The sequence below is a fragment of the Streptomyces sp. NPDC048523 genome, from assembly GCF_043199815.1.
Taxonomy (GTDB): Bacteria; Actinomycetota; Actinomycetes; order Streptomycetales; family Streptomycetaceae; genus Streptomyces.
Genome location: NZ_JBICWQ010000002.1, coordinates 795,446 through 1,252,763 on the forward strand (window position 1 = coordinate 795,446; position 457,318 = coordinate 1,252,763).

The window sequence follows — 457,318 nt, forward strand, 5'->3', positions numbered from 1 at the left end:
TCGTCGGTGCCCGGCTCGGTGCTGGCGACGGGATACATCACGGTGGTCCCGTCCTTGGACGGAATGCCCTGCGGCTCGGCGGTGAGCGGGTGCGCGTCCGCGATCCGCCCGATCTGCCCGGCCGCGGTCGCCCTGTCGGCCGCCGTCAGTCCGCCGTCCCGGTGATAGACGACGACCAATTGCGTGGCCTCGCCCCCGGGCAGCCGGTCCTGGATCTTCGCGACCTGCGTCGAGTCCGCGCTCGCCGGCAGATAGTCCACGGCCCGGTCCCGCTGCACGTCCGCGAGCTTCGCCGCGAACGGCGACACGGCCGCCAGCACGACGATCCACAGCCCCAGCACGAGCCAGGGCACGGCACGTCGTCGCCGTGCGCTCATCTTTGCGGCCCCCATGACGGGCCTCCCTCCGGTCGGACGTCTGAATCGCTTCCAGACTCCCGGCGCAAGACCCGCGGTTCGTCGGGCGGGAGGGCGAGTCGGGGGCTACTGCCAGGGGTGACCCGGGGCGCGGACTACTCCCCGGGGAGTATCAGGAGGGCGTCCGGGCCCGTCACGAGCAGCCTGGTCACGTCGTCAGGACCGAGCCCACGGTGGTGAGGAGGTCCCACGGGCCGTCCGCAGCAGGCCCCACTCGCGGGCCCCGCCACTGGAATGTCAGGACGGCGTCCGCGCCGCTGCCAACAGCCTCGCCACGTCGTCCGCGCAGATCGTCAGGGCCGAGCCCACCGTCGTGAGGACGTCCCGTTCCGCCGGGGTGTACGGGCCGTCCGCGAGGGCGATGCGGGCCGCCTGGAGGAGGATCGACTCGCGGCCCGGCGGGGCGAGGTGGGGGGCGAGCGGGTCGAGGGCCTCGTGGAGCTCTATGGCCAGGCCGGCCCCGCACGGGCGGTCGTAGACCCGGCCGGTGTCCTCGGCGAGGGCCTCGACCAGGGCCTCCAGCTGGCCCTCGGTGCAGTCGTCGAAGCCCGCCGCGCGGACCGTGGCGGCCGCGGTCTCCAGCGAGGTGCGCGAGCAGGTGCCGCCCGCCGCCAGGACCGCGAGCGCGACCGTGTGGACGGCGTCGCGGAGCATGGCCGAGAAACGGGTCGTGGTCGGATGGTCGAGGACGTCGGTGCCGAAGTGGCGCTGACAGGCCGCGCATTCCACCACCGGGCCGGTGTCCCCGCGCGGCAGGACCGGGACCCCCAGCAGGACGAGGCGGCGACGGCCCGTCAGCCGCCGGAAGTTGCGGTCGCCCCCGCAGCCGGGGCAGAAGAACTCGCCGTCGCCGACGGTCGTCCACGCGGTACGGGTACCCAGGAGGCGCGCAGGCCTGGTGGCACGGCCGTTTCGTCCCCGTTCTGGCAGCACGTCGCACCTCCGCGTAACCCCGCGGCAACATCGCCGCGCTTGCGTGATGTTAGCCACATGAGTGAGGCGGAGTCAGCACCCCCGACGAGACCTACCCGTGACCTCCACGCGCCGATGGCCGATAAACGACGGGGCCTTGATCGCCGTATACAGCGACCAAGGCCCCGAAACCGCCGGTCAGAGTGATTATCGAGCGGATCGGTTGACGGCGGAGACGACCGCCTTCAGCGACGCACGCGTCGTGTTCGCGTCGATCCCGATTCCCCACAGAACCTTGCCGTCGATCGCGCATTCGATGTAGGAGGCGGCCTGCGCGGAGGCGCCCTCGCTCATCGTGTGCTCCTGGTAGTCCAGCAGCCGGGCGTCGATGCCGACCTTGGCCAGCGCGTCGAAGAAGGCCGAGATCGGGCCGTTGCCCGAGCCGGTCAGAACGGTGTCGACGCCGTCGACCGTGGCCTCCACCTTCAGCGTGTCCACGCCGTCCGTGTCGGTCGTCGACTGCCCGTTCTTGACCTGGATACGGCCCCACGGGTTCTCGGGGTTGGGCAGGTACTCGTCCTGGAAGACCGCCCAGATGTCGGAGCCCTTGACCTCGCCGCCCTCGGCGTCCGTCTTGGCCTGGATGAGCTTCGAGAACTCGATCTGCATCCGGCGCGGCAGGTCCAGCTTGTGGTCGTTCTTCAGGACGTACGCGATACCGCCCTTGCCGGACTGGGAGTTGACCCGGATGACGGCCTCGTAGGAGCGGCCGACGTCCTTGGGGTCGATCGGCAGGTACGGCACCGCCCACTCGATGTCGTCGACGGTGACGCCCTTCGCGGCCGCGTCGGCCTCCATGGCGTCGAAGCCCTTCTTGATGGCGTCCTGGTGGGAGCCGGAGAAGGACGTGTAGACCAGGTCGCCCACGTACGGGTGGCGCGGGTGGACCTCCATCTGGTTGCAGTACTCCCACGTACGACGGATCTCGTCGATGTCGGAGAAGTCGATCTGCGGGTCGACGCCCTGCGAGAACAGGTTCATGCCCAGGGTGACCAGGTCGACGTTGCCGGTGCGCTCGCCCTGTCCGAACAGACAGCCCTCGACGCGGTCGGCGCCGGCCATCAGCGCCAGTTCGGCGGCGGCGACGGCGGTACCGCGGTCGTTGTGCGGGTGGATCGAGATGCACACGTACTCGCGGCGGGAGAGGTTGCGGTGCATCCACTCGAAGCGGTCCGCGTGCGTGGACGGGGTGGAACGCTCCACCGTGGCGGGCAGGTTGAGGATGATCTCGCGGCCCGGACCCGGCTGGTAGACGTCCATCACCGCCTCGCAGACCTCCAGGGCGAAGTCCAGCTCGGTGTCGGTGAAGATCTCGGGGCTGTACTGGTAGCCGAACTCCGTCTCCGGGCCCAGCAGCTTCTCCGCGTACTCCATCACCAGGCGGGTGCCGTCGACGGCGATCTGCTTGATGTCGTCCCTGGAGCCGCGGAAGACCACGCGGCGGAAGACGGGCGCGGTGGCGTTGTACAGGTGGACGGTGGCGCGCTTGGCGCCCTTCAGCGACTCGACGGTCCGCTCGATCAGGTCCTCGCGGGCCTGGGTCAGTACGGAGATCGTGACGTCGTCGGGGATCGCGCCCGGCTCCTCGACGATGGAGCGTACGAAGTCGAAGTCGGTCTGGCCGGAGGCCGGGAAGCCGACCTCGATCTCCTTGTAGCCCATCTTGACCAGCTGGTCGAACATCCGGCGCTTGCGCTCGGGAGACATCGGGTCGATCAGCGCCTGGTTGCCGTCGCGCAGGTCGGTGGAGAGCCAGCGGGGGGCGACGGTGATCCGCTTGTTCGGCCAGGTGCGGTCCGGGATGTCGACCTGCTCGTACTGGCCGTACTTGTGGATCGGCATGGTGGTGGGCTGCTGGCGGTTCGCCATGATTGCGGGGCTCCTCAGGATGTCCGGGAAGGACGGCCGACACGCAACGCGAAGCTCCGCGGGGAGGGAGTCGACCTGGACTACAGGCCCTCGCCGCGGCAGCTAAGAAGAAGCAGCCCGAAACGCATGATGCGCAGAATGCTAGCGGAGCCGCTCTCGGCGCGGGGCGCTGTATCAGTATGCGGGACCAGGGAATCGAAAGGGAGTGAAGCGGACAAAAAGTGCGCCATACCACTTCGTCACGGAGCGTGCGCTTCCCTGTCCGTATATTTCACCAATCATGGTTGCGGCTAGTGACACGGTCATGACTCAGTGCAAGGGTGCCGGGCATGACGACTCACGGGGGCTTCGAGCCCGTCTTCTGCACCGTCGTACCGCCACACGTCCTGGACAAGCTGGCCCGCAACGACGACCCCGCACTCTCCGGTCCCGCCCGGCGCACGTTGATGCGCGACAGCGAGCTGCGCGGCCGCCGCCGCGTGACGACCGAGTTCGGCCTCGCGGCCGCGCCCACGGCGAAGGCACCGTCGGACCAGCCGCTGCGCACCCTCTACGACGCCGGGCACAAGACGGACCTGCCGGGCAGGAAGGTCCGCGCCGAGGGCTCCGAGCCCGGCCAGGACGCCACGGTCAACCGCGCCTACGCGGGTCTCGGCGCCACCTTCGACCTCTACCTGAAGGCCTACGCGCGCCACTCCATCGACGGCGACGGCCTCCCGCTCGACGCGACCGTCCACTTCGACGAGAACTACAACAACGCCTTCTGGAACGGCGAGCAGATGGTGTTCGGCGACGGCGACGGCGAGATCTTCCTCGACTTCACCATCCCGATCGACGTCATCGGCCACGAACTCACCCACGGCGTCACGCAGCACACCGCGAACCTCACGTACTACGGTCAGCCGGGTGCCCTGAACGAGTCGATGTCCGACGTCTTCGGCTCGCTCATCAAGCAGTACACGCTCGGCCAGACCGCCGCGGAGGCCGACTGGCTGATCGGCGCGGGCCTGCTCGCGCCCAGCGTCTCCGGCAAGGCACTGCGCTCGATGAAGGCGCCCGGCACGGCGTACGACGACGACGTGCTCGGCAAGGACCCGCAGCCGGCGACGATGGACGACTACGTCCGCACCGGCCGCGACAACGGCGGCGTGCACATCAACTCCGGTATCCCCAACCACGCGTTCTACCTGGTGGCGAGCGCCCTCGGCGGCCACGCCTGGGAGAAGGCCGGACAGATCTGGTACGACGTCCTGACCGGCGGCGAGCTCTCCGAGCGGGCCCTGTTCACCGACTTCGCGAAGCTCACGGTCGCGGCGGCGAAGGCCCGCTTCAACGAGGGCGACGAACTCCAGGCCGTGTCGAAGGCCTGGGAGCAGGTCGGGGTGCGGATCCTGTGAGTCCGTACTAGACAGGGACCCATGCGTATTCAGGTGCGGCGCACGGGCGGGTTCGCGGGCATCGAGCGGCACAAGGAGGTGGACACCTCCGGGCGGCCCGATGCCCACGAATGGCAGGCCCTGGCCGAGAAGGCTCTCGCCGCCGGCCGGGGCACCCGGCCCATCGGGGTTCCGGACGGCTTCAGCTACGAGATCACCGTGGACGGCAGGACCGTCTACGCGGCCGATCCCCGGCTCACGGAGGAGCAGCGGCAGCTGATCTCGAAAGTACTCAAAGAGGGCGCGTAACTGCTTGTTCCCGCCTGCCCGTTGACTTCCCTACCCGCCGGTACGGATGATCCGGCGCATGGCGACTCAAGAGCATCCCCTCCCCCAGTTCCCGGCCGGCTTCCTGTGGGGCGTCTCCACCTCGGCCCATCAGATCGAGGGCGCGGCGGACAAGCGCGAGCGGTCCGTGTGGGACACCTTCACGGCCGAACCGGGACGGGTGAAGGACGGCTCGACGGCGGAGGTGGCCTGCGACCACTACCACCGCTACCAGGAGGACGTGTCCCTCCTGGCCGGACTGGGCGTGGACGCGTACCGCTTCTCCGTCTCCTGGCCGCGGGTGCGCTCCGAGGGCGGTCTCGACTTCTACGACCGTCTCGTGGACGAACTGGTCGCGGCGGGCGTCCGTCCCGTCCCGACGCTCTTCCACTGGGACCTGCCGGTGACGCTTCAGGAGGGGGGCGGCTGGCTGGAGCGGGACACGGCCTCCCGGTTCGCCGAGTACGTGTCCCTGGTGGCCGACCGGCTCGGCGACCGCGTCAAGAAGTGGATCACCCTCAACGAGCCCGCCGAACACACCCTGTTCGGCCACGCGCTCGGCGCCCACGCCCCGGGCAAGCAGCTGATGTTCGACGCGCTGCCCGCCGCCCACCACCAGCTCCTGGGCCACGGCCTGGCCGTCCAGGCCCTGCGCGCGGCCGGCGCCACGGACATCGGGATCGCCAACTCGCACGGCCCGACCTGGCCGGCCTCCCAGGAGCAACCGGATCTGGAGGCGGCGGACTTCTACGACCTGCTGCTGAACCGGCTGTTCGCCGACCCTCTGCTGCTGGGCGAATACCCTTCCGGCCTCGGCGAGTTGATGCCGGGCGACGTGGCCGCCGACCTCAAGGTCATCAGCGAGCCGCTCGACTTCTACGGAGTCAACTACTACGCCCCGACCCGCGTGGGCGCCCCGCAGGGCGAGGACATCGAGTTCGGCGGACTGACGATCCCCGCCGAACTGCCCTTCTCCGTCCAGGAGATCGAGGGCGTCCCGGTGACGGACTTCGGCTGGCCGGTGGTGCCCGAGGGGCTCACCGAACTCCTCACCGCCTTCCACGCGCGCTACGGCGACCGTCTCCCGCCCGTCGTCATCACCGAGAACGGCTGCTCCTACCAGGGCGTCGACGACCAGGACCGGATCGCCTACCTGGACGGTCACATCCGCGCCCTGCACCAGGCGGTCGAGGCGGGCGTGGACGTACGCGGGTACTTCGTGTGGTCGCTGATGGACAACTTCGAGTGGGCGGAGGGGTACGCGCGCCGGTTCGGGCTGGTGCACGTCGACTTCGAGACGCTGGCCAGGACGCCGAAGGCGTCGTACGCGTGGTACCGGGAGCTGCTCCGGGCACAGCGGTGAGCACGGCCCTCTCGGAGCCCGTCGAGCGCGTCGGCAAGGGCTGGACCGCGTCCCTCTCGCTGGCCAACGTGGCGATCTGGGTGGGCTGGTACGGCCCGCTCCAGATCCTGCTGGCCCGGCAGGCGGAGGACTTCGCGCCCGGCACCGGTATGTCGAAGGAGACCCTGCTGGCCTGGGTGACCGGGGTGGCCGCGGTGGTGTCCCTGGCGGCGAACCCGTTCTTCGGCGCGCTCTCGGACCGCACCACGGCCCGCTGGGGCCGCCGCAGCCCGTGGATCGTGGCCGGTGCGGCGGGCGGCGCGCTGTCGCTGCTGGTGCTCGCCGGGGCGGGCGGGCTGTGGGTCATGACACTGGGCTGGTGTCTGGTCCAGCTGACCCTGAACGCGTCCTTCGCGGCGGTCACGGCGGCCGTCCCGGACCGGGTGCCGCGGTTCCAGCGGGGCGCGGTGGGCGGCTGGATCGGGGCGGCGCAGATCCTGGGCGCGGTCGTCGGCACGGGCCTCGCGACGGCGGCGGGCGGGATCGCGGCGGGCTATGCGGCGTGCGCGGTGTTCACGCTGGCGGGCGTCCTGCCGTACGTGCTCCGCCACCGGGATCTCACACTCAGGCCCGCAGACCGTCCCGCCTGGTCCTGGCGGTCGTTCGCGCGCGGTTTCTGGCTGAGCCCGCGCCGCCACCCGGACTTCGCCTGGGCCTGGCTGACCCGCTTCCTGATCAACCTCAGCAACGCGCTGGTGCTTCTGTATTTGCTGTACTACCTGCGGGACCGCCTGCACTACGACGACCCCGAGCGGGGCGTGCTGATCCTGACCGTGGTGGACAGCGTGGCGCTGCTGGCCACCGTGGTCGTGGGCGGCGTCTGGTCGGACCGGGTGGGCCGCCGCAAGCCGTTCGTGCGCTGGTCCGGCGTGCTGATGGCGGTGGCCACGGGAGTGCTCGCCGTGTGGCAGACCTGGCCGAGCGCGATCGTCGTGGCGGCGCTGCTGGGGGTGGGCCTCGGGGTGTTCATGTCGGTCGACTTCGCGCTGATGACGGATGTCCTGCCGACTGCTCTCGACCGGGGCAAGGACCTGGGCGTCATCAACGTGGCCAACTCGCTGCCCCAGGTGGCCGCCCCCGCCATCGCCGCACCGATCGTCACGCACCTCGGGGGGTACCGGGTCCTGTACGGATTGGCGGCGGTGGTGGGTTTGGCGGGAGCGGCGCTGGTCGGCCGCATAAGAAACGTCGAGTAGACACACCCAGGGGCGCGGGACTGTGTCGATGTGCGGCTCCGCCGCGTGGGCGCGACCAGCCCCCACCGCGCCGCAGACGACAACCGGCCCAGAGCTACAGCGCTCCAGCCTCCCGAGCCGCGTAAACCGACGGATACACCGGCCGGTACCCCAGCTCCCGCCGGATCCGCTCCGTGGACATGATCACCAGCCACGGGTCGGGATCGACCCGCTCGTACAACTCGCCCGGGATCTCCACCCCGTTGAGCTGATACAACTCCACCGCCGTCACGGGTGCGTCGTCGGCGATGTTGTACACCCGCCCCGAGATGCCCGGTGCGTGCAGGATCCGCAACAGCCCCTGGGCGACATCCGCGTGGTGCCCCATGTGCAGCCGCTGGGCCGACGCCCAGTTCTTCGCCCACATCAGGGACTGGGCGAGATGCGGATCCCCCTCGCCGTAGACGAAGGGCAGCCGCCCGACCCGCACGTCGAGCCCCTCCAGCGCGAACAGCTCCCGTTCGGCCTCCGCCTTGGACGCGGGATAGGCACCCCACATGGACCCGCCGGGCCGGCTCTCGTCCTCCTCCGTCAGCAGGCGCCCCCGCCCCTCGCCGTACACCAGACCGGTGCTGACCTGCACGAACCGCCGAACACCGGAGGCCACCGCGGCACGGCCCAGCTCCACGGCCGCGTCCCGGTTGACGGCCCAAGCCTCCTCGTCCGGCACGCCCCGGAAAGACGCGGCGACGTTCACGACCGCGTCCACCCCGGCGACAGCCTTGCCGAGCACGTCCGTATCGCGGAGATCTCCTACGACGACCTCGGCGCCGAGTTCCGCGAAGGGCTCACCGCGGGCCGTGTCCCGCACCAGCACCCGTACCTGCTCGCCCGGCCGGGACTGCGCCAGCAGCCTCGGTACGAAGCGCCGGCCGACCTGTCCCGTCGTACCTGTCACCAATGTCAGCATGTGCTGCTCCTCTCGTCCGGACCAGCGTGGAACGGCCGGGCGGGCACCGGGAGAGACCTCTTGATCGGGGGATCGGCAGACCCTGGATAAGCCGGACCGGGTGACGCACGCTGGAGGGGTGAACCGAGCCGAACTCGCCGACTTCCTGCGCCGTGGCCGTGCCCGGCTGAACCCGTCCGACGTGGGTCTGGCGCCGGGCGCCAGGCGCCGCACGCCGGGGCTGCGCCGCGAGGAGGTGGCGCAGCTGGCGGGGATGTCGGTGGACTACTACACGCGGCTGGAGCAGTCCCGGGGCCCCCGGCCGTCCCGTCAGATGCTGACCGCGCTGGCCCGGGCGCTGCGCCTGACCGACGTGGAGCAGGACCATCTGTTCCACCTGACCGGCGAGGAGCCCCCGCGCCGCGAGACGGCGTCGGCGCACGTCCGTCCGGGGCTGCTGCTGATCCTGGACCGGCTGCACGACACCCCGGCGCAGGTCGTGAACGACTGCGGCGAGGTGCTGGCGCAGAACGCGATGGCGAAGGCGCTGGTGGGCGACGCGATGTCCCGCCCGCGGCGCGACCGCAACCTGGTCCGGCGCTTCTTCCTGGACCCGGCCGCGCGCACGCTCTTCCCCGAGGAGGACCTCGCGGAGCACGCGCGCACCCAGGTCGCCACCCTGCGCGCGGTTGCCGCGGCCCGCCCCGACGATCCGGAACCGGCCGCGCTGGTCGCCGAACTCCGGGCGGGCAGCGAGGAGTTCGCGCGCCTGTGGGACGAACACGAGGTGTCCCAGCGCAACAGGGCGACGAAACGCTTCGTCCACCCCGTGGTGGGCCTGCTGGAACTCGACTGCGAGGTCATGGTCAGCCACGAACACCACCACCTCCTGGTCGTCCACACGGCCCGCCCGGGAACGGAGGCGTACGAACGACTGCAACTGCTCAGGGTGGTGGGGCTGCAGGACCTGACCACGCAGGAAGCGACCCCGTAAAGGCTCCTAGAACCCCAGCTTCCGCAACTGTCGGGGATCCCGCTGCCAGTCCTTCGCCACCTTGACGTGGAGGTCCAGGAAGACGGGTGTGCCGAGGAGGGCCTCGATCTGCTTGCGGGACTTGATGCCGACCTCCTTCAGGCGCTTGCCCTTGGGGCCGATGATGATGCCCTTCTGGCTGGGGCGCTCGATGTAGACGAAGGCGTGGATGTCGAGGAGGGGCTTGTCGGCGGGGCGGTCCTCGCGGGGGAGCATCTCCTCGACGACCACCGCGATGGAGTGCGGGAGTTCGTCGCGGACGCCCTCCAGCGCGGCCTCGCGGATCAGCTCGGCGATCATGACCTGCTCGGGCTCGTCCGTGAGGTCGCCCTCGGGGTAGAGCGCCGGGCCCTCGGGAAGCATCGGGACCAGCAGATCCGCCAGCAGGTCGACCTGCTTGTTGGCGGTCGCGGAGACCGGGACGATCTCCGCCCACTCGATGCCCAGCTCCTTGCCGAGCTGGTCGACGGCGATCAGCTGCTCGGCCAGCGTCTTGGAGTCGACGAGGTCCGTCTTCGTGATGATCGCGACCTTCGGGGACTTCTTGATCCCCGCGAGTTCCTTCGCGATGAAACGGTCCCCGGGCCCGAGCTTCTCGTTCGCCGGCAGACAGAACCCGATCACGTCGACCTCGGCCCAGGTGGTGCGTACGACGTCGTTCAGCCGCTCACCCAGCAGCGTGCGCGGCTTGTGCAGCCCCGGGGTGTCGACCAGGATCAGCTGGGCCTCGGGCCGGTGCACGATCCCCCGTACCGTGTGCCGCGTCGTCTGCGGCTGATTCGCGGTGATCGCCACCTTCTGCCCGACGAGAGCGTTCGTGAGGGTGGACTTGCCCGCGTTGGGGCGGCCCACGAAACAGGCGAAGCCGGCGCGGTGGGGTGCCTGCGACGAGGCCGACGGCTCGGATGACTGACTGCGAACGCTCATGCGCCCCATTCTCCCTGATCCACAGAGCCCCGCCGTACAAGCGCCCGAGTGTCCGCGTTCCGGTGAGCTTCCCGAAACCTCCACGCAATGAAACATCACGGAAACACCGGCGTGCTCAACCGGAAACGCACTCCGGTGACCCTCTGACGAGCCCCCACCTCGTTGGAGACCTCCATGCCCCTCGCCGCCGCACAAGCAGCAGCGCGCATCGACACCGGTGACACCGCCTGGCTGCTCGCCGCCACCGCCCTCGTCCTGCTGATGACCCCGGGGCTCGCCCTGTTCTACGGCGGCATGGTCCGCACGAAGAGCGTCCTCAACATGCTGATGATGAGCTTCGTGTCGATCGCCCTGGTCACAGTGGTGTGGCTGGCCGCCGGCTACTCCCTCGCCTTCGGTGACGACACGTTCGGCGGCCTGATCGGCGACCTGGAGCACGCCGGCATGAGCGGCCTCGGCCCCGACAGCGTCCACGGCACCGTCCCCACCCTCCTCTTCGCCACCTTCCAGCTCACCTTCGCGATCATCACGGCGGCGCTGATCAGCGGCGCGATCGCGGACCGCGCGAAGTTCGGGGCGTGGCTGGTGTTCGTCCCGGTCTGGGCGCTGCTGGTATACGTTCCGGTCGCCCACTGGGTATGGGGCCCGGGCGGCTGGGTCCTGGACAAGCTCGGCGCGCTCGACTTCGCGGGCGGTCTGCCCGTCGAGATCACCTCCGGCGCCTCCGGTCTCGCCCTCGCGCTGGTCCTCGGCCCCCGTCTGGGCTTCAAGAAGGACGCCATGCGCCCGCACAACCTCCCCATGGTCATCATGGGCGCGGGGCTCCTCTGGTTCGGCTGGTTCGGCTTCAACGCGGGCTCGGCCCTCGGCGCCAACGGCCTCGCCGCCGCCGCCTTCCTCAACACCCTCGCCGCCGGTTGCACCGGTCTGCTCGGCTGGCTCTTCGTCGAGCAGAAGCGCGACGGCCACCCCACCACCCTGGGCGCGGCCTCCGGCGCGGTCGCGGGGCTGGTCGCGATCACCCCGTCCTGCGGCTCGGTCTCCCTCCTCGGCGCGCTCGTCGTCGGCCTCGCCGCCGGTGTCGTCTGCTCCTACGCGGTGGGCTGGAAGTTCAGGCTGAACTACGACGACTCGCTGGACGTCGTCGGCGTCCACCTGGTCGGCGGAGTCGTCGGCACCCTCCTGATCGGCGTGTTCGCCGTGCGCGAGATGACCGGCGGCACGGAGGGACTGCTCTACGGCGGCGGCCTCGCCCAGCTCGGCAAGCAGCTGGTGGCCGTGGTCGCCGTAGGGGCGTACGCCTTCCTGGTGACGTACGGCCTCGGGAAGCTGATCGACAAGGTGCTGGGCTTCCGGGCCGACGAGGAGCACGAGCAGACCGGCCTGGACCTTACGGTGCACGCCGAGACCGCATACGATCACGGCGTCCTGGGCCACGGTGCCCCGGTCGGCGCGTCCTCCGTCCCCCACGCCCAGAAGGTCAAGACCCAGGCATGAAGCTCATCACCGCGATCGTCAAGCCGTACCGCCTCGACGAGGTCAAGACCGCGCTCCAGGAGATCGGCATCCACGGTCTGACCGTCACCGAGGCCAGCGGTTACGGCCGTCAGCGCGGCCACACCGAGGTGTACCGCGGCGCCGAGTACCAGGTCGACCTGGTCCCCAAGGTCCGCATCGAGGTCGTCGTGGGCGACGCCGACGCGGACGCCGTCATCGACGCGATCGTCAAGGCCGCCCACACGGGCAAGATCGGCGACGGCAAGGTGTGGGCGCTGCCGGTGGAGACGGTCGTACGGGTACGGACGGGCGAGCGCGGGCCGGACGCGCTTTAGAGCGGGGGCGCGGAAGGGCCTTTAGGGGCGCGGGGCTGCATCGATGTGCGGCTCCGCCGCGGGGCGCGACAAGCCACGACGGCGCAGCAGTCGCAGACGGATCCCCAACACCCCACCCACGACAACCGCCACGAACAGCACCACCGCGACCAGCCACGGCAACGCGAAGAAGGACGCGCTCACCGACTCCCGCGTGTCCTTCGCGCTCGCCGTCAACTTCACGTCGCCCCAGTCGAGTTGCGGTGCGCCCCGCCACGGCTCGCTCAGCCGCACCCGCTGGCCGGGCAGCAACTCCCCCGGGATCCGCGCGAGTTCACGGGCGAGCAGCGTACGCCCGAACAGTCCCGTCGCCCGCAGCTCCACCTTCGGGTTCAGGGTGACGTTGCCGGTGTTGCGCAAGGTGTACGAGATCGTCGCACTGCTGTCCCCCAACCCCGGTACCAACGGCTGGTGGTGGCTGACGTGGACGTCCTCGACGGCGATCGCCGGCACGGTGGGCCCGCCGACGCGAAGGTAGATCCGGGCCGCGACGGCCCGCTGCACGCCGAGCGCCACCGCGCCGTCGCCCTTGTCGATCCGTTCGTCCAGGGCCACCAGCGCGCCGGGATGGTCGCCCGGTTCGGCGCCCTCGGGCACCGACAGCGTGAACGGCACGGTGACCTCGCCGTGCGCGGGGACGGTCACCCGGGACTTCGCGGGCCTCGCCCAGACCCCCACCCCGCGCTGCTTCTCCACGACCGTCCGCACGGCGAAACCGCCGTCGCGGGCGGTGTTGTAGGCGTCGGCGGCGTAGAGCCGGAAGGTCAGCGGCCGACCGGTCTTGTTGCTGACGACCACCTTGTCGTCGATGCTCTGCCCGGGGTCGGCGGAGAGATAGAAGTAGGGCCGCGCGGCGATCTGCGAGGCGGCGGGATACACGGACCAGCTGCCGTTGTCGGCGCCGTACGCGGGCGCGGCGGCCGTGGCCAGGAACAGGCTGAGGAGAAGACTCGGGAGAAGGACGTACAGCTTGCGCATGGGTGCGGACCCCCACGGGTGCGAGAAGGACGGACGGGCGGGTGCGGGCGCCCGTACGGTCAGCTGAGCGTGAGGGTGAGAACGCCGGAGTACGTGCCGGGAGGCGTGAACGCCGGTACGTTCAGGGAGAGTCCGGCGCCCGCGGTGAACTCGCCGCCGGTGAGCGCGGCGTTGGGCGTGGACGCGAGAGTCGCCCCCGAGGATCCGACCGGGCCGGCGGAACCGGCCTGGCAGGTGCTCGGGCTGCCCGCCTTGGTAGCGCAGGTGGGACTCCAGCTCAGCGCACCGGCGTCGATCTTGGCGCCGGGTCCGGTGAAGTCGGTGACCTTGCCGGTGAGTGACCAGCCGGCGGGTCCGCCGCGGAAGTCCTTGACGGTCACCTTGTTCAGGTCACCGGTCGAGGGCCCGCCCTTGCCGTAGTCCACCGGCGAGAGGCTGACGGTGTCCCCGGCCTGGGACATGGACAGCGTGCCGGCCTTCACCGTGGTGGTGACCTTCTGGCTGCCTGCGGGCACGGGCGTGTCGTCGACGACGACGTACGCCTTCGGTCCCGCTCCCTTGGCGTCGCTCCACGCGCTGCCCTCGTACGCCACGACACCGGTCGTCGTCTTGTCCTTGACGACGAGCGATCCGCTGAAGGCGCCCGAGGAGTCGGCGGTGACGGTGGCGGTGTCCGCGGTCTGGGCGGCGCCGGCCCGCCCGGCCAGGGTGACCGCCGCACCGGGGGTGAACTTGCTGCCGGTGACCGTGACGCTGTCACCGGGTTTCCCGGAGGCCGAACCCAGTGCGATGTCCCGCTGGTTGACGGGGTTCGCGTCCGTCGCGGTGACCGTCTCGGAGACCGGGGCGGGCGGGGTGATCACCGTGCAGGGGGTGTCCAGTTCGAGGATGTAACTGGTGTGGATGTTGTAGTCGCCGGGCGACAGGGTGATCGCGCCGGGTGAGGTGACCTTGAAGGTGCCGGTCATCGAGAACGACGGGAAGGCGCCGTTGCCCGGCACCGGGTCGTTCTTCTTCGGTCCGGCGACCGTCACGGCGCCGGTCTGGGCCCCGCCGAGGGTGACCTTGCCGGTCGGCGTCATGATGTCGGCCGGCAGTGCGATGGCGGTGGGGTTGCTGGCGGCGGGTTTGACCACCGTGTAGGTCACGGTGACGGTGTCGCCCACCTTGGGGCTGGTGTTGTCCACGGCGATGGCGGCCGTCGTGGTGCCGTCGATCGGTGGGATGCCCGCGACCGCGGGCGGGATGCAGTGCGTGGCGAAGTCCACGTTGGTGGCGGCACCGGCCGGACAGGCCAGTGCGCCGCCCGCGGTGACCGCGAGTGCGGTCGCCCCGACAAAGGACGCCATACGGCGTCTTCGAGTCGTCGAACCCATGGATGTGCCCCCTCCGGAAGCTCCTGAAGTCCTGTGCCGACAGGGGGCATTGATGTGTGGATCGCGTGAGAAGTCAATGGAGTTGCCGCAGAAACCTGACGCTCTGTCAGTTCCTGCGGCAACCACGCGACGTGCCGGGAGGATCAGTCGAACACAAAGGGTCCGGGCGACTGCGGACCGGTCGCCGTGCAGGTGACGGTGATCCCGAAGACGACGATCTGGAGCGAACCGCCGTACGACTCCAGGCTGTCGCCGGAGGCCACGGTGCCGTTGAGGGGACCGACGGTGACAGGATCGCCGGCCGCGATGGCGGGGTTCTCGGTGCCGGAGAAGGTGGTGGTGCCGCCGTTCGCGTTCACGAAGGTGAGCGTCGAGGAGATCGAGTCCTCGTCGAGTGCGAGCGGGGCGTTGATCGCCGAGGTGACGGTGACGGTGGCCGCGGTGCCGTCCTGGGTCGCGGTCAGGGTGGCCTGTCCGCTGCCGTAGAGGCCGCAGTCCGCGTCGATGGTCGCGGTGTCCGGGGTGACGGCCGCGGCGGTGGGGGCGAACGCGAGCCCGAGGGCCGCGAGCGTGCCGACGGCCAGTGCCGCACCAGTGCCTGTGCGCTTGCCTTTCATGGTATCCGGTTCCCTTCCCGTGGTGGGGAGTGCCATGTGGGGATGGACGGGGGGGTGCATCCCGACGGACGGCCGGCGTTCACGGGGCGTGGTGCGGGACGCCGGGTGAACTGGAATCTGACGGTCCGTCGGAATATCCGGTTCCATTGATGCGCGTGGGACGAGGAACGGCAAGCCGGAATTCCGGCCAACCGTCATCGGGGGTGTCAGCCGGCGGTCACGGTACTGCGCACGGTGCCGTCGACTCCCGCCACCAGCACCGGAGTCGTGGGCCCGCCCAGATCCCGGACGGCGGCCAGGTCCTGCTCGGAGGCCGATTCGGCATCCGTCACCACGGCCGCCGCCTCCAGCGACTTCGCCCCGGACGCCACCGCCATGGCCACCGCCGTCTGCAGCGCGCTCAGCTTCAACGACGCCAGCTCGACGGTCCCCGCCACGTACGTCCGCCCGGTGTCGTCCCGTACGGCCGCCCCCTCGGGCACGCTGTTACGGGCCCGCGCCGAACGGGCCAGGGTGACGATCTTGCGGTCCTCGGGGTCAAGCGCACTGTTGTCGGTCATGGAACCGAGCATACGAACCGAACCGACGTCGACGACGCCACGGGTCCGCCCACCACCGGGTCACCGGGCCACCGGGCCACCGGGCCACCGGGCCACCGGGCCACCGGGCCACCGGGCCACCGGGCCACCGGGTCACCGGGTCACCGGGCCACCGGGTCACCGGGTCACCGGCCAGGGTCCGCCACCCACCACCGGGGCACCGCGGACCACGGGAGCCCACCAGCCTCCGGAGGCTCTCCCCGTCACCCGTCCGCCGCCAAACACACCGCCCGCCACGGGAGACACCCCCCGGCCGGCAGCCGTCCGCCGTCACCGGTCACATCACCCCGCCACCGGATACATCGCCCCCCGCCGCCCCTCCGGGGACGCCAGCCACTCCAGCTTGGCCGCTGTGTTCGCCTCGTCCAGCGGGGTGTGCAGGACGACCGTCAGGTCGGAGCGGGCCGGTACCTTCATCGCCGTGGACTCCACGCACAGCAGACCGACCAGCGGATGGTCGAGCTCCTTGCGGATCACTCCGGCGTCCTCGATGTCCCGCCGCTCCCACAGCTCGGTGAACTCCGCGCTCGCCGACCGCACCCGGGCCAGCACCTCCTGGAAGCCCTCGTCCTCGGGGCGCGCGGACGAGGCCGCCCGGAACTGGGCGACCACCGTGCGCGCGTTCTGTTCCCAGCTGTGCGATCGCGACCGGTACAGCGGGTCCGTGAAGAAGTCGACGAGACAGTTCTGGGTGTTCTCCGGCCGCATGCCGAGCACCCAGCCCGCCGCGTCGTTGTACAGCACGCAGTTGTAGTACGCGTCCATGATGTGCGCCGGATACGGCATCCACGCGTCGATCAGCCGCCGCAGCCCCTCGCACCCATGGTCGGCGGCCGGTTCCGGCGCGGGCGGGTTCAGCCCGGCGAGGACGTACAGATGCCGCCGCTCCGCGTTGCTGAGCCGCAGCACCCGCCCCACGGAGTCGAGCACCTGCGGGGACACCGAGATGTCCCGCCCCTGCTCCAGCCACTGGTACCAGGAGGCACCCACCCCGGCAAGCACCGCGACCTCCTCCCGCCTGAGCCCCGGCGTCCGCCGCCGCGCCCCGCCGTCCGGCAGCCCGGCCTCGGCCGGCGAGACCCGGGCCCGCCGGCTCATCAGGAACTCCCGCAGCTCACGGTGCCGCTCACTCTTGGGTACGACCTCGGGCACGAACGCATCCCCCTCGCTGCTGCCTGGTGGTGCCACCACCAGCACAACTTGCGGCTCCCCACGGCTATTCCGGCGCCCGCAGGCTCTTGCCCATGGCGATCGACACCACAGACCCCGTCCCCGATGCGCTCGACACCCCCCGGCTGTCGACGCGCGACAAGCTCGTCCTGTTCGTCCTGTGCGCCGCCCAGTTCATGGTCGCGCTGGACTTCTCCGTCCTGAACGTCGCCCTGCCCGTCCTCGGCGCCGACCTCGGCATGAGCCCCTCCGCCCTGCAGTGGGCGGTCACCGCGTTCGCGCTGCCGTCCGGCGGCTTCCTGCTCCTGTTCGGCCGCATCGGCGACCTGTACGGACGCCGGAAGCTGTTCCTCACGGGCCTGGCCCTCTTCGGCGCCGCCTCCGTGCTCGCGACCCTCGCCTGGGACCCGGCGTCCTTCCTCGCCGGACGCGCCCTGCAGGGCCTCGGCGCGGCGGCCATCGTGCCGACCGGCATGTCCCTGCTGACCACGACCTTCCCCGAGGGCCCGGCCCGCGACCGGGCCCTGGGCATCTCCGGCACCCTGCTCTCGCTCGGCTTCACGGTCGGCATGGTGGCCGGCGGCTCCCTCACCGACACTCTCGGCTGGCGCTCCACGATGGGGCTGCTCTCCCTGTTCGCCGTGATCGTGCTGCCCCTGGCCCCCGGCCTGCTGCCCGAATCCCGCACCCCGGACCGCCCCCGCCTGGACATCCCCGGCGCGGTCACGGTCACCGGCGGCCTGCTCTCCCTGATCTACGCCCTCTCGACGGCCGCCGACCACGGCTTCGGCCGTACGGACGTCCTCGTCACCCTGATCGCCGGCCTGCTGCTCCTCGCCGCCTTCGTCACGATCGAGTCCCGTACCGCACAACCCCTGGTGTCCCTGCCCATGCTGCGCCGCCGCACAGTGGCGTGGGGCAACATCGGCGGTCTGGTCACCTTCTCGATGATGTCGACGGTCGTCTTCGTGCTGACCCTCTACCTCCAGGAGGTCCTGCACCTGTCTGCCTTCGAGACCGGCCTGGTCTTCGGCGTGCAGGGCGTCCTGTCAGCGGTGGCCGGCACCTACGCCCCGAAGGTCATCGGCCGCTTCGGCCCGCGCCGCACACTGGTCGGCTCGCTCGTCGGCCAGGGCGCCCTGATCGCCGCCCTACTGGGCCTGGGCACCGGGAACTGGTCCGTCTGGCTCGCCACGGCCGCCGTCTCCCTGGCCAGCATGTGCCACCTCGGCGCGATCATCTCGTACGGCATCACCGTGACCTCCGGTGTCCCGGACCAGGAGCAGGGCCTGGCCACCGGCCTGGTCACCTCCACCCAGCAGGTCGGCCTCACCGTGGGCATCCCGCTGCTGGGCGTCCTCGCCACCACCTCGGACGACCTGCTGTCCGGCGTCCACACGGTCCTCGCCCTGGACACGGTCGTCGTGCTGGCGGCGGCCGCACTGGTCGCGGTGGGACTGCGGGTGCGCTCAGGGGCGGTCGAGGCGGAGCCGCTCGGCGCGCGGTAGACCGGCCACCACCAGGTCGTACGAGTCCTCGACGAGCTCCCGGACCAGACGGTCCGGGAGCTCGCCGTCGACGGTGACGGTGTTCCAGTGGCGCTTGTTCATGTGGTAGCCGGGAACGATCAGCCCGGGATGGTCGGCGCGCAGCCGAATCGCGTCCTCCGGGTCGCACTTGAGGTTGACCGTCAGGGGCCGCGCGTCCAGCGTGGTCAGGGCGAAGAGCTTGCCGAGCACCTTGAAGACGGAGACCTCCGGCCGGAAGGGGAAGTCCTCCACGGTCTCGTTGAAGGACAGGCACAGGGCGCGCAGCTCCTGGGGGGTCACTCGGACACCTTCTCCTCTTCGGCGGGTTCGAGGGCGCCCACCGGCTCCACAAGAACCGTCACGATCTTGTTCCGGCGCCCCGCGGCGGCCTCCGCGGTCAGCCGCAGTTCCCGCCCGTCCGGAAGTTCGACGACCGCCGACGCCCCGGCGATGGGAACGCGGCCCAGCGCCTTCGCCAGCAGCCCCCCGACGGTCTCCACGTCCTCGTCGTCGTACTCGTCCAGCCCGTACAACTCGCCCAGGTCGGTGATGTCGAGGCGGGCCGTGACCCGGTGACGGTCGTCGCCGAGGTCCTCCACGGGCGGCAGTTCCCGGTCGTACTCGTCGGTGATCTCGCCGACGATCTCCTCGAGGATGTCCTCGATGGTGACGATGCCGGCCGTGCCGCCGTACTCGTCGATGACGACGGCGACGTGGTTGCGGTCCTGCTGCATCTCGCGCAGCAGGTCACCGGCGTTCTTGGTGTCGGGCACGAAGGCCGCGGGCCGCATGGCGGTGGACACCAGCTCCGACTCCGCGTCCCGGCTGATGTGCGTCTTGCGGACCAGGTCCTTCAGATACACGATCCCCACGATGTCGTCCTCGCTCTCCCCGGACACGGGGATGCGCGAGAAGCCGGAACGCAACGCGAGGGTCAGCGCCTGCCGGATCGTCTTGTACCGCTCGATGACGACGAGGTCGGTGCGCGGCACCATGACCTCCCGCACCAGCGTGTCACCCAGTTCGAAGACGGAGTGCACCATCCGGCGCTCGTCGTCCTCGATCAGGGACTCCTTCTCGGCGAGGTCGACCAGAGCGCGCAGCTCCGCCTCGGAGGCGAACGGGCCCCGGCGGAAGCCCTTGCCGGGGGTGAGCGCGTTGCCGATGAGAATGAGCAACGACGGGATCGGCCCCATGATCCGGGCCAGCGGCAGCAGGACGTACGCCGCCGCGGTCGCCGTGTTGAGCGGATGCTGACGCCCGATGGTGCGCGGGGAGACACCCACCGCCACGTACGACACGAGCACCATGACCCCGATCGCGACCAGCAGGGCGCGGGTGGTGCCCGGGAACTCCTGGAGACAGGCGTAGGTGACCAGGGCGGCCGCCGCCATCTCGCAGGCGACGCGCACCAGCAGCGCCACGTTGAGATAGCGGGTCGGGTCGGCGGCGATCTGGGCGAGCTTGGCGCTGCCCCGCCGGCCGTTGCGTACGGCTTCCTCGGCGCGGAAGCTGGAGACGCGCGCGAGGCCCGCCTCCGCGCAGGCGGCGAGCCAGGCGACGACGACCAGGGCGATCGCGCCGGAGACGAGGGGCAGGCTCATGAGACGGTCGGCGCGGGGGACGGACCGGTGAGCCCCTTCTCCTGCCGCCAGCCGTCGACGATGGCCGCCTGCAGACCGAACATCTCGGCCTTCTCGTCAGGCTCCTCGTGGTCGTACCCGAGCAGATGCAGCACGCCGTGCACGGTGAGCAGTTGGAGCTCCTCGTCCATGGAGTGCTGCGTCTCGGCCTCCTCGCCCTGCCGCTTGGCGACCTCGGGACACAGCACGATGTCGCCGAGGAGGCCCTGCGGGGGTTCGTCGTCGTCCTTGCTGGGCGGCCTGAGCTCGTCCATCGGGAAGGACATGACGTCGGTGGGCCCCGGCAGGTCCATCCACTGGATGTGCAACTGCTCCATGGCGTCGTCGTCCACGACGATCACCGAGAGCTCGGAGAGCGGGTGGATGCGCATCCGCGCGAGCGCGTAGCGGGCGATGTCGAGGATCGCCTGCTCGTCGACCTCGGTTCCGGACTCGTTGTTGACGTCGATCGACATGGTGCTGGCTTGTCTACTTCCGCTTGTTCCGGCCGCCCTTGTGGGTGCCGTTCTCCGTACCGTTCTCGGTGTCGTACTTCTCGTACGCGTCGACGATACGGCCGACCAGCTTGTGCCGTACGACGTCCTGGGACGACAGGCGGGAGAAGTGCACGTCGTCCACACCCTCCAGGATGTCCTGCACCTGCCGCAGCCCGGACTTGGTGCCGTTCGGCAGGTCGACCTGCGTCACGTCACCGGTGATGACGATCTTCGAGTCGAAGCCGAGCCGGGTGAGGAACATCTTCATCTGCTCGGGGCTCGTGTTCTGGGCCTCGTCCAGGATGATGAAGGCGTCGTTCAGAGTGCGACCCCTCATGTACGCCAGCGGCGCCACCTCGATCGTCCCCGAAGCCATCAGCTTCGGGATCGAGTCCGGGTCCAGCATGTCGTGCAGGGCGTCGTACAGCGGGCGCAGATACGGGTCGATCTTCTCGTAGAGGGTGCCGGGCAGGAAGCCCAGCCGCTCTCCCGCCTCCACCGCCGGGCGGGTCAGGATGATGCGGTTGACCTGCTTGGACTGCAGGGCCTGCACCGCCTTCGCCATGGCGAGGTAGGTCTTGCCGGTACCGGCGGGGCCGATGCCGAAGACGATCGTGTGCTTGTCGATCGCGTCGACGTACCGCTTCTGGTTGAGGGTCTTGGGGCGGATGGTGCGGCCGCGCGAGGACAGGATGTTCTGCGTGAGCACCTCGGCCGGGGTCTCCTGGCCGTCGCTCGTCCCGTTCTCGCTCGCCCGCAGCATGGCGATCGAGCGTTCCACTGCGTCCTCCGTCATCGGCTGTCCGGTGCGGAGCACCAGCATCATCTCGTCGAACAGGCGCTGGACGAGGGCGACGTCCACCGCCGCGCCTGTCGCGCTGATCTCGTTGCCCCGGACATGGATGTCGGCCGCCGGGAAGGCCTTCTCGATCACGCGCAGGAGGGAGTCGCCCGACCCCAGGACCGAGACCATGGGGTGCTGGGCGGGGACGGTGAACTGTGCTCTCGCCTGCCCCTGCGCGGGGCTGTGACCTGTGGGTGTCTGAGTCATGGGCCGGCGATCAACGCCTGCGGTTCCTCCTCGTCATGGCCGCGCAGTGGAAGGCGGCCTCACGGTGTCAAGAGTACGACGGTGCACTGACAACGCCGTAGGGCTTTTCGACGGTCGGGGCGCCCTGTATGCAGCGGTGAGCCCTGCATGCTCCCCCGGGCCCCCGGAAAGAATGCGCTCACTGCATGCGTGTTCGAAGTCCGCGACCGTTCAAGACATCGACTGTTCGAAGAAGGAAGACCGTGCTGTTGCGTCTGCCCAGGTCCCTGTCCGAGGCACAGGAGTGTCTGACCGACGGGGCGGTACCCGTCGGCGGTGCCACGCTGGTGTGGGCTGCCTGGCAACGCGACGGCTTCCCGGAGCAGGCCGTGTCGCTGCGCGAGGTGCCGGAGGCGAACGTCCTCGGGGCCGGGGAGGTGGGGGCGGCGGTCCTGCTGCACCGGATCGACGAGCGGGTTCCGGAAGTGCTGCACCGGGCCGCGGCCGGCATCGGCACCGGGGCGGTGCGCCGGGCCGCCACGGTCGGCGGGAACCTCGTCGGCAGCACCTTGCGCTGTCTGCTGCCCGCGGCCCTCGTGCTGGGTGCCCGCGCGCGGGTGCTGGCGGCGGAGGGTCCCTTCGAGGCCGATCTCGCCGAGGTGCTCGCCAAGAAGCCGCTGCTGCTGAGCCTGCACTGGAGCGATCCGCTGGTCAGCGGCTACCGCAAGGTGGCCGAGGCCCCGGGCGGCCCGCCGCCCCTGGTCGTCGCCACGGCCGTCCACGCGGGCGACCGCCCCGTCCTGCGCGTCGCGGTCCGCGACGGCTACGACTTCCTGAGCGAGAGCGTGCCCTGCGACGCGGGCGCGGACAGCGTGCTCGACGCATTGAGCGGTACGCCGATCGGTGCGCTGCCGGCCGCGGCCCGCGGGGTGGTCCGGGAGCAGGTGGCGTCGGTACTGGAGCGAGCGGGCGGACACTGACGGGCCGACCTGTCGACGAGCCACACAGACAGGTCCACCAGTGCAGTTCTCACCCAACCCGACCCTCCGCAGCAATACCCCCGGCCCCCACCCCCGCCCCCACCCTCACGCCGACCGGCCGAACCCGATCGTCGGTACCGCCCGGCGCAGTGGCCAGGTCGGGGACTCCTCCTCCGGGACCAGGGCCGCCAGGAACGCGTACCGCCGCAGCGCGGTCGGGTCCTGGGAGGTGACGGACTGGACCTTGCGCCACCAGGCGCCGATCTCGGACCAGCCCGGCGCGGACAGGGAGCCGCCGAACTCCTGGACGGAGAGCGCGGCGGTCAGGCCGGCGAAGGCCAGCCGGTCCGCCAGCGGCCAGCCCGCGAGGGTGCCGGTGACGAAGCCGGCCACGAAGACGTCCCCGGCGCCGGTCGGGTCGAGCGCCTCGACCTCGATCGCCGGGACCTCCGCGGCCTCCCCGGTACGCCGGTCCACCGCGTACGCGCCCTCCGCGCCGAGGGTGACCACGGCGAGCGGCACATGCGCGGTGAGCGCGTGCGCGGCCTCGCGGGGGCAGGAGGCGCCGGTGTAGCGCATGGCCTCCTCCGCGTTCGGCAGGAAGGCCTCGCAGTGTTCGAGGTCGGCGAGGCCCGCGAGGTCCCAGGCGCCGGTCTCGTCCCAGCCGACGTCGGCGAAGATGCAGGTGCCCTTGCTCGCGGCCTGGGCGATCCAGGGGGCGCGTTTGCCCGGCTCCAGCGACGCGACGGCCGCACGCGCGCGTGGGGGGCAGTCCGGCGCGGGCTCCTCGGGGGGCGGCTCGTGGCCGTGGGAGACCATGGTGCGCTCGCCCTCGTAGGCCATCGACACGGTGACCGGGGAGTGCCAGCCGGGGACCCTGCGCGACGGGGAGAGGTCGATGCCCTCGCCGTGCTCCAGGGCGTCCCAGCAGTACTCGCCGTAGTGGTCGTCGCCGAAGGCCGCGGCCAGCGAGGTGCGCAGCCCGAGCCTGGCCAGGGCCGTCGCCATGTTCGCGACGCCGCCGGGGCTCGACCCCATCCCGCGGGCCCAGGACTCGGTCCCGCGCACCGGGGCGGAGTCGAGTCCGGTGAAGACGATGTCGAGGAAGACGGGGCCCGTGAGGTACACGTCCCAGGGCGGGTCGTCCGGCGTGCGCAGGGCGGCCAGCGGGTCGACCCGGGGCCGGTCGCGGTGGTGCTTGCCGGCGGACGAGGCGGAGGCGGTGGAGGCGGTGGAGGCGATCACGGTGCGCTCCCTGACGTGGTGCGGATCAGGCCAGTCTGCACCACAGCACCGACAACCCGCCGCTGTCACACGGGATACGGCTCCTGACAGGCTCTTGACACTAAATCCATGGGGGGTCAGCATTCAGAAACTCCCCCTTCATCAGCTGGGTAGCCCCACGTCAGGGCGATGTTTACGTAAACATCAAGAAGTGAGAATCGAGCAATCGAACAATGGAGTTCGTGTGAATCGCCTCCGCTCCCGCACCCGTCTGCGCGCCTTCCTGGTCGCAGCACTCCTCGCGCCACTGCTGACCGTTTCCCATGGCGCATCCGCCGCCACGAACGACTTCCGCGGAGTCAACTGGGCGGACAGCCGCGACAATTACGTGGACGGCTGGGTGATCCCGACTGGCCTCACGGCCGGGGACAGCTATGACAGCGTCCGCTCCAAGGCCGACGGCATCATCAGCGGTTTCCAGCAGCAGCTCGGCGCGAACACCGTGCGGCTGCCGATCAACCCGCAGAGCGTCAACTCGGACTGGTGGGCGCGGTACAAGGGCGCCGCCGACTCGGCCCTGTCCCACGGCATGAAGGTCATCTTCGGCTACTGGGAAGCGAACAAGGACGGCAAAGTCGATGACCTGAACGCATGGAACACCATGTGGGACAAGGTCATCAGCGACTACGGCAGCAACGGCAACGTCTACTTCGAACCGATGAACGAGCCGTTCGGTTACAGCCTGAACGACTGGGTGTCGCTCTGCTCGACGTGGCTGTCCCGGCATTCGAGCACCCCCCGCGGGCGGGTCCTCATCAGCGGCACCGGTTACAACGACAACGTCACGGGCGTCGGAGCGGCGAGCGCCCTGAACGGCACGCTGCTGTCGCTGCACTTCTACGGATACTGGGCCTCGGACACCACCCGCTCGGCGTGGACCACCAACCTGAGCAACCGGCTCGGCTCGTACTCGTCCCGCACCATCATCGACGAGGCCGGTGCCCCGATGACGACCGGGCTGAACTACTACGGCGGGAACCAGGACGGCAACACCTTCACCGCGTACTTCGCCGCCACCACGGACCTGACGAGGTCCCGTCAGATGGGCGTCGTCTACTGGCCCGGCCTGCGCTCGGGCGACACCTATTCGATCACCCGGCAGAGCGGCAGCGGACTCGCGGTGAACAACTCCTCGGGCGTGGCACAACTGCGCTGGGGCTGGGGCCTGTAACCGGACAGACGGCCGAGGGTGCTTTCCGCCCCGCCTTGATGTCCTTCGTCACGACCGTGCGCCCCGACGGATGCCCGCACTCGGCAACCGTCGGGGCCGTGACCTCCTGCCGGCGCCACCAGCGAGGCACGGCTGCTACCAGCGAGGCACGGCAGGGGTCTCCCATCCCGGCTCGGCGACCCGCATCGCCGCCGCGTCGTCGCGCTCCCGCAGCGATCCGTCGTCGTCGAGCCACCGCCGGTGCAGGAACTCCACCTTCTCCCGGTCGAGTGCGACACCGAGTCCGGGCTCGTCGGAGACCCGTACGGCCCCGTCCTCGAAGACCAGCCGCTCGGTCAGCACATCCTCCGACTGCCACGGGTAGTGCGAGTCGCAGGCGTGGTGAAGGTTCGGCACGGTGGACGCCACGTGGGTCATCGCGGCCAGTGAGATGCCCAGATGGGTGTTGGAGTGCATGGACACCCCCACCCCGAAGGTCCGGCAGATCGCGGCGAGTTGCTGGGTGTTCCGCAGTCCGCCCCAGTAGTGGTGGTCGGAGAGGACCACCTGGACGGCGTCCCGGGCGAACGCCTCCTTGATCTCCGCGAAGGTCGTCACACACATGTTGGTGGCCAGCGGCACGTCGGTCCCGGCGGACACCTCGGCCATGGCGGCGGTCCCCAGCGCGGGATCCTCCAGATACTCCAGGACGTCCCCGAGTTCCCGGGCCACCCTCAGTGAAGTCGCCACGCTCCAGGCCCCGTTGGGATCGAGCCGCAGGGGGTGCCCGGGGAACGCCTCGGCAAGGGCCCTGACCGCCGCGATCTCCTCGTCCGGCGGAAAGACGCCGCCCTTGAGCTTGAAGGACGTGAAGCCGTACCGCTCGGTGAACAGCCGGGCCTGTTCCACCACTCCCGCGGGGTCGAGGGCCGCCCCCCAGTCGTCCTTCTCGGAGGCGACGCCCTCGGGATGGGCGGCCCACTTGTAGAACAGGTACGCGCTGTAGTCGACCGAGTCCCGCACCTTGCCCCCGAGCAGCGCGTGCACGGGCAGCCCGAGCGTCTTGCCCAGCGCGTCGAGACAGGCCACCTCGAAGCCGGAGACGACGGACAGGCGCAGCTTGTCGGCGGTCTGCACGCCCCGCAGCCCGCCGACGTCGACCTGCCCGGAGACCCGGGAGGAATCGACCGCCACCTGGTCCGCGACCGTGAACAGTCCGTTGAGATCGCCTGCCTGACGCCCGATCAGTTTCGCGGCGAACGGCCGGGCCAGCTCCAGGTACTTGGTGTCGCCGTACGTCTCCCCGACGCCCACGACCCCGTCCGCGGTTTCGACCTCGACGATCAGCCGGGGTGTGTAGGGCTGATGCACGCCCTGGGTGTTGAGCAGCGGCGGATCGGCGACGAGGATCGGCGTCAACCGGACATCGGTGATCGTGAGGTTCACAGGGCGGCCCCTACGAGGTCGAGACCGGTGGTCAGCAGCCGGCGGAGGTCCGTCAGGTCGGCGTGGGACGGATCGGTGAGCGGCGCGCGCACGGGTCCGACCGGACGTCCCCGCAGCCGTGCCGCCGCCTTCACCAGCGACACGGCGTATCCGGGCACCCGGTCGCGGAGCTCGACGAGCGGTACGTAGAAGTCGCGCAGCAGTTTCTCGACCGTGCCGTCGCCCCGGTCGCCGTCGCGCAGGGCGTTGAAGAAGGCGTCGGCGATCTCGGGGGCGAAGGCGTGGACGGCCGAGGAGTAGGCGGGGACGCCGACGGTGGCGTAGGCGCGGGCCTGGATCTCGGCGGTGGAGGCGCCGTTGAAGAACAGGAAGCCCTCGGGGGCGGCGAGGGTGAGGCGCTGGAGCCGGTCGAGGTCGCTGTGTCCGTCCTTGAGCCCGATGACTCCGGGGATCCCGGTGATGCGCTTGAACGCGCCTACCCCGAACGCGACTTGGCCGCGCTGGTAGGCGATGAGCGGCAGCCCGGTCCGCGCCGCGATCTGCTCCAGCTGGGCGACCAGGCCGTCCTGCGGGGCGGCGACCAGATAGTGCGGGAGGACCAGCAGGGCGTCGGCTCCCGCTTCCTCGGCGATCCGGGCGAAGCGGACGGCCTGCGCCCAGCCGTAGCCGATGCCGGCGACGACGGGCACCCGCCCGCCGGCCTCCTCGACCGTGATGGTGACGACCTGCCGGTACTCGTCCTCGTCCAGGGAGAAGAACTCACCGGTGCCGCAGGCGGGGAAGACCGCGCCGGGAGCCGTGGCGATCTGGGCGGCGACGTGGGCGCGGAAGCCGTCCGGGTCGAGGGTGCCGTCGTCGTGGAAGCTCGTGAGCGGGAACGACAGCACGCCGCGTGCCATGCCGTCCCGCAGTCGTCGGGCCGTGTCCGGGTCCGGAGTCACCCTCATCTCCCTATGTAGACAAAATCTACGTATGAAGATGGAGATTAGGTAGGCGAATCCCGTCCGTCAATGGGTCGGTGTCAGGTTTGAGGGGCCGATTACGATCGGTGCATGTCAGAGACAGGGGCCGAGCGCCCGGAGACCGGCGGTGTCCGCGAGGTGAAGTCGGCGGCCCGCACGGTAGAGCTCCTCGAGCTGCTGGCCGCGCGCGGCGACCGCCCGGCACGGCTCCAGGAGCTCGCGGACGCACTGGGCGTGCCGCGCAGTTCGATGTACGCGCTGCTCCAGACCCTGATCTCGCGCGGCTGGGTCCGCACCGACGTCACCGGCTCGCTCTACGGCATCGGCATCCACGCCCTGCTCACCGGCACGAGCTATCTGGACTCCGACCCGCGCGTCCGGGTCGTACGGCCCTATCTCGACGAGGCGTCCCAGGCGCTGGGCGAGACGATCCACATGGGGCGGCTGGACGGCCGGGACGTGGCCTATCTGGCGACGCGCGAGTCGCACGAGTACCTGCGGACCATCAGCCGGGTCGGCCGGCGGCTGCCCGCGCATGTCGGCGCGCTGGGCAAGGCGCTGCTGGCCGAGTGGCCCGACGAAAGGCTCCCCGAGGGGCCGTACGAGGCACTCACCCCGAACTCCCACACCACCCGCGAGTCCCTGCTGGCCGACCTCGCCGAGGTGCGCGCCCGCGGCTACTCGGTCGACCGGGAGGAGGGCGTCCTCGGCATCGTCGGCTTCGGCTTCGCCCTGCGCTACGACTCCCCCGCGCAGGACGCCGTCAGCTGCTCGGTCCCGGTCGCCCGGCTGACGCCGGACCACGAACAGCAGATCATCGCGGTGATGCGCGAGATCAGAAGCAAGATCGAGGCGACGGCACCGGGTGCGGGGGGCGCTCCCAGCTGGCGTTAGGGGCGGGCCGGGAACGACCGCTTCTACCCGGCTTCCCTCAGCCCAAACGGCACGTGATCCACATCACGCGACCCGGTCTTCTTCCCCAACCGTGTGCTTGATACAAATTCCTCGCGCGTTCCTGTCCGTCGACGGCCTGCGCCCAACCCCCTTTTCGAGCCGCTTCTTTCGCATGCCCTGGGAACGCCCGTGTCCGCCCCTCGCTCCACCCTGCCCTGGCCCCTCATTGCCCTTTTCACGGCCGGGTACCTCGCCCCCTACCTCCTGCCGACGACCGTCGGCAGACTCGACTCCGGGCTCGCGCTCACCGCTACCGAGGCGGGTGCCGTCGGCAGCGCGCTGCTGCTGAGTTCGGCGGCGGCGGGCTTCCTGCTCGCCTCCCGCGTCGACCGCGTCGGCCCCCGCACGCTCGCCCGCGTCGGTCTCGTCCTCGCCGTCCTCGGCTACGGGGGCGCCGCCCTCGCCCACGCCGTCCCGGCCGTCGTCGTGGGCGCCCTGATCGGCGGCTTCGGCTCCGGTACGGCGACGGCGGTGGCCGCCACCGGCATCGCCGCCCAGCCGGACCCGCACCGCGCCACCACGGTCGGCCTGCTCGGCGTCTCCGCACTCGCCGGTGCCGTCTACCTGACCGTCCCGCACCTGGGCTCCGGCCACGGCCAGCCCCTCGCCGCGATCGCCCTGACCGCACTGGCGGTCTGGCCCCTGACGAGCCGGCTCCCCCGGCGCACGGCCCCCGCCCGGAGCCGGGAGCCCCGCACCCCGCTCCCCCACCTCCGCGCCGGCCTCCTCCTCGCCGCGACCCTCCCCTGCTGGTCTCTCGCCCAGAACGCCCTCTGGGGCGTCAGCGGCCGCATCGGCCTCACCCAGGCCCATCTCTCCGAGGCGACGGTCGGCGCGGTATTCGCGATCGCGCTCGGCGCGGGCCTGCTGGGCGTCGTCGGCGCGGGCGCCCTCGGCCCCCGGCTGGGCCGCGCACTCCCCATCGGCGGCGGCACGGTCCTCATCGCCGCCTGCATCACCCTGAGCGCCTCCGCGAGCGACCTGACGTCCTTCGCGACCGGCGAGATCGCCTGGAACACGCTCTACCCGATCGTCCTGTCGTACGTGATCGGCCTGGCCGCCTCCCTGGACCCCCGGGGCCGCTGGGCGGTCCTGGTCGGCTCGGCGTCGTCACTGGGCACGGCAGCGGGTCCCCTGACGGGAAGCCTGCTCGCATCCGAGGCCGGCTTCCCCGTGATGGGCACGGTCCTGGCAGCGGGCCTGCTGCTGATCGCCGTACCCATGACGGCGGTGGCGATGGGCGCGGGCAGGCGCACACTGCCGGTGGTGGAGATCCAGGTGGAGACCCAGGCCTACGACAAGGCGACGGCGGCGTAAGGCGCCCCTTCAGGGGGCGCGGGGCTGTGTCGATATGCGGCTCCGCCGCGCGGGCGCGACCAGCCACGAAGCACCCGCACCCGACAACGCACCTCAGAACTCGTAAGCCTCGACCTCCGCCAGATACCGGGCCCGCAGCTCCTCATCGTGCTCCAAGAAGGACGCGAGGAAGGAGTTGCGGGCCAGCTCCCGCAGCCGCTCCTCACTCAGTCCCAGAGCCTGCTGAACGGCCTCGAAGTTGTCCCCCGCATAACCCCCGAAGTACGCCGGGTCGTCGGAGTTCACCGTGCACATCAACCCCGCATCCAGCATCGCGGGCAACGGATGATCGCCCATCACGTCAACCGTCCGCAGCCGCACATTGGACAGCGGGCACAAGGTCAGCGGCACCCGGTCCCGCACCAGCCGCGCGACCAGCTCCGGCGACTCCACGCACCGCAGCCCGTGGTCGATCCGCTCCACCCCGAGGACATCCAGCGCCTCGACGATGTACTCCGGCGGCCCCTCCTCCCCGGCGTGGGCCACCCGCCGCAGCCCCAGGGCCGCGGCGGCCTCGTACACCTCGCGGAACTTCACCGGCGGATGCCCCACCTCGGCGGAGTCGAGCCCGACCCCGACGATCCGGTCGAGGTACGGCTTCGCGGCCTCCAGCGTCCGAAGGGCCGACTCGGCGGACTCGTCCCGCAGGAAGCACATGATCAGCTGCGTCGAGACGCCATGGTTCTGCGAGCTGCTGCCCAGCGCCCGCCACAGCCCCTCCACCACGGTCCCCATCTCCACGCCCCGCGCACTGTGCGCCTGCGGATCGAAGAAGATCTCCGCGTGCCGCACCCCCTGCGCGGCGGCCCGGGCGAGGTAGGCGTTCGCCAGGTCCTCGAAGTCCCGCTCGGTGCGCAGGACGGCCATGAGCTCGTAGTACAGGTTCAGAAAGGACTGGAGATCCTCGAACCGGTACGCCTCGCGGAGTTCGTCCGTGGTGGTGTACGGCAGCTCGACGCCGTTGCGCGCGGCCAGCTCAAAAGCCAGCTCCGGTTCCAGGGTGCCTTCGATGTGCAGGTGCAGTTCAGCTTTGGGGAGGGACATCAAAGCATCGTACGGCCGTTTTACCGCCGTTTCGGAACCGGCACCCTCAGGAGGTCGTGGGCCACGGTCAGCTCGCCCTCGTACCCGGCCGCCCGCGCCTGCCGTTCGAACTCCGCCGGCTCGGAGTAGCGCTGGCTGAAGTGGGTGAGCACGAGATGCCGTACGCCGGCGTCCCGGGCGACCGTCGCGGCCTGACCGGCGGTCAGGTGGCCGTGCTCCACGGCCAGTTGCTCGTCCTCGTCGAGGAAGGTCGACTCGATGACGAGCAGGTCGCAGCCGTCCGCGAGGGCGTGGACGCCGTCGCACAGGCGGGTGTCCATGACGAACGCGAACCGCTGGCCCCGGCGGACCTCGCTGACGTCGTCGAGGAGGACGCCGTTCAGGGAGCCTTCCTTTTGGATCCGTCCGACGTCGGGTCCCTCGATGCCGTGCGCGGTGAGGCGGTCGGGGAGCATGCGGCGGCCGTCCGGTTCCGTGAGGCGGTAGCCGTAGGACTCGACGGGGTGGGAGAGCCGGCGGGCCTCCAGCGTGTAGCCGCCGGTCCGCGCGAGCACCCCGTCGGCCGCGACCGGTGCCTCGGTGAGCTGAACCGTCTCCCGGTACGCCGTCGCGTACCGCAGCCGGTCGAAGAAGCGCTGCCCCGACTCCGGGTAGTGGGCGGTGACCTGGTGCGGGACCCGGTCGAGGTTGATGCGCTGGATCACGCCGGCGAGGCCGAGGGAGTGGTCGCCGTGGAAGTGGGTGACACAGATCCGGTGGAGGTCGTGGGCGGCCACCCCGGCGCGCAGCATCTGGCGCTGGGTGCCCTCGCCGGGGTCGAAGAGGAGGCCCTCGCCGTCCCAGCGCAACAGGTAGCCGTTGTGGTTGCGGTGCCTCGTGGGGACCTGGCTGGCGGTGCCGAGGACGACCAATTCACGTACGGACACGGGGATTTACCCGGGGGGCCAGTGGAGGCCGCGGCCGCCGATCACATGGGCGTGGGCGTGCCAGACCGTTTGTCCGGCGCCGGTGCCCGTGTTGAAGACGGTGCGGTAGCTCTCCAGCTTTTCCTGTTCCGCGACGGCCTCGGTCGCCCGGAGGACGTCCGCGGCCAGTTCCGGGGCGGCGGTGGCGAGGGCGGCGGCGTTCTCGTAGTGGGCCTTGGGGATGACGAGGACGTGGGTGGGGGCCTGGGGGTTGATGTCCCTGAAGGCGACGGTGGTGTCCGTCTCCCGGACGATCGTGGCCGGGATCTGGCCTTCGACGATCTTGCAGAACAGGCAGTCGCCCTGGGGTTCCCCTGGCATGGTGTTCCTTTCGCCTCGGATCTCGGGGGCATCTTAGTCAGGCAGAGTCGGCGGAATCTTGGCAGGAGCGCTGTCCAGTGCCTCCAGGGCGATCCTCACCGCCTCGTCCAGCTGGGCGTCCCGGCCCGCCGCGTAGTCCTGCGGCCGCTGGAGGACCTCCACGTCCGGGTCGACCCCGTGGTTCTCGACGCCCCACTCGTAGCCCTCCAGCCAGAAGGCGTACTTCGGCTGGGTGATCAGCGTGCCGTCGACCAGGCGGTAGCGGCTGTCGATCCCGATGACCCCGCCCCACGTGCGGGTGCCGACGACCGGGCCGATGTCCAGCGCCTTGATCGCCGCGTTGACGATGTCGCCGTCGGAGCCGGAGAACTCGTTGGCCACGGCGACGACCGGGCCCCTCGGCGCGTCGCGCGGGTAGCTGTACGGGGTCATCCCCCGCGGTACCGCCCAGCCGACGATCCGGCGGGCCAGCTTCTCGACGACAAGTTGGGAGGTGTGGCCGCCGCGGTTCTCGCGCACGTCGACCACCAGGCCCTCGCGGGCCACCTCGACGCGCAGATCGCGGTGGATCTGGGCCCAGCCGGGGGCCTGCATGTCCGGGACGTGCAGATACCCGAGCCGTCCGCCGGACTTCTCGTGCACGTAGGCGCGACGGTCGGCGACCCAGGCGTGGTAGCGCAGGGGCTCCTCGTCGGAGACCGGGACGACCACGGCGTGGCGCAGGTCGCCGCCGCCGGACGGGGAGACGGTGAGTTCGATCGGCCGGCCGGCCGTGCCGACCAGGAGCGGGCCGGGGCCGGTGACCGGGTCGACCGGCCGGCCGCCGACCGCGACGATCGCGTCCCCGGCACGCACCGCGACGCCGGGTGCGGCGAGCGGGGAGCGGGCGGCGGGGTCGGAGGTCTCGGTCGGCAGGATGCGGTCGATGCGCCACTGGGCCGAGCCCTGGGGGCCGTCGTCGTGGCGGGAGATGTCCGCGCCGAGCAGGCCCTGCCGGGGGCCGTGACCGCCGTGGCCGCCGCGGGGGGTGACGTAGGCGTGGGAGGTGCCGAGTTCGCCGTGCACCTCCCACAGGAGGTCGACGAGGTCGTCGTGGGTGGCCAGGCGGTCAAGGACCGGGCGGTAGCGGTCCAGGACGCCGTTCCAGTCGACGCCGCTCATGTCGGGCCGCCAGAAGTGGTCCCGCATGATGCGGCCGGTCTCCTCGTACATCTGCCGCCACTCGGCCGACGGGTCGACGGTCTGCCGGATGCGGCCGAGGTCGACGGAGATGTTCGTGTCGCTGTCGTCGTCGCTCGAGGCACGGCGGTCGCTCGGTACGACCTTCAGACGGCCGTCGGTCCACAGCAGGACCCGCTTGCCGTCGCCGCTGACGGCGAAGTGGTCGGCGTCGGCGGCGAGGTGTTCGAGGCGCTGCTGGGCGAGGTCGTAGCGCTGGAGGTCGGTCTTGGGGTCGGGGTCGTCGGGGGTGGCCCGGGAGGAGCCGAGGACACCCTGGACGGGGTGGCGCAGCCACAGCACGCCGTCCTTGGCCGCGCGCAGGTTGGAGTAGCGGCCGGCCTCCACCGGGAAGGGCACGATCCGGTCGGCGAGCCCTTCCAAGTCGATACGGGTGGCCGGGGTGCCCTCGCTGTCGGGGGTCTCGTCCTTGTCGGGGGCCTCGAAGGGGCGGCCGTGGCGCTGCGGGCCGAAGGGGGACGGGGTGGTCGCGGCCAGGGTGATCAGGTGCGGGCGGTCGCCGACCACGAAGGCGAGGTCGAAGACGTGCTCGTCGTAGACGGGGTCGAAGGAGCGGTTGGACAGGAAGGCCAGGTGCTTGCCGTCGAGGGTGAAGGCGGGGGCGTAGTCCTGGAAGCGCAGCGGGGTCGCCTCGGTGACCGACAGGTCGGTGGTGTTGGCGAGGCGGAGCTGGCAGAGCGGGGCGGGGCCGGGGTGCGACCAGGCGAGCCAGGCCGAGTCCGGCGAGAAGGTCAGGCCCCGTACGTCGCCGTCGTCGCTGCGGTCGACCTCGCGGACCTCGCCGGTCTCCCGCTCGACGAGCAGCACGCGGCCGTCGTGCGCGGCGACCGCGGCCCGGCTGCCGTCGGGGGCCATGGCGAGACCCAGGACGCGGCCGAGCTGTCCGGCGGCGAGGCGGCGCGGGGTGGCGCCGGGGGCGAGTCCGGTGGCGGGCGCGAACTCCAGGGCGTCGTCGCCCTCCGCGTCCGTCACCCACACCACCCACTCCTCGCCCTCGGTGCGGAAGGTGCGCGGCAGCCGGGCCCGGACGCCGGGTTCGGCGGCCAGCGCGCGGGCCGGGCCCGAGCGGTGGGTGACCCAGTGGACGGCTCCGCGTACGGCGACCGCGCTGCCGCGCGCGGTGTGGTCGGGGGCGGCCGAGCCGAACCAGCGGGAGGCGTCCACGGGGAACGGCTGCCGGTCGGCGCGCTGTCCGCCGAGCCGGACCTCCAGGCGGCGCGGTTCGGCGCCGTCGAGGTCGTCGAGGATCCACAGCTCGCCGGCGGAGGTGTAGACGATCCGGGTGCCGTCGCCCGCCGCGTGCCGGGCGTAGTAGCCGTCGAGGGGGGTGTGCCGGCGCAGGTCGGAGCCGTCGGCGAGGGAGGAGTAGACGGCCCCGGTGCCCTCGTGGTCGGAGAGGAAGGCGATCCGGTCGCCCGCCCACACGGGGTACTCCAGGTTTCCGTCCAACTCCTCATGCAGGCGTACGAATTCGCCGTCGCCCTCGGGATCGATCCACAACTTGCCCGCCGTACCGCCCCGGTACCGCTTCCACCAGGCGGCCTCGCGGCCCATGGGCGCGGAGAGGATCACGGTCGCCGGGCCGTGGGCGACATGGCCGACGGGGCCGTACGGCAGGGTGGTGCCGGGGCCGCCGTCGAGCGGGACGGTGTGCGCCCAGCTGCGGCGCAGGCTGGCCTGGCCGTGCGTGGTGATCGCGAGGACCTCGCCGTCCGGGGTCCAGCCGCGCACCTGCGTGCGTGCGCTGCCCCAGTGGGTCAGCCTTCTGGCCGGTCCGCCGTCGGCCGGGGCGATGTGCACCTCGGGGGCGCCGTCGCGGGCGGAGGTCCAGGCGACGGTGGTGCCGTCGGGCGAGATACGGGGGTGGGTGACCGGCACGTTGTCCGCGCTGACCCGCCAGGCGCGCCCGCCGTCGAGCGGCGCGAGCCACACGTCGTCCTCGGCGGTGAAGGCCACCAACTCGCCCCGCAGGTGCGGAAACCGGAGATATGCAGACGTCGCAGGCTGTGTCACCCGATTACCCTACGCACGGGCGGTGCCCGTGCACAGAGGTTTCGATCACTTGCCGTCGGGCCAGCACTGCGGGTCGTTCTGGCACCAGATCGTCTTGGTGACGGTCACGGTGACGGTCGGGCCGGGCTGCCGCGGGTTGCCGGCCGGGGGCGTGGGTGTGGCGTTGCAGTCGCCGAGCCCGTCGACGCGGAACCACTGTCTGCCGCCGACGGTGGCGGTGAGGTCCCCGCGCACACACGCGCCGCTGACGGTCCGGGTCACCTTGCCCTTGACGGTGATGTCCTTGCCGTCCCGTGTCTTCCCGTCGCAGTCGACGGTGGCGACGGTGTTCACACTGGAACTCGGCGTCCGGTCGCCGTTGTCGTACGAGGCCGTGCAGGTCAGCCAACTCACGTCGGCCTTCTGTCGGTTCAGCTCCTTGGTGACCAGCTGGTCGGTGGTGTACGCCACGGTCGCGGAGCTGACCGCACCGGTCGGATCGCAGGCGGCGACCCCGCCCACGGCCAGCACCACACCCCCGGCCACACCGGCCACTCGCACCCCGCGCGGCCGACGCCCGTTCCGTCTCAACGCCACCATGGAGGGCAGCCTGCCACCGTCCCGCCCGGGATGGTAGGGCGCATACGGCCACCTGTGCGCCGGTCGGGCTACGGTGGGCGGATGCGCAAAGACGGTGCGGTGAGAAAGCTCGTCGTGGGCGACCGAACCTACAGGTGGAGCCTCCGGCACAAGCACCGCGACGGCGATGGCTGCCGCGATGTGCTCCACCTGGTCCTCGACGGGGTCCGCACCCGGATCGTCTTCCGGGAGGGCGAGGGCCGGGGCATCTCCTGCTGCTACGCGCACGACGGCTTTGTGGCGACGGGCCCCGGCAGGGCGCTCCATCTGAACGAGCCCGGTACCGTACGCCGTCTCGTCGACGAGGCGACGGACCGCGGACTCCTGCCCGGTGCAGCCGAGTTGGACGGCTGGGACTTGTTCGACGCGGTGCTCAGGTGCGCAGCAGCAGCCACTCCTGGAGTTCCACCAGGTTCCCCTCCGGGTCCTTGAGGTGGGCGACGCGCATGCGGTCCGTCATCGGGGACGGGCCGTGCAGCAGGGTGGCGCCGCGGGCGGCGATCTGCTCGCAGTAGGTGTCCAGGTCATCGACGCGCAGCACGACCAGGGAGCGGTGGCCGTTGGCCGTGTCGCCCAGTTCGCCGAGGACCGCCGCCATCATCGACCGGTCCTGCAGGGCGATGCCCGCCGAGCCGGTGGCGGGGCTGAACTTCTCGTACGGCCCCTGCGTCGCCCCCGACTGGGGCTTGAGGCCGAGGACCTCGGCGTAGAAGCGGTAGCAGGCGGCGAAGTCGGTGACGAGCAGGCGTACTTGGGCGAGTTCCACAGCCGTCCTTCCAGGGGTCAGGACCAGCGGCCGGTACGGCCGAGGAGCAGAGCGGTCGCCGCGGTTCCGGCGGTCGACGTACGCAGCACGGTGGGCCCGAGGACGTAGGCGCGCGCACCGGCCTCCTCGAAGAGCGCCAACTCGTCCTTCGCGACGCCTCCTTCGGGGCCGACGACCAGCACGATCTCGCCCTCGTCGGGGAGTCCGGCCGTGGCCAGCGGCTCGCTGCCGCGTTCGAAGTCGGAGTGGAGCACGGCGGCGAAGTCGGCTTTGGCGAGAAGTGCGGCAACCTGCTTGGTGCTTGCCGCGTCCGCGATCTCGGGGAAGCGGACCCGGCGGGACTGCTTGCCGGCCTCGCGGGCGGTGGCCCGCCACTTGCCGAGCGCCTTCAGGCCCCGGTCGCCCTTCCACTGCGTGATGCAGCGGGCCGCCTGCCAGGGCACGATGGCGTCGACACCGACCTCGGTCATGGTCTCGACGGCGAGTTCACCGCGGTCGCCCTTGGGGAGGGCCTGGACGACGGTGATACGGGGCTGGGCCTGAGGTTCCTCGGTCACCGAGTCCAGCTGGACGATCAGCCGGTCCTTGCCCTCGGCGGCGAGCACCACGCAGTCGGCCCGGCGTCCGGCGCCGTCGGTGAGGATGACGTCCTCGCCGGGCTGGAGCCGCTTCACTGAGACGGCGTGGCGGCCTTCGGGGCCGTCGAGGACGTACCGTCCGTCGCCGCCCGCGTCGAAGTGCTCGACCACGAACACCGGTGCGGTCATCGCAGGTCTCCCTTGCCCGACAACGCTGTCCTCGCTGCGTCGAGTTCGGCCGCGAGTATCTCCACGAGCTGTCCCGCGGGCAGGTCCCGTGCCATCCGGTGGCCCTGGCCCGCCCACAGCGCCATGCCCTGGGCGTCCTTGGCCTTGGCGGCGGCCTTGCGGAGCGGGGCGGTGAGGTGGTGGACCTCGGGGTAGGCGGCGGGCGCGTACGGTCCGTGCTCGCGCAGGAACCGGTTGACCAGGCCACGGGCCGGTCTGCCGGAGAAGGCGCGGGTCAGCTCGGTGCGGACGTAGAGCGGGTTGGTCAGCGCCTGCTTGTGCACGTCGTGGGCGCCGGACTCGTGGCTGGCGAGGAACGCCGTGCCGAGCTGGGCCGCGCACGCGCCGGCGGCGAGGACGGCGGCGATCTGGCTGCCGCGCATGATGCCGCCGGCGGCGACGACCGGGATGGTCACCGTCTCGCGGATCTGGGCGACCAGGGAGAGGAGTCCGAGGCCGGAGCCGTCCTGCTCGGGGAAGTCCCGGTGGGTGCCCTGGTGACCGCCGGCCTCGACGCCCTGCGCGATGACCGCGTCGGCGCCCGCGTACTGCACGGCGAGGGCCTCTTCGGGGGTGGTCGCGGTGACGAGGGTGAAGGTGCCGGCGCGGCGCAGCGACTCCAGGGCCTCGCTGCTCGGGATGCCGAAGTGGAAGGAGGCCACCGGCACGGGGTTGTCGAGCAGTACGGCGAGCTTGGCGTCGTACCCGTCGTCACGGCCGCTGTCGCGGTCGCCGAGCTCGGTGTCGTACCAGGTGGCCTCGCCGGCCAGCTGGTGGGCGTAGACCTCGACGGCCGCCGGGTCGGCGTACTCGGGCTGCGGCATGAAGAGGTTGACGCCGAAGGGGCGTCCGGTCAGCCCGCGCAGCTGCTTGATCTCCTGGTACAACCCGTCGGCCGTCTTGTACCCGGCGGCGAGGAATCCGAGCCCGCCCGCATCGGACACGGCGGCGGCGAGGCGCGGCACGGAGACGCCGCCCGCCATGGGGGCCTGCACGATCGGATGAGGGAAGAGATCGGTCAGTGCGGAGGACATGACGGCATGTTGTCACGTCCTCCGAACAAGTCCGAATCGGCCCTTGGACAGCTCACGTACGGCCGTTGAACGCGTCCTTCAACCGCGAGAACAGCCCCTGCTGCCCCGGCTGGAACTGCCCCGTGGGCCGTTCCTCGCCGCGGAGTATGGCCAGCTCGCGCAGGAGGCGCTCCTGCTCGGGGTCCAGCTTGGTCGGGGTCTGGACCTCGACGTGGACGATGAGGTCGCCCCGGCCGCCGCCGCGCAGGTGGGTGACGCCCCGGCTGTGCAGGGGGATCGACTGGCCGGACTGGGTACCGGGCCGGATGTCGACCTCCTCCAGGCCGTCGAGGGTCTCCAGCGGCACCTTCGTGCCGAGTGACGCCGCCGTCATCGGGAGCGTGACCGTGCAGTGCAGGTCGTCGCCACGCCGCTGGAACTGCGAGTGCGGGAGTTCATGGATCTCGACGTACAGGTCACCGGCGGGACCGCCACCGGGGCCGACCTCGCCCTCGCCCGCGAGCTGGATCCGGGTGCCGTTGTCCACACCGGCCGGGATCTTCACGGTGAGTGTGCGACGCGAGCGGACCCGGCCGTCGCCGGCGCACTCGGGGCACGGGGTCGGGACCACGGTGCCGAAGCCCTGGCACTGCGGGCACGGTCGGGACGTCATGACCTGGCCCAGGAAGGACCGCGTCACCTGCGACACCTCACCGCGGCCGCGGCACATGTCACACGTCTGGGCCGAGGTCCCCGGCGCCGCGCCCTCACCACTGCAGGTGGTGCAGACGATCGCCGTGTCGACCTGGATGTCCTTCGTCGTGCCGAAGGCCGCCTCGTCGAGCTCGATCTCCAGCCGGATCATCGCGTCCTGGCCGCGCCGGGTGCGCGAACGCGGACCCCGCTGCGACGCCGTACCGAAGAACGCGTCCATGATGTCCGAGAAGTTCCCGAACCCACCGGCCCCGAAGCCGCCCGCGCCACCGCCGCCGGCCTGCGAGAGCGGGTCACCGCCGAGGTCGTAGACCTGCTTCTTCTGCGGGTCCGAGAGCACCTCGTAAGCGGCGTTGATCTCCTTGAACCGCTCCTGGGTCTTCGGATCAGGGTTGACATCCGGGTGCAGCTCGCGAGCGAGCCGACGGAAGGCCTTCTTGATCTCTTCCTGCGACGCGTCGCGGCGCACGCCGAGAACGGCGTAGTAGTCCGTGGCCACTTACGACTCCGCCAGGATCTGTCCGACGTACCGTGCCACTGCGCGTACCGCTCCCATCGTTCCCGGGTAATCCATGCGGGTCGGTCCGACCACGCCGAGCTTGGCGACTGCCTCGTTGCCCGAACCGTAGCCGACCGACACCACTGAAGTTGAGTTGAGTCCCTCGTAGGCGTTCTCGTGACCGATGCGTACGGTCATGCCCGAATCCCCGGCCTCGCCAAGGAGCTTGAGGAGCACGACCTGCTCCTCCAGCGCCTCGAGGACTGGCCGGATGGTGAGGGGAAAGTCATGTCCGAAGCGGGTGAGATTGGCGGTGCCGCCGATCATCAGCCGCTCCTCGTTCTCCTCGACGAGCGTCTCCAGGAGAGTGGAGAGCACTGTCGAGACCGTACCCCGGTCCTCGACGTCGAAGCCTTCGGGCAGGTCCTCGACCAGTTGCGGCACATCGGCGAACCGCCGCCCGGCGATCCGGCTGTTGAGCCGCGCCCGCAGATCGGCGAGCGAGGCCTCGCCGAAGGGGGCCGGGCAGTCGACCATGCGCTGCTCGACCCGGCCGGTGTCCGTGATCAGCACGAGCATCACGCGCGCCGGGGCGAGCGAGAGCAGTTCCACGTGCCGCACGGTCGAGCGGGTGAGGGACGGGTACTGCACGACGGCCACCTGCCGCGTGAGCTGCGCGAGCAGCCGCACGGTGCGGGCCACGACGTCGTCGAGGTCCACGGCGCCGTCGAGGAAGTTCTGGATCGCGCGCCGCTCGGGCGCGGTCATCGGCTTGACGCCCGCCAGTTTGTCGACGAACAGCCGGTAGCCCTTGTCGGTCGGGATCCGCCCGGCACTGGTGTGCGGCTGGGCGATGAACCCCTCGTCCTCCAGGACCGCCATGTCGTTGCGGACGGTCGCCGGGGAGACTCCGAGGTTGTGCCGCTCGGTCAGGGCCTTCGACCCGACCGGCTCCTCGGTGCCGACATAGTCCTGGACGATGGCGCGCAACACCTGAAGCCTGCGTTCACTCAGCATCGCGCACACCTCCAGAAGTCGTTCCCTTGGCGCCTTGCCTGGCACTCTGTCTCCCCGAGTGCCAGCGTCCCCGGGCCAGTGTACGGCGGTGGGGTACTCCTCGGGCAAGGCTGGTCCTGGCAGGACCGGTCGTACGGCTAGCGTCGCGGTATGACGGTGACTTGGGAAGAGCTCGGGTGGGAGCGGGTCGCGGCCGGGGTGGGACGGTGCCGGCTGCCGGGCTGGGACTGTACGGCGGGCCTGGTGATCGGCGCGGGCACGGCCCTGTTGGTGGACGCGGGCTCGGGCCTCGCGGAGGGTGCCCGGCTGCGCGCGCAGGCCGAGGAACTGGCCGGCCACCGTGTGACCCATCTCGCGCTCACCCACCCCCACTTCGACCATGTCTTCGGTGCGGCGGCGTTCGCGGGGGCGGAGGTGTTCGGCGCGGTGGGCGTGGAGACGGTGCTGGCGGGGCGGCGCGGCCGCGCGGAACTGCGGGCGGACGCGGTGCGCAACGGACTGGACCCGGCGGTGGCCGACGAGGCGGTGGACGCCCTCGTCTCGCCCCGGCATCACGTCTCGGGCGAGTGGACGCTCGACCTCGGCGACGGCCGCCAGGTCCTGCTGGCGAACGTCGGCCCCGGTCACACGGCCCACGACCTCGCCGTCCTCGTCCCCGGCGCCCCGGAGGTCGTCTTCTGCGGCGACCTGGTCGAGGAGTCGGGCGAACCGCAGGCGGGACCGGACGCCGTACCGGCGCACTGGCCCGCCGCGCTGGACCGGCTGCTGGCACTGGGCGGCGAGGACGCGCTGTACGTGCCCGGTCACGGAGCGGTGGTGGACGCGGGGTTCGTGCGGGCGCAGCGGGACGCGCTGGCCGCGCGTTTCGGCGTGTCGTAGTGATCCCCGGGCCGGTTCTCCTATCGTCATCCGAATGCGCCAGTACTCCGCCGACCTGACCCCTCCGTGGAAGAAGCCGAAACCGGTGGCCGAGGTACCCGCCGAGCCCGGCCTGGTGGTCGAGGAGCCGGGCACGGGCTTCTGCGGCGCGGTGATCCGCTGCGAGGCGGGCACGGTCACTCTGGAGGACCGCTTCGGCAAGCACCGGGTGTTCCCGCTGGAGCCCCGCGGTTTCCTCCTGGAGGGCCGCGTGGTGACGCTGGTGAAACCGCCTTCGAGCGGTCCGGTACGACCCTCCCGTACCGCGTCCGGGTCGGTGGCCGTCCCCGGCGCACGCGCACGCGTGGCCCGCGCCGGCCGGATCTACGTCGAGGGCCGTCACGACGCGGAACTGGTGGAGAAGGTCTGGGGCGACGACCTGCGCATCGAGGGCGTGGTCGTGGAGTACCTGGAGGGCGTGGACGACCTGCCGTCGATCGTGGCCGAGTTCGCGCCGGGCCCGGACGCCCGGCTCGGCGTCCTGGTGGACCACCTGGTGCCGGGCAGCAAGGAGTCCCGTATCGCCGCGTCGGTGACCAGCGAGCACGCCCTGGTCGTCGGGCACCCGTACATCGACATCTGGGAGGCCGTGAAGCCGTCGGCCCTGGGCATCGAGGCGTGGCCGCGGGTACCGCGCGGCCAGGACTGGAAGACGGGCGTGTGCAGGGCCCTGGGCTGGCCGTCGGAGAACACGGGCGCGGTGTGGCAGGCGATCCTGAAGCGGGTGGGGTCCTACCGGGACCTGGAGCCGGAGCTGCTGGGCCGGGTGGAGGAACTGATCGACTTCGTCACGGCGCCGTAGCGGATACGCGCGGCGAGCTGCGGGCGGGGCGTAGGGCTGCGGGCCGGTTCGGGCTGGTCGCGCGGTTCCCCACGCCCCTTGGGTGGGTGCAGCTGCGTGGGCGTGTGACGGACCGCAGCCGCAACCTACTCAGGGGCGCGGGGAACTGCGCGACCAGCCACAACGAATCCGCAGCCGCCCCACAACCCGGCGCGTCACCCCCACCAGGCGCCTAATCCACCAGGTCCCTGACCACCGCGTCCGCCAGCAACCGCCCCCGCAGCGTCAGCACGGCACGCCCCTCCGCGTAGGGCCCGCTCTCCAGCAGCCCCTCCCCCAGCGCCCGCCGGGACGCCGCGAGCCCCTCCTCCCGGAGCAGCGACAGCGGCGCCCCCTCCCGCAGCCTCAGCTCCAGCAGGATCCGCTCGACCCGCCGGTCCTCCTCCGAGAGCAGCTCACGGCCCGCCCCCGGTGACTTCCCGGAGGCCAGCGCCGCCGCGTACGCGCCGGGATGCTTCACGTTCCACCACCGCACCCCGCCCACGTGCGAGTGGGCCCCGGGTCCGGCGCCCCACCAGTCGGCGCCCCGCCAGTACAGCTCGTTGTGCAGGCAGCGGCCCGCCTCGGAGGTGGCCCAGTTCGACACCTCGTACCAGTCGAATCCGGCCTCCGCCAGCACCGAGTCCGCGATCAGATAGCGGTCCGCGTGCACGTCGTCGTCCGTCATCGGCACCTCACCCCGACGGATACGACGGGCCAGCTGCGTGCCCTCTTCGACGATCAGCGCGTACGCCGACACATGGTCGGGGCCGGCGCCGATCGCCGCCTGAAGGGACGCCCGCCAGTCGTCGTCGGACTCACCGGGAGTGCCGTAGATCAGGTCGAGGTTGACGTGCGAGAACCCCGCCGCGCGGGCCTCCGCCACGCACGCCTCGGGCCGCCCCGGCGTGTGCGTGCGGTCCAGCACCTTCAGGACGTGCTGCTTCGCGCTCTGCATCCCGAAGGACACCCGGTTGAAGCCGCCCTCCCGCAGCACCGCCAGATACGCCGGGTCCACCGACTCCGGGTTCGCCTCGGTGGTCACCTCCGCGTCCGCGGCCAGCCCGAACTCGTCACGGATCGCCCCCAGCATCCGTACGAGATCCCCGGCGGCCAGCAGCGTCGGCGTACCGCCCCCGACGAAGACCGTGCGCACCGGGCGCGGGTCGTCGCCCAGGACCTTCCGGGCCAGGCGGATCTCGTCGATCAGCGAGTCCGCGTAGTTGTCGCGGGAGGCCAGCACCCCGCCCGAACCGCGCAGCTCGGTCGCGGTGTAGGTGTTGAAGTCGCAGTAGCCGCAGCGGGTCGCGCAGTACGGAACGTGCAGGTAGAAGCCGAGAGGGCGGTCGGCGGACCCGGTGAGCGCGGACGCGGGGAGTGAGCCGTCGTCGGGGACGGGTTCGCCGTCGGGGAGTGCGGAAGGCATGTCCTCCATTGTCCAGCACCCCGCGGACGCCTACTCCGCCTGCAGCACCAGCAGCGCCAGATCGTCCTCCGGCGGCCGTGCCCCGAACTCGTGCACCAGCCGTTTGATCCGCTCCGCGATCAGCTCGGCGTCCAGTCCCGCGCACCCGGCGAGCGCCTCCGCGAGCCCGTCCTCGTCGTCGAACTGCCGGGGGCCGCTGCGCCGCTCGGTCACCCCGTCGGTGACACACAGCAGGGTGTCACCGGGCTTCAGCTCGAAGGTCTCACTGGTGTACGTCTCGTCCTCGACGACCCCGAGCAGGGTCTGGGGCCGCGCGGCCGTACGGACGTCACCGCCCGAGCCGAGCAGCAGCGGCAGCGGATGTCCGGCGGAGGCGAGGGTGCAGCGCACTCCGCCGTCGAAGGGCGCCAGTTCCCCGTAGAGGAGGGAGAGGAAGCGGTTCTGCGGGCCGTCACCGGGGTTCATGGGGCGTCCGCCCGCGGCCGCCAGGGCTCGGGCGGCGGCGTCGGCGGCCTCCGTGGCGTCGTCGAGGAGCAGCTGGTTGAGCCGGTCCAGGACGTCGGCGACGCGGTAGCCCTCACGGGCCAGCAGCCGGAGCCATGGCCGCGCCAGCCCGATCACCACGGCCGCCTCGGGGCCCTTGCCCTGGACGTCGCCGACGGCGAAGCACCAGCGGCCGTCACCGGCCGGGAAGAGGTCGTAGAAGTCGCCGCTGGGTCCGCCCTTGTCGTACGGCTCGTACATCAGGGCGCTGCGTACCCCGGGGATCTCGGCGACCGCGCCGGGCAGCAGACCGCGCTGGAGGACCGCGCTGATGGTGGCCTGGCGCGCGTACTGGCGGGCCGCGCCGATGGCGAGCGCGACCCTGCGGCTGAGATCCTCGACGAGCCCGGTGATCTCGTCGGGGAAGGAGATCAGCCCGGCCCTGCCGATGACCAGGGTGCCCAGCGGGCGGCCGCCCGCGGTGAGGCGGTAGGCGAGCGCGGAGCCGTGTGTGCCGTGCGGGCCCAGCGCCTCGCCGGGCCAGGGGAACGGCACGGGCCCGGAGTGGTCCGGCCCCGAGGGGCCCGGTGGCTCCTTCTCCAGCGCCTGCCGCAGCTCCTCGATCCGGGTCTCGGAGCAGTGCCACACGCGGGCCAGCCGGGGCCCGGACACAGCGCCCTCACCCCGGCCCGTCCCGTCCTCGCCCGGGCGAGGGGCGCCCCAGCGGCCGGCGACCTCGTCCTCCATCCACACCGCGCACCAGTCGGCCAGCCGCGGCACGATCAGCTGGCCGGCGAGCGCGGCGACCAGGTTCTCGTCGAGCTGCCCGGCGAGCAGGTCGGAGGCCTCGGCGAGGAAGGACAGGGCACTGCGATCGAGCCAGTCCCGGTCCGGCTCACCGTGGGAGGCGGGTGGGGCGGGGGCCGGGGCCTGGTTCGGGGGTGGTTCCGGGGCGAGTATCCCGGCGACCCGCAGCCCCCGCTCGCGCGCCTTCTCCCCGGCGTACGCCTGGAGCCCGTCGAGGGTGTCCTTCCCTCCCGGCGGCAACTGCGCCCACACGGTCTTGGCGCCGGTGCGGTAGGTGATGCCCCAGGTCTCGGCGAGGGCGGCGACCAGGCGCAGTCCGCGCCCGTACTCCGCCGTGCCGTACGAGGCTTCGGGGTCGCCGTCGCGAGGGGCGCGGGAGGGGTGGTGGTCGAGGACCTCGACGACGAGGGCGCCGGTGTGCGCCTCCAGACGGCAGTCCACCTCGATGTCGGTGCCCGCGTGCACGACGGCGTTGGTGACGAGCTCACTGACCACGACCACGGCGTCGTCGCCCTGCCGGTCGCTGAGGAACTCGGTTCCGGGCAGGGCGAGTTCGGCCCATTCGGCGACCGCCGCCCGTAACAGGGCGCGGGCCGAGCCCGGGGCGAGCGGGCCGCCGGGGAAGGCTGCGTGGACGTGCGGGAGCGTGCCGTCGCCGCCCCGCGCGGGCGGGTCGGACGCACGGGCAACGGACTCCCGTTGCGCAGGAATGGCCCCCATGTCCGTCTCCCGGAGCAGTTCGGACGAATACACCTCGGTCGATGCGGACAGAGTGACAGACTGGCCACGCCCATAAGCGCCGAGTTACCGAAGTGGGCCGCCATGAGTGAGAACAGTGGTACGCCTGTGCTCGAAGAAGGACAGCACGCCGACCGGATTCGAGCATCGGATCTGCGTCCCCTGCTCGCCGCGATGACCGCTGCCCGCGACGGCGCCTTCCGCCGGATGCCGGAGTCCGGGGACGGGATCGTGGCCGAACTGACGGCTGTCTTCAACCAGTTGGTGGACCGCAATGTCCACTTCACCGGTGAGGTCAACCGGGTGAAGCGGGAGCTGGTGCGGCACGGCCGGCTCGACGAACGCCTCTCCCCCAGCCCCGGGCAGGGCACCTGGACCTCGCGGGTCAACGACGTGAACCAGCTGCTCGACGCCCTGGTGGTCCCGGCCGCCAACGCGACCCGGGTCCTGGACGCGGTGGCCGGCGGCGATCTGACCCAGCGGGTCGACCTGCACGACGGCAACCGGCAGCTGCGCGGTGATCTGCGACGGCTGGGCCGGGCCGTGAACAAGATGGTCGACCAGCTCTCCCTGTTCACCGGCGAGGTGACCCGGGTGGCCCGTGAGGTCGGCACCGAGGGCCGGCTCGGCGGGCGGGCCAAGGTGACCGGGCTTTCGGGGAGTTGGCGCGATGTGACCGAGGCGGTCAACACCATGGCCTCCCGGCTGACCGCCCAGGTCCGGGACATCGCCCTGGTGACCACGGCGGTGGCCCGCGGCGACCTGACCCGTACGGTCACGGTCGAGGCGACGGGCGAGCTGCTCGAACTGAAGCTGACCGTGAACACGATGGTCGACCAGCTCTCCGCCTTCGCCGACGAGGTGACCCGGGTGGCCCGCGAGGTCGGCACCGAGGGGCAGTTGGGCGGCCGGGCCCAGGTGCGCGGGGTGTCCGGGGTCTGGAAGGACCTCACCGACAACGTCAACTTCATGGCCTCGAACCTGACGTCGCAGGTCCGCAACATCGCCCAGGTGACGACGGCGGTGGCCAACGGCGACCTGAGTCAGAAGATCACGGTCGACGCGCAGGGCGAGATCCTTGAGCTCAAGTCCACGATCAACACCATGGTCGACCAGTTGTCGGCCTTCGCCGACGAGGTCACCCGCGTGGCCCGCGAGGTCGGCACCGAGGGCAACCTCGGCGGCCGGGCCCAGGTGCGGGGCGTGTCGGGCGTCTGGAAGGACCTCACCGACAACGTCAACTTCATGGCGGACAACCTGACCTCGCAGGTCCGCAACATCGCACTGGTGTCGACCGCGGTGGCCCAGGGCGACCTCGGCAAGAAGATCACGGTCGAGGCCAAGGGCGAGATCCTGGAGCTGAAGTCCACCATCAACACCATGGTCGACCAGCTCTCCGCCTTCGCCGACGAGGTCACCCGCGTGGCCCGCGAGGTCGGCACCGAGGGCAACCTCGGCGGTCAGGCGCAGGTGCGGGGCGTGTCCGGCGTCTGGAAGGACCTCACCGACAACGTCAACTTCATGGCCCTGAACCTGACGTCACAGGTCCGGAACATCGCGCAGGTGACGACCGCCGTCGCCAACGGCGACCTCTCCAAGAAGATCACGGTCGACGCCCGCGGCGAGATCCTCGAACTGAAGGACACCGTCAACACGATGGTGGAGCAGCTGCGGGCCTTCGCCGACGAGGTCACCCGGGTGGCCCGCGAGGTCGGCACCGACGGCCGGCTCGGCGGCCGGGCCCAGGTCCTCGGCGTCTCCGGGGTCTGGCGGGACCTGACCGACAACGTCAACTACATGGCCGACAACCTCACTTCGCAGGTCCGCAACATCGCCCAGGTGACCACGGCCGTCGCCAACGGCGACCTCTCCAAGAAGATCGACGTCGACGCGCGCGGCGAGATCCTGGAGCTGAAGACCGCCATCAACACCATGGTCGACACGCTCTCCTCCTTCTCCTCCGAGGTCACCCGCGTGGCCCGCGAGGTCGGCAGCGAGGGCCAACTCGGCGGCCAGGCACGCGTGGAGGGCGTGTACGGCACCTGGAAGCGCCTGACGACCAACGTGAACGAGCTCGCCTCCAACCTGACCACCCAGGTCCGCGCGATCGCCGAGGTCGCCTCCGCGGTGGCCCAGGGAGACATGTCCCGCGCCATCACCGTGGAGACCCAGGGCGAGGTCACCGAGCTCAAGGACAACATCAACCTGATGGTGGCCAACCTCCGCGAGACGACCCGGGCCAAGGACTGGCTGGAGTCCAACCTCGCCCGCCTGGCCGCCCTGATGCAGGGGCACCGGGACCTGATGGAGGTCGCCGACCTGATCCTGCGCGAGCTGACCCCGCTGGTGAACGCCCAGTACGGCGCGTTCTTCCTGGCCGACCCGGACGAGGACGGCGCCTCGCTGCACACCGCCGTTCCCGCGAAGGGACTGGCGTTCATCGCGGGCTACGGCTCGGCGCAGGGCGCGACCGTCGACACCGGCGGCATGCCGGTGCACGGTCTGGTGCGCCAGGCGGCCCGCGAGAAGAAGCGGATCCTGGTGGAGGAGGCCCCGCCGGACTACATCAAGATCAACAGCGGGCTGGGTGAGGCGGCCCCGAGCAGTGTCGTCATCATCCCGATCCTCTTCGAGGACAAGCTCCTCGGCGTGATCGAGCTGGCGTCCTTCTCCCGCTTCTCCGATGTCCACCTGGCGTTCTTCGACCAGTTCGTGAACACCATCGGCGTCGCCATCAACACCATCATCGCCAACTCCCGCACCGAGTCCCTGCTGGGCGAGTCCCAGCGCCTGGCGATGCAGCTCCAGGAGCGCTCGGACGAACTCCAGATGCAGCAGGCGGAGTTGCAGCGCTCGAACGCCGAACTGGAGGAGAAGGCGGCCCTGCTGGCGACCTCCTCCCAGTACAAGTCGGAGTTCCTGGCGAACATGTCGCACGAACTGCGCACCCCGCTGAACTCCCTGCTGATCCTGGCCAGGCTGCTCTCCGACAACCCGGACGGCCGTCTCTCCGACCAGGAAGTGCAGTTCGCGACGACCATCCACCGCTCGGGCTCGGACCTGCTCCAGCTGATCAACGACATCCTGGACCTGTCGAAGATCGAGGCCGGCCGGATGGACGTACGCCCGAAGAAGCTGCCGCTCATCAAGCTGCTCGACTACGTCCACGCCACCTTCCGCCCGCTCACCCTGGACCGGGGGCTCGCCTTCGAGCTGGCGGTCGGCGAGGCCGTGCCGCGCGAGATGTACTCCGACGAACAGCGCCTCCAGCAGATCCTGCGCAACCTGCTCTCCAACGCGATCAAGTTCACCGCCTCGGGCCGGGTCGAACTGCGCGTGACCCGCATCAAGGACCCCGAGCGCCGGTACGTCCGCGACAGCGACGACGTGGTGGCCTTCGCGGTCTCCGACACCGGCATCGGCATCGCGCGGGAGAAACTCCCGGTGATCTTCGAGGCGTTCCAGCAGGCCGACGGCACGACCAACCGCAAGTACGGCGGCACGGGGCTCGGTCTGTCCATCAGCCGGGAGATCGCGGGTCTGCTGGGCGGCCGGATCGTCGCCGAGAGCGAACCCGGCAAGGGGTCCACCTTCACGCTCTACGTCCCCGTCGTCAGCCCCGGCCACACGGCGACCGGCCCGACCACCGAGGACCACCCCCTGCCGAGCCCGGAGGACCTGTCCACCGAGCCCTATCCGACCGCCCACGACGCCGAGGACTCGTGGCCCGCGCCCACCAGGCTGGAGGCGTGGAAGTCGGGCCGGGCGGGCCAGGTGCTGTCCGGCAGGCGGGTGCTGATCGTCGACGACGACATCCGCAACGTCTTCGCCCTCACCCATGTGCTGGGCCGCGTCGGCATGCCGGTCCTGTACGCGGAGAACGGCCGCGAGGGCATCGAGACCCTGGAGCGCAACCCGGACGTCGAGCTCGTCCTGATGGACATCATGATGCCGGAGATGGACGGCTACGAGACCATCGCCGCCATCCGCCGCACCCCGCGCTGGACCGGTCTGCCCATCGTCGCGCTCACCGCGAAGGCGATGCCCGGAGACCGTGAGAAGTCGATCGCGCGCGGCGCCAACGACTACGTGCCCAAGCCGGTGGACGTCGACCAGCTGCTGACCGTCGTATGCGCCCTCCTGGACCCCGAGGGCGCCCGGACGCAGGAGCTGACCGGGACCGAGGAGGCGGTGGTTCAGCCCACCGACGACTGAATGAGGCAGTCACATGAACGCTGAGGCAAGGACCGACGACGGTGCCGGCATCCTCCTGGTCGACGACATGGAGGACAACCTGATCGCACTGGAGGCGGTCCTCGGGTCCCTCAACGAACCACTGGTCCGCGCCCGTTCGGGCGAGGAGGCGATGAAGGCCCTGCTCCGCCGCCGGTTCGCGCTGGTCCTCCTGGACGTGCGCATGCCGGCATGGACGGCTTCGAGACGGCGGCGAACATCAAACGCCTGGACCAGACGAAGGACGTCCCGATCATCTTCCTCACGGGCACGGACGACGACTCGGGGTACGCCTTCCGCGGCTACGCGACGGGCGCGGCGGACTATCTGACCAAGCCGTTCGACCCGTGGGTGCTGCGGGCGAAGGTGAGCGTGTTCCTGGAACTGCACAGGAAGAACCAGCAGCTGGAGCGGCTGCTGGCACGGCAACGGGCGGACTACGAGGAGGTGAGCAGGCAACTGGCAGACCTCGAAGAGGAGTTGCCGGACCCTCAGCGCACCAGGATCAAAGAACTCCGCCACCTTCTGGAGAAACGGTGAGATTCCTCAGGGGCGCGGGGAACTGCGCGACAAGCCACGACGAACTCGCGGCCGCCAAGCAGTCCCCCACCACCCCCTACGCCTCGCGAGAGCCCGCGTACATCTCCTCGATGAGGTGCTTGTACTCCCGCTCCACCACAGGCCGCTTCAGCTTCAGACTCGGCGTGATCTCACCGTGCTCCACGTCGAGATCCCGCGGCAGCAGCCGGAACTTCTTGATCGTCTGCCACCGCTGAAGCCCCTCGTTGAGCTGCTTCACGTATCCCTCGACCATGGACACGGTGACGGGCGCGGCGACGACCTCGGCGTACGACTTCCCTTCGAGCCCGTTCTCCTTGGCCCACTCCAGGATGGACACCTCGTCCAGCGCGATGAGCGCGGTGCAGAAGTTCCGGTCCGCGCCGTGCACCAGGATGTTGGACACGTACGGGCACACCGCCTTGAACTGCCCCTCGACCTCGGCGGGCGCGATGTACTTGCCGCCGGACGTCTTGATGAGGTCCTTCTTGCGGTCGGTGATCCGCAGGTACCCGTCGGGCGACAGCTCACCGATGTCCCCGGTGTGGAACCACCCGTCGGCCTCGAGGACCTCGGCGGTCTTCTCGGGCAGCCCGTGGTAGCCCTCCATGATCCCCGGGCCCCGCAGCAGGATCTCCCCGTCGTCCGCGATGCGCACCTCCGTGCCGGGCAGCGGCTTGCCGACCGTACCGGTGCGGTAGGCCTCGCCCGGGTTCACGAAGGAGGCCGCGGAGGACTCCGTGAGGCCGTAGCCCTCGAGGATGTGGATGCCGGCGCCGGCGAAGAAGTACCCGATCTCGGGCGCGAGCGCGGCGGACCCGGAGACACACGCCCGCAGGTTCCCGCCGAACGCCTCCCGGATCTTCGCGAAGACCAGCGCGTCGGCCACCTTGTGCTTGGCGCCCAGCCCGAAGGGCGCCGAGGCGACCCCGGTGCGCCGGAAGTTGTCCTGGGTGGCCCTGGCGTATTCACGGCCCACCTCGGCGGCCCACTGGAAGATCTTGTACTTGGCGCCGCCGCCCGCACGGGCCTTCGCCGCGACCCCGTTGTAGACCTTCTCGAAGATGCGCGGGACGGCCGCCATGTACGTCGGCTGCACGACCGGCAGATTCTCGATGATCTTGTCGACGCGGCCGTCGACGGCGGTGACGTGGCCGACCTCGATCTGCCCGGAGGTGAGCACCTTGCCGAAGACGTGGGCGAGCGGCAGCCACAGGTACTGCACGTCCTCGCCGCTGATCAGACCGGTCGCGGCGATGGCCTTCGCCATGTACGCCCAGTTGTCGTGCGGCAGCCGTACGCCCTTGGGACGGCCGGTGGTGCCGGAGGTGTAGATCAGCGTGGCGAGCTGGTCCTTGCTGATGGCACCGACCCGCTCCTTGATCAGGTCCGGGTCCTTCTCCAGCCGGGCCGCGCCACGGGCCTCCAGCTCGGCGAGGGTGAGGACCCAGTCACTGGTCTCGACGCCCGCCGGGTCGATCACGACCACGTGGGTGAGGTCGGGCAGCTCGGCCTTCTTCGCGACCGCCTTGGCGAGCTGCGCCGCGTCCTCCGCGATCAGCACCCGGCTGTCGGAGTCGGAGAGGATGAACGCCGACTCCTCGGCGTTGGTCTGCGGATAGACCGTGGTCGTGGCGGCACCCGCGCACATGATGCCGAGGTCGGCGAGGATCCAGTCGATACGGGTCGAGGAGGCCAGGGCGACCCGCTGCTCGGGCTGCACCCCCAGCTCGATCAGCCCGGCCGCGATGGCGTGCACCCGCTCCGCGGCCTGCGCCCAGCTGAGCGACTTCCACTCGTCCGGGCCCTGGCCGGAGGCCGGGACCGGGTAGCGGTACGCCTCGGCGTCCGGTGTGCTCGCAACGCGCTCCAGGAAGAGGGTCGCCACACTCGGCGGGCGGTTCTCGATCAGTGTCTGTGTGTCGCTCACGACATCCTCCGGGGCCCGCGGCAGTGCGGCCGGCTCTCAGGTTTGCGGCTGTTGTTTAACTCGCGAGTAACTATCGAGCAGAGACTTAGAGTAAAGCGCGGCCGACCCGTTCGAAAGGGGCGGCGGCCTGTCACTTCGTACAGAGCGCGACGTTACGCATGCGTAGGGGCCCGCCGCACTTGCGCACGACGGACCCCTTTCCATCCGATTCAACGGGTAACCGTCTGTAACCCCCGGTTACTTCTTGCCCTTGCCCGATCCCGCGCTGTCATCGCTGGAGAGCACCGCGATGAAGGCCTCCTGCGGAACCTCCACGGAACCCACCATCTTCATCCGCTTCTTGCCTTCCTTCTGCTTCTCCAGCAGCTTCCGCTTACGGGAGATGTCACCGCCGTAGCACTTGGCGAGGACGTCCTTGCGGATGGCGCGGATGGTCTCGCGGGCGATGACCCGGGAGCCGATGGCGGCCTGGATGGGCACCTCGAAGGCCTGCCGGGGGATGAGCTCGCGCAGCTTGGCGACGAGCCGCACCCCGTAGGCGTAGGCCGCGTCCTTGTGCGTGACCGCCGAGAACGCGTCCACCTTGTCGCCATGGAGCAGGATGTCGACCTTGACCAGGCTGGATGCCTGCTCACCGGTGGGCTCGTAGTCCAGGGAGGCGTAGCCGCGCGTCTTGGACTTCAGCTGGTCGAAGAAGTCGAAGACGATCTCCGCGAGCGGGAGCGTGTAGCGGATCTCGACCCGGTCCTCGGACAGGTAGTCCATGCCGAGCAGGGTGCCGCGCCGGGTCTGGCACAGCTCCATGATCGAGCCGATGAACTCGGTGGGCGCGAGGATCGTGGCGCGTACGACGGGCTCGTACACGTCGTTGATCTTCCCCTCGGGGAACTCGCTCGGGTTGGTGACCGTGTGTTCGGTGCCGTCCTCCATCACCACGCGGTAGACCACGTTGGGCGCGGTGGCGATGAGGTCGAGCCCGAACTCGCGCTCCAGGCGCTCGCGGATCACGTCGAGGTGGAGCAGGCCCAGGAAGCCGACGCGGAAGCCGAAGCCGAGGGCGGCGGAGGTCTCCGGCTCGTAGACCAGCGCGGCGTCGTTGAGCTGGAGCTTGTCGAGGGCGTCGCGCAGCTCCGGGTAGTCGGAGCCGTCCAGCGGATACAGCCCCGAGAAGACCATCGGCTTCGGGTCCTTGTAGCCGCCGAGCGCCTCGGTCGCCCCCTTGTTGAGGGTGGTGATCGTGTCACCGACCTTGGACTGGCGGACGTCCTTCACGCCGGTGATGATGTAGCCCACCTCGCCGACACCGAGACCGTCGGCCGAGAGCATCTCCGGCGAGTTGGTCCCGATCTCCAGCAGTTCGTGCGTGGCGTTCGTGGACATCATCCGGATGCGCTCGCGCTTGTTGAGCTGTCCGTCGATGACTCGTACGTACGTCACCACGCCCCGGTAGGAGTCGTAGACGGAGTCGAAGATCATCGCGCGGGCCGGAGCGTCCTGGACGCCGACCGGGGCGGGAACCTCCGCGACCACCTTGTCGAGCAGCGCCTCGACGCCTAGCCCGGTCTTGGCGGAGACCTTGAGGACGTCCGAGGGGTCGCAGCCGATGAGGTTGGCGAGTTCCTCGGAGAACTTCTCCGGCTGGGCGGCCGGCAGGTCGATCTTGTTCAGTACGGGGATGATCTTGAGGTCGTTCTCCATCGCCAGGTAGAGGTTGGCGAGGGTCTGGGCCTCGATGCCCTGAGCGGCGTCGACGAGGAGGACGGTGCCCTCACAGGCGGCGAGCGACCGCGAGACCTCGTAGGTGAAGTCGACGTGCCCCGGGGTGTCGATCATGTTGAGGATGTGCGTGTCGGACTTGTCGTGGGTCGGGGCCCACGGCAGACGCACCGCCTGCGACTTGATCGTGATTCCGCGCTCACGCTCGATGTCCATACGGTCGAGGTACTGAGCACGCATCTGCCGCACATCGACCACGCCGGTCAGCTGGAGCATCCGGTCGGCGAGCGTGGACTTGCCGTGGTCGATGTGCGCGATGATGCAGAAGTTGCGGATCAGAGCCGGGTCGGTACGGCTCGGCTCGGGCACGTGGCTGGGGATCGCGGGCACGCAGGGTCCTGATTCTTGAGGCGTCCGCAGTGTCTGCGGTCTCGGGTCGGATCGATACGTAGCCTCCATGGTCCCACGGGCGGGGACCGGCGACCGGTTTGGGCCACTCGTGGAGCCGCTGGTACTCTGAGTGGCTGTGTCCTCATGCCCTCTCAGCGCGAGGCACAACTCCGAGAAATCACCTGGTACGGGACCCTGGGTTTCCCTTCGTGGAAACCCTTCTTGCCCGTGCCTGAACCTGTAGAGGCTCATTCGTGGCGAACATCAAGTCCCAGATCAAGCGGATCAAGACCAACGAGAAGGCCCGGCTGCGCAACAAGGCCGTCAAGTCCTCCCTGAAGACCGCGATCCGCAAGGCCCGCGAGGCCGCTGCCGCGGGTGACGTCGAGAAGGCCACCGAGTACCAGCGCGCTGCTGCGCGTGCGCTCGACAAGGCCGTCTCCAAGGGCGTCATCCACAAGAACCAGGCCGCCAACAAGAAGTCGGCGCTTGCTTCGAAGGTTGCTTCCCTCCAGGGCTGACCTCTTCTGATCTGACCGGTTCCGTACATACAGCTACGGGACCGAACCGCCGGAAGGACCAGAGCGGGCCCTCTCTCATCCGCTCCCGACCGGCCCCCAGGAGCCACGCGCGGCCTGCGTTCGCCACGCGGGCGTGACTCCGAAAGCTTGAACCGAAGACCCCGGTCCGCTCGCCCTTCCCCAGGGCGGGGGGCCGGGGTCTTTGTTGTGGGGGTTTCAGTCCGCCCAGAACTCATTGCTCTTGTCGATGTCCGCGACACACTCGTCGAGGTCGGTGACCTTGTCCCCGACGATCCGGAACACGATGCATCCGGTGTCGTCCAGGCGCCGCCCCTTCCGCTCGGCCGTGACCCGGAACATCCCGACAGCGTGCCCACGCCCGTCGACGGCGATCCCGCGCATCTCCAGCCGCATCGACCCGCCGGTCTCCTGCCCCAGCCTCTGATACATGTCGATGATCGCGTCCTGCCCCTTGAAGTCTCCCGAGAGCGGATGACTACCAGGCACGTGATGCGTGGCGTCCATCGCGATCAACTCCCGCAGGGTGTCCATGTCCCCACGGGCGAACGCCTCGAACCCCTTGCGAACGAGCGCTGCGTGCGGATGCTCAGCCATGACGACCGCCACCTCTCCGTTGTCGGCGATGTTCGGCTGACGCGTCCGATTCTCCTCCTGGGGGGTGGGGGGAGCACCTTGGGGAGGGCGGGTGGGGGCCGGGTTCGATGGTGGTGCGCTGTGGGTGCGGTCCGGGTGGCGGGATCCGGTGACCGCGGCTGCGCCGTGCGGGCGCGAGTGACCGGAAGCCTTGGCGCAGACAGGCGGCGACCGGGCCGAAAGCCCCGGCTGCCGGCCCGTCGGGGCGGTGTGTCAGAGGATGGCGAGCCGGTCCACCAGGAGCTCCACCCTCGGCTCGGCGTCCTCGGGCATAAGACGGCCCGCGCGGGTCAGGGTCGCCAGGCCGTGCAGGGCCGCCCAGAACAGCTCGGTGAAGAGCCCCGGCTGGACGTCGTCGCCGGCGACCTCGCCGAGCGTCTCCAGCAGGGCTGCGAAGGCGTCCTTCAAGGGCTCGGGGGTGTCCTCCTGCGCGTACGCCAGGCCTCCGTCGAGCTGGAACAAGGCGTCGTAGACCGCCGGGTTGCGCGCGGCGAAGTCGAGGTAGGCGCGGGCCAGGGCGACGACCCTGGCGCGGGGGCGGTCCGCGGCGGAGGTCGCGGCCCGCACCGCCGTCGCCAGTTCGGCGGCCCCCTGAAGGGCAACGGCGCCGATGATCTCGCGCTTGCCCCGGAAGTGGCTGTAGAGAACGGGCTGGCTGTATTCGATGCGCTCGGCGAGCCGGCGGGTGGTGACCGCGTCCCAGCCCTGCTGCTCGGCGAGTTCGCGGGCTGTCGCCACGATGAGGCGCTCGCGCTCCGCCCGTTCGCGCTGCTTGCGTTCCTGTACCGACATGAAACCAATCCTAGCACCGCTAGACAATCGAGCGGTAGCAGTACTAGCGTTGCCTCATCTGCTAGCAACGCTAGTTCAACGGAGGGATCGTCATGCTCAACGCACTCGAGGTCGTCACCACCGTCGTCGTCGGCCTGATGGTGGGAGTGGAGTTCTGCGTCGCCTTCATCATGAGCCGGATCCTGGACGCGCTTCCCGAGGACAGCCGCCAGCTCGGGCACGCCCACGGCGGCCGAATGCTCGGCGCCCTGATGCCGTTCTGGTACATCGGCTCGCTCGTCCTCAGCGCGATCTGGGCCATCGCCGGATGGCACCACCACGGTGCGGGACTCGTCGTCACCGCCGCCGGGCTGCTGATCGTCAGCGTGGTCATGTCGATACTGCTGCTCGTCCCGATCAACAACCGGAACAAGACCTGGACCCCCGAGAACCGGCCCGCCGACTGGAAGGAGCAGCTGCACCGCTGGGAGCGCTGGCACTACGTCCGCGTCGCCGTCATCATCGCCGCCTTCACCCTGCTTGTCTCCGCCCTCGTCCGATAGGTCGGTGGGGGGAGCGCGAGAGGGCTTCGGATTCCCGACCCGGAGCCACGCCCCTCGAACAGCCGCGTCCGCGGGGCCTGATCAGGCCCCGTACGACTCCGTCAGACCAGCAAGGCCGGCCGGCCGGCCACGACACCGGCCTCTACGAGCGAGAAACACCGGCTTCTAGAAGCCGAGGAACACCGTCGAACGGCAACGCCGCCCGACTAGCCCCGCCCCCGAGAGCGGGCCGCCCGAGCAATCGCCACCACTGCCTTCTCCAAGGCGTACTCGGGGTCGTCCCCCCCGCCCTTCACCCCGGCGTCCGCCTCGGCCACGGCCCGCAACGCGACAGAGACACCATCCGGCGTCCACCCCCGCATCTGCTGCCGCACCCGATCGATCTTCCACGGCGGCATCCCCAGCTCGCGCGCGAGATCAGCGGGCCGTCCGCCCCGAGCCGACGACAGCTTCCCGATCGCCCGCACGCCCTGCGCCAGCGCACTGGTGATCAGGACCGGCGCGACCCCGGTGGACAACGACCACCGCAACGCCTCCAACGCCTCCGCGGCCCGCCCCTCCACGGCCCTGTCGGCGACGGTGAAGCTGGAAGCCTCGGCCCGCCCGGTGTAGTACCGCCCCACGACGGCCTCGTCGATCGTGCCCTCGACATCGGCGACCAGCTGGGTCACGGCGGACGCCAACTCCCGCAGATCGCTCCCGATCGCATCGACCAGCGCCTGACACGCCTCGGGCGTGGCGGACCGCCCGGTCGCCCGGAACTCCTGTCGCACAAAGGCCAGCCGGTCCGCGGGCTTGGTCATCTTCGGGCAGGCGACCTCTCGCGCCCCCGCCTTCCGCGCGGCATCGAGCAGCGCCTTGCCCTTGGCTCCCCCCGCGTGCAGCAGCACCAGGGTGATCTCCTCGGCGGGCGCCCCGAGATATGCCTTCACGTCCTTGACGGTGTCGGCGGACAGATCCTGCGCATTGCGCACGACCACGACCTTGCGCTCCGCGAACAACGACGGACTGGTCAACTCGGCGAGCGTCCCCGGCTGCAACTGATCCGGAGTCAGATCCCGCACATCCGTATCCGCATCAGCGACCCGGGCAGCGGTGACCACCTCCCGCACAGCCCGGTCGAGCAGCAGCTCCTCCTGCCCCACAGCAAGGGTCACGGAGGCGAGAGGGTCGTCATGAGCAGTCTTCTTGGCCATCGCGTACAGCATGGCACGGGGCACTGACAGCGCCGTAGCTGCGGGCGCCCACGAGGCTGCTCGCGCAGTCCCCACACCCTGGGAGGGGCACCATCACGCCGCCCGGCAACGCCGTCCGCGCAGCCGGACCGGCCGGCTTCGTCCATCCGCCCTCGACGGCCGTTCGCAGGGAAGCCCGGCTATGGCCCCCTCCGAGAGATCGTCCCGCTGCGAAGATGCGGCCCGCGACAGCGGACGAGTGAAACCGACCTCTCGCCGCTCCTTACGCCCCACCCGCCGTGAACGCAGCCCTCAGCCCACCTCAAGCCCCCCCGGGCCGTCCGAGCCCCGGCCTCACGGCTCCTCCCGCCACCCGTCCCACTCCCCCACGAACTCCTCCAGTTCCCCGGGATCCAACCGCCCCGCCGCATCCCGCAGCACCACGAGCCACTGCGCGTCCTCCGCATCGTCCTCCCCCGCCAACGCGTCCCGAACGACCTGCGGCTCCTCATCCACCCCGAACCGTTCCGAGAGAGCCTGGACGACCTCCTCCACGGCATCCCGATCAGGCAGCACCAGCACATGTCTCACATCGCTCACGGGACCATTCTCCAGGCCGGCCCCAGTGCCCGGGCCGCTCATCCCCGCGGCCCGCCCCGCCCCTCCGGCTCGCGTACGGTCGGCACCCGGCCGAGCTCGATACCGAACCTCTCCCGGTACACCCCCAGCACCTCCTCGTCCGTCTCCAACCCCCGTTCCTCCCGCGCCCCGTCGGCGGCCGTCACCTTGAAGACCCGTCCGCTGAGCGTGATCCGCCCGCCGTCCTCCGTGACCCTCGAACACACCAGGGACTGGGTGAAGTGCGAGGCCGACGAGGTGCTGTGCCACCAGGCCCCGGCCGCGAAGTCACCGAGGACCCGGGGCCGCACCTCCAGCCGGTACTGACTCCTGCCGTCCATGACGACATCCAGGTCCGCGGCGTCACCCCCTCCCTTCTTCACCGCGCTTTCCCCGCCGCGCACCCCCGCCGCGTCGGGCCCCGCCTCGACGATCCGGAAGGTGCCCCCGGGATCCTCCTGCTCACCCCGCGCCCCGAACGCCAGCGGATAGTGACTGTGCGCCCCGAACCCCACATCGGCCAGCCACTCACCCCCGTCCACCGTCCGTACCCGCAGCGCGAGATGGTCGTACGGGATCCCGAGCCGCCCCTCCTCCCCGTACACCCGGCCCGCGAGCAGCGTGACGTCGAAGCCGAGCGCGGCCAGCAATGCCCCGAACGCCCCGTTCAGCTCGTAACAGAACCCTCCCCTCCGGGCACCGACCACCTTCTCCACCAGCCCCTCCTCCTCCAGCACGATCTCCTCGCCGAGGTGGACCGACAGGTTCTCGAAGGGCACGGTCTGCAGATGGCGCAGATGCAGCTCGCGCAGGACCTCCACGGTGGGCCACGCCGGATGCTGGACTCCCAGGCGGCGGAGGTATGCGTCAACCTGTGTCGGATTCATGCCCCCAGTCTCGCGCCACCCACAGTCCCCCACCGCCCGCGCCACCACCGGTGCGGCCGCCAGGTCCACCACCACCGTTTCCGTCGCCCGTCCCGGCGACCGCCAGCGACCCGTCCCGGTCCGTCCGCAGCACCACCGCACCCCCGGCCCGCAGCGCGGCGACCGTGGTGGGAGCCGGGTGGCCGTACGTGTTGTCGGCGCCGACGGAGATGAGCGCGACCCGCGGGGCGGCCCGGCGTATCAGCTCCGGGTCCTGGTAGGCCGAACCATGGTGAGCGACCTTGAGAACGTCCACCCCGGCCAGCCGCGAACCCGCAGGCGAGCTCAACAGCTCCTGCTGGGCCGGGGGTTCGAGGTCCCCGAGCAGGAGGAAGCGCAGCCCGCCCGACCGTACGAGCATCGTGACGCTGGCGTCGTTGGGGCCGTCCTCCGCGGCCACCGCCGGATCCGCCGGCGGCCACAGCACCTCCCAGGCCAGGGCTCCCGTGCGCCGTTCCTCCCCGGCTGCCGCACGCGTCACCGGAATTCGCCGGGCCGCCGCTTCCCGGTGAACGGACTCGGCCTGGTCCACCGGCTCCTCCAGCCCGGTCGTCTCGATCGCTCCGACCGACCGCCCCCGCAGCACCCCGGCCAGCCCTGCCACATGGTCGGCGTGGAAGTGGGTCAGGACCACGAGCGGCACCTTGGTGATGCCGAGTGTGCGCAGACAGCCGTCGACGAGTGCCGGATCGGGGCCCGCGTCCACGACCACGCCCGTCCCCTCCCCTGCCGCGAGCACCGTCGCGTCGCCCTGGCCCACGTCGCACATCGCGAACCGCCAGCCCGGTGGCGGCCATCCCGTGATCACCCGGGTCAGCGGCGGCGGCTGCACGACCGCGAGTACGAACACCATCGCGCAGACGGCACACCACCAGGGATGTCGCAGCAACCGCCGCCCGGCGAGCAGCAGGAGCCCGGTGACGAGGGCGAGCAGCCCCGCCCCCGCCCAGCTGCCCGGCCAGTCCACTCCCCCGCCGGGCAACGACGCCCCGGTCCGGGCGACGTCCGCGATCCACCCGGCGGGCCAACTCGCGCACCAGGCAAGCGCCTTGGCCACCGGCATCGCCAGGGGTGCCGTCGCCAGCGCCGCGAAGCCCAGCACCGTGGCCGGGGCGACCGCGAACTCCACGAGCAGATTGCACGGCACCGCCACCAGGCTCACCCGCGCCGACAGCACGGCGACCACCGGCGCACACAGGGCCTGCGCGGCGGCCGCGGCTGCCAACCCCTCCGCCAGCCGCGGCGGCACCCGGCGTCGGCGCAACGCCAGGCTCCAGCGAGGCGCGAGCGTGAGCAGGGCGCCGGTCGCCAGCACGGAGAGCAGGAAGCCGTAGCTGCGCGCCAGCCAAGGGTCGTACAGCACCAGCAGCAGTACGGCCGTCGCCAGCGCCGGGATCAGTGAGCGGCGGCGTCCGGTCGCGAGGGCGAGCAAGGCGACAGCCCCGCAGGCCGCGGCCCGCAGCACGCTCGGGTCCGGCCGGCACACCACGACGAATCCCAGTGTGAGTCCGCCGCCGAGCAGCGCGGTCGTCCGCAGTGACACCCCGAGGCGGGGCGCCAGTCCCCGTCGCTCGACGAGTTGGGCGAGGCCGGGCGGCCCGATGAGCAGGGCGAGCAGGATCGTGAGGTTGCTGCCGGAGACGGCGAGCGTGTGCGCGAGGTCGGTCTCCTTGAATGCCTCGTCCAACTCGGGTGTGATCCGCGCGGTGTCCCCGACGACCAGCCCCGGCAGCAGGGCCCGGGCATCCGCCGGCAACCCGTCGGTGGCTTCCCGCAGCCCCGCCCGCAACCGCCCCGCGAACCGCTGCGTCCCCGACGCCTCCCTGACAACCTCGGGCCCTCCCCGGTCCCGCACCCGTAGTACAGCCGCGACTCGGTCGTCCTCCACCAACGGCGGCGCGGCACGCGCGGTGACCCGCACCCGCGTGGACGGCAACAACCCGAGCCAGGGCGACCGAGCGGGACCTTCGACGGCCGGCGCCGGTCCGGGCGTCGGGCCGGGCGTCGCCCCACCGCTCCCACGGCGACCGGTGGCGACCACCTCCGTGCCCGAGCCGGCTCCCGCACGCGCGTCGACGATCAACAGCACCGGCGCCCGTGTCGCCACCACCCTCCCGTCCTCCGTCTCGACCCGCCGGACGTCGGCGCCGATGACGACGGCGGTGGGGGCCGCGTGGTCCCCGGTGATCCGGGGTCGCGTCAGCCGGGGGTCGGAGGTCACCTGGACCTCGGCGGTCACGGTGGCGTACTGCCGTGCCAGCGCGGGCACCGGTCCCCGCCGCAGATCGGCCCCGTGCAGTCCGGCGGACGCGGCGGCCGCCGCGACACAGAGGAGCACAGCGGCGACCGGCATCCGGCCGCCCCCACCGAGGACCCGCGTTCCGCGCCATCGTCCCGACACCAGCGCGCAGGCGAGGACCAGACAGCCGGCCACCACCCCCGCGATCCACCATGGTGACGCGTCCAGGGTCACGGCGGCCGTGGCCCAGGCCGCGAGCGCCGCGGGTACCAGCCGCAGATCCGTGGGCCCTTCCTGCCGCGGGTGAGCATCCCCGAGCCGCTTCCCCGAGGCGGCGTGCACGGTGGCCCGCGCACGCGCCTCGTCCTCCTGCCTTCGCCGCACCTCCGAGCCGTACCTCATGGCCGTACGAGATTCCGCAGATCGGCGAAGCGGCGGTCGCCGATGCCGTTGACCTCACGCAGTTCGTTCACCGAGCGGAAGCCGCCGTGCTGGGTGCGGTAGTCGACGATGTGCTGGGCGAGCACGGGGCCGACGCCGGGCAGGGTGTCGAGCTGGTCCAGGGTGGCTGTGTTCAAGGAGACGGGAGCGGCCGCCGCACCGGCCGGCACCCCGGCGACGGGACCTCCCATGCCGGGCGCGGGCACGGGAGCTGGTGCGGCCTGGCCCCCGACGACCACCTGCTCGCCGTCCACGAGGAACCGCGCGCGGTTGAGCGTGTCGGTCTTCGTACCCGGCCGCACGCCACCGGCCGCCTTCAGCGCGTCGGCGACCCTCGAACCGGCCGGCAGCCGCTGAATTCCTGGCTCCCGGACCTTTCCACTGACGTCCACGACGATCTCGGCCCCGGCCGGTCCCGTCGCGTTCGAAGTCCCGCCCGAGACAGCCGGCTCGGCCACCTCTCGCCGTCCACCCGCGCCGGACTGCCCGAACGGAGCCGCCGCGCGCACCACTTCGGGCGCCTGGACGGACTGTGCCCGGCCGGTCCAGAAGTGCTGCAGGGCGAACACCGCGGCCACGACGAGCAGTACCGAGAGCGCGACCACGTTCCGCCGCTCCAGCCCGCACCGCGTCTGCAGCCACACGGGCATCCGCTCCCGCAGAGCCGACCCGGCCCGCTCCCGCCAGTCCCCGCCGCCGGAATCGGTACCTCGCCAGGCATCACGCCCGCCATCGGCGTCTCGCCAAGCCTCCTCCCGGGGATCGCCGCCCCGCAGGACCTCGTCCACAGAACCGCGATTCCGCAGAGCCCCCTCCGCAGCACCACTGTCCCGCAGGGCCGTCCCGGCGGAACGACCGTCCCGCAGGCCCGTCCCGGCAGAACGACCATCTCGCAGGCCCGTCCCGGCAGAACGACCGTCCCGCAGGAACCCGGCAGCGGAATCAACGTCAGACCAGCCCCTCTCCGCGGAACCAGGATCAGGCCGGACCCTCTCAGCAGGACCGCCGTCCCACCGCGCCCCCTCCACGAAACCACCGTCCCGCACAGCCCTCTCGGCAGCACCCGCCCCCCACCGGGCCTCCTCCACGAACCCGACCGCACCGCCCGCCGAACCGGCCTCGGCACCATCGACGGCACCGGCAGCCTCCAGACGCTCCGGACCGCCCCCCGCCACCTCACCGTCCCCACCCGGCGGCCCCTTCCCCAAGTCCCCCCGCTCCCGCGCCCGTTCGGCGAAGAGCACCTCCGCCCGTCGCTGGAGTTCCTCCGCCGAATCGGCCTGCCGAGGCCGGACCCGGCCCCGGGTGAGGGGCGGTCGGCGGTGTCGTGAGCGTCCGTCGGAATGGGGGCCACGGCCCGGCCCGCTGGTCGGCGTCGCTGTGCTGGAGCGTGATCGAAGTGCCATGCGCCGAGGATCGGACAGGTCCGCGATCTCGCGATGATCTTGGTCAATTCCCGGGGATTACCCACCGGTTGTGGAAAACTTCGCCACCCTCACGAGTGATTCCGGCACCTCGGGCGGTACCGTCACCGGGGCGAGACCACGACCCCCAGCAGCCCGGGCCCCGTGTGCGCCCCGATCACCGCCCCGACCTCACTCACATGCAGGTCGGCAAGTCCCGTCACCCGCACGCGCAGACGGTCCGCGAGGGCGGCCGCCCGGTCGGGGGCGGACAGATGATGGACCGCGATGTCGACCGGCGCGCTGCCGGCCCGCTCGGCCGCGATCTCCTCCAGGCGGGCGATGGCCTTGGACGCCGTCCGCACCTTCTCCAGCGGCTCGATCCGACCGCCGACGAGCTTCAGCAGCGGCTTGACGGCGAGCGCGGAACCGAGGAGGGCCTGCGCGGCCCCGATCCGGCCGCCGCGGCGCAGATAGTCGAGGGTGTCGACGTAGAAGTAGGCGGACGTGCCCGCGGCCCGCTTCTCCGCGGCAGTGACCGCCTCGTCCACCGTGCCGCCCGACTCCGCGGTCTCGGCGGCGGCGAGCGCGCAGAACCCGAGAGCCATGGCGATCATGCCGGTGTCGACCACGCGCACCGGCACCGGCGACTCACGCGCCGCCATGACGGCGGCGTCGTAGGTGCCGGAGAGCTCGGCGGACAGGTGCAACGACACGATGCCGGTCGCGCCGGACTCGGCGACCTTGCGGTAGTGCTCCGCGAAGGTCTGGGGGCTGGGTCGCGAGGTGGTGACGGGGCGTCGCTTCTGGAGCGCCTGGGCCAGCGACCGGGCCGTGATCTCGGTGCCCTCCTCCAGCGCGCGGTCACCGAGGACCACGGTCAGGGGTACCGCTGTGATGCCGTGCCGCTCCATCGTCCCCTGCGGCAGGTAGGCCGTTGAATCCGTGACGATCGCGACATGGCGGGACATGAGCTGGAGGTTACCTGCCGTAGCGTCCGGGTGGCAGCCCGGCCCCTGTCACCCGGGGCCGCCGTGTCGGGATCAAGTCGTGCTCTCAGGACGGGGTTTCTTCTGCCAGGGATAGGTGGTTCGAGGGCCCGGCGGAGTGATCGCGGGCCGCGTCGGCTCCTCGGCGGTGCGGGAGCGGGACGTCTCGGGCCAGGTCTGCTGTCCGGGGCCGGCGTCGGCGGCGGGCGCCTCGGGCCACGGGGGCGGTGTCGCGGCGGGCTCGGTCTTCGTCCAGTGCCGCAGGGCGCCGGACTCGACGTCGATCTGCGCGCTCAGTGTGTCCAGGTCGTCGCCGGCGAAGCGGTGGGCGCGGTCGCGTGCCGCCCAGCGCAGGGAGTCCGCCGACTGTGTGATGCGCTCGGTGCGCTCCCGCAGGCCCGGCAGACGCTCGGCCAGCGTTGCCCGGTCGGGCTCGGACTCCAGGCGCTTGAGTTCGCCGTCCAGCTCGTGGCCGTGCGCGCTGAGCCGCTGGAAGAGGCCGAGGGACTCCTTGAGGGATGCGTCCTCGGCCACGCCCGCGTGCAGCGCGTCCTGGGTGGCCCGCATCGAGGTGCGCAGCTTCAGCCGCAGCTGGGCCAGTTCGCCCGCCGGGCCGAGCTGGGCGAAAGACTTGGCGCGCAGGGTGTGGTCCTTGACCGTGCGCCGGGCCTGGGTGATGGTGCGGTCCACACCGCGCTTGGCGGCCCCGACCACCTTCACCGTCGCGTAGGCGCCGAGGGCCACGAAGAGCACGAAAAGCAGGGCCACGACCGCGATCACTGCTTCCACGAAAACTCCTCCTCCGCCCCGACACGGCACTCGCCGCTCTTCAAAGGTAAACGCGACGGGCAGGTCCGGAGTTCCGGAAGAACCCCGAACCTGCCCGCACGCGACCCTTAGGGGGCCTTACGCCGGAACGATGTTCACCAGCTTCGGCGCCCGCACGATCACCTTGCGGATGCCCGCCCCGTCCAGCGCCGCCACGACCTTCTCGTCGGCCAGCGCGACCTTCTCCAGCTCGTCGTCGGAGATGGCCGGCGAGACCTCCAGGCGGGCCTTGACCTTGCCCTTGACCTGGACCACGCAGGTCACGGTCTCGTCCACGACGTACTGCGGGTCGGCGACCGGGAAGTCCTGGTGGACGACCGAGTCGGTGTGGCCCAGCTTGCGCCACAGCTCCTCGGCGATGTGCGGGGCCAGCGGCGTGATCAGCAGCACCAGCGCCTCGGCGACCGGTCGCGCGACCGGGCCGCCCGCCTTGGTCAGGTGGTTGTTCAGCTCCGTGACCTTGGCGATGGCGGTGTTGAAGCGCAGCCCCTCCAGGTCGTGGCGCACCCCGTCGATCGCCTTGTGCAGGGCACGCAGGGTGGCCTCGTCGGGCTCGGCGTCGACGACGGTCACCTCTCCGGTGGCCTCGTCGATGATGTTGCGCCACAGGCGCTGCAGCAGGCGGTACTGGCCGACCACCGCGCGCGTGTCCCACGGGCGCGAGACGTCCAGCGGGCCCATCGCCATCTCGTACAGGCGCAGGGTGTCGGCGCCGTACTCCTCGCAGATCGCCTCCGGGGTGACGGCGTTCTTCAGGGACTTGCCCATCTTGCCCAGTTCGCGCTTGACCTGCTCGCCTGCGTAGAAGAACTGGCCGTCGCGCTCCTCGACCTCGGTGGCCGGCACCGGGAAGCCCCGGCTGTCGCGGTAGACGAAGGCCTGGATCATGCCCTGGTTGTACAGCTTGTGGAACGGCTCGGGCGACGAGATGTGTCCCAGGTCGAACAGGACCTTGGACCAGAAGCGCGCGTACAGCAGGTGCAGCACGGCGTGCTCGGCGCCGCCGACGTACAGGTCGACACCGCCGTGCGGCTGTCCCGCGCGCGGACCCATCCAGTACTGCTCGATCTCGGGGTCGACCAGCTGCTCGCTGTTGTGCGGGTCCAGGTAGCGCAGTTCGTACCAGCAGGAACCGGCCCAGTTGGGCATGGTGTTGGTCTCGCGGCGGTACGGGCGGGGCCCGCGTCCGTCGCCCAGGTCCAGGGTGACGTCGACCCAGTCCTGGTTGCGGGACAGCGGGGTCTCCGGGGAGGTGTCCGCGTCGTCCGGGTCGAAGGTGCGGGGCGAGTAGTCCTCGACCTCGGGCAGCTCCAGCGGCAGCATCGACTCGGGCAGCGAGTGGGCGATGCCCTCCTCGTCGTAGACGATCGGGAAGGGCTCGCCCCAGTAGCGCTGGCGGCTGAACAGCCAGTCGCGCAGCCGGAAGTTGACGGTGCCCTCGCCGATGCCCTTGTGCTGCAGCCACTCGGTGATGCGCGCCTTGGCCTCGGTCACGTCCAGGCCGTCCAGGGAGACGTCCTCGCCGTGCGAGTTGACGATCCTGGCGTCGTACGAGGCGAAGGCGTCGTCCCACGTCGAGGTGTCCGTGCTCCGGCCGTCGCTCGGCTCGACCACGCAGCGGATCGGCAGCTCGAAGGCGCGCGCGAAGGCGAAGTCACGCGTGTCGTGCGCCGGCACGGCCATGATCGCGCCGGTGCCGTAGCCCATCAGGACGTAGTCGGCGATGAAGACGGGGATCTGCTCGCCGTTGACCGGGTTGGTCGCGTACACGCCGGTGAAGACGCCGGTCTTGTCCTTGGCCTCGGCCTGCCGCTCGACGTCCGACTTGGAGGCGGCCTGCGCGCGGTAGGCGGCGACCGCCTCGGCGGGGGTGGCGTGTCCGCCGGTCCACACGTCGTGCGTGCCCTCGGGCCATTCCTGCGGTGTGAACTTGTCGACCAGCGGGTGTTCGGGAGCCAGCACCATGTAGGTCGCGCCGAACAGCGTGTCCTGGCGCGTGGTGAAGACGGTGATCGCCTCGCCGTCGACGGGGAAGTCGACGCGGGCGCCCTCGGAGCGGCCGATCCAGTTGCGCTGCTGCAGCTTGATGGCCTCGGGCCAGTCCAGCTCGTTCAGGTCGTCCAGCAGACGGTCGGCGTACGCGGTGATCCGCATGTTCCACTGGCGCAGCTTGGCCTTGAAGACCGGGAAGTTGCCGCGCTCGGAGCGGCCGTCGGCGGTGACCTCCTCGTTGGCCAGCACGGTGCCCAGGCCCGGGCACCAGTTGACGGGCGCGTCGGAGGCGTACGCCAGGCGGTACTCGCCCAGGACGTCGGCACGCTCGGCCGCGGACAGGGCGTCCCAGGAACGGCCACCGGGTACCGCGCGCTCACCGGACTCGAAGGCGGCGACCAGCTCGGAGATCGGGCGGGCCTTCTTCGCCTCGTCGTCGTACCAGGAGTTGAAGATCTGCAGGAAGATCCACTGGGTCCACTTGTAGTAGTCCGGGTCGATCGTGGCGAACGACCGGCGCTTGTCGTGGCCCAGGCCCAGCCGGCGCAGCTGGGACTTCATGTTGTTGATGGCGGCCTCGGTGGTGACCCGGGGGTGCTCGCCGGTCTGTACGGCGTGCTGCTCGGCGGGCAGGCCGAAGGCGTCGAAGCCCAGGGTGTGCAGGACGTTGTGGCCGGTCATCCGCTGGAAGCGGGCGAAGACGTCGGTGGCGATGTAGCCCAGCGGGTGGCCGACGTGCAGACCGGCACCGGAGGGGTACGGGAACATGTCCATGATGTACTTCTTGGGCCGCGCGACCAGCTCGGGGTCGCCCGCCAGGTCACCCTTGGGGTTCGGCGCCGCGTAGGTGCCGTCGGCGTCCCAGAAGTCCTGCCAGCGTGCCTCGATCTCGGCCGCGACGGCGGCCGTGTAGCGGTGCGGCGCGGCCACCTCGGCGGGGGCAGCGGGGTTCGTCTCGCTCATGGTCCTCAAAGCTCCATCGATCGTCTCTGCCAGCGGCTGTGTCGTCCGGAAACGAAAAATCCCCTCGCACAGGAGGGGACGCCGCGCCGATTCCGACCACGTCTTCACCGGTGGTCGGGACTGATCAGCGCGGCTCGCTAAGCAGAAGGCGTACGGCACGCATGGCGTCAGAGTACCGCAGCCGTTGAGCAAGCCGCGACGAGCTTACGTATGCCTCTTTGGCACCGGGTGCCGCACTCGCCGCCGCAGTCGAGAGCACCGTCCGATCCGACAGGAACTGAACCAAGGTCAATGCTTACTTCGCGTAACAGCTACTAAGGGGCATCGCACCAGCCCCACGGCCGTTTGATAACAACGCAATAACTCAAACGCCGTACCCATCGGTATGGCGCCACTTAGAGTGCGGCAGCGGGACCGCCTTCCCGAACCGCTCGGAGTTGCCCCCATGAACCCTCGTAGTAGCAACAACACGCTCCCCAGGACCGGCCGGTCGGCCTACGGGGTGGCGACGGCCGTCTTTCTGCTGACCATTCCTCTGGTCGTGGTGTACGGAGGTGTCTGGCTCCAGGACTTCCTCAACTTCGGAGCGGGCGTGGTGACGCTTGTCCTCCTCACCTGTTCCGTGATCTGGGGGCTGGTCGCACAGGACCGATTGGTCCTCAACACCCGGCAGCGGATCGTGGCCCAGGGTGTGCACCGGATCACCGCCGTCGGCTCGATCGCCTTCCTTCTGCTGCACATCGGGATCAAACTCACCCTTGAGCACACGACGTGGATCGCCGCGTTCATCCCGTTCGGGCTGGGCTTCAGCAGCAGCGGAGGCCTCATAGGTCTCGGCACCCTGGCCGGCCAGCTCATGATCTTCGTCGGCATCACCGGCGCCCTGCGCAACCGGTTCGCGTCCCCGGCCCCGGTCGCGGCCCGCTGGCGGGCGATGCACATGCTGGCCTACCCGGCCTGGTGCGCCGGCCTGATCCACGGCCTGTACGCGGGCCGCGCGGTGAAGGCCCCGATCTTCACCTACATGTACGCGCTCTGCGTGCTCGGCGTCATCGCGGCCCTCGCCCTGCGCGCGGCTCCGCGCCCGTTCAAGCGCAAGGTCACCGACCGGGTCGCCATGCTCCTCGGCGCCGAGGAGCGGCCGGGCCGCGAGGAGCTGGAGGCCAGCCGGGCCAGGAGGGCCGCGGAGAGCGCCGGACCGGGCCGCGAGGGCCGCCGCAGGGCACCGGAGTCCGCCGGCCGGCGCTCGGAGTCCTCCCTGCCCGGCTACGAGGGCCTGACGCAGACCGGCTCCATACCCGCCTACCAGGCCCCGCCGGCCCCGGAACCGGCGGGCAGCGGGTTCGCCGCCGCCTACCGCGCCATGTCGCCGGGCGCACAGCAGGGCTACGACACCGGCCAGACCGCGCGCATGGACATGCCGATGGACATGCAGGCCGCCACCGACCCCATCGCGCGCGTGGACGGCGGCGGCAGCACCTCCGGCAGCTGGCCGATCCCGTCCCCGCCGCCGGTCGGCGAGGCGCCCGCCTCGGTCTACGACCCACTCCAGGACACGGGGTACAACATCCCGACCTATGGCGGTAATTCGGGCACGGCCAGCTATCTCACAAGTGATGTACGCGACACAGGTGAGACGAACACCCTGTACGGCACGTACAACCCGAATGACACGTACAACACCGGTCCCGCCGCTGAACCAACGCCCGGTCAGTCGTACGACTTCGACTCACCGGGGCCGGGCGAACCTTGGAACACGCCTTCCGGAGGCTATAGGTGAACGAGGCCCTGCCCGACGTACCAGAAGTCCGCGTGGTCGGTCTTCCCCAGCTCACGTCGGGCTTCGACCTTGTCGAACGACTTGACCTGCCCATGCACCTGAAGGTGCATGGGCCGCTCGAACCCATGGGCGGCGAGCAACTCGCGAAGCTCTCCGAAGCCATCAACCTGAAGGGGCGCGGCGGTGCCGGCTTCCCCTTCCACAAGAAGCTGCGCTCGGTCGCCGAAGCGGCGATCAAGCGCGGCGTCCGGCCGGTCGTCGTCGTCAACGGCAGCGAGGACGAACCCGCCTGCCGCAAGGACACGGTCCTCATCAACCGTGCCCCTCACCTCATCCTGGACGGCGCCCTCCTGGCCGCCGAGGCCCTGGGTGCCCGCACCCTCGTGATCGGGGTCACCCGGGAGTCCACGCAGCGTTCCATGGAGGCCGCCCTCGCCGAGCGCGGCCTCAGCAACGGCCGCAGATCGGCGCTACGCGCACGCGTGCAGCGCAATCCCGTCCGCATGGTCACCGGAGCGGCGGCGTCGCTGATCCGCTCCATCGACGGCGGCCCGGCCATCCCGCCCGGCCGCAAGGTCAGCGCCTCGCAGAACGGCGTCGGCGGCGCACCCACGCTCCTGTCCAACGCAGAGACCTTCGCGCAGCTGGCGATCGCCGCGCGCATCGGTCCGGAGCGCTACGGCAACACCGGGCTGTACGACGAGCCGGGCACCGTCCTGCTCACGGTCTCCGGCGCCGTCGCGCGCCCCATGGTGATCGAGGTCCCGACCGGCGTACCCCTGCGCTACGTCCTGCAGTTGGCCGGCGCCCCGCCGGTCCCGCAGGGTGTACTGACGGGCGGCTACCACGGCAAGTGGATCGACGCGGCCACGGTCAACGAGGCGATCGTCTCCCGCAACTCCCTGGACGCCGTGGGCGGCGCGCTCGGCGCCGGCGCGATCCTGCCGATCACTCAGGAGACCTGCCCGCTGGGCGAGTCGCTGCGGGTGGCGCAGTGGCTGGCCGAGGAGAGCGCGGGCCAGTGCGGCCCCTGCTACCTCGGTCTGCCGGCCGCCGCGCGCGGCATGGAGGACATCCTCAACGGCGGCGGTCCCGCCGCCCTGGAGGCGCTCAAGCAGGTCGCCAAGAACGTGAAGCGGCGCGGCGCGTGCTCGCACCCGGACGGCTCCGCGATGTTCCTGGAGTCGACCATCAAGGCGTTCACGGACGACCTGGCCGCCCATGTCCTCGGCAATGGCTGCGGACGGCCCGTGGAGGGCGTTCTGCCGCTCTTCGAGGGCGGGAAGATGCCCACGGGCATCGCGGGCGGCGGCGAGTCCGAGGAGACCGGTCCCAGCCGTCAGAAGATCTACGTCGACTGGACGCTGTGCCGGGGCCACGGCCTGTGCGCCGACATCCTCCCCGAGGTGTTCGAGCTCGGCGCCGACGGTTTCCCGACCGTCGCCCAGGCTCAGGTGCCGCGCTACGCCGAGGCCAAGGCTCTACGCGCGGTGCGTCGCTGCCCGGCGCTCGCCCTGCGCCTGGAGGACGAGAGCCCGCGCGACAAGGGCCCCACCCGCAACCTGCCGGTGCTGTCCCAGGGTCGCGGGAGGCGTGCGCTGGGCCGCTGAGCCGACGTCACGAAGGGGGCCGACCGGAATCCGGGCGGCCCCCTTCGTCGTATGCGGACAACTCCCCCTGGAAACGCAGCAATCCCGCCGGATCAAATGATCTGGCGGGATCTTTGTGTGGAGCTAAGGAGATTTGAACTCCTGACCCCCTGCATGCCATGCAGGTGCTCTACCAACTGAGCTATAGCCCCGTGCTGCGCTCCGCCCGGCTTCCCTGGCGGCGACGCCAACATTACACGGTCCACCGGGGGGAACACCAAATCGTTTCCCTGCGGGCAGCAGGGACGACGTCAAGCGGTCACGAACGAGTAGAACCGCTTCAGTGTGCAGTGTTCTTCGAGGAGACGGCCGTAGATCGGCTCACCCTCGAGTTCGCGGTACGTCTCGATGGGGTCGCCTTTTATGATCAGCGCCCGCGCGCACTCCTCGCACCAGTACTGGTAGTCGGGATTGACCGGCTCCATGTCCCGTACGATCGGCGTCCCGCTGCCGCACCAGTCGCACTTTCGCCTGTGTGCACCCATCGTTCAGCTCCAGCTGTGGCCGCAGGCCGTGCACACGTAGGAGATTCCGCCGTTGTCGCCGAGTACTTGGGCCACGTGGACAGAACCGCAGGAAGGGCAGATGAGGCGGACCGTCGTGTCCTTCGTCGACGCCGCTTCGCGGAGGTGGCCGCCCTCCACGAGGATGCTCGCAGGCATCACTACTCCCTCCCGTCGGGCCGCGCCCCCTTCCGGCCGTTTGATTCTGCCACGGCCGGACCAATACGGTCAGCGACGCCTGAGTACCAGTCCGGACACGGCGCCCACCGCGGCGGTCCCGGCCAGCGCGAACATGCACGCCCACAGCGCCTCCGCAGAGGTATACGCCTCGGAGGGGCCGAGTGACTCAAGCCGGTTCAAGAACAGTGTGCCGAACCCCGCGACGCCGATCAGCTGGCCGAGTTGGGTGACCGTGGCGAGCAGGCCGCTGGCGTCCGCCGCGTGCCGGGGCTCCACCGTGGCCAGGGCCCCGGTGAGCGTGGGGCTGAAGGCGAGCGCGAGCCCGACGCCCACGCCGGCGTACGCGGCGTACAGCGCGACACCGCCGTCGCCGCCGCCCTTCAGCGCCAGGCCCACGCCCAGCGCGGACAGGGCGGTGATCAGGAACCCGGCGGGCGTCAGCAGCCGCTGCCAGGACGCGGGCCAGTGGCGCCAGGTCAGTCCGACGATGCCGAAGACCGCCGCGGTCGGCGCGAAGGAGAGTCCGGCCCGCAGCGGGCTGTAGCCGAGGCCGCCCTGCACGTACAGGGTGAGCACGAAGAGGAAGCCGCCGTTGACGGCCATGACCGCCATGATCCGGAAGACGGCGAGCCCCATGCCGGGATGGCGCAGGACGCTCGGCGTGATCAGCGGGGCACCGCCGCGCCCGGCCAGCCGGGACTCGTAGCCGCAGAAGACGGCGAACAGGATCGCGGCGGCGGCCAGGGAGAACCAGGACCACAGCGGCCAGTCCTCCTCCTGCCCGAGCACCAGCGGCACCGTGCACAGCGACACGGCCGCGCCGAGCAGCACCAGGCCGGGCAGGTCGAGGCCGCGCGCCCGGTCCCGTGGTGTCGGACGGTCCCCGGGCAGCAGGACCCGCGCGCCCACGGCCAGCAGGACGAGGCCGACGGGGACGTTCACGAGGAACACCGGCCGCCAGCTCGTGCCGAACAGGTCGGCGCTGACCAGGACTCCGCCGACGACCTGGCCGGCGGCGGCGCCGACCGCGAGGACCGCCGAGTACGCGCCGAGCGCCTTCATCCGGGCCTCGCCGGTGAAGTTGCGCTGGATCAGGCTGAGCACCTGCGGGATCATCACCGCCGATCCGGCGCCCTGCACCAGCCGGAAGACGATCAACTCGGTGGCGCCCTGGGCCAGCCCGCAGGCGAGTGACGCCGTCGTGAACAGGGCGAGCCCGACGAGGTGGACCCGGCCGTGGCCGAACCGCTCGCCGAGCCGGGCGCCGGTGATCAGCAGCACGGAGTACGTGATGGCGTACCCGGCGACGACCAGCTGGAGTTGGGCGCCCGAGGCGTGCAGTTCCGTGCCGATCGTGGGGGCCGCGACGTTCACGATGAACACGTCGAGCAGCGCCATGAACTGGGCGGCGAGGACGAGCGCGAGCAGCGGCCGGGGCCGGTTGTCAGTGGCGGGTGCTTCACTTCTGGCAGGTGGGGAAACGGACGCGGGATTCGGTCCCGTCCGGGGCGTTGTCGTCATGCCGCTGAGCATGAGGACATCCCGGTACGGGTGCCGAGAGCCCGCCGATGCTGGTACTGCCAGCACCTGGCAAGCGCCGGGCGCGGCACCGAGGATGGTCGTGACGAGGGGGACGTGACGATGAGGACGACACAGCGACGACGGCCCGAGCTGGCCTCGTTCCTGCGCAGCAGGCGGGCCCGGGTGACCCCGGCGGACGTGGGCATGCCGCCGGGTCTCAGGCGCCGCACCCCGGGCCTGCGCCGCGAGGAGGTCGCCCAGCTCTCCGGTGTGGGTGTGACCTGGTACACGTGGCTGGAGCAGGGCCGGCCGATCAACGCGTCCGCGCAGGTCCTGGACGCCGTGGCCCGTACGCTGCGGCTCGACCCGCCGGAGCGGGAGCATCTGTACCGCCTGGCACAGGTGCCGTTCGCCCCGGACCCGGAGGGTCTGACGCGGTCGGCGGGCCCGGAGGTGCAGGGCATCATCGACGCCCTCGACCCGCTCCCGGCGGTCGTCTACAACTCGCGCTACGACATCCTGGCCACGAACACGGGCTACCGCGACCTGTTCCTGATACCGGAGATCATCGGCCTCGGGAGGGCGAACGCGCTGTGGACACTGTTCACGGTGTCCGACGAGGCCTGCCCCCTGTTGCACCGGGAACGCGAGCTGCCGGTGATGGTGGCGACGCTGCGGTCCTCGTACGGCAGACATGTGGGCGAGCCGGCCTGGGAGGAGTTCATTCGCGGACTGTCGGCGGCCAGCCCGTACTTCGCCGAACTCTGGGCGAGCGGCCAGGTGGTGCCGCCGGGGCCCCGGGTGAAGACCTTCCGCCATCGGGCCGTGGGCGAACTGCGGATGACCTCCCAGTCGCTGTCGATCGACGGGATGCCCGAGTGCCGGATCGTGGTCTACACACCGGAGGACGAGGAGACACGGGAGAAGGCGGCGCGACTGCGAAAGCGCACGGAACAGGAGCACACAGCACAGGAGCACACAGAAAATCCCGCCTCCTGACGGAGACGGGACCCTGATGATCACCGATCTTTGACAACTCAACAGAGTGTCGATCTGTGGAGCTAAGGAGAATTGAACTCCTGACCTCCTGCATGCCATGCAGGCGCTCTACCAACTGAGCTATAGCCCCTTGTGTTCTTCCCGCTCGGCGGGCGAACAAGAAGAACTTTAGCCTGCGACCTGCCGGAAAGTGAAATCCGGTCCGGAGCCCTCAGTCGTCGTCGCCGAGCACCGGCTCGGGGAGGGTTCCGGCGTTGTGCTCCAGGAGGCGCCAGCCTCGGGCGCCCTGGCCGAGGACGGACCAGCAGCAGTTGGAGAGGCCGCCGAGGCTCTCCCAGTGCCGGGAGTCCAGCCCGAGGAGCCGGCCGATGGTGGTGCGGATCGTGCCGCCGTGGCTGACCACGACGAGCGTGCCGTCCTCGGGGAGCTTCTCGGCGTGCCGGAGCACGACGGGGGCGGCGCGGTCGGCCACCTCGGTCTCCAGTTCCCCGCCACCGCGGCGGACCGGCTCACCGCGCTTCCACGCGGCGTACTCATCGCCGTGCCGGGCGATGATCTCCTCGTGCGTCAGCCCCTGCCAGACACCCGCGTAGGTCTCCCGCAGGCCCTCGTCGTGGGTCACGTCCAGGCCGGTGAGCGCGGCGAGCTCGGCGGCGGTGTTCGCGGCCCGCTGGAGGTCGGAGGCGACGATCGCGTCGGGCTCGAGGGAGGCCAGCAGCCGGGCGGCACGACGGGCCTGGCCGACACCGATCTCGGTGAGCTCGACGTCGGTGGTGCCCTGGAAGCGACGCTCCACGTTCCAGGAGGTCTGGCCGTGCCGCCACAGGATGACGCGGCGGCCCCGGCCTTTGCGGTCGGCGGGAGCGGTCACCGCGGCTCCCCGTACTCGGCGTCGTCCTCCTCGGTCCGCAGCGCGGCGTGCTCCTGCGCCTTGCCACGGGTCGCCTTGGCGTCGGCGGGCAGCTCCAGCTCGGGGCAGTCCTTCCACAGCCGCTCCAGGGCGTAGAAGACCCGCTCCTCGCTGTGCTGGACATGGACGACGATGTCCACGTAGTCGAGCAAGACCCAGCGGGCCTCGCGGTCGCCCTCGCGGCGCACCGGCTTGGCGCCGAGCTCCTTCGAGAGCCGCTCCTCGATCTCGTCGACGATGGACTTGACCTGGCGGTCGTTGGGTGCGGACGCCAGCAGGAAGGCGTCGGTGATCGAGAGGACGTCGCTGACGTCGTACGCGATCACGTCATGGGCGAGCTTGTCGGCGGCCGCCTGCGCGGCGGTGTGGACGAGCTCGAGGGAACGGTCAGTGGCGGTCACTACAAGGCTTTCGGTCGGCGGTCACTTGACACCAAGGGTCTCACGGACCGCCGACGGCACCCCACGCGATGGCGGAGATCACGCGGGGTGCCGCTGCGGGCCCTGAGCCGGGCCTAGGACGAGGAGTCGGGTTTGTAGTCCTGGCCGAGGATCACGGAGACGTTCGCGCTCGAGGAGATCGTGCCCTTGCCGACGGCACTGGTGGGCAGGCCCAGGGTCTTGGCGACCTCGGTGGCGTTCGCCTTGTCGGCGGCGTCGGCGTAGACGACCTTCGAGGTGGCCCGGGCCGAGGAGGGTGTGCCGCCGTCGATGAAGGTGAAGCCGCCGTTGAGGAGGACGACGCGGGCCTTCTCGGTGTTGTCCCTGGTGCCGGTGGCGTTCTGGACCGAGACGCTCACGGCCGCGTCCTTGTCGGGGCTCTTCGCCTTGCCGCCGAGGACGTCCTTGACGACGCTCGCACTGGCCTCCGCACTCAGGGTGCCGTCCTGCTGGACGGGCAGCAGCGCGGTCCTGTAGTCGCCGCTCTTGGCGAGGTCCGCGAGCTTGGCGAGGAAGGTGCCGAGGTCCTTGTCCGTCAGGGACGGGTCGAGGATCTGGGCCAGCGTCTGCACGGTGGTGGTCGCCGCCGTCGGGTCGGAGGACAGCTTGCGCAGGACGCCCTGCAGGACCTGGCCGAACCGCTCCAGCTGGGCGTTCTGCGCCTCGCCGGAGGCACGGTAGGTCGCGTAGGCGACGGCCATCTTGCCGCTGAGGGTCTGGTCCTTCCCCTTGCTCACCAGAGGCGCCTGGCCCTTCTTCCCGGCGTCCGGGTCGGGCACGGCGGCGTTGGTGTCGACGTCGATGTTCCCGACGAGGTCGACCAGGTTCTGCAGATAGGGGGTGTCCAGGCGCCAGGTGCCCTCGATGTCGGTGCCGAGGACGGTGTCGAGGGAGTCGACGGTTCCGGAGGAGCCGTCGTCGTCGACGGACTTGGCGAGGGTCGTCGTGGAGCCGTCGTCGGCCGTCAGGTTGAGGGAGTTGGGGATCAGGACGGTGGTGCCCTGCTTGGTGGTGGTGTTGTCGACGAGCAGCGCAGTGGAGGTGCCGCCCTTCGTGGTGTTGTGCAGATGGACGACGATCACGTCGCGGTTCTGGGCGCTCGCCGCGATCGTGGTGCCCTTCTTGCTCTCCGGATCCGACAGTCCTGGCAACTTCCCGGCGTACCAGAGGTAACCGACTCCGCCCACCGCGACCAGGGCGAGGACGACGACCAGGGCGACGAGCCGGCTGCGGGCGCGACGCTTGGCCTCCTCGCGGCGCTCGGTGCGGTTCTCGGTGAAGTTGAGCCAGTCGATGACGTCCTCGGAGTCGGTGTCCGGCTCCTCGACGAACGCGAACTGCGCGGTGTGGTACTGCCGTTCGTCCCCGTCGGCGGGCTCCGCACTGGCACGGACCCGCCCCTGGCCGGCCGGTGCTCCCGCAGTGTGGCCCTGGCCGACCTGCGTCCCTCCGGCGTACCCCTGGCCCGCCTGCGTCCCCTCGGCCGGTCCACCCTGGTGCGGGATGTAGGCGGTCTGCTCGGCGACGCGGGGCTGCCGGCCGCTCGCGGCGGCCCGGCCGTAGGGGTCGTACGCCGTCGCCGGACCGCCGCCCTGGCCGCCCCCGTCGGCGTAGGGGTCGTACGGCGGCACGGGCGCCTGCCGACCGGTGTCCGCCGCGTAGGGGTCGTAGGGCGGCACGGGGTTCTGGGTGCCCGTGTCGTACGGCGTGGCCTGCTGCCCGCCGGTGGCGTACGGGTCGTAGCCGTACCCCTGCTGGGCGTAGGGGTCGTACTGCTGTTGCGGGGCCTGTTGCGGCGGGACCTGCTGGTACACCGGCCGGCCGTAGTCGTCGTAGCCGACGAGCTGGTACTGGTTCTCCTGGTCGTCGCCGTAGCCCGCGTCGTATCGGTCGTTCACCGGTGCCCCTCTCGGCTCACTCGCCGCGGTACAGCTCGCGCTTGTCGATGTACCGCACGACTCCGTCCGGCACCAGGTACCAGACGGGGTCGCCCTTGGCGACTCTCACCCGGCAGTCCGTGGAGGAGATGGCGAGGGCGGGGACCTCGACGAGTGAGACGCCGCCCTCGGGGAGTCCCGGGTCGGCCAGGGTGTGGCCGGGCCGGGTGACTCCGATGAAGTGTGCCAGGGCGAACAGCTCTTCCGTGTCACGCCAGGTGAGGATCTGGCCGAGGGCGTCGGCGCCCGTGATGAAGAAGAGGTCGGTGTCGGGGTTGAGGGCCTTGAGGTCGCGCAGGGTGTCCGTGGTGTAGGTCGCGCCACCGCGGTCGATGTCGATGCGGCTGACCGAGAACTGCGGGTTCTCGGCGGTCGCGATGACCGTCATCAGATAGCGGTCCTCGGCCGGGGAGACCGCGCGGTGGCTCTTCTGCCACGGCTGGCCCGTCGGTACGAACATCACCTCGTCCAGGTGGAACTGCGCGGCGACCTCGCTGGCCGCCACGAGGTGCCCGTGGTGGATCGGGTCGAACGTTCCGCCCATGACGCCCAGTCGGCGCTTGCCGGGGCTCGACGGGCCGTTGCCCGGGCCGGTAGGCATGTCCTGCTCTCCCATGCGTGCAGACCCTACCGGCCCGGCCTGAGGAACCGGGCAGGCGGAGGCCCGCAGTGTCCCGCTTCGGGCACCCGGTGCCTCAGCGGTCGCGGTTGAAACGGGTGGTGATCCACAGCAGGAGCAGCAGGATGATGAACGCGCCACCGCCGGTCACCAGGGGGTTGAGGCTCTCGTGGTTGCCGCCGTGCTCCTCGCCCTCAGCGGCGAGGGTGACCAACTGGGCAGCGGTGCTGTGGAAGCTCATCTTCGGCAGGACCTATCCGGTGGGCGGGATAAAGACGTCGGCTCATGGTAAGCGGGCGCGGTGGGGGCCATCACGCCGACTCCACCATTGAAGGCCGCGCTCAGGGCGTCGGGGAACCTTCGCCCTTCCTCAGTCGTCCTTCCGCTTGTACCCCCGCAGCAGGAACCACGCGGTGAACGCACAGCCCAGGAACATCACGACCAGTACCACCCGGAGCAGATTTCCGGACCCCTGCTGCTCGGCGGCGCTCGCGGCCTCGGTGAGCCAGGCGGCCCGGGTGTGCTCCATGATGTGGACTCCTTCGCTGTACTGCCCGTCCACGCTATCTCCGCCTAGGCTGGGCTCTGCTTCGGGGGGCGCAAAGGGCCGCACAAGGGTCCGTAAAGGATCACAGAGGCCGAAGAGGCACAGCCAAAGACGCACATGGGGGAAGACATGTCCGACGACGGCCATCAGAACAACGGACACGAGCAGGTGCCGAGCAGGCAGCGCAGGCGTTTCCCGGGTATCTCCTCGCGTGCGTACGAGCACCCCGCCGACCGCTCCGCCCTGGTGGCGCTGCGCAAGCTGAGCGGCTTCGACACGGTGTTCAAGGCACTCAGCGGACTGCTCCCCGAGCGGAGTCTGCGGCTGCTGTTCCTGTCCGACTCGGTGCGCGTGTCCGACCAGCAGTTCGCGTACCTCAACGACATGCTGCGGGACGCGTGTTACATCCTGGACCTGGAGAAGGTCCCGCCGATGTACGTCAACCAGGACCCGCAGCCGAACGCGATGTGCATCGGCCTGGACGAGCCGATCATCGTCGTCACCACGGGCCTGGTCGACCTGCTCGACGAGGAGGAGATGCGGGCGGTCGTCGGCCACGAGGTGGGCCACGCCCTCTCCGGTCACTCGGTCTACCGGACCATCCTGCTGTTCCTGACCAGCCTCGCCCTCAGGGTGGCCTGGATCCCGCTGGGCAACATCGCGATCATGGCGATCGTGACCGCGCTGCGCGAGTGGTTCCGCAAGTCGGAGCTGTCGGCGGACCGGGCGGGTCTCCTGGTCGGCCAGGATTTGCGGGCCTCGATGCGCGGTCTGATGAAGCTGGCCGGCGGTCACCATCTGCACGAGATGAACGTGGACGCGTTCCTGAAGCAGGCCGAGGAGTACGAGGCCGGCGGCGACCTGCGCGACTCCGTGCTGAAGATCCTGAACGTCCTGCCGCGTTCCCACCCCTTCACCACCGTGCGCGCGGCCGAGCTGAAGAAGTGGGCCGAGTCCCGCGACTACCAGCGGATCATGGACGGCCACTACCCGCGCCGCACCGAGGACAAGGACACCTCGGTCACGGACTCCTTCCGCGAGTCGGCCGCGAGCTACGCGACCAACGTCAAGAGCTCCAAGGACCCCCTGATGAAGCTGGTCAGCGACATCGCGGGCGGAGCGGGCGACCTGGGCGGCAGGGTGCGCAGGGGCTTCGGCGGATTCTCGAATTCGGCCCCGAGGGACGACGACCGGCCGACCGAAGGGAACGGACCGGCCCAGGGCGACTGAACCCACCCACGCCCACCGAACCCACAGACCCACCGAACAGTTCCACCGATCCCGCAGTTCCACCGATCCCGCGGCCCCACCGCACCCGCAGCCGACGACGAACCGCCGTCACACCTTCGGCTGCGCGCTGGTGGCCAGCGACCCGCACAGCGCCGTCGCGCTCCCCGTCGCATACGGATCGGTCCCGGCCGGTCCGCCCGCCTTCGCGGTCTGGCCGGCCAGCAACGGATGCAACCGGTTCGTGGAGTCCTCCGCGCACGACAGCGGCCCGGCCTGGACGTACGACACGACCAGCTGGGCCGTGTGCATCCTCAGATCGTCCCGGTCGAACCGGAAGTGCAGCTCACGCCGGACGGTGAACAGCGCGGCCGCCTGGGAGGCACCTGCACCGGCCGCCCGCAACGCGTACACGAACGTGTGGTCCGCCGTGACCTCCAGCGTCGAGGCGTCGGTCTCGGCGGCCTGGAGGCTGCCCTGCACCCGGATCCCGGCGTCGGCCAGGCGCACCTGCGCGGGGTCGAAACGGACCAGCCACCCGGTCGGCGCGTGCCGCCCGTCGGCGGCGGGGTGGGCGAAACTCTGGTCGAACTGGTCGAGCTGTTCCGTGTCGAGGAGCACCCGCACGGCACGGACCTGGTCGCGGACGAGGACGTCCGGGTCGAGCGAGGACCGCACGATGTAGTCCTTGGCCGTGGTCAGCGCGGACACGACCTGGCTGTCGGAGAAGTGTGCGGTGCGGCGGGAGGCCGGCAGCGGGATGCCCTCGGCGCCGACGCGGTACTGCGCGGCGGGGCTGTGCGCGTACAGGTACTCGGCGTCGGGGTGTCCCGGGACCTCGCCCTCGGGCGCCAGCGGGATGACGGTCATCCGCAGGGGTTCCACGGGCTGCCGGACCGCGGAGTTCTGGTAGGGGTGCCGTACGCCCATGTAGATCGCGGTGCCGAAGGCGACGGCGATCAGCAGGACCAGGATCAGCACCTGCCGGGACAGTCCCCGGCGCAACGGCGGACGGCGGCGGACGGCGGGCGCGTGGTCGGTGATGCGCTCCTGCGCGGAATACTCCTGGAGGCGGGCAGCCCGGACGAACGACTCGTCGAAGACGACGGATCGGTACTCGTCCTCACCACCCACGGGGCCGCCCTCGGGTGTCCCCTCGGGTGGGTCTGCCGGCCCTCCCATATCTTCAGGGTAGGTCTCGGGGCGCTCAGGTAAACGCCCCGCTGTGCGACAAGTTCTGACAGGTTCTCACCAGGAGCGTCAGGGCGTTCGCGGGACCGCGGAGACGGCTGGCTGGGAGTAGTCGGCCGACGCCGAGGGCGTCACCGTGCTGCCCTGCTCCAGACCGGTCGAGGCGGGCGGCGGAACCCGGTCGCGGCTGCCCGAGGAGGCGCCCCGGTAGACCGCCGTGAAGGCCAGCGCGACCATGCCGATACCCATGACGAGCGCAAGCATCCAGGCCACGGGGCGGTGCCAGCGGACCTGCTTGCCGTACGTCCCCGGGGCGCCGTAGCGGCCCTCGAGGATGTCGGTGTCGTCCAGGTCGTCGAGTTCCGGATCATGGCCGAAACCGCCGGGTCCGTAGCCGTCGTCGTACCGATCGGCTCGGGGGCGGGCGCGGCGGGCCTCGGCCTCGGAGGCCTCCGCTCTCGCCCGGGCCGCGGCCAGGAGGCGCTCGACGGCGGTCGGCTCGTGCACCACGGCCGCCTGTACGAAGGCCTCGTCGAAGACCACGGAGGCGAACTCTTCGTCCGACACCCCGCGGTCGTGGTCGTCGTCGGGCTCCCAGCCGTCAGGGAACGGCGTGCCCCCCACGTCCTCCGGCACGAGTCCAGAGTAGACCTGGGGGGTCATTTTGGGCAGACGGTAGGGAAATTCATCCGCCCTGTGAGACACCTCTCGCGCGCCCCCGGACGCCCCGGTTCAGCGGCGGATGTGGCCGTCGCCGGTGACGATGTACTTCGTGCTCGTCAGCTCCGGCAGGCCCATCGGGCCGCGGGCGTGCAGCTTCTGGGTGGAGATGCCGATCTCCGCGCCGAAGCCGAACTGGCCGCCGTCGGTGAAGCGGGTGGAGGCGTTGACCGCGACGGTCGTGGAGTCGACCAGCTGGGTGAAGCGGCGGGCGGCCTGCTGGGAGGTGGTGACGATGGCCTCGGTGTGGCCGGAGGTCCACAGCCGGATGTGCTCGACGGCCTTGTCGAGCGAGTCGACTACGGCGGCGGCGATGTCGTAGGAGAGGTACTCGGTGTCCCAGTCCTCGAGCGTGGCCTCGACGACGGTCGCCTTGGTGTCCTTGGCGTACGCCAGCACCCGCTGGTCGGCGTGGACGGTCACCCCGGCCTCGGCGAGGGCGTCCAGGGCGCGCGGCAGGAACTCGGGGGCGATGTCCTGGTGGACCAGGAGGGTCTCGGCGGCGTTGCAGACGCTGACCCGCTGGGCCTTGGAGTTGATCAGGATGTCGATCGCCATGTCGAGGTCGGCCTGGGCGTCGACGTAGACGTGGCAGTTTCCGGTGCCGGTCTCGATGACGGGGACGATCGACTCCGTCACGACGGTCTGGATCAGCGAGGCGCCGCCGCGCGGGATGAGCACGTCGACCAGGCCGCGGGCGCGCATCAGCTCGCGCACGCTCTCGCGGGACTCGCCGGGCACGAGCTGGATGGCGTCGGCGGGCAGTCCGGCGCCGCCCACGGCGTCGCGCAGGACCCGGACGAGGGCGGTGTTCGACTCGTAGGCGGAGCCCGAGCCGCGCAGCAGGACGGCGTTGCCGGACTTCAGGCAGAGGGCGGCGGCGTCGACCGTGACGTTCGGGCGGGCCTCGTAGATGATGCCGACCACGCCGAGCGGGACGCGGACCTGGCGCAGGTCGATGCCGTTGGGCAGGGTCGAGCCGCGCACGACCTCGCCGACCGGGTCGGGCAGCGCGACGACGTCCCGGACGTCGGAGGCGATGGCGCGCACCCGCTCCGGGGTGAGGGTCAGCCGGTCGATGATCGCCTCGCTGGTGCCGGCCTCGCGGGCCTTGGCGATGTCCTTGGCATTGGCCTCGACGATCTCGCTCGTGCGGACCTCCAGGGCGTCCGCGATGGCGAGCAGCGCGTCGTCCTTCTCGGCCCTCGGCAGCGGGGCGAGGTCGGCGGCGGCGGCCTTGGCCCGGTAGGCGGCCTGGGTGACCGGGGTCATGGAGTCGTACGGCGAGAGCGAGGTCATACCGGAAGGGTAGTGCGCCGGGCGAGGCCGTCCACCCGTTGTTCCACAGCGCGAGACGGGATCAAAGGGACACCCGCCGGGACACGATCAGAACGGGTGGGCCCCGACCGGCGAGGCCGGCGGCGGACCGTACCCCTCGGCGATGCGCTGGTGGTAGGTCTGGCGGTCGATGACCTCCAGGCCGACGATCTCCCACGGCGGCAGTCCCGCGGTCTGGCGGTGTTCGCCCCACAGGCGCAGGGCGACGGCGGCCGCGTCGTGCAGGTCGCGGGCCTCCTCCCAGTACCGGATCTCGGCGTGGTCGTTGGCGTAGCGGCTGGTCAGCAGGAAGGGGTGGTCGTGGGCGAGCTGTTCGAGGGCGCGCCGGACCTCTTTCAGCGGGGCCTCGTCACCGGAGACGCTGAGGGTGACATGCCACAGGCGCGGCAGATCCTGGGGCTCCTCGCCCTGGTAGCGGTCGCCGGCCGCGACGCTCGTCAGGGTCCGCTCCTCACCGGCCGCCCGCGTGGCCGGGCCCCCGGTCTCGTCCTCGGCCGGGGCCGGGGAACCGGCGGCCGCCCGCGCCACGGTCCCCCCGGGGCGACCGGATGAAGCCGCCGCACCAGCGCGGGACGCCGCCCCAGGGCGCACTCGTCTCACGACGGCCTCCTTCATGCACAGGTCGACCCCACGGGTCGGGCGGAATGTTGTTGTCCCTGGGACAAAGTTGAGCAGGCCGCAAGGGCTCGTGGGGCGGTTTTGCGGAACGTCCACCTCAGGGCGACGCCCTTGGCAGGGCGTTCACCCCGTTTTCGGGCGGTACCCCGGCACCCGGGGCCCCGTTGGGTGCCGGGCGGTCCTCAGACGGTCCTCAGGGGTGCAGGATCACCAGATCGTCCCGGTGGACGACCTCCCGCTCGTAGGCCGGCCCCAGTTCGCGTGCCAGCTCCCGGGTGGAGCGGCCGATCAGCCGCGGGATCTCCTTGGCGTCGAAGTTGACGAGCCCGCGGGCCACGGCGTGCCCGGTGCCGTCGCGCAGTTCGACGGGGTCGCCCGCGACGAACTCGCCCTCGACGGAGGCGATCCCGGCCGGCAGCAGCGACTTGCGGCGGTCGACGACCGCTTTCACCGCGCCGTCGTCCAGGGTCAGCGAGCCCTGCGGGGTGGACGCGTGCTGGAGCCACAGCAGCCGGTCGGCGGAGCGCTTGTCGGCGGGGTGGAAGTAGGTGCCGGTGTCACCGCCGGACAGCGCCTCGGCCGCGTGGACCGTGCTGGTCAGCACCACGGGGATGCCGGCGGCGGCCGCGATCCGGGCTGCCTCGACCTTGGTGACCATGCCGCCGGTGCCGACGCCCGCCTTGCCGGCGCTGCCGATCTCGATGCCCGCCAGATCCTCGGGGCCGCGCACCTGAGCTATCCGCGAGGTGCCGGGCCTGCTGGGGTCGCCGTCGTAGACGCCGTCGATGTCGGAAAGGAGGACGAGCAGGTCGGCGTGGACCAGGTGGGCCACCAGGGCGGCGAGCCGGTCGTTGTCGCCGAAGCGGATCTCGTCGGTGGCGACGGTGTCGTTCTCGTTGACGATCGGCAGGGCACCCATCGCGAGGAGCTTGTCGAGGGTGCGGGAGGCGTTGCGGTGGTGGGCGCGGCGGCTCATGTCGTCGCTGGTCAGCAGCACCTGGCCGACGCGGACGCCGTAGCGCGCGAAGGAGGCGGTGTAGCGGGCGACGAGCAGGCCCTGGCCGACGCTGGCGGCGGCCTGCTGGCGGGCGAGGTCGCGGGGGCGGCGGCGCAGGCCCAGCGGGGCGAGGCCGGCGGCGATGGCTCCGGAGGAGACGAGGACGATCTCCTTCTCGCCTCCGCTGCGGCTCTTGGCGAGGACGTCGACGAGCGCGTCGACCCGGTCGGCGTCGAGGCCGCCGGCAGCGGTGGTCAGCGACGAGGAACCGACCTTGACGACGATCCTGCGGGCCTCGCCCACGGCCTGCCTTGCCCCTGCCACCTTGTGTCCTGTCCCCTCGCGCCACGTGTGGGTCCTCGCCCGCAATGTACGCGAACGGGACCTGCCGACGCGCATCCGTCCACGTCCCGGACCCACAGCGGACGGTGGATCTCCCGGCCCGGGCCGTCGCGCGGCCCGGCCGGACCGGTCGGGCGCATAGCACCTGGCCGTCCCGCAGGGCAGGAGACACGCGCGTGTCGTCCGGAGGTCGGCACGCGTTAACCAGGGCGTCCGTCTCGCGACGACCTTGGAGTGCCCCCGTGCGAAAACGCCTCTCCCACCTCCGGTCCGCGCTGCGGCTGCCGGGCCGGCAGACCGCGACGAGAGCGCTCGTCGCCGCCGTCCTGGCAGCCGCCGTCGTCGCCCAGGCCGTCGCCGCCCTGCGTCCGCACGTCCCGCTGCTGCTCGCCGCGACGGCCGCCTCCCTGGCCGTCGAGGGTGTCCTGCACCGCTGGCAGCGCGGCATGGTGTCGCTGTTCGCCAAGACCCACGCGGACATCACCGTGCGGCACGTCCTGCGCGACCTGCTGCTGGTGCTCGGCCTGCTGCGGCTGACCCCGGAGGACGAGGAGACGGCGTACACCGCGCTGGTGGCAGGACTGCTCGCCTGCTACGCGCTGCACTGCGCCATCCAGGCGGCCTCCGTCCTGGTCCGCCGCACCCGCACCCTCCCGGTGGTCACCCGCAACATCGACGCCTCCGCGCTCCGCCTGACCCCGGCCCCGCCCGCCCTGCTGCGCCGCCCGGGACCCCGCCTCCTGGTCCACGGCCTGCCCGCCACGACGGGCCTGCTGGTCACGGCGGCCAACGGCGAGCCCCGCTGCGCGGCCTTCGGCATCGCGATGTCCCTGGGGCTCGCCCTGATGGGCCTGTACGACCTTCTCGTACGGCTGCTGCCGAGCCGGCGTCCGGCGGGCGAGCAGGAGGTGCTGGACTGGTTCGACGCGTGGCTCGCCGAGTACCGGCCGACCGTCGGCCTGTACTTCTCCGGCGGGGTCTCCTCCGCCTACCAGGCCAACATGTGGCTGGAGCCGCTCGCGGAGCTCGACGGGAAGCCGGTCATCATCCTGCGCGAGCGGTTCATGATGCAGAAGATCGCCGCGACCGACGTCCCGATCGTCTGCCTGCCGAAGGTGTCCACGCTGCTGCGCCTGGAGCAGTCCACGCTCCAGGTCCTCATCCACCCGTCGAACTCGGGCAAGACCTCCCAGGTCCTGCGCATCCCCACGATCAAGCACACCTTCGTCAACCACGGCGAGAGCGACAAGCTGTCCTCCTGCAACCCGTACGCGAAGGCGTACGACGAGGTGTGGGTGGCCGGTCCCGCGGCCCGCGAGCGGTACGCGGCGGCCCAGGTGGGCGTCGAGGACAAGGACGTGGTGGAGATCGGCCGCCCGCAGCTGGAGGTCGTACGGCCGTACGAGGGACCGCCGGCCGGGACGTACACGACGGTGCTGTACGCGCCGACCTGGGAGGGCTGGGACGGCAACCCCGGCAACACCTCGGTGATCGAGGCGGGCGAGAACATCGTGCGGGCGCTGCTCGCGGATCCGGGGGTGCGGCTGCTGTACAAGCCGCATCCGCTGACCGGGTCGGTGGACGCGCGGGCGGGCGCGGCGGACTTGAGGATCCGTGAGCTGGTGCGGGCGGCGAACCGGGAGCGGGCGGGGGAACGACCCGCCGACGACGGCGAACTCTCCCGCATCACACGGGAGTTGGACCGGCTCACCACCGCGTCCTTCCGGGTGGCGGCCGACTCGGTCGAGCGGATGCTGCTGCAGTCCACGCCGGAACCGGGCCGGGCCGAGGCGGTGGCCCGGGCGACGGCGGCCTGGGAGCGGGCGTACTGGGCCTCGCTGCCGGAGTGGGAGCACCAGGTCGTCACCGACGCCCGGCCCGCGCTGTACGCCTGCTTCAACCGGGCCGACCTGCTGATCAGCGATGTGTCCAGCGTGGTCAGCGACTTCCTGGCGAGCGGGAAGCCCTACGCGGTCGCCAACACCAGCGGACTGAGCGAGGCCGCGTTCCGCGCGGCGTTCCCCACGGCGGGGGCGGCGACCGTGCTGACCCCGGACGCGGTGGGGGTGCGGGCGCTGCTGGATGCCGTACGCCACCCCGAGCTGGACGAACTCGCCGGGGCGCGGGCCGAGTTGAAGCGACGGCTGCTGGGGCCGGACGAGCCGTCCTCGCAGGAACGGTTCGACAGGGCCGTACAGGCTCTGGGGGCGGTGGCCCGGGCGCGGAGGCTGCCGGGGCAGCGGCGGGAGGAGGAGACCGGGTCGGCCTCCGGGACGCTCACCCTGTCGGGATGAGGACCCTGCGTGCTTTGCGTACCGCCCGGCGCAGCAGCTGGTCGACGCCGACCTCCCGGTAACCCGGTACCTCCCGGGCCTCCCGTGGCTCGGCGAGGTAGAGGGAGTCGGGCAGGCCCGTCGAGCGGTCCCGGAAGAACGGGTAGGCGAGATACACCCGGCGGCCGCCCTTCTCCAGCGCCGCCTCCGGGGCCTTCTTCGCCCTCATGAACTCCAGGACCTCCATCAGGAGATCCGGGCGGCCCATCGCCACCAGCTGGAGCCGCAGCCGTTCGTGGACGCGGAGGCGGTGGGCCACCTCACCGGTCCAGTAGGCGTCCAGCAGGGGCTTCGCCAGCTCCAGCTTCTCCTGGCGGACCGCCTCGCCGTCCTTCAGGAACTTCGGCCCGAACTGCGGGAGCAGGGTGACGAGGAAGGGGCGCACCATCAGCGCGTCACGCCTCGCGCCCGCCGGGACCATGTCGGCGATCAGGTTCATCAGGGCGCGGGCGGAGTCGAAGCGCAGGGTGTGGCTGCCGGTCCTGGTGACGTGCTTGCCGTCCTCGCGGCCCACCAGGTAGTAGCAGGTATGGTCGGCGATCACGGAGACGCCGTCGGCCCGCAGATAGGCCTCCATGGTGAACAGGGCGTCCTCGCCGGTCCACAGGGACTCGTCGAAGCGCATGCTGTGCCGTTCGAGGAACGCGCGGCGGAACAGCTTCTGGGCGCTCAGCGTGAACTTGATGTTGGAGGAGAAGACGTCGGTGCGCTCCAGGGTCTGCCCCCACATCGACGTCGGCGGCTTGCGGTTGACGCCCTCGACCCGGCCCAGGACGACGTCCGTGCCGTTGCGGTCGGCCATCGCGACCATCCGCTCCAGGGCCTCGGGGCCGAGCCGGTCGTCGGCGTCGAGGAAGAAGACGTACCGCCCGGTCGCCTTGCCCAGACCGACGTTGCGCGGGCCGCTGGGGCCGCCGGAGTTGTCCGGCCGGACCACCGTGACGTCGAGGGGCGTGCGCGCCGCGAACTCCTCCAGGTACTCCCCCGTGCCGTCCGCCGAGCCGTCGTCCACCGCGATGACCTCGACGCGCGCGTGGCCGATGGTCTGTGCCTCGACGGAGGCCAGGCAGTCGACCAGATAGGGCATCGCCTCGTACGCCCCGATGACCACGGTCACATCAGGCTGCGCAACGGTCACTTCTCCCCCAGCCACGGTCCGATTCTGCTTCCGGCACTGGGACATACGCAGAAAGGGCCCGGTTTTCGGGATCACCCCCGAAAACCGGGCCCTTTCTTTACGAACGGGGGGTCAGGCCTTGGTCGTGGCCTCCGCCGCCGAGGCCGCGGGCCGCGACTCCTGGCCGACATTGCGCGCCTCGGCCTTGATCGCGAGGTTCGCCACCGCGGTGTTGAACTGCTCGATGGACAGGGGCTCGTCCGGTCCGAGCAGGTACTGCTTGAGCTCCACCCGGTCCTCGGCCAGCGGGTCGGCCGCCGGGTCACGGACCGCGTCGAGCAGCTCGCCCAGCTCGGTGGCCTGGTTGGACAGGATCGTGGCCGCCCGCACCGCGGTGTTCTGCCGCTTGAACTCCTCGATGCCCAGCTCCGCGGAGTCCGTGACCGCGTACGGCTTGCCGCTCGCGATGAAGTCGGAGACCACGCTGGAGATGTCGGAGACCATCGCGTCCGAGACGTTGAAGCAGTCGTACAGCCGCGGTTCGGCGCCCGTGACCACCCGGTGCTGCCACTGGGGGAAGGAACGCCAGTACACGTCGTTCCACTCGCCGCGCAGCCGGGCGATCTCCTCGTACTTGGCCACGTCGACCACGCCGTCACGGCTGGCCTCGGCCTCGTCGCCCTTCTCGCCGCCGCTGCCGACCAGGACGGCGAGCCGCGCCTCGATGCGGGCGAGTTCGGCCGTGGCGGCGGCCAGTGCGGCCGCGTCGGTCGGGAAGCGGGGGTCCGTGGCGCGCTCGGCGGCGGCCTGCACGATCAGCGCGGTGACCTTCTCGTGCGCGGCGGCCGCCTTGGGCAGGACCGTGCCGGTGAAGGGGTGCGGCTTGTAGAGGACACGGACCGGCGGGTCCGCCTTCAGCAGCTTCCTCACGATGTTCTCGCCGGCCAGCATCAGCGAGGTGTTGCCCGGGTCGCCGTCCCAGCCTTCCCAGGTGGGGGCGTAGAGCACGGTCGGGCAGTATCCATCAGCGGCTCCGCCGCGGGGGCCCGGCGTCCCCTGCCGCTTCTGGATCGGCGCCAGCTGCGGGCGGCCCACCTCGACGATGTCCTCGTCGCGGACCCCGACGTCGGCGATGGCGTAGCGGTCGCGGCCGGCCCGGCCGGCCACCCACACCTCGTCGTACGCCTTGCTGAACGGGTTGACGCTCGCCAGCTTGTCGCTGTCGCCGTGGCCGATGAAGACGTGCTTCATGGTGGGCACGCGCAGCAGGTGGATGTTCTTGCCGACGTTCGCCGCGTACAGCGCGACCCGCACCGTGGACAGGTCCATGTTCATCAGGTGCACCCCTCCGGGCACGCAGATGACGGGGACCGTGGTGGGCGCGAGGTTCTGCAGGATGACTCGCTCACGCAGGATGATCAGCGGCCTGGAGTCCAGCTGCTCCATGGTCTCCAGCCACATGTTGACCTGGTAGACGGAGTCCTTGGACCCGGAGAAGTAGAGCACCGTCTCCGGCTTGTAGTCGCGCAGCCACTCGTCGACCCTGGCGAGCACCTTGTCGGCGTTCGGCGGGACCTTCTTGCCGCGCACGTACGGCGTCAGCGCCAGGACGTACAGGGAGCCGAGCACTATCGTCACGCCGATGCCGATGAAGCCCGGCAGCGCCGAGTCCATCGCGGCGGCGACCAGTATGCCGACCACGGCCGCGAGGTCGAGGTGGAGCATCTTCTCGGCCGACCGGTTCAGCAGGCCCAGCGGCGGGGCGTCCGGGATGCGGAGGCGGGAGGCCAGGTCGACGTTGCGGGTGGCGACCGGGAGCCGGCGGCGGTTGCGGATCAGGGTGACCAGCGCGCCGTGCGGGGCCTGGAGGCCGTAGAACGCGATGAAGCAGGCGGTGGCACCGTAGAAGATCAGGTTGTTGGAGAGGTCGAGGCGGGCCAGCAGCAGGATCAGCAGGAGCTGTCTGATCAGGAAGCGGATCGACAGCCCGGCGCGCACCTTGCTGAGGCGGTTGATCAGATAACTGCCCTGGCGGTGCAGATAGTGGTCCGCAAGGTACGTGACGGCGGTCGCGGCCGCGAAGGCAGGGACGCTCGGAATGAGCGCGGCCACCATTATGGCGGGGAAACCCGCCATCATGAGGACCGCCGCGGCCAGCTCGGCCGCGCTGCCCACCCGGGCGACGCGAATAGCGGTGCTTATCACTGAAAACCTGCTCTGGGAGGGATGCCGGTTGTTTACCAATTAACGCTGCTTGAGGCTTCAGGTGTTGCTTAAGGCTTCAGGCCCCTGTGAATGCACCAGGAACGGGCAGCCACAGAGGCCTGAATTTACCGAAGACTAATTGTCCCTGATTATGCCACGCCGTCCTGACGGTCCAGGACACTGGCGAGCGCGGCCTCGAAGCCGGAGGCCTGGCCCGCGGAGGCCGTCGGGTCCTGCTGACGGACGTCGATGACATGCCCGGTGAGCTCGGAGAGCAGCACGTCGAGCGAGGTGCGGGCCACCGCCTCGGAGGACAGCAGGCTGCCCGCGGGCTCCTGGCCGAAGGCCTTGGTGCGCATGGGGGTGGCGGTGCGCTCGGGGTTGATGCAGTTCACCCGGACGCCGTCACCCGCCCATTCGTCGGACAGGGCCTGCGTCAGGTTGACCATCGCCGCCTTGGTCGAGGAGTACAGGCTGTACTCGGCGCGGCCGCGGGTGTAGCTGCTGGAGGTGTACAGCAGCAGCTGGCCCTTGGTCTCCGCCAGGTACTTGTACGAGGAGCGCGCGATCTGGACCGGCGCCAGGTAGTTCACCTTCAGCGCCTCCTCGATGGTGGCGTTGTCGGTCTCGGCCAGCTTGCCGATGCGCAGCACGCCCGCGGTGTTGACGACGTAGTCGATGCGCCCGGTCTCGGCGTACGCCTTGGACAGCGCGTCGTCGACCTCCTCCGGGTTCTCGACGTGGGTGCCGGTGGTGGAGCGGCCCAGCGCGTACACCTTGGCGCCGTAGGACTCGGCGAGCTCGCCGATGTCCTTGCCGATGCCGTAGGAGCCGCCGAAGACGACGACGGTCTTGCCGGTGAGCAGCTCGCGGTAGGCCTCGTCGCTCACCTGCTCGGGGGCCGCGGTCGAGGCGAGCTGGAAGAGCTTGTCGGCGATGAAGACGTCGACGGGCTGGGTGACCTTCATGTTGTACTCGTCGCCCGCGACGACGTGGATCGGCACGTCCGGCAGGTACTTGAGCACGACCGAACAGTCGTCCGTGGCCTGGAAGTTGGGGTCCCCGGCGGCGACCTCGTAGGCGCGCTTGATGGTGGACAGCTTGAAGGCCTGCGGGGTCTGGCCGCGGCGCAGCCGGGAGCGGTCCGGGATCTCGGTGATGAACTCGCCGTCGTCGCCGTGCTTGCGCGTGACGATGATGGTGTCCGCGGACGGGATGGCGACGTCGACGGCCTGGAAGCGCTCCAGGGCGACCACGCAGTCGTCGATGACGCGCCGCGAGAGCAGGGGGCGTACGGCGTCGTGGAACAGGACGTTGAGGTCCTCTCCCTCGGCCAGGCCCTCGCCGAGGGCCGCGATGGCGCGCTCGGTGGTCTCGTTGCGGGTGGCGCCGCCCTCGATGATCTTCTTGACCTTCGTGAATCCGGCCTTGGCGACGATCTTCTCTATGTCCGGAACATAGCCCGGCGCCATCAGGACGATGATGTCGTCGATGGAGTCGGCCTTCTCAAAGGTGGTCAGGGTGTGCTCGATGACTGCCTTGCCGGCGATCTTCAGCAGCTGCTTGGGGATCGAGAGACCCACGCGCTGACCGGTACCACCGGCCAGGATCACTGCGGTGGTACGGGGCTTGGCGATGTGCTGGGACACAGAAGACCTACCTCGGGGCGACAGGGAACGGGGAAATGGTCCCACTTGCGGTTACCGCTGTGCAAGGTGACCGCCGTTCACCGCATATGTGCGCGCTACCTGTCATTCATCTTGCACTGGAGGTGACGACGAGCGCCCCGTACAGCGCCCGGGCCGCGCCCCGGGGCGCTGGCCCGCGAGGCGGGCGGCCCCGGTACGGCGGACAGGAGCCCGGGGTCACCCGTGATCCGCATCACGTCGTCGAGCACCGGACTGCACGTGTTCTTCATATGCATGACGGCCCTGTTGCGGATCAGCCGGGAATACAACTGGTCCGGCAGTCCATTGCCCCGGAATTCCTTGTCAAGATTCCGCAGCATTTCGGTCTCGGCAAGGGCAAGAGAGTGATTCGCGCTGTCCGGAACGGGCTGGAGAAGATTTTCGGGCAGCCCGAGAAGGAGGTCTTCCCGCCGGTGACCACGCCCCTCTCGGGCCGCCCCCGCTCACACGGGGCGGACCCCCGGCTTGCCCGCTTCCACCCGCAGCTGTGCCAGCGTGGTCGTCGTCGCCTCCGGCCTGACCACCGTGTCCACGGCGCGGACCTGCGCGTCGATGCCGTGCCGGTCGATGTCGAAGAGGTGGTAGCCGCGGTGGGCGTCGATGAACTTCCAGTGCGGGTTGTCGGCCCGCAGCGGGTCCCACTGGGCGTGGAAGGCGGCCTGGTCCTGGTCGCCGTTGCTGGAGATGGAGGTGCCGACGAACTCGGCGCCGACGACCCGGGAGGACGGGTCGGCGTAGTCCTCCTTGAGGTCGCTGATCATCGTGAGGTGGCGGTCGCCGGAGAGCACGACGGGGTTGCGCACGCGCGTGAACTCCTCCAGGAGGGCGTTGCGTTCGACCTGGTAGCCGTCCCAGGCGTCGTAGTACCAGAGCTTGCCCTCGCCGGGCAGGATGTCGGTCTCGGCCATCATGATCTGCGAGGCGATGAGGTTCCAGCGGGCCGGTGAACCGTGCAGCGAGTCCAGCAGCCACTGCTTCTGCTCGGCGCCGAGCATGGTGAGGGACGGGTCCTGGGCCGCCGCCTGGTTGGTGACCTGGTCGCTGCGGAACTGCCGGGTGTCGAGCACGTTCAGCCGGACCAGCCGGCCGAACTCCAGCCGCCGGTACATCTGGATGTGCGGGCCGTTCGGGACGGCGGTGGCGCGCACCGGCATGTGCTCGTAGTACGCCTGGAAAGCCGCCGTGATCCGGGCCACGAACGCGTCGTGCGGCTGCTTCTCGGGGTCCTGCGGGACCTCGCCGGCCCAGTCGTTGTCGACCTCGTGGTCGTCGAAGCTGACCACCCAGGGCACGTGCGCGTGGATCTCGGCGAGGTCCGGGTCGGTGCGGTACTGGGCGTACCGGTTGCGGTACTGGACGAGGGTGTACGGCTCCCCCGTGCCCTCGTGCCGGCGCGGACCGGCCGACGACGGCGCCGACTCGTAGATGTAGTCGCCGACGAACAGCACGAGGTCCGGGTCCTGGTCCAGCATGTCGGCGTACGGCGTGAAGTAGCCGTGCTGCCAGTTCTGGCAGGAGGCGAGCGCGACGCGCAGGGTGCCCCCGGAGGTGTGCGGGGCGGGGGCGGTGCGGGTGCGGCCGGTGCGCGAGAGCTGGCCGTCGGCGCGGAAGCGGTACCAGTACGCGCGGCCCGCGCGCAGGCCCCGTACGTCGACGTGGACGCTGTGTCCGTACGCGGGCAGGGCCTGGGCGGTGCCCCGGCGGACGACCTTTCTGAAGCGTTCGTCCTCGGCGAGCTCCCACTCGACCGGCACCACTCTGTCGGGCATGCCTCCGCCGTTCAGCGGATCGGGGGCGAGCCGCGTCCACAGCACGATGCCGTCCGGCAGCGGGTCACCGGAGGACACCCCGAGGCTGAACACCCCGTCGGGCAGCGGGGTCTCCGCGGCTCGTGCGGTGCCCGGCAGCCACAGCTGCGCGGAGGCCGCGGCGCCGAGCACAGCGGCGCCTGCGGTCAGAAAGCGGCGTCGGCCGGGTGATGCTGCTCCGTACATGGGCGAACTCCCTTGCGTCGCTGACCTCTTGGGCACCCTGGAAGCTCACGCTTCGGGGTGATCCGTGCGTTGAACCAGAGTGTTCGCGTGCATGACAAATAGGTAGACAACAGAAGAGCCGTTGCGACTCGGGTATCACATGATGAACGTGATCCCGGCGCAACGGCCTTCAGGACACTGCCGACTGACGATCTTTTGGGTTCTAGTTGGTGAAGCCCGAGCCCAGACGGGCCTTCGCGGCCGTGGTGCCGAGCAGGGTGTGGCCGAAGGTGAGCGTGCCGTTCGGCCCCAGGACGGTGGCCGGAATCGGCAGGCCTCCGGGCGAGACGACGTACTGGGCCCGGGAGCGGAAGGACCACACGGACCCGGCGCCCGCGTTCTCCCCGGGCGCGCCGACCGCGACGTCGGCCAGTCCGTCACCGTTGGTGTCACCCGCATGGACGGCCCCGCCGAAGACGTCACCCTTCTCGGTGGCCCCCGGCACCCCCGGACTGTCCTGCGTGACCACCTGGTGGGAGCCCACTCCGGTCAGCCCGTCGGCCCGCCCGCTCAGCACGACGATCGCGCCGGCGTCCTTGACGGAGTTCGGAGCGGTGGCGGGGCCAAGGTCCTCGCCGGGCACGCCGGTGACCACGTCGAGGTACCCGTCCCCGTCGACGTCGGCGAGCTGGACGTCGGTGCCGAAGCCGTCGCCCTTCTCGGCGGTGCCGGGCACGCCGGGGTTGTCCTGGTTGACGAACTGGGCCGACACACCGTCAGGAGCGCCCGAGGTGCCGGGTATCCAGGTGATACGGCCGCCCTTGGCGCGGTAGGTGTCCCCGTCGCTCTCGTAGCCTTCGACGGTCCGGCCCACCACGATGTCGGCGTAGCCGTCCCGGTTCACGTCCCCGACCGCGAGGTTCTCGCCGCCCTGGAGCGCGGCGCCGTCGATGTCGTAGACCAGGGTCCATGGCGATAGGCCGTCCTTGGTGCCCCACCAGTACGCGATCCGCCGGGAGTCGAACGTGTCGGTGCCGTTCTCCGCGGCCACGACGTCCGTGATCCCGTCGCCGTTGAGATCGCCGACGTCGAGGTCGAGGACGCGGCTGTCGTACCTGTCCTTCACCACCTGGCGCTTCCCGGTGGCGGAGCCACCGCGGGTGAAGGGGCCGCCGGTCGCCACCAGGTCGTGCTCGTGCACCACGGTCAGCAGGTCGCTCGCGCCGTCCCCGTCGACGTCGCCCGCAGCGAGTCGGCCCTGGGCGCCGAGCCGGTCGCCGGCCGCGCCGGAGGCGAGGTTGGCACCGCCCGACAGACCGCGGGCACCGCCCCAGACGACCTGCACCAGACCGGACCCGCTGTTCTCGCCCCCGACGCCCACGACCAGGTCGGTGTACCCGTCCCGGTCGAGGTCGGCGCTGGTGAGCGCGCTGCCGAACCGGTCGCCCGCCTCGGAACCGCCCGGGACGCCCGCCGTGTTCTGGCTGAACACCCGCTTCGTGGAGGTCTTCGGGCCGCTCGCCGAGCCGTACAGCACGCCGACGAACCCGGCCTTCGCCTTCCCCGCGACGGTGCCGTCGGGCGCGGCCACCGCGAGGTCCGCGTAGCCGTCCCCGTTGAAGTCGTCCCGCACCTGGTGCGGCGCGGCCTCAGCGGCCCCCGCGGCGGCGGGCAGGGCCACGACCCCGCCGACCGCCAGGACGACGGCGAGTCCCGTGCGCCACCCTCTTCGTTGTCCGCGCATGCCGCGTCCCCCTCCTGTGACGGTCGTACGGATTGCTCCATACGACTCACAGGAAGGGCGGTTGGTTGTCCTGCGGTGGGCCGGGACGCCGCCCGGTGTTCGCTCAGAAGGGCTCGAAGTCGTCGAACTCCTGGCTCGCCTCGTCCCGTTCGGCCTGCTTGTCGCGGCGGCGCTGGGCTGCGGGGCGGGGTTCCTCGAAGCGGTGGTCCTCACCGCGCCGGCCGAGCATCTCGGCGCCGGCCATGACGGTCGGCTCCCAGTCGAAGACGACCGCGTTGTCCTCGGGGCCGATGGCGACGCCGTCGCCCGAGCGGGCGCCCGCCTTCATCAACGCCTCTTCCACACCGAGGCGGTTGAGGCGGTCGGCGAGGTAGCCGACGGCCTCGTCGTTGCTGAAGTCGGTCTGGCGCACCCAGCGCTCCGGCTTCTCGCCGCGCACCCGGAAGAGGCCGTCCTCCTCGCGGACCACGGTGAAGCCGGTGTCGTCCACGGCCTTGGGCCGGATGACGATCCGGGTCGCCTCCTCCTTGGGCTTCGCGGCCCGCGCCCTGCCGACCAGGTCGGCGAGGGCGAAGGACAGCTCCTTCAGCCCCATGTGGGCGACCGCGGACACCTCGAAGACGCGGTAGCCGCGCGCCTCCAGGTCCGGCCGCACCATCTCGGCGAGGTCCTTGCCGTCCGGGACGTCGATCTTGTTCAGGACGACGACGCGGGGACGGTTGCCGAGGCCGCCGTACTCCCTGAGCTCCGCCTCGATGATGTCGAGGTCGGAGATCGGGTCGCGGTCGGACTCCAGCGTCGCGGTGTCCAGGACGTGCACGAGGACGCTGCAACGCTCCACGTGCCGCAGGAACTCCAGGCCCAGCCCCTTGCCCTGGCTGGCGCCCGGGATCAGGCCCGGCACGTCGGCGATGGTGTAGACGGTCTCGCCGGCGGTCACCACACCCAGGTTGGGGACCAGCGTGGTGAAGGGGTAGTCGGCGATCTTCGGCTTGGCCGCGCTCAGCACCGAGATCAGCGAGGACTTGCCCGCGCTCGGGTAGCCGACCAGCGCCACGTCGGCGACGGTCTTGAGCTCCAGGACGATGTCCTGCAGGTCGCCTGGCACGCCGAGCAGCGCGAATCCGGGGGCCTTGCGGCGGGCGGAGGCCAGCGCCGCGTTGCCGAGGCCGCCGCGGCCGCCCTGGGCGGCGACGTAGGAGGTGCCGTGCCCGACCATGTCGGCGAGGACGTTGCCCTGCCGGTCGAGGACGACGGTGCCGTCCGGCACCGTCAGGACCAGGTCCTGGCCGTCCTTGCCGGAGCGGTTGCCGCCCTCGCCGGGCTTGCCGTTGGTGGCCTTGCGGTGCGGGGAGTGGTGGTAGTCGAGCAGCGTGGTGACGGACTGGTCGACGGTCAGGATGACGTCGCCGCCCCGCCCGCCGTTTCCGCCGTCGGGACCGCCGAGCGGCTTGAACTTCTCCCGGTGGACGGAGGCACAGCCGTGACCTCCGTTACCCGCGGCGACATGCAGTTCGACGCGGTCCACGAAGGTGGTCATGGTTCAGTGCCTCCAGAAAAACGTACGGAATACCTATGGGTACAACACGCGAAAGGCGGACCCGCTTCCCACCAGGGAAGTGAGGTCCGCCTCGCGAAAGCTTCCGATCAGGCGACCGGAACGATGTTCACGACCTTGCGGCCACGGTGGGTGCCGAACTCCACCGCGCCGGCGTTCAGCGCGAACAGCGTGTCGTCGCCGCCGCGGCCGACGCCCGCACCCGGGTGGAAGTGGGTGCCGCGCTGGCGGACCAGGATCTCGCCCGCGTTGACGACCTGACCGCCGAAACGCTTCACGCCGAGGCGCTGAGCGTTGGAGTCACGACCGTTACGGGTGGACGATGCGCCCTTCTTGTGTGCCATCTCTCCTCAGTCCCTTACTTCGCAGCCGCGGGGATCTCAGTGACCTTGATCGCCGTGTACTGCTGGCGGTGGCCCTGACGACGGCGGTAGCCGGTCTTGTTCTTGTAGCGAAGGATGTCGATCTTGACGCCCTTGTGGTGGTCCACGACCTCGGCCTGGACCTTGATGCCGGCCAGGACCCACGGGTCGCTGGTCACAGCGTCGCCGTCGACAACGAGCAGGGTCGAGAGCTCGACCGTGTCGCCAACCTTGGCAGTGGAAATCTTGTCAACCTCAACGATGTCGCCGACAGCAACCTTGTGCTGGCGACCACCGCTGCGCACGATGGCGTACACGCGGATCTCACTCTCTCGCTCGGGAACGGCACCCCCGCAGTCCAGCCGCCCGGCAGAGCGAGCGGCCTCTCCCGGCCAGAACAGCGGCCCGAGAGGAAGAGGTTTACGGGGATGTGGCGTGTCACCAGTGGACACGCCGACGCTCCAGGTTACGGGGCCACGGCCGAACGGGTCAAACCGGGCCCCGCCCCACTTCAAACCTGCGGGTTCAGGAACCGAGGGAGCCGAGGCTCTCCCGGTAGGCCACGCACTCCTCGTAGGAGGGCAGCAGCCCCTGCTCACGGGCCTCGGCCAGGGTGGGCGCCTGCTCGTCCTTGGGGGACAGCAGCGGGGCGATCCCCTCGGGCCACTCGATGCCGATCTCCGGGTCGAGGGGGTGGATGCCGTGCTCGCGCTGGGGTGCGTACCCCTCGGAGCACAGGTAGACCACGGTGGCGTCGTCGGTGAGCGCCATGAACCCGTGGCCGAGTCCCTCGGACAGGTAGACGGCGTGGTGGTCCTGGTCGTCCAGGCGGACGATCTCCCACTGGCCGAAGGTCGGCGAGCCGGTGCGGATGTCCACGATCACGTCGAGGACCGCGCCGCGCACGCACTTGACGTACTTGGCCTGCCCGGGCGGCACGTCGGCGAAGTGGATGCCGCGCAGGGTGCCCCGGCTGGACACCGACATGTTGGCCTGGGCCAGGCCGAGCGGGTGGCCCGCGGCCTCGGCGAAGACGGGGGCCTTGAACCACTCGTGGAAGCTGCCCCGGCCGTCGGGGAAGACCTTCGGTTCGAACACCCAGGCACCGGAGATGGAAAGGGGTCGCATCGCGGGGTCTCAGCCCTTCTTCTGGTTGGTCAGGGCGCGCTTGATGCGCCCGGCGGCCCGTCGCCACAGCGGGCGCGGCGCGGCCGCCTTCTTCTTCGGGGCACTGGGAGCGGCCTTCTTCGCGGCCGACGGGGTGTGCCGGTCGATCACGGTGGCGGTGCCGTCGGCGGCGACCACCACGTCCACCGGGAGCCGGGTCCACTTGCGCTCACCGCGAGCCGCGGAGGGCACGCCGATCCGGACCGCCCAGCGCATGCCGGTGAGCTTCTCCAGCGGCAGCTCGGCGGTGACCGTACGGCCGTCCAGGGTGGCCTCCGCCGGGTACTTGCCGACGTTCTTGCGCTCGAAGCGGAGCTGGACCGTGTCCCCGCCGGCCGCGGCGACGTGCAGCGGCAGGGGCAGCCGTACGACGGAACCCTCCACCGCGCCCGCGGCGGGCGGCATGACGGCGACGGCCTCGCCCTCCAGCTTGTTCGTGTGCTGGTCGACGTCGAGCGAGAGGTTGCCCGGTCCGTCGGTCCAGTACGGCAGGACGAGCCGTGCGGGTTCGCCGGTGAGGGCGGCCAGGCGACCGGCCTCGACGTCCTCGCCGCGCACCGCGCCGAGCCGGGTCTCCTTGCTCCAGCCGCAGGACTTGATCCTGAGGTGCAGGTCCCAGATGCCCTTGTCGAGCGGGGCGCCGGAGGCCGCGGTCTCGGGATCGAGCTCGGCGCGGGCGGAGATCCGCTGCCGGACGGCACCGTCCCCGGACGCGACCTCGTGCAGCTCGCTCTTGACGGGGAGGTAGAACTGCCGGGCGTCCTCGCGGTGCCGGACCACCAGGTCCACGTCGCTCTTGGCCAGCGGGGCGTCCAGCGCGATGCCCTGGTCGTCGAGCGCCTTGAGGGCCTCGTCGGAAAGCGGCAGGCCGAGCAGCCGGCGCTCGCCCTCCTGACGGAAGGTCATGGGCTCGTCGCCGATGTGCAGTTCGGAGTCGAAGCCGACGCTCAGGGTGCCGTCCCGCCACTCCAGCGAGGTGAGCTCGCCGGTGGGCTTGATCCCGGCCTCCCACTCGGCGAGGGTGCGGATGTCCTGGTAGCGGTCGGCGAAGACCAGCCCGGCGACGACCTTCTGGGTGAGGCCGAGACGGGCGACGACACCGGGTCCGAAGCGCTCGGTGACCACCTTGTGGATCTCGGTGTACAGCTCCTCGGCGTAGTCCTCGGGGAGCTTGAGCAGGCGCTTGCCGCGCAGCCGCTCGACCATCTCGTTGCGCAGCCAGCGGCTGAACAGCTTGTCGCGCAGCGCGCCGGGCTCGGTCAGCGACTCGACGACGTCGAGGGCCTCGCGCAGGTTGCCGAAGTAGCCGACCGGGTCGAAGCGCTGGAAGCCCGCGTTCGAGCCGTCGTCACGCGTGATGTGGTAGTAGCACAGGTAGTCACCGAGGACGGAGACGTTCTTCGCGCGCAGATAGGTCTCCACGACGAAGACGTGGTCCTCGAGCCGGCGGCGACCCTCCTTGAAGCGGATCCCGTGCTCGTTGAGGAACTCCCGCCGGAACATCTTGTGCGGGGTGAGGCTGTCGATCAGCGGCGCGTCGGAGACGCTGGCACGCGGCCGGTTGACCCGGAACAGCTCCTGCGGGACCGGGCGTCCGATGCCCGCCATCTTGCCCACGACGACGTCGGCCTCGTTGGCCTTGCCGAAGTCGTACATCCGCTCAAGGGCCTCGTCGCCGAGCCAGTCGTCGTGGTCGACGAACATGACGTACTCGCCCTGAGCGGCGTCGATGCCGGTGTTGCGGGGCCTGCCCGACCAGCCGGAGGACTCCTGGTGGATGACGTGGAAGTGCGGGTGCTCGGCGGCGAGCTGGTCCAGGCGCGCCGGGGTCTCGTCGGTGGAGCCGTCGTTGACGAAGAAGACCTCGAACTCGTCCGGGGTCAGGCTCTGCCGGAGCAGGCCCGTGATGCAGTCCTCGACGTATTTGCCGGGGTTGTAGACCGCGATGACGACGCTGACCTTGACCGTCACGCCGTGTTCTCCTTCAGATGGACCCGGTGGATCTCCGGGAAGGCCTCGGTGAGAGCCGTGCGCCAGTCGCGCAGCGGCTCGATGCCGGCCTCGGCGAACCGGCCGTGACCGAGGACGCTGTAGGCGGGACGCGGAGCGGGCCGCACGAAGGCCTCGCTGGTGGTGGGGCGGACCCGGTCCGGGTCGGCGCCGAGCAGGCGGAAGATCTCCTGGGTGAAGCCGTGCCAGGTGGTCTCGCCGGAGTTGGTGCCGTGGTAGACGCCGGCCGGGGCGGTGCCGGCCAGGGCGCCGAGGCCCAACTCGACCAGCAGGCCCGCGAGATCGGCGCTCCAGGTGGGCTGGCCGCGCTGGTCGTCGACGACGTCGAGGGTGTCCTTGACGCCCTCCAGCTTGATCATCGTGCGGACGAAATTGGGGCCGCCGGCGCCGTACAGCCAGGCGGTGCGCACGACGTAGCCGCGCTCGGTCGCCAGGACCGCCTTCTCCCCGGCCAGCTTGGTGCGGCCGTAGGCGCTGCGGGGCGCGGTGGGGGCGTCCTCGGCGTACGGCGTGGTGGCGTCTCCGGCGAAGACGTAGTCCGTGGAGACGTGCAGCAGGACGGCGCCGGTGCGGGCGCTGGCCTCGGCGAGGTGGCGGGGCCCGTCGCCGTTGATGGCGAGCGCCTCGTCCTCACGGGTCTCGGCGTCGTCGACGGCGGTCCAGGCCGCGCAGTTGACGACCACGGCGGGCCGGTGCTCTTCGAGTGCCGCGCTCACGGCGCCGGCGTCGGTGAGGTCCAGCGCCTTGCGGTCGAGGGCGACGAACCGCTCCCCCGACTGGGACAGCCGGGCCAGGACGTCCTGGCCCAGCATGCCGCCCGCGCCCGTGACCAGCCAGGTGCGGTTGTCGGTCACAGCGCGGCCCGCTCCTTCAGCGGCTCCCACCAGGCGCGGTTGTCGCGGTACCACTGCACGGTCTCCGCGAGGCCCTGCTCGAAGCTCTTGCGGGGCTCGTAGCCGAGCTCCTCGCGGATCTTCGTGCAGTCGACGGAGTAGCGGCGGTCGTGGCCCTTGCGGTCCTCGACGTACTCGACGCTGGTCTCCCAGTCGGCGCCGCAGGCCTTCAGCAGCAGCCCGGTGAGCTCCTTGTTGGAGAGCTCGGTGCCGCCGCCGATGTTGTAGACCTCACCGGCCCGGCCCTTGGTGCGCACCAGCTCGATGCCCTGGACGTGGTCGTCGATGTGCAGCCAGTCGCGGACGTTGCCGCCGTCGCCGTACAGCGGGACCTTCTTGCCGTCGAGAAGGTTGGTCACGAACAGCGGGATGACCTTCTCGGGGAAGTGGTGGTGCCCGTAGTTGTTGGAGCAGCGGGTCACGCGCACGTCCAGGCCGTGGGTGCGGTGGTACGACAGCGCGATCAGGTCGCTGGACGCCTTCGCCGAGGAATACGGCGAGTTGGGCTCCAGCGGGTGCGTCTCGGGCCAGGAACCCTCGTCGATCGAGCCGTAGACCTCGTCGGTGGAGATGTGCACGAAGGTCTTGATGCCCGCGCGGTGGGCCGCGTCGATGAGGGTGTGGGTGCCGACCACGTTGGTGCGCACGAACTCGGCGCCGCCGTCGATGGAACGGTCGACGTGCGACTCGGCGGCGAAGTGGACGACCTGGTCGTGCTCGGCCATCAGCTTGCCGACCAGCTCGGGGTCGCAGATGTCGCCCTGTACGAAGGCGAATCCGGGGTGCTCGCGCACCTCGTCGAGGTTGGCCGGGTTGCCCGCGTAGGTCAGCTTGTCGAGGACGGTGATCGAGACATCACCGGGGCCCTCGGGGCCGAGCACGGTACGGACGTAGTGCGAGCCGATGAAGCCGGCACCGCCGGTCACCAGAATCCGAGTGGTCATGAAGAGATCTGCACCTTGCTGTGATCACCGAGCACGAGCCGGTGTGCCTTGGGGTTACGGGGCGCGGGCGTGACCTCGACGTCACGTCCGATGAGCGAGGCCTCCACGCGGCGCACGCCGGTCACGGACGAGCCGCGCAGCACGATGGAGTACTCGATTTCGCTGTCCTCGATCCGGCAGTCCTCGGAGACGGACGTGAACGGGCCGATGTAGGCGTCGTTGACGACCGTGCCGGCGCCGATGATGGCAGGGCCGACGATCCGGCTGCCACGGACGCTGGCGCCCGCCTCGACGCGGACCCGGCCGATGATCTCGCTGGTCTCGTCGACCGTGCCCTCGTTCACCGGCTCGACGGTCTCCAGGACGGACCGGTTGACCTCCAGCATGTCGGTGACGTTGCCGGTGTCCTTCCAGTAGCCGGAGATGGTCGTGGAGCGGACGTCGCGCTTCTGGTCGATCAGCCACTGGATGGCGTGGGTGATCTCCAGCTCGCCGCGCCAGGAGGGCTCGATGGAGCGGACGGCCTCGTGTATGGCCGGGGTGAAGAGGTAGACGCCGACGAGGGCGAGGTCGCTCTTGGGCTGCTTCGGCTTCTCCTCCAGGCCCACCACCCGGCCGTTGCCGTCGAGTTCGGCGACGCCGAAGGAGGTGGGGTTGGGGACGCGGGTCAGCAGGATCTGCGCGTCGGGCCGCTCGGCGCGGAACTCGTCCACCAGACCGGTGATGCCACCGACGATGAAGTTGTCGCCGAGGTACATGACGAAGTCCTCGTCACCGAGGAACTCCTGCGCGATGAGAACGGCGTGGGCGAGGCCCAGCGGCGCTTCCTGCGGGATGTAGGTGACCTTGATCCCGAACTGGGAGCCGTCACCGACCACCTCCCGGATCTCGTCCGCGGTGTCGCCGACGACGATGCCGACCTCGCTGATTCCGGCCTCGGCGATCGCCTCCAGGCCGTAGAACAGCACCGGCTTGTTGGCGACCGGCACCAACTGCTTGGCGGAGGTGTGGGTGATCGGGCGGAGGCGGGTGCCCGCTCCCCCGGAGAGCACGAGAGCCTTCACGAAAATCCCTATTTGTCTAAATTAAGTGTCAATCTCGGCTCACATCATAACCCTGAGGACAGGCCGGGGATTCACCGGCCATTCACACGATCGATCACCGGTTGACAACTTTCCGTCGGACGCAATAGCCACAGAATCACGAAATCCGTCCCCGGCGAACCGGGAACGGATTTCGATCTTCAGACGGCCGAAACTAGGCGGTGACCGTCCGTCAGGCCTCGTCGGCCGGGGTCGAGACGGACCGCGGCGACTGCTGCTCGGCCGCCACCGTCTTCTTCGACGTCACCTTCTTGGCGGTCGTCTTCTTGGCGGCGGTCTTCTTCGCGACCGTCTTCTTGGCAGCGGTCTTCTTGGTCGCGGCCTTCTTCGCCGTGGCCTTCTTGGCCGTCTTGCGGGCCGTCTTCTTGGCCGGAGCCGCCTCCTCGGCGGGCTCCGCCACCTCGACCGGCGCCTCGGCCGACACCTCGGCCGAAGGCACGACCACGACGGCCGCCTCCTCGGACGCGGTGGGCGTGGTGGCCTTGCGGACGGCACGGCGGCGCGGACGGGCCGGGGCGGCGCTCTCGGCGACCGCCTCGGGCTCGGCCTCGGCCGACACGGCCACCGGCTCCTCGGCCTGCGGCTCGACCACCGGCGCGGCCTCGGCGACCGTCACCACGGCTGCCTCCGCACCCGTCGGGGAACCGGCCGGCGCCGATGCCCTGCGAGTGGCCCGACGACGCGTACGACCCTTCGGAGCCGCCTCGTCTACGGCGGGCTCGCTCACGGGAGCGGCCTCGACGACCGGGTCCTCCGCCGCGACCGGCTCGGCCTGCACCTCGGCGGCCGGCTCCGGCTGCACGGGACGCTCGGCCTCGACCTCGGCCGGCACGGCCTGAGCGGTCGGCACCTCGACGTCCTCGAAGACCGGGCTCTCCTGATCGGCCGGCGCCTCGGCACCGCCCGACCGCCTCGACCCGGCACCCCGCGGGGCACCGGCGGGAGCGGACGCCCGGCGGCCGGACCTGCGACGGCCACGCCCACGCGTGGCCGAGGCCTCCGCCTCGGCGACGCTGCTGTACAGCTCCTCGTCGGGCGCGAACTCCGCCGGGGCGAGCGCGATCGGCTCGGCCACCTCGGCGGCGAGCTCCGCCTCTGTCTCCACCTCGAGGTCCTCGGGCGCCTCCACGGCGGCCACGGCCTCGTGCGTGTGCTCCTGCCCGTCGCCGCCGCGCCCGCGCTTCTTGCGCTTGCCGCCGCCACCGGCGGAGGTCGGCGTCTCCATGTGCACGATGACACCGCGGCCGTTGCAGTGGACGCAGGTCTCCGAGAAGGACTCCAGCAGGCCCTGGCCGACCCGCTTGCGGGTCATCTGGACCAGGCCCAGCGAGGTGACCTCTGCGACCTGGTGCTTGGTCCGGTCCCGGCCCAGGCACTCCAGCAGACGCCTGAGCACCAGGTCCCGGTTCTGCTCCAGCACCATGTCGATGAAGTCGATCACGATGATGCCGCCGAGGTCGCGCAGCCGGAGCTGACGCACGATCTCCTCTGCCGCCTCCAGGTTGTTCCTGGTGACCGTCTCCTCCAGGTTGCCGCCCTGGCCGGTGAACTTGCCGGTGTTGACGTCGACGACGACCATCGCCTCGGTCCGGTCGATCACCAGCGAACCGCCACTGGGCAGCCAGACCTTGCGGTCCAGCGCCTTGGCGAGCTGCTCGTCGATCCGGTACGTGGCGAAGACGTCGACCTCGGAGGTCCACTTCGACAGCCGGTCGGTCAGGTCGGGCGCGACGTGCGAGACGTATCCGTGGATGGTCTCCCAGCCCTCGTCACCGCTGACGATGACCTTGGAGAAGTCCTCGTTGAAGATGTCGCGGACGACCCGGACGGTCATGTCCGGCTCGCCGTAGAGCAGCGTCGGGGCGTTGCCGCTCTTCGCCTTCTTCTGGATGTCCTCCCACTGCCCCTGGAGCCGCTCGACGTCGCGGCGCAGCTCGTCCTCGCTCGCGCCCTCGGCGGCGGTGCGCACGATGACGCCCGCGTCCTCGGGGACGATCTTCTTGAGGATGGTCTTCAGACGGGCGCGCTCGGTGTCGGGCAGCTTGCGGCTGATGCCGGTCATCGAGCCCTCGGGGACGTACACGAGGTAGCGGCCCGGGAGGGAGACCTGGCTGGTCAGACGCGCGCCCTTGTGCCCGATCGGGTCCTTCGTCACCTGGACGAGCACGGGCTGGCCGGACTTGAGGGCGGACTCGATGCGGCGCGGCCCGTTGGCCATGCCCAGCGCCTCGAAGTTGACCTCACCGGCGTAGAGCACCGCGTTGCGGCCCTTGCCGATGTCGATGAAGGCGGCCTCCATCGACGGCAGCACGTTCTGGACCTTGCCCAGGTAGACGTTGCCGACGTACGAGGTGGCCTGCTCCTTGTTGACGTAGTGCTCGACGAGCACACCGTCCTCGAGGACGCCGATCTGGGTGCGCTCACCGCTCTGCCGGACGACCATCACGCGCTCGACGGCCTCGCGGCGGGCCAGGAACTCGGCCTCGGTGATGATCGGGACGCGACGGCGCCCCTGCTCGCGGCCCTCGCGGCGGCGCTGCTTCTTGGCCTCCAGACGGGTCGAGCCCTTGATGGACTGCACCTCGTCGGACGGCTCGGCCTTGGCGCGCGGCTCGCGCACCTTGACGACGGTCCGCTCGGGGTCGCCGTCACCGGGCTCGACGTCGACGGAGGAGTCACCGGCCCGACGCCTGCGGCGACGGCGGCGACGGCTGGAACTGGAGCCGCCGGACTCGTCCGAACGGGCGTCCTCGTCGTCCTCGTCGTCCTGCTCGGCGTCGTCCTCCTCCGGTGCGGACTGCACGGACTGCACGGACCGTCCGGACCGCCCGGTCTGCTCGGCGTCCTGTTCGTCGGAGTCCTCCGGGTCGTCGTCACCGGACGCGTCGGCGGACTCACCGCGGCGACGGCGACGGCCACCGCGGCGGCGGCGCCTGCGCGACCCGCTCTCCTCGGCGTCGTCCTCCTCGACGGAGTCCTCGCCGGCGTCGTCCGCCTCTTCTTCCTCGACGACGGTCTCGGCGGCGGTCTCGGCGACCGTCTCCTGCACCTCGGGCTCGTCACCGGCACCCCGGCGCCGGCGGCGGCGCCGCGACCCGGTCTGCTCCTCGGCGATCTCCTCGACCGGCTCGACGGACTCGGCCGGCTCGCTCTGCCCGGCCTCCGCCTCGGCGGCGGCCTCGGCGGCGGCCCGCTGCGGGGTCTGGAACTGCGGCTCGGTGAAGACGGGCGCCTGGAACACGGCGACCGCGGGCCGGGCCGGCCGACGCCGCGAACCGTCCTCGTCCTCGGCACCTCCGGCGCCTCCGGCGCGGCGCGCGGGCTCGGAGAACCCGGTGGCGGCCTGCCGGACGGACCGCCGACGGCCACGGCGCGGGGCGGCCTCCTCGGCGGCGGGGGCGGGAGCAGGGGCCTCAGCGGCGGGTTCCTGAACGGCGGGGGCCTCGGCAGCCGGCTCGGACGGCGCGGCCTGGACGGCCTCGCCCTCGGGGACACCGGCGGGCGCGGAGACACGACGCGTGGCACGGCGGCGGGTACGACGCGGGCCCGCGTCCTCGGCGTCGGCGCTCTCGGCGGGCACTTCGGCGACCACCGGCGCGACGGCCCCGGTGACCTCAGCGGCAGCGGGCGCCGCCTCCACGGCCTCGGCGACCTCGGCGACCTCCGGAGCACCGGCGGGCGCGGCGGCACGCCGCGAGGCCCGGCGACGCGTACGCCCGGCGGGCGCCTCGTCGGCGGTCTCGGCCGCGGCAGGCGTCTCGGCGCTCACCGGAGCCGCGGTCTCACCGGCTTCGGTCTCACCGGCCGCGGCGGCACCGGCGGGCGCGGACACCCGACGGGTGGCGCGCCGACGGGTACGCCCGGCGGGCGGAGTGGCGTCCTCGACCTCAGCAGCAGCCTCAGTCTCAGTCGCTGTCGCTGTCTCGACGGCGGGCGCCTCGGCGGCGACCACCGGCACCACGGTCTCGGCGGCCTCGGGAGCCGCGGTCGCCCCGGCGGGGGCGGACGCCCGACGGGTCGCACGCCGACGTGGACGCGCGGCGGGCGCGGCGGTCTCGGCCGGCTCCTGCGTCTCAGCGCTCTCGGTGTTCGCGGAGTTCTCGACGGTCTCGTCGAGCTTCTCCTCCTCGTCCGTGACGAGGTCCTCCGCCTCTGCAGCCGGTACGGCCGGAGCGACGATCTCCTCGCCGCCCGGGGCGGCGGCGACCGGAGGTCCCGCCGGCCTGGAAGCGGCACGGCGCCGACGACGCGGCGGCAGGGTGTCGCTCGGAGTGTTCTGTTCGGAACCCTCGAGGGGTTCGGTCGGTTCGAGCATGCGGGCTTGTCTCCCGTCAGGCTCCCGGGCGCCGCACCTGGTCCGGCGATAATGCCGGTGACGTCCGCGGCTCGCGCGATGCGCGGTGCCGCCGTCCGGGGCGCGGGCGCCGCACGGGAGCTCTCTGTGTCCTGTCTCGCCGGTTCCGTACGCCCTTGTTGGGTACGGCCTGGCGAAAGTCTTGTGGTCGGTGCGCTGCCCGACCCAGGTGGCTCCCGAGTACGAGGGCTGCGCTACGACGCCCGTCCTTCGCGGGACCTTCCTTACGCCGGCGCCTTCGCGGCGGCAGTCGCTTCGGCCGTTGAGTGGGCCTCGACTGCCTCGCGGTCGGGTGCGAGCGGGTCGGTCACCGTGCCGGTCTCTTCATCGAGCAGCCCCTGCGCCAGCCTGGTCACCGCTGCGGGGACCGGCGGCGCCAGGTCGGCCACGGCGCGGAGACCGGACAGGACGTCGTCGGGTCGAACGGCAGGCGTCACGTGCCGAACAACCAGCCGCAGTATCGCACAGGGCTGGTCGGTCGGCCTATCAGCAGGTTCACTGTGCGTTTCAAGTCGTACGACCGCGGGGCGGGCATCGAAGGTCCGAAGGCCGTTCTTGGTGGTGCGCTGGACCTCGACCGCCTCGGCGGTGTTGAACGCGGCGACCGCGCGCCCGGCCTCCGCCGGGTCCACGCCGTCCAGCCTGAGCTCCCACACGGAAGCGGTGAGCCGGTCGGCGAGTCCCGAGGTCCGGGCCTCGACCGCGTCGACGACGTCGAGCCCGGCGGGCAGCGACTCGTCGAGGAGGAGCCGGAGCTTCTCCGGGTCGCGCGCCTGCGTGAGCGCGATCTCCAGGTACTCCGCCTCACTGCCCGTGCCGGTGGGTGCGGCATTGGCGTACGACACCTTCGGATGCGGTGTGAACCCCGCCGAGTACGCCATGGGCACCTCGGCGCGGCGCAGCGCACGCTCGAAGGCGCGCTGGAAGTCACGGTGGCTGGTGAACCGGAGGCGGCCGCGCTTGGTGTAGCGCAGTCGGATGCGCTGCACCGCCGGTGCGGGCGGCGGGCCTTCGGGCTGTCGCTTGCCCAGTGTCGCTCAGTCCTTCGTGAGTGCGGTCGTACTGCTACCAAGAGTACGTGTGTCGGCGCCCGTCGGTTCCCGGGGGGACACCACCTGCGGTTGCCCCCGATCCCCGAACAGCATGCGCCGGACATCGGCCCGGGCCTGCCGTACCGACTCCCGGGCGGAGGCGAGCGTGGCCCGGGTGACCCGGCCCACACTGCGTGCGGCCTCGGCGACGGGGCGCAGCACGGCGTCCCGGATCACGTGCCCGACGGGGGTCAGGACCTCGCGGTACACCCAGCGCACCGGCTCGACGAAGATCCACCGGAAGAGGGTCGCGAGGAACCGGCCGACGGCGAGGGAGATGTGCCCGGCGATCCGCCAGGCGTGCCCGAGCGCGTCCCGGACCTCCCGGCCGACGACGACGAGAACCCTTCCCACCGGCGCGAGAACCCAGCGCCACAGGGCGAGCGCGGGCAGCACCAGCAGGATGCGCGCGATCCAGTACAGGGCGAGACCGATGCCACTGACGACGGCGCCGACGACGGCGCTCACCAGCCAGGCGAGCCCACGGGCGCACCAGGCGATCGCGCGCCCGATCGGCGTGAAGATCCAGACGAAGAGGGCGCCGAGGCTCTTGAGGAGCCATACGATCCCGCGCCCGACCGGCGTGAACATCCGGGCGTACACCCACACCAGCCCGGCCACGATCCCGCGCCCGACCCACGCGAGGCCGCGCCCGGCCAGTGTGAGAATCCAGACAATCCCCGCGCCCAGGCCCTTGAGCAGCCACACCGTCCCCTGCCCGACCGGAGTGAGCACGCGCGCGTACACCCACCCCAGACCCGCCACGATCCCCCGCACGACCCACGCGATGCCGTGCCCGATGGGCGTCAGCACAGACCGGTACAGCCACACCAGGGGGACGACGAGGAGCACCTTGCCGAGCCAACCGACCGCTTTGGCGAGGGGCACGACCACGTATCGCCACAGGGCTACGCAGGGCCACACGACCAGGGCCCGCCACAGCGGCCGCAGCAGGCTGTCCCGCAGGAACCGCCCCGCCACCACGAGCGCGTCCCACACGAGCCGCACGGGCACGACCAGCACAAGCACGACGATGCGTACGGGGATGCGAATCGCGACAGTGAGACATCCCTCGGGCGGGGCCGGGGACGGGGGTGGGGGCGCCTGTGGCGCGGGCTGCTTCTCCAGGTCCATAACGACGTAGACGCCTCAGTTCCCCGTCCGGATCCAGTACCGCGGCACGAGACGCGGTGCGGAGAGCCTACCGAGGCGGGTCCGGTCTGGGACCTCGGTGAGAGCCCGTGCACTATGTCCCCATGATTACGCTTACGAAGGAAGACGGCCCCGCCGACCTGGACGGCGTGACCCACCTGTCCATAGGGGTCTCCTGGGACCCCACCGCGGGCGCCAGCGGCGGAGTGATCGGCAAGCTCCGCCGCAAGACCGGCACGGATCTCGACCTGATCGCCATCGCCATGCACGACGGCGACCCGGTGCGCCTGGCGGGCCTCGACTCGCTCGACCCCATCGGCAACGGCTCCCTGCTCCACAGCGGCGACAACCAGACCGGCCACGGGGACGGCGACGACGAGACGGTCACCGTCGAGTTCGCGAAGCTCCCGCCGCACATCACGTCGATCGTCTTCGTCGCCGCCGCCTACAAGAAGGGCAGCTCTTTCCAGAAGGCCCGCAACATCAGCTTCAAGGTCTACGACGCCACCGGCGGCAGCTCCCAGCAGGTCGCCGACATCTGGCCCAGCATGCTCACCACGGACAACGGCTGCGCGGTCGCCAAGGCGGTCCGAGTCGGCAACACCTGGAAGCTCGAAGTCATCAACACCACCGGCAAGATCAAGCAGGGCGACGAACTGGCCCTGATGCGCTTCGCCGCGAGCAAGTAGCCGACGGCGGGACGAAGGTCCGGGGGAGAGGGCCGGGGCCACACCATGGGCAGCCCTCCCCCTCGCCCCGCTCCAGCTCTCCTTCGACCGATGAGTTCTGAAGCCCGACGAGGTCTGCCCTCCGCAGAAGCGAAAGTCGCGTACGCACTCACTCTGTGAGGGGACCCATGACCGCACAAGCACTGCCTCCCGTCGTCGACGCCGCGACGTGGGAGCATCGGCTCGGAGAACTGCGAGCCCGGGAGAAGGCCGCGACGCGGGAGCTCGACGCCATCGCGGCCGAGCGCCGTCGCCTGCCGATGGTCGAGATGCCCGACTACACACTGGAGGGCGAGGACGGCCCCGTACGGCTGGCGGACGTCTTCGAGGGCAAGCGGCAACTGATCGTGTACCACCACATGTGGTCCGCCGGCCAGGAGTGGCAGTGCCCGGGCTGTACCGGTTTCACCTCGCAGTACACCCGCCTGGAGTTCCTGGACAACTACGACGCCCGGTTCGTAATCGCCACCCAGGGCCCGATCGGGGAAGCCCTCGCCTACAAGGAGCGGGTCGGCAACAGGATGCCGTGGTACTCGACCGCGAACAGCCCCTTCGGGGCCGACGTCGGCGCCCCGCCCGACGGAGGATTCGCTGTCAACGTCTTCCTGCGCGACGGCGACACCGTCTACCGCACCTGGCACACCAACGGCCGCGGCACCGAGCAACTGAGCCACACCTTCGCCCTGATCGACCTCCTCCCCTACGGCCGCCAGGAGGAATGGCAGGACTCCCCGGACGGCTGGCCCCAGTCCCCCACGTACAGCCGCTGGGCCACGTCGAAGGACATCGCGGCGCTCTACGGCCCGAAGCCGGCCGACGGGCACTGAGCCCGAACCCGGGCGGGGCGCCGCGGACCCTCCACGTCCTGCTCTCCTCGCCCGGTCGGTCCATACTGAAGGCAGGAGTGACGCCGCCCTTCGTACGAGGAAGGTGAGTGCGCACATGTGCCGTTGGATCGCCTACTCGGGCACACCCGTCCTTCTCAGCCGCGTCCTGTTCGAGCCTCGCCACAATCTGATCGACCAGAGCCTGCACTCCCGCATGGGAGTGGAGACCACCAACGGCGACGGCTTCGGCATCGGCTGGTACGCGCAGGAGCTCACCACACCGGCGGTGCTACGGGACGTGGGCCCCGCGTGGAACAACCGGAACCTGCAGGAAGTCGCTCACCACGTCCGTTCGGGTATGTTCTTCGCCCACATCAGGGCGACGACCGGAACAGCCGTCCAGCAGACCAACTGCCACCCCTTCCGAAGGGACCGCTGGCTGTGGATGCACAACGGCATGATCAACGACTTCCATCTGCTCCGACGTGACCTGGCCCTGGCCGTCGACCCGGCCCTCTACCCGGAGATGGAGGGTTCCACCGACTCCGAGCTGATGTTCTACCTGGCCCTGACGTTCGGTCTCACCGAGGACCCGCCGGGTGCCGTGGCCCGCATGGCCGGTCTGGTCGAGGAGACGGGACGCAGACACGGCGTCCCCCACCCCCTCCAGATGACGATCGCCCTCTCCGACGGTGACCGCCTCTGGGCCTTCCGCTACTCCAGCGAGGGCTCGTCGCGGTCCCTGTTCTACAGCACCCAGGTGGAGTCCCTGCGCGCGCTCCACCCGGACGCCGAGTTCCTCCAAGAGGTCGGGGACGAGACCCGCCTCGTCGTCTCCGAGCCCCTGGGCGACCTGCCCGGCGCCTGGAACGAAGTACCCGAGAGCAGCTACGGCATCGTCCAGCCGGGCCAGGACATCCTCCACCCCTTCAAGCCCCAACTCCCCTAGCTCAGTAGCCGGCAGTCCGGTCGAAGCTGGTGACGTTGAGCTTGACGCCCTTCACGCTCTTGAGTGTCGTGAAGAACTCACTGTGCCGCCGGCGTCGACCGCCTCCCAGTCCCAGGAGTCGTCGGACTTCTCGCTGCTGCTGTTCTTGATCGTCCAAACGAGCCAGATGTCGGTGATACCGGCTTGCGAGCGGTCGTCGAGCTTGAAGCTGATGAGGTCGGCCCGCTCCTTCGCGGCTTCCCGGGTCTGCCCCTGCCGGGTCTTCGCAGTGGGGATCACCAGCACAACGATGACGATGACGGCCACTGCGGCCAGGGCGCCGGCACAGCCCCAGAGACAGCCACGGCCCCGTCGCTTCTTCTGGGGTGGCCCGGGAGGCGATGTCCACTGCCGAGGACCGTCCTCAGACTGCTCACTCGCTGTCATGGCGCCTCCTCCGTAGCGGGTATCGCCACGCTAGGAAGCCAGGCGACAGCCGCCGAGTACGAGGTTCTCCCGGGTCCGCAATCCCTCAGCCCCACCGCACCCCGCAATGGACAGCCGAGGCCCCCTCCCGCGCAGGAAGGGGGCCTCGGCGTCACTCACCTCAGTGCGAATGCCCACCCGCGGCAGGGGACCCCGCGTTCTTGACCGTCAACGGCAGCAGCTTCTTCCCCGTCGGTCCGATCTGGATGTGGGTGTCCAGCTGCGGACACACCCCGCAGTCGAAGCAAGGCGTCCACCGGCAGTCCTCCACCTCTGTCTCGTCGAGGGCGTCCTGCCAGTCCTCCCAGAGCCAGTCCTTGTCGAGGCCGGAGTCGAGGTGGTCCCAGGGGAGGACTTCCTCGTAGGTCTTCTCGCGGGTGGTGTACCAGTCGACGTCCACGCCGAAGGCGGGCAGCGTCTTGTCGGCGCAGGCCATCCAGCGGTCGTAGGAGAAGTGCTCGCGCCAGCCGTCGAAGCGGCCGCCGTCCTCGTAGACGGCACGGATCACGGCGCCGATGCGGCGGTCACCGCGGGACAGGAGGCCCTCGACGATGCCCGGCTTGCCGTCGTGGTAGCGGAAGCCGATCGAGCGGCCGTACTTCTTGTCGCCGCGGATCTTGTCGCGGAGCTTCTGCAGGCGGGCGTCCGTCTCCTCCGCGGAGAGCTGCGGGGCCCACTGGAAGGGGGTGTGGGGCTTGGGGACGAAGCCGCCGATGGAGACCGTGCAGCGGATGTCGTTCTGGCCGGAGACCTTGCGGCCCTCGGCGATCACCTTCGTCGCCATGTCCGCGATCTGGAGGACGTCCTCGTCCGTCTCCGTCGGCAGGCCGCACATGAAGTACAGCTTCACCTGGCGCCAGCCGTTGCCGTACGCCGTCGAGACCGTACGGATGAGGTCTTCCTCGGACACCATCTTGTTGATGACCTTGCGCATGCGTTCCGAGCCGCCCTCGGGGGCGAAGGTCAGGCCCGAGCGGCGGCCGTTGCGGGTCAGTTCGTTCGCCAGGTCGACGTTGAAGGCGTCCACGCGGGTGGAGGGGAGGGACAGGCCGATCTTGTCCTCCTCGTACCGGTCCGCGAGGCCCTTCGCGATGTCGCCGATCTCCGAGTGGTCCGCCGAGGACAGCGAGAGGAGGCCCACCTCCTCGAAGCCCGTCGCCTTCAGGCCCTTCTCCACCATGTCGCCGATGCCCGTGATGGAGCGCTCGCGGACCGGGCGGGTGATCATGCCCGCCTGGCAGAAGCGGCAGCCGCGGGTGCAGCCGCGGAAGATCTCCACGGACATGCGTTCGTGGACCGTTTCCGCCAGCGGGACCAGGGGCTGCTTGGGGTACGGCCACTCGTCGAGGTCCATGACCGTGTGCTTGGACACGCGCCACGGGACGCCCGACTTGTTGGGGACCACGCGGGCGATACGGCCGTCCGGGAGGTACTCGACGTCGTAGAACGCCGGGATGTACACCGAGCCCGTCTTCGCGAGGCGGAAGAGGACCTCTTCGCGGCCACCCGGCCGGCCCTCCGCCTTCCACTCGCGGATGATCTTCGTCATGTCGAGCACGGCCTGCTCGCCGTCGCCGATGATCGCCGCGTCGATGAAGTCCGCGATCGGCTCGGGGTTGAAGGCCGCGTGGCCGCCGGCCAGCACGATCGGGTCGTCGAGCGTACGGTCCTTGGACTCCAGCGGGATGCCCGCCAGGTCCAGGGCCGTGAGCATGTTGGTGTAGCCCAGCTCGGTGGAGAAGGACAGGCCGAACACGTCGAAGGCACCCACGGGCCGGTGGCTGTCCACCGTGAACTGCGGGACCCGGTGCTCGCGCATCAGCGCCTCCAGGTCCGGCCACACGCTGTAGGTGCGCTCGGCGAGGACGCCCTCCTGCTCGTTCAGGACCTCGTAGAGGATCATGACGCCCTGGTTGGGGAGCCCCACCTCGTACGCGTCCGGGTACATCAGTGCCCAGCGGACATCGCAGGACTCCCACGGCTTGACGGTGGAGTTGAGCTCACCGCCGACGTACTGGATCGGCTTCTGCACATGCGGGAGCAGAGCTTCGAGCTGCGGGAACACCGACACTGCGGTTTCGGCTGACATCTCGCACTTCCATGGACGGACAGGGGTGACCATCTAGCCTAACGCGGCCGTGGCCGGCCCCCGTACGCCCGAAAGATCACAGGGCGTCCGCCGTTCCCTTGATCCCGTCCCAGAACCCGGGCAGCTCCGCCTCCACCGCCGCCGCCCGCCGCTCCTCGCGCCCGTACAGCAGGCCGTATGTGAAGGCGCTCTCCCCGCGCGCGTGGGCGACCGCGGACAGCTCGCGCAGGGTCTGCCGGGCCATCACGCTGTCCTGGTGCTCCCCCAGCAGGTTCTGGAGCGCCTTCATGGCCTTGACCATGGTCTTGGCCGGCTTGCCGAGGGCCGGGCGGGCCGCCTCGGCCGCGTAGCGGGTGCGCTTGGTCTTCTTGCGGGCCTCGTGGATCGCGAGGTCCCGGTCGGTGCCGGGCTCCAGTTCCAGCGCCCGCCCGACGCGCCCGGAGACCTTGCGGAACTCCTTTCGCACCGCCTTGGCGATCACCTTGTGGGGCTTCTTCCCGGCCGCCTTGAGCAGCGGCGGGTCGGCGATCAGCGCGTCGAGGGTGTCGAGCAGGGCGAGGTATCGCCGGGAGTCGAGCACTCCGATCAGCCGCGCGCTCGCCCCGCCGGGCCGGACCCCCGACCAGGCGCTGAGGCGTTCGCCCACGGGCCCGGAGACCAAGGCCCCGGGCACCTCGTCGAGGGCCGCCGACAGGCGTTCGGCGAGCACCTCGCGGTCCCGGTCCACGCCCAGTTCGCCGGCGAGCCACTTCAGCTCGTCGCCGATCGGGTCGGTGACGGCACGGTCGAGGACCTCGCCGTACGACTTGAGGGTGCTGCGCAGCCGGCGGGTGGCGACGCGCATGCCGTGCACGGAGTCCTCGGCGTCCTGGCGGACGGCGGGGTCGAGCTCAACAATCGCATTGCGCTGGGCGCGGACGTACGCGAGGACATGGTCGCCCGCGGTCACCGGGTCCCCGGTGACGGGACTCTTCTTCTTGGGCGCGGTCTCCGCGAGGGCCCGGGCCAGCTTCGAGGAGGACCCTGAGGGCCGTACGCCTGCCTTGCGCAGGCGCTTGTCCACCTTGTCGAGGAAGGCGGGGTCGCCGCCGTCGGCGAGTTCCACCTCGATCTCGGTCCACTGGGTCTCACCGACGCCGCCGCTGAGCCGCTCGGCGTGGACGGTGTCGACGCTGGCCTCGGCGAGGAGCCGGCCCTCCGCGTCGAGGAGGTGGCGCACGTCGCGGTCCGAGCGGAGCCGGACCACGGGCAGCACCTCGACGTCCCGGACGCGGGAGCGGACCAGGGCGGCGAGTTCGTCGGGGAGGGTGTCGGAGAGCGGGGCCCGGATCTCGTCGCGCACGCCCTCGGAGACGGGGAACTTCAGATGCCAGCCGGCGTCCGATCCACCCGTGCGGCGGCGCAGGGTGATCGAGGACGCCATGAGGCGTTCGTCGGGTGTGTCGTAGTAGGTGGCGTCCAGCCGCGCGACACCCTTGTCGACGACGGTCTCGACCCCGGCGACTTTGGTCAGGTCGGGCAGGCCGCTGTCCTCGGACTCATACTTGCGTTCGATCTCCCGCTTGGTGTCCGCCATGATTCGAATCTAGTGGTCGGCCCGGGGTTCCGGCAGAGGGTCACCGCCACCCGGCTGACCCCGGCTGACCCCGGCTACGCCGACATCGGCCGCTGCACCTTGATCGACTGCAGCAGCCCTATGGCCACCCACACCGCGAACATCGACGATCCGCCGTACGACACGAACGGCAGCGGCAGACCGGTGACCGGCATGATCCCGAGGGTCATGCCGATGTTCTCGAAGGCCTGGAAGGCGAACCAGGCGACGATCCCGGCGGCCACGATCGTGCCGTACAGCTCGGTCGTCTCGCGGGCGATCCGGCAGGCCCGCCACAGCACGACCCCGAGCAGGACGATGATCAGGCCCGCGCCGAGGAAGCCCAGTTCCTCGCCGGCGACGGTGAAGACGAAGTCGGTCTGCTGCTCGGGGACGAACTGGCCCGTGGTCTGCGAACCGTGGAAGAGCCCCGCGCCCGTCAGTCCGCCCGAACCGATGGCGATCCGGGCCTGGTTGGTGTTGTAGCCAACGCCCGCCGGGTCGAGGCTCGGGTTGGCGAAGGCGGCGAAGCGGGCGATCTGGTACTCGTCCAGCACCCCGAGCTGCCACACCGCGACCGCTCCGAGCGTGCCCGCGCCCAGCAGTCCGAAGACCCAGCGGTTGGAGGCGCCGGAGGCGAGCAGCAGCCCGAGCACGATGATGACCATGACCATGACCGACCCGAGGTCGGGCATGAGCATCACGATCAGCATCGGTACGGCGGCCAGGCCCAGGGCCTGGAGCACGGTGCGGTGGTCGGGGTAGGGCTTGTCGCCCGCGTCGACCCGGGCCGCGAGCAGCATCGCCATGCCGAGGATGATCGTGATCTTCACGAACTCCGAGGGCTGGAGCGAGAAGCCGCCGCCGAGCACGATCCAGGAGTGGGCGCCGTTGACCGTGGAGCCCAGCGGGGTGAGGACCAGCAGGATCAGGGTGAGCGAGGCGCCGTAGAGCAGGGGCACGGCGGTGCGCAGGGTGCGGTGGCCGACCCACACCACGCCGATCATCAGGGCGAACCCGATGCCGGTGTTCATGAGGTGCCGGATCAGGAAGTAGTACGGGTCGCCCTGGTTGATCTCGGTGCGGTTGCGGGTCGCCGAGAAGACCAGGACCGAGCCGATCATGGACAGGGCGAGGGCCGAGAACAGTATCGGCCAGTCCAGCCGGCGGGCGAGCGAGTCGCGGGCCAGCAGCCGGGTCCAGCCCGCGCGCGCGGGGCCGTACCCGGAGACCTGGAAGCTGTTCGCCCCGGTCATGTGAGCATCCTCCGGCTTCCCCTCCTGCGGCGCCGCCTGCGGGTGTCACGGTTCCCGTTGGCCGGCGTGTTCACGGTCGCGCCCTGCTGCGTCGCGTCCGGCCCGGGCGTGGCCTCCTGGCTCGCCCGCTGGTCCTTGGCCGGGTCCTTGCCGATCTTCGGGGACTTGATGGTCCCGTCGGTCTGGACCTTGGGCAGGCTCTTCTCGGGGGTGGGCAGCAGCGCGTTCTTCTTGTCGATGGTGCCGTCGGCCGCGACGCCGTACATGGCGTTGTAGATGTGGCGCACGGCCTCACCCGACGCGCCGGAGCCGGTACCGGCCTGGGCGATCGTCATGACGACCGTGTAGTCCTTGGAGTACGTGGCCAGCCAGGACGTCGTCTGCTTGCCGTAGACCTCGGCGGTGCCGGTCTTGGCGTGCAGCGGGATCTTGTCCTGCGGCCAGCCGCCGAACTTCCAGGCGGCCGTACCACGGGTGACGACGCCTTCCAGGGCGGCGTCCATGCCCCTGATGGTGGCCTGGTCGATCGGAAGCTTCCCGGTCGCCTTGGGCTTGATCTCCTGGACGGTCCTGCCGTCGGCGCTGATGATCGCCTTGCCGATGCTCGGCTGGTATATGGTCCCGCCGTTGGCGAGCGCCCCGTAGATCCTGGCCTCCTGGATCGGGGTGACGAGGGTGTCGCCCTGACCGATGGAGTAGTTGATGGAGTCACCCTCGCGCATCTTGTTGCCTTCGAGGCAGTTCTCGTACGCGATCTTCTCGACGTAGGTGCCGTCCTTCTTGCCGGTCCTGCACCAGGCGTCCTTGTTGGCCTTCCAGTACGACTCCTTCCACTGGCGGTCGGGGACGCGGCCGGTGACCTCGTTGGGGAGGTCGATGCCGGTCTCCTTGCCGAGGCCGAACTGGTGGGCGGCCTTGTAGAAGTAGTCCTTCGGCTCGCCCTTCTTGGGGTTGATGCCGCCGTCCTTCTTCCACTCCCGGTCGGCGAGGCCGTAGAAGACGGTGTCGCAGGAGACCTCCAGGGCGCGGCCGAGCGAGATCGGGCCGAAGCTCTCCCCCTCGAAGTTCTTGAAGACCTGGCCGCCCACCGAGTAGGAGCTGGTGCAGGGGTAGCCGCCGTCCCACTCGTAGCCGGCCTCGACCGCGGCGGCCGTGGAGACGACCTTGAACGTCGAACCGGGCGCGGACTGACCCTGTATGGCCCTGTTGAGCAGCGGGTAGTCGGAGCCCTTGCCGGTGAGCTTCTTGTAGTCCTTGGCGGAGATTCCGCCGACCCAGACGTTGGGGTCGTAGGTCGGGGCGGACGCCATCGCCACGATCCGGCCGGTCTTGGCCTCCATCACGACGACGGCGCCCGAGTCGGCCTTGTAGTTCTCGCCGGTGATCTTGTCGAACTGCTTGCGGGCGATCTTCATCGCCTGGTTCAGCTCGTACTCGGCGACCCGCTGGACGCGGGCGTCGATGCTGGTGACGAGGTTGGCGCCGGGCTGGGCCTCGTCGGCCTCGGCCTGGCCGATGACACGGCCGAGGTTGTCGACCTCGTAGCGGGTGACGCCGGCTTTGCCGCGCAGTGCCTTGTCGTACTGGCGCTCCAGGCCCGAGCGGCCGACCTGGTCGGAGCGCAGGTAGGGCGAGTCGGTGTTCTGAGCCTTGGTGATCTCCTCGTCGGTGACCGGGGAGAGGTAGCCGAGGACCTGGGCGGTGTTGGCCTTGCCGGGGGCGGCGTAGCGGCGCACGGCCTGCGGTTCGGCGCTGATGCCGGGGAAGTCCTCGGCGCGCTCGCGGATCTGCAGGGCCTGCTTGGGGGTGGCCTCGTCGGTGATGGGGATCGGCTGGTAGGGCGAGCCGTTCCAGCAGGGCTGGGGCGTCTTGGCGTCGCAGAGCCGGACCTTGAGCATGACGTCCTGGGCGGACATGCCGAGGACCTTGGCCAGCTTGGCGAGGACGGCCTTGCCGTCGTCCTTCATCTTCAGCAGGTCGGTGCGGGAGGCGGAGACCACCAGGCGGGTCTCGTTGTCCGCCAGGGGCACTCCGCGGGCGTCCAGGATCGAGCCGCGCACGGCGGGGTCGACGACCTGCTGGACGTGGTTGCCGGAGGCTTCCTTGGCGTACGCGTCGCCCTCGCGGATCTGGAGGTACCAGAGGCGGCCGCCGAGGGTGCCGAGGAGGGACAGCACCAGGATCTGGATGACGACGAGTCGGATCTGGACCCGTGGGGTCCGTCCGGTCTCGGGGATATTGGTCACTGCGGCTGCCGCCCCCTCTCAGTGTGTGTACGTGTCATATACGGCGAACCTGTGAACGCGGGCCGCCGACTCGCCTGGGGTCACAGCCGCTTGACCCCCTTGATGCGGCCCACCCGCGCGGTACGGGTCCGCGTCCTGGTCTTCAGGCCGCCGAGGCCACCGCGCTGGCCGCCGATCTTCAGGCCCGTGCCCGAGGAGAGCCAGCCCGAGGAGATGTCCGCCGATTTGGCCGAGGAACCGGCCTCGGCGAGCGGGTCGTTGTCGGCGCGCCGGGCGAGCGCCATGATGCCGGGCACGACGAACGGGGCGAGCAGCAGGTCGTACAGGGCGGCGGTGAACAGCAGGCTGGGCAGGCCGACATGACGGGCGGCGGTGTCGCCGACGAGGGCGCCGACACCGGCGTACAGCAGGGTGGTGCCGATGGCGGCGGCGACCACGACGACCATGGGGCCGGTGGCCGACTTGAGTCTGCCGTTCTCCGGTTTGGCGAGACCGGCGAGGTAGCCGATGACGCAGAGCACCAGGGCGTAGCGGCCGGCGGCGTGGTCGGCGGGCGGGGCGAGATCGGCGAGGAGTCCGGCGGCGAAGCCGACGAGGGCGCCGCCGACATGGCCGTAGACCAGGGCGAGGCCGAGGACGGTGAGGAGGAGCAGGTCGGGGACGGCGCCCGGGAGGTGCAGGCGGGCGAGGACGCTCACCTGGATCACCAGGGCGACCACGATCAGGGCGGAGGACAGCAGGATCCGGTTGACGCGCATGACTACAGCTCCTACTGCTCTTGCTGGATCTCGCCGTCGACCGGCGCATTGGCGGACGGGGTGACGGTGACCGTCACGGTCGGCGTGGGCGTCGGTTTCCGTTTGGCGGGCAGCACCGTGTCGCGCGGGTCCTTCTTCGGGGTCTGGACGACGACGCCGACGATGTCGAGCTTGGTGAAGCTGACGTACGGGGTGACGTAGACGGTGCGGGTGAGGTCGCCGCCGGAGGGGTCGACGCGGGAGACCACGCCGACCGGCACGCCGGGCACGAACGGCTTGTCGGCCTGCGAGCCGAAGGTGACCAGGCGGTCGCCCTTCTTGATCTCGGCCTTGCCGTTGAGGAGTTCGACGCGCAGCGGGCGGTCGCCCTGGCCGGAGGCGAAGCCGAGTTCGTCGGTGGACTCCATGCGGGTGCCGACGGTGAAGTCGGGGTCGTTGGCCAGGAGCACGGTGGCGGTGTTCGGGCCGACGGTGGTGACGCGTCCGACCAGTCCGTCGCCGTTGAGGACGGTCATGTCGCGCCGGATGCCGTCGTTGACTCCGACGTCGATGGTGATGGTCCAGGAGAAGCCCTGGGCCGCTCCTATGGCGATGACCTCGGCGCCCTTGATGCCGTACTGGCCCTCGCCGGCGATCTTCAGCATCTTGTCGAGCTGCTTGAGGCGGCTGGAGTTGCGGTCGTCGCTGCCGAGTCGCGCCTTGAGGGCCGCGTTCTCCTTCGTCAGCTCGGCGAGCCGGTCGTGCCGCTCGCCGGAGTCGCGGATGGCGGAGACCGCGTTGCCGACCGGGTCGACCGCGGCGGACACACCGTTCTCGATGGGGCCGAACACGGCGGCCGCGCCTTGGCGGGCACCGTCGACCGGCGAGTCCTCCCCGCCGCGGATGTCCACCGTGATCAGCGCGAACGCGACGGCGATCAGCAGCACCAGGAGCAGCCGGCTCTCTCGTGTGTCCCTCACGTGCGGCGGCCGTGCCCTTCTCATTGGAGTTGCGTTTGTGGGAGCTTATGCCTCGATATCAACGATCCGCCGCACGAGAGGAGATCATCTCGTACGGCGGAATCGAAGAGTTACGTCATCTGCGCGGCTGGGCGTCCAGCACCTGCTGGAGCGCCTCGAATTCCTCGACGCACTTTCCGGAGCCGAGCGCCACGCTGTCCAGCGGGTCCTCGGCGATGTGGATCGGCATGCCGGTCTCCCGGCGCAGCCGCTCGTCGAGCCCGCGCAGCAGGGCGCCGCCGCCGGTGAGGACGATGCCGCGGTCCATGATGTCGCCGGAGAGCTCCGGCGGGCACTTGTCGAGGGTCGTCTTGACGGCGTCGACGATGGCGTTGACGGGTTCCTCGATCGCCTTGCGGACTTCGGCGGCCGAGATGACGACGGTCTTGGGCAGCCCGGAGACGAGGTCCCGGCCGCGGATTTCGGTGTGTTCGTCATTGTCGAGGTCGTATGCCGAACCGATCGTGATCTTGATCTGTTCGGCGGTCCGCTCACCGAGGAGGAGGGAGTACTCCTTCTTGATGTGCTGGATGATCGCGTTGTCCAGCTCGTCGCCCGCGACGCGGATGGACTGGGCGGTGACGATGCCGCCGAGCGAGATGACCGCGACCTCCGTGGTGCCGCCGCCGATGTCCACCACCATGTTGCCCGTGGCCTCGTGGACCGGCAGGCCGGAGCCGATGGCGGCCGCCATGGGCTCCTCGATGATGTGCACCTGGCGGGCGCCGGCCTGGGACGACGCCTCGATGACGGCGCGGCGCTCGACGCCGGTGATGCCCGAGGGGACACACACGACGACGCGCGGCCTGGCGAGATACCGCCGCTTGTGGATCTTCAGGATGAAGTAGCGCAGCATCCGCTCGGTGATCTCGAAGTCGGCGATCACGCCGTCCTTCAGCGGCCGCACGGCAACGATGTTGCCGGGGGTCCGCCCGATCATCTTCTTCGCTTCGGCGCCTACAGCGAGGATTCCACCGGTGTTCGTGTTGATCGCGACGACGGACGGCTCGTTGAGTACGATCCCGCGACCCCTGACGTACACCAGCGTGTTGGCGGTCCCGAGGTCGACAGCCATGTCACGGCCGATGAACGACATTGAGTTCCCCATCAGGATTCGTCTGGCCTTCCTGGGAGCTTTTGAGGGCATTTCAGGTCGGCGAAGTGGGTGCTGTGACGTGAAGGCTTCCATCGTAGACGCGCCTGCACGAACACTGCGCGAGGGTCTTCGCCATTGTCAGCAGATCGAACGCCGCCTCGCTTGTGGAGACGGTCCATAGGGGGCACGCGTTCCCCCGATCGGCACGCATATGCCGGAGGACGGCCGAAAAGGTACGGCCGCCCCAGGTCAGACGGTCGGGTGAATTGACACCCTGTCAGAAAATGCCACGAAACCTACGCGCCGGACTGGAAGGGCCCTATGCGCGCCCGGGGAAGAAGATCTTCACCTCGCGCTCGGCGGACTCCTCCGAGTCGCTCGCGTGGATCAGGTTCTCGCGGACGATGACGCCGAAGTCGCCACGGATGGAGCCGGGCGCGGCGGCGATCGGGTCGGTCGGGCCGGCGAGCGCGCGGACGCCCTCGATGACCCGCTCGCCCTCGACGATCAGCGCGACGACCGGACCGGAGGCCATGAACTCCACCAGCGGCTCGTAGAAGGGCTTGCCCTTGTGCTCGCCGTAGTGCTGCTCCAGCGTGTCCTGGTCCAGGGTGCGCAGCTCCAGCGCGGTGATCTGCCAGCCGGCCTTGCGCTCGATACGGCTGATGATCTCGCCTGTCAGGCCACGACGGACTGCGTCGGGCTTGAGAAGGACGAGGGTGCGCTGGCTCACGAGGGGCTCCTAACCTGCTGACATGTGCGGTGGGACGAGATTACAGGGCGTGTCGGTACGTTCGTCACACAGCGTCAGGTGTAGTGGAGTGCGCCGGGCCGGCTTGGGCGGCCTGGTCCGCCTGCGCGGCGAATCTCGCCTTCGCCTCGTCGATCTTCCGGCCGTAGTGCACGGAGGCCCACCACAGCGCCGCGAAGATCGCGCCCATGAAGAACATGGTCGGGATGACGAAGCCGGAGGCGATCAGGACGATCTGGAGCGCCCAGCCGAGGGCGATGCCGCCGGGCCGGGTCACCATCCCGCACAGCGCGAGGCACAGGAACATGGCGATACCGCTGACGGTCCACACCGTGGACGTGGCCAGGTCGGGGTCCTTCATCGCGACCAGTCCGGCGAAGCCGATGACGAACAACTCGCCGATCAGGGTCGATGCACAGAGCGTACGCATGGCTGCGGCTCAGCCCCTTCCCAGCAGCAGCCGGGCCTCGCCCACCGTGATGACCGACCCGGTGACCAGCACACCGCCGCCCGCGAACTCGCCGTCCTCCTCGGCCAGCGTGATCGCCTCCTCCAGGGCGTCCGGCAGTTGCGGCTCCACCTGGACGCGCTCCTCGCCGAACACCTCGACGGCGATCGCGGCGAGCTCGTCGGCGTCCATCGCGCGGTGGCTGGAGTTCTGCGTGATCACGACCTCGGCGAGGATCGGCTCGAAGGCCTCCAGAAGCCCCCGCACGTTCTTGTCACCGCTCGCGCCCACCACGCCGATGAGCCGGCTGAAGTCGAAGGCCTCGCCGACCGCCTCGGCGGTCGCGCGGGCGCCCGCCGGGTTGTGGGCGGCGTCCAGGACGACGGTCGGGGAACGCCGTACGACTTCCAGGCGGCCCGGGGCGGAGACGGCCGCGAAGGCCTTGCGGACGGTGTCGATGTCGAGCGGGTCCGGGCGCTGGGCCCCCACCCCGAAGAACGCCTCCACGGCGGCGAGCGCCACCGCCGCGTTGTGCGCCTGGTAGGGGCCGTGCAGCGGCAGGTACACCTCTTCGTACTCACCGCCGAGACCGCGCAGGGTCAGCAGCTGCCCGCCGACGGCGACCTGCCGGGAGACGATCCCGAACTCCAGCCCCTCGCGCGCGACCGTGGCATCCACCTCGACGGACTTCTTCAGCAGGACCTGCGCCGCGTCCACCGGCTGCTGGGCCAGGATGACGGCCGCGTCCTGCTTGATGATCCCGGCCTTCTCGACGGCGATCTCACCGGGCGTCTCGCCGAGCCGGTCGGTGTGGTCCAGATCGATGGGCGTGATCACGGCGACATCGCCGTCGATGACGTTGGTGGCGTCCCAGGAGCCGCCCATGCCGACCTCGACGACGGCCACGTCGACGGGCGCGTCCGCGAAGGCGGCGTACGCCATGCCGGTCAGCACCTCGAAGAAGGACAGCCGGTACTCCTGCTGACCGTCGACCATCTCGATGTACGGCTTGATGTCGTCGTATGTCTCGATGAACCGCTCGGCCGAGATCGGGGCGCCGTCCAGGCTGATGCGCTCGGTGACCGACTGGACGTGGGGGCTGGTGTACCGGCCCGTGCGCAGTTCGAAGGCGCCCAGGAGGGCCTCGATCATGCGGGCCGTGGAGGTCTTGCCGTTCGTCCCCGTGATGTGGATCGAGGGGTACGACCGCTGCGGCTCGCCCAACAGGTCCATCAGCGCGGCGATACGGCTGACCGAGGGCTCCAGCTTGGTCTCGCCCCAGCGGCCGGCGAGCTCCGCCTCGACCTTGCGCAGGGCCTTGTCGACCTCCGGGTCCTCAGGGCGTCCGGGCACGTCGGCCTCCGGCGGGGCGCCCTGGGTGCGCAGGGTGCGGCTGCCGGCCTCGATGACCGCGAGGTCGGGGTCGCGGTCGGTCTCGGCGGCGACGATCTCGTCGAAGGGGTCGGTGTCACTCACGGGGTCAGTCTACGGACGGCGACCGACAGAGCGCCCACGGAGTGGGGCGGCTGAGCTTCGGGGGCGGCCGGGTAGGCGCAGGGCCCGGAGTCCAGAAGACCCCGGGCCCCCATGAAGCCCTACGCCTGAGGCAGGCCTTCCAGCTGGGCCTTGATCCTCGCGATGTCCTCGTCCGCCTTGGCCAGGCGGCCGCGGATCTTGTCCACCACGTTGTCCGGGGCCTTCGCGAGGAACGCTTCGTTGCCGAGCTTGGCGTTGGCCTGGGCCTTCTCCTTCTCGGCCGCCGCCAGGTCCTTCGCGAGGCGCTTGCGTTCCGCCGCCACGTCGATCGTGCCGGAGAGGTCGAGCGCGACCGTGGCACCGGCCACCGGGAGGGTCGCCGTGGCCGCGAAGGTCTCACCTTCCGGCTGGAGGCGCAGGAGCTGGCGGATGGCGGCCTCGTGCGGGGCGAGGTCGGTGCCGGTGAGCTCCAGGCGGGCCGGGACCTTCTGGCCGTCCTTGAGTCCCTGGTCCTTGCGGAACCGGCGGACCTCGGTGACGACCCGCTGGACCAGCGCGATCTCGAGTTCGGCGTCCTTGTCGCGGAAGCCGCTGTCGGCCGGCCACTCACCGACGACCAGGGACTCGCCACCGGTCAGGGTGGTCCACAGGGCGTCCGTCACGAACGGGATGACCGGGTGCAGCAGCCGCAGCGTCACGTCGAGGACCTCGCCGAGGACCCGGCCGGAGACCCTGGCCTGCTCGCCGCCCGCGAAGAAGGTCGTCTTCGACAGCTCGACGTACCAGTCGAAGACCTCGTCCCACGCGAAGTGGTAGAGCGCGTCGGCGAGTTTGGCGAACTGGTAGTCGTCGTAGTACGCGTCGACCTGGGCGACCGTGGTGTTGAGGCGGGACAGGATCCAGCGGTCCGTCGCCGACATCTCGGAGGCGTCCGGGAGCGGGCCCTCGACCGTGGCGCCGTTCATGAGGGCGAAGCGGGTGGCGTTCCAGAGCTTGTTGGTGAAGTTCCGGGAGGCCTTGACCCAGTCCTCGCCGATCGGCACGTCCGCGCCCGGGTTGGCGCCGTTGGCGAGGGTGAAGCGGACGGCGTCGGAGCCGTAGGCGTCCATCCAGACCAGCGGGTCGACCGCGTTGGGGTTCGACTTCGACATCTTCTTGCCGAACTCGTCGCGGACCAGGCCGGTCAGCGCGATGGTGTGGAAGGGGGCCTGGCCGTCCATGGCGTAGAGGCCGAACATCATCATCCGGGCGACCCAGAAGAAGATGATGTCGTGGCCGGTCAGCAGGACGTCGGTCGGATAGAACTTCCGCAGGTCCTCGGTCTGTTCGGGCCAGCCGAGCGTGGAGAACGGCCACAGGCCGGAGGAGAACCAGGTGTCCAGGACGTCGGAGTCCTGGGTCCAGCCCTCGCCGGTGGGCGGCTCCTCGTCGGGGCCGACGCAGACGACCTCGCCGTCGGGGCCGTACCAGATCGGGATGCGGTGGCCCCACCACAGCTGGCGCGAGATGCACCAGTCGTGCATGTTGTCGACCCAGTCGAAGTAGCGCTTCGACATGTCCTCGGGGTGGATCTTGACGCGGCCGTCGCGGACCGCGTCACCGGCGGCCTTGGCGAGCGGGCCGACCTTGACCCACCACTGCAGGGACAGGCGGGGCTCGACCGTGGTCTTGCAGCGCGAGCAGTGCCCGACGGAGTGCATGTACGGGCGCTTCTCGGCGACGATCCGGCCCTGCTCCTTGAGGGCGCCGACGACGGCCGAACGGGCCTCGTAGCGGTCCAGGCCGAGGAAGGGACCGTGGACGGTGATCACGCCGTGCTCGTCCATGATCGTCAGGGACGGCAGGTCGTGGCGGCGGCCGATCTCGAAGTCGTTCGGGTCGTGCGCCGGGGTCACCTTGACCGCGCCCGTGCCGAACTCGGGGTCGACGTGGGTGTCGGCGACGACCGGGATGGTGCGGTCGGTGAGCGGGAGCTTGATCTGCTTGCCGATGAGGTGCTGGTACCGCTCGTCGTCGGGGTGGACGGCGACGGCCGTGTCACCGAGCATCGTCTCCGCGCGCGTGGTCGCGACGACGAGGCTGTCCTCGCCCTCGCCGTAGCGGATGGAGACCAACTCGCCCGCGTCCTCCTGGTATTCCACCTCGATGTCGGAGATGGCCGTCAGACAGCGCGGGCACCAGTTGATGATGCGCTCGGCGCGGTAGATCAGCTCGTCCTCGTAGAGCCGCTTGAAGATGGTGAGGACGGCCTTGGACAGGCCCTCGTCCATCGTGAAGCGCTCGCGGCTCCAGTCGACGCCGTCGCCGAGGCGCCGCATCTGGCCGAGGATCCGGCCGCCGTACTCCTCCTTCCACTGCCAGACGCGCTCGACGAACTCCTCGCGGCCCAGGTCGTGGCGGGACTTGCCCTCCTCGGCGAGCTGCTGCTCGACCTTGTTCTGGGTGGCGATACCGGCGTGGTCCATGCCCGGCAGCCACAGCGCCTCGTAGCCCTGCATGCGCTTGCGGCGGGTCAGCGCGTCCATCAGCGTGTGCTGGAAGGCGTGGCCCAGGTGCAGCGAACCGGTGACGTTCGGCGGCGGGATGACGATGGTGTACGGCGGCTTGTCGCTCTTCGCGTCGGCGGTGAAGTAACCCTTCTCCACCCAGCGCTCGTACAGCGTCCCCTCTACCTCGGCCGGCGCGTACTGGGTCGGCAGTTCGGTGCTGGGCGCTGTGGGCTGCTGCTGAGCGTTCTCGGTCACGGGGTCAGTTTAGGGGTGCCGCGGGCGTGTCCCGAAACGCGTTTGTTCTGTAACGGTGGGGGCCCCGATGCGGTTCGCCGCCGGTGCCTGAGCCAGGATGTCGGGAACACATAAGCATCTGGAGGGGAACCCAGGGATGAGTCACAACCAGCCGGGCCCGTACGGGCAGCCCCAGCAGCCCGGGCAGCCGCCGCAGCCCGGGCCGTACGGCCAGCCGGGCCCCTACGGCCAGCCGCCGCAGGCTCCGCAGGGCCAGCCCCAGCCCGGCTACGGCTACCCCCAGCAGACACCGCCGCCCCAGCAGCCGCAGCAGCCGGGTTACGGGTATCCGCAACAGCCCGGACAGCAGCCGCAGCAGCCCGGTTACGGCTATCCGCAGCAGGGCGGGGTGCCGCCGCAGACTCCGCCCTACGGCCAGCCGCAGGCCCCCTACGGCCAGCAGGCCCCGTACGGCCAGCAGCCGCCTTACGGTCAGGCCCCCTACGGCGTCCCGCAGCCGCCCCCGGCCGGCGGTGGCAAGGGGAAGAAGATCGGCATCATCGTCGGCGCGGTGGTGGTCGTCGCCGCGATCGCGGTCGGCGCCTCCCTCGTGTTCGCCGGGGGCGGGTCCGGCGGCGGGTCGGACATCAACGACGACGGGGCGCACAAGCTGGCCACACCGGCGACGATCCTCGGCGGGGAGTACAAGAAGGGCAGCGACGCCGGGATCGGCGGGATGACCAAGGACGACATCGACGACGCGGAGTCGTGGGGCGTCAAGGATCCCAAGGGCGTCAGCGCGGGCTACACGGCAGGTTCGGGTCTCACCTCCAAGAACCTCGTGTTCGCCGGTGTGTACGGCACCATCGACAACCCGGAGGGGGTCGTCGATGAGATGTTCAGCCGGGTCACGAAGGGCACCGACAGCGGCAAGGTCGTCGGCAGCCCCAAGGAGTTCAAGCCCACCGGCTTTGAGAACGGCGTCATGAAGTGCCAGGAAGTCCAGACCACCGAGTCCGGACAGACCGTGACGATGCCGTTCTGCATCTGGGCCGACCACAGCACGGTCACCTATGTGCTGGCGTTCGACGTGGCCAGCCTCGCCAAGGGCCAGAGCACCTCGATGGACGAAGCTGCCGAACTGACCGCCAAGGTCCGCAACGACGTGCGCGTCAAGGCCTGACGGAAGCGTCGGCACCTCAACGGCGAAGGGGCCCCGGTCGGTTGACCGGGGCCCCTTCGCATGTCCTGGGAAACTACGCCGTCTTCTGCTCGCCCGGGCCCCGCCCGCGCGCGTCCCTCGGGATGAGCGTCGGGTTGACGTTGGAGTGGACGACGTCCGCCGTGATGACGACGCGGGCCACGTCCTTGCGGGACGGGATCTCGTACATGACGCCCTGCAGGACCTCTTCCATGATGGCGCGCAGGCCGCGCGCGCCGGTCTGGCGGAGGATGGCCTGGTCGGCGATGGCCTCCAGGGCCTCGCGCTCGAAGTCCAGCTCCACGCCGTCGAGTTCGAAGAGGCGCTGGTACTGCTTCACCAGCGCGTTGCGCGGCTCGACCAGGATCTGGAGGAGGGCCTCGCGGTCCAGGTTGTGGACGGAGGTGATGACGGGAAGGCGGCCGATGAACTCGGGGATCATGCCGAACTTGACCAGGTCCTCGGGCATGACGTCCTCGAACTGGTCCTTGGCCTCGAGCTCGCGCTTGGAGCGGATCGTCGCGCCGAAGCCGATGCCCTTGGCGCCCGCCCGGGACTCGATGAGCTTCTCCAGGCCCGCGAAGGCACCGCCCACGATGAACAGGACGTTCGTCGTGTCGATCTGGATGAACTCCTGGTGCGGGTGCTTGCGTCCGCCCTGCGGCGGCACGGAGGCCGTGGTGCCCTCCAGGATCTTCAGCAGGGCCTGCTGCACGCCCTCGCCGCTCACATCGCGCGTGATCGACGGGTTTTCACTCTTCCGCGCGACCTTGTCGATCTCGTCGATGTAGATGATCCCGGTCTCGGCCTTCTTGACGTCGTAGTCGGCCGCCTGGATCAGCTTCAGCAGGATGTTCTCGACGTCCTCGCCGACGTAGCCCGCCTCGGTGAGCGCGGTCGCGTCGGCGATCGCGAACGGGACGTTGAGCATGCGGGCGAGGGTCTGGGCGAGGAGCGTCTTGCCGGAACCCGTGGGGCCCAGCAGGAGGATGTTGGACTTCGCCAGCTCGATCGCGTCGTCACGGCTGCTGCCGCCGCCGTGCTCGCCGGCCTGGACGCGCTTGTAGTGGTTGTACACCGCCACGGAGAGGGCCTTCTTGGCCTGCTCCTGGCCCACCACGTAGCCCTCCAGGAACTCGTAGATCTCGCGGGGCTTGGGGAGTTCCTCCCAGCGCACCTCGCTCGTCTCGGCGAGTTCCTCCTCGATGATCTCGTTGCAGAGGTCGATGCACTCGTCGCAGATGTACACACCAGGCCCTGCGATGAGCTTCTTGACCTGCTTCTGGCTCTTGCCGCAGAACGAGCACTTGAGCAGATCGCCGCCGTCACCGATGCGTGCCACGGTGTGCTTCCCCTTCGCCTGGGAGACGCCTAGGTCCAGCGGCTCCTGGTGCTGCCTTATGTCCGACGGTACCTTGCCGGGCCCCCCGTTCGGGCCCCCCTTGGCAGGGTTCACTTCGACGTGCGCTGTGCCAAGGGGCGGCATATCCTACGGGTCCGCGTCAGCGGACGGCGGCGTTGTTCATCTTCCGGGTGGAGATGATCTGGTCGATCAGACCGTACGCCAGGGCGTCGTCGGCCGTGAGGATCTTGTCGCGCTCGATGTCCTCGCGGATCTTCTCGATCGGCGTGGTGGAGTGCTTGGCCAGCAGGTCTTCCAGCTGCGCGCGCATCCGGAGGATTTCGTTGGCGGCGATTTCCAGGTCGGAGACCTGACCGCGGCCGGTCTCGCTGTAGGGCTGGTGGATCAGCACGCGCGCGTTGGGCAGTGCCATGCGCTTGCCGGGCGTACCGGCGGCCAGCAGGATCGCGGCGGCGGAGGCCGCCTGACCCATGCAGACCGTCTGGACGTCCGGCTTCACGAACTGCATCGTGTCGTAGATGGCCGTGAGCGCCGTGAAGGAGCCGCCGGGGCTGTTGATGTAGACCGAGATGTCCCGGTCGGGGTCCATCGACTCCAGGCACAGGAGCTGCGCCATGACGTCGTTGGCGGAGGCGTCGTCGATCTGCACGCCGAGGAAGATCACGCGCTCCTCGAAGAGCTTCGCGTACGGGTCGTACTCGCGGACGCCCTGCGAGGTGCGCTCGACGAAGCGGGGGATCACATAGCGGGACTCGGCACGCGGGCCGGTGTACTCGGCCTCGGTGCGGGCGTAGAGGCCGCTGCCGGGGAAGTCGTTCACTGTCTGTCTCCTAGGGGCTTAGGCGGTCGGCTGAGGGGCTGTGCGGGGGCGTTGTGGCCCCGCATGGGGCTCAGGCCCCGGTGCCGCCGCCGCCCGGCATGCCGGCGGCCGTGGCGATCACGTCGTCGATGAGGCCGTACTCCTTGGCCTCGTGCGCGTCGAACCAGCGGTCGCGGTCCGAGTCGCGGGTGATCTGCTCGATGCTCTGGCCGGTGTGCTGCGAGGTGAGCTCGGCCATGCGCTTCTTGGTGTGCAGCAGCCGCTCGGCGTGGATCTTGATGTCCGAGGCCGAACCGGCGAGGCCGGCGGACGGCTGGTGGATCAGGATCTCGGCGTTCGGCAGCGCGAAGCGCTTGCCGGGGGTGCCCGCGCTGAGCAGGAACTGGCCCATCGAGGCCGCGAGACCCATGGCGATGGTCACCACGTCGTTCTTGATGTACTGCATGGTGTCGTAGATCGCCATGCCCGCGGTGATCGATCCGCCGGGGCTGTTGATGTAGAGGTAGATGTCCTTTTCCGGGTCAGCGGCAAGGAGCAGCAGCTGCGCGGTGATCTTGTTGGCGATGTCGTCGTCGACCGCCTGGCCGAGGAAGATGATCCGCTCGCCGAGCAGCCGGTTGTAGACCTGGTCACCGAGGCCACCACCGATGGAGGGGTCGCCGGCGGCGGAGGGCATCAGATTCGTCACGTATCCACCTGCTCGTCTTACGACGGCACCGGGCCGTCTTACGTGTTCCCGTCCGGGGGCTGGGCAGTTCGAGGGACTTCCCTGCCCTGGTACTCATGGACCCTAACGCGCTGGTCCCCTCGGGGAATCCCGGTAAGGGGGGTGTTCGCCGGGGGCGTAGCGCCGTGGTATCGCCGGTTCGGGGCCGGGCGCGGGCGATCCGTGACCCGTCGCGCTGTTCTCCGCGTCCCCGGCCGGGGTCCTCGGGGCCCATGCGGGAAGGGCCCCGGAGACATGGTCTCCGGGGCCCTTCCTACGACGTTCGAGCGACGTCCGAGGTGCCGTGGGCTCAGCCCTCGGTCTTCTCCTCGGCCTCGGCCGGGGTCTCCTCGGACGCGGCCTCGACGGCCTCGACGGTCTCGGCCGTCTCGTCCTCGTCGTCGTCCAGGTCGACGACCTCGCCGTTGGTGTCCTTGACCGTGGCGGCCTCGACCACGACGGCCAGGGCCTTGCCGCGGGCGACCTCGCCGACGAGGAGCGGGACCTGACCGCCCTCGACGACCGCCTGGGCGAACTGGTCGGGGGACATGCCGGAGGAGGCGGCACGGCGCATGAGGTGCTCGGTGAGCTCCTCCTGGTTGACGTTCAGCTTCTCGCGCTTGACGAGCTCGTCGAGCACGAACTGGGTCTTGATGCCCTTGACCGCGGCTTCCTTGGTCTCGGTGTCGAACTCCTCGGCCGTCTTGCCCTGGATCTCGAGGTACTTCTCGAGGTCGAGGCCCATCTGGCCGAGCTGGTGGTGCTCCAGGTTGTGCTTGCGGGTGTTGATCTCGTCCTCGAGGAGCTTCTCGGGGACGGGCACCTCGACGAGCTCCAGGAGCTTCTCCAGGACGCGCTCCTGGGCCTGGGTGGCCTGGTCGTACTGCTTCATGTTCTCGAGGCGCTTGCGGCTGTCGGCCTTCAGCTCGTCGAGGGTGTCGAACTCGGAGGCGAGCTGCGCGAACTCGTCGTCCAGCTCGGGCAGTTCGCGGGCGGCGACCTGGGTGACCTTGACGGTGACCTCGGCCTCCTTGCCGGCCGCGGTGCCGCCCTTGAGCTCGGAGGTGAAGGTGGCCTCGCCACCGGCCTCCAGGCCCTTCACGGCGTCGTCGATGCCGTCCAGCAGCTCGCCGGAGCCGATGGTGTAGGAGACGCCGCTCGCGACGCCGTCCTCCAGCACCTCGCCCTCGACCTTGGCCTCCAGGTCGATGGTCACGACGTCGCCGTCCTCGGCGGCCCGCTCGACCGGGGAGGTCGACGCGAAGCGCTCACGCAGCTCGGTCACGGCCTTCTCGACGTCCTCGTCGCTGACCTCGACCGCGTCGACCTCGACCTCGATGCCGGAGTAGTCCGGGATCTCGATGGCGGGGCGGACGTCGACCTCGGCGGTGAAGTTCAGCGTCTCGCCGTCCTTCAGCTCGGTGATGTCGACCTCGGGCTGGCCCAGGACGTCGATCTCGGCCTCGTTGACCGCCTCGGTGTAGAACTTCGGAAGCGCGTCGTTGACCGCCTCCTCGAGGACCGCACCGCGGCCGAACCGCTGGTCGATGACGCGCGCCGGGATCTTGCCCTTGCGGAAGCCCTTCACCGTGACCTGCTGGTTGATCTTCTTGTACGCCGCGTCGAGGCTGTCCTTGAGCTCCTCGAAGGGCACCTCGATGCTGAGCCGAACCCGAGTCGGGTTCAGGGTCTCCACGGCGCTCTTCACGGTTCGGTCTCCTTGTGGCTGACTTCTCGGATTCTGCCGGGGCCAGAGCGGCTCCGGCGGATCGCCGCCCGGAGGATCTTCTGGAATGGAGAGGCACACGGGCGTGCAGCTTGCATAGTAACGGCAGCGGCGACACGCCCCAAAGGCGATCACGGACTCGGTCACGCGACTGATCGCGCAGGTGGTCGGGGTGGCGGGATTTGAACCCACGGCCTTCCGCTCCCAAAGCGGACGCGCTACCAAGCTGCGCCACACCCCGTCTGGTGCGACACGTAGGGTACATGCCCGCAGGCAGCGGGGTTGCCGCATTTCACGAGCCCCGTGCAGAACCACACCGCCGCGCGCCCCCTCCGGGCTACTGGAACGAGCACGTACGGCGGGTCCCGGGCCCTCTGCGCCGCCGCCGGCCCGTCGCCTGCAACGCGCCCCGCAACTTGCAGCACGATGCTGCGCGGCCCGCGCGTCGCCTCCGGGGCCGCGCCTGTACGCGCCCCGGTGCGCCCGGTTCGTGCGCCGTGCGGTCGGCGGCGGGGCGGAAGGGGTGTGCGACGAGGGGTGACGACCCGGTACGATGCTTTCGTGCCGCCGGTCATCGGGCCGCGGCGCGTGCTGTGCGGGCGTAGCTCAATGGTAGAGCCCTAGTCTTCCAAACTAGCTACGCGGGTTCGATTCCCGTCGCCCGCTCTGAAGGCCGAAGGCCCAGGTAAGAGGTGGATTTCCCCTCCCTGGGCCTTCCGCATTCCTGGGGGCGTTTCAGGCCTGTGTGCCCCCCGCGTGCCCCTTCGAGCGCGGCCGGCGCTTCAACGCGTCCACGATCTGAGCGTCAACACCATCAGCGATCTCCCGCTCACGCTTCCGGGAACCGTGCTGGTAGATCAGCGCGGCACGGGTCGAACTCTGCCCGAGCCGGGTCATCAGCTCCCGCGTGTTGGCGTCGGTGTAGGACGCCAGGGTGTTGCCCGTATGCCGAAGATCATGGAACCGCAGGCCCTTGATTCCCACCTCTGCGCAGGCCTTGTGCCACAGCCCGTTGAAGTGGTTGCGGCGAGGAGTCGCCCCCTTCGCGCCGACGAAGACCCGGCCATCGGCGCCGGGTTCCGCGAACTGCCGCATGTGATCCACGACCATTGGCAGGATCGAGTTCGGGATGGCCACGGACCGCTTGCCCGCTTCGCTCTTGGGCGCCTTGTAGATCCGCTTCCCGCTGTTCAGCTCTGCGATCGAGCCGCGCACCCGGATCATGCCCGCTTCCAGGTCGACATCGCGCCGACGTAGCCCGACCAGTTCGCCCCAGCGCAGCGCGCAGAACGCGCCGAGCAGGACGAGCGCGCGGTAGCGCGGCTGCGATGCGTCCACGATGGCGAACACATCGAGGACCGAAGCAGTGGGCCGCTCAGGCGTGTTGACCGTGCCGCCGTTCTTGATCTGGCACGGGTTGCGGCGGATCAGCCCGTCCTCGACAGCCGTGCCCATGATGGTCCGCAGCAGGGCGTACGCCTTGGCCACGGTGGTCGGTCCCACTCCGGCATCGAGCCGGGCACGCCTCCAGGAGCGCACCGCCGCGGGGGTGATGTCCGCGATGGTCATCCGCCCGAAGGTGGGCGCCAGGTGCACGCGCACGAGGATCCCGTACAGCTCCCGTGTGGTCTCCCCCACCGGACGCTCAGCCACCCAGGCCACGGCGTACTTCTCGAACGGGACTTTGGCCGCATCCGGATCACGCCAGTCGCCCTGGCGCATCTCGGTCTGGATGTCGGCCAGCCAGTCATCAGCCTCGCGCTTCGTGCGGAAGGTCTCCGGAGCGGGCCGGAGCTGCCCATCAGGGCCAACGTAGCGGGCCTGATAGCGGCCGGACTGGAGCTTGCGGACGCGGCCGAACTGCCGACGCTTGCCAGCCATCAGGCAGCCACCCCCCGGAGGTGGGAGCCACGCCGACGCGGCTGCACGGTGTTTGCCTCGATGTACGCCTCTACGACGCTCTCCTTGATCCGGACGTACCGGCCCACCTTGACGTAGCTGATCCGGCGCTCTTCGATCAGGCGACGCGGGAAGCGCTCGCCGCTCTCCTTCCAGGTGCCGAGGCGTACGGCAACCTCCGCCACGTCCAACAGACGATCAGTCATGCGGCGGCTCCTTCCAGTTCGAGCAAGGCGGGTAGTTCCTCGCGGGCGGTCTCGCGGTTGTGCTGGATGTCGCGGCGGATGTTGGCCGCGATCCAGGACTCGCCGGGCGTGTGGCCGTGGCCGGCGTAGGTCCAGTGCGCGAGGGTGAGCGTGGTTGCTTGCCCGTCGTCGGGGTCGGGCAGGCCGAGGGCGGCGCGTTGCTGGGTAGCGCGGTAATCGGCGCGGACCTGGCGGAGGGCGCCGAGGGTGGTGGAGTAGCGGCGGGACTTCGTGCTGAAGTGGCCGCGGAAGCCGAGCATGTGGGCCCAGTCGCGGAGCTTGCGGTCCGGGTACAGCGCGTGCAGGTCGAGGCATGCCGTGATGAGCCGGGCGGGGTGGTCGGGTACGCCGAGCAGGACCAGCGCTTCCTTGTTACCGATCCGACGATCAACCGTGCCGGTGGTCTCGGCTGCTTTGGTGGCGTACTTGGCGACGTAGGAGGCCACGGCCGCTTCGGTGATCTCTTCGCCGTGGCCAAAGGCGCCGATCGGCTGCACGTCGAGTTGGGTGCCCCATCGCAGGGTGCGGGCCGGTTCGGTGCGGGCTGGCTGGTCGGGGTCCGGCTGATACGAGGCCGGGGGCACGTCGACCGCAACGCGAGCGGCGGCAGCCCGGATTGCGTCGGTGAGCAGGTCGAGGGTGGCCCAGGCCGGGGGCGGATCGTCGGGGCCGCCGGGTCCGTCGAAGCGGATCACGGCATGGAAGTGCACGGCCCCGCGCTTTTGGTATTCGGCGACCTTGCCGAAGGAGACCCGGGACTGTTCCCGTGCGTCCTTCTGCGTGAGCCCGGCCCGCTTGGCGATCTCGCGGCGGAGGTAGATCGTGAAGTAGCGCCACAGGTCGGAGGCGTGGTTGTTCCACAGCACCGCGCCCGCGTAGTCGTACGACGCTGGATCGAGCGGAGTACCCAGCTCCGATGCGTCCTCGCCGTGCCGGGTGCCACAGCGGCAAGGACGGTTACCGGGGCGGTTGTGAACCGGACCGAACGAGGGCGCGGTGAGAGTGGCGAAGACCCGCGGGTGATCTCGGATCGTGTGCGGGGTGCCCTTGGTGGGATCACCGACGAGCCCGGCGCGGATGAGGTGGTAGGTGTCTCCGGCGTACGTCCAGGCGCAGGCCGGGCAGCGAGAAGCGCGGCGGTTGCCGCACGCGATGCGGAGCCGTCCGCCGGGCTCGGTGTCGGTCGAGTAGGCGTGCAGGACCTGGCCGGAGATCCGGTCGCGGGTGACCGTCGAGCCCTGAAGGTGGATAGGGTCGGAGCAGCCGCCGGTGCGGCGGATTTGGTCTTGGATGCGGTCGAAGCCGTCAGACCCGGCCAGCCTCAGCACGTCGGCGAGGGTGGCCGGGTCCAGGCCCGCCATGGTGGCGGTGTCGGTCATGTCCAGCACCACCCGCTGTCGCAGCCCTCATCGTCGGAGTCGAACAGCGGTAGTTGGGTGCCCGCCTTGAACAGCTCGCGTAGCGGGCGCCCAGTGCGGGTGAGGTAGACCGGTCGCTTGCCCTTGGATGCCAGGTGGGTGTTGATGGTGTCTTCGACCTCGCAGGCCCGGGCGAACCGCTCGGGTTCTTGCTCAGCCATGGCCTGCCATTCGGGGATCTTCCTCATCGGGCAGAAGTCGCAAGAACTCTTGGGCGGCACGGGCAGGCCCGCGGAGCGGATGATGCGCGGGCAGTCCGCGCGACGCACCTTGAGGCCCAAAAGCGGGTATACGAGCCGTTCATAGGGCATGGCCTTGGACTCGTTGGCGCGACCGATCTCGTCCAGGCTGATGCCCATGGCAACGGTGGCGCGGTTGTCGGGGGTGGCGCCGTGGGCCTTCAGCCAAGCTCCGGTGACCAGGATCTTGAATTCCTTGGTGCAGACGCGGGAGCCGGGTTTGCCGTTGGTCAAAAAGACCGGGATGGTCTGTCGGCGGCCGCTGCTGGTCATGATCCGCTGGCGGATCGTCTCCGTCCCGTTCTTGGTCTCGCGGTGCAGCTCAATCAGGTCGAGTCCATGGGCAGCGGCGTAAGGAGCGGCGTACTGCTCGAAGTAGCGCAGCGTCGCAGGGTTTTCGCTGTCTGGACCGACGTTGGCGAACAGGAAAGTGCGGAAGTCGAATCGGCCCTGAGCGGCGAGGACGAGAGCGGCCATGGACTGCCAGCCGCCGCCGAAACTAAAGGTGCGCAGACCGTTCACTGTCGGCCCCCACGATGGGCGGGTCCGTGGTGGGCGGTGTAGTCGTCGACCAGGCTCTTGACGTCGTCGTTGCCGTTGGCGTGGTCCTCAGCGCCACAGCCACCGCAGACGTAGTCGCCCTGCGATCGCGTGTACTTGGTGGCGCCCTTGACACGCAGACCGGGGCTTTCCTCGGTCGGAGTGAGGTCGGCGGGGAGCTTGCGGAACATGCCCATCACCTCCCGACCCGGACGAGGGCAACCGTGGAGGTCGCGTGGCCAGTGCCCTTGCAGGTCGGGCAGGTGACGGTGAGGGTGGTGCGGGTGCCGTCGTCGTTGCGGGTGCCGGTGGTGATGGCGACGGTGGGGAAGCCGTCGCAGTCGCGGCAGACGGGCGTGTTCGGGGCGTGCTGGGGCATGATGAGACTTCCCTTTCGGGTCCTTTGGATCTGGATTGGTGAGCCGTCCGGGGCGGCGGATACTTGGCGGTAGAGGCCGCCCCGGACGGGCGTTACTTGCGGCGGTTGCGTCCGCGCGGGATGGGCGGGATGGAGTCGTAGGACTCGCGGCCCTGCTCGAACGAAGTACGGTCGCTGTCGCTCATCCCGGACTCACCGATCTGCCGGTTGATGCGGCCGACGGTCTTGCGGTCGCCGTGGCGCTTGGCAATGGCGTACTCGCGGCCCAGTTCGGCCATCTCCGAGTTGGACGGGGTGTCGTTGTTACTGCGGCTGAAGAAGCGCATGTCAGCGGTTCCTTTCCTGGTTGAGGATCGAGCGGATGACGAGCGCGCACACGGCCACCGACATGCCGGTGATAGCGACCGCGAGGAGCATGGAGACCAGCACGGCACCGACGACCAGGACCACGGCGCCACCGCCAGCGGCGAGGGCGAGCGCGCTGCCCGGGGTGAGCTGGACGACCGGACGGTTCGAGGTGACCGGGACCGGAGCCGACGTGGCCGGGGCCGGGGCCGGGTGGGCGGAGGCCGGGAGCGGCATGGTGGTGGCCGGCGGAGCGGTGTCCTTGGGCGGGTACTTCGGGGTGAACACGGGCGGTGTCCCTTCGGGGCGGGTTACTTGACGAGGCCGTCAACGGTGGGGCCGAGGAAGCTTCCGGCGACGAGGTAGCCACCGAGCAGGAGCAGCACGACCAGCCAGATCGGCGGGCGGGCGAGCTTGATACCGAGGTATCCGACGACGATCACGGCGAGCCACAGCGGAACGTCCATGACGGGATCTCCCTTCAGGCCTTGCAGCGGTGGGTGTTGGCGGCGAGTTCGGCGGCGGAGCGGTCGGCGTAGTCGGCGGAGAAGCCACAACCGGGAGCGGTGCACGCGGCGGTGTGCTTGTCGCGGCCACGGCCGTCGTAGTACGTGGCGACCTCAACCGGACCGAAGCGGCGCCGATCGCGGAAGCGACGGTAAGCCGGCATGGGCGAACTTCCTTTCAGATCAGGCGAGTTGGAGTTGAGCGGCGATCGCGTCCGCCATCGGGGCGGGCAGTTGGAGCCGCGCGGACAGAGCGTCGGCGGGCATCGGCGATCCGGTGGAGGCGCGGTGCGCGTCGGCGATCTTCCGGGCGTGATCCAGCAGTGCAACCGGCACGGCCGTCGTCTGGACCGGGGGCACCTCCGGGGTGGCGGGTGCCAGTTCCGGCACCGGGGCCGGGGCGGGTTGATCGGGGCGGTGCACGTCGACTTCCGGCGCGGCCGGTTCGTCCTCCACAGTCTGTGTGGGAGCGGTCGGTTGGGCCGCTTGGGCCGGGGCGTGGACCAGGAGCGTGCCGCCGAGGAACGCGAGGGCGGGCCAGCCAGCGACGAGGATGCACAGCCACGCGGGCACGGCTGCCAGGTCGAGGAGGCCGGCGGTGGCAATGTTCGCACCCAGCGAGGCGAACAGGGCGATCACAAACCAGGTCCAGGCGGATCGGTCCCGGCGGGCCGTACGCAGCCGACGCCAGGCGGCGACCAACAGCAGATCAACGCTGATCGGATACGCCCAGGCCTTCCAGCCGGACTGTCCGGCAGCTTCGGCGAGGTCGTGCAGGTGGGCGAAGGACAACGCGCCAGCGATCACAGCCTGGATCAGCACAGCGTCCACGCGGAGCGATCGGGTCACGGTCTTCACCTCCTTCAGGGGATCGGGCCGGGAGCGGGCGGGGATCATGTCCAGCCGCCCGGCCCCGACGAGTTCAGTCGGTGGCTTCACCGGAGCCCAGGCAGGTCAGGCAGATACCGGTCTGCTTGCCGACGGAACGGCGCTTGCGACCGACGAGGACGGTGCGGGAGACCTCGCCGGAGCCCTTGCACGTCGGGCACTTCGCCGGTTCAACCGGCGGGGGCGCAGTGGTCTTGGATGCGGCCATGGCGATCACTTGACCAGCGAGGGAGCACCGGTGGCGGACGCGGGAACGTGGGGCTGGAAAGCGTTGAGGAACGGCAAGTCCGGGACCAGGTGTGCGAAGTCGCGGCAGGTCGCGGCGACCTTGTCGCGGGAGATCTGCGGGGTGCGGATCTTGCACCAGCCGCCCTCCGCATCGGTGGCCACGGCTGTCCCGGGCCGGTTCGCGGGGATCACACACGCGGTGGGGACGGCGGTCGGGGCGACGTCCTTGAGCCCCATCTCGGCGGTTTCCTTGTCGTTGACGCGGTGCACGACCCGTCCGGTGAGCTGGGCACGGAGCATGGTGGCGCCTTTGCCCAGGTCGGAGCCGAAGCGCTGGCCGCAGATCTCCAGGTAGATGCCGACCGCGCGGGCCATCTGCGCGAGGCGGATCAACGCCGTGACGATCCGGGTGCGGCGGTCCTCGTCCTCACGGCGGGAGATCAGGAAGAGTTCGGCGATCTCGTCGATCAGCACCACGATGGGCGCCGGTCGCAAGTCCTCCGGGAGTTCCCAGATGTCCGAGGCTCCGTGGAGCTGAAGCAGGTCGAAGCGGTCTTCCATCTCCGTGACCAGCACGTCAGCGAGCGAGGCGGCATCGTCGGGGTTGGTCGCCAGGGCGGAGAGGCGGGGCGCGAAGGGGGACTGTTCCACCCCGCGCTTGCAGTCCATCCCCACCAGCGCGACCGGCAGTTGAGCGAGCCCGTTGATCAGGTTCCGCTGATACATCGACTTGCCCGAGAAGTTGGCGCCCAGGGTGAGGGCCATCGGGACCTTGCGGTAGTCCCGCTCGAACATGGTCCCGTCATCCCTCAGCGCGACGGGTACGGCCATGTCGCGAGGCTGGGCCTTGCGCGGCATCCGCACCCGGCGCAGCACGTCATACCCGGTCATCCGCAGTTCAACAAACCCTGGCTTGAGCACCACCACGCGGACCGCGTGGACACCCCAGGCGTGCCGCAGACGCTCTGTCGAGGCGATCACGTCGGCGGGCTCCAGGCCGGCCGGGAGCCGCAGGGTCACCCGCAGTCCGGTCGATGTGGGCCGTATCCGGCGGATCTTCGGAGCTACCGGCTGCACCTCGCGGCGGGCCACGTTGCGGGCCATGAACGCCCGCAGGCCGGACGGCTGCACCGTCAGACCGCACACGTCCATCGTCGAGCGGTACGAGTAGGAGAACCGGCCCCAGGTCGCGGGCAGACCGACCAGCGACCAGTACACGCGCGGAGCGCGGACCTTCGCGTAGCCGAGCCCGCCGGCACCCGCCGCGGCTCCCGTGGCCTCCAGCCACACCGTCCAGTCAGCCATGATCAGGCCGCCGGGGTGATCGCGACCGCACGGAACGAGATCCCGTGCCGCTTCTGGCCGTTGAACTCGTTCTCCCAGTCCCGCGCCTTCAGCCCGATGACCTTGACCGGCATGCCCGGTGCCAGACCCTCGGGGAGGCCCGTCTCCGGCACGGTCACCTGGTAGAGGTTGCCCTCCCCCTCGTCCGAGACCAGCAGGCCCACGGTCGAGAGGCTCGCGTTGGTCTCCCGGTCCACGGCCCGCTCACCGGTCTTCTTGTTGACCATCTTCGGCTCCGGGGCGGTCGCCACGAACACCACAGCGGTCGAAGTGTCGATCTTGAACGACGGCATGAACGCATCTCCCCTGCACAGCAGTTGAGCCACCCGATCACCTCGGGTAGCAGCTTCACTACGACCGTACTCGCAGGAAAACTGCGAGTCAACAGAAAAACTGCGAGTAGCAGTAGAAGTCCGAGTCTGCGAGACTGCAAGTGACAAGGAAGGTGGCAAAATGAGCACTTACGGGCTTTTTGTTCGCTTCACGCTGCGCGACGGGGCAGGCGAGGCGTTCGACGCGCTGATGCAAGAGACCACTGCGGGGATTCGGGCACACGAGCCCGGAACGCTCGTCTACGCGTGCCACGAGGTCGAGGGCGCTCCCAATGAGCGGATCTTCTTCGAGCTGTACGCCGATCGCGACGCGTTCGAAGAGCACGAGCGCCAGCCGCACACACGCCACTTTCTGGCCGAGCGCGCGAAGTACGTGGAGAAGACCGAGGTCGACCGCCTTCAGCCGTACGCCGGCAAGTACCCCACCGGGGCCACCAAGTGACAACCTCCGACTCCAAGGCCATGGGCCAAAGGGTTAAGGAGCTCCGTCGCGTGGCCGGCATGGCGCAGAGCGACCTAGCCACGGCCATGGGACGTTCCGAAAGCTGGGTGTCACAGGTCGAAAGAGGCGTGCAACCCGTCGAGCGGCTGTCAGTGCTTCAGGCTCTCGCCGATGCTCTTAGCGTGTCCGTACGGGAACTTCGGCCCGACACCGCCGTCACGGTCGAGGAAGCGGAGCCCACGGATCTGCCCCCCAGCAATGACCTTGACGGCCTCCGTGTGGCCCTAACTGGCCATCCAGCGCTGAGCAGCCTTTTTGACCAAACACCGGCTGATCCGGCTCCATCGCTTGCCGATTTCCGGCGGAGCGTTGACGAGGCGTGGACGCTTGCGCACGCGTCCCGCTACGCAGCACTAAGCGATCACCTTGTGAAGCTTCTCCCAGCCATCGAAGCTGCAGTGCGGCATGCGCCAGCAGGTGAGCGGGTTGAACTTCACTCGTTGCGAGCCAAGGCGTACCAGGTGGCCGCGGCGAGCTTCACTCGGCAGGATCAAGCAGATGCGGCCTGGGTCTCGGCTGACCGAGCGCTACAGGCGGCAGAGCTTGCCGGCCAGCCACTAGAGGTGGTCGCAAGCCTGTTCCGCATGGCACACGCTTTCATGCGCCAGCAGCACATGGAGCAGGCTGAGCAGGCCGCGAAGTCGGCGGTAGCCGTCATGGACCCCAGAGCAGCCGAGCCCGCATGCCCGCCGGAAGAGCTGTCGCTCCTAGGCGCCATGAACTTGGTCCTCGCAGTGATCAACGCGAGGGAGGGCAATCGAGGGCAGACGCATACGCACATCGACCGAGCGCGAGAGATCGCAGCGCGGTTGGGCGAGGACCGGAACGACTTCGACACAGAGTTCGGGCCGACGAACGTCGAGATCCATGCAGTGAGCACAGCCGTCGAGTTGGGGGACGCGGGACTTGCTCTAGAGGTAGCCCAGCGAGTCGATGCAGCTGGGCTCTCGTCCGAGCGACAGGCGCGTTTCTTGCTTGACGTGGCGCGAGCACACGCGCAGCGGCGACACGTCGGCGAGGCCACAGCCGCGCTCTTGGAGGCCGAGGCCCTGACACCCGAACAAATCCACGATCACCACTTGGCCCGCGAACTCATCCGCGACTTGATCCAGCTTTCGGACCCTCGGATTCCCGAGACGCTTCGCGACTTGGCCGAGCGAAGTGCGGTCGGCTAGCACCCTGCCCACCGTGCACCCACGTCGTTCTAGGCCGCCACGGAGGCACGACCGCATCAAGATCCGCATTGGCCATGTGCGTGTTGTTACAGGTTTCTCTACCTCATCAAGGGGCCGCGCAAAGCGCGGGCTGGCCCCTTGGTCCTGGCCCCTCTGCGCCTTCGGCGCCGGGGCCTGGCCCTGGGGCCGCAAGCATGTTACGGCCCAGTTGGTAGAGCCCTAGACGGGCAGGCCACGGTCAGAACGATGCCTCCGGCGGGGATCGGCCGGCACCGGGATGGAGGGGGCGCCGTTTCCGACTGCGGGTCCGAAGTGGCGTGCGCGGGGAGCTCCCATCCCGACCACCATCAACCCAGGCAGAGCCGAGCAGACGCGGCCCATGGCGTCCAGGTCGTTCGTACAGTGGCGCGCTCCACCTGGACGCCATGAACCACGCCTGCTCCACGGTGTGTGGGTCGACGGCGGACGGGATGGGAGCGGGGGAGGTGGTGGGTTGAAGTTGCAGCCAAGGCAGAGAAGAGGTCGCACGTCCGATCAGATCCAGATGGACCAAGACCCGGCGACCGTAGCTACCACCAGGCCGGCGACGGCCAGCCATGCCGGGCCGCGAAGATCGTTCATAGCTTGCTCCCAGACCAACCGTTGGGCCCACTCATAGGTGTAGGTGAGGCGTCCGAAGTTGAACGCCGGTTGGCGGATGGCATACATGGCAGCGCTCTGAGCCTGGGAAGACTCGTACGTACCCTCTGGAGCTTCGATGACTCGATCGATCGCTTCCAGGTCACTGACCAACTTCCGGTAGTCCTTCCGAAGGGCCAGCCCACCCCAGATGATGGCGGCCAACGGGAGGAGTCCCCCCGCAGCGGTCATCAAGGTCAACATCAGCTTCATGCCCGGACCTTAGAGGCACGCCTGAGGCTTGGATACACAATCCTCCGTCGACCGCTACAGACAGTGCAAGTGCCAACGAAAGGCGGCCGGTTACGAGTCGGACTGCTAAAGTGCTCCATTGCACACCGAAGACCCGTAAGGCGCTGCGTCTTGGCGGACGCGCCGTACGGGTCACTCGACACTCGACGCTCGAATGGAAGTCATGGCGCACAACAACCGCTCGAAACCATCGAAGACAGGAGACAACCGTCTCCCGTCCCGGAATAGTACACCCGGGGAAACGTGCAGAACAGTCGGGACCCCTAACACAGCCTCGCTGATCTCAGCTCTCGCCAACCTGATCACTGCTCTGACGGGACTTGCGACCCTCTTGCTGTACCGAAGCTGACCGAGCAACCGTGCCCCTTGCGTGCCCGATGCTGAGGCATGCAAGGGGGAACCACGGGGAGCCTCAGCGAGCAACCGAAGAACGTGCAGTTCAGCGTCTCGCCAGCTCAGCCTGCATCCGCATACGCGATCTTCCAAACTAGCTACGCGGGTTCGATTCCCGTCGCCCGCTCTCAAGGCCGAAGGCCCAGGTAAGAGGCGGATTCCCTCTCCCTGGGCCTTCGGTGTGTTCCGGGCCCGTACGGGTGTTGAGCAACGGACCGGCTCATGGCCTCTCATCCGGAGCTGCTCCGGGGGCCTTCTCGGACACCTCATCCGGTGCATCGCCCCCGGTGTCGGGGAAGATCAGTCGTGCGCTGAGGCCGATCGCCCCCAGAGCTCCCAGCATGAGGCCGGTACGAAGCCATCTCATGCCGCCCTCCCAGTCCTGAGGGCTGCCGAAGACCCTCCAGAGCACGAGGGCGATACCGAGCAGAAGGAGCGCCATGCCGGCGATGCGGCTTAATCGAGGATGCATGTGCTCATGATCCACCGTGCGTCGGGGACGTGTCCCGGGCTAGAACTGGATCGAGTTGATGGTTTCCGCTATCGAGTCCAGGAAGCGTTGGATGTCGTCGGCCATGCCGGTCGAGGCGAGGAAAAAGCCGAAGAGCACCGCGACTATGGCGGGGCCGGCCTTGATGGAGCCTCCCCGGATCAACACCACGAGGATGATCCCCAACAGCAGCACCACTGACAGCGAAATGGCCACAACTGATCACACCCTCGGTCGGTCCCGCTCTCCCGGCCCGGGGACGCGACCCCGCGACCCCCGCCAGAACCATCGTGCCACCAACGCGGCCCGCATATGCGGCCGGTGAGCCAACGTTTGGCCATGCCGATACACGCCCCGCACCCCCTGGCCGGTTCCTTTCGGTCCGCGGTCACCGCGTCCGCACATTCCGTCCGCAGGGAATTCGAAGCACCGACACAGGTGTGCGACGGGCGTGGTTATGCGGCATTTCGGGGGGATTGATGGTGACAAAACAGGTCTGTTGAAGACGGCTCAGAAGTGCACAACCGGCAACGAGACAGCCGGTTTTACGGAGACACACAGCCGGGGCTAGGGTGCCTCAGATGTTTCCAGCCGCCGCCGACGCAGTCCCCCGTCCGCGCTCGCCTCAGGACCCGCCGCCCACCAAGCAGCGTGACGCCTTCTTCGACAACGCCAAGTACCTGGCGATCGTCCTGGTGGCCGTCGCGCACTCCTGGGAGCCGCTCAAGGGCGACGGCAGGATCCTGGAGGGCGTGTACACGGTGGTGTACTCGTTCCACATGCCGGCGTTCATCGTCATCTCCGGCTTCTTCTCGCGCAGTTTCGACATGCGCCCGGACCGGCTGAAGCGGCTCGTCACCGGCGTCGCGGTGCCGTACATCGTCTTCGAGACGGCGTACTCCCTCTTCAAGCGCTTCGCCGACCACGACCCGGGCATGGAGATCAGCCTCCTGGACCCGTGGTTTTTGACCTGGTTCCTGGTGGCGCTGTTCATCTGGCGGCTGACCACGCCGATCTGGAACCTGGTGCGGTGGCCGCTGCCGCTCGCGCTCGGCATCGCGATGCTGGCGTCCGTGACCCCGGACATCGGTGACGACCTGGACCTCCAGCGGGTGCTGCAGTTCCTGCCGTACTTCGTGCTCGGCCTGGTCATGAAGCCCGAGCACTTCCGGATGGTGCGCCGGCGTTCGATGCGGATCGCGGCGGTGCCGGTGTTCGCCGCCGCCCTCGCCGTCGGCTGGTGGGCGGTGCCGCGGATGAACACCGAGTGGTTCTACCACCGCAACGCCGCCCAGGAGATGGGTGCTCCCTGGTGGACGGGACCGGTCATGGTGCTGGCCATGTTCGGCGCCTCGCTGCTGCTGACGGCCTGCTTCTTCGCCTGGGTGCCGGGCCGGCGCATGTGGTTCACCGCGCTCGGCGCGGGCACGCTGTACGGCTATCTGCTGCACGGCTTCCTGATCAAGGGCGCGGGTTTCGCGGGCTGGTTCGACCAGGCCTGGCTGCACCGTCCGGCCGGTGAGCTCTTCGTGAGCGCCCTCGCCGCGGTCGCCGTCACCCTGTTGTGCACCGCGCCGGTGCGCCGGGTCTTCCGGTGCGTGATGGAGCCCGACATGAACTGGGCGTTCAGGCGGGAGCCGGCCGAGGTGAGGCGGGGAGACGATCAGAAGGCGGCGGCTCCCCGGGAGAAGGTCAGCGCCTAGAGGCCGGCGGCCAGAGGTCAGCGCCTAGCCGGACGCCGGCAGACCGAGAAGGGCGCGCATCCCCGCGTACTTCTCGGTGAGTCGCTGCCGGGTCGCCTCGTCGAGGACCGCCAGGCGTGCCGGGTCCGCGTTGTGCGCCAGGTCGGCTTGTTTGACCAGCAGCGCGCCCGGGGTCGCGAGGATGCGCCCGGCGTACGCCTCGGGCGGCTCACCGGCCCGCTTGGTGACGGCGAGCACGATGTCCTTCGTACGACGGCTCAGCGCGGCCTCGGCGAGCCACTGCGCGGAGAGCGCGTCGTCCTCGACGGAGTCGTGCAGCCACGCCGCCGCGACCTGGTCGTCGTCACCGCCACGCGCGCGTACGCCCTCGGCGACGGCCCGCAGGTGTTCGGCGTAGGGCCGGCCGGCCTTGTCGGTCTGGCCCTCGTGTGCGGAGCGAGCGAGGGTCTCGACCTCGGCCGGGGTCAACTCGTCGGTCATTCCTCCAGTGTGGCGTGCCGCGGTACGGACATCGTGCCTAGTGCGGCATCGACTGAGCCGTGGGGCCCTCGCGGCAGATCAGCAGCAGCGCCCGGTCGTCGTTGACGTCCTTCGCCACCGCCTCGATCAGGTGCCAGGCGGCGCCGTGGAAGCCGCCGGCGACATACCGGTCGGCCTCCCCCGTCAGCCGGTCGATGCCCTCGACTATGTCGCGGTCGGACGTCTCCACCAGGCCGTCGGTGAACAGCATCAGGACGTCGCCGGGCCGCAGTGATCCCTTGACCGGGTCGAACTGGGCGCCGTCGTAGACCCCGAGGAGCGGACCCTCCGCGGCCTTCTCCTCCCAGCGGCCGCTGCCGGCGCTGAGCTGCAGCCCCGGCGGATGGCCGGCCGAGTAGAGCTCGTAGTCGCCGGAGTCCAGGTCCAGGACCAGGTGGATCGAGGTCGCGAAGCCCTCGTCCCAGTCCTGGCGGAGCAGATAGCCGTTCGCGGCGGGCAGGAAGGCGTGCGGGGGCAGCGAACCGAGCAGGCCGCCGAACGCCCCCGACAGCAGCAGTGCACGCGAGCCCGCGTCCATGCCCTTGCCGGAGACGTCGGTCAGGACGACCTCCATCGTCCGGCCGCCGTTCGTACGGGCCGCGACCACGAAGTCACCGGAGAAGGACTGTCCGCCCGCGGGACGCAGCGCCATCTCCCGGTGCCAGCCCTGCGGCAGGTGCGGCAGCTTGCTCTGGACCCGGATGCGTTCGCGCAGGTCGAACAGCATGGTGCCGCCGCGCCGCCAGGGCACGCCGACCCGGCTGCGGAACTGGGCGATCAGCAGGCCGAAGAAACCGCAGGCGGCCACGACCAGGACCACGCCCGGGGTGACCCGGGACGGCCCCTCGGTGTACGGCCCCAGCCGCACCGACTCCACGATCAGGGCGGTCGCCGCCGCCGCGTACAGGCCCAGCAGGCTCGCCGGGCGCAGCAGCAGACCGCCGGCGACGATCGGGAGGACCAGCGCGGCCGGTGAGCACCACACCGAGTTCATCAGGGTGACGGACGCGATCACCGGGACGGTCAGGAGCAGACCGGCCAGCGCGACCCAGTCCGAGCCGTCGCCGCGGAAGTAGTCCACGGCGCTTCTGCGCAGGCCGACGCGGACCCGGTGCCACTGCATCTTCCACCGGGCCGTGAACGTCTCGGCTTCCGCGCGCCGCTCTCGTCCTGCTGCCATTAGTTCGGGACCTTATCCGTCGAACCCTCTGCTTGGCACAGGAGGTACGACTTGTCCCCCGTGCGAGGTTCAACTTCACAGCTGTTCAAGGGCCGTACACGCTCAGGCCGATGAGGGCCCCGGTGAAATTCCCTCGCTCGTCCCGCAATGCCCTGGTAGGCATGGTTCATGGGGACTGACTTGCGGGTGCTACGGCAGGACGACTGGGACGAGTGGTACGACAACCTGATCCGCGCCTTCGGCGGGGTTCCGGAGTCGGCCGAGGAGCGGGAGCTGTTTCGTGAGCTCACCGCTTACGACCGCTCCATCGGCGTCTGGGACGGCGAGCGGTGTGTGGGGACGGCGGGGGCGTTCGGCTTCCGGATGACCGTGCCGGGCGGCGCCTCGGTGCCCGCCGCCGGCGTCACCATGGTCGGCGTGGCCGGCACGCACCGGCGGCGCGGGGTGCTGACCTCGATGATGCGCCGCCAGCTGGACGACGTGCGCTCCTGGGGCGAGCCGCTGGCCGTGCTCACGGCTTCCGAGCCCGTGATCTACGGCCGGTTCGGGTACGGCGTCGGCACCTACCACCTCAACGCCGACATCGACACGACCCGGGTCCGGCTGTCCGTGCCGCCCGGCACCGACGACGTACGGCTGCGCTACGCGGCGCCCGCAGACGTGCTCGACGCGTGCGAGGCGGTGTACGCCCGGCTCGTGCCGCGGCGGCCCGGGATGGTCGCCCGGCTTCCCGGCTGGGAGCGGATGTGGCTGCTCGACCCGGAGAGCGACCGGGGCGGTGCCTCACCCCTGCAGTGCGTGGTCGCGGAGCGGGACGGGGAGGTCGTGGGGTTCGTGCGGTACCGGGTCAAGGCGGACTGGGAACCGGCCGGGCCCAAGGGCACGGTGGTGGTCTCCGACCTGGAGGCACTGGATCCGGCCACGCACGGCGCGCTGTGGCGGTTCCTGTTCGACCTCGACCTCACCTCGCGGATCGATCTGCGGCGGCGGCCGGTCGACGAGGCCTGGCAGTACCTCGTCTCCGACGTCCGGCGCTGTTCACTGCTGGTGCGGGACTCGCTGCACGTACGGCTGGTGGACGTGGGGGCCGCGCTCCAGGCGCGGACCTATCAGGCGCCGGTGGACGTGGTGTTGGAGGTCGAGGACTCCTTCTGCCCCTGGAACGCGGGGCGTTGGCGGCTCAGCGGGGACCCGAAGGGCGCGTCGTGCGACCGTACGACGGATCCGGCCGACCTCGCGCTGTCGGTAAGGGAGTTGGGAGCGGCCTACCTCGGCGGCGTGAGCCTCGCCGCGCTGGCGGGCGCGGGCCTGGTGCGGGAGCTGCGACAGGGGGCGCTGGCCGAGGCGGCGGTGGGGTTCGGGTCGGCAGTGGCGCCCTGGCTGCCGCACGGGTTCTAGGCCCCTCGCAAGGTCGCTGGGTCCCTCTCAAGGCCTCTGGGTCCCGCTCAAGGTCTCTGGCAGGTCGGGCACCAGAAGAGGTTGCGGGCGGCGAGGTCGGCGGTGCGGATCTCGCCGCCGCAGAGGTGACAGGACAGGGTGGCCCTGCGGTACACGTAGACCTCGCCGCCGTGGTCGTCGACGCGGGGCGGGCGGCCCATCGCCTCGGGGGTGTGCTCCGGGCGGACGGTGTCGATGCGGTTGTTCCGGACGCCCTCGCGCATGAGCGCGACGAGGTCGGTCCAGATCGCGTGCCACTCGGCGGGGGTGATGTCCTTGCCCGCGCGGTACGGGTCGATGCGGTGACGGAAGAGGACCTCCGCCCGGTAGACGTTGCCCACGCCCGCGATGACCTTCTGGTCCATCAGCAGGGCGGCGATCGTCGTACGGCTGCGGGAGATCCGCCGGTACGCGGCGTGCGGGTCGGCGTCCTCGCGCAGGGGGTCCGGGCCGAGGCGCTCGTGTATCGACTGCTTCTCGGCGGGGGTGATCAGAGCGCAGGTCGTGGGGCCGCGGAGGTCGACGTACGCCCTGGTGTTCGCGAGGCGGAGGCGGACCGTGTCGGTGGGCGGGGGTGCGGGGGCCGCGCCGAAGGTGACCTTGCCGAAGAGGCCGAGGTGGATGTGGACCCAGTCGGTGTCCCGGAAGCCGAGGAAGAGGTGCTTGCCGTGGGCCTCGGTGCGGGTGAGTTCGGAGCCGGTGAGGAGGGCGGCGGCGTCGGAGAACTTGCCCTGGGGGCTGGTGACGCGGGGGGTGCTGCCTTGGAATGCGGCGGCGTAGTCCTGGGCCAGGCGGTGGATGGTGTGGCCCTCGGGCACGGCGGTTCCTCTTTCGTCACATGCCCAAGGGCTGGATTTCGTGCAGGTCACCCACTCAGGGGCGCGGGGAACTGCGCGACCAGCACCCACGCACCCGCACCCGCACCCGCACCCGCACCCGGCCACGAACCCCGCTGGGGGCTACTGCTGGGGGTGGTGCGCCGGGATCGCCGGCAGGTCGCCCGTGGTCTCGTAGTCGGACAGCATGTCGATGCGGCGCTGGTGGCGCTCGTCGCCCGAGAACGGCGTCGCGAGGAAGGTCTCGACGAACTTCGTCGCCTCCTCCGTGGAGTGCATGCGAGCGCCGACCGCGACGACGTTGGCGTTGTTGTGCTGGCGGCCCAGCGAAGCGGTCTCCTCGCTCCAGGCGAGGGACGCCCGAACACCCTTGACCTTGTTCGCCGCGATCTGCTCGCCGTTGCCGGAGCCGCCGATCACGATGCCGAGGGAGTCGGCGTCGGCGGCGGTGCGCTCGGCGGCGCGGAGGCAGAAGGGCGGGTAGTCGTCCTGGGCGTCGTAGATGTGGGGGCCGCAGTCGACCACGTCGTGGCCGGCCGCCTTGAGCCAGTCGACGAGGTGGTTCTTGAGTTCGAAGCCCGCATGGTCGGAGCCGAGATACACGCGCATGGAACGAGTGTGACACGGCTGTTTCGGGGCAGCAGCCCCGGGTGTCAGCCAGGAAAACAGTGAGCCTGACAATGGAACCTCAAGCAAACCTCAAGTAACAATCTGGATTCAAAGGTTCACGAACTTCTTCGCCTCCGTTTCACTGGACCGACCCGTACACCGCTCGTACGGGTATCCCCACACCCGGCACGAAGGAATTCCCCGTATGACTGGTCTCCAGGCGGGACTCAAGAACCGTCACCTCTCGATGATCGCCATCGGCGGTGTCATCGGGGCGGGCCTTTTCGTGGGCTCCAGCTCCGGTATCGCCACCGCAGGACCCGGCATCCTGCTGTCGTACGCGCTCGTCGGCACGCTGGTCGTCCTCGTGATGCGGATGCTCGGTGAGATGTCCGCCGCGAATCCCAATTCCGGTTCCTTCTCGGCGCATGCCGACCGGGCCCTCGGCCGCTGGGCCGGTTTCTCCATCGGCTGGCTGTACTGGTTCTTCTGGGTCGTCGTGCTCGCCGTCGAGGCGACCGCCGGCGCCAAGATCCTCGAAGGGTGGATACCCGCCGTACCGCAGTGGGGGTGGGCGCTGATCGTGATGGTGGTGCTGACCGCCACCAACCTCGTCTCCGTCGGGTCCTACGGCGAGTTCGAGTTCTGGTTCGCCGGGATCAAGGTCGTGGCGATCGGGGCGTTCATCGTCATCGGCCTGCTCGCCGTGTTCGGCGTGCTGCCGGGTGTCGACGCCGACCAGGCGGGGCTCTCCAACCTCACCGACCACGGCGGTTTCCTGCCGCACGGGCCCGGTGCCATCCTCACCGGCGTACTGCTCGTCGTCTTCTCCTTCATGGGCAGCGAGATCGCGACCCTCGCGGCCGGCGAGTCGGAGGACCCGCAGCGCGCCGTGACCAAGTCGACCAACAGCATCATCTGGCGTATCGCGGTCTTCTACCTGGGATCCATCTTCGTCGTGGTCACGCTGATCCCGTGGGACTCCAAGTCCATCCAGGACAGCGGTTCGTACGTCGCCGCGCTCGACTCCCTCGGGATCGCGCACGCCGGTCAGATCATGAACTTCATCGTGCTGACCTCGGTGCTGTCCTGTCTCAACTCCGGCCTCTACACGGCCTCCCGGATGGCCTTCTCGCTCGGCGAGCGGGGTGATGCGCCGAAGGCGTTCGCGCGGGTCAACGGCCGGGGTGTGCCGATGGCCGCGATCCTCGCGTCGGTGGTGTTCGGCTTCGTCGCCGTGTTCTTCAACTACCTCTCCCCCGACAAGATCTTCCTCTTCCTCGTCAACTCCTCCGGTGCGGTGGCCCTGTTCGTGTGGCTGGTCATCTGCTTCTCGCAGCTGCGGATGCGGAAGATCATCCAGGCCGAGGCGCCGGAGAAGCTGGTCGTGAAGATGTGGCTGTACCCGTATCTGACCTGGGCGACGGCCGCGTTGATCGTGTTCGTCCTCGGCTACATGCTGACCGACACGGAGCACGACGGGCGGGAGACCGTGCTGCTGTCGCTGCTCGTCGCGGCGGTGGTGCTGGTCATCGCCGTGGTGAAGGAGAAGGTCGGGCGCGGGCGGGTGGGTGCCGCTTCGGCCGGTGAGGTGACGGACAAGGTTTCGGTCGGCTGAACGGACGGCTGAACGGACATGTGAGCAGGGCCCCGTGGCGTGTGCCGCGGGGCCCTTTCTCCGTGCAGGCTCAGAGCACCGTGAAGCTGTTTTTCACCTTCTCGTACGTCGTGAGGGCCTGCGTCTCGATGTCCGGCTGGTACCAGGTGTTGATCTGGTACGACTTGTCGCCCACGTTGAAGCCGAGCAGTTGGGCGTGCCAGGGGACGCCGCCGAGGGTGAAGGTGTACTCCCAGACGACCGCGGGGTGATCGCGGAACGTCGTCTCCTCCAGGCGGATCTTGGCGTAGTCCTGGCCCTGGTGGGCGTTCTGCTCGGAGGTCCGCCAGGTCTCCATCAGGTCGCCTCGGGCGAGGGACGACTTGGCCGCGAGCTCCTGCTTCCCGTCCGGCGAGGTGTAGTGGACCTCGGCCCCCGTCTTCACGTCCCGCCGCCAGCCGGTCGGAGTCGCCCACGCGAATCCGCCGGCCTCCTCGTGTGCGCCGGGCGCCAGCGAACGGGGGCGGGAGGTGCCCTCGACGGTGGCGGACGGGGTCCCGCCGGGTGCCGAGGAGGAGACGGAGGCCGAAGCCGAGGCGGACGGGGAGCCGCCCGCCTTGTCGTCGCCGGGCGGGCCGGACGTGGTCGCGAGGATGATCGCGACCACGGCGACACCTGCGGCGACCACGCTTCCGACGGCAACCAGGGTGGTGCGGCGCCGGCCGCGGTGGGGGGTGGCGGAGGGTTCGCCCGGGGGTATGCGGTGGGGGTGCGGGCCGAGGACCAGCGCCGGGCCGGGGTCGGGGTCGGGGTCCTGACCGGGGTGGGGTCGGGTACCGGGATCGGTCGCGGGGTCAGCGGTGTCGATGCCGGGTCCGCTGCCGCCGTCGCCTTCCTGCACTGGCCCTTGTGCGGGGTGGGGGCCGGGATCCTGGCCCGGGCGGGGTCGAGTGCGGGGATCGGTCGCGGGGTCAGCGGTGTCGATGCCTTGTCCGCCGCCGGCTGCGCCTGGCCCTTGTGCGGGGTGGGGGCCGGGATCCTGGCCCGGGCGGGGTCGAGTGCGGGGATCGGCGGCGGGGTCGGCGGTGTCGATGCCTTGTCCGCCGCCGGCTGCGCCTTCCTGCGTCGGCGGGCCTTGCTCGGGGCCTGGATCGAGGTCCTGGCCGGGGTGGTGGGGGCCACGGTGAGTCGTCGGTGCCGGACCGACACGGGTGGGGGCGGAGGCCGCTCGCGTGAGGGCGTCCCGGGTCGGCGCGTCCGGCATCGGGAAGTACTCCGTGGGGGCGCCCGCCGCGAGGGAGTCCTGGGTGGGGGCGCTCGCGAGAGGTGTACTGGTCGTGGCGGCCCCTGCCCGGAGTACGGCTCCCACCGAACTCCCGGACGGCGCCTCCGACCGGACCTCCGAACGCTCCTCCGAGGCGGCCTCGGTGGAAGCACTGGCGATGTGGTCGGCCGAGGCCTCCTGGGATCCGGACGGCAGGAATGGCCCGGCTGGGGCGGGGTGTTCGGGTTGCGCGGCTACGGCGTCGTCACCCGCTCCGTCCGGGCCCACGCTCCCGGTCCCGGTCCCGGCCAACTCCGAGGACCCACGCCTGGACACCACACGGTCCGACGGCTCCCCTGCCTCCGCTGCCTCGGCCGCAGACAGGAACTCCCCCGGCGTTGAGTCCGAAGCCCATGCAACCCCCGCACCCGAGAAGCCCGGCACCGCATCCGCCGGCTCCAAATCGGCAGGCTCGTCCACGGCCGCCTCGGGCCCGGCATCCGGCTCCGGCACCCGCGGATCCCGTACCGCCCGTACGACTCCGGTCTCCAGATAGGCCGGGGTGGGCGACTCCCGCGGTATCCACGGCCCCGGGATCGGCGGGGTCTCCGATGAGCCCCCTCGGACAGTTGACGTGTCCGGTGAGCAGCTGGACGTACCCGACGCGTCCGGCGAGTTTTCTCGCGCATCCCGTGATGCTCCCGGTGTTGCCGGGTCGCCCGGCACCTCGGATCCGCCAGGAACTCCCGAAGCGCCCGGCCCCTCGGACCCTCCTCCCGCCCCGCCGGCTCCATCGGCACCCCGCGCCTCGAAAGCGTCCGAACCACCCGGCGTTCCTGGAGCCCCCGCAGTCCCAGGAACAGCCGTGGCCCCAGATGTTCCCGGCCCCCTTGGATCCCCAGGGCCACTCAACTCCCCCTGGACCCACGCCGGCGCAGAACTCCCCGCTCGCTCCGATCCCGGCGCCGCGCCCGACACACGATCCCCGTCAACCTGACCGGACTCCGCCAGACCTCCCACCCAAGGCACCCGCTCCGACGTCCCCGTGTCACCGGTGCCATCCCCCGTCCCCATCCTCAAAGTCGGCGTAGGCGCCGGAAACGCGACCGTGTGCAGGGCAGACTCCACCTCGTCCAGGCCCGGGCGTATCGACGGTTCCTTCTCCAGCAGGGCCGTCAGGAGGTCGGTCAACTGGCCTGCGGTCGCGGGGAGTTCCGGCTCCTCGTAGAGGACGGCGTGCAGCGTGGCCAGGGTGGTGTCGCGGGAGAAGGGGGAGCGGCCGCCCAGTGCCGCGCACAGCGTCGCTCCCAGGGACCAGATGTCCGACGGCGGGCCCTGGGGACGGCCCGAGACCCGCTCGGGGGCCATGTAGTCGGGGGAGCCGACGAGCATGCCGACCATGGTCAGCGCCTCGGCGTCCTGCATCGCGGCGATGCCGAAGTCGGTGAGCACGATCCGGCGGGCACTGCGCTCGCCGGACTCCACCAGGACGTTCCCGGGTTTGATGTCCCGGTGCAGGACGCCCCGCGCGTGGACCTGGCGCAGGGCCCGCACCAGCCCCAGCCCGAGCAGCGCCGTTTCGCGCGGGCCCAGTGGGCCGTCCTCCACCGTCATCCGTTCCAGGGAACGGCCGTTGACCAACTCCATCACGATCCACAGGCGTTCCCCCTCGTCCACGACGTCGTAGACCCGTACGACATTGGGGTGGTCGATGCGCGCCGTGGCCCTGGCCTCGCGCAGGGTCCGTTCACGGCGGGTGCGGGTGTCCTCGGCGTCGAGGCCGTCGATCCGCATCTCCTTGACCGCGACCTGCCGGTCGAGCATTTCGTCGGCGGCCCGCCACACCCGCCCCATTCCCCCCTGGCCGATACTTTCGACCAGACGATAGCGTCCGGTCACCAGGAGCCCTGGAACTCCGCCGCGCCTCGCATTTCCCGTGTCTCCCGCATTCCCCGGCAATCCGCTGCACCCCCTCAACGATGCCCCGAGTGGAACACAATGGTCACACTTCGCGCCGTACCAGCATAGTGCGGAGAAATCTTGTGGTACCTCTTCAAGTACTGCGAATTCAGGCGCAGCCAAGGGGGGCGAACATGAGTTCTCGTCGTATGACGACCATTGCCGGATCGCTGGTCACGGCGTCCTTCTCGACGGTGATGATCTTTTCCTTCACCGCGAGCGCGGACGAGGGACCCGCAAGCAGCAAGGGGGGAAAGGCCGTTGACGAGGCGCCGGCGGGCGTGGAGCTGACGACCACACTGCCCGGAACGATCTCCGTCGACAACAGCTCGCAGAAGACCGATCTCACGGCCACCGTGAAGAACGACGGGAGCAAGGACAGCGGAAAGATCAGGCTTTTGGTCGTCGGATTCGACGGCATGACGGTCAAAAACGTTCAAGGCTGCTCTCAGATTGCAGAAAAGGATCTACCGGAGGGCTCGAACAGCGGTTTCGCCTGCCCCATCGACAATCTCGCGGCCGGTAAGTCGAAGTCGTACGCCGTCGACGCGACATTCGATCTCGACAAGACCGGAAAGATCTGTCTTCCGGTGCAGGCCGGTGACGGGAAGAAGACGTTCTGGCAGCAGGGCCCGGTTCCGTTCGGTACGACGAATCCGTCGCCGAACGCCCCGGCCACCCCGCTGCTGCTGGGCACCGACAACAAGCCGGTGGCGCCCGGCGGTGACACCCCGGGCGAGTTGCCGAAGACCGGTGTCGGGCGGGACCTGCTGCCGCTCGGGGCCGCGGGCGCCTCGCTGATGGCGGCGGGCGTGGCCGGGCTGTGGTGGTCGCAGCGGCGGCCGCAGCGCACCGGCTGATCCGGGGCGGGAAAACGGTGAAGGCGTGACCTGACGGGCTGTCAGGTCACGCCTTCGGCTTGTCCGGCATGAACCTCTGCGGGATACCGGAGGAATGTCAGCGCTTGACGAGCTTCCAGGCGGTGGGCAGAACGCCCATCGCCAGGGCGGCCTTGAGGGCGTCGCCGAGGAGGAAGGGGGTGAGGCCGGCCGCGATCGCGGCGGACAGCGACATGTCGGCGGCGTAGGCGAGGTACGGGACGCCGATCGCGTAGATGATCGCCTCACCGGCCAGCATGGCGCCCGCCGTCCGCCACACGTTCCGGTCGGCGCCACGGCGGGCCAGGGCGCCGACGGCGGCGGAGGCCAGGATCATGCCGAGGATGTAGCCGAAGGAAACGGAGATCCCGGAGGTGCCCTGGGCGAACCACGGGAGTCCGGCGAGGCCGGCCAGCGCGTACAGGGCGAGGGAGGCGACACCGCGGCGGGCGCCGAGGGTGGTGCCGACGAGCAGCGCGGCGAAGGTCTGGCCGGTCACCGGCACCGGGGAGCCCGGCACGGGCACGGAGAGCTGTGCGGCGAGGCCGGTGAGCGCGGCGCCGCCGGCCACGAGTGCGATGTCCCGGACGCGGGAGGCGGGGATCAGGTCGGCGAGGACCTGGCCGGTGCGGGCGGGGGCGACGGCGGTGCTCATGGGGACTCCGCGAGGGTGTGAACGGCGGGGGACATCGTGACGCTATCCCAGCGTGTTCCGGCCGATCACCGTCAGCGCCCGACAAAGGCGGGAGCCGGGGCTTGGTGGGCTCCGGACAAAGGATGCCGGTTACACCCGGTTCGGCGTGATGCCGGTCACTGAGGTGAGGTGGCACCGGCTACAGGGGGGCGGCGTCGGGCCGCTGTGGGGAATCACCAAACGAACGGAATCACCGAACGAACCCTAGTGGTCTGGTCGGATTCACCGTTTCTGGCCTACCCTTCCAGGCATGGTCGCCCAGTCCCGGTACTTCTCCTCGCGTCGCCACGTCGACCTGCGACGCGTGGGCACGGCTGTCTGTCGCCGTCCGGTGTGAGGCGGGCTCCGGCGCGCCTCACTCTCCGAGACGTGTCGGCCCCCGTTCCCGAGGACGGTTTTCCATGCCCCGTACCGCGGCACCCCCTGCCACCGCTCCCGCCACTCGCCCCTCCACTCCCCCTTCCACGTCCCGGCGCCGTACGAGCGCCAGCGTCGTCCTGCGGTCCGTGCTGGAGCACGGGCCGGTGGCACGCAGCACCATCGCCCGGCTGACCGGACTGTCCCCGGCGTCCGTGACGGACTACTGCTCGCGCTTCACCGAGCTCGGTCTCATCCGTGAGTCGGAGACGCCCCGGCAGTCCCATGGTGTGGGCCGCCCCCATGTGCCCGTCGACCTGGACGAGTCACGGTTCGTTGTGGGCGGGGTCCATGTGGCCGTCCCCTATACGACCGTTGCGCTGCTCGATCTGCGCGGCCGGGTGGTGGCCGCACGGGAGCTCCGGCACAACGGGGCCGGCGCCTCCGAGATCCTGGCGCGGGCCGCCGACGGGCTCGCCGCACTGCTGGGGCGGTCACCGCGACTGCGCTGCCTGGGCGTCGGTTTCGCGGCCGGTGGCTGGGTGGACCGGGACTCCGGGACCGTCGTCGAACACCCCCTGCTGGGCTGGCACGAGGTGCCGGTGCGGGAGGTCCTCGGCGCCCGGACCGGTCTGCCGGTCCATGTGGACGGGCACGCGCGGGCGTTGGTCAACGCGGAGCGGCTGTTCGGGCGGGCGCGCGGCAGCCGGAGCGTGCTGCACCTGTTCGTCGGCAACGTGGTGGACTCGGCGTTCGCCACCAACGACGAGGTGCATCACGGGCCGCGCTCCCAGGCGGGCGCGATCGCCCATCTGCCGGTGCCGGGCGGCACCGAGCCCTGCGACTGCGGGCGGACCGGGTGCCTGCAGGCCGAGTTGAGCGAGCGGACACTGTGCCGACGGGCCCGGCAGGCGGGGATCGTCGAGGGCGTGAACCCGATGCACGTGGTCGCGGCGGCGGCCACGGGCGACCCGGTGGCGGCCCGGCTGCTGACCGAGCGGGCGGGCGCCGTGGGGCGGGCGGCGCGGCTGCTCCTCGACGTGCTGAACCCGGAGACGGTCGTGGTGACCGAGGTCGGCATCCTCCACCGGGAGGACTGCCTCGTCGCCCTGCGCGAGGGCGTCGGCGACGACCGCGCTGCTTCCGTCATTCCGTCGAGTTTCCCGGATTCCGTCCTTGCCGTGGCGGGCGGTTCGGTGGCCCTCGACGTGCTCTACCGGGATCCATTGGCCGCGTCACCTGAGGCTATTTAATTCAGAAACTCCGAATGTTGACAGGGGCTCCTTGTGGCCGCGAACATCCTGTTCATGAGCCCGCACCTGTACTGTCGCGCCCTTTGTTGCTGACACGTTGCCCCGCGTGACGCGCTCATTTCCCCTGCATGAACTCATTTCTCCGTGAATTTCTCATGCACTGATTCAGGGAGCCTTCCCATGCCCTTTTCCCGCACGTCCGGAATCGACCGGCGACTGTTCCTCACCTCGGTCCTCGGGGCCGCGGCCGGTGTCGCCGGCCTCAGCGGCTGCGCCGACAGCAGTGCCGCCGCCGACAGCAAGGACGCCCTGTCCGCCCCGCTCGCCGCCAAGGTCCCGGCCGGCACGAGCCTGAAGATCGCCTCGTACTCCGGCACCCAGCAACTACAGCTGAAACTCGGAAAGTTGGGCGCTCCGCCGTTCAAGGTGAGCACCTGGGCCAATATCAGCGCCGGCCCCGACGTCATCAACGCCTTCCGTTCCGGCTCCCTCGACGTCGCCAACAACGCGGGAATCCCGCCGATCCAGGCGCACTTCCAGGGCTACGACGCGAAGATCGTCGCGATCAACATCACCCGTAAGCCGAACTACCTCTTCGCCACCAAGCCCGGCAGCGACATCCGCTCGGTCGAGGACTTCAAGGGCAAGAAGCTCGCGTTCTCGCAGGGTCAGGCCCAAGGAGTGGTCCTGCTGCGGGCGTTGAAGAAGGCCGGGCTCGCCTACGACGAGGTCAAGCTCGTCCCGCTCACCAGCAACCAGTTCTTCACGGCCCTGCAGTCCGGCCAGGTGGACGTGGCGCCGCTGCCCAACAGCCAGTCCCCCGCCTACTTCCAGCAGTACGAGCGCAAGGGCGCCCGCGCCATCACCACCGACGTGGTCGACCTGCTCAACCTGCTGTGGGCGCCGGCCTCCGTGCTGAGCGACCCCGCGAAGGCCGCCGCGGTCGCCGCCTACATCCCGTACTGGGCCAAGGGCCAGGTGTGGACGTACGAGAACCCCGACATCTGGAACGAGGAGTTCTACGTCAAGACACAGAACCTAACCCTCGCCCAGGCGAAGGCCGTCACCGCGCTCGCCAACAAGCCTCTGTTCCCGCCGAGTTGGGACGAGGCGATCAAGTGGGAGCAGGAGACCGCGGATCTGCTGGCGGAGGGCGGCTTCGTGAAGAAGTTCGATGTGGGCGGCCTCTTCGACCACCGCTTCGAGGGCATCGCCGCGAAGGCCGTGGCCGCGGAGTACCGGAGGTGAGCGCCGTGACCACCGTGACCGCTGCGGCCGTGGTCGCCCCGGACGCTCCCCAGGTCCGCAGGCGCCGCCGGCTCTCCCCCGGCAAGCGCCTGCCCGCTGCCAGGCTCGTCGGCCCGGTTCTCCTGCTCGCGCTGTGGGCCGCGGCCTCCGCCGCGGGGCGGCTCGACCCGGCCGCGGTCCCCGCACCCTGGACCGTGGTCAGGACCGGCGTCCATCTGTGGACCGCCGGAACCCTGCCCACCGACATGCTGACCTCGCTCCAGCGGGCCGCGTCCGGCTTCGCCATCGGGCTGGCCGCCGGTGTCCTGCTGGCCCTGGCCGCCGGGCTCAGCCGGGTCGGTGAGGCACTGATCGACGGGACGGTCAACCTCAACCGGGCGATTCCGACGCTGGGCCTGATCCCGCTGTTCATCCTCTGGCTGGGCATCGGCGAGTCCTTCAAGGTCGCGATCATCGCGATCGTCGTCTACATCCCGATCTATCTGAACACCCATGCCGCACTGGCCGGCATCGACCACCGCTTCGTCGAACTCGCCGAGGTGCAGGGGCTGTCGAGGTTCGCGTTCGTGCGGCAGATCGTCATCCCCGGCGCGCTGCCCGGATTCTTCGTGGGACTCCGGCTCGGTGTCACCGGCTCCTGGCTGGGCCTGGTCGTCCTGGAGCAGATCAACGCCACCAGCGGACTCGGCTACATGATGTTCCAGGCCCAGAACTACGGCCAGAGCGATGTGATCCTCGTCGGTCTCGTGGTCTACGGGGTCTTCGGCCTGGTCTCCGACAGCGCGGTCCGTCTCGTCGAACGGAGGGTTCTGTCATGGCGCCGCACACTGAGCAGCTGACCCGGCCGGCCGTACGGATCCGGGGGCTGACCCGGTCGTTCGACGGGCGTACGGTCCTCGACGGCATCGATCTCGACATCCCGGCCGGACAGTTCGTCGCCCTGCTCGGGCACAGCGGCTCCGGCAAGAGCACGCTGCTGCGGGCGGTGGCGGGGCTGGACCACGAGGTGGTGGGGAGCGGGCAGCTGACGGCCCCCGAGAGGGTGTCCGTGGTGTTCCAGGACTCCCGGCTGCTGCCGTGGCGGCGGGTGCTGGACAACGTCCTGCTGGGGACCGACGGGGAGGAGAGGGGGCGCGAGGCGCTTGCCGAGGTGGGTCTCGCCGGGCGCGAGCGGGCCTGGCCGAACGAGCTGTCCGGCGGTGAGCAACAGCGCGCCGCACTGGCCCGGTCGCTGGTCAGGGAGCCCGAACTCCTGCTTGCGGACGAGCCGTTCGGGGCGCTGGACGCGTTGACCCGGATCAGGATGCACGCGCTGCTGCGGGAGCTGTGGAAGCGGCATCAGCCGTCGGTGCTGCTGGTGACGCACGACGTGGACGAGGCGATCGCGCTGGCCGACCGGGTGCTGGTCCTGGAGGAGGGACGGATCGGCCTCGACGAGACCATCGACCGGGCCCGGCCCCGGGACGAGTACCGGGCGCGGCTGCTGACGGCACTGGGAGTGACCGCGGACATCAGGTGACCGTCCCCTCAGACGCCATCAGCCGTCAAGAACCTCACCCGCCGAACCGGCCGACAGCAACCGACCGGCGCCCGAAAGCACACCCCCGAGCCCGGCGCTCGGAGTGACCGCAGACGCCGGGTGACCGCCCCTGGGGGCTGCGCCCCCAGACCCTCATCGGCCCTGAAGGGGCCTCGTCCTCACACGCCGGACGGGCTGAGCGCAGCCGGCCGGCACCCGAAGCCACTCCCCCGAGCACGCCGCAAAGGACCCCCATGCCCCGCCACCTCCACCTGAACGCCTTCCTCATGAACACCGGCCACCACGAAGCCTCCTGGCGGCTGCCCGAGAGCGATCCCTTCGCGCACGTCTCGCTCGACCACTACATCCGCCTCGCCCGGATCGCCGAGCGCGGGACCTTCGACTCGCTCTTCCTCGCCGACGGGCCGCAGTTGTGGAGCAACCTCGCCCAGCGGCCCGCCGGTGCGCTGGAGCCGCTCACTCTGCTGACCGCGCTGGCGACGGCCACCGAGCACATCGGGCTGATCGCGACCGCCTCCACGTCCTACAACTCGCCCTACAACCTGGCCCGTAAGTTCGCCTCGCTGGACATCATCAGCGGCGGCCGGGCCGGCTGGAACATCGTCACCACCGCCGGCGCGGAGGCCGCCCGCAACTTCGGCCTGGACGCGGAACCCGCACACGCCGAGCGGTACGCCAGAGCCTCCGAGTTCCTCGACGTGGCCCTCAAGCTCTGGGACAGCTGGGAGGACGACGCGATCCTCGGCGACAAGGCGGCCGGCGTCTGGGGCGACGACGCGAAGATCCACCCGCCCCGCCACCGGGGGACGTACTTCAGCGTCGAGGGCGCCCTCAACGTGCCCCGCACGCCCCAGGGTTACCCCTTGCTCGTGCAGGCCGGTTCCAGTGAGGACGGCAAGGCGTTCGCGTCCCGGTACGCGGAGGCCGTGTTCACCGCCCAGCAGACCATCGAGGACGCGCGGGCCTTCTACGCCGACCTCAAGGCACGGACCGCACGAGCCGGTCGTGACCCCGAGCACATCAAGGTGCTGCCCGGCATCGTCCCCGTCATCGGCGCCACGGAGGCCGAGGCGCTCGCGAAGGAACAGGAGCTGGAGGACCACATCGTGCACCGGCACGGCGTGGCCAACCTGGAGCGGCTCCTGCAACTCCCCGCGGGCAGTCTGGAGTTGGACAGGCAGCTCCCGTCCGACCTGCCGCCCGAGTCCGCCGTCGAAGGCGCCAAGAGCCGGTACACGCTCGTCGTGGAGCTGGCCCGGCGCGACCGCCTCACCGTGCGGCAGCTGATCGGCAGGCTCGGCGGCGGCCGCGGCCACCTCACCTTCGCCGGCACGCCCGAGCAGGTCGCCGACGCCATCGAGACCTGGTTCACGCAGGGCGCCGCCGACGGCTTCAACATCATGCCCGCGGTGCTCCCCTCGGGACTCGACACCTTCGTCGACCACGTCGTCCCGATCCTGCGCACCCGCGGCCTGCTGCGCACCGAGTACGGACCGCGCCGGACCCTGCGGGAGCGCTACGGCCTCCCCCGCCCCGCCAACCAGCACGTCCAGCCCGTCCAGCACGTCTACGCCTAGGAAGGACCCCTCCCATGTCCGGTATCGAGATCCGCAAGGTCACCGCGAACATCGGCGCCCACGTGGCCGGTGTCGACCTCTCCAAGCCTCTGGACGAGGACACGGCCACCGCGCTGCGCGACGCCCTCAACACCCACAAGGCGCTGGTCTTCAGCGACGTGAACCTCGACGACGAGGGCCAGCAGGCCTTCGCCCGGCACTTCGGCGAACTCACCACCGCCCACCCGACGGTGCCGGCCGTCGACGGCACCCCGAACGTCCTGCCCGTCGACAGCGAGGGCGGCCGGGCCGCCAACCACTGGCACACCGACGTCACCTTCGTCCTCAACCCGCCCCAGGCCAGCACCCTGCGCAGCCTGACGATCCCGCCGTACGGCGGCGAGACCCTGATCGCCAACTCGGCGGCCGCGTACCGGGATCTGCCGCAGCCGCTCAGGCGCCTCGCCGACGACCTGTGGGCCGAGCACACCAACGACTACGACTACGCCGTGCCGGAGGAGAGCCTGGACGAGGAACAGGCCGCGCGGCGCGCCCAGTTCACCTCGATCAAGTACCGCACGGTCCACCCGGTGGTCCGGGTGCACCCGCTGACCGGTGAACGCGGGCTGTTCATCGGCGGGTTCGCGCAACGGATCGTGGGGCTGTCGACGGGTGAGTCCCGCAAGATCCTCGACCTGCTCCAGGCGTACGTCACCCGGCCGGAGAACCTGCTGCGCCACCGCTGGTCGGAGAACCAGCTGGTCCTGTTCGACAACCGCATCACCCAGCACTACGCCGTCGACAACTACGACGGTCTGCCGCGCCGGCTGCACCGGGTGACGGTCGCCGGGGACGTCCCGGTGGGCATCGAGGGCAAGGAGAGCTACTCGATCGAGGGCGACGCCTCGCACTACACGGTCGTAGCCGCGTAGTCACAGCCGGTGCCGGACCGGTCCGCATCGTGGGCGGTCTCCCCTTTGACCAGGGAAGACCGCCCACACTGTGGGCGTTTTTGCCGTCTCACGCACTGGACGAACCGCGCCCATGCCCAGCCCCACCGTCAGGACCCCACAAGAGTCCGACGCTCCGCTCTCCCACGGCCTCAAGCAGCGCCACCTGTCGATGATCGCTCTCGGCGGGGTGATCGGCGCCGGACTGTTCGTCGGCTCCGGCGCGGGGATCGCCGCCGCCGGACCGTCGATCGTCCTCGCCTACACGCTCTCCGGCCTCCTCGTGATGCTGGTCATGCGAATGCTCGGCGAGATGTCGGCCGCGTATCCCTCCTCCGGCTCCTTCTCCGCGCATGCCGAACGGGCGATCGGTCCCTGGGCCGGCTTCACCGCCGGGTGGTCGTTCTGGGTCCTGCTGTGCACGGCCGTGGGCCTGGAGGGCATCGGCGCCGCGAAGATCGTGACCGGCTGGCTGCCGGGGACCCCGGAATGGGCCTGGGTGGCCCTGTTCATGCTGGTCTTCTGCGTCACGAACCTGGCCGCGGTGAAGAACTTCGGCGAGTTCGAGTTCTGGTTCGCGGCCCTGAAGGTCGGCGCGATCGTCCTGTTCCTGGTCCTGGGGGTGCTCGCGATCGCCGGCCTCCTGCCGGGCACGACCGCCCCGGGCACCGCGAACCTCACCGGCCGCGGGGGCTTCTTCCCGGGTGGCGGCGAGGGCCTGGTCGTCGGCCTCCTCGCCTCCGTCTTCGCGTACGGCGGTCTGGAGACGGTCACCATCGCGGCCGCCGAGTCCGAGGACCCGGTGCGGGGTGTGGCGAGCGCGGTCCGTACGGCGATGTGGCGTATCGCGCTGTTCTACGTCGGCTCGATGGCGGTCATCGTCACCCTGGTCCCCTGGAACGCGAAGGCGGTCGTGGAGAAGGGCCCGTACGTCGCCGCCCTCGACGAACTGGGCATCCCCGGAGCGGGCCCGCTCATGAACGTCGTCGTCCTGGTCGCCCTGCTCTCCGCGATGAACGCCAACGTCTACGGCTCCTCGCGCATCGCCTACTCGCTGGTCGAGCGGGGCATGGGACCCGGGTTCCTCGGCCGTGTCCGCGGCGGTGTACCGCGCGCCGCGGTCCTCGCCTCCAGCGCGTTCGGCTTCGGCTGCGTGGTGCTGAGCTACTGGCGCCCCGACGACGTCTTCTCCTGGCTCCTCAACATGATCGGGGCGGTCGTCCTGGTCGTCTGGGGCTTCGTCGCCGTCTCCCAACTGCGGCTGCGCCGCGCCCTGGAGCGCGAGGCCCCCGGGAACCTGACCGTCCGGATGTGGGGCTTCCCGTATCTGACGTGGGTCGCCCTGGCCGGCATGGCGGCGATCCTGGTCCTGATGGCCGGCGAGCCGGACACCCGCGTACAGCTGTACGGGACGGGCGGCATGACGCTGGTCCTGGCGGCCGCGGGATACGGCTGGCAGAGGGCGCGCGCCGAGGACTGATCCCCACGCGCCCCGAAAGACCCCCGGTCCACCTGCGGGGGTCTTTTTGTTGCTAGCGTGTAGTTGCAAGCTCTACGCAATAAGAGGTTCGGAGGGGCCGTCCTGTGCGAAGGGGGCGAACGACACGCTGGAGCAGCTGGCGGAGGCGCGGGACAAGGAGTCGTGGGGCGCGGTCAACGGGCTGGAGAAGAACCTGGCCTTCCACCTCTCCGGGCACATCCTGCACTCCATCTACTGGCACAACATGACCGGCGACGGCGGCGGCGAACCGCTGGAGGCCGACGGGGTGGGCGCGCTCGCGGACGCGATCGCCGAGTCGTTCGGGTCGTTCGCCGGCTTCAAGGCCCAGCTCACCAAGGCCGCGGCCACCACGCAGGGCTCCGGCTGGGGCGTGCTCGCCCACGAGCCGCTCAGCGGGCGGCTGATCGTCGAGCAGGTCTACGACCACCAGGGCAACGTCGGGCAGGGCGCCACCCCGATCCTCGTCTTCGACGCCTGGGAGCACGCCTTCTACCTGCAGTACAAGAACCAGAAGGTCGACTTCATCGACGCCATGTGGGCCGTCGTCAACTGGCAGGACGTGGCCCGCCGTTACGAGGCCGCCAGGTCCCGTACGGATGTGCTGCTCCTGGCGCCCTGACCGGCCCGCACCGAAGCGTCCCGCCTCGTGATCGTCTTCTCAGCCTTCATGCGGCGGGCGGAATGACGGAAGCCCCCGCGAGGACGTGACTCGCGGGGGCTTCCCGGGTCCGGTCAGGCCTTGCGGGCAAGACCGCCGTGCTGGCCGATGGGTGCGGGTACCGTGTCGCCGGCCGGGCGCCACAGCGGGACGGAGACCACGCCCGGGTCCACCAGCTCCAGGCCCTCGAAGAACGCCTCGATCTTGTCGACCGGACGCAGGAAGTAGGGCACCGCGCCGGTCTCGTTGTAGGCGTCCTGGGCCTGTTCGTAGTCCGGGTCGGTGCCGCGCGAGCCGTCGTTGACGCACAGGTAGCTGCCCGAGGGCAGGCCCGCCACCAGGCGGCGGACCAGGTCCCGGGCCAGGTCGTGGTCGGCGACATGGCCCAGCAGGCCGCTGAGGATCAGAGCCGTGGGGCGGGTGAGGTCGAGGGTCCGGGAGGCCGCCTCCAGGATCTTCTCCGGCTCGTAGAGCGTCAGGTCCTCGTACGCCGTCTCGCCCTCCGGTGTGGAGGTGAGCAGGGCGCGGGCGTGGGCGAGGACCAGCGGGTCGTTGTCCACGTAGACGATCTTCGATTCGGGGGCGATGCGCTGGGCGACCTCGTGGGTGTTGTCGACCGTGGGCAGCCCGGTGCCGACGTCCAGGAACTGGCGGACGCCCGCCTCCTCGACCAGGTAGCGGATGCTGCGGCCGAGAAAGGCCCGGCTGCTGCGGGCGATCGTGACAATGCCGGGGAAGACGGCCGTGTAGGCGTCGCCGGCCGCCTCGTCGACGGGGTAGTTGTCCTTGCCGCCGAGCCAGTAGTTCCAGATCCGGGCCGAATGCGGCACCGAGGTGTCGATCTCCGTCATGGGCCTATCGTGCTACGACCGATCCTGTTCGCACGGCACATTGAGGGAGAGAAGTGCGGCGGATCCGTCCTCGCCGAGGCGGAGTTCGGTGATCGCCGCGTTGCGCAACCGGGGGAACACTCTGCGGTACTGCCCGAGCGGGATCGACAGCAGCGTGCACAGCACCAGCCGCAGCAGGGTGTTGTGGGCGACGACCAGGACGCGCTCGCCCGGGTGGGCGGCGGCGATGCGGCGCAGGGCCTGCGTGCCCCGGGCAGCGGCGGCCGTCGGGTCCTCCGCGCCGGGGAAGGGGTACGCCACCGGGTCCGCACGGTAGGCCTCGGCCGCGTCGGGCACCTCGGCGGCGAACTCCGCGAGGGTACGGCCCTCCAGCACCCCGAAGTCGCACTCCCTGAGGCCGGGTTCGCGGTGCGGGGTGACGCCGAGGGCCCGGCAGGCCGGGTCGGCGGTGGCGATCGCCCGCGACAGGGGGGACGTCCAGATCGCGTCGGGGCGGTGGACGGCGGCCCACCGCCCGAGCGCTTCCGCCTGGGCCCGGCCCTCGTCGGTGAGCCCGATGTCGCTCACGCCCGCGTAACGGTTCTCGGCATGCCAGATGGTCTGCCCGTGCCGGGCCAGCAGCAGGGTCGTGGTCGTGGTCGTGCTCATGGTGTGGTCCCGTCGGTAGGTGCGGCGCCGTCGTGGCTGGTGTCCCGGTCCAGTCGGCTGTGCGCGTGGGCCGCCACCGGTGCGGGGAGCCAGCCCCGCTCCGTGAGTTCGTCGACGAGGCGGGCATAGGGCTCGGCGAAGAGGGCCGTGCGGCCGGGGCGCGGGTCCACGACCGTGCGGATGCGGACCATGTGCTCGGCGGCCTCCGCCAAGGGGGTGCCGGTCGTGCCGTGCAGAGCCAACGCGGCCATTCCCAGGGCAGGTTCGGTCTGTTCGGGTACGCGGGCCGGGCGGCCGAGGATGTCGGCGCGGAGCTGGTTCCAGTACGGGCTGCGGGCCGCGCCGCCGGTGAAGGTGAGAGGGCCGTCGAGCGGGGCGCCCAGGTGGTGCAGGTAGTCGAGGCAGAGGCGTTCCGCGAACCCCACGCCCTGGAGGAGCCCGGCCCAGCGGTCGGCGTCGTCGGCGGGGGTGCCGAGCTGGAACGCGGTGGCGTCCGGGGCGAGGAAGGGGAACCGCTCCCCCCGTGACACCAGCGGGTAAGCCACGGCACCGGACGGCTCGAACGCGGCCGCGCGCTCGTCCATCGCGACGGGGTCGGCGTCCGCCGGAAGCGCCCCCGCGCCCACGCTCGACGCACCGCCGGGCAGCCAGGTGCCGCCCGGCGCACGGTGGTTGTAGACCACGCCGCTCGAGTCCCGGACCGGGTCAGGGGTGGCCCCCTTCAGCACGAGGGTGGTGCCGAGCACCGAGTTCCACGACCCGTGCCGCAGGGCGCCCGCGGCGATCTGGGCCGCGCAGCCGTCGGTCATCCCGGCGACGACCGGCGTGCCGGCGGGGATGCCGGTCGCCTCCGCGGCGGCCGCGCAGACCTCGCCGAGCCGGGTGCCGGGGCGGACGACCTCGGGGAGATCCAGGGCGACATCCGGCCAGGCGTCGCGCTCGACGTCGTAGCCCGTCTTGAGCGCGTGGCTGGAGTCGGTGGGCACCGGTCCGCCGGTCAGGTGTGCGGTGACGACGTCCGGCTGGTGGGTGACCCGGCCCTTCCCATGCGCACCGGCGAGCCACAGCGCCTTCGGCAGCGCCCACGTGTCCTGGACGGCGAGCCCCGCCTCGCGCAGCCCGGCCGCCTCACCCGCCGCGCGTGCGTCGTCGTACATGAGCGCCGGGCTCGTCGGCCGGCCCTCCGCGTCCGTCAGCAGGACCGTCCCCGACGTGCCGCACACCGCCAGGCCGCCGATCCGTACGCCCGTCAGGGTGAGAAAAGCGGAACGGGACGCCGTACGCACGGCCTCCCACCACTGCTCCGGATCCTGCTCGTGCCGCACGCCCTCGCGCAGGCCGCCGAGCGGGGCGGAGCCCTGGCCCAGCACGGTCCCGTCGGCGGTGACCGCCAGCACGCGCACGCTCTGCGTGCCGAGGTCGATCCCCAGCCACGCCGTCTCGTTCTCGTCAGTCATACCGGTCATCGGGACCTCCCACCCGCACGGGGTCTATGCGTACCCGGGATTCGCGGCTCAACATCGTCTCAGTGAAGCGACGACTCGGAGGTCGACGATGACCCAGAGGACCGATCCCGTACGTGTCGTGGCGGCCGGCGACCACTTCGTCCTGCCGGGGCTGATCGCCGGGGCCGTCGAGGCCGAGCTGGGCGGCATCGCCGCGCAGACGAAGGAGCTGACGCTCGGCTGGCCCCTGGAACCCTTCGGGCCCGTGGCGGAGGTGGTGGAGGCGAGCGACGCCGAGGACGAGCTGATCGAGGCGCTGGACGGCGCGGAGGTCCTCGTCACCCAGATGGGCCCGGTCACCGAGCGGGTGCTGAACGCCGCCGACAGCCTGCGGCTGGTCGTCGTGTGCCGGGGCGGCCCGGTCAACGTGAACCTCGACGCGGCCAAGGCCCGTGACGTACGGGTGTGCTTCGCGCCCGGCCGCAACGCCGCCGCCACCGCCGAGTTCACCGTCGGCATGCTGCTGGCCGCCGTGCGGCGCATCCCGCAGGCCCACGACCTGCTCGCCGGACAGGGCAGTTGGGAGGGCGGCGCCGCCTACTACACGTACGAGCACAGCGGCCTGGAACTGGAGGACCTGCCCGTCGGACTCGTCGGCTACGGCGCCGTCGGCAGCCGGGTCGCGCGCGTGCTGTGCGCCTTCGGTGCCCAGGTGATGGTGTACGACCCCTATGTGCGCGGCGAGATCCACGGCCTGCGCGTGTCCTCCCTCGACCAGCTCCTCACCCGCTCCCGGGTGATCACCCTGCACGCCCGTCTCACCGCCGAGACCCGCGGTCTGATCGGCGCCCGCGAGCTGGCGCTGCTGCCGGAGGGGGCGGTCGTGGTGAACGTGGCCCGCGGCCCGCTCGTCGACGAGTCCGCGCTGTGCGACGCCCTCGAAGCCGGCCGGGTGTCCGCGGCCGCCCTCGACACCTACGAGCACGAACCGCTGCCCCCGGACTCCCGCCTGCGCGCCCTGGCCGACCGGGTCGTGTTGACCCCGCACCTCGGCGGGGCGAGCCGCGCGGTGGCCGAGAAGGCGGCGAGGATCGCGGCGGAGGAGGTGGGCCGCTGGGCGCGGGGGGAGCGGTTGGCGCACTGCTTGACGTGACCTAGGAGGGTTTTCTTCATGTACGTCGGTATCGATGTGGGCACGTCCGTCGTCAAGGCCGCCGCCTTCGACACCGAGGGCCGTCAACTGGCCGTCGAGTCGCGCCCGGTGGAGCTCTCCCTGCACGGCGGGTACGTCGAGCAGGACATGGACGAGGTCTACGACGCCGTCGTCGACGTCCTCGGCACGCTGACCGGGCGGGTGCCGGAGCCGGTGGAGCTGGCCGGGCTGACCGGTCAGGGCGACGGGGTGTGGCTGGTCGACGGGGAGGGGCGGCCGGTGCGGTCGGCGCTCTCCTGGATGGACGGGCGGGCGCACGAACTGCTCGACCAGTGGCTCGCGGACGGCACCTTCGAGACGGTGTTCCGGCGGACCGGCGGCGCGATGTTCCCGGGCTCGCCGGGGCCGTTGCTGGCCTGGCTGGACCGGTACGACCCGAAGTCCCTGGACGCAGCCGCGGCCGCCGTGTACTGCAAGGACATGGTCTTCCAGCGGCTCACGGGGGCCGCGCGGGCGACGACGGACGTGTCGGACGCGTCCATGCCCTTCCTCGACCCGCGGACCCGGGCGTACGACAACCGGGTGGTGGAGCTGCTGGGGCTCACCCGTCGGCGGCGGCTGCTCGCGTCCGTCGGGGATCCGATCGCCACGGGCGAGGCGCGGGGTGAGGGGCTGCCGGCCGGGACACGGCTGACGAACGGGCCGTACGACCTGCCGGCCTGTGCGCTGGGCGCGGGGGTGGTGTCGCCGGGGGACGGGCTGCTGATCGTGGGCACGTGTCTGGCCGCGCTGGTCGCCACGACCGAGCTGGACCTGACCGGGGAGCCGGCCGGGCTGTACATCTCCACCGACCGGCCGGGGCACCGGCTGCGGGCGATGCCGGCGATGGTGGGGACGGCGGCGCTGGACTGGGTGCTGTCGACGACCGGCGTCACGCACGCCGAGGTGGACGGCCTGCTGGCGGCGACCGCGCCGGGGGCGCACGGGGTCCGGGTGCTGCCGTACTTCGCTCCCTCCGGGGAGCGGGCCCCCTTCGTCGAGCCCCATCTGCGGGCCGAACTCAGCGGTGTCTCCCTGGAGACGACCAAGGCCGACCTGATCCGGGCGACCTGCGAGGGCATCGGCTACGCGGCCCGGCACTGTCTGGAGGCGGCCGGGCTGACGGGGTCGCTCGCGGTGTGCGGCGGAGGGACCCGAAGCCCCGCGTGGATGCAGTTGCTGGCGGATGTGCTGGGGCGGCCGTTGCGGGTCGTCGAGGGCGAAGTGGGGGCGCGTGGAGCGGTGCTGGCGGCAGCAGAGCGTTACGGGGTCTCTCTGGACGCGGGCGCCTGGACCGAACCCACGGCGATCGTCGAGCCGGATCCGGGGCGTTCCGCGTACTACTCCAAGCGGTACGAGGAGCACCTGGGCCGGCTGAAGGAGGCCCGGGGACGAGCGAGGCGCTGACAAGGCGACCGCTCGAGTCTCCCAGCGAGCCCGGCGCCGATGGTGCGGTGGGACCGATTCCGGGCTGATGCCTTGGCCCCGCGAGGGCCTGCTCTCGCGGGGCCGAGGCGGTCGGCCCCTGGCCAGTGGAGGGTCACATGCCGAAGATGCCGTGCCCGAACTGCCGCTCGTCCGAGGAGTTCGAACCGCTCAGGGACGAGAAGGAGAGGGCATACGTCCGGGCCAACAAGCCGAAGTGGGCCGGCCTGCACGCGTACTACCGCTGCTCACGCGGGAGCTGCCGGCGATACCAGCGGCTCGGTGACGTGAAGGACGGCGGCACCTTCCCCGAGCCGGAGAAGTGATCACAGGTTGCTGAAGTCCGGGCCCTTGGTACGCGTGCGCTTGAGCTCGTAGAAGCCCGGTACCGAGGCGACCGCCAGCGTGCCGTCCCACAGCCGCGCCGCGTCCTCGCCCTTGGGGGCCGGGGTGACGACCGGGCCGAAGAAGGCGATCTGCTCGCCGTCCGCACCGGGGACCGCGATGACCGGGGTGCCGACCTCCTGGCCGACCTTCTCGATGCCCTCCTTGTGGGAGGCGCGCAGCTCGGCGTCGAACTCGAAGTCCTCCTGGTCGAAGTACTCGATCAGGTCGGCGGGCAGGCCGACTTCCGCCAGGGCGCCCTCGACGGCCTCGCGCGTCGGGCCCTGGCCCTCGTTGTGGATACGGGTGCCGAGCGCGGTGTACAGCGGGCCAAGGACGTCGGAGCCGTGCTTCTGCCAGGCCGCGGTGACCACCCGGATCGGCTGCCAGGCCTTGGTCTCCAGCAGCTCGCGGTACTCCTCGGGCAGCTCGTCGATCTTGGGCTCGTTCAGCACGGCCAGGCTCATGATGTGCCAGCGCACCTCGATGTCCCGGACCTTCTCCACCTCCAGGACCCAGCGGGAGGTCATCCAGGCCCAGGGGCACAGCGGGTCGAACCAGAAGTCGACGGGGGTCTTGCCGGAGGCGTTCGAGGTCTCGGACATGGGTCTCCTCAGAAAAGTGTTCGCTCCAACCCCCAACACCGCTCGTCGCCCACCCCATTCCCGGCTGACCGATGTCAGGGGCACATGGCAGGATCGGGCCTGTCCGCATGCTGAACACCATCCGAGGGAGCATCGCCCGTGCCCGGTGAGAATCTGTCCCGTGACGAGGCCCGGGAGCGGGCCGCCCTGCTGTCCGTCGACGGGTACGAGGTGTCCCTCGACCTGCGCTCGGCGGTCGGTGACCAGGCCGGGGACGGTCCGCGCACCTTCCGGTCGGTGACCACGATCCGCTTCCGGTGCAACGAGCCGGGGGCCACGAGCTTCGCGGACCTGATCGCGCCGAGCGTCACGGCCCTCTCGCTCAACGGCCGGGACCTCGATCCCGGCGAGGTCTTCGACGGTTCCCGGATCGCCCTGGAGGACCTGGCCGCCGACAACGAACTGGTCGTCGACGCCCAGTGCGCCTACTCCCGCACCGGCGAGGGCATGCACCGCTTCGTCGACCCCGAGGACGGCGAGGTCTACCTCTACACGCAGTACGAGCCGGCCGACTCCCGCCGCGTCTTCGCCAACTTCGAGCAGCCGGACCTCAAGGCGCCCTTCCGCTTCGAGGTGCGGGCGCCCGAGGGATGGACAGTGTGGAGCAACGGGGTCGGCTCGCAGAGCGACGGCGTCTGGCGGTTCGCGGAGACCAAGCCGATCTCGACGTACATCACGTGTGTGGTGGCGGGGCCGTACCACTACGTGACGGACTCCTACGAGCGCGTCCTCGAGGACGGCACCCGGCTGGAGATCCCCCTCGGCGCCCTGTGCCGCAAGGGGCTCGCCCCCCACTTCGACTCCGACGACGTGTTCCTCGTCACCAAGCAGGGCCTGGACTTCTTCCACGAGCACTTCGACTACCCGTACCCCTTCGGGAAGTACGACCAGGCGTTCGTGCCCGAGTACAACCTCGGTGCGATGGAGAACCCGGGGCTCGTGACCTTCCGCGAGGAGTTCATCTTCCGCGGCAAGGTGACCCAGGCGTCCTACGAGGGCCGGGCCAACGTCATCCTGCACGAGATGGCCCACATGTGGTTCGGTGACCTGGTCACCATGGTGTGGTGGGACGATCTGTGGCTGAAGGAGTCCTTCGCGGACTTCATGGGCACCTTTGCCAACGTCGGCGCGACCCGCTTCAAGGACGCCTGGATCACCTTCGCCAACCGTCGCAAGGCCTGGGCCTACCGCGCCGACCAGCTGCCCTCCACGCACCCCATCACCGCCGACATCCGCGACCTGCAGGACGCCAAGCTCAACTTCGACGGCATCACCTACGCCAAGGGCGCCTCCGTACTGAAGCAGCTCGTCGCCTACGTCGGCCAGGACGCGTTCCTGGAGGGCGCGCGGCGCTACTTCAAGCGGCACGCGTACGGCAACACGCGGCTCGGCGATCTGCTGTCCGTGCTGGAGGAGACCAGCGGACGGGACATGGGCACGTGGGCGCGGTCCTGGCTCCAGACGGCCGGGGTCAACTCCCTGACTCCGCAAGTGCTGTTGAACGCCGAGGGCCGGGTCGACGAGCTGGCGGTCGTGCAGGAGGCGGCGGAGTCCCACCCGGAGCTGCGGCCGCACCGGGTCGCGGTGGGCCTGTACCGGCGCTCCGGCGGGGGCGCGCTGGAGCGGTACGCGCGCGCCGAGGTGGACGTCGACGGCCCGCGTACGGTCGTGGCGGAGCTGGCCGGTGCCGAGGCGCCGGAGCTCGTGCTGGTCAACGACGACGACCTGACGTACTGCAAGACCCGCTTCGACGCGGGCTCCCTGGAGACCCTGAAGGCGGGACTCGGTGATCTCACCGACCCGCTCGCCCGCGCCCTGTGCTGGTCGGCGCTGTGGAACATGACCCGGGACGCGCTGCTGCCGGCGCGGGACTTCGTGGAGCTGGTGACGCGGTTCGCGGGGCGCGAGTCGGACATCGGGGTGCTGCAGATGCTGCACGCCTGGGCCGACGGTGCGGTCACGCACTACGCGGCCCCCGACTGGCGCCCGCGCGGCGCGGCTCTGCTCGCCGCATGTGCCGAGCGCGAGCTGCTGGAGCGGGCCGAGCCGGGCAGCGAGCGCCAGCTGGCGTGGGCGCGCTTCTTCGCCCGCACGGCCGAGGACCCGAGCGGCTTCGACAGGTTGCAGGGGCTGCTTGACGGCACGACGACCGTGCCGGGTCTGAAGGTCGACCAGGAGCTGCGGTGGGCGTTCCTGGAGCCGCTCGTCGTGCACGGTTTCGCCGATGAGAAGGCGCTGGAGGCCGAACTGGCCCGGGACGACACCGCGTCCGGCAAGCGCCATCAGGTGCGCTGCCTGGCCGCGCGTCCGTCGGCGGCGGTGAAGGCACAGGGCTGGGCGCAGATCGTGGAGTCGGACGCGCTGTCCAACGCGCTGGCCGAGGCGACGATCGCGGGCTGGCGGCAGCCGGCCCAGCGGGAGCTGCTCGCGCCTTACACGGAGAAGTACTTCGCGGTGCTCGAGCGGATCTGGCAGGACCGTTCGATCCAGATCGCGGTGAACGTCGTCTCCGGGCTGTTCCCCTCCCTCCAGGACTCGCGGGCGACGCTGGACGCGGCCGACGCGTGGCTGGCGGCGCACGAGGACGCGGCGCCGGCCCTGCGCAGGCTGGTGCTGGAGGGACGGGACGATCTGGCGCGGGCGCTGCGGGGGCAGGCGTGCGACGCGCAGGCCGTCAACCCCGTCAACCACGCGTGACCTTTGGCCTGAGCTTGGGCGCCCGGTAGCCGTTACGAAATACGGTCAATAGGAGCCGTAACCCCTGGTCCCACCCGAATGGGCCAGGGGTTTTCGGTCCCTACTCGGCATCCGAACACCCGTCCTTTAGTACTGTCTTGTCCGCATTTGTCGACAGGCGTGTAACAGCGGTTATCGGGCGGTCCGAAGGCGGGAACCTCCGTCGCATGAACCACAACACCCCGATCCCCCCGCTCTCCCCCCGCCCCCTGCGTCACCCCTCCGAGGTGCACCGCCGTGTCGTGACGGCCGCCCGGCTGCGCAAGACCGGCGTCTCGGTCGCCGAGGCCGACGAGCAGTGCCGGCCCGGCGGCCCCTGGCAGCAGATCCTCCCGGGTGTCTTCCTGCTCCACCCGGGCCCGCCGACCAGCGAGGAGCGGCTGCACGCGGTGCTGATGTACGCGGCACGGGAGCAGAGCGCCGGGGTCCCGACGCAGCCGGGCGCGGAGGAGCCGCACCGCCCGGTGTACGCGGACGCGATGATCACCGGCCTCGCGGCGCTGACGCTGCACGGCTTCAGCTCGACCCCGCCGCTGCCTTCCCTGGACCGGATCGACGTCCTGGTCACGAGGATGCGCCGGCTGCGCTCGGCGGGCGGCGCGCGCATCGTCCGCACCTCGGCGCTCCCCGCCGCCGAACAGGTCACCGGCGTCCCGGTCGCCCCGGTGCCGCGCGCCCTCGCCGACGCGGTCACCGAGCTCACGGACGCGGGCGCGGTGCGCCGGCTGCTCACCGAGGCGGTACGCGGCGGCCACTGCGAACCGGCCGCGGTCGTGCGGGAGTTGAACAACGCCAAGCTGCTGAGCCGTCCGCACGTGGTGGACGCGGTGGACTCGCTGCTCGCCGAGGGCCGTGCCATCGCGGAGGACCGCCTGTACCGCATGGTTCAGGAGTACGGCCTCCCCGACCCGGTCTGGAACGTCGACCTGAGGCTCCCGGGCGGCCCCCACCTGGGCGGCCTGGACGCGTACTGGCCGGAGCAGGCGGTCGCGGTGGAGCTGGACACCCGGGCGCCTCGCCAGGGTCACCGGGAGGACGACGACGCCCTCTGGTCCGAGTACGCCCGCAAGCGCGAGCACCTGGAGCGGCTCGGCATCACGGTCGTCCACATCACCCCGCGCAAGCTCCGGGACGCGATGGACCAGCAGGCGACGGTGGTCCGTACCGCCCTGATGGCCTCCGGCGACCGGGATCCCGCCGCCTATGTGGTGGTGCTGCCCCGGTAGTGAGGGACCGGGGCGGGACCAGGAGGGGAGAGGAGGGGCCACGGCACGAGGGGAGCCGGGGCCCCTCCTCGTGCGCGGGCCCGGGCGGCTACTCGCCGCAGAACTCCGCCTCGATCACCGCGTCGGTGTCCCCCGACCAGTCGCCGTTGAAGTTGAAGGCGAGGGAGTGCTTGCCGTCGGCGGTGGTCACGGCCACGGAGGTCGAGCCGTGGATGCCGCCGTCGTGGCCCCAGACGTGGACCCCGCAGCTGAGCTCGCGGTCGATGAGGGCGAGGCCGTAGCCGGCGCTCGGGAGGCCCTCGATGGCCACCGTGGTCTTCATCTCCTTCAGCTGCTCGGGCGGGAGCAGCCGGCCCTTCAGCAGCGCCGTGTAGAAGCGGTCCAGGTCGGCCGAGTCGGAGATCATCTCGCCCGCCGAGGAGGCGAGGGAGGGGTTCAGCTCGGTGACGTCGTACGTCGGTCCCGTCGCCGTCTCGGCCAGCTTGCCGTAGGCCCGGCTGCTGGGCTGCGGCACGGTGACCCGGGTGCCGGGGACCGAGGTGGCGGTCAGGTGCAGCGGGTCGATGACACGGTGCCGGATCTCCTCGCCGTACGTCCGGCCGGTGACCTTGTGGATCACCATGCCCGCCAGGACGTAGTTGGTGTTCGAGTAGTTCCAGGACGTGCCGGGTGCGAAGTCCGGCTTGTGGGCCATGGCGGTCGCGACGAGCTGCTCGGGGCTCTGCGTGTCGTACCGGTGCTCGAGGAAGCCGTCCTTGAGGAAGTACGTGCGCGCGAACGTCTCGTCGGCGGTGTAGTCGAAGATCCCGCTGGTGTGGTTGAGGAGCTGCCGGACGGTGATCCGGCTGCCGTCGTGGCCGTTGCCCCGGACCACGCCGGGCAGCCACTTCTCCACGGTGTCGTCGAGCGACAGCCGTCCCTCCGCCTCCAGTTGGAGCAGCACGGTGGAGACGAAGGTCTTGGTGATGCTGCCGACGCGGTAGCGGTCGTCGGCCGAACGCGGCGCGTGCGTCCTGAGGTTGCCGACCCCGGCGGTGGTCGACCAGGTGCTCCGGCCGTCCTTCGCGGTGAGCGTCACCCCCGGCACGCCGTCCTTCACTGCGGCGCGGACGGCCTGCCGGGTCGCGCGGTGATCGTCAGTGGCTCCGGTGGCCTGCGCCGCCATCGCCGGGGCGGCGAAACCGGCCGTGAGCGCCACCGCCGTCGTCGCCACCGCCACGGTCGTACGTACCGTCATGTCTTCCCCCTGTCCGGACACGCTCGGCGAGCGTGATCGGCGGGAGAGACCCGGGTCGGGAGGGGAAGGTTGAGGCTCGTAGGGCCGGTTGAGCCGTTTTCAGCCCTTCTTCAGGATCAGCTCCGTGTTCCGGTCCCCCGCACCGCCGCCGAGCTTGTTGCTGGAACCGGGAGCGTTGTAGGCCAGTTCGCGGTAGAGGGCCGCGAGGCCGGTCTGGGAGAGGTCGGCGAAGTCGGTGCGGTGGGGGGCCGCGGACTCGACCAGGGTGGTGAAGACCGAGATGGTGCCGTCCTTGTTGTCGGCCAGCTCGACGACTCGGGCGAGGTGCGGGAAGTCGATGTGGGAGGCGGTGGAGATCTCCCAGAAGGAACGGCCGCCCGAGGCCCGGTGCGGCGTGATCACATTGCGGTGGATGTGGCCGTTGACCCAGGCCAGGACGTTGCTGTGGCTCGCGAGGAGGGCGACGACCTCCTGGCCGTTGTGCCGGCGCTCGCCGGGGTGGGCCGGGTCGGGGCGGGTGTTGTCCATCGAGTCGCTGGTGTGGTGACTGAAGACGACGGCGAAGGAGTCCTTGTTCTCCCGCAGCGTCCGGTCCAGCCACCGCAGTTGCCCGGTGCCGATGGACCCCTGGTAGTGGCCGCCCGGGTCGGTGGTGTCGAGGCTGATGCCCACGACGTCGTCGGCGATGCGGAAGCTGTAGTACTGGGTGCCCGCGTCGAGGTTGGCGGTGGAGTAGCCGTGGCCGACCGGGCCCACGCCCCGGTGCGCGGGGTCGAGGTGGGCCTTGAGGTAGTCGCGGGCGGTGTAGGGGGCGCGCCGCTCGTCGGGGGTGACCGAGCGCATGCTGCGGGCGTGCGCCTTGAGCAGGTCGCGGAAGGCGTGGCCCTGCGGGTCGGAGGCCTTGCGGATCAGGTCCTGGAGTTTCTTCGCCTCGGACGCGGGCAGCGACATGAGCTTCTTGCCGCCGACGGCGTACTCGGCGAGCCAGGAGTCGCCGTGGCCGTAGCAGCCGAGCGGCAGGCTGTCGTGGTTGCCGACCGTGGAGTACCAGGGGATGGTGAGGCCCGGGCTGTTCACCTCCCGGATCGCCGCGGCGAGATAGCCCCGCAGGTGCGGGAAGCCGAGCTGCTTGTCGGCGTCGCGGGTGGTCGAGTCGGGCTGCCAGTACTGCTTGAGGCCGCTGTTCTGGACGCCCTCGTAGTGGCGCGGATCCCCGGAGTTGGGGGTGATCCGGCCGCCGCTCATGACGGTCAGGAACCAGTCGAGCTCGGTGCGGGAGTTGTTGTCGGTGTTGTCGCCGGTCGTCATGGCGAACTGGAGCGGGGCGCCGGTGGCGGGGGCGCCCCGCAGCGCGTTGATCCGTTCGACGAGCGAGATCGCGCCCGGCACGGTCAGCGCCTCCTGGGGCCGCCAGGCGTGCGCGTCGGTCGAGCGCAGGTATTCGAGGCGCATCGGGTGCTGACTGTCCATCAGGTGCAGGTCGGTGAGCTGCACGAACGCGGCCAGCGGGGTACGGCGGCCGGCCCGCCCGGCCTTCGCGGCGGCGAGGTCGGAGCGCACCTTGCGGCTCCAGCCGGGACCGTTGCCCAGGCGCCGGTAGCCGGAGCCGGTGCGCGGGGCGGCGACGGAGGCGACGGTGGTGCCGCGGGTGTACGGGGCGAGGGGGGCCTGGACCGGGGCGGCGGCCTGGTGGACGGTCCGGGCCACCGGCGCCCCGGCGGCACCGGTGGTCGTGGCGGCCTGGCTGTCGGTGGGCCGCAGGGCGTGGCCGACGCCCGCGGAGACGGCGGCCGCGCCCGCGGCGGCGAGGACGGTACGGCGGTGGACCACCGGCGTGGCGCCGGCGACAGAGCGTGTGCGCGACATGGCGCGATCTCCCCGAGTGCGAACTGCGTCGGCAGTGGTCGCGGGAGTCGCTGCTGCGAATTTCCCGCTCGCTCTGGATGCTTGGCACCGGGAATGGCCTGCGCGTGAACGAGACGGCAACGCGCAACGCCGATCACCGTACGTGGATCTTGGCCCACCCCGCGCGTTCGGGAGCGCTCGCCGAACGGCCCGGGGGTGGTCACTGCGTGTTCATCTTGCGGGGTACGACCCCTATTTCCCGGGCCGTCCGGACACCGGCCGTTCCCGCCACAGCCGCAGGCCGAAGTCGACCATGGGCACTCGTTCCAGCGCGGGTACCGTGTCCAGGTCGTGCCATGCGGCCATGTCCGTGGAGCCGCCGACCTCGAAGCACAGCTCACCCCCGGCGACCCGGGCTTCGTACATGAGCCCCACATGGTGCTGGTCGACGGTGCGGCCGAAGCGGCGCCGGGACGGGAAGCGCACCGACCGCACCCCGAGCATTCCGGTGACCTCGACGCGGTAGCCCGTCTCCTCCGCCACCTCCCGCAGGACGGTGTCGTAGGGGTCCTCGCCGTGCTCCATGCCGCCGCCGGGCAGCGTCCACGCCGGGTTGCCGTCGTTGAGCCACCGGGCGAGAAGGACCTGTCCGTCGCGGACGCATACGGCGTAGGCCGCCACCCTCAATTTCTCGCGCATACGGGCAAGTTAGTCCGCCGGGTCCGGATTGGCCGGTGAGTATGCGGGCGCGGACCAGCGCAGGGGGAGCGCCGACGGGGTCTCGACGGTCTCCCGTACGGTGAAGCGGACCCTGCGGTCCTCGCCGAACTCGGTGTTCGCCTCGCCGGTCAGCTGGAGGGTCGTGCCGGTGGTCCAGTCGAGGAACAGCAGGCCGGCCCGCGGGTCCGCGCTGAGGTTGCCCAGGGTGAGGAACATCGAGTTGCCCGGGTAGTCGCGCCAGCTGAGCTCGCCCGGTGAATCGACGCGCACGAAGCCGGGGTTGCCGCCCCGGTGGCTGACATCGGCGCCGCCCTCGTGCACGGAGGCCAGGAAGAAGGTGTCGGCCGCCGACACGAACTCCGCCTGCGCGGAGGTCAGTTCACCGCCGTGCCGCGCGGCACCCCGGTGCCGGTCCGCCACGACCTCGTACGTCTGCCTCTTCTGCAGGTACTTCGGGCAGTTGGAGAACACCTGGTCGGCCTCGATCGCGAACCCCCGTGCCGTGGGCCCGAGTCGGCCGTTGAGGCGCATCCGGCGGCGGGTGCGGGGGTCGAGGGCGATCGTGCCGACAGGGGTGCCGGGGGTGGTGAACGCCGTCGCGAGGGGGTCGGCCGGAAGCCATCCGCCCGCGACCGAGACGCGGTCCGGGCCCGTCGCCCTGACGAAGCCCGGTTCCCCCGTGAGCGGGGACGCCCAGACCCGGCCCGTCGAGGGGTCCGCGGCACCGGCGACCAGCAGCGGCTGGAGCTCCAGGAAGGCCGCGGCGACCTCCCGGATGCCCCGGCCGACCGAGCGGCCCACGTGATCCGCCTGCTCGCGCACTCCCACCCGGTCCTGCACGGCCCGCGAGCCCGCGTGATAGATCCCCATGGCTCCCATGGCCCCCATGGCTAGAAGAATCCGCAGGTCGGGGCCGTACCGGAGGGTGCGGGCGCGTCCTCGGCGCCGCTCGGCACAAAGATCTCCAGGCGGGTGCCGTCGGGGTCGTGGAAGAAGATGCCGCCCGACCCGGCGCCCTCGCGGTGGGCGACCACACCCTCGTGGGCGAAGTCCGCCCCGTACGCCCGCAGCGCCTCCTCGTACTCCCTGACGCGGTCGATCGAGTCCGCCTCCAGGGCGAGGTGGTGCAGGCCCGCGCGGTCGGGGCCGTACGGCTGCTCCGCCTGCTGCCAGAGGGTCAGGACGAGAGTGTCGCCGTCGCCGAGGAAGGCGTACCGACGGCCCTCCTCCTTGCCCTCGGCGAGGGGCGTGAAGCCGAGGACGTCCCGGTAGAAGGCGAGCGAGCGGTCGAGGTCGGTGACGTTCAGGCCGATGTGGCCGGTGCGCAAGGTCACGGCTGTCCCCTTCAGCGTGGGCAACCCGGATGGGTAACCCTTGTCATCGACTTTAGGGGTTAGAGGCGAGAGGTGCAACCAGTCACGTACGCTTGAGTGGTTAGCACGGAAGGGAGCCCCCGCATGCCCGCCCCCCGCGATCCCCGCCCGCTCACCGGCGAGCCGCTCGCACTCGATCTGCTCAACACGCGGTGGATGAGCGAGGGGACCCTCCAGGACCTCCTCACCGACGTCGACGGGCTCGCGGTGTGGCTCGACTCGACCGGACTGAGTGGCGGCCACACCCCCGACGACGCGATGCTGCGACACGTCCGGCAGGCCCGGGAGGCGCTGCGCACGGCGGTGGACGGGTCGCTGGAGGAGGGGGCACCGCTGGTCGACGCCGTGCTGGAGCACGGGCGGGTCCGGGTCGCGCTCACCTCCCAAGGCCCGGTCGAGCACCCGGAGTTGAGCGACCCCGCCTGGGGGCCCGGCTGGCTCGCCGCCCGCGACTACCTGGAGTTGCTGAGCACCGCGCCGGACCGGATCCGGTCATGCGCCCACGAGTCGTGCGTGCTCCACTTCCTCGACACGTCGAGGAACGGCACCCGGCGCTGGTGCTCGATGGCGACCTGCGGCAACCGGGCGAAGGCGTCCCGGCATTACGCGCGCACGAAGGACGCCTGAAAAGGCATCCCCAAGGGCCCATGGGGTGAATTGCCCGCTTTCTCACGCCTCTTCACCGATGTCCCCAAAGGGCATCGCGGGTTTTCCCCATGCAGCCATATCGATTCGGTCAACTCTCCCTAAACATCCTTCCCATGCGTAAAGCTGTGCGGTCATCCGGGGTCTTCAACCGGATCGCCGTGGCCAGGACCGATCGGTCCCGGTCACACACCCGCTCGTTCCTTTACCTACAAGGGATGCCGATGACCTTCACCCCCCAGCGCCCTCCGATATCGGGCGCGAGACGTGTGGCGCGGACAGCCGCGGCCGCCGGACTGGTCGCCGCGCTCTCCGCGGCGGGGCCGATACCCATGGCCTTCTCCGCGGACGCGGGCACCACCCCCGCGGCGTCGGACCCGGGCCTGAAGTCCGCCGACGAGAAGCTGGGTTCGGACGACGCCGGCGCGCTCGCCGAGGCCAAGGCCGACGGTGCCAAGAACATCACGCTGATGGTCGCCACCGCCCCCGGGAAGACCGAGCAGGTCGCCGCGGAGCTGGACGCGGTCAAGGGCGGCCTGGTGGGCCTCACGTACGACAAGCTCGGTTACGTCCGGGCCACCGTCCCCACCGCGAAGGCGGACTCGGCCATCGCCGCCGCCGCGAAGCTCTCCTCCGTGCACGGCATCGACGTCAAGCAGGACATCCCGCTGGACGACCCGACGCCGAGCGCCGACACCGCCAAGGGTGCCGCGCACAAGGCCGCGAAGACCTACCCGGCGCCGAGCGCGAAGACGCCCGCCGAGAACCCGTACAACCCGTCCTTCGAGACGGGCGCCGTCGACTTCGTGAAGGACCACCCGAAGGCGGACGGCCGCGGGGTCACCATCGGCATCCTGGACTCGGGTGTGGACCTCGGCCACCCGGCGCTGCAGAAGACCACCACCGGTGAGCGGAAGATCGTCGACTGGGTGACGGCGACCGACCCGGTCTCCGACGCCGACGCCACCTGGCGGCGCATGACCACCGCGGTCTCCGGCCCGAGCTTCACCTTCGACGGCCGCACGTGGACCGCGCCCGCCGGGTCGTACCAGGTCAACCTGTTCCGTGAGGCCGCGACCGCGGGCGGCGACGCCAAGGGCGACGCGAACCGGGACGGCGACACCACCGACACCTGGGGCGTGCTGTACGACAAGGCCGCCGGGACCGTCCGGGTCGACCTGAACAACAACCAGAACTTCGCCGACGACACGCCGATGAAGCCGTACAAGGACGGCTACCAGGTCGGTTACTTCGGCACCGACGACCCGTCGACGGACGTCGCCGAGCGCCAGCCGTTCGTCGTCGAGATCCGCAAGGACGTCGTCTACGACGCCGCGGGCAGCAAGGCCGACTACGTCAACATCGGCGTCATCGAGTCCGAGCACGGCACCCACGTCGCCGGCATCACCGCCGCCAACGGCCTGTTCGGCGGCCGGATGAACGGCGCGGCCCCGGGCGCGAAGCTCGTCTCCTCGCGTGCCTGCACCTGGACCGGCGGCTGCACCAACGTGGCGCTGACCGAGGGCATGATCGACCTCGTCGTCAACCGCGGTGTCGACATCGTCAACATGTCGATCGGCGGCCTCCCCGCGCTCAACGACGGCAACAACGCGCGCGCCGAGCTCTACACGCGCCTCATCGACACCTACGGCGTCCAGCTGGTGATCTCCGCGGGCAACTCCGGCCCCGGCGCGAACACCATCGGCGACCCGGGCCTGGCCGACAAGGTCATCTCGGTCGGCGCGACCATCTCCAAGGCGACCTGGGCCTCCAACTACGGCTCCGCCGTGGAGAAGAAGTACGCGATGATGCCGTTCTCCTCGCGCGGTCCGCGTGAGGACGGCGGCTTCACGCCGACCCTGTCCGCCCCGGGTGCGGCCATCAACACCACGCAGACCTGGCTGCCGGGCTCCCCGGTCGCCGAGTCGGGCTACACGCTGCCGGCCGGCTACTCGATGCTCCAGGGCACCTCGATGGCCTCGCCGCAGGCCACGGGCGCGTCCGCGCTGCTGATCTCGGCCGCCAAGCAGAAGCACCTCGCGCTGACGCCGGCCACCCTGCGCACCGCCCTGACCTCGACCGCCGACCACATCAAGGGTGTGCAGGCGTACGAGGAGGGCGCGGGCCTCATCGACATCGTGGACGCCTGGGACGCCATCAAGGACGGCGCCACCGCCCACGACTACACCGTGAAGGCCCCGGTCGACACCGCGATCGACCAGCTCCTGAAGACCCCGGGCTACGGCACCGGTCTCTACGACCGCGAGGGCGGTCTGAAGGCCGGCCAGAAGAAGACGTACGACGTCACCATCACCCGTACGTCCGGTGCGGACAAGGCGCTCCGCCACACCCTGCACTTCCACAACAACGCCGGTGGCACCTTCCGGATCCTCGGCAAGGACGACATCAGGCTCCCGCTGAACCAGCCGGTGACCGTCAAGGTCCAGGCCCAGACGAAGTCCGCGGGCCTCAAGAGCGCGATCCTGGTCGTCGACGACCCGAAGACCGAGGGCCTCGACCAGCAGATCCTCACCACGGTCGTCGTCTCGGCGCCGGTGAAGTACACCTACACCGCGTCGAACACCGTGCAGCGCAACAGCACCCAGTCGTACTTCGTGACCGTGCCCGCGGGCGCCAAGTCCCTCGAAGTCGCGATCGGCGGGCTCAAGGACAAGAGCCAGACCCGCTTCATCGCCATCCACCCCTACGGCGTCCCGGTCGACAACACCGGCACCCCGTACTGCTACAACAACTACCTCGACGGCAACGGCTGCAAGCCCGACGCCCGTTCCTACGCCGACCCGCAGGCCGGTGTCTGGGAGATCGAGGTCGAGTCGCGCCGCACCTCGCCGCTGCTCGACAACCCGTACAAGCTGGACGTCGCCGTCTACGGCGCGGTCTTCGACCCGGAGACCGTGACCGTCCCCGAGGCCAAGGTCGGCACCCCGGCCACCGCCTCCTGGAAGGTGACCAACACGCTCGCCGCGATCGACGGCAAGCTGGCCGGCGGCCCGCTCGGCTCGTCCAAGACGGCCCGCCCGACCATCGCCGAGGGCGCCACCCAGACCACCACGGTCGAGGTGCCCGCGGGCGCGAAGTCGCTCGACGTCGCCATCGGCAACGTCTCCGACGTCTCCGCCGACCTGGACCTGACGGTCTACGACGCGGCGGGCACCGTGGTCGGCACGTCCGCCGACGGCGACTCGGAGGAGGCCGTCTCGGTCGCCTCTCCCGCCGCCGGCACGTACACCATCGAGGTCGCCGGCTACTCGGTCCCGGCCGGTTCCACGGCGTACGACTACCAGGACGTGTTCTTCTCCAGCACCCTGGGCACCGTCACCGTCTCCGACGCGCCGGTGAAGCTCGCCACGGGCGCCTCGACGACCGTCTCGGGCAGCGTCACCGCCCTGGCGGCCGCGCCGGAGGGCCGTGAGTTCTTCGGCCAGGTCAGCCTCGTCAACGCGCGCGGCACGGTCGCGGGCGTCGGCAACGTGAAGATCGAGAAGGTCACGCCGTAACACTTCTCCGTACGGCGGCAAAGGGGCGGGCGTCCGATGGGCGCCCGCCCTTTCCCGTGCCCTAGCAGGTGAGCCCGCGCGAGGCCGGGAGCGAAGCGGTGATCCAGGCCCGCTCCACGGCGATCTCCTGCTCCCCGACCGCCCAATGGTCGGGGCGCGGCGAGCTCTCGGTCACGCCGAACAGGACACGGGAGCCCTTGGCCAGGGGTTCAGGGAGGTCGTACTCGCTGATCAGGTAGGTGAGGCGGTCGACGCCCCGGGTCGGCTTGTAGTAGTGGGTGACCTGCACGGTGACCTGGAGTTCCCCCGTGCTGGGGAGCCGCTTGACCACGGTGACCTCGCCCTCGGCGACCGTGGTGGCGCAGGCCAGGTAGGCCGGGCTGCCGAAGCGGACGCCGGCTTCCGCCTTGGAGGACCCCGAGTCGGCCGAGCTCAGGCTGTCCGCACCGCTGTGCCCCGCGAGCCAGCCGAGACCCGTGACGACACCGGCGACGGCGGCCACCGCGAGGGTGCCGAAGGCGAGGGCGCGGGTGCGGCGCCGGGCGGCGGGTCGTCGTAGCGGCACGGGTTCCGCGGCCGGTGCGGTCTCCGTCAGCGTCTCGCCGATGATCCGCAGCTGCTCGCGCAGGAGGGCGACGTCGGCCCGGGCCGAGCGGTGCTCGGCGAGGAAGGCCGGGTCGTCGGCGGCGCTCCCGGGCAGCGGTTCGTCGGTGATGGCGGCCATCAGGGCGTCGAGACCGTCGTGTTCCGCGGTCATCTCACACCACCTCGTCCTCGTGCAGGCGGGCGCGCAGGGCCCGGACCGCCGTGTGCAGGCGGCTTTTGACCGTGCCCTCCGGGACGCCCAGCTCCTGGGCGATCGAGCGCACCGGCAGGTCGGCGAAGAACCGCAGCACGACGACCTGGCGCTGCTGGTCGGGCAGCTCGTCCAGGCCCTGCGCGACGGCGAGGGAGAGCACGCTGGTGTCCTCCCCGGAGGGGTGCTCGTGCTGGCGCAGCGAGGCCAGCCGCTCCCCCAGCCGGTCCTGGCGCTTTTTGGCCCGGTGCCAGTCCATGGCGAGGTTGGAGGCGACGACGGCGGCCCACGCGGACACGTCCCGTGGCGCCTCGTACCCCTTCGCCGCCCGCTCCAGCAACCGCAGGCGGACCTGCTGCACCCCGTCCGGCAGGTCCGCCTGCGGCACTCCGCCCAGGGCGAGCACGGCCCGCACCCGGCGTTCCTGCGCCGCGTCCAGGGGGTCCTCCCGCTGTTCCCCCTGGCCACGGCGGGTGATTCCGCGCAGCACAGACACCCTCCCCTCACCGCGTTTCCTCTACGACGCCGCAGGGCGCGGAAACGTTCGGCGGATCCCCGGGAAATGTCCAGAGGCGTACATCACACGCTCAGGCGTTCCATTCCTCGGGCATGGAGCGCAAAGAATTGGACAGGGAGCCCCGGGTCGGCCGCATGATGGAAAAGCCTCGGTCACGTGCGAAGAGATAGGGAGTCACCGTGAGGGTCGGAATCGTCGGAGCCACCGGTCAGGTCGGCACGGTCATGCGCAGGATCCTCAAGGAGCGCGACTTTCCGGTCACGGAGCTGCGCCTGTTCGCCTCGGCCCGCTCCGCCGGGACCGAGCTGGACGGTGTGACGGTGGAGGACGCGGCGACGGCCGACTACACCGGCCTGGACATCGTGCTGTTCTCCGCGGGCGGCTCGACCTCGAAGGCGCTGGCCGAGAAGGTCGCCTCGCAGGGCGCGGTCGTGATCGACAACTCCTCGGCCTGGCGCAAGGACCCCGAGGTCCCGCTGGTCGTCTCCGAGGTGAACCCGCACGCCATCGCGGACCGCCCGAAGGGCATCATCGCCAACCCGAACTGCACCACCATGGCCGCGATGCCGGTCCTGAAGGTGCTGGACACCGAGGCGGGCCTCGAGACGCTGATCGCCACCACCTACCAGGCGGTGTCCGGCTCGGGCCTCGCGGGCGTGGCGGAGCTGCACGGCCAGGTGCAGAAGGTCGCCGCCGACGCGGACAAGCTCACCCACGACGGCGGGGCGGTCGACTTCCCCGAGCCGCAGGTCTACAAGCGGCCCATCGCCTTCAACGTTCTCCCCTTCGCCGGCAACCTCGTCGAGGACGGCCTGAACGAGACCGACGAGGAGCAGAAGCTCCGCAACGAGTCCCGCAAGATCCTGGAGCTGCCCGAGCTGAAGGTCTCGGGCACCTGCGTGCGCGTCCCGGTCTTCTCCGGCCACTCCCTCCAGGTCAACGCCCGTTTCGCCCGCCCGATCACCCCGGAGCGCGCGACAGAGCTCCTGGCGGGCGCCCCCGGCGTGACCCTCTCCGACATCCCGACCCCCCTGCAGGCCGCCGGCCAGGACGCCTCCTTCGTCGGCCGCATCCGCCGCGACGAGACGGTCGACAACGGCCTCGCCCTGTTCATCTCCAACGACAACCTTCGCAAGGGCGCCGCGCTGAACGCGGTGCAGATCGCGGAGCTGGTGGCGGCCGAGCTCAAGGGCTAGGCCGGGGGCCTGCGCACCTCGTAGAGGAAACAGCCGTACTCGACGGCCCGGACGTGGACCAGTGCCACGGACGGGTCGTCGAACGCGTTCCGGAAGGCGTCGTCGTCGGGAGCCTCGACCAGCTCCCCGCCGAGGATGCGTCCGTCGGCGGAGTACCGCCGCACCGTCCGGTGAGCGTGGGCGAAGGGGTATCCGTCGCGCCCGTCCGGCCCCGCGCACTCGTCGGCGTGGATGAAGACGGGTCCCTGTTCGTCGTACGCCCCGGGCTCGGCGCCGGTCTCGGCCGCCCAGCGGCGCAGCGGCGCGTAGGAGACGAGCGCGATCCGCTCGCCGGGCTCACTGCGGCGCAGACAGCAGCGGAGCGGGGCGCCGCCCTCCGCGTCCGGGAAGGGGGACAGGGGGCGGCCGGCGTCGTCGGCGGTGCGGAGTTCCTCGAGGACGGCGGAGTCGACGGGGCGTGCGGTGTAGGTCGTCATGGGACCAGGCTGGCGCGGCCGGGCACGGATGACCGGCGGAAATCGGACCGGACGCCCCCGCAACCGCAGGGTAATCCCCCGATCCGCCGGAGACAGTTCGTGGAAGGATGACCGAACCGCCGAACCCACACATAACGAGGAGATGACCGCGTGCCTGGCACAAACCTGACTCGCGAAGAGGCGCAGCAGCGGGCGAAGCTGCTGAGCGTCGAGTCCTACGAGATCGATCTCGACCTCTCCGGCGCGCAGGAGGGCGGTACCTACCGGTCCGTGACCACGGTGCGCTTCGACGTGGCCGAAAACGGAGCCGAGTCCTTCATCGACCTCGTCGCTCCCACGGTCCACGAGGTCACGCTGAACGGGGACCCGCTCGACCCCGCGGAGGTCTTCGCGGACTCCCGTATCGCCCTGCCGGGCCTGCTGGAGGGCCGCAACATTTTGCGGGTCGTCGCCGACGCCGCGTACACCAACACCGGTGAGGGCCTGCACCGCTTCGTCGACCCGGTCGACCAGCAGGCGTACCTGTACACGCAGTTCGAGGTGCCGGACGCCCGCCGCGTCTTCGCCTCCTTCGAGCAGCCGGACCTGAAGGCCACCTTCCAGTTCACCGTGAAGGCGCCGACCGGCTGGACCGTCATCTCCAACTCCCCGACGCCGGAGCCGAAGGACGACGTCTGGGTCTTCGAGCCGACCCCGCGGATCTCGTCGTACATCACGGCCCTGATCGTCGGCCCGTACCACTCCGTGCACAGCGTGTACGAGAAGGACGGCCAGTCCGTCCCGCTGGGCATCTACTGTCGTCCCTCGCTCGCCGAACACCTCGACTCGGACGCCATCTTCGAGGTGACCCGGCAGGGCTTCGCGTGGTTCCAGGAGAAGTTCGACTACGCGTACCCGTTCAAGAAGTACGACCAGCTGTTCGTGCCGGAGTTCAACGCGGGCGCGATGGAGAACGCCGCCGCGGTGACCATCCGCGACCAGTACGTCTTCCGGTCCAAGGTGACCGACGCGGCGTACGAGACGCGCGCCGAGACCATCCTGCACGAGCTGGCCCACATGTGGTTCGGCGACCTCGTGACCATGGAGTGGTGGAACGACTTGTGGCTGAACGAGTCGTTCGCCACCTACACCTCCATCGCCTGCCAGGCGTACGCCCCGGACAGCCGGTGGCCGCACTCCTGGACCACGTTCGCCAACTCCATGAAGACGTGGGCGTACCGCCAGGACCAGCTGCCGTCCACGCACCCGATCATGGCGGAGATCCGCGACCTGGACGACGTGCTGGTCAACTTCGACGGCATCACGTACGCCAAGGGCGCCTCCGTCCTCAAGCAGCTCGTCGCCTACGTCGGCGAGGACGAGTTCTTCGCGGGCGTACAGGCGTACTTCAAGGCTCACGCGTACGGCAACACACGCCTGTCCGACCTGCTGGGCGCCCTGGAGACCACCTCCGGGCGCGACCTGAAGGCCTGGTCCAAGGCGTGGCTGCAGACAGCCGGAATCAACGTCCTGCGCCCCGAGATCGACACGGACGCGAACGGTGTCATCACCTCGTTCGCGATCCGTCAGGAGGCCCCGGCGCTCCCGGCGGGCGCGAAGGGCGAGCCGACGCTGCGTCCCCACCGGATCGCGGTCGGCCTGTACGAACTGGACAGTTCAGAAGGCGCCAGCGGCAAGCTGGTCCGTGACGAGCGGATCGAGCTGGACGTCGACGGCGAGCTGACGGCCGTACCGCAGCTGGTCGGCAAGCGCCGCCCGGCGGTCGTGCTCCTCAACGACGACGACCTGTCGTATGCCAAGGTCCGCCTCGACGAGCAGTCACTGGCCTTCGTCACCGAGCACCTCGGCGACTTCGAGTCCTCGCTGCCGCGCGCGCTGTGCTGGGCGTCGGCGTGGGACATGACGAGGGACGCGGAGCTCGCGACCCGCGACTACCTCTCGCTCGTGCTGTCGGGCATCGGCAAGGAGTCCGACATCGGTGTCGTGCAGTCGCTGCACCGGCAGGTGAAGCTGGCGATCGAGCTGTACGCCGCCCCCACCGCCCGCGAGACCCTGCTGACCCGCTGGACCGACGCCACGCTGGCCCACCTGCGGTCCGCGGTGGCGGGCAGCGACCACCAGCTGGCATGGGCGCGGGCGTTCGCGGCGACGGCCCGTACGCCGGAGCAGCTGGACCTCCTGGAGGGGCTGCTCGACGGGTCCCAGGTCGTCGAGGGCCTGGCCGTCGACACCGAGCTGCGCTGGGCGTTCGTGCAGCGGCTGGCCTCGGTGGGCCGCTACGACGAGTCGGAGATCGCCGCCGAGTACGAGCGGGACAAGACGGCGGCGGGTGAGCGCCACGCGGCGACCGCGCGTGCCTCGCGGCCGACCGAGGAGGCGAAGGCGGAGGCCTGGGCGCAGGTCGTCGAGTCCGACAAGCTGCCCAACGCGGTCCAGGAGGCCGTCATCGGCGGCTTCGTCCAGACCGACCAGCGTGAGCTGCTCGCGCCGTACACGGACCGGTACTTCGAGGTGGTCAAGGACATCTGGGAGTCCCGCTCGCACGAGATCGCCCAGCAGATCGCGGTCGGCCTCTACCCGTCGCTCCAGGTCTCCCAGGAGACCCTGGACAAGACGGACGCCTGGCTGGCCTCGGCCGAGCCGAACGCGGCCCTGCGCCGGCTCGTCTCCGAGTCCCGCGCGGGCGTGGAGCGCGCGCTGAAGGCCCAGGCGGCGGACGCGCAGGCGGCTCAGTAGGACAGCGGGAGGCGGGTGGCCCCGGTCATCCGCCTCCCGGACACACCAACCGGGCCGTGTGCAGCAGCGTCCGTACATGCACCCGGGTCTGCGCGGCCACCGGCACCCAGCGCAGGTCGTAGGTCCTCAGACGGACACCATCCCGCCCGTCGCGTTGACGAACGTGCCGGTGATGCCGCCCGCGTGGTCGGAGGCGAGGAACACCGCGGTGGCGGCGACCTCGGCCAGGGTGGGGTTGCGGCGGGTCATGCGCATCCCGGCGAGCTGGTCGATGATGCCCCGCACGGCCCCCTCGTCGATGGCGGGATTGACGGCGGCGAGCTTCTCGACGGTGAACGTCTCGGGCACCCCGGCCACCCACAGTCCCACCGCCCGCACCCCGCGCGGCCCCAGCTCGATCGCCAGGTTGCGCACGAGGGTGTCGATCGCCCCGTCCGCGGGACCGGTGCCGCCCATCATCGGACTGCCGTGCGCCGAGCCGCTGTTGAGGGCGAGGATCACTCCGGATCCGCGTGCGGCCATCCGGCGTCCGGCGGCACGGGCGGTGAGGAAGTTGGCGCGCAGACCGTTGGTGACCGGCCGCAGGAAGTCCTCGGCGGCCATGTCGACCAGCGGCGCGCCCTGCACGTCGCCGCGCGTGACCAGGTTGATGGAGATGTCGATGTCCCCGACCTGTTCGGCGTGCGCCTCCACGGCCGCCTCGTCGAGCGCGTCCACGACGGCGACCTCGGCGTCCTTGATGTCGGCGGCCACCGCCTCCAGGGACGCACGGGTGCGGCCGACGAGGTGGACCCTCGCGCCCTGCTCCGCGAAGGCACGGGCGACGGCACCGCCGATGGAACCGCCGGCGCCGTAGACGATCGCGGTCTTGTCGGTGAGCAGCATGGTGAACTCCTGGGAAGTGGTGTGTACGGGCGTACCGGGTGTACCGGGTGACATCCATGCAGACGTACGACTCCCCGGATGCTCATCGGTCGCGAGGCGTCACAGCCTCACAGGCGCAGGGGCAGCCCGAACGCCGGGAAGAGGTGCGGCTCGAAGGAGGTGATCTCCACGATCCGGTCGCCCCGGCCCCGCGTGTCGAAGCGCAGGACGTCCATGACCTGGGCGCGGTAGACGCTCGTACCCGGTCTGCGCACGTAGTTCCCCACCGCGAGCTGCCCGTTGGCGCGGGCGGGCAGGCTGCGCCAGTGGCCGAGGAAGGCCGGTGAGGCGGGGTCGAGGCTGACCCGCACGAAGTCGACGAGCGCGTCCCGGCCGGTGAACCAGAACGGGTTCGGCGGCATGGTGAGGACCACGTCCTCGGCGAGCAGCGCGGCCATCGCGTCGAGGTCGAGACGCTCGACGGCGGCCATGTACCGCTCCAGTACTGCCTGTTGCGCTCCGGTCGGCTCCGCGGGCCGCCAGTCGGAACGCTCCCGGGGCAGGTGCGCGCGCAGGGTCGGCCGGGCCCGCTGGAGCGCGCTGTTGACCGAGGCCACGCTCATCTCCATGGCCTCGGCGGTCTCCGCGGCGGTCAGTCCGAGCGCGTCCCGCAGGATGAGGGCGGCCCGCTGCCGGGCGGGCAGATGCTGGATCGCGGCCAGCAGGACGAGCTCCAGGGTCTCCCGGGAGACGGCGGCCGTCTCCGGCAAATCGCTGTCGGCGACGGGGAGTTCGTCGTCGGGGTAGGGCTGCAGCCAGGTGATCCGGGCGGGCGGCTCCCCCTCGCCGTGGTTCATCCCCGGCACCGGCTCGTAGCGCTGCGGGCGGCGTGCGGTCCGGCGCAGCAGATCCAGACAGGCGTTGGTGGCGATCCGGTACAGCCAGGTCCGCGCACTCGCCCGCCCCTGGAAGCCGTCCCGGGCCCGCCAGGCCCGCAGAAAGGTCTCCTGCACGAGGTCCTCGGCCTCGTCGTAGGACCCCGTCATGCGGTAGCAGTGCACCTGGATCTCACGACGGTACTGCTCGGTGAGGGCGCCGAAGTCGGTGTCGGTGAGTTGCGTAACGGGGGTGGGCGTGACGGAATCCCCGGTGCGCTGGGTGCCCTGGGTGTCCTGGGTGGTCTCCCGTACCGTGCGGGCCACCCGCCTCAACCGTGCGACGGACTCCGACAGTTCGGTGACGGTCGAGTACAGGACGTCCGTGGGCTGGGGCGCCAGCCGACCCGCCTGGCGCCCGATGTCGTCGATGAGCCCCTGCACGGTGAGGCCCGGCGGCTGCCGCCGTTCCCGGTAGGCCTTCTGCCGGCAGGCGGCGGAGCAGTAGACGGAGCCGCGTCCGGTACGGCCGGCTCGCGCGGCCAGCGCCTTCCCGCACACCGCACAGACGTCTGTGGCCACGTGCGCCTCCGGGAGTTTCGTAACGCGACGCCGGAGTGACGTTACAACGCCCCCGCCGGGGCCCTGCGGCGATCCCGCTCAGCAGAACCGAACGACGGCCGGGCGGGCGGCCGTACCCCCAGCTGCCCCGCCACCGTCGCCCCGAAGGCCAGCGCCATGCCCGTCAGCTGGAGCGGGGTCAGCGTCTGCCCGAGGGCCGCCCAGCCGACGACCGCGGCGGTCAGCGGGGACAGCGGGCCGAGGAAAGTGACCTGGGTGGCGGTGAGACGGCCGATGCCGCGGAACCAGAGCCAGTACGCCACCGCCGTGTTCGCCAGCGCCAGGTAGAGGTAGCCGCCGACCGCACGGCCGTCGAGGGCGGGCGGAGCACCCTCGACGAAGAGGGCGAGGGGCGCGATGAGCAGGCCGCCGGCGGTGAGCTGCCAGGCGGTGAGCGCGAGCGGGCCGACGCCGTCGGGGCGGCCCCAGCGCTTGGTCAGCACGGTCCCGGCGGACATCGAGGCGGTGGAGGCGAAGGCCGCCGCCACACCGACGGCGTCCAGCGCCCCGGCCGCCTTGAGGACGACCAGACTGACGCCGAACGCGGCCACGAGCCCGGTGAGCACGCTCCGGGCGGTGGGCCGCTGCCCCAGCAGCACGGCCGACAGTCCGACGACGATCAGCGGCCCCACCGACCCGACGACCGCGGCCATCCCGCCCGGCAGCCGGTACGCCGACAGGAACAGCAGCGGGAAGAACGCCCCGATGTTCAGCGCCCCGAGCACCGCCGCCTTCCCCCACCAGATCCCACGCGGCAGCACTCGCGCGAGGGCGAGCAGCACGAGTCCTGCGGGCAGCGCGCGCATCATGCCGGTGAACAGGGGCCGGTCGGCGGGGAGGAACTCGGTGGTCACGGCGTAGGTGGTGCCCCAGGAGACGGGGGCGAGGGCGGTGAGAAGGATCGTGGCGGGGCGGTTCGTGGTCGGCTTCCTCATGACTCCCTCTCCTTATTAGCTTGGCATAAAGTAGCTTACCTCTAAGCTACTTTTCTGCAAGCCACTTTCTTGCGGCCGAGTCGAACCCTGCGGATACTCGGCACATGAGTGCACAGCGCAAGGACGCCGTCGACGCGATCATCGAGCAGTGGGCGGCCGTGCGGCCCGACCTCGACACCCGGGCCATGGAGGTCTTCGGGCGCATCTACCGCCTCTCGCGCGCCATGGGCGACCGCGTGGAGAAGGCGTACGCCCCCTACGGCATCTCCCGCGGCGAGTTCGACGTCCTCGCCACCCTCCGCCGCGCCGGTGAGCCGTACACCCTCTCCCCCCGCCGGCTCTCCTCGACGCTGATGCTCACCACGGGCGGCATGACGGGCCGCCTCGACAAGCTGGAACGCGCCGACCTGCTCCGCCGCTCGCCCGACCCCCACGACCGCCGTGGCCTCCAAGTGACCCTGACGGAAAAGGGGTTGGCCGTCATCGACGAGGCGGTGGGAGCGGGCCTGGCCGCCCAGACGGAGGCCCTGTCCACCCTCCACGACGAACAGGCCGACCAACTGGCCGACCTGTTGCGGGCGTTGCTGGAAGGGACACAGAACTCACCGGAGTGACCCGGGTTCCGCGAGCCCCACCCCGGCTCTCGGACGGCGAGAGGGCGTCGTCCTCCTACCAGGAGACCGCTCCGTGGAGATCAGCCGACATGCTCGGCGAGCGCCGCCTCGGTCTCCCCCGCAGTCGCCCCCTCCGCCGCCCACCCCACATACCCGTCGGGCCGCACCAGGGCCGTCGTACGCCGTCCGCTCGCCCAGTGCTCCACCGCGAGCCGTTCCTTGCGGGCGTCCGGGGCGTCGTGGCCGTCCGGAGTGATCAGGACGAACCTGCCGCCGCGCAGGGACTCATAGAGGCGGCCGCCGTCCGCGAAGGTCACGTCGGGGGCGCGGGTGCCGGTCAGGGGGTGGGAGCCGCGGGGGGCCGGGTACTTGTAGCCGATGCCGGTGAGCTGGCCGAGCATGCGGCGGCGGGCCGGGGCGGCGTGGTCGAGGACGGTGGTGAGGGTGGCGCGCAGGGCCAGTTCCCAGGGGCGCTTGGCCATCGCGAGGCGGACGATGCCGCCGCTGCTGCGCAGGACGGCCCTGCCGACCGGGTGCCGTTCCAGTTGGTAGGTGTCCAGGAGTTCGGGGCCCGCGTGGCCGCCCGTCACCTGGGCCAGTTTCCAGCTCAGGTTGGCCGCGTCCTGGAGGCCGGTGTTCATGCCCTGGCCGCCGGCCGGGGTGTGCACGTGGGCCGCGTCACCGGCCAGGAAGACCCGGCCCACCCGGTAGGCGGGGGCCTGGCGTTCGTCGCTGTGGAAGCGGGACATCCAGCGGGCGTCGTGCATCCCGAAGTCGCGGCCCAGGGCGAGACGGGTGACCTCCTTGATCTCGTCGAGGTCCAGGGGCTCGCTGTCGGGGACGTCGTGGGCGCGGTTCCAGGCGATGACCCGGTGGTAGCCGTCGCCGAAGGGGGCGACGAAGGCGAAGGCGTCGCCCACGGCGTTGACGGTGAGCAGGGTCTCGGGCCGCTCGGCGAGGCGGACGTCCGCCAGCACCACCGAGCGGATCACCGAGTGGCCGGGGAAGGGCAGGCCGATCGCGTCGCGTACGGCGCTGCGCATCCCGTCGGCACCCACGAGGTACTCGGCACGGAGGGACCGCGTGGACTCGTCCGGGCCCCTGACCTGAACCGTCACGCCGTTCTCGTCCTGGGACAGGCCCGTCACCTCGGTCTCGTACCGGAAGTCGACGCCCGCCTCCACCGCGCGCCGCTCCAGGGCCTTCTCGACCTCGTACTGCGGCAGGACGAGGAGGTGGTTGAAGCGAGTGGGGAGGCCGTCGAGGTCGATGGTCAGGTCGCCGAAGAGGCGCAGCTTGTCCAGGCGCTGCCCGAGCGCCTCCAGGCCGTCGGCGAGGCCGCGGGCGTCGAGTTGTTCAAGGGTGCGGGCGTGCAGGACGAAGGCGCGGGAGAGGTTGCTGATCTTGTGCGGGCGCTTCTCGACGACGGTGACGGGGACGCCGGCCGTGGCGAGGTCACCGGCCAGGAGGAGGCCGGTGGGACCGGAGCCGACGACGATCACGGTGCTGTTCATAGCGACCTCCTGGTGGTTGCCAACGCGTGCCAACGCTTGTTTGCCAACGCTCGTTGACGAAGTTAGCGCGGCGGGCGTGTGGGGTCAACACTTGTTGGCCAACAGATGTAGGCATAAGCTCACCGGCATGAACGGCAGCACGAACGGCAGCTCGAATGGCAACAACAGCTCGGACTCCGGTCCCACCGGTGCGCGTCGCCGCTCCGACGCCACCCGCACCGCGATCCTCGCCGCGGCCCGCGAGCGCTTCGCCGCCGACGGCTACGAGCGGGCCACCATCCGCGCCATCGCCAAGGACGCGCGCATCGATCCGTCGATGGTGATGCGCTACTACGGCAGCAAGGAGGGCCTGTTCGCGGCGGTCGTGGCCGTCGACCTGAAGCTGCCGGACCTCGCCGCGCTGCCCCGGCACGACGTCGGGCGGGTGCTGGTGTCGCACTTCCTCACCATGTGGGAGGAGAACGAGGTGCTCACCGCCCTGCTCCGGGTCGGGGTGACCAATCAGGCGGGCACCGAGCGCACCCAGAACATCTTCCGGGACCAGTTGATGCCGGTCGCCCGTCAGGTGTGCCCGGATCCCCAGCAGGCTCCGGCGCGGGCCGGGCTGATGGCGACGCAACTCCTTGGGCTGGGCCTCACCCGGTACGTCCTTCGCTTCCCGCCGGTCGTCGCACTGACCCGCGAGGAGGTCGTCGCGTGGCTGGCCCCGACTCTCCAGCGGTATCTCACGGCGCCCAGCCCCTGAGAACGCACGAGGGCGCCGGCCTCGCCCACGTACGGCTCACGCCTACGTGCGGCGGGGTCGGCGCCCCGGGAAAAGTGGGGTCAGGCCTTCGATCCGGCCTTTGCCTCGGCCTCGGCGGGCTTGGTCCTGATGTTGCGGCTGGTCACCCGGTGCTCTTCCTTGGACTTGTCCAGGACCATCACCAGGGCGGCGATGACCCCGAACAGCACGAGCGGGGCCACGACGAAGAGACCCAGCGTCTCGATGACGCTCAGGCCCTTGCCGGGGTCGTCACCGTCGTCGCGGGACAGCGCAGAGGCGGGGGACGACATGAGCAGCATCATCAGCGTCGTACCGGCCACCAGGGCGCCGGCGCGCAGGGCGTTCTTCTTGTCCACGGAGCCAAAGTATCCAACGGCGGTTCGGGCCGCGCGTCCGGGGTGCCGTATGAGGCGCCCCGGCCGCGCGTGCATCCCCCGCGGCGCGCGCGGCCGCGGCGTCACGGCGCCCGCAGGACGTCCACCAGCGCGTGCAGGCGAGCCGACGCCGCCAGGTCCTCCAGCGTCATCACCCGGCCCTCCCCGTCCGCGATCGGCAACCGCCAGTTCGGGTACTGGTCCCAGGTCCCCGGCAGGTTCTGCGGTCGGCGGTCCCCCACCGCGTCCGGCAGCCAGACCCCCACCATGCGGGCGGGTGTGTTCAGGAGGTACCGGTGGACGGCCTGGATCTGCGCCTCCTCCGAGGAGGGGTCGGCGCCGCCCCCCGTGCCGTGCAGCAGTCCGAGACGGGCCAGCAGCTCCAGCCACTCCCCCGTGTCCGCCGCGGCCTCGGCGCGCTCCTCGTCCAGCGGCCGGGTCAGCAGTCCGAGGCTGTCCCGCAGCTCGACGTGCTCCCCGGTCAGGCGCGAGGCGGTGGGCGGCAGGTCGTGCGTGGTCGCGGTCGCGAGGCAGTCCGCGCGCCACCGCTCGGGCGGCAGCGGACGCCCGTCGCCCTCCCAGTCCCGCTCGAACCAGAGCACCGATGTCCCGAGCACCCCCCGCTCGCGCAGCGCCTCCCGCACCCCCGGTTCGACGGTGCCGAGGTCCTCGCCGATCACCAGCGCCCCGGCCCGCGACGCCTCCAGGACCAGCACGGCGAGCATCGCCTCCGCGTCGTAGCGGACGTACGTCCCCTCCGTCGGCGGCTGCCCCTGCGGGACCCACCACAGCCGGAACAGGCCCATGACGTGGTCGATGCGCAGCGCACCGGTGTACCGGAACAGGGCCCGCAGCAGCTGCCGGTAGGGCGCGTACCCCGACTCCGCGAGCCGGTCCGGGCGCCACGGTGGCAGCCCCCAGTCCTGGCCGCGGGCGTTGAAGGCGTCCGGAGGAGCTCCCACGGACATGCCGGCCGCGAAGTACGCCTGCTGGGCCCACGCGTCCGCGCCCTCGGGGTGCACGCCCACCGCGAGGTCGTGGACGACGCCCACCGGCATCCCCGCCTCCCGCGCGGTCCGCTGCGCGGCGCCGAGCTGGCTCTCGGTGAGCCAGGCGAGGCGGCAGTAGAAGTCGACGCGGTCCATCAGCTCACCGCGCGCGCGGGCCGTCTCCGCGGATCGCGGGTCGCGGAGGCCGACGGGCCAGCCGCGCCAGTCCGAGCCGTGCGCCTCGGCCAGCGCGTACCAGGTCGCGTGGTCCTCCAGCGCCTCGCCGCCCTCGGCGAGATAGTCGGCGTAGGCGGCGCGGCGGCCGGGCCCGAGGGGGACCTCGTGGAGGAGTTCGAGCGCTTCCCGCTTCAGGTCCCACACCGCGTCACGGTCGATCAACGCGCCCTTGTCGAGCACGGATGCCCGCAGCCGCTCGGCCCGCCCGAGCAGGGTCCGCAGCCGGTCGCGGTCCGCGACCTGGGCGTACTCGGGGATGTCCTCGATGCGCAGGTGCACCGGGTCGGGGAAGCGGCGCGAGGACGGCCGGTAGGGGGACGGGTCGGTGGGGGCGCCGGGCACGGCCGCGTGCAGCGGGTTGACCTGGACGAATCCGGCGCCGAGGGCACGCCCCGCCCAGGAGGTCAGTTCGGCGAGGTCGCCGAGGTCGCCCATGCCCCAGGAGCGGTGCGAGAGCAGGGAGTAGAGCTGGACGAGGAGGCCGTACGACCGCCCCGGCGGCGCCGGCAGCCGCGGCGGGGCGACGATCAGGTGGGCGTCGGCGGTGCGGCCGTCGGGGGCGGTGGCGGTCAACCGGTGGACACCGGGCGGGAGTTGGTCGGCGGCGGCGCGCACCTCGCCCTGTTCGGTGGCGATGCGCAGCCGGGTGCCCGCGGGCAGGTCGGCGACGAAGGCGGGCGGGCTGTCGCTCCAGCACACCACGGTCGGCGGCAGCAGGCGCTCGCGCAGCTCGCGGTCCCGGGCCGCGAGGGCGGCGGCCGGGTCACTCGCGTCGACGCCGAGGGCGGCCAGGGCCAGGGTGACGGCCGTGGCGGAGGCGGCGACCGTACGGTCCGGGGAGGGCTGGTACGCGGTGGCGATGCCGTACGACTCGGCGAGCCGGGACAGTTCCGGACCGGGGGGCGCCGCCATCTATGGCTCCAGGTGGGCGTCGGACTCGCTGATCAGGTGGGCGGCCTCGGCGAGCGGGGGTTCGCTGGTGAGGGGTTCGGCGTCGGGCAGCGGTGGTTCGCTGGTGAGCGGGGTCTCGGTGCAGGCGCCCTCGGCGCTGAAGACGCAGAAGTATTCAGCGGGCGCCTCGGGTTTGGACAGGGCCGGGAGCAGAAGGGGTGCCGGTGCGGCCACGGGGGCCTCCTTGTCGAGTTCGACGACGGGGGTTACCGCAGCCCTACCCACAGGACGCGACGACAGACGTACCGGAGGGGAGAACGTGCTCTTCGTCATGTTCCGTGGCTCCGTGGTTCCCGTCCAGCGGTCGCCGTTCATTACTGATCCTGATCACTATTCACTCAGTACATGTACTTGGTGCATACTGAGCGCCATGAGCATCCGCCACATCCTGCTGGGGCTGCTCGCCGGAGGGCCGAGCCATGGCTACGACCTCAAGCGACGCCACGACGACCGTTTCCCCGAGGCCCGTCCGCTGGCCTACGGGCAGGTCTACACGACCCTCCAGCGCCTGGTCCGCGACGGTCTCGCCGAGATCGACGGCACGGACTCCGACGGCGGGCCGGAGCGCACCAAGTACCGCTCGACCGAGGCGGGCGCGCGTGAACTGGCCGAGTGGGCCGGGCAGATCGCCCCGCCCGCGCCCTTCGTGACCAACGAGATCTTCGCCAAGGTCGTCGTCTCGATCCTGTCCGGCGGCGACCCGGACGCCTATCTCCGGGCCCAGCGCGCCGCCCACATGAAGCGGATGCGGGAGCTCACGGCGGTCAAGACCGCCCAGGGCGCCGACCTCGCGACCGTGCTCTCGGCGGACTACGCCCTCAACCACCTCGACGCCGACCTCCGCTGGATGACCACCACGGCGGCCCGGCTGACCACTTTGACCGCGGAGGTCGACTCAGCATGAGCAAACCAGAGCCGCTGCTCGCGGCCCGCGACCTCGCCAAGGCGTACGGCAGGTCCGAGGCACTGCGCGGCGCCTCGGTCGAGCTGGACGCCGGTGAGATCCTCGCCGTCACCGGCACCAGCGGCAGCGGGAAGTCGACGCTGCTGCACTGCCTGGCCGGGATCGTGCGGCCGGACGCCGGTTCGGTGTCCTACGGCGGTGAGCGCCTCGACGAGCTGCCCGAGAAGCGGCTGAGCGAGCTGCGCCGTACGGAGTTCGGCGTGGTCTTCCAGTTCGGGCAGCTGATCCCCGAGCTGACGGCGCTCGACAACGTGGCGCTGCCGCTGCTGCTCGCGGGCGTCTCCCGCGCCGACGCCCACACGCGGGCCGGTGAGTGGCTGGAGCGGTTCGGAGTGCGCGGCCAGGCCCCGCTGCGGCCCGGTGAGATGAGCGGCGGGCAGGCCCAGCGGGCCGCGCTGGCCCGCGCCCTGATCACCGGACCGAAGGTCGTCTTCGCGGACGAGCCGACCGGCGCGCTGGACTCCCTGGCGAGCGAGCAGGTCATGACGGCCCTGGTCCACACGGCCCGCGAGGTGGGCACGGCGGTCCTGCTGATCACCCATGACGCCCAGGTGGCAGCGTACGCCGACCGCGAGGTGCGGATGGCCGACGGGGCCGTGGCCCCGGCGGGGGTGACGGCATGACGACCGGCATCGAGGCACGGGCCGGCGGCTCCCTGGCCGCGGACCTCCACATGGCCTGGCTGCTCACCCGGGGTTCCGACCGGCGGGAGTGGTGGCGGGTGGGGCTGACAGCCGTCGGGGCGGCGCTCGCGGCCGGCATCGTGATGTCCGTCGTCGCGCTGAACTCACTGGACGGGTACCACTCCGTGTCCTTCGGCTCCGGGCTGCTCAACTCGGCGAGCGACCGGCGCAACGTCGGACTCGTGCTGCTGATGCTGCTCGTCCCGGTGCTCGGGTTCCTCGGGCAGTGCGCGCGGATCGGCGCGGTGCACCGGGACCGGCGGCTGGCCGCGCTGCGGCTGGCGGGTGCCGGGGCATGGCAGGTACGGCGGATCGCGGCGCTGGAGGCGGGGCCGGCCTGTCTGGCGGGCTCGGTGGCGGCCACCGCCGTGTTCGTACGGCTGCTGCTGCACCTGTGGGAGCGGCCCGGCGCCCTCGCCTGGGCCGGTGTCGTCCTGGTCCCGGTGGCGGTACCGCTGCTGGCCGCGGCCGTGAGCATGCTGGCGCTGCGTCGGGTGGTGACCTCCCCGCTGGGCTGGGTGCGACGGGCGCGGCCGGTGTGGGGTCCGGGGCGGGTGCTGCGCGTGGTGATCGGGCTGCTCGGGGTAGCAGCGCTGTTCGTCGGTGTGTCGTCGTTCCTCGGCGGGCCCGTCGAGGTCGCCCTCGGCCCGCTGGCGCTGTTCGCCGTCGTCCTGGTCGTCGGGGCCGCGACGGTGTCCCTGGCCGGTACGGCGGCCCGGCGGCTGGGCGGGGCACTGGCCGCCCGCGCGCAGAGCCCGGCGGTGCTGATCGCGGCGGAACGGCTGCGGGCAGACCCCTGGGCGGCGGCCCGCACCCATGCCTCGGTGCTGCTGGTGACGGTCGTCGGCGCGGGGTTCGTGGGCGTACGGCAGGTGCTGCTCTCGACCTTGCACACCATGCGCCGCGAGGGCACGCTGGCGACGGACCTGAGCTATTACACGACCGGCATCGACCTGACGGCCGCCGCGATCCTCGTCGCGCTCGCGCTGACCGTGACGGGACTGGCCGTGGGCACCGTCGAGTCCCTCGCCACCCGTCGCCGGGGCCTGGCCGCCCAGGTCGCCGCCGGGGTGCCGTACCGGGTGCTGGCCAGGGCGCTGCTCCTGGAGACCGCTCTGCCGCTGGCTCCCGCGGTCGCTCTGGCGGGCGTGGGCGGTACGGCGATCGGCGTCTGGTACGCCTCGCTGGCCTCGCACGACACGGTGACCGGACTGCCGTACGCCGCGCTCCTGGTCCCGCTCGGGGTCTATGCGGCCTGCCTCCTGGCCGCCGCCACCTCGCTGCCGCTGCTGCGCCGCTCACTGCGCCCGGCGGAGCTCAGGTACACCTGAGCAGTTGATCTTCCGGTCCCGGAGGTACGGGGGGCCTCCGGGACCGGAACGAGCCGCGTGCGGCAACACAAAGGCCCGGATCGTCGTCAGGCAGAGATGCCGTCGATCCGGGCCATGGCGGCCTCCGCGCCGTACGGTTGCAAGTACGGCAGCCAGCGTGGGTCCCTGTGCCCGGTGCCGATGATGCGCCAGGCCAGACCGGTGGGCGGGGCGGGTTTGTGGCGCAGCCGCCAGCCGATTTCGAACAGGTGTCGGTCGGCCTTCACATGGTTGCAGCGCCGGCAGGACGCCACCACGTTGTCCCAGACGTGCTTGCCCCCGCGGCTGCGCGGGATGACGTGGTCGACGCTGGTTGCGACGCCACCGCAGTACATGCACCGGCCCCCGTCGCGCGCGAAGAGCGCTCTGCGGGTGAGAGGAACGGGCCCCCGATAGGGAACCCGCACGAATCGCTTGAGCCGGACCACGCTGGGTGCGGGGACTGTGACGGTCGCGCTGTGCATGAAGGCGCCGGATTCCTCGAGGGAGACCGCTTTGTTCTCCAGGACGAGGACGAGCGCGCGGCGGAGCGGTACGACGCCGAGGGGCTCGTACGACGCGTTGAGTACCAGGACATGCGGCACGGATGCCTCCTTGGGCGTCGGCGGCGCGTGGCTCGCGCCGGGACGAACTGCAGTCAGTCTCCCCTCTCGGCCGGGAGAAACGCCACCATGTCCCGGTAACGGGCTGGGAGTGTTTTCGACCACACCATTCTTCATCCCCAGGTGAGAGCCGTCTCTCCCCTCGGCATTGCAACGATCCACACACGATGCACCGTTAGTGTGGTGAGCCTGCTTTACCGGTGACCATTTCGTGACCTTGACCGCCGTACCGGAAGGCAGACGCAGCACCTGGAGGTACCTGCCGTGTCCTTGTCCGCCGTCCTACTGGCCGCGAGTCCGTCGCCGTCGCCGTCCCCCTCGGACAGCTCGACGCCGGCCGTGCCGAGTCTCCAGGACGCCCAGGAGAGCGCGACGAACGCCGCGAGCTGGGTCGAGCAGAACTGGTCGACCTGGCTGGCGATCGGTCTGCGGGTCCTGCTGATCCTGGTGATCGCCGCGGTGCTGAGAATGTTCGTGCGGCGGGCCATCACCAAGCTGATCGACCGGATGAACCGCACCGCGCAGGCGGTCGACGGCACGGCGATCGGCGGTCTGCTCGTCAACAACGAGCGCCGCCGGCAGCGCTCGCAGGCCATCGGGTCGGTGCTGCGCTCCGTGGCGAGCTTCATCATCATGGGCACCGCCGCCCTGATGGTCCTGGGCGCCTTCGAGATCAACCTGGCCCCGCTGCTCGCGTCGGCCGGTGTCGCGGGTGTGGCGATCGGTTTCGGCGCCCGCAACCTCGTCACGGACTTCCTCTCCGGGGTCTTCATGATCCTGGAGGACCAGTACGGCGTCGGCGACACCATCGACGCGGGCGTGGCCTCCGGCGAGGTCATCGAGGTCGGCCTGAGGGTGACCAAGCTGCGCGGCGACAGCGGCGAGATCTGGTACGTCCGCAACGGCGAGGTCAAGCGCATCGGCAACCTCTCCCAGGGCTGGGCGACGGCCGGCGTGGACGTGATCGTGCGAGCCTCCGAGGACCTGGACAAGGTCAAGCGGGTGCTGGGCGAGGTCGCCGAGAAGATGAGCAAGGAGGAGCCCTGGAACGAGCTCCTGTGGAGCCCGATCGAGGTCCTCGGCCTGGACAGCGTCCTGCTGGACTCGATGGTCGTGCGGGTCTCCGCCAAGACCATGCCCGGCAAGTCCCTCACCGTCGAGCGTGAGCTGCGCTGGCGCATCAAGCGCGCCTTCGACGCGGCGGACATCCGCATCGTCGGCGGCGCCGCCGTCGTCACCGACGAGGAGGCCGCCGACCCGACCGCGGCGGTCGCGGCCCCGTCGGTCTTCTCCAACTCCGATTCCCCGCAGGCCGCGGCCGCCTCCCCGCTCGTGTCGGCACCGGCGCAGCGCCCGGCGGCGAAGTAACGGCCGGCGGTACGGCGGTCAAGCGGTGCGGCGGCGGTGAACTCTCACCTTCTTCACGTGAACCCCACGTTCCGGTCACGAACGTGATCGTCTAGGGTCACCCCCACAGCGGGCCCTTGTTCTGGAGCGCAATGCCGCCCAGGGGCCCGCTTCGAATGTGGGGAAACGCATGAGAAAGCTCGCCATAGGCATCGCCGCGTCCGGCGCCCTGGCACTGACCGGTCTGGTCGCGCCCGTCGCGTCCGCGGACACCTCGCCCGACCTGGTCTTCTCCGCCGTCACGGTCAACAACGGCAAGGCGGTCACCGTCGGCACCACCGCCGCCGTGAAGGTGCCGGTGACGTACACCCTCACCCGCCCCTCCGATCTGACGATCGACTACAAGAACACCTTCGCGGGCGTCCTGCTCTACCGGGGCACGCTCAGCAGGATGTCGAACGAGGTCGAGCCCGAGGACCTCCCCACCTGCACGACGACCGCGACGACGGACACCACCGTCACCGAGTCGTGCAAGGAGACCGTGGTGATCGCCCCCGACGACACCCTGTACTCGGCCTCGGACGCCACCACCTGGAAGGCGGCCGGCCTCTACAGCACGATGGACCAGGACAACGACGGTTCCGACGGCCACGTCCACATCGGCTACGACTTCGACGCCTGGGGTCCCCTCGGCAGCGGCGTCCAGGTCAAGCGCGCGGCGAAGCTCACCACCGACGCGGCGCCCGAGCCGGTGAAGAAGGGCGGGACCATCACGGTCACCGGCAAGCTGACCCGGGCCAACTGGGAGACCGGCACGTACACGGGTTACACCACCCAGAAGGCCACCCTTCAGTTCCGGGCCAAGAGCGCCACCAGCTACACCACCGTCAAGACGGTGACCTCCGGGACCGGCGGCGCGCTGAAGACGACGACGAAGGCCACCAAGGACGGCTACTACCGCTACGTCTTCGCGGGTACGGCCACCACCGGCTCGGCGAAGGCTCCCGGCGACTTCATCGACGTCCGGTAGGCGCTTTCCCCCACTCCTTCGACCGCCCCCGCAGGTAACGACTCCGTTTCCTGCGGGGGCGGTTTGCCGTTCCCCCCTTGACGGACAGGTGGTCCAGACCTAAGTTCCGGTGCATCCGATAGGAAACCTTCCTAACAGTCGCCGGACAGTAAAGTCGTCCGGCAGTCACGGAGAGGGGCACCCATGGCAGGCACACCACGCACGCTGCGCGCCATGAACGACCGTGCCGCGCTCGACCTCCTGCTGGAGCACGGCCCCCTCTCCCGTACGCGGATCGGCAAGCTCACCGGCCTGTCCAAGCCGACCGCGTCCCAGCTCCTGGCCCGCCTGGAGGCGTCGGGCCTCGTCCTCGCCACCGGTACCACCGAGGGCAGGCCGGGCCCCAACGCCCAGCTGTACGAGGTCGACCCCACCGCCGCGTACGCCGCCGGGCTCGACGTCACCCCCGAGCGCGTCCTCGCCGCCGTCGCCGACATCACCGGCCGCACGGTGGGCTCCTACGAACTGCCGACCCCGGGACGCCGGCCCGCCCAGCCCGTCGTACAACAGGTCACCGACGCCCTCGACGGCGCGGTGAAGGCGGCGGGACTGGCCCGGGGCGACGTCCACCGGCTCGTCATCGGCACCCCGGGCGCCTTCGACCCGGGCACGGGCCGGCTGCGCTACGCCTCCCACCTCCCCGGCTGGCACAGCCCGACCCTCCTCGACGAACTCGCCGCCGCGCTGCCGATGCCGGTCGAGTACGAGAACGACGTCAACCTCGTCGCCGTGGCCGAGCAACGGCTCGGGGCGGCCCGCGGACACGAGGACTTCGTGCTGCTGTGGAACGAGGGCGGCCTCGGTGCCGCCCTGGTCCTCGGCGGGCGGCTGCACCGCGGCTGGACCGGCGGTGCGGGGGAGGTGGGTTTCCTGCCGGTTCCCGGAGCACCGCTGGTGCGGCAGGTGACCAAGGCCAACAGTGGCGGCTATCAGGAGCTCGCGGGCTCCCAGGCCATCCCGGCCCTCGCCCGCGAGCTCGGCATGACGGACATCCCCTCGGGGCCGTACGCCGAGGCCGCCGCCGCCCTCGTCGAGCGGGCCGCCACCGAGGACACCGTCCTTGGCCGGCTGCTCCTGGAGACCTACGCCACCCGTCTGGCCACCGGTCTCGCCTCCCTCGTCTCCGTTCTCGACCCCGAACTCGTCGTCCTCAGCGGTGCCTCGCTCACCGCCGGCGGCGACACCCTGCGTGCCCTCGTCCAGGCCGAGCTGGAGGAACTGGCAGCCTCCCGCCCCCGGCTGGTCGTCGGCGACGTCCGCGAACACCCCGTGCTGCGCGGTGCGCTGGAGAGCGCGCTCGCGGCCACCCGCGACGAGGTCTTCGACACCTCGCGCTGAGCCCCCGACCTCACCGTCCCTTCCCGTCCCCTGGGAGACCCCGTCATGCGCACACCCATACCCTCGTCCGCCCGAAAAGCGGCCTTTGCCCTGACCGTGTCCGCCGTGCTCGTCACCACCGCCTGTACCGGCCAGTCCTCCTCCGGCGCCGACGACGACGCCTCGAAGGAGACGACCATCAACTTCTGGCACGCCTGGAGCGCGGACTCCGAGGTGGCGGGAGTGAAGGCGCTGGTCGCCGGTTTCGAGAAGGCGCACCCCAACATCCACGTCAACGTCGTCGGCAACATGACCGACGACAAGATCAACCAGGCGCTGCGCACGGGCGGCGGCAAGGCCCCGGACGTCATCTCGTCGTTCACCACGAACAACGTGGGCAAGTTCTGCTCCTCGGGGGCGCTGGCCGATCTCAACCCGTTCTTCAAGAAGTCGTCGATCGACCCGGACACGACCTTCCCGGCCGCGATGAACCAGTACACGCAGTTCGACGGCGACCGCTGTGCCGCGCCGCTCCTCGGTGACGCGTACGGGCTCTACTACAACAAGACGGCGTTCGAGAAGGCGGGCATCACCGCGCCGCCCAAGACGTGGACCGAGTTCGAGGCCGACGCCAAGAAGCTGACGATCCCCCAGGGCGACTCGTACAAGCAGCTCGGTTTCATGCCGGACTACCACGGCTGGGAGACGACGACCGAGCACTACATGGGCCAGTTCTCGCCCACCTACTTCGACAAGGCGGGCAAGTCCACGGTCGCCACCGACCCGGCCGTCGCCGCCGCCTTCACCCTCCAGAAGAAGCTCGTCGACGAGCTCGGCGGCTACCGGAAGCTGGAGAAGTACCGCGCGGGACTCGGCGACGAGTGGGGCCCCAAGCACCCCTTCCAGACCGGCCAGGTCGCCATGCAGCTCGACGGTGAGTGGCGGCTCGGCATGGCCGTGGACGCCAAGCCCGGCTTCGACATCGGCGTCGCCCCGCTGCCCGTACCCGACAACCAGGCGGACCAGTACGGCAAGGGGTACATCACCGGCACCATCGCAGGCATCGCCGCCAACAGCACCAAGCAGAACGCGGCCTGGGAGTTCCTGAAGTACATCACCACGGACACGGACGCGGTGGTCGGCTTCTCCAACGCCATCCACAACGTGCCCTCGACACTAGAGGCCCTGAAGTCCCCGAAGCTGAAGTACGACCCGCGCTTCAAGACCTTCCTCGACATCGCCGCGAACCCGAACTCCACGACCGCCCCGTCCTCGATCAACGGCGGCGTGTACCTCACCACCATCCAGGAGCTCGGCTACGCCTACGAGAGCGGCAAGGTCACGGACCTCGACAAGGGCCTCGCCGACGCGGCCAAGCAGATCGACACGGACATCGCGCAGGCGAAGTAGCGATGAGCACCGTCACTCTGGCGTCGAAGCGCCGCCGGTCGGCGCTTCGGACCCTCGCCTTCATGTCGCCCTGGTTGATCGGCTTCACGGTCTTCTTCGCCTACCCGCTGCTCTCGACGGTCTACTTCTCGTTCATGCACTACGACGGCTTCAAGCCGCCGACCTGGAGCGGGACGAAGAACTGGACCTACGTCTTCGAGCACTACCCCTTCTTCTGGCCGGCCCTGCGCAACACCCTGTGGCTGGTCGTGGTGATGGTGTCCCTCCGGGTCGTCTTCGGCCTCGGTGTCGGTCTGCTCATCACGAAGATCAAGACGGCGACGGGGGTCTTCCGGACGCTCTTCTACCTGCCGTACCTGGCCCCGCCGGTGGCCGCCACGATGGCCTTCGCGTTCCTCCTCAACCCCGGTACCGGACCGGTCAACTCGATCCTGGAGAAGGTCGGCATCCCGGCCCCCGGCTGGTTCAACGACCCCACCTGGTCGAAGCCGGCCCTCACCCTGCTCGCCCTGTGGGGCATCGGCGACCTGATGGTCATCTTCATGGCCGCGCTGCTCGACGTGCCGACAGAGCAGTACGAGGCGGCCGAGCTGGACGGGGCGTCCGCCTGGCAGCGGTTCCGGTTCGTCACCCTTCCCAACATCTCGCCGATCGTGATGTTCGCCGTCGTCACCGGCGTGATCCAGACGATGCAGTACTACACACAGCCACTCATCGCCGGGAAGGTCGCCTCGGGCGTGATCCAGGGCGCGGGCACCCAGTTCGAGCCCGGCTACCCGGACAAGTCCACGCTGACCCTCCCCCAGCTCGTCTACAACCTCGGCTTCCAGCGCTTCGACTACGGCTCCGCGTGTGTCGTCGCCCTCGTCCTCTTCGCCCTGTCGATGGTGTTCACCGCGTTCCTCATGCGGCGCCGGGGCGGTCTCATCCAGGCAGGTGACTGACCATGACCCAAGTACTGGACCGGCCGGTGGAGTTGAAGACCCCGGCCTCGCCCGCCGAGCGCACCGCCCGGCGAAAGGCCCTGCTGGAGTGGGTGGCGGTTCACTCCCTCGGCCTCGCCGCCGCCCTCTTCTTCACGCTGCCCTTCGTGTTCGTGTTCCTGACCTCGCTGATGAGCGACACCCAGGCCCTCAGCCGCGATCTGATCCCGCACACCTGGGAGTGGGGCAACTACCGGCGGGTCTTCGACACCCCGGGCTTTCTGACCTGGTGGCGCAACACGCTGATCTACGCGGGACTGGGAACAGTCCTTACGGTCGTGTCGTCGATCCCGGTGGCGTACGCGCTCGCCAAGTTCCGCTTCCGGGGCCGCAATCTCTCCCTGATGCTGGTGATCTCGATGATGATGCTGCCGCCCCAGGTCGTCATCATCCCGATGTACCTGTTCTGGGCGAAACAGCTCGGACTGTCGGGCACCCTGTGGCCGCTGATCATCCCGATGGCGTTCGGGGACGCGTTCTCGATCTTCCTCCTCCGGCAGTTCCTGATGACGATCCCGAACGAGTACGTGGACGCGGCCAAGGTCGACGGCTGCGGTGATCTGCGCACCCTGCTTAAGGTCGTCGTCCCCATGGCGAAGCCCGGTATCGCGGCCGTGGCCCTGTTCCAGTTCTTCTACGCCTGGAACGACTACTTCGGCCCGCAGATCTACGCCTCGGAGAACCAGAACGCCTGGACGCTCAGTTACGGCCTGGAGTCCTTCAAGGGCATGCACCACACCGACTGGAACCTCACCATGGCCGCGACCGTGCTGGTCATGGCCCCCGTGATCCTCGTGTTCTTCTTCGCGCAGAAGGCGTTCGTCGAGGGCGTCACGCTGACCGGAGTGAAGGGTTGATACGGATATGAAACTCACCGTGGTCGGCGGAGGCTCGACCTACACCCCCGAACTCGTCGACGGCTTCGCCCGCCTGCGCGACACCCTGCCCGTCGAGGAACTCGTTCTCGTCGACCCGGCCGCCGAGCGCCTGGAGCTGGTCGGCGGCCTCGCCCGGCGCATCTTCGCCAAGCAGGGGCACGACGGCCGTATCGTCACCACGTCCGACCTGGACGCGGGCGTGGACGGCGCCGACGCGGTGCTCCTGCAGCTGCGCGTGGGCGGCCAGGCGGCTCGGCAACAGGACGAGACCTGGCCCCTGGAGTGCGGCTGCGTCGGCCAGGAGACGACCGGCGCGGGCGGCCTCGCCAAGGCGCTGCGCACGGTCCCGGTGGTCCTCGACATCGCCGAACGGGTCCGCCGGGCCAACCCGGACGCCTGGATCATCGACTTCACCAACCCGGTCGGGATCGTCACCCGCGCCCTGCTCCAGGCCGGGCACAAGGCGGTCGGGCTGTGCAACGTGGCCATCGGCTTCCAGCGGAAGTTCGCCGGGCTGCTCGGCGTGACGCCTGCCGACCTCCACCTCGACCACGTGGGCCTCAACCACCTCACCTGGGAGACAGGTGTACGGCTGGGCGGTCCCGAGGGCGAGGACGTCCTGCCCAAGCTGCTCGCCGAGCACGGCGACACGATCGCCGGCGACCTGCACCTGCCGCGCCCGCTCCTCGACCGGCTCGGCGTGGTCCCGTCGTACTACCTGCGGTACTTCTACGCGCACGACGAGGTCGTGCGGGAACTGGGCAGCAAGCCGTCCCGGGCCGCCGAAGTGGCGGCGATGGAGAGCGAGTTGCTGCGGATGTACGGCGACCCGGCCCTGGACGAGAAGCCGGAGCTGCTCGCCAGGCGCGGCGGGGCCTACTACTCGGAGGCGGCGGTGGACCTCGCCGCCGGGCTGCTCGGCGGGAGCGGCAGCCCCTACCAGGTGGTCAACACCCTCAACCGGGGCACGCTGCCCTTCCTGCCCGCCGACGCGGTGATCGAGGTGCAGTCGGCGGTGGGCCCGAACGGTCCGACCCCGCTGGCGGTGCCGGCCGTGGACCCGCTGTTCGCGGGGCTGATGGCGCACGTGACGGCGTACGAGGACCTGGCGCTGGCGGCGGCTCTGCGGGGCGGCCGGGACCGGGTGTTCAAGGCGCTGCTCGCGCATCCCCTCGTCGGCCAGTACGCGTACGCCGAGGGCCTCACCGACCGACTGATCGCACACAACCGGGAGCATCTCGCGTGGGCCTGACCGCATGTGTCCTCGCCGTCGACGCGGGCAACAGCAAGACCGACGTCGCGGTCGTGGCGGCCGACGGCAGCGTCCTCGCCACGGCCCGCGGCGGCGGGTTCCGGCCGCCGGTGGTGGGCGTCGAGGCGGCGGTGGACGCCGTCGCCGACGCGGTCGGGCGGGCCTTCGCCGCGGCTGGGGTGAGTTCGGTGGAGCACGTCTCGGCGTGTCTCGCCAACGCCGACTTCCCGGTGGAGGAGCGGCAGTTGGCCGCGGCGCTGCGCACGCGCGCGTGGGGCCCGGACGTGGAGGTCCGCAACGACACCTTCGCGATCCTGCGGGCCGGGGTCACCGAACCGCGCGGGGTCGCCGTGGTGTGCGGCGCGGGCATCAACTGCGTCGGCATGCGGCCCGACGGCCGTACCGCCCGCTTCCCCGCGCTGGGCCGGATCTCCGGCGACTGGGGCGGCGGCTGGGGCCTCGCGGAGGAGGCCCTGTGGCACGCGGCCCGCGCGGAGGACGGCCGGGGCGTCGACACCGACCTCGCGCGCGTGCTCCCGCTCCACTTCCAGCTGCCCTCCATGTACGCCCTGATCGAGGCCCTGCACCTGGAGGAGATCGCCCCCGCCCGCCGCCACGAACTGACCCCGGTGCTCTTCGCCACGGCCGCCGCCGGCGACCGAGTGGCCCGTTCCCTCGTCGACCGCCTGGCCGACGAGGTGGTGTCCATGGCGACGGTGGCCCTGACCCGCCTCGACCTCCTCGACGAGGAGACCCCGGTCCTGCTCGGCGGCAGCGTCCTGGCCGCCCGGCACCCCCAACTGGACGACGGCGTACGGGAACTCCTGGCGGCCCGCGCCCCCAAGGCCGTACCCCGGGTGGTGACGGCGCGTCCGGTCCTGGGCGCCGCGCTCCTCGGCCTGGACCGGGCCGGAGCGTCCCCGGAGGTGCAGGCCAGGACGCGGACGTACTACGAGGCCTGAGCGAGCACCGCGTCGGCCACCTCGGAGACGGACATGTCCTTCCCGACGTCGACGCGGGCCAGTCCCAGCCGGTCGACGGCCGCCACCATCAGCTCCTGGTAACGCACGCTCCGGGCAAGGAACTTGTCCATCAGGAACCGTTCCTCGTCCGTCGCCTCGTCGTAGCGCCCGGCCGTCCGGATCCGGGCGCGTACGACGTCCTCGCCGGCGGTGAGCCAGACGGCGGCGGTGTGCGGCACGGCCGGCGTGGCCACCCGCTCCGGCCACAGCGCCGAGCCCTCCAGGACCAGGCCCGGTCCGGCGGCGTGCGCCTGGACCAGGTCCTCGATGCGGGGCCACAGCCGCTCGTAGTGGGCGAGGACCGAGTCGATCAACTCGTCCACGCCGAGCGTCGCGTAGTGCTCGGCCACATGCGGCGGCACCTCCCACTCCGGCGTGCGCCAGGGCCGCCCCGGGTGTCTGGCCAGCAGGTCCGTCGAGCGGTGCTCGAAGCCGAGCCGGCCGGCGACCGCCCCGGCGACCGTGGACTTGCCGGTATTGGACGTTCCGCCGATCATCACCACACGTACCCCGCGCACGACGGCGACCTTACGCGCCCCTTGGGGGGGAACCGAACCGATTCCGGCGGCGTATTGATGGGCAAGGGGTGGTGCAGAACGCGGAGCGGCGGCAGGCAGTCCGCTGCGATCCGATCAAGATCGAGTGAAGCCCGGTGCGGATGTCGGTCCCGGCAGCGATACTTGCGGCGAGGGATGACCATGGGGGAGGTCGAACAGTGACACACCCGCCGAAGAGCAGCGCGGCACCACCGGGTTCCGGGGTGCCCACGATGCCGGCCATTCCGCCGCAGCCGGGACCCCCGGCCCCGGCCCCGCAGGCGTCTCCGCCCGCCCCCGCGCCGGACCGGGCACCCGCCCGTCGTACGGCCTTCGCCGAGGGTTTCGACCAGGTGCGCGCGGCCGCCACCACCGAACCGGGCCGGCTGCGCGTCATTGGCGCGGCGCTCGCCCTGCTCGTGATCCTCTTCGGCGCGGTGACCGCCTGGCAGACCAACGACCGGGCCGCCGCCGCGGACGACGTGCTGCACAAGAGCCAGCCGCTCAGCAGCGCAGCCGCCGACATCTACCGCTACCTGGCCGACGCCAACACCACGGCCTCCAGCGGCTTCCTCGCCGGCGGCCAGGAGACGGCCGGCTCCCGCAACCGGTACGAGAAGGACATCGATCTGGCGGCGACCGGTCTGGTCAAGGCGGCCTCGAACTCCGACCCGGACTCCCCCGCCGCGAAGACCGTGGCCGAGCTCAACACCCTGCTGCCGGAGTACAAGGGCCTGGTGGAGCGGGCCCGTACGTACAACCGCCAGGGCTTCCCGGTCGGCGGCGCCTATCTGCGGTACGCCAACGAGAAGATGCAGGAGGAGATGCTCCCGAAGGCGCAGAACCTCTACACGAGCGAGAACCAGCGGCTGCGCGCCGACTACGCCGACGCCACGCCCTACCCGTGGGCGGCGATCGGCCTCGGCGTCCTGGCGCTGGCCGGGCTCGCCTGGGCGCAGCACCGCAACTACCGGCGCACCAACCGGGTCCTCAACCACGGTCTGGTCGCGGCCACCGCGACAGCCACGGTGGTACTGCTGTGGCTGGTCGTCGGCCACACCGTCGCGCGCGCGGGCCTCGACGACTCCTACGACCACGGGGTCCGCTCGCTCAATGTGCTGCACGACGCCCGGATCGCCTCCCTGAAGGCGCGCGGCAACGAGAACCTCACCCTGGTGGCCCGCGGCGCCGAGACGGTCACCGTGAAGAACGCCCAGGGCCAGGACGTCTCCTACGACGCCTACGACTACGACTTCGGCAAGGACATGGACACCCTCGGCAAGGGCCTGGCCGAGGCGTCCGAGCTCGCCGACGACAGCGACGGCAAGAAGCCGGTCACCGCGGCCGAGGGCAACATGGCGGTGTGGAAACAGCGCCACTCCGCGGCCCGCGAGCAGGACGACTTCGGCAACTACGAAGTGGCTTTGAACCGGGTCATAGGCGGCAAGGGCGACACGGGCGAGTGCTTCGACAGCGTCGACAAGAACCTCGCCAAGGCCCTGACCCACGAGGAGAAGGAGTTCGCGCGGTCGGCCGGTGACGGCCTGGGCGCGATGACCGGACTGCCGGTGGGCGCCGCCGTCCTGGCCGTCCTCGGCGCGGCCGGCGCGGTACTGGGCATCGGCCGCAGGCTGTCGGAGTACCGGTGAGAGGGGGCGTGACGATGCGAATGCGCGGACGGGTGCGGACCGGTCTCAAGGGCTGGGGCGGTGTCGGGGCGATGGCGGTCGTCTGCGTCCTGGTGCTCGCCTTCGCGCTGCTGCTGCCGCACACCCGGCCGAGCGGCGACGGCAGCACGGGCACCGGCGGGCCAGGCTTGACGCGCGCGCTGCAGGCGGCGGACAGCAAGGCCTGCCTGAACCCGGCGATCAAGGCGCATCCGGAGGACCAGACGCTGTCCCCGTCGAGCGCGGGCGGCCCGGCGATAGACAGGATCAAGGCTCGGCAGGGCGAGAAGCGCAAGCTGATCGTGGGCGTCGACCAGAACAGCTACCGCTGGGGTTACCGCAACCCCAACGGCGGGGCGAAGGCCGACCTGGAGGGCTTCGACATCGATCTGGTGCACCGGATCGCGCAGGACATCCTGGGTGACCCGAACGCCGTGCAGTTCAAGGCGATCCCGACCAACCAGCGCATCCCGGCGATCGAGAAGGGCCGGGTCGACATGGTCGTCCGCACGATGACGATCAACTGCACCCGCGTCGACCAAGTGGCGTTCTCCGCGCCCTACTTCAAGACGGGTCAGCAGGTCCTCGCCCCCAAGTCCTCGGACATCACGGGCTACAACGACACTCTGGCGAAGAAGAAGATCTGCACGGCCGAGGGTTCGACCGCCTTCTCCAAGCTGGAGGACGACAAGAAGGCAGGGGGGCTCGTCGCCTCCGCCGACATCAAAACCACCGTGCCCAACCAACTCGACTGCCTCGTCAGGCTCCAGCTCGGCGAGGTCGACGCCGTGGTCACCGACGGCGCCCTCGCCGCCAGCCAGGCCGCCCAGGACCCCACGGTCGAACTGAAGGGCTCCCCCTTCACCACCGAGTACTACGGCGTGGCGATGAAGAGCGACGCCGACGATCTGGTACGCCGGGTCAACCAGATCCTGGTGGACTACCGCAAGGACACCACCGACGGCTGGCAGGCGTCGTACGACAGGTGGCTGTCGGCCACACTGAACGAGAGCTCGGCGAAGTCGGAGCCGCCGCCACCGAAGTACCTGCGCAAGAACTGACGCACCGTCACAACCGAACAACCACCCAGCAACCCTTCAGCAGCGAGAGGTGATCGATGGGCGTCACGGGACCCCCCGGGCCGGTGATGGACCGGGACGAGGTGGACCGTGCGCTGGCGCGGCTCGGCGCGGAGCACGAGGCGATCGAGACCTCGCTCCTCGCCCTGCAGGACCACGCGGGCCGCAGGCTCCTCGAAGGTGCCGAGCTCACCGGGGTCACCAAGGAGCGCTGGGAGGCCGCCGACGCGTCGATCACCCTGCTGTGGGCGTACTTCGACGCGTACTCGGACGCGCTGCGCTCGGCCCGCGAGATCCGTTCCCGCCGCCGCTGGTCCAGCCGCGAGGACCTGGTGGAGCTGAGCGAGCTGCTGCGCGGCGAGTCGGTCACGGTCGCCGGCTCGGCCACCGCCACCGCCAACGCGCCCACCCTGCACGGGAATTCGGGCAAACTCAGCGAGCGGTTCTCGCTGGTGACGCTCGTGGAGCGGATGAACGAGCTGTACGCGACGAGCCTGGACATGGTCGTCGCCGCCGACGCGGTGTGGTCGGCACTGCCCGCGCGGATAGATCTTCTGTCCGCCGAGCTCCAGCGCACCCGCCGGCTCGCGCACTCCGTCGGCGTACGGCCCGGGGAGCATCCGGCCGGTGACGACCTGGAGCGCATCACCCGCACCCTCACCTCGCTGCGCGAGCAGGTGATCTCCGACCCGCTCGCCTTCTGGCAGCGCGCGCAGGGCAGTTCGGCGCCCGGCGGCGGCAGGCCGGACACCACGGCGTACGACCGTGAGGCGCGCGCCCTGGAGGAGGTGCGCCGGGAGATCGACGCCGTGCTCACCGTCCGGCAGGACGCCGAGGCCCGGCTGGTCAGGCTGCGGGACGTGCTCTCCCGCGCGGACCGCACGCTCGCCGAGGCGCGTCTCGCGCGCGGCGAGGTCCTCGCGAAGATCGCCGCCACGGAGGTGCCGGTCGTCAGCGGACCGCCGACCGCGCTGCAGGAGCAGCTGTCGACGGCCGCCGAGTACCGCAGACACGCCCAGTGGCACCGGTTGTCCCCGCTCCTGGAGTCCCTGGAGCAGAAGGCGGAGGACGAACTGCTGCGCGCCCGCGAGTCGCTGACCGCGGTCACCGCACCGCTCGCGGTCCGCGCGGAGCTGCGCGGCCGGCTCGACGCGTACAAGGCGAAGGTCGCCCGGCACGGCCTGGCCGAGGACCCGTTCCTGATCGAGCGGTACGACGCGGCCCGGCGGATGCTGTGGAGCGCGCCCTGCGACCTGCGGGTCGCCGAACAGGCCGTGCTGCGCTACCAGCACGCGGTCGCCGAACTGCTGGGCGCCCCGCGGGTGCCGCAGGACCGTAGGGGGGAGTCGACGTCATGAGCCAGGAACAGCAGCCCTGCCAGCGGCCCGGCTGCGACGGCAGGTACGAGGACATGGGCGGCGGCGAGCTGTACTGCGACACTTGCGGCCTCGCACCGGTCGTCCCGGCCGGGACGGGCCGGAACGGCTCGGTGCCCACCGGCGGGACGGGCGGCGGCAGCCACTCGCAGGGCAGCGCCGGTTCGCACGCCACCGGCCGCGGTTCCTCCCGTACGTCCACGCGTACGTCCTCGCACTCGTCCAAGTCGCGGCGCTCGGTGTCGGGACGGCTCTCGCGCGCGGTCTCGGGGAAGTCCACGGGCCGTTCGGTGTCGGTGCGCGGCTCCGGCTCGACCGCCGGTTCGAGCGGGCGCGGCCGGCTCGGCGCGGGGCTCGTCGAGGTGCCCGGGGTACCGCGGCCCGACCCGCGCGGGATGGTGCTGGAGAACCCGGAGGTGCCCGAGCGCAAGCGGTTCTGCTCGCGCTCCGACTGCGGTGCCCCGGTGGGGCGTTCGCGCGGGGAGCGGCCCGGGCGCACGGAGGGCTTCTGCACGAAGTGCGGCCACCCGTACTCGTTCGTGCCGAAGCTGAAGTCCGGTGACGTCGTGCACGGCCAGTACGAGGTCGCGGGCTGTCTGGCGCACGGCGGTCTCGGCTGGGTGTATCTCGCCGTGGACCGCGCGGTGTCCGACCGCTGGGTGGTCCTCAAGGGCCTGCTGGACACCGGCGACCAGGACGCGATGGCCGCGGCGATCTCCGAGCGGCGCTTCCTCGCGGAGATCGAGCACTCCAACATCGTGCGGATCTACAACTTCGTGGAGCATCTCGACCAGCGCACCGGCTCGCTCGACGGCTACATCGTCATGGAGTACGTCGGCGGCAAGTCGCTCAAGGAGATCGCCAACGGCCGCCGTTCGGCCGACGGCAAGCGGGACCCGCTGCCGGTGGAGCAGGCGTGCGCCTACGGCATCGAGGCCCTGGAGGCGCTCGGCCACCTCCACAGCCGCAACCTCCTGTACTGCGACTTCAAGGTCGACAACGCCATCCAGACCGAGGACCAGCTCAAGCTGATCGACATGGGCGCGGTGCGCAGGATGGACGACGAGGAGTCGGCCATCTACGGCACGGTGGGCTACCAGGCCCCCGAGGTCGCGGACGTGGGCCCCTCGGTCGCCTCCGACCTGTACACCGTCGGCCGCACCCTGGCGGTGCTGACCTTCGACTTCCAGGGCTACACCAACGTCTTCGTCGACTCGCTGCCCGACCCCGACAACATCGAGGTCTTCCGCCGGTACGAGTCCTTCTACCGGCTGCTGGTCCGCGCGACCGACCCGGACCCGGCCCGCCGGTTCTCCTCCGCGCAGGAGATGTCGGACCAGCTGACGGGCGTCCTGCGCGAGGTCGTCTCCCTCCAGACGGGCCGCGCCAGGCCCTCCCTGTCGACCCTCTTCGGACCCGAAGTCCGGGTCACCGACACGGAGTTGTTCCCGAAGCTGGACGGGGAGGTGTCGCGGCTGGGGGGACGGGTGCTGCCGTCCCGGAAGACCTCCGTCGGTGCCGGCGGTGTGGTCGGTGCGATCGGTGCCGGCAGTGCGATCGTCAAGCCGGTCGACGCTCCCGTCGCCTCCCTCGCGCTTCCCGTCCCCCTCGTCGACCCCTCCGACCCCAACGCCGGTTTCCTCGCCGGGCTCATGACCACCGCGCCCGCCGAACTGCTCGGCGCCCTCGCGGCCGCGCCGGCCCCGTCGGCGGAGTCACGGCTCCGGCAGATCCGCGCCTGGCTGGAGAACGGCGACGCGCACACCGCGGACGAGGCACTGCGGCGCCTCGAGGACGAACGGCCCGACGACTGGCGGGTGGTCTGGTACCGGGGCGTGGCCGCCCTGGTGACCGGCGACCACGAGGCCGCCGCGCTCGCCTTCGACGCGATCTACGACGCCTTCCCCGGCGAACCCGCCCCCAAGCTCGCCCTCGGCCTGTGCGCGGAGGTGCTCGGCCAGCTCGACAACGCCGCCGAGTACTACGGCCTGGTCTGGTCGACCGACCCCAGCTATGTGAGCGCCGCGTTCGGCCTCGCGCGCGTGCAACTGGCGAGCGGGGACCGCCGTAGCGCGGTGAAGACGCTGGAGTCGGTGCCGGAGTCCTCCATCCACTACACCGCCGCCCGGGTGGCCGCCGTCCGCGCGCGGCTGCGTGGACGCACCGCGACCGCGGGCGACGTACCCTTCCTGGACGACCTGACCGCCGCCGCCGGGCAGGTCGAGGCGCTGGACGCGTACGGTCTCGATCCGGCGCGCCGTGAGCAGTTGTCGGCCGAGGTGCTGGGCGCGGCCCTGGACTGGATACTCTCCGGTGGCCAGGACTCCGTCGCCCCCGCCGCCGGGGGACGGGCGCTGCTCGGCAGTGGACTGGACGAGCGAGGACTGCGCTTCGGCCTGGAGCGTTCGTACCGCGCGCTGGCCCGGCTCGCGCAGGGCGGCGAGGAGAGGATCTACCTGGTGGAACGAGCCAACCGTTACCGCCCCCGGACGTGGGTGTAGTTGATGTCGCAGATGCCCCAGCAGACCGCCCTGTCGAGGTGCCCGAGCTGCGAGGAACCCCTCGAGTCGGGCGACCGCTTCTGCGGTGCGTGCGGATACGACCTGTCCGCCGTCCCGGCACGCCCGGACGACAGCCCGACCATCGCCATGAACGGCGCGCCCACGGCCGGCCCCTGGCCGCAGGCCCCGCACCCCCCGGCGGAGCTGCATCTGCCGACCGACCTGCGGGCCGCGGCGTCGGGCGAGCACGAACTGCCCCAGGTGCCGCCCCAGTCGGGGCCGGTGCTCGGATCACCGGTCTCCCCCGCCTCCGGTGTGCGCTTCGACCGGCCCCCGGAGCCCGAGGAGTACCTTTTGCAGGCGCCCGACCCACGCATGGTCGCCGGACCGCCCACCCCCGCCGAGGGCACCGCACCGTCGACGGTCTGCGTGGCCTGCCGCGCCGGCCGGGTCGACGACGACGGCTACTGCGAGAACTGCGGGCACGCCCAGCCGCGTGAGCGCGACCACATGGAGCAGGAGGCGGGCCCGATGGCCGCCGTCAGCGACCGCGGCCTGCGCCACCACCGCAACGAGGACGCCTTCACCCTCGGCACCAGCGTGCTGCCCGACGGCTCGCCGGCCACCTTCGCGGTCGTCTGCGACGGCGTGTCCTCCGCGACCCGCCCCGACGACGCCTCCCTGGCCGCGTCCCGGGCCGCGGCCGACGCGCTGCTGGCCGCGCTGCCGCAGGGCACGCATCCCCAGCAGGCCATGCACGAGGCGATCGTCGCCGCCTCCCGCGCGGTCAACTCGCTCGCCGGGGAACCCGCCACGGCCCGCGAGCACCAGCCCCACCAGAACGCCCCCGCGTGCACGATCGTCGGCTCGGTCGTCACCCCGAGCCTGCTGGTCGTCGGCTGGGTCGGCGACAGCCGCGTCTACTGGGTGCCCACGGACCGCAGTTCACCCCCGGCCCGGCTCACCGAGGACGACTCCTGGGCCGCACAGATGGTCGCCGCGGGCCTGATGAACGAGGCCGAGGCGTACGCCGACGAGCGCGCCCACGCGATCACCGGCTGGCTCGGCGCGGACGCCTACGAACTCGACCCGCACACCGCTTCCTTCAAGCCGGACCGGCCTGGTGTCGTGGTGGTGTGCACCGACGGCCTGTGGAACTACGCGGAGGCGGCCGACGAGATGGCGGAAGCCGTACCGGCCGACGCCGCCGCGCGCCCGCTGCACACCGCCCGGGTGCTGGTCGGCCACGCCCTGGACGGTGGGGGCCACGACAACGTAACAGTGGCCGTCGTGCCGTTCCCGGCCCCTTCGCAGGGGGCAGGATCGGCCTGAGGCCGTACGCGGGGAACGCGCCGCAGCGGGAGCGCCGGACCGGAGGGGACCGGTCCGCGATCAGTCATCGCCCCACGACTGTGGGGTTCGCGAGGGGGATGTGAGCAGGCATGGCCAATTTCTCGAAGTCGCACGCGCCGCAGTTCGCGATGGATGTCTACCAGAACGAGTACCTGCCCGAAGGCGGCCGTGAGGTCAACGCGATCGTCACGGTGACCTCGACCGGCGGCGGCACGATCGGCAGCGCGGTCGCGGCCGCGCACCTGTGGTCGGCGCAACAGGGCCCCTCGGCGGCGGTCGCGCTCATGGTCGACTGCTCGGGCTCCATGGACTACCCGCCGACCAAGATGCGCAACGCCCGCGACGCCACGGCCGCCGCGATCGACACCCTGCGCGACGGGGTGCACTTCGCGGTGATCGGCGGCACCCACGTGGCCAAGGAGATCTATCCGGGCAACGGCCGACTCGCGGTAGCCGACGCCACCACCCGCGACCAGGCCAAGCAGGCCCTGCGCAAGCTCAGCGCGGGCGGCGGTACGGCCATCGGCACCTGGCTGCGCCTCGCCGACCGCCTGCTGTCCTCGGCGGACGTCGCCATACGGCACGGCATCCTGCTCACCGACGGGCGCAACGAACACGAGTCACCGGAGGACCTCAAGGCCTCCCTCGACGCCTGCGCGGGCCGTTTCACCTGCGACGCCCGGGGCGTGGGCACCGACTGGGAAGTGAAAGAAGTCACAGGGATCGCCTCCGCCCTGCTCGGCACCGCCGACATCGTCGCCGACCCGGCCGCCCTCGCCGCCGACTTCACGCAGATGATGGAGACGGCCATGGGCAAGGAGGTCGCCGACGTCGCCCTCAGGGTGTGGACCCCGGTGGGCACCACCATCAAGTTCGTCAAGCAGGTCGCGCCCACCGTCGAGGAGCTCACCGACCGCCGCACCGAGGCCGGTCCGCGCGCCGGGGACTACCCCACCGGCTCCTGGGGAGACGAGTCCCGTGACTACCACGTCTGCGTCGAGGTCCCGGCCGCGAACATCGGCCAGGAGATGCTCGCCGCCCGGGTCTCCCTGGTCGTCCCGCAGCCCGACGGCACCACACAGAACCTGGGCGCACAGGGTCTCGTCCGGGCCGTGTGGACCGACGACATGGTCGCCTCGACGTCGATCAACCCCCAAGTCGCCCACTACACCGGCCAGGCCGAACTGGCACAGGCCATCCAACAAGGGCTCGATCTCCGCAAAGCGGGCGATATCGACGGAGCAACGGCCAAACTGGGCCGGGCCGTTCAGCTCGCGAGCGACTCGGGGAACGCCGATACTGCGAAACTGCTTTCGAAGGTGGTCGACGTGGTCGACGCCACGACAGGTACTGTGCGACTGAAGGCGAAGGTCGAGGAGGCCGACGAGATGACTCTCGAGACACGGTCGACAAAGACAGTTCGTGTAAAGAAGTAGACAGTTTCCGACGTAGAAGTTCCCTGATCCGAGAGGGGGAAGCGCCGACATGCCGACCTGCCCGAACGGACACCAGTCGGGTTCCGACGACTGGTGCGAGGTCTGCGGTCACCGCATGGCCGGTGCCGTGCCTCCGCCCCCTCCGCCGCCGCCCGGTCCGGGTGGAGGCGGCTACGGCTTCCCGCCGCCCGGCGGTCCCGGTGGTCCCGGGGGCCAGCCCGGCGGACGCCCGCCTCTGTCCGCCGTACCGGACCCCGAGCCGGAGCTCTGCCCGCAGTGCCGTACGCCCCGTGAGGGCGGTGCGCCCTTCTGCGAGGAGTGCCGGTGGAACTTCCTGACGAACACGGCGACCTCCTACACCCCGGCCGCCCCGCGCCCGCCGGCCGGCTCCGGCGGCCCGCCCTCGCACTTCCAGCAGCAGCAGCCCGGGCCCGGTCCGTCCTTCGGCGGCGGCGGTGATTCGTACGAGTACCAGGGCTCGCGCCCGTCCCAGGTGAACCGCCCCGCGGAACCGATCCCCTTCGGCTCGGAGCCTTCGGGCCGCCCCGGTCCGGGTGGGCCGGGCGGCGGCCCGGGTGGGCCCGGCGGTCCTGGTGGTCCGCAGGGCTTCCCCGGTAACCCGTCCCGGCCCGGCGGTCCCGGTGGCCCCGGCGGTCCCGGTGGCCAGGGCTCCTCCGGTCCTTCCGGTTTCCCGGGCGGACCCGGTGCACCCGGCGGTTCCGGCCCCTCCGGTTTCCCCGGTGACCCGTCCCGATCCGGTGGCCCCGGCCAGTCCGGTCCTGGTGGCCAGCAGGGTTTCCCGGGCGACCCCGGACGCTCCGGCGCACCCGGCCCCTCCGGTTTCCCTGGCGGCCCGGGCGGACCCGGCGCACCGGGCTCCTCCGGTTTCCCGGGCGAACCCTCACGTCCCGGAGGCCCAGGCGGCCCCGGCAACAACCCCGGCCCCGGTGGCTACGGCTACCCGCAGCCCGGCGCCACCCAGGCTCCCTCCGGTCCGCCCGGATCCTCCGGTCCCGGTGGCCCAGGCGGCCCCGGCCCCGGTGGTTACGGCTACCCCCAGCCCGGCGGCCCGCAGGGCTTCGGCGGCCCTCCCACCCAGCCCGGCCCTGGCGGGCCCGGCGGTCCCGGCGGCCCGCAGGGCTTCCCCGGCGACCCGTCCCGCCCCGGCCCGGGTGGCCCCGGTCCCGGCGGCGCCCCCGGTGGTCCGCCGAACTTCGGTGCCGACCCCTCCCGCCCGGTCCCGCCGCCCCCGGGCCCGACCCCGCCCGCCGGCCCCGGTAACACGAGCGGTGCCCCGCAGGGCTTCCCGGCGCAGGGCGCATCCGCCCCGCCCGCCTTCCCGCAGGAGACCAACCGGCCCCAGCAGGGCGGTCCGTCCTTCGGCGGCGGCGCCGACGACTGGGTCATCTCCCCGCCCTCCAACACCGCCCCCGGAGGTCCGGGCGGCGGTCCCGGCGGCGGCTACGGCTACCCGCAGCCCGGCGCAACCCAGGCCCCGCCCGGGCCCCCCGGGCCGTCCTTCCCTCAGCAGCCGGCGACCTGGACTGCGACGATCGGCCCGGACCGCGACTACTTCCTGGCGATGATGCAGCGCTCCGGCCCGGAGGCCGCGGGCCTGAACCTGCCCGCGTACTCCCCCGAGCAGCAGCGCACGCTCACCGGCAACCAGGTCACCATCGGCCGCCGCCGGCACTCCACCGGTGACACCCCCGACGTCGATCTGTCGGTGCCGCCGGAGGACCCGGGCGTCTCGCACCAGCACGCGGTGCTGGTGCAGCAGCCGGACGGCTCCTGGGCGGTCGTCGACCAGAACTCGACGAACGGCACCACGGTCAACGGGGCCGAGGAGCCCATCACACCGTTCGTGCCGGTGCCGCTCCAGGACGGCGACCGGGTGCACGTGGGCGCCTGGACGACGATCACGATCCGCCGCGGCTAGCCGGCGGCCAGGTCACCGGAGGGGCTTCACCGGAGGGGCCACGTATGCGGTCCCTCCGGGTCGTCCAGCCACGCCCACTGCCGGTCTCCGCTGATCGTGATGCCGTACCGCTCACGGCTCGGTTGCCCCTCGCGCTCCCACAGCGCGTACGCCTCCCGCGGTTGGAGGCTGCCGCGGCTCAGGGCCAGCAGGAAGCGGAACAGGTCGTCCTGCCGGGCCCGGCGCGGCACCCCGCCCCACTCGACGGACCCCTCGTCGTGCCGGTCCGCGCCACGCAGCGGCACGAAGTAGACGGGCGTGTGCAGGAAGCGCCCCTCGGCGTGCCCGGCGTCCCGGACCGTCAGAACGATCAGGCCGGTGGCGAGCGGGCTCAGGATGCGGGCGCCGGGGCGGCACTGGCCGAGCCAGGCGGTCGGGACCGACGTCAGGGTGCAGGTGGCGATGACCCGGTCGAAGGGGGCGCGTTCGGGCACCCCGCGCGCTCCGTCGCCGGTGACGACGACGGGGCGGTACCCGGCGGCGGCCAGGTGTCTGCGTGCCGCCTCGGTGATCTCCGGTTCCAGGTCGACGGTGGTGACGCGGTGGTCGCCGAGCCGGTGGGCGAGCAGGGCCGCGTTGTAGCCGGTGCCGGCGCCGATCTCCAGGACCCGGTCGCCGTCCCGTATCCGCAGCTCGGCCAGCATCATCGCCATCAGCGAGGGCTGGCTGCTGGAGGAGACCAGTTCGCCGTCGCGCAGCCGGGTCGCCAGTGGGGCGTCGGCGTAGGCCCCGCGGACCCACTCCTGACGGGCGCGCGGGTCCGGGCTCTCCCCCCAGCGCCGCTCGTGGCCGCCCACGACGCCGACGTAGTAGTAGGGCACGAACAGATGCCGGGGCACCGCCTCGAAGGCCTGCCGCCACACCGGGTCGGTGGCCCAGGCCCCGCTCGCGTCGATCTCCCGCACCAGCGCGGCCCGCGCGGAGGCGGCGAGTTCGGCGAGGTCCCTGTCGAGAGCGTGCGCGCCCATGCCTCCACTCTGCACCCTGAGAACGGCAGGTCCTAAGCCTTGAGTCCTCGTCCACCCCGTCTGAGACCATGGTTGACGTGAAAGAGATCCGGCGCGGCACGCTTCAGACGCAGACCTTCTACGAGCAGGTCGGCGGGGAGGAGACCTTCCGCCGCCTCGTCCACCGTTTCTACCAGGGGGTCGCCGAGGACCCGGTCCTGCGGCCCATGTACCCCGAGGAGGACCTCGGTCCGGCCGAGGAGCGCCTCGTGCTGTTCCTGATGCAGTACTGGGGCGGCCCCACGACGTACAGCGACAACCGCGGCCACCCGCGGCTGCGTATGCGCCACGCGCCCTTCGTCGTCAATCGCGCGGCGCACGACGCGTGGCTCAGGCACATGCGGGACGCCGTCGACGAACTCGGCCTGTCCGAGGAGCACGAGACCCAGCTGTGGAACTACCTGACGTACGCGGCTGCTTCGATGGTGAACACCGCCGACTGACAACTCTTCGCCGAGTGCCGGATTCCGGTCGTCCGGTGTCGGATTCCGGTCACAATCCGGTCAAGCCCGGGCTACAAGCGCTTACCCGCGACCGTCCCCTCTGACATCCTCGCCGGAGATCTGCACAACACGGCGGGGGGCCGGGTGACGGGGTTCGGGGGAATCGCGCGTTTGGTGTTCCTGCGCGGGCGGGCGCACCGGCTGCTGCTCGCCGCCGCGCTGCTCACGGTCCTGCTCACCACGGCGGTCCTCGCGACCCTCACCGCCTACTCCGGCGCGATCGGGGACGCGGCCCTGCGCCACTCCCTCCAGGACCCGCGCAACGCCGCCGACACCGCGCTGGTCGTCAAGGCCGACGTACCCGAGGAGCGTCGTACGGCCGCCGACACCGCCGTACGCAAGGTGGCGCGGCAGGCGTTCGACGGGCTGCCGGTGACCGTGCGGACGTTGCTGCGGTCGGGCCCGTACGCGCTGCCGCGGTCGCTGCAGTCGGCGTCGGAGCGGTCCGGGGACCCGGATCTGACGCACTTCGCGGCACTGGACCGCAGTCGGGTGCGACTCGTCGAGGGGCGGCTGCCGCGGGCGGCGAAGGGGCTGGTCGAGGTGGCGCTCCCGCAGGCCGCCGCCCGCTCCCTGCACCTCGGCCCCGGTGCCCGCCTCACCCTCGCCGACCGGCTGCGCGGCCCGGCGGTGCGGATCACGGTGACCGGCCTGTACCGGCCCGTCCGCGCCGCCGACCCGTACTGGCTCCTCGACGACCTGCACGGGCGGGGCATCAACAAGCTCGATTTCACGACGTACGGCCCCCTGCTCGCCGATCCCGGCGTGCTGGCCGACGGGACGGTGAGCGTCGGGACGTCGGGGTGGCTGGCGTCGGCCGACTTCTCGACGGTGACCACCGCCCGGTCGGACGCGCTGCGCAGGACGGCTGTCGCGGGGAACGCGGCGCTGCGCAAGGAGTCCTCGCTCGGCGGCGCCACGACCGCCTCGACCTCGCTGCCCGAGGTCCTCGACCGCACCGACCGTTCCCTGCTGGTCTCCCGCTCGACCCTGCTGATCGTCGCCCTGCAGCTGGTGCTCCTCGCGGGCTGCGCCCTGCTGCTGGTGGCGGGGCTGCTGAGCAGTGAGCGCACCGGCGAGAGCCGGCTGCTGCTGGCGCGCGGCGCCTCCCGGGCCCGGATCGCGGGCCTCGCCGCCCTGGAGGCGGTGCTGCTCGCGGTGCCCGCGCTGCTGTGCGCGCCGCTCCTGGCGGGCCCGCTGACCCGGACGCTGGCCGAACGGGGAGCGCTGGCCCGGATCGGGCTGCGTCCGGAGGTACCGCCGGGCGGGCGGCCCGGGGTGTGGCTGGTGGCGGCGGCGGTGGCACTCGGGTGCGCGCTGGCGGTGACCCTGCCCGCCCTGACCTCGTCGTTCGCGCGTGGCCGCTCCCGGACGCTGCCCGGTGCGGTGCGCGCGGGGGCGGACCTCGGGCTGCTGGCCGTGGCCGCGGTGGCGTACTTCCAGCTCAGCCGTCAGACCTCCGGTGCCGTGTCCGACGACACCTCCGGCACGCTGGGCGTGGATCCGCTGCTGGTGGCGGCGCCCGCGCTCGCCCTGCTGGCCGGTACCGTCCTGACGCTGCGGCTGCTGCCGCCGCTGGCCCGGCTCGCCGAACGCCGGGCGACCGGCGGGCGCGGCCTGACCGCGGCCCTGGCCGGCTGGCAGATCGCCCGGCGTCCGATGCGCGGGGCGGGCCCGGTGCTGCTGCTGGTCCTCGCGATGGCGCTGGGCATGCTGGCGATCGGGCAGGGCGCCTCCTGGGACCGTTCGCAGTCCGACCAGGCGGACTTCCGGGCCGGGGCGCCGGTGCGCGTGCTGGCCTCCGGTGACGCGGGTCCGGGCCGCACCGAGCAGTACGCGGCCGTCCCGGGCGTACGGCGGACCGCCCCCGCCGCCCGCTCCGAACTGGCCCTGTCCGGAAGCCGGGTGGCGACGGTGCTGGCCCTCGACACCGCCCACGCCTCGATGCTGATCCGCCCCGACCTGCACTCCGGACCGTTCCGCCAGGGGCTCGCCCCCAAGGGTGCGACCGCGGGCGTGAAGGTGCCCGCGGACACGACCCGGCTGCGGCTGACGGCGACCCTGCGCGGCCCGGTGCCGAGTACGACGGCGCAGGTCGCCGTCACCCTGGTGGACCGCTACGACACCCCCTACCGCGTCCAGGCCGGCCAACTCCCCGCCGACGGACGGCCCCACGCGCTGGACGTCTACGTGTCCGGAGGCCCGCTGACCCTGACCGCCCTGGAACTGCTCGTCCCCGTCCCGGGCGGCAGGGCCGAGCAACAGCGGCTCACCGTCTCGGAGTTGACCGCCTCGGGCACCGGCGGTGCGGTGCGGCGGCTCCGGTTGCCGACCGACTGGGCGGTCCGCTCGCAGAGCGACGGGGCGAGTTCGTCGGCGAACCCCAAGACCAAACCGACCTCGCCACGCCTGAGTTCGGGATCCGGTCGGCTGAGCGTGACCTACGGCACCGGGTTCATCCCGTACGACGAGACCTGGAGCTCGGGGTCGCTGACGATCCGGCTGAAGGCCCCGCAGCCGAGGTCGGCCGGGGTCACCGCCGTCGCCACCGAGCGCTTCCTCACCTCGGCGGGCGCGGCCCTCGGCGACAGAGTGGACGTGCCGCTGGGCGGCTCGACGGTGTCGGCGCGGATCGTGCGCGCGGTACGGGAGTTGCCCACCACCTCGGACAACGGCGGCGCCCTGCTGGTCGATCTGCGGGCCGTGAACCGGCAGTTGCAGGAGCAGTCCGACAGCGGCGTGGAGCCGACCGAGTGGTGGCTGTCGACCCGGCCGGGCGCGTCGGACAAGGTCGCGGCGGCGTTGCGGGCCCGGCCCGACATGGACCCCGCGCAGGTCGTGGTCCGGGACGAACTCGCCGGGCAGCTGCGCGACGACCCGTTCGGCGCGGGCCCCGAGGCCGCGTTCGCCGCGGCGGCCGCGGTGGCGGCGGCGCTGGCCGCGGTCGGGTTCGCGGTGAGCGCGGCGGGGTCGCTGCGGGAGCGCGGCGCGGAGTTCGCCGTACTGCGCGCCCTGGGGGCCCCGCGGCGGCGGCTGGCCCGGGCGGTCGCCGTGGAACAGGGCGTCCTGGTGGTGCTGGCGCTGCTGGTGGGCGCGCTGCTGGGCACGGTGCTGACCCGGGCGGTGGTCCCGCTGATCGTGCTGACGGACGAGGCGACCAGACCGGTCCCGCGGGTCCTGGTCCAGCTCCCGCTCCCGCAGGCGGCCACGCTGCTGGCGGCGGTGGCCCTCGCCCCGCTCCTGGTCACCGCCGCGCTGGCACTGCGGCGGGCGGATCCGGCGCGGGTGCTGCGTGAGGGGGGTGAGTGAGGTGAGGTTCTTCGACACGGCCGCACCGGGGGGTTCCGGGGAGTCCGTGCCCTGGGTGCGCACGCGGCTGCGGACCGCGCCCGGCACCGCGTTCTGGCTGGCGCTGCTGGTCGCGCTGACCGCGTGTCTCGCGGCCGCGTGCCCGCGGGCGGTCGACCGCTACGAGGACGCCGGACTGCGCCGGGCCGTCGAACAGGCCCGCCCCGACCGGACCAGCATCGAGGTCTTCGCCCCGCAGCCGTCCATGATGCTGCCGCCACGCGGACGCGAGGACGTCCTGCGCCCCGGCGTGCTGGCCCACCAGTACGCCAAGGTCCGCGCCCAGGTCCCGCGGGCGCTCGCCCTCGACCCGGGGCAGTCGACGTACGGCGTGCGCACCACCATGGACATCCCGGTACCGGACCCGTGGCTGCCGCGCCCGACCGGCAAACCCGCGGAGGTGACCCTGATCGCCCAGGCGGGCCTCGGCGCCCACGCCTCGCTCGCCCGGGGCCGTCTGCCGCGTGCGGACGGCGACGTGACCGCGAACACCCCCGAGCTGGAGGCCGCGGTCACCGTCGACACCGCCAAGTCCCTCCACATCAAGGTCGGTTCGGTGATCCACGCGCCCGCCGCCGGCCGTACCCTGCCCATCCGCGTCACGGGCATCGTCACCCCGCACGACCCGCAGGGCGCCTACTGGTCCACCCACCCGATCCTGCGCTCCCCGTCCCTGATCCGCGAACCCGCGCCGTCCCTGGACATGCACTGGCTCGGCGCCCTGCTCATCGCCCCCGAGGCGGCCCCGCTCCTGCTCGCCACCCCCGGAAGCCCGGAGCCCTACTGGCAGTTGGCGCCCTCCGAGCAGACGCTGCGAGCCCGCGACACCCCGGCCCTGCGCTCCGCGCTCGCCTCCCTGGAGGCAGGTCCCGCCCTGCAGAGGGTGCGGCTGGAGATCGACGGTCCGGTGACCGAACTGAGCGAGATCACCGGCCGGACCGACGTCCTCACCGACCTCGACGAAATCCTCATCGCCTACGACCGGTTCCGCCGCGAAGTCGCCCCACTCGTCGCGGTCGCCGCGTCCGGCACCGGCACGGTCGCCGTCGTCGTCCTGCTGATGGCGGGCGGCCTCACCGCCGACCGCCGCCGCAGCGAACTCGCCCTGCTGCGGGCCCGTGGCGCCTCCCTGCGGGGGCTCACCGCCCGCCTCTTCGCCGAGACGGCGGTCGTGGCCGTCCCGGCGGGCGCCCTGGGCCTGGCCGCCGCGCTCGTCACGGTCCCCGAGGGCCGCCTCCCGTACGCGATCGCGGCCGCCGTGGCGGTGACCGCCGTCACCTGTGCGGCCCTGCCCCTGCGCGCGGTGGCCGCCCACCGCGCGGTCCGCGTCCACACCGGCCGCGAGGACATCTCCTCCGTACGACCGTCCCGGCGCCGTACGGTCGTCGAGCTGACGCTGCTGGCGCTGGCGGCGGGGGCGGTGGAGTCGCTGCGCCGCCGCGGCACGTCGGGCGCGTCCGACGACCTCGTCTCGCTGGCACCGGTGCTGGTGGGCGTGATCGCCGCCCTGGTCCTGGTCCGTCTGTACCCGCTTCCGCTGCGGGTCCTGGCCCGTCCGGCCGCCCGTCTGCGCGGTGCCCTCGCCCATCTGTCCCTGGCCCGGGCGGGCCGCACCTCGGCCTCCGCCGTCCTGCCCCTGCTCGCCCTGCTGACCGCTCTGACCACGGCGGCCTTCGGCGGCTCGGTCCTGGCGGGCGTACAGGAGGCCCGCGACCACGCGGCCCTCCTCGCGGTCGGCGCCGACGCGCGCGTGGAGACGGCGACGCCGCTCCCGTCGGGGCTGCCGGAGCGGCTGCGCCGTTCACCCGGGGTGAGCGGGCTGTCCGCGGTGAGCGTCACGTACGACGCGAAGCCGGAGGACGGAGCGGTCTCGGTGCCGCTGGCCGGGGTGAACCCCGCGGACTACGCGGCACTGTCGTCCCGGACCGGCATCGGCGCCTTCCCGGCGGACCGGTTGCGGAAGTTGCGGAAGGGGACCGCCGGCGGCACGACCCCGGCCCTGGCCTCCACGGCCACGGCCCGGACGTACGGCACCCGCCCCTTCCCGGTCCTGCTCCCGGACGGCAGCTCGCTCACCGTCCGCATCACCGGCGTCCTCGACCGCACGTCGGCCGTGACGGGCCCGGATTTCCTGGTCGTGAACCGCGAGGCGCTGAGCCCGGAGACGGCGCGGCCGACGACCCTGCTGCTGACGGGGAAGGACCTGGACGGGGCCGCGCTGCGCAGGGCGGCCCCCGAGGCGGCGTCCGTACACCTGAGGTCCGAGGAACGGGAACGCTACGTCGACTCGCCGCTGCAGACCGGGGCGGAAGGCGTCTACGCGACGGCGGTGGCGGCCGGCACGGGTTACGCGCTCCTGGCCCTGCTGCTGTCCCTCCTGCGCTCGGCCCCCGAACGCACGGCGCTGCTGGCCCGCCTCCGCACGATGGGCCTGACCCGAGCGGCGGGCCGCCGCCTGCTGATCCTGGAGTCCCTGCCCCAGGCGATCCTGGCCGCCCTGGGAGGCACCCTCACGGGCTGGGCCACCATCCGCCTCCTGTCCCCGGGCATCGACCTCACAGCCATCGCCCTCCCCTCGGCCGAACCCTCCTCGGCCGCGTCGGAGTTGCGCACGGACACCCTGTCCCTGGCGATACCGGCGACGGCCGTACTGCTGCTGGCGGTGGGGATGGGGATCGGCCAGGCATGGTGGTCGGGGAGACGGGGATCGGTGCGGGAGCTGAGAGCGGGGGACGCGAGATGAACACCTGCGGGAGTTCGAGCGACTGGGACGGTGACGGGGGGCGCGGCGGTGCGGGTGGGCGCGGGGGCATCGCTCGGCACGGCGGTCCTGGTGGGTGCGGGGGCATCGCTCGGCACGGCGGTCCTGGTGGGCGCGGGGGCATCGCTCGGCACGGCGGTCCTGGTGGGTACGGGGGCATCGCTCGGCACGGCGGTCCTGGTGGGCGCGACGGTGCTGGTACGCGCGGGCGCATCGCTGGCCGCGACGGCACCCGCTCGGTGACGGCGGGCGAAGCAACCCGTCCGCGCGAGACGCGCTTCTCCCTCGGCCCCAGTCACGGGCAGTCGGGCTGCTGGGGCGAACCCGGTAGACACGGCGGCACCGGCCAGCGCGGGAACATCGCCGGACCCGCCGACCTCGCCGGGCGCGATGGCTTCCGCCCAGCGGCGGCGGGCGACACAACCCAGCCGCACGACACGAGCACCTTCCTCGGCCCCAGCCACACGCAGCCGTGCCGCCGTGGCGGTGAGCGCGACGGCACCCGCCCGCCCAAGACGAGCGCCCGCCTCGGCCCCAGCCACACGCAGCCATACCGACAGGACGACGCCGGCGGACGCGCCGATCTCGCCGGGGGCGACCGCATCAGCGGGACCCGGCCCCGGCCACTCACCGTCCCGGACCACCGTCGAGGAGAAGGCCGATGACGACGAATCCCACCCTCACCGACCTGGCCGACCGGGCGGCCCAGGCCCGCTCCCGTCCCGGCTACGGCCACGACGCCCTGATCACCTGTGACCGGCTCGTCCGGGTCTTCACCACGGACGGCGTGGAGGTCCAGGCCCTCCAGGGCCTCGACCTCCTCGTCCGCGAGGGCGAACTCCTCGCCCTGGTGGGCGCGTCCGGCAGCGGCAAGTCCACGCTCATGAACATCCTCGCCGGCTTGGACACCCCCACCGCCGGCGCCGCCAGGGTCGCGGGGCACGACCTGTTGACCATGACCGCGAAGGACCGCCTGGCCTACCGCCGCAAGACGGTCGGCTTCGTCTGGCAGCAGACCTCCCGCAACCTCCTGCCCTACCTCACCGCCGCCCAGAACATCACCCTCCCCATCCAGCTCTCCGGCGCCCGGACACCCCGCCGCACCCACACCGAACGCGCCCTGGAACTCCTGGAGTTGCTGGAGGTCGCCGACTGCCGCAACCGCCGCCCCCACCAGATGTCCGGCGGCCAGCAGCAACGCGTGGCCATCGCGGTGGCCCTGGCCAACAACCCCGCGGTCCTCCTGGCCGACGAACCGACGGGCGAACTGGACTCCCACACCGCGGAACAGATCTTCGCCGCGTTCCGCACGGCCAACGAACAGCTCGGCACGACGATCGTCATCGTCACCCACGACCAGGCCGTGGCGGGTGAGGTCCGCCGCGCGGTGGCGATCAGGGACGGCCGTACGTCCACCGAGGTCCTGCGCCGCAGCGAGGTGGACGCGGCAACGGGCCACGAGACCCTGGTGGCCAGGGAGTACGCGATGCTGGACCGCGCGGGCCGCCTCCAACTCCCGAAGGAGTACACGGAGGCGCTGGGGATGCGCGACCGGGTCGCACTGGAACTGGAGCCGGACCACGTCGGCGTATGGCCGGACGACAGCGACCGGGACGGATGACCCTCAGCGCACGCTGACGCCGAGCGCCCCGAGTCCCCCTTGCCGTACGGCGATCGAGCCGTAGGGCGTCCGCAGCCGCAGCCACGCCCCCGACGAGAAGAGCCCCAGGCCCCCGCCGGCCCGCAGGAATCCGAGCGACTGGGCCGCGTGCACGGCCCGCACGGGCAGCCGGGTGTCTCCCACGGTCCGGGACCAGATCTCCCGCCCGATCCGGTCGAGTTCGGCCCGCGTACGCGCCTCGGGTGCCAACTCCTCGCTACGGGCCCGGAATTCGGCGACCCCGGCGTGGACGAGCGCCCGCAGCGCCTCGGGCTCCGGCAGCCCGCTCACCGCCCGCCAGCCACCGCGCGGCGGCAGTACTCCGGCCCACGGCGGCCCGGTCACCGCCGCCGGCACGAGAGCCGTACCCGCGCCCTCGTCGACGGACTCCAGGAGCTCACCGGCGGACACGGTCACGTCGAGGCTGACGTCGAGCCCGTTCTCGTACGGCTTGGCGAGCCGCACCGCCCGGATCGCCAGCACGTCGAAGGACGGCGGGCGCCCGAAGACGGCGAGCGCGGTGCCGGTCCCCTGGAGCCGTACCGCGGCCGAGCGGTCGTAGTGGAGCAGCCGGGAGAGGAAGGCGGCGAGGTCTGCGGCCTCCCCCTCGTCGGCGAGGTGGAGGACCGTCATGCGGCGACGGCCTCCTCCTCGTCGTCGTCCCGGTACTCCTCGAGGAACTCCCGTTCCTCCGCGGTGATCCGGCGCGGCCGCTGGGCCTCGAAGTCGAACGGCACGATCACGGTCGAGGCCCGGACGTAGACGTCGTCGCCGTCCTTCACCTCGTAGGCGATGGTGAAGGACGCGGCCCGGATCTCGGTGATCCACAGCTCGATGTCCACGGGCGCGTGCCGGTGGACCAGCTGCCGCTTGTAGTCGATCTCATGGCGTGCCACCACGGACCCCTGCTGGAAATCCTTGTCCGGGCGGAACAGGAAGTCGATACGGGCTTCCTCCAGGTAGCGGAGGAAGACCACGTTGTTGACGTGGCCGTACGCGTCCATGTCCGCCCAGCGCAGCGGGCAGCGGTAGATGTGCCGCAAGATCAGCCCCGGGTCAGCTTCTTGTAGGTGGCGCGGTGCGGACGCGCGGCGTCCGGGCCGAGCCGCTCGACCTTGTTCTTCTCGTACGACTCGAAGTTGCCCTCGAACCAGTACCACTTGGAGTCACCCTCGTAGGCGAGGATGTGGGTCGCGACCCGGTCCAGGAACCAGCGGTCGTGGGAGATGACCACAGCCGCGCCCGGGAACTCGAGCAGGGCGTTCTCGAGCGAGGACAGGGTCTCGACGTCGAGGTCGTTGGTGGGCTCGTCGAGGAGCAGCAGGTTGCCGCCCTCCTTGAGCGTGAGCGCCAGGTTCAGGCGGTTGCGCTCACCACCGGACAGGACGCCGGCCGGCTTCTGCTGGTCCGGACCCTTGAAGCCGAAGGCGGAGACGTAGGCCCGCGACGGCATCTCGACCTGGCCGACGTTGATGTAGTCCAACTCGTCCGACACCACGGCCCAGAGGGTCTTCTTGGGGTCGATGTTGGCGCGGCTCTGGTCGACGTAGCTGATCTTGACCGTGTCGCCGATCTTGACCGTGCCCGAGTCCGCGGGCTCGAGACCCTGGATCATCTTGAACAGCGTGGTCTTGCCGGCGCCGTTCGGGCCGATGATGCCCACGATGCCGTTGCGCGGCAGCGTGAACGAGAGGTCGTCGACCAGGACCTTGTCGCCGAACGCCTTCGAGAGGTTGTTGACCTCGACGACGATGGAGCCCAGCCGCGGGCCCGGCGGGATCTGGATCTCCTCGAAGTCCAGCTTCCGCATCTTGTCGGCCTCGGCCGCCATTTCCTCGTAACGGGCCAGGCGGGCCTTGGACTTGGTCTGGCGCCCCTTGGCGTTGGAGCGGACCCACTCCAGCTCTTCCTTGAGGCGCTTGGCGCGCTTCTCGTCCTTGCGGCCCTCGACCTTGAGGCGAGCGGCCTTCTTCTCCAGGTACGTGGAGTAGTTGCCCTCGTAGGGGATCGCGCGGCCGCGGTCGAGCTCGAGGATCCACTGGGCGACGTTGTTCAGGAAGTACCGGTCGTGAGTGACGGCGACGACAGCGCCCGCGTACTTCGAGAGGTGCTGCTCCAGCCAGTTCACCGACTCGGCGTCCAGGTGGTTGGTGGGCTCGTCGAGGAGGAGCAGGTCCGGGGCCTCGATCAGCAGCTTGCAGAGCGCGACGCGGCGCTTCTCGCCACCGGAGAGGGTGGTGACGGGCCAGTCGCCGGGCGGGCAGCCCAGCGCCTCCATCGCCTGCTCCAGCTGCGCGTCCAGGTCCCAGGCGTTGGCGTGGTCCAGGTCCTCCTGGAGCTTGCCCATCTCGTCCAGCAGCGCGTCCGAGTAGTCGGTCGCCATGAGCTCGGCGACCTCGTTGAAGCGGTTGAGCTTGCCCATGATCTCGGCGGCGCCGTCCTGGACGTTCTCCAGGACCGTCTTGGACTCGTCGAGCTTCGGCTCCTGCATGAGGATGCCGACGCTGAAGCCGGGCGACAGGAACGCGTCACCGTTGGACGGCTGCTCAAGGCCCGCCATGATCTTGAGAACGGTGGACTTACCGGCACCGTTGGGCCCGACCACACCGATCTTCGCGCCGGGCAGGAAGCTCAGCGTCACGTCGTCAAGGATGACCTTGTCTCCGTGCGCCTTACGCGTCTTGCGCATGGTGTAGATGTACTCAGCCAAGAGAAACCGTCCGGCAACTTGAGATCTGGAGTGGGCAGATACACCCCATCTTGCCTGACGTCCACCCTCGGGTGGTAACCCGTTTGGTCGGGGGGCTGTGACCTGGCCGTTCACCGACCACCCGGTAGCCGACCGGTCACCGGTCGTCGCCGGGATGTCCGCGCCGCGGAGTTCCGCGAGGAGGACCTCGCGCAGCGGGGCCCACCCCAGCCCGGCCTCGGTCCGCCGACCAGGCGCCGCCCGCATGTCATCCCCGCATCGAGGCCGAGCTCCTGCGGCAGGTGCAGCCGGCCTGCCCGGGGGCCGGCAGCAGGAGGAACAGCGGGTGCACCTACCGCAGCCGGCTCGCGGTAACCGTGAAGCCGAGGATGTCGCGGTCGGTGTGGTGCGCGGCGAACAGCGACAGGACGGAACCGCTCTGGGCGAAGATCATCCAGAAGGCCGCCGAAGCCGCCATGACCGTGGTGAAGGCGGTCAGCCGGGCGCGTTCCACGGTGCTGCGCCGGCCCCAGCCGATCCCGGTCTGCCGGCAGGAACAGGACGCCCTGGAACGCCGGCCGGTCCCGATGCCGCTCGTGTCCCGGATGCCGGGCCCGTCGGGGACAACGCTGTACCCGCAAACCCCTTGATCGACATGCAGCTGCCTTCGACCTGTGCTCCCCTGGTCATAGGTACTGCCGGTACCGCAGGCGAACCCGCCATATGCCTGGCGGACCCTCTCGTCCCACGGCAGGCGACAGCTACCGCTCGAAGCGGTCAAGCACCCGCAGATGCACCGAGCACCATTCGGATCGCTCCGACGCATCGCGCTGCCGCGGCACCTGCACATCTTGCATTTCCGCCCGCTTGGGGTGTGGTCACCATGAACATCCGATGGGCTTTGGCTGCGAGTAGCCCAGTGATGATGGTCGCAGCAATCGGACTGGGTGCCGCCCCCGCAGATCAGCCGTCCACAGTCCCAGCAGCAAGCTCATTCCCCGAGGCTGGTGCATACGCAACCCAGGGCAAGAGCAATGTCATCTCGGACGACGGAGAGGTGCAAGTCTCCTGGATAGCCAGCCAAGTTTTCCCCTGGGAGGGAGGCATACCCACCCGCTGGCAGGTGAACGTCATCTACAACAACACGTCAGATCATGTCGTTTACTTGACATGCCAGGGTTGGGACACCGGAAAGATAAGGGAAAACATATTCAGGCAGGGCAAGAGTATTGGGTACGTGAAGGCCGAGCACGACCTATGCAGCGATCACCCGGAGTGGAACGCCAACCTGAGCCCCAACCACAGGATTCTCATGGCCTGGGCTGTATTCCATAACGTTCCCAGGATCGGCGATCGCGTCTCCCTGCAGTGGGAGGACTACGGGACCTCCCAGGCCCTTGACCCCTTTGGTCACTGAGCCTACGCAACAGCAAGTGGAGACGACAATGACCGACAACCCTGATGAACACAGGGGAACGAGAGTGCAGCCTGAGGCTCGCGGCGAGCCCCGGCAATGGGACCAGCGACCCCAACACCCCTCGACGAACCCGCCGCCGTTCACACCACAGCCAACGCCGCCGGCAACGTCGATGGCATTGACACCGCCCACCGAATGCCCGGCCTGCGGAAAACCCGCCGGCGAGGAACTCTCCTGCCAGTTCTGCAATCAAGTACTGTTCCTTCCGCAAGGAATAACACTCTCCACCGCCGGACTTCGCTTCGGCGGGTACTTGCTGGAGTTCGTACTCATGATCTGCACGTTGGTGATCGGCTGGGTCATCTGGGCGCTCATAGTCTTCCAATATGGCCAAACGCCCGCCAAACAACTGCTCCACATGAGAGTCGTCTGCATTCCGCAGGCTCGAACCGCCGGATGGCTCAGGATGTTCTTCCGGGAAGTCATCGCGAAGACGCTCATCGGATTCCTCGCCAGCTTCACCCTTCTGATTCCCTATTTCTGGCTCCTGTGGGACAAGAATCGTCAGGAGCTGTGGGACAAAATGGCCACTACGCTGGTCGTCAGCGACCCCCGAGATCTCCTTCGGCCACAGCCGCAGCCACAGCTCTCGGACAGTCACGCCGGGACACCGCAGAGGTAAGTGGCAGCTGCGCCGCCGCAAGGGTGCTGCAAGAGGCCTGCAAGGAAAGCACCGTGTGCGCCGGGAACCCCCCTGCCGTCCGTGGTACGTCGCGACGAGCGATGGGGGATCGCGTGTCTGTCGGAACGACGAGATCAGCACTGATCGAGCAGGGGCACTGGCTGACCGTACGGGACTGCAAGAGGGTCCTGGTCGTCGTGCACACCGTGACCTTCGCCCAACGGCTGCGTGAGGTCTTCGAACTCCTGGAGACCGACCTGCGCATCCAACTGGTCTTCACGGTCGCCCCGCACGCCTTCGGCAACGGGACCACCGAGTTCCTGCGGAGCCTGGGCATCAGCACCGTGCCCTGGGAAGAGGCGCGGCGCGCCGACTTCGACCTCGCGCTCGCCGCGGGCTCCCGCGGAGTGCACGAACTGCGGGCTCCAGTCGTACGCATCTCGCACGGGGCCGGCCAGATCAAACTGCTCACCGACGTCACCGCGCTGGCCCCGGGTGAGCCGAGGCCGCCGGGGATGCTGAGCCGCCGGCATCTGCTGCACGAGGGGCGGCTGGTCCCGGCGGCGGTCGTCTACGCCCATGACCGGGACCTGGAGGAACTCTCCCGGTCCTGCCCGGAGGCGCTTCCGGTGGCCCACGTGGCGGGCGATCCGTGTGCCGACCGGATCACGGCGGGCCGGCCCGGCCGCGAGGCCTACCGCCGGGCCCTCGGGATCGAGGACGGGCAGCGGCTCGTGGTCGTCACGTCCACCTGGGGGCCCGCGTCGACGTTCGGGCGGCTCGACTCCCTGCTGCCGCAACTGCTGAGCCAGTTGCCGGGCGACGGCCACCGCGTGGCGATGCTGGTCCATCCCAATGTGTTCGCCGGCCACGGAACCCGGCAGGTGCACGGCTGGCTGTCCTCCTGCCGGGGTCGGGGGCTCGCGGTCGTGCCGCCGGAGGCCGACTGGCAGGCGCCGCTGATCGCGGCCGACTGGATCATCGGGGACCACGGATCACTCACCGCGTACGGCACCCTCACGGACGCGACGCTGCTGCTGACCGCCGGTCCCCGGCGCGAGGTGTCGGCCTGCTCCCCGGCGGCCCTGCTGTCGGCCGTGGCACCCGTGGTCGTACCGGGATATCCGCTCGCGGAGCAGCTGGAGTACGCGGCTCAGCTGCACCGCCCGGGGCAGTACGACCATGTCGCCGCCTCGCTGACGTCGGCGCCGGGACAGTTCCACCGGCGGATGCGCTCGCTCCTCTACCGCCTGCTCGGGCTGGGCGAACCGGCCCGTCCGCCCCTCGTCGCACCGCCCTCGCCACCGCCCGCGCTGACCCGGTGGGAGATCTCCGCCGGCAGCGGGGCGGCATGAGGAGCGACCGGCGCCCCGTCCCGGATGCCGCATGGGCCACGGACGCCGCGTCGGCCATGGACGCCGCATGGGCCACGGTGTGTTTTCCCGCGGCGCGCTCCGGTCCGTCCGCGCTCCGTGCCGGCGGCTCGCACGAGCGGTCGTCCCTCGCCGTCTGGCGTTCGGACTCGGCGCACGGTCCGGTGCTCGTACGGTCCGATCCGCTGCCCTCGCCCACCGGGGGACGCGGACAGCCGTATCCCGCGCCCTGCCCGCACCCGCCCGGGGGTCCGCTGCCCTGCGACGTGCACCTGTGGGTGGACGCGGACAGCCCGGAGCGGGCAGCGCTCGCGGCACACGCCGACGTCCTGGTGAGCCGTGCCCCGCTGCCGCCCGACGCGGCCCGCCGACGCGTGCTCGACCTGCTGACCGCCCACCCCGGTTGCCTTGCCGCCGCCGTACCCGACACGTCCACCGCGTGTGTCGTCGGGGTGCGGGACGCGTCGGGCGCCGTGTCGTTCGTACGGCCGTCACGGGGCGGCAGGTCCGATGCACCGCTCCCGCCGCACACGGTCGCCTCGGTCGTGCACGCCTGGACGGTGGCCGGGAGACCGCCGGAGGCGCTGCGCCGCCTCGCCCCGGTGTAACCGCACCGACCGGACCGGCGGAGGACGACCGGCCGCGGCGCTCACCGTTGCCGCAGTCGGTCGTCCAGGCGTAGTGCGTCCTCGGGGCTCAGGCGGCGAAGGAGCGCGCGGGCGGCCTCGTAGTGGCGTACCGATTCCTCTCGATCACCACGCGTCTCGGCGGCCTGGCCGAGCCATTCCAGGCAGCGTGCCTCCCAGTGCTCGGAACGGGCCTCGCCCGCCCGGAAGCGCGCGAGCGCCTCCCGCAGCCGTCGCACGCCACCGCCCGGGTCCCCGTCGGGGTCCCCTGCGCGGTCCAGCACATGACCGAGAAGAGCCAGGACGCGGGTCGCCTCGTACGTCTCTCCCAGCGCGTCCAGTTCGGTGCCCGCCCGGCGCAGCTGCTCGGCGGCCGTGGCCAGGTCACCGGCGGCCAGCGCGGTCTCGCCGAGGCGCCGCCGGGTCAGGGCGGCGCCGCGCCGGTAGCCGATCGACTCCCGCAGCCGCAGGGCGTGCTCGAAGTGGCCGCGGGCCTCGTCGAGCCGGTGGGCCAGGAGTGCGACATGTCCCAACCCGCTCAGGGCCTGGGCCTGTTGGCGTACGTCGCCGTCGGCCGTGGCCGTCTCCAGCGCCTGTCGGTACCAGTCGGCGGCCTCCCGGTGGCGGCCCGCGTCGCGCAGGCCGATCGCGCCGGAGGTGAGCATGCGGCCCTCCCCCTGCCTCGATCCGCTCCGGCGCGCCGCTTCGAGGCCGAGGCGGTGCGCCTCGATCCACATCTCCGAGGGGCGCAACCGAAGGAAAAGGGGCCACATGAGGTCCGTCAGACGCCAGCAGGAGGAGTGCCAGCCGAGCCGGGCCGAGAGCCGTACGGCGCCCATGAGTCCGTTGCGGTGCGTGTCCAGCCAGGTCAGCGCCTCCTCGGGGCCGTCGAACGGTGTCGCGGGCGTCGTCCCGGCGGGGAGGTCGTGCCCTGCCAGCCGGTGGCTGGGGGTGAGGATGCCCTCCGCCGAAGCCGCGGTGGACAGACACCAGTCGACGAACCGCCGCAGGGTGCGCTCGCGTCGGCCGGGGTCCTCCAGCTCCTCGCCGAGCCGCCGGGCATGCGGCTGGACGAGGTCATGGAAGCGATAGATGCCCGGACCCGTCTCCTCCAGCAGATTCGACTCCACGAGCGCGCCGACGGCGATGTCGGCGGCCTCCGCGCTGTCGACCCCTTTCTCCCCCGGACGTTCCTCCCCCGCCCCTTCCCCGCCCGGCTCCTCCACGTCGGCTGCGAGGGCGGCCAGCAGCGAGAGGTCGTGGCGGTCGGCGGGCAGCAGCCCCATCCGGCGGTACAGCGCCCGGCTCGCGCCCGGGAGGACGTCGTACGACATGTCGAGCGCCGTACGCATCACGGCCTCCCCGTCCACGCGCAGCGTGTCGACCGCGCCCCGCCCCCGGGACAGGCTGTCGGCCAGGGCCGACACGGAGCGGTGGGGGCGCAGGGCGAGCTGGGCGGAGGCCAGGGCCACGGCCAGGGGCAGGCGGCCGCACAGTCTGACCACTTCACGCGCGGAGGCGGGCTCCCGGGCCACGCGCGTCCCGCCGCCGACGGCGAGGAGTTCGACGGCCGAGGCGGCGGGGAGCCCCTCGAGCCGGTGCACGGAGGCGCCGTCGAGGCGCAGCCCGGTCAGGTTGTTTCTGCTGGTCACCATGGTGAGGCCGGTCGGTGTGCCGAGCAGGAGGGGGCGCACCTGGGCGGCGGTGAACGCGCTGTCCAGCAGGACGGCAAGCCGGAGGCCCGAGGTCGTAGAACGCCACAGCGCGCTTCGCTGTGCGGTCCCGCTCGGCACCGAGGACGCGCCGAGTGCGATCAGGAAGGCTTCCAGGACGGTGGCCGGGGAGACGGGGCCGTCCTCCGTGGCTGTGTTCTGGGCTCCGAGGTCGGCGTAGAGCTGGCCGTCGGGAAAACTGTCGGCGTGTTCGTGGAGCCAGTGAGCGGCGAAGGAGGTCTTCCCGACACCCGCGAGCCCGGTGACCACGAGGACCTGCGGCGCGTGCGCCGACCGCTCGGCACGCAGTGCGTCGAGTGCCTGCCGGTCGGCCTCCCGGCCGATGAACCGCGCGGTCACCGGCGGCAGTTGACGGGGAACGGGGTGACGGGGCGGCGGTGCCGTGGCAGCGGACGGGTGGAAGTGGACACCACCGTGGATGTCCCGAGCCTGCACGCTGGGACCGTGGAGCACGGAACTGCCGCTGATGAGGTTGGCGGTCATCGCGGGGGCGGGGGGTGCGGGGGCAGGGTCGGGGACCGGTGACGTGGGTACGGCTGCGGGCGGCTCCGGGGCCGGCCCGGAAGTCGTCGGTGCGGATGCGGGCGGTGCGGGTGCCATGGGCTCGGCTGCGGGTGACGTCGGGCCCGATCCGGACGGCGTGGAGGCCAACCCAGGCAGAGTCGGCCCGGGGTCAGGGTAGTTGCGTAACCACTCGGTCAGCGCCTGCCGGGTCGCCGGGTCGCGTGATGCCAACTCACCCAAAGCTTGCGCCAGTTGCTGCCACCGTGCCGCTTCGACCGGTTGCCCCCGCGCCTCGCACCCCGGCCAGAGCCGCGCCACGGAGGGGTCCGCGCGGGCCGCGGTGTCCGTCACCCGGGCCAGTTCGCGCCACGCGGGCGACTCCGGGTCGGCGCCGCAGGCGGCCATGGCCGACAGCAGCGCCTCCGATCCGTCCGAGGAGAAAGCACGCACGTACGCGACTCCTTCCGTCTTCTCGGGAGTCACTCCCCACTGCGGACAAGATGTGAACCAATAGGGTTATTTATCGGTCAACTTTGAACACACAGCGCTCCCTTATGGTCGCCCGTGCCAGGTCCATGACACTCTCGAATGCTCGGCAATCACAGGGCCTACCGGCGGGGAGGACGCTGGTGGAGTTCGAGATCAGGCTTTCGGGATCGGTGGAGATCCGAACGGCGGGCCGCCGCAGCGATCTCGGATCGACCAAGACACGGCTGGCGCTCGCCGGCCTCGCCTGGGACGCGGGTCGCACAGTGAGCGTGGACGCTCTGATCCACCGCATCTGGGACGAGCATCCGCCCGCCAAGGCACGGGAAGCGCTCCACGCCCACATCTCCCGCATCCGGGGCGCCCTGCGGATGGCCGGGGGCGACGCTCCCCCGATCGTCAGCCGCACGAACTCGTACTCCCTGGAGGTCGACCCGGAGCGGGTGGACCTGCGCTGTTACACGAACTGCGTCGAGCGAGCCCGGTCCCTGCGGGACAACGGCGACGAGGAGACGGGACTGCGTCTGCTGGACCGGGCGGAGGCCCTGTGGCACGGCGAGCCACTGGCCGGGATCACCGGCTCGTGGGCCGAGCATCTGCGTGCAGCCATCGGCGAGACCAGCCTCGTCGCGGCGATGACCAGGGCCGAAATCCTCCTGGGCGCAGGGAAGTTCAGCGACGCCGTGCCCGTACTCCTGCCGTTGGCCGAGGCACACCCCGTGGACGAGGCCCTGGCCGAACGACTCGCCGTCGCCCTGTACGGCGGCAACCGGACGGCCGAGGCGACCAGACTGCTGCAGCGGACCCGGCAGCGTGTCGTCCGGGACATCGGCCTCGACGCCGGCCGCGGGCTGCACCGGGTCCACCAGGGAATCCTGGCGGGAACCCCCGCGGCGGACCTCCTCCCCCACACCGGGGCCAAGGACAAGCACCCCCCGCCGCCGACGCGCCGGGTCCCGGACAACCTGCCCCGTGATGTCCCGTGGGCCGGGCGGCACGATGAACTGCGGCGGCTCACCGCGGCGCTCTGCGAGGGGCGGGGAGCAGCGGACGTCGTCACCGTCGAGGCGATCCACGGAATGGGCGGGGTCGGGAAGTCCGCCCTGGCCGTCCATCTGGCGCATCGATTACGGGACCGCTTCCCGGACGGCCGCATCTTCCTCCACCTCGGCGGCTCCTCCACCGACCGGACCCGGCCGACCCCCGCCCGCGCCCTCACCGAACTGCTGCGGCTGCTCGGCCTGGCCACCAAGGAACTACCCTGCGAACTGGACGAGTTGGTCGCCCTGTGGCGCTCGGTGGCACGAGACCGCCGGATGCTGGTGATCCTCGACGACGCGACCTCCTCCGAGCAGATCCGCCCACTCCTCCCAGGCGCCTCTCCGACAGCGGTCGTTGTGACCAGCCGCCGACGGCTGCCCGGACTGCCTGGCGTACGGCCGGTCTCACTGGACGTGCTGCCTCCCGAGGACGCGGCGGCGCTCTTCTCACAGCGGCTGGGGAGAGCACGCGACACGAATCCCGCCGATGTGGCGGAGATCGTGCGGGTCTGCGGCTACCTCCCGCTGGCGATCGAGATCGCCGCGAGCAGGTTGCTGGCCCGCGCCTCGTGGACCACCTCCGACCTGTTGCGCCAGCTGAGCGACGGCAACGGCCATCTGGCCCAACTCCACGACCTGGACCGGACGTTGACCCATGTCTTCGCGGTCTCGTACGAGGCTCTCAACGCCGACCAGCGGCTGGTCTTCCGCCGCGTCGGTCTGCATGTGGGAGTCGAGTTCGGTCCTCGGGCAGTCGCCGCTCTCACCGGGCTCTCCCCGGAGACGGCTGAACAGGTACTCGAAGAACTACTGGCTCACCACCTCGTGGCGGAGCCCATTCCCCACCGTTTCACCATGCATGATCTTTTACGGGACTACGCCAGATCACTCATCGAATCGGGCGACGTCGAATCCCGGGACGATGCCCGACGGGCCGTACAAAGCCTTGTGGATCACTACGTGCACACCGCGGACCGGGCGGACCGACTGGCCTATCCCTTCCGTTCACGCACCGATCCCGACACGGGTGTTCCCGCCACCGCACCCTGTCCGGAAATCGTCGACGCGCAGTCGGCGGAACAGTGGCTGATCACCGAGTCGGCCAATCTTCTGGACACTCTGAACTGGCTTGTAAACCGCGGCACAGAACATCAACTCGCCCTTTCCGTCCATGTGTTGGCGGGCTTCCTGGACATGGAGGGACACCTCGCCGCGGCCGAGCCACTGCTGCGGCGCGCTGTCGCCCACTGGAACACCGCAGGTGACAGCCCGGCCAGGGTGCGAGCCCTGCTCGACCTCTGCGCGGTGCACACCCACGCCTCCCGCTACGACGAGGCGATCTCGACCGCACGCCAGGCTCTCGACCTCGCACGGTCACTGCGGGACCGGGAGCTGGAGAGCGAATGCGTTCACCAGCTCTCGATCCCCCTGTGGCAGACGGGGCAGTACAGATCGGCCCGATCACTTCTCAAGAAATCTCTTGATTTCCTTACGCAAACTGCCGACACGCTCCGCATCGCGCGTTGCCGAAATTTACTCGGCATCAACCATCTCCATCTGGCAGAGAACGAAGAAGCTCTGGCGTGCTTCACCTCGGCTCTGGCCGATTTCACGGAAATAGGGGATGAGCGGGGAAAATACAGCGCACTGAACAACATGGCGGAACTCCACAAGAGAGCAGGGCATCCGGAGGCCGCCGAAATCGCTTATCGGCAGGCGGTGATCGTGGCGGAGCGGATGGGGAATCCGCGAGACAGAGCCACGCTCCAGATGAATATGGCGTCCGTGATGGACGCGCTCGGCAGAGCCGATGAAGCCCTCGAGCTGTACGGCATGGCCCTGCCAGTGCTGCGGGATGTCGGAGACCGGCGCGCGCAGGCCATCGCCCTCACGCGCATCGGCAGGACGTACCGCACGGCGGGCCGCACCGATGAGGCCCTGCGACACCACATCACCGCACTTGAGATGGCCCGTGCCATTCATGCGGCGGGCGAGGAGGCCGAGGTGCTCCACGACTTGGCCCTGGCCGAACGGGACGCAGGGCTCATCGCCCGGGCCCTGGCCCATATGGAGGAGAGCCTGGCGGTGAGCCGGAGCATCGGGGCCTCCGCCGAGGAAGTCCGGGCCGCCGGCTTGCTGGCCGAGCTGCGGGCCGAAGTTACCGCCTAGTTCAATTCGGACGGGCGAGGCCGGAGCATAGGGATACACGCGTAACCCGCGCAGCGTTCGACTTGGTTCGTCATAGCCGCACACACACTCGATCAACACGCTAGTGTTCTCGCGTGCGACGAGGCACTCCCGCTGCCACTACGGGCCGCAGCTGTGCCTTGCCCATGCTTGGGCATAGACCAACGCTCGTTGAGAGAACGAAAGGCAAAGAGCTTCGTGAGATACCTGAACCGTGTCGTAGTACTGACGTGCATTGCATACGTGATTGTCCAGCATCACGGTCCGACGTACTTCGGCATGTGAACCGCCCGGTGTCCGGTACCCATTGCTCGTGGCTCGGTACCGGACACCGGCCCCCGAATCTGGCCGACGACAACCGCCCCGCTCGGCGCCCGCTCTGGGACGATGACGTACCGATGCGTTCGACTCCGTTGAGCGACTGGGGGTACTGGCGTGGATCCGATCTCGGCGAGCCTTCTCGTGGCGGCGGCGACCGGAGCGGGCGGTGAGATGGGTCGGCAACTCTGGTCGGCGCTACGGGGGTTGGTGCGGACGGGCCCGGCGACCGGCGAAGCCGAACTGGCCGCCCTGTCCGAGGCCCCCCATGACGTGGAGCGAGCACGGGCGCTCAGCGAGGCCCTGAACCGCCGCGCCGAGCAAGACCCCTCGTTCCACGCGAACTTGACGCAGTGGCAGCAGCAGGCGCAGCTGCTGCGCACCGGGGACGGAGACACGCACAACGCCATCAGCGGCGGCACACAGCACGGACCCGTCGTGCAGGGACGTGACTTCTCCGGCATCACCTTCAACAGCCCGGTCCAGGACCGGCCACCTCACCCACCTTCCACGGACCGGTGAGCGGACCGGCGTTCAGAACCGCCTCCCCACCGCTGAGCCCCTCACTGGCGGAACATCACAGCCAGTGGTCAGTCGCCTGCCCCACGCGCGGCCAGCACCACAGCCGCACCCACTACCACCGCGCCCGCTGCCCCCACCGCTCCCAAGGAACGCTTCCGCCCCCGGGACGTCCGCCACGACAGCACCGACCACGTCGACTGCGCCGACAGCAGTGACCCCGTGCTCAGCCATGAGCCCGCCGAGATCAGGGACAGGGCCGAACCAATGGAGCCCATGGACAGGGCGCTGCCGATCGAGCCGACCGAAAGGGCCGAGCCCACGGAACCGATGGACAGCACCGAGCCCACCGAGCCGATCGACAGCACCGAGTCCTGCGACCACAGGGACAGCACCGAGCCCGAGGAGGTGTGACGCGCCGGCGATGCGGATGGCTTGGTCATGACGCCATTCTGCCCGTCACCGACGCGCCGCGGTCAGTCCTGGGCCCGGTTCTGCTTCCGGCCCGTGAGGACCAGGGCCGCGCCGCCGATCACGACCAGCGCGATGGCGGTACCGGCGATCAGCGGGGTGGTCGCGGAGCCGCCGGTCTCGGCGAGGTTGACGTCGGTGGTGGGGAGGGCCACCGTGGCGGGGCTGGGCTCGCTGAGGGTCTGGGGCGTGGCGCCCCGCTCACTGCTGCGGGTGCGGCAGTCGAGGACACCGGTGAAGCGCTTGGCGAGACCGTCGGGGCCGGTGATCGTGAAGTCGTAGGCCTGGTCCTCCTGGAGCGGGACCGTCACCGTGCGGGACTCGCCCGCCGCGATGGCGTACTGGGTGCCCATCAACTCGAACGCGAACTCCTCGTCGCCCTGGTTGACCGCCGTGATGTCCAGGCCGCCCTTGGTGCAGTTGCGCGCCGCGGACAGAGCCGGCACGGCTCCCTCCTTCGCCCAGGTCGCGCTCGCCGAGGCCGAGACCGTCGACTCGCTGGAGCCGGCGAGGATCTGGGTCTGGCTCCGGCTCTCGGAGGCGAAGGCACGGCCGACCGGCACGGTGGTCGAGGCCTGCACGGTGAGGTCGGCCGAGCCCGCCGCCGCGTCCTCGGGGACGTCGAAGTAGAGCTCGCTGCCGTTGCTGACCGAGGTCACCGGTCTGCCGTCCTTGCCGACGATCCGCACGCCGCTGGTGGCCGTGTCCGCCGGCGGGGTGACCGTGGCGCCGGCCGCGTTGGTGTGCACCGTCACCGGGCCGAGCAGCTCGCCGGGGTGACCGGAGACCGCGGGCGGGTCGAGCGTCAGGGACGCGGCCGGCTCCACGACGTCACGGGCGCTCTTCTGGAGGTAGTCCGCGAGCTTCTCGGCCTGTGGGTCGACGGCGTCCACGTCCGCGTCGTCCGAGTAGCGCCAGATCGCCACCTGGGTGCCGGCCGCCGCGTCCTGCTCGGTCAGGCCGGAGGCGATACCGGCCTTGGCGGCGAGCGCCGCGAGATCGTTGACCTGGGGATAGGAGTTCTCCAGGATCCAGCGGATCCTGCCCGCACCCTTGTTGGCGCCCAGCGAGGTGCCGCTCCAGTCGGTCTCGTGGTACTTGGCGTCCTTCTGCGTGGGGTTGTAGAGATCGACGCAGTAGGTCTGGAGCGTTCCGCCGCCCTCGACGGACATCTCGAACAGTCCGGCCGACACCTGGAGATCGCCGTCGGTGTCGTGTATCACCGCGTCACCGTAGGTCTTCAGGCCCCCTATGGTGGCGGTCGCCCCTCTCTGGTTCTGCGCCGCCTCGTCCGCCGACGCCGTGTCGGCGACGGCCACCGTCGCACCGGCGGCGAGCAGGCCGGAGACGAAGGTGACGGCCGCGAGGCGAGCCGCCGCCCGTCCGCGCACGGACAGCGCAGAGAACGCAGAAAACACGGAATTCCCCTTCGAGCAGGACCCGTTGTCGAGCGGGGTGGTGGTCCCACCAGCAAACTCAGTAGCCCCGGGAGCTGTGTTCGGCATCCTAGGGACGCGGCCGCCCCCCTCTTCCCGAGGAGGCCGTCGGAAGATCGATCCGACTCGGAATCGTTATCGCCACGGCCTTTCAGCCGTGTGGCTTATCGACAAATCGACCAGAGATGACCGGAACGCATGCGCCGATAAGCCGCACTTCGGTCGCCGCCGCCGCGCCCTCGCCGGCGTCACGTCACCGCGACGGCCTCCTGCCGTTCCGCTGCCTCGACCGGTGGCGTCTCCCAGACGGGCTCGGGCTGCGTGGACGAACCCGCGGCGGTGTTCTCCGGCCGCTGGGTGCGCCGGAAGGCCGAGGTGCCGCGCGCCAGGTCGTGGCCGATCGCCACCGCGTCGATGTCGGCCGAGGTCCAGGCCGGCTGTCCCTCGCGCACCTCCGAACGCACCTTCAACCGGCCCTGGACGACCACCGGATCACCCACGTTGATCGACCCCGCCACGTTCGTGGCGAGCTGGCGATTGGCCCACACCGTGAAGAAGTTGGTGTGCCCGTCCGTCCACTCGTTCTTCTCGCGGTCCAGATAGCGCGCGGTCGCCGCCAGCCGGAACCGCACCGACGCGCCCGTCGCCAGCTCCCGGTACACCGGCTGTGTCGCCACGTTGCCCACCGCGCAGATCATGGTCTCGTTCATCGCTGGGATCCCCTTCTGACATGCGTACGGGCCCGTCCCGTACGGCTGCTGCTGTCTGCGTGCCGACCGCGTCACCGCGATCGCCGCGAAGCCAGACTGCCTCCGCCGGGCCGAGCCCGCTGCGCCCTGTGGACCATCCCCGGGTTGTGGAAAACTCCGCCACCCGAACGAGGGACCCCGTCCACAGGACCGCCCGTCACCTCACCGCCGTCACCCCACTGTCAGCCCCTCAGCGCCGTCAGCTCCTCACCCCACCCCGACGACCTTGCCGTACTGCTCCCGGACCTCCCGGTAGCGCAGCAGCTCCGCCGCCACCGGATCCAGCACCCGCGCCCTCCCGCATCCGGACGCCGCCTCCCGCAGTCGCCGTTCCGCCTCCACGCCGTACCGCCGCGCCGGCCCCCGCGCCGCCATCCGGCAGCTCCACTCGACGAGCGGGCCGCCGATGATGCCCGCCACCATCAGCAGCACCGGGACCCCCAGGTTCGGCGCCATGACCCCGATGATCTGGCCCACCAGCCAGAGTCCGCCGACGATTTGGAGGAGGGTCATGGACGCCTGTGCCAGCACGGCCACCGGCCACCAGCCCGGGCGCGGCGGACGGCCCGGTGGGAGTCCGGCCCGGGCGGTCAGCTCGTCCAGCGCCTCGGGCAGCCCCTGGGAACCGCGTACGGCCGCCTCGCGCACCGCCTGCGCCCACGCCGGCGGCAGCCCCGCCGAGGCCCGGTCGGCGAGCGTGCGTACCGCCTGCTCGACCTGCTGACGCGCGGTCGCCTCCTCGTCCGGGTGGGCGCGCAACGGCAGTCGGCCCGTGGGAGGTTCGCGCCGGTCCTCGTACCAGCGCCACAGCCGCAGCCAGGGCGTACCGCACGCGCGGTTGGCGTTGCGCAGCCAGGCGCGTTCGGCCGCCTCGCCCGCCGCGGTGGCGCCGACCGCGTCCGCGAGCCGGGCGGCGAAGTCGTCGCGCGCCGCCTCGCTCAGCCCGGTGCGCCGGCCCGTCGCGTAGACGGGCCGCAGCCGCCACGCGGCCGCGTCCACGTCGGCCGCGATCCGCCGTGAGGGAGCCCCGCGCTCCGCCACGAACTGACCGAGGGCCTCCCGCAGTTCACCGACTCCGTCCCCGGTGAGCGCGGACACCGCGAGCACGGTGGCGCCCGGTTCGCCGTACTCCCCGAGGGCGATCCCGTCCTCGTCGAGCAGCCGTCGCAGGTCGTCGAGGACCTGCTCGGCGGCCTCCCCGGGCAGCCGGTCGATCTGGTTGAGGACGACGAACATGACCTCCGCGTGGCCCGCCATGGGCCGCAGGTAGCGCTCGTGCAGCATCGCGTCGGCGTACTTCTCGGGGTCGACGACCCAGATGACGGCGTCGACGAGCGCCAGGACCCGGTCCACGTGCTCGCGGTGCTGGACGGCGGCCGAGTCGTGGTCGGGCAGGTCGACCAGGACGAGCCCGCGCAACTGGGCCTCCGAGTCGGCACTCTGCAGGGGGCGCCGCCGCAACCGGGGCGGGATGCCGAGCCGTTCGATGAGACTCGCCGAACCGTCGCTCCAACTGCACGCGATCGGCGCGGCCGTGGTGGGCCGGCGTACCCCGGTCTCCGAGATGGCCACTCCGGCCAGCGAGTTGAACAGCTGCGACTTGCCGCTGCCCGTGGCGCCGGCGATGGCGACGACGGTGTGCTGCCCGGACAGTCTGCGCCGGGCGGCCGCCTCGTCCAGGACCTGGCCGGCCTCGGCGAGCGTCCGGCTGTCGAGCCGGGTGCGCGAGAGTCCGACCAGCTCCCGCAGCGCCTCCAGGCGGGAGCGCAGCGGGCCGTCGTACGTGAGCGGGGCCGGCGGCGGGACGTTGGGCCCACGGACCTCCACGACAGCGGCCTGCTCGGTCTCGGCGGTGACCCGCCGTGCGATGAGCCCGTCGTCCCAGGAGCCGCCGGAGTCGGCGTCGGCCGTCCCTGCGGAGGTGTCAACGGCCTCCACGCGCGCGCGTTCGGCCTCCTCGCGTACATGTCCCTGGCTTGCGTCCGCCCGCACGGGACCGGAGCCCCCGCCCTTGCGCGCCTGCCCGGTGTCCGCCCGCCCGTCCCGGCCCTGAGTCCCTTCCCCGCGCGCGTGCCCGTCCTTCCCGCCCGAGTCCGCTTCGGCGCCCGCGGATTCCTCGACCGGTCCCTCCCCGTTCTCCGCTACGGCGTCGCCCGCCCGCCCCGTGCGGTCCTGATCCGTGTGGTCCTGATCCGTGACGGCGGTCATCGGTCACCTCTCCTTCTGCAGTACGGACAGCGCGGCGATGAGTTCGGCCTGTGGTTCGGGGTGTACGTCGAGTGCGTCGAGCGGGGCGAGCCGGCGCTCGCGTTCGGTGTTCACGACCCGGTCGAGGTGCTCGGCGAGCAGCCGTCCGCCCCGGTCGCGCAGCCGCAGGGCCCCGTGGGCGCCGATCCGCTCGGCGAGCCCTTCCCCCGCCACCCGGGCCCGGCGTCCGCCGAGCAGTGCGGTGGCGACGAGGGCGGCGACCGTCTCCGGGTCGGGCGAGGCCCCGCGGTCGAGGTCGCGGATCTCCTCCTCGGCGTACTCCTCCAGCTCCCGCCGCCAGCGCCGTACGGCCATCCCGATCCGGTGCTCGGCGCTCTCCAGGGTCGGGTCGCGGTCCGTCAGTTCCGGCGCGGCGGCGGCCGGTTCGCGCCGCCAGGCCTCGTCGACGCGCTCGTCGGCGGCGGTGACCGCGCACAGCAGGAGGGCGCCCAGGCTCTCCACCAGGGCGTCCAGGAGCTCCGAGGCGGTGCAGTCGAGGGGGAAGGCCCGCCAGCGCTTGAGGGCGTCACCGGCGAGCACGGCACCGGCCTGCAGCCGCCCCCGCACGCGCGCGTACTCGCTGTCGTACGCCCCCTCGACGGCGGCGGTGAGCCGCAGCGCGGCCGCGTACTGGGCGGCGGCCGCGCCGGCCAGCTCGGGCATGCGGGACTTGAGGGAGTTCAGGACGCCGTGGGCCGTACGGGCGACGGCGTAGTGCCGGGCCGCGGGGTCCTGCACCTGATGGACGAGCCAGGTCCGCAGCGAGGCCACGGCGGTGGCCGGCAGCAGCCCGCCGCCCCAGGCCGACTCGGGCAGCTCCGGCACCGTGAACCGGGGTACCTCGCCGAGACCCGCCTTGGTGAGCAGGGCGCCGTACTGCCGCGAGACCTCGGAGACGACCTGGTGCGGCACCCGGTCGAGGACGGTCACCAGCGTGGCGTCGTACTCCTTGGCGGTGCGCAGGAGATGCCAGGGGACGGCGTCGGCGTAGCGGGCGGCCGTGGTGACCATGATCCAGATGTCGGCGGCGCAGATCAGCTCGGCGGCGAGGACGCGGTTGTCGGCGACCAGGGAGTCGATGTCGGGTGCGTCGAGGAGCGCGATGCCCGGCGGGAGGGTGTCGGCGGTCTCGACGCGCAGCACGCGCGCGGGGTTCTCGCCGGGCAGCAGGAGTTCGTCCCCCGGCTCGTGGTGGGGCACCCACACGCGGGTGAGGTCGGGCAGGACGCGCATCCCGCTGAACCAGTGGTGGTCCTCCGGATGGCAGACAAGCACCGGTGTCCGCGTGGTCGGCCGCAGCACGCCCGCCTCGCTCACCCGGCGTCCTACAAGGGAGTTGACGAGGGTCGACTTGCCGGCCCCGGTGGAACCGCCCACCACGGCCAGCAGTGGCGCTTCGGGGTCTCTCAACCGGGGCACCAGATAGTCGTCGAGCTGGGCGAGCAGTTCGTCGCGGTTGGCACGCGCGCGTGGGGCCCCCGCCAGGGGCAGCGGGAAGCGTGCGGCGGCGACACGGTCGCGCAGGGCGGAGAGTGCGTCGAGCAGCTGAGGCCGTACGTCCAAGGTCACCACATGTGAAGAATGCCCAATTTTAGGGGAATTCTGAAGCATATGACCATGTCTGCGCGCCGACCGGACACAAGGGATGGAAGGGACGACTGGGACGCAGGCACAGTCCAGGCATAACGAGTGCACAACACCCGGTGCGCGAGGCGCCAAAAGCGATGCACGATTCGTACCTGCCTGCGATTATCAGGACCGCTTCACTGAACCTCCACATCGAGCCACGGAGGCGAAGCAACAGGGACAAGGTCGTGGGAGCCCTATCCTTGTCCCCGGCAACGTCACGGAACGGCCCACACCCGGGCACCCAAGACAGAGGCCACCACACCCGGCCCCCGTAGCTCAGTGGATAGAGCAGGCGCCTTCTAAGCGCTTGGCCGCAGGTTCGAGTCCTGCCGGGGGCGCACACACCCTCTGACCAGCGGAAACGCTGGTCTCTTTTCTTGTCGGCCGGAAGCACATCGCTGTGAGGGCAAGCGCCTTGACTGCCCACGCCCATGGGCGCGACCATCAGTTCATGCCAACCGAGCGCTACGACCTCGGTCCGATGGCGGCTAGTTGGGTGCGCTCTCTTCGTGCCCGGAACGCCTCGGACAACACAGTCAGGATCTACTCGAACGCGGCGAATCAGTTCCGCAAGTTCTTGCTCGAGGACTACGAACCCGCCGACAAGGACGCACGACCGGCGCCCGAAGAGCTCGAGGACATTCACCGCGAGCACGTCGAGGCGTACGTCACGGCGACTATGCAGCGGACGAGCCCGAGCAACGCCCACAACCACTACCGCTCGCTCAAAACCATGTTCAACTGGCTAGTTGACGAAGAAGAGCTCGAGCGGCACCCCATGCGCACGATGAAGCCTCCGACCCTGCCCGAGGTCGAGGTGCCCGTCATCGGCGACGACGACCTCGCGAAGCTCTTCCGGACAGTCCGCGGCAAGGGGTACGCCGAACGGCGCGATGCGGCGCTGCTGTTGCTCTTCCTCGACACGGGCGTGCGCCTCGCGGAGTGCACCGACCGCAAGGTCGGCGACCTCGATCTCGACCTGAAGGTGCTTCGCGTCCTCGGGAAAAAGAGCAAATGGCGGTCGGTGCCGTTCGGCAACACGACGGCGCAGGCGCTCGACCGGTACCTGCGCGCGGCCGCGAAGCACAAGGGCAAGCCCCTCGAAGAGGACATGTGGCTTTGGTGGGGCGCCGACCGGCGACACATCTATCACCGCTTCACGGTGTGGGGCGTCGGCAAGATGCTCAAGAACCGGTGTGCCGAGGCAGGCATCGCGCCGCTTCACCCGCACCAGTTCCGGCACACCTTCGCGCACAAGTGGAAGCTCGCCGGCGGCAGCGACGACGACCTGATGCGCATCACAGGATGGAGCTCGCGCGAGATGATCAACCGGTACGGCGCGTCGGCCGGCAGTGAGCGGGCGAGGATCGCGCACGCCCGGCTCAGCCCGGTCGACGGGCTCAAGTAGCAGCGTTCGAACAAGACTGCGCCCCGGCGACCGGTGTCGGCGAACCCGGTCGTTCGGGGCGTTGCAGTGCGGCCTCGAGCTCAAGGCTCCGGGCGGGATATTTCGAGAGCTCCAATCAGCCGCGGCACTCGCACGCATAGCAGCGCGAGCGCTGCGGCTTCGTCCATTTGAGCGGGGTCATGTGCGAGCCGCACGTACGCCCCGAAGTCTCTGTACATCATCGGCGTACCGTCGTCGAGCTCGACCTCTTCGACGCGCACCTCTGCCACCTGACCCCCTAACCCGCCGGCGAACCTGGACACGCCAGACTCGCACAAGCGTTCGAAACGCGCGAGGTCAGATCACTGTACGTCCGAATATCCTGCATGCGCAGGGTTCACACAGGTAACTTTCTGTCACACGGGCCGGTCACCCGATCGGGTGACGGGGGTGTGACGAAATGACGGCGGAAAACGCTGTCTATGCCTCGGCCTGCGCTTCGGACTGCCACCGCTCGGCGACGGCGCGAGCCTTCGAGGTGTCGCTGCCGGCGTCGAGCGTCCGGATCAACGTCGCCGGGGCGCCCTGGGTGAGCTCTTCGGCGGTGTACCCGATCATCTGTAGGTGCGCAGCGGCGCCGACGACCGGGCGCGGCAGCCCGAGCCCGGCGGCGAGCGCCGAGACGAGCGTCGGAGTGATCCGGTACGAATCGCCGTTGATGATCTTCGCGATCAGGCTCTTACCGGGCGCGTAACCCGTTTCCGGGTCTTCCGCTTGCCCGGCGAACTCGCGCGTGCTCCAGCGCTTCCCTTCGCCGACCTGCGACTTAACGAGCTCGGTGAGTGCGTCGCGCTGCTCCAGCATGGTTCCACCTCTCCGTCTCGCCGTTCGATTCCACACCGCCCGTGCGATCGAGAGGTGAAAATAGCAGGTCATCGCGTACAACCATTTGCCCGGTGCGGACCATTGTCCACGATCGCGGGCAGCCACGGGGCACCGACGGCAACTCGTGCCGAAAATTGACGTAATCGGTCCCTGCCCACGTTCGTGGACACCGCTCAAGCGGTGTGCTTTAGTGGAGCTGCCCACGAACGTGGGCAGTTCACGGAGGACCGCTCATGCCCAATGCCCGCGTACATCTGCACGACGGCGAGACGCTGCGCAAGCTGATGGAACGGGCGCCGAGCGGGTCAATCACGATCGAAGAGCTCGGCAAGCGAGTCGGTCTGTCGAAGTCGAAAGTCGGCATGCTGCTGTCGGGTGAACGCCCCACAGTGAGCGCCGCAAAGGCCGACGACATATGCAGGGTGCTCGGCGTCCACAGGGGCGCTCTCTTTTTTAAGCCACTGCCCACGCCCGTGGGCGCGGACAGCACGGAGGGGACACGCGATGAACACGGACGAGCGCTCACTGCGAATGCGGATCGCGGCTCACAAGAGTTGGGCGGTCACGACGGACCGGCCCGGCCGTACCGCCGCCGCGCGTAAGGCGTCGCACTGGACTCGCTTCCTCGACATGGCACGCAAGGCCAACCCCGAGGCGACCGAGCAGCAGATCGAGCAGATCGCCGAGTCAATGCGTAAGGCGCATTTCACCGAGCTCGCCGCCCGGTCGGCGGCCGCCCGCCGGATCAAGGCGGAGATGCGGCGCTCGCAGCGCACGGCGGCGACGCGCGCCGAGCTCGAGCAGTACGACGCCGGCCGAGGCAGCACCGCCGCCTAATCCCCGACGCGAGTCGGGGCCGGCCCGGACCGGCATCCGGATCGACCCCTTACGGCTCGCACCCCACTAACCAGAGCAGAAAGTGAGGCGGTCGCCTTGAGCGCTCAGCCTACCGAACGCCCCCACGAGCTCACCGACTTCGACCGGTCGGCGGGCAACGAGCTCGCGGTGTGCGCGATGCTCGATTACCTCAACCTCCCCGCCGCGACCCTCACGCCGCGCCCCGACGTCGCGCACGTCACCGTGATCGACGCTCGCGACCTTGCCCGCTGGATGTACGCGCTCGGCGGCGAGCTCGTCCCGACCGGCGGCAGCCGCGAGGACGGCGTCACGCTGTGGACGCTGCGCACCGAGACGCCGGTACGCGGCGACGGCTCGAAGGTCCCGATCCGAGTGCACGCCGCAGTCGCCGAGGGCGTCGACGTCCTCGCCGAGCTGCGACCCGGGGGTGCCCGGTGACCACGAACCCGCACGTGCTGCCCGCGGCCGACCTGATCGACGCCGTGATGCGTCGGGCCGCGGCCGACCCCGCCGTCGACACCGCTGCCGTGCTCGACGACGCCGGGCTGCTCACCCGCCCGGACCCCTTCGCGACGCCCGGCCGACGCCGCCCCGGGCCGAGCCCGGCCGCCGTCGCGGCGCTCGTCGAGTGCCGCAAGGCAAAGGCGGCCGCCGACCTCGCCGAGCCCGAGGTCGCCGAGATGCCCGGCGAGCCGGCTGTGACCGCGGCGTACGGCGAGGTGCGCTTCGTCGTCCGACCGCAGTCGCTCGACGACTGGCGGCGCTGGACTCAAGCGCTCGGCGTGCACGACGCACAGGGGCGCGCGATCGGCGGCGCCCTGGTCGCCCGCTTCACGTACCGCGGCGTACGCGCCCGGCTCGTCGGCGAGGGCGTGCCCGCGCTGCTCGGCGAGGCGCTCAAGAGCTCGGCCCGGGGCCCGCGGTGACCGCGGCCGACTGGCTCGAGCTGCTCGACACCCTCGGCTGCGGCGCGGCCGCCGGGCTGCTGCTGATCCTCGCCGGCGCGCTCACACCCGCGCGCCCTCGCAACTCCCGTACTGGAAAGGACGACCCCTCATGATGCGGACGCTCGACGCCGCCCGCGCGGCCGCCGCCGCGCAGTTCGACGACGGGCTGCCGAAGTGGCGCACCGCGTACACCACGAACGGCAGCGACGCCCCGACCGGAATCGTTCCGGTCTGCCACGACCCCGACCACGAAGCGGACGACGGCAGCGTCTACTCGTGCTGTCCCGACCCCGCGATCGAGGTCGAGTCGCCCGAGCTCGCCGACTACTTGGTCGCGCTGCTCAACACGGACACCCCCGGGGGCGAGGCATGAGCGCCCCCGTACAGCGCAGCAGCCGGCGCGTTCCGCTGCTCGTCGGCGACAGCGTCGACGCGTTCCGCAGGAAGGTACGCGCCGAAGCGCTCGCCGAGGCGATCGCGGCCGCCGGGGACGTCATCGGTCCTCTGTGGCACGTCGACACGGTCGTCGAGGTCGAGGCCCGGCTGCGACGCCTCGCCGACGGCGCGGCCGAGGTCGCCGACCAGGGGCACGACGACGCCGCCGAGCTCGCCGCCGCGGTGCTCGTCCCGTTGCGGGACGGCGACCGCATCGTCGTCGAGCAGGACGCAACGGCGCGCATGGCCGCGCCCGACCCTGTCGTGCCGCGTGCGGTGTCCGAGGCGAGCATCGGTCGGGCCCAACTCCGGGCGCGCGTAGGGGCGTTCGTCGGCGGCGTGCGTTGGTACCGGATCGCCGCCGAGGCCGGAGCGATCGAGCTGTGACCGACCCGAAGCACGCGGTCGCCACCGAGCGGGGTCGCTACTACAGCGACCCCGCCGGCGGGCCCGACCTGATCAGCGTCACGAACATCACGGGCTCGTCGGTCCACAAGCCGGCGCTCGTCCCGTGGGGCGCCGGGCTCGTCGCCGACGCCGTTATCGCCGACCCGATCGCGGTCGCGCGCCGTGCCCGGACCGAGCCGACCGCGCTGCGGCGCGAGCTCGTCGCGCTGCCGAACGCCCGCCGCGAGTCGGCGGCCGACCTCGGTACGCGCGTTCACCGCCGGGCGCACGCGATCGTGATCGGTTCGCCGTCCGCGGCCGACCCCGAGGTCGAGCCGTACGCGCGGCAGCTCGCGCGGTTCTTCCGTCTCTGGCGGGTCGACTTCGACCGCGACGTCGAGGCGGTCGAGACGACCGTGATGCACCGCCGCTACGGCTACGCCGGAACAGGCGATCTGTGGATTTGGCTTCCGACCGGGCCCGGCGGCCGCCGTGAGCTGTGGCTGATCGACTACAAGACGTCGGCGAAGAAGCCGGTCACGACGGTCTACGCCGAGCAGCCCTATCAACTCGCCGCGTACCGGTGGGCGCCCGTCGCGCTGCTGCCGGACGACACCGAAGTGCCGGCGCCGCGGCCGCGGCGTACGGCCGTGCTCAACCTGCGGCCGCGCGGGTTCCGGCTGATCGAGCTTCCGAGCGACCGCGCGGTGTTCCGGGCGTTCCTCGGCGCCCTCGCCAACGCCCGCTATCTGCACAACGCGCCGAGCGCGTACCCGACGATCCTGCCGCCCTGGGCGCCGGGATCAACGTCCCGAAAGGCAGCGTGACATGGGATCGCGCATCCTCACCGCGAAGAAGCAGGCCGCCGAGCTCGGTCGCATCAGGACCGGCTACAGCCGGCCCAACCCGAAGAACCCGAAGGGGCGGCCGATCCCGGTCCGTTCCCGCACGTTCCTGCTGTCGTCGCACTCCGAGCAGTACATCGCGAAGGCGGCCGAGCTGTACGGCGGCGAGGTCGAGCAGTGGACCCCGCAGGGCTCGAAGGTCGCGCAGTACCGCGTGATCACCGAGGCGCGTGAGCTGCACGCGATCATGCCGGCCGGCGACCCGCTGTCGGTGTCATACGAGCTGTGGTCGGGCGGGGGTTGCGCACGCCGCTGTGACGGCGTGACGGAGAAGATCAGCCGGCGCCCGTGCTTGTGCCTCACGGAGTACGGCGAGGAATGGCACTTGCAGAACGACGTCGAGCCGGGCTCGGTGTGCAAGACGACCTCGCGCATCGGCGTCATGTTGCCGGACATGCCCGACCTCGGCGTCTGGCGGCTCGAGACGCACAGTCACTACGCGGCCGACGTCATGGCGGGCGGCGTCGACACGGTGCTACAGGCGACCGAGGGCAAGAGCATGATGCCCGTCCGGCTGTGGATCGAGCAGCGGGAAGTGATGCGCCCGACCGGGCCGAAGCACTTCCCCGTCGTGATGCTCGTCCCCACGATCCCGGCGCTTCGTCACGCCCTGTCGGGCCCGCTGTCGACGGCGGCCGCGTTGAACCCGGCCGTGCTCGTCGACCGGCCGGCGCTCGAGGCGGGCCCGGCCGAGCGACCCGACTACCTCGCCGAGGCGCGCGAGTGCACGACCGCGGCCGCCGTGATTCAGGTCTGGCACCGGGCGCGCGCGGCCGGTCACGGCTCCGACGAGCTGCTCGCCGATCTCAAACAGATCGCCGAGGACGTCGAGGCGGGCGTCGACCCGCGGACGGGCGTCGTCGACGACGACCACGACGCCGGCGAGGCGGGCCCGGACGACGAAGGGGTGTACGACGTCGAGGTCGTCGGCGAGGGCGACACGGAACCCCCGACCGCGTACCCCGCCGCCGCGTGGCCCGAGGCAGCGCAGCCGGGAGGGGGTGCCCGGTGATGTGGCACACGGGCCGGCTCGCCGCCTTCGACCTCGAGACGACCGGGACCGACGTCGAGCACGACCGGATCGTGACCGCGGCTGTCGTCGGGTGCGGCGGGTTCGGCTCGTATATCCCGTGCACGTGGCTCGCCGACCCGGGCGTCGAGATCCCGGCCGAGGCGACCGCCGTGCACAAGATCACGACCGAGCGCGCACGGGCCGAGGGCGAGCCGGCTGCCGACGTCGCCGACCAGATTGCCGAGCAGCTCGCGCAGTGGCTCGGCGACGGGATGGCTCTCGTCGGGCACAACGTGCCCTTCGACCTCACGCTGCTCGACCGCGAGCTGCGTCGTCACGAGTGCGAGCCGCTGCTCGACAGGCTCGGCGAGCGGCCGCTGCACGTGCTCGACACGCGAGTGCTCGACACGCACGTGCTGCCGTACCGCCGGCGCCCCTCGGCCGACCAGGGCGCGCGGCAGCTCATCACCCTCGCGCAGGTCTACGGGCTCGGGTGGGACGCGAAGGCGGCGCACGGCTGCGAGTACGACGCGCTCATGTCGGCCCGGATCGCACAGCAGATCGGGACGCTCGCCCACATGTCGCGCCGCTACTGGCCCGAGTCGATCCGGACCGCGCGGCGGCCGCGGTTTCACGAGCTGCGGGGTCTGTCCCGGGCCGAGCTGCACGAGCTGCAAGTGCGCCTCGCCGCCGAGCAAGCCGAGGGACTGCAAGCCCACTTCCGCAAGAACGACCCGGCCGCCGTCGTCGACGGCTCTTGGCCGCTTCGCCCATGGGTCGAGGACACAGAGAACAAGGGAGTACCCGCGTGACCGACGCATACCGCTTCGTCGACATGGACGAGCAAGCGCTCGTCGTGCTGATCGACCGCGACGGCGGGCTCGAGGTGCAGACAGGCAAGATCTGCACCGTACGCGCCGCCGAGGTGCTCGAGCGGCTCGCCGCTCGGCTGCGGGCGTCGCACCCGCCCTTCCCGTGCTTTCCGTCGGCGGCGCCGAACCCGACGTCGGAGCGCCCCGACGAGCTGCTGCTCGCCGAGGGCGGCCGGCTCGACCGGTCTGCGAAGGTGTGGACGGACGGGCGCGGGCACGTGTGGGACCTGTCCCTTACCTGGGGTGACCAGTACGGCGCCGAGTGGCGTTGGCACGGCAGCCTCGACAGCAACGGGGCGCCGCTGCTGCGCGCGAACAACGGCGTCACCGTGCAGGCGCTCGACGTCGTGCGCACGCTGTACGGGCCGCTCGCACCGGTCAGTGGCGGTGTGTCGTGATCCACTACCGCGACGACACTGTGACGCTGCTGCTCGGCGACTCCCTCGAGGTGCTGCGTACGCTGCCCGACGAGTCGGTCGACTGCGTCGTGACGTCGCCCCCGTACTACGGACTGCGCGACTACGGCACCGAAGGGCAGTACGGCCTCGAACCGACGCCGGCCGACTACGTCGAGACGATGCGCCGGCTCTTCGCCGAGGCCCGTCGTGTGCTGGCATCTGACGGGACGTTGTGGCTCAACCTCGGCGACTCGTACGCGGCCGAGCCGCCCGGCAACTCTGAGCATGGGATGCGGTCGAGCACCCTGCAAGGGAAGAACGCGGCCTCTCCCCTGCGCGAGTCTGTGCGTACCGCGGGCGTTGACCGTTCGAAGTTCCTGCCCCGTAAGAATCTGCTCGGGATTCCGTGGCGGGTTGCGTTCGCGCTGCAAGACGACGGTTGGATACTCCGCAACGAGCTCATTTGGCACAAGCCCAACGCGATGCCCGAGTCGGTACGCGATCGGCTGAGTAACCGTCATGAACACGTGTTCATGTTCGCGAAGTCGTCCCGGTACTGGTTCGATCTCGACGCGATCCGTGAGCCGCATGTATCCGAGCGGGCGAAGCGGTTCGCAGGTACGAAGCCAGGGGGCGCGAGCCGTACCGGCAAGGCGCAGGGGATCGGCGTCGGCTCTCGCACCGGTGGACCGCTCACGGGCGATCACTCGGGCTCGTCACATCCGAAGGGACGCAACCCGGGCGACGTCTGGTCGATCAACACGGCGAAGTATCCCGCGGCGCACTTCGCGACCTTCCCGCTCGCGCTTCCGACCCGCTGTATCAAGGCCGGCTGCAAGCCGGGCGGCACTGTCCTCGACACGTTCAGCGGTTCCGGAACGACCGGCGCCGCGGCGCGACAGCTCGACCGCAAGTACATCGGCATCGACAACAAGGCCGCCTATCACGAGCTCGCGAAACAGCGTTTCGCGCAGGGTGCTTTCTTCTTCGACGAGAGCGAGGCGTCGTGAGTATCCCGGGGCTGATCGCCCCCGGCCGGCTGCTGCTCGACGAGCCGGCGCCGCTCGAGGGCATGCTGCGCGTGATCGGGTTCGATCTGTCGATCGTGTCGACGGGCTACGGGCTGCCGAATGGGTCGACGGGCCGGATCAAGACGCGGCAGCGCGACGGCGACCGCCGGCTGCTCGTGATCGAGGAAACGGTCGCGGGGCTCGTCGCCGAGCACCGGCCCGACGTCGCGGTGCTCGAGGACATGCCGACCCGGATGCGGCCGAACGCGGTCAAGGCACTCGGCAAGGTGCACGGCGTCGTGAACGCGGCGCTGCTGCGCGCCGATGTGCCGTACGTCTACCTGTCGCCGGCGACGCTGAAGAGCTACGCGGCCGACAACGGCAACGCATCCAAAGAGGACATGGCGGCCGCGGCGTTCCTCGCGGCCGGCGTCGAGTTCCCCGACGACCCGAAGGGCGACCGCTGTGACGGCTGGTGGCTGCGTGCTGCCGGACACGACGCCTACGGGGTGCCACTCTTTGAGCTGCCGAAAGCACAGCGCGAGCGGCTCGCCGTAGTGCCATGGCCCAACCTGCTGCCGCAGCGTTGGGTGTTGGGAGCCGACCAGTGAGGCGCCGCAGCGCCGCGCCGGGCGCTCCCACTATCCCCGGTACCGCGGTCACGCCGCCGCGCCGGCCGCTCGAGGACGTCGCCGGCGCCCGGCCGGTGCCGGCTGTCGAGGGGCAGCTCGATCTCGTCGACTTCTGGCAAGGCTGCGGTCTGCTCGACGACGATCAGCGCGAGGCGCTCGAGGTCGAGCAGCCATGAACGGCGCCGGTCCCACGATCGGACTCCCGCACCCGGGCTACGGGTTGCGGGTCCGACTCGACCACGCGAAGGCGAAAGACCTCGCGGCCGCCGACTTCGCGTGTTCGTGCGGCCGGCCGCCCGAGGATGCCTTCGGTTACGAAGCGGTCGAGGCGCTCGTGATCCGGGCCGAGAGGCACATGCGCGACGAGTGCCCAAACGAACACGTACGAGCGGCTGCCGCCCTGCGCAGTGAGCGCCGCAAGCAAGACGCACGGAAGCGAAGGAAGTAGGGCCCATGCCTCACGAGATCGAGCCGGGCAAGCTGCCCGAGGTCAAGGTCGACAGCAATGCGACATGGCTGCAAGCCGCTCTCACGGCCGAGCAGCGCCGCGGACTGTGGCAGCACCCGGGCACGTCGGTGTTCGCGGTCGTGCGGCTCACGGCGAAGTCGTTCGTCGGGCATGCCGAAGGCGAGGACAAAGACCCGGTCGTGAAGGTGCGCATCACGAGCGCCGAGGCGGCCGAGACGAACGAAGAGGCGAAGTGCGTCGCCGAGGTGATGCGCGCCATGATGCGCCGGCGCAGCATGAACGGGACCTTCGACGAGCTCGGGCAGCCCGACGTCGAGGCAGCCGTGCAGGAAGTGCTCGCGCTGCTGCCGACCGATGCGGACTACGAAGCGCACCTCGAGCGGCGCCGAGCCTCGCGCGGCGGCCAGTGATGCGGCCGGCTCGGGCGCAGCGTGCGCCCCCAACTCCCTTTATCCACACCTGTGGATCACTGCTTGACCGCCCCGGCGGCGCCTACGCGGACACCCGCGGGCCGCGGGACCCGCACCACACCTTCCCGCCGGATTGCTCACCACTGAGAGGCTTCGATGCCCTGGTTCAACGTCGACGACAAAGCTCACTCGCACCCCAAGATGATCAAGGCGGGGAATGCTGCGGTCGGGCTGTGGCTGCGCTGCGGCTCGTACGTCGCGCAGCACTTGACCGACGGCGTCGTGCCCGGACTGGTCGCGGACATGTACGGCACGACCCCGCAGATCTCGAAGCTCGTCAAGGTCGGGTTGTGGCACCCGCACGGGCACATCTGCCCGAGCTGCCCGCAGCCGGCCGAGGGCGACTACTACATGCACGACTACGCGGCGAACGGTAACCCGCTGCGCGCCGAGGTCGAGCAGCGCCGGCAGCGCGCCGCGGCGAAGAAGCGCCGGCAGCGCGGGGGCGGCAGCGACGGGCCCGGCGGTCCGTCGCGGAATCGCTCGCTCTTCGACAACGATCCGGACGCGATCGACGACGGATTCGACGACGATTCGCCCGCGAAAGACACCCCCGATTCTGGCGACGCCGCAGGTCACGGGGGTACGTCCCCCGGGGACAGTTCGGGGACCTCGCGCGCGCGTGCTCCACTCCCCTCCACTCCACTCCCTAAGAGGGGGGTTGAGGAGAGAGAGGAAGCTGCGGGTAGTGCGCGCGCGAGCGAGCCGGCTCTCTCTGCGATCACCGCCGATTGGCGGCCGAGCGAGGACGACGTCGCGGCCGCGCAGCTCGCTCGAGTCGACGCCGGCCGGCAGCAGTTGACCGACGAGCAGCTCGCCGAGGTGACGCGCAAGTTCGTGCGCCGCATGGTGGCCGACGGTCGTACGGCTGCCGCGTGGGGGGCCCGGTGGCAGGAGTGGGCCGAGCGCGAGCGCCCCGAGCAGCACGACAACGTCGTGCCCTTCGCGGGTCCCGGTGCCCGTGCCCACGGGCGCGGGCCGACGAAGGGCGAGCAGCAGCGCGCGAGCCTCGAGGCACTGCGCCGGCGCGTCGAAGGGGGCGGCGCATGACCCCCGCCGAGACGCTCGAGCTCTTCGAGCTGATCAGCCGGATCGACGACCGCGTGCTGCGCACGACCGAGGACGAGCAAGCGGCGCAGCTCATGCTCTGGTCGACCGCGCTGCGGTACGTGCCCTTCGACTTCGCCGGCCGGGCGATCGGCGAGCACTACGCCGAGAGCGCCTTTCCCGTCATGCCGAAGGACATTGCCACCCGGTGGCGCAAGGTCGGCCGCGAGCGGCTCGAGCGGCTGCCGGACACCTTCGAGCCCTGCGCTTACCCGCAACTCGACCCGGACGACGAAGCGGGTTACCGGGCAGCGCTGCGCGCACGCCGCGAGGCGGTGCTCGCCGGGACCGTGCGCCCGGGCGGTCTGCCCGAGCTGCGCGCGGCGTCGGTGCGCGTCTCGCCCGGCCGCCCTAACGACGAGTACCTGCGTGCCCGCGAAGAGCTGCGCCGCCGGCGCCTCGAGCGGACAGGAAGCGAGGTCAAGCGATGAACGCCGCCGAACGAGAGCGCCGACAGATCTGCGACGCCGTCGCCGCGGTGATCGCGGGCGCGATCGAGGACATGCTCGCCGAGCACCCCGACGCGTCGCCCGAAGCGCAGGCCCGAAAAGCCGTGCGCGTGCTGCGGGCCCTGGGTTGGCACATCACGGCCGCGCCGCTGTGCGCCCTCCAGAGGGACGAACGCACCCCCGACAGCACCACAACCCCGGCCGACCACTCTGCGACCGCCCTGCGGTCCGCGTAGCCGCGTGACGAAGGGAAAGATCACATGACCGCCGAGAACGAGCAGATCACCGAGGGACCGCAGTACATCGGGGCCCGGATCGTGCGCCCCGACGAGCAACTCGCCCCGCCCCGGCTCTTCGTGCTGCGCCGGCACGTCGACGTGTCGGGCGTGAGCGGTACCGGCAACGTCGCCGACGGCGTCGAGTGGCCCGACGGGACGGCGTCGGTCCGGTGGCGCGGCGAACACCCCTCGCTCGTGTTCTGGGACCGCGGCCGCACGTCCGTTGAGCTCATCCATGGCCACGGTGGGGCGACCGACGTCGAGTACCTCGACCAGGAGGTGACCGGCGAGGCGCCGACGACGGACGCGCCCGACGCCCTGCGCCGCGTGATCGACATAGCTCTCGGCAAGCCGGTGCGCTGCCCGCAGTGCGGCCGGCCCGGCGCGTGCCGCTGCATCGCTAACCGGCACGACGCCCGGGTCGAGGTCGTGCTCGCCGCGGTGCTCGGCTACCTCGCCCGCGCGAACGGGCCGACGCCGTGAGCACCTTCGCGTACGACCCGACCGACCTCGACGAAGAGCAGCTCGAAGAGCTCGACGGGCTCAGCGACGAGCAGCTCGCCGCGTACTTCGAGGACCCGATCGAGCCCGACCCGCTCGCCGGCTACTCCCACGCCGTCAGTCCCCAGCTCGGCCGCGCGCGCCCGTTCCCCAACGCCCGCGATCGCGGGATTACCGATCTCCCCGGTTTCTGACCGACCGCCCCACGCACCACAGCGAGGAACCATGACCGAGAGCACCACAACCGCCCCGAGCTGCGGCTCGGCATGCGCCGAACAGCACACCTACGCCGACCGTTGTGTGCTCGCACCGCTGTACCCCTCCGTGCACACCGACGAGCGGCTGCTCGCCGCCCTCGAGGACGTCCGCAAGTGGCGACACCGGCAGCCGAACCGAGGTGCGCGCCACTTCGCCGAGCTCGACGCGATCCTCGACGCCGCGGCGCTCGGCCGCATCCGGCGCGAGGTCGGCGAGGACGTCCCGGCGTCGCTGCCCGAGGCGGTCGCCGCGCATCACCGCATCATGGCCGCGCGGCGCCGCGCCCTCGACGACCTCGGCCGCGTGTGGGACGCAGCCGAGGCGGCAGCAATCCGGCAGATCGCTCGGTTCATGCCGATCGGGCAGGCGAGCCGATGACGACCGCGGCCGAGGCAGCGATCGAGCTGCACGTGCAGCGGCTCGTCGACGCGCACGGGCTCGACGAGTCGACCGCGCGCGACGCCGTCGACGTCTACCGGCGCGGCGAGCGGGGCGAACATCACGAGCTCGTGCATCGCGCCGCCTTCGAGGTGCTCGCTGCGTTGCAGGGGCAGACGGTCGCGGCGCTGCTCGCCGCGGTCCGGTCCGTGGCCGAGCGGTGCTTCGCCGCGTTGCGGCCGATCCTCGAGACGTCGACCGTCGGGCAGCCCGAGGACTTCGGATTGGTCCCGGTCGTCGAGGTCGAGCAGCCGGCCGCCCCGCGGTCCCGGCCGGCTCGGTGCCGGCCGGCGTGGCAGTCGCCCTATGGTCCGCCGGTCCGGCGCTCGAGGGGGCGGTGACCGTGCCGGCATTCCCGAAGGCGTACGCCGCCGCCCTGTCGCGCCGCAGCCGCTTCGAACGCGGTGTCGTGCAGCTCGACAACGTCCCGTAGCAGCGGGGCGCCCCTGTACCCGGACAGCAACCCGGGGCGCCCCGCCCCCTTCGCGGGACAGATCACCCTACGCCCACGCAAGATCAGGAGTACCGGCCATGACGAGCAACACCCGCACCGCTGCCGACGACCTTCGCGTCGTCGTCGACCACTGGCAGCACTTGCGGGCCCTGGTCGACACCTCGACGCCCGCGGTATGGACCCCGCCGAAAGACGTCGCCGACTACCTGCGGAAGCTCGACGAGCACCACGCGGCCGAGCGCGCCCTCGAGTCGGTGATGACCCCGGCGAAGTGGCTCGCCCGGCCCGGCGAGCACGACCAGGGCGCGGCCGCCCGCCCCGAGCGCGAGCCGCTCGCCCTCGCCGAGCAGTTCGCACCGCTGCGGCTGCACGTCGTCGACGCGTGCCGCGCGGTCGAGGTCGCCCTGTGCGCGATCGCCGACGAGATCGCGGCCGAGGTGCAACGCGCCCCGATCAAGCGCCTGTCGCGCGCGATCCCGGGCGACCGGGTCGGGCTCGACCTCGCGCTGCTCGCCGCCCGAGACGAAGCGGACCCGCAGCGCTGGCACTTCAACCTCGGCGACCGCAGCGCGGTACGGGCGGCCGAGTGGCTGATCAGCCGGCTCGAGGGCAAGCCGGGCCCGTGCATGCCGATCGACGATGCGCAGCGCGAGCGCATCGGCCGTATCGCTCGTGAGGCGGCGCGGCGTATCGAGCGGACGATCGGCAACGACCGGCGCCGCGAGTTTCCGATGAGCCGACCGTGCCCGTACTGCGGCGCATCACTCACGATGCACCGCGGCGGCACTGATGCGTCGACCGTGACCTGCGAGAACGGCGAAGAGTGCGGCGCCCCGGTACCGATCGTCGAGGGGCGCCGCACGTGGGCGGCGCCGCACGAGCTCGCGTCGCTCGAGGGCGCCCTCGACGCTGCGGCACACCGAGCGGTTCGCGCGTTGGCCCGGCGCCGGCAGCGTGCCGCGGCCGATGCAGGCGGTACCGCTGTCTGATACCCGTGATGCGCCGCCGGTCCCGGCGACGGCGCACATGCCGGCACAGAGCAGCGCCCCCGCCGAGTCATCCGGCGGGGGCGCTGCCGCGTGAGCCGCTCACCGTGGACTGTCGGGGTTCGGTTCGTGGCACCATCGGCAGTACGCCGCCCGGCCGCATGCCTGTTTCTTGCAGCCCCGGCATTTCCGCAGGCACAGATCGCCCGTGGCGTAGTAAGTCCGCCATGCGCAATGGGAGCAGTAAAAGACGTCGCCCTCGTCCCACAGGCGATCTGTCGCCCCGCACGAAGCGCATTTCATCGCGACCACCCTTTAGCTCTCGTCGGCCGTCGGCGGCTTGCCGTGCACGTCCGTGCGCCACCCGGGGCGCGTGATCCGGTTACGGAAGTACGGCGCCGCGAGCCGATAGTCGACCACATTCGAGCCGCCGACCGGGACGACCGGCGGAAACTCGGGGTCGCTCTGGGCGATCTTCGACACCCGCTGATGAGAGATCCGCTCGACAATCCCGTCGGCGACGAGACGGCGCGCAAGTTCACGGAAAGACACCATGTCCGGCCCTCCTTCGGCCTCGGCCATGGACACCATCCTGTCCGACCTTGTTGCCACGTGGCAACAAGGTCTGTAGCTTGGTTCTGCCAACAACAAGGCCCCCGGCCCGGCGCTGGAACGCCATACGGCCGGGGGCCGGACCTACCCAAGCCGCTAAGCAAGAGGGCAGATCCGTGAAGAATCGTAGCCGTGCAGTTCCCGCTCGCCCCCCGAACGGTCTGGGCCCGACGGCCGAGTCGTTGAAGTGGCGTGACCGGCTCGGGTGGCGCATCGGGATCGGCATCATTGCGCCGGCGGCCGCCGGGATCGTCGCATGGTCCCTGTACGTCGTCGCCCACGACATGTACGGCGTGCCGAAGTTGCTCGCCGTGCTGGTCGCCGCGTGCTTCGACGGTACGGCGCTCGCGTGCCTGTACCTCGCGAGCGAGGCGGTACGCGAGAACCGATCGGCGCTCGGGCCGCGGCTCGCAACGCTCGTACTCGCCGGCGTCTCGATGTACCTCAACCGGTTGCACGCACTGCACATCGACGGCGGGCTCGGCGCGACGCTGCTCTTCGCCGCCCCCACTGCGGCGCTGCTGCTGCTCGCCGATCTGTCATGGGCAGCGACCCGGGCCCGGCACCGGATCGACCGCGGCGAGCGTCCGATGCGCTTGCCCGTGTTCGGGTGGCTCGGGTGGCTGCTCGCCGGTGAACAAGCGTGGGACCAGACGAAGCGGCGCGCGGTCGATCACGTCACCGGTGCGTCGAGCGACGTCGAGCCGGCGCCGGCCGGCGGCCGCGAGCCCGTCGCCCTGATCGCCGCCGAGCTCGCCGAGATGCCCCCGAGCAAGGCGATCCGCATCATGCACGCCGCGCGCCCCGAGCTCAGCCTCGCCGAGCTCGCTGAGCTGCTCGGCCAGTACGGGCAGGAAGTGACCGAGCTCGACGTCGCGGTCGTTCTCGGCCGCGTGCCCCGTCCGGTCGACTACACCGTGACGCGCGCTGATGCGGGCCCGCATCAGACCGAGGCGCCGCCCCCGCATCACCTTGTGATCACCGTGCAGCAGCCCGAAGCGATCGCCGCCGCACCCGCGGCCGCGGCGCCGGCCGAGCAGCCGACCGCCCCCGCCCCGGACCCCGCCGAGCAGCACCGGGTCGAGCAGCTCGTCGACGCTGCACTCGCCGGCGAGGGGCTGTCGAAGGCTGATGCAGTGCGGCGTCTCCGTGATGCGCTGCCCGCGCTCAACGCCGTGCAGATCGCCGAGCACCTCACCCGCCGCGGCTGGGAGACGACCGACGGGTACGTGCGCACGGTCAACTCGCGCGACGCACAGAAGCCGCAGCCCAAGCGGAAGCCCGAGCCGAACGGTCCCTATCTGTAGCCCGAGGGGGCCCGCCGTGCTCGCCGTGTTCTTCGTCGCCTACTTCGCTGTCTCGACCGCCGGCGCGTTCGTCGGGCTCGTCCGCATCGCGCCCCGCCGCGCACCCGGTCTGTACGCCGCCCCGGTCGCCGGAACGACCGGCGTCATTCTCACGTTTCTCGCGCTCGGCGCGAGCCTGTACCGCTGAGGAAGCCATGCCCAAAGAGGTCACCCCGAGCGCGGTCTACCCCGCCGGGACCCCGATCCCGACCGCCCCGCCGCTGCCCGCGGCGCCGCACGGGACCCCGAACCTTCCCCCGTGGCGCATCGCCGCGCCGCCCCCGCCCCCGCCGACCGCCCCGACGCCGCCCCCGCCCGTACCGGCGCCCGACCCGGGCCCGATCGAGCATCACGTGACCGTCGAGCTCGTCTACCCCGAGCAGCCCGAGCCCGAGCCCGAGCTCGGCCGGTGGGAACGACTCTGGGGGGCGGTCACCGGGTTCGTGAGCCCGTGGAAGGCGCTCGGCGCCCTCGCCGCCGCGGTGATCCCGGTCCCGTGGACCGGCTACAGCGCCGCGGCGACATGGCTCTACATGATGAGCGAGGCCCGAGCGATTCACCCCGCAGTCGGCTACACGATCGCCGTCGGCGCCTTCGCGCTCGCCGTGCGGCGCCTCACTGCCCGCCGCACGCTGCTCGCACTGTGGGCGACCGCCGTGACGCTCTTCGGGCTCTTCGGCGCGGCCGACTGGTTCGACGTCGTCGTGATCATCACGGGGGTTCACCGATGAACGTCGCCGTCAACCTCGGCGGGGTCGCGGTCGGGATCGCGATCCTGTGGCTCAACGTCCGCAAGTGGTGGAAGGGGAACCGGGACCCGAAAGAACTGATCCCCTACGGCGCCGGCTCGGCGCTCGGATCGCTGTCGACGATCTGCGTCGGCGGCGCGCTCGGGTGGGGCGCCTCGGGCATCGCCGGTCTGTTCTCCAGCGTCGGCAGTAAGGGCGTTGAAACGACAACCGGCACGAGCGGCGCCGCAGCCATGCCGACGGGCCGCATGGGCGTACTGACGCCCGAGGGCGGCGTGATCACGTGCCTGATCCTGTTGAGCGTCGTCGCCCTGTACAAGTCGGCGGGCAAGCTCGAGAAGCGCCGGATCGTCGGCGGGTTCATCACGTTCGCGATCCTCGGATTCCTGCCCGGCGTCGCGGCGATGCTCGGCTGGTGGCCCGACTCGGTCAACTGGGCCGGCGCGAAGGTGCTCGAGCTGCTCAGCAAGGGTGCTGATGCCCTGTGAAGCAGCAGATCGCGAAGGCGGCCGCGAAGGTCGCCGTACGCAACATCGACGGATGGCTCGCCGAGGGGAGCGAGGCCATATGGGAGCGCCTCACGGACGGCGTGACCGGCTGGATACGAGACGGTAGGCGAGACGACCTCGAAGGGTGGCGAGCGGCGCTCGGGCCGCTCTTCCGGCTCGCCCTGGTCGGCGCGCTCGGGTACGGCGCGTGGGCGCTCGTCCGGCGCTTCCCGTGGCTGCTGTGGCTGCTGCTCGCCTGGCTCGTCGCGGCCGCGTGGAAGGTGTCCCACAAGCGCCCCGCCGAGGACGTCGACGAGCCGGCCGAGGACGAGCTCGCCGAGCAGTCCTCCGAAGAGCGCCGCGCGGCCGCCGAGCAAGCCTTCGTCGAGTACGTCGTCGCCTCGATCGGAGAGGCGAAGGGCGTGCACCTCTCAACCCTCGCCGAGGGGCTCGACAAACCCGGGCTCTTGCCCGGTTGGGGAGTGGCCGAAGTGCGCGCGCAGTTGGGTGCGCTCAACATCCCCTGTCGGCGGTCCGTAAAGGTGCGCAACGCGGCCGGCGAGTGGGCGGTCGCGTGGGGGGTTCACCGGGACGACGTTCCGGCGCTCAACACCCCTACCCCAGCCGAGGACAGCGAGGCGGCCGCGTAGCGGTCTACCCCCCGATCTACCTGCGGTTCTACCGCCGATCTACCTCGATCTACCCCCTTCTACCGGGGGTGTTCTACCCCCGGGGCGGCCGACAGCTTGCCGGCATCCCGACCGCCCCGGGTCACCTATCCCACGAAGAGACAGGACGACCCATCATGCCTAAGTTCCGTCGCAGCGTCCCCATGTCCGAGCTTCGCGAGCAGATGACACCCGAGCAGAAGAAGCAGCACGAGACGACCTATCAGGCGAGCCGCGGCGGGTGGTTCAAGCCGGCCGACAAGCCGGTACCGGGCACCCCGAAGAAGGGATGATGCAGTCATGCCACACGATGAGCTCCCCGAGTCCCTTGAGGCAGTCCTCGACGCGCAGGACGTCGAGCGACAGGACTACGACCGCGCACGCCAAGTCATGACATTCATGTACCAAACGGGCGAGGACAAGACGATTCTCGGCAGGATCGAAGGGACCGTACCCGTACCTGTGGTCGGGCAGACAGTCAGGCTGTGGACGTCCAAGGTCGCTCTCGTCGTCGAGGACGTCGAGACGTTCTACGGGCTCTACCGCGAGGACGGCGAGCAGTTCGCAGAGGTCACCGTCCGAGTCAAGCCGAGGGAATGATGCAGAGCGGCCACCCCGCCCCGTCCGGGACTGCCGGGCGGGGCGCCCGTACGAGAGGATCGGACCCATGGCGAAGAAGATCGAACACGAAGGCGCCGACGGGCCGATGACCCTCGACGAGCTGTCAGCGTTCGTCGCCGACGCGTACAGCAACGGCGCGAAGGGCGACGAGACGGTCGCGGCCGCGGTCACCCTGCGGGGCAAGCTGCGGTCGGTGAAGGTGAACGCACCCGTGCCGGCCGAACGCCCCGCCCCGGGCGCCGGACACTGATGCACATCGTTGACAGCGTGTCGTACGGCGCGCTGCTCGACGAGCTGCTCGCCGACCAGGACGAGCACGAAGTGCCCACGATCGCCCGGGGATTCCTCGACGATTCGAGTCGCTTTAGTCGCTGAATCACCGACGATTCACCCGCGAAAAATCCTCGATCCTGAGACGAGTACGCAGGTCAACGCGCCGTGTCCCCGGGGGACTCCCTCGGGACTACGCGCGCGCGTGCCCCTATCCACTCCACTACCAAGAGGGGGCGGGCGTAGAGAGCAGACGTACCGCAACCCTCGCGCGCGAGCGCGCAACGCCCACACGCGGTACGCGTCGTGACTTGACGTAAGCGATCACATGTCGCACCCTGGCCGAACAGACGACCCCTGCCCGGAAACGGGCAGCGCCCCCTCGACGCCCCCGCCGGCCCGGCCGCGGGGGCGCTCGCATTTCCACCCCCAGACACCGCGCAGTGCGGTACACACGATCAAGTGCGGGTTGCTGGCTGCGCCCCGTGCTGCGCGGCACACCTCCGGCCGAGAGGAACACGTGATGCGCGTACGCCTCACGGACGGGACACGCGAGGTCGAGATCAAGACCGACGGAACCGCGGACGACGCGCCGCTGCTGCGGCAGATCGAACGCACCGCCCGCCGGCTGCTCGACGCCATGCCCGCACCGCATCATGCGGCGCCGCAGCGCTTCGGGTTCGGCCGCGACCTCGACCGCATCGCGCTCGACTCCGTCGCCGAGCGCGCCGACCCCGAGCCCGACTTCGAGGACGAAGGAGACGACGAGTGTCGGACACGGTGAGGCTCCCCGTACGCGTCCGTACCGGCGACGGACCCGAGACAGAGATCGGCACGATCGAGCTCGAGGGACCCGACGCACGACCCGCCCTCGCCGCTCTCTTCCGTGCTGCCGCCGACTACCTCGACCCGCAGGACACCGACGGGTGACCGGGGGTTGGCAAGGCAGTACCCGCCGCTTCGAACTACCCCCCGACTGGCCCGAGCTGCGCGCGCTCGTCCTCGCCCGGGACGAACACCGGTGCCGTTGGCGCGAGGGCGGCACGGTGTGCGGACGCAGGGCGACGGACGTCGACCACATCAGGCCCGGCAACGACCACAGCCTGACCAACCTTCAAGCGCTGTGCCACGATCACCACGCGATCAAGAGCTCGCGTGAGGGCAACGCCGCACCGCGCGTCACACGTTGGCGACCGACCGAGCGTCATCCCGGTCTGCTGTAGGCGACGTACAAACCCGCAGGTCAACGGCTCGCAACTCGACTGCGAGCGCGTCGATTTGATGAGCGGCCGAGCAAGTACGAGACAGGCGACCAAATCGAGCAGCGTGCACGACAGTTGCAAGCCTCTGACCTGCGGTTTTACGCAAGTCGGATCGCGGCCGCCGAGCTCGTCGAACGCTCACCGGGACCGACTTCGACGTACTGCCGAGCCGGACCGCACGACAACCCTCTGACCTGCGCTTTTACGGAGAGATGCACAAACCCGCAGGTCAGAGCGTTGCAACGGGCCAAATCGGCGCGCAGTTCTGCGAGATGCCACGAGATACCCGACGAGCAGCTCGTCGACGACACGGACCAGTCACCCCCCACCCCCCTGGGGGGTGACTCCCTCCCCCCGCCCCGTCTGGGCTCCGGGAGGTGCTGCGGCGCTCCGTGCGTATGAAACGCCGAGATTTGAGGGCATGGCGCCCCCTGGGCTGCCCGTAGGGGTGCGGGCAGGGGTCGGGGAGGCTGATTTGATGGCGCGGCGGGTGGGCACCGTACAGCGTCTCTCAGCCCCTCGACCCCAATCAACGAATGATGAATGCGCAGGTCACAGCGCTAAAAGCGTTACATCTGCGGTATGATGGAGGCATGCCGACCCCGACTTGCGAGCACTGCCCCGCCCCGCTGCCGATCACGGCGCGGCGCCATGCGAGGTACTGCTCGACGCGCTGCCGTGTCGCGGCGCATCGCGTGCGGCGCCGCACGCTGCCGGACGAGCTCACGAGCCGGCCGCGTTGGGTCCGGCGCACCGCGGCGAAGGTTCCGGTCGCGGTGACCGGCGAGACGGCGAGCAGCACCGACCCCGAGACGTGGTCGCGGTACAGCGACGCCGCGGCGAGCCGGGTCGGCGCCGGGCTCGGGTTCGTCCTCAACGGCGACGGCGTCGTGTGCCTCGACCTCGACCACTGTCTCTACGGCGATCGGGTCGCTCCGTGGGCGCAGCGCATTCTCGACGCCGCCGGCCCGACATGGGTCGAGCGGTCGGTGTCCGGCGACGGGCTGCACGTGTGGGGGCTCGGCGAGCTGCCTCACGGCCGGCGCATCACGGTCGGGACCGGAACGGTCGAGCTGTACGGCACGGGCCGGTACATCGCGGTCACAGGCGACACGTGGGGCGACGCGCCCCGCCGGCTCGGCAGCCTCGCCGAGGTGATTGACCGACTGCTGTAGCGACTCCCGACACGGGCGCGCTGCGGCGTACCCGACACGGGAGGTAGACCGATGGCAGTCACGGGGCGCAAGCCGAAGGACGGGCCGAAGCGCAACCGAGTCGCCGCGGTGCACGACTGGATCACCGTCGTCGACCAGCCGTACGACGGCGAGCGGCCGAAGCTGCCGCGGGCCCGGCGGGTCGAGTGGACCGACCGCGAGCTCGGCCGGCAATCCGAGATGCAGCCGTTGCAGTCCCTCACGGCGAAGTGGTGGGACCGCATCGCTTCCATGCCGCACTGTGTGCTGTGGTCGGATGCCGATTGGCAGTACGCCGTGACGACCGCGCTCGTCGCCGACGCCGTGTTCGCCGGCGACGTCCGGCTCGCCGGCGAGCTGCGGCAGCGCGAGCGCGTCCTCGGCACAACCCTCGACGCCCGGCGGGATCTCCGCATTCGGTACGTGCCGCTCGACGACGAGCCGGCCGAGGACGAGCCGGCCGAGGCGGGGAAGGCGACGGCGCCGCAGAACGTCACGCGGCTGTCGGAGCGCCGGGCCCGGCTGACCTCCGATGCCCCGTGAGCTAGTTCGCGCCCCGCAGCACGACCGGCAGCGCTCGCTCGGGTGGCTCGCCCTGGCGTGGAAAGAGCATTTCTGCGTGCACGGGCCCGGCGACATTCAGGGTCGCCCGCTCGACCCGGAAGCGCCCGACGGCGTACCGCTCGACGACGAGCTCGCCGCCCTCACGGTCGACGCCTACGCCCTCGACGGGTCCGGGCGCCGGTTGTACGACTCGGCGTTCTTCAGTCGGGCGAAGGGGCGCGACAAGAGCGGTACGGCCGGCCGGTTCGTGCTCTTCGAGGCGTTCGGCCCGTGCCGCTTCGCAGGGTGGGCCGAGGGCGGCGAGGTTTTCGAGTGGCGCGACTTCCGTTACGTCTACCAGCCGGGCGAACCGATGGGGCGCGCGGTCACGTACCCGTTCATCAGGTGTCTTGCGACGGAGGAGTCGCAGGCCGGCAACACGTACGACAACGTGTTGTTCAACCTCACCGACGGGCCGCTCGGCGAGGACTTGCCCGGCGACGCCGCGGGCGTGACCCGGATCATCCTGCCGGACGGCGGCGAGATCGTCCCCTCGACGGCGTCCAACGCCGCGAAGGACGGCGGTAAAGAGAGCTTCGTCGTGTTCGACGAGACTCACCTGTACGTGCTGCCCGAGTTGCGGCGCATGTACGACACGGTGCGCCGCAACCTGGGCAAGCGTAAGGACGCCTCGCCCTGGTCGCTCGAGACGTCGACGATGTACGCGCCCGGCGAGGGCAGCGTCGCCGAAGAGACGCACACGTACGCGAAGCTCATACGCGAGGGCAAGACGCGCACGGCCCGGCTGCTCTTCGATCACCGGTCGGGGCACGAAGGCGTCGACCTCACCGACGAGTGCGCGGTGCGCGCGTCGCTCGCCGAGGCGTACGGCGACTTCGCCGCCGTGATGGATCTCGACCGGCTCGTGAACGAGATCTTCGACCCGCGCAACTCGCCGGGCGACAGCCGGCGGTACTTCTTTAACCTCGCCGAGGCGGCCGCCGATGCGTGGCTCGCCGAGCCGGAACTGATCGCCGTGAGCGACCTCGACAAGGTCGTCGCCGACGGCGAGATGATCACGCTCGGGTTCGATGGGTCGAGGAAGCGCTCGCGCAAGGTGACCGACGCGACGGCGCTGATCGGCTGCCGCGTGAGCGACGGTCACCTCTTCGAGCTCGGGGTGTGGGAGCAGCCGGCCGGCGCCGCGGGTGAGAACTGGGAGGTACCGAAGGCCGAGGTACTCGCCGCGGTCGAGAGCGCCTTCGCTCAGTACAACGTCGTCGGGTTCTACGCGGACCCGGCGAAGTGGCAAGAGCACGTGATGGGTTGGGAAGCGCGCTACGGCAGCCGGCTCGAGGTGAAGGCGAGCCGGCAGCACCCTATCGAGTGGTGGATGACCGGCGGCCGCGCGATTCAGATCGTGCGGGCGACGCAGCGCCTACTCGACGCGATCCTCGAGCGAGAGATGACCTACGACGGGTCGTACGCCTTGACCAGGCACTTCCTCAACGCCCGCCGCCGCGAGGGGCGTACGGGCATTCAGATCATGAAGGAAAACCCCGACAGCCCACGGAAGATCGACGCCGCGGTCGCGTCGATCCTCGCCTTCGAAGCGCGGTCGCAAGCGGTCGCGCAGGGGCTCGCCGAGGCGGCCGAACCGATGGGCGGGTTCACGTTCTGACAGCCCGAGAGGGGGCGACATGTTGAGCGACGAAGTCGAGTCCCCCGACTGGTGGCTGCTGCGCCTCGGGCGTGGGCTGCGGGACCGGCAGCCGCAGCTCGATTTCTGGTGGGACATGTACAAGGGCAACCACAAGTTGCCCGAGCTGCCGCGGAACGTCGGCGAGGCGTTCCGCGAGTTTCAGCGCAAGAGCCGTACCAACTTCCTGGGCCCCGTGGCGAACGCACCTGTGTACCGGCTGCGCGCCCTCGGGATCACCGACGGCGAGGGGAACCCGGACGACGACGCCGCCCGCTGGTGGCAGCTCAACCGGCTCGACAGCCGACAGAAGCAGGTGTATCGGGTCGCCCTGTCGCAGTCGGTCGGGTACATGATCGTCGGGCCGCACCCGACCAGGACGGAAGACAACGACCGGCCGTCGCCGCTCATCACGGCCGAGACGCCGAGCGAGTGCATCGTCGAGCACGACCCGGCGACCGGCGAGCGCCGCGCCGGGCTCAAGGCTTGGTACGACGACGTCGCCCGGGTCGGCCGGGCTGTGGTGTACCTCCCCGACCGGCTCGTGCGGTACGTGACGAAGCAGCGCGGGCCCGGCCGGCTGCCGTGGGGGCGGCAAGCATGGGAACGCGACGGCGACGAGCAGCCGCACGACCTCGGCGCGCTGCCGATGGTCGACTTCCCGTGTCGGCCCGACCTCGGCGAGGACCCCGAACCGGAATTCGCCGGCGTGATTGACATTCAGGACCGGCTCAATCTCGGCGTGCTGAATCGGATGACCGCCGGCCGCTACGCCGCGTTCCGGCAGAAGTACGTGACCGGGCATAAGTTCCGGAAGCGCACGGACCAGATGACCGGGCTCGAGATCGTCGAGCAGCCCTTCGTTCCGAGCCCGTCCGCGGTGTGGGCGAGCGAGGGCGAGAACGTCAAGTTCGGACAGCTCGACGCGACCGATCTGTCGGGGTTCCTCAAAGAACATGAGGCGGACATCCGGAACCTGTTGCTGATCAGCAGTACCCCGGCGTACCTGTTCGCGACCGACCTGATCAACATCAGCGCCGACACCGTGCAGGCGCTCGACGTCATGCACCTCGCGAAGGTCGGCGAGCACATGTCGCACTTCGGCGAGGCGCTCGAGGACGTCATGACCCTGTGCGCGCGACAGGCGGGCGTCGATCGGGACTTCACCGAGGCCGAGGTGCGTTGGGCCGATCCGAGGCAGCTCAACCCGGCCGTTCTCGCCGACGCCGCGACAAAGAAGAAGTCGATCGGCTACCCGCTCGCCGTTCTCGCCGAGGACATGGGCGAGTCGCCGCAGCGCGTACGCCGGATCGCTGCCGGCGCCGCGGCCGATGCGCTGCTCGGCGCTTCGCTGCTGCCGACGCAGCAGCCCGGCGCAGCCGCGGGTGCGGGGACCGATCCGGCCGCCGGGACCGGCACAGGTAGCGCCGCATGAGCGAGGCAGTACAAGAGGCGCTCTCGCAGCAGTACGACACGATCACGGGCCGGCTGCGCGAGCGGCTGCTCGCCTTCGTCCTCGGCGCCTTCGAGTCCCTCGGCAGCTACCGCGACGCCGACGCCGCGGCGTTCGTCGAGCAAGTGCTGCCGGTTGTCCTCGGCGCGCAGCAGCAGATCGGCGCGCTCACCGACGCGTACCTCGCGAGCATGGTCGCCGACATGTTCGGCGGCGCCGCGGCGCCGGCCGGCGTGCAGCTCGCCGACGATCTGCGCGGGGTGCCGGCGGCCGAGGTGTACGCCCGGCCGTTCGCCACGGTGTGGAACGCCCTTAGCGAGGGGCGCGACATGACCGAGGCGGTCGGGCTCGGCCGCAACCGGCTGCGGTCGGTCACCGACACCGACTTGCAGCTCGCCCGTACGCACGCCGCTCGGCAGAGCATGCGGCGCAGCCGGGCGAAGTTCTACCGGCGCCGGCTGTCAGGGGCGAAGAACTGCGCGCTGTGCGTGATCGCGAGCACGCAGCGGTACCGGGTCGACAAGTTGATGCCGATTCACCCGGGCTGCCACTGCAAGCCCGAGCCGATCCCGGGCGACCGGGACCCGGGACAGATCATCGACGAGCGGCTGCTCGAGGACGCGCACGACGCGATCGCGCGCACCGTCGGGCAGTCGGACCGCGGCGGGCGTGCGCCCGACTACCGCGAGCTCATCATCACCCGCGAACACGGCGAGATCGGGCCGCTCTTGGCTGTCCGCCGTCATGAGTTCACCGGGCCGAAGGACGTCGGGCCGACCGACGTCGTCGACACGGACTGACGCGCCGACACGGCGCAGCACTTGCTCACCCTCACCCGACACGGGAGACACCACCATGCGCACGCGCACTCTGCCCCGTCACGCCCGTACCGGGCAGCTCGCCCTCGGTTGGCGTAAGGCTCGCCCGAGCCGCGGCGAGAACACCGACGAGCTGTACCCGGTGTGGCCGATCCTCGGCGGCGCCCCCGACGACGGGGACGGCGACGGGGACGACGGCGACGAAGGCGACGACGACCAGGGCGGCGACGGGTCCGACACGGACGACGGCGACGACTGGTCAGAGATCATCAAGGGTTGGAAGGCCGAGGGGCTCAACCCGGGGCAGATCAAGGCGCGACTCGACGCTTCCCGCAAATGGGAGGACCGCGCGAAGAAGAACAAGGGTGCCGCGGACGAGCTCGCCAAGCTCAAGCGCGACGGCATGAGCGACACCGAGGCGGCAGTCGCCGCAGCGCGCGCCGAGGAACGCGTGAAGGGCGGCGAGCGCATCGCGCGCTCAACGTTCCTAGCGGCCGCGAAGGACCGGATCGCCAACCCGCAGGACGTCGTCGAAGAGATCAACTTGAAGAAGTACGTCGACGACGACGGCGAGGTCGATGACGACGCGATCGCCGAGCTCGTCGACAAGCTCGCCCCGAAGAAGTCCGACACGGACGACGACGAAGGCGACGACGAGCGCGACACGCGCCGCGGCCGCCGGGGCAACGGCGACCGCCGAGGGTTCGACCAGGGCGCGCGCGGCAGCCGCTCGAGCCGCAAGCGGCAGAGCAGCGTCGCAGCCGGCCGTGACCTGTGGGCCGAGCGGCACGGCAAGAAGACCACCAACTGACACCGGGAGTCTCCCCGATGAACCTTGCACCCGTGACCGAGACCTTCGGTCAAGACGATCAGTCGTGGCTCGCGTCCGCGCACGGTACGAACACCGCGCGGCCGCTCACCCTCGACACGTCGGCGTTCACGCCGGCGACCCACTACCCGAACGGCTACTTCCCGAGCGGTCTGCCCCTGGGCAAGATCACCGCGACGGGGCTGTACGGGCCCTACGACAACACGGCGGCCGACGGGCGCGAGGTGCTCGCCGGGTTCCTGTTCACCGCCGTCTCGGCGCCGTCCGTCAACACGATCGACCCGCAGGGCGCGCTCTTCTGGCACGGCGCGGTCGTCGAGGCCAAGCTGCCTCGGCCCGTCGACGCTGCCGGTAAGGCGGACGTCGCCGGGTTCGTCAAGTTCTTCTGAGAGGGGTGATCACCCATGCTGATCAATGCTGACTACATCACCCCCGCCGAGCTCACGGGCTACGTGCGAGCGGGGGCGGCCGACCTCGCGGCGAATCAGTTCACGCTCGCCCGGTGGCTGCCGAACAACGCGATCGACGATCTCGAGTACCGCTTCACGAGCGGCGGCGAGGGACTGATCGAGGCCGCGACGTTCCGGTCGTACGACGCCGAGTCGCCGATCGCCGCGCGGCCGGGCATCCGGCGCGTGACCGGCGAGCTTCCGCCGATCTCCCGCAAGATCAGGCTCGGCGAGTACGACCGGCTGCGGCAGCGCCGGCTCGACGGACAGGTGCGCAACGCGCTGATGCGCGACGGTATGCGCATGACGCGGGCGGTGTCCGCCCGTATGGAGCTCGCCCGCGGCGAAGCGCTGTACAAGGGCAAGCTCGAGCTCGCCGAGAACGGCGTGATTGCGACCGTCGACTTCGGTCGTAAGGGTGCGCACACGGTCGTGCCGGCGATCGCGTGGACGGACCCGGCGGCCGAGATGCTCGCCGATCTGCTCGCGTGGAAGGCTGTATACGTCGACAGCAACGGCGAGGCACCCGGCGCGATCCTGACGAGCGAGCGGGTCGTCGCCCTGATGATGCGGAACGACGAGCTGCGCGCCCTGGTGTACGCCGGCGGTGTCTCGCAGCCTTCGGTCGTCTCGATCGCCTCGATCAATGAGGTACTTCGGGCGTACGGTCTGCCGCCGATCTCGACGTACGAAGCGCGCGTGCGCGTCAACGGCGTCACGACCCGCGTGATCCCCGACGACCGGGTGCTGCTGCTGCCGGCCGCCGGCGACGCCAACGACCCCGAGTCGACCGACCTCGGCGCCACGCTGTGGGGCACGACCGCCGAGTCGCTCGACGGCGATTACGGGATCGAGGACGGCGAAGAGCCGGGCATCGTCTCGGGTGTCTACGGGGACAACGACCCGCCGGCGCTGTGGACGAAGGCGGCCGCGATCGGTCTGCCGGTACTGGCGAACCCCGACCTGACGTTCTGCGCCGACGTCGCCTGAGAGGGGTGATCGCATGAGCAGCAAGCAGCAGCTCGTCGCGCACGTGCATGTGCGGGATCTCGGCGGCCGCTCGGTCGCCTTCGGGCCCGGCGAGGACGTCCCCGGATGGGCCCGGAAGCAGATCGCCAACCCGAAGGCGTGGGGCGACGTCGAGCCGGCCGACTCTTCGCAGGCCGAGGTGACCTCGCCCGCGGGCACGGGCGGCGACCTCGAGGCGCCGCCGCGGGCGGGCAAGGGCTCGGGTGTCGAGGCATGGCGCGACTTCGCCGCTCGCAAGGGCGTCGACGTCGACCAGGACGCGAGCCGCGAGCAGATCATCGCGGCGTGCGAGGCGGCCGGCGTCGTGCCGCGAGAGGAGTAGGGGCATGGCGGCGTTCGCGACCGTCGAGGACTACGAAGCTCGCGCCGCCGTCTCTCTCTCCGGGGCGAAGCGCTCGCAGGTCGAGGCGTACCTCGACGACGCGTCGGCGCTGATGCGCCGGCACATTCCGACCGGTTTCGAGCCGGACCCGGCGACACTCAAGGCGATCGCGGTCGCCGTTGCGCGCCGGGTCATGGCCAACCCGGGCGGGTACCGGCAGCGGTCGATCGGGCAGTACGCCGAGACCCTCGGCGAGAACGGCGGTCTGTACCTCACCGAGGACGAGATCGCCCTGTTGCAGCCCGAGACACTCGACGACCCGGACGCCGACGCCGCGTACTCCGTAGGGCTGCGCGACGAAGGGCTGCCGGGTTGGCGCGCCGACCCGTGGCCGCACGGCTCGCCGGACCCGTCCGCCGGTTTCTGGGCCGGTGGTGTGTGGTGATCGGCGACGATCTGCTGCCGCACCTGGTCGACGTCGAGCAGCCCGGCCGGAAGACAGACCGGTATGGCAACGACGTCGACGACTGGTCGGCGTCGACGCATACCGCGGTCAACGCATGGATGCAGCAGAACACCGGGGCCGAGGACACCGACGGTCGGAACGCGCAGATCGGCGAATGGCTCATGATCTGCAACCCGGTCGACGTCGACGGCAACCCGCTCACGGTGCGCGGCGAAGCGCGCGTGCATTGGGGCGGGCTCGCCTTCGAGGTGATCGGACCGCCGGGCCCGGCGTACGAACCGAGCGAGCTGCACCACTTCGAGATACGGCTCAAGACAGTCGAGGGGTGATCATGGCTCGACCGTCGTTCCGGCCCAACCGGGCGAACATCGCGACGTTTCTCAAGGCGCCCGAGACGCGCCGGCTGATCGAGCGGAAGGCACGGGCGACAGAGTCCGCGGCCGCCGCAGCGAGCTCGGCCGACGGACTGTTTCGCGTCGACGTGCAGACCGAAGAGCACCGCGTGCGCGCCGCGGTGATCGGTGACTACTCGACCGCCGACCCCGAGGTATCTCGCGAGGCGCTGCTGCGCGGTCTGGACGGGGCGAGGGGCGCCGACTGATGCCGGCGCCGATCGTGTTCCCGGACGCCGCCGAGCTCGTCGCCACGTACCTACGGGAAGAGCTCGCCGCGCGCGGGCAACCGGTGCGCGTCGTCACCCGCGTACCGAACCCCCGGCCGGCCGCCTTCGTCCGCGTGAAGCGCATCGGCGGCGCCCGGCTCGACGTTGTCACCGACCGGCCGCGGCTCGACGTGCACGCGTGGGGCGGTGACGACGAAGCGGCGCACGACCTGATGCAGATCACGCGCGCGCTGCTGCTCGCGCTCCCCGGTTGGCGGGGCGCGGCCGCGTACGACGTCGCCGAGGTCGGCGGGCCCAACGAGCTGCCCGACCCCGAGACGTCGTCGCCGCGGTACGCCTTCGCCGTCGAGGTGTCTCTGCGGGGCAAGCGCCTCGCCTGATCAGGGCTCACCCGCCCCGACCGCACCCTCGGACCGTCCGGCGGCCGGGGGTTTCTCCATGGAGGGACCATGACCACACCGACGCCGCCCGTACTCGACGACGGGCTGCGGAACAACTTGATCCGCAAGCAGCTCATGCAGGTGATCTACGCCGCGGACTATTCCGCGGCCGCGGTCGCCTCTCCCTTCGACTCCGCGACCGGCGCGCTCGTCGCGCTGCCGACCGGTTACGTCCCGGTCGGCTACACGACGGACGACGGGCTCACGTTCACCGCCGATCTGTCCATGGCCGACACGACGTCGTCGCAGTCGACCGAGCCGACCCGGTCCGACGTCGAATCGGAAGTGCTCACCGGGCAGTACGTGCCGCAGGAGACGAACGCGGCGACCGTGTCCATGTACAAGGGGCTACCCCTGTCGGGTACCGGCGCGCTGCCGGCGATCGGCGAAGCGTGGGCAATGACGCGCCCGGCCGTGCCGAAGGTCCCGTACTACCGGCTGCTCTTCATCGGCGTCGACTACGGCGACGACGGCGGCGAGATCTACATCGTCAAGCACTACCCGAAGGCCCGGGTCACCTCGAAGGACGATCAGCAGTGGGCCCGGTCGACTGAGACGCAGTGGCCCGTCACCGTGCAGGCGTACCGCGACCCGGTGCTGAAGACAGCCGAGAAGGAATGGATCGACGGGCCCGGCTGGCGCGCGCTCGCCGCCCCGTGACCGACCCCCACAGACGGGCGAGGGACGGCGGTTCTGGGTGAGCCCCTCCGTCCCTCGCCCTTCGCATGCTCACCCGCAGCTCACCCGAGGAAGAGAGCACCATCATGTCGAAGCCCAACAAGGCCCGTTACAAGCTGTCGGCGGTCAAGCGGTCGTACTCCGAAGCGGTCGGCGGCGAGCTCGTCGAGGTCGAGACGGACGACGGGAAGGTGTTCACCTTCCCGCACCCGCTCTTCACCGACGACGACACCGCCCGCGCGATCGACGCCGCCGAGGGCGACACCGGTAAGGCGCACGTTCTGCTCGGCGAGCAGTACGACGACTTCGTGAAGAGCGGCGGCGACGCGAACACGCTCATGCTGGTCTACGTCGCCGCCCGGTCTGAGATGCAGGACACCCTCGGCCGGCACCGCCCTACCAAGAGGTAGGCGAGGACGGCGACGCCGAGCTCGACGAGCTCGACGAGCCGCTCGTCTACACCGTGCTCGACGTCCTCGGGGATGAGCCCGAGGCCGTCGAGGCGGACCTGATCGCCCGGTATCCGGGCTACGGCCGGGGCGGTCCCCTCGCGGCGTTCTGGCGCGGCGAGATCACGCTGCGGCTGCTGCGCGTCATGGTCGAGCATCTGCCGCCCGACTCGGCGACCGCTCGCGCGAAGCGTGGGCACGACTGGCAGCACGTCGACTTCGCCGCGCAGGACACGGCCGATCTGCTCGCGCTGCTCGTGACGCAGTTCGCCAACGCGCACCGCGACCCGAAGAAGTACCCCAACCCGCTGCCGCTCCCCGAGCCGGGTTGGCGGCCGGGCGACCCGCTGCCCGACGACCAGGCAGCGGCCGAGGACGAGCGCCGGGCGACAGCCCGAGACGCGTACACGCGAATCACGCAACAGCTCATCCCGGGGGGGTGATCCCGCATGCCGGTCGAGGTCGGCGTCGGATACGTGTCGATCGTCCCGGAGATGTCGCGCTTCGGCCCCGAGCTCGACCGGCAGATGAGCCGGCAAGAGGGCCGGTTGCAGACGTCCGTCACCCGCCCCATGACGCAGGCCGGCGGCGACGCCGGCGCGGGGGCGGGTACGGGCATCCTCGGCGGGATCGGCGGCAAGCTCAAGGCCGGAATGCTCGGCGTCGCGGCCGCCGGCGCAGCCCTGTTCACCAAGGGTTTCGCCGACGCCATGGAGCAGGAAAAGGCGGGTGACAAGCTCGCCGCGCAGCTCGGGCTCAGTGAGAAGGAGTCGGCCCGGCTCGGCAAGATCTCGGGCTCGGTCTACGCGAAGGGCTACGGCGAGAGCGTCGAGGACGTCAACGACGCGTTGAAGTCGCTCGCGCAGAACGGCGTCGCCGCGGTCAACGCGCCGAAGAAGGATCTTGCGGCGCTCAGCAAGAGCGCGCTCAACCTCGCCGAGACCTTCGACGCCGGCGTGACCGAGTCCGCGCGGGCGGCCGGTCAGATGATCAGGACCGGACTCGCGAAGGACGGTAAGCAGGCGTTCGACCTGATCACGCGCGGTTTCCAGACCGGTGCGGACAAGGGCGAAGATCTGCTCGACACCCTGAATGAGTATTCGACTCAGTTTCGTGACCTCGGTCTGACCGGGTCGCAGTCGATCGGGCTGCTCACGCAGGGACTCAAGGCCGGCGCGAGGGATAGCGACACGGTCGCGGACGCGCTCAAAGAGTTCGCGATCAGGGCGAAGGACGGCTCGAAGACCACCGCGCAGGGCTTCGAAGCTATCGGGCTGTCGGCCGATCAGATGGCGACGACCTTCGCGAAGGGCGGGCCGGCCGCGGGCAAGGCGCTCGACACCGTCCTCGACCGACTGCGGAAGATCCCCGACCCGGTCAAGCGGTCGCAAGTCGCCGTGCAGCTCTTCGGCACGAAGGCCGAGGACTTGCAACAGAGCCTCTACAGCCTCGACCCGAGCAAGGCCGAGGACGCCCTCGGCAAGGTCGGCGGCGCCGCCGACCGCATGGGCAACACGCTGCACGACAATGCCGCGAGCAAGATCGAGGCATTCAAACGCGGCGCGATGCAGAAGCTCGTGACGTTCATCGGCGGGTATGTACTGCCGCCGCTGGAAAAGGCCGGCTCGGTCGTCACGCGCGTCGTTGCACCTGCCTTCGGCAAGGTAAGCGACGTCGCCGGGCGACTGTTCTCGTCCTTCGAGGACAGCGGCGCCGTCTCTGCGGTCACCTCGGCACTGTCGACCGCCGGCAGCGAGGTACGCGACACCCTCGGTCCGGCGTTCTCGACGTTCGGCGGCACCGTAACCGGGACGCTGCTGCCCGCCCTGTCGGGGCTGTGGTCGGTCGTCTCGGGCCGGCTCGTGCCCGCGCTCGGCGGCGCCCTCGGTGCGTCCCTGTCGGTTACCTCGGGGCTGCTGTCGAAGGTCGGCGCGATCCTGGTCGGGACCGTCTGGCCCGCCGCGATGCGCGTTTACTCGGCGCTCGGTACCGCGCTCGGCCCGATCATCAGCAGCGTCTCGTCGTTCATACAGCAACGCGCCGTTCCTGCGGCGCAGATGCTCGGCACGAAGCTCGGCGAGCTCGTCGACCGGGCGCAGCCGGTGATCTCGGTCGTCGCGACCGTCGCGTCGTGGCTCGGCGTCATGGCGGCGAAGGTCGTCGGGTTCGTCGTCCCGGTGCTGCTCAATCTGGTCGGGCCCGTGTTCTCGGCCGTGTTCTCCGTGCTCGGCACGGCGATCGGGTGGCTCTCGGCTGTCGTCGGCGCGGTCGTGTCGTTCGGCCGCGGTGTTGCCACCGTGGCAACGGCGGTCGGCGCCGGGTTCATGTGGCTGTGGCAGAACGCCGTTTCGCCGGCGCTGTCGGGCATCCGCACGGCCGTGTCGGTCGCGTGGTCGATCATCGGCCCGATCCTCGAGGTCGGCGCCGCGGTCGTCCGCAAGGTGTTCGGGCTCGCGTTCTCGTGGGCGTACAACAACGCGATCCGTCCGGCCATGTCCGGGATCAGCGGCGCCGTCTCGGCCGCGGGTGCCGGCGTTATGGCCGTGCTGCGGCCGATCGGCAGCTTCCTGCGATCCACCCTCGGCCCGGCGTTCTCGTGGCTGTACCGCAACGCCATTCAGCCGGCCATGTCGGCGGCGTCGTCGGTGATCGGCTCGATCTGGCGCGGCGGGATCAAGCCCGTATTTGCTGCGCTGCGGTCGGGAGTTGGCACCATCGGCGGCAGCTTCGCGACGGCGCGAGACGCTGTCGCGAAGAGCTGGAAGGGCATCGAAAGCGCCGCCAAAACGCCCGTTAACTTCGTGTTGGGGACGGTTTGGAACGACGGTCTGCTGCGTGCCTGGAATTCCATCGCGGGATGGGTCGGGCTCGATAAGCACAAGCTGAAGAAGGTCAAGCTACTCGCGAAGGGCGGCACCCTCGGGCCCGAGCCGGGCATCTACAACTCACCGACCGCGATCGTCGGCGAGGGGAACCCGGCGCACCCCGAGTACGTGATCCCGACCGACCCGCGGTACCGCAAGCGCGCGCTCGCGCTGCACGCCGCCGCGGGTACTCAGCTCATGGCCGACGGCGGCGTGCTCGGCACGCTCAAAGGTTGGGGGTCGTCGGCGGTCGACACGGTCGTCGGCGGGGCGAAGGCGATCGGCGGCGCGATCAAGTCGGCGGCCGACTTTCTGACGGACCCGAGCAAGGCTATGTCGGCGATCTTCCGGCCGATCCTGTCGAAGCTCGGCGGCATCAGCGGCGGCGTGTTCGGCAAGGCGATCGGCGCCGTACCGAAGATGGCAGTCGACGGGATCAAGTCGCTCGTATCCAAGTTCCTCGACTTCGGGGGCGGCTCGGGCGACGTCGGCGGGTCGGGCGTGAAGCGCTGGACGAGCGTTGTCCTGCAAGCGCTCAAGATGGTCGGGCAGCCGGCGAGTCTGCTGCCGACCGTGTTGCGCAGGATGAACCAAGAGAGCGGCGGCAACCCGCGCGCGATCAACAACTGGGACATCAACGCGAAGAACGGCGACCCGTCTCGCGGGCTCATGCAGACGATCGGGTCGACGTTCAACGCGTACGCCGGATCGCTGCGCTCGAGGGGCATTTACGACCCGCTCGCCAACGTGTACGCGAGCATGCGGTACGCGCTCGCGAGGTACGGATCGCTGTCGGCCGCGTACAACCGGGCGGGCGGGTACGCCTCGGGCGGGCAGCCGAAGGCCGGCGAGCTCGCATGGGTGGGCGAAGCGGGCCCCGAGCTCGTGCGCTTCAAGGGCGGCGAGACGGTCTACGACAACCGCACGTCGCTCGGCATGATGGCCAGGCTCGGCGCGCTGCGCGGGTTCGCGAAGGGCACGAGCGGGGCGAAGGCTGCCCGCAAGCAAGTGCCCGGCGATCTCACGGCGTTCACGAAGAGCCTCACCGGCAGCGCGAGCGATATCTCGAAGGCGGCGAAGGCGCTCGCCGACGACCTGCGGAAGACCGGCAAGGCGGGCAAGAGCCTCGCCGCGCAGGTCGGCGCGACGTCGAGCCGGTTGCAGGCGCTCGCGAAGCGGCGCGACAGCGTCGCCTCGAAGATCGAGACGGCGAAGCAAGCAGCAGCCGACCAGAAGAAGAGCGCCGGCGACTACATGTCGTTGTCGAGTCTGGGCGAGGTCTCGTCGGTCGGCGACCTGATCTCGGGCATGCAGAGTCGGCAGTCGTCGCTCAAGGGCTTCGAAGCGCAGATCAAGGCGGCGCAGAAGAAGGGGGTCTCGCAGAGCCTCATTCAGCAGCTCGTCGCGGCCGGCCCCGACAGCAACCTCGCGCAGCTCGTATCCGGTGCGACCGCGGGCGACGTGAAGAAGCTCAACGCGCTCGCCGCGAGCGGCGCCAAGTTGTCGACGTCGTACGGCAACTACATGAGCGACGCCATGTACGACAGCGGCGTCGCGGCCGGAAAGGGATTCCTTACCGGGCTCAAGGCGCAAGAGAGCGCGCTGCAAAAGCAGATGACCAAGCTCGGCGACGTGCTGGTCGACTCGATCGAGAAGCGGCTCGACATTCACTCGCCGAGCCGCGAGACGGAACGGGTCGGCGATCTGGTCGGCGCCGGTCTGGTCGGCGGCATGGTGCGCTCGCTCCCCGAGATCAACGCGACCGCCGTGCGCATGGCGGCCGCCGCGATCCCGGTCCCGGTCTCCTCGAAGCAGTCGACGGACACCGCGGCCGGGCTCCAGCACGGGCAACAGCTCGCGCTCGTCCTCGCGGACGGGACGCAGCTCGACGCCTATGTCGACACCCGAGTCGACGCCGGAATGACCGGGGCCCGCTCGCGCAGCCGGGCCGGCGTGAAACGGAGGTAACCCCATGCCGATGATCGTCGACCCGACGGCGCCGCAGATCACTCAGCCGACTCGCGTCGTCTCTCCCGACGGGTGGTTCGCCGCGATCGTCGATCCACTGTGGGCGGGCGTCGTGCTGTCGGTGGACTACTCCGCCGGCGACGCGCCGCTCGCCGACGCCGCCGAGGTGATGCGCGTTCGGATCGTCCGACAGGACCCGGCCGCAGCCGTGCCGGTCGCCGTGCGCAGCGGCGACACGGCATGGGCGGTCGAGGGCGCCGGCACGGCATACGACGCCGAGGCGCCCCTCGGCGTCGGCGTCGTCTACACCGCGACAGCGATCTACGCGGACGGCAGCACGGGCCCGTCGTCGAGCCTCGCCGTCACCGTGCCGGCTCCCGAGCCGGGCGACGACCGCGATCTGTGGATCAAGTCGCTCGACGAGCCGGCTCTGTCCATGCGCGCGATGCTCGTCGACTGGTCGGGGGCGACGGCGGCCGGCCGGCAGGACTCTGCCGACGTCGCCGGCAGCCCGTACCGGGCGGTCGCGTACGACGAGCACGCGGCCGAGTCGGTGCAGATCGTCGTCGACGTCGCGCCCGAGGACGTCGACCGCATGCGCGCGCTGCTGCGGTCGGGCGTGCTGCTCGCGCAGGCGAGGCCGGCGTACCTCTTCCCCGACAGCTTCCACGTGCCCGGCGATATCACCGGGCCGACGCCGACCGGCAAGCTCGGCTCGTCCGAGGGGTACCGGTTCGGCTGGACGATCGACCCGGTCGAGCGGCCGGACGCGACCGGGCAGCCGATGCGGCTGCCGGGTTGGTCGTGGGACGTCGTCGCCGACCGCTTCGCCACATGGGACGCGGTCGCCGCTTCGTACCCGTCGTGGGCGTCGCTGTCGACGAACGGCGTCACCTGATGCTGCCGCTCACCCCCGAGGCGCAGCGGGCGATCACGGGCGCCTCGCGGCGGCCGCGGCGGGCCGAGTGGTCCGTCGACGGCGGCCGCACTTGGAACCCGGCGAAGGTCGGCGACAGCGAGGTACGCGGGGACCGCAACGCCGAGTGTCGCTACAGCGCTTCGGCCGAGCTGCTCGGCGTTCCCCGCGGCCGCTACGGGATCAACTCGGCGATCACGCAAGTGCGGCTGTGGCAGGGGATCGCGGGCCCGCGCATGGACCCGTATTGGGTGCCGGCAGGTGTGTACGTCGTCGACGGCGTCGAGCGCACGGCGCTCGGCGCCTCGGTCGATCTGCTCGGGCTCGAGGACTCGATCAGGGGCGCGAAGTTCCCGACCGCGCGGACGATCGCCGCGGACTCCGCGGGGGCGATCGTGCCGACGCTCGTCGGCGAGGCGCTGCCCGGTCTGCCCGTGTCATGGCGGCCGGGCGTCGACCCCGACACCGCAGTGCCGCAGTTCGTCGTCGACGAGGATCGTTGGCAGGCGCTCAGCTCGGGCACCGACAGCTCGGGCAACTCGACCGGGATCGCCGCGGCGATCGGCGGCGAGTTCTTCTGTGACGCCCGGGGCATCCCGACCATGGCACCGGTGCCCACCCTCGACGACCCGGTCGTGTGGCGCATCCCGCACGGCGTCGCCCTGGTCAAGCCGGCCGAGCGCGAGTCGGCCGAGGGGCTCGTGAACGTCTGGGTGATCTCGGGTGACGCCGGCGACGGCGCGGCCGCGGTCGGCCCGGTGTTCGCGTGGGACGACAACCCGGCGAGCGTTACGTACGCCGGGCCCGACCCGATCGACGACCCGCTCGCCCCGCAGCGTCTCGGTATGCCGTGGGTCCGGCTGCGCGTCGAGCGGTACTCGTCGGCGCTGATCACCTCGGCTGCGCAAGCGGACGCAGTCGGCCGGGCGAAGCTCGCCGACTCGCTCGGCGTCCAGTCGGCGATCTCTTTCACCTCGGTCTGTCACCCGGGGCTCGAGCCCGGCGACGTCGTCGAGGTCGAGGTGCGCCCCGGTGAGTGGCAACGCCACATCATCGACTCTCTCTCGTACAGCCTCGGCGGCGCCTCGATGAGCTGCACGACCAGGACGACCGCCCGGAGGCTGAATTGACCAGCGAGGCAGCGCGTGCACTCGGGGAAGATCTCGCCCTCGCGAAGGGCGCAACGACAGGATCGGGCATCGTGTCGGGCGAGGTCATCGACGTCACCGATACGGGCGTGAACGTGTCCGTGTCCGGGGCGCTGCTGATCGACGTGCAGTGTTCCGACTCGTACCGCAACAGGAACGCGGGCGATTGGGTCGCGGTGAAGCTCGGGGCGAAGCCCGTCGTCATGTGGCGACTCGGCGCCGACCCGGGCCCGCTGGATGAGGACACGATCAAGGCGCTCTCGAAAGAGGTCGCCCTCGACGAGCAAGTCGTGCGGGCGGCAACGTGGGGAACGGCGGCGCCGAGCGGCTCGGGGTGGCAACAGGCGACCGTGCCCTTCGTTCGGAAGAACGCCGAGGGAAAGGTCGAGCTGTACTTTCAGCTCGCCTCGCAGTCCGACACGAGCCCGAGCGCTCCCCCCGACCGGGCGCCGAAGCCCGTGACGATCACGCCGACCGATACGGGCACTTGGCGCGGCGGCCGCCCGGATGACTATGCGTCGTACCCGACGCAAGGGGACTGGACCGGGCGGGGCAACCGGCGCGGCGCCTTCTTCTACGGCTCGAAGATCACCGACGCGTGCTCGGGCAAGACCGTGTCGAAGATGACGGTCAAGTTCACGCGGCGCACCGGCTCGGGCGTCAACGCGAAGCGGCCGCTTCACCTGTACCTGCACAGCTACAGCTCAGCGCCCTCGGGGCAGCTCAACCTCGGCGACGGGCCCGAAGATCTGCTCTCCCTGTCGGTCGGTGCGACCGGCTCGGCGACGCTGCCGGCGTCGTGGCGCTCGGCGCTCGCGTCCGGCTCGGCGAAAGGGCTCGCGATCTACGCGAGCGGCAGCCGCGACTACCTCAGTCTCAGCGGCGGCGCGATCACCATCACGTTCAGCTAGGGGGCCCTATGGCAACCGTCGGATACGCGAAACTGCCGATCCCCGGGGGAGGTGACGCACCGGTAGGGCCCGGCTCCCTCGCCGAGCTCGGGCTCGCGATCGACCCGCACCTAGTGCAGCACGTCGTCGACAAGGCCGAGCGCGACTCGCAGTACGCGAGCGCGCCCCTGCACACGGTCGTCTCAGCCGAGGACGGGTCCACATGGGTCAAGACGAGTGCGACGTCTAACGTCTGGGCGACGATCTACGAACCGTTGCCCGCATGGCGACCGGTGTCTCTGGCGAGCGGGTATCAGGCGGGCGAGTTTCAGCCGCAGGTACGGCTCATGGGTCAACGGGTGCACTTGCGCGGCCGCATCGTCCGCACCGACGGGACCGTGTTTCCCGTATCGGGAGTCAAGATCGGCGACGTCCCGGCCGACTGCCGCCCTGCGACCTACGCCTCTTGGGCCGGCGGGTCCGGGATCTCAGGCGACCCCGTCGTCGGCGTGGGGCGCGTGGAGGTTCTCGGCGACGTCTCGGGCTCCAGCCTCGGCGGTGTCGGCTCGATCGTCTGGTTCTCCCAAGACGGTAGCGGCGTTCCGTGGGTGGACATCAGCGGCTCGTATTGGAAGGACTGACCGCGCGGCATGACTCTCTACACCTACGGCGGCACCGCCGACACCGTACTGACTACCTCGACCGGCGACGTCGTGCCCGACTATCCCGTCGACGTGCGGGTCGCCGGCACCGGGCAGTCAGTGACCGCCCTGTACGAGTCCGACGGGACCACACCTATCAGCGGGCTACGGTCGAACCCGGCCGACAGCGAAGCGCCCGGCGCTATCCGTACGTTCATGTGCGAGTGGCCACAGATCGAGTACGTCTACAACGCGACCGGCGGCCGCACGGTGACGTGGTATCAGGCCGGCCGCGAGGTACCGATCGAGGCGTTGCAGACAGCGACGAGCGCCGCGAGCACCGCCGCGGCCGCCGAGGACGCAGCGACGGCAGCACAGAGCGCAGCGTCGAACGCTTCCGCGGCCGCGGAATCGGCGACCAGCCTCGCCGATGCCGCACAGGATGCAGCCCAACAGGCGGCGCAGGACGCGAGCGAAGCGGTCGCCGCAGTCTCGTCGCGGCTGCCGACTGCCGCGACCGTCGACACGCTGCCGAGCATCGTCTACGACGCGCACCGCGGCGGCGCCGGCGAAGCGCCCGAGAACACCCTCGCCGCACTGCGGGGCGCGATGCCGTGGGCCGACGTCCTCGACCTCGACTCGCAGGTGATCGGCGACGGTACGCCCGTGCTCATGCACGACAGCACCGTCGACCGCACCACGAAGGCGAGCGGGAACGTCTCCCTGTACAACGCGGCGCAGTGGGGGCTCATCCGCTCGGACCCGTCGGCATGGTTCGCCGCATCGGCGCCCGATCTGCCGCTGCACACAGTCGAGCAGATCCTCGACGACCTCGGCGGCCGCCGCGTGATGACCGTCGAAGCGAAGAACGCGGCCGGCGTGACCGCCCTCGCGAACATGATCAAGGCTCGGCGCCTCGAAAGGGCCGTGCTGATCAACACGAACGATCCGACCGTGATCCCGACGATCAAGAACGCGGGGTGTCTGGCTCACCTGTGGCGATCGGCGTCGCAAATGGCCACTGACAGCGCCGCCACGATCAAGGCGAGCGGCGCCGATCTGCTCGACCTCGATATCGCCGGCACTGACGCGCAGATCACGGCGGCGATCGCACAGGGCTACCCGCTCGGCGTGTGGGCGCACACTCTCGTACGCCGCAAGGAACGCGACCGGGCGCTCGCGCTCGGCTGCCGCGGCATCATCACCGATTACCCCGGCTATGTCAGCGGCCGCGTGGCGCGGCGCACGGCGAGCTCGTTCTCGTCCGGTCAGTGGGGCTACGGCTACGTCTCGTCGGGCGCCGCGCGCCCGGTCCTCGACGCGTCCGGACGCATCCCACTGTCGCCGCCGGCGTCGAGTGCGGCCGCCGACGCGGTCGTGATGCTCGCCGGCGAAGTGTCGCCGGCTCCTGCCACGACCACGATCGACGTGAAGTTCTCGTTCCCGGTTGCCGGCTCGACGGGATGGTCGTTGTTCTCCGTGCACCTCGGCGCCGACGACGACGCGACCGTGCTGTCGGGAACGTCGATCCTGCACAACGGCTACACCTGCCAAGTCTCCAACGACCGCTCTCTGCGCATCTATCGCGACGACAAAGCGGCCAGCACGTCGACGCAGCTCGCGAACACCGCGACCGGTACGGCGCTTTCGGCAAACACCACGTACACGCTGCGCGTCGTGATCACGGCGACGCAGATCACGCTCTCGGTGCCCGAGGTATCAGGGCTGACGATCACAGTCACCGACTCGACGTACCGGGTCCCTTGGTACCTGTTCGTCGGCCGTAACTACACCTCGACACAGACCGGGCTGATCTACGTGCAGAGCATCACGACCACCTAACCCCCATAGGAGGCAGACATGCCCGTACCTACCGTCGGTCAAGTCGTGCTCGTCCCGATGGACCAGGCCGTCAACAACGGCGCCGACGTCGCCCCGGCGATCGTCTCTCACGTGTGGTCGGAAACCTCGATCAATGTCCGCGTGATCGAGGACGGGCCGCGCATCGAATGGCGGCAGTCCCTCGAGTACACCGACGACCTCGGCACCCTCGACCGCGGCGAACTCTACTGGTGGACATGGCTGCCGCAGCCGGCCGCCGACGGCGGCAGCTCGACCGACCCGGCGCCGACTGACCCGGGGACGACCGACCCCGCTGCCTGATCACCGCTCATCATCCGACGCCCCGCGAGGGGCTTTTTTCATGCCCGGAAGAGAGGGCTCACCCATGGGTGACACAGAACGGCCGATCCCCGATCGGCTCGCCGACCAGCACGAGCAGGCGCAGCACCTCACGCGTACCGGCAACGGGCCGACCGTGCCGAACGAAGAGGAGTTGCTCGCCGAGGCGCACGGCCCGGCCGACATGGCGGGGTTCTACACCGGGCCCGAGCTCGTCGACCAGGACGCCGAGCCGGCCGCCGACGTCGACGGCGAAGCGGCCGACCAGGACGCCGCCGACACCGCGGGCGGGGGCGAGTCCGCATGAGCCTCGAGGGAATGATCGCGGCCGCCGAGAAGTCGCTCGGGCTCGGCGAACCGAACCACATCCAACAGTGGTACCGCGAGCGCAACGGCAGCGCGTACAACTATCAGTTCCCGTGGTGCGACGCCGCCGTGACGTACTGGGCGACGCAGGCCGACGAACGCGACGCCGTGCTCTTCGGGACCGACTTCGCGTACACGGTGGCGCACGCCGCCCGCTTCAAGGCGGCCGGTTCATGGCACGCCATGACGAACGGGATCAAGAACAGCGGCATACGCCGCGGCGACGTGATCTTTTTCGACTGGGGCGGCTCGAGCGAGATCGGCACGATCGACCATGTCGGGATCGTCACCGGCGTCTCGGCCGACTACCGGTACGTCTACACGATCGAGGGCAACAGCCTCAACGTGTGCGCGCGGCGCGTACGGGTCGTCGCCGATATCGCCGGGTTCGGCCGCCCGAAGTACAAGCCGGCGCCGAAGCCGGCGACCGGCAGCTCGTCGGACACGAAGCGGCCGCAGGTGTCCCTCGCGAAGCTCGTCAAGGCGTCGAAGGTCGACCCGCCGAAGCGGGGAACGCCGGTCAGCTACGCGCCGACGAAGGTCGTCGAGCAGGCACTCGTCGCCGAGAAGCTGCTCGCCGCCGGCTACGCCGACGGGCATTTCGGCACCGCGACGAAGTCGGCGTACTCCCTGTGGCAGCAGCGTTGCGGATTCCACGGGACCGAGCCGGGCGGCGACGCCGACGGCACGCCCGGCGCGACGACTCTCAAGAGGCTCGCCTCGAAGCACGGGTTCGACGTCGTCGCCTGATCTTGCCCGGCCGCCGCTGGGCGGCCGGGCTCACCCATCACCGGAAGGGGGCGGCTCATGCCCGCTCTGTTCGTATCGTTCATGCGCACCGCCGTGCCGTTCGTCGTCGGGTGGCTGCTCACCCTCGCCGTGCGAGCCGGGATCGAGATCGACTCTGCGACCGTCACGGGCGCGGTGACTGTCGGGCTCGGCGTCGCCTACTACTTCGTGTTCCGGCTGCTCGAGTGGCTCGGCGAGCGACTGCCCGGTACCGCGCTCCAGACGGTTGCGGGCGTGCTGCTCGGGTGGGCGCGGCCGCCGTCGTACCCGAAGTGGCAGGCGCTCGAGCCGGTCGACTCGACGCCGCACACCGGGCAGACCGGCAACGGGTGACCTCGGCCGTTCGGCCGCAGTCACACCCCGCACAACCGGAGGTAGCGCGTGGACGCTGCGACGCTCAGCGCGGTCGGCGCGATCGTGGTCGGGCTCGCAGCGGCCGGCGCCGCGCTGATGGGACACCGCGGCGCGAACGCCGCACAGCAGTCGGGCGCTGTGCTCGGCGGTTACTCGACGCTCGTCGACAACTTGCAGGAAGAGCGCGACAAGTTGCAGACGAAGATCGTCGAGAACGAGCGGCTGCTCGCGGCCGCGTACGCCGAGCTCGCAAGTGAGCGAGCCGATAAGGCGGCGCTACAGGGGCAGATCACGACGCTCACGGCCGAGAACGGCCGGCTGCGTGAGCGGATCGTCGAGCTAGGAGGACAGCCCACGTGACGCGCACTCAGGAAGCTCTCGCGCACCGGTGGCGATCGCTCGCGGTCGCTGCCGTGCTGCTCGTGCTGTCGGGGGCGGTCGTTCTCGTGTGGCTGCGGATCGACGCCGAAGCGGGTCGGGCCGAAGCTCTCGCGGCCGAGGCCGACTTGCGAGGCGACGCCGTGAGCACGCTCGCCGGCGACGTGCGCGTGCTGCGCGAGCAGATCAAGGCCGAGGGCAAGACACCGGCCGCCCCGGACCCTTCGCGGGCGGTCGAGAACTTGCCCGACCGGGCCGAGGTACCCGTACCGATCCCGGGGCCGGCGGGCCCGCGGGGGGCGAAGGGCGACCAGGGCGAGCCGGGCCGCAACGCGAGCCCGTCCCCCGGTCCGGCGGGACCGCAGGGCGACCAGGGCGAGCCGGGCGCGACCGTGACCGGGCCCGCGGGCCCGCCGGGGCCGACCGGACCGGCGGGCCCGCCCGGTGCGGACGGGCAAGACGGCGAGGACGGGCAAGACGGCGAGGACGGGCGCGACGGCGTCGACGGGCGCGACGGGCAGACGTGTCCCTCGGGGTACAGCTTGCAGGCACCCGATTGGGACCCCGACGCTCTCGTGTGCCGACGCGACGGCGCCCCACAGCCGAGTGACCCGTCGCCGTCGCCGAGCTCTTCGCAATCGCTGCTCGGTCTACCGGCCGAGCGACGCCGCATTGCATGAGCGTGCGCCCCTGTCTGGCCTCACGGCCGGGCAGGGGCGTTCTTTTGCATTCTGCTGCCGTTGACGGCAGCCGTACTCTGGCGATACGGCACCGGCACGTGAAGGAGCGGCATGGACTCGTCCGGCGAACTCAGCACAGGTGAACGGATTCGGATGCTGCGGGAATCCCGTGGCCTTACCCGCGAGGCACTTGCGCAGATGTGCGGACGCGGCGTCGAGTGGCTGAAGAAGATCGAGACAGGCGAGCGTGAGCTAAGGCATCACACGCTGCTCGTGCGGCTCGGCGCCGCGCTGCAACTCTCGGATCTCTCAGCGATCACCGGGGACGCCAACGGCCCGGCACAACCCGTACAGACGGGCCGGCTCTCTCACCCCGGGCTGCCCGACGTATGGGCCGCTGTGATGAATCGCCCTCTGTCCCTCGGCGCACCTGCACGTCGACAGCCGTTCGACCCGGCCGTACTGCAAGGCCGCGTTGATCAGTCTTGGAACCTGTGGCACACCTCGCAGCACAACCGATCGGAGGTGACAGCGCTACTGCCCGACCTGATCCGCGACGGCGAGGCAGCAGTGCGTTCCCTTGACGGCACCGAGCGGCGTGCCGCCCTGGTCGCCCTGTCGGATATCTATCGGCTCACCGGGCAGGCGACGGCGTACGTCGCTCCGGCCGAACTCGCCTGGGTCGTCGCCGACCGCGCGCTTACCGCGGCGCAGGAAGCAGACCGACCGGACGCGATCGCCGCCGCGGCATGGAATCTCGGCAACATCCTGCGAGAGACGAGCTACCCCGAGGAAGCACTACGCGTCGTCACCGAGGCGGCCGACCTGATCCGCCCGCACCTCGACGGCTCCCCGGACGACTGGCGAGGCGTGTACGGGGCGCTACAACTGCACGCCGCCGTGACTGTCGCCCGCGACGGCCGCGAAGGCGACGCGTGGCGCTACTGGGACAAGGGCGACCAGGTCGCGAAGAGTCTGCCCGCTTCGTACGTGCACCCCTCGACCGTGTTCGGCCGCGCCAACGTTGACTTCCACGCGGTCAGTGTCGCCACCGACCTACGGAAGTCGGCGCGGGCGATCGGGCTCGCCGACGACATCGACCCCGACGTGATGCCGTCCGTCGAACGTAAGGCCCGACTGTGGGTCGAGGTAGCACGCGGACACCTGCAACGGGGCGACCGTACGGCGGCGCTGATGGTGATGAAGATGGCGTACGAGATCGGCGCCGAAACCGTCGCGTACACCCCGTCGGCCCGGTCCGTGGCTGCCGATCTGTGGCGGCACGCCCCTCGCGCTATGCGAGGCGAAGCGAGCCGGCTCGCCGAGTCGATCGGGGTCCCGACGGCCGTCTGACCAGGGGTACAGGTTGGGACAGGGGTACAGTCTGTACCCGTTACCGGTCGGTAGTCGCTTTACGGTACGTCACTCAGCGACTACCGACCGGGGGTCACAATGTCCCGCTTACACGCATCGCTGCGCCGCGGCTCGACGCCCGCTTGCGACAGGCGAACGGGCGAGGTTCGCGTACCACTCACCCTGTACGACCTCGACGAGCCGCAGGATTATCCCGACCTCGTGCTCGCGCGCGCCGAGGCCGAGGCGCTCTTCGCGCAACTGCGCGCCACCCTCGTACTGGTTCCTGAACAGCAGCCGCCGGCACGCCCGGAGGTCGTCAGGTGACCGAGGAGCCGCGCAAGATCACCGACGCCCGCCTCGCGTCCGGCGGGTTTAACGGGTTCACGCCGCTGAACTGGGTCAGAGAATCCGGCGGCAAACCAACCGGCGCACTCGCCGCGTGGGAACGCGGTGAACTCGCCGAACTGCCCGTCGGCAAGGGGTGGGACGTCGTCCGTCTGCCGCGCGCGATCGGTTGGAAGGTCGTAGCGCACATGCGCGCCGCCGACCTCGCCGTCGGGCCGGCACAGCACACCCCCGACGGCGTCGACGTTCTCGTGCCGGTCGGGTCGGCCGCCGAGTGGCACCTGCCCGACAGCGAAGTGCTCACCGAAGGCGCGCTCGTCGCCGTGCCGCACCCCGCGACCGTCGCCCCCCACACGCTTAGGGCGCACTCGTGGATCGTCTCGCCGCGCGACGGCGGGCCGCTCACCGACGCCGACATGCTGCACGAGTCGTACGCCGCGGTGCTCGCAGCGCTTCACATGGAAGGCGCCCGGTGACCGCTAACGCTGCTGTCGAGCCCGTGACGCTCGACCTGATCGTGTTCCTCAACGTGCGCACGTGGATCGGCCAAACACAGAGCGGCGAGCTCTACCCCGCGCTCATGCTGACGTACCCGGCGCAGCGGGCCGAGGGCGTCGACCCGGGCGTCGTCGAGCACACCATGCGCCGAGTCGCGGTGTCGCTCGGCGGCGCCCCGGCCGGCTCGCCCGTCCCCGAGGTCGGCGTGCGTCTGGGCGTGCGGGGGGCCGAGGCGCTGATGTGGTTCCCCGGCTGCTCGTATGCGCTCAAGATCGCCCGCCCGCCATGGGTGCGCGCCCTCGAGAGTTGCGGCCGCGCGCTGCTCGAGGTCGGGCTCGACGAGCTGTCGACGGTCGCCTCGGTCGCCGAGGTCGACGAGTACCGAGAGAGTCAGTACGGGCTCGGGCGCATGCACCTCGCCCTCGCGGACGTCGGCCGGCGCCCCCTCGAGTTGCGGGTCGGGGGTGCCGAGTCGTGAAGGCGTGCACGATCTGCGACGACCAGATCAAGCCCGACGAGCCGCACAAGCGGCACAGGAGCAGCCGACCGGATGAGGACGACCGGCCCACCTTCTTCACGCATGACCGCTGTCGGCAGCGCCCCACGGTCGTACCGTTCATCGCGACGTGGTCGAGCGAAAAGGCGATCGCCGCGCCGACCGTCGTCCCTCGACTGACGGGCGGGATCGGCTACGTGGGCGAGGTGCCCGACGACCGCGAACGCGGGGTGCTCTGGCAGCGCTCCCTCGATCTGCGCGGCCGCGGCCGCCCGCTGTACGCCGAGGTGCATCCCGGCCGGCAGCGCCTCGCGATGCGGCACGAGCTGTGCCAGGTGTGCGGCGAGCCGGCCGACAGGGACGACGACGGCGTGCTGTGGCTGCTCGAGGACCGGCGTAGCGACTGGAAGGGGTGGCCGCACGATTTGACGACCACTCACCCGCCGATCTGCCGGGCGTGTGTTCCGATCGCGCGTGCTCAGTGTCCGCACTTGTGGCGCGGCGCTGTGGCCGTGCGGGTCGGCCGGTCCGAGGTGTGCGCCGTTCATGGGCAGCGGTACGCCCCTGGGGCGTTCGGGCCGCGGCGTGTCGGAGGTGACACGGTTCTCTTCGGGGAGCAACCGGCGATCGACTGGACGATCGCGTCACAGCTCGTCCGCGCGTTGTACGACTGCACGTTCGTCGACCTCGAGCACGAGCTCGCTCGGCGCTCATAGACAGGGGCGGTCGGCGGTGACGTGCTCCCCCTTCGTAACCCGCCGGCCGCCCCGCATCACCGCGTACCGAAGTTTTGACCCGACCAAAACGATCACAACGTTGTCGATCGGTGCCACACACAGGCATCGTTACTGGCGGGTACGCCCCGCCCCCCGCACGGGCGTGAAGGCACACTCGCGCGAGGTTCCGACTCCGTCCAGATGGCGGAGCGCGCCCGGCCGCCCCGGCGCCCTACCATGGGCGACCGGGGCGGTTTCGTGTCTCTGACCAGGAACGATATCCGGCCAGAGTTTCCGTCAGAGCCGCGAAAATGAGGGCAAGCGCTTCGGCGATTTTCGTTCGCGAGCGACCTGCGAAAACGCAGGTGAGCACATCGCTTAGGCCCGCGCACCTTCTAAGCGCTTGGCCGCAGGTTCGAGTCCTGCCGGGGGCGCACCGCTACACATCGTGTTTCCCCAGTCCGGATGGGCCGTACGGCCTACCGATGGCTCCTTCTTGCAGCAGAGGCGCGTTGCGGCGGACATGCCGTCGTGCGACCGGCATCGGGCTCGGGCGGACCAGCACCGCCGGAGCCGACATCACGGAGCCGGCCCCCGGCACCACCTCGACATCACGCCCCGCCTGGGCGGCCGAGATCATGCGCGACCGCCGCTGACAGTGCCACGGCGTAGAGTCGATCACCTGAGCGGATCAAGCCCGGACCGGATCACGCAGGGGGAAGGACCGACATGCGTCTGCACTGTGCCGTGCTCGACGACTTCCAGCGGGTGGCGAGCGAGTTCGCCGACTGGTCTCCGCTCGCGGACCGGGTCGACGTCGTGTGCCACGACACCCACTTCGCCGACGAGGACGCCCTGGCGGCCGCGCTCGCCGACGCCGACATCGTCGTCACCCTGCGCGAGCGCGTCCCCTTCCCCGCCTCCCTCATCGCCCGGCTGCCCCGGCTGAAGCTGCTCATCGCCTCCGGCATGCGCAACTCCGTCATCGACTACGCGGCCGCCGAGGCACACGGGGTCACCGTCTGCGGTACGGCGAGCTCCTCGACCCCGCCGGTCGAGCTGACCTGGGCGTTGCTGCTCGGTCTGGCCCGCGGGATCGTCGAGGAGAGCAACGCCCTGCGCGCGGGCGGTCCTTGGCAGAGCACCGTAGGCGCCGACCTGCACGGCCGCCGGCTCGGACTGCTCGGCCTCGGGAAGATCGGCGGCAGGGTGGCACAGGTCGGGCTCGCCTTCGGCATGCAGGTCAGCGCCTGGAGCCGGAACCTCACGAAGGAGCGCGCCGACGAGGTGGGCGTAGAACTCGCCCCCTCCCTGCCCGACCTCCTCCGCGCCGGCGACTTCGTCTCCGTCCATCTCGCCCTCGGCGACCGCACCCGAGGTCTGCTCGGCCCCGCCGAACTCGCCCTCCTCAAGCCCGGCGCCTATCTGATCAACACCTCCCGTGCGGCGATCGTCGACCAGGACGCGCTCGTCGCCGCCCTGCACGAGGGCCGGATCGCCGGAGCGGGCGTCGACGTCTTCGACACCGAGCCCCTCCCCGCCGACCACCCGATGCGCACGGCACCGCGCCTGCTCGCCACCCCGCACCTCGGCTATGTCTCGCAGGCCAACTACACGACGTACTACGGCCAGGCCGTCGAGAACATCCAGGCCTACCTGGCGGGTTCCCCCGTACGACGGCTGACCGGTCCGAGCTGATTTCCCTCGCACGCCAGAGCGATGCCCGGTCCCCCACCGCAGAAAGGGTGATCCCCACATGAACGCCGTTACCAGGAGTGAGCCTCCGCGTTGAAGGGGGAGTGCGACGGCGCGTCCTGCCGCCGCACTTACCGAGTCAAAAGGAGAACGTGATGTCTCGCATCGCGAAGGCAGCAGGAGTCGCCCTCGGCGCCGGTGCCGTGGTCATCGGCGGCGCCGGCCTGGCCCTGGCGGACGCCAATGCCGAGGCCGCCGCCATCGGCTCGCCCGGCGTCCTGTCCGGCAACGTCGTCCAGGTTCCGATCCACATCCCGGTCAACGTGTGCGGTAACACCGTCAACGTGGTCGGCCTGCTGAACCCGGCCTTCGGCAACACCTGCGCCAACATCAGTGGCGGCGACAGCCACAAGGGCAACCCCGGCCCGGGTGGGCACAGCGGCTACGGCGGCTGATCGTCCTACGCGGCACAAGAGCCCCGGCACCTCGAGCGCCGGGGCTCTCCCCATGTCCGGGACCATGTGCGGGACCATGTGCGGGCCCACCTCCGCGGGCCCGCCACAGGTCTCAGGCGTACCGGTAGATCCCGCTGACGTCCTCGAGCTGATCCGGCGTCACGTTCCACGGCGGCAGCTTCTCGTGCCGCGCCACGACCCGCTCGTACTGGTCGCTCGCCGGGCCGGGCGGCCTCGCCGGCAGATAGCGGGCGCCGCCGTGCCGGCGCTGCCAGCGGTACCAGCACAGGTCGATGAAGGCGTGGTGCAGCCAGAACACGGGGTCGTTGACGGACGCGCCGCCGACCATGGCCCCGCCGACCCAGCGGTGCACCCGGTTGTGGTTGCGCCAGGCGGCACTGCCCCGCCCGCTCCCCCACCCCTCCAGCTTGTTGCGGAAGCCCTTGGTGACCGTCGAGTTCCAGGGCGAGACGTCGTAGACGGGGTCGGCGAGCGCCCCCTCCAGCTCGGTTTTGGTCGGCAGCGCGAGAGGAGCGGCGGCGTGCCCGAGGTCCCGGGTGAGGAACCGCCCGTCGGTGACGCCCTCCGTGAGAGTCCAGTTGCCGCTCGCGTAGGCGAACGGCCCGGTCATCACCTGGCGGTCCGAGCGCCTCCCGTTGCCGCCGAGGAGGTCCTTGGTCCAGGGCACGGACGTCGTCCCACGGTCCCGGGTCCAGTCCCAGTACGGCACCGTCACCGACGGGTCCACCCGGCGCAGCGCCCGCTCCAGGTCCAGCAGGAAGCGGCGGTGCCAGGGCAGGAAGGAGGGCGCCATGTGGGCCGTCCGCAGACCGTGCTCGCCGTCGGAGACGTAGTACTGGATATGGGTGCGCACGAACTCGTCGTACTCGCCGCGCCGTTTCAGCTCCAGCAGGGCCTTCACGAACCGCCGCTTCTCGGTGGCGGTGAGGGTGCTGACGTCCTTACGCGTGTACACCATGGTGTCCCCCCATGTGTGCGTCGCCCGCCATGGTCCCCAGGTCGCGCAGCCGCTGCCCGGGCCCCAGCTCGTCGACGGCCGCGCGGGCCGCCTCCAGCGGGGTCGGGTACGAGCGGTAGTGGTCGACCATGCTCAGCCAGCCGCCGTCGGCGCGGCGCATGAGGTGCAGCGGTCGGCCGTCCACGGTGACCTGCCACGGGACGGCGTCGGCGGGGTACCCGGCGGTGATCATCCGCAGGCCGCGGATGCGCCGGCCGCGATGGATCTCGTCGAAGTCGAAGGCCGGGTCCGCGGGGTGCGCGGCCCGGTGCTCGGGCCGGGAGGCAGCGACGACGGGGGCCAGCGCGACGGCCGCGGCCGTCGCGAGCAGCGCGCGCACCGCGTCCCGGCGCGCGGTGCGCACCGGCCGGGGTCTCACCGCCCCCGTTTCGGCCCTCGCCACTCCCCCACCGACGCTGACGACCATCGTGTACTCCTCGTCCGGTTCCGATGTACACAGCCGTAACCGCCCGAGGGCCCCCGTGGTCACTCCTTCGGCCCAGGCGGTCCCGGAAGGCCGACGGGCCCGGGCCGCCATGCCCCGGGCCCCGGCCCTCGTGCCGAACCGCCGAACCGCCGAACCGCCGAGCCGCCGCGTCGCCGCGTCGCCGCGTCGGCGCGACCCTAGAGCCCCGGTCCCATACCCAGGTCAGCGCCGGGCACCGTCTGCAGGACCGGGGCGAGGATGCCCACCTCCGGGAGCTTCGTGTCCGGCAGGCCCATGTGGTCGGGGTTCGGCCGGGTCAGCGGGGCGTCCACGCTCAGGCCGGGCGCCAGGGTGCGCAGATCGGCGGCGGGTACGCCGACTCCGACGTGGTCGAAGTCGTCTCCGAGGACGTGGGGCACGGGCGCGCGCAGGCCGGCGCCGGGCAGGCCGCCGGTGAGCGGCACCTGCGGGACGGTACGCGCCGGAAGGAGCCGGCCCTCGACGAACTGCGGACCGTCGGGCTTGCCCGGCCGCGGCAGCGGGATCTCCCCGCTGAGGCTCGGCAGCTCCATGTTGAGGTTCTTCTCGGCGGCTTCCAGCGGCACCGGGACGGGGACTGTGCCGACCGCGGCGGCGGGCGCGGCGGCGGCACCCATGGCGGCCGCGACGCCGGCGACGACGGCGGCAAGGGTTCGGGGGGTCGACTTCATGGCAGGTGCGGTCCCTTTCAGGGTTCGGGGGCTCAACGTCCGTACCGCGTAACGATCCTGGGGCGGTCACCAGCGCAAGAATCCCCCGGGTGCCGCAGTAGTACGACGAACCGACAGCGGCCGGTCAGCTCGTCCAGAAGTCCCACCAGCGGGTCAGGATCAGCACTCCGACGATCCCGGTGTGCAGCACCGGTGGCACCCAGGCGAACTCGTCGAGGAACGCCCTGAGCGGGCCGGGCGCGGGCAGGAACCGGTGGCGTACGGCGTGCGCGACGACGTACCAGAACAGCAGGATCGTGGCGACCCACGCCAGACAGCACCACAGGCACAGCGCGTTGATCCGGTACAGCGACTCGAACTGCAGCCACGACACGAACCCGACGCCGAACAGGCAGCCGGCCGCGAGGGCCAGCCAGTACCAGCGGGGGAAGCGGGCGCCCGCCAGCAGGCTCACGCCGACGCAGATCACCATGCCGTAGGCGACCAGGCCCAGCATCGGGTTGGGGAACCCGAAGGCCGCGGCCTGGTCGCTCCGCATGACGCTGCCGCAGGACACCACCGGGTTGAGGCTGCACCCTGGGGTGAAGTCCGGGTCCTCGAGCAGTTTGAACTTGTCGAGCGTGATGACCCAGGAGGCCAGCAGCCCGGCCGTCCCCGTGATCACCAGCAGCAGGGCGAAGGCGCGGCCCGCGCCCGCGGGTTCCCGCGGGTGCTGTCCCGGGGCGGTCACGGCGTCAGGCGCGCAGGCTGCGGGCCGGCAGCACGATGTGCGCGGCGGCGTCCAGGGTCTCGTCGGCGTTGACGAACTCGGCGAGCGTCGCCGGGGCGACGGACTCGCCCGGCGCGGCCTCCGGCCAGGCCCGGGTGGTGAAGATCAGGTAGGCGAAGCCGCGTGCGTCGACCGCCGCCAGCCACTCCGGCGGCACGGTGCACTGGACGTTGAGCCGCGGCATGGTGAGGACGGCCTGGCCCGCGACGACGAGCAGACCGACCGGGAGACTGGGCCTGGCGATGCCGTCGACCAACTCCCGGCCGACCGGCAGGCCGTTGTCCCTCAGCAGCTGCTCGACCGCTGCGGACGTCGTCTCCGGACCGCCCTCGGCGTTCCCGAGGGAGCAGACCAGGAGGTGGGGGATGTCGACGCCGCCGGCGTTCTCCCCGCTCCAGGGCAGTACGACGATCGTGCCCAGGTCGGCGGAGCGGAAGGGCCGGGTTTCGCTTGAGGTTGAGGTCACCGGGCGACCTTAACGACGCTCCGGACGGCCGCCTGACGCGTTCTCACCCGTGTGGCCGATGGGCCGCCGTCCGTCCACACGAACGAGGGACGGGCTCGAACAGCGCGAAGGGCCGATCCCATGGCCCGGACGGCCACCACGGAATCGGCCCCATTCCCGGACGGATCCGGTGCGGGGAAAAGCGGAGTCAGCCGCCCACGGGAAGTACGCCGACAATGCCGCCGTCGTTGTTCAGGTCCTCGGTCGCGCCCTTCACGGTGTTGAGCACGGAGTCCTTGTTCTCGGTGTCGAGCGCGTCCGACTGGTGCTGCAGCGGCATCACGTCGATGGGACCCCTGGTGAGCGCGTTCACGGCGCCGTTGAGGCTGGTGGGCGTGAGGTCGGCGTTGTTGTAGGCGAACGCGGGCGCTGCGGCACCGGCGAGGACCAGGGAACCGGCAACGACAGCAGCGGCCTTCAGGGACTTCATCGTGTTCCTTTCTTCGGCAACTCATGTCGCCAGAGAGAATTCTGACGCCGTGTCCAACGAGTTGCGTCGGGAGCGGAAACCCTCCCGGTGAGTCCTCATATGAGATCCCTGAGCTCCATGAAAGGCCGCGCGAAAGGGCCGCGGGGCTAGCTCGGCAGGCCGTTCGCCGGAAGGCCCGGCGGGCCCGGCAGGCTCGGTCTGGGCAGCTTGCCGCCCAGCAGGGTCGCGGCGACGGTGTTGACGAGACTCGTCACCGAGCCGGTGACCGCCGGTGGCACCTGAGCGGCGTCTCCTGAGGTCACCGCCTTGATCAGCTCGTCGATCGCCTTCTGCAGCGCGGCCAGCGCGTCGCCGATGACGTCGGCGGGGGCCACGCTCGCGTTGACACCGCTCCTCGTGGGGGCGGGGAGCGTGTCGGCCGGGAGGGCCGGGGCCGTCGTGGTGGCCTTGGCGATGGCGTCCTTCACGGCGGTGCCGAGCCGGTTCGCCTCGGCGGCGGAGAGCTGGCCGTTGTCGGCCTTGAGCACGGAGTCCAGCAGGTCGGTGACCGGGGTGAGTACGCCGCCGAGGTCACCGAGGCTCTTCACCTGGGCGAGGAGCGCGTCCGCGTCGGGCAGGGGCGCACCGGACGCCGTACGGGCGCGCTCCCGGGCCGGGTCGGCGGCGACGGCGGCCGGGCCGGCCGTGCCGACCAGCAGGGCGGCGCACAGTGCGGTGGACGCGATGCGCCGTGCGGGCAGACCACGCATGGGTGTTCCTTTCGATGAGCATCGGATCTGTGCCCACCGTGAATTCACCCACCGGGCCCCGCAACCGGTGTCCCCCGTTCGGGGAAACGCAGACCGGCCGCTCTTCCGCGCGCGAAACACGGGAGAGCGGCCGGCCGACGGAGCGACGTGTGAACGTCAGTCGTTCACGCACTGGTTGCCGAACGCCGGGTTCAGCAGAGCGATGATGTCGACGGTGTTGCCGCAGAGGTTGACCGGCACGTGCACCGGAACCTGGACGACGTTGCCCGACAGCACACCCGGGGAGTGAGCGGCGACGGCCTGCGCGCCACTGTCGGCGACGGCGATGCCCGCACCACCGGCGACGGCCGCGGCGGCAACGGAGGTCAGGGCCAGGCCCTTCGCGATACGCGACATGGAGAGTTGCTCCTTGGGGGTTGACGCAAACACCCGGGCGGGGATGCCCGGCGCTGTGTCAACGCGCGGCGCCCTCGCGGGTTGTGCGGCCAAAGGGGTGATCTACCGGGATCCCGCGTGTGCGATTCCGACACGGATGACCGGTTTGACAGTAATAGTCCGGAACGCGGCTAGAGTTGCGGATCTCCGACGCCCCCACAGACGGCACGTCGCACGCAACGGGGCGCCGTATTTTCCGGAAAGGGCAACGCCGGTCATGCGTAATTCCCCGGGTCCACTGCTGCGCCGTGCGATGGCCGGCGTGCTCTGTCTGGCGGCCCTCGCCGCGCCGGTCTGCGCCGAAGCGGCGGTCTCCGCCCCGCCGACCGCCCCGTCGGCCGCGGAGGCGCGGCGGCTCCCCTTCACCGAGCGGTACCGCGCGACTCAGCACGGCGGCATCGTCCGCGCGGCCAACATCTCCATCAGCTGCCGTGCCACCGGCGCCCGGGCCGCAGCCTCCTGCCCGGCCGCACGCGCGGGCGGGAAGGGGGTCAACGGCGGCTTCGACATGTTCTACGTCGACGTGGACCGCGACCCCAACACCTACAACTCCTCCCGTGCCGGGGTCCGGCTCCCCGAGGGCTCACGGGTGACGTACGCGCGCCTGTACTGGGGCGGCAATCTGCGGGTGGGCGAGCAGAAACCGCCGAAGGACAACGGGCGGGTGCTGATCGCCGAACCAGGCGGCGAGTACAAGGCGCTCCTCGCGGACACGGTGGTGGGTCACCGGGTGACGCACGGCGCGGACGCGTACCAGGCCTCGGCGGACGTCACGAAGCTGGTCCGGGAGAGCGGTTCGGGCCTGTACACGGTCGCGCAGGTCAATGTGGCGATGGGCAGGTCGACGGCCGGGGCGTGGGGCGGCTGGACGCTGGTGGTGGCGTACGAGAACGCGGCCCAGCCCCTGCGGCACCTCTCCCTCTGGGACGGCTTCGACGCCCTGAACTCCCGTACCGTCCAGGAGATCCGCCTGGGCGGCCTGCGCCTGCCGAGGAACGGCACCGGCCGGGCCGGGCTCGTCGCGTACGACGGCGACCGCGGCCGCACGGGTGATTCGTTCACCGTGTCGACCGGCCGCGGTTCGAACACCGTGCTCGCCGGTCCCGCAGGCCCCCGGGACGACGTACTGAACTCGACGATCTCCGAGGTGGGGGCGCCCACGCCGGAGCGTGTGCCCTCGTACGCGCACACGCTGGGTTACGACTCGGACGTGTTCGAACTCGGAAACGCCCTGCGCGACGGCGGTGACCACCTGGCCTTCCGGCTCGTTTCCCACCGGGACGCGGCATGGGCCGGCGCGCTCTTCGTCGTCGTCGACGCCCGGCAGTAGGCCCGTTCCGGCCCGTCCCGAGCCCGTCCCTGAGCGAGGAAACCGCGCAATGCACCAGTCAGCAACCGACCCCAGGCCGCGGGTCCTGCACCTCACGCAACCCGTGGACGGCGGGGTGCCCCGGGTGGTGACGGACCTGACGCGGGCCCAGGTCGCCGCCGGTCTGCACGTCACGGTCGCCTGCCCGCGCGGCCCCCTCACCGCGGACCTGCGGGCCCTGGGCGCGGACGTACGGCAGTGGGAGGCGACGCGCTCGCCGGGTCCGACACTCGTTCGAGAGGTACGGCGGCTCGCCCGGGTGATCGAGGAGGTGCGGCCGCATCTGGTGCACGCGCACAGCGCGAAGGCCGGACTGGCCGGGCGGCTCGCCGTGCGGGGACGGATCCCCACCGTGTTCCAGCCGCACGCCTGGTCGTTCGAGGCCGTCGGCGGCGTCACCGCCGCCCTCGCGCTCGGCTGGGAGCGGGCCGGATCACGCTGGTCCGCGCGAACCGTGTGCGTCAGCGAGGCGGAGCGCCGAACGGGGCTGCGGGCCGGGATCGCGGGGCGGTGGAGCGTGATCCCCAACGGGATCGACACCGAACGCTTCCGTCCCGCCACCGCGGACACCGTACGGGCGCAGCTGCTGCCCGAGGTCGATCCGGCGGCACCCCTCGTGGTGTGCGTGGGGCGGCTGTGCCGGCAGAAGGGACAGGACGTCCTGCTGCGGGCGTGGGACACGGTGCTGCGCCAGGTACCGGACGCCCGGCTGGTGCTGGTCGGGGACGGACCCGAGCGGGACCGGCTGCGCGAACGGGCCCCGCGGTCCGTGCTCTTCACCGGGGCCGTCGCCGATGCCGTGCCCTGGTACCGGGCCGCCGATCTGGTCGTGCTGCCCTCGCGCTGGGAGGGCATGGCGCTCGCCCCGCTGGAGGCGATGGCCTGCGGGCGGCCCGTGGTGGTGACGGACGTGGACGGCGCCCGGGAGAGCCTGCCGCCCGCCCTCGCACCGCACTGCCTGGCGCCCCCGGAGAACCCGGCGGCACTGGCCGGCGCCGTCGCCGAGCTGTTGCTCGACCCGTCGCTGCGCGAGTCGCTCGGCCACCGGGGCCGCCGTCATGTCCTGTCCACCCACGACGTGCGGCGCACGTCCGAGGCGGTGGCGGGCCTGTACCGCGACCTGCTCGACGCCGAGCTCGCCGCGCGCGTCGCGCCCACCGAGCACAGGGAGCCCATCCACTCGTGACCGCGGAAAGCACCGTCCCCTCCCCCGGCGGACAGGCCCGGGACCTCGGATTCTCATCCGTTTCGATCATGCCGCCGCGCGACCAGGGAGCCGGATTCCGGTTCCCCGCCCGCCGGCCCACGGCCCGCCCCGCCTCCCCGGTCCCGCTGCTCACCGCGGACCTTCTCGCCGGCCTGGTGGGGGCGTTCGCGCTCAGCGGCGACCGGTTCCGGCCGCTGCTGGTGGCCGTGCTGCTGGCCGCGTCGATACTGCTGCGCCCGCACCCGCCCCGTCAGGTGGCCGGCGTCCTCGACGAACTGCCCGCCGTGTGCGCCAGGATCGCGGTCGCCTGGCTGGTCCTCGCCGCCGCGGTGGCCTCGTACGACGCGGACCGGGCGCTCTCCCCGGCCACCCTGGCCGTCGGCTTCCTGCTCCAGTCGGTGGCGGCCTGCGTGGGCCGCGGCACCGTGCGCCGGCGCCAGCGCGTGACCCGGCTGGTCCGTCCGCGCGCCGCCCTCGTCATCGGCCCCGCGGCGACCGCGCAGCGCGTGGCCGCCGCCGTACTGCGCCATCCGGGCTGTGGCGTACGGCCGGTGGGGATCGTGAGCGAGCAGTCCGACGGCGGTGAGGGGCTGCCCGTGCTGACGACCGGCGAGGAGGTCGAGCGGGCGCTCATCCAGAACGGCGTACGGGACGTCCTGATCGTGCATCCGTCCGTACGGTCCCGGCAGGGGCCGTTGCTGCGGGCGCTCGCCGAGTCGGGGTGCGCGGTGTGGGAGATCGACGCGGAGTCACCGTCGTACGAGATGAGGGAGCAGCTCGCCGGGTTCTCCTGCCGGCGTCTGGTGATGGGGTCGCGGCGGCGGGGCAGCGCCGGGAAGCGGGCGCTGGACGTGGTCGTGTCCGGGACGCTTCTGTTGCTGGTCAGCCCGCTGCTGCTGGTGTGCGCGGCGGCACTGCGGCTGAACGGCGGGCCGGGGGTGGTGTTCCGGCAGGAGCGGATCGGCATCGACGGCAAGCCGTTCACGCTGCTGAAGTTCCGCACCCACCGGCCGGTCGACGCGCACGAGGCGGCGACGCGCTGGAGCGTGGCGAACGAGCACCAGATGCCGTGGCTGTGCCGCTTCCTGCGCCGTACCTCGATGGACGAGCTGCTCCAGCTGTGGAACGTCCTGCGGGGCGACATGAGCCTGGTCGGCCCGCGGCCCGAACGCCCTTACTTCGTTGCGAAGTTCAGCCAGACCTACCCCGGTTACGCGGCCCGCCACCGGATGCGGACCGGCATCACCGGGCTCGCCCAGGTCCACGGTCTGCGCGGTGACACCTCGATCGAGGACCGCTGCCGGTTCGACAACGCCTACATCGACAACTGGTCGCTGTGGCAGGACATCTGCATCCTGCTGCGCACCGCGGCCGCGCTCGTGCGTCCGACAGGGAGCTGAGCGCGCATGAGTCTCGCACTGAACCTGCCGAGGGTGCGGGAGCTCTCTCCCGTTCTGCCGGTGGTGGCGGTGGTGGCGCTGCTGGCGCTGCCGGTGTCGCCGACCGCCGAGAGCGGTGCGGGGCCGGCCGACGCGGTCTCCGGACTGGTGGTGCTGTACTGCGTGGTCCGGCTGCTGCGGGAGCGGCGGCGCCCCCTGTCGCGAACGGCCGCCGTCGTCCTCGGTCTGCCGGTGGCCGCGCTGGCCGTCGCCGCGGTGGGCGCGTCCTCGCCGGTGGCCGGGCTCACCGGTATGGGCCGCTATCTCCAGGTGTTCGTGCTGGTCCCGGTGGCCGTACTGCTGCTGGTCCGGGACCGGCGCGACTTCCGGCTGCTGGCCTGGTCGTTGGTGGCCCTGGCCGGGTGGCAGGGGGCGATCGGCGTGCACCAGTACGCGACCGGGACCGGCGCCTCCTACCAGGGGGCGGACATCCGGGCCGTCGGCACCTTCGGGCCGGCGGACGTGATGGGGATGGCGACCGTCGTCTCCTTCGGGCTGGTCTGCGCGCTCGGGCTGGCGCTCGGACGGACGTCGGTACGTCAGCGGGTGGTCGCCGCCGGGTGCGCGCTCGCGCTGCTGCTGCCGCTCGCGTTGTCCTTCAGCCGGGGCGCGTGGATCGCCACGGCCGTGACGTGCTCGGTGCAGCTGGTGCTGGCCGGGGTGCGGCGGGCGCTGTCGGTGGGGGCCGTGGTGGCTGCCGTCGGCGTGGTCCTGGTGGGCGGGTTCGGGCTGGGTTCGGCGCAGCTGCAGGAGCGGATCGACAGCATCACGCAGGTCACCGACGCCCCCGACCAGTCCGTGACCGACCGGTACACCATGTGGGCGGCGGCCGTCGGCATGTGGCGCGAACAGCCGCTGACCGGTGTGGGGTTGAAGGGCTTCCCCGAGCAGCGGGACGGGCACGCCTCGCTGGCCCTGTCCGCCGGCAGTGACACGGAGGGTGCGGGCGCGGCCTTCCGCCGGCAACCGCTGCTGTCCCCCCACAACATGTATCTCCTCGTGCTCGCCGAACAGGGTCTGACCGGCCTGCTCGCCCTCGCGGGCAGCTGGCTGGCCCTGCTGGTGTGCGGGCTGCGGGGACTGGTGCGGGCACGCGGGTCCGGGCGCGGGCTGGACTGCGCGCTCGTCGGCTGCGGACTGCTGGTGTGGCAGCTGACGGACTTCGCGTACGCGGACATCGGCGGCCCCTCGACGGTGCTGACGGCGGTGTGCTTCGGGGTGGTGGCGTGGTGGGCGCTGGTCGGGAGCGGGGCGGTGGCGGCGCGGGACGGGAGCGGTTCCGCACAGGCGCGGGACGGGGCCGGCGAGACCGAGGAGGCCGGAGCGCGATGACGGCGACACCTCCGCGTGCCCCGACATCGGCCGGGTCTGACGCCGCTGAACCCGGGCGAGCTTCCGGGTCGGCTGGGTCCGGCGCGGACTTTGGGCAAGCTTCCGGGTCGGCGGGGCCGGGGGCGGACCCTGGGCCGGCTTCCGGGTCGGCCGGGTCTGACGCCGACCTCGGGCCGGCTTCCAGGTCGGCCAGGTCGGGGGCGGACCCTGGGCCGGCTTCCGGATCGGCCGGGTCTGACGCCGACCTCGGGCCGGCTTCCAGGTCGGCCAGGCCAGGCGCGGACCCTGGGCCGGCTTCCGGATCGGCCGGGCCCGGCGCCAACCCTGGGTCCGCTTCCGGTGCAGCCAGGTCTGACGCCAACCCTGGGCCGGCTTTCGGGTCAGCCGGGCCGGGCGCCAACCCTGGGCCGGCTTCCGGATCGGCCGGGTCTGCGTCCGGCGCGGGCCCCGCTTCCGGGTCCGCCGGCTCTGCCCCCGCCCCCCTCCTCGCCGACGCCCCGCTTCCCGTGCCCACGGCGCGCGGTGCCGTCGACTCGCCCGCCGGGGTTCCCGAACTTCCTCCCGTTTCCCGGCGTTTCCTTGCCAAGGCCACCGCCGTCACCGCCGCCCTGTCCGTCGCCGGGGCGCTGCTCGGGCTGGTGCGGGATCAGTCGCTGGCCCGGTTGTTCGGGGCCGGCAGCGGGACGGACGCCTTCCTGGTGGCGTGGACCGTGCCGGAGTTCGCGGCCACGCTGCTCATCGAGGACGGGCTGGCCTTCGTACTGATCCCGGCGTTCAGCCTGGCCCTCGCCCGGCGTGCCCAGGGTGCCCCGGGCGACCCGGTCCGCGCCCTGGTCGCCGCCACGCTGCCCCGTCTGACCCTGGTCTTCGTCGCCGCGTCCGCGCTGATCGTCGTCACCGCCCCCTACCTGGTCGAGGCCCTGGCGCCGGGCCTGCCCGACCCCGCCCTGGCCGTGGACTGCACCCGGCTCACCGCGACCTGTGTGCTGAGCTTCGGGCTCGCCGGGTACTGCAGCGCGGTGCTGCGGGCCCACCGGCAGTTCCTGATGCCGGGCGCGATCTACGTGGCGTACAACGCCGGCATCATCGCGGCGATGTTCGTGCTGGGCGGCGACTGGGGGGTGCGTTCGGCCGCCGTGGGTGTCGCGGCCGGCGGTGCCCTGATGGTTGCGGTCCAACTTCCCGCGGTGTGGCGGCAGTTGCGGCGCTCCCCGGTGCGTCGGGAGGAGCCCGCCGAGACCCCGGACCGGGCGGTGACCCTGGCACTCGTCGCCCCCGTCCTCCTCTTCGCGCTGTGCCGGCAGTCCCAGGTCCTCGTCGAGCGCTTCCTCGCCTCCGCCCTGCCCGCCGGGGCCATCTCGCACCTGAACTACGCGCAGAAGGTGGCCCAGATCCCGATGACCCTGTCGTTGATGCTGTGCACGGTCACCTTCCCGGTGGTCGCGCGGGCACTGGCCGACGGGGACACCGAGCGGGCCCGCGCCCGCGTGGAGCGGGACCTGGCGCTGGCCGCCTGCACGGTGCTGCTCGGTGCGGCCACGGTGATCGCGTGCGCCCCGCAGATCATCGAAGTCCTCTTCCAGCGCGGCGCGTTCACCGCCCGGGACACGGCGGCCACGGCGGACGTGATGCGCGTGTACGCCCTGGGGCTGCTCGGCCAGACCCTGGTCGGCGCGCTGGTCCGCTCGTACTTCTCGGCCGGCCGCCCCACCTGGTACCCGGTCTGCGCGATGGCCGGGGGCATCCTCGTCACCTCGTGGTCCGGCGCCTTGGCGGTGGGCCCCTGGGGCGTGTCCGGGATCGCCGCCGCCAACGCCGCCGGGATCACCGTGACGGCGGCGCTGCTGCTCGCCGGCATGGGGACGGCGTACCGGGGCGTCGCGCGCGGTATCCCCGTCCGTACCCGGCAGGTGCTCGCGGAGCTGAGCCGGCCGGTGTGCGCGGCCGCGGTCGCGACGCCGGCGGGCGCGCTCGTCGCGAGCCGCACCGGGGAACCGCTGCCGGGACTTCTGGCGGGGGCGGCGACCGTGGCCGCCGTGTTCGTCCTGGTCGGCCTGGCCCTGGGCGCCCAGGGCTTCGCACCCGCCCTCCGTTCCGTACGGGCCGCGGCCCGTGCCCTCACCCGAAGGCTCACACATGGCCGTTGACTCCTCCGCAGGCACCCGCACGGCGCCCCGCCGCGGTCCCGCTCCCTGGGTGGCGATGTACCACTCGGTGTCCAACTGCTCGGACGACCCGTACCGCATCACCGTCACTCCCGAGCGGCTGGAGCAGCAGCTGAGATGGCTCGCCCTGCGGGGGGTGCGGGGCGTGTCCATGGCCGAGCTGCTGGCCGCACGCGCGCGCGGCGAGGGCCGGCGCCTGGCGGGGCTCACCTTCGACGACGGCTACGCCGACTTCGTCGACCATGCCCTGCCCGTGCTGCGCCGACTGGACTTCGGTGCCACCCTCTTCGTACTGCCCGGCCGGCTCGGCGGCGACAACGCCTGGGATCCGCTGGGCCCGCGCAAGCCGCTCCTGACGGCGGACGGCATCCGGCAGGCGGCGCGGGCGGGGATCGAGATCGGCTCGCACGGTCTGACCCACGTCGACCTGACCACGGCGGACGACCTCCGGCTGAAGGCGGAGGTCGTCGAGAGCCGGGCCGCGCTGGAGGACCTGCTCGACGCACCGGTGGAGGGCTTCTGCTACCCCTACGGCACGCTCGACCAGCGGGCCGTCGAGGCCGTGCGGAGCGCCGGATACCGGTACGCCTGCGGCATCGACCCCGGCCCGCTCACCGGTCCGCACGCCCTCCCCCGCGTCCACGTCGGACAGAACGACGACGCCGTACGCCTGTTCCTGAAGTACCGGCTGCACCGGCTGCGGCGCCGCCCCGTGGAGGGTCTGTGACATGAGGGCCCTGCACATCATCACCGGCCTCGGCGTCGGCGGCGCCGAGCAGCAACTGCGGCTGCTGCTGCGGCACCTGCCCGTCGACTGCGAGGTCGTGACGCTCACCAACCCGGGCGCGGTGGCCGACGGGCTCACAGCCGACGGGGTGCGGGTCACGCACCTCGGCATGGCCGGCAACCGCGACCTGGCCGCGCTGCCCCGGCTGGTCCGGCTCATCCGCCGGGGCCGCTACGACCTCGTCCACACCCACCTCTACCGTGCCTGCGTCTACGGCCGGCTCGCCGCGCGCCTCGCGGGCGTCCGGGCGGTCGTGGCCACCGAACACTCCCTCGGCGACTCGCAGATGGAGGGACGCAGGCTCACCTCGGGCGTCCGGGCGCTGTACCTGGCCAGTGAGCGGCTCGGCCGTTCCACCGTCGCCGTCTCCCCCACGGTCGCCGACCGGCTCAAGCGCTGGGGAGTGCCCGCGCCACGGATCGAGGTCGTGCCGAACGGCATCGACCTGGACCGCTTCCGCTTCGACCCGGAGCGGCGGCTGCGCACCCGGCAACGGCTCGGACTGCCGGAGACCGCGTACGTCGTCGGCGGCATCGGCCGGCTCACGGCGGCCAAGCGGTTCGACGTACTCATCCACGCGCTCGCCCAACTCCCCGCTGACTACTGGCTGTTGCTGGTCGGCGGTGGTCCCGAGGAGCACGTCCTGCGGCGCACCGCGCAGGCGGCCGGGGTGGCGGACCGCGTCCTGTTCACCGGCGAACGCCCCAGCGTGCCCGACGGATCTCCTGGTCCCGACCTTCCCTCGCTCACCTCCGCGATGGATGTGCTCGCCTCGGCGTGCCCCGAGGAGGCGTTCGGTCTGGCCGTCGTGGAGGGCCTCGCCGCCGGGCTGCCGGTGCGCTACGCCGCCTGTCCCGCGGTCGAGGACCTGCCCCCGCACTCCGCGCCGGCCGCGCGCCGTGTGACCGGCGGCCCCGACGCGTTCGCCCGGGCGCTGGCGGCGGCCCGCGCCGAGGGCCCCCTCCCGCGCACCGTGCCCGACGCCGCCCGCCACTACAGCATCGCCCGCAGCGCCGCGCGGCTCATGGACGTCTACGCGGCGGCCCACTCCTCGCCCTCGTCACCCCACGGAGTCAGTTCCTCATGACCGAGAATCCCACCGGCGCCCGCCGCCCGTCCCGCGTCCTCACCCGGGCGAGGTCGCTGCCGGCCTGGTCCCTGCTCGCGGCCGGTGTCCTCGCCGGCGGTCTGCTCGGCGGCACGTACGGCCTGGCCAGAACGCCGACGTACACGGCCACCAGCTATGTCGTCGCCGTACCGACCGAGAAGTCCGACTCCGCGACCGCGCTGGGCTTCGCGCAGGCCTACGGCCGGGTCGCCCCACAGCTCGCGGTGCTCGGGGACGCGCAGGTGTGGGCGGGCGTGCCGGTGAGGACGCTGCAGTCGAGCGTGCAGACGGCGACCTCGCCGGACGCGCCGATGGTCGCGATCACGGCCACCTCCTCGCGCCCGGACCTCGCCGCCGACATGGCCAACGCCGTCTCGCGCGCGCTGACCCGGCATGCGAACGACTCCCAGGCCGACACCCATGTCGAGCTCCGGCAGTTCGCCCGCGCCACCCGCCCCGCCGGACCGTCCTCGGCGTCGCCGTCGGTGACGGGTCTGGTGGGGGCGAGCGCGGGCGGTCTGCTCGGCGGCCTGGTGCTGCTGGTCCGGCCCCGGCGGGCCACGGAGGAACCCGCACGACCGCCGTCCGTACCCAGCCCGGCCACCGCCGCCGACGTCCACGGACAGCTGTGAAGTACACCGTGGAACTCGTCACCGACGACACCGCCTTCGCCGAACTCGCCCAGGACTGGCGCGAGTTGTACGGGAGGTGCGCGGCGGCGACCCCGTTCCAGAGCCACGCCTGGCTGCACTCGTGGTGGCTGTCCTACGGCCGACGCGGCCGGCTGCGCCTCCTGCTGGTCCGTGACGGCCCCGAACTCGTCGCCGCCGCCCCGCTGATGCGGGTACGACGTCCGGTGCCGACGCTCGTGCCGCTCGGCGGGGCGATCTCCGACTACGGGGACGTCCTGCTGGACGACGAGCGCGGCGAGGAGGCGGTGACCGCCCTCACCGAGGGGCTCGCCTCGGCGGCCCGCACCGCGCTGATCGACTTCCGCGAGGTACGTCCCGGGGGCGCGGCCGAGCGGATCTACGACCGCTGGCGCGGCCCGCGTCGAAGGGTGAGCGACTCGCTGTGCCTGGAGCTGCCGGCCGTACCGATGGACGAGCTGGTCGCCCGGCTGCCCTCGGCGAAGGCCCAGCGGGTGCGGGCCAAGCTGCGCAAGCTGACCGCGCTCGGCGTCGAGCGTCAGGTGGTGCGGCCGGAGGAGGTGGACACGGCGCTGCGACGGCTGCTGGAGCTGCACCGACTCCAGTGGCAGGGGCGGAAGGTGACATCCGAGCATCTGCGGCCGCGGTTCTGTGACCACCTGGTGCGGTCGGTCGAGCCGATGGTGCGCTCGGGGGACGCCGTGGTCACCGAGTTCCGCCTCGGCGAGGACGTGGTGGCCGTGGACCTGACGCTGCTGTCGCGACGGCTGGCGGGCGGCTATCTCTACGGCGCCCATCCGCGGCTGCGGGAGAGCAAGGCGGACGTGGCGGTGATGCTGCTCGACGCGTGCGCCGAGCACACCCGTACCGGCGGGCCCGGCACGCTGAGCCTGCTGCGCGGCAACGAGCCGTACAAGCATCACTGGCGCCCCGAACCGGTCGTCAACCAGCGGTTGTTGCTGGCCCGGCGGCGCACCGCCCCGCTGCTGTCGGCGACGCTGTGCGACGTGGCCGCCCGGCGGCGGGGCAAGGAACTGGTGCGACGGTGGAGGGAGCGCGGTGGCGACGGGCCGTGACCGACCCGCCGCCATCTGGGTCTCACCGGCTGCGCGACCACCAGTCGAAGCGCAGGCACAGCTTCCCGCCGAGCCAGTACTCGACCCAGTCGCCCAGCTGCACCGGGGAGCAGTTGGCCGGGGGCACGGGCGTGGCGGCCGGTGCGGTCGGAGTGACGGGTGCGGAAGGAGTCACCGGAGTCGTCGGTGTGGTGCTTCCGCCGGGCTCGGTCGGCTGCGGGGTCGGGTCGTCGGTGCGGCCGAAGAGCACGGACCGGTACACCTGCGAGGACCTGGGGTTGTCGGCGCACTGCCAGACACCGTGCGGACAGTAGTCCGTCAGCGTGTTGTAGAGCGGCTTGTGCACGTCCATCCACGCGAGCATGCTCCGCATGTACGCGGAGTTGTCACCGTTGCGGAAGAGTCCCCACTCCGGGTAGGAGATGGGCTTTCCGTGCGCCTTCGCGAAGTCCACCTGGGCCTGAAGGCCGTACGGCTCCTTCACCTGCTCGTCGAACGACAGCCCGGTCGGCTGGTCGTACGAATCCATGCCGATGATGTCGACCGTGTCGTCCCCGGGGTAGCACTCCGTCCAGGGAACGGCGTCCCGGCCGCGGCTCGGGGCGAAGTCGAAACGGAACTTCTGGCCCGGCACCGCGCGCATCGTGGTGACGATCCTCTTCCAGTACGTCTTCCACGCCTCCGGGTCGGGTCCGCAGCGGTGGGTGTACGTGGTGCCGTTCATCTCCCAGCCGAGGACGACGATCGTGTCCGGCACCTTCAGCTCGACCAGCCGCTCGGCGAGCGCGCGGAAGTGGCGGTCGAAGGCCCCGTCGGCGGCCCGGCGCAGCAGCTGCCGCACCTCGGCGTCGGAGACGTTCTCCTCGTTGCGCTCCATCATCGGCACGTTGAGGACGAGCATCCGGTCGGCCTGCCGGGTACGCCAGTCCGCCCAGACGTCGAGGAAGCCGTGCCGGCCCTCGATGTTGGTCCAGCGGTCGCCGGGCAGATAGGTGTGCCCGACGCGCAGCTCGGCACCGCCCAGCCACTGACTGAGCTCGGCGATCCGGGCCACGCCTCGGGGGCCATAGTCGAGGTAGGCGCCGAAGGCGGGGCCGGCCTTCGCCGGCGGGACCGGCGTGACGGGGACGGGCGAGACCGGCGACACCGGTGCGGCCTGCGGACTCGGTGGGATCGGCGGGGTGACCGTCGGCGCCGGGACCGACGGGGTGACCGTGGGTGTCGGAGCGGGAGGATCGGCGACCCGCGCCGTCCCCGCGGCGAAACCCGGACCCGACCCCAGGACGACCGACGCGGCGACCGCCGCCATGGTGACCGCCAGTCGTCGGGAACGGGCCCCTCGCTGCTGTGAGGACATGCCTGCTCCTTTCTCTCCGATAACTGACACTCAGTCACATCAATACGACCAACGCCACCGCGGTTGCGGCTTTCGAGTGCACCGATCGCCCGCCCGAGTGAAACCACCCGAAGGAAATGCCCGTGTCGCTGCTCGACACCCGCGTCCCCGCCGTCCTGCTGCGGATCGACCGGAATCCCTTTCACCACGGAACGCTGGGGGCCGTACGCTCACTCGGCAGGGCGGGGGTCCAGGTCCATCTCGTCGCCGACGCCACCGGAAGTCCCGTACGCAATTCGCGCTTCGTACGCCAGATCCACCCCCCGCCGCCGCCCGGCGCCTCCCTCGCCGACATCGCCGCCGCACTGCGCCGGATCGCGACCGGCGTCGCGCGTCCGGCCGTGCTGATCCCGATGGACGACGCGAGCGGCATCGCGGTGGGCCGGCTGCGTGAGGAACTGGCCCCCGCCTACCTCCTGCCGCAGCAGCCGGGCACGCTGCCCGAACGCGTGGCCGACAAGGCGGAACTGGCCGGGGTGTGCGCGGCGGCGGGGGTGCCTCATCCGGAGACGGTCATCCCGGAGAGCGCGGAGCACGCCGCGAGCGCCGCCCGGGGACTGGGGCTCCCGTTGATCGCCAAGTGGAGCCGGCCCTGGCTGCTTCCTGCCGGGGCCGGGCTGCGCAGCACGGTCGTGGTCCGCTCGGCGCAGGAGGCGCGGGAACTGTATCTGCGGACCGGGGAGGCCGGCAGCCGGCTGCTGCTGCAGGCCTTCCTGCCTGCGGGCCCCGACCGGGACTGGTTCTTCCACGGGTACGCCGACCGCTCGGGGGCGGTGTGCGGCGGCGGCCCCGGCGTCAAGTCGCGGGCCTGGCCGCGCGGCGCCGGACTGACGGCGGTCGGCCGCTGGGCACCCAATCCGCAAGTACAGCTGCTCGCCGAGCGGCTGGCGGGCGAGCTGGGCTACCGCGGCATCTTCGACCTCGACTTCCGCCGCTGCGGCACGACGGGGCGCTATCACCTCCTCGACTTCAACCCGCGCCCCGGAGCCCAGTTCCGGCTCTTCACCGACACCGCCGGGCTGGACGTCGTACGCGCCCTGCACCTGGACCTGACCCACCGTCCGCTGCCGGACGGGGCGCCGCTGCCGGGGCGGGAGTTCGTGGTGGAGAACTACGCCCCGCTGAACGCGCTGCGGCCCGCCCCTCCCGCCGGCCGCGAACTGGCCTGGAACGCGCGCGACGACCGGGGGCCCGGGCGGGCCCTGTGGGGCCTGTGGGGGCGTCATGTGTCGGGTCGGCTGCTGGATCGCGTGCGGGGGGCGGCGGGCGCGACCGCCTCCGCCGGCGAGTCGCCGACCGCCCCGTCCCACGACCTGCCCCACGACCTGTCCGAGAACGTCTCCGATGACGTCTGCGATGGCGTCTGTGACGACGTCTGTGACGAGAAAGCGAGCAGTTGTTGATGTACGACCTACTGGTGGTGGGCGCCGGGCCCTACGGCCTGTCCATCGCCTCCCACGCCGCGGCCGCCGGGCTCAGGCTGCGTGTCTTCGGCCGCCCCATGGCGTCCTGGCGGGACCACATGCCCCGCGGCATGTTCCTCAAGTCGGAGCCCTGGGCCTCCAACCTCTCGGATCCGGACGGCCGTTGGCAGCTGGACCGGTACTGCGCGGACCAGCGGACGGCGGCCCGGCACGGGGAGCCGATCCCGGTGGAGACGTTCGCCGAGTACGGTCTGTGGTTCGCGCGCAACACCGCGCCCGAGGTCGACGAACGCATGGTGACCCGGGTGACCCCCTGCCCCGGCGGCTTCGAGGCGGTCACGGAGGACGGACAGGTCGTGCACGCCCGTACGGTCGCCCTGGCGGTCGGCGTGATGCCCTTCGTCGAGATCCCGCCGGCCCTGCGCGACCTGCCCCCGTCCCTCGTCTCGCACAGCAGCCACCATCACGACCTCTCCCGCTTCCGCGGACGGGACGTGACGGTCGTCGGGGGCGGCCAGGCGGCGCTGGAGACCGCTGCCCTGCTCGCCGAACAGGGCACGCGAGTACGGGTGTTGGTGCGCGCCGACCGCCTGTCCTGGAACGACGTGCCACCGCCGTGGGAACGCCCCTGGTGGCAGTCGGCCCGCGCCCCGCACAGCGGCCTGGGCTGCGGCTGGCGCAACTGGTTCTACGCCGAACGCCCCGGCCTCTTCCACCGCCTCCCGGAATCGACCCGCACCCGCGTCGCCGCGACGGCACTCGGTCCCGCGGGCGCGTGGTGGGTGAGGGACCGGGTCGAGGGGGCGGTGGAGGTCCTGCCCGGTCACGAGGTCGCGGCGGCGGGGCCGGTGCGGGACGGGGCCGGGGTACGGCTGGAGGTGGTGCACCGGACCGGCGGCGAGGGGACCGGAGTCCTGGCGACCCTGGAGACCGACCACGTCATCTCGGCCACCGGGTTCGCGGCCACCTGTGACCGCCTGACCCTTCTCTCCCCCGACCTGCGCGCCGGCCTCACGAGCGGCGCGGCCGGTTCACCCCGGGTGACCTCCGTCTTCGAGTCCTCACACCGCGGCCTGTTCCTGGCCGGCCTGATCACCGCGCCGGGGTTCGGCCCGGCGATGCGGTTCGTGCACGGAGCGGCCTACACGGCGGGGACGCTGGTACGGGGGGTGCGGCGCCGGCTGCGGGCCGGGGACGTGGGAGCGGCGGTTCCGGCGCCGGGGAGGCGGGGGCACAGCGGGGCACCGGCGGGTGTGCGCGGCTGACGCCCGTCGAGCCTCGGATGCGGTGTCCCGGGTACCGGGCCGCGGGTGCCGGACGTTCGCCGTCCGGCACCCGGCGCACTACCGTCGGGAGGCGGCTCGGCCGCGGCGGTACAGGACGACCCCACCCACGATCATCGCGGCGCTGGCACCGGAAGCGGCCAGCATGGCCTCGGCACCGGTGTGCGGCAGCTGGGGCGGAGGCGTGTGATGACCACCGGGAGGCGGGCTGTTCTCACCACCGGGGGGCTGCGTGTGGTCGCCCGGAGGTGGCGTGTGGTCACCACCGGGGGGCGGCGTGTGGCCGCCTGGAGGCGGGGAGTTCTCGCCACCGGGCGGGGGCGTGTGGTCACCGCCAGGGGGCGGCGTGTGGTCCCCCGGCGGAGGTGTGTGATCGCCGGGCGGAGGTGTGTGGTCACCACCAGGAGGTGGCGTGTGATCACCGGGAGGCGGCGTGTGGTCACCGCCAGGAGGTGGGGTGTGGTCGCCCGGCGGAGGCGTGTGATGGCCACCGGGAGGCGGCGTGTGGTGATCACCAGGCGGAGGCGTCTGGTCCCCGTACCCGCCGCCCTCCTCCTGCCCGGAGTCGCCCCCGTACCCGCCGCCCCCTTCGTCCCCGGAGTCGCCGCCGTAACCGGAGTCGTCGCCATGCGGCACGCCGCGTGAGCCGGGTCTGCCAGAACTCGGTTCATCGGCGCAGGAGTTGCCGAACGCCGGATCGAGCGCGGCGACCACGTCGACGGAGTCTCCGCAGGCGTTGACCGGCACCTCGACGGGCGCCGCCACACTGTCGCCGGACAGGACGCCGGACGAATCCGTGGCGACCCCGCTCGCGTGCGTGCCGGCGAGGACGGGGCTGCTGCACAGGGACAGAATGCTTGTCGCAGCGGCGGCCGCGACCATTCCCCTACTCAGGGTCTGTCGCAATCTCGTTGTCTTCCTGCTTGTAGAAGTGGGAAAAGCCGGCCCCGGACGGAATCGAGCGGTCCAAGGCCGGCCAGGTCAGCCGGTACGGCTGAGGTGTTACGTGGTCAGTGGTTCACGCACACGTTGCCGAACGCCGGGTTCAGCAGACCAACCACGTTGACGGTGTTGCCGCACACGTTGATCGGGATGTGGATCGGAACCTGCACCACGTTGCCGGAGAGGACACCCGGGGAACCGATGGCGGCGCCCTGCGCGTCGGCGTCCGCGAAGGCCGGGGCGGCCACGCCGAAGGCCATGATCATGCCCGCGGCGACAGCGGCGGTCTTCTTCATGAGATTTCCCTTCTCTGCGGTCATGCCCCTTTGTCGGCATGTGACCGAGCGAGCACAGACGGAACGGCTCGCGTCATGACCTGCAGGCTGTAGAACGAGGGATAGCCGACGGAGAAACTACCGAACGCGTGGCGCGGCAGAATTCACTCGATTGCACTCCGCGGTCACTCTTTTCACCTTCGAGCGCGTGGCAAAAGGTGCACGCAGAAAAGCCGGACGACCCGCAGACAGTGCTGCGAGCCGTCCGGTCAGTCGGATTCGACTTACTTCTTGTCGTTGCTCTCGGAGTTGGCCGACAGAACCGACAGGTCCTCCAGGACGTGCGACAGCGCGCCGTCCCGCTTGGACTGGGTGGAGTTGTCGGAGCACTGCTGGGTCAGCTGGTCCGACAGGATCGGCACGTCCTGGACGTTGACGACCTGCAGGACACCGACGTTGGTGTCGCTCAGGCCGAGGCAGGGCTTGTTGAGCGTGCCCTGGACCAGCGAGAGCTGGGGGCTCATGTCACCCTTGGTCGCCGAATTGCCGAACGACGACGTGGCGCCGTTACCGTTCGCCACGGTCGGCCCGTTGTCGTTGCCGATGGCAAGCGCCGTCGGAGCTGCCGCCACCGACATTCCAACGACAGAAGCGGCGGCCGCCGCGGCGGCCATTGCCTTCTTAAGCACTTCGCGTTCCTTTCCTCGTAGCGACACAATGCCCTACTGCCACATCAACCCGGCACGTGAGGAATGGTTGCGGGCGTTCACTCCATTGGCCCTATGGCTCTTCAGGGGGGCTTCCGGCCGTCATCGGGTTCCGGGGGCGTTCCGGGCCGCTCCTCGCTATCCGCCGTCGGAGTGAACGGGAGAAACCTCGTCGGGGGCAGGCAGTTAGCCAGAACGCTCCGGTCCACGGGGCTTCCTCAGAAAGGACTGGCCAGTGATCAAGAAGATTGTTGCCACCGCGGCGATGGCCGCGTCCGCCATGGGTGCCTCCGCCGCCGCGGCTCCGCAGGCACTCGCGATCGGCAACGACCAGGGGCCGACCGTGGCGAACGGCAACGGTGCGTGGCAGAGCTTCGGCAACTCGAGCACCTACGGGAACATGAGCCCGCAGATGGCGCTGATCCAGGGTTCCTTCAACAAGCCCTGCCTCGCCGTCAGCGACCTGCCCATCGGTGTGCTCCAGGTCGTCAACGTCCAGGACGTGCCGATCCTTTCGGACCAGCAGACCCAGCAGTGTGCCGAGAACTCGACCCAGGCCAAGCGGGACGGTGCGCTGGCCCACCTGCTGGAGGACGTGTCGATCCTGTCCACCGCCGAGGAGTCCAACGGCAAGAAGTCCGACGACAAGAAGTCCGACCACTGATTCCGGGCCTCACTGGTCGAGGCCGAAGGGGCCGCCGAGCATCTCGGCGGCCCCTTCGGCGTGTCAGTGCCCGTACAGCGCCTCGATCTCCTGCGCGTAGGCCGCCGTCACCACATGCCGCTTGACCTTCAGGGACGGCGTGAGCATGCCGTTGTCCTCGGTGAACTCCCCCTCGACCAGCCGGAAGGCGCGGATCGACTCGGCGCGGGAGACGGCCGCGTTGGCGTGGTCGACGGCCTTCTGGATGTCGGCGCGCAGCCGTTCGTCCTTGACGAGTTCGGCGTGCGGGGTGTCGGCGGGCAGTCCCCGGACCGACAGCCAGTGGGCCATCGCCTCGGGGTCGAGGGTGATCAGGGCGGCGACGAAGGGGCGGTTGTCGCCGACGACGAGGCACTGGCCGACGGGGGCCCGGCTGCGCAGGCGGTCCTCCAGGACGGCCGGGGAGACGTTCTTGCCGCCGGAGGTGACGAGGAGGTCCTTCTTGCGGCCGGTGATGGTGAGATAGCCGTCCTCGTCGAGGGCGCCGAGGTCGCCGGTGGCGAACCACTCGTCCTTCAGGACGGCGTCGGTGGCCTCGGGGTTGTTCCAGTAGGCGCCGAAGACGACCCCTCCCTTGATGAGGACCTCGCCGTCGTCGGCGATGCGGATCGAGGTGCCGGGAATCGGCTGTCCGACCGTGCCGGGGCGGGGATGCAGGGGCGGGACGATGGTGGCGGCGGCGCTGGTCTCGGTGAGGCCGTAGCCCTCGTAGATGATGATCCCGGCCGCGGAGAAGAAGAGGTTGAGTTCGCGGTCCAGGGGTGAGCCGCCGCTGATGGCGTAGCGCATGCGGCCGCCGAGTTCCTTGCGGATACGGCGGTAGACCAGCAGGTCGTACAGGCCCCAGGCGGCGTAGAGGCCGGGGCCCGGTCCCTTGCCCCGGCCCAGGAACCTGTTCAGGTACGCCTCGCCGAAGCGGACGCCGATGCGGTGGGCGCGGTCGAAGGAGGCGGCGCGGCCCATCTTCTCGGCGGTGGCGCGGCCGGTGGCGTGGATCTTCTCGAAGAGGTACGGCACGCCGACCAGGAAGGTGGGCCGGAACTCCTTGAGTGCCGGGCGCAGTTCGTCCGGCTTGATGCTCGGGCAGTGCCCGATCTCGATGCGGCCCATCAGACAGGCGATCTGCAGGGTGCGGCCCATGATGTGGGCGAGCGGGAGGAACAGGAGGGTGGAGGCGGTCTGGTCGGTGACCTCCTTGAAGATGGGGTGGAGCAGCTCGACGGTGTTGGCGGCCTCGGCGTGCAGGTTGGCGTGGGTGAGGACGCAGCCCTTGGGGCGGCCGGTGGTGCCGGAGGTGTAGCAGACGGTGGCGATGGTGTCGGGGGTCAGGGCGGCGCGGCGCTTGGTGACCTCCTCGTCGGGGAGGTCGCGGCCGAGGGCGGTGAGTTCGTCGAGGGCATCCGAGTCCAACTGCCATACGCGCGGCCTCACCGGGTGTCCCGCGGTGCCGGTGGTGACCGTCGCCGCGTTCCCGGCGTTCTCGGTCACGATGTGGCGGGCGCCGGAGTCGCGGACGATCCAGTCCACCTGCTCGGCGGAGGAGGTGGCGTAGACGGGGACGGTCTGGCCGCCGGCCGCCCAGATCGCGAAGTCCAGGACCGTCCACTCGTAGCGGGTGCGGGACATCACCGCGACGCGACCGCCGGGTTCGACGCCGGCGGCGATCAACCCCTTGGCCACCGCGGTCACTTCGCGGGCGAAGGCGGCGGCCGTGACGGGCTTCCAGGTCCCTTTTTCCTTGCGGTGCAGCACCACCGTGTCGGGCGTCTCGGCCGCGTTGGTGAAGGGGAGGTCGGCGATGCTGCCGGTGGCCGGACGCGGGGCGAGGGGCGGTGTCCGGGCCTCGCGTACGACACCGTCCTCGTCCCTGATGACCTCGACCTTGGTGCGACTCGCCAGGTCGGTGCGCTGCTTCGCCCTCTTCAGGTCCTTGCGTACGCCCATGGTGGCTCCCCGGTCGGCTCCGACTGGGTGGCTAACTTACTCACAAGTAAGAAAAGGTCAATGGGTCCGGCGTCAGTCCGTGAGGTGCCGTGCCTGGCGGATGGTGTCGGCGAGCCCGCGTACCGCGCTGTCCTCGGTTTGGTCCGCCAACTTCTCTGCCCAGTCGGCGAGTTCACTCAGGGAGAGCCTGCCCGGCAGGTGGTTGTCGGCGTAGTCGCCCCGCAGGGCGTCGGCGAAGTAGGCGGCCACCGCGTCGACCTGGAAGCGGGGGTTCGCGTCCCGCAGCGAACCGTCGAAGGTCTCCAGTGCGGCCGACTTCTCGTGCAGGGCGCGGGACTTGGGGTCCTGCCAGCGGACGGTGGCCGTGGCGAGGTGGCCGTCGGCATCGGGGCGGGTGTGGACGGCGTAGAGCGCGGTGACCGTGTGGCCGGGGCCGACCTCGCCGCCGTCCACGCGGTCGTCGCGGAAGTCGTCGTCGGCGACACGGCGGTCGTCGTAGCCGATGAGGCGGAAGGAGGCCACGGTCTCGGGGTCGAAGGCGACCTGGGCCTTGGCGTCGCGGGCGGTCAGGTCGATGTTCTGCGGGAGCTGCTCGCAGAAGACCTTCTCGGCGTCGTCGCCGGAGACGTAGACGGTGTGGCCGTCGCCCTTGTCGGCGAGGCGTTCCATGAGGGCGTCGCCGTAGTTGCTGCCGACGCCGACGCCGAAGAGGGTGATGCCGTGCTCGCGGCGGGCGGTGTCGATGCGGTCGAGGATGGCGTCGGCGTCGGTCTCGCCGTCGTTGGCGAGGGCGTCGGAGATGAGGACGACCCGGTTGGTGGCGCCCTTGCGCAGGCCCTCGACGGCCGTCTTGTAGCCGGTCTCGACGCCCGCGCCGAGGTTGGTGGAGAACGTCGGCTCCAGGCTGTCGACGGCCTCGCGGATCCGGTCGCGGTGGCCGCCGAGGCGGGTCATCGGCAGGACCTTCCTGGCCCGGTCGCTGAAGGTGACGAGGGCGACCGAGTCGTCGTCGCGCAGCCGTTTCGTCATGGTGTCGAGGGACCGCTGGGCGAGGTCGAGGCGGCCGGGTTCGGACATGGAGCCGGAGATGTCGATGACGAAGGTGAGGGCGGCGGGCGCGCGGTCGTCCGCGTTGTCCGGTGCGCTCCTCGTGGCCAGGCCCACGCGGACCAGGGACCAGTCGTCGCGGTCGGTGCGGGCGCCGTCGACGGTGACCGTGAAGCCGTTGCCGTCGGGGCGCTTGTAGTCCTGGCGGAAGCTGTTGACGAACTCCTCGGGGCGGATCGTCGAGGGTGCGGGGCGGCGGCCCTCGGCGAGGGTGCGGCGGGCGTAGCCGTAGGAGGCGGTGTCCACGTCGAGGGCGAAGGTGGAGAGGTAGTCGGGGGACGGGGTGACCTGGTCACCGCGGGACTCCTGCGAGTCCTGTTCGCCCTGTGGCTGGTTCGGGGCCGGGAAGGCCGGGGCGTTCGAGTCTCCCCTCGCTCCGTCTGCGCTGTTCCCGCCTCCGCTGTCGCCGTCACCGCAACCGGTGAGCAGGAGTCCGCCCGCCAGTGTGAGGGCGAGCATCACCTGTCGTGTCCGCTGTCGCTCCATCGTCCGTACCCCCTGGGCCTGTTGACGTCGGCTTCTGCGACTGTGACGGGCCGGGGGGCCGGAACGTGCGCTACGGAGCGTTGCGGATGGGTCTCAAAGGGGGCACGGTGAAGGGCCTTCGAGACCGGTGGGAGATCTTCCGTTGACCTAGGAGACCACGTCCTTGCGGGCAAAACCCCTGAAGGCCAGGGCGAACAGCACCAGGGCGAGCGTTATCGAAAGGGAGGTGCCCTGGATCATGTCGGACCACTGCACCTTCGGCTGTACGGCGTCCAGCCAGGCGTACTGCCAGTGAGAGGGGAGGAAGTCGCGCCAGTCGCCGAGGGCCGTCACCTGGTCCAGCACATTGCCGACGATGGTCAGGCCGACCGCGCCGCCGACCGCGCCGAGGGGGGCGTCGGTGCGGGTGGAGAGCCAGAACGCCAGGGCGGCGGTGACCAGTTGGGAGACGAAGATGTACACCACCGTCACCAGCAGGCGCTGGGCCGCCGCGCCCGGTTCCAGTGAGCCGCCGGTGGGGAGCTGGAGCGGGCCCCAGCCGTAGGCGGCCGTGCCGACCGCGAGGGCGACCAGCGGGAGCAGGACCATCGCGGCCAGGCTCAGGCCAAGGCCGACGACGAGCTTCGACCAGAGCAGGCGGGCCCTCGGTACGGGCGCCGCGAGCAGATAGCGCAGGGAGGACCAGCCGGCCTCGGAGGCGACCGTGTCCCCGCAGAACAGCGCGACCGGGACGACCAGGAGGAAGCCCGCGGAGGCGAAGAGGTTCACCGCGGCGAAGTTCGCCCCGGACACCGTCGCCGTGTCCATCAGGTTGACCCGGTTGCTGCCCGAGCCCGGGCCGCCGCCCAGCTGGAAGGCGATCAGCAGGACGAAGGGCAGGGCGATGAGGATGCCGAACATGACGAGGGTGCGGCGGCGCTTCAACTGCCGTACCAGCTCGACCCGGACCGGCAGCGTACGGCCCGCGCGGTAACCGTCGGCGACCTCCGCGCGCTCGGTCAGCGTGCTGCTCATGCGGAGTCTCCGATCAGGGTGAGGAAGGCGTCTTCGAGGCGGCGGTGGGGGCCCACCGACTCCACGGGGACCTCCAGCCGGACGAGTTCGGCGACCAGGCGTGCCGCGCTGCCGTCCGCGTCGAGCCGTACGAGCAGGCCGTCGTCGGTGGTGACCGCCGAGGCCACGCCCGGCAGGGCCGCCACCTTCTCGGCCACCGGCTCCTCGACCGGTACGGCCGTGCCGACCAGGAGGGTGTCGCCGGAGCCGACGATCTCGCCGACCGGGCCCGCCTGCACCAGCTTGCCGTGGTCCATGACCACGAGGTGGGTGCAGGACTGCTCGACCTCCGAGAGGAGGTGGCTGGAGACGATGACCGTGCGGCCCGCCGCCGCGTAGCGGATCATCACCTCGCGCATCTCGCGGATCTGCGGCGGGTCGAGACCGTTGGTCGGTTCGTCGAGGATGAGCAGGTCCGGCATGCCGAGCATGGCCTGGGCGATGGCCAGGCGCTGGCGCATGCCCTGGGAGTAGGTGCGCACCGCGCGGGACAGCGCGTCGCCGAGACCGGCGATCTCCAGTGCCTCGTCCATGTGGGCGTCCTCGGGCGGCCGTCCGGTGGCCCGCCAGTACAGCTCCAGGTTCTCCCGGCCCGACAGGTGCGGGAGGAAGCCCGCGCCCTCGACGAACGCGCCGACACGGGAGAGCACGGGGGCGCCGGGCGCGATGGCGTGGCCGAAGACGCGGACTTCGCCGCCGTCCGGCCTGATCAGGCCCATCAGCATGCGCAGGGTGGTCGTCTTGCCCGCGCCGTTCGGACCGAGCAGGCCGAGGACCTGGCCCTTCTCCACGCGGAAGGAGAGGTCCCGGACCGCGTACCGGTCGGCGGACCTGGCGTACCGCTTGCTCAGGTCGGTTATCTGCAGGGGGACTTCGGTCAGCTCCGGCTCGGGGGCCGCGGGGGCCGTCGTACGGCGGCGGCCCGTCACCACCAGGATCAGGGCGAGCACCGCGCCGGCCAGCGGCAGCCACCACACCCAGGCGGGCAGGGGGGCCTGGGTGTTCTTCGCGCTGAGGGCCGCGGGGACGTTCAGGTGGCTCTTGAGGGAGACGGTGTACGTCGCCGGGGCCGTCGGGGACGCGTAGCCGAGGTCCGTGGAGGCGAGGACCAGGCGCAGGCGGTGGCCGTCGTCGATGTCGTGGTCGATCGCCGGGAGGGTGATCGTGACGTCCTTGCCGGCCTTCGCGTCCGTCACCCTGAGGGGCTCGACGAGTAGGGACGGCAGGGTCTGCTGCCCGTTCGGGCCGACGTCGTACAGCTTGGCGAAGAGGACGGCGTCGTCGGTCGTCGACTTCACGTGGACGGTGACCGTGGGCGAGCCGGTGATCTGGAGGTCGTCCCGGACCGGGGCCGACTCGAAGGCGGCGTACTGGCCCGGGAAGTCGAGGGAGACGCCGAGGCCGAGGGCGGAGAGCTGGGAGAGGCCGCCGCCGCCGAGGCCGGGGAGGGCCGAGACGGCGGGCGGGCTGGCGCCGGCCGGGTTGCTGACGTCCTGTTCCCGGCCGGTGAGGGTGATCCTGTGCTCGTCGCTCTCCAGGCCCGGGTAGGTGTCGGCGGTGACGCCGGTGAGGCGGCTCTCGCCGTCGCCGGTGTCGGTGCCGAGGGTGCGGGTGACGCGGAAGGCGGGGCCGGTGTCGGCGGACTTGTCGTCCTTGAGGTAGCGGTCGAACCAGTGGGCCACGCGGGACTGGACCCGGCTCGCCTCCAGGTCACCGCCGTCATGGCCGCCCGCGATCCAGTCGACGTCCACGGGGGCGCCGTTGGCGCGGATCGCCTTCGCCGCGGCGTCGGCCTGGTTCAGGGGGAAGAGGGAGTCCGTCTGGCCCTGGATCAGCAGGGTGGGCACCTTGATGTCCTTGGCGACGGCCGACGGGGAGCGCTCCTCCAGCATCTTCTCGGCCGGGGCGTCCGGGACGCCGGACTGGGCCACCCGCTGGTACATCGCGCAGATCTGCGGCTCGAACTCGGCGCAGCCGCCCGCGGAGTTGACGAAGATGCCGGCCCACAGCTTCTTAAAGACGCCGTTCGGGAACAGGGCGTCCGAGAGGTTCCAGTACGTGATCGACGGGGCGATGGCGTCCACGCGGTGGTCGTGGCCGGCGGCGAGGAGGGAGATCGCGCCGCCGTAGCTCGCGCCCGCCACGCCGACCCTGGGGTCGCCGGGCTTGTCGAGCTGGACCTGGGGCTGCTTCGCCAGCCAGTCGATCAGCTTGCTGACGTCCTTGACCTCGGCGTCGGGGTCGTTGAGGCCCACTGTGCCGGTGGACCTGCCGAAGCCCCGGGCTGACCAGGTGAGGACCGCGTAGCCGTCTCTCGCGAGGTCTTCCGCCTGGCTGCGCACGTCGTTCTTGCTGCCGCCGAAGCCGTGGCCAAGGAGGACCGCGGGGCGCCTCCCGGTGCCGTTCGCCGTGAAGTACGAGGTGTCTATGCGGACGCCGTCGAGCGCCATGATGCGATCGGTGCGGTGCACGGGGGGCGGGTCGTCAGAGGCGGCGGCCGTCCATGTCCCGGCTGCGGCGAGCACGACGACGGAGGCCGCGGCGGCGATCCACCGCGGCCTCCGGAGGCGTCGAAGATCCATGTGTCAACGGTACGGGGTGAAACTGCCCGGGACTTGGCTACTGGGGGCTGAACTCCGGGCCATCCTGGGGGTGGACGGGGTGTCGTCCCGTACAGCAGACGCGGTACACGCCGTCGTGGCCGGTCGCCTCCCCCTGAGCAGGTCTACTCGCTCGGAATCGAGACGAGCCACCTCGTGTCCTTGCGCGGGCGGAGATACAGGGCCCAGTAGACGGTCGCCGCCGCCGTGATGCCGCCCGTCCACAGCAGGTACTCCGTCTCCTGCTGGGTCAGGATGTAGGCCAGGACCGCTATCAGGAGGACCGGCATCGCGGGCCACAACGGCATGCGCCAGGCCGGGGTGTGCCGGTGGCCGCCCCGGCGGGACAGCAGCGCGGCGATCGCGACCAGCAGGTACATGCCCGTCACCGAGACGCCCGTGACGCCGTACAGCGTGTCCAGGTTGACGAAGCACAGGGCCGCTCCCGGGATGCCCACCGCTAGGGTGGCGACCCAGGGGGAGCCGAAGCGGCCGAGCTTGGCGAAGACCTGGTTGACCGGGGCCGGCCAGGCCTTGTCCCGTGCCGAGGCGAACAGGACCCGGGAGTTCTGGATGACCATGACGATGCCGGCGTTGATGATCGCCAGGGCGACGCACAGGCTGACGAAGGTGCCCACCGCGGAGTCGGACCAGGCCGTGACCATGGCGCCGATGTCGCCGCCGGTCAGTTCGGTCAGGTCGGAGGCGCCCAGGGTGATCGCGGCCACCGGGACCAGGATGATCACGGTGGAGATGGCGAGGGTGGCCAGGACCGTTCGGGCCACGTTGCGGCGGGGGTTCTCCAGTTCCTCGGAGAGGTAGACGGCGGTCGAGAAGCCCTGGGTGACGAAGAGGGCGATCGCCAGGCCGGAGACCACCAGTATGGCCGTGACCGTGTCCGTGCCGCCGTGGGCGTCCGCCACCTGCATGGACAGCAGGCTGCTCGGGCCGCGCTCCGCGTGGGTGAAGCCCAGGAGCGCCACCACCGCCGCCGCGATCACCTCCAGAACCAGGAAGACGCCCGTGATCCACGCGTTGGCGCGCAGGTCGAGGAGGCCGGCGAGGGTGGCCAGGAGCATGACTCCGGCGCCCGCCAGGGAGGGGTCCAGGTGGATCACCGGGGCCAGGTAGTCCGCCGTGCCCATCGCGATCACCGGCGGGACGATCATGACGACCAGGAGGGAGAGCACGAAGACGAGCCAGCCGGCGAGCCGTCCCGCCAGCGTGGAGACCATCGCGTACTCGCCGCCCGCGCTGGGGATGAGGGTGCCCAGCTCCGAGTAGCAGAACGCCACGGCGACGCAGAGGAGGGAGCCGATGGCGATCGTCAGGGCGGTGGCGGTGCCGAGCGAGCCGAAGAGGTCGGGGACGACCACGAAGAGCGTGGAGGCCGGGGTCACGCAGGACAGGGTCAGCAGGGTGCCGCCGACCACGCCGATGGAACGGTTGAGCTTGGCGTGGCCGTGCTCCAGCGCCTCTGGGACGGCGGTGTCGGCAGGGCGGAGGGTCTCGGTCATGGTGCTGCATGGAACCCCGACGAAAACCGGCGCGTCAATAGGTGGCGAGCTGCGGAATTCGTAGATCAAGAGCGTTTCGAATGGCGATTACGGCAGTTTCTCGCGGCCTCTTCTACTGTTCGGGCTCTACGGGAACCGCAGCGTCGGCGTGAAAAAACGTGCCGCTAAAGTCTGCCCTCAAAGGTCATTCACAGGGGGGCACATGAAGCTCGAGTACACCGCTGCCTGGGTGGGGTTCACGGCGGCGGCGATGGTCGCGGTCACGGCGTGCGGCTCGGAGGGCGTGCGGAAGGCGGCGGACGTCGTCGACAAGTCGGACGCGATCATGGCGGCGCTCGCCCGGGCGACCGACCGGACGGAGAACCTGGGGTCCGCCGAGGTGAAGGTCTCCACGGCGGCGCCGGGCACGGCTCCGATCAGCATGGAGGGCACGTACTCCTGGGGCGACGGCTACGCCTTCGACGTCGAGATGGACACGAAGGCCGCCCAGATGCAGCAGCTCCAGGACGCCCCGACCACGCGCATGCTCTTCGTGGACGGCGCCTACTACTACGACGTCGACCCGCAGCCCGCGGGCCCGCTCAAGGGCAAGGAGTGGATGAGGATCGACGCGTCGGCCGTGTTCGGCGACAAGGGCGCGCAGGCGTTCAGCGGGGGCGGCGGCGGGAGCCCGGCGGCCTCCATGAGGAGCCTGAAGTACGCCAACAACGTCGAGGATCTCGGCAAGGAGACCGTCGACGGGCAGAGCACGACCCACTACCGGGCCCGGATCGACCAGGCGCAGATGGGGAAGTTCAAGGACGCCTACGGCGACGCGGACAGCCTCGCCGGTTCGGTCACCGGCGGGGCCTCCTCGATGACCATGGACATCTGGGTCGGCGGCAAGGATCTGCCGGTGCGGCTGAAGCAGAAGATCGGCGCGATGACCGTGACCATGGACTTCGAGAAGTTCGGGAAGACGGCCGTGGTCAAGGCGCCGCCGGCCGCCGAGACCGGTGACCTGAGCGAGGCCGTGAAGGGCACCGCCGGCAAGCAGTGAGCACGGCCGAGCGCCGGACACGCGGGGGCGTGCCCGGCGCTCGGAAATGCCTCAGTGGTTGCGCGGGAAGCCCAGGTCCACGCCCGCGGGGGCGTCGGCCGGGTCGGGCCAGCGGGTGGTGACGACCTTGCCGCGGGTGTAGAAGTGCGTGCCGTCGTTGCCGTAGATGTGGTGGTCGCCGAAGAGGGAGTCCTTCCAGCCGCCGAAGCTGTGGTAGCCGACGGGGACCGGGATCGGGACGTTCACGCCGACCATGCCGGCCTCGACCTCCAGCTGGAAGCGGCGGGCGGCGCCGCCGTCCCGGGTGAAGATCGCGGTGCCGTTGCCGAACGGCGAGGCGTTGATGAGGGCGATGCCCTCCTCGTAGGTGTCGACGCGCAGCACGGTCAGGACCGGGCCGAAGATCTCGTCCTGGTACGCCTTGGCGGTGGTGGGGACCTTGTCGAGGAGCGAGATGCCGATCCAGTGGCCGTCCTCGAAGCCCTCTACCGTGTGGCCGGTGCCGTCCAGGACGACCTCGCAGCCCTCGGCGGCGGCGCCCTCGACGTAGGAGGCCACCTTGTCGCGGTGCACCTTCGTGATGAGCGGGCCCATCTCGGAGGCCGGGTCGTTGCCGGGGCCGATCTTGATCTTCTCGGCGCGCTCGCGGATCTTGTCCACCAGCTGGTCGCCGATGGCGCCGACCGCGACGACCGCGGAGATGGCCATGCAGCGCTCGCCGGCCGAGCCGTAGGCGGCGGAGACGGCGGCGTCGGCGGCCGCGTCCAGGTCGGCGTCCGGCAGGACCAGCATGTGGTTCTTGGCGCCGCCCAGCGCCTGCACGCGCTTCCCGTTCGCGGAGGCGGTGGTGTGGATGTAGCGGGCGATCGGGGTCGAGCCGACGAAGGAGACGGCCTTGACGTCCGGGTGCTCCAGGAGGCGGTCGACGGCCACCTTGTCGCCCTGTACGACGTTGAAGACGCCGTCGGGCAGCCCGGCCTCGGCGAGCAGTTCGGCGATCTTGAGGGAGGCCGACGGGTCCTTCTCGGAGGGCTTGAGGACGAAGGTGTTGCCGGTCGCGATGGCGATCGGGAACATCCACATCGGGACCATCGCCGGGAAGTTGAACGGCGTGATGCCCGCGACCACACCGAGCGGCTGGCGGATGGAGGCGACGTCCACGCGGCTGGCGACCTCGGTGGACAGTTCGCCCTTCAGCTGCACGGTGATCCCGCACGCCAGGTCCACGATCTCCAGGCCGCGCGCGACCTCGCCGAGCGCGTCGGAGTGCACCTTGCCGTGCTCGGCGGTGATCAGCTCGGCGATCGCGTCCCGGTTCGCCTCGAGCAGCGCCCGGAAGCGGAACAGGATCGTGGTGCGCTTGGCGAGCGAGGAGGTGCCCCAGGTGGCGAACGCGTCCTTGGCGGCGCCTACGGCGGCGTCGACCTCGTCGACCGAGGCGAACGCGACCTTGGTGGTGACCGCGCCGGTCGCCGGGTCGGTGACCGGCCCGTAGTTGCCCGACGCGCCTTCGACGGTCTTGCCGCCGATCCAGTGGTTGACGATCTTCGTCATGACCGGGTACTCCTTTTCACAGATGGCGGCGTCGGGTTGAGACGTGCCGTTCGTACAGCTCTCGGGCCTTCACCGCGGACGGTCGGGTCGCGGTCTCGGCCACAGGTACATCCCACCAGGCCTGCGCCGGAGGCGGGCCCGACACTGTGTCGGCCGTTTCGGTCTCGACGTAGACACATGTGGGAGTGTCGGCGGCCCGCGCCTCTTCGAGGGCGGCGCGCAGGTCTCGTACGGTCTTCGCGCGCAGCACGCGCATACCGAGGCTGGCCGCGTTGGCGGCCAGGTCCACGGGCAGCGGGGCGCCCGTGTAGGTGCCGTCCTCGGACCGGTAGCGGTAGGCCGTGCCGAACCGCTCGCCGCCGACCGCCTCGGACAGGCCGCCGATGGAGGCGTAGCCGTGGTTCTGGATCAGGAGCAGCTTGATCGCGATGCCCTCCTGTACGGCCGTGACGATCTCCGTCGGCATCATCAGATACGTGCCGTCGCCGACCAGCGCCCAGACGTTGCGGTCGGGAGCGGCCATCTTCACACCGATCGCGGCCGGGATCTCGTAGCCCATGCAGGAGTAGCCGTACTCCAGGTGGTACTGGTCCCTCGACCGGGCGCGCCACAGCTTGTGCAGGTCACCCGGGAGGGAGCCGGCCGCGTTGATGATCACGTCGGACTCGTCCACCAGGGCGTCCAGAGCGCCGAGGACCTGCGGCTGGGTCGGCCGGATGTCGGGCTCGTCGGCCTCGTAGCAGGCGTCGACGCGCTGCTCCCAGCGCTCCTTGTCGAGCGTGTACTCCTCGACGTACGCGCCCGTGACCCGGTGGGCGTGCAGCTGGAGGGCGCCGGTGAGCTCCTGGAGGGCGCTCCGGGCGTCCGCGACCAGGGGCATGCCGGCGAGCTTGTGGCCGTCGTAGGGCGCGATGTTGAGGTTGAGGAAGCGGACCCCGTCGGCGGCGAAGAGGGTGCCGGAGGCCGTCGTGAAGTCGGTGTACCGGGTGCCGACGCCTATCACCAGGTCGGCCTGGCGGGCCAGTTCGTCGGCGGTGGCGGTGCCGGTGTGGCCGACGCCGCCGACGTCCTGGGGATGGTCGTGGCGCAGGGAGCCCTTGCCGGCCTGGGTGGAGGCGACCGGGATGCCGGTGGCACTCGCGAACTCGGCGAGGGCCTCCTCGGCGCGGCTGTGGTGGACTCCGCCGCCGGCGATGACGAGCGGGCGCCGGGCGGTGCGGATCGCCCGTACCGCTTCGGCGAGTTCGGCCGGGTCGGCGCCCGGACGCCGTACGGTCCAGGTGCGCTCGGCGAAGAACTCGTCGGGCCAGTCGTGGGCCTCGGCCTGGACGTCCTGGGGCAGCGCGAGGGTCACGGCGCCGGTCTCGACGGGGTCGGTGAGGACCCGCATGGCCTGGAGGGCGGCCGGGATCAGGGCTTCGGGACGGGTGACGCGGTCGAAGTACTTGGACACGGGCCGCAGACAGTTGTTGACGCTGATGTCGCCCGCGTACGGCACTTCGAGCTGCTGGAGGACCGGGTCGGCGACGCGGGTGGCGAAGGTGTCGCCGGGCAGCAGCAGGACGGGGAGGTGGTTGATGGTCGCGAGGGCCGCGCCCGTCACCAGGTTGGTGGCGCCCGGGCCGATGGAGGTCGTCACGGCGTGCGTGGACAGGCGGTTGGACTGACGCGCGTAGCCCACGGCCGCGTGCACCATGGACTGCTCGTTGCGGCCCTGGTGGTAGGGCATGTCGTCGGCGTACTCGACGAGCGCCTGGCCGAGGCCCGCGACATTGCCGTGGCCGAAGATGCCCCAGGTCGCGGAGATCAGCCGCTGCCGTACACCGTCGCGTTCGGTGTACTGGGCGGCCAGGAAGCGGACCAGCGCTTGCGCGACGGTCAGGCGGGTGGTCATCGGTACCCCTCCGTGTGGTCCGGGTGGAAGCAGATCCGCCACTCCCGCGTCTCACCCGGTCCCGCCATGACGTTGAGGTAGTACATGTCGTGGCCGGGCTGGGCGATGGACGGGCCGTGCCAACCGTCGGGGACGAGGACGGCGTCGCCGGAGCGGACCTCGGCGAGGACGTCGGATCCGCCCTCACGGGAGGGAGATACGCGCTGATAGCCGAAACCGTTCGGGCCGTCGATCTCGAAGTAGTAGATCTCCTCCAGCTCCGCCTCCACGCCGGGCCGGTGCTCGTCGTGCTTGTGCGGCGGATACGAGGACCAGTTGCCGCCGGGAGTGACCACCTCGACGGCGATGAGCTTGTCGCAGTCGAAGGCGTCGGCGGAGGCGAAGTTGCGCACGTGCCGCAACTGCGTGCCGCTGCCGCGTTCTTCGACGGGGACCTCCGGCGCGGGGCCGTAGCGGGCGGGGAGTCGTCGCTCGCACTTCGCTCCTGCCAGGGCGAAGCGGCCTCCCGCGCCGGAGGCGATCGATGCCTGGGCGTCCCGGGGCACGTACGCGAAGTCCGAGACTCCGGCGAACACGCTTTCCCGGCCCAGGAGTTGGAACTCTTCGTTATCGACGTGGACGGTACAGCCGCCTTCCAGCGGGAGCACGATCCACTCACTGTCACCGGAGGTGAAGGTGTGCGTGCCGCCGGGTGCCAGCTCGACGACGCGCAGACTGCTGTGGGTCCAGCCGGCCCGCTTGGGGTCGATGTCCACCGCGTACTGGGCGTTGGTCGAGGCACCCTTGGGGACGTACAGCTCGTTCTGTGTCATGCGGCGGCCCTCACAGCAGTCCGACGGCGGTGTCCACGGCGGCGGCCACGTCGCCGTCCGCCGGGTACAGCAGCGAACGGCCGACCACCAGGCCGCGCACGGTGGGGAGTTGCAGGGCGCCGCGCCACTTCTCGTACGCGCCGTCCTGATCGTCGCCGACCTCGCCGCCGAGCAGTACGGCGGGCAGGGTGGAGGCGGCCATGACCTCGCCCATGTCGTCGGGGTTGTCGCAGACCGGGACCTTGAGCCAGGTGTAGGCCGAACTGCCGCCCAGACCCGAGGCGATGGCTATCGACTTGGTGACGGCCTCGGCGGACAGGTCGTTCCTGACCTTGCCCTCGGTGGTGCGGCCGCTGATGAACGGCTCGACGAAGACGGGGAGCCTGCGTGCGGCCATGTCGTCGATGGCACGGGCCGTGGACTCGAGGGTGGTCAGGGAGCCCGGGTCGTCGTAGTCGATGCGCAGGAGGAGCTTGCCGGCGTCGAAGCCGAACCGCTCGATGTCCTCGGGGCGGTGGCCGGTGAAGCGGTCGTCGAGCTCGAAGCTCGCGCCCTGGAGACCGCCGCGGTTCATGGAGCCCATGACGACCTTGCCGTCCAGGGCGCCGAGCAGCAGCAGGTCGTCCAGGATGTCGGCGGTGGCGAGGACGCCGTCGACACCCGGGCGGGACAGCGCCAGGCACAGGCGCTCCAGCAGGTCGGCGCGGTTGGCCATGGCCAACCGGTTGCCCCCCACCCCGAGCGCACCCCGGGCGGGGTGGTCGGCGGCGACGATCATCAGACGGCCGCTGTCGTTGAGCAGCGGCCTGCGGGTGCGCCGGGCGGCGGCTTCGGCGATCGCCTCGGGGCGTTCGGCGCGCAGGCGGACGAGTTCCGCGATGTCGACCCTCACTTGACCGCTCCCGCCGCGACCGCGTCCTCGATCTCGGCGACCGTCGGCATCGCCGAGCTGCACTCGAGGCGGGAGGCGACGATGGCGCCGGCCGCGTTGGCGTACCGCATGATCTTCTCCAGGTCCCAGCCGCTCAGCAGGCCGTGGCACAGGGAGCCGCCGAAGGCGTCACCGGCGCCGAGACCGTTCAGGACGTTCACGGGCAGGGGCGGGACCTCGGCGGACTCGCCCTTGCTGTTGACGGCGAGGACACCCTTGGGGCCCTGCTTGACGACCGCCAGTTCCACACCGGCGTCCAGAAGGGCGCGGGCGGCGGCGTGCGGCTCGCGCACCCCGGTCGCGACCTCGACCTCGTCGAGGTTGCCGACGGCGACCGTGGTGTGGCGCAGGGCCTCCTCGTAGAAGGGGCGGGCCTCCGCCGGGTCGTTCCAGAACATCGGGCGCCAGTCCAGGTCGAAGACCGTCGTGCCGGCCTTGGCGCGGTGGGCGAGGGCCGCCAGCGTCGCCGTACGGCTGGGCTCCTCGCTCAGGCCGGTGCCGGTGACCCAGAAGACGCTCGCCTCGTGGATCGCGTCGAGGTCCAGCTCGTGGGCGTCGATCTCCAGGTCCGGGGCCTTGGGCTGCCGGTAGAAGTACAGCGGGAAGTCGTCCGGCGGGAAGACCTCGCAGAAGGTGACGGGGGTCGGCAGGCCCGGGACCGGGGTGACCCAGCGGTCGTCCACGCCGAAGCCCTGGAGGGCCTCGTGCAGATAGGTGCCGAAGGGGTCGTCGCCGGTGCGGGTGATCACCGCGGTCCGCCGTCCCAGGCGCGACGCGGCGACCGCGACATTCGTCGCCGAGCCCCCGAGGAACTTGCCGAAGGACGTCACCTGCGGCAGCGGGACACCGGTCTGGAGCGGATACAGGTCCACACCGATCCGCCCCATGGTGATCAGGTCGTACGCCATCGACTTCCCTTCGTACCTGCGTCGGCTCTCCCGGCGTTTGTAGCCCCGGACGCCGCGCCCTGTCAATGTTTTGTCCAGACATTCGGACGAGACCTTGACAGCGCTTGCTTTCCGAACCGAAGCTGACCGGCATGACAGCGCCCGCACCTCAGCCCTCACTGTCCCGCATCCGGATCGGCTCGGCTCCGGACTCCTGGGGCGTGTGGTTCCCCGACGACCCCCAGCAGGTCCCCTGGCAACGCTTCCTCGACGAGGTCGCGGACTCCGGTTACGAATGGATCGAGCTGGGACCGTACGGGTACCTCCCGACCGACCCCGCAGTCCTCACCGAGGAGGTCTCCCGGCGCGGCCTCAAGGTGTCCGCGGGCACCGTCTTCACCGGCCTGCACCACGGCGAGGCCGTGTGGGAGAAGACCTGGGCGCATGTCGCGGACAACGCGGTGCTCGCACAGGCGATGGGTGCGAGGCATCTCGTCGTGATCCCGTCGTTCTGGCGGGACGACAAGACGGGTGAGGTGCTGGAGCCGGACACGCTCACGCCGGAGCAGTGGCGCAACCTCAGCACGCTGACCGAGCGGCTCGGACAGCGGGTGCGCGAGGAGTACGGCCTCCAGATCGTCGTCCACCCGCATGCCGACACCCACATCGACAGCGAGGAGAACGTGGTCCGCTTCCTGGACGCCACCGACTCCGGCCTCGTGTCACTGTGCCTGGACACCGGGCACTACGCGTACTGCGGCGGCGACAGCGTCAAGCTGATCGAGACGTACGGGTCGCGGATCGGGTATCTGCACCTCAAGCAGGTGGACCCGGAGATCCTGGCGGACGTACGGGCCAAGGGGACGCCGTTCGGGCCCGCCGTGGCGCAGGGCGTGATGTGCGAGCCGCCTTCGGGAGTGCCGGCGCTCGGTCCCGTGCTGGAGGCCGCGCAGAAGCTGGACGTGGAGCTGTTCGCGATCGTCGAGCAGGACATGTACCCGTGCGAGCCGGACAAGCCGCTGCCCATCGCCCAGCGGACCCGGGCGTTTTTGAGGTCCTGCGGGGCGTAATCCTCCCGGCACAGCCCGGTGTCAACGCGCCGCGCCCTCGCGCCCGCGTACGGCATTGCGTCACCTCTGTCACAAACACCTCCTGCGTGTCACAGATGTCGCAGGTACGCGGGCGCCCCGTCACATCGGCGCACAGGCCCTGACCGGCGGTCACCGGGTGTCGTTCACGAGGCACAACTTTGTGATCGCCAGCGCAGCGCCCGGTACCCCCGACGACCGTTCCCGGCCGCCGCCGCGGTGCGCGCGAGGAGGTGCACCACATGACCGACCGAAGGCTCTGGTCGTACAAGGAGATCGCGGCGCACATCCGGGTGCAGCCGGACACCGTGCGGTCGTACCGCAAGCACGGGCTGCTGCCGCCGCCCGACCATGTCGAGAGCGGCAAGCCCTTCTGGTACGCGGACACCGTGCGCGCGTGGGTCGCGTCCCGGCCGGGCAACCGGGGACGCAGAGACGACTGAGGCCTACCGGCCCGGCGAAAATTGCCGGGCCGGGAGGTGCCGGTGTCTGACACAGTCGGCCCATGAGCGACTTCTCCGTCAAGCCCGTGCTGACCGGCGACAGGACCGTGTTGCGGCCGTTCACGGAGGCGGACGCCGAGGTGATGGGGGAGATCATCGACGACCCCGAGGTCCGCCGCTTCACCGGTGCTCCGGCCCAGGAACCGACCCCCGAGGGACTGAGGTCCTGGTACGGCTCCCGGTCCGAGCAGTCCGACCGTCTCGACCTCGCCGTCACCGACCGCGCCACCGGGGAACTGGTCGGCGAGGTCGTCCTGTACGAGTGGGATCCGGCCTCCCACAGTTGCACGTTCCGCACGTTCATCGGCCCCCGGGGACGCGGCCGGGGGCTCGGCACCGAGGCCACCCGGCTCATCGTCGGCCACGGCTTCGAACAACTCGGGCTGCACCGCATCGAGTTGGAGGTCTACCGCCACAATCATCGCGCCCTGCGGGTCTACGAGAAGGCCGGGTTCACGGTCGAGGGCGTGCGGCGGGAAGCCGATCTGCGGGACGGCGAGTGGGTGGACTGGGTGGTCATGGGCCTCCTCGACCGCGAGTGGGCCGCCCTCACCCCCACGGCTCGATGACCGTCACCCCCGCCGCGGGCGCCGAGCCCATCGCCGCCAGGGCGTCCGGGGCCGCGTCCAGCGTGATCGTGGACGTGACCAGGAGGTCCGGCCGCAGTACGCCCGCCGCGACCAGCTCCAGCATCGCCGGGTAGGTGTGGGCGGCCATGCCGTGACTGCCGAGGAGTTCGAGCTCCAGGGCGATCGCGCGGGCCATGGGGACCGGGGTCGTCCCGTCCGGCGAGGGCAGCAGGCCGACCTGGACGTGCCGGCCGCGTCGGCGCAGGGAGTTGACGGAGGCCGCGCAGGTGGCCGGGGAGCCGAGGGCGTCCAGGGACACGTGCGCCCCGCCGCCGGTCAGCTCGCGGATCGCCGCCGCGGTGTCCGGCGTACCGGTCGCGTCCACGCACTCGGCCGCGCCGAACCTCCTCGCCAGGGCCAGGGCCCGGGGCGACACGTCCACGGCCACCACACGGGCCCCTGAGGCCGCCGCGATCATCACCGCGGACAGGCCCACCCCCCCGCAGCCGTGCACCGCGACCCACTCCCCCGCGGTGGCCCGCCCCTGCTGCGCGACCGCCCTGAACGCCGTGGCGAAACGGCAGCCCAGGGAGGCGGCCGTGGCGAAGGACATGGCCGGCGGTACGGCCACGAGGTTCACGTCGGCGTGGTCCAGCGCCACGTACTGGGCGAACGAGCCCCAGTGGGTGAAGCCGGGCTGGGTCTGGCGCTCGCAGACCTGGTGGTCGCCCCTCGCGCAGGACGCGCAGGTACCGCAGGCGCAGACGAAGGGGACGGTCACCCGGTCGCCGGGCTTCCAGTTGCGCACGCGGGGACCGACCGCCTCGACCGTGCCCGCCAGTTCATGGCCCGGTACGTGCGGGAGGGTGATGTCCGGATCGTGGCCCTGCCAGCCGTGCCAGTCGCTTCTGCACAGGCCCGTGGCCGCCACCCGGACGACCACTCCGTGGTCCGGCGGGCGGGGGTCGGGCACGTCCCGTATCCGTGCGGGTTCGCCGTACCGCTCGAAGACAACCGCTCGCATCCGCGTCTCCCCGACCTCTCTTGGACCTCTCTTGGAGAAATACCCCCTAGGGGTATAGGCTGTGACTCAGTAACCCCACACGCCTCGACGAGGAGAACGACATGACCGCCCAGACCGATACCCCGGGTACCGTCACCGCCGTCTACAAGGTGAGCGGGATGAGCTGCGGGCACTGCGAGGGTTCCGTTTCCGGTGAGATCTCCGAGATCGCGGGGGTCAGCTCCGTGAAGGCGGTCGCGTCCACCGGCGAGGTGACGGTCGTATCGACGGAGCCGCTGGACGAGGAAGCCGTACGGGCCGCCGTGGACGAGGCCGGTTTCGAGCTCGTCGGCAAGGCCTGACCGACCCGACCGGGGAGCAGCGAACATGTCCATTACGGCTCCGACAGCGCCCGTGTCCGAGGTCGAGCTGGCCATCGGCGGGATGACCTGTGCCTCCTGCGCCGCCCGGGTCGAGAAGAAGCTCAACCGGATGGACGGCGTCACCGCCACGGTCAACTACGCGACCGAGAAGGCCCGTGTCAGCTACCCCCCGGGGGTCGAGGTCGCCGATCTCATCGCGACCGTGGTGAAGACCGGGTACACGGCCGAGCAGCCCGCGCCACCCGCGGAAGAGCCGTCCCGGGACGAGCCCGAGCTCACCGCCCTGCGACAGCGGCTCCTCGTCTCCGTCGCGCTCGCCGTTCCCGTCGTCGCGCTCTCCATGGTCCCCGCCCTCCAGTTCGACAACTGGCAGTGGCTCGCTCTGACCCTCGCCTCGCCCGTCGTCGTCTGGGGTGCGTGGCCCTTCCACCGGGCCGCCTGGACGAACGCCAGGCACCGCGCGGCCACGATGGACACCCTCGTCTCGGTCGGGACCCTCGCCGCGTTCGGCTGGTCGCTGTGGGCCCTGTTCTTCGGTGACGCGGGGATGCCGGGCATGCGGGAGCGGTTCGAGCTCACCGTCGGCGGCATGGACGGCGCCTCGACGATCTATCTCGAAGTGGCCGCGGGAGTCACCGCCTTCATCCTGCTCGGCCGGTATCTGGAGGCCCGCGCCAAGCGTCACGCGGGGGCCGCTCTCAGAGCGCTGATGGAGCTCGGGGCCAAGGACGTCGGCGTGCTGCGGGACGGGCGGGAGATACGGATTCCGGCGGACCGGCTGGCCGTCGGGGACCGGTTCGTCGTACGGCCCGGCGAGAAGATCGCGACCGACGGCACCGTCGTCGAGGGCGCCTCGGCCGTGGACGCCTCCATGCTGACCGGGGAGTCGGTACCGGTGGACGTGGGCGTCGGGGACACCGTCACCGGTGCGACCGTCAACGCCGGCGGACGGATCGTCGTCGCGGCGACCCGGGTCGGGGCCGACACGCGGCTCGCGCAGATGGCGAAGCTGGTGGAGGACGCACAGAACGGCAAGGCGGAGGTGCAGCGGCTGGCCGACCGGGTCTCCGCGGTCTTCGTGCCGGTCGTCATCCTCATCGCGGTGGCCACCTTCGGGGGCTGGCTCGGCGCCACCGGGGACACCGCCGCCGCGTTCACCGCGGCCGTCGCCGTACTGATCATCGCCTGTCCGTGCGCACTGGGCCTGGCCACGCCGACCGCGCTCATGGTCGGCACCGGGCGCGGCGCCCAGCTCGGCATCCTCATCAAGGGGCCCGAGGTCCTGGAGTCCACGCGGCGCGTCGACACCGTCGTCCTGGACAAGACCGGCACGGTGACCACCGGCCGGATGACCCTCCAGGCGGTCCACGTCGTCCAGGACGCCGACGAGAAGCAGGTGCTGCGGCTCGCGGGCGCCCTGGAGCACGCCTCCGAGCACCCCGTCGCCCGGGCGGTCGCCGCGGGCGCGGAGGAGCGGGTCGGCCCGCTGCCGGCGGCCGAGCGGTTCGAGAACGTCCCCGGCAAGGGCGTACGCGGGCGCGTGGAGGGCCGCGAGGTGGCCGTGGGGCGGCTGTTCGACGTGCTGCCCGCCGAGCTGGCCCGGGCGAAGGAAGAGGCCGAGCGGGACGGTCGTACGGCTGTCGTCGTCGGGTGGGACGGTCAGGCGCGCGGCGTTCTGGCGGTCGCCGACGCGGTCAAGGAGACCAGTGCGGAGGCGGTGCGGTCACTGCGGGCGCTGGGGCTCAGGCCGGTGCTGCTGACCGGGGACAACCGGACAGTGGCCGAGGCGGTGGCGCGGGCGGTCGGGATCGACGAGGTGATCGCCGAGGTGCTGCCCGAGGACAAGGTCGATGCCGTACGGCGGCTGCAGGGCGAGGGACGGGTCGTCGCGATGGTGGGCGACGGGGTCAACGACGCGGCCGCGCTCGCCGTGGCCGACCTGGGCCTCGCCATGGGGACCGGGACCGACGCGGCGATCGAGGCCGGGGACCTGACGCTGGTGCGCGGGGATCTGCGGGTGGCCGCGGACGCGATCCGGCTCTCGCGGCGCACCCTGTCCACGATCAAGGGCAATCTCGTGTGGGCCTTCGGCTACAACGTGGCCGCGCTGCCGCTGGCCGCGGCCGGGCTGCTGAACCCGATGATCGCCGGTGCGGCGATGGCGTTCTCCTCGGTGTTCGTGGTGACCAACAGCCTGCGACTGCGTGCCTTCCGTTGAGGATCCTTTGACGGACCCCCTCTGGAGTCCGGAGCCCCACTCACATAAGCTCTTCACAAGACTCGCGCATCGTCCTTACGCTGGGGTCTCGTTCACCGTATCCGGGCTCTTGCGTATCTAACGGACATTTGCAAGAGACGCAGATCACAGTGATGCGAACGTAACCATCGAAGGGGTTCGAAGGTCTAAGTTGGCGATGTCAGGCAGCGTCTTGGGGGGCGTTGACTGACATCTGAGGATGTCTTGGGGGACTTCCTCGGAGCTGCGTTGCCGGGGCACGCACTTAGGGAAGCTTTGAGCGGCCCTCCCGACCGTGCGCTGTCCCGGCAGACCGCACACAAGGAGTAGTACGAGGAGTTTTGCTCGTTCTGCTCAACAGCAAGACCGGAAAGACAGCGATTCAGGCGCTGGTCTCTCAGACGCCCGGCCGGATCCCGTGGGGGGAATCCGCACCGGGACATGGGAAGGCGCCCTGGACGCCGGCCCGTGGGGGGACCGTCGCCAGGGCGCCTTCCGCTTTGCGCTTCTTCCGCTGTGCGTTTCTACGAGCGTGTACTGCGCCGACCTCAGGGGCGCGGGGCAGTGACATCAGCGGCTCCGCCGCGGGGCGCGACCAGCCACGGCCGGCCCGCAGTCGCCCACGCTCCTTCAGCGGCGAGCTCCTAGCCGCACCGCGCTTCCACCGGAGGTGTCGGCGCTCCTCGACCGGCACGAAGTCCCGCGCGACGACACCCGTGCAGATCTGGCGCGGGCAGCCGATACGGGACCCGGGCTCCTAGAGCATCTCGTGCCACCGGCGGCCGCCCACGCGCCGGGAACGCCGAAAGGGCGCCACCGAAGCGACGCCCCTCAACCGACCGGCAGGTGTCAGCGCTGCTCGACCGGGACGAAGTCGCGCTCGACCACGCCCGTGTAGATCTGGCGCGGGCGGCCGATGCGGGAACCCGGCTCCTTGATCATCTCGTGCCACTGGGCGATCCAGCCCGGCAGGCGGCCGAGGGCGAACAGGACCGTGAACATCTCGGTCGGGAAGCCCATGGCGCGGTAGATCAGACCCGTGTAGAAGTCGACGTTCGGGTAGAGGCTGCGCGAGACGAAGTAGTCGTCGGAGAGCGCGTGCTCCTCCAGCTTCAGCGCGATGTCCAGCAGCTCGTCGGACTTGCCGAGGGCCGAGAGGACGTCGTGCGCGGCGGCCTTGATGATCTTCGCGCGCGGGTCGAAGTTCTTGTAGACCCGGTGGCCGAAGCCCATCAGCCGGACGCCGTCCTCCTTGTTCTTCACCTTGCGGATGAAGGAGTCGACGTCACCGCCGGAGGTCTGGATACCCTCCAGCATCTCCAGGACGGACTGGTTGGCACCGCCGTGCAGCGGGCCCCACAGGGCGTTGATGCCGGCGGAGATCGACGCGAACATGTTCGCCTGGGACGAGCCGACGAGGCGGACCGTCGAGGTCGAACAGTTCTGCTCGTGGTCGGCGTGCAGGATGAGCAGCTTGTCGAGGGCGGAGACCACGACCGGGTCGGGCTCGTACTCCTGCGCCGGCACCGAGAAGGTCATGCGCAGGAAGTTCTCGACGTACCCGAGGTCGTTGCGCGGGTAGACGAACGGGTGACCGATCGACTTCTTGTACGCGTACGCCGCGATCGTCGGAAGCTTGGCGAGCAGCCGGATCGTCGAGAGGTTGCGCTGCTTCTCGTCGAAGGGGTTGTGGCTGTCCTGGTAGAACGTGGACAGCGCGGAGACGACCGAGGACAGCATGGCCATCGGGTGGGCGTCGCGCGGGAAGCCCCGGTAGAAGTTCTTGACGTCCTCGTGCAGCAGGGTGTGCTGCGTGATGTCGTTCTTGAACGCCGAGAGCTCGTCGACGGTCGGAAGCTCACCGTTGATCAGGAGATAAGCGACCTCCAGGAACGTGGAGCGCTCGGCCAGCTGCTCGATCGGGTAGCCGCGGTACCGGAGGATGCCGGCCTCGCCGTCGAGGTAGGTGATGGCGGATTTATAGGCGGCGGTGTTGCCGTAGCCGCTGTCCAGGGTGACCAGACCGGTCTGGGCGCGGAGCTTCCCGATGTCGAAGCCCTTGTCGCCGACGGTGCTGTCGATCACCGGGTAGGTGTACTCGCCATCGCCGTACCGCACTACTACAGAGTTGTCGCTCACGTCATCCCTCACCGACGTTGTGCCTCTTCTTCGAGGTTGCCCTGACTGTCTCTACCATCCCCCATTTGGCGCAGGAGAGTGCACTCGGGGTCGGCCGTTGGGCGTATCAGCGGCACTGAGTGCCGCCAACTTGCTCATCCTGCCCCTCCGCAACCGCTTCCGGAAGAGCTCTGTGACCCACGTGACTCATTTGATCGATCATTTTCTGCCGTGCTCGGCCAACGAACGCCCGTTGTCGGCCGGAATGCTCTCCGGCGAGGTGGGGTCACCACTCCACGGAAAGCCTATCCGGCAGCGTTCGCCCACAGGCCGCCGCGGCTTCAGGAACGCGGCCGGAGCGGAGCGCGGGATGAGAGGGGTAACGGTGTCGAAGAAGCCCACGCACACTCCCAGGTTGATGTATCTCCGTGGTGACCTTGCGGGGCCGGGTCGCGAGGAGACAGAAGTCGTCGAGGCGGCCTGCGAGGCGAGCGGCGTGACGTTCCTGTGCCCCGATCCGGGTGTGCTCGGTCCTGAGCCACGGTCCATCGCGGTCGCGACCGCGGTGGTGACGACTCTGTTCGACGAACACGCGGAAACGTATGCCTTCGCGCGCGGCTCGGGTGTCCAGGTGCTGCTGGCCGCGTTGGCCGCCTGGCTGCGTCAGCACCCGAACCACCTGTCACCCGTCGCCGCGATGGTCCTCTGCGCACCGCCGCTGGAGGGGTTCGCGGAACCGTCCGGTGACCTCTCCGCGCTGAGGGTGCCCACTCTGGTGGTCACCGAAGCGGGCGACCGGGCCCGGGCCGCCGCCGAAGCTCTGCAGCACAGGCTGCCCTGCGCGATTCTCGTCGAGGAACCCTTCACACGTCACGGATGCGTGGGCGCCTCGGCAGCCCACCTTGCCCGCGCCGCCACATGGGAGCGGGCGACGGCGTTCTTCTCGGACGCCTCAGGCACGGCTTTCGGACAGGTACGGGGACCGGAACTCGAAGTCGGTTTCCACGAGACCCGGGACCTGCGGTTCCTGCCCGACGTCGCGGCGGAGGCAGCCGACGTCCTGGTGTCCGCGTACGGTCGGCTGAGTCACTCCCGGGACACACACATCCGCCGAATGGTCGACCATCCAGGCACCCTGGTCTGGGCACGCAGCGCCGGGCTGCTGGTCGGCTGCTCGCACATCAGGGCCGACGGGAAGTGGGGGGCCTGCGGCATGGTCCCCGAGTACCGCGGGTACGGGATCGGGTTCCGGCTGGCCCGTCTCGGCCTGCGGCAGATGCAAAACCAGTTCGTGGAGGTCGGGCGGAACACTCCGCACGGCCTGCGGCTGGTACTGGGTTGCGGGTTCCACCCCCTGCACGACGAGTCCGCCGTGCGTACCCTCCTGCGCTCTGCGGTCCGCCGCGAGATCGAGCCGCTCGGCGTCGACGCGCTGGGATTCGTGTATCGCAGGAAGCGGGAAGGCGGACGGGACACCGGACCATTACGTCTGTGTCTCCACCGCCCCTCTGTCCGCGGGCGAGCGAGTGTCGGAGCCTTTGCCCGCGTCGGCCTCCCGGCCGGCCCACCGCCCGACCAACTTGTGCCGCCGCAGCCGCATCAGGGCTCAGGGTGACCGCATGACTTGTGCCGCCACGGTCGCCACCTCGCTGACGTCGCTGTCGGCGAGGTGGGCGAAGAGCTTTTCGCAGTGGGCCCGGCGGGCTTGTCTGAGGCGGCGGCCACCGGTGGACATGCCCGCGCTCGCACGCTGCGGGGCATCGAGATGGTTGAGCACGAACGCGGCTCTGGCCAGAGCGAACGTCTCGAAACCACGCTGTACCAGACGGGTATCGGCTCGGAGCGACGGCGGGCACACCGTGTCCGGAAGCAGGTCGAGGTAGCGGGCCGCGAGGTCCCGGCGGGTGACGAAATGCCGCTCGTCGACCGGGAGTAGAGCGAAGTCCTCGATGAACTGGGCCACTTCGAACAGCAGAGGGAGCCAAGCCAGCCCTTCCAGGTCGATCGGCGCGACCCATCGAGGTCGTCCAGGGGCGGCCGGGATCAGCCAGTTGTCGGCATGGGCGTCGCGCTGGCCCACCAGAGGCAGGTCTGCCACGCCGTCCCAGAGAGCGGCCAGGTCCCGTGTCTCGACGGTACGGCCGAGGGCGTTCAGGTTGGCGCGCATCCGGTGGTGCTGACGCCGGTGGACCTCGGCCCGGTCGGCTGTCGGACCGGGGCCCCGCCAGTGATGAAAGGACGCCAGGGCGTGCAGGACCGGTTCGGCAACGGCCACAATGTCCTGGTGCGTCTCCACGGACCCGACCGCCACACGGTCGGCGACCAGCGCGCTGACAGGACGGCCGGACACACGCTGCAGGACCAGGGCGACCTCCCGGGTACCGCTGACCCGGGCAGGCGGCAGGGGCACGGTCGCGATCACCTCCGGCACTCTGATCCAGTCCTGGTCCTCTGCGGAGGTCCAGTCGGCGAAGCCGGTGAGCAGTGCGGCCTCCATGTCGGCCCACGTCCGCAGACGTTCTTTGACGACGACGGCTCTGCTCAGCAGACGGTGTGGATCGCGGAGGTGGTAGACAGCGTCGGTGATCCGGCCGCCCAGGTTGAAGCGGATGAACTCCTCGTCGTTGATGACGAGTTCGGCGGCCCTGCGGAGCAGTTCGGCCCGGTCTCCGGCGAGGGTCAGCCGACGTGTCTCGGAAATGCCCGGCTCGTCGAACCACTGTGCGGCACGGTCACGGTCCGCCCGCGGCAGCGAAGCGAGTTCGGCGAGTTGGAACAGCGGCCAGGGCCAGGCTGGGGCCATTCGAGTCGCCTCGTCGGCACACGCAATCGCATGGCCGAGGTCCTCCCGGGCACGGCTCAGTGTGAACAGCATCCGGTGCGCCGCGCACGACACCGACCAGTTCTCCCGGCTGAGGGCACCCTGTGCGCGTGCGGCCGACTTGAGCTCGACGGCCAAACGCAGGTCCGCCGCGTTTCGACGGTCGCGTCCCTTGCGGTAGTACACGTCACCGACGAGACCGAGCAGGTTGGGACTGTCGTTGCCGTGGCGCCGGCTGCGGGCGAAGTGGTCGAGCGCCCGGTCGGCGTGCTCGTCCCTTCCGGTGATGCCGTGCAACCGCATGTGGCACTCGCCGATCCGGCTCTCCAGACCGGCGCGCCTCGGGTCGGAGGGCAGTTCGGGGGCCCTCGCGAGCCAGCCGAGGTGGAGTTGGTCATTATCCGTGGTGCCCGGTCCTTCGCCGGCCTCGGCTCCGAGCGGAGGGGACGGGTCTCCCAGCGCGTCGAGCACCGCCTCCGCCACGGTGTCCAGGCCGCGGTCGAGGTCGCCGTCAAGAGCGAGGTCCAGGGCGTCTGCGTCGAGGTCGAGGGCGTCTGAGTCAAGGTCGCCGTCGAGACCGCCCGCCGCGTCGATGCCGTCCTCCTCCTCCCCGAGAGCGGGAGTGGGCGTCGGTTCCGCGCTCCGAGCGGCGGCCCGGGCAGGCGGTCCCACCATCCCCTCGTCGGCCGAACCGGCGACGGCGGCGTCGGTCATCTCGGCGACCGCCTCCTCCGCGTCGGCCAATTCGGCGGTGGTGTCGTCACCCAGCGTGCGGACGAACAACGCCAGCGCGTCCCGCAGCAGTTGTGCCGCTTCCTCGCGCTCCCGCTCGTCCCTGTTCTGGAGCGCCTTGGCCAGAGTGAACGCGGCGACGCCGGCGTGGTGCTGCAACTCGGGCCCGGGGTCGGTGACGTACGACAGGGCGGTCTGGTAGAGCTCGTGGACCCGCCGCACGTCGTCGAGGTCTGTGGAATCACCGAAAGAGAGCACAGCCAGCGTCGCGGCATGGCTGGCGACGAACGACCGCCGGACTGGTCTGCGCAGCCGCGGCACTTGCCGCTCCAGCGCCACGCTGACGGCCATCAACCGGGCGGCGGTCGCGGCCCGCCCCCGCGCGAAACACAGCTGGCGGGCCGCATGAGCCAGCGTGCTGCTGTACACGGGTTCGTCCTCGACCGCAGCGAGACGGTCCAGCAGCGGCTCCACCGCGTCCCAGTCCTCGGCCGCGGCGGCGCGGTACAGCGCGGCCTCGTCCTCGCGGACGCGGGCGAATCGGACCATCCTCGTGACCAGCGTGCGAACCCGCTCCGGCGCCGTCACCGTGTCACCGGTCAGCCAGCCGACCGCGCGGAGATAGGTGAGGGCGTCCTCGACGTCCTCCATCGCCCCGTCGACATCCGTGGTCCACAGCCGGCTGCGGGCCCTGTACAACAGCACATACGGATAAGACGCGGAGTCGATGACGCCCGCCCCCTCGGCGAGGTCTTCGATCACCGCGTCCAGGCCGCTCTCCACCGGTGTGTCCTCTGCCGCCGTCGCCTGCCGGCCCACATGAACGCGGAACCGTGCCTGGCCCCGCAACAGCGCGAGGACCGAATCGGGGCAGGCCCGGGTGGTGGTGGAACGTTCCGCAGCCGTCTCGTAGGCGGTGACGCTGCGTTCGAACTCGCCGAGGGCCCCGCTCCTGTCACCGGTACCGAGCAGGTGAACACCCCACCGGAAGGCCACGTCCCCTTCGGCCACGGCCAGTTCCCTGGTCTGATGCTCAGGACCCGTGGCGAGGTCGAGCAGGTCCTCCGCCTCGCCGAGGAGTTCGGCCGCGAGTGCCGTCTCCAGGCTCTCGTCGCCCGGCCCTTCGCGGGCGGGACCAGTGCGCGCACGGTTCAGGAGCAGGTCGACGCGGCGAACCTTCACTTCGAGGTGATAGCGGAAGTGCTCGGCTGTGGTGTCGTGATACTTCTGCGACAGCGCCAGCTGGTTGTCCGCGTATTCCAGGAGATCGAGTGCGTCGGCGTCCCTGCGCGCCAGAATCAAGGTGGCGACACCCCGGATTCCGTGGAATATCCTCAGCTTGTCGGCGGGGAAAGGAACCAGGGGCAGTACTCCCTCGATCACTTCGCCCTCGGTCAGCACCAGCCGGAAGAGCCGGCGAGCCGTCTCGTATCCCCCTTCCCCGGAGCCTTCGTTGAGCTTGTCCATGGCGATCCGGTACAGAGTTCCAGCGAGCCGGAAGTGGATCTCGAACCAGGTCTTGTCCCGAGTGAACTTCGCAACGGCGGCCCGCAGCGAGGCATCCGCTCGTTCCGGGTCGATCCGGAGAGCGCGGCGAACCGCGAGGAGGACTGCCAGATCGGCCGGCTCCAGCCTCAGCCGCTTGTGGTCCAGCAGCGTCTTCCAGGCCGCTCCGACCGAATCCCCGGCGGTCGCCGGATCGGTGAGTGTCTCCAGCGGGACCGGGGCTATTCGCGCGGCGGCTGCAGAGCGGACCTCCCCGTCGCACCGGAGACCGTAATCGTCGAGCACGTCGAACGGCCAGTCGGGACGGCAGGCGTTCGTGCTCCCCTCTGCGACTGACAAACGATCTCCATCGATACGTTTGATGTTGATACCCAGAGTGGTACTCCGCCCAGTATGAAGGTCGCTCCGGCCACTCGGGGCATACATTCACACACAGCGACGAGGGGGCCCACATGAACGTCTCCCAAATGGCCCCTCTGTTGACAGGAATCATCGCTGCGTTGATCGCTCTTGTCGGTTACTGGATAACGCAGCATCAGAAGCGGCGGGAGCGCCGGGCCGAGGTCTTCGCCTCCGCGTTGGAGGCGATCCGCGAGTACGAGCAGACCCCTTACCTCATACGACGCAGGGAAGGACCCGACGCGACCACGCGCGCCCGGATTTCCGAACGGTTGAGCGCCAGTGCCGCGCGGCGTCGCTACTACGAGGCGGTGCTGTGCCTGGATTCTCCGCTGGTTGCCGAGTCGTACAAGGTTCTGCTGCAGCGCACGAGGAGGCAGGTCGGTCCGTATCGCTCGGAGGCGTGGAAGCAACCCGTCATCGTCAGGGACGAGGAGTTCCCCGGCTCGGCGTACTACCCGTACGACAGCGAGGAGGAATGGGACCTGTGTCTGTTGGCCATGCGCAGTGAACTCTCGGCGTTCGCCGCGCTGCGGCGCCGGGGAACCCGCCGCCGGCTGGCCGCGCTCGTCGCTTCCCGGACGTCCTGAGCCGGCCGTCCGGGGCGGACGGCCGCACGAACTTCAGGGGCGGACGGGTGTCCCGGCCAGTCTGAAGTCCAGCGCCGTACACCGCCGTCCCGCCGAGACCGTGCGCACCGCCTGACCGATCGCCTTGCGCGAACCGACGAGGACGACCAGCTTCTTCGCCCGGGTGACCGCCGTGTACAGCAGATTCCGCTGGAGCATCATCCAGGCGCTGGTGGTGACCGGGATCACCACGGCCGGATACTCGCTGCCCTGGGAACGGTGGATGGTCACCGCGTACGCGTGGGCCAGCTCGTCCAGTTCGTCGAACTCGTACGGCACCTCCTCGTCCTCGTCCGTCAGCACGGTGAGGCGCTGGTCGACCGGGTCGAGCGAGGTGACCACGCCCACGGTGCCGTTGAAGACGCCGTTGGTGCCCTTCTCGTAATTGTTGCGAATCTGGGTGACCTTGTCGCCGACCCGGAAGACCCGGCCGCCGAACCGCTTCTCGGCGAGGTCGGGGCGGCCCGGGGTGATGGCCTGCTGGAGCAGACCGTTGAGGGTGCCGGCGCCTGCGGGGCCCCGGTGCATGGGGGCGAGCACCTGGACGTCCCGGCGCGGGTCGAGACCGAACTTGGCCGGAATCCGACGGGCCGCCACGTCCACGGTGAGCCGGCCGACCTCCTCGGTGTCGTCCTCGACGAAGAGGAAGAAGTCCTTCATGCCGTCGGTGACGGGGTGCTGGCCGGCGTTGATCCGGTGGGCGTTGGTCACGACGCCGGACTGCTGGGCCTGACGGAACACGCGCGTGAGGCGCACCGCGGGGACCGGGCCGCCGTCGGCGAGGAGGTCCCGCAGGACCTCGCCGGCACCGACACTGGGCAACTGGTCCACGTCCCCGACGAACAGCAGGTGCGCGCCCGGCGGGACGGCCTTGACCAGCTTGTTGGCGAGCAGCAGGTCCAGCATGGAGGCCTCGTCGACCACCACCAGGTCGGCGTCGAGCGGGCGGTCCTTGTCGTAGGCCGCGTCGCCGCCGGGCTTCAGCTCCAGCAGGCGGTGGACGGTGGAGGCGTCGGCGCCGGTGAGTTCGGCGAGGCGCTTGGCGGCCCGGCCGGTCGGGGCCGCGAGGACGACCTTGGCCTTCTTGGCGCGGGCCAGCTCCACGATCGAGCGCACGGTGAAGGACTTGCCGCAGCCGGGGCCTCCGGTGAGCACGGCGACCTTCTTGGTGAGCGCGAGCTTCACGGCGGCCTCCTGCTCGGGGGCGAGCTCGGTGCCGGTACGGCCCTTCAGCCAGCCGAGCGCCTTGTCCCAGGCCACGTCCCGGAAACCGGGCATCCGGTCCTGGTCGGTGCGCAGGAGCCGCATCAGCTGGGCGGCGAGGGAGAGTTCGGCGCGGTGGAAGGGGACGAGGTAGACGGCGGTGACCTCGTGCCCGTCGGGGCCGGGGAGCTTCTCGCGTACGACACCGGGTTCGCCCGAGTCCTCGTCCGGCTCGGCGAGTTCGGCCAGGCACTCGATGACCAGGCCGGTGTCGACCTGGAGGAGCTTGACCGCGTCGGCGATCAGCCGTTCCTCGGGGAGGTAGCAGTGCCCCTGGTCGGTGGACTGCGAAAGGGCGTACTGCAGGCCCGCCTTGACGCGCTCCGGGCTGTCGTGCGGGATGCCGACGGACTGGGCGATCTTGTCGGCGGTGAGGAAGCCGATGCCCCAGACGTCGGAAGCGAGCCGGTAGGGCTGGTTCTTCACGACGGAGATCGAGGCGTCGCCGTACTTCTTGTAGATGCGCACGGCGATGGAGGTGGACACCTCGACGGTCTGGAGGAAGAGCATGACCTCCTTGATCGCCTTCTGCTCCTCCCAGGCGTCGGCGATCTTCTTGGTGCGCTTGGGGCCGAGACCGGGGACCTCGACGAGCCGCTTCGGCTCCTCCTCGATGATCTTCAGGGTGTCGATGCCGAAGTGCTGGGTGATGCGGTCGGCGAACACGGGCCCGATGCCCTTGACGAGCCCCGAGCCGAGATAGCGGCGGATGCCCTGGACGGTGGCGGGCAGCACGGTCGTGTAGTTCTCGACGGTGAACTGCTTGCCGTACTGCGGGTGGGATCCCCATCGCCCCTCCATCCGCAGGGACTCCCCCACCTGGGCGCCGAGCAGCGCGCCGACGACGGTGAGGAGGTCGCCGCCGCCTCTGCCGGTGTCGACGCGGGCGACCGTGTAGCCGTTGTCCTCGTTGGCGTACGTGATGCGCTCCAGCACGCCTTCGAGCACGGCCAGTCGTCGTTCACCCGTGGAGGCCCCCGCCTGATCGGTCATGATCCGACGGTACCCCCGGGGTCTGACATCACGATCCGGTATCGAGGTCTTGCCTCTGGCCGTGGAATCGATTCCAATCCTCGTACACGAGGTCGTGTAATCGATTCCACAAGGAGGTGGAGCGGCGATGGCGAGCATCAAGGACGTCGCTGTCGAGGCGGGGGTCTCCGTCGCCACGGTGTCGCGGGTCCTCAACGACCATCCGTCGGTCAGCGCGGACGCACGCACGCGTGTGCTGGCCGCCGTCGCGACTCTGGGCTACCGCCCGAACGCCGTCGCCCGCTCCCTGCGCACCGACCAGACCCACACCCTCGGCCTGGTCATCAGCGACGTGCTGAACCCCTACTTCGGCGAGCTGGCCCGCTCTGTCGAGGAGGAGGCCCGCGCGCTGGGGTACAGCGTGATCATCGGGAACGCCGACGAGCGGCCCGACCTCCAGGACCACCACGTACGGAACCTGCTGGACCGCCGTATCGACGGACTCCTCGTCTCCCCCACCGACGGCGGCTCCCCGCTGATGCTGGACGCCGTGCGCGCGGGGACGCCGATGGTCTTCGTGGACCGCTGGATCCCGGGTGTGGCCGTGCCGGTCGTGCGGGCCGACGGGCGGGCCGCCGTACGCGATCTCGTCGCCCATCTGTACGCGCTGGGGCACCGCAGGCTCGCCATCATCGCCGGGCCCGCCGCCACCACGACCGGTCAGGAGCGCGTGGCGGCCTTCCGGGAGGCCCTCGAGGCGTACGGCCTCGAACTGCCGGACGCCTACGTCGGGCAGGGCGACTTCCAGGCCGAGAGCGGGCGGCGGGTCACCGAGGGCTTCCTCGACCTGCCCGAGCCGCCCGAGGTCGTCTTCGCTGCCGACAACCTGATGGCACTCGGCGCGCTGGACGCCGTACGCGCGCGTGGAGTGCGGGTACCGCAGGACCTCGCGCTGGCCGCGTTCGACGACATCCCGTGGTTCGTGCACACCGATCCGCCGATCACCGCGATCGCCCAGCCCACGGGTGAGCTGGGGCGGGCCGCCGTGCGCGCCCTCGTCGACCGCATCGAGGGACGGCCGCCCGCGTCGGTCACCCTCCCCGCCCGTCTCGTCGTCCGCCGTTCCTGCGGCGAGGACCCGCACGAGAACCCCGTAACGAACAGGAGCGAGCCGTGAGCAACGAGGACGAGTTGCTGCGCATCGAGGGCCTACGGAAGTCCTTCCCCGGCGTGGTCGCGCTCGACGGCGTCGACTTCGATCTGCGCCGGGGCGAGGTGCACGTACTGCTCGGCGAGAACGGCGCCGGCAAGAGCACGCTGATCAAGATGCTGTCGGGCGCCTACCACCCCGACGAGGGCCGCGTTCTGGTGGACGGCGAGGAGGTGCACATCCGCGGGGCCCAGGACGCCGAGCGGCTGGGCATCGCCACCATCTACCAGGAGTTCAACCTCGTCCCCGACCTGACCGTGGCCGAGAACATCTTCCTGGGCCGGCAGCCGCGCCGCTTCGGGATGATCGACCGGAAGCGGATGGAGGCCGACGCCGATGTGCTCCTGAAGCGGGTCGGCGTCAATGTGTCGCCCCGCGCGCGTGTGCGTGAACTCGGCATCGCCCGGCTCCAGATGGTCGAGATCGCCAAGGCGCTCAGCCTGAACGCGCGTGTGCTGATCATGGACGAGCCGACCGCCGTGCTCACCTCCGGGGAGGTCGACAAGCTCTTCGCGATCGTGCGCAGGCTGCGCGAGGACGGGGTCGGGATCGTCTTCATCACCCACCATCTGGAGGAGATCGCCGCCCTCGGCGACCGGGTCACGGTCATCCGGGACGGGAAGTCAGTCGGCCAGGTCCCCGCCACCACGCCCGAGGACGAGCTCGTACGCCTGATGGTGGGGCGGTCCATCGAGCAGCAGTACCCGCGGGAGCGCGGCGAGACGGGAGCCGCCCTTCTGAAGGTCGAGGGCCTCACGCGCGACGGCGTCTTCCACGACATCGGCTTCGAGGTGCACGCCGGCGAGGTGGTCGGTATCGCCGGGCTGGTCGGAGCGGGCCGTACCGAGGTCGTGCGGGCCGTGTTCGGCGCGGACCCTTACGACAAGGGGGCCGTGCACGTCGCCGGGACGGCCCTGAAGGGGCATGACGTGGGCGCCGCCATGGCGGCCGGAATCGGTCTGATCCCCGAGGACCGCAAGGGCCAGGGCCTGGTGCTCGACCAGTCGGTCGAGGAGAACCTGGGTCTGGTGACCATGCGGGCCGCCACGCGCGCGGGGCTCGTCGACCTCAAGGGTCAGCGGGAGGCCGCCGCGCAGATCGCCGAGCAGCTCGGGGTGCGGATGGCGGGCCTGCACCAGCACGTGCGGACGCTCTCCGGCGGCAACCAGCAGAAGGTCGTCATCGGCAAGTGGCTGCTCGCCGACACCAAGGTGCTGATCCTCGACGAGCCCACGCGCGGGATCGACGTCGGCGCCAAGGTCGAGATCTACCAGCTCGTCAACGAACTCACCGCGGCCGGTGCCGCCGTCCTCATGATCTCCAGCGATCTGCCCGAGGTGCTCGGCATGAGCGACCGGGTGCTGGTGATGGCCCAGGGCCGGATCGCCGGCGAACTCGCCGCCGACGAGGCCACGCAGGACTCCGTGATGGCACTCGCCGTCAGCACGAACACCGTAAAGAACGACAAGGAGGCCCCCGGTGGCCACTGACACGCTCAAGAGCGGGGCGAGCGCGGGTGGCCTGCGCCGTCTCCTGCTCGACAACGGCGCGCTGACCGCGCTGATCGTCCTGGTCATCGCCATGTCGGCGCTGTCCGGCGACTTCCTGACCACCGACAACCTGCTCAACGTCGGCGTCCAGGCGGCCGTGACGGCCATCCTCGCCTTCGGTGTGACCTTCGTGATCGTCTCGGCGGGCATCGACCTGTCGGTCGGCTCGGTGGCGGCCCTGTCGGCCACCGTCCTCGCCTGGAGCGCGACCTCGCACGGGGTGCCGGTCCTCCTGGCCGTCGTCCTCGCCGTCGTGACCGGCATCGCGGCCGGTCTCGTCAACGGTTTCCTGATCGCGTACGGCAAACTCCCGCCGTTCATCGCGACGCTGGCGATGCTCTCGGTGGCGCGCGGTCTGTCGCTGGTGATCTCCGAGGGCTCCCCGATCGCCTTCCCCGACTCGGTCTCGCACCTCGGCGACACCCTCGGCGGCTGGCTGCCGGTGCCCGTCCTCGTCATGGTCGTCATGGGGCTCCTCGCGGCCTTCGTGCTGGGACGGACGTACATCGGCCGTTCGATGTACGCGATCGGCGGCAACGAGGAGGCGGCCCGCCTGTCCGGGCTGCGGGTGAAGAAGCAGAAGCTCGCCATCTACGCCTTCTCCGGTGTGTTCGCGGCCGTCGCCGGTGTCGTGCTCGCCGCCCGGCTGTCCTCGGCGCAGCCGCAGGCCGCCGACGGTTACGAGCTGGACGCGATCGCCGCGGTCGTCATCGGCGGTGCCTCGCTCGCGGGCGGCACCGGCAAGGCGTCCGGGACGCTGATCGGCGCGCTGATCCTCGCGGTCCTGCGCAACGGCCTCAACCTCCTGAACGTGTCCGCGTTCTGGCAGCAGGTCGTCATCGGTGTCGTCATCGCGCTGGCGGTGCTCCTGGACACCCTGCGCCGCAAGGCCGGGGCGACCCCGGTGACCGGTGCCTCGCAGGGCGGCAAGGGGCGCCAGGCGGCCACGTACGGTCTCGCGGCCGTGGTCACCGTGGCGATCGTCGGAGCGACCTCCTTCCTCCACAACGGCTCGTCCTCGACGGCGAACCCGAAGGTCGGTCTGTCGCTGTCCACCCTGAACAACCCCTTCTTCGTGCAGATCCGGTCCGGTGCCCAGGCCGAGGCGAAGAAGCTGGGCGTGGACCTGACCGTCACGGACGCCCAGAACGACGCCTCCCAGCAGGCCAACCAGCTGCAGAACTTCACCAGTTCGAGCCTCGGCGCGATCATCGTCAACCCGGTGGACTCGGACGCGGCGAGCAACTCGGTGAAGGCCGCCGACAAGGCGAAGATCCCGGTCATCGCGGTCGACCGCGGCGTCAACAACGCGAAGACGGACGCCCTCGTGGCCAGCGACAACGTCGCCGGCGGTGAGCTCGCCGCCAAGAGCATCGGAGAGAAGCTCGGCGGCAAGGGCAAGATCGTGATCCTCCAGGGGCAGGCCGGTACTTCGGCGGCGCGTGAGCGTGCGCAGGGTTTCGCGCAGGGTCTCAAGGCGTACCCGGGCATCCAGGTCGTCGCGCAGCAGCCCGCCGACTTCGACCGCACCAAGGGCCTCGACGTGATGTCGAACCTGCTCCAGGCCCACCCGGACGTCCAGGGCGTCATCGCCGCCAACGACGAGATGGCGCTCGGCGCGATCAAGGCGCTCGGCTCCAAGGCCGGAACGTCGGTCCAGGTGGTCGGCTTCGACGGCACGCCGGACGGCCTGAAGGCGGTGAAAGACGGCACGCTGTACGCGTCCGTCGCACAGCAGCCCTCCCAACTCGGCAGAATCGCGGTGGACAACGCGCTGAAGGCCATCGAGGGCAAGAAGGTCGAGGAGACGGTCAAGGTGCCGGTGAAGGTGGTCACGAAGCAGAACGTGGCCGGTTTCACGGGCTGAGCGCCCCACTCACCCCACAGGGAGTCATCTTCATGTACGACTACGACCTGCTGGTCGTGGGATCCGCCAACGCCGACCTGGTGGTCGGCGTCGAGCGGCGGCCCGGCGCAGGCGAGACGGTGCTCGGCTCGGACCTGGCCGTGCACCCGGGGGGCAAGGGCGCCAACCAGGCGGTCGCGGCGGCCCGGTTGGACGCGCGTACGGCGTTGCTGGCCCGCGTCGGCGACGACGGGCACGGCCGGCTTCTGCTCGACTCGCTGCGGGCGGCCGGGGTCGACACGGTGGGCGTGTTGGTGGGCGGCGCGCCGACGGGGGTCGCCCTGATCACCGTCGATCCGTCGGGCGACAACAGCATCGTGGTCTCGCCGGGCGCCAACGGGCGTCTGACGCCGGGGGACGTACGGGCCGCGGTCAGCCTCTTCCATGCCTCCCGGGTGGTCTCCACCCAGCTGGAGATCCCGCTGGAGACGGTCGTGGAGGTGGTGCGGAACCTGTCGCCGGACAGCCGGTTCGTGCTGAACCCGTCGCCGCCGCGGCCGCTGCCCACCGAGGTCCTGGTGGCCTGTGATCCGCTGATCGTCAACGAGCACGAGGCGAAGGTGATCCTCGGGGACGCGTGCGTGAGCGACGCGCCGGAGGACTGGGCGCGGCTGCTGCTCGCGAAGGGGCCGCGGTCGGTGGTGGTGACCCTGGGCGCCGAGGGGTCGCTGGTGGCGTCCTCGGCGGGGGTGAGCCGGGTGGCGTCGGTGAAGGTGGACGCCGTGGACACGACGGGCGCGGGGGACGCCTTCACGGCGGCGCTGGCGTCCCGGCTGGGGGCCGGTGCGGGGCTGGCGGAGGCCGCCGCGTACGCGTCCCGGGTCGGGGCGGTCGCGGTGACCCGGAAGGGCGCGCAGGACTCCTTCCCCACGGCGGAGGAGGTCGACGCCCCGTGAAGAAGGCCGGAATACTCAACCGTCAGCTCTCCGGCGCGCTCGCCGAGCTGGGGCACGGGGACGGGGTGCTGGTGTGCGACGCCGGTATGCCGATCCCCGACGGGCCGCGCGTGGTCGACCTGGCCTTCCGGGCCGGGGTGCCGTCCTTCGCGGAGGTCCTCGACGGGCTGCTCACCGAGCTGGTCGTGGAGGGGGGCACGGCGGCGGCGGAGGTGCGGGACGCCAACCCCGCGGCCGCGCGGCTGCTGGACGCCCGCTTCCCCGAGCTGCACCTGGTCCCCCACGAGAGGCTCAAGGAGCTGTCGGCGGACGCGCGGCTGGTCGTACGCACGGGGGAGGCACGGCCGTACGCGAATGTGCTGCTGCGCTGCGGGGTCTTCTTCTGACCCGCCGCCCGCGCCGATGTTTCGAGAGGCCCGGTCCATGGACCGGGCCCCTCGGCTTTCCCCTCCCCCATCAGAACCCCCGCGATCCCCCCGGATCCCCCTCCAAGAGTCCTGATGCCAAGTACGACCGGCCAGGTGCGGGAAGGGTTGTACGGCTTCCCGGATTTTTTTGTCAGTGCCCGCCGCTACGGTTCCGGCCATGACTTCCGAGGAGACGCGGATGAGGTTACGTCCCTTCTGTGACAAGGCGCTCGCACGTGGGATCCCCGTCGAGGACGTGGAGCGGTGGATGGACACCGCCCGGCCCTGCGCGACGCTGGCCGAGCACGGGGACGGGCCGGTCGTGGGGCGGTTCGGGGGGCCGCTGCTGCTTCCCGTGGGGGTCCCACACCCCTTCCATCCCTTCGTCGCGTCCATCGACCTCGCGGCCCTGCCCGCCGGCGCGACGGATCTCCCCCTGCCGTCCGGCGGCCACCTGCTGCTGTTCGCCTATCCGGAGGACTTCGGTGACCGGGAGAGCATGGGGAGCGCGGTGTACGTACCGGCCGGGACGGCCGTGGAGGAGCGGGACAAGGAGGGGTGGGCCTGGTTCGAGAACGACGACGAGTACCAGGAGGTCTTCGCGCAGTTCCCGCAGGAGACGCTCAGGGCGACGGTCGACGTCTCGCTGCCGTACCACCACTGGGTCGAGATACCCGAGGAGCCCCGCTGGGTACCGCTGCCGGGGCACCCGCGCTCCGAGGAGCTGGCCGCGGTGTGGCACGAGACCCACGACGACATCGCCTCCTCGGGGCGGCTCCGACTCGGCGGGTACGCCGACCAGGAGGCCGTCGACACCGACCCCGTCGGGAAGGCCGTGTGGTGCGCGGTGCAGGAGGCCGCGGCCGGGCGCTGGGGCGGGGGCGAGCCGGTGTCGGACGACCTCGCGGACTGGGTACTGCTCGCCGAGTGGAATCCCTGGATCGACGGCTTGGAAGGCGCCACCGTCCACTGGTCCGTCCAGCGCGCGGACCTGGCGGCCCGGCGCTTCGACCGGACGTTCACGACGGTTTCCCGGAATCCGTAAGGGCTCCGGAGAGGCCGGAGGGGAACTCCCATGAGTCCCCTCCGGACCCGCTTCACAGCGTGTGCGCCACGAACCGTTCGGCGGTCTCGGCGAGGACCTCGCGGCCGTCGCGGGCCCACAGCGCGTCGTTGAACAGCTCGACCTCGATGGCGCCCGTGTACCCGGCCGCCTCGACGTACCGCTGCCACTCCCGCATGTCGATCGCGCCGTCGCCGATCTGTCCGCGGCCGTTCAGCACGCCCTCCGGCAGCGGGGTCGTCCAGTCCGCGAGCTGGAAGGTGTGGATACGGCCGCCGGCGCCGGCGCGGGCGATCTGCGCGGGCGCGTTGTCGTCCCACCAGATGTGGTAGGTGTCCACCGTGACGCCGACCTGGTGGGCGGGGAAGCGCTCCGCCAGGTCGAGGGCCTGGGTGAGCGTGGAGACCACACAGCGGTCCGAGGCGTACATGGGGTGCAGCGGCTCGATGGCCAGCTTCACCCCGTGCTCCTCGGCGTACGGCCCCAGCACGGACAGGGCGTCCGCGATGCGCTCACGGGCGCCGTGCAGGTCCTTGGAGCCGGCCGGGAGACCGCCGGAGACCAGGACCAGCGTGTCGGTGCCCAGGGTCGCCGCCTCGTCGACCGCGCGGCGGTTGTCGTCCAGCGCCGCGGCCCGCTCGTCCGGGTCGATCGCCGTGAAGAAGCCTCCGCGGCACAGGGTGGTGACCGTGAGCCCCGCGTCGCGGACCAGCTTGGCCGTCTCCTCGACGCCGTACGACTGGACGGGCTCGCGCCACAGGCCGACGTTGCCGACGCCCAAGTCGCGGCAGGCGTCGACCAGTTCCGGCAGGGACAGCTGCTTGACCGTCATCTGGTTGATCGAGAAGCGGGACAGGTCCGTCACTGGTTCACCCCGTACAAGGACAACAGGTTCTTCATGCGCTCCTCGGCCAGTTTCGGGTCCGGGAACAGGCCCAGGCCGTCGGCGAGTTCGTAGGCGCGCGCGAAGTGCGGGAGGGAGCGGGCCGACTGGAGGCCGCCGACCATCGTGAAGTGCGACTGGTGGCCGGCCAGCCAGGCGAGGAACACCACGCCCGTCTTGTAGAAGCGGGTCGGCGCCTGGAAGAGGTGGCGGGACAACTCGACCGTGGGGTCGAGGAGTTCGCGAAAGCCCTTGGCGTCACCGGTGTCCAGCACGCGGACCGCCTCGGCGGCGAGGGGGCCCAGCGGGTCGAAGATGCCGAGCAGGGCGTGGGAGAAGCCCTGGTCGTCGCCGGCGATCAGCTCGGGGTAGTTGAAGTCGTCACCCGTGTAGCAGCGGACGCCCTGCGGGAGCCGGCGGCGGATGTCGATCTCGCGCTGGGCCTCCAGGAGGGAGACCTTGATGCCGTCCACCTTGTCAGGGTGGGCGGCGATGACCTGCAGGAACACATCCGTCGCCGCGTCCAGGTCGGACGAGCCCCAGTAGCCCTCGAGCGCCGGGTCGAACATCGGGCCCAGCCAGTGCAGGATCACCGGCTCCGCGGACTGGCGCAGGAGGTGGCCGTAGATCTCCAGGTAGTCCTCGGGGCCCTTCGCCGCGGCCGCGAGGGCCCGGGAGGCCATCAGGATGGCCTGCGCGCCGGACTCCTCGACGAGGGCGAGCTGCTCCTCGTAGGCCGCGCGGACCTCGTCCAGGGTCGCGGGGCCGGTGAGCTGGTCGGTGCCGACACCGCAGGCGATGAGGCCGCCGACCGACTTGGCCTCGGCGGCGCTGCGCCGGATCAGTTCGGCCGCGCCCGCCCAGTCCAGGCCCATCCCGCGCTGCGCGGTGTCCATGGCCTCGGCGACACCGAGCCCGTGCGACCACAGGTGGCGGCGGAAGGCGAGGGTGGCGTCCCAGTCGACGGCGGCCGGGGAGTCCGGCGTGGAGTCGGCGAAGGGGTCGGCGACGACGTGCGCCGCCGAGAAGACCGTACGGGAGGTGAAAGGGGTGCCGGGGGTGGCGGCGAAGGGCTCCTTGCGGGGCTCGTAGGCCCTGAAGCCCCCCTGGAGGTCGGGGAGTCGGATCGTCACAGCGAGATCTCCGGTACGTCGAGACGGCGGCCCTCGGCCGAGGACTTCAGGCCCAGTTCGGCGAGCTGGACGCCGCGGGCGCCGGCGAGGAGGTCCCACTGGTAGGGGGCGTCGGCGTAGACGTGCCTGAGGAAGAGCTCCCACTGGGCCTTGAAGCCGTTGTCGAACTCGGCGTTGTCCGGGACCTCCTGCCACTGGTCGCGGAAGACCTCGGTGGCGGGGATGTCCGGGTTCCAGACCGGCTTGGGGGTGGCCGAGCGGTGCTGGACGCGGCAGTTGCGCAGGCCGGCGACGGCGGAGCCCTCGGTGCCGTCGACCTGGAACTCGACGAGCTCGTCGCGGTTGACGCGGACCGCCCAGGAGGAGTTGATCTGGGCGATCGCGCCGCTGTCGAGCTCGAAGATGCCGTAGGCGGCGTCGTCGGCGGTGGCGTCGTAGGGCTTGTCGTTCTCGTCCCAGCGCTGCGGGATGTGGGTGGCGGTGAGGGCCTGCACGGACTTCACCCGGCCGAAGAGCTCGTGGAGCACGTACTCCCAGTGCGGGAACATGTCGACAACGATGCCACCGCCGTCCTCAGCCCGGTAGTTCCAGCTCGGGCGCTGGGCGGTCTGCCAGTCGCCCTCGAAGACCCAGTAGCCGAACTCGCCGCGGATCGAGAGGATCCGGCCGAAGAAGCCGCCGTCGATGAGGCGCTTCAGCTTGAGCAGGCCGGGCAGGAACAGCTTGTCCTGGACGACGCCGTGCTTGATGCCCTTCGCCTCGGCGAGGCGGGCCAGCTCCAGGGCGCCGTCGAGCCCGGTGGCGGTGGGCTTCTCGGTGTAGATGTGCTTGCCGGCGGCGATCGCCTTCTTGATGGCCTCCTCGCGCGCGGAGGTCACCTGGGCGTCGAAGTAGATCTCCACGGTCGGGTCGGCGAGGACCGCGTCCACGTCGGTGGAGACGTTCGCCGGGTCCAGGCCGTGCTGCTCGGCGAGGGCCTTCAGCGCGTGCTCACGGCGGCCCACGAGGATCGGCTCGGGCCACAGCACGTTGCCGTCGCCGAGGTCGAGACCGCCCTGCTCGCGGATCGCGAGGATCGAGCGGACCAGGTGCTGGCGGTAGCCCATGCGCCCCGTCACACCGTTCATGGCGATACGCACCGTCTTGCGTGTCACGTCATTCCCTTCATCGGAGTCGTACGCGGTCGTGCGCGCCGCGCACGCTCTACTGATGAGCGTTACAGCAAGCGCTTTCTATATAGGGAGAAGCTAGCCTCTGACCACCGGTCTGGACAAGACTGCGGCGGGGGTGAGTTGTTCGAGGGGGCGAACAACTGGGCGTCATGGCCTTAAGGTCAGCTCGGAACCGGGCCGTGGGGGCCCGCGTGTACGACCAAGTACGACTTAGATGCGCCGAGGCCCGCTCAGGCATGCCGAGGCGCGCGACCGGAGGACGACGAGATGACGGTGACCCTGGCGGACGTGGCGGCCCGCGCCCAGGTCTCCCCCGCGACGGTGTCGCGCGTACTGAACGGGAACTATCCCGTGGCCGCGTCGACCCGTGAGCGGGTGCTGCGGGCCGTGGACGAGCTGGACTACGTGCTGAACGGGCCGGCGAGCTCGCTCGCCGCCGCCACGTCGGACCTCGTCGGGATCCTCGTGAACGACATCGCGGACCCCTTCTTCGGGATCATGGCCGGGGCGATCCAGTCGGAGATCGGGGGGCCCGGCGGGCGCGCGGGCGGTGAGCGGCTCGGGGTCGTCTGCAACACCGGGGGCTCTCCGGAGCGGGAGCTGACGTATCTCACCCTGCTCCAGCGGCAGCGGGCGGCGGCGGTCGTCCTGACGGGCGGGGCGGTGGAGGACGCGCCGCACCAGGCGGCGATGTCGGCCAAGCTGCGGAAGCTGGCGGACGCGGGCACGCGGATCGTGCTGTGCGGTCGGCCGCCGGCGCCGGAGACCGGGGCGTTCGCGCTGACCTTCGACAACCGGGGTGGGGGCAAGGAACTCACGGAGCACCTGATCGGGCTCGGCCACCGGCGGCTCGGGTACATCGCGGGTCCCGAGGAGCGCACGACGACCCGGCACCGGCTGGAGGGGCACCGGGCGGCACTGGAGGCGCACGCGATCGAGGAGGATCCCCGCTGGACGGTGTACGGCCGCTACGACCGCCGGTCCGGGTACGAGGCCACGCTGGAGCTGCTGCGGCGGGATCCGTCGCTGACGGCCGTGGTGGCCGCGAACGACTCCGTCGCGCTGGGCGCGTGCGCGGCGCTGCGGGACTCGGGGCTGCGGATTCCGGACGACGTGTCCGTCGCCGGGTTCGACGACCTGCCGTTCAGCATCGACGCGGTGCCCGCGCTGACGACGGTGCGGTTGCCGTTGGCGGAGGCGGGGGCGCGGGCGGGGCGGATCGCGATGGGGCGGGAGGAGCCGCCGCCCGGGGGGATCGCGACGGTGCGGGGGGAACTCATGGTGCGGGGGTCTTCGGGAGCTCCTCGGACTTGAGGGGCCGGACGCCCCTGGGGGTAGCTGTTGCATGGGCGCCTTCAGGGGAGCGTCAGCGCCCGCCCGCCTTCCTCGCCGCCTCCTCCACCCGGTTCCGGTGCTGCTCCCACCACTGCCCGTCCCCCGGCGCCATGTTGTCCCCCTCCGCCCGCTGCCCCACCGACCCGTCGACGAGCTCGCGTACGACGTCGGCGTGACCGACATGGCGGTGGCTCTCGGCGACCATGTGGATCAGGATGCGGCCGAGGGTGAGCTCGGAGTGCGGGGGCCAGGGGACCCGGCCGACGGTGTCCAGGGCAAGGGCGTCGAGGGTCTCGTCCGAGTGGGCGCAGGCCCGGCGGTAGCCGTCGACGATCTGCTCGCGGGTCTCCTCGGGAGTCGCCCACAGGTCGGCATTCGGTTCGGCGGCGCCGGTGATCCACAGGGGCTGGGCCCCGGGGAGCGGCCGGCCGAAGGTCTCGCCGAAGTACACCGCCTCGGCACCGGTGAGGTGCTTGACCAGTCCCAGGAGGTTGGTCCCGGTCGGGGTCAGGGGTCGGCGGACGTCGTACTCGGAGAGGGCCTCGAGCTTCAGGAGCAGGCAGTCGCGGGCGTCCTGGAGGTAGAGGCGGAGGTCGGCGCCGGTGTCTGTCGCGGTCATCGGATCAGTCTGTCGCCGGCACGATTTCTGTCCATCGGATATCGACAGGCAGGTGACGATTCCGGTGGGACTGAACCCGAAGACCCCGTACGCTCCCCGCACCGATGAGTTCCGCGCCCCACCCCGGTCTGCACTGCCGTAACCGACCGGCCAGGAAATGGAGTGAGTCCCATGCGCATCGTCGTCAGTGAGTTCATCAGTCTGGACGGGGTCGTGCAGGCGCCCGGTGGGCCCGAGGAGGACACCGACGGCGGGTTCGCGCACGGCGGCTGGTCGCACCCCTACTTCGACGCGGAGGTGCTCGGACCGGCGTTCACCGAGGGGATGGAGCGGGCCGAGGCGCTGCTGTACGGGCGGCGGACGTATCTGACGATGGCGGCGGCGTGGCCGCAGCAGGCCGGGGACCCGTTCGCCGACCGGCTCAACTCCCTGAAGAAGTACGTCGTCACCGACACCCTCGGCGACTCCGAGCTGACCTGGAACAACACCGAGCGGATCCCCGGCTCCGAGGCCGTCGGGCGGATCCGTGCGCTGCGGGAGAGCGAGGGCGGCGACCTGGCGATGATGGGCAGCCCCACCCTCGTCCGCACGCTGATCGGCGAAGGGCTCGTCGACGAGCTCCAGCTCATCGTGATGCCGGTCGTGCTCGGCGGCGGCAAGTCGATCTTCCCGGAGGACGGGGCGAAGCGGCCGTTCGAGCTGGTGTCCACGGTCACCGGGAAGACCGGCGTGCAGGTGTGCGTCTACCGGCCGGCCACCGAGCGGTAGCCGCGGCGGGCGCGGGCGTCCTACGCTCAGTCCATCGGTATCTCTGACTGAGTCAAGCATCCGGGGGTCGAGCGACATGACCGTCCAGGACATCCGCGCCTTCAACCGCTTCTACACGAACGTCATCGGCGCCCTCGACTACAGCCGCCAGCTGTACGCCCCGTACACCCTCACCGAGTCCCGCGTCCTGTACGAGCTCGCGCACTCGACGCGCACCGACGCGGCCGATCTGCGCACCGAACTCTCCCTGGACGCGGGTTACTTGAGCCGGATCCTGAACAAGTTCGAGCAGGACGGACTGATCGAGCGCACGCCCTCGGCCCGGGATCCGCGCCGGCGCCGCGTCACGCTCACCCCGCGCGGCCGGGAGACCGCCGCGCTGCTCGCCGAACGCGCCGACGAATCCGTGGGCGCGCTCCTGGCGACCGTCCCCTCCGCCGACCGGCCCCGGCTCACCGAGGCGATGCGGACCGTCCGTACGCTCCTGTCCGAGGGCCGACCCCCGCGCCGCGAGGACGTCCTGCTGCGCGAGCCGGGCCCCGGCGATCTCGGCTGGATCGTGGCCCGGAACGCGGCCCTGTACGCCGCCGAGTACGGCTTCGACGCCGACTACGAAGCGCTGGTCGCCAGGATCGTCGCCGACTTCGCGCAGGACCACGATCCGCAGCTGGAGCGGGTGTGGATCGCCGAGCTGGACGGGCGTCCGGTGGGCTGCGTGATGTGCGTACGGGACGAGGCGCCCGCCACCGCCAGGCTCCGGCTGCTGCTCGTCGAGCCTGAGGCGCGCGGCCTCGGCATCGGGGACCGGCTGGTGTCGGCCGTCGTGGACTTCGCGCGCGGTGCCGGCTACCGCGACCTGGTCCTGTGGACCAACGACGTCCTCGCCGCCGCCCGCCGCCTCTACCAGCGCCACGGTTTCGTCCTGGCCGCCGAGAAGCCCCACCGCTCGTTCGGCAGGGACCTGAACGGGCAGGACTGGCGACTGGAGCTGACCGGCACCGGAGAGTGACGGGGCGGCTCGTCCGGCTCCCGGCTGGACCTCACCGAGGTCATCGGGTGAGAGTAGGGCGCATGAAACTGGCGTTCTCCACCCTCGGTGTCCCCGGCCTCCCCCTGACCGACGTGCTGCGGCTCGCGACCACGTACGGCTATCACGGAGTAGAACTGCGCGCGCATCCGGAGGAGCCGCTGCACCCCGGTGTCGGACTCGCCGAACGGGCCGACGCGGTCGCCGAGTTCAAGGCGGCCGGCGTGGAGGTCCTCGGTGTCGCCGGGTACGCGCGCGTGGCGGCGCCCGGCGACGACGAGCCCGTCGTGGAGGAGATCCACCGCCTCCTGGACCTGGCCCGCGACCTCGGCGCCGGACACGTCCGCGTCTTCCCCGGCGCCGCCTCCGACCAGTCCCGCGAGGAGGCCGACGCCACGGCCGCCCGGCGGCTCGGTACGGCTGCGGAGTACGCCGGTGACCTCGACGTACGCATCCTCCTCGAAACCCATGACTCGCACCGCACGGGCGCCGACGCGATCCGGATCCTCGGCCCGGTCGGCCACCGTCAGGTCGGCTCGCTCTGGGACGTCATGCACACCTGGCTCGGCGGCGAACAGCCCTCCGAGACCTACGCCGCCCTCGCCCCGCACCTGGGATACGTCCAGGTCAAGGACATCGCCTCGGCCGAGGACACCACCCCGGTCGCTCTCGGCGCCGGTGTCCTGCCGCTCGCGGAGTGCGTCGAGGTCCTCTCCCGGAACGGCTGGGACGGCTGGCTGTGCTGGGAGTACGAGAAGCGGTGGTACGAGGCGGCCGCACCGCTGGAGGAGCTGCTGGAGGCCGGCCGCGAGCATCTGGCCCGGCTTCTGAACGACTCCGCCTGACGGCCTGACGGCGATCAAACCGGTGGCCTCGGCGGGAGGGGCCGGACAGCGTCCCGGGGTGCATCAGCCCGCCCCTCCCCCGCCCCCGGTGTCATGAGCCTCAGCCGTACGTTTCTCGATGTACGGCCGCTGCGCGGCTCGTCCGTCTTCCGGCGGCTGCTGTTCGGGCGCACGGTGTCCACGCTCGGCACCTTCATGACCATGGTCACCGTCATGTACCAGGTGTGGGACACGACCCACAGCACGCTCTGGAGCGGGGCGGTCGGTATCGCCCAGGCGGTGCCGATGGTCGCGGTGAGTCTCTTCGCGGGTGCCTGGGTCGACCGGGCCGACCGGCGCCGGGTGTACCTCACCGGCACCGTCGGCTCGGCGGTCTGCTCCCTGCTGCTGGCCGTGCAGGGCTTCGCCGGGCAGGCGCCGGTGACGGTCGTCCTGCTGCTGGTCGCGGCGCAGACCTCCTTCGCCGCACTCGGCGCGCCCGCCGCCGGGGTGTTCGTGCCGCGGCTGCTGCCCCGGGAGCAGGTGGCCGCCGGTCTCGCGCTCCAGCAGGTCACCGGGCAGGCGATGATGCTGGTCGGCCCGGCGGTCGCCGGGGTCGTGCTCGGCTGGTGGGGCATCGGCGTCTGCTACCTCCTGGACACCCTGAGCTTCACGATGTCCTTCTACGGCGCCTACGGTCTGCCCGCGCTGCCACCCGAGGGGGAGAAGTCCCGCCCCGGTCTGCACGGCGTCCTGGACGGACTGCGTTTCCTGACCGGTCACCGGGTGGTGCGCGGCGCGCTGCTGACCGACCTGGCCGCGACCGTCCTGTCCATGCCGGTGAGCCTGTTCCCGCTGGTCAACGAGGAGCGCTTCGGTGGCGATCCGCGCACGCTGGGCCTGTTCCTGTCCGCGCTCGCGGTGGGCGGGGTCGCCGCGACGGTCTTCTCCGGCCCGGTCACCCGCCTGGCCCGTCCCGGTCCGGTGATGCTATGCGCGTCGGCGACCTGGGGCGCGGCCCTGGCGCTGTTCGGCATGACGACCAGTGCGTGGGCGGGCCTCGGCATGCTGGTGCTGGCCGGCGCGGCGGACGCCCTCGCCGTCCTGTCCCGTACGACCATCGTCCAGACCCACACCCCCGACGCCCTGCTCGGCCGGGTCACGGCCGCCGAAACGATCGTCGGCCAGGCGGGCCCCCACCTCGGCAACCTGCGCGGCGGCCTGGTCGCGGGCTGGACGTCGGGCGTGACGGCGCTGATCACGGGCGGGCTGATGTGTGTGGCGGCGGTGGCGTGGGTGGGGGCGCGGACGCCTCAGTTGCGGGCGGTGCCATCGGGGCGCCCTCCCTCACACCCCTGACCCGGTGACCGACAGCGCCGTCAGTCCCACCAGTTGAACAGAAGGTCGGCCAGCGCGTCGGGTCGCCAGTACCGGATGTCGGACCGGTCCGCCTTCGTCAGGCCGGTCAGGTCCAGCCGGCTCAACGGTGTACTCAGGACATCGGGCGACAGGACCTCGAAACCGGCGGTCGCGAAGGCGCCCACCGACACCGGCGGGGCCACGAAACCGGATACCGGCCGCATCGGGACAGGCGGTGCGTCGGTGAAGGCGACGACCGGCCAAGAGGCGTGGCACAGGACGGCATACGAACCAAGCGGGCCGGTCATCGCGACCCCCGTGAAGCTGCACGCCGTTCCGCAAAAGTCCAGCACCTCGACGCGGGCCCGGAGTTCCCTCGCCGCCGCGAAGCAGGCCGTCCGGAACAGCCGTACGTCCGACCCCCGCCGTTCCCCTACTCCCTCATCCCCGACGTGCCACAAACCCCGCCACCCGCTCCTCCAACCGCTCCCGGCACCCCGGCCACTCCTGCGCCGTGATCGAGAAGATCGCCGAGTCGCGGAGGCGGCCGTCCTCACCCGGCGCCCAGGAGCGGGACCAGTTGCGCAGGATGCCCTCGAAGCGGGCGCCGACGCTCTCGATCGCGGCCCGGGAGCGTGCGTTGCGGGCGTCCGTCTTCAGGTCGACGCGGGAGACGCCCCACGTCTCGAAGGCGTGCCGGAAGAGCAGCAGCTTGGCCTCGGCGTTGATGCCGGTGCCCTGGGCCGAGCCCGCCAGCCAGGTGAAACCGACCTCGACGGCGTCGAGCCGGTCGTCCGAGAGCCAGCACCGCGGCTCCCAGAACGACGTGGCCCCCACCGCCCGCCCGGAGGCCACCGAGACCTGCGCGTACGGTGCCAGCCGTCCCGTCGCCGCCCGCGCGAGCTGCGCGTCGACGTAGTCGCCGACCTCGTCGGCCCTCGGCACCCAGGTGAACGCGTACGTGCCGCGGTTCTCCTCCGCCGCCGCGGCCAGGTCGGCCGTGTGTCCGTGGTCCAGCGGTTCCAGGCGCACCAACTCGCCTGCCAGGACCGGTCCTTCCAGCTGGAAACTCAACGCCCGTTCAACTCCCGATGCCCCTGCGCAGTTCGGCGAACGCCTCGTGGAAACCGGGGAAAGTCTTCCGTACGCATCCCGGGTCGTCGAACGAGATTCCCGGTACCCGAAGGCCGGTGACCGCGAAGGACATGGCGATGCGGTGGTCGCCGTACGTCGTGATGCGAATGTCGGCCGGCACAGCGGTCCCGGGGTGGATCTCGATCCAGTCCGGGCCCGTCGCCACGCGCACGCCCAGCCGGCGCAGGTTCTCCGCGCAGGCCTCCAGGCGGTCGCACTCCTTCACCCGCGTGTTGGCCACGTCCTCGATGCGGACGGGGGACGAGGCGAAGGGGGCGATCGCCGCGAGCGTCGGCATGGTGTCCGAGATGTCGCGCATGTTGACCGTGAGGCCGTGCAGTTCGCCGGTGCCCCGGACCGTGGTGGCGTCGGCGCGGACGGACACCTCGGCACCCATCCGCCGCAGTACGTCCACGAAGCCGAGGTCGCCCTGGAGCGCACCCGTGCCCAGCCCGGGGACCGTCACCTCGGCGCCCGGGGTCACCGCCGCCGCCGCGAAGAAGTAGCTCGCCGTGGACGCGTCGGGCTCGATCGCGTAGGTCGTGGCGCGGTAGCCGCCCGGCGGGACCACGAAGGCGTCGTCCTCCCTCGTCACCTCCGCCCCGAACGCCCGCATCATCGCGAGGGTGATCTCGACGTACGGGGCCGACACCAGGTCCGTGACGCGGATGCGCAGGCCCCGGCGAGTCAGGGGGCCCAGCAGCAGGAGTGCGGTGAGGTACTGGGAGGACTGGCCGGCGTCCAGCGTCACCTCGCCGCCCTCCACGCCTGCCGCCCGCACCGTCAGCGGATGGTGTCCCTCCGCCTCCTCGTGCCGCAGGTCCACGCCCAGGTCGCGCAGCGCACGCGACAGCGGCGCCAGGGGACGCCTGCGCATCTGGGGCGAGGCGTCGAAGCGGTACGTGCCGTGGCCGGCCGCGGCCAGGGTGGGCAGGAAACGGGCGGTCGTCGCGCCGTCCCGGCAGTACACGTCCGCCTCGGCGGCCGCCGGCCCCTGCGGGCGGCCGTCCACCTGCCACACGTCCGGGGTACGGCCCACCCGGTAGCCGAGCCGTACCAGGCCCTCGGCGAAGCCCTCCGTGTCGTCCGAGCGCAGGGGGCGTACGAGGGTGGTCACGCCGTCGGCCGCTGCGGCCAGGAAGAGGGCGCGGGCGGTGATGGACTTGGACCCGGGGAGGGACAGGGACTGCGGGGCGGGCGTGTCGACGGGCATGCCCCTCATGATCGCCGCAGGACCGCCTCCGACGCGGGCACGTCCACGAGATGGACCCGTTCAGACGCGTCGCCCGGAGCGCGGCCCCCGCCTCCACCGGTCGTCCGGCAGCGGTGCCCTGCGGTCCGTCTGGACCTGGAGCTCGCAGTACGAGTCGGCGGCCGTCCCGTGGAACGCCTCGTCGTGTGCTGCCAGCGCGCCGCGCAGGGCCCCGCCCGCCGTCCCGCGGCGCCGGACGTGGCGGGCCAGCAGGGCGAAGAGGGCCAGGGTCACGGCAAGACCGGCGAGGACGGTCAGGAGCGTCAGCGACTCACTCATGCCCGGGATCAGCCGGCATCACCGGTGTTTCCCGATGGTCTGGAGATCCCACGGGAGACACGGGACTCACCACTGACCCGCCGAGTGCTTGCAGAAATTCCAGACCACAAAACCCCCTTTGACGTCACAGGTCCTGCGGCTCCTCAGATTTTCGATCCTTCTCGGTGAATCTACCGACGAGGACTTGCGCCGCAGCCAGGCACGCAGGACTATTTTGCTATGTAGCATATTGTCCTATGAGTGTACGCGAGGAGGTGGATCGCCACCCCCCGGACTGCGCCAGGCAAAGAGGTGATGAGGCTGTCCGATATGGGTCTCCCTGTGAGGCCACACATCGTCCCGAAGGGGGAAGCCACAGGACCGATCGTGACGAAGCAGCGTCCAGGCAAGTTGAGGCGACTGCCGTGTCCACCACTGAAAGGGCTACTGTGACCGCGTCCGAGAACCCGATGATCCTGCGAGAACGACTGCGGGACCGCCTGAAGAAGGCCAGGGAGCAGGCCGGGCTCACCCAGCGACAGGTGGCGAATGCGTTCGGCTGGAGTCCCTCGAAGGTGATCCGGATCGAGAACGGCCGGATTGGCGTGAGCGTGACAGACGCCATGGCCCTCGTGTCCCAGTACGGAATCGAAGGTGACGAAGCGCGAGAACTCGTCGACCTCGCGAAAGCAGCGCGTCAACCCTCGTGGTTCGCGCCGTACCGTCCCGTAATCAGCTCAGCGTTCGAGGCATTCCTCGCCTACGAGGAATCAGCCAAGATCGTCCGCGCATACGAACCGAACATCACGCCGGGCCTGTTGCAGACAGAAGAGTACGCCAGAGCCGTACTGCAGAGCTTCCCCCAGGGGGGCGAGGGGCCGGATGGCAGCAATCTCGAACTCAGGGTCGACCTTCGCATGAAGCGACAGAAGATCCTGCAGTCCGAGGACGCCGAGTTCTTCTTCATCCTGGACGAGTGCGCGCTGCACCGACGAGTCGGCAACGAGACGATCATGCGTCAGCAGCACGAAGCTCTGTTGCGGATCAATGACATGCCCAACGTGACAATCCTGTATGTGCCGTTCACGGTGGGCGTCTATCCCCTCTACACCGGACCGTGCCACATCTTCGAATCCGCGAACGCCGATGACGATCTCGTCGTCTTCCTGGAAAACCCCGACGGGGACACGATCCTCAACGAAAAATCCCCGAGGACAGGAAAAGGAAAAGACCCCGGAGACTACCTGGATGAATTCTGGCAGGTAGAGAGAGAGCTCGCCAAACCGATCACACGGAGCTCCCTTCCCTACGGAGGGCCAGGTTCCGAATGAACACCCCCCAGGCACTACGACTGCATTCTATATGCAGTCCACCCCTCCACTTCGTGTCCCGAACAAACACCGCATCGGAGATCGCGACTTCGACGCAATTACTCGGGCCACTACGCGCACTCTTTTTCCAAACCAGATCAGGACGGTTCACCGTACCTCCAGACCTCGCCAGCGAAGCAAGGGGAATTATGGGTGATCCAATTAGTCCTGACAAGGCCGAAATTCGGGCAGTCAATTAACCGATCCGCACCACAAAGGAGTAAACCAGGTCAAACTATGCCATAAGCGCGCGATTCACCCTGAACACCGTTGAAGTGTTCAAAAAGGAAAGGGAGCCCCAGGGCCTTGCCGGCAAGCATCCGGCCAGGGGGCTCCCACACAGAGCACGCTCACTCGAAGATCCCAGAAAGGCACTCCGCACATGAAGTCTAGCGACTCCGTCGCCCACGTCATCCTCACAGCACTACGAAAACTGTGGGACAGGTGGGGGCGGGTGACGGCCACCAGCATTGTCAGGGCGGTCGCCACGGCTGCAGGAACGGTCATAGGAACAGCGATCTTCTCCCTCGTAGCCGTCTGGTGGCAAAGGAAGTAGCCACCACTGGTGCCGGCTGACGGCGCCAGGCGCTCCGTCAGCCGAGAGGACACTCGTCTTTCGTCACAGCCGCACCAACTTCGGCAAAAGGGGGCCGTGCCGGGAACCCCGCCCGGCCTCCGCCCGTCCAAGCGGCACGTTGCCGGAGAGTCACCGCGGTGCGGCGTCGGCCTCGCTGCTGGCTGCGATCGCTGACCCAACCCTCTCCCCCGTACTGCGGCCGGCAGCACCCGCCGCCATCGGCGCGCCCCCTCCACAGCGTCGATGGCGGCGCCCTCTTCCCCGGCCGCGTTGCCGGGGGCGGCTTGGCCCGGACGAAGAAGACCCGCTCGGACGTCCGGCGCACGCGGCGTACACACCGGAGCGGATTCCGCCCGCGCTTCTCTTCACGGCACCGCAGTATCTGCGGCTGATCGGGCGCGCCCACGGGGCGCCGGACGCGGAGACGGAGCGCCTGGAAGGAAACGCGCCAAGGGGGGAGGTTCTCATGTCGCTTCTCACCGGCCGCGAGTCCGGCCGGACCTTCCCAAACAGGAGCGGGGTGCCACGTTACTGTGCACTCCCTTGACTGGCAGAAACTTCCCGGTTATTGGTGACTTCTCGGAAGTTTCCTTCAGCGGATCACCTCCGGAAGGAGCGCACGTGCCCTCCAGACGTACCGTCCTCGCCGCGACGGCAGGCGTCACCGCGGCCCTCGCCGTCAGCGGGACCGCCCACGCGGACGACCAGCAGCGCGACAGCAGGCTCCGCTCCCTCGTCTCCCGTATGACGCTCGAGGAGAAGGTCGGCCAGCTCTTCGTGATGCGGGTCTACGGCCACTCCGCCACCGCCCCCGACCAGGCCGACATCGACGCCAACCTCAAGGAGATCGGCGTCCGTACGGCCGCCGAGATGATCGCCCGGTACCGGGTGGGCGGGATCATCTACTTCACCTGGGCGCACAACACCCGTGATCCGCACCAGATCGCCGATCTGTCCAACGGCATCCAGCAGGCGTCACTGCGGCAGCCGCGCGGACTGCCGGTTCTCATCTCGACCGACCAGGAGCACGGGATCGTCTGCCGGGTCGGTGAGCCCGCGACCCTCTTCCCGGGCGCGATGGCGATGGGTGCGGGTGGATCGCGGAAGGACGCCCGCACCCTCGGCCGGATCGCGGGGCAGGAACTGCGCGCCATCGGCATCCGGCAGAACTACTCCCCCGTCGCCGACGTCAACGTCAACCCGGCCAACCCGGTCATCGGCGTACGCTCCTTCGGCGCCGATCCTCAAGCAGTCGCCGGGGTCGTGGCCGCCGAGGTCGCCGGCTACCAGGATGCCGGGGTCGCCGCGACCGCCAAGCACTTCCCGGGGCACGGGGACACCGCGGTCGACAGCCACTACGGCTTCCCGGTCATCACCCACAGCCGGAAGCTGTGGGAGAAGCTGGACGCCGTCCCCTTCCGGGCCGCGATCCGCGCCGGCATCGACTCGATCATGACCGCGCACATCCAGTTCCCGGCGCTCGACGCCTCCGGCGACCCGGCCACCCTCTCCCGTCCGATCCTCACCGGCATCCTGCGCGGTGAACTCGGCTACGACGGGATCGTGGTGACGGATTCCCTCGGCATGGAGGGGGTGCGCACGAAGTACGGCGACGACCGCGTCCCCGTCCTCGCCCTCAAGGCCGGTGTCGACCAGCTCCTCAACCCGCCCTCCCTCGACGTGGCGTGGAACGCCGTCCTGAGGGCCGTACGGGACGGAGAGCTCACCGAGGCGCGGCTGGACGAGTCGGTCCTGCGGATCCTGCGGCTCAAGGCCCGGCGGGGGCTGTTCGAGGAGCCGTACGTCAGCCAGGGCGGTGTCACCCGGACCGTCGGCACCCCGGCCCACCTCGCCGCGGCGGACAGGATCGCCGAGCGTACGACGACCCTGCTGGTCAACGAGCGGCGGCTGCTGCCCCTGTCCCGCCGTACCCACCGCAGGCTGCTCGTCGTGGGCGCCGACCCGGCCTCTCCGTCGGGTACGACGGGCCCGCCCACCGGCGTCCTCGCCGCCGCCCTCACCGAACTGGGCTTCACGGCCACCGCCCTGTCGACCGGTACGGCACCCACGGCGGCCGTCGTCGCCCGGGCCGTCGCCGCCGCACAGGACGCGGACGCGGTGATCGTGGGGACGTACAACATCACGGCCGCCCAGAAGACGCTCGTCGAGCAGCTCGTGGCAACCGGGAGGCCGGTCGTGGCGATCGCGATCCGCAACCCCTACGACGTGGCCCAACTGCCCGCCGTGCCGGCCTACTTGGCGGCCTACTCCTGGACCGACGTCGAACTGCGGGCGGCCGCGCGGGTGATCGCCGGGAGGGCGGCACCGCGCGGGAGGCTGCCGGTACCGGTGCAGCGGGCGGACGACCCCGCCAAGGTGCTGTACCCGGTCGGGTACGGGCTGTCGTACGGGCGATAGCGCGCGGGGCGTACTTCCCGTACGACTCGCAACTCGTACATCACCCCCGAAAGGCGCAAAGGACCCCACATCTCTGGCGTGGTCCCGCCGCGACGGTCACGCTGGGCGGTGGGGGTAGTGCGGGGGGACTGTGATGCGCGACAGGTTTTTCACGGGGGTGGTGTACGTACTGGCGGCTCTGCTCGCCGCCCTGCTGACGGGATGCACCCAGCCGGCGGCCGGCGGCGAGAGCGACGAGCGCTCCAGTGTCCCGGCCTCCGTCTCGCCGTCCGCCACCCGGACCTCCGGGTTCGGCGCGGTGTTCCTCGCGGTCGACGAGTGCAGTTCCTTCGGCAAGACCACCTTCACCGAGGTGCCCTGCACCGGCGAGCGGGCGGCGGCACGGGTCGTGGCCCGGCACGACGGCACCACGGCCGACGGGCCGCCGTGCCCGGCGACCACCGACTTCGTGCTGCACATCAGTGAGCAGAGCCGGATCTCCGACGAGGACGGCGACGGGGCGGTGCCCCAGGGATACGCCTGCATGCGCAACCTGCAGCCACCGCATCCCGGCGACCCCGGCGGCGGGGGCGGCCCGCGGACCATCGTCGGCGACTGTGTGTACGGCTCGGGCAGCGGTCAGGTCAGGGAGACCGCGTGCGACGGGCGGGGCGTGCGGAAACCGCAGTACAAGGTGGTGAAGGCGGTCACCGAGCGCGGCCGGTGTCCGCTGTCCACAGCCCTGTACGTCCAGCTCGGCGGTCCTCAGCCGGTGGGCTGCGCCCGGCCGTGGTGAGCCCGGCCGGGCGCGGCGAGCGGACTACGGACGCAGGGTGGGCTCGCGCTCCACGTCCCGTACGTCCAGCTTCCTGTCGAACTTCGCGAGCGGCTTGGCCTCGGTCACGGCCGTGGCCGGGACGCCCGCCCAGGCCAGGATCCTGGCCGTGGCGAACGCCTTCTGGTCGGCGACCAGACCGGCGACGTTCGCCCCGTGGTTCATACCGGGCGCGGTGAACACGTACGCGTCCTTCGCCCCCTTGTCGACGCGGAACCGCTCCGCGCCCCACGGGTCGTTCTGGCCGTAGACGTAGAGCATGTGGCGGGCGTTGTTCCGCACCCAGGTGTCCACGTCCCGCATCGCGTACGGCTGGAACTTGGTCGGGATGTCCCGCGGGACGAAGTTGCGCGGCGGCTGGTAGCCGTAGCGGATGTACTTCTTCTCGATGTGCGGGAACTTGATCGTCGGCGCGCCGAGCTGGGTGGCCGCCTGGTAGTAGTACGGCGTGTACGTCTCCAGGCCCTGGTCGGCGTACGCGGAGAAGCCGGAGATCGTGTCGATGGAGTTCCAGATCTGGTCGTCGGTCGCGGTCTTCGCGTTCGGCGGGATCAGTTCGTCGTCACCGCAGTTGGCGAGCAGGTTGTACTGCCAGAAGCCCCAGACGTAGTCCAGGACGACGGCCTCGTAGGCCTTGTCGAGGCTGCCGACGGTGGTGAAGGTGAGGCCCTCGGCCGTCGCGTACTCGGCGTACTTCTTCTCCAGGGACTCGCGCCGGACCAGGGCCTCGCGCTGCACCGCGTTCAGCCGGTCGCGGCACTCCTCGGTGCCGACCTTCGCGAAGAAGCGGTCGTAGGCCGAGTCCTCGTTGTTGACCACGTCGTTGGGGGCGACGTAGGCGACGACGCCGTCCATGTCGCGCGGGTAGAAGCGCTCGTAGTAGGTGGCCGTCATGCCGCCCTTGGAGCCGCCCGTGGAGATCCAGTTCTTCGAGTAGATCTTCTTCAGCGCCGTGAAGATGCGGTGCTGGTCGCTGGCTGCCTGCCAGATGTCCAGCTTGGTCCAGTCCGCCGGGGCGGGGCGGGAGGGCGTGAAGAAGCGGTACTCCATGGAGACCTGGTTGCCGTCCACGATCTGGGTCGGCTCACTGCGGCGGGGCGTGGTGGAGACGTTGTAGCCGCCGGTGTAGAACACCGTCGGCCGGCTGACGTCCTTGTGCAGCACGGTGATCCGCTGCTGGAACGTGCCCTTGGACGGGTGCCGGTGGTCGACCGGCTGGGTGTAGTCGAGCACGAAGAAGCGGTAACCGGTGTACGGCTTCTCCTCGATCAGGCTCATCCCCGGGACGGCGAGGAGCTGATCCTTGATGTCGGTGGTGGCACCGGTGCCGTGGGCCTCCGGCTCCGCGGCGGTGGCCGCGCCTGCCGTGCCGACCGTGCCTATGAGCACGACCAGCGTGAGAAGCCATCTGAGCGCCTTGCGCATGCACCCTCCCCTGTAAGTACAGATGTCCGCCGGACGCTAGCGGGGCAAGTCCGGTCGGCACCAGGGGAGATGGCGTCTTGATGGGGAAAACCCTGTGCGGAACCTGTGTGTCAGAGGCGGATCCAGCCGTCCGAGTCGTACGTGCCCCGGCCGACCTGGCCCTTCACCCACACCTTCCGCTGCCCGGCGTGCACGGTGACGGGGCCGGCCCGGTACTTGTACCGGCCCGCGTCCTGGACCGGACGCAGCCCGTACGCCCGCAGGCTCACCTTCATGTACTGCCGGACCCCGGGGCGCTTGGGAATCGTGACCGCGCACACGTAGCCGCGCCGCTTGTAGACCTCCACCGTGCCGGTGGAGAACGGAAACGACCTGACCTTGCGCCCCTCGCACGACGTGGCCGCGGCATGCGCGTGCCCCGGCGCGGCGACCGCGAGCATCCCGGCCACCGCCATCACGGCCAGCCCCTGAGCCAGCCGCCGTATCGCTCCACTCTTCACTGCCGTCCCTCCCGCAGCTTTCGGGCGTACAGGTGTACGGACGCACAACGTATGTCGGACGGTTGCACGACCGTCAGCGGGACACCTCGACCGGCTCCCCTACGAACGTCCGCCACAACTCGGCGTACCGCCCCTCCAGGGCGAGCAGTTCCTCGTGGGTGCCGTCCTCGACGACGCGGCCGTGATCCATGACCACGACCCGGTCGGCGCGGGCCGCCGTGGTCAAGCGGTGGGCCACGACGAGCGTCGTACGACGGCCCGCGAGTCGGTCGGTGGCCTGGTTGACCTGGGCCTCGGTGGCGAGGTCCAGGGCCGCCGTGGCCTCGTCCAACAGGAGGATGTCGGGGTCGACCAGCTCGGCGCGGGCCAGCGCGATCAACTGGCGTTGGCCCGCCGAGAGGTTGCGGCCCCGCTCGGCGACCTCGTGGAGGTAGCCGCCCTCCAGTGTGGCGATCATCTCGTGGGCGCCGACCGCGCGGGCCGCCGCCTCGACCTCGGCGTCGGTGGCGTCGGGGCGGCCGTAGGCGATGGCGTCCCGGATGGTGCCCTGGAAGAGGTACGCCTCCTGCGGGACCACGCCGAGGCGGTGGCGGTAGGAGGTCAGGTCCAGGGCGCGCAGGTCGGTGCCGTCGACGGTGACCCGGCCGCCCGTCGGGTCGTAGAACCGGGCCACCAGCTTGACCACGGTGGACTTGCCCGCGCCCGTCTCGCCGACGAACGCGACCGTCTGACCGGCGGGGATCTTCAGGTCGATGCCGCCGAGGGCCTCCTCGTCGTCCCCGTACGCGAAGTGCACGTTCTCGAAGGCCACTTCACCGCGCAGGGAGAGGACCTCCAGGGGCTCCTCGGCCGCCTTCGTGGACGTCGGTTCCTGGAGCAGTTCCTGGATGCGGCCCAGGGAGACGGTCGCCTGCTGGTAGCCGTCGAAGACCTGGGAGAGCTGCTGGACCGGGGCGAAGAACAGGTCGATGTAGAGGAGGTAGGCGACCAGCGCGCCGGTCGTCAGGGTCGCCGCTTCCACCCGGCCCGCGCCCGCGATCAGCACGGCGGCCGCGGCGACCGACGACAGCAGCTGTACGAAGGGGAAGTAGATCGAGATCAGCCACTGGCCCCGGATGCGGGCCTGGCGGTAGCTGTCGCTGCGCTCGGCGAACAGCGCCCCGCCGTCCCGCTCCCGCCGGAACGCCTGCACGATCCGCAGCCCCGACACCGACTCCTGGAGGTCGGCGTTGACCAGCGAGACGCGTTCCCGGGCGAGTTCGTACGCCTTCACGCTCGCCTTGCGGAAGAAGTACGTGGCGATGATCAGCGGCGGCAGCGTCGCGAAGACGACCAGCGCCAGTTGTACGTCGAGCACCAGCAGGGCGCCCATGATGCCGAAGAAAGTGACGACCGAGACGAACGCCGTGACCAGGCCGGTCTGGAGGAAGCTGGAGAGGGCGTCGACGTCCGTCGTCATCCTCGTCATGATCCGGCCCGTCAGCTCCCGCTCGTAGTAGTCGAGTCCGAGCCGCTGGAGCTGGGCGAAGATCTTCAGGCGCAGGGAGTACAGGACCCGTTCGCCGGTGCGTCCGGTCATCCGGGTCTCGCCGATCTGGGCCGTCCACTGGACGAGGACCGAGAGCAGGGCGAGCAGGGTCGCCGTCCAGACCGCGCCCATGGCCATCCGCGAGACACCGTCGTCGATGCCGTGCCGGATCATCACCGGCAGCAGCAGGCCCATGCCGGCGTCCACGGCGACCAGGCCCAGGCTGATCAGCAGCGGCCGTCCGAAGCCCCGCAGCAGCCGCCGCAGACCGTACGACTCCTCGGGCGTGACCGCGCGTGCCTCGTCGATGTCCGGGGCGTCCGTCGCCGGGGGCAACGCGTCGACCTCGGCGAGGAGTTCGGGGGTGGCCGGGGTGCCGGCCAGAGCTGTGTCCTTGCGCTCGCGGTCGCCGGTCCACAGGCGGGGGGTGACTCCGCGCTCGGCGTCGAACTCGGCGTCCAGCTCGTCGCGTACGGAGGTGTCCTCCTGTACGGCGGCCGGCCGGGCGTGGCCCGAGGAGACGCCGCCGAGGCCGTCGGGGTCGGTGAGCAGACGGCGGTAGAGGGGTGAGCGCTGCTCCAGCTCCTCGTGGGTGCCCACGTCGGCGAGGCGGCCGTCGTCCAGGACGGCGATGCGGTCGGCGAGGTTCAGGGTGGAGCGGCGGTGGGCGATGAGGAGGGTCGTGCGGCCCTCCATGACCTGCTTCAGGGCTTCGTGGATCTCGTGCTCGACCTGCGCGTCCACGGCGGAGGTGGCGTCGTCGAGGACGAGCAGGCGCGGGTCGGTGAGGATCGCCCGGGCCAGCGCGACGCGCTGGCGCTGGCCGCCGGAGAGGGTGAGACCGTGCTCGCCGACCTTGGTGTCGTAGCCCGCGGGGAGCTCGGCGATGAAACGGTCCGCCTGGGCGGCGCGGGCGGCCTTCTCGACCTCCTCCTGCGTCGCCTCGGGACGGCCGTACGCGATGTTGTTGCGGACCGTGTCCGAGAACAGGAAGGAGTCCTCGGGGACCAGGCCGATCGCGGCCCGCAGGGAGTCCAGGGTGAGTTCGCGGACGTCGTGGCCACCGATGAGGACGGCGCCGTGGGTGACGTCGTAGAAGCGCGGGAGCAGGAGCGAGACCGTGGACTTGCCCGAGCCGGAGGAGCCGACGACCGCGAGGGTCTCGCCGGCGCGGATCTCGAAGCTGAGCCCGTCGAGAACCGGGCTGGTTTTGCCGAGGGCATGGTCGTAGCCGAAGGACACGTCGTCGAACTCGACGGTGGCCGGCGCGTCGGCGGGGAGCTCCTTGGTGCCGTCCTTCAGGTACGGCTCGGTGTCGATCAGCTCCAGGACGCGCTCGGTGCCGGCGCGGGCCTGCTGGCCGACCGTGAGGACCATGGCGAGCATGCGGACCGGGCCGACGAGCTGGGCGAGGTAGGTGGAGAAGGCGACGAAGGTGCCGAGCGTGATGTGACCGCGGACGGCGAGCCAGCCGCCGACGGCCAGCATCGCGACCTGGCCGAGGGCGGGCACGGCCTGGAGGGCCGGGGTGTACTTCGAGTTGAAGCGGATCGTGCGCAGCCGGCCCGCGTACAGGCGGCGGCCGACCTCCCGGAGCTTGCCCGTCTCCTGGTCCTCCTGGCCGAAACCCTTCACCACGCGGACGCCGCTGACCGCGCCGTCGACCACGCCCGCGACGGCGGCGGCCTGGGCCTGGGCGTACCAGGTGGCGGGGTGCAGCTTGGAGCGGGAGCGCTTCGCGATCCACCACAGGGCCGGGGCCACCGCCAGGGCGACCAGGGTGAGCGGGATCGACAGCCAGGCCATCACGACCAGGGAGATCACGAAGAGGGCGACGTTGCCGATCGTCATGGGCAGCATGAAGAGCAGGCCCTGGATCAGCTGGAGATCGCTGGTGGCCCGGCCGACGACCTGGCCGGTGGACAGCTCGTCCTGGCGGCGGCCGTCGAGGCGGGTGATCGTGCCGAACATCTCCGTGCGCAGGTCGTGCTGGACGTCGAGGGCGAGACGCCCGCCGTAGTAGCGGCGGACGTAGGTGAAGACGTAGACGAGGAGCGCCGCGCCGATCAGGGCACCGGCCCAGGGAGCCATGTCCCTGGTGTGATCACCGATGACGTCGTCGATGATCACCTTGGTGACCAGGGGGACGAGCGCCATGACGGCCATGCCGCCCAGGGAGGAACCGAGAGCGAGGACGACGTCCTTCGGGTAGCGCCAGGCGTACCCGGCCAGTCGTCGTGCCCAGCCCCGTTGCGGTTCCACGCGGTGCCCTCCGGTGTGTCTGTCGGTCGTCCTGATCTACCGGAAGGCACCAACGCCGAAGTAAGCGGATTTCATCCCTCCGCAATATTCCCGAGGGTCAGACCCGCACGCCGAGGTAGTAGAACCGCGTCGTCTGTACGGCGTTCTGGTTGTCGTCGCTGACCAGGAGGACCTTGAGGCGGCCCTTGTCGTGGCCGGTGATCGCCATGCCCTCGATGTTGTCGAGGAGGGGGTTCGGCTGGGGCTGCTTGGCCGTCGCGCCCAGGGTCGGGCAGCTCGCGATGTCCGTGAGCAGGGTCTTTGTGATCAGGCGTACGCCGGACTGGCCGGTCAGGTTCTCGACGCCGCTGGTGTCCGTCGCGTGGCGGAGGGCGGCCAGGTAGAGGCGGACCGTGTTGCCGACGCCCGGGGTGAAGCCGCGTTCCAGGACGAGGAGGCGGCCGTCGGGGAGGGCCTGGACCTCGGGGACGCCGAGGAAGGCGGCGTCGGTGCGGTAGGCGTACTGGGCCCCGGGCTTCCAGCCCTTCCCGTGCCGCTGCCAGGTCTGGAAGCGGACCGTGCCGGCCGTGTCGCCGGACAGCGCGTACTCCATGGAGGCGAGCAGGGTGCGGCCGCCGTTCATGAGGGTCAGGCCCTCGAAGGTCTGGTTCGAGGTGGCGCGGCCCGCCGGGGCGACCTGGAGGGAGGCCGGGACGGGGAGACGGTCGAGGATCGTGCCGTCGGTGCCGTAGCGGCGGATCGACGGCTCGGTCTCCGAGGTGATCAACCGGGTGCCGTCCTTCTCGATCGCCAGGCCCTCGGAGTCCAGCGCGGCGCCGTTCTCGTCGGCGAGCGGGACGACCGACCTCGGCGCCAGGGTCCTCGCGTCCAGGGAGAACAGCGAGGAGCGGTCCGAGAGGGCGGCCAGGGAGCCGTCCCGGTCCACCGCGAGCGCGGAGAGGTTGCCGACGAAGGTGCCGTCGTACGTCGTCTTGTCGAGCGCGTCGGAGAAGCGGTCGAGGGAGACGGACGGGGAGCAGGCGTGGCTCTCCGGCGCGGCGGCCTGCGCCGGGCCTGTGGCCGCGAGGCAGGCCGCCGCCGCCAGGGCCGCGGTGGTGGTCGCGAGTACGGTTCTCAGCTGCATGGGCGTCACCGTAGGACGGGCCGGTGACGTGCGGGAGTCCGGCAGGCGTCAGCTCGCCGCGAGATCCCGGTGGACGACCTTGGCGACACCCTGGATCGTGGTGATGCCGTAGTTCATGGAGCTGTTGCCGTGCGTGAGCACCGTGATCATGTAGTCGTGGCCGCCGCCCTTGAAGGTGCCGACGCTGTGCACCCGCCAGCCGTGCGTGGAGCGCTGGAGCCAGCCGTTCTTGACGTGCCAGGCGATGCCCGACCCGGCGCCGTACGGTGTCCCCCAGCGCTGCGAGGAGATGACCTGGCCCATCAGCTTCAGGATGTAGGCACGCGCGTTGTCGCTCAGGACCGTGTTGCTCGCGGTGACCAGCTTGAGCAGCTTCTGCTCGTCGGTGACGGTGATCTGGGTCAGGCCCCAGTAGCCGTTCGCCCCCGGCTTGGTCTGGGTCATGCCGGCCGCGGTGAGGAAGCCCTTGATCTTGGTCAGGCCGAGCTGACGCCACAGCTTGCTGGTCGCGTCGTTGTCCGACTTGGTGATCATGGCCTTGGCGAGGGTGTTCTCACGGTCGGTCAGATACCGGTTGTGCTTCTTCGCGTCCCACAGCAGCGTGGCGAGGACGGTCACCTTGACCACGCTCGCCGAGTCGTAGGCGGTCGAGGAGCGCAGGGTGCAGGTGGTCTTGGTCGTACGGTCGTAGAGGCCCACGGCGACGGTGCCGGAGCGGTTGGCCAGGGCGGACGTGATGTCCCGCTTGAGTTTGTCGGCGAGGCCCGCCTTGGCGGACGTGCAGCTGACGGCCGGTGCGGTCGCGGCGGCGGCCGGCGTGGCGACGGCGACGCACGCGGCCAGCGCGCCCGCCGCGATCCATTTCCTGTGTCTGAATATCCCCCGTGTCATGCCCTGTTGACTCTCGACCGGGGGCGAATGGTTGTACGCATGGGGAATGGTTGTGCGAGCCGTTACCCAACCCGTGGCTTTTTCACAGGATGGCGCCAGCTACGTCACAGCCCTCACCCAACCGCGCTTCGCACGATGCCCGGGTGACATCTGCCACCGATCCCCACCCCCACGCCGAGACCGTGTCCGCCGACCGGCCACCGCCGGCCCCGCCCGCGGCGCCCCCGGACAAGGCCCCGCGCTGGTCGCTGCCCGTCCTGCTCGCGATCCTGGTCCTGGCCGGCGTCCTGTACGGCTGGAACCTGAGCGGAAACAGCCTCAACAGCTTCTACAGCGCCGCGATCTACAGCGGTACGCAGAGCTGGAAAGCCTGATTCTTCGGCTCGCTCGACGCGGGGAACTTCCTCACCGTCGACAAGCCGCCCTTCGCGCTGATGATCATGGGGCTGTCGTGCCGGGTCTTCGGCTTCGGCACCTGGCAGATGATGGCGCCCGAGATCGCGGCCGCCCTCGGCACCATCTGGATCCTGCACGCCTCCGTGAAGCGGGCGTTCGGGCACGTGGCGGCCGCGATCGCCGCGCTCGTCCTCGCGCTGACCCCGATCACCGTCGCGATCGACCGGGACAACAACCCCGACACCGTCCTCGTCCTGCTGATGGTCGGCGGCGCGGCCCTCGCGCTGCGCGCGGTGCGCACCGACAGGCTGCTGCCGCTGATCGGCTCGGCGGTCCTGTTCGGGCTCGCCTTCAACACCAAGATGCTCCAGGGGTACATCGCCCTGCCGGCCGTCTTCGCGGTGTACGTGTACGCCTCGAAGCTCGGCTGGCGGAAGAAGGCCGTCAACCTGGCCCTCGCGGCAGTGGCGCTGGTGGTCTCCAGCTTCTGGTGGGCGACGGCGGTGTCCCTCGTCCCGGCCGACGACCGGCCCTACATCGGCGGTTCGACCGACGGCTCCGCCTGGAACCTGATCATGGGCTACAACGGCCTGGGCCGGGTCCTCGGCGGCGAGGGCAACGGCGGAGGCGGCGGTGGGGGCGGCGGGGGCGGCACCTTCGCCGGTACCGCGGGCATCGGCCGGATGTTCAACGACATCCTCGGCGGCCAGATCTCCTGGCTGATCCCCTTCGCGTTCCTCGCGCTCGTCGCCGGCCTGGTGCTGTGCGGCCGGGCCCCGCGCACCGACATGACACGGGCCGCGCTCGTCCTGTGGGGCGGCTGGCTGGTGCTGCACTACCTGACCTTCGCGATGGCCGAGGGCACCATGCACCCGTACTACACGACCGCGCTCGCCCCCGGCATCGCGGCGCTGACCGGCGCGGGCGGCGTCATGCTGTGGCGCGCCTTCCGCGGCGGTGACGCCCGCTGGTCCTGGGTGCTGCCGGCCGGGCTCGCGGTCACCGGAATCTGGGCGATCGTGCTGCTGCGCCGGGCCGCCGGCTGGAACACCTGGCTGTGGCCGGCCGTCGGCGTCCTCATGGTCCTCGCGATCGTGGGCCTGTTCGTCTTCCGTACGGCGGGCTCGGGGACGCGGCTGCGGCTGCTCGGGGTGTCCGTCGCGGCGGCGATCGTGGCGGCCCTCGCGGGTCCGACGGCGTACGCCGCCTCACCGGCCCTCTCCTCCGCCTCCGGCGGCATGGGCGGCACCAACCCGACGGCGGGTCCGTCGACCGGGGGCGGCATGGGCGGTCCGGGGGGCGGGGGCGGCCGGGGCGGCTTCGGCGGCGGCAACGGCGGCGGGCAGAACGGCACCCAGCAGGGCGGCCGGGCGGGCGGGGAGCTCCCCGGCGCCGGAGGCGGTCAGATGCAGCCCGGTGGCGGCACCGGTGAGCTCCCGCAGGGCGGGGCGCCGGGCGGCACCAGCGGGGAGTTCCCGGGCGGCGGTACGGCTCCCGGCGGGACCGGCGGCACGACCGGTAGGCCCGGCGCGGGAACGGGCGGTGGCGGTGGCGGTATGGGCGGCACCGTCGACAGCGCCCTGATCTCGTACCTGGAGAAGCACCAGGACGGCGCCAAGTGGCTGCTGGCGGTGTCCAATTCGCAGGGTGCCGGCCAGCTGATCCTCAGCACGCACAAGCCCGTCATCTCCATGTGGGGCTTCACCGGCACCGACCGGGCGATGACCCTCGCCAGGCTCGAGGAGCTGGTGAAGAAGGGCGAGTTGCACTACATCCAGCTCGGCGGCGGAGGCATGGGCGGCAACAGCAGCCTCAGCCAGGAGATCACCAACTGGGTGCAGAAGAACGGCACGGCGGTGAAGGAGAGCGACTACAGCACCGGCAGCTCTTCTTCGCAGAGCGGCCAGTCGAACAGCACCTCGACGATCTACCGGCTGGACCCCTCGGACGTCGGCTGACCACCACACCGGCTGTCCGCCCTACGACGATGTCCCGCGCTCTTCCGGAAAGGGCGCGGGACATCGTCGTACGCCCGACCGGTGCCGGTGAAGAGCCACCGGCGTCCCGTACAACCCTCGGGCCCCACCAGAAGTCTCCTGATCGCCAACCGCCCGTGTCCCGCAGGACAACACCAGGCAAACACGGACGGTCCGCACCCCATCGACGCGGATGCCCGCAGGCATCCCCCGCATGCAGCAGGAGAATCCGGCATGCACCAGAAGCACCACCCGCACCTCAGACTCGCCCTCGCGACGGCCGCCGCTGCCGCGCTGACGGGCGGTCTGCTCGCTGTCTCGGCGACGACGGCCACCGCCGCCGACTCGTTCAAGGTCGCCAAGGCCGACTTCAACGGCGACGGCATCGGCGACGTCCTGGCCACGGCCGCCACCGCCTCCGTCAGCGGGCACGCCAACGCCGGCCAGGTCGTCGCCCTCTACGGCAGCACGGGCTCCGGCGTGACCTCGGCCAAGCGCACGGTCCTCAGCCAGAACTCCGGCACCGTGCCCGGCAACGCCGAGACCGGAGACCTGTTCGGCGGCGCGACGGCCTACGCCGACTTCAACGGCGACGGGTACGACGACCTCGCCGTGGCCTCGCCGTACGAGAAGGTCGGCACCGACACCGACGGCGGCGCCCTCGCGATCCTGTGGGGCTCGGCGAGCGGCCTCACCGGCAAGGCGAGCGACGTACCCGACCCGGCCGTCTCCTCGCACGACAACTGGGGCCTGTCCCTGGCCGCCGGCGACTTCGACGGCGACGGCAAGGCCGACCTGGCCGTCGGCAACTCCTCCGCCACCCTCTACGTCTACAAGGGCGGCTTCAGCAGCTCCACCGGCCTGCCCGGCGGCCGCTACACCGTCAAGCCGCCGATCATGCCCGGCTCGTCCGGCTTCCCCTACGGCCCTCAGCAGCTCACCGCCGGCGACGTGAACGGCGACGGCCGCACCGACCTGGTGGTCGACGGCTACGAGACGCAGACGGACAACGGCTGGAACACCAACTACTGGGTGCCGGGCACCGCGAGCGGTCTGAGCGTCGCGGGCGTCAAGACCCTCAAGCCGGGCATCGTCACCGGCATCGGCGACATCAACGGCGACGGCTACGGCGACATCGTCACCGGCGCCGGCTGGGACGCCACCTCCGGCGACGGCCAGACCATCCCGGACTCCGCGAACGGCGGCAAGGTCAGCATCACCTACGGCTCCGCGTCCGGCCCCGCCTCGACCACCGGCATCACCCAGAACACCGGGAACGTCCCCGGCAGTTCGGAGAAGGGTGACGCCTTCGGCTGGGACCTGGACCTGGGCGACGTCAACGGCGACGGCTACCAGGACCTGGTCGTCTCCACCCCGAACGAGGACCTCGGCAGCGTCACCAACGCCGGCATGGTCACCGTCATGTACGGCTCCGCGAGCGGCATCAACACCTCCACCGGCCTGCAGTCCTTCGCGCAGAGCACGGCGGGCGTCCCCGGCACCGACGAGAAGAGGGACCTGTTCGGCGCCGACGTCAAGCTCGACGACGTCAACGGTGACGGCAGGGCCGACCTGGTCATCGGGTCGTACGAGGACGGCGGCGACGGAGCGGTGACCTACCTGCCCTCCACCGGCACGAAGATCGGCACGACCGGCGCCCGCGCCCTGTCCGTGACCTCGGTCGGCGTCTCCACCTCGGGCACCGCCCAGTTCGGCGCACTCTTCGCCGACTAGCGCTCCCCTTCGCACAGGCATCCCACGCCGGGCCTGTGACCGGTCGACCGCCCTTGGGGCCCGGCCGTCACGGGCCCGGCCCACGCCGTCCAGGAGACAACTCCCTTGCGCAGCACCCCCACTTCCCTCTCCGCCTCCACCGCCCTGGCCGCCCTTCTCGTCGCGGGCCTCACCCCGCTCGCCCTGACCGCTCCGGCGTCCGCGGCCACCGCCAGGTACCACGACGACTTCAACGGCGACGGCTACCGCGACCTGGTGACCGCCGCGCCCTCCGCGACCGTGGGCGGACAGACGGGCGCCGGGGCCGTGGTCGTCACCTACGGCTCGCAGTCCGGCGTCAGCGCGACCCGCCGTACGGTCATCACCCAGAACACCGGCGGCATCCCCGGTACCGCCGAGCACGACGATAACTTCGGCTCCGCGCTCGTCTCCGGCGACCTGAACAACGACGGATACGCGGACCTCGTGGTCTCGGCGCCCGGCGAGGACCTCGGTTCCGACGCCGACGGCGGAACCGTGATCATCGTCTGGGGCGGCGCCTCGGGCCTGTCCGGCGGCCGTACGTCCGCCGATCCCGCCCCCACCGCCCACGACCGCTTCGGCCAGTCCCTCGCCGTCGGCGACTTCAGCGGTGACGGCAAGCCCGACCTCGCCGCCGGCAGCACGGGCAAGGACGTCTGGGTCAGCAAGGGCGGCTTCACCAAGGCGTCGGGCGCCGCGTCGAAGTACAGCATCACCGCACCGCTCCGCACCGGCGCCGGGGGTGCCGTCTCCCTCGTCTCCGGCGACCTGAACGGCGACGGCCCCGAGGACCTCGTCGTCAGCGGCGCCTACCTCGACGACCACACGTCGTACGACGCCGCGATGGTGTTCCAGGGCTCCACCGTGGGCCTCGCCTACCAGGCCGTGATGGCCGAGTACAGCGAGACCGCGGCCATCGGCGACATCGACGGCGACGGATACGACGACCTGCTCACCGGCGAGCACTGGGGTGCGGCCGAGGGCAACCTCGGCGGTTCCGTCAGCACCCACCTCGGCGGGGCCACGGGCGTCGATCCGGAGCCGGGCCGGACGATCGACCAGGACACCCAGGGCGTTCCGGGCGCGGACGAGACAAACGACCACTTCGGCGGTTCCCTCTCTCTCAGCGACGTCAACGGCGACGGATACGCCGACGCGGCCGTGTCGGCGTTCTACGAGAAGATCGGCTCGGCGGACCTCACCGGCATGGTCACGCTGCTGCGCGGCTCGTCCTCCGGACTGACCGCCTCCGGCGCCCAGTCCTTCAGCCAGGACGCCGACGGCCTGCCCGGCGCGAACGAGCCGAACGACCACTTCGGTGCCGCCGTGCACCTCGCCGACCTCAACGGCGACGGTCACGCGGACCTGTCCGTGAGCGCCGACGGGGAGAACGGCGCGGACGGCGCCGTATGGCACCTGCGCGGCGCCGTCACCGGCCTGACCACGAAGAACGCGGTCACCTTCGGCCCGTCTTCCCTGGGCGTCTCTACGTCCGGCTCCCCGAGACTGGGCGCCGTCCTTCTCCCCTGAGTCCTCTTCCAGCAACCCCCAGGAGCCCTCGTGCTCCTGGGGGCGCTCGGCGTGTCAACTCGCGTAGACAAGGCCTGATTTGCCGTTTCAGGTCACCCAATGGACACGTGCCATCCATTTACACCGCCGCATGTCCATGTCACGCTCCCAGTGCCGCCTCCATTCAACCCGCGTAGATGGGACCCCCTTTATGCTGGCGACACGCATCCGCAGCTGGAAGTCGGTGGCGCTCACCACCGCCGCCGTGCTGGTCGGGCTCGCCGCCCCGGTCGTGACCACGACCCCGGCCGCCGCCACGACGACCGCGTACGACGCGACGTACTACAAGAACGCGGTCGGCAAGACGGGCACGAGCCTGAAGTCCTCCCTGCACACGATCATCAGCGCCAACGTCTCGAAGATCTCGTACTCCGCGGTCTGGGACGCGCTCAAGGTCACCGACCAGGACCCGAACAACAGCAGCAACGTGATCCTGCTGTACAGCGGCGTCTCCCGCAGCAAGTCCCTCAACGGCGGCGACACGGGCGACTGGAACCGTGAGCACGTGTGGGCCAAGTCCCACGGCGACTTCGGTGAGGTGACCGGGCCCGGCACCGACCTGCACCACCTGCGCCCCGCGGACGTCCAGGTCAACAGCATCCGCGGCAACCTCGACTTCGACAACGGCGGCAGCGCCGTCACCAACGGCGGCGGCAGCACCGTCGACTCCGACTCCTTCGCGCCGCGCGCCGCGGACCGGGGCGACGTGGCCCGCATGATCCTCTTCATGGCCGTGCGCTACGACGGCGGCGACGGCTTCGCCGACCTGGAGCCCAACGAGAAGGTCGGCAACGGCTCCAACCCGTACATCGGCAAGCTCTCCGTCCTCAAGGCGTGGAACGAGGCGGACCCGCCGAGCGCCTTCGAGGAGAAGCGCAACCAGGTCATCTACGACACCTACCAGCACAACCGCAACCCGTTCATCGACCACCCGGAGTGGGTCGAGGCGATCTGGTAGGACCCGGCTACCGGTGCGTCGGCGCGAACATCCGCAGCACCGCCGGAAGCACCACCACCGACGGCCCCGGTGAGCCGAGCGCCTTGGACAGGTCGTCCGCGAGGGTCTCCGGGGTCGTACGGACCCCGGGGACGCCGAAGGACTCGGCCAGTGCCACGTAGTCGGGACGGGTCAGTTCCGTCGCCGTGGCCTGGCCGAAGGCGTCCGTCATGTACTCGCGCAGGATGCCGTAGCCGCCGTCGTCGACGATCAGCCAGGTGACGTTCAGGTCGTACTGGCGGGCCGTGGCCAGCTCGGCGATCGAGTACAGCGCCCCTCCGTCACCCGACACCGCCAGGACCGGGCGGGTCGGATCGGCCACCGCCGCGCCGAGCGCCGCGGGGAATCCGTAGCCGAGGCCGCCGGCACCCTGGGCCGAGTGCATGTGGTTGGGGCCCTTCGCGTCGAAGGCCGACCAGGCCCAGTACGCGAGGATCGTCATGTCCCAGAAGGACGGGGAGTCGGCCGGGAGTGCCTTGCGGACCGACGCCAACACGTCCTGCTCCAGGGTGAGTTCCTGGGCGGCGATACGGGCCGAGACGCGGGCCAGCACGTCACGCACACGCTCCGCGGCCTGCGCGTCCTCCCGCGGGGACACCGTCTCCAGCAGCGCCTGCAACGCCAGTCGCGCGTCCGCGTGGATGCCGAGCGCGGGGTGGTTGGACTCCAGCTTGCCGAGGTCGGCCTCGATCTGGACGATCCGGCCCCGCGGCCTGAACGTGTGGTAGTTCGAGGAGAGTTCGCCCAGGCCCGAGCCGACCACCAGGAGTACGTCCGCGTCCTCCAGGAAGTCCGTGGTGTGACGGTCCTCGATCCAGGACTGGAGGGACAGGGGGTGCGTCCAGGGGAAGGCGCCCTTGCCGCCGGGCGTGGTGACCACCGGCGCCTGAAGCGTCTCCGCCAGCTGTCGCAGCTTGCGGGAGGCGTCCGCCCGTACGACTCCCCCGCCCGCGATGATCGCCGGCCGGGCCGCGTTCGACAGCAGGTCGGCCGCCACCGCGGTGAGTTCGGGGCGCGGCGGCAGCTCCTCGGGGAAGGCGTCGCCGCCCGTCACCACGGGGATCGACGTCTCGGCGAGCAGGACGTCCTGCGGGACCTCCACCCACACCGGGCCGTGCGGGGCGGTCAGCGCCGACTTCCAGGCCGCCTCGATCGCGGAGGGGATCTGGGACTGGGCGCGGACGGTGTGGACCGACTTGACCACGCCCCTGAACGAGGCGGCCTGGTCCGGGAGTTCGTGCAGATAGCCGTGGCGGCCGCCGCCGAGACCGGCCGTGGGGATCTGGCTGCTGATCGCCAGCACCGGCGCCGACGCGGCGGCCGCCTCCTGGAGGGCCGCCAGGGAGGTCAGCGCCCCGGGTCCCGTCGACAGCAGCAGCGGCGCCGCCTCCCCCGTGATCCTTCCGTACGCGTCCGCCGCGAAGCCCGCGTTGTTCTCCACCCGCAGGCCGATGTACCGCAGGTCGGAGCGGCGCAGCGCGTCGAAGACGCCGAGCGCGTGCTGGCCGGGCAGGCCGAAGACGGTCGTCGCGCCGAGCGCGGCCAGCGTCTCCACGACCAGGTCTCCGCCGTTGCGGCCGGCAGGAGGGTTGAGCGCAGCGGAGATCTGCGCCTCCGTCGGACGGAGCACCAGGTCGTGGTCGTGAGTCACTGCGCGCGGGCCTCTGCAATCTGGCGGGACATGATGGTGGTCAGTTCGTAGGCGGTGTGGGAGGCCGCCACCGACGTGATCTCCGCGTGGTCGTACGCGGGGGCCACCTCGACGACGTCCGCCGACACCAGGTTGCACGATGCCAGGCCCCGCAGGATCTCCAGCAGCTCGCGGGAGGTCATGCCGCCCGCCTCGGGGGTGCCCGTGCCGGGCGCGTGGGCCGGGTCCAGGCAGTCGATGTCGATGGAGATGTAGAGGGGGCGGTCCCCGATGCGCTGCCGGAGCTGGTCGGCGACCTCGTCCACGCCGCGCCGCATGATATCGGCGGACGTGACGATGCCGAAGCCCAGCTTGGCGTCGTCGTCCAGGTCCTGCTTGCCGTACAGCGGCCCGCGGGTGCCCACGTGGGAGAGGGCGGAGGTGTCGAGGATGCCCTCCTCCACCGCCCGCCGGAACGGGGTCCCGTGCGTGTACTCGGCGCCGAAGTAGGTGTCCCAGGTGTCGAGGTGGGCGTCGAAGTGCAGCAGGGCGACCGGGCCGTGCTTCTTCGCGACGGACCTGAGCAGCGGGAGGGCGATGGTGTGGTCGCCGCCCAGGGTCATCAGACGGGCGCCGGTGCCGAGGAGGTCGTCCGCCGCCGCCTCGATCGTCTCGACGGCCTCGTTGATGTTGAACGGGTTCACGGCGATGTCCCCGCCGTCCGCGACCTGCGCCAGCGCGAAGGGGGACGCGTCCTGCGCCGGGTTGTAGGGCCTGAGCAGCCGGGACGCCTCACGGATCGCGTTGCCGCCGAAGCGGGCGCCGGGCCGGTAGGAGACACCCGAGTCGAAGGGCACGCCCACGACGGCGACGTCGGCCCGCCCGACCTCGTCGAGGCGCGGCAGCCGGGCGAAGGTCGCGGGTCCGGCGTAGCGCGGGATGCGGGAGGAGTCGACGGGGCCGCGGGGGGTCTCGTTGCTGCTCATGGGGTGATGCCTTCTTTCCTGTGCTTCATCGCATAGAGGGCGATACAAAACGTATGAAGTTATGCGGCATGGCCCTTGCGTGACTCCCGCCCGGCGACACGCTCGCGCCGGCAGCCGAGACGGCCGCATCGGTCGGCTCCGTCACCGAGGACGCAGCGCCGCGGGCGCGAGCGAGGCAGCTGTGGTACCCCTCCGCCCAGAGCCGGGCCAGCCCGTCCGAGTCGACACTAGGCGGCTGGAGGACGATCGCGAATTGTGCGTTTCGTACACAGCGGTGCGACAGGATGGAGGAAACGTCCATCAAGCGCGCTGCGCCGGTCATGAGCGCGTGACCCGCGTCCCAGCGGGCGGGATGCGAGGCGCTCCCGTGAGGGCGTACCTCAGAATGGGAGGCATGCCGATACCCGGGACACCCAGCCGCGCCGAGCTCGTCGACCACCTCGTGAAGACCCGTATCGCGGGCGAGGTGGCCACCCCGCGGGAGAACAACCTCTCCCACTACCGCCAGCTGGCGAACGGCAACCGCCACTACTGGTTCGGTCTGGAGCTCGGGGACCGCTGGAGCGACGAGCAGGACGTGCTCGCGGTGATGGCGGAGCGGGTGGGCGTCAACGACGACCCGGAGTACCGGTACGGGCAGGACACCATCGACCCGGAGCTGACCGTCGGAGGTCTGGAGCGGATGGCGGCCCGGCTGCGCAAGGCGGCGGACGGGCAGCAGCGGGTGCTCCTCGCCACCGGCCACCCCGGCGGCCTGCTCGACGTCCACCACGCCACCGGCGCCGCACTGCGTGCCGCCGGCTGCGAGATCGTCGTCATCCCGGACGGTCTGCAGACGGACGAGGGGTACGTCATGCAGTTCGCGGACGTGGCGGTCCTGGAGCACGGCGCGACGCTGTGGCACACCCACTCCGGCGACCCGATGAAGGCCGTCCTCACGGCCCTGGAGCGCGAGGGCCGCCCGCTGCCCGATCTGGTCGTCGCCGACCACGGCTGGGCGGGGTACGCCGCTCAGCACGGCGTGGACGCGGTGGGCTACGCCGACTCCAACGACCCGGCACTCTTCGTGGGCGAGGCCGAGGGCACGGTCCAGGTGACCGTCCCCCTCGACGACCACGTGGTGAGCCCGCGCCACTACGACCCGATGACGGCGTATTTGCTGAGCGAGGCCGGACTGTCGTAGGCGTGGCTCACCTGGGCGCGCGGACCACGCCCTCCTGGATCACCGAGACGGCGAGGCGCCCGTCCTGGGTGTAGATGCGCGCCTGGCCCAGGCCCCGGCCGCCGGAGGCCGACGGGGACTCCTGGTCGTACAGGAGCCATTCGTCGGCGCGGAAGGGCCGGTGGAACCACATCGCGTGGTCCAGCGAGGCCCCGACGACGTCACCGACCGCCCAGCCGCCGCGGCCGTGCGCGAGCAGGACCGAGTCGAGGAGCGTCATGTCGGAGACGTACGTGGCGAGGACGACGTGCAGCAGCGGGTCGTCCGCGAGCTTGCCGTTGGTGCGGAACCAGACCTGGGAGTGCGGTTCGCGCGGCTCGCCGAACTTTCCGAACGGCGGTTCGTCGACGTACCGCAGGTCGATCGCCTCGCGGGCCTCGAGGAACCGCTCGACGACCGCCGGGTCCAGGTGGTCGTAGCCGCGCAGCCGGTCCGCGGAGGTGGGCAGCGTCGCCGGGTCGGGGGCGGCCGGCATGGCGGCCTGGTGCTCGAAGCCGTCCTCGTACCGCTGGAACGAGGCGGAGAGGGCGAAGATCGGCTGGCCGTGCTGGACCGCGAGGACGCGGCGGGCCGTGAAGGACCGGCCGTCGTTCATGCGGTCGACGGTGTAGACGATCGGCGCGCCCGGGTCGCCGGGGCGCAGGAAGTACGCGTGCAGGGAGTGGGCGAGCCGGTCCTCGGGGACCGTGCGCCCGGCGGCGACCAGCGCCTGCGCCGCGACCTGCCCGCCGAAGACGCGGGGGACGACGGCGGGGCGGGAGTCGCCACGGAAGATGTCCTCCTCGATCTGCTCGAGGTCGAGCAGATCGAGGAGGTCCTGAAGTGCCTGGCTCATGGGGTTCTTTTGTACCGGCCGGTGATTGCGGGCGGCTTACAGACCCATGTCCTTCGCGATGATCGTCTTCATGATCTCGCTGGTGCCGCCGTAGATGCGGTTGACGCGGTTGTCCGCGTACAGGCGGGCGATCGGGTACTCGTTCATGAAGCCGTAGCCGCCGTGCAGCTGGAGGCAGCGGTCGATCACACGGTGGGCGACCTCGGTGCAGAACAGCTTGGCGGAGGCGGCCTCGGCGGGGGTGAGCTCGCCGGCGTCGAGGGCCTCGAGCGCGCGGTCGGCGACGGCCTCGGCCGCGTCGACCTCGGCCTGGCAGGCGGCCAGCTCGAACTTGGTGTTCTGGAAGGAGGCGACCGTCTTGCCGAAGACGGTGCGGTCCTGGACGTACTGCTTGGCGAACCGGACGGCGGCCTTGGCCTGCGCGTAGGCGCCGAAGGCGATGCCCCAGCGCTCGGAGGCGAGGTTGTGGCCGAGGTAGTAGAAGCCCTTGTTCTCCTCGCCGAGGAGGTCCTCGACGGGCACCTTGACGTCGACGAACGCGAGCTCGGCGGTGTCGGAGGTCTTCAGGCCGAGCTTGTCGAGCTTGCGGCCGACGGAGTAGCCCTCGGACTTGGTGTCCACGGCGAACAGGGAGATGCCGAAGCGGCGGTCCTCGGCGGTGGGCGCGGAGGTGCGGGCGCAGACGATCACGCGGTCGGCGTGGACGCCACCGGTGATGAAGGTCTTGGCGCCGTTGAGGACGTAGTGCGTGCCGTCCTCGGAGAGCTTGGCGGTGGTCTTCATGCCCGCGAGGTCGGAGCCGGTGCCCGGCTCGGTCATCGCGAGGGCCCACATCTCCTCGCCGGTGACGAACTTCGGCAGGAACCGCTTCTTCTGCTCGTCGGTGGCGAGCATCTTGATGTACGGCAGACCCAGCAGGACGTGCACCCCGGAGCCGCCGAACTGCACACCCGCGCGGGCCGTCTCCTCGTACATGACGGCCTCGAACTTGTACGAGTCGATGCCGGCGCCGCCGAACTCCTCGTCCACGCGGATGCCGAAGATGCCGAGCTCGGCGAGCTTGTAGTAGAAGTCGCGCGGCGCCTGGCCGGCTGCGAACCACTCGTCGTAGACGGGGACGACCTCGGCCTCGATGAAGGCGCGCAGGGTCTCCCGGAACGCCTCGTGGTCCTCGTTGAACACCGTACGGCGCACCGCCGCCACCTCCACCTGACTGAAAGGGTCCATGTCTAAGCGCTTGCTCAGAACTCAAAGGTACCGGCCGGTAAGGAGAGCCGTCCAGAGGTGATCCCGTAACGCTCGTCACGCCGCCGCGGCCGCGAACGCCCCCCTGGCCATGCGGTGCAGCAGCTCCGCGGTGGCGCCGCGCCCCGGGAGCGAGCCGGGGCGGCCCAGGTGCGGGGTGGAGTTCAGGAGCCCGAAGACGGAGTGCACGGCCGAGCGGGCGGCGGGTTCGGCGAGGCCGGGGTAGACCTCGCGCAGGATCTCCACCCACAGCTCGACGTACTGCCGCTGCAGCTGACGCACCAGCTTGCGGTCGCTGTCCCGGAGGCGGTCCAGCTCCCGGTCGTGCAGGGTGATCAGGGGGCGGTCGTCGAGCGCGAAGTCGATGTGGCCCTCGATCAGCGAGTCCAGCAGTGTCTCGGGGTCCCCCTCGCCCGACTCGGCGACCCTTCTCTTCCCGCCCGTCAGCAGTTGGCCGCTGATGCCGACCAGCAGCTCCGCCAGCATCGCGTCCTTGCCCGCGAAGTGCCGGTAGAGCCCGGGGCCGCTGATTCCGACCGCCGCGCCTATCTCGTCCACGCCCACGCCGTGGAACCCGCGCTCGGCGAACAGCCGCGCGGCCTCCTTGAGGATCTGCTCGCGGCGGGTGGGGGCGTCGGTTCTCGTGGCCATGCAAGCAATTCTAGACAGGGAGGTTAGCGGTCGTTAACCTGAAGGAAATGGTTAACGCTCATTAACAGGCGATCACTGGGTGAGGGGACCGCGAGGACATGGATCAGGCACCCGAGCTGGCGAGCGCGGCGGACCCCGCGTCCGAGGCCTGGAAGGCCAACGAGGAGGCCCATCGGGCCCTCGTGGACGAGCTGCGGGACAAGCTCGCGGCGGCCGGGCTGGGCGGCGGGGACAGGGCGCGCGAGCGGCACACCGCGCGCGGGAAGCTGTTGCCCCGGGACCGGGTCGACACCCTCCTCGACCCCGGCTCGCCCTTCCTGGAGCTGGCCCCGCTGGCCGCCGACGGGATGTACGACGGACAGGCCCCGGCCGCCGGGGTCATCGCCGGGATCGGGCGGGTGAGCGGGCGCGAGTGCGTGATCGTCGCCAACGACGCCACCGTCAAGGGCGGCACGTACTACCCGATGACGGTGAAGAAGCACCTGCGCGCGCAGGAGGTCGCCCTCGACAACCGGCTGCCCTGCATCTACCTCGTGGACTCCGGCGGCGCCTTCCTGCCCATGCAGGACGAGGTCTTCCCGGACCGCGAGCACTTCGGGCGGATCTTCTACAACCAGGCCCGGATGTCCGGCGCGGGCATTCCGCAGATCGCCGCCGTGCTCGGCTCGTGCACGGCCGGGGGCGCCTACGTCCCCGCCATGAGCGACGAGGCCGTCATCGTCCGCAACCAGGGCACGATCTTCCTCGGCGGTCCCCCGCTGGTGAAGGCCGCCACCGGCGAGGTCGTCACCGCGGAGGAGCTCGGCGGCGGCGATGTGCACTCCCGGATCTCCGGCGTCACCGACCACCTCGCCGAGGACGACGCCCACGCGCTGAGGATCGTGCGGAACATCGCCGCGACCCTTCCCGCGCGCGGGCCGCTGCCGTGGTCCGTCGAGCCCGCGGTGGAGCCCAAGGTGGACCCCTACGGTCTCTACGGTGCGGTGCCGGTGGACTCCCGCACCCCCTACGACGTCCGCGAGATCATCGCGCGCATCACGGACGGCTCCCGCTTCGCCGAGTTCAAGGCCGAGTTCGGGCAGACCCTGGTCACCGGCTTCGCCCGGATCCACGGCCACCCCGTGGGGATCGTCGCCAACAACGGCATCCTGTTCTCCGAGTCGGCCCAGAAGGGCGCCCACTTCATCGAGCTGTGCGACCAGCGCGGCATCCCGCTGCTGTTCCTCCAGAACATCTCGGGCTTCATGGTCGGCAAGGACTACGAGGCGGGCGGCATCGCCAAGCACGGCGCCAAGATGGTGACCGCGGTCGCCTGCACGCGCGTGCCCAAGCTGACGGTGGTCGTCGGCGGGTCGTACGGCGCCGGGAACTACTCCATGTGCGGCCGGGCCTACTCCCCCCGCTTCCTGTGGATGTGGCCCAACGCCAAGATCTCCGTCATGGGCGGCGAGCAGGCCGCGTCGGTCCTCGCGACCGTCAAGCGGGACCAGTCGGAGCAGCGGGGCGAGAGCTGGTCCGCCGAGGACGAGGACGCCTTCAAGGACCCGATCCGCGCCCAGTACGAGCGTCAGGGCAACGCCTACTACGCCACCGCCCGCCTCTGGGACGACGGGGTCATCGACCCGCTCGACACCCGTCAGGTGCTCGGCCTGGCCCTGACCGCATGCGCCAACGCGCCGCTGGGCGACCCCCAGTTCGGCGTCTTCCGGATGTGAGGACCCATGTTTGACACAGTGCTTGTCGCCAACCGGGGCGAGATCGCGGTCCGCGTCATCCGCACCCTGCGCGCCCTGGGCGTGCGGTCGGTAGCCGTCTTCTCCGACGCGGACGCCGACGCGCGGCACGTCCGGGAGGCCGACACCGCCGTACGGCTGGGACCGGCGCCGGCCTCGGAGAGCTATCTGTCCGCCGAGCGCCTCCTGGAGGCGGCCGCCCGCACCGGCGCCCAGGCCGTCCACCCCGGGTACGGCTTCCTCGCCGAGAACGCGGCCTTCGCGCGTGCGTGCGAAGCAGCCGGGCTGGTCTTCATCGGGCCGACGGCGGACTCCATCGCCCTGATGGGTGACAAGATCCGCGCCAAGGAGACGGTCGAGGCGGCCGGAGTGCCGGTCGTCCCCGGCGGCCGTGACCCCGAACTCGCCGAGGCCGCGCGCGCGTTGGGCGCCCCCGTGCTCCTGAAGCCGAGCGCGGGCGGTGGCGGCAAGGGCATGCGGCTGGTCCGGGATCTCACCGTCCTGGAGGAGGAGATCGCCGCCGCCCGCCGCGAGGCCCGCACCTCCTTCGGCGACGACACCCTGCTCGTGGAGCGGTGGGTCGACCGGCCCCGGCACATCGAGATCCAGGTGCTGGCCGACGGCCACGGGAACGTGATCCACCTCGGCGAGCGCGAGTGCTCCCTCCAGCGCCGGCACCAGAAGATCATCGAAGAGGCACCCAGCGTCCTCCTCGACGAGGACACGCGCGCGGCGATGGGCGAGGCGGCGGTCGAGGCGGCCCGCTCCTGCGGCTACCGGGGCGCGGGCACCGTGGAGTTCATCGTGCCGGGCGACGACCCGTCGTCGTACTACTTCATGGAGATGAACACCCGTCTCCAGGTGGAGCACCCGGTCACCGAGCTGATCACCGGCCTGGACCTGGTGGAGTGGCAGCTGCGGGTGGCGGCGGGCGAGCGGCTGCCGTTCGGGCAGGAGGAGGTCCGGCTGACCGGGCACGCGATCGAGGCCCGGATCTGCGCCGAGGTCCCGTCGAAGGGCTTCCTCCCCTCCGGCGGCACCGTGCTCCGCCTCCACGAACCCCAGGGCGACGGTGTGCGCACCGACTCCGGGCTCAGCGAGGGCACCGAGGTCGGCAGCCTGTACGACCCGATGCTGTCCAAGGTCATCGCCTACGGCCCGGACCGCGCGACCGCGCTCAGGAAGCTCCGGGCGGCCCTCGCGCGGACGGTCACCCTGGGCGTGCAGACCAACGCGGGGTTCCTGCGCCGGCTGCTGGCCCATCCGGCGGTGGTCGCGGGCGAGTTGGACACCGGTCTGGTCGAGCGCGTGGTGGACGACCTGGTCTCCACGGACGTACCGGACGAGGTGTACGAGGCGGCGGCGGCCGTACGGCTCGAGGCGCTGCGTCCGCGCGGAGAGGGCTGGACCGATCCGTTCTCGGTGCCGAGCGGCTGGCGGCTCGGGGGCTCCGGGTTCACGAAGGCCGTCGGCTTCCCGCTGAGCGTGCAGGAGCCCGTGGAGTACGTCCCGCGCGGCACCCACACCGTCACCGACGACCAGGTCACCGTCACCCTCGACGGTGTCCGGCACACCTTCCACCGGGCCGGCGACTGGGTGGGCCGGGACGGCGACGCCTGGCACGTCCGCGACCACGACCCGGTGGCCGCGTCCCTCACCCGCGGCGGGCACGCCGGCGCCGAATCCCTCACCGCCCCCATGCCCGGCACGGTGACCGTCGTGAAGGTGGCCGTCGGGGACGAGGTGGCCGCGGGGCAGAGTCTGCTCGTCGTCGAGGCGATGAAGATGGAGCACGTCATCTCCGCCCCGCACGCCGGCACGGTCGCCGAGCTGGACGTCACGCCGGGCACCACGGTCGCCATGGACCAGGTGCTGGCGGTCATCACCCCCGTGGACATCACCCCCGTGGAGGACGAGCGATGACACTCCCCATGGTCGTACCGGAGAGCGGGCTCCCGGCCCGCGTCCGCATCCACGAGGTCGGCGCCCGCGACGGCCTGCAGAACGAGAAGTCGACCGTGCCCACCGAGGTCAAGGCGGAGTTCGTGCGCCGCCTGGCCGACGCGGGGCTCACCACGATCGAGGCGACGAGCTTCGTCCATCCCAAGTGGGTGCCTCAACTCGCCGACGCGGAGCGGCTGTTCCCGCAGATCGCCGATCTGCCCGTGGACCTCCCGGTGCTCGTCCCGAACGAACGGGGCCTGGACCGCGCGCTGGCCCTCGGAGCCCGTCGGGTCGCCGTGTTCGCCAGCGCCACCGAGTCCTTCGCCAAGGCCAACCTCAACCGCACGGTCGACGAGGCCCTGGCGATGTTCGAGCCGGTCGTCGCGCGGGCGAAGGCCGAGGGTGTGCATGTGCGCGGCTACCTGTCGATGTGCTTCGGCGACCCGTGGGAGGGCGCCGTCCCGGTCCCCCAGGTCACCAGGGTCTGCCGCGCCCTGCTCGACATGGGCTGCGACGAGCTGAGCCTCGGCGACACCATCGGAGTGGCGACGCCGGGGCACGTACGCGCGCTGCTGAGCGAACTCGACGTCCCGGTCGAGAAGGTGGGCGTGCACTTCCACGACACCTACGGCCAGGCACTGGCCAACACCTACGCGGCCCTGCAACACGGGGTCACGACGGTCGACGCCTCCGCGGGCGGCCTCGGCGGCTGCCCGTACGCCAAGTCCGCCACCGGCAACCTCGCCACCGAGGACCTCGTGTGGATGCTCCAGGGTCTCGGCATCGACACCGGTGTCGACCTCGGCCGTCTCGTCGCCACCAGCGCCTGGATGGCCGAACACCTGGGCCGACCCAGCCCGTCCCGCACCGTCCGCGCCCTCTCCCACCAGGAGTGAACCCCCGATGGACCACCGCCTCTCCCCCGAGCTGGAAGAACTCCGCCGTACCGTCGAGGAGTTCGCCCATGACGTAGTGGCGCCGAAGATCGGCGAGTACTACGAACACCACGAGTTCCCGTACGAGATCGTCCGCGAGATGGGCCGCATGGGCCTGTTCGGGCTGCCGTTCCCCGAGGAGTACGGCGGTATGGGCGGCGACTACCTGGCGCTCGGCCTCGTGCTGGAGGAACTCGCGCGCGTGGACTCCTCGGTGGCGATCACCCTGGAGGCCGGCGTCTCCCTGGGCGCCATGCCGATCCACCTGTTCGGCACCGAGGAGCAGAAGCGCGAGTGGCTCCCCCGGCTGTGCTCGGGCGAGATCCTGGGCGCGTTCGGCCTCACGGAACCGGACGGCGGGAGCGACGCCGGGGCGACCCGGACGACGGCCCGCCTGGACCCGGACACCGACGAGTGGGTCATCAACGGCACCAAGTGCTTCATCACCAACTCCGGTACCGACATCACGGGCCTGGTCACCGTCACCGCCGTCACCGGGCGCAAGCCGGACGGCAAGCCCCTGATCTCCTCGATCATCGTGCCGTCCGGCACCCCGGGCTTCACGGTCGCGGCGCCGTACTCGAAGGTCGGCTGGAACGCCTCCGACACCCGTGAGCTGTCCTTCTCCGACGTCCGGGTCCCGGCGGCGAACCTGCTGGGCCAACAGGGCCGCGGCTACGCCCAGTTCCTGCGCATCCTCGACGAGGGCCGGATCGCCATCGCCGCCCTCGCGACCGGGCTCGCGCAGGGCTGTGTGGACGAGTCGGTGAAGTACGCGAAGGAGCGGGAGGCCTTCGGGCGGCCCATCGGCGCCAACCAGGCGATCCAGTTCAAGATCGCCGACATGGAGATGAGGGCCCACACGGCCCGCCTCTCCTGGCGGGACGCGGCCTCGCGCCTGGTCGCCGGTGAGCCCTTCAAGAAGGAGGCGGCCCTCGCCAAGCTGTACTCCTCCACCATCGCCGTGGACAACGCCCGCGACGCCACGCAGATCCACGGCGGCTACGGCTTCATGAACGAGTACCCGGTCGCCCGTATGTGGCGCGACTCCAAGATCCTGGAGATCGGCGAGGGCACGAGCGAGGTCCAACGGATGCTGATCGCACGCGAGTTGGGGCTTGTCGGTTAGACCAAAGCCCACCGGGCAACTCACCGCTTCGACGGGGCGGCGCCCCGCCCTCTGGACAATTGATGAGGTTAGGCTAACCTACCTTCGAACTTGTCCGGCGGGCGCTTCGCCCCGTTCGAAAGCAGCCATACATGTCCAACGCACGAGCCGCCCACCTCACCCGCCGTGGCATCCTCGCCGCGGGCGGCGCACTCGGCCTCGGCGCCGTGCTCGCGGCCTGTGGTGACGACGACTCCGGCAGCGAGGGCTCTGGCAAGGGGGCCACGGCCGCGAAGTCCGGGGCGTGGACCTTCAAGGACGACCGCGGCACCACCGTGAAGCTCGACAAGGTCCCCACGAAGATCGTCGCCTTCGTCGGCGTCGCCGCCGCGCTCCACGACTACGACATCGAGGTCACGGGCGTCTTCGGCCCCACCAAGACCAAGGACGGCAAGGCCGACGTCCAGGCCGGCGACATGGACGTCAGCAAGCTGACCGTCTTCGGCAACGTGTGGGACCAGTTCAACGTCGAGCAGTACGCGGCCTTCGCGCCCGAGGTCCTCATCACCACGACCTTCGACAGCGCCGGCACCCTCTGGTACGTCCCGGCGGCCTCCGCGTCCAAGATCGCCAAGCTGGCGCCGAGCGTCGCGGTCTCCGTGTACGACCGTCAGATCACCACGCCCCTGCAGCGGGTGTGGGAGCTGGCCGAGTCCCTCGGCGCCGACATGACGGCGGCGAAGGTCACCGACGCCAAGAAGCGGTTCGAGTCGGCCTCGGAGCGCTTGCGCGCCGCCGCCAAGGCCCACCCCGACATCAAGGTGCTCGCCGGATCCGCGGCCCAGGACGTCTTCTACGTCTCCGGCTCCAACCTGTCCATCGACCTCGAGTACTTCAAGGCGCTCGGCGTGAACTTCGTGGAGCCCCCGGCGTCCGTGCTCAAGGCCTCCGGCGGCTGGTACGAGTCGCTGAGCTGGGAGAACGTCGACAAGTACGCGGCCGACATCATCATGATGGACGACCGTACGGCGACGATCCAGCCGGCCGACATCACCGAGGCGACCTGGAAGAAGCTGCCCGCGGTCAAGGCGGGGCAGGTCATCGCGCGGTCGCCGGAGCCGATCCTGTCGTACGACAAGTGCGTGGCGATGGTGGAGAACCTCGCCAAGGCGATCGAGACCGCGAAGAAGGTCAGCTGACCCCGTAGCACTTCCTGAGCCCCAGGAGCCCGACATGACGACGGCCGTGGCCGCCCCGTTCCGTTTCTTCTCCCTCCAGGTCGTACGGACGAGGCGGCTCGGGCCGTCTCTGGTCCGGGTCAGCTTCACCGGGGAGGATCTCCAGCACTTCTTCTCCGACGGACGCGACCAGTCGCTGTCCCTGTTCCTCCCCGCCGAGGGCCGGACCGAGCCCGGGGTTCCCGTCGAGCTCGGGGACGGCTGGTGGCAGGCCTGGCGTGAACTCCCCGACGACGTACGGGCCGTGATGCGGTCGTACACCCTGCGAGGGCTCCGCCGGGACCCCGACGAGATCGACATCGACTTCGTGCTGCACGAGCCCGCCGGACCCGCCTCCCGGTGGGCCGCGCGGGCCGCCGCGGGCGACCGGGTCCAGTTGCTCGGGCCCGCCGTCGCCGACAACCGGGCGATCCGGTTCCGGCCGCCCGAGGACACCGATCTCGTCCTGCTGTGGGGGGACGAGACCGCCCTACCCGCCGTCTCCGCGATCCTCGAAGCCCTCCCCGCCGGACAGCGCGCCCGCGTCTGGCTGGAGGTGCAGGATGCCGGGGACATCCAGGACCTCGTGACCGAGGCGGACGCCGAGATCACCTGGCTGGTGACCGACCCGGCCGGCGCCCCGTGCTCCCCCCTGGCCCTGGACGCCCTCCGCGCCGCCCAACTCCCGCACGCCGAGCGGCCGTACGTCTGGATCGCGGGCGAGTCCGGGTGCGTGAAGGAACTGCGCCGGCACTTCGTGCGGGAGCGCGGGATCGACCGGCGCCGGGTCACCTTCGTCGGGTACTGGCGGCAGGGGATGACCGAGGAGCAGCTGCGGGCGGCCGAGTAACTGCCCGCGACGTGACGCCGGTCACGGGTGGGGCAGGTTTCGGCTCTCGTTAATTAGGTTAGGCTTACCTAAGTTGAAGCCGGGGTACCGCCCCGCTCCTGCCCCGTCCCGCATGGATTTCCCCACCGGAGGGCCCCCACATGCGCTCGCACCTGCTCAATGACACGACCGCGGAGAGCTACCGCCGCTCCGTGACCGAAGGAATCGAGCGGGTGGCGGCCAAACTCGCCACCACCACCAGGCCGTTCACCGGCATCACCGTCGACGCCCTCTCCCCCCGCATCGACGGGATCGACCTCGACAAGCCCCTGCTGGACACCACGGCGGTGCTCGACGAGCTGGAGGACGTCTACCTGCGGGACGCGGTCTACTTCCACCATCCCCGCTACCTCGCCCACCTCAACTGCCCGGTCGTTATCCCGGCCGTGCTCGGCGAGGCCATCCTCTCCGCCGTCAACTCCTCCCTGGACACCTGGGACCAGTCGGCCGGCGGCACCCTCATCGAGCGCAAGCTGATCGACTGGACGACCGCACGCATCGGACTGGGCCCGGTCGCCGACGGCGTGTTCACCTCGGGCGGGACACAGTCCAACCTCCAGGCGCTGCTGCTGGCCCGCGAGGAGGCGAAGACCGACTCCCTGGCGAGGCTGCGCGTCTTCGCCTCCGAGGTCAGCCACTTCAGCGTCAAGAAGTCGGCCAAACTGCTCGGCCTCGGCCAGGACGCCGTGGTCTCGATCCCCGTCGACCACGACAAGCGGATGCAGACCGTCGCCCTCGCCCGTGAGCTGGAGCGCTGCCGTCGCGACGGCCTGGTCCCGATGGCCGTCGTCGCCACCGCCGGCACCACCGACTTCGGCTCCATCGACCCGCTGCCCGAGATCGCCGAGCTGTGCGAGCAGTACGGCGCCTGGATGCACGTGGACGCCGCCTACGGCTGCGGACTGCTCGCCTCGGTCAAGTACCGGGACCGCATCGACGGCATCGAGCGGGCCGACTCGGTCACCGTCGACTACCACAAGTCCTTCTTCCAGCCGGTGAGTTCGTCCGCCGTGCTGGTCCGCGACTCCTCGACCCTGCGTCACGCCACCTACCACGCGGAGTACCTCAATCCGCGCCGCATGGTGCAGGAACGTATCCCCAATCAGGTGGACAAGTCCCTCCAGACCACCCGCCGTTTCGACGCGCTCAAGCTGTGGATGACCCTGCGCGTCATGGGCGCCGACGGCATCGGGCAGCTCTTCGACGAGGTCTGCGACCTGGCCGTCGAGGGCTGGAAACTGCTCGCCGCCGACCCGCGCTTCGACGTGGTCGTCGCACCGAGTCTGTCCACGCTCGTCTTCCGCTACATCCCGGCCTCGGTCACCGACCCGGCCGAGATCGACCGCGCCAACCTGTACGCCCGCAAGGCCCTGTTCGCCTCCGGCGACGCGGTGGTCGCGGGCACGAAGGTCCAGGGCCGTCACTACCTGAAGTTCACCCTGCTCAACCCCGAGACGACGGCCGAGGACATCTCGGCCGTCCTCGACCTGATCGCCGGCCACGCCGAGCAGTACCTGGGAGAGTCCCTTGACCGCGCGTCCTGAAACCCCGTCCAAGACCTACGACTTCGTGGGCATCGGGCTGGGCCCCTTCAACCTCGGCCTGGCCTGCCTCACCGAGCCCATCCCCGAACTCGACGGCGTCTTCCTGGACTCGAAGCCCGACTTCGAGTGGCATGCCGGCATGTTCCTGGACGGCGCCCACCTCCAGACCCCGTTCATGTCGGATCTGGTCACCCTCGCCGACCCGACCTCGCCGTACTCCTTCCTCAACTACCTGAAGGAGAAGGGCCGGCTGTACTCGTTCTACATCCGCGAGAACTTCTATCCGCTGCGGGTGGAGTACGACGACTACTGCCGCTGGGCCGCGAACAAACTGACCAGTGTCCGCTTCAACACGACGGTCACCGAGGTGACGTACGAGAGCGAGCTCTACGTCGTGAAGACCGCGGCCGGTGAGGAGTTCCGCGCCCGCCACCTGGTCCTCGGCACCGGCACCCCGCCGTACATCCCGGAGGCCTGCCAGGGACTGGGCGGCGACTTCATCCACAACTCCCGCTATGTGCAGCACCGAAGCGAGCTGGTGAAGAAGGAGTCGATCACCCTCGTCGGCTCGGGTCAGTCCGCCGCCGAGATCTACTACGACCTCCTCGGCGAGATCGACGTCCACGGCTACCGGCTGAACTGGGTGACCCGCTCCCCGCGCTTCTTCCCGCTCGAATACACCAAGCTCACGCTGGAGATGACCTCCCCGGAGTACATCGACTACTACCGCGAGCTGCCCGAGGCCACCCGCTACCGGCTCACCGCCGAGCAGAAGGGCCTGTTCAAGGGCATCGACGGCGACCTCATCAACGAGATCTTCGACCTGCTCTACCAGAAGAACCTCGGCGGCCCGGTCCCCACCCGGCTGCTCACCAACTCCTCGCTGAACAGCGCGCGTCACGAGAACGGCACGTACACGCTCGCCTTCCGCCAGGAGGAGCAGGAGAAGGACTTCGAGATCGAGTCGCAGGGCCTCGTCCTCGCGACCGGCTACAAGTACGCCGAGCCGGACTTCCTGACCCCGGTCAAGGACCGCCTGGTGTACGACTCCCACGGCAACTTCGACGTGTCCCGCACCTACGCGATCGACGTCACGGGCAGAGGCGTCTTCCTCCAGAACGCCGGTGTCCACACCCACAGCATCACCAGCCCCGACCTGGGCATGGGCGCCTACCGCAACAGCTGCATCATCCGAGAGCTGCTCGGCACCGAGTACTACCCGGTCGAGAAGACGATCGCGTTCCAGGAGTTTTCCGCATGAGCAGGACGACCTTCACCTTCCGCCCCCTCGACCCCCTGAAGGACGCCGAGCTGCTGCACGGCTGGGTCACCCACCCCAAGGCCGCGTTCTGGATGATGCAGGACGCGAAACTGGAGGACGTCGAGCGCGCGTACATGGACATCGCGGCCGACGAGCACCACCACGCGCTGCTGGGTCTCGACGAGGACGGCGAGCCCGCGTTCCTGATGGAGAAGTACGACCCCGCCCACCGCGAACTGGTGGGGCTGTACGAGCCTCGGCCCGGTGACATCGGCATGCACTTCCTGACCCCGGCGACCGACCGGCCCGTCCACGGCTTCACGCGGTCCGTCATCACCGCCGTGATGGCCCACCTTTTCGAGGACCCGGCCGTCGAACGGGTCGTCGTGGAGCCGGACGTCTCCAACAAGGCCGTCCACGCCTTGAACGAGGCGGTCGGGTTCGTGCCCGAGCGCGAGATCCAGAAGCCGGAGAAGAAGGCCCTGTTGAGCTTCTGCACGCGGGAGCGCTTCTTTGAAATTCAACACAGCGTGGCGGCGACGGGAGTGTCCGCATGAGCCTCGCCGACGCCGTGGCCCACCTCTCCCCCGCGCATTGGGACGTGGCCAACCGCCTGCTGGTCCGCAAGGCCCTCGCCGAGTTCGCGCACGAGCGGCTGATCGAGCCCGAGGAGACCGACAAGGACCAGTACGTCGTCCGCAGCGACGACGGCAAGACCCGCTACGACTTCACAGCCGTCCGTCGCGCCCTGGACCACTGGCAGGTCGACGCCGACTCCATCACCCGGCACCGCGACGGCACCGAACTCCCCCTCGCCGCCCTGGACTTCTTCATCGAGCTGAAGCAGACCCTGGGCCTGAGCGACGAGATCCTGCCCGTCTACCTGGAGGAGATCTCCTCCACCCTCTCGGGCACCTGCTACAAGCTCACCAAACCCCCGGTCCCGGTCGCCGAGCTCACGAAGAGCTCCTTCCAGGACATCGAGACCGGCATGACCGAGGGCCACCCCTGCTTCGTCGCGAACAACGGACGGCTCGGCTTCGGCATCCACGAGTACCTCTCGTACGCCCCCGAGACCGCGAGCCCGGTCCGCCTGGTCTGGCTCGCCGCGCACCGCTCGCGCGCCGCGTTCACGGCCGGGGTCGGCATCGAGTACGAGTCCTTCGTCCGCCAGGAGCTGGGCGAGGACACCGTCGAGCGCTTCCACGGCGTCCTGCGCGACAAGGGCCTGGATCCGGCCGACTACCTCCTCATACCGGTCCACCCCTGGCAGTGGTGGAACAAGCTCACCGTCACCTTCGCCGCCGAGGTCGCCCGCGGACTGCTGGTCTGTCTCGGCGAGGGCGACGACGAGTACCTGGCCCAGCAGTCCATCCGGACCTTCTTCAACCGGTCCCACCCCGAGAAGCACTACGTGAAGACGGCCCTGTCCGTCCTCAACATGGGCTTCATGCGCGGACTGTCGGCCGCGTACATGGAGGCGACCCCGGCCATCAACGACTGGCTCGCCGGCCTCATCGAGGGCGACCCGGTACTGAAGTCGACGGGCCTGACGATCATCCGTGAGCGGGCGGCCGTGGGCTACCGGCACCTGGAGTACGAGCAGGCGACCGACCGCTACTCGCCGTACCGCAAGATGCTGGCCGCGCTGTGGCGCGAGAGCCCGGTCCCGTCCCTCCAGGACGGCGAGTCGCTCGCCACCATGGCCTCCCTGGTCCACATCGACCACGAGGGCCGGTCCTTCGCGGGCGCCCTCATCGAGCGGTCGGGGCTCACCCCGACGGACTGGCTGCGCCGCTACCTCCGCGCCTACTACACCCCGTTGCTGCACAGCTTCTACGCCTACGACCTGGTGTTCATGCCGCACGGCGAGAACGTCATCCTGGTCCTGCAGGACGGCGTGGTCGAGCGGGCGATCTACAAGGACATCGCCGAGGAGATCGCCGTCATGGACCCGGAGGCGGTACTGCCGCCGGCGGTCGAGCGGCTGCGCGTGGAGGTCCCCGACGACAAGAAGCTGCTCTCCATCTTCACGGACGTCTTCGACTGCTTCTTCCGCTTCCTCGCCGCGAACCTCGCCACCGAGGGAATCCTGGAGGAGGAGGACTTCTGGCGCACGGTCGCCGAGGTCACCCGCGACTACCAGCGCACGGTGCCGGAACTGGCGGACAAGTTCGCGCAGTACGACATGTTCGCGCCCGAGTTCGCCCTGTCCTGCCTCAACCGCCTCCAGCTGCGGAACAACCGGCAGATGGTCGACCTCGCGGACCCGTCCGGCGCGCTCCAGCTGGTCGGCACGCTGCACAACCCCATCGCGGGCCTGTAGGAGGCCCCAACTGACAGGCGGGGCCCGGGAGTACGGTCCTCCCGGGCCCCGTCCCCGACTACTTGGCCCGGCGTGCCACCGTGAAGTGGTCGATGCGGTCACCGGTCTCGGCGATGCCCGACACCTTCAGCTTGGCGTAGTGGCCCTTCGCCGCGGGCTCCACGTCCACGCGCAGGAACGAGTAGTTGAGGTAGCGCACCCGGGACCAGGCGACGGTCTCGTTGACCTTGCCGTCCTTGGTGTTGATGAAGGAGGCGACGGATTCCTGCTCGTTGAGGTGCCCCTCGTAGGAGTCCGGCGCGGAGAAGGCGTACAGGCTGCGGCCCGCGGCGCCCGCGGTGACGTAGACGACCCCCTCGGTCTCGGGGTACGCAGTCCCGCCGATCGGGAGCTTCTTGGCGACCTTGTCGCCCTTGATGACGTCGGTGCGCTCGTACTGGTGGTTGTGACCGTTGATGATCAGGTCCACCGTGTACTTCTCGAACAGCGGCACCCACTCCTGGCGCACGCCCCCCTCCGAGGCGTGCGCGGTGGAGGTGCAGTAGGCGCAGTGGTGGAAGAACACGATGATGAAGTCGATGTCCTTCGCGGCCCGGTACTTCTTCAGCTGCCCCTCGAACCAGGTGGTCTGGGTGCCGCCGGAGATGCCGAGGTTGGCCGGGATCTCGAAGGAGACGTCGTTCGGGTCCAGCGAGATGATCGCCGTGTTGCCGTGGACGAAGGAGTAGACGCCCGGCAGGTGCTTCTTGTCCGGCCCGTTGTCGGGGAGGGTGAAGCGGGCCTCCTCGCCGCCGTATCCGTTGGGCGAGTACCAGGCCTCCATGTCGTGGTTGCCGTAACTCACCATCCACGGCACGGACTTGGCGACCGACTCGGTCTGGGCGAGGAACTGGTCCCACACCCGCGAGTCGAAGCCGGTGTCGGCGGACTTGCCCTGGCCGGCCGGGTCGGCGTAGGCGATGTCGCCGGCGTGCAGGTGGAAGGCCGGGTTCTGGCCGAGGAGCAGGCTGTCGTTGGCCAGGCCGTGGTAGCCGACGCCCTGGTCGCCGAAGGCCGTGAAGGTGAACGGCTTCTTGTGGGCGGGCGCGGTGGTGAAGGTGCCCAGGGTGCCGGCCAGGTGCGGCTCGGCGGGGTCGAAGCCCTGGTGGCCGACGCCGTAGTAGTAGGTCTGGCCGGGGCGGAGGTGGCTCAGTTTGGCGTGCAGGTAGTACTGGGTGTGGTCGGCGCTCGCGCCCACACCGGCCGGGGTGTACAGGGTGCGCACCTCGGCCTCGATCTTGCGGGAGAGGTCCCAGGGGCGGGCGCCGATCCGGATGAACGGCTTCTTGACCGCGACCGGCACCTGCCAGGAGACGGTCATCTCGGTGCGCGCGTCGTTGCCGTAGGCGAGGTGACGGCCGAAGGGGGCGACGAGGGCGCCGTCGACGCTCTCGGTGGCGGGAAAAGTCCGGGTCGGCGTGGCGGCCTGGGCGACAGCACCCGGCACGAACGCGCCACCCACGACGGCGCCGAGCGTGACGGTGCCGCCCCTGATCATGGTGCGCCGGGAGAACTTGGTGTGCAGGTACTCGTGCTGCTCGGCCATGCTCATGCGCTCGGCGAGCTCGTCGGGTACTCCCATGCGAGGAATGTCCATGGCGTCTGAAACTCGTCTGTCGGGGCAACGGGGTGTAGGACACAGGGTGGACAGCTCGCGAACAGACGTTCATAAGAACATCAACAGCCACTTGCCCGATATCGGGCAGAATTCTTGCGAAACGGCTTCCGGTCCCCCAGGATCTACCGGGTGCACGACGAACTTGTTGATCATCTGACGCGGTCCACGCCCCTCAGCCGGGGCGAGGCGCTGCGCGTGATCCAGGACGTGCTCGCCTTCTTCGACGAGACGACGGAGGACTACGTCCGTCGCCGCCACCGCGAACTCCAGGCCCAGGGCCTGGTGAACGCGGAGATCTTCGAACGGATCGAGGCGGATCTGAAATACCGAGCGGTGGCGCCGCCGGAGCTGACGCTGAGGCAGCTGCGCCGCATGGTCTACGGCTAGGGGACACAGCTATATGTGCGGAATTGTCGGATACATCGGGAAGCGTGATGTCGCCCCGCTGCTCCTGGAGGGCCTGCAGCGCCTCGAATACCGCGGCTACGACTCGGCGGGCATCGTCGTCACCTCGCCGAAGACGGCCGGGCTGAAGATGGTCAAGGCCAAGGGCCGGGTGCGTGACCTGGAGGCCAAGGTCCCGGCCCGCTTCAAGGGCACGACCGGCATCGCCCACACCCGCTGGGCCACCCACGGCGCCCCCTCCGACGTGAACGCCCACCCGCACATGTCGGCCGACAGCAAGGTCGCCGTCGTCCACAACGGCATCATCGACAACGCCTCCGACCTGCGCCGCAAGCTGGAGGCGGACGGTGTCGAGTTCCTCTCCGAGACCGACACCGAGGTCCTCGTCCACCTCATCGCGCGCTCCCAGGCGGAGAAGCTGGAGGACAAGGTCCGCGACACCCTGCGGGTGATCGAGGGCACCTACGGCATCGCCGTGATGCACGCCGACTTCGGTGACCGCATCGTGGTGGCCCGCAACGGCTCCCCGGTCGTCCTGGGCATCGGCGAGAAGGAGATGTTCGTCGCCTCGGACATCGCCGCGCTGGTCGCCCACACCCGGCAGATCGTGACGCTGGACGACGGCGAGATGGCCACCCTCAAGGCCGACGACTTCCGCACCTACACCACGGAGGGCACCCGCACGACGGCGGAGCCCACCACCGTCGAGTGGGAGGCCGCCTCCTACGACATGGGCGGTCACGACACCTACATGCACAAGGAGATCCACGAGCAGGCCGACGCCGTGGACCGCGTGCTGCGCGGCCGCATCGACGACCGGTTCTCCACCGTGCACCTCGGCGGCCTCAACCTGGACGCCCGCGAGGCCCGGCAGATCCGCCGTGTGAAGATCCTCGGCTGCGGCACCTCGTACCACGCGGGCATGATCGGCGCCCAGATGATCGAGGAGCTGGCCCGCATCCCCGCGGACGCCGAGCCGGCCTCCGAGTTCCGCTACCGCAACGCGGTCGTCGACCCCGACACCCTCTACATCGCCGTCTCCCAGTCCGGTGAGACCTACGACGTCCTCGCGGCCGTCCAGGAGCTCAAGCGCAAGGGCGCGCGGGTCCTCGGCGTCGTGAACGTGGTGGGCTCCGCGATCGCCCGCGAGGCGGACGGCGGCATCTACGTGCACGCCGGCCCCGAGGTCTGCGTGGTCTCCACGAAGTGCTTCACCAACACCACGGTGGCCTTCGCCCTGCTCGCCCTGCACCTCGGCCGCACTCGCGACCTGTCCGTGCGGGACGGCAAGCGGATCATCGAGGGCCTGCGCAAGCTGCCCGCCCAGATCACCGAGATGCTGGAGCAGGAGGAGCACATCAAGAAGCTGGCCGAGGAGTACGCCGAGGCCCGCTCGATGCTCTTCATCGGCCGGGTGCGGGGCTACCCGGTGGCCCGCGAGGCCTCCCTGAAGCTCAAGGAGGTCTCCTACATCCACGCGGAGGCCTACCCCGCCTCCGAGCTCAAGCACGGCCCGCTGGCCCTGATCGAGCCGGCCCTGCCCACGGTGGCGATCGTCCCCGACGACGACCTCCTGGAGAAGAACCGCGCCGCCCTGGAGGAGATCAAGGCCCGCAGCGGCAGGATCCTGGCGGTCGCCCACCAGCACCAGGAGAAGGCCGACGAGACGATCGTGGTCCCCAAGAACGAGGACGAACTGGACCCCATCCTGATGGGCATCCCCCTCCAACTCCTCGCCTACCACACGGCACTTGCCCTCGGCCGGGACATCGACAAGCCGAGGAACCTCGCGAAGTCGGTCACCGTCGAGTAGCAGCCGCTCGGGCCGCACAACGAGGACGGACCCCCCGTGACGCACGGGGGGTCCGTCTCTGCTCGACGAGTGAAGAGTTACGGGATCACGATGACGGGCCGCTTCGCCCGCTTGGCGAGCCGCCCCGCGACGGAGCCGAAGATGCGCCCGACGAGGCCGTGGGTGGAGCCGACGACGATCGCGTCCGCCTCGTACTCCCGCCCCACCTCCTCGAGTTCGTGGCAGATGTCTCCGCCGCGCTCGACGAGGATCCAGGGGACCTCGGACAGATAGTCCGCACAGGCGAGTTCCAGGCCGAGCACCTCGGTGCGGTGGTCCGGCACGTCGACGAAGACCGGTGGCTCGCAGCCGGCCCACACGGTGGTGGGCAGCCGGTTGGCGACATGCACGATGATCAGGCCCGAGCCGGAGCGATGGGCCATGCCGATCGCGTACGACAGGGCGCGCTCGCTGGATGTGGAGCCGTCGAAGCCGACCACGACGCCGTGCTTGAAGGCGGGGTCGCAGGAGTGGCGTGGCTCTTCCGCCGCCAGGGGCTCGGCCGCCGTGGGGTCGGCGACAGGCCGCTTGCGGTCCGCGTGTTCGAAGAATTCGTGACCGGCCATGGCTGTCTCGGCGTTGTGATCCTTGTGTGGGAGGGACGACAGTGTGCGGCGGAGCTGTGTCCGGGAATCATCTTCCCAACCCCATACCCCCAAGGGTACGGCGCGAAGCCTCCTTCGCCCAGAGCCCGCACACCGTCCGTGGGGGTTCCAGGGAGCATGCACGAGGGGGCGCCCGTAACGCAATGGTTGCTGTCCTGTACAGGCGGTTTGCACGGGATTCACGCCCCGGCCCCCGCCCCGGACCCCCGGACGGCCCCTCGACACAGTGACCGAAGGGTCGAACAGGCGTTGAACCCGTGAGCCACGCCTCGGGGAGACGCCACAGGGAGCACGCGATGACCGGACACCGACCGCCCTCCGAAGACTCCGCCACGGACGTGGTCCGCTGGGCCGCCTTCAGCTGCGTTGTCGTCCCCGTGGTGCTCGTCTGGTACGGCACCTCACTGGCCGGCGCGACGGGCACCGCCCTCGGCCTCGCCGCCGTCACGGCCGTCTGCCGTATCCTCCTGCGCCAGTCGGAGCGCGGCGCGGCCCGCCTGCACGCCGAGGAGCCCGAGCCCCGCCGTGGCCGTCACCACAGGAGCGGTGCCGGGGCCCGTCGAGGCGGTCGTCACACCGGGGGAAATACACCGGGCGGCTGACCGGTTTCCATGCACCGCGACGATTCTTTTCAGCCAACTTCCGTGTTGGGCGTGTCCCTTGGTCCAACCACCCCCCAACCCCCGTTCCACCTGCAGGGATAGGGTCTCCGGAGCCCTGCGCACCCTACGTGGATTAGCCACTGCCACAAGGCGCACTTCCCTGCACGGCCCACGAGTGCAACGCTTCGTGATCGAATGCTTTACGCCAAGTTGCCATGTCGACAATGTGCCGGATGACGAACTGGTCACGTCGGCACCACGCAACACAGTAGATTCGATCTTGACGTCTTACGGCGGGGGACTCGTGCAGGACCGAGGGGAAACGTGCAGGAGCGACACAACCGAGGAGCCGCGACCACCGAGGGGGGCTTAGCAGTATGAGCCACGACTCCACCGCCGCGCCGGAAGCCGCGGCCCGGAAACTCTCCGGGCGACGCCGCAAGGAGATCGTCGCGGTGCTGCTGTTCAGCGGCGGCCCCATCTTCGAGAGTTCCATACCTTTGTCGGTGTTCGGGATTGACCGCCAGGACGCCGGCGTACCGCGCTACCGCCTGTTGGTGTGCGGCGGCGAGGAAGGCCCACTGCGGACCACAGGGGGCCTGGAACTCACCGCACCGCATGGCCTGGAAGCGATCTCACGAGCGGGCACGGTCGTCGTACCGGCCTGGCGCTCGATCACTTCACCGCCGCCGGAGGATGCGCTCGACGCGCTGCGCCGGGCGCACGAGGAAGGCGCCCGCATAGTCGGTCTGTGCACCGGCGCCTTCGTGCTGGCGGCCGCGGGCCTGCTGGACGGCCGCCCCGCGACGACACACTGGATGTACGCGCCGACGCTGGCCAAGCGCTACCCGTCGGTGCACGTGGATCCACGAGAACTCTTCGTGGACGACGGCGACGTACTGACCTCGGCCGGTACCGCGGCCGGAATCGACCTCTGTCTCCACATCGTGCGGACGGACCACGGCAACGAGGCGGCCGGCGCACTGGCCCGCCGACTTGTGGTCCCGCCGCGCCGCTCGGGCGGTCAGGAGCGCTATCTCGACAGGTCTTTACCAGAGGAGATCGGCGCCGACCCGCTCGCCGAGGTCGTCGCCTGGGCGCTGGAGCACCTCCACGAGCAGTTCGACGTGGAGACACTGGCGGCGCGGGCGTACATGAGCCGTCGTACGTTCGACCGCCGGTTCCGCTCACTGACGGGTTCGGCGCCACTGCAGTGGCTGATCACGCAGCGGGTGCTGCAGGCGCAGCGGCTGCTGGAGACGTCGGACTACTCGGTGGACGAGGTCGCGGGGCGCTGCGGCTTCCGCTCGCCGGTGGCGCTGCGCGGGCACTTCCGGCGGCAGCTGGGCTCGTCCCCGGCCGCCTACCGGGCCGCGTACCGGGCCCGCCGTCCGCAGGGCGACAAGCCGGTGGACAGCGACGGTCCGGTGGGGGGCCCGACGGGCCCCGCGCCCGGCGCGCCGGTACAGCTGCACCCGGAGAGCGGTCCGGTGCCGATCCAGAGCCGCCGCACCCCCGCCCCGGTGGGCCCGCACTCCGAGAACGGCCGCGAGCTGTACGTCGGCGGAGGCCGGGCGAGCCTGCCGGGCCAGCGCAGCGGCACGTGACGCCCTGACGCCGGGCGCGGCCTGTGAAGGCCGCGCCCGGCGTTTTCGGTCGCCCGGCAGCGACGCGGGGCGCCGACGCGGGGACCACAAACACAGACGTCAGCCGTAGGGTGTTCGCATGAACGATCGCATGGTGTGGATCGACTGCGAGATGACCGGCCTCTCGCTGTCCGACGACGCGCTCATCGAGGTTGCCGCCCTCGTCACCGACTCCGAGCTCAATGTGCTCGGCGACGGTGTGGACATCGTCATCCGCCCGCCGGACCAGGCGCTGGAGACGATGCCGGAGGTGGTGCGTCAGATGCACACCGCGTCCGGGCTGCTCGAGGAGCTGTCCGGCGGCACGACCCTCGCCGACGCCGAGGAGCAGGTCCTCTCCTACATCCGCGAGCACGTCAAGGAACCCGGCAAGGCCCCGCTGTGCGGCAACTCCGTGGGCACCGACCGCGGTTTCCTGCTCCGGGACATGCCCACCCTGGAGGACTACCTCCACTACCGGATCGTGGACGTCAGCTCCGTCAAGGAGCTCGCCCGTCGCTGGTACCCGCGGGCCTACTTCAACAGCCCCGACAAGAACGGCAACCACCGCGCCCTCGCCGACATCCGCGAGTCCATCGTGGAGCTGCGCTACTACCGCGAGGCGATCTTCGTCCCGCAGCCCGGACCCGACTCCGACACCGCGAAGACGATCGCCGCGAAGCACGTGCTGCCCGCGCGATAAGGCGTGCGCGAGCACCCCTTCGGACCCTGTACACTTTTTCTCGGCCGGTCAGGGAAACCAGGACAGCCGAACATGGTGGGTGTAGCTCAGCTGGTAGAGCACCTGGTTGTGGTCCAGGAAGTCGCGGGTTCAAGTCCCGTCACTCACCCCATTCACCTCAGCCGGTGACCTTGGAGACAAGGTCACCGGCTGAGGTCGTTTCAGGAACCGGACGCCTTGAGAAGGGTCCGCGCGGCCTTGCGGAAGGCCACGACCAGCCGGCTCCGCTCCTCGGCGCGGGCCGCGAGCACCACATGGGCCGGCTCGACACCGTGCAGCGGGACCGTGGTGACATCGGGGCGGAGCGTGCCAGCCCGGGGCAACGCCGTGATGGCCAGGGCCTGTCCGGAGGCGACGAGTTCGAACTTGTCCTCCAGGGCGGCGGCCAGCGGACCGTCGGGTGCGGGGCGGCCGTCCGGGCGGGGGTCGATGCGCCAGTACGCGTTCCACACCGGGTCGGCCACCCGGACCAGCGGCTCGTCGGCGATGTCGTCGAGGGTCACGGACTCCTTGCCCGCGAGACGGTGACCGACGGGGAGCACCAGGACCCGGGGCTCGTCGTAGAGGACTGTCACCTGTGCCCCGTCGGTCGGGAAGGGCAGCCGGGTCACCAGGACGTCGACCTTGAGCTCGGCCAGGGCCGTGGTCCGCTCGGCCCAGTCGACGTGCGCGGTCCTGACGTCGGCGTCCGGGAAGCGCTCGCGCAGTGCGCGCACCGCCGGGGTGACGATGATCCCCGACGTGTACCCCACGGTGATCCGGCTCGGCTCAGCGGCCGCCCGGGCAAGGCTCGCCGCCTGGGCCGCCGAGCGCAGCAGTGCCTTCGCCCGCGGCAGGAAGACCTCCCCCGCCTCGGTCAGCCGGCTCCCCTGCGGGGTGCGCTCCAACAGCCGGGCGCCCAGCTGCTGTTCGAGACGGCGGATCTGCCGGCTCAGCGACGGCTGCGTGATGTGCAGCGCGTCGGCGGCCCGCCCGAAGTGCCGGTGCTCGGCGACGGCCGTGAAGTACCGGACCAGCCGGAGGTCGAGGTCGGTCATGCCTGAAGCATACGCAGGGGTGCACGGCCGTTCTTCGGTGAAACCGGCCTCTGCCTGCTGTCATGCCTGATGTGTATTGCGTGATGCGAAACAAGCTTTGGACTGGGGCGGCCTTTTCTTCGCACGCTGAATCCCTCACTCGCCACAGCGAAGGATCACCAATGCGTGTATTTGTCACCGGCGCGACCGGCTTCGTCGGCTCCGCCGTCACCCGTGAACTGCTCGGCGCCGGGCACGAGGTCGTGGGCCTGGCCCGGTCGGAGCGGTCCGTCCAGGCGCTGAAGGCCGCGGGAGCGGAGGTGCACCGCGGGGACCTGACCGACCTCGACAGTCTGCGCCGGGGTGCCGAGGCGGCCGACGGGGTCGCCCACCTGGCGTTCATCCACGACTTCACCGACCTGACCGCCTCGGGGGAGGCCGATCTGAAGGCCATCGAGGCCATCGGCGACGTGCTCGAAGGCACCGGCAAGCCCTTCGTGGTCACCTCGGGACTGCTGACCACGCCCGGGCGCATCGGCACCGAGGAGGACCCGGCCGACCCGAACTCCCCCGGCAAGCACCGGTACGCCTCGGAGCCCGCGACGCTCGCGCTCGCCGAGCGCGGGGTGAGTTCGTCGGTGCTGAGGCTTCCCCCGAGCGTGCACGGCGAGGGCGACACCGGCTTCGTGCCCATGTTCATCGACTTCGCGCGCGGCAAGGGCGTCTCGGCCATGGTGGGTGACGGCTCCAACCACTGGGCCGCCGTCCACCGGCTCGACGCGGCCCGGCTGTTCCGGCTCGCCCTGGAGGCGGCGCCGGCGGGCGTACGGCTGCACGCGATCGGCGACGAGGCGGTGCCGTTCCGCGAGATCGCCGAGACCATCGGGCGGGGACTCGATGTGCCGGTCACGAGCGTGGCCCCCGAGGAGGCGGCGGACCACTTCGGCTGGCTCGGCCACTTCGCCGCCGTCGACATGCGGGCCTCGGGCGCACTCACACGAAAGCTGCTCGGCTGGCGGCCGGAACACCCCGCCCTGATCCCGGACCTGAAGTCCGGCCACTACTTCAGGACGGCCTGAGGCTCTCCGCCTCCAGCAGGGGAAGGGGTCAGCCTCCTGAGCGGCCCTCCGCCTCCAGCAGGGGAAGGGGTCAGGACGACGCCCGCGCCACCAGTTCCGTGGCCAGGACGACCTGCCTGCGCTCCAGCCCCCGGGAGACGGCCGGGCGGCGGTCGGCGATCTCCGTGAGGAGGAGGTCGATCATGTGGCGGCCCATCTCCTCGATGGGCTGGCGGACGCTGGTGAGGGGCGGGTCCATGTGGCGCGCTATGGCCGAGTCGTCGTAGCCGATCAGGGCCACGTCCGAGGGGATGCCGCGGCCCTCCTCGCGCAGGACCTGGCGGGCACCGGCCGCCATGACGTCCGAGCCGGCGAAGACCGCGTCCAGGTCGGGGCGGCGGGCCAGCAGCTTCGTCATCGCCCGGCGGCCGCCCTCCTCGGTGAAGTCACCGGGCTCGATCAGCCGCTCGTCCACCTCGTGGCCCGCGTCGCGCAGCGCGTCCCGGTAGCCGTCGACGCGCCGCTGGGCGCCGTACACGTCGAGGCGGCCCGTGATGTGTGCGATCGCGCGGCGGCCGCCGGCCAGCAGGTGCTCCACCGCCGAGCGGCCGCCGCCGTAGTTGTCGGAGTCCACCGACGGGAGCGTCTCGGCGGCCGAGCGCGGGCCGCTGATCACGGCCGGGATCTCCAGTTGGGACAGCAGGTCGGGGAGCGGGTCGTCGGCGTGGACCGACACCAGCAGGACGCCGTCGACCCGGTGCGCGGCCAGGTACTGGGCCAGCCTGCGGCGTTCGCGGTCGCTGCCCGCGAAGATCAGCAGGAGCTGCATCTCGGTCTCCGAGATCTCCGCGCCGACGCCCTTGAGCATGTCGGAGAAGTACGGCTCGGCGAAGAACCGGGTCTCCGGTTCGGGCACGACCAGTGCGATCGCGTCCGTACGGTTGGCCGCCAGGGCACGCGCGGCCGTGTTCGGGACGTACCCGAGCTCCGCCACCGCCGCCTCGACCGCCGCCCGGGTGGCGTCACTGACCCGGGGCGAACCGTTGATCACCCGGGAAACGGTCCCCCGGCCCACGCCGGCGCGCGCGGCGACCTCTTCGAGGGTGGGCCGGCCACCGCTTCGACTCCGCGCTCCGTGGCTTGCCATGGGCTCCGCCTCCCCGCCGTCTTTCTTAGCTGGCCTGGAATCTAACAGTCCTGCCTGATGAGGTGGACGTCACCGGTGGCTGTGAGCTCCAGAGCCCCGCCGCGGCCCGGAAAGGACCCTGCCCGCACTCCCCGGGCGGGCCGAGGCGTTCCAGTTAACGGGCTGATAACTGAACGCACCTCTCCGCGTCGACGCCCTTGACACCCTCGCTCCAACCCGCGAACCTTCAACACATCACCGGTGGGAGCGCTCCCACGGTACCTGACACATAAACATCCCGCACGTTCCCCGCCCGAGCCGCAGCTTAGAACTAACGGGCCCAACAACGCAGTTGGCCGGGGGGTCGGCACGTCAGGGCAACAGGAGGACGCAATGCGAGCACGTACCCGAACCGCCCGCAACAGGGTGGTTGTCCTCGCGGCCGTCGCGTCGCTGGGCGCCGGGCTGCTGGCCGGCTGTGCCGACGACGGCAACGACGACGGCGGTTCGTCGTCGGACGGCGGCGGCGGCAAGACCACGATCACCCTCGGCCTCTTCGGCACCCAGGGCTTCAAGGAGGCCGGGCTCTACAAGGAGTACGAGAAGCTCCACCCGGACATCAAGATCCAGGAGAACGTGGTCGAGCGGAACGAGAACTACTACCCGGCTCTCGTCAACCACCTCACCACCAACAGCGGTCTCCTGGACGTGCAGGCCATCGAGGTCGGCAACATCGCCGAGGTCGTCTCCACCAACGCGGACAAGCTGGTGGACATGTCCAAGGTCGCCGGGGTGGACAAGAGCAAGTGGGTGGACTGGAAGTGGCAGCAGGCCACCACCAAGGACGGCCAGACCATCGGCCTCGGCACCGACATCGGCCCGATGGCGATCTGCTACCGCAAGGACCTCTTCCAGCAGGCCGGTCTGCCCACCGACCGCGAAGAGGTCGGCAACCTGTGGGCGGGCGACTGGAACAAGCTCGTCAACGCGGGTGCGACCTACAAGAAGAAGGCCCCCGCGGGCACCACCTTCATGGACTCGCCCGGCGGTCTGCTCAACGCGATCGTCAGCAGTGAGAAGGACAAGTACTACGACGCCTCCGGCGAGGTCATCTACAAGTCGAACCCGGCCATCAAGAACGCCTTCGACCTGACCGCGAAGGCCGCCAAGGACGGACTGGTCGGAGCGCAGACGCAGTTCCAGCCGGCCTGGGACACGACGATCGCCAAGAGCAAGTTCGCCGCGATCGCCTGCCCGCCGTGGATGCTCGGCTACCTCAAGGGCAAGTCGGCTCCCGAGTCCGCCGGCAAGTGGGACGTGGCCGCCGCGCCCAAGTCCGGCAACTGGGGCGGCACCTTCCTGTCCGTGCCCAAGAGCGGCAAGCACGTGAAGGAGGCGGAGAAGCTGATCACCTGGCTGACCGCGCCGGAGCAGCAGGCCAAGCTGTTCAGCGTGCAGGGCAGCTTCCCGAGCTCGTCCGCCGCCTACGACCTGCCCCTGGTCACCGACGCGAAGAACACGATGACCGGTGACGCGCCCATCGGCAAGATCTTCGCCGAGGCCGCCAAGGCCATCCCGACGCAGGTGATCGGCCCGAAGGACCAGATCATCCAGCAGGGTCTGACCGACAACGGCGTCATCCTCGTCACGAAGGGCAAGTCGGCCAAGGAAGCCTGGGAGACGGCCACCAAGACCATCGACAACAACCTGGAGAAGTGACCGGTATGGCCACCCGGCACGACACCGCCGCGCTCCCCCTCAAGGAGGGGGGCGCGGCCCCGGGCCGCCCGCCCGCGGACGCCGTACCCGACGACAAGGACCGGCGGCGCCGGGCGCGGCTGTCCCGCCGCTGGCAGCGGGACATGCGCTGGAGCCCGTACGCGTTCGTCTCGCCGTTCTTCCTGCTGTTCCTCGCGTTCGGCCTGTTCCCGCTGATCTACACGGGCTGGGCCTCGCTGCACACGGTGGAACTGACCGACCCGACCGACATGCAGTGGGCGGGCCTGCGCAATTACACCCGGATCTTCGACGACGACTTCTTCTGGAACGCGGCGAAGAACACCCTGACCATCGGCATCATCTCCACCGTCCCGCAGCTGGCGATGGCGATGGGCCTGGCGCACATACTCAACTACAAGCTGCGCGCGTCGACCTTCTACCGGGTCGTGATGCTCGCGCCGTACGCGACCTCGATCGCCGCCGCCTCGCTGGTGTTCGTGCTGCTCTTCGGCCGCGACTACGGCATGATCAACTGGGGCCTGCACTTCGTCGGGATCGACGCCATCGACTGGCAGAACGACAAGTGGCCCTCGCAGATAGCCGTGTCGTCGATCGTCATCTGGCGCTGGACCGGCTACAACGCGCTGATCTACCTGGCGGCGATGCAGGCGATCCCGCAGGACCTGTACGAGTCGGCGGCCCTGGACGGAGCCAGCCGCTGGAAGCAGTTCCTCCACGTCACGCTGCCCTCGCTGCGGCCGACGATCCTGTTCACCGTCGTCGTCTCGACGATCGGGGCGAGCCAGGTGTTCGGCGAGCCGCTGCTGTTCGACGCCAACAAGGGCGCGTCCGGCGGCGCCGAGCACCAGTTCCAGACGCTCGGGCTGTATCTGTACGAGCAGGGCTGGGTGAACATGCACCTGGGCCGCGCCTCCGCGATCGCCTGGACGATGTTCCTGATCCTCATCCTGATCGGGATCGTCAATTACGTCATCTCGCGCCGGCTGCGCGCCAGTAGTTAAGGAGACCGGCCGTGACGACGACCCTGACGAAACCCGCGGCGGACGCGGATCCCCAGCCCCCGAAGCGGGTGCGCCGGCCCAAGTCGGCCCGTGCGGGCGGGCAGATGCACGCGGGGCCCATCGCGTACGTCATCCTCGCCCTGTTCACCATCGGCTCGCTGCTGCCGCTGGTGTGGACGGCGATCGCCGCCTCGCGCGACAACCAGCGGCTGGCGCAGACCCCGCCGCCGTTCTGGTTCGGCGGCAACCTCTTCCACAATCTCGACATCGCCTGGAACGACGCCAACCTGGGCGAGGCGTTCATCAACACCACGTTCGTGGCCGGTGTGTCGGCGCTGACCATCGTCTTCCTGTCCACGATCGCCGGGTTCGCCTTCGCCAAGCTGCGCTTCAGAGGCCGTGGCGCGATGATGCTGATCGTCGTCGGCACGATGATGGTGCCGCCGCAGCTGAGCATCATCCCCCTGTACATGATGGTCGCCAAGTTCGACTGGACGGACCAGCTCCAGGCGGTGATCCTTCCCTCGCTGGTGAGCGCGTTCGGCGTGTTCTTCATGCGGCAGTACCTGATCCAGGCGCTGCCCGACGAGATCATCGAGGCGGCCCGGGTGGACGGTGCCGGCAGCTGGCGGGTGGTGTGGCACGTCGTGTTCCCCGCCGCCCGGCCGGCGATGGCCGTCCTCGGCATGCTGATGTTCGTGCAGACGTGGAACGACTTCCTGTGGCCGTTCCTGGTGCTGACCCAGAACGGCAACCCGACCGTGCAGGTCGCGGTCGCACAGCTCGGCCGCGGCTACACGCCGGACCAGTCCCTGATCATGGCGGGCGCGCTGCTCGGCACGCTGCCGCTGCTGCTGGTCTTCGCGATCTTCGGCAAGCAGATCGTGGGCGGCATCATGCAGGGTGCCGTGAAGGGCTGACCTCGTACGTCTTGGGGATCTCGCTGCAGGGGGCCGGGGCTCCGTCGCCTCGGCCCCTCCCATCCCCTCCCCTCCCCCTCTACCAGTAGGTCTCACGACCTCCAATGGGAGCGCTTCCATGCTTGAGTCCGCTACGCCGGTGACCCCGGTGACCTTTCCCCCCGCCTTCCTGTGGGGCGCCGCGACCTCCGCCTACCAGATCGAGGGGGCGGTGCGGGAGGACGGCCGTACGCCCTCCATCTGGGACACCTTCAGCCATACCCCGGGCAAGACGGCCGGCGGCGACCACGGTGACATCGCTGTCGACCACTACCACCGCTACCGCGACGACGTGGCGCTCATGGCCGATCTGGGCCTGACGGCGTACCGCTTCTCGGTCTCCTGGTCCCGGGTGCAGCCGACCGGCCGCGGCCCCGCGGTCCAGCGGGGTCTGGACTTCTACCGCCGGCTGGTGGACGAGCTCCTCGCGCACGGCATCAAGCCGGCCGTGACGCTCTACCACTGGGACCTGCCCCAGGAGCTGGAGGACGCGGGCGGCTGGCCGGAGCGCGACACCGCGTACCGCTTCGCCGAGTACGCGCAGATCGTCGGGGAGGCGCTCGGCGACCGGGTCGAGCAGTGGATCACCCTCAACGAGCCCTGGTGCGCGGCCTTCCTGGGCTACGCCTCCGGGGTGCACGCGCCGGGCCGTACCGACCCCGCGGCCTCACTGCGGGCGGCGCACACGCTGAACCTGGCGCACGGCCTGGGCACTTCGGCCCTACGCGCGTCGATGCCGGCCCGCAACTCGGTGGCCCTCAGCCTCAACTCCTCGGTCGTCCGGCCCTTCTCGCAGGACGCGGCGGACCTGGCGGCGGCGCAGAAGATCGACGACCTGGCCAACGGGGTCTTCCACGGGCCGATCCTGCACGGCGCGTATCCGCAGACGCTGTTCACGGCGACGGAGCTGATCACGGACTGGTCGTTCGTCGAGGACGGCGATCTCGCCCTGATCAACCAGCCCCTGGACGCGCTGGGCCTCAACTACTACACGCCGGCACTGGTGTCGTCCGCCGACGCGGACACCAGCGGGCCGCGCGCCGACGGGCACGGCAGCAGTGCGCACTCCCCGTGGCCCGGGGCGGACGACGTCACGTTCCACCAGACCCCCGGCGAGCGCACGGAGATGGGCTGGACGATCGACCCGACGGGCCTGCACGACCTGATCATGCGCTACACGCGCGAGGCGCCGGGCCTGCCGCTGTACATCACGGAGAACGGCGCGGCCTACGACGACAAGCCCGACCCCGACGGCCGTGTCCACGACCCCGAGCGGATCGGCTACCTACACGGCCACCTCGCCGCGGTCCGCCGCGCGATCGCCGACGGCGCGGATGTCCGCGGCTACTACCTGTGGTCCCTGCTGGACAACTTCGAGTGGGCGTACGGCTACGAGAAGCGCTTCGGCGCGGTCTACGTCGACTACACCACGCTGGAACGGACACCCAAGTCCAGCGCCCTCTGGTACGGCCGGGCGGCCCGCACGGGCACGCTCCCGGAGGTCCACAGCATCCAGTAGCCACCATGAGAACGGGGGGACGGGGAAGGGGCGCGGCATCCGAGGGGGGGTGCCGCGCCCCTGCGGTCTCACCGCGGGGCCGATCGGGTCAGCGTGCTTCCCGTACGACCACCACGTCGCCCGGCGTCACCATCACCCGGCCGCCGTCGACGACCTTCCCGCTCAGCAACTCGGTTGCCGACGCGGCCACTTGCACCTCGGCGTGCCGGTCACCGTGGTTGATCAGGAAGAGGTAGTCCGCGTCCTCACCCCGGCGCAGCACCGCCTCCACTCCCTCCGGTGTCCGACGCACCGGCTCCACGCCCGCTTCCGCGCGGACGCGGTCCAGCAGGGCGGCGAGGGTGTCCGGGTCCGGGTGGGTGGCCAGGTACCAGGCCACGCCCTGGCCGTAGGTGTGCCGGGTCACCGCGGGGACGCCGGTCAGGGGGCCGTCGGCGTACGAGGTCACGGCGTCCGCGCCGGCCAGGCGCACTCGCTCCGACCACAGGGACGCCGTACCGCCGCCGTCGAGGGTCACCGTCTCGCCGGGCAGCAGCGGGAAGAGTTCGTCCGTGCTGACGCCGAGTGCCTCGCGGAAGGCGCCCGGGTAACCGCCCAGGCGGATATGGCAGTTGGCGTCGACGGCCCCGCTGTGGAAGCCGACGACGAGCGTGCCGCCGCGCGAGGCGAAGCCGGTCAGGTTCTCGGCGCCCTCGTCGTCGACCAGGTACAGGGCGGGGGCGAGGACGAGCCGGTACTGCGACAGGTCCGCCGAGGGGTGCACGAAGTCCACGGCCACGCCGGAGCGCCACAGCGGCTCGTACCAGGCACGGACCTGGTCGAGGTAGCGGACCGACTCGCTGGGCTGGGAGGGGAGTTCCAGGGCCCAGCGGGCGTTCCAGTCCCAGACGACGGCGACCGAGGCGGGGCTGGTGCTGCCCCGCACCTGCGCCAGCGCCTTCAGGTCCGCGCCCAGCGCCACCACGTCACGCCAGATCTGGCTGTCCGTGCCCGCGTGCGGCAGCATCGCCGAGTGCCACTGTTCGGCGCCCGCCTTCGCGGCCCGCCACTGGAAGTAGGCGATGCCGTCGGCACCCCGGGCGACGTGCCCCAAGGCGTTCCGGCGCAACTCAGCGGCATTCTTGGCCCGGTTGACCGGCTGCCAGTTCACCGCGCCCGTCGAGTGCTCCATGAGCAGCCACGGGCCGCCCGCCAGCGAACGCACCAGGTCGCCGCTGAGCGCGATGTCGATCTGCGACTCGGGGTCGGTGGAGCGCAGGTAGTGGTCGTTGGAGACGATGTCCAGCTCCGGCGCCCAGCGCCAGTAGTCCAGCGCGTCGAAGTTGTACATCACCATGAAGTTGGTGGTGGCCGGCACCGCGGGCGCGGCCTCCCGCAGCACCTCACGCTCCGCCTTGTACAGCGCCAGCAGCTCGTCGCTGCAGAAGCGCCGCCAGTCCAGCTGGTGGGTCGGGTTGGGCACGGCACCGGTGGCGCGGGGCGGGATGATCTCGTCCCAGTCGTAGTACCACTGGCTCCAGAAGGTGGTCCCCCAGGCGTGGTTGAGGGCGTCCAGGTCGCCGTAGCGCTCACGCAGCCAGCGCCGGAAGGACGCCGCGCTCACCTCGCAGTAGCACTCCGCGTTGTGGCAGCCGTACTCGTTGTGGATGTGCCACATCACCACGGCCGGGTGGCCGGCGTACCGCTCCCCCAGCACCCGGGCGATCCGCAGGGCGGCCTCCCGGTAGGCGGGGCTGGAGGGGCAGAACGTCTGGCGGCTGCCGTACGACAGTCTCCTGCCGTCCTTGTCGACCGGCAGCGCCTCCGGGTGGGCCCGGAAGAACCAGGCCGGCGGGGCCGCTGTCGGGGTGGCCAGGTCGGCGGCGATGCCGTTGTCGTGGAGCAGGGCGAGGATCTTGTCGAGGCGGGTGAAGTCGTACTCGCCCTCGCGGGGTTCGATGAGCGCCCACGCGAAGATGTTGACGCTGACCATGTTCACGCCCGCCTCGCGCATGAGGCGTACGTCCTCGGCCCACACCTCCTCGGGCCACTGCTCGGGGTTGTAGTCGCCGCCGTAGGCGATGCCCTGCGGGATCATCGGTCAACTCCTGTGAGAAGGCGGCGCGTTGTCTCCACGCCCCACTGGTCGAGGGAGAGCAGGCGGTCGCTGGAGGCCATCAGACCGCCCGTCGCCTCCACGTGGGCCGCCCAGTGCTCGCGGGTCTCCACGGCGGGGCGGGCCATCAGGCAGTCGGGGTCGTTGACCCAGAGCCGGCCGTGCTGCCACTGGCGGCCTACGCCGGTGAACTCGGCCGGGTCCTGGCCGGGCTGGCTGTAGTCGTCGGCCTCGGGGCGTCGGTGCGGGGCCGTGTCGGGGCTGACCCGCATCGCGTCGAACAGGCCGATGGAGGGCAGGACGGGCGCTCCGCAGCCGAGCAGATAGGCGTCCGCGCCGATGGCCTCGCGAATCAGCTCGATCCCGGAGCGGTACGCCGTGAGCGCGTCCGCGGAGGAATGCCGTACGCCTTCCAGCGCCCCCGCGTACAGGAAGTCGACCTTGAAGTAGTCGTAGCCCTCGGACACCAGGGTCCGGAAGACCGACGCGAGGTACTGCGCCGCCTCGGGGTGGGTCGTGTCCAGGACGCAGAGGTCGTGGCCCCAGTTGCGGCCGGCGTGCAGGAAGCCTCCGTCGAGGTCCTCGACCAGCCAGTCGGGGTGCTCGGCGGCCAGGTCGCCGGCCGGGTCGACCAGGAAGGGGGCCGTCCAGATGCCGGCGCGGCGGCCCCGCGCGCGGATCGCGTCGGCGATGCCCGCGCGGGAGCGGAAGCGGCCGGAGAGGGTGAGCCAGTCGCCGAGGGCCTTCTGGTAGCCGTCGTCGATCTGGACGACGTCGACGGGCAGGTCGAGGGTGTCCATCGCACGGAGGTTCTCGTGGATGTCGTCCTCGGTGACGCTCGTGAAGTACTCGTACCAGGAGCACCAGACGGTGGGCGCCGGACGGGGGGCCTCGACCCCGAGTCCGGCGGCCCACTCGGCCAGCACCGACTGGATGTCCGTCCCCGTGAACTCCTTCACCGCGCCGTCGGCGGAGACCTCCGCCACGGAGCCCTCGGCGACCAGCCGGATCGACGGCACCTCGTGCAGCGGGTCCGCCGCCGCCCACAGCCGTACCGGCGATCCGTCGCCCGGGTCGAGCGCCAGCAGGCCCTCGCCCTGGAAGGCGCCTTCGGGGACGGTGACGCCCGGCCGGTAGCAGACCGTCGCCCAGTTGTCGTTCGTCGGGCGGTACGGCTTGTCGCCGAGGGCGTACGCGCCGCTGGGGCTCCAGGACTGCCAGCCCTCCTCGTGGACGCGGGCCTTTCCGGGGTCCACGGGCACGGAGGCGAGCGGGGTGAAGGGGTGGGGCACGGAGGTTCTCTCTCGGATGAGGGCGGTCAGCCCTTGTTGGCGCCGAGGGTCAGTCCGCTGACGAACTGGCGCTGGAGCACGAAGTAGACGATCAGGGTGGGGATCGCGGTGAGCAGGGCCCCCGCGGCTACCAGGTTGGGGTCGGTGAAGTACTGGCCGGAGAGGTTGTTCAGCGCCGAGGTGATCGGCATGTTCTCGCCGGTGGAGATCAGCACGATGGCCCAGAAGAAGTCGTTGTAGATCCAGATGGACAGCAACGTCCCCAGGGCGGCCATCGCGGGCTTGCACAGCGGCAGCACGATCTGCCAGTACATCCGCCACACCGAGGCGCCGTCGACCAGGGCGGCCTCGGTCAGCTCGTGCGGCAGCATCCGCATGTAGTTGCTGAGCACGAAGGCGCAGAAGCCGGACTGGAACGCCACGTGGATCAGGACCAGGCCGAGCGCGGAGTCGTACAGCTTGCCGCTCATGGTGATGCCGGGCAGGTCGATGAGCAGGTACATGCGGTACAGCGGGGTGATGATGACCTGCTGCGGCAGCAGGTTGCCCGCGGTGAAGACCAGCAGCAGCGCGATGTTGAGGCGGAAGTCGAACCGGGAGACGTAGAACGCGACCATCGACGACAGCAGCAGGGTGATCAGCACGGCCGGGACCGCGATGAGCAGCGTGTTGCCGAAGTAGTGGAGCATGTCCGACTGCGTGAAGGCGTTCTTGAAGTTGTCGAAGTTGAGGGTGTCGGGCCAGGAGACGTAGCCCTTGTTGCTGGTCTCGCTGTAGGGGCGCAGGGCCGCGAAGACGGCCCACAGCAGCGGGGCGAGCCAGGCCAGCGCGGTGCCGGCCAGGAACACGTGCAGCAGGACCCGGGCCGGGCGCAGCGGAGTGCGCTGCTTGGCCGACGTGGCGGTGGTGGCGGGCGCGGCGGCGCTCAGGGTGCTCATGCCTGCCGCTCCTTCCGGAAGGTGGCGATCAGGTAGGGAATGATGACCGCGAGGGAGATGACCAGCAGGACCACGGCGATCGCCGAGCCGTAGCCGATCCGGCTGGACTCACCGATGATGTTGTTGGTGATCAGGATCGACAGCAGCTCGGTGCCCTGGGCGCCCTTGTTGAAGACGAACACCAGGTCGAAGGCGCGCAGCGCCTCGATGATGGTGACGACCAGGACGACGGTGTTGGTGGGGCGCAGCGTCGGGAAGATGACGTTCTTGAACGTCTGCCACTCGTTCGCGCCGTCCAGCGAGGACGCCTCCCGCAGCGAGGGGTCCACGCCCTTGAGCCCGGCCAGGTACAGGATCATCATGTAGCCGGTGTGCCGCCAGGACGCGGCGATCAGCACCGCCCACAGGTTCAGGTGCGGATCGCCGATCCAGTCGATGTAGTGGCCGGGCTTGTTGGCCCCGATCAGGCTGTTGATCAGCCCGGTGTCGGGGTTGTAGACCAGCTGCCACACGAATCCGGTGACCGCGAGGGAGACCACGACGGGCAGGAAGAACGCCGTCTGGTAGACCCGGGAGAAGCGGATGTTCTTGTCCAGCTGCACGGCCAGGAACAGGCCGAACGGCGTCGGGATAAGGATGAGCACGACGAACCAGATGACGTTGTGCTCGACCGCGGGCCAGAACTGCGGGTTGTCGCTGAACAGTTGCTTGAAGTTGTCCAGGCCGACCCACTTGATGGAGCCGAAGCCGATGCCGTCCCAGCTCGTGAAGGCCAGGGCGATCGACGCGAGTGCGGTGACCCAGACCAGGGCCACGTGCAGGATCGTGGGCACGCCGGCCATGAAGCCGAGCGTGATGCGGTCGCGGCGGGTCAGCAGCCGCCGGTGCCCGCGCGGCACCCGCTTGCTGACCGGCGCGGGGCCCGAAGGCGGCACGGCGGCCGCCTCCGGGCTCTTCATGTTCGTGTCGGTAGTCATGTAGTCGCTCAGCTCAGCCGGACGCGAAGATCGTCTTCTTCTGGCGTTCGATCGAGGACAGCAGACTGTCCACGCCCTTGGGGTTCTGCAGGAACTTCTGCAGCGCGGGCTGCATCACCGTCGACGTGAAGTCGGGGCGCGAGTCGCGGTCCATGAACTGCGTCAGGCTCTTGGCACCCGAGATCATCTCGTACGCCTTCTTCTGCAGCGGCGTGTACGAGGAGGTGTCGGCCTTGCTGGAGGCGGCCACCACACTGGAGTCGGCCTTGAGGTAGATCTGCTCTGCCGCCGGGGTGCCCAGGTACTCGAGCAGCTTGGCGACGCCGGCCTTGTTCTTCGGCGCCTTGGAGACCATGAAGCCGTCGGTGGGCGCCTCCACGGTGTCCTGCCCGTAAGCGGAGTTGATCTCCGGGAAGGCGAAGAAGTCCAGGTCGTCCAGGTCCGCCTTGTTGGTGAACTGCTGTGCCACGAACGAGCCCAGCAGGTACATGCCGGCCTTCTTGGACACCAGCGTCTGGGCGGCGTCCTGCCAGGTACGGCCCATGAAACCGTCCTGGTGGTAGGGCAGCAGCTCGGCCCAGTGGTCGAAGACGGCCTTGACCTTGGCGTCGGTCCACGCGGCCTTGCCCGCCATCAGCTCGACGTGGAAGTCGTAGCCGTTGAGGCGGAAGTTGATCTGGTCGAAGGTGCCCATCGCCGGCCAGGCGTCCTTGTCACCGAACGCGATCGGGACCAGACCGTCCTTCTTCATCTGCTTGCACAGGGCGACCAGCTGGTCCCACGTGGTCGGAACCTCGTAGCCGTGCTGCGCGAAGACGCTCTTGCGGTAGAAGAGCGCCCAGGGGTACGTGTACAGCGGCACGAAGTAGTACTTGCCGTCCGCGCCCTTGGACAGCTTCTTCATGGCGTCCGGGAAGTTGGCGCCGATCTTGTCCCACACGTCGTCGATCGGGGAGGCGAGGTTCTTCGCGGCGAAGAACTGCATCCGGTACCCGGCGAACCAGTTGAACACGTCGTCCGGCGTGCCCTGGAGGTAGGAGTTGATCTGCTCCTGGAACGTGTTGTGGTCCTTGGTGTTCACGTCGACCGTGATCCCGGACTGCTTCTTGAAGGACGCGTAGATCTCGGCGAACGCCTTCTTCGGCACCGCGTCCGACGCGTTCGACCCCAGACTCACGGTCTTCGGGTCGCTGGAGCTGCCGCTGCTGCCACAGGCGGACAGCAACGGGATACCCGCGCCGAGGAGGGCGGCACCACCCACCCCCTTGAGCACACCACGACGGCTGGGCGAAGGGAGGGAAGACGAGAGATCACGCATGTACGGCTCCTGAAGGCAGGGGTTCGGTCATGGAGGGATTCGGAGACCAGTCGTAATCGACCAGAAACCAACTTGACCGAACACGGTGGCGCAATGACAGCGTTATGTCAGGTCATGCGTCAATAGCTATCGACCCGATTTGTCGAAACGTGACCGACATCCCTGCCTACCGGTGACCCAAGAGCCTCGTACCCGACGGGTTCAGGCGTCGGACTCAGTTGTAGGCAGCGAAGGCCTTCGTGAAGGCCGACGCGTCCTGGACGATCGAGCTGCAGGTCGCGTCGGCGGAGGGCTTCGCACCCCCGGGGCACTGCTTGTCCCGGGTCGCGGACCACATCGACAGTCCGCCCAGTCCCTTCGCCCTGGCGAACGTCACGAGCTGGGTGGCGTCCTCGACCTTGAAGATCTCCGAGGCCACGTCGTTGACCCCGATCATGGGCGTCACGGCGACCGCGTTCCAGGCCGCGCTGTCGGACAGCCCGAGGACTCCCTTGACCTGCGCCTGGGTGGCGGTGGCGGCCTGCTCGGCGTAGGTGCCCATGTCTCCGCTGTACGAGGGCCCGTAGTCCATCGCCATGATGTTGACGGTGTCGATCTTCACGCCGTTCGACTTGGCGTTCGCGAGCAGGTCGACGCCGTCCTGGGTGAGGCCCTCGGGCATCACCGGGAGCGTGTAGGAGACATCCAGTCCCGCGCGCTGCGACTGGAGCTTCGCGATCGCCTGCGCCCGCCGGGTGTTCGCGGCCGTGTTCGGCAGCGCCCCGCCCTCCACGTCGAAGTCGACCTTGGTGAGGCCGTACGCGTCCACGACCTTGCCGTACGCCGCCGCCAGCGCGTCCGCCGAGGAGCAGGTCGTGGCCAGCTCGGAGCCGGAGGCACCGCCGAAGGAGACCCGGACGTCACCGCCCTTCGCCCGCAGCGCGCCGATCTGCCGGGCCACGGCGTCGCTCGCCGGATCGGTGACCCCGCCCCATTTGGGGGTGCAGCCGCCGCCGTCGGTGACGAAGGCGAGGGTGTAGTCCTTGACGCCGGTGGTGTCGGCGGCGGCGAGGAGGTCGAAGGCGGGGTAGAGGGAGGTGTCGACGTAGGGGGCGAAGCCTGCGCCGGTGCCGGTGTCCTTGGTGGGGGTGGGCGTAGGTGTCGGCGTGGGGGTGGATGTGGGTGTGGAGCTGGGTGTGGGTGTGGGTGTGCCGCTGTGGCCTGTGGAGCAGTCGCCGTTGTCGATGACACAGCCCGTGGGATCGCCCGTGCCGCCGACCACGAATCCGACCGTGACCGACTCACCGGCGGCCAGCCCGTCGGTGTCCCACCGGGGCGGCTTCACCAGCACATGCCGCCCGCTCACGTCGGCCTCCCCGTTCCACAGGGAACCGAGCGTGGAGCCGCCCGGCAGGTCGAACTCCAGCTTCCAGTCCTTCTGGGCCGCACCGCTGTTGTTGGTGACGACGTACTGCGCGGTGTAGCCCGTCGACCAGTCGCTCGTCCTCGTGTACGCGGCGCCGATCCCGGCCGCCTGGGCCGTACCGCTCAACAGGACCGCGCCGGTCCCCACCACGGCGGCGGCGACCACCCCGCCGATCGCCTTGTTCCTGCCGTTCACTCTGCGCTTGTGCATGCTCATGGCGTGGCACGCTAGCGATCCGGAATCGGGCAAATGACCTGATCAGGACGGGCGTTGAGGATCTTAGGGCGCGCTTAAGGATGGGATCGGGGCCGGTTAAAGGTCGAGACCAATCTGCCGGCGCGGCGTCTGCGCACCCGGTGTCCGCGGCGTACCGGTTCCCGCTCGTTCAGCTGGATCCAGATCCGCACCTCGGTGCCGCCGAGCACCGACGACCCGATCCGTACGTCCCCACCGGTCGCCTCGGCGAGCCGCCGCACGATGTCGAGCCCGAGCCCGGTCGACCCGGTGCTGCCGGACCCCCGTCCGCGTGCCATGGCGGCCTCGGGGTCGCGGATGCCGGGGCCCGCGTCGGAGACGAGCATGATCACCGCGTCCTCGCCGTTGTGCACGTCGACCGCGAAGGCCGTGCCCTCCGGGGTGTGCCGGAAGACGTTGCCGAGCAGGGCGTCGAGGGCGGCCACGAGGTCGGCCCGGGCCACGGGTATGCGCACCGGCCGCTCGGTGCCGGCCACCCGCCACTTGCGGCCCTCGTCCTCGGCGAGCGCGGACCAGAACCCCATCCGCTCCCGGACCACCTCGGCCGCGTCGCACCCGGCGCCGGGCCCGGCGGCCGCGGTCTGCGGCTTGGCCTCCCGGGCGGTACGGATGATGGTGTCGACCTCGCGCTCCAGTTGGGCGACCGCCGCCCGGGTCTGCTCGGCGGCCGGGCCGTCCCCGAGCGAGGCCGCGTTGAGCCGCAGCACGGTCAGCGGGGTGCGCAGCCGGTGGGACAGATCGGCGGCCAGCTCCCTCTCGTTCGCCAGCAGTTGGACGACCTGGTCGGCCATGGAGTTGAACGCGACCGCCGCCAGCCTGAGTTCGGTCGGCCCCTCCTCCGGCACCCTGGCGCCCAACTTCCCCTCCCCCAGTTCATGGGCGCCCTCGACGAGTTTCTGCGCGGGCTGCACCATCCGTACCCCGAGCCGGTCGGCGACCGCGACCGAGCCGACCACCAGCGCGATGCCGACGCCCGCGAGGACCGCCCAGGCGGTCGCGACGCCGTTGCTCACCTCGGACTCGGGGACGTACACCTCGACGACGGCTATCTCGCCGGAGCTGAGAGCGACCGGCTGGAGCAGGGTGGAGCCGCCGGGCACCTCGCTGGTGGAGGCACGGCCCAGCCTGCGCACGGTGGCGATGTCGTCGGCGGCGGCCCGCCGCCGTCCGATGTCCACGCCCCGCTGGCCCGCGCTCGCCGGTATGTGGACGGCCATCCCGGAGTCCGAGCCGGCGGAGGCGACGACCCGCTCCAGTTGGTCACGGTCGGTGGTGATGGACAGGGCCGGGGCGACGGCGGCCGCCTGCCGCTCGGCGTTGGAGAACGCGCGGTCCCGGGCCATCTCCTTGATGACGAGACCGAGCGGAACGGCGAAGGCGACCACGACCATGGTGGTGACCGCCAGGCAGACCTTGACCAGAGCCCATCTCACAGCGGCAGCCCCCCGCCCGGTGGTTCCAGCTTCACGCCGACGCCCCGCAGGGTGTGCAGATAGCGGGGCTGCGCGGCCGTCTCGCCCAACTTGCGCCTGAGCCAGGACAGATGGACGTCGATCGTCTGGTCGTCGCCGTAGGACTGCTGCCAGACCTCGGCGAGGAGTTCCTTGCGGGGTACGACCACTCCGGGGCGGGCGGCCAGGAAGGCGAGCAGGTCGAACTCGCGTCGGGTGAGGTCGAGTCGGGCGCCGTCCAGTTCGGCCTGGCGGCGCAGCGGATCGACGCTCAGGCCGCCGACGCGCAGCACGGTCTCGGACGGCGCGTCACCTCCGGCGGCCCGGGACCGTCGCAGGACGGCGGCCATCCGGGCGGAGAGGTGCTCGACCGAGAAGGGCTTGGTGAGGTAGTCGTCCGCCCCCGCGTTCAACAGGCGGACGATCTCCGTCTCGTCGTCCCGGGCGGTGGCGATGATGACCGGGACGTCGGTGATCCCGCGCAGCATCTTCAGGGCCTCGGACCCGTCGAGATCGGGCAGTCCGAGGTCCAGGATCACCACGTCGAAACGGAAATGGGCGACCTCGCGCAGCGCCTCCAGCGCCGTCCCGACGCTGCGCACGGTGTGGGCCGCGTCGGTCAGGTGCCGGATGAGCGCCGAGCGAACGAACTGGTCGTCCTCGACCACGAGCACACTTGCCATGCGCCGCACCGTACGCGATTCGGGCGAGCGCGGTCGGGGCCTGTGGACAACTCAGTCCGTGTGCGGCCGGTGGGACGCGTGAGGCAGTATGGCCCGCGATGCGCAGAGGACTCGTACACGTACTGGCCTGGCTGCTCGCCACGGGCGCGGCGGTCACGCTGTCGTGGTGGGGTGTCCACACGGTCATGGCGGGCACGGCCTACGATCCGCCGCGCGCGCTGCCGATCACGTCTGCCGACGCGACCACGCAGGAGTCGAAGCCGCTGGTGTCACCGACGCCGACGCGGACCGGGCGGGCGACCCCGTCGAAGCGCCTTTCACCGACGCCGAGCGCCACGACCGCGAGACCAGTCCCCTCGAAGAGTCCTTCCCCCACCGCCTCCGGTGAGGTCAAGAGCTACGACACCGACGGCGGCCGCGCGGTCTTCGACCTGGGCGAGAAGTCGGCGGCCCTGGTGTCCGCGACGCCGGGCACGGGGTGGTCGATGCAGGTGTGGAAGACGGAGTCGTGGATCCGGGTGGAGTTCGCCTCCGGCGCGGACCGGGTGTCGGTGTTCTGCACCTGGCACGACGGCCCGCCGCGGGTGGAGATCGGCACCTACTGACTCAACCGGTCATCTGAACACGGACGGGGGCGGCGCCGGGGAGGCGACCGCCTGGGCGTCCGTCACGGGTACGGCCCCGCCGGTGAAGTCGAGGAGCGCCTTGCCGTGTTCGACGCGGCCGGGGTGCGGGTCGGAGGCGGCGCGGCGGGTCAGTTCCGCGACCGGCAGGGGGGTGTCGGAGGCGACCAGGACGGCGTTGCCGAAGCGTTTGCCGCGCAGGACCGTCGGGTCGGCCACGAGGGCGAGTTCGGCGAAGCGGGCGGCGACGGTGGCGATCTGGCCGCGGAGATGGGCGAGGGGCGGTCCGTCGGCGAGGTTGGCGGCGTAGCAGCCGCCCGGCCTGAGCGCCCTTCGGACCTCGTCGAGGAACTCGGTGGAGGTGAGATGTGCCGGGGTCCTGGCTCCGCTGAACACATCGGCGATGACGAGGTCGGCCCAGCCGTCGGCGACCTTGGCGAGTCCTTCGCGGGCGTCGACGGACCGCACCCGTATCCGCGCGGCCGGCTCCAGGGGGAGCCTCTGCCTGACCAGTTGGACCAGGGAAGCGTCCCGCTCGACGACCTGCTGGGTGGAGCGGGGGCGGGTGGCGGCGAGGTACCGGGCGAGGGTGAACGCGCCGCCGCCGAGGTGTACGGCGTGCACGGGCTTGCCGGGGGGTGCGGCGAGGTCGATGACGTGGCCGAGTCTGCGCTGGTACTCGAAGGAGAGGTGGGTCGGGTCGTCCAGGTCGACGTGGGACTGCGGTGCGCCGTCGACGAGCAGCGTCCACGCGTGTGTGCGCTCGCGGTCGGGGATGAGCTCGGCGAGGCCGCCGTCGACCGGTTCCACGACGGCTTCGGGGGCCGCGTTCCCACGGCGAGCGTTCTTCGACTTACCCACTACGCCATTATCGGCGGCGTAAGGCCGTCTCGCGCCCGCGGGCCGGTGCGGGCCGGCAGGCGCCGGTCAACGGCAGTTGTCCGCGGCCTCGATCAGTCTCGCCGCCTCGTCCAGTGCCGCCCGCAGCACTGCCGGGTCCGTCGCCAGGTCGGCGTCTCCCGGTGGCAGCAGCCAGTCCGATCCCGCCACCGGAGGCTCCGGTGGCGGCCGCAGGCCCCGGCCGTCGGTCTCCGTGCACGTGCTCCCCGGTACGTCCCAGCCCGCCGCCGTCCCCGGCGGCACCAGGAACCCCAAGGTCTGGCCACCGTCGTCGTGCAGCACGGGTCCGACTCCCTCATCCACCCCCCGTCGCAGGATGTCGACGGCCTCCAGGCCGTGTCGCGTCGGCACCGTGACCACGTCGCACGACACCGGCGTACAGGGATTGACGCTCCGGCTGATCTCCATCGCGGCCTCCACCAAGGAACCCTCGTCCGACTCCGAGAGATTCAACGCGCACCCGTGTCAACGGCTACGGCAGAAGTCCGCCGCAAAGGATGGCAGTTCATGGCGGATCCCGGAGGAGATATCCGGTTTGTAGCCAAACCTCGCATGGCGACCCGGACACAACAGGTACGTTCTTGCCCGCCGGAAACAGGGCGTCACACTGACAAACCAGTCAACTCGCCCCACCTCCGGCATGGTTCGACGGTTCGCACGAGAGGACCCGGCCATGGCGTCGTCATTGGTGACCTCGTCCCAGTCCCCCACACCACCGCAGCCGAACCTCGCGTTCCGGCGCCTGCGCGGACAGCGCTCGCCGGCCGAGTTCGCCGCGATGGTGCGACGGGCCGCGCGCGAGATCGGCGAGAACGTGAGCTGCGACGCGCGCTATGTGGGCCGCGTCGAGGCGGGCGAGATCCGCTGCCCCAACTACGCGTACGAACGGGTGTTTCTGCACATGTTTCCCGGCCGCACGCTCACCGACCTGGGCTTCGCCTCCCGCGCCACCGTACGCGGACGCCGGGCGCGCACCACGAGTGAGACAGAGGGGACGTACGAGCCGTATGACACGCAGGACACGCAAGACGCGCAGGATCCCGACGAGACGTACGACAACTACGAGGAGAGCGACGTGCTGCGTCGCGCATTCATGACCGGCGGGGGCGCCACGGTCGCCGCCGCCTCACTGGGCCCCATCGGGCTCGCTCTCGACGCCGCGGCCGCCGGACGGCCGGTCCGCCGCGTCGGGGCCGGCGAGGCGGGTGCCCTGGAAGAAGCCGTGCGCAGAATCCGGTTGCTCGACGACCGACACGGCGCGGACGGCCTGTACCAGCGCGCGGCGGCTCCACTGCGCGCCGCCTACGCGCTCCTGGACGCCGGCGCGACCCGGCAGACGACCGCCGAGCGGCTGCACTCGGGCGCGGGTGAACTCGCCATCTCGGTGGGCTGGCTCGCGCACGACTCCGGGCGGTTCGACGATGCCCGCTCGCACTACGCGGAGGCGCTCGCGACGGCCCGGGTGACCGGTGACGACGCCCTGGAGGCGCACGCCTTCTGCAACACCGCCTTCCTCGCGCGCGACGCGGGACGGCCACGGGAGGCGGTGCGGGCCGCGCAGGCCGCGCAGCGGGTCGCCCGGCCGCTGGGTTCGGCCCGGCTCATGTCGCTGCTCGCGCTGCGCGAGGCGGGCGGCTGGGCGGGGCTCGCCGACCGCACCGGCTGCGAGCAGGCCCTCGCACGCGCGCAGGCCTACTTCGAGCGGGGCCTCTCGGACGCCGACCCCGAGTGGATGAGCTTCTACGGCGAGGCGGAGCTGGCGGGCCTGGAGGCGCAGTGCTGGTCCACGCTGGGCGACTGGCGCCGGGCCGCCCGGTACGCGCGTCGCGCGGCGCATCTCCAGGATCCGCACTTCACCCGCAACATCGCGCTGTACACGGCCGAACTCGCCGACGACCTGGCCCGCGGCGGCCACCCCGACGAGGGTGCGGCGGCGGGGCTGCGGGTGCTGGAGCTGCTGGGCGAGGTCCAGTCGTCCCGTATCCGCACGATGCTGGCGGCGACGGCGAGGGTGCTGTCGCCGCACCGGCGGGCCTCGGGGGTGTCGGCGTTCCTGGAACGCCATGCGTCGACGCCGAGGACCGCGTGAGCGGCTTCTCGTCCGACCGCGACCAGCCACGACGGCCCCGCACCCGACTACGACCCCAGATGCCCCACGTCGTTCCAGCTCTCGATCGCCGGGTCCCCGTAGGCCCAGCCCAGAACCGAAAGGGACGTCGGATTCAGTCGCACCCGCGCCGCGAAATCGATCGGCAGCCCCAGCCACCGCGCCCCGATGGACCGCAGGATGTGCCCGTGCGCGAACACCAGCACATCGCGGTCGGCGGCGCGCGCCCACGCGACGACCTCGTCCGCGCGGGCGGTGACCTCGTCGAGGGACTCACCGTCCGGCACCCCGTCGCGCCAGATCAGCCACCCGGGCCGCACCGCCTGGATCTCGTCCGGCGTCATGCCCTCGTACGCGCCGTAGTCCCACTCCATGAGCGTGTCCCAGGTGGCCGCCCGCTCGCCGAACCCGGCGAGTTCGCAGGTCTCACGCGCGCGTACCAGCGGGCTGGTGCGTATCTCCACCCCGGGAAGGCCGTCGTACGGGGGCCGGTGCAGCCGCTCGCCGAGCAGCTTGGCGCCCCGCCGGCCCTCCTCCAGGAGCGGCACGTCGGTCCTGCCGGTGTGCTTGCCGGACAGCGACCACTCGGTCTGTCCGTGCCGGGCCAGCAGGATGCGCGGTGCCATGGAGAAACCTTTCCGGGGGAAAGCGGAGGCGGAACCCCTCCATCATCGCGCACCCTGTGGGAGGGCAACCCGAAGGGCATTCTCAGCGTCTTTGAGGGCCGAAGGCGCTGCGTGGGGGCACTCCACATGGGCCCGCACATACGCCGTAAAGTGGCACCCCCGGACAAGGACGGCCGGACGCCGCGCGAAACGAAGGGGGACAGGATCGGATGCCGCTGACCGAGACACCAGGCACCGAGGCAGTCCCGGAGACGCGGCTGCGCTGGTGGACCGAACTGCCCCTGATCCTGTTGGTGTACGCCTGCTACAGCGCCGGACGGCTCCTCGCCAGGGGCGATGTCACGGGCGCCGTCGACCACGGTCTGGCGATCCTCAAGGTCGAGAAGGTCCTGTACCTCAACGCCGAGCACCCGCTCAACCGGCTCTTCACCAGCCAGACCTGGATCGGCGTACCGGCCGACTTCTGGTACGCCTCGCTGCACTACCTGGTCACACCGGCCGTCCTGATCTGGCTCTTCCGCTCGCAAGCCGTGCACTACCGCGCGGCCCGCACCTGGCTGATGACGTCCACGTTCATGGGCCTGATCGGCTTCACCCTGCTGCCGACCTGCCCGCCCCGCCTCCTCTCGGCGAGCCACGGCTTCGTCGACACCATGGCCCAGTACAGCTCGTACGGCTGGTGGGGCGGCGAGGCGAGCGCCCCTCGCGGCATGGGCGGCATGACGAACCAGTACGCGGCCATGCCGAGCCTGCACGTCGGCTGGGCGCTGTGGTGCGGTGTGATGCTGTGGCGCTACGGCACGACGCGTACGACGAGGGCCGCGGCCGTCGCCTACCCGCTGATCACCACGATCGTGGTCATGGGCACCGCGAACCACTACTTTTTCGACGCGGTCGCGGGCGCGGTGGTGATGGGGCTCGGGTTCCTGCTCGCCCCGTACGTCAGCCGGGCCGCGGAGCGGGCCACGGACGGTGCCCGCGCCCGGATAGCCACCGTGTCCGGCGCCTCCCGGGGCACAGAGACCTCAATTGTCAGTGACGGATGCCAGACTTCCGCGGGTGAGCACATTCCACGGCAGCGCGAGTCACGCTTCCCAGGCGGAGCCGATCCCAGTGCCGCTCCCACGGACGCCGGGGACGGCGCTCCGGCAGCGGCTCGCTGAGCTGCGCGGCCCCGAGGTACCGGCCAAGGCACTGGACGCGCGTGCCCTGGCCGCCCTCGCCGCGAACCCCGGGTGCAAGCGGCGCGCGATCCTCGACGGCGCCGGGGTGAACAAGACGGCACTGGCCGACGCGCTGGGTGCGCCGTCCGCCTTCGGGCAGTCGCAGTTCGCCCTGACCCGGGGCAACGCCTTCGAGGCGAAGGTCAAGGCGGACGGCGGCGCGGAGCTGTTGCGGCTGGTGCACGAGCGGCTGGACCGCAGCGCCGAACCGCCCACCGGAGCCCACGTGCCCGACCTCACCGCGATCGGCCCCGAGGGCCGTACCGCGCGCACGGCACTGGCCCTGCGGGAAGCCACCGGGGCCCAGGGGTGGACGCTGCTCGACCACCCCATGCTCGCGCTCGACGTGGCCGGCTCCGCCGCCTTCCTGGAGCCGGACGCGGTGGTGGTGCACCCGGACGGCAGCTGGACGGTCGTGGAGATCAAGTCCTTCCCGATGCTGGACGGTTCGGCGGACCCCTCGAAGGTGGGTGCCGCCGCTCGCCAGGCCGCGGTGTACGTCCTCGCGCTGGAGGAGGTCGCCGCCCGCCTGGAACCGGTTCCGAAGGTCCGCCACCGGGTCCTCCTGGTGTGCCCCAAGGACTTCTCCAACCTGCCCACCGCCTCGGCCGTCGACATCCGCAAGCAGCGCGCGGTCACCGCCCGTCAGCTGGCCCGTCTCACCCGCATCCAGGACATCGCCGACGCCCTGCCCGACGGCACCTGCTTCGCGCCCGATCTGCCCGCCGCCGAGCTGACCGCCGCGGTCGAGTCGGTCCCGGCGACCTACGCCCCCGAGTGCCTGTCCGCGTGCGAACTGGCCTTCCACTGCCGGGACCGCTCCCGCGCGGCCGGCGCGGTGACCTCCCTGGGCCGCTCGGTGCGCGCGGAGCTGGGCGGCCTGACGACGGTGGAGGACGTGCTGGCGGCGGCCCGCGGCGAGGCCGGGGACCCGGACGACCCTGCCGTGGTGGCCCTGCGCAGAGCCGCCGAGCTGCGTGCCGAAGCGCTGGGCGCGGTGCCGGGGGGTGCTGCCGGGGGGTGCCGCGCAATGAGTGTGCCTTCGCGCCGGGCCGCCGCTGCCCCGCCCCACGTCACGCCCGCTCGCGGCGTCCCCACGGCCCCGCGTCACGAGGAGCCCCCGTGTCACTGATCACGACGCTCGCCCGGCTGGAAGCCGTCAGCACCGGCCGCGCCCAGCCCGCCGCGACCGTCCGGCACCGGCATCTCTCCGAGCATCCCCTCGTCCTGGTCCCGCTCACCACCGCGGGCGAGGCCGGTGCCCCGCTCGGCGCGCTCGTCGGGACCGACCGGGACGCCCCGCACCTCCTGGTGGTACCGCAGCCCAGGGACCGTGACCTCAGGTTCGCGTTCCTGGCCGAGCTGGCGGGCATCGTGCTGCCGTACGTCGAGGGGTACGCCGAGTCGGTGGAGGCCGCCGAGCGCAACGAGACCGATCCGGAGACCGGCAAGCGGGTCAAGGTCGAGGTCGAGCTGTGCGCGGACGCCCCGCAGCTGATCCTGCCGAGCCGCGCGGGCATCGATCTGGTACGGCTGCTCGGGCGGTCCATGCGCTTTCGGCGTACGGCGGAGCAGGACCCGGAGACCCCGTACCCGGCCCCGCCCCGGGTGCCGTTGCTGGGCCGGTGGCTGACCCACTTCGGGGAGCGGGCCCGGGTGCCGGGCTCCTCGCTGCTGCTGGCGATGACGGACGTGCTGTCCCGGCACTGGTCCACCGGCCAGTCCACGCTGGAGGACCAGCACCTGGGCGCGCTGCTGGCGTGGATCGATCCGCCCGAGGGCCGTTCGGGCGCCGAGGCCGCCCTGGAGGCGGAGCTCGCCCGGGACGAGCGCGGCCAGTTGCTGCATCCGCCCGCCGGTCCCGCCACCGACCCTGCGTTCGACAACAAGGTGCTCGCCCCGGCCCTGGAGCGCTACGACCGCGCGCGGAGCACCCTCGCCGCCGCCGAGGACGGTCTGGAGGCCGACGACCGGCTCGGCGCGCTCACCGCCGCCGAGCGGGAGATCCGCGCGCTCGTCGCGCGCCACACCCGTCCCACCTGGGACGCGGTGTGGCGGGGCGTGGACCTGCTGCGGGCGCTGCCCGAGGGGGCCCATGTCGAGGAGCGGTGGACGCGCGACCGCTGGTCGTTCACGAGCCACCGCGACCGGGTCGTGGCGGGCGAGCCCCCGCAGCCGCGCCGCGACGACGCGGTCACCGCCGCCAACAAGCTCGCCGCGCGCGAGCGCGAACAGGCCCGCCTCGAGGCGCAGGAGGCACTCGACGACCCGCTGGTGATGGCGGGGCGGCGGCTGGCCGGGGAGGCGTTCGCCGGGGAGGTCACGGACGTCGTGATGACGTACAGCGAGGGCAAGCGGCCGAGCCCGCGCCCGCTGGTGACCGTGCGGACCGACGACCGGCCGCATCTGGGCGAGCGGGTCAAGGTGTACCGCTCGCTGGGCGGCAAGCCGCAGTCGGCCGAGTTCGTGGGGTCCGAGGAGGAGGGCGCGCTGATCGTCCTCAAGATCCTCGACAAGATGGGCCGCGGCAAGGAGCCGGAGACCGGGTCCGTCCCCGAGAAGGGCGACCGGCTGTGCTTCACGCTCTTCGAGCACGAGCAGCGCGGCGGCGCGAAGCTGCCCGACCCGGAGGACACGCCCTGGACGCACGGCGGGCCGCCCGGTGAGGCCGTGCCGGAGACCGCCGATCCCGTGACCCCGGAGGACGTGCTGTGACCATCCAGGCCCCCAGCAACGACCGGGACCACCGGAACCCCCGGGCCTTCGACCCCGGTGCCGAGGCCGCGCGGGCCACCGACGCGATCCTCCACGACACCCTGCGGGGCACCCACCGCGGTGTCGTCGTCGACTCCCCGCCCGGCGCGGGCAAGTCCACCCTGGTCGTCCGCGCGGCGCTCGAACTGGCCGACGCGGGACGCCCGTTGATGGTGGTCGCGCAGACCAACGCCCAGGTCGACGACCTGGTCCTGCGGCTCGCCGAGAAGAACCCCGAGCTGCCGGTGGGGCGGTTGCACAGCAGTGACGCCGACCCGTACGACAAGGCGCTGGACGCGTTGGCGAACGTACGCAAGTCGGCTAAGGCGGGCGATCTGACCGGGCTGCCCGTCGTGATCTCCACGGCCGCCAAGTGGGGGCATGTGAAGGCCGACGAGCCGTGGGCGCACGCGATCGTGGACGAGGCGTACCAGATGCGCTCG

419 protein-coding genes, 6 tRNA genes and 4 pseudogenes (2 of these 429 cut by a window edge) are annotated in these 457,318 nt (G+C 70.8%); 222 read left to right on the plus strand and 207 right to left on the minus strand.

Annotated elements, in window-relative coordinates; translation table 11 throughout:
* The 3 genes from ACGFWE_RS12555 to leuA all read right to left on the minus strand — a co-directional run.
* Positions 1-392: the 5' portion of an MMPL family transporter gene (locus tag ACGFWE_RS12555; RefSeq protein WP_393599739.1), read on the minus strand. 1,684 nt of this gene lie to the left of the window's left edge; only the first 392 of its 2,076 coding nucleotides appear in the window; the start codon lies at positions 390-392; its stop codon lies off the left edge, out of view.
* Between the two features lie 261 nt (positions 393-653).
* Entirely contained in the window at positions 654-1,349 is a 696-nt protein-coding gene (locus ACGFWE_RS12560) for a TerB family tellurite resistance protein (RefSeq protein WP_352383769.1), read from the minus strand.
* A gap of 186 nt (positions 1,350-1,535) precedes the next feature.
* Entirely contained in the window at positions 1,536-3,257 is a 1,722-nt protein-coding gene (gene leuA, locus ACGFWE_RS12565) for a 2-isopropylmalate synthase (RefSeq protein ID WP_393599741.1), read from the minus strand.
* A gap of 329 nt (positions 3,258-3,586) precedes the next feature.
* Here leuA and ACGFWE_RS12570 point away from each other — a divergent pair, with 329 nt between their 5' ends.
* Genes ACGFWE_RS12570 through ACGFWE_RS12585 form a run of 4 tightly spaced genes read left to right on the plus strand, consistent with a single transcriptional unit; the run spans position 3,587 to position 7,558 of the window.
* On the plus strand, positions 3,587-4,654 hold the full coding sequence (locus ACGFWE_RS12570) for a M4 family metallopeptidase (protein WP_352383773.1): 1,068 nt from the start codon (positions 3,587-3,589) through the stop codon (positions 4,652-4,654).
* A 21-nt stretch (positions 4,655-4,675) separates the two neighbouring features.
* Entirely contained in the window at positions 4,676-4,942 is a 267-nt protein-coding gene (locus tag ACGFWE_RS12575) for a protealysin inhibitor emfourin (protein WP_352383775.1), read from the plus strand.
* A gap of 58 nt (positions 4,943-5,000) precedes the next feature.
* A complete protein-coding gene (locus ACGFWE_RS12580; RefSeq protein ID WP_393599744.1) occupies positions 5,001-6,323 on the plus strand; it encodes a GH1 family beta-glucosidase in 1,323 nt (440 codons plus the stop codon).
* Positions 6,320-7,558 (plus strand): MFS transporter, encoded by a 1,239-nt coding sequence (locus tag ACGFWE_RS12585; RefSeq protein ID WP_352383779.1) that lies wholly within the window; start codon positions 6,320-6,322, stop codon positions 7,556-7,558. The genes ACGFWE_RS12580 and ACGFWE_RS12585 overlap by 4 nt, the downstream gene beginning before the upstream one ends.
* Positions 7,559-7,652: 94 nt before the next feature.
* Here ACGFWE_RS12585 and ACGFWE_RS12590 read toward each other — a convergent pair whose 3' ends face one another.
* Positions 7,653-8,507 (minus strand): NAD-dependent epimerase/dehydratase family protein, encoded by an 855-nt coding sequence (locus ACGFWE_RS12590; RefSeq protein WP_393599746.1) that lies wholly within the window; start codon positions 8,505-8,507, stop codon positions 7,653-7,655.
* A gap of 118 nt (positions 8,508-8,625) precedes the next feature.
* Between ACGFWE_RS12590 and ACGFWE_RS12595 the strand changes: the two genes are divergently transcribed.
* Positions 8,626-9,480, plus strand: coding sequence for a helix-turn-helix transcriptional regulator (locus tag ACGFWE_RS12595; RefSeq protein WP_393599748.1), 855 nt, complete (start codon positions 8,626-8,628; stop codon positions 9,478-9,480).
* Between the two features lie 6 nt (positions 9,481-9,486).
* On the opposite strand, the gene era is transcribed toward ACGFWE_RS12595, so the two are convergent.
* Positions 9,487-10,455 carry a GTPase Era gene (gene era, locus ACGFWE_RS12600; RefSeq protein WP_352383785.1) on the minus strand — a complete coding sequence of 323 codons (969 nt, stop codon included), beginning with the start codon at positions 10,453-10,455 and terminating at the stop codon, positions 9,487-9,489.
* A gap of 165 nt (positions 10,456-10,620) precedes the next feature.
* Between era and ACGFWE_RS12605 the strand changes: the two genes are divergently transcribed.
* Both ACGFWE_RS12605 and ACGFWE_RS12610 read left to right on the plus strand, forming a co-directional pair.
* The gene (locus ACGFWE_RS12605; RefSeq protein WP_393599750.1) at positions 10,621-11,943 is read left to right on the plus strand and encodes an ammonium transporter; all 1,323 of its coding nucleotides are present in this window, start codon (positions 10,621-10,623) and stop codon (positions 11,941-11,943) included.
* Positions 11,940-12,278 (plus strand): P-II family nitrogen regulator, encoded by a 339-nt coding sequence (locus ACGFWE_RS12610; protein ID WP_352383789.1) that lies wholly within the window; start codon positions 11,940-11,942, stop codon positions 12,276-12,278. Before ACGFWE_RS12605 ends, ACGFWE_RS12610 begins: the two co-directional genes overlap by 4 nt.
* Positions 12,279-12,299: 21 nt before the next feature.
* On the opposite strand, the gene ACGFWE_RS12615 is transcribed toward ACGFWE_RS12610, so the two are convergent.
* The 5 genes from ACGFWE_RS12615 to ACGFWE_RS12635 form a co-directional block, all read right to left on the minus strand.
* Positions 12,300-13,295: a WxL protein peptidoglycan domain-containing protein gene (locus ACGFWE_RS12615; RefSeq protein WP_393599753.1), complete on the minus strand. Its 996-nt coding sequence runs from the start codon at positions 13,293-13,295 to the stop codon at positions 12,300-12,302.
* Positions 13,296-13,354: 59 nt separating this feature from the next.
* On the minus strand, positions 13,355-14,671 hold the full coding sequence (locus ACGFWE_RS12620; RefSeq protein WP_393599755.1) for a beta-xylosidase: 1,317 nt from the start codon (positions 14,669-14,671) through the stop codon (positions 13,355-13,357).
* Between the two features lie 143 nt (positions 14,672-14,814).
* On the minus strand, positions 14,815-15,288 hold the full coding sequence (locus ACGFWE_RS12625) for a hypothetical protein (protein WP_352383795.1): 474 nt from the start codon (positions 15,286-15,288) through the stop codon (positions 14,815-14,817).
* Between the two features lie 206 nt (positions 15,289-15,494).
* A complete protein-coding gene (locus tag ACGFWE_RS12630; protein ID WP_352383797.1) occupies positions 15,495-15,848 on the minus strand; it encodes a cytidine deaminase in 354 nt (117 codons plus the stop codon).
* Between the two features lie 321 nt (positions 15,849-16,169).
* Positions 16,170-16,985, minus strand: coding sequence for a helix-turn-helix transcriptional regulator (locus tag ACGFWE_RS12635; RefSeq protein WP_352384363.1), 816 nt, complete (start codon positions 16,983-16,985; stop codon positions 16,170-16,172).
* A gap of 146 nt (positions 16,986-17,131) precedes the next feature.
* Between ACGFWE_RS12635 and ACGFWE_RS12640 the strand changes: the two genes are divergently transcribed.
* Positions 17,132-18,565 carry an MFS transporter gene (locus tag ACGFWE_RS12640; RefSeq protein ID WP_352383799.1) on the plus strand — a complete coding sequence of 478 codons (1,434 nt, stop codon included), beginning with the start codon at positions 17,132-17,134 and terminating at the stop codon, positions 18,563-18,565.
* Here the strand turns inward: ACGFWE_RS12640 and ACGFWE_RS12645 are convergent.
* The 4 genes from ACGFWE_RS12645 to ACGFWE_RS12660 are packed head-to-tail and all read right to left on the minus strand — an operon-like array spanning position 18,527 to position 21,756.
* The gene (locus ACGFWE_RS12645) at positions 18,527-18,886 is read right to left on the minus strand and encodes an MmcQ/YjbR family DNA-binding protein (protein WP_352383801.1); all 360 of its coding nucleotides are present in this window, start codon (positions 18,884-18,886) and stop codon (positions 18,527-18,529) included. The genes ACGFWE_RS12640 and ACGFWE_RS12645 overlap by 39 nt on opposite strands.
* On the minus strand, positions 18,883-20,190 hold the full coding sequence (locus ACGFWE_RS12650) for a hemolysin family protein (RefSeq protein WP_352383803.1): 1,308 nt from the start codon (positions 20,188-20,190) through the stop codon (positions 18,883-18,885). Before ACGFWE_RS12650 ends, ACGFWE_RS12645 begins: the two co-directional genes overlap by 4 nt.
* Positions 20,187-20,684: an rRNA maturation RNase YbeY gene (ybeY, locus tag ACGFWE_RS12655; protein WP_393599760.1), complete on the minus strand. Its 498-nt coding sequence runs from the start codon at positions 20,682-20,684 to the stop codon at positions 20,187-20,189. The genes ACGFWE_RS12650 and ybeY overlap by 4 nt, the downstream gene beginning before the upstream one ends.
* Before the next feature lie 13 nt (positions 20,685-20,697).
* A complete protein-coding gene (locus tag ACGFWE_RS12660; RefSeq protein ID WP_352383807.1) occupies positions 20,698-21,756 on the minus strand; it encodes a PhoH family protein in 1,059 nt (352 codons plus the stop codon).
* 242 nt (positions 21,757-21,998) lie between these two features.
* Here ACGFWE_RS12660 and ACGFWE_RS12665 point away from each other — a divergent pair, with 242 nt between their 5' ends.
* The gene (locus ACGFWE_RS12665) at positions 21,999-22,715 is read left to right on the plus strand and encodes an FAD binding domain-containing protein (RefSeq protein ID WP_352383809.1); all 717 of its coding nucleotides are present in this window, start codon (positions 21,999-22,001) and stop codon (positions 22,713-22,715) included.
* 105 nt (positions 22,716-22,820) lie between these two features.
* Here the strand turns inward: ACGFWE_RS12665 and ACGFWE_RS12670 are convergent, their stop codons facing one another.
* Positions 22,821-23,960, minus strand: coding sequence for a carbohydrate kinase family protein (locus ACGFWE_RS12670; RefSeq protein WP_393599763.1), 1,140 nt, complete (start codon positions 23,958-23,960; stop codon positions 22,821-22,823).
* Between the two features lie 223 nt (positions 23,961-24,183).
* On the opposite strand from ACGFWE_RS12670, the gene ACGFWE_RS12675 reads away from it, so the two are divergent.
* Complete coding sequence (locus ACGFWE_RS12675) at positions 24,184-25,170, plus strand: cellulase family glycosylhydrolase (protein ID WP_352383811.1); 987 nt, start codon at positions 24,184-24,186, stop codon at positions 25,168-25,170.
* A gap of 135 nt (positions 25,171-25,305) precedes the next feature.
* On the opposite strand, the gene ACGFWE_RS12680 is transcribed toward ACGFWE_RS12675, so the two are convergent.
* Positions 25,306-26,595, minus strand: a complete 1,290-nt coding sequence (locus ACGFWE_RS12680; protein WP_352383813.1) for a glucarate dehydratase family protein — start codon at positions 26,593-26,595, stop codon at positions 25,306-25,308.
* A complete protein-coding gene (locus tag ACGFWE_RS12685) occupies positions 26,592-27,494 on the minus strand; it encodes a 5-dehydro-4-deoxyglucarate dehydratase (protein ID WP_393600203.1) in 903 nt (300 codons plus the stop codon). Before ACGFWE_RS12685 ends, ACGFWE_RS12680 begins: the two co-directional genes overlap by 4 nt.
* Positions 27,495-27,647: 153 nt before the next feature.
* Here ACGFWE_RS12685 and ACGFWE_RS12690 point away from each other — a divergent pair, with 153 nt between their 5' ends.
* Together ACGFWE_RS12690 and ACGFWE_RS12695 are read left to right on the plus strand one after the other, a co-directional pair.
* Positions 27,648-28,451 (plus strand): IclR family transcriptional regulator, encoded by an 804-nt coding sequence (locus ACGFWE_RS12690; protein ID WP_352383817.1) that lies wholly within the window; start codon positions 27,648-27,650, stop codon positions 28,449-28,451.
* 189 nt (positions 28,452-28,640) lie between these two features.
* The gene (locus tag ACGFWE_RS12695) at positions 28,641-29,828 is read left to right on the plus strand and encodes an MFS transporter (protein WP_352383819.1); all 1,188 of its coding nucleotides are present in this window, start codon (positions 28,641-28,643) and stop codon (positions 29,826-29,828) included.
* Between the two features lie 93 nt (positions 29,829-29,921).
* On the opposite strand, the gene ACGFWE_RS12700 is transcribed toward ACGFWE_RS12695, so the two are convergent.
* Genes ACGFWE_RS12700 through ACGFWE_RS12720 form a run of 5 tightly spaced genes read right to left on the minus strand, consistent with a single transcriptional unit; the run spans position 29,922 to position 36,028 of the window.
* Positions 29,922-30,911 (minus strand): adenosine deaminase, encoded by a 990-nt coding sequence (locus ACGFWE_RS12700; RefSeq protein ID WP_393599766.1) that lies wholly within the window; start codon positions 30,909-30,911, stop codon positions 29,922-29,924.
* A gap of 20 nt (positions 30,912-30,931) precedes the next feature.
* A complete protein-coding gene (locus ACGFWE_RS12705) occupies positions 30,932-31,837 on the minus strand; it encodes a ribonuclease Z (RefSeq protein WP_393599767.1) in 906 nt (301 codons plus the stop codon).
* Positions 31,838-31,843: 6 nt separating this feature from the next.
* Entirely contained in the window at positions 31,844-32,197 is a 354-nt protein-coding gene (locus ACGFWE_RS12710; RefSeq protein WP_352383825.1) for a histidine triad nucleotide-binding protein, read from the minus strand.
* A gap of 33 nt (positions 32,198-32,230) precedes the next feature.
* Positions 32,231-35,449, minus strand: coding sequence for a S41 family peptidase (locus tag ACGFWE_RS12715; RefSeq protein WP_393599769.1), 3,219 nt, complete (start codon positions 35,447-35,449; stop codon positions 32,231-32,233).
* A gap of 45 nt (positions 35,450-35,494) precedes the next feature.
* Positions 35,495-36,028: a hypothetical protein gene (locus ACGFWE_RS12720; RefSeq protein WP_393599771.1), complete on the minus strand. Its 534-nt coding sequence runs from the start codon at positions 36,026-36,028 to the stop codon at positions 35,495-35,497.
* A gap of 81 nt (positions 36,029-36,109) precedes the next feature.
* On the opposite strand from ACGFWE_RS12720, the gene ACGFWE_RS12725 reads away from it, so the two are divergent.
* Positions 36,110-36,499, plus strand: a complete 390-nt coding sequence (locus tag ACGFWE_RS12725; RefSeq protein WP_393599772.1) for a hypothetical protein — start codon at positions 36,110-36,112, stop codon at positions 36,497-36,499.
* Here ACGFWE_RS12725 and ACGFWE_RS12730 read toward each other — a convergent pair.
* From ACGFWE_RS12730 to hrcA, 5 genes are read right to left on the minus strand one after another with little or no spacing between them, the layout of a single operon-like run.
* A complete protein-coding gene (locus ACGFWE_RS12730) occupies positions 36,441-36,833 on the minus strand; it encodes a VOC family protein (RefSeq protein ID WP_352383832.1) in 393 nt (130 codons plus the stop codon). The genes ACGFWE_RS12725 and ACGFWE_RS12730 overlap by 59 nt on opposite strands.
* Before the next feature lie 17 nt (positions 36,834-36,850).
* Positions 36,851-37,600, minus strand: coding sequence for a 16S rRNA (uracil(1498)-N(3))-methyltransferase (locus ACGFWE_RS12735; RefSeq protein ID WP_393599774.1), 750 nt, complete (start codon positions 37,598-37,600; stop codon positions 36,851-36,853).
* Complete coding sequence (locus ACGFWE_RS12740) at positions 37,597-38,673, minus strand: nitronate monooxygenase (protein ID WP_352383835.1); 1,077 nt, start codon at positions 38,671-38,673, stop codon at positions 37,597-37,599. The genes ACGFWE_RS12735 and ACGFWE_RS12740 overlap by 4 nt, the downstream gene beginning before the upstream one ends.
* 52 nt (positions 38,674-38,725) lie before the next feature.
* Positions 38,726-39,865: a molecular chaperone DnaJ gene (gene dnaJ / locus ACGFWE_RS12745; RefSeq protein ID WP_352383837.1), complete on the minus strand. Its 1,140-nt coding sequence runs from the start codon at positions 39,863-39,865 to the stop codon at positions 38,726-38,728.
* Positions 39,866-40,882: a heat-inducible transcriptional repressor HrcA gene (gene hrcA / locus ACGFWE_RS12750; RefSeq protein ID WP_352383839.1), complete on the minus strand. Its 1,017-nt coding sequence runs from the start codon at positions 40,880-40,882 to the stop codon at positions 39,866-39,868.
* Between the two features lie 150 nt (positions 40,883-41,032).
* On the opposite strand from hrcA, the gene ACGFWE_RS12755 reads away from it, so the two are divergent.
* On the plus strand, positions 41,033-41,761 hold the full coding sequence (locus ACGFWE_RS12755) for an MBL fold metallo-hydrolase (RefSeq protein ID WP_393599777.1): 729 nt from the start codon (positions 41,033-41,035) through the stop codon (positions 41,759-41,761).
* A 34-nt stretch (positions 41,762-41,795) separates the two neighbouring features.
* Positions 41,796-42,602: a DUF3097 domain-containing protein gene (locus tag ACGFWE_RS12760; RefSeq protein ID WP_352383842.1), complete on the plus strand. Its 807-nt coding sequence runs from the start codon at positions 41,796-41,798 to the stop codon at positions 42,600-42,602.
* Between the two features lie 211 nt (positions 42,603-42,813).
* On the opposite strand, the gene hemW is transcribed toward ACGFWE_RS12760, so the two are convergent.
* Together hemW and ACGFWE_RS12770 are read right to left on the minus strand one after the other, a co-directional pair.
* Positions 42,814-44,046 (minus strand): radical SAM family heme chaperone HemW, encoded by a 1,233-nt coding sequence (gene hemW / locus ACGFWE_RS12765; protein ID WP_393599779.1) that lies wholly within the window; start codon positions 44,044-44,046, stop codon positions 42,814-42,816.
* A 30-nt stretch (positions 44,047-44,076) separates the two neighbouring features.
* The gene (locus ACGFWE_RS12770) at positions 44,077-46,056 is read right to left on the minus strand and encodes a SpoIIE family protein phosphatase (RefSeq protein WP_393599781.1); all 1,980 of its coding nucleotides are present in this window, start codon (positions 46,054-46,056) and stop codon (positions 44,077-44,079) included.
* A 102-nt stretch (positions 46,057-46,158) separates the two neighbouring features.
* Here ACGFWE_RS12770 and ACGFWE_RS12775 point away from each other — a divergent pair, with 102 nt between their 5' ends.
* Both ACGFWE_RS12775 and ACGFWE_RS12780 read left to right on the plus strand, forming a co-directional pair.
* Positions 46,159-50,289 carry a HAMP domain-containing protein gene (locus ACGFWE_RS12775; protein WP_352383847.1) on the plus strand — a complete coding sequence of 1,377 codons (4,131 nt, stop codon included), beginning with the start codon at positions 46,159-46,161 and terminating at the stop codon, positions 50,287-50,289.
* Positions 50,290-50,302: 13 nt separating this feature from the next.
* Positions 50,303-50,847 (plus strand): annotated as a pseudogene (locus tag ACGFWE_RS12780) (two-component system response regulator).
* Positions 50,848-50,923: 76 nt separating this feature from the next.
* On the opposite strand, the gene ACGFWE_RS12785 reads toward ACGFWE_RS12780, so the two are convergent.
* Both ACGFWE_RS12785 and lepA read right to left on the minus strand, forming a co-directional pair.
* A complete protein-coding gene (locus ACGFWE_RS12785) occupies positions 50,924-52,795 on the minus strand; it encodes an AMP-dependent synthetase/ligase (RefSeq protein ID WP_393599783.1) in 1,872 nt (623 codons plus the stop codon).
* Positions 52,796-53,032: 237 nt separating this feature from the next.
* Entirely contained in the window at positions 53,033-54,901 is a 1,869-nt protein-coding gene (lepA, locus tag ACGFWE_RS12790) for a translation elongation factor 4 (RefSeq protein ID WP_352383852.1), read from the minus strand.
* Between the two features lie 254 nt (positions 54,902-55,155).
* Between lepA and rpsT the strand changes: the two genes are divergently transcribed.
* Positions 55,156-55,422: a 30S ribosomal protein S20 gene (rpsT, locus tag ACGFWE_RS12795; protein ID WP_125193247.1), complete on the plus strand. Its 267-nt coding sequence runs from the start codon at positions 55,156-55,158 to the stop codon at positions 55,420-55,422.
* Positions 55,423-55,638: 216 nt separating this feature from the next.
* On the opposite strand, the gene ACGFWE_RS12800 is transcribed toward rpsT, so the two are convergent.
* Positions 55,639-56,037, minus strand: coding sequence for a nuclear transport factor 2 family protein (locus tag ACGFWE_RS12800; RefSeq protein WP_393599786.1), 399 nt, complete (start codon positions 56,035-56,037; stop codon positions 55,639-55,641).
* 252 nt (positions 56,038-56,289) lie between these two features.
* Positions 56,290-56,868, minus strand: coding sequence for a TetR/AcrR family transcriptional regulator (locus tag ACGFWE_RS12805; RefSeq protein WP_393599787.1), 579 nt, complete (start codon positions 56,866-56,868; stop codon positions 56,290-56,292).
* A gap of 92 nt (positions 56,869-56,960) precedes the next feature.
* On the opposite strand from ACGFWE_RS12805, the gene ACGFWE_RS12810 reads away from it, so the two are divergent.
* Positions 56,961-57,410 carry a DUF1772 domain-containing protein gene (locus ACGFWE_RS12810; protein ID WP_352383858.1) on the plus strand — a complete coding sequence of 150 codons (450 nt, stop codon included), beginning with the start codon at positions 56,961-56,963 and terminating at the stop codon, positions 57,408-57,410.
* A 206-nt stretch (positions 57,411-57,616) separates the two neighbouring features.
* Here the strand turns inward: ACGFWE_RS12810 and holA are convergent, their stop codons facing one another.
* The 8 genes from holA to leuS form a co-directional block, all read right to left on the minus strand.
* Positions 57,617-58,606, minus strand: coding sequence for a DNA polymerase III subunit delta (gene holA / locus ACGFWE_RS12815; protein WP_352383860.1), 990 nt, complete (start codon positions 58,604-58,606; stop codon positions 57,617-57,619).
* Positions 58,607-58,939: 333 nt separating this feature from the next.
* On the minus strand, positions 58,940-59,185 hold the full coding sequence (locus ACGFWE_RS12820; RefSeq protein WP_393599790.1) for a hypothetical protein: 246 nt from the start codon (positions 59,183-59,185) through the stop codon (positions 58,940-58,942).
* Between the two features lie 38 nt (positions 59,186-59,223).
* Positions 59,224-60,090, minus strand: coding sequence for an arylamine N-acetyltransferase (locus tag ACGFWE_RS12825; RefSeq protein ID WP_352383864.1), 867 nt, complete (start codon positions 60,088-60,090; stop codon positions 59,224-59,226).
* The gene (locus ACGFWE_RS12830; RefSeq protein ID WP_393599792.1) at positions 60,071-62,770 is read right to left on the minus strand and encodes a ComEC/Rec2 family competence protein; all 2,700 of its coding nucleotides are present in this window, start codon (positions 62,768-62,770) and stop codon (positions 60,071-60,073) included. The genes ACGFWE_RS12825 and ACGFWE_RS12830 overlap by 20 nt, the downstream gene beginning before the upstream one ends.
* Positions 62,767-63,855 (minus strand): helix-hairpin-helix domain-containing protein, encoded by a 1,089-nt coding sequence (locus ACGFWE_RS12835; RefSeq protein WP_393600204.1) that lies wholly within the window; start codon positions 63,853-63,855, stop codon positions 62,767-62,769. The genes ACGFWE_RS12830 and ACGFWE_RS12835 overlap by 4 nt, the downstream gene beginning before the upstream one ends.
* 482 nt (positions 63,856-64,337) lie before the next feature.
* Positions 64,338-65,183: a DegV family protein gene (locus ACGFWE_RS12840; RefSeq protein WP_352383867.1), complete on the minus strand. Its 846-nt coding sequence runs from the start codon at positions 65,181-65,183 to the stop codon at positions 64,338-64,340.
* 72 nt (positions 65,184-65,255) lie between these two features.
* Positions 65,256-65,990 carry a hypothetical protein gene (locus ACGFWE_RS12845; protein ID WP_393599794.1) on the minus strand — a complete coding sequence of 245 codons (735 nt, stop codon included), beginning with the start codon at positions 65,988-65,990 and terminating at the stop codon, positions 65,256-65,258.
* Between the two features lie 117 nt (positions 65,991-66,107).
* The gene (gene leuS, locus ACGFWE_RS12850) at positions 66,108-68,984 is read right to left on the minus strand and encodes a leucine--tRNA ligase (protein ID WP_352383871.1); all 2,877 of its coding nucleotides are present in this window, start codon (positions 68,982-68,984) and stop codon (positions 66,108-66,110) included.
* Positions 68,985-69,429: 445 nt separating this feature from the next.
* Between leuS and ACGFWE_RS12855 the strand changes: the two genes are divergently transcribed.
* Both ACGFWE_RS12855 and ACGFWE_RS12860 read left to right on the plus strand, forming a co-directional pair.
* Entirely contained in the window at positions 69,430-70,764 is a 1,335-nt protein-coding gene (locus tag ACGFWE_RS12855) for a cytochrome b/b6 domain-containing protein (RefSeq protein WP_393599796.1), read from the plus strand.
* Positions 70,761-72,374, plus strand: a complete 1,614-nt coding sequence (locus ACGFWE_RS12860; protein ID WP_352383875.1) for an NADH-ubiquinone oxidoreductase-F iron-sulfur binding region domain-containing protein — start codon at positions 70,761-70,763, stop codon at positions 72,372-72,374. Before ACGFWE_RS12855 ends, ACGFWE_RS12860 begins: the two co-directional genes overlap by 4 nt.
* Before the next feature lie 118 nt (positions 72,375-72,492).
* On the opposite strand, the gene ACGFWE_RS12865 is transcribed toward ACGFWE_RS12860, so the two are convergent.
* The 4 genes from ACGFWE_RS12865 to ACGFWE_RS12880 form a co-directional block, all read right to left on the minus strand.
* Positions 72,493-72,565: transfer RNA gene (locus tag ACGFWE_RS12865), tRNA-Ala, on the minus strand.
* A gap of 99 nt (positions 72,566-72,664) precedes the next feature.
* Positions 72,665-72,898 carry a hypothetical protein gene (locus ACGFWE_RS12870; RefSeq protein WP_003976229.1) on the minus strand — a complete coding sequence of 78 codons (234 nt, stop codon included), beginning with the start codon at positions 72,896-72,898 and terminating at the stop codon, positions 72,665-72,667.
* A gap of 3 nt (positions 72,899-72,901) precedes the next feature.
* Complete coding sequence (locus tag ACGFWE_RS12875; RefSeq protein WP_352383877.1) at positions 72,902-73,075, minus strand: hypothetical protein; 174 nt, start codon at positions 73,073-73,075, stop codon at positions 72,902-72,904.
* 69 nt (positions 73,076-73,144) lie between these two features.
* The gene (locus tag ACGFWE_RS12880) at positions 73,145-74,617 is read right to left on the minus strand and encodes an MFS transporter (RefSeq protein WP_393599799.1); all 1,473 of its coding nucleotides are present in this window, start codon (positions 74,615-74,617) and stop codon (positions 73,145-73,147) included.
* Between the two features lie 120 nt (positions 74,618-74,737).
* Here ACGFWE_RS12880 and ACGFWE_RS12885 point away from each other — a divergent pair, with 120 nt between their 5' ends.
* The gene (locus ACGFWE_RS12885) at positions 74,738-75,616 is read left to right on the plus strand and encodes a helix-turn-helix transcriptional regulator (RefSeq protein ID WP_393599801.1); all 879 of its coding nucleotides are present in this window, start codon (positions 74,738-74,740) and stop codon (positions 75,614-75,616) included.
* A 57-nt stretch (positions 75,617-75,673) separates the two neighbouring features.
* On the opposite strand, the gene ACGFWE_RS12890 is transcribed toward ACGFWE_RS12885, so the two are convergent.
* From ACGFWE_RS12890 to ACGFWE_RS12920, 7 genes are all read right to left on the minus strand, one after another.
* Positions 75,674-75,746, minus strand: a tRNA-Ala gene (locus tag ACGFWE_RS12890).
* 81 nt (positions 75,747-75,827) lie between these two features.
* The gene (locus ACGFWE_RS12895) at positions 75,828-76,487 is read right to left on the minus strand and encodes a histidine phosphatase family protein (protein WP_393599803.1); all 660 of its coding nucleotides are present in this window, start codon (positions 76,485-76,487) and stop codon (positions 75,828-75,830) included.
* Positions 76,484-76,927 carry a ribosome silencing factor gene (rsfS, locus tag ACGFWE_RS12900; protein ID WP_352383883.1) on the minus strand — a complete coding sequence of 148 codons (444 nt, stop codon included), beginning with the start codon at positions 76,925-76,927 and terminating at the stop codon, positions 76,484-76,486. Before rsfS ends, ACGFWE_RS12895 begins: the two co-directional genes overlap by 4 nt.
* Positions 76,928-77,040: 113 nt before the next feature.
* Positions 77,041-78,864 carry a LytR C-terminal domain-containing protein gene (locus ACGFWE_RS12905; protein WP_393599805.1) on the minus strand — a complete coding sequence of 608 codons (1,824 nt, stop codon included), beginning with the start codon at positions 78,862-78,864 and terminating at the stop codon, positions 77,041-77,043.
* A 16-nt stretch (positions 78,865-78,880) separates the two neighbouring features.
* Positions 78,881-79,519 (minus strand): nicotinate-nucleotide adenylyltransferase, encoded by a 639-nt coding sequence (gene nadD, locus ACGFWE_RS12910; RefSeq protein ID WP_352383886.1) that lies wholly within the window; start codon positions 79,517-79,519, stop codon positions 78,881-78,883.
* 79 nt (positions 79,520-79,598) lie between these two features.
* Entirely contained in the window at positions 79,599-79,763 is a 165-nt protein-coding gene (locus ACGFWE_RS12915; RefSeq protein ID WP_037716950.1) for a hypothetical protein, read from the minus strand.
* 129 nt (positions 79,764-79,892) lie between these two features.
* A complete protein-coding gene (locus ACGFWE_RS12920; protein ID WP_088245276.1) occupies positions 79,893-80,051 on the minus strand; it encodes a hypothetical protein in 159 nt (52 codons plus the stop codon).
* Positions 80,052-80,198: 147 nt separating this feature from the next.
* Between ACGFWE_RS12920 and ACGFWE_RS12925 the strand changes: the two genes are divergently transcribed.
* Positions 80,199-81,299, plus strand: coding sequence for a M48 family metallopeptidase (locus ACGFWE_RS12925; RefSeq protein ID WP_393599808.1), 1,101 nt, complete (start codon positions 80,199-80,201; stop codon positions 81,297-81,299).
* 108 nt (positions 81,300-81,407) lie between these two features.
* Here ACGFWE_RS12925 and ACGFWE_RS12930 read toward each other — a convergent pair whose 3' ends face one another.
* The 5 genes from ACGFWE_RS12930 to proB all read right to left on the minus strand — a co-directional run bounded on the left by ACGFWE_RS12930 (position 81,408) and on the right by proB (position 86,463).
* Entirely contained in the window at positions 81,408-82,478 is a 1,071-nt protein-coding gene (locus tag ACGFWE_RS12930; protein ID WP_393599810.1) for a hypothetical protein, read from the minus strand.
* Between the two features lie 78 nt (positions 82,479-82,556).
* Entirely contained in the window at positions 82,557-83,150 is a 594-nt protein-coding gene (locus tag ACGFWE_RS12935) for a hypothetical protein (protein WP_352383892.1), read from the minus strand.
* Positions 83,151-83,219: 69 nt separating this feature from the next.
* Positions 83,220-84,506, minus strand: coding sequence for a glutamate-5-semialdehyde dehydrogenase (locus tag ACGFWE_RS12940; protein WP_352383894.1), 1,287 nt, complete (start codon positions 84,504-84,506; stop codon positions 83,220-83,222).
* Between the two features lie 87 nt (positions 84,507-84,593).
* Positions 84,594-85,145, minus strand: a complete 552-nt coding sequence (locus ACGFWE_RS12945) for a hypothetical protein (protein WP_393599812.1) — start codon at positions 85,143-85,145, stop codon at positions 84,594-84,596.
* 211 nt (positions 85,146-85,356) lie between these two features.
* Positions 85,357-86,463 (minus strand): glutamate 5-kinase, encoded by a 1,107-nt coding sequence (gene proB / locus ACGFWE_RS12950; protein ID WP_352384370.1) that lies wholly within the window; start codon positions 86,461-86,463, stop codon positions 85,357-85,359.
* Between the two features lie 314 nt (positions 86,464-86,777).
* Between proB and ACGFWE_RS12955 the strand changes: the two genes are divergently transcribed.
* Complete coding sequence (locus ACGFWE_RS12955; protein WP_393600205.1) at positions 86,778-88,796, plus strand: hypothetical protein; 2,019 nt, start codon at positions 86,778-86,780, stop codon at positions 88,794-88,796.
* Here ACGFWE_RS12955 and ACGFWE_RS12960 read toward each other — a convergent pair.
* The 16 genes from ACGFWE_RS12960 to ACGFWE_RS13035 all read right to left on the minus strand — a co-directional run bounded on the left by ACGFWE_RS12960 (position 88,780) and on the right by ACGFWE_RS13035 (position 112,178).
* Positions 88,780-89,973, minus strand: a complete 1,194-nt coding sequence (locus ACGFWE_RS12960) for a glycosyltransferase family 2 protein (RefSeq protein WP_393599814.1) — start codon at positions 89,971-89,973, stop codon at positions 88,780-88,782. The genes ACGFWE_RS12955 and ACGFWE_RS12960 overlap by 17 nt on opposite strands.
* Positions 89,974-90,084: 111 nt before the next feature.
* Positions 90,085-92,157, minus strand: coding sequence for a hypothetical protein (locus tag ACGFWE_RS12965; RefSeq protein WP_393599816.1), 2,073 nt, complete (start codon positions 92,155-92,157; stop codon positions 90,085-90,087).
* A gap of 149 nt (positions 92,158-92,306) precedes the next feature.
* Entirely contained in the window at positions 92,307-93,806 is a 1,500-nt protein-coding gene (locus tag ACGFWE_RS12970; protein WP_352383897.1) for a bifunctional cytidylyltransferase/SDR family oxidoreductase, read from the minus strand.
* 482 nt (positions 93,807-94,288) lie between these two features.
* Positions 94,289-95,839 carry an alkaline phosphatase D family protein gene (locus ACGFWE_RS12975; protein WP_393599818.1) on the minus strand — a complete coding sequence of 517 codons (1,551 nt, stop codon included), beginning with the start codon at positions 95,837-95,839 and terminating at the stop codon, positions 94,289-94,291.
* Between the two features lie 202 nt (positions 95,840-96,041).
* Entirely contained in the window at positions 96,042-97,562 is a 1,521-nt protein-coding gene (locus ACGFWE_RS12980) for an FG-GAP and VCBS repeat-containing protein (protein ID WP_393599820.1), read from the minus strand.
* A gap of 103 nt (positions 97,563-97,665) precedes the next feature.
* Complete coding sequence (gene obgE / locus ACGFWE_RS12985; protein WP_393599822.1) at positions 97,666-99,102, minus strand: GTPase ObgE; 1,437 nt, start codon at positions 99,100-99,102, stop codon at positions 97,666-97,668.
* 107 nt (positions 99,103-99,209) lie between these two features.
* On the minus strand, positions 99,210-99,464 hold the full coding sequence (gene rpmA / locus ACGFWE_RS12990) for a 50S ribosomal protein L27 (protein WP_007381992.1): 255 nt from the start codon (positions 99,462-99,464) through the stop codon (positions 99,210-99,212).
* A gap of 14 nt (positions 99,465-99,478) precedes the next feature.
* A complete protein-coding gene (gene rplU, locus ACGFWE_RS12995) occupies positions 99,479-99,799 on the minus strand; it encodes a 50S ribosomal protein L21 (RefSeq protein WP_007381993.1) in 321 nt (106 codons plus the stop codon).
* A gap of 208 nt (positions 99,800-100,007) precedes the next feature.
* Positions 100,008-100,610, minus strand: a complete 603-nt coding sequence (gene rfbC, locus ACGFWE_RS13000) for a dTDP-4-dehydrorhamnose 3,5-epimerase (protein WP_352383905.1) — start codon at positions 100,608-100,610, stop codon at positions 100,008-100,010.
* Between the two features lie 9 nt (positions 100,611-100,619).
* The gene (locus ACGFWE_RS13005; RefSeq protein WP_352383907.1) at positions 100,620-102,620 is read right to left on the minus strand and encodes a glycosyltransferase; all 2,001 of its coding nucleotides are present in this window, start codon (positions 102,618-102,620) and stop codon (positions 100,620-100,622) included.
* Entirely contained in the window at positions 102,617-103,513 is an 897-nt protein-coding gene (rfbD, locus tag ACGFWE_RS13010; RefSeq protein ID WP_393599824.1) for a dTDP-4-dehydrorhamnose reductase, read from the minus strand. The genes ACGFWE_RS13005 and rfbD overlap by 4 nt, the downstream gene beginning before the upstream one ends.
* Positions 103,510-104,496: a dTDP-glucose 4,6-dehydratase gene (gene rfbB, locus ACGFWE_RS13015; RefSeq protein ID WP_330266958.1), complete on the minus strand. Its 987-nt coding sequence runs from the start codon at positions 104,494-104,496 to the stop codon at positions 103,510-103,512. The genes rfbD and rfbB overlap by 4 nt, the downstream gene beginning before the upstream one ends.
* Positions 104,493-105,560 (minus strand): glucose-1-phosphate thymidylyltransferase, encoded by a 1,068-nt coding sequence (locus ACGFWE_RS13020; protein ID WP_393599827.1) that lies wholly within the window; start codon positions 105,558-105,560, stop codon positions 104,493-104,495. Before ACGFWE_RS13020 ends, rfbB begins: the two co-directional genes overlap by 4 nt.
* A 211-nt stretch (positions 105,561-105,771) precedes the next feature.
* Entirely contained in the window at positions 105,772-109,914 is a 4,143-nt protein-coding gene (locus ACGFWE_RS13025; RefSeq protein ID WP_393599829.1) for an Rne/Rng family ribonuclease, read from the minus strand.
* Between the two features lie 263 nt (positions 109,915-110,177).
* A complete protein-coding gene (locus ACGFWE_RS13030; protein WP_352383913.1) occupies positions 110,178-110,942 on the minus strand; it encodes a TIGR03936 family radical SAM-associated protein in 765 nt (254 codons plus the stop codon).
* A gap of 48 nt (positions 110,943-110,990) precedes the next feature.
* Entirely contained in the window at positions 110,991-112,178 is a 1,188-nt protein-coding gene (locus ACGFWE_RS13035; RefSeq protein ID WP_393599831.1) for a hypothetical protein, read from the minus strand.
* A gap of 122 nt (positions 112,179-112,300) precedes the next feature.
* Between ACGFWE_RS13035 and ACGFWE_RS13040 the strand changes: the two genes are divergently transcribed.
* From ACGFWE_RS13040 to ACGFWE_RS13050, 3 genes are all read left to right on the plus strand, one after another.
* A complete protein-coding gene (locus ACGFWE_RS13040) occupies positions 112,301-112,885 on the plus strand; it encodes a TerD family protein (RefSeq protein WP_393599833.1) in 585 nt (194 codons plus the stop codon).
* A 167-nt stretch (positions 112,886-113,052) separates the two neighbouring features.
* Positions 113,053-113,751, plus strand: a complete 699-nt coding sequence (locus ACGFWE_RS13045) for a DUF899 family protein (protein ID WP_352383918.1) — start codon at positions 113,053-113,055, stop codon at positions 113,749-113,751.
* Positions 113,752-113,866: 115 nt separating this feature from the next.
* Positions 113,867-114,700 (plus strand): class II glutamine amidotransferase, encoded by an 834-nt coding sequence (locus ACGFWE_RS13050; RefSeq protein ID WP_352383919.1) that lies wholly within the window; start codon positions 113,867-113,869, stop codon positions 114,698-114,700.
* A 51-nt stretch (positions 114,701-114,751) separates the two neighbouring features.
* Here ACGFWE_RS13050 and ACGFWE_RS13055 read toward each other — a convergent pair whose 3' ends face one another.
* The 12 genes from ACGFWE_RS13055 to ACGFWE_RS13110 all read right to left on the minus strand — a co-directional run bounded on the left by ACGFWE_RS13055 (position 114,752) and on the right by ACGFWE_RS13110 (position 130,621).
* Positions 114,752-115,006 (minus strand): hypothetical protein, encoded by a 255-nt coding sequence (locus ACGFWE_RS13055; protein ID WP_352383921.1) that lies wholly within the window; start codon positions 115,004-115,006, stop codon positions 114,752-114,754.
* A 280-nt stretch (positions 115,007-115,286) separates the two neighbouring features.
* Complete coding sequence (locus ACGFWE_RS13060) at positions 115,287-117,254, minus strand: TIGR03960 family B12-binding radical SAM protein (RefSeq protein ID WP_393599836.1); 1,968 nt, start codon at positions 117,252-117,254, stop codon at positions 115,287-115,289.
* A gap of 76 nt (positions 117,255-117,330) precedes the next feature.
* Positions 117,331-118,830, minus strand: a complete 1,500-nt coding sequence (locus ACGFWE_RS13065) for a CHAD domain-containing protein (protein ID WP_393599838.1) — start codon at positions 118,828-118,830, stop codon at positions 117,331-117,333.
* 74 nt (positions 118,831-118,904) lie between these two features.
* A complete protein-coding gene (gene rodA, locus ACGFWE_RS13070; RefSeq protein ID WP_393599840.1) occupies positions 118,905-120,104 on the minus strand; it encodes a rod shape-determining protein RodA in 1,200 nt (399 codons plus the stop codon).
* Positions 120,101-122,350: a penicillin-binding protein 2 gene (gene mrdA / locus ACGFWE_RS13075; RefSeq protein ID WP_352383927.1), complete on the minus strand. Its 2,250-nt coding sequence runs from the start codon at positions 122,348-122,350 to the stop codon at positions 120,101-120,103. Before mrdA ends, rodA begins: the two co-directional genes overlap by 4 nt.
* An 80-nt stretch (positions 122,351-122,430) precedes the next feature.
* Complete coding sequence (mreD, locus tag ACGFWE_RS13080; protein WP_352383929.1) at positions 122,431-123,108, minus strand: rod shape-determining protein MreD; 678 nt, start codon at positions 123,106-123,108, stop codon at positions 122,431-122,433.
* An 11-nt stretch (positions 123,109-123,119) separates the two neighbouring features.
* Positions 123,120-124,067 (minus strand): rod shape-determining protein MreC, encoded by a 948-nt coding sequence (mreC, locus tag ACGFWE_RS13085; protein ID WP_352383931.1) that lies wholly within the window; start codon positions 124,065-124,067, stop codon positions 123,120-123,122.
* Between the two features lie 115 nt (positions 124,068-124,182).
* Positions 124,183-125,202, minus strand: a complete 1,020-nt coding sequence (locus ACGFWE_RS13090) for a rod shape-determining protein (RefSeq protein ID WP_352383933.1) — start codon at positions 125,200-125,202, stop codon at positions 124,183-124,185.
* Positions 125,203-125,521: 319 nt separating this feature from the next.
* Positions 125,522-125,935, minus strand: coding sequence for a nucleoside-diphosphate kinase (gene ndk, locus ACGFWE_RS13095; protein WP_059205347.1), 414 nt, complete (start codon positions 125,933-125,935; stop codon positions 125,522-125,524).
* 64 nt (positions 125,936-125,999) lie between these two features.
* Positions 126,000-126,383: a DUF4233 domain-containing protein gene (locus ACGFWE_RS13100; RefSeq protein ID WP_393599843.1), complete on the minus strand. Its 384-nt coding sequence runs from the start codon at positions 126,381-126,383 to the stop codon at positions 126,000-126,002.
* A gap of 9 nt (positions 126,384-126,392) precedes the next feature.
* A complete protein-coding gene (locus tag ACGFWE_RS13105; RefSeq protein ID WP_393599844.1) occupies positions 126,393-127,877 on the minus strand; it encodes a bifunctional folylpolyglutamate synthase/dihydrofolate synthase in 1,485 nt (494 codons plus the stop codon).
* 119 nt (positions 127,878-127,996) lie between these two features.
* Positions 127,997-130,621 carry a valine--tRNA ligase gene (locus tag ACGFWE_RS13110; protein WP_352383938.1) on the minus strand — a complete coding sequence of 875 codons (2,625 nt, stop codon included), beginning with the start codon at positions 130,619-130,621 and terminating at the stop codon, positions 127,997-127,999.
* Positions 130,622-130,757: 136 nt separating this feature from the next.
* On the opposite strand from ACGFWE_RS13110, the gene ACGFWE_RS13115 reads away from it, so the two are divergent.
* Positions 130,758-131,783, plus strand: a complete 1,026-nt coding sequence (locus ACGFWE_RS13115) for a hypothetical protein (protein ID WP_393599846.1) — start codon at positions 130,758-130,760, stop codon at positions 131,781-131,783.
* Between the two features lie 73 nt (positions 131,784-131,856).
* On the opposite strand, the gene clpX is transcribed toward ACGFWE_RS13115, so the two are convergent.
* From clpX to ACGFWE_RS13140, 5 genes are all read right to left on the minus strand, one after another.
* Positions 131,857-133,143, minus strand: coding sequence for an ATP-dependent Clp protease ATP-binding subunit ClpX (gene clpX, locus ACGFWE_RS13120; protein WP_352383942.1), 1,287 nt, complete (start codon positions 133,141-133,143; stop codon positions 131,857-131,859).
* Between the two features lie 160 nt (positions 133,144-133,303).
* Positions 133,304-133,984, minus strand: a complete 681-nt coding sequence (locus tag ACGFWE_RS13125; RefSeq protein ID WP_352383943.1) for an ATP-dependent Clp protease proteolytic subunit — start codon at positions 133,982-133,984, stop codon at positions 133,304-133,306.
* A 70-nt stretch (positions 133,985-134,054) separates the two neighbouring features.
* On the minus strand, positions 134,055-134,660 hold the full coding sequence (locus tag ACGFWE_RS13130; protein WP_352384376.1) for an ATP-dependent Clp protease proteolytic subunit: 606 nt from the start codon (positions 134,658-134,660) through the stop codon (positions 134,055-134,057).
* Between the two features lie 340 nt (positions 134,661-135,000).
* A complete protein-coding gene (gene tig, locus ACGFWE_RS13135) occupies positions 135,001-136,398 on the minus strand; it encodes a trigger factor (protein ID WP_352383945.1) in 1,398 nt (465 codons plus the stop codon).
* Between the two features lie 182 nt (positions 136,399-136,580).
* Positions 136,581-136,657: transfer RNA gene (locus ACGFWE_RS13140), tRNA-Pro, on the minus strand.
* A 354-nt stretch (positions 136,658-137,011) separates the two neighbouring features.
* On the opposite strand from ACGFWE_RS13140, the gene ACGFWE_RS13145 reads away from it, so the two are divergent.
* Positions 137,012-137,082, plus strand: a tRNA-Gly gene (locus ACGFWE_RS13145).
* A gap of 69 nt (positions 137,083-137,151) precedes the next feature.
* On the opposite strand, the gene ACGFWE_RS13150 is transcribed toward ACGFWE_RS13145, so the two are convergent.
* The 14 genes from ACGFWE_RS13150 to ACGFWE_RS13215 form a co-directional block, all read right to left on the minus strand.
* Positions 137,152-138,297, minus strand: a complete 1,146-nt coding sequence (locus ACGFWE_RS13150) for a tyrosine-type recombinase/integrase (RefSeq protein WP_393599849.1) — start codon at positions 138,295-138,297, stop codon at positions 137,152-137,154.
* Positions 138,297-138,521: an excisionase family DNA-binding protein gene (locus ACGFWE_RS13155; protein ID WP_393599851.1), complete on the minus strand. Its 225-nt coding sequence runs from the start codon at positions 138,519-138,521 to the stop codon at positions 138,297-138,299. Before ACGFWE_RS13155 ends, ACGFWE_RS13150 begins: the two co-directional genes overlap by 1 nt.
* Positions 138,518-139,939 carry a replication initiator protein RepSA gene (gene repSA, locus ACGFWE_RS13160; RefSeq protein ID WP_393599853.1) on the minus strand — a complete coding sequence of 474 codons (1,422 nt, stop codon included), beginning with the start codon at positions 139,937-139,939 and terminating at the stop codon, positions 138,518-138,520. The genes ACGFWE_RS13155 and repSA overlap by 4 nt, the downstream gene beginning before the upstream one ends.
* Positions 139,936-140,739, minus strand: a complete 804-nt coding sequence (locus ACGFWE_RS13165) for a phosphoadenosine phosphosulfate reductase (RefSeq protein ID WP_393599855.1) — start codon at positions 140,737-140,739, stop codon at positions 139,936-139,938. Before ACGFWE_RS13165 ends, repSA begins: the two co-directional genes overlap by 4 nt.
* Entirely contained in the window at positions 140,736-140,948 is a 213-nt protein-coding gene (locus ACGFWE_RS13170) for a hypothetical protein (protein ID WP_393599856.1), read from the minus strand. The genes ACGFWE_RS13165 and ACGFWE_RS13170 overlap by 4 nt, the downstream gene beginning before the upstream one ends.
* Before the next feature lie 5 nt (positions 140,949-140,953).
* Positions 140,954-141,136, minus strand: a complete 183-nt coding sequence (locus ACGFWE_RS13175) for a hypothetical protein (RefSeq protein WP_393599858.1) — start codon at positions 141,134-141,136, stop codon at positions 140,954-140,956.
* Between the two features lie 92 nt (positions 141,137-141,228).
* Positions 141,229-141,462 (minus strand): hypothetical protein, encoded by a 234-nt coding sequence (locus ACGFWE_RS13180; protein ID WP_393599860.1) that lies wholly within the window; start codon positions 141,460-141,462, stop codon positions 141,229-141,231.
* Between the two features lies 1 nt (position 141,463).
* Complete coding sequence (locus ACGFWE_RS13185; protein ID WP_393599862.1) at positions 141,464-141,769, minus strand: SpdD protein; 306 nt, start codon at positions 141,767-141,769, stop codon at positions 141,464-141,466.
* 23 nt (positions 141,770-141,792) lie between these two features.
* Complete coding sequence (locus ACGFWE_RS13190) at positions 141,793-141,948, minus strand: hypothetical protein (RefSeq protein WP_393599864.1); 156 nt, start codon at positions 141,946-141,948, stop codon at positions 141,793-141,795.
* A 14-nt stretch (positions 141,949-141,962) separates the two neighbouring features.
* Entirely contained in the window at positions 141,963-142,151 is a 189-nt protein-coding gene (locus ACGFWE_RS13195; RefSeq protein WP_393599866.1) for a mobile element transfer protein, read from the minus strand.
* Between the two features lie 19 nt (positions 142,152-142,170).
* Entirely contained in the window at positions 142,171-142,836 is a 666-nt protein-coding gene (locus ACGFWE_RS13200; protein ID WP_393599868.1) for a DUF2637 domain-containing protein, read from the minus strand.
* A 73-nt stretch (positions 142,837-142,909) separates the two neighbouring features.
* Complete coding sequence (locus ACGFWE_RS13205) at positions 142,910-143,083, minus strand: hypothetical protein (protein ID WP_393599870.1); 174 nt, start codon at positions 143,081-143,083, stop codon at positions 142,910-142,912.
* Positions 143,084-143,088: 5 nt separating this feature from the next.
* The gene (locus ACGFWE_RS13210; RefSeq protein WP_393599872.1) at positions 143,089-144,408 is read right to left on the minus strand and encodes an FtsK/SpoIIIE domain-containing protein; all 1,320 of its coding nucleotides are present in this window, start codon (positions 144,406-144,408) and stop codon (positions 143,089-143,091) included.
* A 2-nt stretch (positions 144,409-144,410) separates the two neighbouring features.
* The gene (locus tag ACGFWE_RS13215) at positions 144,411-144,740 is read right to left on the minus strand and encodes a hypothetical protein (RefSeq protein WP_043433451.1); all 330 of its coding nucleotides are present in this window, start codon (positions 144,738-144,740) and stop codon (positions 144,411-144,413) included.
* A gap of 160 nt (positions 144,741-144,900) precedes the next feature.
* On the opposite strand from ACGFWE_RS13215, the gene ACGFWE_RS13220 reads away from it, so the two are divergent.
* On the plus strand, positions 144,901-145,221 hold the full coding sequence (locus ACGFWE_RS13220; protein WP_393599874.1) for a putative quinol monooxygenase: 321 nt from the start codon (positions 144,901-144,903) through the stop codon (positions 145,219-145,221).
* Between the two features lie 20 nt (positions 145,222-145,241).
* Positions 145,242-146,456, plus strand: a complete 1,215-nt coding sequence (locus ACGFWE_RS13225) for a helix-turn-helix domain-containing protein (RefSeq protein ID WP_393600206.1) — start codon at positions 145,242-145,244, stop codon at positions 146,454-146,456.
* Between the two features lie 534 nt (positions 146,457-146,990).
* Here ACGFWE_RS13225 and ACGFWE_RS13230 read toward each other — a convergent pair.
* Together ACGFWE_RS13230 and ACGFWE_RS13235 are read right to left on the minus strand one after the other, a co-directional pair.
* A complete protein-coding gene (locus ACGFWE_RS13230; protein WP_393599876.1) occupies positions 146,991-147,347 on the minus strand; it encodes a hypothetical protein in 357 nt (118 codons plus the stop codon).
* Between the two features lie 943 nt (positions 147,348-148,290).
* Positions 148,291-148,485: a hypothetical protein gene (locus ACGFWE_RS13235; RefSeq protein WP_352383949.1), complete on the minus strand. Its 195-nt coding sequence runs from the start codon at positions 148,483-148,485 to the stop codon at positions 148,291-148,293.
* Positions 148,486-148,850: 365 nt separating this feature from the next.
* Between ACGFWE_RS13235 and ACGFWE_RS13240 the strand changes: the two genes are divergently transcribed.
* On the plus strand, positions 148,851-149,972 hold the full coding sequence (locus tag ACGFWE_RS13240) for an acyltransferase family protein (RefSeq protein ID WP_393599878.1): 1,122 nt from the start codon (positions 148,851-148,853) through the stop codon (positions 149,970-149,972).
* Between the two features lie 24 nt (positions 149,973-149,996).
* Here the strand turns inward: ACGFWE_RS13240 and ACGFWE_RS13245 are convergent, their stop codons facing one another.
* On the minus strand, positions 149,997-150,452 hold the full coding sequence (locus tag ACGFWE_RS13245; RefSeq protein WP_393599880.1) for an HD domain-containing protein: 456 nt from the start codon (positions 150,450-150,452) through the stop codon (positions 149,997-149,999).
* A gap of 37 nt (positions 150,453-150,489) precedes the next feature.
* Entirely contained in the window at positions 150,490-151,671 is a 1,182-nt protein-coding gene (locus ACGFWE_RS13250) for a PP2C family protein-serine/threonine phosphatase (protein WP_352383955.1), read from the minus strand.
* A 168-nt stretch (positions 151,672-151,839) separates the two neighbouring features.
* On the opposite strand from ACGFWE_RS13250, the gene ACGFWE_RS13255 reads away from it, so the two are divergent.
* Positions 151,840-153,069 (plus strand): GNAT family N-acetyltransferase, encoded by a 1,230-nt coding sequence (locus ACGFWE_RS13255; RefSeq protein WP_393599882.1) that lies wholly within the window; start codon positions 151,840-151,842, stop codon positions 153,067-153,069.
* 47 nt (positions 153,070-153,116) lie between these two features.
* Here ACGFWE_RS13255 and ACGFWE_RS13260 read toward each other — a convergent pair whose 3' ends face one another.
* Both ACGFWE_RS13260 and ACGFWE_RS13265 read right to left on the minus strand, forming a co-directional pair.
* Positions 153,117-153,926 carry an Fpg/Nei family DNA glycosylase gene (locus ACGFWE_RS13260; RefSeq protein ID WP_393599884.1) on the minus strand — a complete coding sequence of 270 codons (810 nt, stop codon included), beginning with the start codon at positions 153,924-153,926 and terminating at the stop codon, positions 153,117-153,119.
* Between the two features lie 141 nt (positions 153,927-154,067).
* Positions 154,068-154,553: a ribose-5-phosphate isomerase gene (locus ACGFWE_RS13265; RefSeq protein ID WP_352383960.1), complete on the minus strand. Its 486-nt coding sequence runs from the start codon at positions 154,551-154,553 to the stop codon at positions 154,068-154,070.
* Positions 154,554-154,758: 205 nt separating this feature from the next.
* On the opposite strand from ACGFWE_RS13265, the gene ACGFWE_RS13270 reads away from it, so the two are divergent.
* Positions 154,759-156,171, plus strand: coding sequence for an amino acid permease (locus ACGFWE_RS13270; RefSeq protein ID WP_352383962.1), 1,413 nt, complete (start codon positions 154,759-154,761; stop codon positions 156,169-156,171).
* A 70-nt stretch (positions 156,172-156,241) separates the two neighbouring features.
* Here the strand turns inward: ACGFWE_RS13270 and ACGFWE_RS13275 are convergent, their stop codons facing one another.
* On the minus strand, positions 156,242-159,313 hold the full coding sequence (locus ACGFWE_RS13275) for a protein kinase (RefSeq protein ID WP_393599886.1): 3,072 nt from the start codon (positions 159,311-159,313) through the stop codon (positions 156,242-156,244).
* A gap of 194 nt (positions 159,314-159,507) precedes the next feature.
* Here ACGFWE_RS13275 and ACGFWE_RS13280 point away from each other — a divergent pair, with 194 nt between their 5' ends.
* Positions 159,508-160,233 carry an LPXTG cell wall anchor domain-containing protein gene (locus ACGFWE_RS13280; RefSeq protein WP_352383965.1) on the plus strand — a complete coding sequence of 242 codons (726 nt, stop codon included), beginning with the start codon at positions 159,508-159,510 and terminating at the stop codon, positions 160,231-160,233.
* Positions 160,234-160,330: 97 nt separating this feature from the next.
* Here the strand turns inward: ACGFWE_RS13280 and ACGFWE_RS13285 are convergent, their stop codons facing one another.
* Positions 160,331-160,906: a biotin transporter BioY gene (locus ACGFWE_RS13285; RefSeq protein ID WP_352383966.1), complete on the minus strand. Its 576-nt coding sequence runs from the start codon at positions 160,904-160,906 to the stop codon at positions 160,331-160,333.
* Between the two features lie 440 nt (positions 160,907-161,346).
* On the opposite strand from ACGFWE_RS13285, the gene ACGFWE_RS13290 reads away from it, so the two are divergent.
* The 8 genes and pseudogenes from ACGFWE_RS13290 to ACGFWE_RS13325 form a co-directional block, all read left to right on the plus strand.
* On the plus strand, positions 161,347-162,555 hold the full coding sequence (locus tag ACGFWE_RS13290) for an ROK family protein (protein WP_352383968.1): 1,209 nt from the start codon (positions 161,347-161,349) through the stop codon (positions 162,553-162,555).
* 180 nt (positions 162,556-162,735) lie between these two features.
* Positions 162,736-163,803, plus strand: coding sequence for an ABC transporter substrate-binding protein (locus ACGFWE_RS13295; protein WP_393599889.1), 1,068 nt, complete (start codon positions 162,736-162,738; stop codon positions 163,801-163,803).
* Entirely contained in the window at positions 163,800-164,642 is an 843-nt protein-coding gene (locus ACGFWE_RS13300) for an ABC transporter permease (protein ID WP_393599891.1), read from the plus strand. Before ACGFWE_RS13295 ends, ACGFWE_RS13300 begins: the two co-directional genes overlap by 4 nt.
* Positions 164,618-165,322 (plus strand): ABC transporter ATP-binding protein, encoded by a 705-nt coding sequence (locus ACGFWE_RS13305; protein WP_393599893.1) that lies wholly within the window; start codon positions 164,618-164,620, stop codon positions 165,320-165,322. Before ACGFWE_RS13300 ends, ACGFWE_RS13305 begins: the two co-directional genes overlap by 25 nt.
* Positions 165,323-165,576: 254 nt before the next feature.
* Positions 165,577-166,920 (plus strand): LLM class flavin-dependent oxidoreductase, encoded by a 1,344-nt coding sequence (locus ACGFWE_RS13310; RefSeq protein ID WP_352383975.1) that lies wholly within the window; start codon positions 165,577-165,579, stop codon positions 166,918-166,920.
* Positions 166,921-166,934: 14 nt separating this feature from the next.
* Complete coding sequence (locus tag ACGFWE_RS13315) at positions 166,935-167,831, plus strand: TauD/TfdA family dioxygenase (RefSeq protein WP_352383977.1); 897 nt, start codon at positions 166,935-166,937, stop codon at positions 167,829-167,831.
* A gap of 112 nt (positions 167,832-167,943) precedes the next feature.
* Positions 167,944-169,329, plus strand: coding sequence for an amino acid permease (locus ACGFWE_RS13320; protein ID WP_393599895.1), 1,386 nt, complete (start codon positions 167,944-167,946; stop codon positions 169,327-169,329).
* A 109-nt stretch (positions 169,330-169,438) separates the two neighbouring features.
* Positions 169,439-169,969: pseudogene (locus ACGFWE_RS13325) on the plus strand (superoxide dismutase); the annotation flags it as partial.
* A gap of 113 nt (positions 169,970-170,082) precedes the next feature.
* On the opposite strand, the gene ACGFWE_RS13330 reads toward ACGFWE_RS13325, so the two are convergent.
* The 3 genes from ACGFWE_RS13330 to ACGFWE_RS13340 are packed head-to-tail and all read right to left on the minus strand — an operon-like array spanning position 170,083 to position 172,964.
* A complete protein-coding gene (locus ACGFWE_RS13330; protein WP_393599897.1) occupies positions 170,083-170,859 on the minus strand; it encodes an SAM-dependent methyltransferase in 777 nt (258 codons plus the stop codon).
* Between the two features lie 12 nt (positions 170,860-170,871).
* Complete coding sequence (locus ACGFWE_RS13335) at positions 170,872-171,507, minus strand: histidine phosphatase family protein (protein ID WP_352383982.1); 636 nt, start codon at positions 171,505-171,507, stop codon at positions 170,872-170,874.
* On the minus strand, positions 171,504-172,964 hold the full coding sequence (locus ACGFWE_RS13340; protein WP_393600207.1) for an FGGY-family carbohydrate kinase: 1,461 nt from the start codon (positions 172,962-172,964) through the stop codon (positions 171,504-171,506). The genes ACGFWE_RS13335 and ACGFWE_RS13340 overlap by 4 nt, the downstream gene beginning before the upstream one ends.
* A 97-nt stretch (positions 172,965-173,061) precedes the next feature.
* Here ACGFWE_RS13340 and ACGFWE_RS13345 point away from each other — a divergent pair, with 97 nt between their 5' ends.
* The 3 genes from ACGFWE_RS13345 (at position 173,062) to ACGFWE_RS13355 (ending at position 175,895) form a co-directional block, all read left to right on the plus strand.
* Positions 173,062-174,105: a 2-hydroxyacid dehydrogenase gene (locus ACGFWE_RS13345; protein WP_352383984.1), complete on the plus strand. Its 1,044-nt coding sequence runs from the start codon at positions 173,062-173,064 to the stop codon at positions 174,103-174,105.
* Between the two features lie 18 nt (positions 174,106-174,123).
* Positions 174,124-175,551, plus strand: a complete 1,428-nt coding sequence (locus ACGFWE_RS13350; protein ID WP_393599899.1) for an FGGY family carbohydrate kinase — start codon at positions 174,124-174,126, stop codon at positions 175,549-175,551.
* Positions 175,552-175,688: 137 nt separating this feature from the next.
* Positions 175,689-175,895 (plus strand): hypothetical protein, encoded by a 207-nt coding sequence (locus ACGFWE_RS13355; RefSeq protein ID WP_352383987.1) that lies wholly within the window; start codon positions 175,689-175,691, stop codon positions 175,893-175,895.
* Here the strand turns inward: ACGFWE_RS13355 and ACGFWE_RS13360 are convergent, their stop codons facing one another.
* Positions 175,896-176,558, minus strand: a complete 663-nt coding sequence (locus ACGFWE_RS13360; protein ID WP_352383989.1) for a DsbA family protein — start codon at positions 176,556-176,558, stop codon at positions 175,896-175,898. It lies immediately after the preceding gene.
* A 138-nt stretch (positions 176,559-176,696) separates the two neighbouring features.
* Here ACGFWE_RS13360 and pepN (ACGFWE_RS13365) point away from each other — a divergent pair, with 138 nt between their 5' ends.
* Together pepN (ACGFWE_RS13365) and ACGFWE_RS13370 are read left to right on the plus strand one after the other, a co-directional pair.
* The gene (gene pepN, locus ACGFWE_RS13365; protein WP_393599902.1) at positions 176,697-179,294 is read left to right on the plus strand and encodes an aminopeptidase N; all 2,598 of its coding nucleotides are present in this window, start codon (positions 176,697-176,699) and stop codon (positions 179,292-179,294) included.
* 206 nt (positions 179,295-179,500) lie between these two features.
* Positions 179,501-180,559 (plus strand): hypothetical protein, encoded by a 1,059-nt coding sequence (locus ACGFWE_RS13370; protein ID WP_393599904.1) that lies wholly within the window; start codon positions 179,501-179,503, stop codon positions 180,557-180,559.
* Positions 180,560-180,647: 88 nt separating this feature from the next.
* On the opposite strand, the gene ACGFWE_RS13375 is transcribed toward ACGFWE_RS13370, so the two are convergent.
* The 5 genes from ACGFWE_RS13375 to ACGFWE_RS13395 all read right to left on the minus strand — a co-directional run bounded on the left by ACGFWE_RS13375 (position 180,648) and on the right by ACGFWE_RS13395 (position 185,695).
* On the minus strand, positions 180,648-181,796 hold the full coding sequence (locus ACGFWE_RS13375) for a serine hydrolase domain-containing protein (RefSeq protein WP_393599905.1): 1,149 nt from the start codon (positions 181,794-181,796) through the stop codon (positions 180,648-180,650).
* Between the two features lie 99 nt (positions 181,797-181,895).
* Positions 181,896-183,662, minus strand: a complete 1,767-nt coding sequence (locus ACGFWE_RS13380; protein WP_393599907.1) for a TIGR03767 family metallophosphoesterase — start codon at positions 183,660-183,662, stop codon at positions 181,896-181,898.
* A gap of 231 nt (positions 183,663-183,893) precedes the next feature.
* A complete protein-coding gene (locus tag ACGFWE_RS13385) occupies positions 183,894-184,340 on the minus strand; it encodes an NUDIX hydrolase (RefSeq protein ID WP_393599909.1) in 447 nt (148 codons plus the stop codon).
* Positions 184,341-184,349: 9 nt separating this feature from the next.
* Positions 184,350-185,231: a pyridoxamine 5'-phosphate oxidase family protein gene (locus ACGFWE_RS13390; RefSeq protein WP_352384379.1), complete on the minus strand. Its 882-nt coding sequence runs from the start codon at positions 185,229-185,231 to the stop codon at positions 184,350-184,352.
* 20 nt (positions 185,232-185,251) lie between these two features.
* Positions 185,252-185,695 (minus strand): VOC family protein, encoded by a 444-nt coding sequence (locus tag ACGFWE_RS13395; protein ID WP_352384000.1) that lies wholly within the window; start codon positions 185,693-185,695, stop codon positions 185,252-185,254.
* A gap of 123 nt (positions 185,696-185,818) precedes the next feature.
* Between ACGFWE_RS13395 and ACGFWE_RS13400 the strand changes: the two genes are divergently transcribed.
* Together ACGFWE_RS13400 and ACGFWE_RS13405 are read left to right on the plus strand one after the other, a co-directional pair.
* Positions 185,819-186,361, plus strand: coding sequence for a CGNR zinc finger domain-containing protein (locus ACGFWE_RS13400; RefSeq protein WP_393599911.1), 543 nt, complete (start codon positions 185,819-185,821; stop codon positions 186,359-186,361).
* 242 nt (positions 186,362-186,603) lie between these two features.
* A complete protein-coding gene (locus ACGFWE_RS13405; RefSeq protein ID WP_393599913.1) occupies positions 186,604-189,897 on the plus strand; it encodes a S8 family serine peptidase in 3,294 nt (1,097 codons plus the stop codon).
* A 61-nt stretch (positions 189,898-189,958) separates the two neighbouring features.
* Here ACGFWE_RS13405 and ACGFWE_RS13410 read toward each other — a convergent pair whose 3' ends face one another.
* Positions 189,959-190,654 carry a hypothetical protein gene (locus tag ACGFWE_RS13410; protein WP_393599915.1) on the minus strand — a complete coding sequence of 232 codons (696 nt, stop codon included), beginning with the start codon at positions 190,652-190,654 and terminating at the stop codon, positions 189,959-189,961.
* Between the two features lies 1 nt (position 190,655).
* Positions 190,656-191,189, minus strand: coding sequence for a sigma-70 family RNA polymerase sigma factor (locus ACGFWE_RS13415; protein ID WP_352384007.1), 534 nt, complete (start codon positions 191,187-191,189; stop codon positions 190,656-190,658).
* 200 nt (positions 191,190-191,389) lie between these two features.
* On the opposite strand from ACGFWE_RS13415, the gene ACGFWE_RS13420 reads away from it, so the two are divergent.
* Complete coding sequence (locus tag ACGFWE_RS13420; RefSeq protein ID WP_393599917.1) at positions 191,390-192,406, plus strand: aspartate-semialdehyde dehydrogenase; 1,017 nt, start codon at positions 191,390-191,392, stop codon at positions 192,404-192,406.
* Here ACGFWE_RS13420 and ACGFWE_RS13425 read toward each other — a convergent pair.
* Positions 192,403-192,882: a DUF1203 domain-containing protein gene (locus tag ACGFWE_RS13425; RefSeq protein WP_393599919.1), complete on the minus strand. Its 480-nt coding sequence runs from the start codon at positions 192,880-192,882 to the stop codon at positions 192,403-192,405. The two genes, ACGFWE_RS13420 and ACGFWE_RS13425, sit on opposite strands and share 4 nt — an antisense overlap.
* Positions 192,883-193,032: 150 nt before the next feature.
* On the opposite strand from ACGFWE_RS13425, the gene pepN (ACGFWE_RS13430) reads away from it, so the two are divergent.
* On the plus strand, positions 193,033-195,618 hold the full coding sequence (pepN, locus tag ACGFWE_RS13430; RefSeq protein ID WP_393599921.1) for an aminopeptidase N: 2,586 nt from the start codon (positions 193,033-193,035) through the stop codon (positions 195,616-195,618).
* A gap of 126 nt (positions 195,619-195,744) precedes the next feature.
* On the opposite strand, the gene ACGFWE_RS13435 is transcribed toward pepN (ACGFWE_RS13430), so the two are convergent.
* The 3 genes from ACGFWE_RS13435 to ACGFWE_RS13445 all read right to left on the minus strand — a co-directional run bounded on the left by ACGFWE_RS13435 (position 195,745) and on the right by ACGFWE_RS13445 (position 198,913).
* Positions 195,745-196,503, minus strand: coding sequence for an SDR family oxidoreductase (locus tag ACGFWE_RS13435; protein WP_352384013.1), 759 nt, complete (start codon positions 196,501-196,503; stop codon positions 195,745-195,747).
* 107 nt (positions 196,504-196,610) lie between these two features.
* Positions 196,611-197,939 carry a sigma-70 family RNA polymerase sigma factor gene (locus tag ACGFWE_RS13440; protein WP_393599923.1) on the minus strand — a complete coding sequence of 443 codons (1,329 nt, stop codon included), beginning with the start codon at positions 197,937-197,939 and terminating at the stop codon, positions 196,611-196,613.
* Positions 197,940-197,980: 41 nt separating this feature from the next.
* The gene (locus ACGFWE_RS13445; protein WP_352384017.1) at positions 197,981-198,913 is read right to left on the minus strand and encodes an EamA family transporter; all 933 of its coding nucleotides are present in this window, start codon (positions 198,911-198,913) and stop codon (positions 197,981-197,983) included.
* A gap of 104 nt (positions 198,914-199,017) precedes the next feature.
* Between ACGFWE_RS13445 and ACGFWE_RS13450 the strand changes: the two genes are divergently transcribed.
* Positions 199,018-199,527 carry a MarR family winged helix-turn-helix transcriptional regulator gene (locus ACGFWE_RS13450; protein ID WP_393599925.1) on the plus strand — a complete coding sequence of 170 codons (510 nt, stop codon included), beginning with the start codon at positions 199,018-199,020 and terminating at the stop codon, positions 199,525-199,527.
* A gap of 80 nt (positions 199,528-199,607) precedes the next feature.
* On the opposite strand, the gene ACGFWE_RS13455 is transcribed toward ACGFWE_RS13450, so the two are convergent.
* A complete protein-coding gene (locus tag ACGFWE_RS13455; protein WP_393599926.1) occupies positions 199,608-201,041 on the minus strand; it encodes an FAD-dependent monooxygenase in 1,434 nt (477 codons plus the stop codon).
* Positions 201,042-201,168: 127 nt separating this feature from the next.
* On the opposite strand from ACGFWE_RS13455, the gene ACGFWE_RS13460 reads away from it, so the two are divergent.
* On the plus strand, positions 201,169-201,786 hold the full coding sequence (locus ACGFWE_RS13460) for a TetR family transcriptional regulator (protein WP_352384022.1): 618 nt from the start codon (positions 201,169-201,171) through the stop codon (positions 201,784-201,786).
* An 80-nt stretch (positions 201,787-201,866) separates the two neighbouring features.
* Here ACGFWE_RS13460 and ACGFWE_RS13465 read toward each other — a convergent pair whose 3' ends face one another.
* From ACGFWE_RS13465 to ACGFWE_RS13475, 3 genes are all read right to left on the minus strand, one after another.
* Entirely contained in the window at positions 201,867-202,163 is a 297-nt protein-coding gene (locus ACGFWE_RS13465; protein WP_352384024.1) for a hypothetical protein, read from the minus strand.
* Between the two features lie 101 nt (positions 202,164-202,264).
* Positions 202,265-204,319, minus strand: a complete 2,055-nt coding sequence (gene malQ, locus ACGFWE_RS13470) for a 4-alpha-glucanotransferase (RefSeq protein WP_393599927.1) — start codon at positions 204,317-204,319, stop codon at positions 202,265-202,267.
* Complete coding sequence (locus ACGFWE_RS13475) at positions 204,320-204,532, minus strand: hypothetical protein (RefSeq protein ID WP_352384028.1); 213 nt, start codon at positions 204,530-204,532, stop codon at positions 204,320-204,322.
* Positions 204,533-204,728: 196 nt separating this feature from the next.
* On the opposite strand from ACGFWE_RS13475, the gene ACGFWE_RS13480 reads away from it, so the two are divergent.
* The 3 genes from ACGFWE_RS13480 to ACGFWE_RS13490 are packed head-to-tail and all read left to right on the plus strand — an operon-like array spanning position 204,729 to position 207,336.
* A complete protein-coding gene (locus ACGFWE_RS13480) occupies positions 204,729-205,262 on the plus strand; it encodes a PadR family transcriptional regulator (protein WP_393599928.1) in 534 nt (177 codons plus the stop codon).
* Positions 205,259-205,945, plus strand: a complete 687-nt coding sequence (locus tag ACGFWE_RS13485; RefSeq protein WP_352384031.1) for an ABC transporter ATP-binding protein — start codon at positions 205,259-205,261, stop codon at positions 205,943-205,945. Before ACGFWE_RS13480 ends, ACGFWE_RS13485 begins: the two co-directional genes overlap by 4 nt.
* The gene (locus ACGFWE_RS13490; RefSeq protein ID WP_352384033.1) at positions 205,942-207,336 is read left to right on the plus strand and encodes an FtsX-like permease family protein; all 1,395 of its coding nucleotides are present in this window, start codon (positions 205,942-205,944) and stop codon (positions 207,334-207,336) included. The genes ACGFWE_RS13485 and ACGFWE_RS13490 overlap by 4 nt, the downstream gene beginning before the upstream one ends.
* Positions 207,337-207,422: 86 nt before the next feature.
* Here the strand turns inward: ACGFWE_RS13490 and ACGFWE_RS13495 are convergent, their stop codons facing one another.
* Positions 207,423-207,959: an HNH endonuclease gene (locus ACGFWE_RS13495; protein ID WP_266514508.1), complete on the minus strand. Its 537-nt coding sequence runs from the start codon at positions 207,957-207,959 to the stop codon at positions 207,423-207,425.
* 282 nt (positions 207,960-208,241) lie between these two features.
* On the opposite strand from ACGFWE_RS13495, the gene ACGFWE_RS13500 reads away from it, so the two are divergent.
* The 8 genes from ACGFWE_RS13500 to ACGFWE_RS13535 all read left to right on the plus strand — a co-directional run bounded on the left by ACGFWE_RS13500 (position 208,242) and on the right by ACGFWE_RS13535 (position 217,195).
* Entirely contained in the window at positions 208,242-209,345 is a 1,104-nt protein-coding gene (locus ACGFWE_RS13500) for a mechanosensitive ion channel family protein (protein WP_352384035.1), read from the plus strand.
* Between the two features lie 169 nt (positions 209,346-209,514).
* The gene (locus ACGFWE_RS13505; protein WP_352384037.1) at positions 209,515-210,354 is read left to right on the plus strand and encodes a hypothetical protein; all 840 of its coding nucleotides are present in this window, start codon (positions 209,515-209,517) and stop codon (positions 210,352-210,354) included.
* 183 nt (positions 210,355-210,537) lie between these two features.
* Positions 210,538-211,731 carry an ROK family protein gene (locus tag ACGFWE_RS13510; protein WP_393599929.1) on the plus strand — a complete coding sequence of 398 codons (1,194 nt, stop codon included), beginning with the start codon at positions 210,538-210,540 and terminating at the stop codon, positions 211,729-211,731.
* Between the two features lie 45 nt (positions 211,732-211,776).
* Positions 211,777-213,120 (plus strand): ABC transporter substrate-binding protein, encoded by a 1,344-nt coding sequence (locus tag ACGFWE_RS13515; RefSeq protein WP_393599930.1) that lies wholly within the window; start codon positions 211,777-211,779, stop codon positions 213,118-213,120.
* 2 nt (positions 213,121-213,122) lie between these two features.
* Positions 213,123-214,064, plus strand: coding sequence for a sugar ABC transporter permease (locus ACGFWE_RS13520; RefSeq protein WP_352384042.1), 942 nt, complete (start codon positions 213,123-213,125; stop codon positions 214,062-214,064).
* Between the two features lie 2 nt (positions 214,065-214,066).
* Positions 214,067-214,960 (plus strand): carbohydrate ABC transporter permease, encoded by an 894-nt coding sequence (locus ACGFWE_RS13525; protein ID WP_352384043.1) that lies wholly within the window; start codon positions 214,067-214,069, stop codon positions 214,958-214,960.
* A gap of 7 nt (positions 214,961-214,967) precedes the next feature.
* Positions 214,968-216,233, plus strand: coding sequence for a 6-phospho-beta-glucosidase (locus tag ACGFWE_RS13530; protein WP_393599931.1), 1,266 nt, complete (start codon positions 214,968-214,970; stop codon positions 216,231-216,233).
* Positions 216,224-217,195, plus strand: a complete 972-nt coding sequence (locus ACGFWE_RS13535) for an N-acetylglucosamine kinase (RefSeq protein ID WP_393599932.1) — start codon at positions 216,224-216,226, stop codon at positions 217,193-217,195. Before ACGFWE_RS13530 ends, ACGFWE_RS13535 begins: the two co-directional genes overlap by 10 nt.
* Here the strand turns inward: ACGFWE_RS13535 and ACGFWE_RS13540 are convergent.
* Positions 217,183-217,773, minus strand: a complete 591-nt coding sequence (locus ACGFWE_RS13540) for a hypothetical protein (protein ID WP_393599933.1) — start codon at positions 217,771-217,773, stop codon at positions 217,183-217,185. The genes ACGFWE_RS13535 and ACGFWE_RS13540 overlap by 13 nt on opposite strands.
* A 251-nt stretch (positions 217,774-218,024) precedes the next feature.
* Here ACGFWE_RS13540 and ACGFWE_RS13545 point away from each other — a divergent pair, with 251 nt between their 5' ends.
* The 7 genes from ACGFWE_RS13545 to ACGFWE_RS13575 all read left to right on the plus strand — a co-directional run bounded on the left by ACGFWE_RS13545 (position 218,025) and on the right by ACGFWE_RS13575 (position 229,142).
* Entirely contained in the window at positions 218,025-219,440 is a 1,416-nt protein-coding gene (locus ACGFWE_RS13545) for a hypothetical protein (RefSeq protein WP_393599934.1), read from the plus strand.
* Between the two features lie 14 nt (positions 219,441-219,454).
* On the plus strand, positions 219,455-220,519 hold the full coding sequence (locus ACGFWE_RS13550) for a glutamate ABC transporter substrate-binding protein (protein WP_393600208.1): 1,065 nt from the start codon (positions 219,455-219,457) through the stop codon (positions 220,517-220,519).
* A 56-nt stretch (positions 220,520-220,575) separates the two neighbouring features.
* The gene (locus tag ACGFWE_RS13555) at positions 220,576-221,895 is read left to right on the plus strand and encodes a hypothetical protein (protein WP_393599935.1); all 1,320 of its coding nucleotides are present in this window, start codon (positions 220,576-220,578) and stop codon (positions 221,893-221,895) included.
* Positions 221,892-224,414, plus strand: coding sequence for a tetratricopeptide repeat protein (locus tag ACGFWE_RS13560; protein ID WP_393599936.1), 2,523 nt, complete (start codon positions 221,892-221,894; stop codon positions 224,412-224,414). The genes ACGFWE_RS13555 and ACGFWE_RS13560 overlap by 4 nt, the downstream gene beginning before the upstream one ends.
* Positions 224,415-225,746: a PP2C family serine/threonine-protein phosphatase gene (locus ACGFWE_RS13565; protein ID WP_393599937.1), complete on the plus strand. Its 1,332-nt coding sequence runs from the start codon at positions 224,415-224,417 to the stop codon at positions 225,744-225,746.
* 110 nt (positions 225,747-225,856) lie between these two features.
* Positions 225,857-227,203: a VWA domain-containing protein gene (locus tag ACGFWE_RS13570; RefSeq protein WP_352384056.1), complete on the plus strand. Its 1,347-nt coding sequence runs from the start codon at positions 225,857-225,859 to the stop codon at positions 227,201-227,203.
* 49 nt (positions 227,204-227,252) lie between these two features.
* Positions 227,253-229,142 carry an FHA domain-containing protein gene (locus tag ACGFWE_RS13575; protein WP_393599938.1) on the plus strand — a complete coding sequence of 630 codons (1,890 nt, stop codon included), beginning with the start codon at positions 227,253-227,255 and terminating at the stop codon, positions 229,140-229,142.
* Positions 229,143-229,168: 26 nt separating this feature from the next.
* On the opposite strand, the gene ACGFWE_RS13580 is transcribed toward ACGFWE_RS13575, so the two are convergent.
* Positions 229,169-230,149 carry a methyltransferase domain-containing protein gene (locus ACGFWE_RS13580; protein ID WP_393599939.1) on the minus strand — a complete coding sequence of 327 codons (981 nt, stop codon included), beginning with the start codon at positions 230,147-230,149 and terminating at the stop codon, positions 229,169-229,171.
* A gap of 68 nt (positions 230,150-230,217) precedes the next feature.
* Between ACGFWE_RS13580 and ACGFWE_RS13585 the strand changes: the two genes are divergently transcribed.
* From ACGFWE_RS13585 to ACGFWE_RS13605, 5 genes are all read left to right on the plus strand, one after another.
* Positions 230,218-230,631 (plus strand): globin, encoded by a 414-nt coding sequence (locus tag ACGFWE_RS13585; RefSeq protein WP_352384060.1) that lies wholly within the window; start codon positions 230,218-230,220, stop codon positions 230,629-230,631.
* Between the two features lie 174 nt (positions 230,632-230,805).
* On the plus strand, positions 230,806-234,000 hold the full coding sequence (locus tag ACGFWE_RS13590; protein WP_393600209.1) for an FtsX-like permease family protein: 3,195 nt from the start codon (positions 230,806-230,808) through the stop codon (positions 233,998-234,000).
* A complete protein-coding gene (locus tag ACGFWE_RS13595; RefSeq protein WP_393599940.1) occupies positions 233,993-236,782 on the plus strand; it encodes an FtsX-like permease family protein in 2,790 nt (929 codons plus the stop codon). Before ACGFWE_RS13590 ends, ACGFWE_RS13595 begins: the two co-directional genes overlap by 8 nt.
* A gap of 30 nt (positions 236,783-236,812) precedes the next feature.
* Complete coding sequence (locus ACGFWE_RS13600; RefSeq protein WP_393599941.1) at positions 236,813-237,043, plus strand: hypothetical protein; 231 nt, start codon at positions 236,813-236,815, stop codon at positions 237,041-237,043.
* A gap of 418 nt (positions 237,044-237,461) precedes the next feature.
* On the plus strand, positions 237,462-238,421 hold the full coding sequence (locus tag ACGFWE_RS13605) for an ABC transporter ATP-binding protein (RefSeq protein WP_352384064.1): 960 nt from the start codon (positions 237,462-237,464) through the stop codon (positions 238,419-238,421).
* Positions 238,422-238,424: 3 nt separating this feature from the next.
* Here the strand turns inward: ACGFWE_RS13605 and ACGFWE_RS13610 are convergent, their stop codons facing one another.
* The 4 genes from ACGFWE_RS13610 to ACGFWE_RS13625 form a co-directional block, all read right to left on the minus strand.
* Positions 238,425-239,093: a hypothetical protein gene (locus tag ACGFWE_RS13610; RefSeq protein ID WP_352384066.1), complete on the minus strand. Its 669-nt coding sequence runs from the start codon at positions 239,091-239,093 to the stop codon at positions 238,425-238,427.
* Positions 239,090-239,503: a thioesterase family protein gene (locus tag ACGFWE_RS13615; protein WP_062043634.1), complete on the minus strand. Its 414-nt coding sequence runs from the start codon at positions 239,501-239,503 to the stop codon at positions 239,090-239,092. The genes ACGFWE_RS13610 and ACGFWE_RS13615 overlap by 4 nt, the downstream gene beginning before the upstream one ends.
* 2 nt (positions 239,504-239,505) lie before the next feature.
* Positions 239,506-241,170, minus strand: coding sequence for an energy-dependent translational throttle protein EttA (gene ettA / locus ACGFWE_RS13620; RefSeq protein WP_352384069.1), 1,665 nt, complete (start codon positions 241,168-241,170; stop codon positions 239,506-239,508).
* A 331-nt stretch (positions 241,171-241,501) separates the two neighbouring features.
* Entirely contained in the window at positions 241,502-241,663 is a 162-nt protein-coding gene (locus ACGFWE_RS13625; protein WP_352384071.1) for a hypothetical protein, read from the minus strand.
* A 369-nt stretch (positions 241,664-242,032) separates the two neighbouring features.
* On the opposite strand from ACGFWE_RS13625, the gene ACGFWE_RS13630 reads away from it, so the two are divergent.
* The 4 genes from ACGFWE_RS13630 (at position 242,033) to ACGFWE_RS13645 (ending at position 245,229) form a co-directional block, all read left to right on the plus strand.
* On the plus strand, positions 242,033-242,566 hold the full coding sequence (locus ACGFWE_RS13630) for a hypothetical protein (RefSeq protein WP_352384073.1): 534 nt from the start codon (positions 242,033-242,035) through the stop codon (positions 242,564-242,566).
* A 28-nt stretch (positions 242,567-242,594) separates the two neighbouring features.
* Positions 242,595-243,248 (plus strand): RDD family protein, encoded by a 654-nt coding sequence (locus tag ACGFWE_RS13635; protein WP_393599942.1) that lies wholly within the window; start codon positions 242,595-242,597, stop codon positions 243,246-243,248.
* Between the two features lie 101 nt (positions 243,249-243,349).
* On the plus strand, positions 243,350-244,603 hold the full coding sequence (locus ACGFWE_RS13640) for a hypothetical protein (protein WP_393599943.1): 1,254 nt from the start codon (positions 243,350-243,352) through the stop codon (positions 244,601-244,603).
* A complete protein-coding gene (locus tag ACGFWE_RS13645) occupies positions 244,600-245,229 on the plus strand; it encodes a hypothetical protein (RefSeq protein WP_393599944.1) in 630 nt (209 codons plus the stop codon). Before ACGFWE_RS13640 ends, ACGFWE_RS13645 begins: the two co-directional genes overlap by 4 nt.
* A 41-nt stretch (positions 245,230-245,270) precedes the next feature.
* Here ACGFWE_RS13645 and ACGFWE_RS13650 read toward each other — a convergent pair whose 3' ends face one another.
* Positions 245,271-247,889 carry a tetratricopeptide repeat protein gene (locus tag ACGFWE_RS13650; protein ID WP_393600210.1) on the minus strand — a complete coding sequence of 873 codons (2,619 nt, stop codon included), beginning with the start codon at positions 247,887-247,889 and terminating at the stop codon, positions 245,271-245,273.
* Positions 247,890-248,113: 224 nt separating this feature from the next.
* On the opposite strand from ACGFWE_RS13650, the gene ACGFWE_RS13655 reads away from it, so the two are divergent.
* Both ACGFWE_RS13655 and ACGFWE_RS13660 read left to right on the plus strand, forming a co-directional pair.
* Positions 248,114-251,179 carry a tetratricopeptide repeat protein gene (locus tag ACGFWE_RS13655; RefSeq protein ID WP_393599945.1) on the plus strand — a complete coding sequence of 1,022 codons (3,066 nt, stop codon included), beginning with the start codon at positions 248,114-248,116 and terminating at the stop codon, positions 251,177-251,179.
* Positions 251,180-251,632: 453 nt separating this feature from the next.
* Entirely contained in the window at positions 251,633-252,037 is a 405-nt protein-coding gene (locus ACGFWE_RS13660) for a hypothetical protein (protein ID WP_352384084.1), read from the plus strand.
* A 68-nt stretch (positions 252,038-252,105) separates the two neighbouring features.
* Here the strand turns inward: ACGFWE_RS13660 and ACGFWE_RS13665 are convergent, their stop codons facing one another.
* The 5 genes from ACGFWE_RS13665 to ACGFWE_RS13685 all read right to left on the minus strand — a co-directional run bounded on the left by ACGFWE_RS13665 (position 252,106) and on the right by ACGFWE_RS13685 (position 258,509).
* Positions 252,106-252,477, minus strand: coding sequence for a hypothetical protein (locus tag ACGFWE_RS13665; RefSeq protein ID WP_393599946.1), 372 nt, complete (start codon positions 252,475-252,477; stop codon positions 252,106-252,108).
* A gap of 33 nt (positions 252,478-252,510) precedes the next feature.
* The gene (locus ACGFWE_RS13670; RefSeq protein WP_393599947.1) at positions 252,511-253,923 is read right to left on the minus strand and encodes a TQXA domain-containing protein; all 1,413 of its coding nucleotides are present in this window, start codon (positions 253,921-253,923) and stop codon (positions 252,511-252,513) included.
* 266 nt (positions 253,924-254,189) lie between these two features.
* Positions 254,190-254,651 carry a single-stranded DNA-binding protein gene (locus tag ACGFWE_RS13675; protein ID WP_352384090.1) on the minus strand — a complete coding sequence of 154 codons (462 nt, stop codon included), beginning with the start codon at positions 254,649-254,651 and terminating at the stop codon, positions 254,190-254,192.
* Positions 254,652-254,897: 246 nt separating this feature from the next.
* Positions 254,898-256,898 (minus strand): GTP-binding protein, encoded by a 2,001-nt coding sequence (locus ACGFWE_RS13680; protein WP_393599948.1) that lies wholly within the window; start codon positions 256,896-256,898, stop codon positions 254,898-254,900.
* 3 nt (positions 256,899-256,901) lie between these two features.
* Complete coding sequence (locus tag ACGFWE_RS13685; protein WP_352384094.1) at positions 256,902-258,509, minus strand: dynamin family protein; 1,608 nt, start codon at positions 258,507-258,509, stop codon at positions 256,902-256,904.
* Positions 258,510-258,831: 322 nt separating this feature from the next.
* Between ACGFWE_RS13685 and ACGFWE_RS13690 the strand changes: the two genes are divergently transcribed.
* Positions 258,832-258,904: transfer RNA gene (locus tag ACGFWE_RS13690), tRNA-Arg, on the plus strand.
* Positions 258,905-259,017: 113 nt separating this feature from the next.
* Positions 259,018-259,974, plus strand: a complete 957-nt coding sequence (locus ACGFWE_RS13695; RefSeq protein ID WP_393599949.1) for a tyrosine-type recombinase/integrase — start codon at positions 259,018-259,020, stop codon at positions 259,972-259,974.
* 459 nt (positions 259,975-260,433) lie between these two features.
* Here the strand turns inward: ACGFWE_RS13695 and ACGFWE_RS13700 are convergent, their stop codons facing one another.
* The gene (locus tag ACGFWE_RS13700; protein ID WP_393599950.1) at positions 260,434-260,817 is read right to left on the minus strand and encodes a hypothetical protein; all 384 of its coding nucleotides are present in this window, start codon (positions 260,815-260,817) and stop codon (positions 260,434-260,436) included.
* A gap of 254 nt (positions 260,818-261,071) precedes the next feature.
* On the opposite strand from ACGFWE_RS13700, the gene ACGFWE_RS13705 reads away from it, so the two are divergent.
* The 23 genes from ACGFWE_RS13705 to ACGFWE_RS13815 all read left to right on the plus strand — a co-directional run bounded on the left by ACGFWE_RS13705 (position 261,072) and on the right by ACGFWE_RS13815 (position 273,707).
* Positions 261,072-261,440 (plus strand): helix-turn-helix domain-containing protein, encoded by a 369-nt coding sequence (locus ACGFWE_RS13705; protein ID WP_393599951.1) that lies wholly within the window; start codon positions 261,072-261,074, stop codon positions 261,438-261,440.
* Positions 261,343-261,675: a hypothetical protein gene (locus tag ACGFWE_RS13710; protein WP_393600219.1), complete on the plus strand. Its 333-nt coding sequence runs from the start codon at positions 261,343-261,345 to the stop codon at positions 261,673-261,675. Before ACGFWE_RS13705 ends, ACGFWE_RS13710 begins: the two co-directional genes overlap by 98 nt.
* A gap of 96 nt (positions 261,676-261,771) precedes the next feature.
* Positions 261,772-262,134 (plus strand): hypothetical protein, encoded by a 363-nt coding sequence (locus tag ACGFWE_RS13715; RefSeq protein ID WP_393599952.1) that lies wholly within the window; start codon positions 261,772-261,774, stop codon positions 262,132-262,134.
* The gene (locus ACGFWE_RS13720; protein WP_393599953.1) at positions 262,131-262,622 is read left to right on the plus strand and encodes a hypothetical protein; all 492 of its coding nucleotides are present in this window, start codon (positions 262,131-262,133) and stop codon (positions 262,620-262,622) included. Before ACGFWE_RS13715 ends, ACGFWE_RS13720 begins: the two co-directional genes overlap by 4 nt.
* Entirely contained in the window at positions 262,619-262,756 is a 138-nt protein-coding gene (locus ACGFWE_RS13725; RefSeq protein WP_393599954.1) for a hypothetical protein, read from the plus strand. Before ACGFWE_RS13720 ends, ACGFWE_RS13725 begins: the two co-directional genes overlap by 4 nt.
* Positions 262,753-263,016: a hypothetical protein gene (locus tag ACGFWE_RS13730; protein ID WP_393599955.1), complete on the plus strand. Its 264-nt coding sequence runs from the start codon at positions 262,753-262,755 to the stop codon at positions 263,014-263,016. The genes ACGFWE_RS13725 and ACGFWE_RS13730 overlap by 4 nt, the downstream gene beginning before the upstream one ends.
* On the plus strand, positions 263,013-263,465 hold the full coding sequence (locus ACGFWE_RS13735; RefSeq protein ID WP_393599956.1) for a hypothetical protein: 453 nt from the start codon (positions 263,013-263,015) through the stop codon (positions 263,463-263,465). The genes ACGFWE_RS13730 and ACGFWE_RS13735 overlap by 4 nt, the downstream gene beginning before the upstream one ends.
* The gene (locus ACGFWE_RS13740; RefSeq protein ID WP_393599957.1) at positions 263,462-264,292 is read left to right on the plus strand and encodes a hypothetical protein; all 831 of its coding nucleotides are present in this window, start codon (positions 263,462-263,464) and stop codon (positions 264,290-264,292) included. The genes ACGFWE_RS13735 and ACGFWE_RS13740 overlap by 4 nt, the downstream gene beginning before the upstream one ends.
* 1 nt (position 264,293) lies before the next feature.
* Positions 264,294-265,382 carry a hypothetical protein gene (locus ACGFWE_RS13745; RefSeq protein ID WP_393599958.1) on the plus strand — a complete coding sequence of 363 codons (1,089 nt, stop codon included), beginning with the start codon at positions 264,294-264,296 and terminating at the stop codon, positions 265,380-265,382.
* Complete coding sequence (locus tag ACGFWE_RS13750; RefSeq protein WP_393600211.1) at positions 265,382-266,194, plus strand: exonuclease domain-containing protein; 813 nt, start codon at positions 265,382-265,384, stop codon at positions 266,192-266,194. The genes ACGFWE_RS13745 and ACGFWE_RS13750 overlap by 1 nt, the downstream gene beginning before the upstream one ends.
* A complete protein-coding gene (locus ACGFWE_RS13755; protein ID WP_393599959.1) occupies positions 266,191-266,652 on the plus strand; it encodes a phiSA1p31-related protein in 462 nt (153 codons plus the stop codon). Before ACGFWE_RS13750 ends, ACGFWE_RS13755 begins: the two co-directional genes overlap by 4 nt.
* Positions 266,649-267,662, plus strand: coding sequence for a DNA-methyltransferase (locus tag ACGFWE_RS13760; protein WP_393599960.1), 1,014 nt, complete (start codon positions 266,649-266,651; stop codon positions 267,660-267,662). Before ACGFWE_RS13755 ends, ACGFWE_RS13760 begins: the two co-directional genes overlap by 4 nt.
* Positions 267,659-268,273, plus strand: coding sequence for a crossover junction endodeoxyribonuclease RuvC (locus tag ACGFWE_RS13765; protein WP_393599961.1), 615 nt, complete (start codon positions 267,659-267,661; stop codon positions 268,271-268,273). The genes ACGFWE_RS13760 and ACGFWE_RS13765 overlap by 4 nt, the downstream gene beginning before the upstream one ends.
* Positions 268,270-268,470, plus strand: coding sequence for a hypothetical protein (locus ACGFWE_RS13770; protein ID WP_393599962.1), 201 nt, complete (start codon positions 268,270-268,272; stop codon positions 268,468-268,470). The genes ACGFWE_RS13765 and ACGFWE_RS13770 overlap by 4 nt, the downstream gene beginning before the upstream one ends.
* A 277-nt stretch (positions 268,471-268,747) precedes the next feature.
* Complete coding sequence (locus ACGFWE_RS13775; RefSeq protein WP_393599963.1) at positions 268,748-269,173, plus strand: hypothetical protein; 426 nt, start codon at positions 268,748-268,750, stop codon at positions 269,171-269,173.
* A gap of 156 nt (positions 269,174-269,329) precedes the next feature.
* Entirely contained in the window at positions 269,330-270,283 is a 954-nt protein-coding gene (locus tag ACGFWE_RS13780) for a hypothetical protein (protein WP_393599964.1), read from the plus strand.
* A complete protein-coding gene (locus tag ACGFWE_RS13785; RefSeq protein WP_393599965.1) occupies positions 270,280-270,771 on the plus strand; it encodes a hypothetical protein in 492 nt (163 codons plus the stop codon). The genes ACGFWE_RS13780 and ACGFWE_RS13785 overlap by 4 nt, the downstream gene beginning before the upstream one ends.
* On the plus strand, positions 270,768-271,025 hold the full coding sequence (locus ACGFWE_RS13790) for a hypothetical protein (protein ID WP_393599966.1): 258 nt from the start codon (positions 270,768-270,770) through the stop codon (positions 271,023-271,025). Before ACGFWE_RS13785 ends, ACGFWE_RS13790 begins: the two co-directional genes overlap by 4 nt.
* A gap of 24 nt (positions 271,026-271,049) precedes the next feature.
* Positions 271,050-271,550, plus strand: coding sequence for a hypothetical protein (locus tag ACGFWE_RS13795; RefSeq protein ID WP_393599967.1), 501 nt, complete (start codon positions 271,050-271,052; stop codon positions 271,548-271,550).
* Positions 271,547-271,762, plus strand: a complete 216-nt coding sequence (locus ACGFWE_RS13800; RefSeq protein WP_393599968.1) for a hypothetical protein — start codon at positions 271,547-271,549, stop codon at positions 271,760-271,762. The genes ACGFWE_RS13795 and ACGFWE_RS13800 overlap by 4 nt, the downstream gene beginning before the upstream one ends.
* A 31-nt stretch (positions 271,763-271,793) precedes the next feature.
* Positions 271,794-272,204: a hypothetical protein gene (locus ACGFWE_RS13805; RefSeq protein ID WP_393599969.1), complete on the plus strand. Its 411-nt coding sequence runs from the start codon at positions 271,794-271,796 to the stop codon at positions 272,202-272,204.
* Positions 272,201-272,605 (plus strand): hypothetical protein, encoded by a 405-nt coding sequence (locus tag ACGFWE_RS13810; protein ID WP_393599970.1) that lies wholly within the window; start codon positions 272,201-272,203, stop codon positions 272,603-272,605. Before ACGFWE_RS13805 ends, ACGFWE_RS13810 begins: the two co-directional genes overlap by 4 nt.
* A gap of 190 nt (positions 272,606-272,795) precedes the next feature.
* Entirely contained in the window at positions 272,796-273,707 is a 912-nt protein-coding gene (locus tag ACGFWE_RS13815; protein ID WP_393599971.1) for a hypothetical protein, read from the plus strand.
* 312 nt (positions 273,708-274,019) lie between these two features.
* On the opposite strand, the gene ACGFWE_RS13820 is transcribed toward ACGFWE_RS13815, so the two are convergent.
* Positions 274,020-274,286 (minus strand): hypothetical protein, encoded by a 267-nt coding sequence (locus ACGFWE_RS13820; RefSeq protein WP_393599972.1) that lies wholly within the window; start codon positions 274,284-274,286, stop codon positions 274,020-274,022.
* 212 nt (positions 274,287-274,498) lie between these two features.
* Here ACGFWE_RS13820 and ACGFWE_RS13825 point away from each other — a divergent pair, with 212 nt between their 5' ends.
* The 47 genes from ACGFWE_RS13825 (at position 274,499) to ACGFWE_RS14055 (ending at position 309,446) form a co-directional block, all read left to right on the plus strand.
* Entirely contained in the window at positions 274,499-275,623 is a 1,125-nt protein-coding gene (locus ACGFWE_RS13825; RefSeq protein WP_393599973.1) for a DUF2637 domain-containing protein, read from the plus strand.
* Between the two features lie 16 nt (positions 275,624-275,639).
* On the plus strand, positions 275,640-275,810 hold the full coding sequence (locus ACGFWE_RS13830) for a hypothetical protein (RefSeq protein WP_393599974.1): 171 nt from the start codon (positions 275,640-275,642) through the stop codon (positions 275,808-275,810).
* Between the two features lie 7 nt (positions 275,811-275,817).
* On the plus strand, positions 275,818-276,393 hold the full coding sequence (locus ACGFWE_RS13835; protein ID WP_393599975.1) for a hypothetical protein: 576 nt from the start codon (positions 275,818-275,820) through the stop codon (positions 276,391-276,393).
* On the plus strand, positions 276,390-276,899 hold the full coding sequence (locus ACGFWE_RS13840) for a hypothetical protein (RefSeq protein ID WP_393599976.1): 510 nt from the start codon (positions 276,390-276,392) through the stop codon (positions 276,897-276,899). Before ACGFWE_RS13835 ends, ACGFWE_RS13840 begins: the two co-directional genes overlap by 4 nt.
* Positions 276,896-277,549, plus strand: coding sequence for a hypothetical protein (locus ACGFWE_RS13845; RefSeq protein WP_393599977.1), 654 nt, complete (start codon positions 276,896-276,898; stop codon positions 277,547-277,549). The genes ACGFWE_RS13840 and ACGFWE_RS13845 overlap by 4 nt, the downstream gene beginning before the upstream one ends.
* Positions 277,550-277,704: 155 nt before the next feature.
* Entirely contained in the window at positions 277,705-277,860 is a 156-nt protein-coding gene (locus ACGFWE_RS13850) for a hypothetical protein (RefSeq protein WP_393599978.1), read from the plus strand.
* Between the two features lie 7 nt (positions 277,861-277,867).
* Positions 277,868-278,167 (plus strand): hypothetical protein, encoded by a 300-nt coding sequence (locus tag ACGFWE_RS13855; RefSeq protein WP_393599979.1) that lies wholly within the window; start codon positions 277,868-277,870, stop codon positions 278,165-278,167.
* Between the two features lie 67 nt (positions 278,168-278,234).
* On the plus strand, positions 278,235-278,438 hold the full coding sequence (locus ACGFWE_RS13860; protein WP_393599980.1) for a hypothetical protein: 204 nt from the start codon (positions 278,235-278,237) through the stop codon (positions 278,436-278,438).
* Positions 278,438-278,563 carry a hypothetical protein gene (locus ACGFWE_RS13865; protein WP_393599981.1) on the plus strand — a complete coding sequence of 42 codons (126 nt, stop codon included), beginning with the start codon at positions 278,438-278,440 and terminating at the stop codon, positions 278,561-278,563. Before ACGFWE_RS13860 ends, ACGFWE_RS13865 begins: the two co-directional genes overlap by 1 nt.
* Before the next feature lie 418 nt (positions 278,564-278,981).
* The gene (locus ACGFWE_RS13870) at positions 278,982-279,242 is read left to right on the plus strand and encodes a hypothetical protein (RefSeq protein ID WP_393599982.1); all 261 of its coding nucleotides are present in this window, start codon (positions 278,982-278,984) and stop codon (positions 279,240-279,242) included.
* A complete protein-coding gene (locus tag ACGFWE_RS13875) occupies positions 279,227-279,388 on the plus strand; it encodes a hypothetical protein (RefSeq protein ID WP_393599983.1) in 162 nt (53 codons plus the stop codon). Before ACGFWE_RS13870 ends, ACGFWE_RS13875 begins: the two co-directional genes overlap by 16 nt.
* Positions 279,385-279,681 (plus strand): HNH endonuclease, encoded by a 297-nt coding sequence (locus ACGFWE_RS13880; RefSeq protein WP_393599984.1) that lies wholly within the window; start codon positions 279,385-279,387, stop codon positions 279,679-279,681. The genes ACGFWE_RS13875 and ACGFWE_RS13880 overlap by 4 nt, the downstream gene beginning before the upstream one ends.
* 632 nt (positions 279,682-280,313) lie before the next feature.
* A complete protein-coding gene (locus tag ACGFWE_RS13885) occupies positions 280,314-280,895 on the plus strand; it encodes a bifunctional DNA primase/polymerase (protein WP_393599985.1) in 582 nt (193 codons plus the stop codon).
* 51 nt (positions 280,896-280,946) lie between these two features.
* Complete coding sequence (locus ACGFWE_RS13890; RefSeq protein ID WP_393599986.1) at positions 280,947-281,456, plus strand: hypothetical protein; 510 nt, start codon at positions 280,947-280,949, stop codon at positions 281,454-281,456.
* A 76-nt stretch (positions 281,457-281,532) separates the two neighbouring features.
* Positions 281,533-283,137: a Terminase gene (locus ACGFWE_RS13895; protein WP_393599987.1), complete on the plus strand. Its 1,605-nt coding sequence runs from the start codon at positions 281,533-281,535 to the stop codon at positions 283,135-283,137.
* Positions 283,138-283,156: 19 nt separating this feature from the next.
* On the plus strand, positions 283,157-284,590 hold the full coding sequence (locus ACGFWE_RS13900; protein ID WP_393599988.1) for a phage portal protein: 1,434 nt from the start codon (positions 283,157-283,159) through the stop codon (positions 284,588-284,590).
* Positions 284,587-285,408: a hypothetical protein gene (locus ACGFWE_RS13905; protein WP_393599989.1), complete on the plus strand. Its 822-nt coding sequence runs from the start codon at positions 284,587-284,589 to the stop codon at positions 285,406-285,408. The genes ACGFWE_RS13900 and ACGFWE_RS13905 overlap by 4 nt, the downstream gene beginning before the upstream one ends.
* Before the next feature lie 55 nt (positions 285,409-285,463).
* Complete coding sequence (locus ACGFWE_RS13910) at positions 285,464-286,237, plus strand: hypothetical protein (protein ID WP_393599990.1); 774 nt, start codon at positions 285,464-285,466, stop codon at positions 286,235-286,237.
* Positions 286,238-286,254: 17 nt separating this feature from the next.
* Entirely contained in the window at positions 286,255-286,644 is a 390-nt protein-coding gene (locus tag ACGFWE_RS13915; RefSeq protein ID WP_393599991.1) for a head decoration protein, read from the plus strand.
* Between the two features lie 15 nt (positions 286,645-286,659).
* Positions 286,660-287,694, plus strand: a complete 1,035-nt coding sequence (locus ACGFWE_RS13920) for a major capsid protein (RefSeq protein WP_393599992.1) — start codon at positions 286,660-286,662, stop codon at positions 287,692-287,694.
* Between the two features lie 13 nt (positions 287,695-287,707).
* On the plus strand, positions 287,708-288,055 hold the full coding sequence (locus ACGFWE_RS13925) for a hypothetical protein (RefSeq protein WP_393599993.1): 348 nt from the start codon (positions 287,708-287,710) through the stop codon (positions 288,053-288,055).
* Between the two features lie 4 nt (positions 288,056-288,059).
* Positions 288,060-288,500: a hypothetical protein gene (locus ACGFWE_RS13930; protein ID WP_393599994.1), complete on the plus strand. Its 441-nt coding sequence runs from the start codon at positions 288,060-288,062 to the stop codon at positions 288,498-288,500.
* The gene (locus ACGFWE_RS13935; protein WP_393599995.1) at positions 288,497-288,850 is read left to right on the plus strand and encodes a hypothetical protein; all 354 of its coding nucleotides are present in this window, start codon (positions 288,497-288,499) and stop codon (positions 288,848-288,850) included. The genes ACGFWE_RS13930 and ACGFWE_RS13935 overlap by 4 nt, the downstream gene beginning before the upstream one ends.
* Positions 288,851-288,852: 2 nt before the next feature.
* Positions 288,853-289,122, plus strand: coding sequence for a hypothetical protein (locus ACGFWE_RS13940; protein WP_393599996.1), 270 nt, complete (start codon positions 288,853-288,855; stop codon positions 289,120-289,122).
* Complete coding sequence (locus ACGFWE_RS13945; protein ID WP_393599997.1) at positions 289,122-289,523, plus strand: hypothetical protein; 402 nt, start codon at positions 289,122-289,124, stop codon at positions 289,521-289,523. Before ACGFWE_RS13940 ends, ACGFWE_RS13945 begins: the two co-directional genes overlap by 1 nt.
* A gap of 69 nt (positions 289,524-289,592) precedes the next feature.
* Complete coding sequence (locus tag ACGFWE_RS13950) at positions 289,593-290,243, plus strand: phage tail protein (protein WP_393599998.1); 651 nt, start codon at positions 289,593-289,595, stop codon at positions 290,241-290,243.
* Positions 290,244-290,347: 104 nt separating this feature from the next.
* Positions 290,348-290,671: a hypothetical protein gene (locus tag ACGFWE_RS13955; protein ID WP_393599999.1), complete on the plus strand. Its 324-nt coding sequence runs from the start codon at positions 290,348-290,350 to the stop codon at positions 290,669-290,671.
* A gap of 53 nt (positions 290,672-290,724) precedes the next feature.
* On the plus strand, positions 290,725-291,153 hold the full coding sequence (locus ACGFWE_RS13960) for a hypothetical protein (protein ID WP_393600000.1): 429 nt from the start codon (positions 290,725-290,727) through the stop codon (positions 291,151-291,153).
* Positions 291,154-291,159: 6 nt separating this feature from the next.
* Positions 291,160-295,542: a phage tail tape measure protein gene (locus ACGFWE_RS13965; RefSeq protein ID WP_393600001.1), complete on the plus strand. Its 4,383-nt coding sequence runs from the start codon at positions 291,160-291,162 to the stop codon at positions 295,540-295,542.
* 4 nt (positions 295,543-295,546) lie between these two features.
* Positions 295,547-296,440 (plus strand): hypothetical protein, encoded by an 894-nt coding sequence (locus tag ACGFWE_RS13970; protein WP_393600002.1) that lies wholly within the window; start codon positions 295,547-295,549, stop codon positions 296,438-296,440.
* Entirely contained in the window at positions 296,407-297,588 is a 1,182-nt protein-coding gene (locus tag ACGFWE_RS13975) for a phage tail protein (RefSeq protein ID WP_393600003.1), read from the plus strand. The genes ACGFWE_RS13970 and ACGFWE_RS13975 overlap by 34 nt, the downstream gene beginning before the upstream one ends.
* Positions 297,585-298,517 (plus strand): hypothetical protein, encoded by a 933-nt coding sequence (locus ACGFWE_RS13980; RefSeq protein ID WP_393600004.1) that lies wholly within the window; start codon positions 297,585-297,587, stop codon positions 298,515-298,517. Before ACGFWE_RS13975 ends, ACGFWE_RS13980 begins: the two co-directional genes overlap by 4 nt.
* A gap of 8 nt (positions 298,518-298,525) precedes the next feature.
* Complete coding sequence (locus tag ACGFWE_RS13985) at positions 298,526-299,137, plus strand: hypothetical protein (protein ID WP_393600005.1); 612 nt, start codon at positions 298,526-298,528, stop codon at positions 299,135-299,137.
* Between the two features lie 9 nt (positions 299,138-299,146).
* Positions 299,147-300,979: a glycerophosphodiester phosphodiesterase gene (locus ACGFWE_RS13990; protein WP_393600006.1), complete on the plus strand. Its 1,833-nt coding sequence runs from the start codon at positions 299,147-299,149 to the stop codon at positions 300,977-300,979.
* A gap of 18 nt (positions 300,980-300,997) precedes the next feature.
* On the plus strand, positions 300,998-301,300 hold the full coding sequence (locus ACGFWE_RS13995) for a hypothetical protein (protein WP_393600007.1): 303 nt from the start codon (positions 300,998-301,000) through the stop codon (positions 301,298-301,300).
* 64 nt (positions 301,301-301,364) lie between these two features.
* Positions 301,365-301,625 (plus strand): hypothetical protein, encoded by a 261-nt coding sequence (locus tag ACGFWE_RS14000; protein WP_393600008.1) that lies wholly within the window; start codon positions 301,365-301,367, stop codon positions 301,623-301,625.
* Entirely contained in the window at positions 301,622-302,434 is an 813-nt protein-coding gene (locus tag ACGFWE_RS14005) for a CHAP domain-containing protein (RefSeq protein WP_393600009.1), read from the plus strand. The genes ACGFWE_RS14000 and ACGFWE_RS14005 overlap by 4 nt, the downstream gene beginning before the upstream one ends.
* 57 nt (positions 302,435-302,491) lie before the next feature.
* Entirely contained in the window at positions 302,492-302,806 is a 315-nt protein-coding gene (locus tag ACGFWE_RS14010) for a hypothetical protein (RefSeq protein WP_393600010.1), read from the plus strand.
* A gap of 48 nt (positions 302,807-302,854) precedes the next feature.
* Positions 302,855-303,187, plus strand: a complete 333-nt coding sequence (locus tag ACGFWE_RS14015; protein WP_393600011.1) for a hypothetical protein — start codon at positions 302,855-302,857, stop codon at positions 303,185-303,187.
* On the plus strand, positions 303,184-303,885 hold the full coding sequence (locus tag ACGFWE_RS14020) for a collagen-like protein (RefSeq protein ID WP_393600012.1): 702 nt from the start codon (positions 303,184-303,186) through the stop codon (positions 303,883-303,885). Before ACGFWE_RS14015 ends, ACGFWE_RS14020 begins: the two co-directional genes overlap by 4 nt.
* A 111-nt stretch (positions 303,886-303,996) precedes the next feature.
* A complete protein-coding gene (locus tag ACGFWE_RS14025; protein ID WP_393600013.1) occupies positions 303,997-305,238 on the plus strand; it encodes a helix-turn-helix domain-containing protein in 1,242 nt (413 codons plus the stop codon).
* A gap of 99 nt (positions 305,239-305,337) precedes the next feature.
* Positions 305,338-305,565: a hypothetical protein gene (locus ACGFWE_RS14030; RefSeq protein WP_393600014.1), complete on the plus strand. Its 228-nt coding sequence runs from the start codon at positions 305,338-305,340 to the stop codon at positions 305,563-305,565.
* The gene (locus ACGFWE_RS14035) at positions 305,562-306,062 is read left to right on the plus strand and encodes a hypothetical protein (protein ID WP_393600015.1); all 501 of its coding nucleotides are present in this window, start codon (positions 305,562-305,564) and stop codon (positions 306,060-306,062) included. The genes ACGFWE_RS14030 and ACGFWE_RS14035 overlap by 4 nt, the downstream gene beginning before the upstream one ends.
* Complete coding sequence (locus tag ACGFWE_RS14040; protein WP_393600016.1) at positions 306,059-306,562, plus strand: hypothetical protein; 504 nt, start codon at positions 306,059-306,061, stop codon at positions 306,560-306,562. Before ACGFWE_RS14035 ends, ACGFWE_RS14040 begins: the two co-directional genes overlap by 4 nt.
* A complete protein-coding gene (locus tag ACGFWE_RS14045) occupies positions 306,559-307,296 on the plus strand; it encodes a hypothetical protein (protein WP_393600017.1) in 738 nt (245 codons plus the stop codon). Before ACGFWE_RS14040 ends, ACGFWE_RS14045 begins: the two co-directional genes overlap by 4 nt.
* A 729-nt stretch (positions 307,297-308,025) precedes the next feature.
* Positions 308,026-308,994 (plus strand): D-2-hydroxyacid dehydrogenase family protein, encoded by a 969-nt coding sequence (locus tag ACGFWE_RS14050; protein ID WP_352384096.1) that lies wholly within the window; start codon positions 308,026-308,028, stop codon positions 308,992-308,994.
* A gap of 152 nt (positions 308,995-309,146) precedes the next feature.
* Complete coding sequence (locus tag ACGFWE_RS14055) at positions 309,147-309,446, plus strand: chaplin (protein ID WP_352384098.1); 300 nt, start codon at positions 309,147-309,149, stop codon at positions 309,444-309,446.
* A gap of 112 nt (positions 309,447-309,558) precedes the next feature.
* Here the strand turns inward: ACGFWE_RS14055 and ACGFWE_RS14060 are convergent, their stop codons facing one another.
* From ACGFWE_RS14060 to chpG, 8 genes are all read right to left on the minus strand, one after another.
* Entirely contained in the window at positions 309,559-310,425 is an 867-nt protein-coding gene (locus tag ACGFWE_RS14060) for a tyrosinase family protein (protein WP_393600018.1), read from the minus strand.
* Positions 310,409-310,891: a tyrosinase cofactor gene (locus ACGFWE_RS14065; RefSeq protein ID WP_393600019.1), complete on the minus strand. Its 483-nt coding sequence runs from the start codon at positions 310,889-310,891 to the stop codon at positions 310,409-310,411. The genes ACGFWE_RS14060 and ACGFWE_RS14065 overlap by 17 nt, the downstream gene beginning before the upstream one ends.
* Before the next feature lie 197 nt (positions 310,892-311,088).
* Positions 311,089-311,601 carry a hypothetical protein gene (locus tag ACGFWE_RS14070; protein ID WP_352384104.1) on the minus strand — a complete coding sequence of 171 codons (513 nt, stop codon included), beginning with the start codon at positions 311,599-311,601 and terminating at the stop codon, positions 311,089-311,091.
* A gap of 124 nt (positions 311,602-311,725) precedes the next feature.
* Entirely contained in the window at positions 311,726-312,331 is a 606-nt protein-coding gene (locus ACGFWE_RS14075) for a vitamin K epoxide reductase family protein (RefSeq protein ID WP_393600020.1), read from the minus strand.
* A 4-nt stretch (positions 312,332-312,335) separates the two neighbouring features.
* Positions 312,336-312,836: a DUF5949 family protein gene (locus tag ACGFWE_RS14080; protein ID WP_352384108.1), complete on the minus strand. Its 501-nt coding sequence runs from the start codon at positions 312,834-312,836 to the stop codon at positions 312,336-312,338.
* 187 nt (positions 312,837-313,023) lie between these two features.
* Positions 313,024-313,305: a hypothetical protein gene (locus ACGFWE_RS14085; RefSeq protein WP_352384110.1), complete on the minus strand. Its 282-nt coding sequence runs from the start codon at positions 313,303-313,305 to the stop codon at positions 313,024-313,026.
* Positions 313,306-313,451: 146 nt separating this feature from the next.
* On the minus strand, positions 313,452-314,054 hold the full coding sequence (locus ACGFWE_RS14090) for a hypothetical protein (RefSeq protein ID WP_393600021.1): 603 nt from the start codon (positions 314,052-314,054) through the stop codon (positions 313,452-313,454).
* Between the two features lie 156 nt (positions 314,055-314,210).
* The gene (gene chpG / locus ACGFWE_RS14095) at positions 314,211-314,450 is read right to left on the minus strand and encodes a chaplin ChpG (protein ID WP_352384114.1); all 240 of its coding nucleotides are present in this window, start codon (positions 314,448-314,450) and stop codon (positions 314,211-314,213) included.
* 256 nt (positions 314,451-314,706) lie between these two features.
* On the opposite strand from chpG, the gene ACGFWE_RS14100 reads away from it, so the two are divergent.
* The 9 genes from ACGFWE_RS14100 to ACGFWE_RS14140 all read left to right on the plus strand — a co-directional run bounded on the left by ACGFWE_RS14100 (position 314,707) and on the right by ACGFWE_RS14140 (position 325,622).
* The gene (locus ACGFWE_RS14100; RefSeq protein WP_393600022.1) at positions 314,707-315,819 is read left to right on the plus strand and encodes a DUF3344 domain-containing protein; all 1,113 of its coding nucleotides are present in this window, start codon (positions 314,707-314,709) and stop codon (positions 315,817-315,819) included.
* 49 nt (positions 315,820-315,868) lie between these two features.
* The gene (locus ACGFWE_RS14105; protein ID WP_352384118.1) at positions 315,869-317,044 is read left to right on the plus strand and encodes a glycosyltransferase; all 1,176 of its coding nucleotides are present in this window, start codon (positions 315,869-315,871) and stop codon (positions 317,042-317,044) included.
* The gene (locus ACGFWE_RS14110; protein WP_393600023.1) at positions 317,041-318,465 is read left to right on the plus strand and encodes an exopolysaccharide biosynthesis polyprenyl glycosylphosphotransferase; all 1,425 of its coding nucleotides are present in this window, start codon (positions 317,041-317,043) and stop codon (positions 318,463-318,465) included. Before ACGFWE_RS14105 ends, ACGFWE_RS14110 begins: the two co-directional genes overlap by 4 nt.
* A gap of 6 nt (positions 318,466-318,471) precedes the next feature.
* Positions 318,472-319,836, plus strand: a complete 1,365-nt coding sequence (locus ACGFWE_RS14115; RefSeq protein WP_393600024.1) for an O-antigen ligase family protein — start codon at positions 318,472-318,474, stop codon at positions 319,834-319,836.
* A 506-nt stretch (positions 319,837-320,342) separates the two neighbouring features.
* Positions 320,343-321,983, plus strand: coding sequence for a lipid II flippase MurJ (murJ, locus tag ACGFWE_RS14120; protein WP_352384123.1), 1,641 nt, complete (start codon positions 320,343-320,345; stop codon positions 321,981-321,983).
* Positions 321,973-322,728 (plus strand): polysaccharide deacetylase family protein, encoded by a 756-nt coding sequence (locus ACGFWE_RS14125; protein WP_393600025.1) that lies wholly within the window; start codon positions 321,973-321,975, stop codon positions 322,726-322,728. Before murJ ends, ACGFWE_RS14125 begins: the two co-directional genes overlap by 11 nt.
* A gap of 1 nt (position 322,729) precedes the next feature.
* Positions 322,730-323,875 carry a glycosyltransferase gene (locus ACGFWE_RS14130; RefSeq protein WP_393600026.1) on the plus strand — a complete coding sequence of 382 codons (1,146 nt, stop codon included), beginning with the start codon at positions 322,730-322,732 and terminating at the stop codon, positions 323,873-323,875.
* On the plus strand, positions 323,872-324,528 hold the full coding sequence (locus tag ACGFWE_RS14135; protein ID WP_352384128.1) for a lipopolysaccharide biosynthesis protein: 657 nt from the start codon (positions 323,872-323,874) through the stop codon (positions 324,526-324,528). Before ACGFWE_RS14130 ends, ACGFWE_RS14135 begins: the two co-directional genes overlap by 4 nt.
* Positions 324,525-325,622, plus strand: a complete 1,098-nt coding sequence (locus ACGFWE_RS14140; RefSeq protein ID WP_393600027.1) for a GNAT family N-acetyltransferase — start codon at positions 324,525-324,527, stop codon at positions 325,620-325,622. Before ACGFWE_RS14135 ends, ACGFWE_RS14140 begins: the two co-directional genes overlap by 4 nt.
* A gap of 22 nt (positions 325,623-325,644) precedes the next feature.
* Here ACGFWE_RS14140 and ACGFWE_RS14145 read toward each other — a convergent pair whose 3' ends face one another.
* Positions 325,645-326,979, minus strand: a complete 1,335-nt coding sequence (locus ACGFWE_RS14145) for a glycoside hydrolase family 26 protein (RefSeq protein WP_393600028.1) — start codon at positions 326,977-326,979, stop codon at positions 325,645-325,647.
* A 116-nt stretch (positions 326,980-327,095) separates the two neighbouring features.
* Here ACGFWE_RS14145 and ACGFWE_RS14150 point away from each other — a divergent pair, with 116 nt between their 5' ends.
* Positions 327,096-328,421 carry an ATP-grasp domain-containing protein gene (locus ACGFWE_RS14150; RefSeq protein WP_393600029.1) on the plus strand — a complete coding sequence of 442 codons (1,326 nt, stop codon included), beginning with the start codon at positions 327,096-327,098 and terminating at the stop codon, positions 328,419-328,421.
* Entirely contained in the window at positions 328,421-329,707 is a 1,287-nt protein-coding gene (locus tag ACGFWE_RS14155) for an NAD(P)-binding domain-containing protein (RefSeq protein ID WP_393600030.1), read from the plus strand. The genes ACGFWE_RS14150 and ACGFWE_RS14155 overlap by 1 nt, the downstream gene beginning before the upstream one ends.
* A 78-nt stretch (positions 329,708-329,785) precedes the next feature.
* Here ACGFWE_RS14155 and ACGFWE_RS14160 read toward each other — a convergent pair whose 3' ends face one another.
* Entirely contained in the window at positions 329,786-329,896 is a 111-nt protein-coding gene (locus tag ACGFWE_RS14160) for an LPXTG cell wall anchor domain-containing protein (protein WP_352384387.1), read from the minus strand.
* A 333-nt stretch (positions 329,897-330,229) separates the two neighbouring features.
* On the opposite strand from ACGFWE_RS14160, the gene ACGFWE_RS14165 reads away from it, so the two are divergent.
* Complete coding sequence (locus ACGFWE_RS14165; RefSeq protein WP_352384394.1) at positions 330,230-330,370, plus strand: hypothetical protein; 141 nt, start codon at positions 330,230-330,232, stop codon at positions 330,368-330,370.
* A gap of 87 nt (positions 330,371-330,457) precedes the next feature.
* Here the strand turns inward: ACGFWE_RS14165 and ACGFWE_RS14170 are convergent.
* From ACGFWE_RS14170 to ACGFWE_RS14180, 3 genes and pseudogenes are all read right to left on the minus strand, one after another.
* Positions 330,458-330,607, minus strand: a pseudogene (locus ACGFWE_RS14170) (chaplin family protein); the annotation flags it as partial.
* Between the two features lie 128 nt (positions 330,608-330,735).
* Positions 330,736-330,963: a chaplin gene (locus ACGFWE_RS14175; RefSeq protein WP_352384136.1), complete on the minus strand. Its 228-nt coding sequence runs from the start codon at positions 330,961-330,963 to the stop codon at positions 330,736-330,738.
* A 263-nt stretch (positions 330,964-331,226) separates the two neighbouring features.
* The gene (locus ACGFWE_RS14180; protein WP_352384138.1) at positions 331,227-331,631 is read right to left on the minus strand and encodes a rodlin; all 405 of its coding nucleotides are present in this window, start codon (positions 331,629-331,631) and stop codon (positions 331,227-331,229) included.
* Positions 331,632-331,884: 253 nt separating this feature from the next.
* Here ACGFWE_RS14180 and ACGFWE_RS14185 point away from each other — a divergent pair, with 253 nt between their 5' ends.
* Positions 331,885-332,313 (plus strand): rodlin, encoded by a 429-nt coding sequence (locus tag ACGFWE_RS14185; RefSeq protein ID WP_352384140.1) that lies wholly within the window; start codon positions 331,885-331,887, stop codon positions 332,311-332,313.
* Between the two features lie 63 nt (positions 332,314-332,376).
* Here ACGFWE_RS14185 and ACGFWE_RS14190 read toward each other — a convergent pair whose 3' ends face one another.
* From ACGFWE_RS14190 to ACGFWE_RS14210, 5 genes are all read right to left on the minus strand, one after another.
* The gene (locus ACGFWE_RS14190) at positions 332,377-334,296 is read right to left on the minus strand and encodes an AMP-dependent synthetase/ligase (RefSeq protein WP_393600031.1); all 1,920 of its coding nucleotides are present in this window, start codon (positions 334,294-334,296) and stop codon (positions 332,377-332,379) included.
* Between the two features lie 72 nt (positions 334,297-334,368).
* Entirely contained in the window at positions 334,369-335,889 is a 1,521-nt protein-coding gene (locus tag ACGFWE_RS14195; protein ID WP_393600032.1) for a von Willebrand factor type A domain-containing protein, read from the minus strand.
* Positions 335,890-336,036: 147 nt separating this feature from the next.
* On the minus strand, positions 336,037-336,903 hold the full coding sequence (locus tag ACGFWE_RS14200; protein ID WP_352384146.1) for an ABC transporter permease: 867 nt from the start codon (positions 336,901-336,903) through the stop codon (positions 336,037-336,039).
* The gene (locus ACGFWE_RS14205; protein ID WP_393600033.1) at positions 336,900-339,524 is read right to left on the minus strand and encodes a CocE/NonD family hydrolase; all 2,625 of its coding nucleotides are present in this window, start codon (positions 339,522-339,524) and stop codon (positions 336,900-336,902) included. Before ACGFWE_RS14205 ends, ACGFWE_RS14200 begins: the two co-directional genes overlap by 4 nt.
* 143 nt (positions 339,525-339,667) lie before the next feature.
* On the minus strand, positions 339,668-341,059 hold the full coding sequence (locus ACGFWE_RS14210) for an APC family permease (protein WP_393600034.1): 1,392 nt from the start codon (positions 341,057-341,059) through the stop codon (positions 339,668-339,670).
* Between the two features lie 202 nt (positions 341,060-341,261).
* Here ACGFWE_RS14210 and ACGFWE_RS14215 point away from each other — a divergent pair, with 202 nt between their 5' ends.
* Positions 341,262-342,098 carry a hypothetical protein gene (locus ACGFWE_RS14215; RefSeq protein WP_393600035.1) on the plus strand — a complete coding sequence of 279 codons (837 nt, stop codon included), beginning with the start codon at positions 341,262-341,264 and terminating at the stop codon, positions 342,096-342,098.
* A gap of 51 nt (positions 342,099-342,149) precedes the next feature.
* Here ACGFWE_RS14215 and mmsA read toward each other — a convergent pair whose 3' ends face one another.
* Genes mmsA through iolC form a run of 5 tightly spaced genes read right to left on the minus strand, consistent with a single transcriptional unit; the run spans position 342,150 to position 348,197 of the window.
* Positions 342,150-343,652 carry a CoA-acylating methylmalonate-semialdehyde dehydrogenase gene (gene mmsA / locus ACGFWE_RS14220; protein ID WP_393600036.1) on the minus strand — a complete coding sequence of 501 codons (1,503 nt, stop codon included), beginning with the start codon at positions 343,650-343,652 and terminating at the stop codon, positions 342,150-342,152.
* Positions 343,653-343,668: 16 nt separating this feature from the next.
* Complete coding sequence (gene iolD / locus ACGFWE_RS14225; protein ID WP_393600037.1) at positions 343,669-345,546, minus strand: 3D-(3,5/4)-trihydroxycyclohexane-1,2-dione acylhydrolase (decyclizing); 1,878 nt, start codon at positions 345,544-345,546, stop codon at positions 343,669-343,671.
* A complete protein-coding gene (iolB, locus tag ACGFWE_RS14230) occupies positions 345,543-346,358 on the minus strand; it encodes a 5-deoxy-glucuronate isomerase (RefSeq protein ID WP_393600038.1) in 816 nt (271 codons plus the stop codon). Before iolB ends, iolD begins: the two co-directional genes overlap by 4 nt.
* 10 nt (positions 346,359-346,368) lie before the next feature.
* Positions 346,369-347,250, minus strand: a complete 882-nt coding sequence (locus ACGFWE_RS14235; protein WP_352384160.1) for a deoxyribose-phosphate aldolase — start codon at positions 347,248-347,250, stop codon at positions 346,369-346,371.
* On the minus strand, positions 347,247-348,197 hold the full coding sequence (gene iolC / locus ACGFWE_RS14240) for a 5-dehydro-2-deoxygluconokinase (RefSeq protein ID WP_352384162.1): 951 nt from the start codon (positions 348,195-348,197) through the stop codon (positions 347,247-347,249). The genes ACGFWE_RS14235 and iolC overlap by 4 nt, the downstream gene beginning before the upstream one ends.
* A 131-nt stretch (positions 348,198-348,328) precedes the next feature.
* On the opposite strand from iolC, the gene ACGFWE_RS14245 reads away from it, so the two are divergent.
* From ACGFWE_RS14245 to ACGFWE_RS14255, 3 genes are all read left to right on the plus strand, one after another.
* Entirely contained in the window at positions 348,329-349,246 is a 918-nt protein-coding gene (locus ACGFWE_RS14245) for a sugar phosphate isomerase/epimerase family protein (RefSeq protein WP_393600039.1), read from the plus strand.
* A 260-nt stretch (positions 349,247-349,506) separates the two neighbouring features.
* On the plus strand, positions 349,507-349,707 hold the full coding sequence (locus tag ACGFWE_RS14250) for an AlpA family transcriptional regulator (protein WP_200691293.1): 201 nt from the start codon (positions 349,507-349,509) through the stop codon (positions 349,705-349,707).
* A 62-nt stretch (positions 349,708-349,769) separates the two neighbouring features.
* Positions 349,770-350,336 carry a GNAT family N-acetyltransferase gene (locus ACGFWE_RS14255; protein WP_393600040.1) on the plus strand — a complete coding sequence of 189 codons (567 nt, stop codon included), beginning with the start codon at positions 349,770-349,772 and terminating at the stop codon, positions 350,334-350,336.
* Here ACGFWE_RS14255 and ACGFWE_RS14260 read toward each other — a convergent pair.
* Positions 350,317-351,360, minus strand: coding sequence for a zinc-dependent alcohol dehydrogenase family protein (locus ACGFWE_RS14260; RefSeq protein ID WP_352384169.1), 1,044 nt, complete (start codon positions 351,358-351,360; stop codon positions 350,317-350,319). The two genes, ACGFWE_RS14255 and ACGFWE_RS14260, sit on opposite strands and share 20 nt — an antisense overlap.
* 101 nt (positions 351,361-351,461) lie before the next feature.
* Between ACGFWE_RS14260 and ACGFWE_RS14265 the strand changes: the two genes are divergently transcribed.
* A complete protein-coding gene (locus tag ACGFWE_RS14265; RefSeq protein ID WP_393600041.1) occupies positions 351,462-351,701 on the plus strand; it encodes a heavy-metal-associated domain-containing protein in 240 nt (79 codons plus the stop codon).
* A gap of 25 nt (positions 351,702-351,726) precedes the next feature.
* The gene (locus tag ACGFWE_RS14270; RefSeq protein WP_393600042.1) at positions 351,727-353,940 is read left to right on the plus strand and encodes a heavy metal translocating P-type ATPase; all 2,214 of its coding nucleotides are present in this window, start codon (positions 351,727-351,729) and stop codon (positions 353,938-353,940) included.
* A gap of 867 nt (positions 353,941-354,807) precedes the next feature.
* Here the strand turns inward: ACGFWE_RS14270 and ACGFWE_RS14275 are convergent.
* The gene (locus tag ACGFWE_RS14275) at positions 354,808-356,097 is read right to left on the minus strand and encodes a citrate synthase (protein WP_352384175.1); all 1,290 of its coding nucleotides are present in this window, start codon (positions 356,095-356,097) and stop codon (positions 354,808-354,810) included.
* Positions 356,098-356,491: 394 nt separating this feature from the next.
* On the opposite strand from ACGFWE_RS14275, the gene ACGFWE_RS14280 reads away from it, so the two are divergent.
* Positions 356,492-357,691 carry a hypothetical protein gene (locus tag ACGFWE_RS14280; RefSeq protein ID WP_393600043.1) on the plus strand — a complete coding sequence of 400 codons (1,200 nt, stop codon included), beginning with the start codon at positions 356,492-356,494 and terminating at the stop codon, positions 357,689-357,691.
* Here the strand turns inward: ACGFWE_RS14280 and ACGFWE_RS14285 are convergent.
* Complete coding sequence (locus ACGFWE_RS14285; protein WP_393600044.1) at positions 357,683-361,474, minus strand: hypothetical protein; 3,792 nt, start codon at positions 361,472-361,474, stop codon at positions 357,683-357,685. The two genes, ACGFWE_RS14280 and ACGFWE_RS14285, sit on opposite strands and share 9 nt — an antisense overlap.
* Before the next feature lie 161 nt (positions 361,475-361,635).
* On the opposite strand from ACGFWE_RS14285, the gene ACGFWE_RS14290 reads away from it, so the two are divergent.
* A complete protein-coding gene (locus tag ACGFWE_RS14290) occupies positions 361,636-362,124 on the plus strand; it encodes a hypothetical protein (RefSeq protein ID WP_393600045.1) in 489 nt (162 codons plus the stop codon).
* Between the two features lie 33 nt (positions 362,125-362,157).
* Here the strand turns inward: ACGFWE_RS14290 and ACGFWE_RS14295 are convergent, their stop codons facing one another.
* Positions 362,158-364,419 (minus strand): ATP-dependent RecD-like DNA helicase, encoded by a 2,262-nt coding sequence (locus tag ACGFWE_RS14295; RefSeq protein ID WP_393600046.1) that lies wholly within the window; start codon positions 364,417-364,419, stop codon positions 362,158-362,160.
* 127 nt (positions 364,420-364,546) lie between these two features.
* Here ACGFWE_RS14295 and ACGFWE_RS14300 point away from each other — a divergent pair, with 127 nt between their 5' ends.
* The 6 genes from ACGFWE_RS14300 to ACGFWE_RS14325 all read left to right on the plus strand — a co-directional run bounded on the left by ACGFWE_RS14300 (position 364,547) and on the right by ACGFWE_RS14325 (position 371,412).
* The gene (locus ACGFWE_RS14300) at positions 364,547-365,575 is read left to right on the plus strand and encodes a LacI family DNA-binding transcriptional regulator (RefSeq protein WP_352384187.1); all 1,029 of its coding nucleotides are present in this window, start codon (positions 364,547-364,549) and stop codon (positions 365,573-365,575) included.
* Entirely contained in the window at positions 365,572-367,098 is a 1,527-nt protein-coding gene (locus ACGFWE_RS14305; RefSeq protein WP_393600047.1) for a sugar ABC transporter ATP-binding protein, read from the plus strand. Before ACGFWE_RS14300 ends, ACGFWE_RS14305 begins: the two co-directional genes overlap by 4 nt.
* Positions 367,088-369,025, plus strand: coding sequence for a substrate-binding domain-containing protein (locus ACGFWE_RS14310; RefSeq protein ID WP_352384191.1), 1,938 nt, complete (start codon positions 367,088-367,090; stop codon positions 369,023-369,025). The genes ACGFWE_RS14305 and ACGFWE_RS14310 overlap by 11 nt, the downstream gene beginning before the upstream one ends.
* Before the next feature lie 32 nt (positions 369,026-369,057).
* Complete coding sequence (locus tag ACGFWE_RS14315; RefSeq protein ID WP_352384193.1) at positions 369,058-369,960, plus strand: ribokinase; 903 nt, start codon at positions 369,058-369,060, stop codon at positions 369,958-369,960.
* On the plus strand, positions 369,957-370,346 hold the full coding sequence (gene rbsD / locus ACGFWE_RS14320; RefSeq protein WP_352384195.1) for a D-ribose pyranase: 390 nt from the start codon (positions 369,957-369,959) through the stop codon (positions 370,344-370,346). The genes ACGFWE_RS14315 and rbsD overlap by 4 nt, the downstream gene beginning before the upstream one ends.
* Positions 370,347-370,545: 199 nt before the next feature.
* Positions 370,546-371,412 carry a DUF1963 domain-containing protein gene (locus ACGFWE_RS14325; protein ID WP_393600048.1) on the plus strand — a complete coding sequence of 289 codons (867 nt, stop codon included), beginning with the start codon at positions 370,546-370,548 and terminating at the stop codon, positions 371,410-371,412.
* Between the two features lie 52 nt (positions 371,413-371,464).
* Here ACGFWE_RS14325 and ACGFWE_RS14330 read toward each other — a convergent pair whose 3' ends face one another.
* Genes ACGFWE_RS14330 through ACGFWE_RS14340 form a run of 3 tightly spaced genes read right to left on the minus strand, consistent with a single transcriptional unit; the run spans position 371,465 to position 374,600 of the window.
* On the minus strand, positions 371,465-372,295 hold the full coding sequence (locus tag ACGFWE_RS14330) for a sugar phosphate isomerase/epimerase family protein (RefSeq protein WP_393600049.1): 831 nt from the start codon (positions 372,293-372,295) through the stop codon (positions 371,465-371,467).
* The gene (locus tag ACGFWE_RS14335; protein ID WP_393600050.1) at positions 372,292-373,446 is read right to left on the minus strand and encodes a dihydrodipicolinate synthase family protein; all 1,155 of its coding nucleotides are present in this window, start codon (positions 373,444-373,446) and stop codon (positions 372,292-372,294) included. The genes ACGFWE_RS14330 and ACGFWE_RS14335 overlap by 4 nt, the downstream gene beginning before the upstream one ends.
* The gene (locus ACGFWE_RS14340; protein ID WP_352384203.1) at positions 373,443-374,600 is read right to left on the minus strand and encodes a Gfo/Idh/MocA family oxidoreductase; all 1,158 of its coding nucleotides are present in this window, start codon (positions 374,598-374,600) and stop codon (positions 373,443-373,445) included. The genes ACGFWE_RS14335 and ACGFWE_RS14340 overlap by 4 nt, the downstream gene beginning before the upstream one ends.
* A 285-nt stretch (positions 374,601-374,885) precedes the next feature.
* Between ACGFWE_RS14340 and ACGFWE_RS14345 the strand changes: the two genes are divergently transcribed.
* On the plus strand, positions 374,886-375,932 hold the full coding sequence (locus ACGFWE_RS14345) for a LacI family DNA-binding transcriptional regulator (RefSeq protein ID WP_352384205.1): 1,047 nt from the start codon (positions 374,886-374,888) through the stop codon (positions 375,930-375,932).
* A 52-nt stretch (positions 375,933-375,984) separates the two neighbouring features.
* On the opposite strand, the gene ACGFWE_RS14350 is transcribed toward ACGFWE_RS14345, so the two are convergent.
* On the minus strand, positions 375,985-376,572 hold the full coding sequence (locus ACGFWE_RS14350; RefSeq protein WP_393600051.1) for a DinB family protein: 588 nt from the start codon (positions 376,570-376,572) through the stop codon (positions 375,985-375,987).
* A gap of 171 nt (positions 376,573-376,743) precedes the next feature.
* On the opposite strand from ACGFWE_RS14350, the gene ACGFWE_RS14355 reads away from it, so the two are divergent.
* The 4 genes from ACGFWE_RS14355 (at position 376,744) to ACGFWE_RS14370 (ending at position 380,550) form a co-directional block, all read left to right on the plus strand.
* Positions 376,744-377,340, plus strand: a complete 597-nt coding sequence (locus ACGFWE_RS14355; RefSeq protein WP_352384209.1) for a dihydrofolate reductase family protein — start codon at positions 376,744-376,746, stop codon at positions 377,338-377,340.
* A 76-nt stretch (positions 377,341-377,416) separates the two neighbouring features.
* Positions 377,417-378,349, plus strand: coding sequence for a GNAT family N-acetyltransferase (locus ACGFWE_RS14360; protein WP_393600052.1), 933 nt, complete (start codon positions 377,417-377,419; stop codon positions 378,347-378,349).
* 62 nt (positions 378,350-378,411) lie between these two features.
* On the plus strand, positions 378,412-379,212 hold the full coding sequence (locus ACGFWE_RS14365; protein WP_352384213.1) for a sugar phosphate isomerase/epimerase family protein: 801 nt from the start codon (positions 378,412-378,414) through the stop codon (positions 379,210-379,212).
* 93 nt (positions 379,213-379,305) lie between these two features.
* The gene (locus ACGFWE_RS14370; RefSeq protein WP_393600053.1) at positions 379,306-380,550 is read left to right on the plus strand and encodes an MFS transporter; all 1,245 of its coding nucleotides are present in this window, start codon (positions 379,306-379,308) and stop codon (positions 380,548-380,550) included.
* 20 nt (positions 380,551-380,570) lie between these two features.
* Here the strand turns inward: ACGFWE_RS14370 and ACGFWE_RS14375 are convergent, their stop codons facing one another.
* The 4 genes from ACGFWE_RS14375 to ACGFWE_RS14390 form a co-directional block, all read right to left on the minus strand.
* Positions 380,571-380,858 carry a hypothetical protein gene (locus ACGFWE_RS14375; RefSeq protein WP_352384215.1) on the minus strand — a complete coding sequence of 96 codons (288 nt, stop codon included), beginning with the start codon at positions 380,856-380,858 and terminating at the stop codon, positions 380,571-380,573.
* A gap of 133 nt (positions 380,859-380,991) precedes the next feature.
* Positions 380,992-381,624 carry a GNAT family protein gene (locus tag ACGFWE_RS14380; protein ID WP_352384217.1) on the minus strand — a complete coding sequence of 211 codons (633 nt, stop codon included), beginning with the start codon at positions 381,622-381,624 and terminating at the stop codon, positions 380,992-380,994.
* Positions 381,625-381,631: 7 nt separating this feature from the next.
* Positions 381,632-382,897: a 3-phosphoshikimate 1-carboxyvinyltransferase gene (gene aroA / locus ACGFWE_RS14385; RefSeq protein ID WP_393600054.1), complete on the minus strand. Its 1,266-nt coding sequence runs from the start codon at positions 382,895-382,897 to the stop codon at positions 381,632-381,634.
* Positions 382,898-382,957: 60 nt separating this feature from the next.
* On the minus strand, positions 382,958-383,215 hold the full coding sequence (locus ACGFWE_RS14390; RefSeq protein WP_393600055.1) for a hypothetical protein: 258 nt from the start codon (positions 383,213-383,215) through the stop codon (positions 382,958-382,960).
* Between the two features lie 404 nt (positions 383,216-383,619).
* Here ACGFWE_RS14390 and ACGFWE_RS14395 point away from each other — a divergent pair, with 404 nt between their 5' ends.
* Positions 383,620-384,525, plus strand: coding sequence for a helix-turn-helix transcriptional regulator (locus ACGFWE_RS14395; protein WP_352384222.1), 906 nt, complete (start codon positions 383,620-383,622; stop codon positions 384,523-384,525).
* Here ACGFWE_RS14395 and ACGFWE_RS14400 read toward each other — a convergent pair.
* Positions 384,482-384,676 carry a DUF397 domain-containing protein gene (locus ACGFWE_RS14400; protein WP_352384224.1) on the minus strand — a complete coding sequence of 65 codons (195 nt, stop codon included), beginning with the start codon at positions 384,674-384,676 and terminating at the stop codon, positions 384,482-384,484. The two genes, ACGFWE_RS14395 and ACGFWE_RS14400, sit on opposite strands and share 44 nt — an antisense overlap.
* Positions 384,677-385,762: 1,086 nt before the next feature.
* Here ACGFWE_RS14400 and ACGFWE_RS14405 point away from each other — a divergent pair.
* Entirely contained in the window at positions 385,763-387,559 is a 1,797-nt protein-coding gene (locus ACGFWE_RS14405) for a glycoside hydrolase family 3 protein (RefSeq protein ID WP_393600056.1), read from the plus strand.
* 133 nt (positions 387,560-387,692) lie between these two features.
* Positions 387,693-388,334, plus strand: a complete 642-nt coding sequence (locus ACGFWE_RS14410; protein ID WP_352384228.1) for a hypothetical protein — start codon at positions 387,693-387,695, stop codon at positions 388,332-388,334.
* A gap of 24 nt (positions 388,335-388,358) precedes the next feature.
* Here ACGFWE_RS14410 and ACGFWE_RS14415 read toward each other — a convergent pair whose 3' ends face one another.
* From ACGFWE_RS14415 to ACGFWE_RS14435, 5 genes are all read right to left on the minus strand, one after another.
* A complete protein-coding gene (locus ACGFWE_RS14415) occupies positions 388,359-389,798 on the minus strand; it encodes a S28 family serine protease (protein WP_393600057.1) in 1,440 nt (479 codons plus the stop codon).
* A gap of 110 nt (positions 389,799-389,908) precedes the next feature.
* Positions 389,909-390,298, minus strand: coding sequence for a hypothetical protein (locus tag ACGFWE_RS14420; protein ID WP_352384231.1), 390 nt, complete (start codon positions 390,296-390,298; stop codon positions 389,909-389,911).
* A 73-nt stretch (positions 390,299-390,371) separates the two neighbouring features.
* Positions 390,372-394,088, minus strand: coding sequence for an ABC transporter ATP-binding protein (locus ACGFWE_RS14425; RefSeq protein WP_393600058.1), 3,717 nt, complete (start codon positions 394,086-394,088; stop codon positions 390,372-390,374).
* 97 nt (positions 394,089-394,185) lie between these two features.
* Positions 394,186-395,211 carry an esterase-like activity of phytase family protein gene (locus ACGFWE_RS14430; RefSeq protein ID WP_393600059.1) on the minus strand — a complete coding sequence of 342 codons (1,026 nt, stop codon included), beginning with the start codon at positions 395,209-395,211 and terminating at the stop codon, positions 394,186-394,188.
* Positions 395,212-395,259: 48 nt separating this feature from the next.
* A complete protein-coding gene (locus tag ACGFWE_RS14435; protein WP_352384240.1) occupies positions 395,260-396,102 on the minus strand; it encodes a serine hydrolase in 843 nt (280 codons plus the stop codon).
* A 143-nt stretch (positions 396,103-396,245) separates the two neighbouring features.
* Here ACGFWE_RS14435 and ACGFWE_RS14440 point away from each other — a divergent pair.
* The 4 genes and pseudogenes from ACGFWE_RS14440 to ACGFWE_RS14455 all read left to right on the plus strand — a co-directional run bounded on the left by ACGFWE_RS14440 (position 396,246) and on the right by ACGFWE_RS14455 (position 402,756).
* Positions 396,246-398,456 (plus strand): annotated as a pseudogene (locus ACGFWE_RS14440) (glycosyltransferase family 39 protein).
* Between the two features lie 252 nt (positions 398,457-398,708).
* Positions 398,709-400,208: an FG-GAP and VCBS repeat-containing protein gene (locus ACGFWE_RS14445; RefSeq protein WP_393600060.1), complete on the plus strand. Its 1,500-nt coding sequence runs from the start codon at positions 398,709-398,711 to the stop codon at positions 400,206-400,208.
* Positions 400,209-400,313: 105 nt separating this feature from the next.
* A complete protein-coding gene (locus ACGFWE_RS14450) occupies positions 400,314-401,759 on the plus strand; it encodes an FG-GAP-like repeat-containing protein (RefSeq protein WP_352384245.1) in 1,446 nt (481 codons plus the stop codon).
* A 190-nt stretch (positions 401,760-401,949) separates the two neighbouring features.
* Positions 401,950-402,756, plus strand: a complete 807-nt coding sequence (locus tag ACGFWE_RS14455) for an endonuclease (protein ID WP_352384246.1) — start codon at positions 401,950-401,952, stop codon at positions 402,754-402,756.
* Between the two features lie 7 nt (positions 402,757-402,763).
* On the opposite strand, the gene ACGFWE_RS14460 is transcribed toward ACGFWE_RS14455, so the two are convergent.
* Together ACGFWE_RS14460 and speB are read right to left on the minus strand one after the other, a co-directional pair.
* The gene (locus ACGFWE_RS14460; protein WP_393600061.1) at positions 402,764-404,446 is read right to left on the minus strand and encodes a thiamine pyrophosphate-binding protein; all 1,683 of its coding nucleotides are present in this window, start codon (positions 404,444-404,446) and stop codon (positions 402,764-402,766) included.
* A complete protein-coding gene (gene speB / locus ACGFWE_RS14465; protein WP_393600062.1) occupies positions 404,443-405,411 on the minus strand; it encodes an agmatinase in 969 nt (322 codons plus the stop codon). Before speB ends, ACGFWE_RS14460 begins: the two co-directional genes overlap by 4 nt.
* A 394-nt stretch (positions 405,412-405,805) precedes the next feature.
* Here speB and ACGFWE_RS14470 point away from each other — a divergent pair, with 394 nt between their 5' ends.
* On the plus strand, positions 405,806-406,594 hold the full coding sequence (locus ACGFWE_RS14470; protein ID WP_393600063.1) for a phosphatase: 789 nt from the start codon (positions 405,806-405,808) through the stop codon (positions 406,592-406,594).
* Between the two features lie 7 nt (positions 406,595-406,601).
* On the opposite strand, the gene ACGFWE_RS14475 is transcribed toward ACGFWE_RS14470, so the two are convergent.
* The 3 genes from ACGFWE_RS14475 to ACGFWE_RS14485 form a co-directional block, all read right to left on the minus strand.
* Entirely contained in the window at positions 406,602-407,468 is an 867-nt protein-coding gene (locus tag ACGFWE_RS14475; protein WP_352384253.1) for an acyl-CoA thioesterase II, read from the minus strand.
* A 36-nt stretch (positions 407,469-407,504) separates the two neighbouring features.
* Positions 407,505-408,662 (minus strand): acyl-CoA dehydrogenase family protein, encoded by a 1,158-nt coding sequence (locus ACGFWE_RS14480; protein ID WP_352384389.1) that lies wholly within the window; start codon positions 408,660-408,662, stop codon positions 407,505-407,507.
* A gap of 108 nt (positions 408,663-408,770) precedes the next feature.
* A complete protein-coding gene (locus ACGFWE_RS14485; protein ID WP_352384254.1) occupies positions 408,771-409,364 on the minus strand; it encodes a TetR/AcrR family transcriptional regulator in 594 nt (197 codons plus the stop codon).
* Between the two features lie 98 nt (positions 409,365-409,462).
* Between ACGFWE_RS14485 and ACGFWE_RS14490 the strand changes: the two genes are divergently transcribed.
* From ACGFWE_RS14490 to ACGFWE_RS14535, 10 genes are all read left to right on the plus strand, one after another.
* Positions 409,463-411,079: a carboxyl transferase domain-containing protein gene (locus tag ACGFWE_RS14490; RefSeq protein WP_393600064.1), complete on the plus strand. Its 1,617-nt coding sequence runs from the start codon at positions 409,463-409,465 to the stop codon at positions 411,077-411,079.
* Positions 411,080-411,085: 6 nt separating this feature from the next.
* On the plus strand, positions 411,086-413,020 hold the full coding sequence (locus ACGFWE_RS14495; RefSeq protein ID WP_393600065.1) for an acetyl/propionyl/methylcrotonyl-CoA carboxylase subunit alpha: 1,935 nt from the start codon (positions 411,086-411,088) through the stop codon (positions 413,018-413,020).
* Positions 413,017-413,937 carry a hydroxymethylglutaryl-CoA lyase gene (locus ACGFWE_RS14500; protein WP_393600066.1) on the plus strand — a complete coding sequence of 307 codons (921 nt, stop codon included), beginning with the start codon at positions 413,017-413,019 and terminating at the stop codon, positions 413,935-413,937. Before ACGFWE_RS14495 ends, ACGFWE_RS14500 begins: the two co-directional genes overlap by 4 nt.
* 7 nt (positions 413,938-413,944) lie before the next feature.
* Complete coding sequence (locus ACGFWE_RS14505) at positions 413,945-415,105, plus strand: acyl-CoA dehydrogenase family protein (RefSeq protein ID WP_393600067.1); 1,161 nt, start codon at positions 413,945-413,947, stop codon at positions 415,103-415,105.
* Positions 415,106-415,236: 131 nt separating this feature from the next.
* The gene (locus tag ACGFWE_RS14510) at positions 415,237-416,283 is read left to right on the plus strand and encodes an ABC transporter substrate-binding protein (RefSeq protein WP_393600068.1); all 1,047 of its coding nucleotides are present in this window, start codon (positions 415,237-415,239) and stop codon (positions 416,281-416,283) included.
* Between the two features lie 34 nt (positions 416,284-416,317).
* Entirely contained in the window at positions 416,318-417,151 is an 834-nt protein-coding gene (locus ACGFWE_RS14515) for a siderophore-interacting protein (RefSeq protein WP_393600069.1), read from the plus strand.
* Between the two features lie 140 nt (positions 417,152-417,291).
* On the plus strand, positions 417,292-418,734 hold the full coding sequence (desA, locus tag ACGFWE_RS14520) for a lysine decarboxylase DesA (RefSeq protein WP_352384267.1): 1,443 nt from the start codon (positions 417,292-417,294) through the stop codon (positions 418,732-418,734).
* The gene (locus ACGFWE_RS14525; RefSeq protein WP_393600070.1) at positions 418,718-419,995 is read left to right on the plus strand and encodes a lysine N(6)-hydroxylase/L-ornithine N(5)-oxygenase family protein; all 1,278 of its coding nucleotides are present in this window, start codon (positions 418,718-418,720) and stop codon (positions 419,993-419,995) included. The genes desA and ACGFWE_RS14525 overlap by 17 nt, the downstream gene beginning before the upstream one ends.
* Positions 419,992-420,552 carry a GNAT family N-acetyltransferase gene (locus ACGFWE_RS14530; RefSeq protein ID WP_352384270.1) on the plus strand — a complete coding sequence of 187 codons (561 nt, stop codon included), beginning with the start codon at positions 419,992-419,994 and terminating at the stop codon, positions 420,550-420,552. Before ACGFWE_RS14525 ends, ACGFWE_RS14530 begins: the two co-directional genes overlap by 4 nt.
* Entirely contained in the window at positions 420,549-422,321 is a 1,773-nt protein-coding gene (locus ACGFWE_RS14535; protein ID WP_393600071.1) for an IucA/IucC family protein, read from the plus strand. Before ACGFWE_RS14530 ends, ACGFWE_RS14535 begins: the two co-directional genes overlap by 4 nt.
* Positions 422,322-422,379: 58 nt before the next feature.
* Here ACGFWE_RS14535 and ACGFWE_RS14540 read toward each other — a convergent pair whose 3' ends face one another.
* Entirely contained in the window at positions 422,380-423,942 is a 1,563-nt protein-coding gene (locus ACGFWE_RS14540) for a purple acid phosphatase family protein (protein ID WP_393600072.1), read from the minus strand.
* A 165-nt stretch (positions 423,943-424,107) separates the two neighbouring features.
* Here ACGFWE_RS14540 and ACGFWE_RS14545 point away from each other — a divergent pair, with 165 nt between their 5' ends.
* Together ACGFWE_RS14545 and glmS are read left to right on the plus strand one after the other, a co-directional pair.
* A complete protein-coding gene (locus ACGFWE_RS14545; RefSeq protein ID WP_352384276.1) occupies positions 424,108-424,365 on the plus strand; it encodes a hypothetical protein in 258 nt (85 codons plus the stop codon).
* 13 nt (positions 424,366-424,378) lie between these two features.
* Positions 424,379-426,196 (plus strand): glutamine--fructose-6-phosphate transaminase (isomerizing), encoded by a 1,818-nt coding sequence (gene glmS / locus ACGFWE_RS14550; protein WP_352384278.1) that lies wholly within the window; start codon positions 424,379-424,381, stop codon positions 426,194-426,196.
* A gap of 77 nt (positions 426,197-426,273) precedes the next feature.
* On the opposite strand, the gene ACGFWE_RS14555 is transcribed toward glmS, so the two are convergent.
* Entirely contained in the window at positions 426,274-426,801 is a 528-nt protein-coding gene (locus ACGFWE_RS14555; protein WP_393600073.1) for a universal stress protein, read from the minus strand.
* Positions 426,802-427,136: 335 nt separating this feature from the next.
* Here ACGFWE_RS14555 and ACGFWE_RS14560 point away from each other — a divergent pair, with 335 nt between their 5' ends.
* The 4 genes from ACGFWE_RS14560 (at position 427,137) to ACGFWE_RS14575 (ending at position 429,921) form a co-directional block, all read left to right on the plus strand.
* Positions 427,137-427,442, plus strand: coding sequence for a hypothetical protein (locus ACGFWE_RS14560; protein WP_352384281.1), 306 nt, complete (start codon positions 427,137-427,139; stop codon positions 427,440-427,442).
* A gap of 377 nt (positions 427,443-427,819) precedes the next feature.
* Complete coding sequence (locus ACGFWE_RS14565) at positions 427,820-429,049, plus strand: helix-turn-helix domain-containing protein (RefSeq protein ID WP_352384283.1); 1,230 nt, start codon at positions 427,820-427,822, stop codon at positions 429,047-429,049.
* 118 nt (positions 429,050-429,167) lie between these two features.
* Positions 429,168-429,770, plus strand: a complete 603-nt coding sequence (orn, locus tag ACGFWE_RS14570; protein ID WP_352384285.1) for an oligoribonuclease — start codon at positions 429,168-429,170, stop codon at positions 429,768-429,770.
* A gap of 75 nt (positions 429,771-429,845) precedes the next feature.
* Positions 429,846-429,921: transfer RNA gene (locus ACGFWE_RS14575), tRNA-His, on the plus strand.
* Positions 429,922-429,970: 49 nt separating this feature from the next.
* Here ACGFWE_RS14575 and ACGFWE_RS14580 read toward each other — a convergent pair.
* On the minus strand, positions 429,971-430,846 hold the full coding sequence (locus ACGFWE_RS14580; RefSeq protein ID WP_393600074.1) for a LysR family transcriptional regulator: 876 nt from the start codon (positions 430,844-430,846) through the stop codon (positions 429,971-429,973).
* Between the two features lie 161 nt (positions 430,847-431,007).
* Between ACGFWE_RS14580 and ACGFWE_RS14585 the strand changes: the two genes are divergently transcribed.
* Positions 431,008-431,904 (plus strand): SDR family oxidoreductase, encoded by an 897-nt coding sequence (locus ACGFWE_RS14585; RefSeq protein ID WP_393600075.1) that lies wholly within the window; start codon positions 431,008-431,010, stop codon positions 431,902-431,904.
* A gap of 70 nt (positions 431,905-431,974) precedes the next feature.
* Here ACGFWE_RS14585 and ACGFWE_RS14590 read toward each other — a convergent pair whose 3' ends face one another.
* Positions 431,975-433,030 (minus strand): LacI family DNA-binding transcriptional regulator, encoded by a 1,056-nt coding sequence (locus ACGFWE_RS14590; RefSeq protein ID WP_057609685.1) that lies wholly within the window; start codon positions 433,028-433,030, stop codon positions 431,975-431,977.
* A gap of 372 nt (positions 433,031-433,402) precedes the next feature.
* Between ACGFWE_RS14590 and ACGFWE_RS14595 the strand changes: the two genes are divergently transcribed.
* From ACGFWE_RS14595 to ACGFWE_RS14610, 4 genes are all read left to right on the plus strand, one after another.
* Complete coding sequence (locus ACGFWE_RS14595) at positions 433,403-434,728, plus strand: ABC transporter substrate-binding protein (protein ID WP_352384292.1); 1,326 nt, start codon at positions 433,403-433,405, stop codon at positions 434,726-434,728.
* A 5-nt stretch (positions 434,729-434,733) separates the two neighbouring features.
* A complete protein-coding gene (locus tag ACGFWE_RS14600; protein WP_352384391.1) occupies positions 434,734-435,750 on the plus strand; it encodes a sugar ABC transporter permease in 1,017 nt (338 codons plus the stop codon).
* Between the two features lie 11 nt (positions 435,751-435,761).
* Positions 435,762-436,670 (plus strand): carbohydrate ABC transporter permease, encoded by a 909-nt coding sequence (locus ACGFWE_RS14605; protein WP_352384294.1) that lies wholly within the window; start codon positions 435,762-435,764, stop codon positions 436,668-436,670.
* 118 nt (positions 436,671-436,788) lie between these two features.
* Complete coding sequence (locus tag ACGFWE_RS14610; protein WP_352384296.1) at positions 436,789-438,228, plus strand: GH1 family beta-glucosidase; 1,440 nt, start codon at positions 436,789-436,791, stop codon at positions 438,226-438,228.
* Positions 438,229-438,316: 88 nt separating this feature from the next.
* Here ACGFWE_RS14610 and ACGFWE_RS14615 read toward each other — a convergent pair whose 3' ends face one another.
* From ACGFWE_RS14615 to ACGFWE_RS14650, 8 genes are all read right to left on the minus strand, one after another.
* A complete protein-coding gene (locus ACGFWE_RS14615; protein WP_393600076.1) occupies positions 438,317-440,305 on the minus strand; it encodes a beta-galactosidase in 1,989 nt (662 codons plus the stop codon).
* Positions 440,302-441,615: a glycoside hydrolase family 36 protein gene (locus tag ACGFWE_RS14620; protein ID WP_393600077.1), complete on the minus strand. Its 1,314-nt coding sequence runs from the start codon at positions 441,613-441,615 to the stop codon at positions 440,302-440,304. Before ACGFWE_RS14620 ends, ACGFWE_RS14615 begins: the two co-directional genes overlap by 4 nt.
* Positions 441,616-441,641: 26 nt before the next feature.
* On the minus strand, positions 441,642-442,553 hold the full coding sequence (locus tag ACGFWE_RS14625; protein ID WP_352384301.1) for a carbohydrate ABC transporter permease: 912 nt from the start codon (positions 442,551-442,553) through the stop codon (positions 441,642-441,644).
* The gene (locus ACGFWE_RS14630) at positions 442,550-443,530 is read right to left on the minus strand and encodes a carbohydrate ABC transporter permease (protein ID WP_393600078.1); all 981 of its coding nucleotides are present in this window, start codon (positions 443,528-443,530) and stop codon (positions 442,550-442,552) included. Before ACGFWE_RS14630 ends, ACGFWE_RS14625 begins: the two co-directional genes overlap by 4 nt.
* 13 nt (positions 443,531-443,543) lie before the next feature.
* On the minus strand, positions 443,544-444,848 hold the full coding sequence (locus ACGFWE_RS14635; protein WP_352391333.1) for an extracellular solute-binding protein: 1,305 nt from the start codon (positions 444,846-444,848) through the stop codon (positions 443,544-443,546).
* Between the two features lie 214 nt (positions 444,849-445,062).
* On the minus strand, positions 445,063-446,469 hold the full coding sequence (locus ACGFWE_RS14640) for a cellulose binding domain-containing protein (RefSeq protein ID WP_393600079.1): 1,407 nt from the start codon (positions 446,467-446,469) through the stop codon (positions 445,063-445,065).
* A 74-nt stretch (positions 446,470-446,543) separates the two neighbouring features.
* Entirely contained in the window at positions 446,544-447,941 is a 1,398-nt protein-coding gene (locus tag ACGFWE_RS14645) for a sensor histidine kinase (RefSeq protein ID WP_393600080.1), read from the minus strand.
* Positions 447,938-448,642, minus strand: a complete 705-nt coding sequence (locus ACGFWE_RS14650) for a response regulator transcription factor (RefSeq protein WP_393600081.1) — start codon at positions 448,640-448,642, stop codon at positions 447,938-447,940. The genes ACGFWE_RS14645 and ACGFWE_RS14650 overlap by 4 nt, the downstream gene beginning before the upstream one ends.
* A gap of 98 nt (positions 448,643-448,740) precedes the next feature.
* Between ACGFWE_RS14650 and ACGFWE_RS14655 the strand changes: the two genes are divergently transcribed.
* Complete coding sequence (locus tag ACGFWE_RS14655; protein ID WP_393600082.1) at positions 448,741-449,247, plus strand: hypothetical protein; 507 nt, start codon at positions 448,741-448,743, stop codon at positions 449,245-449,247.
* A 9-nt stretch (positions 449,248-449,256) separates the two neighbouring features.
* Here ACGFWE_RS14655 and ACGFWE_RS14660 read toward each other — a convergent pair whose 3' ends face one another.
* Positions 449,257-450,126, minus strand: coding sequence for a spermidine synthase (locus tag ACGFWE_RS14660; RefSeq protein ID WP_393600083.1), 870 nt, complete (start codon positions 450,124-450,126; stop codon positions 449,257-449,259).
* A gap of 66 nt (positions 450,127-450,192) precedes the next feature.
* Positions 450,193-450,573 carry a hypothetical protein gene (locus ACGFWE_RS14665; RefSeq protein WP_393600084.1) on the minus strand — a complete coding sequence of 127 codons (381 nt, stop codon included), beginning with the start codon at positions 450,571-450,573 and terminating at the stop codon, positions 450,193-450,195.
* 265 nt (positions 450,574-450,838) lie between these two features.
* Here ACGFWE_RS14665 and ACGFWE_RS14670 point away from each other — a divergent pair, with 265 nt between their 5' ends.
* Complete coding sequence (locus ACGFWE_RS14670; RefSeq protein ID WP_393600085.1) at positions 450,839-452,254, plus strand: tetratricopeptide repeat protein; 1,416 nt, start codon at positions 450,839-450,841, stop codon at positions 452,252-452,254.
* A gap of 47 nt (positions 452,255-452,301) precedes the next feature.
* Here the strand turns inward: ACGFWE_RS14670 and ACGFWE_RS14675 are convergent, their stop codons facing one another.
* The gene (locus ACGFWE_RS14675) at positions 452,302-452,898 is read right to left on the minus strand and encodes a histidine phosphatase family protein (protein WP_352391325.1); all 597 of its coding nucleotides are present in this window, start codon (positions 452,896-452,898) and stop codon (positions 452,302-452,304) included.
* Positions 452,899-453,107: 209 nt separating this feature from the next.
* On the opposite strand from ACGFWE_RS14675, the gene ACGFWE_RS14680 reads away from it, so the two are divergent.
* The 4 genes in view from ACGFWE_RS14680 to ACGFWE_RS14695 are tightly spaced (each overlapping or abutting the next) and all read left to right on the plus strand, a layout consistent with a single transcriptional unit that may run on beyond the window.
* Positions 453,108-454,061, plus strand: coding sequence for a phosphatase PAP2 family protein (locus tag ACGFWE_RS14680; RefSeq protein ID WP_352391324.1), 954 nt, complete (start codon positions 453,108-453,110; stop codon positions 454,059-454,061).
* A complete protein-coding gene (locus ACGFWE_RS14685) occupies positions 454,012-455,253 on the plus strand; it encodes a hypothetical protein (protein ID WP_393600086.1) in 1,242 nt (413 codons plus the stop codon). Before ACGFWE_RS14680 ends, ACGFWE_RS14685 begins: the two co-directional genes overlap by 50 nt.
* On the plus strand, positions 455,244-456,836 hold the full coding sequence (locus tag ACGFWE_RS14690) for a hypothetical protein (RefSeq protein WP_393600087.1): 1,593 nt from the start codon (positions 455,244-455,246) through the stop codon (positions 456,834-456,836). Before ACGFWE_RS14685 ends, ACGFWE_RS14690 begins: the two co-directional genes overlap by 10 nt.
* Positions 456,833-457,318, plus strand: the start of a protein-coding gene (locus tag ACGFWE_RS14695) for an AAA domain-containing protein (protein WP_393600088.1). 888 nt of this gene lie beyond the right edge of the window; only the first 486 of its 1,374 coding nucleotides appear in the window; its start codon is at positions 456,833-456,835; the stop codon falls past the right edge of the window. Before ACGFWE_RS14690 ends, ACGFWE_RS14695 begins: the two co-directional genes overlap by 4 nt.

Bases quoted from the DNA above. Each gene is read 5' to 3' on its own strand.
- ACGFWE_RS13915 (WP_393599991.1), top strand. From the start codon at position 286,255: ATGAACCTTGCACCCGTGACCGAGACCTTCGGTCAAGACGATCAGTCG.
- ACGFWE_RS14470 (WP_393600063.1), top strand. From the start codon at position 405,806: ATGCCGATACCCGGGACACCCAGCCGCGCCGAGCTCGTCGACCACCTC.
- ybeY (WP_393599760.1), bottom strand. From the start codon at position 20,684: ATGTCGATCGACGTCAACAACGAGTCCGGAACCGAGGTCGACGAGCAG.
- aroA (WP_393600054.1), bottom strand. From the start codon at position 382,897: ATGCCCGTCGACACGCCCGCCCCGCAGTCCCTGTCCCTCCCCGGGTCC.
- ACGFWE_RS13150 (WP_393599849.1), bottom strand. From the start codon at position 138,297: ATGGCTGGCAAGCGTCGGCAGTTCGGCCGCGTCCGCAAGCTCCAGTCC.
- iolB (WP_393600038.1), bottom strand. From the start codon at position 346,358: ATGACACAGAACGAGCTGTACGTCCCCAAGGGTGCCTCGACCAACGCC.
- ACGFWE_RS12740 (WP_352383835.1), bottom strand. From the start codon at position 38,673: ATGTCCTCCGCACTGACCGATCTCTTCCCTCATCCGATCGTGCAGGCC.
- ACGFWE_RS14245 (WP_393600039.1), top strand. From the start codon at position 348,329: ATGACAGCGCCCGCACCTCAGCCCTCACTGTCCCGCATCCGGATCGGC.
- ACGFWE_RS13510 (WP_393599929.1), top strand. From the start codon at position 210,538: ATGGCAGGCACACCACGCACGCTGCGCGCCATGAACGACCGTGCCGCG.
- ACGFWE_RS13425 (WP_393599919.1), bottom strand. From the start codon at position 192,882: ATGACGACCTACACCGCACGCCCCGTCGACTCCGCCGTCCTCGAGGAA.
- ACGFWE_RS14370 (WP_393600053.1), top strand. From the start codon at position 379,306: ATGAGCCTCAGCCGTACGTTTCTCGATGTACGGCCGCTGCGCGGCTCG.
- ACGFWE_RS14500 (WP_393600066.1), top strand. From the start codon at position 413,017: ATGACACTCCCCATGGTCGTACCGGAGAGCGGGCTCCCGGCCCGCGTC.
- ACGFWE_RS12755 (WP_393599777.1), top strand. From the start codon at position 41,033: ATGACGGTGACTTGGGAAGAGCTCGGGTGGGAGCGGGTCGCGGCCGGG.
- ACGFWE_RS12605 (WP_393599750.1), top strand. From the start codon at position 10,621: ATGCCCCTCGCCGCCGCACAAGCAGCAGCGCGCATCGACACCGGTGAC.
- ACGFWE_RS12775 (WP_352383847.1), top strand. From the start codon at position 46,159: ATGAGTGAGAACAGTGGTACGCCTGTGCTCGAAGAAGGACAGCACGCC.
- ACGFWE_RS13100 (WP_393599843.1), bottom strand. From the start codon at position 126,383: ATGCGTACGCTCTGTGCATCGACCCTGATCGGCGAGTTGTTCGTCATC.
- ACGFWE_RS12735 (WP_393599774.1), bottom strand. From the start codon at position 37,600: ATGACCGCACCGGTGTTCGTGGTCGAGCACTTCGACGCGGGCGGCGAC.
- ACGFWE_RS14490 (WP_393600064.1), top strand. From the start codon at position 409,463: ATGGATCAGGCACCCGAGCTGGCGAGCGCGGCGGACCCCGCGTCCGAG.
- ACGFWE_RS14670 (WP_393600085.1), top strand. From the start codon at position 450,839: ATGGCGTCGTCATTGGTGACCTCGTCCCAGTCCCCCACACCACCGCAG.
- ACGFWE_RS13855 (WP_393599979.1), top strand. From the start codon at position 277,868: ATGCCACACGATGAGCTCCCCGAGTCCCTTGAGGCAGTCCTCGACGCG.
- ACGFWE_RS13530 (WP_393599931.1), top strand. From the start codon at position 214,968: ATGAAACTCACCGTGGTCGGCGGAGGCTCGACCTACACCCCCGAACTC.
- ACGFWE_RS13995 (WP_393600007.1), top strand. From the start codon at position 300,998: ATGCCCGTACCTACCGTCGGTCAAGTCGTGCTCGTCCCGATGGACCAG.
- ACGFWE_RS13610 (WP_352384066.1), bottom strand. From the start codon at position 239,093: ATGACGGTCCTCCACCTCGCCGACGAGGGGGAGGCCGCAGACCTCGCC.
- ACGFWE_RS13865 (WP_393599981.1), top strand. From the start codon at position 278,438: ATGCACATCGTTGACAGCGTGTCGTACGGCGCGCTGCTCGACGAGCTG.
- ACGFWE_RS14145 (WP_393600028.1), bottom strand. From the start codon at position 326,979: ATGTCCTCACAGCAGCGAGGGGCCCGTTCCCGACGACTGGCGGTCACC.
- ACGFWE_RS14445 (WP_393600060.1), top strand. From the start codon at position 398,709: ATGCACCAGAAGCACCACCCGCACCTCAGACTCGCCCTCGCGACGGCC.
- ACGFWE_RS13295 (WP_393599889.1), top strand. From the start codon at position 162,736: ATGCCCTTTTCCCGCACGTCCGGAATCGACCGGCGACTGTTCCTCACC.
- ACGFWE_RS12770 (WP_393599781.1), bottom strand. From the start codon at position 46,056: ATGGGGGCCATTCCTGCGCAACGGGAGTCCGTTGCCCGTGCGTCCGAC.
- ACGFWE_RS13090 (WP_352383933.1), bottom strand. From the start codon at position 125,202: ATGTCGTTCATCGGCCGTGACATGGCTGTCGACCTCGGGACCGCCAAC.
- ACGFWE_RS13990 (WP_393600006.1), top strand. From the start codon at position 299,147: ATGACTCTCTACACCTACGGCGGCACCGCCGACACCGTACTGACTACC.
- ACGFWE_RS14345 (WP_352384205.1), top strand. From the start codon at position 374,886: ATGACGGTGACCCTGGCGGACGTGGCGGCCCGCGCCCAGGTCTCCCCC.
- rpmA (WP_007381992.1), bottom strand. From the start codon at position 99,464: ATGGCACACAAGAAGGGCGCATCGTCCACCCGTAACGGTCGTGACTCC.
- ACGFWE_RS14255 (WP_393600040.1), top strand. From the start codon at position 349,770: ATGAGCGACTTCTCCGTCAAGCCCGTGCTGACCGGCGACAGGACCGTG.
- ACGFWE_RS13940 (WP_393599996.1), top strand. From the start codon at position 288,853: ATGGCTCGACCGTCGTTCCGGCCCAACCGGGCGAACATCGCGACGTTT.
- ACGFWE_RS13265 (WP_352383960.1), bottom strand. From the start codon at position 154,553: ATGCGCGTGTATCTCGGCTCCGACCATGCGGGCTTCGAACTCAAGAAC.
- ACGFWE_RS13215 (WP_043433451.1), bottom strand. From the start codon at position 144,740: ATGCCGTCGTTCAAGATCGACACTTCGACCGCTGTGGTGTTCGTGGCG.
- ACGFWE_RS14565 (WP_352384283.1), top strand. From the start codon at position 427,820: ATGAGCCACGACTCCACCGCCGCGCCGGAAGCCGCGGCCCGGAAACTC.
- ACGFWE_RS12580 (WP_393599744.1), top strand. From the start codon at position 5,001: ATGGCGACTCAAGAGCATCCCCTCCCCCAGTTCCCGGCCGGCTTCCTG.
- orn (WP_352384285.1), top strand. From the start codon at position 429,168: ATGAACGATCGCATGGTGTGGATCGACTGCGAGATGACCGGCCTCTCG.
- ACGFWE_RS13645 (WP_393599944.1), top strand. From the start codon at position 244,600: ATGAGGAGCGACCGGCGCCCCGTCCCGGATGCCGCATGGGCCACGGAC.
- ACGFWE_RS14640 (WP_393600079.1), bottom strand. From the start codon at position 446,469: ATGAGCATGCACAAGCGCAGAGTGAACGGCAGGAACAAGGCGATCGGC.
- ACGFWE_RS13025 (WP_393599829.1), bottom strand. From the start codon at position 109,914: ATGCTCGAACCGACCGAACCCCTCGAGGGTTCCGAACAGAACACTCCG.
- ACGFWE_RS13410 (WP_393599915.1), bottom strand. From the start codon at position 190,654: ATGACCGCGGAACACGACGGTCTCGACGCCCTGATGGCCGCCATCACC.
- ACGFWE_RS14085 (WP_352384110.1), bottom strand. From the start codon at position 313,305: ATGAAGTCCCTGAAGGCCGCTGCTGTCGTTGCCGGTTCCCTGGTCCTC.
- ACGFWE_RS13730 (WP_393599955.1), top strand. From the start codon at position 262,753: ATGATGCGGACGCTCGACGCCGCCCGCGCGGCCGCCGCCGCGCAGTTC.
- ACGFWE_RS13210 (WP_393599872.1), bottom strand. From the start codon at position 144,408: ATGGCTGACTGGACGGTGTGGCTGGAGGCCACGGGAGCCGCGGCGGGT.
- ACGFWE_RS13485 (WP_352384031.1), top strand. From the start codon at position 205,259: ATGAGCAAACCAGAGCCGCTGCTCGCGGCCCGCGACCTCGCCAAGGCG.
- ACGFWE_RS14115 (WP_393600024.1), top strand. From the start codon at position 318,472: ATGAGTCTCGCACTGAACCTGCCGAGGGTGCGGGAGCTCTCTCCCGTT.
- ACGFWE_RS12825 (WP_352383864.1), bottom strand. From the start codon at position 60,090: ATGAATCCGACACAGGTTGACGCATACCTCCGCCGCCTGGGAGTCCAG.
- iolD (WP_393600037.1), bottom strand. From the start codon at position 345,546: ATGACCACCCGCCTGACCGTCGCGCAAGCGCTGGTCCGCTTCCTGGCC.
- ACGFWE_RS14665 (WP_393600084.1), bottom strand. From the start codon at position 450,573: ATGGAGATCAGCCGGAGCGTCAATCCCTGTACGCCGGTGTCGTGCGAC.
- ACGFWE_RS14105 (WP_352384118.1), top strand. From the start codon at position 315,869: ATGCACCAGTCAGCAACCGACCCCAGGCCGCGGGTCCTGCACCTCACG.
- ACGFWE_RS13555 (WP_393599935.1), top strand. From the start codon at position 220,576: ATGGGCGTCACGGGACCCCCCGGGCCGGTGATGGACCGGGACGAGGTG.
- ACGFWE_RS13580 (WP_393599939.1), bottom strand. From the start codon at position 230,149: ATGGGCGCGCACGCTCTCGACAGGGACCTCGCCGAACTCGCCGCCTCC.
- ACGFWE_RS13785 (WP_393599965.1), top strand. From the start codon at position 270,280: ATGACCCCCGCCGAGACGCTCGAGCTCTTCGAGCTGATCAGCCGGATC.
- ACGFWE_RS14030 (WP_393600014.1), top strand. From the start codon at position 305,338: ATGTCCCGCTTACACGCATCGCTGCGCCGCGGCTCGACGCCCGCTTGC.
- ACGFWE_RS13870 (WP_393599982.1), top strand. From the start codon at position 278,982: ATGCGCGTACGCCTCACGGACGGGACACGCGAGGTCGAGATCAAGACC.
- mreD (WP_352383929.1), bottom strand. From the start codon at position 123,108: ATGCGCGTCAACCGGATCCTGCTGTCCTCCGCCCTGATCGTGGTCGCC.
- ACGFWE_RS13650 (WP_393600210.1), bottom strand. From the start codon at position 247,889: ATGGCCGCCTGCGGCGCCGACCCGGAGTCGCCCGCGTGGCGCGAACTG.
- ACGFWE_RS14200 (WP_352384146.1), bottom strand. From the start codon at position 336,903: ATGAGCAGCACGCTGACCGAGCGCGCGGAGGTCGCCGACGGTTACCGC.
- ACGFWE_RS13910 (WP_393599990.1), top strand. From the start codon at position 285,464: ATGCGCACGCGCACTCTGCCCCGTCACGCCCGTACCGGGCAGCTCGCC.
- ACGFWE_RS13705 (WP_393599951.1), top strand. From the start codon at position 261,072: ATGCCCAATGCCCGCGTACATCTGCACGACGGCGAGACGCTGCGCAAG.
- ACGFWE_RS13835 (WP_393599975.1), top strand. From the start codon at position 275,818: ATGCCCAAAGAGGTCACCCCGAGCGCGGTCTACCCCGCCGGGACCCCG.
- speB (WP_393600062.1), bottom strand. From the start codon at position 405,411: ATGAGCAGCAACGAGACCCCCCGCGGCCCCGTCGACTCCTCCCGCATC.
- ACGFWE_RS14555 (WP_393600073.1), bottom strand. From the start codon at position 426,801: ATGGCCGGTCACGAATTCTTCGAACACGCGGACCGCAAGCGGCCTGTC.
- ACGFWE_RS12930 (WP_393599810.1), bottom strand. From the start codon at position 82,478: ATGGGAGGGCCGGCAGACCCACCCGAGGGGACACCCGAGGGCGGCCCC.
- ACGFWE_RS12760 (WP_352383842.1), top strand. From the start codon at position 41,796: ATGCGCCAGTACTCCGCCGACCTGACCCCTCCGTGGAAGAAGCCGAAA.
- ACGFWE_RS13575 (WP_393599938.1), top strand. From the start codon at position 227,253: ATGCCGACCTGCCCGAACGGACACCAGTCGGGTTCCGACGACTGGTGC.
- ACGFWE_RS12855 (WP_393599796.1), top strand. From the start codon at position 69,430: ATGAACCCTCGTAGTAGCAACAACACGCTCCCCAGGACCGGCCGGTCG.
- ACGFWE_RS12720 (WP_393599771.1), bottom strand. From the start codon at position 36,028: ATGGTGGCGTTGAGACGGAACGGGCGTCGGCCGCGCGGGGTGCGAGTG.
- ACGFWE_RS14295 (WP_393600046.1), bottom strand. From the start codon at position 364,419: ATGACCGATCAGGCGGGGGCCTCCACGGGTGAACGACGACTGGCCGTG.
- ACGFWE_RS13115 (WP_393599846.1), top strand. From the start codon at position 130,758: ATGAGTCACAACCAGCCGGGCCCGTACGGGCAGCCCCAGCAGCCCGGG.
- ACGFWE_RS12635 (WP_352384363.1), bottom strand. From the start codon at position 16,985: ATGAGCCGGCGGGCCCGGGTCTCGCCGGCCGAGGCCGGGCTGCCGGAC.
- ACGFWE_RS14585 (WP_393600075.1), top strand. From the start codon at position 431,008: ATGCGTGTATTTGTCACCGGCGCGACCGGCTTCGTCGGCTCCGCCGTC.
- ACGFWE_RS14175 (WP_352384136.1), bottom strand. From the start codon at position 330,963: ATGAAGAAGACCGCCGCTGTCGCCGCGGGCATGATCATGGCCTTCGGC.
- ACGFWE_RS13400 (WP_393599911.1), top strand. From the start codon at position 185,819: ATGCCCGCCCCCCGCGATCCCCGCCCGCTCACCGGCGAGCCGCTCGCA.
- mmsA (WP_393600036.1), bottom strand. From the start codon at position 343,652: ATGACGAAGATCGTCAACCACTGGATCGGCGGCAAGACCGTCGAAGGC.
- ACGFWE_RS13195 (WP_393599866.1), bottom strand. From the start codon at position 142,151: ATGCCGGCTTACCGTCGCTTCCGCGATCGGCGCCGCTTCGGTCCGGTT.
- ACGFWE_RS13180 (WP_393599860.1), bottom strand. From the start codon at position 141,462: ATGCGCTTCTTCAGCCGCAGTAACAACGACACCCCGTCCAACTCGGAG.
- ACGFWE_RS14325 (WP_393600048.1), top strand. From the start codon at position 370,546: ATGACTTCCGAGGAGACGCGGATGAGGTTACGTCCCTTCTGTGACAAG.
- ACGFWE_RS14625 (WP_352384301.1), bottom strand. From the start codon at position 442,553: ATGAGCACCCTGAGCGCCGCCGCGCCCGCCACCACCGCCACGTCGGCC.
- ACGFWE_RS13045 (WP_352383918.1), top strand. From the start codon at position 113,053: ATGACCGCACAAGCACTGCCTCCCGTCGTCGACGCCGCGACGTGGGAG.
- rfbC (WP_352383905.1), bottom strand. From the start codon at position 100,610: ATGCGACCCCTTTCCATCTCCGGTGCCTGGGTGTTCGAACCGAAGGTC.
- ACGFWE_RS13520 (WP_352384042.1), top strand. From the start codon at position 213,123: ATGAGCACCGTCACTCTGGCGTCGAAGCGCCGCCGGTCGGCGCTTCGG.
- ACGFWE_RS14590 (WP_057609685.1), bottom strand. From the start codon at position 433,030: ATGGCAAGCCACGGAGCGCGGAGTCGAAGCGGTGGCCGGCCCACCCTC.
- rodA (WP_393599840.1), bottom strand. From the start codon at position 120,104: ATGACCGGGGCGAACAGCTTCCAGGTCTCCGGGTACGGCCCCGCGCGC.
- ACGFWE_RS13630 (WP_352384073.1), top strand. From the start codon at position 242,033: ATGAACATCCGATGGGCTTTGGCTGCGAGTAGCCCAGTGATGATGGTC.
- rfbB (WP_330266958.1), bottom strand. From the start codon at position 104,496: ATGACCACTCGGATTCTGGTGACCGGCGGTGCCGGCTTCATCGGCTCG.
- ACGFWE_RS13710 (WP_393600219.1), top strand. From the start codon at position 261,343: ATGAACACGGACGAGCGCTCACTGCGAATGCGGATCGCGGCTCACAAG.
- ACGFWE_RS13775 (WP_393599963.1), top strand. From the start codon at position 268,748: ATGCCTCACGAGATCGAGCCGGGCAAGCTGCCCGAGGTCAAGGTCGAC.
- leuS (WP_352383871.1), bottom strand. From the start codon at position 68,984: ATGAGCGAGACGAACCCCGCTGCCCCCGCCGAGGTGGCCGCGCCGCAC.
- ACGFWE_RS13250 (WP_352383955.1), bottom strand. From the start codon at position 151,671: ATGGCAGCAGGACGAGAGCGGCGCGCGGAAGCCGAGACGTTCACGGCC.
- ACGFWE_RS13380 (WP_393599907.1), bottom strand. From the start codon at position 183,662: ATGTCGCGCACACGCTCTGTCGCCGGCGCCACGCCGGTGGTCCACCGC.
- ACGFWE_RS13840 (WP_393599976.1), top strand. From the start codon at position 276,390: ATGAACGTCGCCGTCAACCTCGGCGGGGTCGCGGTCGGGATCGCGATC.
- ACGFWE_RS13155 (WP_393599851.1), bottom strand. From the start codon at position 138,521: ATGACTGATCGTCTGTTGGACGTGGCGGAGGTTGCCGTACGCCTCGGC.
- ACGFWE_RS13035 (WP_393599831.1), bottom strand. From the start codon at position 112,178: ATGGACCTGGAGAAGCAGCCCGCGCCACAGGCGCCCCCACCCCCGTCC.
- ACGFWE_RS12690 (WP_352383817.1), top strand. From the start codon at position 27,648: ATGTCAGAGACAGGGGCCGAGCGCCCGGAGACCGGCGGTGTCCGCGAG.
- ACGFWE_RS13860 (WP_393599980.1), top strand. From the start codon at position 278,235: ATGGCGAAGAAGATCGAACACGAAGGCGCCGACGGGCCGATGACCCTC.
- ACGFWE_RS13345 (WP_352383984.1), top strand. From the start codon at position 173,062: ATGACCCAGAGGACCGATCCCGTACGTGTCGTGGCGGCCGGCGACCAC.
- ACGFWE_RS13335 (WP_352383982.1), bottom strand. From the start codon at position 171,507: ATGAGCACGACCACGACCACGACCCTGCTGCTGGCCCGGCACGGGCAG.
- ACGFWE_RS14090 (WP_393600021.1), bottom strand. From the start codon at position 314,054: ATGCGTGGTCTGCCCGCACGGCGCATCGCGTCCACCGCACTGTGCGCC.
- ACGFWE_RS13315 (WP_352383977.1), top strand. From the start codon at position 166,935: ATGTCCGGTATCGAGATCCGCAAGGTCACCGCGAACATCGGCGCCCAC.
- ACGFWE_RS14510 (WP_393600068.1), top strand. From the start codon at position 415,237: ATGTCCAACGCACGAGCCGCCCACCTCACCCGCCGTGGCATCCTCGCC.
- ACGFWE_RS14430 (WP_393600059.1), bottom strand. From the start codon at position 395,211: ATGCAGCTGAGAACCGTACTCGCGACCACCACCGCGGCCCTGGCGGCG.
- ACGFWE_RS14000 (WP_393600008.1), top strand. From the start codon at position 301,365: ATGGGTGACACAGAACGGCCGATCCCCGATCGGCTCGCCGACCAGCAC.
- ACGFWE_RS14615 (WP_393600076.1), bottom strand. From the start codon at position 440,305: ATGATCCCGCAGGGCATCGCCTACGGCGGCGACTACAACCCCGAGCAG.
- ACGFWE_RS14475 (WP_352384253.1), bottom strand. From the start codon at position 407,468: ATGAGCCAGGCACTTCAGGACCTCCTCGATCTGCTCGACCTCGAGCAG.
- ACGFWE_RS14260 (WP_352384169.1), bottom strand. From the start codon at position 351,360: ATGCGAGCGGTTGTCTTCGAGCGGTACGGCGAACCCGCACGGATACGG.
- ACGFWE_RS12685 (WP_393600203.1), bottom strand. From the start codon at position 27,494: ATGGCACGCGGCGTGCTGTCGTTCCCGCTCACGAGCTTCCACGACGAC.
- ACGFWE_RS13065 (WP_393599838.1), bottom strand. From the start codon at position 118,830: ATGGCGGACACCAAGCGGGAGATCGAACGCAAGTATGAGTCCGAGGAC.
- ACGFWE_RS13040 (WP_393599833.1), top strand. From the start codon at position 112,301: ATGATTACGCTTACGAAGGAAGACGGCCCCGCCGACCTGGACGGCGTG.
- ACGFWE_RS14435 (WP_352384240.1), bottom strand. From the start codon at position 396,102: ATGACACGGGGGATATTCAGACACAGGAAATGGATCGCGGCGGGCGCG.
- ACGFWE_RS13905 (WP_393599989.1), top strand. From the start codon at position 284,587: ATGAGCGAGGCAGTACAAGAGGCGCTCTCGCAGCAGTACGACACGATC.
- ACGFWE_RS14365 (WP_352384213.1), top strand. From the start codon at position 378,412: ATGAAACTGGCGTTCTCCACCCTCGGTGTCCCCGGCCTCCCCCTGACC.
- ACGFWE_RS14530 (WP_352384270.1), top strand. From the start codon at position 419,992: ATGAGCAGGACGACCTTCACCTTCCGCCCCCTCGACCCCCTGAAGGAC.
- ACGFWE_RS13305 (WP_393599893.1), top strand. From the start codon at position 164,618: ATGGCGCCGCACACTGAGCAGCTGACCCGGCCGGCCGTACGGATCCGG.
- ACGFWE_RS13175 (WP_393599858.1), bottom strand. From the start codon at position 141,136: ATGCCCCAGCACGCCCCGAACACGCCCGTCTGCCGCGACTGCGACGGC.
- ACGFWE_RS14070 (WP_352384104.1), bottom strand. From the start codon at position 311,601: ATGAAGTCGACCCCCCGAACCCTTGCCGCCGTCGTCGCCGGCGTCGCG.
- ACGFWE_RS14540 (WP_393600072.1), bottom strand. From the start codon at position 423,942: ATGGGAGTACCCGACGAGCTCGCCGAGCGCATGAGCATGGCCGAGCAG.
- ACGFWE_RS14205 (WP_393600033.1), bottom strand. From the start codon at position 339,524: ATGGATCTTCGACGCCTCCGGAGGCCGCGGTGGATCGCCGCCGCGGCC.
- ACGFWE_RS12980 (WP_393599820.1), bottom strand. From the start codon at position 97,562: ATGCGCGGACAACGAAGAGGGTGGCGCACGGGACTCGCCGTCGTCCTG.
- ACGFWE_RS14600 (WP_352384391.1), top strand. From the start codon at position 434,734: ATGGCCACCCGGCACGACACCGCCGCGCTCCCCCTCAAGGAGGGGGGC.
- ACGFWE_RS14055 (WP_352384098.1), top strand. From the start codon at position 309,147: ATGTCTCGCATCGCGAAGGCAGCAGGAGTCGCCCTCGGCGCCGGTGCC.
- ACGFWE_RS13605 (WP_352384064.1), top strand. From the start codon at position 237,462: ATGACGACGAATCCCACCCTCACCGACCTGGCCGACCGGGCGGCCCAG.
- ACGFWE_RS12885 (WP_393599801.1), top strand. From the start codon at position 74,738: ATGAGGACGACACAGCGACGACGGCCCGAGCTGGCCTCGTTCCTGCGC.
- glmS (WP_352384278.1), top strand. From the start codon at position 424,379: ATGTGCGGAATTGTCGGATACATCGGGAAGCGTGATGTCGCCCCGCTG.
- ACGFWE_RS14515 (WP_393600069.1), top strand. From the start codon at position 416,318: ATGACGACGGCCGTGGCCGCCCCGTTCCGTTTCTTCTCCCTCCAGGTC.
- ACGFWE_RS13230 (WP_393599876.1), bottom strand. From the start codon at position 147,347: ATGAAGCTGATGTTGACCTTGATGACCGCTGCGGGGGGACTCCTCCCG.
- ACGFWE_RS14360 (WP_393600052.1), top strand. From the start codon at position 377,417: ATGACCGTCCAGGACATCCGCGCCTTCAACCGCTTCTACACGAACGTC.
- ACGFWE_RS13970 (WP_393600002.1), top strand. From the start codon at position 295,547: ATGCCGATGATCGTCGACCCGACGGCGCCGCAGATCACTCAGCCGACT.
- ACGFWE_RS12725 (WP_393599772.1), top strand. From the start codon at position 36,110: ATGCGCAAAGACGGTGCGGTGAGAAAGCTCGTCGTGGGCGACCGAACC.
- ACGFWE_RS14635 (WP_352391333.1), bottom strand. From the start codon at position 444,848: ATGCGTGATCTCTCGTCTTCCCTCCCTTCGCCCAGCCGTCGTGGTGTG.
- ACGFWE_RS13170 (WP_393599856.1), bottom strand. From the start codon at position 140,948: ATGTTCCGCAAGCTCCCCGCCGACCTCACTCCGACCGAGGAAAGCCCC.
- ACGFWE_RS12800 (WP_393599786.1), bottom strand. From the start codon at position 56,037: ATGGCTGAGCATCCGCACGCAGCGCTCGTTCGCAAGGGGTTCGAGGCG.
- ACGFWE_RS12575 (WP_352383775.1), top strand. From the start codon at position 4,676: ATGCGTATTCAGGTGCGGCGCACGGGCGGGTTCGCGGGCATCGAGCGG.
- ACGFWE_RS13810 (WP_393599970.1), top strand. From the start codon at position 272,201: ATGACGACCGCGGCCGAGGCAGCGATCGAGCTGCACGTGCAGCGGCTC.
- ACGFWE_RS13060 (WP_393599836.1), bottom strand. From the start codon at position 117,254: ATGTCAGCCGAAACCGCAGTGTCGGTGTTCCCGCAGCTCGAAGCTCTG.
- ACGFWE_RS13945 (WP_393599997.1), top strand. From the start codon at position 289,122: ATGCCGGCGCCGATCGTGTTCCCGGACGCCGCCGAGCTCGTCGCCACG.
- ACGFWE_RS14675 (WP_352391325.1), bottom strand. From the start codon at position 452,898: ATGGCACCGCGCATCCTGCTGGCCCGGCACGGACAGACCGAGTGGTCG.
- ACGFWE_RS13665 (WP_393599946.1), bottom strand. From the start codon at position 252,477: ATGACCAAGCCATCCGCATCGCCGGCGCGTCACACCTCCTCGGGCTCG.
- ACGFWE_RS13320 (WP_393599895.1), top strand. From the start codon at position 167,944: ATGCCCAGCCCCACCGTCAGGACCCCACAAGAGTCCGACGCTCCGCTC.
- ACGFWE_RS13225 (WP_393600206.1), top strand. From the start codon at position 145,242: ATGGGCCAAAGGGTTAAGGAGCTCCGTCGCGTGGCCGGCATGGCGCAG.
- malQ (WP_393599927.1), bottom strand. From the start codon at position 204,319: ATGGCGGCGCCCCCCGGTCCGGAACTGTCCCGGCTCGCCGAGTCGTAC.
- ACGFWE_RS13820 (WP_393599972.1), bottom strand. From the start codon at position 274,286: ATGGCCGAGGCCGAAGGAGGGCCGGACATGGTGTCTTTCCGTGAACTT.
- ACGFWE_RS14355 (WP_352384209.1), top strand. From the start codon at position 376,744: ATGCGCATCGTCGTCAGTGAGTTCATCAGTCTGGACGGGGTCGTGCAG.
- ACGFWE_RS13745 (WP_393599958.1), top strand. From the start codon at position 264,294: ATGGGATCGCGCATCCTCACCGCGAAGAAGCAGGCCGCCGAGCTCGGT.
- ACGFWE_RS12840 (WP_352383867.1), bottom strand. From the start codon at position 65,183: ATGTCCCGCCATGTCGCGATCGTCACGGATTCAACGGCCTACCTGCCG.
- ACGFWE_RS12915 (WP_037716950.1), bottom strand. From the start codon at position 79,763: ATGAGCTTCCACAGCACCGCTGCCCAGTTGGTCACCCTCGCCGCTGAG.
- ACGFWE_RS13695 (WP_393599949.1), top strand. From the start codon at position 259,018: ATGCCAACCGAGCGCTACGACCTCGGTCCGATGGCGGCTAGTTGGGTG.
- ACGFWE_RS13640 (WP_393599943.1), top strand. From the start codon at position 243,350: ATGGGGGATCGCGTGTCTGTCGGAACGACGAGATCAGCACTGATCGAG.
- leuA (WP_393599741.1), bottom strand. From the start codon at position 3,257: ATGGCGAACCGCCAGCAGCCCACCACCATGCCGATCCACAAGTACGGC.
- ACGFWE_RS13270 (WP_352383962.1), top strand. From the start codon at position 154,759: ATGACTGGTCTCCAGGCGGGACTCAAGAACCGTCACCTCTCGATGATC.
- ACGFWE_RS13570 (WP_352384056.1), top strand. From the start codon at position 225,857: ATGGCCAATTTCTCGAAGTCGCACGCGCCGCAGTTCGCGATGGATGTC.
- ACGFWE_RS14595 (WP_352384292.1), top strand. From the start codon at position 433,403: ATGCGAGCACGTACCCGAACCGCCCGCAACAGGGTGGTTGTCCTCGCG.
- ACGFWE_RS12570 (WP_352383773.1), top strand. From the start codon at position 3,587: ATGACGACTCACGGGGGCTTCGAGCCCGTCTTCTGCACCGTCGTACCG.
- hemW (WP_393599779.1), bottom strand. From the start codon at position 44,046: ATGCCTTCCGCACTCCCCGACGGCGAACCCGTCCCCGACGACGGCTCA.
- ACGFWE_RS12615 (WP_393599753.1), bottom strand. From the start codon at position 13,295: ATGCGCAAGCTGTACGTCCTTCTCCCGAGTCTTCTCCTCAGCCTGTTC.
- ACGFWE_RS13130 (WP_352384376.1), bottom strand. From the start codon at position 134,660: ATGCCCTCCGCCGCCGGCGACCCCTCCATCGGTGGTGGCCTCGGTGAC.
- ACGFWE_RS13050 (WP_352383919.1), top strand. From the start codon at position 113,867: ATGTGCCGTTGGATCGCCTACTCGGGCACACCCGTCCTTCTCAGCCGC.
- ACGFWE_RS12660 (WP_352383807.1), bottom strand. From the start codon at position 21,756: ATGACTCAGACACCCACAGGTCACAGCCCCGCGCAGGGGCAGGCGAGA.
- chpG (WP_352384114.1), bottom strand. From the start codon at position 314,450: ATGTCGCGTATCGCGAAGGGCCTGGCCCTGACCTCCGTTGCCGCCGCG.
- ACGFWE_RS12870 (WP_003976229.1), bottom strand. From the start codon at position 72,898: ATGGGTGCACACAGGCGAAAGTGCGACTGGTGCGGCAGCGGGACGCCG.
- ACGFWE_RS12620 (WP_393599755.1), bottom strand. From the start codon at position 14,671: ATGGGTTCGACGACTCGAAGACGCCGTATGGCGTCCTTTGTCGGGGCG.
- ACGFWE_RS14155 (WP_393600030.1), top strand. From the start codon at position 328,421: ATGTACGACCTACTGGTGGTGGGCGCCGGGCCCTACGGCCTGTCCATC.
- ACGFWE_RS13790 (WP_393599966.1), top strand. From the start codon at position 270,768: ATGAACGCCGCCGAACGAGAGCGCCGACAGATCTGCGACGCCGTCGCC.
- ACGFWE_RS12710 (WP_352383825.1), bottom strand. From the start codon at position 32,197: ATGCCAGGGGAACCCCAGGGCGACTGCCTGTTCTGCAAGATCGTCGAA.
- ACGFWE_RS13560 (WP_393599936.1), top strand. From the start codon at position 221,892: ATGAGCCAGGAACAGCAGCCCTGCCAGCGGCCCGGCTGCGACGGCAGG.
- ACGFWE_RS13525 (WP_352384043.1), top strand. From the start codon at position 214,067: ATGACCCAAGTACTGGACCGGCCGGTGGAGTTGAAGACCCCGGCCTCG.
- ACGFWE_RS13390 (WP_352384379.1), bottom strand. From the start codon at position 185,231: ATGGGGATCTATCACGCGGGCTCGCGGGCCGTGCAGGACCGGGTGGGA.
- ACGFWE_RS13205 (WP_393599870.1), bottom strand. From the start codon at position 143,083: ATGGCCGCATCCAAGACCACTGCGCCCCCGCCGGTTGAACCGGCGAAG.
- ACGFWE_RS12630 (WP_352383797.1), bottom strand. From the start codon at position 15,848: ATGACCGACAACAGTGCGCTTGACCCCGAGGACCGCAAGATCGTCACC.
- ACGFWE_RS13675 (WP_352384090.1), bottom strand. From the start codon at position 254,651: ATGAACGAGACCATGATCTGCGCGGTGGGCAACGTGGCGACACAGCCG.
- nadD (WP_352383886.1), bottom strand. From the start codon at position 79,519: ATGGGAGAGCAGGACATGCCTACCGGCCCGGGCAACGGCCCGTCGAGC.
- ACGFWE_RS13735 (WP_393599956.1), top strand. From the start codon at position 263,013: ATGAGCGCCCCCGTACAGCGCAGCAGCCGGCGCGTTCCGCTGCTCGTC.
- ACGFWE_RS13985 (WP_393600005.1), top strand. From the start codon at position 298,526: ATGGCAACCGTCGGATACGCGAAACTGCCGATCCCCGGGGGAGGTGAC.
- ACGFWE_RS12625 (WP_352383795.1), bottom strand. From the start codon at position 15,288: ATGAAAGGCAAGCGCACAGGCACTGGTGCGGCACTGGCCGTCGGCACG.
- ACGFWE_RS12920 (WP_088245276.1), bottom strand. From the start codon at position 80,051: ATGGAGCACACCCGGGCCGCCTGGCTCACCGAGGCCGCGAGCGCCGCC.
- ACGFWE_RS13340 (WP_393600207.1), bottom strand. From the start codon at position 172,964: ATGACTGACGAGAACGAGACGGCGTGGCTGGGGATCGACCTCGGCACG.
- ACGFWE_RS14130 (WP_393600026.1), top strand. From the start codon at position 322,730: ATGAGGGCCCTGCACATCATCACCGGCCTCGGCGTCGGCGGCGCCGAG.
- ACGFWE_RS13900 (WP_393599988.1), top strand. From the start codon at position 283,157: ATGTTGAGCGACGAAGTCGAGTCCCCCGACTGGTGGCTGCTGCGCCTC.
- ACGFWE_RS13285 (WP_352383966.1), bottom strand. From the start codon at position 160,906: ATGAGCACCGCCGTCGCCCCCGCCCGCACCGGCCAGGTCCTCGCCGAC.
- ACGFWE_RS13700 (WP_393599950.1), bottom strand. From the start codon at position 260,817: ATGCTGGAGCAGCGCGACGCACTCACCGAGCTCGTTAAGTCGCAGGTC.
- ACGFWE_RS14535 (WP_393600071.1), top strand. From the start codon at position 420,549: ATGAGCCTCGCCGACGCCGTGGCCCACCTCTCCCCCGCGCATTGGGAC.
- repSA (WP_393599853.1), bottom strand. From the start codon at position 139,939: ATGACCGACACCGCCACCATGGCGGGCCTGGACCCGGCCACCCTCGCC.
- ACGFWE_RS14065 (WP_393600019.1), bottom strand. From the start codon at position 310,891: ATGGTCGTCAGCGTCGGTGGGGGAGTGGCGAGGGCCGAAACGGGGGCG.
- ACGFWE_RS13780 (WP_393599964.1), top strand. From the start codon at position 269,330: ATGCCCTGGTTCAACGTCGACGACAAAGCTCACTCGCACCCCAAGATG.
- ACGFWE_RS14135 (WP_352384128.1), top strand. From the start codon at position 323,872: ATGACCGAGAATCCCACCGGCGCCCGCCGCCCGTCCCGCGTCCTCACC.
- ACGFWE_RS13930 (WP_393599994.1), top strand. From the start codon at position 288,060: ATGGCGGCGTTCGCGACCGTCGAGGACTACGAAGCTCGCGCCGCCGTC.
- ACGFWE_RS13435 (WP_352384013.1), bottom strand. From the start codon at position 196,503: ATGCTGCTCACCGACAAGACCGCGATCGTCTACGGCGCCGGCGGTTCC.
- ACGFWE_RS14505 (WP_393600067.1), top strand. From the start codon at position 413,945: ATGGACCACCGCCTCTCCCCCGAGCTGGAAGAACTCCGCCGTACCGTC.
- ACGFWE_RS14390 (WP_393600055.1), bottom strand. From the start codon at position 383,215: ATGAGTGAGTCGCTGACGCTCCTGACCGTCCTCGCCGGTCTTGCCGTG.
- ACGFWE_RS13360 (WP_352383989.1), bottom strand. From the start codon at position 176,558: ATGTCCGAGACCTCGAACGCCTCCGGCAAGACCCCCGTCGACTTCTGG.
- ACGFWE_RS12925 (WP_393599808.1), top strand. From the start codon at position 80,199: ATGTCCGACGACGGCCATCAGAACAACGGACACGAGCAGGTGCCGAGC.
- ACGFWE_RS13680 (WP_393599948.1), bottom strand. From the start codon at position 256,898: ATGACCGCCGTCACGGATCAGGACCACACGGATCAGGACCGCACGGGG.
- ACGFWE_RS14415 (WP_393600057.1), bottom strand. From the start codon at position 389,798: ATGCGCAAGGCGCTCAGATGGCTTCTCACGCTGGTCGTGCTCATAGGC.
- ACGFWE_RS13635 (WP_393599942.1), top strand. From the start codon at position 242,595: ATGACCGACAACCCTGATGAACACAGGGGAACGAGAGTGCAGCCTGAG.
- ACGFWE_RS13460 (WP_352384022.1), top strand. From the start codon at position 201,169: ATGAACGGCAGCACGAACGGCAGCTCGAATGGCAACAACAGCTCGGAC.
- ACGFWE_RS13885 (WP_393599985.1), top strand. From the start codon at position 280,314: ATGCCGACCCCGACTTGCGAGCACTGCCCCGCCCCGCTGCCGATCACG.
- ACGFWE_RS12940 (WP_352383894.1), bottom strand. From the start codon at position 84,506: ATGACCTCGCTCTCGCCGTACGACTCCATGACCCCGGTCACCCAGGCC.
- ACGFWE_RS14050 (WP_352384096.1), top strand. From the start codon at position 308,026: ATGCGTCTGCACTGTGCCGTGCTCGACGACTTCCAGCGGGTGGCGAGC.
- ACGFWE_RS14580 (WP_393600074.1), bottom strand. From the start codon at position 430,846: ATGACCGACCTCGACCTCCGGCTGGTCCGGTACTTCACGGCCGTCGCC.
- ACGFWE_RS13955 (WP_393599999.1), top strand. From the start codon at position 290,348: ATGTCGAAGCCCAACAAGGCCCGTTACAAGCTGTCGGCGGTCAAGCGG.
- ACGFWE_RS13550 (WP_393600208.1), top strand. From the start codon at position 219,455: ATGCGAATGCGCGGACGGGTGCGGACCGGTCTCAAGGGCTGGGGCGGT.
- ACGFWE_RS14375 (WP_352384215.1), bottom strand. From the start codon at position 380,858: ATGACCGGCCCGCTTGGTTCGTATGCCGTCCTGTGCCACGCCTCTTGG.
- ACGFWE_RS14350 (WP_393600051.1), bottom strand. From the start codon at position 376,572: ATGACCGCGACAGACACCGGCGCCGACCTCCGCCTCTACCTCCAGGAC.
- ACGFWE_RS12830 (WP_393599792.1), bottom strand. From the start codon at position 62,770: ATGAGGTACGGCTCGGAGGTGCGGCGAAGGCAGGAGGACGAGGCGCGT.
- ACGFWE_RS14300 (WP_352384187.1), top strand. From the start codon at position 364,547: ATGGCGAGCATCAAGGACGTCGCTGTCGAGGCGGGGGTCTCCGTCGCC.
- ACGFWE_RS13965 (WP_393600001.1), top strand. From the start codon at position 291,160: ATGCCGGTCGAGGTCGGCGTCGGATACGTGTCGATCGTCCCGGAGATG.
- ACGFWE_RS14005 (WP_393600009.1), top strand. From the start codon at position 301,622: ATGAGCCTCGAGGGAATGATCGCGGCCGCCGAGAAGTCGCTCGGGCTC.
- ACGFWE_RS13350 (WP_393599899.1), top strand. From the start codon at position 174,124: ATGTACGTCGGTATCGATGTGGGCACGTCCGTCGTCAAGGCCGCCGCC.
- ACGFWE_RS13450 (WP_393599925.1), top strand. From the start codon at position 199,018: ATGAGTGCACAGCGCAAGGACGCCGTCGACGCGATCATCGAGCAGTGG.
- ACGFWE_RS14265 (WP_393600041.1), top strand. From the start codon at position 351,462: ATGACCGCCCAGACCGATACCCCGGGTACCGTCACCGCCGTCTACAAG.
- ACGFWE_RS13255 (WP_393599882.1), top strand. From the start codon at position 151,840: ATGGGGACTGACTTGCGGGTGCTACGGCAGGACGACTGGGACGAGTGG.
- desA (WP_352384267.1), top strand. From the start codon at position 417,292: ATGCGCTCGCACCTGCTCAATGACACGACCGCGGAGAGCTACCGCCGC.
- ACGFWE_RS14195 (WP_393600032.1), bottom strand. From the start codon at position 335,889: ATGGAGCGACAGCGGACACGACAGGTGATGCTCGCCCTCACACTGGCG.
- ACGFWE_RS13290 (WP_352383968.1), top strand. From the start codon at position 161,347: ATGCCCCGTACCGCGGCACCCCCTGCCACCGCTCCCGCCACTCGCCCC.
- ACGFWE_RS14100 (WP_393600022.1), top strand. From the start codon at position 314,707: ATGCGTAATTCCCCGGGTCCACTGCTGCGCCGTGCGATGGCCGGCGTG.
- ACGFWE_RS13385 (WP_393599909.1), bottom strand. From the start codon at position 184,340: ATGCGCGAGAAATTGAGGGTGGCGGCCTACGCCGTATGCGTCCGCGAC.
- ACGFWE_RS13850 (WP_393599978.1), top strand. From the start codon at position 277,705: ATGCCTAAGTTCCGTCGCAGCGTCCCCATGTCCGAGCTTCGCGAGCAG.
- ACGFWE_RS12610 (WP_352383789.1), top strand. From the start codon at position 11,940: ATGAAGCTCATCACCGCGATCGTCAAGCCGTACCGCCTCGACGAGGTC.
- ACGFWE_RS13505 (WP_352384037.1), top strand. From the start codon at position 209,515: ATGAGAAAGCTCGCCATAGGCATCGCCGCGTCCGGCGCCCTGGCACTG.
- ACGFWE_RS14410 (WP_352384228.1), top strand. From the start codon at position 387,693: ATGCGCGACAGGTTTTTCACGGGGGTGGTGTACGTACTGGCGGCTCTG.
- ACGFWE_RS13805 (WP_393599969.1), top strand. From the start codon at position 271,794: ATGACCGAGAGCACCACAACCGCCCCGAGCTGCGGCTCGGCATGCGCC.
- ACGFWE_RS14270 (WP_393600042.1), top strand. From the start codon at position 351,727: ATGTCCATTACGGCTCCGACAGCGCCCGTGTCCGAGGTCGAGCTGGCC.
- ACGFWE_RS13750 (WP_393600211.1), top strand. From the start codon at position 265,382: ATGTGGCACACGGGCCGGCTCGCCGCCTTCGACCTCGAGACGACCGGG.
- ACGFWE_RS12650 (WP_352383803.1), bottom strand. From the start codon at position 20,190: ATGAGCCTGCCCCTCGTCTCCGGCGCGATCGCCCTGGTCGTCGTCGCC.
- ACGFWE_RS14025 (WP_393600013.1), top strand. From the start codon at position 303,997: ATGGACTCGTCCGGCGAACTCAGCACAGGTGAACGGATTCGGATGCTG.
- ACGFWE_RS13445 (WP_352384017.1), bottom strand. From the start codon at position 198,913: ATGAGGAAGCCGACCACGAACCGCCCCGCCACGATCCTTCTCACCGCC.
- ACGFWE_RS13370 (WP_393599904.1), top strand. From the start codon at position 179,501: ATGAACCACAACACCCCGATCCCCCCGCTCTCCCCCCGCCCCCTGCGT.
- ACGFWE_RS14630 (WP_393600078.1), bottom strand. From the start codon at position 443,530: ATGACTACCGACACGAACATGAAGAGCCCGGAGGCGGCCGCCGTGCCG.
- ACGFWE_RS13240 (WP_393599878.1), top strand. From the start codon at position 148,851: ATGTTTCCAGCCGCCGCCGACGCAGTCCCCCGTCCGCGCTCGCCTCAG.
- ACGFWE_RS13950 (WP_393599998.1), top strand. From the start codon at position 289,593: ATGACCACACCGACGCCGCCCGTACTCGACGACGGGCTGCGGAACAAC.
- ACGFWE_RS14315 (WP_352384193.1), top strand. From the start codon at position 369,058: ATGTACGACTACGACCTGCTGGTCGTGGGATCCGCCAACGCCGACCTG.
- ACGFWE_RS14485 (WP_352384254.1), bottom strand. From the start codon at position 409,364: ATGGCCACGAGAACCGACGCCCCCACCCGCCGCGAGCAGATCCTCAAG.
- ACGFWE_RS13375 (WP_393599905.1), bottom strand. From the start codon at position 181,796: ATGACGGTACGTACGACCGTGGCGGTGGCGACGACGGCGGTGGCGCTC.
- ACGFWE_RS14455 (WP_352384246.1), top strand. From the start codon at position 401,950: ATGCTGGCGACACGCATCCGCAGCTGGAAGTCGGTGGCGCTCACCACC.
- ACGFWE_RS14060 (WP_393600018.1), bottom strand. From the start codon at position 310,425: ATGGTGTACACGCGTAAGGACGTCAGCACCCTCACCGCCACCGAGAAG.
- ACGFWE_RS13890 (WP_393599986.1), top strand. From the start codon at position 280,947: ATGGCAGTCACGGGGCGCAAGCCGAAGGACGGGCCGAAGCGCAACCGA.
- ACGFWE_RS12810 (WP_352383858.1), top strand. From the start codon at position 56,961: ATGCTCAACGCACTCGAGGTCGTCACCACCGTCGTCGTCGGCCTGATG.
- ACGFWE_RS12875 (WP_352383877.1), bottom strand. From the start codon at position 73,075: ATGCCTGCGAGCATCCTCGTGGAGGGCGGCCACCTCCGCGAAGCGGCG.
- ACGFWE_RS14560 (WP_352384281.1), top strand. From the start codon at position 427,137: ATGACCGGACACCGACCGCCCTCCGAAGACTCCGCCACGGACGTGGTC.
- ACGFWE_RS12805 (WP_393599787.1), bottom strand. From the start codon at position 56,868: ATGTCGGTACAGGAACGCAAGCAGCGCGAACGGGCGGAGCGCGAGCGC.
- ACGFWE_RS14610 (WP_352384296.1), top strand. From the start codon at position 436,789: ATGCTTGAGTCCGCTACGCCGGTGACCCCGGTGACCTTTCCCCCCGCC.
- obgE (WP_393599822.1), bottom strand. From the start codon at position 99,102: ATGACCACCTTCGTGGACCGCGTCGAACTGCATGTCGCCGCGGGTAAC.
- ACGFWE_RS14190 (WP_393600031.1), bottom strand. From the start codon at position 334,296: ATGGGCGTACGCAAGGACCTGAAGAGGGCGAAGCAGCGCACCGACCTG.
- ACGFWE_RS14650 (WP_393600081.1), bottom strand. From the start codon at position 448,642: ATGGCAAGTGTGCTCGTGGTCGAGGACGACCAGTTCGTTCGCTCGGCG.
- ACGFWE_RS14680 (WP_352391324.1), top strand. From the start codon at position 453,108: ATGCCGCTGACCGAGACACCAGGCACCGAGGCAGTCCCGGAGACGCGG.
- ACGFWE_RS13515 (WP_393599930.1), top strand. From the start codon at position 211,777: ATGCGCACACCCATACCCTCGTCCGCCCGAAAAGCGGCCTTTGCCCTG.
- ACGFWE_RS13920 (WP_393599992.1), top strand. From the start codon at position 286,660: ATGCTGATCAATGCTGACTACATCACCCCCGCCGAGCTCACGGGCTAC.
- ACGFWE_RS14215 (WP_393600035.1), top strand. From the start codon at position 341,262: ATGAAGCTCGAGTACACCGCTGCCTGGGTGGGGTTCACGGCGGCGGCG.
- ACGFWE_RS13280 (WP_352383965.1), top strand. From the start codon at position 159,508: ATGAGTTCTCGTCGTATGACGACCATTGCCGGATCGCTGGTCACGGCG.
- ACGFWE_RS13190 (WP_393599864.1), bottom strand. From the start codon at position 141,948: ATGGACGTTCCGCTGTGGCTCGCCGTGATCGTCGTCGGATACCTCGGT.
- ACGFWE_RS14150 (WP_393600029.1), top strand. From the start codon at position 327,096: ATGCCCGTGTCGCTGCTCGACACCCGCGTCCCCGCCGTCCTGCTGCGG.
- ACGFWE_RS13220 (WP_393599874.1), top strand. From the start codon at position 144,901: ATGAGCACTTACGGGCTTTTTGTTCGCTTCACGCTGCGCGACGGGGCA.
- ACGFWE_RS14010 (WP_393600010.1), top strand. From the start codon at position 302,492: ATGCCCGCTCTGTTCGTATCGTTCATGCGCACCGCCGTGCCGTTCGTC.
- holA (WP_352383860.1), bottom strand. From the start codon at position 58,606: ATGGCCAAGAAGACTGCTCATGACGACCCTCTCGCCTCCGTGACCCTT.
- ACGFWE_RS13455 (WP_393599926.1), bottom strand. From the start codon at position 201,041: ATGAACAGCACCGTGATCGTCGTCGGCTCCGGTCCCACCGGCCTCCTC.
- ACGFWE_RS13405 (WP_393599913.1), top strand. From the start codon at position 186,604: ATGACCTTCACCCCCCAGCGCCCTCCGATATCGGGCGCGAGACGTGTG.
- ACGFWE_RS13310 (WP_352383975.1), top strand. From the start codon at position 165,577: ATGCCCCGCCACCTCCACCTGAACGCCTTCCTCATGAACACCGGCCAC.
- ACGFWE_RS12975 (WP_393599818.1), bottom strand. From the start codon at position 95,839: ATGTACGGAGCAGCATCACCCGGCCGACGCCGCTTTCTGACCGCAGGC.
- iolC (WP_352384162.1), bottom strand. From the start codon at position 348,197: ATGGCGTACGACCTGATCACCATGGGGCGGATCGGTGTGGACCTGTAT.
- ACGFWE_RS13480 (WP_393599928.1), top strand. From the start codon at position 204,729: ATGAGCATCCGCCACATCCTGCTGGGGCTGCTCGCCGGAGGGCCGAGC.
- ACGFWE_RS14125 (WP_393600025.1), top strand. From the start codon at position 321,973: ATGGCCGTTGACTCCTCCGCAGGCACCCGCACGGCGCCCCGCCGCGGT.
- ACGFWE_RS12935 (WP_352383892.1), bottom strand. From the start codon at position 83,150: ATGACCCCCCAGGTCTACTCTGGACTCGTGCCGGAGGACGTGGGGGGC.
- ACGFWE_RS13545 (WP_393599934.1), top strand. From the start codon at position 218,025: ATGCCGGCCATTCCGCCGCAGCCGGGACCCCCGGCCCCGGCCCCGCAG.
- ACGFWE_RS13815 (WP_393599971.1), top strand. From the start codon at position 272,796: ATGACGAGCAACACCCGCACCGCTGCCGACGACCTTCGCGTCGTCGTC.
- ACGFWE_RS12880 (WP_393599799.1), bottom strand. From the start codon at position 74,617: ATGACGACAACGCCCCGGACGGGACCGAATCCCGCGTCCGTTTCCCCA.
- hrcA (WP_352383839.1), bottom strand. From the start codon at position 40,882: ATGCTGAGTGAACGCAGGCTTCAGGTGTTGCGCGCCATCGTCCAGGAC.
- ACGFWE_RS13330 (WP_393599897.1), bottom strand. From the start codon at position 170,859: ATGACGGAGATCGACACCTCGGTGCCGCATTCGGCCCGGATCTGGAAC.
- ACGFWE_RS13490 (WP_352384033.1), top strand. From the start codon at position 205,942: ATGACGACCGGCATCGAGGCACGGGCCGGCGGCTCCCTGGCCGCGGAC.
- ACGFWE_RS14495 (WP_393600065.1), top strand. From the start codon at position 411,086: ATGTTTGACACAGTGCTTGTCGCCAACCGGGGCGAGATCGCGGTCCGC.
- ACGFWE_RS13795 (WP_393599967.1), top strand. From the start codon at position 271,050: ATGACCGCCGAGAACGAGCAGATCACCGAGGGACCGCAGTACATCGGG.
- ACGFWE_RS12590 (WP_393599746.1), bottom strand. From the start codon at position 8,507: ATGCTGACATTGGTGACAGGTACGACGGGACAGGTCGGCCGGCGCTTC.
- ACGFWE_RS12640 (WP_352383799.1), top strand. From the start codon at position 17,132: ATGGCGATCGACACCACAGACCCCGTCCCCGATGCGCTCGACACCCCC.
- ACGFWE_RS13925 (WP_393599993.1), top strand. From the start codon at position 287,708: ATGAGCAGCAAGCAGCAGCTCGTCGCGCACGTGCATGTGCGGGATCTC.
- ACGFWE_RS14655 (WP_393600082.1), top strand. From the start codon at position 448,741: ATGCGCAGAGGACTCGTACACGTACTGGCCTGGCTGCTCGCCACGGGC.
- ACGFWE_RS13355 (WP_352383987.1), top strand. From the start codon at position 175,689: ATGCCGAAGATGCCGTGCCCGAACTGCCGCTCGTCCGAGGAGTTCGAA.
- ACGFWE_RS12700 (WP_393599766.1), bottom strand. From the start codon at position 30,911: ATGTCCCTCCCCAAAGCTGAACTGCACCTGCACATCGAAGGCACCCTG.
- ACGFWE_RS13585 (WP_352384060.1), top strand. From the start codon at position 230,218: ATGGTTGACGTGAAAGAGATCCGGCGCGGCACGCTTCAGACGCAGACC.
- ACGFWE_RS14250 (WP_200691293.1), top strand. From the start codon at position 349,507: ATGACCGACCGAAGGCTCTGGTCGTACAAGGAGATCGCGGCGCACATC.
- ACGFWE_RS13245 (WP_393599880.1), bottom strand. From the start codon at position 150,452: ATGACCGACGAGTTGACCCCGGCCGAGGTCGAGACCCTCGCTCGCTCC.
- ACGFWE_RS14210 (WP_393600034.1), bottom strand. From the start codon at position 341,059: ATGACCGAGACCCTCCGCCCTGCCGACACCGCCGTCCCAGAGGCGCTG.
- era (WP_352383785.1), bottom strand. From the start codon at position 10,455: ATGGGGCGCATGAGCGTTCGCAGTCAGTCATCCGAGCCGTCGGCCTCG.